The 452906-nt window shown below is 70.0% G+C and carries 421 protein-coding genes, 4 tRNA genes, 1 pseudogene and 2 riboswitches (2 of these 428 running past the window's edge); of the genes and pseudogenes, 170 read left to right on the top strand and 256 right to left on the bottom strand.

All coding sequences use genetic code 11. The features are described 5' to 3' along the window. On the top strand, window positions 1–151 hold the 3' portion of the coding sequence (locus MRBLWH10_RS10205; RefSeq protein WP_341939768.1) for an SDR family oxidoreductase. It extends 623 nt beyond the left edge of the window; 151 of the gene's 774 nt are visible here — the last part of the coding sequence; its start codon lies beyond the left edge, outside the window; it ends in the stop codon at window positions 149–151. A gap of 6 nt (window positions 152–157) precedes the next feature. Here MRBLWH10_RS10205 and MRBLWH10_RS10210 read toward each other — a convergent pair whose 3' ends face one another. Further along, window positions 158–2212: an ABC transporter ATP-binding protein gene (locus MRBLWH10_RS10210; protein ID WP_341939769.1), complete on the bottom strand. Its 2055-nt coding sequence runs from the start codon at window positions 2210–2212 to the stop codon at window positions 158–160. Window positions 2213–2370: 158 nt separating this feature from the next. On the opposite strand from MRBLWH10_RS10210, the gene MRBLWH10_RS10215 reads away from it, so the two are divergent. Next, window positions 2371–3849 carry a DHA2 family efflux MFS transporter permease subunit gene (locus MRBLWH10_RS10215; RefSeq protein WP_341939770.1) on the top strand — a complete coding sequence of 493 codons (1479 nt, stop codon included), beginning with the start codon at window positions 2371–2373 and terminating at the stop codon, window positions 3847–3849. An 18-nt stretch (window positions 3850–3867) separates the two neighbouring features. Here MRBLWH10_RS10215 and MRBLWH10_RS10220 read toward each other — a convergent pair whose 3' ends face one another. Next, window positions 3868–4023 carry a hypothetical protein gene (locus MRBLWH10_RS10220; protein WP_341939771.1) on the bottom strand — a complete coding sequence of 52 codons (156 nt, stop codon included), beginning with the start codon at window positions 4021–4023 and terminating at the stop codon, window positions 3868–3870. 142 nt (window positions 4024–4165) lie between these two features. Here MRBLWH10_RS10220 and MRBLWH10_RS10225 point away from each other — a divergent pair, with 142 nt between their 5' ends. The 3 genes from MRBLWH10_RS10225 (at window position 4166) to MRBLWH10_RS10235 (ending at window position 5688) form a co-directional block, all read left to right on the top strand. Continuing rightward, complete coding sequence (locus MRBLWH10_RS10225) at window positions 4166–4750, top strand: 1-acyl-sn-glycerol-3-phosphate acyltransferase (protein WP_341939772.1); 585 nt, start codon at window positions 4166–4168, stop codon at window positions 4748–4750. A gap of 33 nt (window positions 4751–4783) precedes the next feature. Then, window positions 4784–5278, top strand: coding sequence for a DUF6328 family protein (locus MRBLWH10_RS10230; protein WP_341939773.1), 495 nt, complete (start codon window positions 4784–4786; stop codon window positions 5276–5278). A gap of 113 nt (window positions 5279–5391) precedes the next feature. Then, window positions 5392–5688, top strand: coding sequence for a Fe-S cluster assembly protein HesB (locus MRBLWH10_RS10235; protein ID WP_341939774.1), 297 nt, complete (start codon window positions 5392–5394; stop codon window positions 5686–5688). A 141-nt stretch (window positions 5689–5829) separates the two neighbouring features. Here the strand turns inward: MRBLWH10_RS10235 and MRBLWH10_RS10240 are convergent, their stop codons facing one another. The 3 genes from MRBLWH10_RS10240 to MRBLWH10_RS10250 form a co-directional block, all read right to left on the bottom strand. Next, complete coding sequence (locus MRBLWH10_RS10240) at window positions 5830–6471, bottom strand: DUF1345 domain-containing protein (RefSeq protein WP_341939775.1); 642 nt, start codon at window positions 6469–6471, stop codon at window positions 5830–5832. A gap of 80 nt (window positions 6472–6551) precedes the next feature. Next, entirely contained in the window at window positions 6552–8213 is a 1662-nt protein-coding gene (locus tag MRBLWH10_RS10245) for an ABC-F family ATP-binding cassette domain-containing protein (RefSeq protein WP_341939776.1), read from the bottom strand. A 49-nt stretch (window positions 8214–8262) separates the two neighbouring features. Continuing rightward, window positions 8263–8433 (bottom strand): hypothetical protein, encoded by a 171-nt coding sequence (locus MRBLWH10_RS10250; RefSeq protein ID WP_341939777.1) that lies wholly within the window; start codon window positions 8431–8433, stop codon window positions 8263–8265. Between the two features lie 117 nt (window positions 8434–8550). Here MRBLWH10_RS10250 and MRBLWH10_RS10255 point away from each other — a divergent pair, with 117 nt between their 5' ends. Next, window positions 8551–8895: a LysR family transcriptional regulator gene (locus MRBLWH10_RS10255; protein WP_341939778.1), complete on the top strand. Its 345-nt coding sequence runs from the start codon at window positions 8551–8553 to the stop codon at window positions 8893–8895. A gap of 53 nt (window positions 8896–8948) precedes the next feature. Here MRBLWH10_RS10255 and MRBLWH10_RS10260 read toward each other — a convergent pair whose 3' ends face one another. The 5 genes from MRBLWH10_RS10260 to MRBLWH10_RS10280 all read right to left on the bottom strand — a co-directional run bounded on the left by MRBLWH10_RS10260 (window position 8949) and on the right by MRBLWH10_RS10280 (window position 13300). Further along, window positions 8949–9515, bottom strand: a complete 567-nt coding sequence (locus MRBLWH10_RS10260; RefSeq protein WP_341939779.1) for an alpha/beta hydrolase — start codon at window positions 9513–9515, stop codon at window positions 8949–8951. A gap of 190 nt (window positions 9516–9705) precedes the next feature. Next, the gene (locus MRBLWH10_RS10265; RefSeq protein ID WP_341939780.1) at window positions 9706–10539 is read right to left on the bottom strand and encodes a DNA-formamidopyrimidine glycosylase family protein; all 834 of its coding nucleotides are present in this window, start codon (window positions 10537–10539) and stop codon (window positions 9706–9708) included. Window positions 10540–10689: 150 nt separating this feature from the next. Continuing rightward, window positions 10690–11178, bottom strand: coding sequence for a hypothetical protein (locus tag MRBLWH10_RS10270; protein ID WP_341939781.1), 489 nt, complete (start codon window positions 11176–11178; stop codon window positions 10690–10692). 144 nt (window positions 11179–11322) lie between these two features. Beyond that, entirely contained in the window at window positions 11323–12396 is a 1074-nt protein-coding gene (gene ychF / locus MRBLWH10_RS10275) for a redox-regulated ATPase YchF (protein WP_105672571.1), read from the bottom strand. A 163-nt stretch (window positions 12397–12559) separates the two neighbouring features. Continuing rightward, window positions 12560–13300: a class I SAM-dependent methyltransferase gene (locus MRBLWH10_RS10280; RefSeq protein WP_341939782.1), complete on the bottom strand. Its 741-nt coding sequence runs from the start codon at window positions 13298–13300 to the stop codon at window positions 12560–12562. Window positions 13301–13359: 59 nt separating this feature from the next. Here MRBLWH10_RS10280 and MRBLWH10_RS10285 point away from each other — a divergent pair, with 59 nt between their 5' ends. After that, window positions 13360–13953, top strand: coding sequence for a 3'-5' exonuclease (locus MRBLWH10_RS10285; RefSeq protein ID WP_341939783.1), 594 nt, complete (start codon window positions 13360–13362; stop codon window positions 13951–13953). 40 nt (window positions 13954–13993) lie between these two features. Continuing rightward, window positions 13994–15232 (top strand): DNA recombination protein RmuC, encoded by a 1239-nt coding sequence (locus tag MRBLWH10_RS10290; protein ID WP_341939784.1) that lies wholly within the window; start codon window positions 13994–13996, stop codon window positions 15230–15232. A 124-nt stretch (window positions 15233–15356) separates the two neighbouring features. Here MRBLWH10_RS10290 and MRBLWH10_RS10295 read toward each other — a convergent pair whose 3' ends face one another. Together MRBLWH10_RS10295 and glpX are read right to left on the bottom strand one after the other, a co-directional pair. Then, a complete protein-coding gene (locus MRBLWH10_RS10295) occupies window positions 15357–15647 on the bottom strand; it encodes a hypothetical protein (RefSeq protein WP_105672574.1) in 291 nt (96 codons plus the stop codon). Between the two features lie 182 nt (window positions 15648–15829). Continuing rightward, a complete protein-coding gene (glpX, locus tag MRBLWH10_RS10300) occupies window positions 15830–16816 on the bottom strand; it encodes a class II fructose-bisphosphatase (protein WP_105672575.1) in 987 nt (328 codons plus the stop codon). A 181-nt stretch (window positions 16817–16997) separates the two neighbouring features. Between glpX and fbaA the strand changes: the two genes are divergently transcribed. Next, window positions 16998–18026 (top strand): class II fructose-bisphosphate aldolase, encoded by a 1029-nt coding sequence (fbaA, locus tag MRBLWH10_RS10305; RefSeq protein ID WP_341939785.1) that lies wholly within the window; start codon window positions 16998–17000, stop codon window positions 18024–18026. Between the two features lie 121 nt (window positions 18027–18147). Here the strand turns inward: fbaA and MRBLWH10_RS10310 are convergent, their stop codons facing one another. The 4 genes from MRBLWH10_RS10310 to MRBLWH10_RS10325 all read right to left on the bottom strand — a co-directional run bounded on the left by MRBLWH10_RS10310 (window position 18148) and on the right by MRBLWH10_RS10325 (window position 21338). Continuing rightward, window positions 18148–18696 (bottom strand): MOSC domain-containing protein, encoded by a 549-nt coding sequence (locus tag MRBLWH10_RS10310; RefSeq protein ID WP_105672577.1) that lies wholly within the window; start codon window positions 18694–18696, stop codon window positions 18148–18150. Further along, window positions 18693–19211 (bottom strand): DUF6264 family protein, encoded by a 519-nt coding sequence (locus MRBLWH10_RS10315; protein ID WP_341939786.1) that lies wholly within the window; start codon window positions 19209–19211, stop codon window positions 18693–18695. Before MRBLWH10_RS10315 ends, MRBLWH10_RS10310 begins: the two co-directional genes overlap by 4 nt. A gap of 292 nt (window positions 19212–19503) precedes the next feature. Further along, window positions 19504–20295: an IclR family transcriptional regulator gene (locus MRBLWH10_RS10320; RefSeq protein ID WP_105672579.1), complete on the bottom strand. Its 792-nt coding sequence runs from the start codon at window positions 20293–20295 to the stop codon at window positions 19504–19506. Between the two features lie 2 nt (window positions 20296–20297). After that, window positions 20298–21338, bottom strand: a complete 1041-nt coding sequence (locus tag MRBLWH10_RS10325) for a 4-hydroxy-3-methylbut-2-enyl diphosphate reductase (RefSeq protein WP_341942586.1) — start codon at window positions 21336–21338, stop codon at window positions 20298–20300. An 88-nt stretch (window positions 21339–21426) separates the two neighbouring features. Here MRBLWH10_RS10325 and xseA point away from each other — a divergent pair, with 88 nt between their 5' ends. Genes xseA through MRBLWH10_RS10350 form a run of 5 tightly spaced genes read left to right on the top strand, consistent with a single transcriptional unit; the run spans window position 21427 to window position 25723 of the window. After that, window positions 21427–22704: an exodeoxyribonuclease VII large subunit gene (gene xseA / locus MRBLWH10_RS10330; RefSeq protein WP_341939787.1), complete on the top strand. Its 1278-nt coding sequence runs from the start codon at window positions 21427–21429 to the stop codon at window positions 22702–22704. 52 nt (window positions 22705–22756) lie between these two features. Continuing rightward, the gene (locus MRBLWH10_RS10335; RefSeq protein WP_105672581.1) at window positions 22757–22987 is read left to right on the top strand and encodes an exodeoxyribonuclease VII small subunit; all 231 of its coding nucleotides are present in this window, start codon (window positions 22757–22759) and stop codon (window positions 22985–22987) included. Beyond that, window positions 22984–23628, top strand: coding sequence for a DUF4245 family protein (locus MRBLWH10_RS10340; RefSeq protein WP_341939788.1), 645 nt, complete (start codon window positions 22984–22986; stop codon window positions 23626–23628). Before MRBLWH10_RS10335 ends, MRBLWH10_RS10340 begins: the two co-directional genes overlap by 4 nt. Next, window positions 23625–24275, top strand: a complete 651-nt coding sequence (locus MRBLWH10_RS10345; RefSeq protein WP_105672583.1) for a carbonic anhydrase — start codon at window positions 23625–23627, stop codon at window positions 24273–24275. Before MRBLWH10_RS10340 ends, MRBLWH10_RS10345 begins: the two co-directional genes overlap by 4 nt. A 53-nt stretch (window positions 24276–24328) precedes the next feature. Beyond that, entirely contained in the window at window positions 24329–25723 is a 1395-nt protein-coding gene (locus MRBLWH10_RS10350) for a class II fumarate hydratase (RefSeq protein WP_223586762.1), read from the top strand. Between the two features lie 65 nt (window positions 25724–25788). On the opposite strand, the gene MRBLWH10_RS10355 is transcribed toward MRBLWH10_RS10350, so the two are convergent. The 3 genes from MRBLWH10_RS10355 to MRBLWH10_RS10365 all read right to left on the bottom strand — a co-directional run bounded on the left by MRBLWH10_RS10355 (window position 25789) and on the right by MRBLWH10_RS10365 (window position 29265). Then, window positions 25789–27063, bottom strand: a complete 1275-nt coding sequence (locus tag MRBLWH10_RS10355) for a PhoH family protein (protein WP_223587474.1) — start codon at window positions 27061–27063, stop codon at window positions 25789–25791. 269 nt (window positions 27064–27332) lie between these two features. Continuing rightward, window positions 27333–28463, bottom strand: a complete 1131-nt coding sequence (locus MRBLWH10_RS10360; RefSeq protein ID WP_341939789.1) for an aminotransferase class V-fold PLP-dependent enzyme — start codon at window positions 28461–28463, stop codon at window positions 27333–27335. 22 nt (window positions 28464–28485) lie between these two features. Next, complete coding sequence (locus MRBLWH10_RS10365) at window positions 28486–29265, bottom strand: isoprenyl transferase (protein ID WP_105672586.1); 780 nt, start codon at window positions 29263–29265, stop codon at window positions 28486–28488. Window positions 29266–29361: 96 nt separating this feature from the next. On the opposite strand from MRBLWH10_RS10365, the gene MRBLWH10_RS10370 reads away from it, so the two are divergent. Next, entirely contained in the window at window positions 29362–30096 is a 735-nt protein-coding gene (locus tag MRBLWH10_RS10370) for a hemolysin III family protein (RefSeq protein WP_341939790.1), read from the top strand. 19 nt (window positions 30097–30115) lie between these two features. Here the strand turns inward: MRBLWH10_RS10370 and MRBLWH10_RS10375 are convergent, their stop codons facing one another. Continuing rightward, entirely contained in the window at window positions 30116–30400 is a 285-nt protein-coding gene (locus tag MRBLWH10_RS10375; protein WP_223586764.1) for a hypothetical protein, read from the bottom strand. A 68-nt stretch (window positions 30401–30468) separates the two neighbouring features. On the opposite strand from MRBLWH10_RS10375, the gene MRBLWH10_RS10380 reads away from it, so the two are divergent. Together MRBLWH10_RS10380 and greA are read left to right on the top strand one after the other, a co-directional pair. Then, the gene (locus tag MRBLWH10_RS10380) at window positions 30469–30855 is read left to right on the top strand and encodes a DUF4307 domain-containing protein (RefSeq protein ID WP_341939791.1); all 387 of its coding nucleotides are present in this window, start codon (window positions 30469–30471) and stop codon (window positions 30853–30855) included. A 96-nt stretch (window positions 30856–30951) separates the two neighbouring features. Continuing rightward, complete coding sequence (gene greA / locus MRBLWH10_RS10385; protein WP_341939792.1) at window positions 30952–31440, top strand: transcription elongation factor GreA; 489 nt, start codon at window positions 30952–30954, stop codon at window positions 31438–31440. A 63-nt stretch (window positions 31441–31503) separates the two neighbouring features. Here the strand turns inward: greA and ilvA are convergent, their stop codons facing one another. Together ilvA and MRBLWH10_RS10395 are read right to left on the bottom strand one after the other, a co-directional pair. Further along, window positions 31504–32733 (bottom strand): threonine ammonia-lyase, encoded by a 1230-nt coding sequence (ilvA, locus tag MRBLWH10_RS10390; protein WP_105672590.1) that lies wholly within the window; start codon window positions 32731–32733, stop codon window positions 31504–31506. Further along, window positions 32730–33926, bottom strand: coding sequence for an AI-2E family transporter (locus MRBLWH10_RS10395; RefSeq protein ID WP_341939793.1), 1197 nt, complete (start codon window positions 33924–33926; stop codon window positions 32730–32732). The genes ilvA and MRBLWH10_RS10395 overlap by 4 nt, the downstream gene beginning before the upstream one ends. Before the next feature lie 76 nt (window positions 33927–34002). Here MRBLWH10_RS10395 and MRBLWH10_RS10400 point away from each other — a divergent pair, with 76 nt between their 5' ends. Together MRBLWH10_RS10400 and MRBLWH10_RS10405 are read left to right on the top strand one after the other, a co-directional pair. Beyond that, window positions 34003–35265 (top strand): crosslink repair DNA glycosylase YcaQ family protein, encoded by a 1263-nt coding sequence (locus MRBLWH10_RS10400; RefSeq protein ID WP_341939794.1) that lies wholly within the window; start codon window positions 34003–34005, stop codon window positions 35263–35265. After that, window positions 35262–35735, top strand: coding sequence for a hypothetical protein (locus MRBLWH10_RS10405; protein WP_341939795.1), 474 nt, complete (start codon window positions 35262–35264; stop codon window positions 35733–35735). Before MRBLWH10_RS10400 ends, MRBLWH10_RS10405 begins: the two co-directional genes overlap by 4 nt. Before the next feature lie 128 nt (window positions 35736–35863). Here MRBLWH10_RS10405 and MRBLWH10_RS10410 read toward each other — a convergent pair whose 3' ends face one another. The 3 genes from MRBLWH10_RS10410 to MRBLWH10_RS10420 form a co-directional block, all read right to left on the bottom strand. Then, window positions 35864–36430 carry a LemA family protein gene (locus MRBLWH10_RS10410; protein ID WP_341939796.1) on the bottom strand — a complete coding sequence of 189 codons (567 nt, stop codon included), beginning with the start codon at window positions 36428–36430 and terminating at the stop codon, window positions 35864–35866. A 79-nt stretch (window positions 36431–36509) separates the two neighbouring features. Then, window positions 36510–37823 carry a D-arabinono-1,4-lactone oxidase gene (locus MRBLWH10_RS10415; protein ID WP_105672594.1) on the bottom strand — a complete coding sequence of 438 codons (1314 nt, stop codon included), beginning with the start codon at window positions 37821–37823 and terminating at the stop codon, window positions 36510–36512. Next, the gene (locus MRBLWH10_RS10420) at window positions 37820–39055 is read right to left on the bottom strand and encodes an alanine racemase (RefSeq protein ID WP_341939797.1); all 1236 of its coding nucleotides are present in this window, start codon (window positions 39053–39055) and stop codon (window positions 37820–37822) included. Before MRBLWH10_RS10420 ends, MRBLWH10_RS10415 begins: the two co-directional genes overlap by 4 nt. Window positions 39056–39140: 85 nt before the next feature. Between MRBLWH10_RS10420 and MRBLWH10_RS10425 the strand changes: the two genes are divergently transcribed. Further along, window positions 39141–39213: transfer RNA gene (locus tag MRBLWH10_RS10425), tRNA-Leu, on the top strand. Here MRBLWH10_RS10425 and MRBLWH10_RS10430 read toward each other — a convergent pair. The 11 genes from MRBLWH10_RS10430 to MRBLWH10_RS10480 form a co-directional block, all read right to left on the bottom strand. Next, on the bottom strand, window positions 39184–39912 hold the full coding sequence (locus MRBLWH10_RS10430) for a DedA family protein (RefSeq protein ID WP_341939798.1): 729 nt from the start codon (window positions 39910–39912) through the stop codon (window positions 39184–39186). The two genes, MRBLWH10_RS10425 and MRBLWH10_RS10430, sit on opposite strands and share 30 nt — an antisense overlap. A gap of 70 nt (window positions 39913–39982) precedes the next feature. Next, window positions 39983–40843 (bottom strand): cation-transporting ATPase, encoded by an 861-nt coding sequence (locus MRBLWH10_RS10435; RefSeq protein WP_341939799.1) that lies wholly within the window; start codon window positions 40841–40843, stop codon window positions 39983–39985. A 289-nt stretch (window positions 40844–41132) separates the two neighbouring features. Next, complete coding sequence (locus MRBLWH10_RS10440; protein ID WP_105672598.1) at window positions 41133–42614, bottom strand: FAD-dependent oxidoreductase; 1482 nt, start codon at window positions 42612–42614, stop codon at window positions 41133–41135. A 38-nt stretch (window positions 42615–42652) separates the two neighbouring features. After that, entirely contained in the window at window positions 42653–43945 is a 1293-nt protein-coding gene (locus MRBLWH10_RS10445) for a S8 family serine peptidase (RefSeq protein WP_341939800.1), read from the bottom strand. Further along, window positions 43942–44478, bottom strand: a complete 537-nt coding sequence (locus tag MRBLWH10_RS10450; RefSeq protein WP_341939801.1) for a DUF501 domain-containing protein — start codon at window positions 44476–44478, stop codon at window positions 43942–43944. The genes MRBLWH10_RS10445 and MRBLWH10_RS10450 overlap by 4 nt, the downstream gene beginning before the upstream one ends. Before the next feature lie 58 nt (window positions 44479–44536). Then, window positions 44537–44911 (bottom strand): septum formation initiator family protein, encoded by a 375-nt coding sequence (locus MRBLWH10_RS10455; protein WP_341942587.1) that lies wholly within the window; start codon window positions 44909–44911, stop codon window positions 44537–44539. Window positions 44912–45159: 248 nt separating this feature from the next. Beyond that, window positions 45160–46440, bottom strand: a complete 1281-nt coding sequence (eno, locus tag MRBLWH10_RS10460; RefSeq protein WP_105672602.1) for a phosphopyruvate hydratase — start codon at window positions 46438–46440, stop codon at window positions 45160–45162. A 76-nt stretch (window positions 46441–46516) separates the two neighbouring features. Then, window positions 46517–47176, bottom strand: coding sequence for an O-methyltransferase (locus MRBLWH10_RS10465; RefSeq protein WP_341939802.1), 660 nt, complete (start codon window positions 47174–47176; stop codon window positions 46517–46519). A gap of 31 nt (window positions 47177–47207) precedes the next feature. Next, on the bottom strand, window positions 47208–48173 hold the full coding sequence (locus MRBLWH10_RS10470) for a type II CAAX endopeptidase family protein (protein WP_341939803.1): 966 nt from the start codon (window positions 48171–48173) through the stop codon (window positions 47208–47210). Next, window positions 48170–49225, bottom strand: coding sequence for a DUF1648 domain-containing protein (locus tag MRBLWH10_RS10475; protein ID WP_341939804.1), 1056 nt, complete (start codon window positions 49223–49225; stop codon window positions 48170–48172). Before MRBLWH10_RS10475 ends, MRBLWH10_RS10470 begins: the two co-directional genes overlap by 4 nt. Continuing rightward, window positions 49222–49620, bottom strand: a complete 399-nt coding sequence (locus tag MRBLWH10_RS10480; protein WP_341939805.1) for a GntR family transcriptional regulator — start codon at window positions 49618–49620, stop codon at window positions 49222–49224. The genes MRBLWH10_RS10475 and MRBLWH10_RS10480 overlap by 4 nt, the downstream gene beginning before the upstream one ends. A gap of 108 nt (window positions 49621–49728) precedes the next feature. Here MRBLWH10_RS10480 and MRBLWH10_RS10485 point away from each other — a divergent pair, with 108 nt between their 5' ends. After that, a complete protein-coding gene (locus MRBLWH10_RS10485) occupies window positions 49729–50199 on the top strand; it encodes a DUF4442 domain-containing protein (protein ID WP_341939806.1) in 471 nt (156 codons plus the stop codon). Here MRBLWH10_RS10485 and MRBLWH10_RS10490 read toward each other — a convergent pair. Further along, window positions 50180–51205, bottom strand: a complete 1026-nt coding sequence (locus tag MRBLWH10_RS10490) for a LacI family DNA-binding transcriptional regulator (protein WP_341939807.1) — start codon at window positions 51203–51205, stop codon at window positions 50180–50182. The genes MRBLWH10_RS10485 and MRBLWH10_RS10490 overlap by 20 nt on opposite strands. A gap of 73 nt (window positions 51206–51278) precedes the next feature. Between MRBLWH10_RS10490 and MRBLWH10_RS10495 the strand changes: the two genes are divergently transcribed. From MRBLWH10_RS10495 to MRBLWH10_RS10515, 5 genes are read left to right on the top strand one after another with little or no spacing between them, the layout of a single operon-like run. After that, a complete protein-coding gene (locus MRBLWH10_RS10495) occupies window positions 51279–52286 on the top strand; it encodes an alpha/beta hydrolase (protein ID WP_341939808.1) in 1008 nt (335 codons plus the stop codon). Then, window positions 52283–53275, top strand: coding sequence for an alpha/beta hydrolase (locus MRBLWH10_RS10500; protein ID WP_341939809.1), 993 nt, complete (start codon window positions 52283–52285; stop codon window positions 53273–53275). The genes MRBLWH10_RS10495 and MRBLWH10_RS10500 overlap by 4 nt, the downstream gene beginning before the upstream one ends. Window positions 53276–53325: 50 nt before the next feature. Beyond that, window positions 53326–54624, top strand: coding sequence for an MFS transporter (locus MRBLWH10_RS10505; protein ID WP_341939810.1), 1299 nt, complete (start codon window positions 53326–53328; stop codon window positions 54622–54624). Next, window positions 54621–56324, top strand: a complete 1704-nt coding sequence (locus MRBLWH10_RS10510; protein WP_341939811.1) for a CocE/NonD family hydrolase — start codon at window positions 54621–54623, stop codon at window positions 56322–56324. The genes MRBLWH10_RS10505 and MRBLWH10_RS10510 overlap by 4 nt, the downstream gene beginning before the upstream one ends. Continuing rightward, window positions 56303–57532, top strand: a complete 1230-nt coding sequence (locus MRBLWH10_RS10515; protein WP_341939812.1) for an APC family permease — start codon at window positions 56303–56305, stop codon at window positions 57530–57532. Before MRBLWH10_RS10510 ends, MRBLWH10_RS10515 begins: the two co-directional genes overlap by 22 nt. Here MRBLWH10_RS10515 and MRBLWH10_RS10520 read toward each other — a convergent pair whose 3' ends face one another. Then, window positions 57533–58312 (bottom strand): helix-turn-helix domain-containing protein, encoded by a 780-nt coding sequence (locus tag MRBLWH10_RS10520; RefSeq protein ID WP_341939813.1) that lies wholly within the window; start codon window positions 58310–58312, stop codon window positions 57533–57535. Window positions 58313–58406: 94 nt separating this feature from the next. Between MRBLWH10_RS10520 and MRBLWH10_RS10525 the strand changes: the two genes are divergently transcribed. Then, a complete protein-coding gene (locus MRBLWH10_RS10525) occupies window positions 58407–58922 on the top strand; it encodes a VOC family protein (RefSeq protein ID WP_341939814.1) in 516 nt (171 codons plus the stop codon). Here MRBLWH10_RS10525 and MRBLWH10_RS10530 read toward each other — a convergent pair. The 4 genes from MRBLWH10_RS10530 to MRBLWH10_RS10545 form a co-directional block, all read right to left on the bottom strand. Then, window positions 58900–59865: an SGNH/GDSL hydrolase family protein gene (locus tag MRBLWH10_RS10530; RefSeq protein WP_341939815.1), complete on the bottom strand. Its 966-nt coding sequence runs from the start codon at window positions 59863–59865 to the stop codon at window positions 58900–58902. The genes MRBLWH10_RS10525 and MRBLWH10_RS10530 overlap by 23 nt on opposite strands. Window positions 59866–59869: 4 nt before the next feature. Beyond that, the gene (locus tag MRBLWH10_RS10535; protein ID WP_341942588.1) at window positions 59870–61120 is read right to left on the bottom strand and encodes an ATP phosphoribosyltransferase regulatory subunit; all 1251 of its coding nucleotides are present in this window, start codon (window positions 61118–61120) and stop codon (window positions 59870–59872) included. A 65-nt stretch (window positions 61121–61185) separates the two neighbouring features. Next, window positions 61186–61830, bottom strand: a complete 645-nt coding sequence (locus MRBLWH10_RS10540) for a MazG family protein (RefSeq protein WP_341939816.1) — start codon at window positions 61828–61830, stop codon at window positions 61186–61188. Window positions 61831–61846: 16 nt separating this feature from the next. Continuing rightward, on the bottom strand, window positions 61847–63013 hold the full coding sequence (locus MRBLWH10_RS10545) for a Na+/H+ antiporter NhaA (RefSeq protein WP_341939817.1): 1167 nt from the start codon (window positions 63011–63013) through the stop codon (window positions 61847–61849). Window positions 63014–63153: 140 nt separating this feature from the next. On the opposite strand from MRBLWH10_RS10545, the gene MRBLWH10_RS10550 reads away from it, so the two are divergent. Together MRBLWH10_RS10550 and gdhA are read left to right on the top strand one after the other, a co-directional pair. Continuing rightward, entirely contained in the window at window positions 63154–65841 is a 2688-nt protein-coding gene (locus tag MRBLWH10_RS10550) for a phosphoenolpyruvate carboxylase (RefSeq protein WP_341939818.1), read from the top strand. Between the two features lie 131 nt (window positions 65842–65972). Further along, window positions 65973–67343, top strand: coding sequence for an NADP-specific glutamate dehydrogenase (gdhA, locus tag MRBLWH10_RS10555; protein ID WP_223586786.1), 1371 nt, complete (start codon window positions 65973–65975; stop codon window positions 67341–67343). Between the two features lie 70 nt (window positions 67344–67413). On the opposite strand, the gene MRBLWH10_RS10560 is transcribed toward gdhA, so the two are convergent. From MRBLWH10_RS10560 to MRBLWH10_RS10570, 3 genes are all read right to left on the bottom strand, one after another. After that, window positions 67414–68841, bottom strand: coding sequence for an APC family permease (locus tag MRBLWH10_RS10560; protein WP_341939819.1), 1428 nt, complete (start codon window positions 68839–68841; stop codon window positions 67414–67416). Window positions 68842–69005: 164 nt separating this feature from the next. Then, window positions 69006–71954 (bottom strand): aminotransferase, encoded by a 2949-nt coding sequence (locus tag MRBLWH10_RS10565; RefSeq protein ID WP_341939820.1) that lies wholly within the window; start codon window positions 71952–71954, stop codon window positions 69006–69008. Further along, a complete protein-coding gene (locus MRBLWH10_RS10570) occupies window positions 71951–72556 on the bottom strand; it encodes a gamma carbonic anhydrase family protein (RefSeq protein WP_105676176.1) in 606 nt (201 codons plus the stop codon). Before MRBLWH10_RS10570 ends, MRBLWH10_RS10565 begins: the two co-directional genes overlap by 4 nt. Before the next feature lie 246 nt (window positions 72557–72802). On the opposite strand from MRBLWH10_RS10570, the gene MRBLWH10_RS10575 reads away from it, so the two are divergent. After that, complete coding sequence (locus tag MRBLWH10_RS10575) at window positions 72803–73321, top strand: hypothetical protein (RefSeq protein ID WP_341939821.1); 519 nt, start codon at window positions 72803–72805, stop codon at window positions 73319–73321. A gap of 3 nt (window positions 73322–73324) precedes the next feature. On the opposite strand, the gene MRBLWH10_RS10580 is transcribed toward MRBLWH10_RS10575, so the two are convergent. Then, window positions 73325–73708 carry a hypothetical protein gene (locus MRBLWH10_RS10580; RefSeq protein ID WP_341939822.1) on the bottom strand — a complete coding sequence of 128 codons (384 nt, stop codon included), beginning with the start codon at window positions 73706–73708 and terminating at the stop codon, window positions 73325–73327. Window position 73709: 1 nt separating this feature from the next. Then, the gene (mfd, locus tag MRBLWH10_RS10585; protein WP_341939823.1) at window positions 73710–77282 is read right to left on the bottom strand and encodes a transcription-repair coupling factor; all 3573 of its coding nucleotides are present in this window, start codon (window positions 77280–77282) and stop codon (window positions 73710–73712) included. 55 nt (window positions 77283–77337) lie between these two features. Here mfd and MRBLWH10_RS10590 point away from each other — a divergent pair, with 55 nt between their 5' ends. Then, window positions 77338–77901, top strand: coding sequence for a GNAT family N-acetyltransferase (locus MRBLWH10_RS10590; RefSeq protein WP_341939824.1), 564 nt, complete (start codon window positions 77338–77340; stop codon window positions 77899–77901). A 75-nt stretch (window positions 77902–77976) separates the two neighbouring features. Here the strand turns inward: MRBLWH10_RS10590 and MRBLWH10_RS10595 are convergent, their stop codons facing one another. From MRBLWH10_RS10595 to MRBLWH10_RS10610, 4 genes are all read right to left on the bottom strand, one after another. Further along, entirely contained in the window at window positions 77977–79149 is a 1173-nt protein-coding gene (locus MRBLWH10_RS10595; RefSeq protein ID WP_341939825.1) for a lipid-transfer protein, read from the bottom strand. Further along, window positions 79146–80600, bottom strand: a complete 1455-nt coding sequence (locus tag MRBLWH10_RS10600; protein WP_341939826.1) for an AMP-binding protein — start codon at window positions 80598–80600, stop codon at window positions 79146–79148. The genes MRBLWH10_RS10595 and MRBLWH10_RS10600 overlap by 4 nt, the downstream gene beginning before the upstream one ends. Before the next feature lie 74 nt (window positions 80601–80674). After that, the gene (locus tag MRBLWH10_RS10605) at window positions 80675–81793 is read right to left on the bottom strand and encodes a DUF5938 domain-containing protein (RefSeq protein WP_341939827.1); all 1119 of its coding nucleotides are present in this window, start codon (window positions 81791–81793) and stop codon (window positions 80675–80677) included. Between the two features lie 10 nt (window positions 81794–81803). After that, complete coding sequence (locus MRBLWH10_RS10610) at window positions 81804–82604, bottom strand: SDR family oxidoreductase (protein ID WP_341939828.1); 801 nt, start codon at window positions 82602–82604, stop codon at window positions 81804–81806. 152 nt (window positions 82605–82756) lie between these two features. Between MRBLWH10_RS10610 and MRBLWH10_RS10615 the strand changes: the two genes are divergently transcribed. From MRBLWH10_RS10615 to MRBLWH10_RS10645, 7 genes are all read left to right on the top strand, one after another. Continuing rightward, a complete protein-coding gene (locus MRBLWH10_RS10615; RefSeq protein ID WP_105676163.1) occupies window positions 82757–83371 on the top strand; it encodes a TetR/AcrR family transcriptional regulator in 615 nt (204 codons plus the stop codon). 46 nt (window positions 83372–83417) lie between these two features. Continuing rightward, a complete protein-coding gene (locus MRBLWH10_RS10620; protein ID WP_341939829.1) occupies window positions 83418–84281 on the top strand; it encodes a DNA-formamidopyrimidine glycosylase family protein in 864 nt (287 codons plus the stop codon). A gap of 67 nt (window positions 84282–84348) precedes the next feature. After that, window positions 84349–84492: riboswitch (FMN riboswitch) on the top strand. Window positions 84493–84544: 52 nt separating this feature from the next. Further along, complete coding sequence (ribD, locus tag MRBLWH10_RS10625) at window positions 84545–85588, top strand: bifunctional diaminohydroxyphosphoribosylaminopyrimidine deaminase/5-amino-6-(5-phosphoribosylamino)uracil reductase RibD (RefSeq protein ID WP_341939830.1); 1044 nt, start codon at window positions 84545–84547, stop codon at window positions 85586–85588. Then, entirely contained in the window at window positions 85588–86226 is a 639-nt protein-coding gene (locus tag MRBLWH10_RS10630; protein ID WP_341939831.1) for a riboflavin synthase, read from the top strand. The genes ribD and MRBLWH10_RS10630 overlap by 1 nt, the downstream gene beginning before the upstream one ends. Beyond that, window positions 86223–87485 (top strand): GTP cyclohydrolase II, encoded by a 1263-nt coding sequence (gene ribA / locus MRBLWH10_RS10635; protein WP_341939832.1) that lies wholly within the window; start codon window positions 86223–86225, stop codon window positions 87483–87485. Before MRBLWH10_RS10630 ends, ribA begins: the two co-directional genes overlap by 4 nt. Then, window positions 87482–87955 carry a 6,7-dimethyl-8-ribityllumazine synthase gene (ribH, locus tag MRBLWH10_RS10640; RefSeq protein WP_341939833.1) on the top strand — a complete coding sequence of 158 codons (474 nt, stop codon included), beginning with the start codon at window positions 87482–87484 and terminating at the stop codon, window positions 87953–87955. The genes ribA and ribH overlap by 4 nt, the downstream gene beginning before the upstream one ends. Window positions 87956–88093: 138 nt before the next feature. Next, window positions 88094–88453, top strand: coding sequence for a Fe-S protein (locus tag MRBLWH10_RS10645; protein ID WP_341939834.1), 360 nt, complete (start codon window positions 88094–88096; stop codon window positions 88451–88453). Window positions 88454–88493: 40 nt separating this feature from the next. On the opposite strand, the gene MRBLWH10_RS10650 is transcribed toward MRBLWH10_RS10645, so the two are convergent. Genes MRBLWH10_RS10650 through MRBLWH10_RS10695 form a run of 10 tightly spaced genes read right to left on the bottom strand, consistent with a single transcriptional unit; the run spans window position 88494 to window position 98644 of the window. Then, complete coding sequence (locus tag MRBLWH10_RS10650) at window positions 88494–89900, bottom strand: FGGY-family carbohydrate kinase (RefSeq protein WP_341939835.1); 1407 nt, start codon at window positions 89898–89900, stop codon at window positions 88494–88496. Further along, the gene (locus tag MRBLWH10_RS10655) at window positions 89897–91381 is read right to left on the bottom strand and encodes an FAD-binding oxidoreductase (protein WP_341939836.1); all 1485 of its coding nucleotides are present in this window, start codon (window positions 91379–91381) and stop codon (window positions 89897–89899) included. The genes MRBLWH10_RS10650 and MRBLWH10_RS10655 overlap by 4 nt, the downstream gene beginning before the upstream one ends. 47 nt (window positions 91382–91428) lie before the next feature. Further along, window positions 91429–92205, bottom strand: coding sequence for an SDR family oxidoreductase (locus MRBLWH10_RS10660; protein ID WP_341939837.1), 777 nt, complete (start codon window positions 92203–92205; stop codon window positions 91429–91431). Between the two features lie 25 nt (window positions 92206–92230). Then, a complete protein-coding gene (locus MRBLWH10_RS10665) occupies window positions 92231–93703 on the bottom strand; it encodes an NAD-dependent succinate-semialdehyde dehydrogenase (protein ID WP_341939838.1) in 1473 nt (490 codons plus the stop codon). Beyond that, complete coding sequence (locus tag MRBLWH10_RS10670) at window positions 93700–94641, bottom strand: NAD(P)-dependent oxidoreductase (protein ID WP_341939839.1); 942 nt, start codon at window positions 94639–94641, stop codon at window positions 93700–93702. Before MRBLWH10_RS10670 ends, MRBLWH10_RS10665 begins: the two co-directional genes overlap by 4 nt. Next, entirely contained in the window at window positions 94638–95171 is a 534-nt protein-coding gene (fae, locus tag MRBLWH10_RS10675; protein WP_341939840.1) for a formaldehyde-activating enzyme, read from the bottom strand. Before fae ends, MRBLWH10_RS10670 begins: the two co-directional genes overlap by 4 nt. After that, window positions 95171–96112 (bottom strand): glycine betaine ABC transporter substrate-binding protein, encoded by a 942-nt coding sequence (locus MRBLWH10_RS10680; protein WP_341939841.1) that lies wholly within the window; start codon window positions 96110–96112, stop codon window positions 95171–95173. Before MRBLWH10_RS10680 ends, fae begins: the two co-directional genes overlap by 1 nt. Window positions 96113–96154: 42 nt before the next feature. Next, window positions 96155–96952, bottom strand: a complete 798-nt coding sequence (locus tag MRBLWH10_RS10685) for an ABC transporter permease (RefSeq protein WP_341939842.1) — start codon at window positions 96950–96952, stop codon at window positions 96155–96157. Continuing rightward, complete coding sequence (locus MRBLWH10_RS10690; RefSeq protein ID WP_341942589.1) at window positions 96949–97977, bottom strand: ABC transporter ATP-binding protein; 1029 nt, start codon at window positions 97975–97977, stop codon at window positions 96949–96951. The genes MRBLWH10_RS10685 and MRBLWH10_RS10690 overlap by 4 nt, the downstream gene beginning before the upstream one ends. A 1-nt stretch (window position 97978) precedes the next feature. Then, window positions 97979–98644, bottom strand: a complete 666-nt coding sequence (locus tag MRBLWH10_RS10695) for an ABC transporter permease (RefSeq protein WP_341939843.1) — start codon at window positions 98642–98644, stop codon at window positions 97979–97981. A 115-nt stretch (window positions 98645–98759) separates the two neighbouring features. Here MRBLWH10_RS10695 and MRBLWH10_RS10700 point away from each other — a divergent pair, with 115 nt between their 5' ends. Further along, window positions 98760–99617 (top strand): IclR family transcriptional regulator, encoded by an 858-nt coding sequence (locus MRBLWH10_RS10700; protein WP_341939844.1) that lies wholly within the window; start codon window positions 98760–98762, stop codon window positions 99615–99617. On the opposite strand, the gene MRBLWH10_RS10705 is transcribed toward MRBLWH10_RS10700, so the two are convergent. After that, on the bottom strand, window positions 99614–100600 hold the full coding sequence (locus MRBLWH10_RS10705) for a LacI family DNA-binding transcriptional regulator (protein WP_341939845.1): 987 nt from the start codon (window positions 100598–100600) through the stop codon (window positions 99614–99616). The two genes, MRBLWH10_RS10700 and MRBLWH10_RS10705, sit on opposite strands and share 4 nt — an antisense overlap. Window positions 100601–100756: 156 nt before the next feature. Between MRBLWH10_RS10705 and MRBLWH10_RS10710 the strand changes: the two genes are divergently transcribed. From MRBLWH10_RS10710 to MRBLWH10_RS10725, 4 genes are all read left to right on the top strand, one after another. Beyond that, window positions 100757–101674 carry a sugar ABC transporter permease gene (locus MRBLWH10_RS10710; protein ID WP_105676186.1) on the top strand — a complete coding sequence of 306 codons (918 nt, stop codon included), beginning with the start codon at window positions 100757–100759 and terminating at the stop codon, window positions 101672–101674. Window position 101675: 1 nt separating this feature from the next. Next, a complete protein-coding gene (locus MRBLWH10_RS10715; protein WP_341939846.1) occupies window positions 101676–102566 on the top strand; it encodes a carbohydrate ABC transporter permease in 891 nt (296 codons plus the stop codon). Window positions 102567–102630: 64 nt separating this feature from the next. Beyond that, window positions 102631–103992 (top strand): sugar ABC transporter substrate-binding protein, encoded by a 1362-nt coding sequence (locus tag MRBLWH10_RS10720; protein ID WP_223586801.1) that lies wholly within the window; start codon window positions 102631–102633, stop codon window positions 103990–103992. 57 nt (window positions 103993–104049) lie between these two features. Continuing rightward, window positions 104050–105774 carry a beta-galactosidase family protein gene (locus MRBLWH10_RS10725; RefSeq protein ID WP_341939847.1) on the top strand — a complete coding sequence of 575 codons (1725 nt, stop codon included), beginning with the start codon at window positions 104050–104052 and terminating at the stop codon, window positions 105772–105774. Between the two features lie 36 nt (window positions 105775–105810). Here MRBLWH10_RS10725 and MRBLWH10_RS10730 read toward each other — a convergent pair whose 3' ends face one another. Next, window positions 105811–106842 (bottom strand): S66 peptidase family protein, encoded by a 1032-nt coding sequence (locus tag MRBLWH10_RS10730; RefSeq protein ID WP_341939848.1) that lies wholly within the window; start codon window positions 106840–106842, stop codon window positions 105811–105813. Window positions 106843–107120: 278 nt separating this feature from the next. On the opposite strand from MRBLWH10_RS10730, the gene MRBLWH10_RS10735 reads away from it, so the two are divergent. From MRBLWH10_RS10735 to MRBLWH10_RS10760, 6 genes are read left to right on the top strand one after another with little or no spacing between them, the layout of a single operon-like run. Further along, window positions 107121–108824, top strand: a complete 1704-nt coding sequence (locus MRBLWH10_RS10735) for an ABC transporter substrate-binding protein (RefSeq protein WP_341939849.1) — start codon at window positions 107121–107123, stop codon at window positions 108822–108824. A gap of 5 nt (window positions 108825–108829) precedes the next feature. Continuing rightward, the gene (locus MRBLWH10_RS10740) at window positions 108830–109759 is read left to right on the top strand and encodes an ABC transporter permease (protein ID WP_341942590.1); all 930 of its coding nucleotides are present in this window, start codon (window positions 108830–108832) and stop codon (window positions 109757–109759) included. Next, complete coding sequence (locus MRBLWH10_RS10745) at window positions 109756–110742, top strand: ABC transporter permease (protein ID WP_105676139.1); 987 nt, start codon at window positions 109756–109758, stop codon at window positions 110740–110742. The genes MRBLWH10_RS10740 and MRBLWH10_RS10745 overlap by 4 nt, the downstream gene beginning before the upstream one ends. Next, complete coding sequence (locus MRBLWH10_RS10750) at window positions 110735–111754, top strand: ABC transporter ATP-binding protein (protein WP_341939850.1); 1020 nt, start codon at window positions 110735–110737, stop codon at window positions 111752–111754. The genes MRBLWH10_RS10745 and MRBLWH10_RS10750 overlap by 8 nt, the downstream gene beginning before the upstream one ends. Then, on the top strand, window positions 111751–112671 hold the full coding sequence (locus MRBLWH10_RS10755) for an ATP-binding cassette domain-containing protein (RefSeq protein WP_341939851.1): 921 nt from the start codon (window positions 111751–111753) through the stop codon (window positions 112669–112671). The genes MRBLWH10_RS10750 and MRBLWH10_RS10755 overlap by 4 nt, the downstream gene beginning before the upstream one ends. Then, window positions 112661–113509 carry an alpha/beta fold hydrolase gene (locus MRBLWH10_RS10760; protein ID WP_341939852.1) on the top strand — a complete coding sequence of 283 codons (849 nt, stop codon included), beginning with the start codon at window positions 112661–112663 and terminating at the stop codon, window positions 113507–113509. The genes MRBLWH10_RS10755 and MRBLWH10_RS10760 overlap by 11 nt, the downstream gene beginning before the upstream one ends. Here MRBLWH10_RS10760 and MRBLWH10_RS10765 read toward each other — a convergent pair. Further along, a complete protein-coding gene (locus MRBLWH10_RS10765; RefSeq protein ID WP_105676131.1) occupies window positions 113496–114458 on the bottom strand; it encodes a LysR family transcriptional regulator in 963 nt (320 codons plus the stop codon). The two genes, MRBLWH10_RS10760 and MRBLWH10_RS10765, sit on opposite strands and share 14 nt — an antisense overlap. 209 nt (window positions 114459–114667) lie before the next feature. Here MRBLWH10_RS10765 and MRBLWH10_RS10770 point away from each other — a divergent pair, with 209 nt between their 5' ends. Continuing rightward, window positions 114668–114871, top strand: a complete 204-nt coding sequence (locus MRBLWH10_RS10770; RefSeq protein WP_223586807.1) for an AsnC family protein — start codon at window positions 114668–114670, stop codon at window positions 114869–114871. 83 nt (window positions 114872–114954) lie between these two features. Further along, window positions 114955–116838, top strand: a complete 1884-nt coding sequence (locus MRBLWH10_RS10775) for an ABC transporter ATP-binding protein (protein ID WP_341939853.1) — start codon at window positions 114955–114957, stop codon at window positions 116836–116838. Between the two features lie 75 nt (window positions 116839–116913). Here MRBLWH10_RS10775 and MRBLWH10_RS10780 read toward each other — a convergent pair whose 3' ends face one another. Both MRBLWH10_RS10780 and MRBLWH10_RS10785 read right to left on the bottom strand, forming a co-directional pair. Further along, entirely contained in the window at window positions 116914–118071 is a 1158-nt protein-coding gene (locus MRBLWH10_RS10780) for a DUF4232 domain-containing protein (protein ID WP_341939854.1), read from the bottom strand. 191 nt (window positions 118072–118262) lie between these two features. Then, window positions 118263–120035 (bottom strand): phosphoenolpyruvate carboxykinase (GTP), encoded by a 1773-nt coding sequence (locus MRBLWH10_RS10785; RefSeq protein ID WP_105676182.1) that lies wholly within the window; start codon window positions 120033–120035, stop codon window positions 118263–118265. A gap of 201 nt (window positions 120036–120236) precedes the next feature. On the opposite strand from MRBLWH10_RS10785, the gene MRBLWH10_RS10790 reads away from it, so the two are divergent. After that, window positions 120237–121679: an XRE family transcriptional regulator gene (locus MRBLWH10_RS10790; protein WP_105676123.1), complete on the top strand. Its 1443-nt coding sequence runs from the start codon at window positions 120237–120239 to the stop codon at window positions 121677–121679. A 30-nt stretch (window positions 121680–121709) separates the two neighbouring features. Here the strand turns inward: MRBLWH10_RS10790 and MRBLWH10_RS10795 are convergent, their stop codons facing one another. Together MRBLWH10_RS10795 and MRBLWH10_RS10800 are read right to left on the bottom strand one after the other, a co-directional pair. Continuing rightward, window positions 121710–122777, bottom strand: a complete 1068-nt coding sequence (locus tag MRBLWH10_RS10795) for a winged helix DNA-binding domain-containing protein (protein ID WP_341939855.1) — start codon at window positions 122775–122777, stop codon at window positions 121710–121712. Window positions 122778–122814: 37 nt separating this feature from the next. Beyond that, complete coding sequence (locus MRBLWH10_RS10800; protein ID WP_105676119.1) at window positions 122815–124263, bottom strand: glyceraldehyde-3-phosphate dehydrogenase; 1449 nt, start codon at window positions 124261–124263, stop codon at window positions 122815–122817. Window positions 124264–124410: 147 nt separating this feature from the next. Here MRBLWH10_RS10800 and MRBLWH10_RS10805 point away from each other — a divergent pair, with 147 nt between their 5' ends. After that, window positions 124411–125733 carry an amidohydrolase family protein gene (locus MRBLWH10_RS10805; protein WP_341939856.1) on the top strand — a complete coding sequence of 441 codons (1323 nt, stop codon included), beginning with the start codon at window positions 124411–124413 and terminating at the stop codon, window positions 125731–125733. A gap of 322 nt (window positions 125734–126055) precedes the next feature. On the opposite strand, the gene MRBLWH10_RS10810 is transcribed toward MRBLWH10_RS10805, so the two are convergent. From MRBLWH10_RS10810 to MRBLWH10_RS10840, 7 genes are all read right to left on the bottom strand, one after another. Further along, window positions 126056–127039, bottom strand: coding sequence for a methyltransferase dimerization domain-containing protein (locus MRBLWH10_RS10810; RefSeq protein ID WP_341939857.1), 984 nt, complete (start codon window positions 127037–127039; stop codon window positions 126056–126058). Between the two features lie 106 nt (window positions 127040–127145). Further along, on the bottom strand, window positions 127146–127796 hold the full coding sequence (locus tag MRBLWH10_RS10815; RefSeq protein ID WP_341939859.1) for an alpha/beta fold hydrolase: 651 nt from the start codon (window positions 127794–127796) through the stop codon (window positions 127146–127148). A gap of 106 nt (window positions 127797–127902) precedes the next feature. Next, window positions 127903–128490, bottom strand: a complete 588-nt coding sequence (locus MRBLWH10_RS10820) for a TetR/AcrR family transcriptional regulator (RefSeq protein WP_105676111.1) — start codon at window positions 128488–128490, stop codon at window positions 127903–127905. Between the two features lie 20 nt (window positions 128491–128510). Next, window positions 128511–129344, bottom strand: a complete 834-nt coding sequence (locus tag MRBLWH10_RS10825; protein ID WP_341939860.1) for an ATP-binding cassette domain-containing protein — start codon at window positions 129342–129344, stop codon at window positions 128511–128513. Between the two features lie 115 nt (window positions 129345–129459). Then, window positions 129460–131244, bottom strand: coding sequence for a dipeptide/oligopeptide/nickel ABC transporter permease/ATP-binding protein (locus MRBLWH10_RS10830; protein ID WP_341939861.1), 1785 nt, complete (start codon window positions 131242–131244; stop codon window positions 129460–129462). Beyond that, window positions 131241–132182 carry an ABC transporter permease gene (locus MRBLWH10_RS10835; protein WP_105676105.1) on the bottom strand — a complete coding sequence of 314 codons (942 nt, stop codon included), beginning with the start codon at window positions 132180–132182 and terminating at the stop codon, window positions 131241–131243. Before MRBLWH10_RS10835 ends, MRBLWH10_RS10830 begins: the two co-directional genes overlap by 4 nt. Before the next feature lie 117 nt (window positions 132183–132299). Then, window positions 132300–133829 carry an ABC transporter substrate-binding protein gene (locus MRBLWH10_RS10840; protein WP_341939862.1) on the bottom strand — a complete coding sequence of 510 codons (1530 nt, stop codon included), beginning with the start codon at window positions 133827–133829 and terminating at the stop codon, window positions 132300–132302. Between the two features lie 269 nt (window positions 133830–134098). Here MRBLWH10_RS10840 and MRBLWH10_RS10845 point away from each other — a divergent pair, with 269 nt between their 5' ends. The 3 genes from MRBLWH10_RS10845 to MRBLWH10_RS10855 are packed head-to-tail and all read left to right on the top strand — an operon-like array spanning window position 134099 to window position 135243. Further along, the gene (locus MRBLWH10_RS10845; RefSeq protein ID WP_341939863.1) at window positions 134099–134467 is read left to right on the top strand and encodes a multidrug efflux SMR transporter; all 369 of its coding nucleotides are present in this window, start codon (window positions 134099–134101) and stop codon (window positions 134465–134467) included. After that, window positions 134464–134787: an SMR family transporter gene (locus MRBLWH10_RS10850; protein WP_105676101.1), complete on the top strand. Its 324-nt coding sequence runs from the start codon at window positions 134464–134466 to the stop codon at window positions 134785–134787. The genes MRBLWH10_RS10845 and MRBLWH10_RS10850 overlap by 4 nt, the downstream gene beginning before the upstream one ends. A gap of 36 nt (window positions 134788–134823) precedes the next feature. Next, window positions 134824–135243, top strand: coding sequence for a DUF4259 domain-containing protein (locus MRBLWH10_RS10855; RefSeq protein WP_341939864.1), 420 nt, complete (start codon window positions 134824–134826; stop codon window positions 135241–135243). A 7-nt stretch (window positions 135244–135250) separates the two neighbouring features. Here the strand turns inward: MRBLWH10_RS10855 and MRBLWH10_RS10860 are convergent, their stop codons facing one another. Continuing rightward, a complete protein-coding gene (locus MRBLWH10_RS10860) occupies window positions 135251–136213 on the bottom strand; it encodes an aldo/keto reductase (protein ID WP_341939865.1) in 963 nt (320 codons plus the stop codon). A 99-nt stretch (window positions 136214–136312) separates the two neighbouring features. Here MRBLWH10_RS10860 and MRBLWH10_RS10865 point away from each other — a divergent pair, with 99 nt between their 5' ends. From MRBLWH10_RS10865 to MRBLWH10_RS10890, 6 genes are all read left to right on the top strand, one after another. Continuing rightward, a complete protein-coding gene (locus MRBLWH10_RS10865; RefSeq protein WP_341939866.1) occupies window positions 136313–137050 on the top strand; it encodes an SDR family NAD(P)-dependent oxidoreductase in 738 nt (245 codons plus the stop codon). Window positions 137051–137061: 11 nt separating this feature from the next. Next, complete coding sequence (locus MRBLWH10_RS10870; protein WP_341939867.1) at window positions 137062–138162, top strand: zinc-binding dehydrogenase; 1101 nt, start codon at window positions 137062–137064, stop codon at window positions 138160–138162. A 7-nt stretch (window positions 138163–138169) separates the two neighbouring features. After that, window positions 138170–139129, top strand: coding sequence for an aldo/keto reductase (locus MRBLWH10_RS10875; protein WP_341939868.1), 960 nt, complete (start codon window positions 138170–138172; stop codon window positions 139127–139129). 169 nt (window positions 139130–139298) lie between these two features. Continuing rightward, window positions 139299–140297, top strand: coding sequence for an alpha/beta hydrolase (locus MRBLWH10_RS10880; protein WP_341939869.1), 999 nt, complete (start codon window positions 139299–139301; stop codon window positions 140295–140297). Continuing rightward, on the top strand, window positions 140294–141271 hold the full coding sequence (locus MRBLWH10_RS10885; protein WP_341939870.1) for an alpha/beta hydrolase: 978 nt from the start codon (window positions 140294–140296) through the stop codon (window positions 141269–141271). The genes MRBLWH10_RS10880 and MRBLWH10_RS10885 overlap by 4 nt, the downstream gene beginning before the upstream one ends. Next, the gene (locus MRBLWH10_RS10890; protein WP_341939871.1) at window positions 141268–142467 is read left to right on the top strand and encodes a multidrug effflux MFS transporter; all 1200 of its coding nucleotides are present in this window, start codon (window positions 141268–141270) and stop codon (window positions 142465–142467) included. Before MRBLWH10_RS10885 ends, MRBLWH10_RS10890 begins: the two co-directional genes overlap by 4 nt. Before the next feature lie 9 nt (window positions 142468–142476). Here the strand turns inward: MRBLWH10_RS10890 and MRBLWH10_RS10895 are convergent, their stop codons facing one another. Both MRBLWH10_RS10895 and MRBLWH10_RS10900 read right to left on the bottom strand, forming a co-directional pair. Continuing rightward, entirely contained in the window at window positions 142477–143142 is a 666-nt protein-coding gene (locus MRBLWH10_RS10895) for an SDR family oxidoreductase (protein ID WP_105677529.1), read from the bottom strand. A 56-nt stretch (window positions 143143–143198) separates the two neighbouring features. Further along, window positions 143199–143735, bottom strand: coding sequence for a hypothetical protein (locus MRBLWH10_RS10900; RefSeq protein WP_341939872.1), 537 nt, complete (start codon window positions 143733–143735; stop codon window positions 143199–143201). Between the two features lie 66 nt (window positions 143736–143801). Here MRBLWH10_RS10900 and MRBLWH10_RS10905 point away from each other — a divergent pair, with 66 nt between their 5' ends. Together MRBLWH10_RS10905 and MRBLWH10_RS10910 are read left to right on the top strand one after the other, a co-directional pair. Beyond that, entirely contained in the window at window positions 143802–144386 is a 585-nt protein-coding gene (locus MRBLWH10_RS10905; protein WP_223586827.1) for a TetR/AcrR family transcriptional regulator, read from the top strand. Between the two features lie 303 nt (window positions 144387–144689). Continuing rightward, window positions 144690–146666: a primary-amine oxidase gene (locus MRBLWH10_RS10910; protein ID WP_341939873.1), complete on the top strand. Its 1977-nt coding sequence runs from the start codon at window positions 144690–144692 to the stop codon at window positions 146664–146666. 30 nt (window positions 146667–146696) lie between these two features. On the opposite strand, the gene murQ is transcribed toward MRBLWH10_RS10910, so the two are convergent. Next, entirely contained in the window at window positions 146697–147629 is a 933-nt protein-coding gene (murQ, locus tag MRBLWH10_RS10915; RefSeq protein WP_341939874.1) for an N-acetylmuramic acid 6-phosphate etherase, read from the bottom strand. Beyond that, the gene (locus tag MRBLWH10_RS10920; RefSeq protein ID WP_341939875.1) at window positions 147619–148518 is read right to left on the bottom strand and encodes a BadF/BadG/BcrA/BcrD ATPase family protein; all 900 of its coding nucleotides are present in this window, start codon (window positions 148516–148518) and stop codon (window positions 147619–147621) included. Before MRBLWH10_RS10920 ends, murQ begins: the two co-directional genes overlap by 11 nt. 79 nt (window positions 148519–148597) lie before the next feature. Here MRBLWH10_RS10920 and MRBLWH10_RS10925 point away from each other — a divergent pair, with 79 nt between their 5' ends. Both MRBLWH10_RS10925 and MRBLWH10_RS10930 read left to right on the top strand, forming a co-directional pair. Beyond that, window positions 148598–149458 carry a MurR/RpiR family transcriptional regulator gene (locus MRBLWH10_RS10925; protein WP_341939876.1) on the top strand — a complete coding sequence of 287 codons (861 nt, stop codon included), beginning with the start codon at window positions 148598–148600 and terminating at the stop codon, window positions 149456–149458. A gap of 113 nt (window positions 149459–149571) precedes the next feature. Then, a complete protein-coding gene (locus MRBLWH10_RS10930; RefSeq protein ID WP_341939877.1) occupies window positions 149572–150972 on the top strand; it encodes an MFS transporter in 1401 nt (466 codons plus the stop codon). Window positions 150973–151008: 36 nt separating this feature from the next. Here the strand turns inward: MRBLWH10_RS10930 and MRBLWH10_RS10935 are convergent, their stop codons facing one another. Then, a complete protein-coding gene (locus MRBLWH10_RS10935; RefSeq protein WP_223586832.1) occupies window positions 151009–152127 on the bottom strand; it encodes a DUF998 domain-containing protein in 1119 nt (372 codons plus the stop codon). A 114-nt stretch (window positions 152128–152241) separates the two neighbouring features. Between MRBLWH10_RS10935 and MRBLWH10_RS10940 the strand changes: the two genes are divergently transcribed. From MRBLWH10_RS10940 to MRBLWH10_RS10970, 7 genes are all read left to right on the top strand, one after another. After that, window positions 152242–153198, top strand: a complete 957-nt coding sequence (locus tag MRBLWH10_RS10940; RefSeq protein ID WP_105676999.1) for a helix-turn-helix domain-containing protein — start codon at window positions 152242–152244, stop codon at window positions 153196–153198. 284 nt (window positions 153199–153482) lie between these two features. Continuing rightward, entirely contained in the window at window positions 153483–154271 is a 789-nt protein-coding gene (locus MRBLWH10_RS10945; protein ID WP_341939878.1) for a MoaF C-terminal domain-containing protein, read from the top strand. Window positions 154272–154286: 15 nt separating this feature from the next. After that, window positions 154287–154676, top strand: coding sequence for a nuclear transport factor 2 family protein (locus MRBLWH10_RS10950; RefSeq protein WP_341939879.1), 390 nt, complete (start codon window positions 154287–154289; stop codon window positions 154674–154676). Window positions 154677–154720: 44 nt separating this feature from the next. After that, the gene (locus MRBLWH10_RS10955) at window positions 154721–155890 is read left to right on the top strand and encodes an ABC transporter substrate-binding protein (RefSeq protein WP_341939880.1); all 1170 of its coding nucleotides are present in this window, start codon (window positions 154721–154723) and stop codon (window positions 155888–155890) included. A gap of 251 nt (window positions 155891–156141) precedes the next feature. Then, the gene (locus MRBLWH10_RS10960; protein WP_105677004.1) at window positions 156142–157002 is read left to right on the top strand and encodes a branched-chain amino acid ABC transporter permease; all 861 of its coding nucleotides are present in this window, start codon (window positions 156142–156144) and stop codon (window positions 157000–157002) included. After that, window positions 156989–158779 (top strand): ATP-binding cassette domain-containing protein, encoded by a 1791-nt coding sequence (locus MRBLWH10_RS10965; RefSeq protein WP_341939881.1) that lies wholly within the window; start codon window positions 156989–156991, stop codon window positions 158777–158779. The genes MRBLWH10_RS10960 and MRBLWH10_RS10965 overlap by 14 nt, the downstream gene beginning before the upstream one ends. Continuing rightward, window positions 158776–159468: an ATP-binding cassette domain-containing protein gene (locus tag MRBLWH10_RS10970; RefSeq protein WP_105677006.1), complete on the top strand. Its 693-nt coding sequence runs from the start codon at window positions 158776–158778 to the stop codon at window positions 159466–159468. The genes MRBLWH10_RS10965 and MRBLWH10_RS10970 overlap by 4 nt, the downstream gene beginning before the upstream one ends. A 7-nt stretch (window positions 159469–159475) precedes the next feature. On the opposite strand, the gene MRBLWH10_RS10975 is transcribed toward MRBLWH10_RS10970, so the two are convergent. Next, window positions 159476–159703 (bottom strand): hypothetical protein, encoded by a 228-nt coding sequence (locus tag MRBLWH10_RS10975; protein ID WP_341939882.1) that lies wholly within the window; start codon window positions 159701–159703, stop codon window positions 159476–159478. An 84-nt stretch (window positions 159704–159787) separates the two neighbouring features. Between MRBLWH10_RS10975 and MRBLWH10_RS10980 the strand changes: the two genes are divergently transcribed. Continuing rightward, complete coding sequence (locus tag MRBLWH10_RS10980; protein ID WP_341939883.1) at window positions 159788–160438, top strand: HAD-IA family hydrolase; 651 nt, start codon at window positions 159788–159790, stop codon at window positions 160436–160438. Between the two features lie 155 nt (window positions 160439–160593). Here the strand turns inward: MRBLWH10_RS10980 and MRBLWH10_RS10985 are convergent, their stop codons facing one another. From MRBLWH10_RS10985 to MRBLWH10_RS10995, 3 genes are all read right to left on the bottom strand, one after another. Beyond that, complete coding sequence (locus tag MRBLWH10_RS10985) at window positions 160594–161970, bottom strand: DUF222 domain-containing protein (protein ID WP_341939884.1); 1377 nt, start codon at window positions 161968–161970, stop codon at window positions 160594–160596. Between the two features lie 147 nt (window positions 161971–162117). After that, a complete protein-coding gene (locus MRBLWH10_RS10990) occupies window positions 162118–162933 on the bottom strand; it encodes an SDR family oxidoreductase (protein WP_341939885.1) in 816 nt (271 codons plus the stop codon). 32 nt (window positions 162934–162965) lie between these two features. Continuing rightward, entirely contained in the window at window positions 162966–163700 is a 735-nt protein-coding gene (locus MRBLWH10_RS10995) for an SDR family oxidoreductase (RefSeq protein ID WP_341939886.1), read from the bottom strand. A gap of 243 nt (window positions 163701–163943) precedes the next feature. Here MRBLWH10_RS10995 and MRBLWH10_RS11000 point away from each other — a divergent pair, with 243 nt between their 5' ends. From MRBLWH10_RS11000 to MRBLWH10_RS11025, 6 genes are read left to right on the top strand one after another with little or no spacing between them, the layout of a single operon-like run. Beyond that, window positions 163944–165392, top strand: coding sequence for an APC family permease (locus MRBLWH10_RS11000; protein ID WP_341939887.1), 1449 nt, complete (start codon window positions 163944–163946; stop codon window positions 165390–165392). A gap of 25 nt (window positions 165393–165417) precedes the next feature. Continuing rightward, window positions 165418–166257, top strand: a complete 840-nt coding sequence (locus tag MRBLWH10_RS11005) for a molybdenum cofactor biosynthesis F family protein (protein ID WP_105677014.1) — start codon at window positions 165418–165420, stop codon at window positions 166255–166257. Window position 166258: 1 nt separating this feature from the next. Beyond that, window positions 166259–167905 carry an amidohydrolase gene (locus MRBLWH10_RS11010; protein ID WP_341939889.1) on the top strand — a complete coding sequence of 549 codons (1647 nt, stop codon included), beginning with the start codon at window positions 166259–166261 and terminating at the stop codon, window positions 167903–167905. A gap of 23 nt (window positions 167906–167928) precedes the next feature. Then, the gene (locus MRBLWH10_RS11015) at window positions 167929–168285 is read left to right on the top strand and encodes a DUF202 domain-containing protein (protein ID WP_341939890.1); all 357 of its coding nucleotides are present in this window, start codon (window positions 167929–167931) and stop codon (window positions 168283–168285) included. Further along, the gene (locus MRBLWH10_RS11020; RefSeq protein WP_341939891.1) at window positions 168282–168635 is read left to right on the top strand and encodes a DUF202 domain-containing protein; all 354 of its coding nucleotides are present in this window, start codon (window positions 168282–168284) and stop codon (window positions 168633–168635) included. The genes MRBLWH10_RS11015 and MRBLWH10_RS11020 overlap by 4 nt, the downstream gene beginning before the upstream one ends. An 8-nt stretch (window positions 168636–168643) precedes the next feature. Next, window positions 168644–169519, top strand: coding sequence for a formylglycine-generating enzyme family protein (locus MRBLWH10_RS11025; RefSeq protein ID WP_341939892.1), 876 nt, complete (start codon window positions 168644–168646; stop codon window positions 169517–169519). A gap of 24 nt (window positions 169520–169543) precedes the next feature. Here MRBLWH10_RS11025 and MRBLWH10_RS11030 read toward each other — a convergent pair whose 3' ends face one another. From MRBLWH10_RS11030 to MRBLWH10_RS11050, 5 genes are read right to left on the bottom strand one after another with little or no spacing between them, the layout of a single operon-like run. After that, window positions 169544–171856 carry an arylsulfatase gene (locus MRBLWH10_RS11030; RefSeq protein ID WP_341939893.1) on the bottom strand — a complete coding sequence of 771 codons (2313 nt, stop codon included), beginning with the start codon at window positions 171854–171856 and terminating at the stop codon, window positions 169544–169546. Then, entirely contained in the window at window positions 171857–172645 is a 789-nt protein-coding gene (locus MRBLWH10_RS11035) for an ABC transporter ATP-binding protein (protein ID WP_341939894.1), read from the bottom strand. Continuing rightward, window positions 172642–173478, bottom strand: a complete 837-nt coding sequence (locus MRBLWH10_RS11040; protein WP_341939895.1) for an ABC transporter permease — start codon at window positions 173476–173478, stop codon at window positions 172642–172644. Before MRBLWH10_RS11040 ends, MRBLWH10_RS11035 begins: the two co-directional genes overlap by 4 nt. Next, the gene (locus tag MRBLWH10_RS11045; protein WP_341939896.1) at window positions 173475–174257 is read right to left on the bottom strand and encodes an ABC transporter permease subunit; all 783 of its coding nucleotides are present in this window, start codon (window positions 174255–174257) and stop codon (window positions 173475–173477) included. The genes MRBLWH10_RS11040 and MRBLWH10_RS11045 overlap by 4 nt, the downstream gene beginning before the upstream one ends. 8 nt (window positions 174258–174265) lie before the next feature. Beyond that, window positions 174266–175273, bottom strand: a complete 1008-nt coding sequence (locus tag MRBLWH10_RS11050; RefSeq protein ID WP_341939897.1) for an ABC transporter substrate-binding protein — start codon at window positions 175271–175273, stop codon at window positions 174266–174268. A gap of 150 nt (window positions 175274–175423) precedes the next feature. On the opposite strand from MRBLWH10_RS11050, the gene MRBLWH10_RS11055 reads away from it, so the two are divergent. Continuing rightward, a complete protein-coding gene (locus MRBLWH10_RS11055; protein ID WP_105677027.1) occupies window positions 175424–176035 on the top strand; it encodes a TetR/AcrR family transcriptional regulator in 612 nt (203 codons plus the stop codon). Window positions 176036–176059: 24 nt separating this feature from the next. Here MRBLWH10_RS11055 and MRBLWH10_RS11060 read toward each other — a convergent pair whose 3' ends face one another. From MRBLWH10_RS11060 to MRBLWH10_RS11070, 3 genes are all read right to left on the bottom strand, one after another. After that, window positions 176060–177523, bottom strand: a complete 1464-nt coding sequence (locus MRBLWH10_RS11060; protein ID WP_341939898.1) for an FAD-dependent oxidoreductase — start codon at window positions 177521–177523, stop codon at window positions 176060–176062. A gap of 3 nt (window positions 177524–177526) precedes the next feature. After that, window positions 177527–178966 (bottom strand): aldehyde dehydrogenase family protein, encoded by a 1440-nt coding sequence (locus tag MRBLWH10_RS11065; RefSeq protein WP_341939899.1) that lies wholly within the window; start codon window positions 178964–178966, stop codon window positions 177527–177529. A gap of 152 nt (window positions 178967–179118) precedes the next feature. Next, window positions 179119–179556, bottom strand: a complete 438-nt coding sequence (locus MRBLWH10_RS11070; RefSeq protein ID WP_105676682.1) for an Lrp/AsnC family transcriptional regulator — start codon at window positions 179554–179556, stop codon at window positions 179119–179121. 151 nt (window positions 179557–179707) lie between these two features. On the opposite strand from MRBLWH10_RS11070, the gene pdhA reads away from it, so the two are divergent. Genes pdhA through MRBLWH10_RS11085 form a run of 3 tightly spaced genes read left to right on the top strand, consistent with a single transcriptional unit; the run spans window position 179708 to window position 183287 of the window. Next, window positions 179708–180811: a pyruvate dehydrogenase (acetyl-transferring) E1 component subunit alpha gene (gene pdhA / locus MRBLWH10_RS11075; RefSeq protein WP_341939900.1), complete on the top strand. Its 1104-nt coding sequence runs from the start codon at window positions 179708–179710 to the stop codon at window positions 180809–180811. Beyond that, window positions 180808–181836 (top strand): transketolase C-terminal domain-containing protein, encoded by a 1029-nt coding sequence (locus MRBLWH10_RS11080; protein WP_341939901.1) that lies wholly within the window; start codon window positions 180808–180810, stop codon window positions 181834–181836. The genes pdhA and MRBLWH10_RS11080 overlap by 4 nt, the downstream gene beginning before the upstream one ends. Continuing rightward, window positions 181833–183287: a dihydrolipoamide acetyltransferase family protein gene (locus MRBLWH10_RS11085; protein ID WP_341939902.1), complete on the top strand. Its 1455-nt coding sequence runs from the start codon at window positions 181833–181835 to the stop codon at window positions 183285–183287. Before MRBLWH10_RS11080 ends, MRBLWH10_RS11085 begins: the two co-directional genes overlap by 4 nt. Before the next feature lie 11 nt (window positions 183288–183298). On the opposite strand, the gene ptsP is transcribed toward MRBLWH10_RS11085, so the two are convergent. The 3 genes from ptsP to dhaK are packed head-to-tail and all read right to left on the bottom strand — an operon-like array spanning window position 183299 to window position 187379. After that, on the bottom strand, window positions 183299–185746 hold the full coding sequence (gene ptsP, locus MRBLWH10_RS11090) for a phosphoenolpyruvate--protein phosphotransferase (protein ID WP_341939903.1): 2448 nt from the start codon (window positions 185744–185746) through the stop codon (window positions 183299–183301). Then, window positions 185746–186387 (bottom strand): dihydroxyacetone kinase subunit DhaL, encoded by a 642-nt coding sequence (gene dhaL, locus MRBLWH10_RS11095; RefSeq protein ID WP_341939904.1) that lies wholly within the window; start codon window positions 186385–186387, stop codon window positions 185746–185748. The genes ptsP and dhaL overlap by 1 nt, the downstream gene beginning before the upstream one ends. Then, window positions 186387–187379, bottom strand: coding sequence for a dihydroxyacetone kinase subunit DhaK (gene dhaK, locus MRBLWH10_RS11100; RefSeq protein ID WP_341939905.1), 993 nt, complete (start codon window positions 187377–187379; stop codon window positions 186387–186389). Before dhaK ends, dhaL begins: the two co-directional genes overlap by 1 nt. Before the next feature lie 149 nt (window positions 187380–187528). Here dhaK and MRBLWH10_RS11105 point away from each other — a divergent pair, with 149 nt between their 5' ends. Further along, the gene (locus tag MRBLWH10_RS11105) at window positions 187529–188296 is read left to right on the top strand and encodes an IclR family transcriptional regulator (RefSeq protein ID WP_341939906.1); all 768 of its coding nucleotides are present in this window, start codon (window positions 187529–187531) and stop codon (window positions 188294–188296) included. 45 nt (window positions 188297–188341) lie between these two features. Here MRBLWH10_RS11105 and MRBLWH10_RS11110 read toward each other — a convergent pair whose 3' ends face one another. Beyond that, window positions 188342–188953: a TetR/AcrR family transcriptional regulator gene (locus MRBLWH10_RS11110; protein ID WP_105676674.1), complete on the bottom strand. Its 612-nt coding sequence runs from the start codon at window positions 188951–188953 to the stop codon at window positions 188342–188344. A gap of 109 nt (window positions 188954–189062) precedes the next feature. Here MRBLWH10_RS11110 and MRBLWH10_RS11115 point away from each other — a divergent pair, with 109 nt between their 5' ends. From MRBLWH10_RS11115 to paaK, 6 genes are all read left to right on the top strand, one after another. Continuing rightward, window positions 189063–190250, top strand: coding sequence for an acetyl-CoA C-acyltransferase (locus MRBLWH10_RS11115; RefSeq protein ID WP_341939907.1), 1188 nt, complete (start codon window positions 189063–189065; stop codon window positions 190248–190250). Beyond that, on the top strand, window positions 190247–191011 hold the full coding sequence (locus MRBLWH10_RS11120) for an enoyl-CoA hydratase/isomerase family protein (protein ID WP_341939908.1): 765 nt from the start codon (window positions 190247–190249) through the stop codon (window positions 191009–191011). Before MRBLWH10_RS11115 ends, MRBLWH10_RS11120 begins: the two co-directional genes overlap by 4 nt. Continuing rightward, entirely contained in the window at window positions 191008–191973 is a 966-nt protein-coding gene (locus MRBLWH10_RS11125; RefSeq protein ID WP_341939909.1) for a 3-hydroxyacyl-CoA dehydrogenase family protein, read from the top strand. Before MRBLWH10_RS11120 ends, MRBLWH10_RS11125 begins: the two co-directional genes overlap by 4 nt. Next, a complete protein-coding gene (paaZ, locus tag MRBLWH10_RS11130) occupies window positions 191970–194027 on the top strand; it encodes a phenylacetic acid degradation bifunctional protein PaaZ (protein ID WP_341939910.1) in 2058 nt (685 codons plus the stop codon). Before MRBLWH10_RS11125 ends, paaZ begins: the two co-directional genes overlap by 4 nt. Window positions 194028–194032: 5 nt before the next feature. After that, window positions 194033–194416: a hydroxyphenylacetyl-CoA thioesterase PaaI gene (gene paaI, locus MRBLWH10_RS11135; protein ID WP_341939911.1), complete on the top strand. Its 384-nt coding sequence runs from the start codon at window positions 194033–194035 to the stop codon at window positions 194414–194416. Between the two features lie 262 nt (window positions 194417–194678). Beyond that, on the top strand, window positions 194679–195974 hold the full coding sequence (gene paaK, locus MRBLWH10_RS11140) for a phenylacetate--CoA ligase PaaK (protein WP_341939912.1): 1296 nt from the start codon (window positions 194679–194681) through the stop codon (window positions 195972–195974). Window positions 195975–196005: 31 nt separating this feature from the next. Here the strand turns inward: paaK and MRBLWH10_RS11145 are convergent, their stop codons facing one another. Next, on the bottom strand, window positions 196006–198114 hold the full coding sequence (locus tag MRBLWH10_RS11145) for a RecQ family ATP-dependent DNA helicase (RefSeq protein WP_341939913.1): 2109 nt from the start codon (window positions 198112–198114) through the stop codon (window positions 196006–196008). Between the two features lie 69 nt (window positions 198115–198183). On the opposite strand from MRBLWH10_RS11145, the gene MRBLWH10_RS11150 reads away from it, so the two are divergent. The 8 genes from MRBLWH10_RS11150 to MRBLWH10_RS11185 all read left to right on the top strand — a co-directional run bounded on the left by MRBLWH10_RS11150 (window position 198184) and on the right by MRBLWH10_RS11185 (window position 205132). Next, window positions 198184–198603, top strand: a complete 420-nt coding sequence (locus tag MRBLWH10_RS11150; RefSeq protein WP_341939914.1) for a pilus assembly protein CpaE — start codon at window positions 198184–198186, stop codon at window positions 198601–198603. 231 nt (window positions 198604–198834) lie between these two features. Beyond that, the gene (gene paaA, locus MRBLWH10_RS11155; RefSeq protein WP_105676661.1) at window positions 198835–199836 is read left to right on the top strand and encodes a 1,2-phenylacetyl-CoA epoxidase subunit PaaA; all 1002 of its coding nucleotides are present in this window, start codon (window positions 198835–198837) and stop codon (window positions 199834–199836) included. After that, window positions 199836–200141, top strand: coding sequence for a 1,2-phenylacetyl-CoA epoxidase subunit PaaB (gene paaB, locus MRBLWH10_RS11160; RefSeq protein WP_105676660.1), 306 nt, complete (start codon window positions 199836–199838; stop codon window positions 200139–200141). The genes paaA and paaB overlap by 1 nt, the downstream gene beginning before the upstream one ends. Beyond that, window positions 200138–200959: a 1,2-phenylacetyl-CoA epoxidase subunit PaaC gene (gene paaC, locus MRBLWH10_RS11165; protein WP_341939915.1), complete on the top strand. Its 822-nt coding sequence runs from the start codon at window positions 200138–200140 to the stop codon at window positions 200957–200959. Before paaB ends, paaC begins: the two co-directional genes overlap by 4 nt. After that, complete coding sequence (paaD, locus tag MRBLWH10_RS11170; protein WP_341939916.1) at window positions 200953–201480, top strand: 1,2-phenylacetyl-CoA epoxidase subunit PaaD; 528 nt, start codon at window positions 200953–200955, stop codon at window positions 201478–201480. Before paaC ends, paaD begins: the two co-directional genes overlap by 7 nt. Next, on the top strand, window positions 201480–202643 hold the full coding sequence (gene paaE, locus MRBLWH10_RS11175) for a 1,2-phenylacetyl-CoA epoxidase subunit PaaE (protein ID WP_341939917.1): 1164 nt from the start codon (window positions 201480–201482) through the stop codon (window positions 202641–202643). Before paaD ends, paaE begins: the two co-directional genes overlap by 1 nt. 13 nt (window positions 202644–202656) lie before the next feature. Next, window positions 202657–203427, top strand: a complete 771-nt coding sequence (locus MRBLWH10_RS11180; protein ID WP_341939918.1) for an enoyl-CoA hydratase-related protein — start codon at window positions 202657–202659, stop codon at window positions 203425–203427. A 181-nt stretch (window positions 203428–203608) separates the two neighbouring features. After that, window positions 203609–205132 carry an ATP-dependent DNA ligase gene (locus MRBLWH10_RS11185; RefSeq protein ID WP_341939919.1) on the top strand — a complete coding sequence of 508 codons (1524 nt, stop codon included), beginning with the start codon at window positions 203609–203611 and terminating at the stop codon, window positions 205130–205132. A 31-nt stretch (window positions 205133–205163) separates the two neighbouring features. Here MRBLWH10_RS11185 and MRBLWH10_RS11190 read toward each other — a convergent pair whose 3' ends face one another. After that, a complete protein-coding gene (locus MRBLWH10_RS11190; RefSeq protein ID WP_223586868.1) occupies window positions 205164–205673 on the bottom strand; it encodes a phosphoribosyltransferase in 510 nt (169 codons plus the stop codon). A gap of 68 nt (window positions 205674–205741) precedes the next feature. On the opposite strand from MRBLWH10_RS11190, the gene MRBLWH10_RS11195 reads away from it, so the two are divergent. Beyond that, entirely contained in the window at window positions 205742–206563 is an 822-nt protein-coding gene (locus MRBLWH10_RS11195) for a class II glutamine amidotransferase (protein ID WP_341939920.1), read from the top strand. Here MRBLWH10_RS11195 and MRBLWH10_RS11200 read toward each other — a convergent pair. From MRBLWH10_RS11200 to MRBLWH10_RS11210, 3 genes are read right to left on the bottom strand one after another with little or no spacing between them, the layout of a single operon-like run. Then, window positions 206547–207392, bottom strand: coding sequence for a transglutaminase family protein (locus MRBLWH10_RS11200; RefSeq protein WP_341939921.1), 846 nt, complete (start codon window positions 207390–207392; stop codon window positions 206547–206549). The two genes, MRBLWH10_RS11195 and MRBLWH10_RS11200, sit on opposite strands and share 17 nt — an antisense overlap. Continuing rightward, the gene (locus tag MRBLWH10_RS11205; RefSeq protein WP_105676644.1) at window positions 207389–208315 is read right to left on the bottom strand and encodes an alpha-E domain-containing protein; all 927 of its coding nucleotides are present in this window, start codon (window positions 208313–208315) and stop codon (window positions 207389–207391) included. Before MRBLWH10_RS11205 ends, MRBLWH10_RS11200 begins: the two co-directional genes overlap by 4 nt. Further along, window positions 208309–209979 carry a circularly permuted type 2 ATP-grasp protein gene (locus tag MRBLWH10_RS11210; protein WP_341939922.1) on the bottom strand — a complete coding sequence of 557 codons (1671 nt, stop codon included), beginning with the start codon at window positions 209977–209979 and terminating at the stop codon, window positions 208309–208311. The genes MRBLWH10_RS11205 and MRBLWH10_RS11210 overlap by 7 nt, the downstream gene beginning before the upstream one ends. 201 nt (window positions 209980–210180) lie before the next feature. On the opposite strand from MRBLWH10_RS11210, the gene MRBLWH10_RS11215 reads away from it, so the two are divergent. Both MRBLWH10_RS11215 and MRBLWH10_RS11220 read left to right on the top strand, forming a co-directional pair. Further along, on the top strand, window positions 210181–212082 hold the full coding sequence (locus MRBLWH10_RS11215) for a thiamine pyrophosphate-binding protein (RefSeq protein WP_341939923.1): 1902 nt from the start codon (window positions 210181–210183) through the stop codon (window positions 212080–212082). A gap of 50 nt (window positions 212083–212132) precedes the next feature. Next, entirely contained in the window at window positions 212133–212678 is a 546-nt protein-coding gene (locus MRBLWH10_RS11220; RefSeq protein ID WP_341939924.1) for a hypothetical protein, read from the top strand. A gap of 243 nt (window positions 212679–212921) precedes the next feature. Here MRBLWH10_RS11220 and MRBLWH10_RS11225 read toward each other — a convergent pair whose 3' ends face one another. The 6 genes from MRBLWH10_RS11225 to MRBLWH10_RS11250 form a co-directional block, all read right to left on the bottom strand. Continuing rightward, entirely contained in the window at window positions 212922–213311 is a 390-nt protein-coding gene (locus MRBLWH10_RS11225) for a VOC family protein (protein ID WP_223586872.1), read from the bottom strand. A 682-nt stretch (window positions 213312–213993) separates the two neighbouring features. Beyond that, window positions 213994–214608: a response regulator transcription factor gene (locus MRBLWH10_RS11230; protein WP_341939925.1), complete on the bottom strand. Its 615-nt coding sequence runs from the start codon at window positions 214606–214608 to the stop codon at window positions 213994–213996. Next, window positions 214605–215771 carry a histidine kinase gene (locus MRBLWH10_RS11235; protein ID WP_341939926.1) on the bottom strand — a complete coding sequence of 389 codons (1167 nt, stop codon included), beginning with the start codon at window positions 215769–215771 and terminating at the stop codon, window positions 214605–214607. Before MRBLWH10_RS11235 ends, MRBLWH10_RS11230 begins: the two co-directional genes overlap by 4 nt. A 9-nt stretch (window positions 215772–215780) precedes the next feature. Continuing rightward, window positions 215781–216536 (bottom strand): ABC transporter permease, encoded by a 756-nt coding sequence (locus MRBLWH10_RS11240; protein ID WP_341939927.1) that lies wholly within the window; start codon window positions 216534–216536, stop codon window positions 215781–215783. A gap of 3 nt (window positions 216537–216539) precedes the next feature. Further along, the gene (locus MRBLWH10_RS11245) at window positions 216540–217463 is read right to left on the bottom strand and encodes an ABC transporter ATP-binding protein (RefSeq protein WP_341939928.1); all 924 of its coding nucleotides are present in this window, start codon (window positions 217461–217463) and stop codon (window positions 216540–216542) included. A gap of 94 nt (window positions 217464–217557) precedes the next feature. Next, a complete protein-coding gene (locus MRBLWH10_RS11250; protein WP_341939930.1) occupies window positions 217558–219423 on the bottom strand; it encodes an FAD-dependent monooxygenase in 1866 nt (621 codons plus the stop codon). 128 nt (window positions 219424–219551) lie between these two features. On the opposite strand from MRBLWH10_RS11250, the gene MRBLWH10_RS11255 reads away from it, so the two are divergent. Beyond that, a complete protein-coding gene (locus tag MRBLWH10_RS11255) occupies window positions 219552–220253 on the top strand; it encodes a helix-turn-helix domain-containing protein (protein WP_341939931.1) in 702 nt (233 codons plus the stop codon). A 53-nt stretch (window positions 220254–220306) separates the two neighbouring features. Here the strand turns inward: MRBLWH10_RS11255 and MRBLWH10_RS11260 are convergent, their stop codons facing one another. Then, the gene (locus MRBLWH10_RS11260) at window positions 220307–221686 is read right to left on the bottom strand and encodes an MFS transporter (protein WP_341939932.1); all 1380 of its coding nucleotides are present in this window, start codon (window positions 221684–221686) and stop codon (window positions 220307–220309) included. Window positions 221687–221825: 139 nt separating this feature from the next. Between MRBLWH10_RS11260 and MRBLWH10_RS11265 the strand changes: the two genes are divergently transcribed. From MRBLWH10_RS11265 to MRBLWH10_RS11290, 6 genes are all read left to right on the top strand, one after another. Continuing rightward, entirely contained in the window at window positions 221826–223346 is a 1521-nt protein-coding gene (locus MRBLWH10_RS11265; RefSeq protein ID WP_341939933.1) for a fumarylacetoacetate hydrolase family protein, read from the top strand. Continuing rightward, a complete protein-coding gene (locus MRBLWH10_RS11270) occupies window positions 223343–224029 on the top strand; it encodes a GntR family transcriptional regulator (protein ID WP_105677417.1) in 687 nt (228 codons plus the stop codon). The genes MRBLWH10_RS11265 and MRBLWH10_RS11270 overlap by 4 nt, the downstream gene beginning before the upstream one ends. After that, window positions 224026–225525, top strand: coding sequence for a 5-carboxymethyl-2-hydroxymuconate semialdehyde dehydrogenase (gene hpaE / locus MRBLWH10_RS11275; RefSeq protein ID WP_105677418.1), 1500 nt, complete (start codon window positions 224026–224028; stop codon window positions 225523–225525). The genes MRBLWH10_RS11270 and hpaE overlap by 4 nt, the downstream gene beginning before the upstream one ends. Window positions 225526–225648: 123 nt before the next feature. Next, window positions 225649–226812 (top strand): 3,4-dihydroxyphenylacetate 2,3-dioxygenase, encoded by a 1164-nt coding sequence (hpaD, locus tag MRBLWH10_RS11280; protein WP_223586876.1) that lies wholly within the window; start codon window positions 225649–225651, stop codon window positions 226810–226812. A 144-nt stretch (window positions 226813–226956) separates the two neighbouring features. Continuing rightward, window positions 226957–227742: a fumarylacetoacetate hydrolase family protein gene (locus tag MRBLWH10_RS11285; RefSeq protein WP_105677175.1), complete on the top strand. Its 786-nt coding sequence runs from the start codon at window positions 226957–226959 to the stop codon at window positions 227740–227742. Then, the gene (locus MRBLWH10_RS11290; RefSeq protein ID WP_105677174.1) at window positions 227727–228530 is read left to right on the top strand and encodes an HpcH/HpaI aldolase/citrate lyase family protein; all 804 of its coding nucleotides are present in this window, start codon (window positions 227727–227729) and stop codon (window positions 228528–228530) included. Before MRBLWH10_RS11285 ends, MRBLWH10_RS11290 begins: the two co-directional genes overlap by 16 nt. Window positions 228531–228533: 3 nt before the next feature. Here the strand turns inward: MRBLWH10_RS11290 and MRBLWH10_RS11295 are convergent, their stop codons facing one another. The 6 genes from MRBLWH10_RS11295 to MRBLWH10_RS11320 all read right to left on the bottom strand — a co-directional run bounded on the left by MRBLWH10_RS11295 (window position 228534) and on the right by MRBLWH10_RS11320 (window position 236907). Beyond that, window positions 228534–229700 (bottom strand): ROK family transcriptional regulator, encoded by a 1167-nt coding sequence (locus tag MRBLWH10_RS11295; protein ID WP_341939934.1) that lies wholly within the window; start codon window positions 229698–229700, stop codon window positions 228534–228536. An 83-nt stretch (window positions 229701–229783) separates the two neighbouring features. Next, window positions 229784–231331, bottom strand: coding sequence for a family 43 glycosylhydrolase (locus tag MRBLWH10_RS11300; RefSeq protein ID WP_341939935.1), 1548 nt, complete (start codon window positions 231329–231331; stop codon window positions 229784–229786). Beyond that, window positions 231328–233688: a glycoside hydrolase family 3 N-terminal domain-containing protein gene (locus MRBLWH10_RS11305; RefSeq protein WP_341939936.1), complete on the bottom strand. Its 2361-nt coding sequence runs from the start codon at window positions 233686–233688 to the stop codon at window positions 231328–231330. Before MRBLWH10_RS11305 ends, MRBLWH10_RS11300 begins: the two co-directional genes overlap by 4 nt. A 29-nt stretch (window positions 233689–233717) precedes the next feature. Then, window positions 233718–234608: a carbohydrate ABC transporter permease gene (locus MRBLWH10_RS11310; protein WP_105677170.1), complete on the bottom strand. Its 891-nt coding sequence runs from the start codon at window positions 234606–234608 to the stop codon at window positions 233718–233720. Continuing rightward, window positions 234605–235612 carry a sugar ABC transporter permease gene (locus tag MRBLWH10_RS11315; RefSeq protein ID WP_105677168.1) on the bottom strand — a complete coding sequence of 336 codons (1008 nt, stop codon included), beginning with the start codon at window positions 235610–235612 and terminating at the stop codon, window positions 234605–234607. The genes MRBLWH10_RS11310 and MRBLWH10_RS11315 overlap by 4 nt, the downstream gene beginning before the upstream one ends. 8 nt (window positions 235613–235620) lie before the next feature. After that, window positions 235621–236907 carry an extracellular solute-binding protein gene (locus tag MRBLWH10_RS11320; RefSeq protein ID WP_341939937.1) on the bottom strand — a complete coding sequence of 429 codons (1287 nt, stop codon included), beginning with the start codon at window positions 236905–236907 and terminating at the stop codon, window positions 235621–235623. Between the two features lie 146 nt (window positions 236908–237053). On the opposite strand from MRBLWH10_RS11320, the gene MRBLWH10_RS11325 reads away from it, so the two are divergent. The 5 genes from MRBLWH10_RS11325 to MRBLWH10_RS11345 all read left to right on the top strand — a co-directional run bounded on the left by MRBLWH10_RS11325 (window position 237054) and on the right by MRBLWH10_RS11345 (window position 242755). Next, the gene (locus MRBLWH10_RS11325) at window positions 237054–238052 is read left to right on the top strand and encodes a LacI family DNA-binding transcriptional regulator (RefSeq protein ID WP_341939938.1); all 999 of its coding nucleotides are present in this window, start codon (window positions 237054–237056) and stop codon (window positions 238050–238052) included. 111 nt (window positions 238053–238163) lie between these two features. Further along, window positions 238164–239354: a xylose isomerase gene (xylA, locus tag MRBLWH10_RS11330; RefSeq protein WP_341939939.1), complete on the top strand. Its 1191-nt coding sequence runs from the start codon at window positions 238164–238166 to the stop codon at window positions 239352–239354. Then, window positions 239354–240682: a xylulokinase gene (xylB, locus tag MRBLWH10_RS11335; RefSeq protein WP_341939940.1), complete on the top strand. Its 1329-nt coding sequence runs from the start codon at window positions 239354–239356 to the stop codon at window positions 240680–240682. Before xylA ends, xylB begins: the two co-directional genes overlap by 1 nt. Before the next feature lie 81 nt (window positions 240683–240763). Beyond that, window positions 240764–241990, top strand: coding sequence for an MFS transporter (locus MRBLWH10_RS11340; protein ID WP_341939941.1), 1227 nt, complete (start codon window positions 240764–240766; stop codon window positions 241988–241990). Window positions 241991–242032: 42 nt separating this feature from the next. Then, complete coding sequence (locus tag MRBLWH10_RS11345; RefSeq protein WP_105677158.1) at window positions 242033–242755, top strand: DUF6882 domain-containing protein; 723 nt, start codon at window positions 242033–242035, stop codon at window positions 242753–242755. 38 nt (window positions 242756–242793) lie between these two features. On the opposite strand, the gene MRBLWH10_RS11350 is transcribed toward MRBLWH10_RS11345, so the two are convergent. Beyond that, window positions 242794–243270 (bottom strand): DUF4188 domain-containing protein, encoded by a 477-nt coding sequence (locus MRBLWH10_RS11350; protein WP_105677156.1) that lies wholly within the window; start codon window positions 243268–243270, stop codon window positions 242794–242796. 66 nt (window positions 243271–243336) lie between these two features. Between MRBLWH10_RS11350 and MRBLWH10_RS11355 the strand changes: the two genes are divergently transcribed. Together MRBLWH10_RS11355 and MRBLWH10_RS11360 are read left to right on the top strand one after the other, a co-directional pair. Further along, window positions 243337–243900 carry a TetR/AcrR family transcriptional regulator gene (locus MRBLWH10_RS11355; protein WP_223586885.1) on the top strand — a complete coding sequence of 188 codons (564 nt, stop codon included), beginning with the start codon at window positions 243337–243339 and terminating at the stop codon, window positions 243898–243900. Between the two features lie 37 nt (window positions 243901–243937). Continuing rightward, window positions 243938–244489: a phage holin family protein gene (locus tag MRBLWH10_RS11360; RefSeq protein WP_341939942.1), complete on the top strand. Its 552-nt coding sequence runs from the start codon at window positions 243938–243940 to the stop codon at window positions 244487–244489. A gap of 111 nt (window positions 244490–244600) precedes the next feature. Here MRBLWH10_RS11360 and MRBLWH10_RS11365 read toward each other — a convergent pair whose 3' ends face one another. The 11 genes from MRBLWH10_RS11365 to MRBLWH10_RS11415 form a co-directional block, all read right to left on the bottom strand. After that, a complete protein-coding gene (locus MRBLWH10_RS11365; RefSeq protein WP_341939943.1) occupies window positions 244601–245479 on the bottom strand; it encodes a bifunctional methylenetetrahydrofolate dehydrogenase/methenyltetrahydrofolate cyclohydrolase in 879 nt (292 codons plus the stop codon). A 164-nt stretch (window positions 245480–245643) separates the two neighbouring features. Continuing rightward, a complete protein-coding gene (gene glyA, locus MRBLWH10_RS11370; RefSeq protein WP_105677150.1) occupies window positions 245644–246918 on the bottom strand; it encodes a serine hydroxymethyltransferase in 1275 nt (424 codons plus the stop codon). Window positions 246919–246957: 39 nt separating this feature from the next. Further along, window positions 246958–247042: riboswitch (ZMP/ZTP riboswitch) on the bottom strand. Between the two features lie 51 nt (window positions 247043–247093). Further along, window positions 247094–247495 carry a type II toxin-antitoxin system VapC family toxin gene (locus MRBLWH10_RS11375; RefSeq protein WP_341939944.1) on the bottom strand — a complete coding sequence of 134 codons (402 nt, stop codon included), beginning with the start codon at window positions 247493–247495 and terminating at the stop codon, window positions 247094–247096. Next, window positions 247492–247818, bottom strand: a complete 327-nt coding sequence (locus MRBLWH10_RS11380; protein WP_341939945.1) for a hypothetical protein — start codon at window positions 247816–247818, stop codon at window positions 247492–247494. Before MRBLWH10_RS11380 ends, MRBLWH10_RS11375 begins: the two co-directional genes overlap by 4 nt. A 66-nt stretch (window positions 247819–247884) precedes the next feature. After that, window positions 247885–248190: a hypothetical protein gene (locus tag MRBLWH10_RS11385; RefSeq protein ID WP_341939946.1), complete on the bottom strand. Its 306-nt coding sequence runs from the start codon at window positions 248188–248190 to the stop codon at window positions 247885–247887. 64 nt (window positions 248191–248254) lie between these two features. Then, complete coding sequence (locus MRBLWH10_RS11390) at window positions 248255–248794, bottom strand: hypothetical protein (protein WP_341939947.1); 540 nt, start codon at window positions 248792–248794, stop codon at window positions 248255–248257. A gap of 110 nt (window positions 248795–248904) precedes the next feature. Beyond that, a complete protein-coding gene (locus MRBLWH10_RS11395) occupies window positions 248905–249252 on the bottom strand; it encodes a hypothetical protein (protein WP_341939948.1) in 348 nt (115 codons plus the stop codon). Between the two features lie 101 nt (window positions 249253–249353). Beyond that, window positions 249354–250001, bottom strand: coding sequence for a tetratricopeptide repeat protein (locus MRBLWH10_RS11400; RefSeq protein WP_341939949.1), 648 nt, complete (start codon window positions 249999–250001; stop codon window positions 249354–249356). Next, window positions 249976–250530: a hypothetical protein gene (locus MRBLWH10_RS11405; RefSeq protein ID WP_341939950.1), complete on the bottom strand. Its 555-nt coding sequence runs from the start codon at window positions 250528–250530 to the stop codon at window positions 249976–249978. The genes MRBLWH10_RS11400 and MRBLWH10_RS11405 overlap by 26 nt, the downstream gene beginning before the upstream one ends. Window positions 250531–250593: 63 nt before the next feature. Next, window positions 250594–251115, bottom strand: a complete 522-nt coding sequence (locus tag MRBLWH10_RS11410) for a hypothetical protein (RefSeq protein ID WP_341939951.1) — start codon at window positions 251113–251115, stop codon at window positions 250594–250596. Between the two features lie 594 nt (window positions 251116–251709). After that, window positions 251710–252630 (bottom strand): DUF4240 domain-containing protein, encoded by a 921-nt coding sequence (locus MRBLWH10_RS11415; protein ID WP_341939952.1) that lies wholly within the window; start codon window positions 252628–252630, stop codon window positions 251710–251712. A gap of 790 nt (window positions 252631–253420) precedes the next feature. On the opposite strand from MRBLWH10_RS11415, the gene MRBLWH10_RS11420 reads away from it, so the two are divergent. The 6 genes from MRBLWH10_RS11420 (at window position 253421) to MRBLWH10_RS11445 (ending at window position 260745) form a co-directional block, all read left to right on the top strand. Beyond that, window positions 253421–254932, top strand: coding sequence for a family 20 glycosylhydrolase (locus MRBLWH10_RS11420; RefSeq protein ID WP_341939953.1), 1512 nt, complete (start codon window positions 253421–253423; stop codon window positions 254930–254932). Beyond that, the gene (locus MRBLWH10_RS11425; protein ID WP_341939954.1) at window positions 254929–256095 is read left to right on the top strand and encodes an amidohydrolase family protein; all 1167 of its coding nucleotides are present in this window, start codon (window positions 254929–254931) and stop codon (window positions 256093–256095) included. Before MRBLWH10_RS11420 ends, MRBLWH10_RS11425 begins: the two co-directional genes overlap by 4 nt. 480 nt (window positions 256096–256575) lie before the next feature. Beyond that, window positions 256576–258600 carry a sigma-70 family RNA polymerase sigma factor gene (locus tag MRBLWH10_RS11430; protein ID WP_341939955.1) on the top strand — a complete coding sequence of 675 codons (2025 nt, stop codon included), beginning with the start codon at window positions 256576–256578 and terminating at the stop codon, window positions 258598–258600. A gap of 27 nt (window positions 258601–258627) precedes the next feature. Next, window positions 258628–258999: a YrdB family protein gene (locus MRBLWH10_RS11435; RefSeq protein WP_341939956.1), complete on the top strand. Its 372-nt coding sequence runs from the start codon at window positions 258628–258630 to the stop codon at window positions 258997–258999. Then, a complete protein-coding gene (locus MRBLWH10_RS11440) occupies window positions 258996–260354 on the top strand; it encodes an FAD-linked oxidase C-terminal domain-containing protein (RefSeq protein ID WP_341939957.1) in 1359 nt (452 codons plus the stop codon). Before MRBLWH10_RS11435 ends, MRBLWH10_RS11440 begins: the two co-directional genes overlap by 4 nt. After that, window positions 260347–260745: an NUDIX domain-containing protein gene (locus tag MRBLWH10_RS11445; RefSeq protein WP_341939958.1), complete on the top strand. Its 399-nt coding sequence runs from the start codon at window positions 260347–260349 to the stop codon at window positions 260743–260745. The genes MRBLWH10_RS11440 and MRBLWH10_RS11445 overlap by 8 nt, the downstream gene beginning before the upstream one ends. 127 nt (window positions 260746–260872) lie before the next feature. Here MRBLWH10_RS11445 and nagB read toward each other — a convergent pair whose 3' ends face one another. From nagB to MRBLWH10_RS11465, 4 genes are all read right to left on the bottom strand, one after another. Beyond that, window positions 260873–261652 carry a glucosamine-6-phosphate deaminase gene (gene nagB, locus MRBLWH10_RS11450; RefSeq protein ID WP_341939959.1) on the bottom strand — a complete coding sequence of 260 codons (780 nt, stop codon included), beginning with the start codon at window positions 261650–261652 and terminating at the stop codon, window positions 260873–260875. After that, complete coding sequence (locus MRBLWH10_RS11455) at window positions 261645–262586, bottom strand: ROK family protein (RefSeq protein ID WP_341939960.1); 942 nt, start codon at window positions 262584–262586, stop codon at window positions 261645–261647. Before MRBLWH10_RS11455 ends, nagB begins: the two co-directional genes overlap by 8 nt. Further along, window positions 262583–263770 carry an ROK family transcriptional regulator gene (locus tag MRBLWH10_RS11460; RefSeq protein WP_105677129.1) on the bottom strand — a complete coding sequence of 396 codons (1188 nt, stop codon included), beginning with the start codon at window positions 263768–263770 and terminating at the stop codon, window positions 262583–262585. The genes MRBLWH10_RS11455 and MRBLWH10_RS11460 overlap by 4 nt, the downstream gene beginning before the upstream one ends. A gap of 79 nt (window positions 263771–263849) precedes the next feature. Further along, complete coding sequence (locus MRBLWH10_RS11465; RefSeq protein WP_341939961.1) at window positions 263850–267098, bottom strand: family 20 glycosylhydrolase; 3249 nt, start codon at window positions 267096–267098, stop codon at window positions 263850–263852. An 81-nt stretch (window positions 267099–267179) separates the two neighbouring features. On the opposite strand from MRBLWH10_RS11465, the gene MRBLWH10_RS11470 reads away from it, so the two are divergent. Further along, a complete protein-coding gene (locus MRBLWH10_RS11470; RefSeq protein WP_105677131.1) occupies window positions 267180–267584 on the top strand; it encodes a RidA family protein in 405 nt (134 codons plus the stop codon). A 109-nt stretch (window positions 267585–267693) separates the two neighbouring features. Continuing rightward, complete coding sequence (locus MRBLWH10_RS11475; RefSeq protein ID WP_341939962.1) at window positions 267694–269184, top strand: L,D-transpeptidase family protein; 1491 nt, start codon at window positions 267694–267696, stop codon at window positions 269182–269184. A 251-nt stretch (window positions 269185–269435) separates the two neighbouring features. Here the strand turns inward: MRBLWH10_RS11475 and MRBLWH10_RS11480 are convergent, their stop codons facing one another. Beyond that, entirely contained in the window at window positions 269436–271655 is a 2220-nt protein-coding gene (locus tag MRBLWH10_RS11480) for an NADP-dependent isocitrate dehydrogenase (RefSeq protein ID WP_341939963.1), read from the bottom strand. Window positions 271656–271808: 153 nt separating this feature from the next. Here MRBLWH10_RS11480 and MRBLWH10_RS11485 point away from each other — a divergent pair, with 153 nt between their 5' ends. Then, window positions 271809–272267, top strand: coding sequence for a GNAT family N-acetyltransferase (locus MRBLWH10_RS11485; protein WP_341939964.1), 459 nt, complete (start codon window positions 271809–271811; stop codon window positions 272265–272267). A gap of 118 nt (window positions 272268–272385) precedes the next feature. On the opposite strand, the gene MRBLWH10_RS11490 is transcribed toward MRBLWH10_RS11485, so the two are convergent. After that, a complete protein-coding gene (locus MRBLWH10_RS11490) occupies window positions 272386–273195 on the bottom strand; it encodes a hypothetical protein (protein WP_341939965.1) in 810 nt (269 codons plus the stop codon). A gap of 246 nt (window positions 273196–273441) precedes the next feature. Between MRBLWH10_RS11490 and MRBLWH10_RS11495 the strand changes: the two genes are divergently transcribed. Beyond that, window positions 273442–274281: a DUF559 domain-containing protein gene (locus MRBLWH10_RS11495; RefSeq protein WP_341939966.1), complete on the top strand. Its 840-nt coding sequence runs from the start codon at window positions 273442–273444 to the stop codon at window positions 274279–274281. Window positions 274282–274542: 261 nt separating this feature from the next. On the opposite strand, the gene MRBLWH10_RS11500 is transcribed toward MRBLWH10_RS11495, so the two are convergent. Next, the gene (locus tag MRBLWH10_RS11500) at window positions 274543–276357 is read right to left on the bottom strand and encodes an ABC transporter ATP-binding protein (RefSeq protein ID WP_341939967.1); all 1815 of its coding nucleotides are present in this window, start codon (window positions 276355–276357) and stop codon (window positions 274543–274545) included. Further along, complete coding sequence (locus tag MRBLWH10_RS11505; RefSeq protein ID WP_341939968.1) at window positions 276354–278288, bottom strand: ABC transporter ATP-binding protein; 1935 nt, start codon at window positions 278286–278288, stop codon at window positions 276354–276356. The genes MRBLWH10_RS11500 and MRBLWH10_RS11505 overlap by 4 nt, the downstream gene beginning before the upstream one ends. Window positions 278289–278693: 405 nt before the next feature. Between MRBLWH10_RS11505 and MRBLWH10_RS11510 the strand changes: the two genes are divergently transcribed. Genes MRBLWH10_RS11510 through MRBLWH10_RS11525 form a run of 4 tightly spaced genes read left to right on the top strand, consistent with a single transcriptional unit; the run spans window position 278694 to window position 283441 of the window. Next, a complete protein-coding gene (locus tag MRBLWH10_RS11510) occupies window positions 278694–279827 on the top strand; it encodes a M20 family metallopeptidase (protein ID WP_341939969.1) in 1134 nt (377 codons plus the stop codon). Beyond that, window positions 279824–280690 (top strand): GNAT family N-acetyltransferase, encoded by an 867-nt coding sequence (locus tag MRBLWH10_RS11515; RefSeq protein ID WP_341939970.1) that lies wholly within the window; start codon window positions 279824–279826, stop codon window positions 280688–280690. Before MRBLWH10_RS11510 ends, MRBLWH10_RS11515 begins: the two co-directional genes overlap by 4 nt. Beyond that, window positions 280687–281793 carry an o-succinylbenzoate synthase gene (gene menC / locus MRBLWH10_RS11520; RefSeq protein ID WP_341939971.1) on the top strand — a complete coding sequence of 369 codons (1107 nt, stop codon included), beginning with the start codon at window positions 280687–280689 and terminating at the stop codon, window positions 281791–281793. Before MRBLWH10_RS11515 ends, menC begins: the two co-directional genes overlap by 4 nt. A 43-nt stretch (window positions 281794–281836) precedes the next feature. Continuing rightward, window positions 281837–283441 carry a helix-turn-helix domain-containing protein gene (locus tag MRBLWH10_RS11525; RefSeq protein WP_341939972.1) on the top strand — a complete coding sequence of 535 codons (1605 nt, stop codon included), beginning with the start codon at window positions 281837–281839 and terminating at the stop codon, window positions 283439–283441. Here MRBLWH10_RS11525 and MRBLWH10_RS11530 read toward each other — a convergent pair. The 14 genes from MRBLWH10_RS11530 to MRBLWH10_RS11595 all read right to left on the bottom strand — a co-directional run bounded on the left by MRBLWH10_RS11530 (window position 283425) and on the right by MRBLWH10_RS11595 (window position 301971). Then, window positions 283425–285464, bottom strand: coding sequence for a prolyl oligopeptidase family serine peptidase (locus MRBLWH10_RS11530; protein ID WP_341939973.1), 2040 nt, complete (start codon window positions 285462–285464; stop codon window positions 283425–283427). The two genes, MRBLWH10_RS11525 and MRBLWH10_RS11530, sit on opposite strands and share 17 nt — an antisense overlap. Continuing rightward, window positions 285461–286660, bottom strand: coding sequence for an erythromycin esterase family protein (locus tag MRBLWH10_RS11535; protein WP_341939974.1), 1200 nt, complete (start codon window positions 286658–286660; stop codon window positions 285461–285463). The genes MRBLWH10_RS11530 and MRBLWH10_RS11535 overlap by 4 nt, the downstream gene beginning before the upstream one ends. 10 nt (window positions 286661–286670) lie before the next feature. Then, window positions 286671–288524 carry an ABC transporter substrate-binding protein gene (locus MRBLWH10_RS11540; RefSeq protein WP_341939975.1) on the bottom strand — a complete coding sequence of 618 codons (1854 nt, stop codon included), beginning with the start codon at window positions 288522–288524 and terminating at the stop codon, window positions 286671–286673. A 160-nt stretch (window positions 288525–288684) separates the two neighbouring features. After that, complete coding sequence (locus tag MRBLWH10_RS11545) at window positions 288685–289584, bottom strand: ABC transporter permease (RefSeq protein ID WP_341939976.1); 900 nt, start codon at window positions 289582–289584, stop codon at window positions 288685–288687. Further along, the gene (locus MRBLWH10_RS11550) at window positions 289581–290531 is read right to left on the bottom strand and encodes an ABC transporter permease (RefSeq protein WP_341939977.1); all 951 of its coding nucleotides are present in this window, start codon (window positions 290529–290531) and stop codon (window positions 289581–289583) included. The genes MRBLWH10_RS11545 and MRBLWH10_RS11550 overlap by 4 nt, the downstream gene beginning before the upstream one ends. After that, on the bottom strand, window positions 290528–292564 hold the full coding sequence (locus MRBLWH10_RS11555; protein ID WP_341939978.1) for an ABC transporter ATP-binding protein: 2037 nt from the start codon (window positions 292562–292564) through the stop codon (window positions 290528–290530). Before MRBLWH10_RS11555 ends, MRBLWH10_RS11550 begins: the two co-directional genes overlap by 4 nt. A 143-nt stretch (window positions 292565–292707) precedes the next feature. Next, window positions 292708–293748 (bottom strand): membrane dipeptidase, encoded by a 1041-nt coding sequence (locus tag MRBLWH10_RS11560; RefSeq protein WP_341939979.1) that lies wholly within the window; start codon window positions 293746–293748, stop codon window positions 292708–292710. Then, the gene (locus tag MRBLWH10_RS11565; protein WP_341939980.1) at window positions 293745–295124 is read right to left on the bottom strand and encodes a serine hydrolase domain-containing protein; all 1380 of its coding nucleotides are present in this window, start codon (window positions 295122–295124) and stop codon (window positions 293745–293747) included. Before MRBLWH10_RS11565 ends, MRBLWH10_RS11560 begins: the two co-directional genes overlap by 4 nt. Window positions 295125–295227: 103 nt before the next feature. After that, entirely contained in the window at window positions 295228–295725 is a 498-nt protein-coding gene (locus MRBLWH10_RS11570) for a methylated-DNA--[protein]-cysteine S-methyltransferase (RefSeq protein WP_341939981.1), read from the bottom strand. Beyond that, window positions 295722–297236: an AlkA N-terminal domain-containing protein gene (locus MRBLWH10_RS11575; RefSeq protein ID WP_341939982.1), complete on the bottom strand. Its 1515-nt coding sequence runs from the start codon at window positions 297234–297236 to the stop codon at window positions 295722–295724. The genes MRBLWH10_RS11570 and MRBLWH10_RS11575 overlap by 4 nt, the downstream gene beginning before the upstream one ends. Before the next feature lie 79 nt (window positions 297237–297315). Beyond that, window positions 297316–298209: a class I SAM-dependent methyltransferase gene (locus MRBLWH10_RS11580; protein ID WP_341939983.1), complete on the bottom strand. Its 894-nt coding sequence runs from the start codon at window positions 298207–298209 to the stop codon at window positions 297316–297318. Window positions 298210–298362: 153 nt separating this feature from the next. Continuing rightward, window positions 298363–299970 (bottom strand): bifunctional phosphoribosylaminoimidazolecarboxamide formyltransferase/IMP cyclohydrolase, encoded by a 1608-nt coding sequence (purH, locus tag MRBLWH10_RS11585; protein WP_105672759.1) that lies wholly within the window; start codon window positions 299968–299970, stop codon window positions 298363–298365. A gap of 29 nt (window positions 299971–299999) precedes the next feature. Then, the gene (gene purN, locus MRBLWH10_RS11590; protein WP_105672758.1) at window positions 300000–300587 is read right to left on the bottom strand and encodes a phosphoribosylglycinamide formyltransferase; all 588 of its coding nucleotides are present in this window, start codon (window positions 300585–300587) and stop codon (window positions 300000–300002) included. A 43-nt stretch (window positions 300588–300630) separates the two neighbouring features. After that, entirely contained in the window at window positions 300631–301971 is a 1341-nt protein-coding gene (locus MRBLWH10_RS11595; protein ID WP_341939984.1) for a DUF6350 family protein, read from the bottom strand. Window positions 301972–302062: 91 nt separating this feature from the next. On the opposite strand from MRBLWH10_RS11595, the gene MRBLWH10_RS11600 reads away from it, so the two are divergent. Beyond that, window positions 302063–303478, top strand: coding sequence for an NCS2 family permease (locus MRBLWH10_RS11600; RefSeq protein WP_341939985.1), 1416 nt, complete (start codon window positions 302063–302065; stop codon window positions 303476–303478). 509 nt (window positions 303479–303987) lie between these two features. On the opposite strand, the gene sucD is transcribed toward MRBLWH10_RS11600, so the two are convergent. Next, entirely contained in the window at window positions 303988–304890 is a 903-nt protein-coding gene (sucD, locus tag MRBLWH10_RS11605; RefSeq protein WP_223586923.1) for a succinate--CoA ligase subunit alpha, read from the bottom strand. A 27-nt stretch (window positions 304891–304917) separates the two neighbouring features. Then, complete coding sequence (gene sucC / locus MRBLWH10_RS11610) at window positions 304918–306084, bottom strand: ADP-forming succinate--CoA ligase subunit beta (RefSeq protein ID WP_105672754.1); 1167 nt, start codon at window positions 306082–306084, stop codon at window positions 304918–304920. 142 nt (window positions 306085–306226) lie between these two features. Between sucC and MRBLWH10_RS11615 the strand changes: the two genes are divergently transcribed. After that, a complete protein-coding gene (locus tag MRBLWH10_RS11615; protein ID WP_105672753.1) occupies window positions 306227–306889 on the top strand; it encodes a TetR family transcriptional regulator in 663 nt (220 codons plus the stop codon). A 162-nt stretch (window positions 306890–307051) separates the two neighbouring features. Then, window positions 307052–308287, top strand: a complete 1236-nt coding sequence (locus tag MRBLWH10_RS11620) for an acyl-CoA dehydrogenase family protein (RefSeq protein ID WP_341939986.1) — start codon at window positions 307052–307054, stop codon at window positions 308285–308287. Window positions 308288–308311: 24 nt separating this feature from the next. On the opposite strand, the gene MRBLWH10_RS11625 is transcribed toward MRBLWH10_RS11620, so the two are convergent. The 4 genes from MRBLWH10_RS11625 to MRBLWH10_RS11640 form a co-directional block, all read right to left on the bottom strand. Next, entirely contained in the window at window positions 308312–309007 is a 696-nt protein-coding gene (locus MRBLWH10_RS11625) for a hypothetical protein (RefSeq protein WP_341939987.1), read from the bottom strand. 7 nt (window positions 309008–309014) lie between these two features. Next, the gene (locus MRBLWH10_RS11630; protein WP_341939988.1) at window positions 309015–310694 is read right to left on the bottom strand and encodes an alpha/beta hydrolase; all 1680 of its coding nucleotides are present in this window, start codon (window positions 310692–310694) and stop codon (window positions 309015–309017) included. Continuing rightward, window positions 310691–310987 (bottom strand): hypothetical protein, encoded by a 297-nt coding sequence (locus MRBLWH10_RS11635; RefSeq protein ID WP_341939989.1) that lies wholly within the window; start codon window positions 310985–310987, stop codon window positions 310691–310693. The genes MRBLWH10_RS11630 and MRBLWH10_RS11635 overlap by 4 nt, the downstream gene beginning before the upstream one ends. A 197-nt stretch (window positions 310988–311184) precedes the next feature. Continuing rightward, window positions 311185–312030, bottom strand: a complete 846-nt coding sequence (locus MRBLWH10_RS11640) for a helix-turn-helix transcriptional regulator (RefSeq protein ID WP_341939990.1) — start codon at window positions 312028–312030, stop codon at window positions 311185–311187. 116 nt (window positions 312031–312146) lie between these two features. On the opposite strand from MRBLWH10_RS11640, the gene MRBLWH10_RS11645 reads away from it, so the two are divergent. After that, the gene (locus tag MRBLWH10_RS11645) at window positions 312147–313091 is read left to right on the top strand and encodes an SDR family oxidoreductase (protein WP_341939991.1); all 945 of its coding nucleotides are present in this window, start codon (window positions 312147–312149) and stop codon (window positions 313089–313091) included. A gap of 45 nt (window positions 313092–313136) precedes the next feature. On the opposite strand, the gene MRBLWH10_RS11650 is transcribed toward MRBLWH10_RS11645, so the two are convergent. Then, window positions 313137–313640 carry a hypothetical protein gene (locus tag MRBLWH10_RS11650; RefSeq protein ID WP_341939992.1) on the bottom strand — a complete coding sequence of 168 codons (504 nt, stop codon included), beginning with the start codon at window positions 313638–313640 and terminating at the stop codon, window positions 313137–313139. A gap of 63 nt (window positions 313641–313703) precedes the next feature. Between MRBLWH10_RS11650 and MRBLWH10_RS11655 the strand changes: the two genes are divergently transcribed. Then, entirely contained in the window at window positions 313704–315152 is a 1449-nt protein-coding gene (locus MRBLWH10_RS11655; RefSeq protein WP_341939993.1) for an NAD(P)/FAD-dependent oxidoreductase, read from the top strand. Between the two features lie 265 nt (window positions 315153–315417). Next, the gene (locus MRBLWH10_RS11660; protein ID WP_341939994.1) at window positions 315418–316461 is read left to right on the top strand and encodes an ATP-dependent DNA ligase; all 1044 of its coding nucleotides are present in this window, start codon (window positions 315418–315420) and stop codon (window positions 316459–316461) included. 22 nt (window positions 316462–316483) lie between these two features. Here the strand turns inward: MRBLWH10_RS11660 and ligD are convergent, their stop codons facing one another. From ligD to MRBLWH10_RS11675, 3 genes are all read right to left on the bottom strand, one after another. Then, window positions 316484–317539, bottom strand: a complete 1056-nt coding sequence (gene ligD, locus MRBLWH10_RS11665; protein ID WP_341939995.1) for a non-homologous end-joining DNA ligase — start codon at window positions 317537–317539, stop codon at window positions 316484–316486. 45 nt (window positions 317540–317584) lie between these two features. After that, window positions 317585–318712 (bottom strand): SseB family protein, encoded by a 1128-nt coding sequence (locus MRBLWH10_RS11670; RefSeq protein ID WP_341939996.1) that lies wholly within the window; start codon window positions 318710–318712, stop codon window positions 317585–317587. 144 nt (window positions 318713–318856) lie between these two features. Then, window positions 318857–321334, bottom strand: coding sequence for a UvrD-helicase domain-containing protein (locus tag MRBLWH10_RS11675; protein WP_341939997.1), 2478 nt, complete (start codon window positions 321332–321334; stop codon window positions 318857–318859). A gap of 90 nt (window positions 321335–321424) precedes the next feature. On the opposite strand from MRBLWH10_RS11675, the gene MRBLWH10_RS11680 reads away from it, so the two are divergent. Then, window positions 321425–321823, top strand: a complete 399-nt coding sequence (locus MRBLWH10_RS11680) for a YccF domain-containing protein (protein ID WP_341939998.1) — start codon at window positions 321425–321427, stop codon at window positions 321821–321823. Window positions 321824–321844: 21 nt separating this feature from the next. Further along, entirely contained in the window at window positions 321845–322306 is a 462-nt protein-coding gene (locus MRBLWH10_RS11685; protein WP_341939999.1) for a hemerythrin domain-containing protein, read from the top strand. 11 nt (window positions 322307–322317) lie between these two features. Here the strand turns inward: MRBLWH10_RS11685 and MRBLWH10_RS11690 are convergent, their stop codons facing one another. Further along, window positions 322318–323304, bottom strand: a complete 987-nt coding sequence (locus tag MRBLWH10_RS11690; RefSeq protein WP_341940000.1) for a glycerophosphodiester phosphodiesterase family protein — start codon at window positions 323302–323304, stop codon at window positions 322318–322320. An 87-nt stretch (window positions 323305–323391) separates the two neighbouring features. On the opposite strand from MRBLWH10_RS11690, the gene MRBLWH10_RS11695 reads away from it, so the two are divergent. Both MRBLWH10_RS11695 and MRBLWH10_RS11700 read left to right on the top strand, forming a co-directional pair. Further along, entirely contained in the window at window positions 323392–324330 is a 939-nt protein-coding gene (locus MRBLWH10_RS11695) for a Bax inhibitor-1/YccA family protein (RefSeq protein ID WP_341940001.1), read from the top strand. Between the two features lie 162 nt (window positions 324331–324492). Then, window positions 324493–324765, top strand: a complete 273-nt coding sequence (locus MRBLWH10_RS11700; RefSeq protein ID WP_223586936.1) for a GlsB/YeaQ/YmgE family stress response membrane protein — start codon at window positions 324493–324495, stop codon at window positions 324763–324765. A 62-nt stretch (window positions 324766–324827) separates the two neighbouring features. Here MRBLWH10_RS11700 and MRBLWH10_RS11705 read toward each other — a convergent pair whose 3' ends face one another. Beyond that, complete coding sequence (locus MRBLWH10_RS11705; protein WP_341942591.1) at window positions 324828–326111, bottom strand: RNA polymerase sigma factor; 1284 nt, start codon at window positions 326109–326111, stop codon at window positions 324828–324830. Window positions 326112–326129: 18 nt separating this feature from the next. Next, window positions 326130–326558, bottom strand: coding sequence for a YciI family protein (locus MRBLWH10_RS11710; protein ID WP_341940002.1), 429 nt, complete (start codon window positions 326556–326558; stop codon window positions 326130–326132). Between the two features lie 129 nt (window positions 326559–326687). On the opposite strand from MRBLWH10_RS11710, the gene MRBLWH10_RS11715 reads away from it, so the two are divergent. Continuing rightward, a complete protein-coding gene (locus MRBLWH10_RS11715) occupies window positions 326688–327362 on the top strand; it encodes a DNA alkylation repair protein (RefSeq protein ID WP_341940003.1) in 675 nt (224 codons plus the stop codon). Between the two features lie 91 nt (window positions 327363–327453). On the opposite strand, the gene guaA is transcribed toward MRBLWH10_RS11715, so the two are convergent. From guaA to MRBLWH10_RS11775, 12 genes are all read right to left on the bottom strand, one after another. Then, window positions 327454–329040, bottom strand: a complete 1587-nt coding sequence (gene guaA / locus MRBLWH10_RS11720) for a glutamine-hydrolyzing GMP synthase (RefSeq protein ID WP_105672735.1) — start codon at window positions 329038–329040, stop codon at window positions 327454–327456. Continuing rightward, on the bottom strand, window positions 329037–329543 hold the full coding sequence (locus MRBLWH10_RS11725; protein WP_223586938.1) for a DUF3817 domain-containing protein: 507 nt from the start codon (window positions 329541–329543) through the stop codon (window positions 329037–329039). Before MRBLWH10_RS11725 ends, guaA begins: the two co-directional genes overlap by 4 nt. Before the next feature lie 115 nt (window positions 329544–329658). Next, complete coding sequence (locus MRBLWH10_RS11730) at window positions 329659–329928, bottom strand: HPr family phosphocarrier protein (protein ID WP_105672733.1); 270 nt, start codon at window positions 329926–329928, stop codon at window positions 329659–329661. A 35-nt stretch (window positions 329929–329963) separates the two neighbouring features. Next, the gene (locus MRBLWH10_RS11735; RefSeq protein WP_341940004.1) at window positions 329964–331982 is read right to left on the bottom strand and encodes a fructose-specific PTS transporter subunit EIIC; all 2019 of its coding nucleotides are present in this window, start codon (window positions 331980–331982) and stop codon (window positions 329964–329966) included. A gap of 24 nt (window positions 331983–332006) precedes the next feature. Further along, a complete protein-coding gene (locus MRBLWH10_RS11740; protein WP_341940005.1) occupies window positions 332007–332948 on the bottom strand; it encodes a 1-phosphofructokinase in 942 nt (313 codons plus the stop codon). After that, window positions 332945–333739: a DeoR/GlpR family DNA-binding transcription regulator gene (locus tag MRBLWH10_RS11745; RefSeq protein ID WP_341940006.1), complete on the bottom strand. Its 795-nt coding sequence runs from the start codon at window positions 333737–333739 to the stop codon at window positions 332945–332947. The genes MRBLWH10_RS11740 and MRBLWH10_RS11745 overlap by 4 nt, the downstream gene beginning before the upstream one ends. 120 nt (window positions 333740–333859) lie before the next feature. Next, window positions 333860–334834, bottom strand: a complete 975-nt coding sequence (locus MRBLWH10_RS11750) for a class I mannose-6-phosphate isomerase (protein ID WP_341940007.1) — start codon at window positions 334832–334834, stop codon at window positions 333860–333862. After that, window positions 334834–336045 carry an ADP-dependent glucokinase/phosphofructokinase gene (locus MRBLWH10_RS11755; protein WP_341940008.1) on the bottom strand — a complete coding sequence of 404 codons (1212 nt, stop codon included), beginning with the start codon at window positions 336043–336045 and terminating at the stop codon, window positions 334834–334836. Before MRBLWH10_RS11755 ends, MRBLWH10_RS11750 begins: the two co-directional genes overlap by 1 nt. Window positions 336046–336082: 37 nt before the next feature. After that, window positions 336083–336946 carry a ketose-bisphosphate aldolase gene (locus tag MRBLWH10_RS11760; RefSeq protein ID WP_341940009.1) on the bottom strand — a complete coding sequence of 288 codons (864 nt, stop codon included), beginning with the start codon at window positions 336944–336946 and terminating at the stop codon, window positions 336083–336085. Window positions 336947–336990: 44 nt separating this feature from the next. Further along, entirely contained in the window at window positions 336991–337836 is an 846-nt protein-coding gene (locus MRBLWH10_RS11765; RefSeq protein ID WP_105672726.1) for a carbohydrate ABC transporter permease, read from the bottom strand. Window positions 337837–337838: 2 nt separating this feature from the next. Beyond that, complete coding sequence (locus MRBLWH10_RS11770) at window positions 337839–338762, bottom strand: sugar ABC transporter permease (protein WP_105672725.1); 924 nt, start codon at window positions 338760–338762, stop codon at window positions 337839–337841. Window positions 338763–338845: 83 nt separating this feature from the next. Further along, window positions 338846–340144 carry a sugar ABC transporter substrate-binding protein gene (locus MRBLWH10_RS11775; protein WP_105672724.1) on the bottom strand — a complete coding sequence of 433 codons (1299 nt, stop codon included), beginning with the start codon at window positions 340142–340144 and terminating at the stop codon, window positions 338846–338848. A 225-nt stretch (window positions 340145–340369) separates the two neighbouring features. Between MRBLWH10_RS11775 and MRBLWH10_RS11780 the strand changes: the two genes are divergently transcribed. Then, complete coding sequence (locus MRBLWH10_RS11780) at window positions 340370–341176, top strand: DeoR/GlpR family DNA-binding transcription regulator (protein ID WP_341940010.1); 807 nt, start codon at window positions 340370–340372, stop codon at window positions 341174–341176. A gap of 78 nt (window positions 341177–341254) precedes the next feature. Further along, window positions 341255–341884, top strand: a complete 630-nt coding sequence (locus tag MRBLWH10_RS11785) for a glyoxalase (protein ID WP_341940011.1) — start codon at window positions 341255–341257, stop codon at window positions 341882–341884. 83 nt (window positions 341885–341967) lie between these two features. On the opposite strand, the gene MRBLWH10_RS11790 is transcribed toward MRBLWH10_RS11785, so the two are convergent. The 3 genes from MRBLWH10_RS11790 to MRBLWH10_RS11800 all read right to left on the bottom strand — a co-directional run bounded on the left by MRBLWH10_RS11790 (window position 341968) and on the right by MRBLWH10_RS11800 (window position 348770). Next, window positions 341968–346602: an ExeM/NucH family extracellular endonuclease gene (locus MRBLWH10_RS11790; protein WP_341940012.1), complete on the bottom strand. Its 4635-nt coding sequence runs from the start codon at window positions 346600–346602 to the stop codon at window positions 341968–341970. Between the two features lie 238 nt (window positions 346603–346840). Beyond that, a complete protein-coding gene (locus MRBLWH10_RS11795; protein WP_341942592.1) occupies window positions 346841–347590 on the bottom strand; it encodes an SURF1 family cytochrome oxidase biogenesis protein in 750 nt (249 codons plus the stop codon). 58 nt (window positions 347591–347648) lie between these two features. Beyond that, window positions 347649–348770, bottom strand: coding sequence for a GuaB3 family IMP dehydrogenase-related protein (locus MRBLWH10_RS11800; protein WP_105672720.1), 1122 nt, complete (start codon window positions 348768–348770; stop codon window positions 347649–347651). Between the two features lie 70 nt (window positions 348771–348840). Here MRBLWH10_RS11800 and MRBLWH10_RS11805 point away from each other — a divergent pair, with 70 nt between their 5' ends. Beyond that, window positions 348841–349932: an FAD-dependent oxidoreductase gene (locus MRBLWH10_RS11805; protein WP_341940013.1), complete on the top strand. Its 1092-nt coding sequence runs from the start codon at window positions 348841–348843 to the stop codon at window positions 349930–349932. 64 nt (window positions 349933–349996) lie between these two features. On the opposite strand, the gene MRBLWH10_RS11810 is transcribed toward MRBLWH10_RS11805, so the two are convergent. The 9 genes from MRBLWH10_RS11810 to MRBLWH10_RS11850 form a co-directional block, all read right to left on the bottom strand. After that, window positions 349997–351685 (bottom strand): ATP-binding cassette domain-containing protein, encoded by a 1689-nt coding sequence (locus tag MRBLWH10_RS11810; RefSeq protein ID WP_341940014.1) that lies wholly within the window; start codon window positions 351683–351685, stop codon window positions 349997–349999. A 137-nt stretch (window positions 351686–351822) separates the two neighbouring features. After that, window positions 351823–352374 carry an OsmC family protein gene (locus MRBLWH10_RS11815; protein WP_105672786.1) on the bottom strand — a complete coding sequence of 184 codons (552 nt, stop codon included), beginning with the start codon at window positions 352372–352374 and terminating at the stop codon, window positions 351823–351825. 98 nt (window positions 352375–352472) lie between these two features. After that, window positions 352473–354242 carry an ATP-binding protein gene (locus MRBLWH10_RS11820; RefSeq protein ID WP_341940015.1) on the bottom strand — a complete coding sequence of 590 codons (1770 nt, stop codon included), beginning with the start codon at window positions 354240–354242 and terminating at the stop codon, window positions 352473–352475. Then, the gene (locus tag MRBLWH10_RS11825) at window positions 354239–354586 is read right to left on the bottom strand and encodes a response regulator (RefSeq protein ID WP_341940016.1); all 348 of its coding nucleotides are present in this window, start codon (window positions 354584–354586) and stop codon (window positions 354239–354241) included. Before MRBLWH10_RS11825 ends, MRBLWH10_RS11820 begins: the two co-directional genes overlap by 4 nt. After that, window positions 354583–354726, bottom strand: a complete 144-nt coding sequence (locus MRBLWH10_RS11830) for a hypothetical protein (RefSeq protein WP_341940017.1) — start codon at window positions 354724–354726, stop codon at window positions 354583–354585. Before MRBLWH10_RS11830 ends, MRBLWH10_RS11825 begins: the two co-directional genes overlap by 4 nt. Then, window positions 354723–356213: a glycosyltransferase gene (locus MRBLWH10_RS11835; RefSeq protein WP_341940018.1), complete on the bottom strand. Its 1491-nt coding sequence runs from the start codon at window positions 356211–356213 to the stop codon at window positions 354723–354725. Before MRBLWH10_RS11835 ends, MRBLWH10_RS11830 begins: the two co-directional genes overlap by 4 nt. Beyond that, window positions 356210–356923, bottom strand: coding sequence for a PHP domain-containing protein (locus MRBLWH10_RS11840; RefSeq protein ID WP_341940019.1), 714 nt, complete (start codon window positions 356921–356923; stop codon window positions 356210–356212). The genes MRBLWH10_RS11835 and MRBLWH10_RS11840 overlap by 4 nt, the downstream gene beginning before the upstream one ends. After that, on the bottom strand, window positions 356920–357906 hold the full coding sequence (locus MRBLWH10_RS11845) for an ATP-grasp domain-containing protein (RefSeq protein WP_341940020.1): 987 nt from the start codon (window positions 357904–357906) through the stop codon (window positions 356920–356922). The genes MRBLWH10_RS11840 and MRBLWH10_RS11845 overlap by 4 nt, the downstream gene beginning before the upstream one ends. A 1-nt stretch (window position 357907) precedes the next feature. After that, entirely contained in the window at window positions 357908–358954 is a 1047-nt protein-coding gene (locus tag MRBLWH10_RS11850) for a response regulator (protein WP_341940021.1), read from the bottom strand. A 226-nt stretch (window positions 358955–359180) separates the two neighbouring features. Here MRBLWH10_RS11850 and MRBLWH10_RS11855 point away from each other — a divergent pair, with 226 nt between their 5' ends. Continuing rightward, window positions 359181–359645: a DUF4190 domain-containing protein gene (locus MRBLWH10_RS11855; RefSeq protein WP_341940022.1), complete on the top strand. Its 465-nt coding sequence runs from the start codon at window positions 359181–359183 to the stop codon at window positions 359643–359645. 72 nt (window positions 359646–359717) lie between these two features. Here MRBLWH10_RS11855 and MRBLWH10_RS11860 read toward each other — a convergent pair whose 3' ends face one another. Next, window positions 359718–360353 (bottom strand): TetR/AcrR family transcriptional regulator, encoded by a 636-nt coding sequence (locus MRBLWH10_RS11860; RefSeq protein ID WP_341940023.1) that lies wholly within the window; start codon window positions 360351–360353, stop codon window positions 359718–359720. A gap of 95 nt (window positions 360354–360448) precedes the next feature. Here MRBLWH10_RS11860 and MRBLWH10_RS11865 point away from each other — a divergent pair, with 95 nt between their 5' ends. Continuing rightward, on the top strand, window positions 360449–361885 hold the full coding sequence (locus MRBLWH10_RS11865; RefSeq protein ID WP_341940024.1) for a DHA2 family efflux MFS transporter permease subunit: 1437 nt from the start codon (window positions 360449–360451) through the stop codon (window positions 361883–361885). 63 nt (window positions 361886–361948) lie between these two features. Here MRBLWH10_RS11865 and guaB read toward each other — a convergent pair whose 3' ends face one another. Beyond that, complete coding sequence (guaB, locus tag MRBLWH10_RS11870; protein WP_223586957.1) at window positions 361949–363451, bottom strand: IMP dehydrogenase; 1503 nt, start codon at window positions 363449–363451, stop codon at window positions 361949–361951. A gap of 260 nt (window positions 363452–363711) precedes the next feature. On the opposite strand from guaB, the gene MRBLWH10_RS11875 reads away from it, so the two are divergent. Genes MRBLWH10_RS11875 through MRBLWH10_RS11890 form a run of 4 tightly spaced genes read left to right on the top strand, consistent with a single transcriptional unit; the run spans window position 363712 to window position 367787 of the window. Next, complete coding sequence (locus MRBLWH10_RS11875) at window positions 363712–365061, top strand: branched-chain amino acid ABC transporter permease (protein WP_341940025.1); 1350 nt, start codon at window positions 363712–363714, stop codon at window positions 365059–365061. Window positions 365062–365063: 2 nt separating this feature from the next. Beyond that, entirely contained in the window at window positions 365064–366041 is a 978-nt protein-coding gene (locus MRBLWH10_RS11880) for a branched-chain amino acid ABC transporter permease (RefSeq protein WP_105672708.1), read from the top strand. A 49-nt stretch (window positions 366042–366090) separates the two neighbouring features. Next, entirely contained in the window at window positions 366091–367053 is a 963-nt protein-coding gene (locus tag MRBLWH10_RS11885; protein ID WP_105672784.1) for an ABC transporter ATP-binding protein, read from the top strand. Then, window positions 367050–367787 (top strand): ABC transporter ATP-binding protein, encoded by a 738-nt coding sequence (locus tag MRBLWH10_RS11890; RefSeq protein ID WP_105672707.1) that lies wholly within the window; start codon window positions 367050–367052, stop codon window positions 367785–367787. The genes MRBLWH10_RS11885 and MRBLWH10_RS11890 overlap by 4 nt, the downstream gene beginning before the upstream one ends. A gap of 105 nt (window positions 367788–367892) precedes the next feature. Here the strand turns inward: MRBLWH10_RS11890 and MRBLWH10_RS11895 are convergent, their stop codons facing one another. The 3 genes from MRBLWH10_RS11895 to groES all read right to left on the bottom strand — a co-directional run bounded on the left by MRBLWH10_RS11895 (window position 367893) and on the right by groES (window position 370682). Continuing rightward, entirely contained in the window at window positions 367893–369152 is a 1260-nt protein-coding gene (locus MRBLWH10_RS11895) for an ABC transporter substrate-binding protein (RefSeq protein WP_341940026.1), read from the bottom strand. A 144-nt stretch (window positions 369153–369296) separates the two neighbouring features. Beyond that, window positions 369297–370232, bottom strand: coding sequence for an EamA family transporter RarD (rarD, locus tag MRBLWH10_RS11900; RefSeq protein ID WP_105672705.1), 936 nt, complete (start codon window positions 370230–370232; stop codon window positions 369297–369299). Window positions 370233–370385: 153 nt separating this feature from the next. After that, the gene (gene groES / locus MRBLWH10_RS11905) at window positions 370386–370682 is read right to left on the bottom strand and encodes a co-chaperone GroES (RefSeq protein WP_017203655.1); all 297 of its coding nucleotides are present in this window, start codon (window positions 370680–370682) and stop codon (window positions 370386–370388) included. 136 nt (window positions 370683–370818) lie between these two features. Here groES and MRBLWH10_RS11910 point away from each other — a divergent pair, with 136 nt between their 5' ends. Further along, window positions 370819–372030: a class I SAM-dependent methyltransferase gene (locus MRBLWH10_RS11910; RefSeq protein ID WP_341940027.1), complete on the top strand. Its 1212-nt coding sequence runs from the start codon at window positions 370819–370821 to the stop codon at window positions 372028–372030. On the opposite strand, the gene MRBLWH10_RS11915 is transcribed toward MRBLWH10_RS11910, so the two are convergent. From MRBLWH10_RS11915 to coaA, 13 genes are all read right to left on the bottom strand, one after another. Next, window positions 372031–373230: a hypothetical protein gene (locus MRBLWH10_RS11915; protein WP_341940028.1), complete on the bottom strand. Its 1200-nt coding sequence runs from the start codon at window positions 373228–373230 to the stop codon at window positions 372031–372033. 45 nt (window positions 373231–373275) lie between these two features. Further along, window positions 373276–373740 carry a hypothetical protein gene (locus MRBLWH10_RS11920; RefSeq protein ID WP_341940029.1) on the bottom strand — a complete coding sequence of 155 codons (465 nt, stop codon included), beginning with the start codon at window positions 373738–373740 and terminating at the stop codon, window positions 373276–373278. After that, on the bottom strand, window positions 373737–374801 hold the full coding sequence (tsaD, locus tag MRBLWH10_RS11925) for a tRNA (adenosine(37)-N6)-threonylcarbamoyltransferase complex transferase subunit TsaD (protein ID WP_341940030.1): 1065 nt from the start codon (window positions 374799–374801) through the stop codon (window positions 373737–373739). The genes MRBLWH10_RS11920 and tsaD overlap by 4 nt, the downstream gene beginning before the upstream one ends. Further along, window positions 374798–375289 carry a ribosomal protein S18-alanine N-acetyltransferase gene (gene rimI, locus MRBLWH10_RS11930; RefSeq protein ID WP_341940031.1) on the bottom strand — a complete coding sequence of 164 codons (492 nt, stop codon included), beginning with the start codon at window positions 375287–375289 and terminating at the stop codon, window positions 374798–374800. The genes tsaD and rimI overlap by 4 nt, the downstream gene beginning before the upstream one ends. Further along, window positions 375286–375897 carry a tRNA (adenosine(37)-N6)-threonylcarbamoyltransferase complex dimerization subunit type 1 TsaB gene (tsaB, locus tag MRBLWH10_RS11935; protein ID WP_341940032.1) on the bottom strand — a complete coding sequence of 204 codons (612 nt, stop codon included), beginning with the start codon at window positions 375895–375897 and terminating at the stop codon, window positions 375286–375288. Before tsaB ends, rimI begins: the two co-directional genes overlap by 4 nt. Next, window positions 375894–377051 (bottom strand): hypothetical protein, encoded by a 1158-nt coding sequence (locus MRBLWH10_RS11940; protein WP_341940033.1) that lies wholly within the window; start codon window positions 377049–377051, stop codon window positions 375894–375896. Before MRBLWH10_RS11940 ends, tsaB begins: the two co-directional genes overlap by 4 nt. After that, entirely contained in the window at window positions 377048–378637 is a 1590-nt protein-coding gene (locus MRBLWH10_RS11945) for an ATP-binding protein (protein ID WP_341940034.1), read from the bottom strand. The genes MRBLWH10_RS11940 and MRBLWH10_RS11945 overlap by 4 nt, the downstream gene beginning before the upstream one ends. Before the next feature lie 169 nt (window positions 378638–378806). Continuing rightward, on the bottom strand, window positions 378807–379607 hold the full coding sequence (locus MRBLWH10_RS11950; protein ID WP_341940035.1) for a response regulator transcription factor: 801 nt from the start codon (window positions 379605–379607) through the stop codon (window positions 378807–378809). Continuing rightward, complete coding sequence (gene tsaE, locus MRBLWH10_RS11955; RefSeq protein ID WP_223586964.1) at window positions 379604–380089, bottom strand: tRNA (adenosine(37)-N6)-threonylcarbamoyltransferase complex ATPase subunit type 1 TsaE; 486 nt, start codon at window positions 380087–380089, stop codon at window positions 379604–379606. Before tsaE ends, MRBLWH10_RS11950 begins: the two co-directional genes overlap by 4 nt. Next, on the bottom strand, window positions 380086–381192 hold the full coding sequence (gene alr, locus MRBLWH10_RS11960) for an alanine racemase (RefSeq protein WP_341940036.1): 1107 nt from the start codon (window positions 381190–381192) through the stop codon (window positions 380086–380088). The genes tsaE and alr overlap by 4 nt, the downstream gene beginning before the upstream one ends. Beyond that, a complete protein-coding gene (locus MRBLWH10_RS11965) occupies window positions 381189–381548 on the bottom strand; it encodes a holo-ACP synthase (protein WP_341940037.1) in 360 nt (119 codons plus the stop codon). Before MRBLWH10_RS11965 ends, alr begins: the two co-directional genes overlap by 4 nt. Window positions 381549–381709: 161 nt before the next feature. Further along, window positions 381710–383557 carry a glutamine--fructose-6-phosphate transaminase (isomerizing) gene (glmS, locus tag MRBLWH10_RS11970; RefSeq protein WP_341940038.1) on the bottom strand — a complete coding sequence of 616 codons (1848 nt, stop codon included), beginning with the start codon at window positions 383555–383557 and terminating at the stop codon, window positions 381710–381712. Window positions 383558–383752: 195 nt separating this feature from the next. Continuing rightward, window positions 383753–384697, bottom strand: coding sequence for a type I pantothenate kinase (coaA, locus tag MRBLWH10_RS11975; RefSeq protein WP_105672691.1), 945 nt, complete (start codon window positions 384695–384697; stop codon window positions 383753–383755). Between the two features lie 36 nt (window positions 384698–384733). On the opposite strand from coaA, the gene MRBLWH10_RS11980 reads away from it, so the two are divergent. Further along, window positions 384734–385681 carry a Ppx/GppA family phosphatase gene (locus tag MRBLWH10_RS11980; protein ID WP_341940039.1) on the top strand — a complete coding sequence of 316 codons (948 nt, stop codon included), beginning with the start codon at window positions 384734–384736 and terminating at the stop codon, window positions 385679–385681. Next, window positions 385678–386358, top strand: a complete 681-nt coding sequence (locus tag MRBLWH10_RS11985) for a low molecular weight phosphatase family protein (protein ID WP_341940040.1) — start codon at window positions 385678–385680, stop codon at window positions 386356–386358. Before MRBLWH10_RS11980 ends, MRBLWH10_RS11985 begins: the two co-directional genes overlap by 4 nt. Window positions 386359–386366: 8 nt before the next feature. On the opposite strand, the gene MRBLWH10_RS11990 is transcribed toward MRBLWH10_RS11985, so the two are convergent. Next, window positions 386367–387140 (bottom strand): CPBP family intramembrane glutamic endopeptidase, encoded by a 774-nt coding sequence (locus MRBLWH10_RS11990; RefSeq protein ID WP_341940041.1) that lies wholly within the window; start codon window positions 387138–387140, stop codon window positions 386367–386369. A gap of 86 nt (window positions 387141–387226) precedes the next feature. On the opposite strand from MRBLWH10_RS11990, the gene MRBLWH10_RS11995 reads away from it, so the two are divergent. Both MRBLWH10_RS11995 and MRBLWH10_RS12000 read left to right on the top strand, forming a co-directional pair. Beyond that, window positions 387227–388705 (top strand): polysaccharide biosynthesis tyrosine autokinase, encoded by a 1479-nt coding sequence (locus tag MRBLWH10_RS11995; RefSeq protein WP_341940042.1) that lies wholly within the window; start codon window positions 387227–387229, stop codon window positions 388703–388705. A gap of 129 nt (window positions 388706–388834) precedes the next feature. Beyond that, on the top strand, window positions 388835–390382 hold the full coding sequence (locus tag MRBLWH10_RS12000; protein WP_341940043.1) for a sugar transferase: 1548 nt from the start codon (window positions 388835–388837) through the stop codon (window positions 390380–390382). 19 nt (window positions 390383–390401) lie between these two features. On the opposite strand, the gene MRBLWH10_RS12005 is transcribed toward MRBLWH10_RS12000, so the two are convergent. Beyond that, entirely contained in the window at window positions 390402–391727 is a 1326-nt protein-coding gene (locus MRBLWH10_RS12005) for a hypothetical protein (RefSeq protein ID WP_341940044.1), read from the bottom strand. A gap of 28 nt (window positions 391728–391755) precedes the next feature. On the opposite strand from MRBLWH10_RS12005, the gene MRBLWH10_RS12010 reads away from it, so the two are divergent. Next, on the top strand, window positions 391756–392628 hold the full coding sequence (locus MRBLWH10_RS12010; RefSeq protein ID WP_341940045.1) for a polysaccharide pyruvyl transferase family protein: 873 nt from the start codon (window positions 391756–391758) through the stop codon (window positions 392626–392628). Then, window positions 392625–393959 carry an O-antigen ligase family protein gene (locus tag MRBLWH10_RS12015; RefSeq protein WP_341940046.1) on the top strand — a complete coding sequence of 445 codons (1335 nt, stop codon included), beginning with the start codon at window positions 392625–392627 and terminating at the stop codon, window positions 393957–393959. Before MRBLWH10_RS12010 ends, MRBLWH10_RS12015 begins: the two co-directional genes overlap by 4 nt. Before the next feature lie 9 nt (window positions 393960–393968). Here the strand turns inward: MRBLWH10_RS12015 and MRBLWH10_RS12020 are convergent. After that, a pseudogene (locus MRBLWH10_RS12020) lies at window positions 393969–394652 on the bottom strand (glycosyltransferase family 4 protein); the annotation flags it as partial. A gap of 490 nt (window positions 394653–395142) precedes the next feature. Here MRBLWH10_RS12020 and MRBLWH10_RS12025 point away from each other — a divergent pair. Further along, entirely contained in the window at window positions 395143–396963 is a 1821-nt protein-coding gene (locus tag MRBLWH10_RS12025) for a DUF4012 domain-containing protein (RefSeq protein ID WP_341940047.1), read from the top strand. Window positions 396964–397080: 117 nt separating this feature from the next. After that, complete coding sequence (locus tag MRBLWH10_RS12030) at window positions 397081–397656, top strand: cell wall protein (RefSeq protein WP_341940048.1); 576 nt, start codon at window positions 397081–397083, stop codon at window positions 397654–397656. Between the two features lie 48 nt (window positions 397657–397704). Here the strand turns inward: MRBLWH10_RS12030 and MRBLWH10_RS12035 are convergent, their stop codons facing one another. From MRBLWH10_RS12035 to MRBLWH10_RS12055, 5 genes are all read right to left on the bottom strand, one after another. Beyond that, entirely contained in the window at window positions 397705–398556 is an 852-nt protein-coding gene (locus tag MRBLWH10_RS12035) for a patatin-like phospholipase family protein (RefSeq protein WP_341940049.1), read from the bottom strand. Window positions 398557–398632: 76 nt separating this feature from the next. Beyond that, a complete protein-coding gene (gene glmM, locus MRBLWH10_RS12040) occupies window positions 398633–399991 on the bottom strand; it encodes a phosphoglucosamine mutase (RefSeq protein ID WP_105672678.1) in 1359 nt (452 codons plus the stop codon). A gap of 14 nt (window positions 399992–400005) precedes the next feature. Then, on the bottom strand, window positions 400006–400491 hold the full coding sequence (gene rpsI / locus MRBLWH10_RS12045) for a 30S ribosomal protein S9 (protein WP_105672677.1): 486 nt from the start codon (window positions 400489–400491) through the stop codon (window positions 400006–400008). Between the two features lie 27 nt (window positions 400492–400518). Continuing rightward, on the bottom strand, window positions 400519–400965 hold the full coding sequence (rplM, locus tag MRBLWH10_RS12050) for a 50S ribosomal protein L13 (RefSeq protein WP_105672676.1): 447 nt from the start codon (window positions 400963–400965) through the stop codon (window positions 400519–400521). A gap of 221 nt (window positions 400966–401186) precedes the next feature. Further along, window positions 401187–401939 carry an MBL fold metallo-hydrolase gene (locus MRBLWH10_RS12055; protein ID WP_341940050.1) on the bottom strand — a complete coding sequence of 251 codons (753 nt, stop codon included), beginning with the start codon at window positions 401937–401939 and terminating at the stop codon, window positions 401187–401189. Between the two features lie 70 nt (window positions 401940–402009). Here MRBLWH10_RS12055 and MRBLWH10_RS12060 point away from each other — a divergent pair, with 70 nt between their 5' ends. Continuing rightward, on the top strand, window positions 402010–402969 hold the full coding sequence (locus MRBLWH10_RS12060; RefSeq protein ID WP_341940051.1) for a helix-turn-helix domain-containing protein: 960 nt from the start codon (window positions 402010–402012) through the stop codon (window positions 402967–402969). 1 nt (window position 402970) lies between these two features. Here MRBLWH10_RS12060 and MRBLWH10_RS12065 read toward each other — a convergent pair whose 3' ends face one another. The 6 genes from MRBLWH10_RS12065 to MRBLWH10_RS12090 all read right to left on the bottom strand — a co-directional run bounded on the left by MRBLWH10_RS12065 (window position 402971) and on the right by MRBLWH10_RS12090 (window position 408067). Then, window positions 402971–403639 (bottom strand): endonuclease/exonuclease/phosphatase family protein, encoded by a 669-nt coding sequence (locus tag MRBLWH10_RS12065; protein WP_105672673.1) that lies wholly within the window; start codon window positions 403637–403639, stop codon window positions 402971–402973. A gap of 43 nt (window positions 403640–403682) precedes the next feature. Next, window positions 403683–404564 (bottom strand): hypothetical protein, encoded by an 882-nt coding sequence (locus MRBLWH10_RS12070; protein WP_341940052.1) that lies wholly within the window; start codon window positions 404562–404564, stop codon window positions 403683–403685. A 172-nt stretch (window positions 404565–404736) separates the two neighbouring features. After that, window positions 404737–405582 (bottom strand): tRNA pseudouridine(38-40) synthase TruA, encoded by an 846-nt coding sequence (gene truA, locus MRBLWH10_RS12075; RefSeq protein WP_341940053.1) that lies wholly within the window; start codon window positions 405580–405582, stop codon window positions 404737–404739. A 9-nt stretch (window positions 405583–405591) separates the two neighbouring features. After that, window positions 405592–406065 (bottom strand): ribonuclease E activity regulator RraA, encoded by a 474-nt coding sequence (gene rraA / locus MRBLWH10_RS12080; RefSeq protein WP_341940054.1) that lies wholly within the window; start codon window positions 406063–406065, stop codon window positions 405592–405594. Then, complete coding sequence (locus MRBLWH10_RS12085; protein WP_341940055.1) at window positions 406065–407603, bottom strand: APC family permease; 1539 nt, start codon at window positions 407601–407603, stop codon at window positions 406065–406067. Before MRBLWH10_RS12085 ends, rraA begins: the two co-directional genes overlap by 1 nt. 98 nt (window positions 407604–407701) lie before the next feature. Continuing rightward, window positions 407702–408067 (bottom strand): helix-turn-helix domain-containing protein, encoded by a 366-nt coding sequence (locus MRBLWH10_RS12090; RefSeq protein ID WP_223586978.1) that lies wholly within the window; start codon window positions 408065–408067, stop codon window positions 407702–407704. A 94-nt stretch (window positions 408068–408161) separates the two neighbouring features. Between MRBLWH10_RS12090 and MRBLWH10_RS12095 the strand changes: the two genes are divergently transcribed. Both MRBLWH10_RS12095 and MRBLWH10_RS12100 read left to right on the top strand, forming a co-directional pair. Beyond that, window positions 408162–409007: an SDR family oxidoreductase gene (locus MRBLWH10_RS12095; protein ID WP_341940056.1), complete on the top strand. Its 846-nt coding sequence runs from the start codon at window positions 408162–408164 to the stop codon at window positions 409005–409007. 255 nt (window positions 409008–409262) lie between these two features. Continuing rightward, complete coding sequence (locus MRBLWH10_RS12100; protein ID WP_341940057.1) at window positions 409263–410798, top strand: amino acid permease; 1536 nt, start codon at window positions 409263–409265, stop codon at window positions 410796–410798. A gap of 16 nt (window positions 410799–410814) precedes the next feature. Here the strand turns inward: MRBLWH10_RS12100 and MRBLWH10_RS12105 are convergent, their stop codons facing one another. The 25 genes from MRBLWH10_RS12105 to MRBLWH10_RS12225 all read right to left on the bottom strand — a co-directional run bounded on the left by MRBLWH10_RS12105 (window position 410815) and on the right by MRBLWH10_RS12225 (window position 425288). Beyond that, on the bottom strand, window positions 410815–411156 hold the full coding sequence (locus tag MRBLWH10_RS12105; protein ID WP_341940058.1) for a hypothetical protein: 342 nt from the start codon (window positions 411154–411156) through the stop codon (window positions 410815–410817). After that, entirely contained in the window at window positions 411153–411779 is a 627-nt protein-coding gene (locus tag MRBLWH10_RS12110) for an Asp23/Gls24 family envelope stress response protein (protein ID WP_105672780.1), read from the bottom strand. The genes MRBLWH10_RS12105 and MRBLWH10_RS12110 overlap by 4 nt, the downstream gene beginning before the upstream one ends. Beyond that, entirely contained in the window at window positions 411776–412342 is a 567-nt protein-coding gene (locus MRBLWH10_RS12115) for a sigma-70 family RNA polymerase sigma factor (RefSeq protein WP_341940059.1), read from the bottom strand. The genes MRBLWH10_RS12110 and MRBLWH10_RS12115 overlap by 4 nt, the downstream gene beginning before the upstream one ends. 111 nt (window positions 412343–412453) lie before the next feature. Then, a complete protein-coding gene (locus MRBLWH10_RS12120; protein ID WP_105672665.1) occupies window positions 412454–412720 on the bottom strand; it encodes a GlsB/YeaQ/YmgE family stress response membrane protein in 267 nt (88 codons plus the stop codon). Window positions 412721–412774: 54 nt separating this feature from the next. Further along, the gene (locus tag MRBLWH10_RS12125) at window positions 412775–412948 is read right to left on the bottom strand and encodes a CsbD family protein (protein WP_223586982.1); all 174 of its coding nucleotides are present in this window, start codon (window positions 412946–412948) and stop codon (window positions 412775–412777) included. 61 nt (window positions 412949–413009) lie between these two features. Continuing rightward, the gene (locus MRBLWH10_RS12130) at window positions 413010–413231 is read right to left on the bottom strand and encodes a hypothetical protein (RefSeq protein ID WP_341940060.1); all 222 of its coding nucleotides are present in this window, start codon (window positions 413229–413231) and stop codon (window positions 413010–413012) included. A 24-nt stretch (window positions 413232–413255) separates the two neighbouring features. Beyond that, window positions 413256–413870, bottom strand: a complete 615-nt coding sequence (locus MRBLWH10_RS12135) for a hypothetical protein (protein WP_341940061.1) — start codon at window positions 413868–413870, stop codon at window positions 413256–413258. Further along, complete coding sequence (locus MRBLWH10_RS12140) at window positions 413867–414433, bottom strand: hypothetical protein (RefSeq protein WP_341940062.1); 567 nt, start codon at window positions 414431–414433, stop codon at window positions 413867–413869. The genes MRBLWH10_RS12135 and MRBLWH10_RS12140 overlap by 4 nt, the downstream gene beginning before the upstream one ends. Then, entirely contained in the window at window positions 414430–414777 is a 348-nt protein-coding gene (locus tag MRBLWH10_RS12145) for a hypothetical protein (protein ID WP_146114254.1), read from the bottom strand. The genes MRBLWH10_RS12140 and MRBLWH10_RS12145 overlap by 4 nt, the downstream gene beginning before the upstream one ends. Beyond that, window positions 414774–414965 (bottom strand): DUF2273 domain-containing protein, encoded by a 192-nt coding sequence (locus tag MRBLWH10_RS12150; protein WP_105672659.1) that lies wholly within the window; start codon window positions 414963–414965, stop codon window positions 414774–414776. Before MRBLWH10_RS12150 ends, MRBLWH10_RS12145 begins: the two co-directional genes overlap by 4 nt. Next, complete coding sequence (locus MRBLWH10_RS12155) at window positions 414962–415408, bottom strand: Asp23/Gls24 family envelope stress response protein (RefSeq protein ID WP_105672779.1); 447 nt, start codon at window positions 415406–415408, stop codon at window positions 414962–414964. The genes MRBLWH10_RS12150 and MRBLWH10_RS12155 overlap by 4 nt, the downstream gene beginning before the upstream one ends. A 584-nt stretch (window positions 415409–415992) precedes the next feature. Then, a complete protein-coding gene (locus MRBLWH10_RS12160) occupies window positions 415993–416520 on the bottom strand; it encodes a CGNR zinc finger domain-containing protein (protein WP_341940063.1) in 528 nt (175 codons plus the stop codon). Further along, window positions 416517–417329 carry an alpha/beta hydrolase gene (locus tag MRBLWH10_RS12165; RefSeq protein ID WP_341940064.1) on the bottom strand — a complete coding sequence of 271 codons (813 nt, stop codon included), beginning with the start codon at window positions 417327–417329 and terminating at the stop codon, window positions 416517–416519. The genes MRBLWH10_RS12160 and MRBLWH10_RS12165 overlap by 4 nt, the downstream gene beginning before the upstream one ends. Window positions 417330–418050: 721 nt before the next feature. After that, window positions 418051–418124: transfer RNA gene (locus tag MRBLWH10_RS12170), tRNA-Met, on the bottom strand. A gap of 34 nt (window positions 418125–418158) precedes the next feature. Then, window positions 418159–418230, bottom strand: a tRNA-Thr gene (locus tag MRBLWH10_RS12175). 68 nt (window positions 418231–418298) lie between these two features. After that, window positions 418299–419318, bottom strand: a complete 1020-nt coding sequence (locus MRBLWH10_RS12180; RefSeq protein WP_341940065.1) for a M23 family metallopeptidase — start codon at window positions 419316–419318, stop codon at window positions 418299–418301. A gap of 287 nt (window positions 419319–419605) precedes the next feature. Further along, complete coding sequence (locus MRBLWH10_RS12185) at window positions 419606–420397, bottom strand: inositol monophosphatase family protein (RefSeq protein WP_341940066.1); 792 nt, start codon at window positions 420395–420397, stop codon at window positions 419606–419608. After that, window positions 420394–421431 carry a hypothetical protein gene (locus MRBLWH10_RS12190; protein ID WP_223586989.1) on the bottom strand — a complete coding sequence of 346 codons (1038 nt, stop codon included), beginning with the start codon at window positions 421429–421431 and terminating at the stop codon, window positions 420394–420396. The genes MRBLWH10_RS12185 and MRBLWH10_RS12190 overlap by 4 nt, the downstream gene beginning before the upstream one ends. 70 nt (window positions 421432–421501) lie before the next feature. Beyond that, on the bottom strand, window positions 421502–422299 hold the full coding sequence (locus MRBLWH10_RS12195) for an enoyl-CoA hydratase/isomerase family protein (RefSeq protein ID WP_223586990.1): 798 nt from the start codon (window positions 422297–422299) through the stop codon (window positions 421502–421504). A gap of 46 nt (window positions 422300–422345) precedes the next feature. Continuing rightward, window positions 422346–422837 (bottom strand): FBP domain-containing protein, encoded by a 492-nt coding sequence (locus MRBLWH10_RS12200; protein WP_341940067.1) that lies wholly within the window; start codon window positions 422835–422837, stop codon window positions 422346–422348. 22 nt (window positions 422838–422859) lie between these two features. Beyond that, a complete protein-coding gene (locus MRBLWH10_RS12205) occupies window positions 422860–423285 on the bottom strand; it encodes a hypothetical protein (protein ID WP_146114250.1) in 426 nt (141 codons plus the stop codon). 177 nt (window positions 423286–423462) lie between these two features. Then, window positions 423463–423900, bottom strand: a complete 438-nt coding sequence (locus MRBLWH10_RS12210) for a hypothetical protein (protein ID WP_341940068.1) — start codon at window positions 423898–423900, stop codon at window positions 423463–423465. Between the two features lie 41 nt (window positions 423901–423941). Continuing rightward, window positions 423942–424100, bottom strand: coding sequence for a hypothetical protein (locus MRBLWH10_RS12215; protein WP_341940069.1), 159 nt, complete (start codon window positions 424098–424100; stop codon window positions 423942–423944). After that, the gene (locus MRBLWH10_RS12220) at window positions 424097–424735 is read right to left on the bottom strand and encodes a hypothetical protein (RefSeq protein WP_341940070.1); all 639 of its coding nucleotides are present in this window, start codon (window positions 424733–424735) and stop codon (window positions 424097–424099) included. Before MRBLWH10_RS12220 ends, MRBLWH10_RS12215 begins: the two co-directional genes overlap by 4 nt. A gap of 100 nt (window positions 424736–424835) precedes the next feature. Then, window positions 424836–425288 carry a hypothetical protein gene (locus MRBLWH10_RS12225; protein WP_341940071.1) on the bottom strand — a complete coding sequence of 151 codons (453 nt, stop codon included), beginning with the start codon at window positions 425286–425288 and terminating at the stop codon, window positions 424836–424838. Between the two features lie 133 nt (window positions 425289–425421). On the opposite strand from MRBLWH10_RS12225, the gene MRBLWH10_RS12230 reads away from it, so the two are divergent. Continuing rightward, window positions 425422–426033 (top strand): HD domain-containing protein, encoded by a 612-nt coding sequence (locus MRBLWH10_RS12230; protein WP_341940072.1) that lies wholly within the window; start codon window positions 425422–425424, stop codon window positions 426031–426033. On the opposite strand, the gene MRBLWH10_RS12235 is transcribed toward MRBLWH10_RS12230, so the two are convergent. From MRBLWH10_RS12235 to amiA, 7 genes are all read right to left on the bottom strand, one after another. After that, the gene (locus tag MRBLWH10_RS12235; protein WP_341940073.1) at window positions 426020–427651 is read right to left on the bottom strand and encodes an ABC transporter ATP-binding protein; all 1632 of its coding nucleotides are present in this window, start codon (window positions 427649–427651) and stop codon (window positions 426020–426022) included. The genes MRBLWH10_RS12230 and MRBLWH10_RS12235 overlap by 14 nt on opposite strands. Continuing rightward, window positions 427648–429285 carry an ATP-binding cassette domain-containing protein gene (locus MRBLWH10_RS12240; RefSeq protein WP_341940074.1) on the bottom strand — a complete coding sequence of 546 codons (1638 nt, stop codon included), beginning with the start codon at window positions 429283–429285 and terminating at the stop codon, window positions 427648–427650. The genes MRBLWH10_RS12235 and MRBLWH10_RS12240 overlap by 4 nt, the downstream gene beginning before the upstream one ends. Next, window positions 429282–430295: a hypothetical protein gene (locus tag MRBLWH10_RS12245; protein WP_341940075.1), complete on the bottom strand. Its 1014-nt coding sequence runs from the start codon at window positions 430293–430295 to the stop codon at window positions 429282–429284. Before MRBLWH10_RS12245 ends, MRBLWH10_RS12240 begins: the two co-directional genes overlap by 4 nt. Window positions 430296–430312: 17 nt before the next feature. After that, the gene (locus tag MRBLWH10_RS12250; RefSeq protein ID WP_341940076.1) at window positions 430313–431713 is read right to left on the bottom strand and encodes a YcaO-like family protein; all 1401 of its coding nucleotides are present in this window, start codon (window positions 431711–431713) and stop codon (window positions 430313–430315) included. Next, entirely contained in the window at window positions 431710–432687 is a 978-nt protein-coding gene (locus MRBLWH10_RS12255; RefSeq protein ID WP_341940077.1) for a CocE/NonD family hydrolase, read from the bottom strand. Before MRBLWH10_RS12255 ends, MRBLWH10_RS12250 begins: the two co-directional genes overlap by 4 nt. Beyond that, window positions 432684–433484, bottom strand: coding sequence for a hypothetical protein (locus MRBLWH10_RS12260; RefSeq protein WP_341940078.1), 801 nt, complete (start codon window positions 433482–433484; stop codon window positions 432684–432686). Before MRBLWH10_RS12260 ends, MRBLWH10_RS12255 begins: the two co-directional genes overlap by 4 nt. 85 nt (window positions 433485–433569) lie before the next feature. Next, window positions 433570–433668, bottom strand: coding sequence for a streptamidine family RiPP (gene amiA, locus MRBLWH10_RS12265; protein WP_254408313.1), 99 nt, complete (start codon window positions 433666–433668; stop codon window positions 433570–433572). A 116-nt stretch (window positions 433669–433784) separates the two neighbouring features. On the opposite strand from amiA, the gene MRBLWH10_RS12270 reads away from it, so the two are divergent. Genes MRBLWH10_RS12270 through MRBLWH10_RS12290 form a run of 5 tightly spaced genes read left to right on the top strand, consistent with a single transcriptional unit; the run spans window position 433785 to window position 439665 of the window. Next, on the top strand, window positions 433785–434990 hold the full coding sequence (locus MRBLWH10_RS12270; protein WP_341940079.1) for a hypothetical protein: 1206 nt from the start codon (window positions 433785–433787) through the stop codon (window positions 434988–434990). Continuing rightward, a complete protein-coding gene (locus MRBLWH10_RS12275; RefSeq protein WP_341940080.1) occupies window positions 434987–436696 on the top strand; it encodes a prolyl oligopeptidase family serine peptidase in 1710 nt (569 codons plus the stop codon). The genes MRBLWH10_RS12270 and MRBLWH10_RS12275 overlap by 4 nt, the downstream gene beginning before the upstream one ends. Next, window positions 436693–437823 carry an iron ABC transporter permease gene (locus MRBLWH10_RS12280; protein ID WP_341940081.1) on the top strand — a complete coding sequence of 377 codons (1131 nt, stop codon included), beginning with the start codon at window positions 436693–436695 and terminating at the stop codon, window positions 437821–437823. Before MRBLWH10_RS12275 ends, MRBLWH10_RS12280 begins: the two co-directional genes overlap by 4 nt. After that, window positions 437820–438599 carry an ABC transporter ATP-binding protein gene (locus MRBLWH10_RS12285; protein WP_341940082.1) on the top strand — a complete coding sequence of 260 codons (780 nt, stop codon included), beginning with the start codon at window positions 437820–437822 and terminating at the stop codon, window positions 438597–438599. Before MRBLWH10_RS12280 ends, MRBLWH10_RS12285 begins: the two co-directional genes overlap by 4 nt. Before the next feature lie 37 nt (window positions 438600–438636). Then, window positions 438637–439665, top strand: a complete 1029-nt coding sequence (locus MRBLWH10_RS12290) for an ABC transporter substrate-binding protein (protein WP_341940083.1) — start codon at window positions 438637–438639, stop codon at window positions 439663–439665. Window positions 439666–439744: 79 nt separating this feature from the next. Here MRBLWH10_RS12290 and MRBLWH10_RS12295 read toward each other — a convergent pair whose 3' ends face one another. Further along, window positions 439745–441421 carry a hypothetical protein gene (locus tag MRBLWH10_RS12295; RefSeq protein WP_341940084.1) on the bottom strand — a complete coding sequence of 559 codons (1677 nt, stop codon included), beginning with the start codon at window positions 441419–441421 and terminating at the stop codon, window positions 439745–439747. A 226-nt stretch (window positions 441422–441647) separates the two neighbouring features. Between MRBLWH10_RS12295 and MRBLWH10_RS12300 the strand changes: the two genes are divergently transcribed. Further along, entirely contained in the window at window positions 441648–442505 is an 858-nt protein-coding gene (locus MRBLWH10_RS12300) for a M23 family metallopeptidase (RefSeq protein WP_341940085.1), read from the top strand. A gap of 186 nt (window positions 442506–442691) precedes the next feature. Here MRBLWH10_RS12300 and MRBLWH10_RS12305 read toward each other — a convergent pair. Then, window positions 442692–442776, bottom strand: a tRNA-Tyr gene (locus MRBLWH10_RS12305). 119 nt (window positions 442777–442895) lie between these two features. Next, window positions 442896–443813 carry a PfkB family carbohydrate kinase gene (locus MRBLWH10_RS12310; protein ID WP_341940086.1) on the bottom strand — a complete coding sequence of 306 codons (918 nt, stop codon included), beginning with the start codon at window positions 443811–443813 and terminating at the stop codon, window positions 442896–442898. Window positions 443814–443896: 83 nt separating this feature from the next. Here MRBLWH10_RS12310 and MRBLWH10_RS12315 point away from each other — a divergent pair, with 83 nt between their 5' ends. Continuing rightward, window positions 443897–444493, top strand: a complete 597-nt coding sequence (locus MRBLWH10_RS12315; protein WP_341940087.1) for a hypothetical protein — start codon at window positions 443897–443899, stop codon at window positions 444491–444493. Window positions 444494–444777: 284 nt separating this feature from the next. Here MRBLWH10_RS12315 and rpoC read toward each other — a convergent pair whose 3' ends face one another. The 3 genes from rpoC to MRBLWH10_RS12330 all read right to left on the bottom strand — a co-directional run. Then, a complete protein-coding gene (rpoC, locus tag MRBLWH10_RS12320) occupies window positions 444778–448653 on the bottom strand; it encodes a DNA-directed RNA polymerase subunit beta' (protein ID WP_105672636.1) in 3876 nt (1291 codons plus the stop codon). A gap of 86 nt (window positions 448654–448739) precedes the next feature. Next, window positions 448740–452240 (bottom strand): DNA-directed RNA polymerase subunit beta, encoded by a 3501-nt coding sequence (locus MRBLWH10_RS12325; RefSeq protein ID WP_105672635.1) that lies wholly within the window; start codon window positions 452238–452240, stop codon window positions 448740–448742. Window positions 452241–452458: 218 nt separating this feature from the next. Next, on the bottom strand, window positions 452459–452906 hold the 3' portion of the coding sequence (locus tag MRBLWH10_RS12330) for a hypothetical protein (protein ID WP_341940088.1). The gene runs 161 nt beyond the window's last position; the window shows 448 of its 609 coding nt (coding positions 162–609); its start codon lies beyond the right edge, outside the window; its stop codon occupies window positions 452459–452461.

Raw genomic sequence — 452906 nt, forward strand, 5'->3', positions numbered from 1 at the left:
GCAGATCGCCGCCCTCGCATCCCGGACCATGATCGGCCGCAACGGCCTCCCCTCCGACTTCGCGGCGGCGGCGGTCTTCCTCGCCGGCGCGGGTTCGGCCTATGTCACCGGGCACTCGCTGTTCGTCGACGGCGGTCTCTCGGTGCACTGAGCGCCGCTACGCCTCGTTCGGATACACCCGCTCCTCGGCGATCCTCGCGTCGAGGAGCGGGACCGGAGAGGTGAGCGCGGCGACGGCATCCTCGCCCGCCGAATCCGCAGGCGCCCTGTCTGCACGACGATCGGCGAACGCGGCGGCGAGCCCTCCGGTGACGGACTGCTCGACCTCCGTCTCGGTGTCGAGCACCAGCGAGGCAGCGACCTGCTGCGCAGCGAGCTCTGCGTACAGCCCGCCTTGGGCGAGCAGCTCTGCGTGGGTGCCGGACTCCACGATGCGCCCCGCCTCGAGCACGTGGATGACGTCGGCCCCCATCACCGTCGACAGCCGGTGGGCGATCGTGAGCGTTGTGCGGCCCTTGGCCGCTTCGTCCAGAGCCTCCTGCACGACGCGCTCCGACACCGTGTCGAGCGCCGAGGTCGCCTCGTCAAGCAGGAGCACCGGCGGATCCTTCAGCAGCACCCTGGCGATGGCGATGCGCTGCTTCTCGCCGCCGGAGAGCCGGTACCCGCGCTCGCCGACGATCGTGTCGTAGCCGTTCTCGAAGCCGGAGATGATGTGGTGGATGTTGGCCGCTGTGCACGCCGCGACGAGTTGGTCCTCCGTGGCGTCCGGCTTCGCGTAGAGCAGGTTCTCGCGGATCGTCGCGTGGAAGAGGTACGTCTCCTGCGAGACGATGCCCACCTGGTCGATGATCGACTCCTGCGTCAGGGTTCGGACATCGGCTCCGGCGAACAGCACGGCGCCGCCGTGCGCCTCATACAGCCGCGGTGCGAGGTACAGGATCGTGGTCTTGCCCGCACCGGACGGGCCGACGAAGGCGACGTGCTTTCCCGGCTCGGCGACGAAGGACACGCCCTGAAGCGTCGGACGCGCATCGGGGGCGGCATCCGGATACCGGAAGACGACGTCGGCGAACTCGATCCGGCCCCGAGGCCCTGGGGCCTCGGCGACCGTGATCGCCCCCGGAGCATCCTGGATCTCGGGCACGAGGTCGAGGTACTCGAAGATGCGCGCGAAGAGTGCGGACGAGGTCTGCAGATCGAGGGAGACCCGCATGAGCCCCATCAGCGGCATCAGCAGGCGCGCCTGCACTGTGGTGAACGCCACGACCGTTCCGGCGGTGATCGCACCGGTGCCCCCGGCGATCAGATAGCCCGAGACGAGGTAGATGATCGCCGGGACGGATGACATCAGCACCTGCACGACCGCGAAGAAGCCCTGACCGCTCATCGCCCGTCGCACCTGCAGCATCACCTGGTTGCGGTTCTCGGCCTGATAGCGGGCGGACTCGGTGCGCTGCCTGTTGAAGGACTTGGAGAGGAGGATCCCCGAGACGCTCAGCGTCTCCTGCGTGATCGAGGTGAGCTCCGACAGCGACTCCTGCGTCTCGCCCGCGATGCGCGCCCGCAGCTGGCCGACGCGGCGCTGGACCAGGATGAGGAACGGCATCATCACGACGGCGATGAGCGTCAGCCGCCAGTCGATGAGGATCATGGCGACGAGGGACGCCACGACCGTCACCGTGTTGCCGAGGATGCTGGTGACGGTGTTCGTCAGCACTCCGGAGACGCCGCCGACGTCGTTCTGCAGCCGCGACTGGATCACGCCCGTCTTGGTACGCGTGAAGAACCCGAGCTCCATAGCCTGCAGGTGCTCGAACAGCTTCACCCGCAGATCGCCGGTCACGCTGTTGCCGACGGTCGACGTCAGCCACGTCTGCGCGACGCCGAGCACCGCCGACAGCAGGAACAGCCCGATCGTCGCGAGCACGAGCCACAGCAGCAGATCGAGCTGCGGTCCGCCGCCGGACACCGGGAACAGCGCGTCGTCGAAGATCCGCTGCACGAGGAGCGGAGGGACGACGGCGATGGCGGCGCCGATGATCACGAGCGAGGCCGTGAAGCCGATGCGCCAGAGGTAGGGGTGGAAGAGGGCGATCACCCGCGAGCCGAGCCCGTCGATGCGCGGAGCGGCGGCGTTGATGCGCCGCTGCGCCGCCGCGTCGACCCCGTGGAATCCGCCGCGCGGACCGCCGCCCATGCCCATGCTCATCACGCCAGCGTACCCAGCCCCGCCGACACCGGCTCCGCATCCGCTGAGGGCGGATTCCTGTGAGTTCGGAATGAAATGTCCGAGGCAGCCGTTACGCTGAGTGACTCTCGTGCACTCGCACGCATCCCCCCTTCCTCGATGCCTTATGGAGGCCGCCCATGTCTGCCGTCGATACCGGCTCCATCTCGACGACCCCGGCCCCCTCGACAGGCCTGATCCCGCGCAGGGACATGCGCGTGATCTGGGTCCTGCTGACGGCCGCGTTCGTCACGATCCTCAACGAGACCACGATGGGCATGGCGATCCCGCATCTCATCGACGACCTCGGGATCACCCCGATCGCCGCACAGTGGGTCACCAGCGCCTTCATGCTGACGATGGCCGTCGTCATCCCGACGACCGGTTTCCTGCTGCAGCGCTTCACGACCCGTCAGGTGTTCCTGGCCGCCCTCGCGCTGTTCTCCGCCGGCACCCTGCTCGCCGCGTTCGCGCTGGGGTTCGAGATGCTGCTGGTCGCCCGTGTGGTGCAGGCGGGCGGCACCGCGATGATGATGCCGCTGCTCATGACCACGATGATGAACCTCGTGCCGAACGAGTCGCGCGGCCGCATGATGGGCCGCGTGAGCATCGTGATCTCGCTGGCTCCGTCGATCGGTCCGACGATGTCGGGCTTCCTTCTCGACCACTTCGGCTGGCGCTCGATCTTCGTCGTCGTGCTGCCGATCGCTCTGGTCGCGATGTTCGTCGGATGGCGTTGGCTGACCAACGTCGGCGAGACGACGAACGCTCCGCTGGATGTGCTCTCGATCATCCTGTCGGCCTTCGGCTTCGGCGGCATCGTCTACGGTCTCAGCCAGATCGGCGCCCTCGGCGAAGGCGGAGCCAACCCGGCGCCGCTGGTGATCGCCCTGGTCGTCGGCGTCATCGCACTGGGTGCGTTCCTGTGGCGTCAGGTGATCCTGCAGCGCAAGGACGACGCGCTGCTCGATCTGCGCGTCTTCCGCTCGCTCGGCTTCTCGCTGTCCATGGCGCAGATGTTCCTGCTCTCGCTGGCGTTCTTCGGAACCATCACGCTCGTCCCGCTCTACCTGCAGAAGGCGCTCATGCTGCCGACCACCGAGGCCGGCCTCATCATCCTCCCCGGCGCCCTGGCGATGGGCCTGCTCGGACCGATCATCGGCCGCATCTACGACGCGCGCGGCACGCGGATCCTGCTGATCCCCGGTGCGATCCTCGCCGCGGCGACGCTGTGGTTCTACACGACCCTCAGCACGACCACCCCGGTGTGGGTGGTGCTGCTCTCGCAGATCACGCTGTCGATCGGTCTCGCGCTGTCGTTCACTCCGCTGTTCACGGCGTCCCTCGCTTCGCTCACGCCGAAGTTCTACTCCTACGGGAGCGCCGTGATCGGCACCGTGCAGCAGGTCGCCGGCGCCGCGGGCATCGCGGTCATGGTCGCGGTGTACACCGTGGTCATGAACGCGAACGGCGGATCCGATGACCCGGCGGCTGTCGCCTCCGGGTCGCAGGTCGCATTCCTCATCGGCGCGGTCATCGCCACGCTCACCGTGGTGGGCGCGTTCTTCATCCGCAAGCCGGAAGACGACGGCAGCACCCCGCAGCACGCCGGACACTGACCGGCGAGGCGTCTGCCGCTACTCGGCCTTCTCGACAGGGGGCGCCGGGAAGTGGCAGACGCCGCCGCTGCAGTAACCCGCGGCGTCGTCGCCGAGCAGGTTGAGGGTACCGAGAAGAGAGTGGAGCGTCTCAGACGCATCCGCGCCGACGCCGTCCCCCTGTGTCTTCGTCATCCTTCGATGGTACGCCTGCTGCGCGGGGATGGCTCCGTCTTCGACGCCCCTCCGCCCCGCATCGGAGCGCACGACGCGCCCGGGACGAGGAGGCGACGAGACCGACAGCGGATCGACAGGGCTCACCCCCTACGGTTGAGGGATGCTCAGGTCATTCGTCGCCCGCCTCTTCTGGGTGTTCAGCCGCTGGACGCTCGCCTCGGAGCCGGCGCCGACACGGCCCACCGTGCTCATCGGTGCTCCGCACACCTCCAATTGGGACTTCGTGCTGATGCTCGCCATCGCGTGGCGCCTCGGCATCGACGTGCACTGGCTGGGTAAGAAGAGCCTCTTCCGCGGCTGGCGATGGCCGATCATGCGTGGGATCGGCGGCATCCCCGTCGACCGGGCCGATCCTGCGAGGGTCGTGAACGACGTGGTGAGCCAGGTCAACGACGGCGCCGTCTTCGGGCTCGTCGTCACCCCGGACGGGACCCGCGGCGGCAACGAGTACTGGAAGAGCGGCTTCTACCGCATCGCCGTCCAGACGGGGATGCCGGTGACGCTCGGCTTCGTCGACCGCACGACGATGACCACGGGGCTGGGCCCGACGATCGACCTCACCGGAGACGTCGCCGCCGACATGGACCGCATCCGCGCCTTCTACGCCGACAAGGCAGGTGTGCGCCCCGAGCGCCGCACCGAGCCACGGCTGCGCGAAGAGGGCTCCGCGCCCACGACGCTCTAGACGGCTCCCTGCGCGCCCCGCGAGACTGGGGTCATGAGCACTGATCCCGAGGTGGACGACCTCGCCGACGGACGCGACGAGACTCCCAACGAGCGCGCCGATCGCAACTGGGACGAGCTGATGCAGGAGCTGCGGGTCATGCAGACCGGCACGCAGATCCTCACCGGCTTCCTGCTCGCCGTCGCGTTCCAGCAGCGCTTCACCGAGATGGATGCCGCACAGCACGTGCTGTACATCGTGCTCGTCGCCCTCGCCGCCGTCGCGACCCTGCTCTCGCTGACCCCGGTCGGCATGCATCGCGCCCTGTTCGGCCGGAGGCGCAAGCCCGAGCTCGTGCGGATCGCCGCGCGCATCGTGACTCTCGACCTCTTCGTGATCGGCCTCCTCACCGCGGGCGTGACGACGCTGATCGTCGACTTCACCGTCGGCAGGTCGGCCGGTGCGCTCACCCTCGTCTGCTCCGTGGTGCTCGTCGGAGCGCTGTGGGCGGGGCTGTGGCGGATGCTCGCCGCTCGTCGGGCGGGCTGAGGTGTGAGGACCCTCCGAATCCGCGGTCGAGGGTTGCGGCATCCCGTCGGGTGAGGAAGCGTGGCCCGGACATGTCGTGACCTCGGCATGCCCAACCGGAAAGGAGAGCACCCATGCTCACCCTCACCGACAACGCCACCGCGATCGTGACGACCCTGGTCAGCCGTCAGAGCGACGCGGCCGATGCGGGTCTCCGCATCCACTCCACCGCCCCCGAGACGGCGGGCGGCGCACGACTGGCCGTGCAGGTCACCGCGCATCCAGAGCCCAGCGATCACGTCCTCGAGGCGTCCGGTGTGCGGCTCTTCATCGACGAGCCCGCGTCGGCGGTGCTCGATGACAAGATCCTCGATGCGGGAGTAAACGAGGCGGGATCCGTCTCGTTCACGGTGCTCCCCCAGACCGTCTGACCTCGCGGTCGGGACAGCGGATGCCGCGGCCTCCAGGTCGCGGCATCCGTGCTGTCCGGCGCCGGGTGGAACGGTGCCGGTCAGATCACGACGTCGATCCGGAGCGGCGTCCGACACGCGGCGCGGGACGGCTGATCCGGATCAGCCGAGTCCGACGACGAGGTTGATGATCGACGCGAGGATGACGGTGCCGAAGAGGTAGCCGAGCACGGTCTGGGCGATCACGACCCGGCGGAACTCGTTGCGGGTGAGGTTCGTGTCGGACACCTGGTACGTCATCCCCAGCCCGACAGAGAAGTAGACGAAGTCGGTGTACTCCGGGTCCTCCTCCTGGTTGAAGTCGATCCCTCCCACCGGCTCGGAGTAGTACATACGGGCGTACCGCAGCACGTACTCGGTGTGGATGAGCCCCCAGGATGCGGCGACGCTGAGCACGGCGATGCCCGCGAGCAGATACTCCTCGACGCCCGGGGTCTTCTGCGCCTGCACGAGCACGACGAGCACGGAGCCCAGGCTGACGAGGCTTCCGAGGATCGAGATCAGTCGCGCCACGCGGCGACCGGGGGCCTCCAGCGTCGCGTGCGCCCTCGTGTCGGCGGCATCCATCCTCCAGATGAGCAGCAGCACCCAGATCACGTTCGTCAGCGCGAAGACGCCCCATCCGGTCAGGATGCCCGCAGCAACCCCCAGCAACGGCCCCACGGCGATACCTGCGGCGAGTCCGCCGATGATCGAGAGGAGAGCCCGCAGACGGACGAATGCGCGCGCGGAGGGTGTGGCCATACCTGGATGCTATCGGGCGAGCCGCATGGCGGGTCGGAGTGCATCGGCGATCCGGCGCGGCTCGGACGGCCGGATGCCGGTCACAGCTCGGTGACCCGGCCCTCCTCGACGCGCCAGCGGCGGTCGGTCCGCACGGTGTCGAGCATCCGTCGATCGTGGGTGACGAGCAGCAGGGTGCCCTCATACGAATCGAGGGCCTGCTCCAGCTGCTCGATGGCCGCGAGATCGAGGTGGTTCGTCGGCTCGTCGAGCACGAGCAGGTTGGTGCCGCGCGCCTGCAGGAGCGCGAGCCCCGCGCGCGTGCGCTCTCCTGGCGACAGCTCGTCGACCGGCCGGTTGACATGGTCGGCCCTGAGTCCGAACTTCGCGAGCAGGGTGCGCACCTCGCCGGTCGCGTACTCCGGCACCAGGTCCTCGAATGCTCCCGCGAGCGGTCGGGCCCCGGCGAGGAGGGAGCGCGCCTGGTCGATCTCGCCGATCTGCACGCTCGCCCCGAGGCTCGCGGTGCCGTCATCGGGGAGCTGCTGGCCGAGCAGCGCGCGCAGCAGGGTGGACTTGCCCGCACCGTTGGGTCCGGTGATGCCGATGCGCTCCCCCGCGTTCACCTGGAGCGACACCGGGCCGAGGGTGAAGGAGCCCTGACGGAGGATCGCGGCGCTCAGGGTCGACACGACCGAGCTCGATCGCGGCGCAGCGGCGATGCTGAACTCGAGCTGCCACTCCTTGCGCGGTTCCTCGACCTCCTCGAGCCGGGCGATCCTGCTCTCCATCTGACGCACCTTCTGCGCCTGCTTCTCGCTCGACTCGGTGGAGGCCTTGCGGCGGATCTTGTCGTTGTCCGGCGACTTCCTCATGGCGTTGCGCACGCCCTGGCTCGACCATTCCCGCTGCGTCCGTGCGCGGGACACGAGGTCGGCCTTCTTCTCCGCGAACTCGTCGTACTTCTCGCGTAGGTGCCGACGCACGGTCGCCCGCTCCTCCAGGTACGCGTCGTAGCCGCCGCTGTACACGCGGTTCGTGCCCTGCGCGAGGTCGAGCTCCAGCACGCGCGTCACACAGCGGGAGAGGAACTCGCGGTCATGGCTGACGAGCACCACTCCACCGCGGAGTCCGCGCACGAACGTCTCCAGACGCTCCAGACCGTCGAGGTCGAGGTCGTTGGTGGGCTCATCGAGCAGCACGATGTCGAATCGCGAGAGGAGGAGGGCGGCGAGCCCCACTCTTGCCGCCTGCCCTCCGGACAGGGAGGTCATCAGCGCGTCCCCGGCGGCGTCGCCGAGGTCGAGTCCCAGTTCGGCGAGCACGGCGGGGACGCGCTCCTCGAGGTCCGCGGCTCCGCTCGCCAGCCAGCGGTCGAGCGCCGCCGAGTAGACATCGGCCGGGTCTGCTCCCGGGCGCGCGAGCGAGGGGTCGCCGAGCGCGGCAGCCGCGGCATCCATCTCCGCTGTCGCGGACGCGCATCCCGTGCGGCGCGCGATGTACGCCGACACCGTCTCCCCCGCGATGCGCTCGTGCTCCTGCGGCAGCCAGCCGACGAACGCGTCGGCCGGCGCCAGCGCGATGCTCCCCGCCTGAGGTTCGTCGAGCCCGGCGAGCAGGCGGAGGAGGGTGGACTTTCCCGCGCCGTTCGCCCCCACCACGCCGACCACGTCGCCGGGAGCGACGGTGAGATCGAGGGAGTCGAAGAGGGTGCGGTGACCGTACCCTCCGGCCAGGTCCTGGGCCACCAGTGTCGCGGTCATCAGACAATCCTGTCATCGACGCAGGTCGGCGGATGACACGGCATCCCGCTCACTCGCGCTGCCGGCTGTGGTCCTTCAGGTCGGGTGCCGATCGCAGGATGTCGGCGATCTCCTCCTCCGGCCTCGGAGCGACGTTCTCGTCGGCCTCCAGCTCCGGGACGGTCGGCTCGCCGGGCGCGGGGATGTGCCCGTGAGGGGCATGCTCATCGTGGTCGGGCACGGCTGCTCCTTCGGTCGGTGACACGCACAGCGTACGCCGACCGCGTCGCTGCGGCACCGTAGCGACGCGTACGCTGGGGAGTCGACCGCGATCCTCGCGGGAAAGGAACGGCTCTCCGTGAACATCACCCAGCTTCGACGTTTCGTCGCCGTCGCCGAGGAGCTGCATTTCCCCCGCGCCGCAGAGTCCCTCGGCATCCCGCTCGCCGCGCTCTACTCGACGATCGAGAAGCTGGAGGACGAGGTGGGGCACCCTCTCGTCACGCGTGGAGGCGAGACGAAGATCACCGCAGCCGGGCTGCTCCTGCTCGATGAGGCGAGGGAGCGGATCGCCGCGGAGCCGGCTCCCGTCGCGAAGCCTGTCGCCCCGGCCGGCGGCAAGGCCAAGGCCTCCAAGGGCAGGGGCCGCGCACCGGTGGTCAAGGGTCAGCCCAAGCCCTACAAGAAGCGCCAGGGGCGCTGACGCGCGCTAGCGCAGCACGGGCGTCTGGGTCACGCGATCAGCATAGGGCGAACTCAGTCCCAGTCGAGGTACTCCTCGATGACCACGGCGGTCTCGATCGGGTGGTGCATCGGGAAGAGGTGGTCTCCGCCGATGGTTTTGATGCTCGACCGGTCGGGGATCGTCGAGTGCAGGTGCTCAGCATTGACCGGCGGGTTCACGTCGTCATCGGTGCCCTGCACGATGAGCACGGGGATCGCCGGCGCGATCTCGACATCAGCCTCCTCGACGCCGAGCAGCAAGAGGCCGTTCGCGCGGTCGGGGTGCGCCGCGACGAGTGCGCGCGCCACGGTCCCGCCGAAGCCGTGCCCGCCGATCCACGTGTCCTGAAGACCGACATGATCGATGACGGCGAGAGCATCCTCGACCCGCTCCTCGAACGAGGCGCCGGCAGCGTCGGCCCTGTGCCCGATGCGCAGCACATGGAAGCCGGCCTCCTCGGCGAGGTAATGCGCGACGACGCCGAGCACATCGGCGGCGAGACCGTGCTCCTGGATCAGCACGAGCTTGACCGGACCGTCTCCCTCGTCGACGAAGGGGATCGCGCGTCCGTCGGGCTCGAAGATCTGGGTGTCGGTCATCTGCGTCGGTCTCCTTGCACGATCGATGCTTCGTCTGCGGCGCTGCGCCTGGGTGTATGGGCCGTCGCTAGCCTCAAGGACCGAAACGGCCTCTCCAGCGTATCTCCCCACAACCGTGCGGCGGACGCGCGCGTCGCCGGAAGCGCCGGCGCTCCTGCTGCTCGGCCGGTTCAGATCGCTCTATCTGGACTCACCGCACGCCCCCGTCCGCCTGATCCGGCTGGCACCGGGGACAACGCTGCGCGGATGCTCCTCCGAAGATGTGGTCGACGATCGTGGTGCCGCACACAGGGCATGTCTGCCCTCCGCGCCCATGGACGGACATGGCTTGAATCTTTGCGGGTTTGAGGGCGTCAGGAGGCAGTCCCCGGCGGTCGGCGAGCGCTCCGCGCATGATGTCGACGGTGGCGGCGAACAGCCTCTCTCTGGCCTCGGAGTCCAGCACCGCAGCGTGCACGACCGGAGAGAGGCGCGCCCGGTGCAGGATCTCATCGGAGTAGGCGTTGCCGATTCCCGCGATGGACGTCTGCTCCTGCAGCAGCGCCTTGATCTGCTTCTTGCGGGTGCCGAGTGCGCGCTCGAAGTCCTCGCGGGAGAAGTCGACTGAGAGCGGGTCCGGGCCTAGCGCCGCGATGCCCGCGACGTCCGAAGGGGCGTCCACGATCGCAGCTGTGACAGCGAGGAAGTCGCCCGCGTCGACGATCCGCATCACTGCACCGTCATCGAGGGTGACTCTCGCGACCTCCGGAACGAGCTCGTCGACAGAGACATCTCCTGCCGCCTTCCACCGGATCCAGCCGTTGCGTCCGAACCCGATGATCATCCACCCCGCCGAGGTGTCGATCCCGAGGTGCTTCCCGAAGCGCCGTAGACCGGAGATCCGCGCGCCGATGAGCGACGCAGGCGGGCGTTCGCGAGTCTTGATGATGCGGAACTCGCCGATGTCGATCTCAGCGATGACACGGTCTCGGACTCGCTCATCGAAGAACTCGACGAGCGCCTGCACCTCCGGAGATTCGGGCATGCGTCCATCGTCGCACCGGCATCCGACATACGGCGAGGCCCATCGACGACGAGCGGAAGATCGAGGTTCTCGCGAAAAGCACCAGGACGGCGAGCACGGACGTTACAGGCGCAACTCGGACGTTCGCCTTCGCTGCCGCTGGCCGACGCTTCAGTCCGATCTAGCGACCTCGCTCTCCTCGACTGAGATGTACGCCGTCCCGCGTACATCGCAGCCGAGAAGAGCAAGCTGTCCGATGAGGTCGGCGGTCAGTACGAATCCGCCCTGGGTGCTGTCAGAGTCGCCCGACCACCACAGAACGGTCTCCGCATCCTTCCGCAACTCGACAAGTGCCTCCGCCCGCGGAGTAAGCAGCCCGACGAGCGCAGTCAGCGCCGCGAATCCCGTCTCGTCTTCCGCGTCGACCCGGTGGCTATCGGAGTCGACGTCGATCGACCAGTAGGTGCGCTGGTAGGTGAGGTACTGCGGCTTGAGCTTGCGGCCTGCATGCCCGGCTGGCGTCAGTTCTCCGACATCGCCATGCATATCGGGCTCCAGGTTCAGCAGTTCGCTGATCTCCGAGGCCGACCGCCGGCCACCGTATACGGCGAAGCTCGCCCGGTTCCACCTGATCAACGCAGCTCCGTCGGCCGCATCCACACGACGCAGTCGTGGAGTCCGACATGATCGTCCATGCCACGACCATAGCGGTGGAGCCGCCTCACGCGACAGACGGGTCGGTTCTCAGCCGGTGACGACAGCTCAGCTGAGGGCGCCCTGCCGCCGCTCCCCTCCGTGTGTGAGTCAGTTGTTGAAGCGGAACTCCACGACGTCGCCATCCTGCATGACGTAGTCCTTGCCTTCGAGGCGGGCCTTGCCCTTGGCGCGGGCCTCGATGACCGACCCCGTCTCGACGAGGTCGTCGAACGAGACGATCTCCGCCTTGATGAAGCCCTTCTCGAAGTCGGTGTGGATGACTCCGGCGGCCTGCGGGGCCTTCCAGCCCTTGCCGATGGTCCAGGCGCGCGCTTCCTTGGGGCCCGCCGTCAGGTACGTCTGCAGGCCGAGGGTGTCGAAGCCGATGCGGGCGAGCTGGTCGAGACCCGACTCGTCCTGTCCCGTCGAGGCCAGCAGCTCAGCGGCATCCTCAGGGTCGAGGTCGATGAGCTCGGACTCGATCTTCGCGTCCAGGAAGATCGCCTTCGCGGGGGCGACCAGCGCGGCCAGCTCCTCCTTGCGGGCAGCGTCCGTCAGCACGCCCTCGTCGACGTTGAAGACGAAGATGACGGGCTTCGAGGTGAGCAGGCCGAGCTCGCGGATCGGCGCGAGATCGAGGCCGGACACCGAGAGCAGCACGCCGCGCTCGAGGGCCTCCTTCGCCGCCTGCGCGGTCTCGAGCACGATCGGCTCGATCTTCTTGCCGCGGACTTCCTTCTCGTAGCGGGTGATCGCCCTGTCCACGGTCTCGAGGTCGGCGAGCATGAGCTCCGCGTTGATCGTCTCCATGTCGGACGCCGGGTTCACCGCGCCGTCCACGTGCACGACGTCGTCATCGGCGAAGCCGCGGACGACCTGGGCGATCGCGTCGGCCTCGCGGATGTTCGCGAGGAACTTGTTGCCCAGACCCTCGCCCTCGCTCGCGCCCCGGACGATGCCGGCGATGTCGACGAACGACACCGCGGCGGGGAGGATGCGCTCACTGCCGAAGATCTCCGCGAGCTTGTCGAGACGCGAGTCGGGCAGGTTCACCACGCCGACGTTGGGCTCGATCGTCGCGAACGGGTAGTTCGCCGCGAGGACGTCGTTCTTGGTGAGAGCGTTGAAGAGGGTGGACTTGCCGACGTTGGGCAGGCCGACGATTCCGATTGTAAGAGCCACGGAAGTCGAGTCTACCGGGGGCGGATGCCGCGAACCTGCGCCCGGTAGACGCCCTCCCGGATCCGGATCTCCGCTCGAGATCCGGAAGGTTCGCGCGCGACGATCCGGATCCCGGTCGATTGGCCGGGTCTCGGAGCGCCCGGTCGGCAGGATCCCGCCGGCCTCAGCTCCTGATCGCGCGGAACGCCCGCGTCACGTACGGCAGATCGATCACGGCATCCCCGTGGAGTCCCAGCTCGTCGAACAGGGCGTCCATCTCGCCGTGGACACGCGCCTTCTCCTCATCGGATGCCGTGATGATGTAGCTGCGCGACGACGCCATGCTGTGCAGCTGCTCACGGGTGATGGGCCGCACCCATTCCCAGGTCTCCTCCTCGAGCTCCCCGAACGGCGTCGCGATCGAAGGGCCTCCCTCGGCCATCATGATCTCGGCGTTGCTGCCGTGCATGATCTCGGTGAGACGGCGCACCCAGTCGGCGCGCTCGTCACGAAGGTTCCAGATCAGCCCCAGCACTCCTCCGGATTTCACGACGCGCCCGACCTCTGCGGAGGCCGTCACGGGGTCCACCCAGTGCCACGCCTGGCCGAGAACGACGGCGTCGAGACCCGCGTCCGGCAGCGGCAGGGACTCGGCGGTGCCCACGAAGGTCGGCACACCGGGCACGGCATCGCGCAGGGCGGAGAGCATCGCAGGATCCGGGTCGATCGCCACGATCTCGGCATCCGGGGCCGCGGCGAGCACTCGGGTGAGCTTGCCCGTGCCCGCCCCGACGTCGGCGATGCGCGTGGACCCCGCGGGCATCGGCTCGAGCATCCAGGCGACCGCCTCGAACGGATAGTCGGGTCTCCCCGCCTCGTAGTTCCCCGCCTCTGCTCCGAACGACGTCGCCATATCCTCAGCCATATCGCCAGCCTACGGCGAGTCTTCCGGACCCGCTCGGAGGGCGGGGTGAAAGTGGAGAGGTGCCCCTGGACTTCACCGCGATCGACTTCGAGACGGCGAACTCCAGCCCCGCCTCGGCCTGCTCCGTCGGACTCGTCCGCGTTCGCGATGGCCACGTCGTCGCCACCGCGGGCTGGCTGATCCAACCGCCCGCAGGCCACGACGAGTTCCAGGAGTGGAACGTCAAGATCCACGGCATCCGTCCGCACGACGTGCGGGATGCCGCCACCTGGTCCGAGCAGTTCGACCGCCTGTGCGCGTTCGCCGGCGCCGACGTGCTGGTCGCGCACAACGCCGGATTCGATCTGAACGTGCTGCGCCGCGCCTCGGAGGCGACGGGCGAGATCTGCCCACCGTACCGCTCGCTGTGCAGCCTGCAGGTGGCGCGGAAGACGTACGAGCTCGACTCCTACCGTCTGCCCAAGGCCGCTGCCGCCGCGGGATTCTCGGAGTTCTCGCACCACGATGCGCTGGCCGACGCCCGCGCCTGCGCCGAGATCGTGATCGACTCCGCCCGACGTGCCGAGGCGTCGGACGTGTTCGGTCTCGCCAGGGCTCTGGGCCTCCGCGTCACCGAACCGGTCGCCGCCGCGGAGGAACGCGCCGTCGCCTGACATCCCCCCGATGTCGGTGGTCGAGGGCATCATCGGATCCATGGATCCTCTGACGATCGTCCTCCTCCTCATCGCCCTCGCGGCCGGTGCCGCCCTGGGCTGGTACCTGCGCGCGGGCCGAGGAGCGGCGGAGCTGGCCAGAGCACAGGCCGAGCTCGCCGCCGCGCGCGACGACCGCGACAGACAGTACGACCTGTATCGTGATGCCGTCGAGCACGCCCGTGAGGAGCAGCGGGCCGAGGCGATCCGCGTGCAGCAGCAGAACGCCGTCCTGACGGCGCTCGCTCCCGTGCGCGAGAGCCTCCAGCAGATGCAGCACAAGGTCGCGACGATCGAGCAGGAGCGCCATGCGCAGTTCGGGTCGCTCGCCGAGCAGCTGCGTCGCGCGCAGGAGTCCGATGAGGCGCTGCGCGCGACGACCGAGTCGCTCGCCGGAGCACTGAAGTCGACGGCGACCAGGGGCGTGTGGGGTGAGACGCAGCTGCGGCGCGTCGTCGAGGCCGCCGGCCTCACCCGGCACGTCGACTTCGATCTACAGTCGACCATCTCCTCGGATCGCGGCGTCGGTCGGCCCGACATGGTGATCAGGCTCGCCGGTGGCGCGTCGATCCCCGTCGACGCGAAGGTCCCCCTCGACGCCTATCTCGAGGCATCGGCGCTGCCGGCGGGCGACGCGCACGAGGCGGAGCGGCGCATGCTCATGCAGAAGCACGTGAAAGCGGTGCGCGCACACATCGACGCGCTCACCAAGAAGGCCTACTGGTCTGGCCTCGAGTCGAGCCCCGAGTTCGTGATCTGCTTCCTGCCGAGCGAATCGCTGCTCGCCGCGGCGATCGACGAGGATCCGACACTGCTCGACTACGCGTTCAGCCGCCGGGTGGCGCTGGCCTCACCCGTCAATCTCTGGGCGGTGCTCAAGACGGTCGCCTACACCTGGACCCAGCAGGAGGTGTCGACCGAGGCTCGCACTCTGCTCGCCCTCGGCACGCAGCTGTACGACCGCCTCGGCGTGCTGGCCGGCCATGCCGACGACCTCCGCCGCGCCCTGGAGCGCACGGTCGACAGCTACAACCGCTTCGCCGGTTCGCTGGAGAACCGCGTGCTCGTGACGGCCCGGCAGTTCCCCGGCATCGACTCCTCGACGCTCGACGCGTCGCCGCAGGTGATCGGAGGCAGCGCGCGCCGATTCACAGCGGCCGAGCTCGTCAGCGACGTGGATGCCGCCGAGCCCGTGCGGGCCGAGCTGGGCGATGTGCGTCGGCGGCTCGAGGGCGACTGAGGCCGTCGAAACGACCAGAGTCCGACCGGAGTCCGCTCCGATCAGAGACCGACCGGAGTCCGCTCCGATCAGAGACCTGATCAGACGACGCCGGAGACTCAGTCAGGCGACACCGGAAAGCTGCTCAGGCGACGCCGGGGACGCCCGAGAGCAGGAGGATCACCAGTCCGCTGGTGGCGAGGAACGCGCCGATCATCCACCAGGCGCTGACCTCGTGTCCCTCGTCGCGACGCACGCGGAAGAGCACATCGGCACGGCGAGCCGGGTCGACCGCGTGGACCGTGGCGGCGGAGGCGGCTGCTGCTTTGGCTGCCGCGTCGATCTCGTCGACGTTCACCCGGAGGATGCGCCCGGTGTTCGTCGTGACGAACTTGGTCGGCGCGGCCTTCGAATCGCTCGTGTGCTGCGTTGCCATCTGCTTCGCCCTCCTGTGTCTGCGGTGCCTGCGGCTCCGTCGACGGTGAGAAACCCAGAGACAATTGTCACACGACGCGCACGGAAACCACGGCTCAGCGCTCCGGGCAGGGGTTCCGTCTCGATAACGATGCCGCGCGCACCGCAGCTCTCACGATGCCGCGCGTCGCCGTCAGCGCAGGATCAGAGCCACTTCGAGACGAGGTGCTCCGAGGCGATCCGCCGCAGGGTGCCCGATGCGCCGCGCAGCACGACGCTCTCGGTGTAGATGTAGCCGCCCTCGCGACGCACACCCGCGACGAGCTGACCGTCGGTCACACCCGTCGCCACGAAGATCGTGTTGTCGCCCCGGACGAGATCGTCGGCCTCATAGACCTTGTCCATGTCGAGACCGGCGTCGATGCCGCGCTGACGCTCGTCGTCATCACGAGGCCACAGGCGGCCCTGGATGTGACCGCCGAGCGCCTTGATCGCGCACGCGGTCACGATGCCCTCGGGGCTGCCGCCGACGCCGACGCACATGTCGGTGCGCGCGCCGTGGCGTGCGGCGTTGATGCCGCCCGCGACATCGCCGTCGCTCATCAGACGGGTGCCGGCTCCGGCATCCCTGATCTCCTGGATGAGCTGCTCGTGGCGCGGACGGTTCAGGACGGAGACGACGATCTCGTCGACCGGCTTGCCCAGCGCGGCCGAGAGGCGACGGATGTTCTCGCCGATCGGGAGGCGGATGTCGACGACGCCGACGCCCGCGGGACCGGTGACGAGCTTGTCCATGTAGAAGACGCTGGACGCGTCGAGCATCGTTCCACGGTCGGACACGGCGATCACCGACAGCGCGTTCTGGCGGCCGGCTGCTGTCAGGGAGGTGCCGTCGATCGGGTCGACCGCGATGTCGCAGAGCGGCCCGGTGCCCGTGCCGACGACCTCGCCGTTGAAGAGCATCGGGGCGTTGTCCTTCTCGCCCTCGCCGATGACGACCTGCCCCTGGAAGGCGACGGTGCCGAGGAAGGCGCGCATGGCGTCGACAGCCGCACCGTCGGCGGCCTCCTTCGCGCCACGGCCGATGAACGGCACCGCACGGATCGCGGCCGCCTCGGTCGCGCGCACCAGCTCCATTGCGAGGTTGCGGTCGGGACGAAGAGGGCTCAGATCACCAGTCAGACTCACCATGCGGCAAGAGTAGCCAGAATCGCGGTGGCAATCGCCTCCTTTCGGGCAAAATCGCATGAAGGAATCGTGATTCTTAACCGTGCGGCAGAGAGTCCCCCTCCGGAGCGTCATCCCGACGGCATCCCCTCCCCTTCCCGGCTAGAGTGACTGCTGTCCCGGCTCACCTATCGCAGGAGTTCTCATGCCCGTCGCCACCCCGGACCAGTACGCAGAAATGCTCGACCGCGCGAAGGCCGGCGGCTTCGCGTACCCCGCATTCAACGTCTCGAGCTCGCAGACGATCAACTCCGTCCTCCAGGGCCTGACCGAGGCCGGTTCCGACGGCATCATCCAGGTCACCACGGGCGGCGCCGACTACTTCGCCGGCCACACGGTCAAGGCACGTGCCACCGGTGCTCTCGCCTTCGCCCGGTACGCGACCGAGGTCGCCAAGAACTACCCCGTCACCGTCGCGCTGCACACCGACCACTGCCCGAAAGACGCCCTCGCCGGCTTCGTCGAGCCGCTGATCACCGCTTCCGAAGAAGAGGTGAAGGCCGGCCGCAACCCGATCTTCCAGTCGCACATGTGGGACGGCTCGGCCGTTCCCCTCGCGGAGAACATCGAGATCGCCAAGGACCTCCTCCCCCGCATGAAGGCGATCAACGCCATCCTCGAGGTCGAGATCGGCGTCGTCGGCGGCGAGGAGGACGGCGTGCAGCACGAGGGCTCGAACGAGGCTCTCTACACGACCTTCGCCGACGTCGACCAGGCCGTCCAGGCACTGGGCCTCGGCGAGCAGGGCCGCTACATCGCCGCCCTCACCTTCGGCAACGTGCACGGCGTGTACAAGCCGGGCGGCGTGAAGCTGCGCCCGGAGCTCCTCGGCGAGATCCAAGCCGAGGTCGCTGCGAAGTACAACACGGCTGCCAAGCCCCTCGACCTCGTCTTCCACGGCGGCTCGGGCTCGACCGACGAGGAGATCGCCCTCGCGGTCGCCAACGGCGTCATCAAGATGAACATCGACACCGACACGCAGTACGCGTACACGCGTGCGATCGCCGACTACATGTTCAAGAACTACGACGGCGTCCTGAAGGTCGACGGCGAGGTCGGGAACAAGAAGCTGTACGACCCGCGCGCCTGGGGCAAGATCGCGGAGACCGCGATGGCCGCCCGCGTCGTCGAGTCGACCCGCCAGCTCGGCTCCTACGGACAGTCGAAGAGCTGACAGACGAGCATCGTCACGGAATGCCCCGGCCGGGAACGGCCGGGGCATTCTCCGTCTGAGCGGGGCTCTTCCCGGACAGCCGCGAACCCCGCCGTCGGCGGCGCCGCGCACGGACTGCGGGTCACGGACCCCGGTAGATGTCCAGGATGCTCGGGGCGTGATCGGGGCGGTGGACCACGACGATCTCGTCGCCGGCCTCGATCCTGCCGTTCTTCACCACGCGGAGGTAGGGACCGAGACGACGCGCATCCGAGAAGCGCTTCACCCAGCCGCGTTCCGCATCGCCGCCGACGCGACGGGCGAACGTCTGGCACGGCGTGCGCGGCATGGTGACCTCGACGATCACGGTCGAGCCGATCCGCCACTGCTCGCCCACCAGGGCCGCGTTCACGTCGATGCCCTCGACCCGCAGGTTCTCCCCGAACCACCCAGGAGGAGTGTCGCGTCCGAGCTCGGCCGCCCAGTAGGCGGCATCCTCCTCGGAGTACGCGTACAGCGCCTTGTCCGGTCCGCCGTGATGTCTGCGATCGGCCTGCACGTCGGCGTAGACGCCGTAGGAGCCGACCTTCACCGGCCCCTCGACCGCCCTCTTGTCGATCGCGGTGATCCCGACGGTGCCGGCATCCGGCAGCAGCTGATGGACCGCGCAGACGGCGACGAGACGGCTCATCGCGTCGTCATGCTCTCGAGGTACGCGATGAACGCCGGGTCTCCCATCAGAGGGATCGCCGCGAAGACGGAGGTCACCAGCAGCGTCACCGCGGCGCCGACGAGCGGCACCCACCAGGTGAGCTTGCCCTGGCGCAGCCTCCGCAGCGAGATCACGGCGGTGAGGCACCATCCGATGACGAGCACGATCGCGGCGACCGTGCCCCAGATCCTGCCCTGGTCGTAGTTCGTGAACTCCCCGTCGATCCCCATCACCTTCATGACCTCGGTCATGACCCTGCCGAAGTCGAGGTACGACAGGCCAGCGGTGATGACGTTGACGAGGCCATAGGCGAGCAGCACGACGGTCGCGAACCGGTCGACGGGGCGACGGGGCGCTGCTGCGGGCGCGACCTCGGAGGCGACAGGAGCGACGGGCTCGACAGACTCGACCTCGCTCAGCGGCGGGAGGCCGGCGGCTCTGCGCTGTTCTTCCGGAGTCGCGAGTTCGCCGTACTGTGGCCGCTGATCGATCATCACGCCATGCTAACCGCCCTGGCCTGGAGCGGCATCCAGGCGGAGACGAGCGCTGCTCCCCTGGCGCCGAGCCGCGAGAAGAAGCCCCGAACATGATGGCGGCCCCGGCGGAGTGGGGACTCCTCGGGGCCGCGGACTCAGAGCACTGGGGACGCTCGTCATCCAAGTGGGCTGCAGAACGCTGGGGACGTTCCACCTCCTGTAGCGTCGTTGCACTGACGACTACAACTCTGATCATAGGAAAGCGCATGCCATTGCGCTAGATGCAGTTCTTCAAATAGTGAACCGACGGTCAGATACTGAACTCCGCGCCCGGGCCGCCACCGTCCAGAGCATCCGCTCCGAGCTGGAGCGAGAGCCGTCTCGCGGCGCGCCGCAGCGCGGTCACCAGCGTCATGTCGACGACCGCGAGCTCCGCAGGCAGCGAGATCGCCAGGGATGCCGTGACGTTCGGCGCGATGACCGGGACGGCGACGCAGGTGGCGCCGATCGCATACTCCTCGCGGTCGACCGCGAACCCGGGTGAGTGCTCCAGCTGGGCGAGGAGCGTCGCACGGTCGCTGATGGTGCGCGGCGTGAGCTCCTCCAGTCGGTGCCTGGCGAGGTAGTCTGCACGCTGCTCCTCCGACAGATCGGCCAGGATCTGCTTGCCCAGCGCCGTCGCGTGCGCGCTCGACTGCAGCCCGACCCACAGCTCGACCCGGGGGTTCTGCACCGCATCGACGATGTCGACGAGGTGCATCTCCCCGTCGGCGTAGCGGGAGAGGTACGCCGTCGCACCGACCTCCTCGGTCACATCTCGCAGCGCCGCGCGGACCCTGGCGAGGAACACGCCCCTGGCGTCGAGCTCCGTCTGGAAGGCGGGGAACCGACTCCCCAGCACGAGCCCGTCGGGCTCGCTGGACAGATAGCCCTCGTGCACAAGGGTTCGGACCAGGTTGTACGTGGTACCCGGCGTGAGGCCGGTGATGGCGGCGAGCATCTTCGCCGGGAGAGGACGGGGCGAGTTCGCGACGATGTCGACGAGGCGAAGGGCGCGCTGCACCGAGCCGATGAGGGTGGGTTCCGCTTCCGCGGCGCTCACTCCTATGCGCCCCCGGAGGCCCGCCCGCCGAGGGCGCGCGCGTCGCGCTGCCCCGTGGCGTCCTGCCTCAGCTCCTTGGGAAGCGAGAACATGAGGTCCTCCTCAGCCGTGCGCACCTCTTCGACGTCGTGGTAGCCGGCGCCGTCGAGAGCATCCAGCACCTCGCGCACGAGCACCTCGGGAACGGATGCTCCGCTGGTCACACCGACCGTGGCGACGCCGTCGAGCCACTCCTGCTTGACCTCCTCCGCGTAGTCCACGCGGTAGGCGGCCTTGGCGCCGTACTCGAGCGCGACCTCGACGAGACGCACCGAGTTCGACGAGTTCGAGGAGCCGACGACGATCACGAGGTCGGCGTTCGCCGCGACCTTCTTGATCGCGACCTGACGGTTCTGGGTGGCGTAGCAGATGTCGTCGGACGGCGGGTTGTGCAGCTCGGGGAAGCGCAGACGGAGGCGGTTGACCGTCTCCATCGTCTCGTCGACGGAGAGCGTGGTCTGCGACAGCCAGACGACCTTCGACGGATCCTTGACCTGGACGGTGTCGGCTTCCTCCGGGGAGTTCACGACCGTGACGTGCTCGGGGGCTTCACCCGCCGTGCCCTCGACCTCTTCGTGTCCCTCGTGCCCGATGAGCAGGATCTCGAAGTCGTCCCGTGCGAAGCGCACGGCCTCGCGGTGCACCTTGGTCACCAGGGGGCAGGTCGCGTCGATCGCGTGGAGTCCTCGATCCGACGCCGCGTTCACCACCGCCGGCGAGACGCCGTGGGCGCTGAAGACGACGTGGGCGCCCCCAGGCACCTCGTCGACCTCTTCGACGAAGATCGCCCCCTTGGCCTCCAGCTCGGTGACGACGTGGATGTTGTGGACGATCTGCTTGCGCACGTAGACCGGCGCCCCGTAGCGCTCCAGCGCCTTCTCCACCGCCACCACCGCACGGTCGACGCCGGCGCAGTAGCCGCGGGGCGCGGCGAGCAGAACCCGCTTCTGTCCCTGGACCGGGTTATCCTGAAGCCGCCCGGCCGCCGCACGCACTCGTGGGATACGCGGGGCAGGCAGATGCACGGCAGTCGAAGTCACTCTGGAATTCTACCGCCGCAAAGCTGGACAGAGCCGGGTAGGACGGGAGCACATGACGGTCTTCGAAGCCGAGACGGCGCCGGGCGAGGCGCCGCCCGCCGATGCTGTCGCGCCGCGCGATTCGACGGCGGACGCTCCGACTTCGGTCGCACGGCTGAATGCGACCATCCGCGACTTCATCGCCAGGTGGAACACGGTCTGGGTCGAAGGCGAGATCACCTCCTGGAACGTGCGTGCAGGCAACGTGTTCGCCCGCCTCAAGGACACGCGCTCGGATGCCCAGATCTCGATCAGGATCTGGTCGAGCGTGCGCGCGCGCATCCCGAACGACCTCGGCGTCGGCGATCACGTCATCGCCGCAGTGAAGTCCGACTACTTCGTCAAGAGCGGCGACTTCAGCTTCGCCGTCTCGGCCATGAAGCACGTCGGCCTCGGCGATCAGCTCGAGCGCCTGGAGAAGCTGCGCGCGCAGCTGCGTCAGGAGGGCCTGTTCGATCCCGCCCGGAAGAAGCGGCTCCCCTTCCTCCCGCACGTGATCGGACTCATCACCGGCGAGCGCTCGGATGCCGAGAAGGATGTGCATCGCAACGCCGAGCTGCGGTGGCCGCAAGTGCGGTTCCGGACCGAGTACGCCGCCGTGCAGGGTGACCGCTGCGTACCCGACACTCTCGCCGCACTCGCCCGGCTGGATGCCGACCCCGAGGTCGACGTCATCATCATCGCCCGAGGGGGCGGCGATCCGCAGACCCTGCTCGGCTTCAGCGACGAACGCCTCGTGCGCGCCGTGGCCGCTGCGTCCACCCCGATCGTGAGCGCGATCGGTCACGAGAACGATCACCCCCTGCTCGACGACGTCGCCGACCTGCGGGCGTCCACTCCGACGGACGCGGCGAAGCGCGTGGTCCCCGATGTGGGAGAGCAGCGCGCGCTCATCGGGCAGCTGCGTTCGCGCGCGACGACCCGGCTCACGCAGCGCGTCGGCCATGACATCGCGCAGCTGCAGCAGCTGCGCTCGCGCCCGGCGCTGCGCTCCCCCGATCCGATCATCGACAACCGCGCTCAGGAGCTGTGGCTGCTGCAGTCCAGGGGACGCGACACGATCTCCCGCCAGCTCGACGCCGCAGGACGGAAGACCAGCGAGCTGCGTGCCTCCCTGCGCGCACTCTCGCCCGCGGCGACGTTGGCCCGCGGCTACGCGATCGCCCACCTCGACGGCGGTGTGATCCTGCGCGACGCCGCCGACGCCCCCGCGGGCACTCCGCTGACGATCACCGTCGACCGGGGATCGGTCGCCGCGGTTTCCGACGGCGAGATCTCCGAAGCGCCCTGACGACGACCGGGGCCCGAGGGGAGTGTCCCCGGGCACCGCGTAGGATGGTGGGGTGAGCGCGCAGAACGACACCCCGGTTGAGACGCTGTCGTTCGAGGCCGCACGCGACGAGCTCGTGAGGGTCGTCTCCGAACTCGAGCAGGGCGCGCCGACCCTCGAGCAGTCGCTGGCCCTGTGGGAGCGTGGCGAAGCTCTCGCCGCCCGCTGCGAGGAGTGGCTGCTGGGCGCGAAGCGCCGCCTGGACGCCGCCCGTGCCACGGCATCCGAAGAGGACGAATCGTGAACAAGCCCGCCCCCATCGTCGCCGAGCTCGGACGCCCGGAGACTCCCGAAGAGACCGCGGCACGCAAGGCCGAGTCCAGCAGGGCCTACCGCTCCAGCCAGAACGTGCGCAGCCTGGTCGCCGCCCTCATCGTGACGCTGGCGGTCGTCGCCATCATCGTCTTCGCGGTACCGCGGGGCGAGCCGGCATCCGCCCCCAAGGTCGACATCGCCGGTATCGCCGCCGATGTGGAATCCACCATGAAGCGCCCCGTCATCCTCCCCAATACCGGCACCTTCTGGCGCGTCAACGCGGCGGAGCTGACCAGCGGATCCACGGTCGTGTGGGACGTCACTCTCGCTCCGAAGGGCGACGAGGAGCGCGGATACATCAAGATCGCGCAGGCCTTCGACGCCGAATCCAGCTGGGCCCCGCAGCGTCTGAACGGCACGGCTCCCACAGACACCACCACGATCGGCGGTGTCGAGTGGGATGTCTACCGGGTCGGCGACGCCGGCGCGAAGCAGAACATCACCTACGCGATCGGCACCCAGGCCGGATCCGACTACGTGCTCCTGTACGGGTCGCGCTCGGCCGATTCGACGGCCGAGCTCGCCGAATCCCTCATCCCGCAGATCCACGCCCTCTCGGAGGCCTCATGACCACGGCTCTCACCCCCGCCGCCGCCTGGAAGCAGATGCAGGAGGGCAACCAGCGCTTCGTCGCCGACGAGCCCCGCCATCCCAACCAGGACGTCGCTCGGAGGAAGGACCTGGCCGCGGCGCAGAACCCGGTGGCGACCCTCTTCGGATGCTCGGACTCGCGCCTCGCGGCCGAGATCATCTTCGACCTCGGCCTCGGCGACCTGTTCGTCGTGCGCAATGCGGGCCAGGTCATCGGCGAGTCGATCGTCGCGAGCCTGGAGTATGCGGTGGCCGTGCTGAACGTGCCCCTGATCGTGGTCCTCGCGCACGACTCCTGCGGTGCGGTGCGGGCGGCGATCGACGGCACCGCCATCGACGCCGCTCCCCTGCCTCCGCACATCTGGAAGCTCATCGCCCCGATCGTCCCCGCGGCCCGCAAGGTGCTCGTCGAGAACGGCGGCACCACGGTCGCCGACATCGACTCGGAGCTGGTCGGCCGGGAGCACCTGCGCAACACCGTCAGCGACCTGCTGCAGTCGTCGGAGCTCATCTCCAACGCCGTCGCAGAGGGTCGCCTGGGCATCGTCGGCGCCAACTACCGACTGGCCGAGGGCACCGCCGTCCCGGTCATCACCGTCGGCATCGACGCCACAGACCCCCGATAGAAGCACCAGACACACATCCAGGGGAACGACCCCGAAACCAAGGAGGGTTCGGAATGACCGACACCGAGTACCGCATCGAGCACGACACCATGGGCGAGGTGCGGGTGCCCGTGAACGCGCTCTACGGTGCGCAGACCCAGCGAGCCGTGGAGAACTTCCCGATCTCGGGCAAGGGCCTGGAGTCGACGCAGATCGCCGCCCTCGCGCGCATCAAGAAGGCCGCAGCGCTCGCCAACAAGGAGCTCGGCACGCTCGACGGCGCCATCGCCGACGCGATCGCCCAGGCCGCGGACCAGGTCGCCGCCGGCATCCACGACGGCGAGTTCCCGGTCGACACCTACCAGACCGGCTCCGGCACGTCGTCGAACATGAACATGAACGAGGTGCTCGCGACCCTCGCGACGCGCATCCTCGGCGCGACCGTGCACCCCAACGACCACGTGAACGCGTCGCAGTCCTCGAACGACGTGTTCCCGACGTCCGTGCACATCGCCGTCACCCAGGCGCTCATCGACACGCTCATCCCCGCACTCGACCACCTCGCCGTGGCTCTCGAGGCCAAGGCCGAGCTGTGGAAGGACGCCGTCAAGTCCGGCCGCACGCACCTCATGGACGCCACGCCCGTGACGCTCGGCCAGGAGTTCGGCGGCTACGCGCGTCAGATCCGCCTCGGCATCGAGCGCGTGCAGTCTGCTCTCCCCCGCGTCGCGGAGGTCCCGCTCGGCGGCACCGCTGTCGGCACCGGCATCAACACGCCGCTCGGCTTCCCGCAGAAGGTGATCGCGCTGCTCGCGGCCGAGACCGAGCTGCCCATCACCGAGGCGAAGGACCACTTCGAGGCGCAGGCCAACCGCGACGGCCTCGTCGAGGCATCCGGCGCCCTGCGCACCATCGCGGTCTCGCTGACCAAGATCAACAACGACCTGCGCTGGATGGGCTCCGGCCCCAACACCGGTCTGGGCGAGCTGCACATCCCCGACCTGCAGCCCGGCTCCTCGATCATGCCCGGCAAGGTCAACCCGGTCGTCCCGGAGGCCGTGCTCATGGTGTGCGCCAGGGTCATCGGCAACGACGCGACCGTGGCCTGGGCCGGCGCCTCCGGCTCGTTCGAGCTGAACGTCGCGATCCCGGTCATGGGCACGGCGCTGCTCGAGTCGATCCGCCTCCTCTCGAACGCCTCGCGCGTGCTCGCCGACAAGACCGTCGACGGCCTGCAGGCGAACCTGGAGCGCGCAGCGGCGTTCGCCGGCATGAGCCCGTCGATCGTGACGCCGCTCAACAAGCTCATCGGCTACGAGGCCGCGGCGAAGATCGCGAAGCACTCGGTCGCCAAGGGCATCACGGTGCGCGACGCGGTGATCGACCTCGGCTACGTCGAGCGCGGAGAGCTCACCCTCGAGCAGCTCGACGAGAAGCTCGATCTGCTGAGCATGACGCACGCCGGCTGAGCCGGCCGTAACAAGACGGATGCCGCGGGGACCTGGTCCCCGCGGCATCCGTCTTTCTGCGTCTGTCAGCTGAGCTCGCTGCCCTCCAGCAGCTCGGTCACGAGTGCGGCGATCGCCGAGCGCTCGGAGCGCGTCAGGGTGACGTGGGCGAACAGGTCGTGCCCCTTGAGCGTCTCGATGACGCTGGCGATGCCGTCGTGACGGCCCACGCGCAGGTTGTCTCGCTGTCCGACGTCGTGGGTCAGGATGACCCGCGAGTTCTGACCCATGCGGCTCAGGACGGTCAGCAGCACATTGCGCTCCAGGGACTGCGCCTCGTCGACGATCACGAACGCGTCGTGCAGCGAGCGCCCGCGGATGTGTGTCAGCGGGAGCACCTCGAGGATGCCGCGCTCGACGACCTCCTCCATGACGTTGCCCGAGACGACCGAGCCGAGGGTGTCGAACACCGCCTGGCCCCACGGTCCCATCTTCTCGTCGCGGTCGCCGGGGAGGTACCCCAGGTCCTGCCCGCCGACGGCGAACAGCGGCCGGAAGACGATGATCTTCTTCTGCTGCTGGCGCTCCAGCACGGCCTCCAGCCCGGCGCAGAGCGCCAGGGCCGACTTGCCGGTGCCCGCACGTCCGCCGAGGGAGACGATGCCGATGTCGGGGTCGAGCAGGAGGTCGATCGCGATGCGCTGCTCGGCGGAGCGGCCGTGCATGCCGAAGATGTCCCGATCGCCGCGGACGAGCCGGTACTCGCCGTCGCGGGTGACCCGTCCGAGCGCGGATCCCCGCTCCGAGTGGATGATGAGGCCGGTGTTGACCGGCAGCCCCCTGGCGTCCTCGCTGAGGCCGACCTCGCTCTCGTAGAGGTCGCTGATCTCGTCTCCGGAGAGGTCGAGGGTCGTGATTCCCGTCCATCCGGAATCGACGGCCTGCTCGGCGAGGTACTCCTCGGCGCGCAGGCCGAGCGATGCCGCCTTCACGCGCATCGGGAGGTCCTTCGACACGATGGTGACGTCCTGCCCGTCTGCGGCGAGGTGCATGGCCACGGAGAGGATGCGGGTGTCGTTGTCGCTCAGCCGGATCCCGGCGGGGAGCACCGATGAGTCGGTGTTGGCGAGCTCGACGCGGAGCGTGCCGCCGTCGCCCACCTCGACCGGGAAGTCGAGTCGTCCGTGCTCGACCCGCAGATCATCGAGGTGGCGCAGCGCCTGACGGGCGAAGTAGCCGATCTCGGGGTCGTGGCGCTTGCCTTCCAGTTCGCTGATCACGACCACCGGGAGAACGACGGAGTGTTCGGCGAAGCGGAAGAACGCCTGCGGATCGCTCAGCAGCACGGACGTGTCGAGCACGTAGGTGCGGAGGTCCTGATCAGGGCCCTGCGGCGACGCCCCTCGCGTCGTCTTGCGGGTGGACTGCTGCTGCGCGGTGCCTGTGGGCTGCTGCGCTGTACGTGAGGTCACGACCACTCCCGACCCGGGGATTCCCGGCTTTTGCGAACGAGTCGACCAGGGGGTCACGAGTCGAGAACCTGAGGCCGACCCGACCGGGCGCCTTGCCCGATGCCTAGAAGGTACGACCAGGCGCGGACATTTCCGCGCGACGACACGCCATCGATTCGTTACGCGCTGATGAACGTCTCGTTGCCGAACGATGCCAGGGTGTCGTCGAGGAGCTGCAGGGTCGCGTCGTCCGTCCCGGCGTGCGGGGCCAGACGCACCGATGCGCCGCGGGCGGTGACGACGAGCCCGGCGTTCGCGAACGCCGCCGCGAGTCGCGCGGGTTCCTCGGGCGCCAGCGTCACGATCCCCGCGCGGGCCGAGCGCTCACGGGGAGAGCTCACCGCGATGCCGTGCCGGTCGGCGATCTCCAGGACCGCATCGACCCGCTCCGCGAGGCGCTCCTCGATCGACGCGACGCCGGCGTCGCGCACATCGCGGACGCCGATCGCCAGCCGCCCGGCCGCCAGCGTGTCCGGGCGGCTGACCGTGTACGCCTGCCCCGACGCCGCCGGCCCCGGCAGCTCGTCGATGACGAGTCCGGATGCCGTGGTGCCGGTGATCCCGCTGAGGACGGGGACGATGCGCTCTCGCGCCCGCGCGGAGAACCACGCGAAGCCGGTGCCGCGTCCCGCCCTGAGCCACTTGTATCCGTGGCCGACGACGACGTCGGCCGCGGCGTAGTCGGCCTCCACGAGACCGAAGGACTGCACGGCGTCGAGGATCAGCAGACGGTCGGGGCCGATCAGCTCGCGCAGGGCGGCGATGTCGACCCGATAGCCCGTGCGGAAGTCGACGTGGCTCACCGCGACCGCCGACACCTCGTCGTCGAGCACTCCGGCGACGGCATCCGGGGTCACGCGCCCGTCCTCCGGCGAGATCCATCGCGGCACGAGGGCGCCGTGAGAAGCCTGAGCCGCACGCTCCAGCGTGAGGCTGACGCTCGGGAACTCCCCCGTGGCCGCGACGACAGCGCCCGAGAGCCCGTACAGCGCCTGCATGAGGCCGTGCGTCGACGAGCCCTGCAGGGTCACGTCGGCGGCGTCTGCACCGAGGAGCTCGGCGACGAGCTCCTGCGCCTGCCCGAGGCGCTCCTCCACGAGCGCGAGAGACGACGGACGTCCGCTGCCGAGCAGATCGGCGTCGGCGAAGACCTCCTCGCGAACGGAGGGCGACAGCGGTCCGAAGGCGGCCCAGTTCAGATAGCCGGGTTCGGCGTCGAAGGTCGCGAGGTAGTCGTCGAAAGTGCTCACCGCGTCATTCTGGCACGCCGGCTCAGCGGCCGAAGCGGCGGTCGCGATCGGCGTAGTCGCGGATCGCGCGGAGGAAGTCGACCTGGCGCAGGTCAGGGCCGAGAGCCTCCACGAAGTAGAACTCGCTGTGCGCGCTCTGCCAGAGCAGGAAGTCGCTCAGCCGCTGCTCACCGCTCGTGCGGATCACGAGGTCGGGGTCGGGCTGGCCGCCCGTGTACAGGTGCTCGCCGATCATCTCGGGGGTGAGATGGGCCGCGAGGTCCTCCATCGTCCCGCCGGAGGCCTCGTGCTTCACCAGGATGCTGCGCACGGCGTCGACGATCTCGTTGCGTCCGCCGTAGCCGACCGCGAGGTTCACATGGAGTCCGGTGTGATCGCGCGTGCGCTCCTCGGCATCCGCCAGCACCCGCGCGAGCTCCTTCGGGAGGATGTCGGAGCGCCCGACGTGCTTGACCCGCCAATTGCCCTCGCGGGAGAGGGCCTCGGCGAGCTCCGCGATGATCTCGATCAGGTCGGCGAGCTCCGCGGAGTCGCGCTTGCGGAGGTTGTCGCTCGAGAGGAGGTACAGCGAGACCACCCGGATGCCGAGCTCATCGCACCAGCCGAGGAACTCCCGCATCTTGGCGGCGCCGGCGCGGTGGCCCTCCGCCGGCGTCGTGTAGCCCAGCTGTCTCGCCCACCGACGGTTGCCGTCGATCATCATGGCGACGTGGTGCGGCATGGACGCGCGGTTCAGGTGGCGGCGCAGTCGGCTGGTGTAGAGCCGGTACAGCGGACCTCGCCCCTGACTCTCCCGTGACATCACTCCCCTACGCTACCGCGCCGGAGGGCCCTGAGCCGGAGCGGAAGCTGTGGATATGTACGCCTCACGGCATGCGGCCCGGCCTAGAGTGAGCACGTGAGCACACCCGAGCCCTCGCTTCCCGACGTCCCGCAGCTGCCGCTCCTCGACGCGGCGGCGAAGGACGCCGCGGTCGAGATCAAGCCGACCTGGCGCGGCTGGATCCACGCCGGCATCTTCCCGATCGCGATCGTCGCGGGCATCGTCCTCATCGCGCTCACGGTCGGAACTCCCGGCAAGTGGGCATCCGCGGTGTTCATGGCGACCTCGCTGCTGCTGTTCGGCAACTCGGCGCTGTACCACCGCTTCAACTGGCGCCCCGCCGTCAAGGTCATCCTCAAGCGCATCGATCACGTGAACATCGTGCTGCTGATCTCCGGAACCTACACTCCGCTCGCTGTGCTCGCACTCCCCCCGGCGAAGGGCACGCTGCTGCTCGTGTTCGTGTGGAGCGGCGCACTCCTCGTCATACTGTTCCGGGTGTTCTGGCTCAATGCCCCCCGCTGGCTCTACGTGGCTCTCTACCTGGCGCTGGGCTGGGCCGCGGTGATGTACATGGGCGATCTGTTCCGCGCGAACGTCGCGATGGTGGTGCTGGTGATCGTCGGAGGACTGCTCTACACGGTCGGCGCGGTCATCTACGCGATGAAGAAGCCCAACCCGTGGCCGGGGCGCTTCGGCTTCCACGAGATCTTCCACGTGTGCACGGTGCTCGCGTTCCTGTGCCACTGGGCGGCGTGCCTGCTCATCGCGCTGGCCCCGCTGAGCCCCTCGCTGGGCATCCCGGGCTGATCGCCCGGAGGGGGCGTCGTCAGCGCCTCAGCGGATCGTCGTCGCCCTCGTCGACGATCGGGAGGTCGGCGTCGGTCTCGGTGGCCCTGTCGGCCGCGAGCGCGGCCTCTTCGGCATCCAGCTCCTCCCTGACCTCCTCGCGGTACCGCACGCGCCGGATGCGGCGATTCATGTCGAGGATGAGCAGGATCACCGCGATGAGGATGATCACGACCGCGGCGAAGCCGACGAAGCCGGGGGTGACCAACTCCGGCTTCACCGTCATCGTGGGCGTCGGCATCGGGGTGTCGGTCAGAGCGAGCATGTGTCGGCCTTTCATGCGCAGGTCGCATAACCTGGAACCACCAGCCTAACGACCGGAAGACCCCACCCGTGACGACCGCACAAGAGCTCGACGAACGCTATGGCCGCACCCGCAGGAAGCGGATGCCGTGGATCATCGCGATCGTCGTCGCCGTCCTCGCGGTCGGCGCGTTCGGATGGATGACCGCTGTACGCGAGATGCAGTCGGTGGATGCCGACGATCTGGGCTTCGACCTCGTCGACCAGCACAGCGTGAACGTGCGGTTCCAGCTCACCGGAGTGCAGGGCAAAGCCGTCACCTGCATCGTCGAGGCGCTCGACGAGGAGTTCGGCGTCGTGGGCTGGAAGGTCGTGGAGATCCCCGCAGGGGACGAGCATTCCCAGGCGCTGTCCGCCACCGTGCCGACCGTGTCGGCGGCCACCACAGGTTTGGTGAACACCTGCTGGGTCGCCTAGACTCGACGCAGACAGACGACGCCCTGGCACCGTGCCGGGGCGTCTTGGCATATCCCCCGCAGGTGCGGCCGGGATACCGAACGAAGGAGCTTCGTCATGTCTACCGATGCTCAGGTTCCCTTCCTCACGCAGGAAGCATACGACCGGCTCGTCGCTGAGCTGGAGCACCTGTCCACCACCGGCCGCGACGAGATCGCCAAGCGCATCGAGGCCGCACGCGAAGAGGGCGACCTCAAGGAGAACGGCGGATACCACGCCGCCAAGGACGAGCAGGGCAAGCAGGAGGCGCGCATCCGCACGCTGGAGAACCTCCTCAAGACCGCGAAGGTCGGCGAGGCTCCCGCGAGCCGCGGCATCGTCGAGCCGGGCACCGTCGTCACCGCGATCGTCGCCGGCGGCGAAGAGGTCTTCCTCCTCGGCAGCCGCGAGATCGCGGTGGGCAGCGACCTCGACGTGTACAGCGAGGCGAGCCCCCTCGGACAGGCGATCCTCGGCCTCAAGGTCGGCGAGAAGTCGTCGTACGAGGCGCCGAACGGCCGCTCGATCTCGGTCGAGATCGTGGACGTCGAGACCTACACGGGCTGATCGCGTCCCGCATCACACGAAGAAGCCCCGTCCTCACGGACGGGGCTTCTTCGTGTGATGCGCTCAGTCGGGGACGACGATGGGCTCGAAGCCGGCACGGCGCAGCGTGTCGAGCGTGTGCTCGGAGTGCTCCGCGCCACGCGTCTCGACGCTGAGCTCGAGGAACACCTCGCTGATCTGCAGGCCGTGCCCGTGCCGGGTGTGCATCGCCTCGATGACGTTGGCTCCGGCCTCGGCGATGAGCTCCGACACGCGGGCGAGCTGACCGGGCCGGTCGGGCAGAGGAATGCGGATGGTGAGGTACCGGCCGGATGCCGCGAGCCCGTGCGACACGACGCGTTGCAGCAGCAGCGGATCGATGTTGCCCCCGGAGATCACCGCCATGGTCGTGCCGGTCGCCGTGACCTTGCCGGCGAGGATCGCCGCCACTCCTGCGGCTCCGGCGGGCTCCGCGACGACCTTCGCCTGCTCGAGCAGCACGAGGATCGCACGCGCCAGGTCGTCATCCGTGACGGTCACCACCTCGTCGACGAGGTCTTTGATGATGTCGAACGGGATCGCCCCTGGGCGCGCCACGAGGATGCCGTCGGCGATCGTGGGCCGTGTCTCGATGTCGACGGGGTGTCCGGCCACGAGCGACGGCGGGATCGCGGCCGCGTTCTCGGCCTGGACGCCGATGATGCGCACCGTGCGTCCGAGCTCGGCGGCACGGGCCTTGACCGCGGCGGCGACGCCGGCGATCAGGCCGCCCCCGCCGATGCCGAGGAGGATGGTGTCGACCTCGGGAGCGTCTTCGAGGAGCTCGAGTCCGAGCGTGCCCTGGCCGATCACGATGTCACGGTGGTCGAAGGGGTGGATCAGCACGGCGCCGGTGCGTTCGGCGAACTCCGCCGCAAGACGGAGCGAGGTCGCGACCGTCTCCCCCTCCAGCACGACGTCGGCGCCGTAGCCCCTGGTCGCGAGCAGCTTGGGGACGGGAACGCCCAGGGGCATGAAGATCGTGGCGGGGATGCCGAGCGACTGCGCGGCCAGAGCGACACCCTGGGCGTGATTGCCGGCGGATGCCGCCACGACGCCGCGTGCGCGCTCCTCAGGACTCAGCCGCGACAGCCGGTAGGCGGCCCCGCGGATCTTGAAGGATCCGGTGCGCTGCAGGTTCTCCATCTTCAGCAGCACGGGCGCGCCCAGAATGTCCGACAGCGCACGGGACGGCAGCGTCGGCGTGTGCGAAATCACCTCAGCCAGGCTCTGAGCCGCGTGCTCGAACTCGGTCAGGCTGGGGACTGCGCTCATCGATTGCTCCTTCTCCGCTGCCGCGGGACTGTACTCCAGATAAGGTCCGCATCGGGCTGGGCGCCGGTGCGCCAGGACCCGGTGCTGACGGTGACGGCCGCGACGTTGACGAACGCCGCGAGGGGAACCGCGAACAGCGCCCCGGGGATGCCGCCGATCATCGACCCGCCGGCGACGACGAGCACGACCGCGAGCGGGTGCACCTTCACCGCGGAGCCCATCATGATCGGCTGCAGGATGTGGCCCTCGACCTGCTGGACGAGGAGCACGACGCCGAGCATAGCCAGGGCGATCCACGGTCCGTTGTAGACGAGGGCGAGCAGGACGGCGATCGCACCCGTGACGACCGCTCCGACGATCGGCACGAACGAGCCGAGGAACACCAGCACGGCGACGGGGATCGCGAGCGGGACGCCGAGCAGCAGCGCTCCGAGCCCGATGCCCACGGCGTCGATGGCGGCGACGAAGAGCTGCGTGCGGGCGTAGTTGACGATCGTCGCCCACCCGTTGCGGGCGGCGCCGTCCGCGGCGGGGCGAGCGGCTCGCGGGAAGAGCCGCAGCGTCCACTTCCAGATGCCCCCGCCGTCGGCGAGCAGGCAGATCAGGATGAACAGCGCCAGCACGGCGCCGGTGACGACGTGCGCGGCGGTCGTGCCGACCGTGAGTGCGCCGTTGAGCAGCAGATCGGCCTGGTCGTTGAAGAAGCCCCGGGCCTGATCGAGATAGCCGTCGATCTGCTTCTGGGTGAGGTTCAGCGGATCGCCCATCAGGAACTTCTGGAGATCGTCGACCGCCTGGGCGCTGCGATCCTGCACGTCCTGAAGCTGGGTGCGGATCTGCCAGACCACCAGCGTGATGAGGGCCGCGACGATGCCGAGAGTGCCCACGAGCGAGGTGGCCACCGCCGCCCAGCGGGGGAATCCCTTACGCAGCATCCATTCGAAAGCCGGCCAGAGCAGGGCGGTGACGAGGATGCCGACCATGAGCGGGATCACCAGGAGCTTCAGCTGGATGACGATCCAGATGAACCCGGCGACCACGGCCGCGATCAGCAGGATGCGCCAGGCGAAGCCCGCCGTGATGCGCAACCCGATCGGAACGGCCTCGTCGGCCTCTGTGATGACGGTGCGGTCGGTCGAGACCGGGCGCGGGCGGAAGAGATCCCTCAGCCTCGGACGCTGCTCTTCACTCATCGCCCAAGTCTACGGGGATCAGGCGTCGGCGAACGCCGGAGCGGCCGGTGTCGGCAGCCGGCGTTACGCTGGCGACGTGACAGACACCCTCAGCGCCGCCCAGGCCAGACGGATCGCTCTCGCCGCGCAGGGCTTCACGCGCTCGCGCCCCGCATCCGTCTCCGCCCGCCACCTGCATACCGTCATGGGGCGGCTCGGCGTGCTGCAGATCGACTCGGTCAACGTGTTCGCACGGTCGCACTACATGCCGCTGTTCTCTCGACTCGGGGCGTACGATCCGGCGCTGCTCGATCGGGTCTTCCTTTCTCGCACGACCCACTACGTCGAGTACCTCGCTCACGAGGCGACCTTCATGCCGATCGAGGACTGGCCGCTGTGGCGCTTCCGCCGCGAGTACTTCCGGAAGCGGCTCTCGAACCCCGATTCCTGGGCCGCCGGCAATGCCCGCACGCTCGCGTGGGTGCAGGACGAGCTGCGGGCACGCGGTCCGCTGCGGCCGGCCGACATCAGGGCCGACGCTCCGCGCGAACGCGGCACCTGGTGGGACTGGGACGAGGTGAAGCTCGCCCTCGAGCACCTCTGGCGCACCGGCGACGTCGCGATCAGCGGTCGCAAGGGCTTCGAGCGCACCTACGCGCTGGCCGAGCAGGTCGTGCCAGCGGGCATCCTGTCGCAGGAGATCGCGGTGCCCGACGCGATCCGCGAGCTCACGCGTCGCGCCGCCCGCTCCTCCGGAATCGCGACGGCGTCCGACCTCGCCGACTACTACCGCATCCGTGATCGGTCCGCGATCAGCACCGCGATCGCCGACCTGACGGATGCCGGTGAGCTGGTGCCCGTGCACGTGAAGGGGTGGGAGCGGCAGGGGCGCCCGCTCCCCGCGTGGCGCCATGCCGACGCCGTCCTGCCGCGGAAGGTGGATGCCGCGGCGCTGCTGACGCCGTTCGACCCGGTCGTATGGTTCCGGGACAGGGCTCTGCGGGCGTTCGACCTCGACTACCGGATCGAGATCTACGTACCGGCCGAGAAACGACGCTTCGGGTACTACTCCCTGCCCGTGCTCGTCGGAGACAGGATCGTCGCTCGCGTCGATCTCAAGGCCGATCGCGCCGCCTCGACGCTGCAGGTGCAGTCGGCCTGGTGGGAGCCGCAGGCCCGGCCAGCGGAAGACGCGGAGCGCATCGCGGCCGAGCTCGCCCTCGCGGCCTCATGGCAGGGCTTGGAGCACGTGTCGGTGTCGGGCTGGGGAACGGCCGCCGACGCCCTGCACAGGGAGCTCGATGCGAGAGGTGACGCCTCGGTGACGCGCCACGTGCACGCCAGGGAGAGCGCTGCGTGAGCAGACGGGCGGGGTGGATCATCGGCGCCGTCGTCGCGGTCCTGGTGACCGCGGCCGCCGCGGCGTGGATCTGGCTGGCGGCGAGCGCTCCGCCCGCGGCTCGACCCACCCCGAGCCCCGTGGCGACCACGGCCGCCCCTGCCGCCGAGCGGGCCCAGGCCGCGCTCGACGACCTGCTCACGGCGTGCGCCGACAGCACGGCGAGCGAACCACCGGAGCACTGCGGCATCCGCATCCCCTGGGGCACCGAGTTCTCCACGGTGAGCAGCATCCGCTATCGCGTCGAGAAGCTGCCGTCGCTGGTGCTGGACGGAGACTCCTTCACGGCGAGCGGCGGAGCGCTCGTCGCGACGGTCAGCGGAACCGGGCAGGACGGTGCCGCGCGCACCGAGACCTATCGCACAGACGACTGGGCGGTGCGCGGCGACGCGAAGGTCACCGACAGCGCGGTCGACCTCTCCGTGTGGTGAGACGTCGGATGCCGCACGGCACCGCAGTCTGGTGAGCCGTCAGATCCGGCGGGACGACACCGCGCCGTGAGGCGCCAAGGCCCCGTGAAGCACCACAGTCTGGTGAGACGTCAGATTCCAGCGAGGCGTCAGAACTGCACGCGCGGAGGCTCGGAGATCGCTCCCCTGTCGGCCACCTCGAAGAACTCGCGCTCGGTGAAGCCGAGCCCCTTGGCGAAGAGGTTGTTCGGGAACACCTTGATCTTGGTGTTCAGCTCGCGCACCCCGCCGTTGTAGAAGCGTCGCGCGGCCTGGATCTTGTCTTCCGTGTCGACGAGCGACTGCTGCACCTGGAGGAAGTTCTGGCTGGCCTGCAGCTGCGGGTACGCCTCGGCGACCGCGAACAGGCTGCGCAGCGCCTGCTGCAGGTGGCCCTCGGCGATGCCGGCTTCGCCCGGCCCGCCCGCCGACAGCGTCTCCGCACGCGCACGGGTGACGTTCTCGAAGACGGCCTTCTCGTGAGACGCGTAGCCCTTGACGGTCTCGATGAGGTTGGGGATGAGATCCGCGCGTCTCTTGAGCTGCACCGTGATGCCGCTCCATGCCTCATCGACGCGGACGTTGAGCTGCACCAGCGAGTTGTACGTCGCCCAGAGATAGATTCCGATGAGCAGAACCAGACCGACGATGATCAGTACCGGCACGAGCCATTCCATCAGAGCCCCACCCTTCCTCGTTTTGTCCCCATCCTATCGACGCTCTCTGCGCGTCGACTGGGTACGCCGCGCGGTGGGGTCAGGCGCCGAGCACGCGGTCGAGGTAGCGGTTGGCGAAGCGCCGCTCGGGGTCGAGTCGGTCACGCAGGGCCGTGAAGTCGTCGAATCGCGGGTAGCTCTCGCGCAGCTGATCCGCGGTGCGCGTGTGCAGCTTGCCCCAGTGCGGACGCCCTCCGTACTCGACCATGATCTGCTCGACCGCCTCGAAGTACGGCGTCGGGTCGGCGCGCCAGTAGCGGTGCACGGCGATGTAGCCGGACGCGCGTCCGTGGGCGGTCGACAGCCAGCGGTCGTCCTCCTGAGCGAAGCGCACCTCGATGGGGAACTCGATCCGCCATCCGCGCTCCCGGATCAGCTCCTGCACGGCGCGGAAGGCCGGAACGACGTTCTCGACCGGCAGCGCGTACTCCATCTCGCGGAAGCGCACCGTGCGGCTCTGCGTGAGCACGCGGTGCGAGAGATCGGTGTACGTGCGGTCGCCCGTGAGCTTCACCGCGAGCCTGCTGAACGGCGGCGTGATCGAGGGCACGGCCTGACCGGCCGCGCAGACCACGCGATACACGCCGTTGGAGAGCAGGGTCTCGTCGATCCACCGCCCGACGGGAGGGAGCGGCTCACGGCGCGTCGACTCGGGAAGCCGCGTCTGCCTCTTGGTGAGGGCGACGTCCGTGTGGGGGAACCAGTAGAACTCGAAGTGATCGGATGAGGCGGCGCGCTCGTCGATCGTGGCGAGCACGTCGTCCAGCGGAGCCGGCTCGTCGATCGCGGTCATGACGAACGCGGGCACGCACTGCAGAGTGACCTCGACGAGGATGCCGAGTGCGCCGAGCCCGAGGGCCACGGCGGGGAGCATCTCGGCGTTCTGCTGCTCGTCGATGCGGAGGAACTCTCCGGCGGCGGTGATCATCGTGACGCCGACCACCTGGGTGGCGAGTCCGCCGTATCCGACGCCGGTTCCATGGGTGCCGGTCGAGATGGCTCCGGAGATCGACTGCCGGTCGATGTCCCCCAGGTTCTGCATCGCGAGTCCGTAGGGCGCGAGCAGCGCGGGAATCCGGTGCAGTCTGGTGCCCGCGAGCAGCGTCACCCGACCGGTCGCGGCATCCGCCGACACCAGTCCCTGCAGGTCGTCGAGCTCCAGCAGCACGCCGGGAGCGACGGCGATGCCGGTGAAGCTGTGTCCTGCCCCCACCGCCTTCACCGTCAGGCCCTGCGAGACCGCAGCGGTCACCGCGCGCTGCACTCCCTCGGGAGAGCGCGGACGCTCCACTCTGAGGGGCTTCACGGATGCCGAGCGCGCCCAGTTCTGCCAGGTGCCGCCGATTCTCGTCACAGGAACGCCTTTCCCTCACCCCGGTACGTGGGCAGCTCGTCGATGATCTCGTCGCCGGAGACGAGGTGGTACGCGTCGATGCGCTCCGCGGCTTCTCCGCTCTTGGAGTGGCGGAACCAGACGCGGTCGCCGACGCCGAGAGTCGTCGCCGCTCTCCCCTGCAGCGGTGTCTGCACCTCTCCCGCGGCCTCGCGCGGCATCGTGCGCAGACCTTCCGGCCAGACGGGAAGCGGCTGGCGAGACGCCACGGGCGGCCCGGAGGCGATCCATCCGCCGCCCAGCACCGTCGCGATGTCGGCGGTCGGCCTGCGCACCACGTCGAAGGCGAAGGCTGCCGCCGGGGCGGGGCGGAAGGAGCGGTAGCCGTCGAACAGGTGCCCGCCGAGCAGACCGCTGCCCGCACTCGCCTCCGTGAGCGACTCGTCGCTGCCCGTGAACTCCAGCGAGCCGGTGCCGCCGCCGTTGAGGAACTCGAGCGGCGTGATGGGAGCGGTCGCGGCGACGATCTCCGCCCTGCGCTCGCGGAGCTCCGATCGGGACCGCGCCTGCACCGCGCGGATGAGCGGAGCATCCGGCCCTGCGGCGTCTCCCTGACCGGCGATCTGAGCGTCGTACATCTGCAGCCCCACCAGCCGGAAGCCCGGACGGGCGACGACCTTGCGAGCGAACGCGGCGACCTCGCCGGCGGTGAACAGTCCGGAGCGGCGCACGCCGATGTGCCCGAGCAGCGGTGAGCGCAGCGAGGCGTCGACGTCGATCGCGACCCTGATCTCCGGACGGTTCCCGGGTCCTGCGACGCTGTCGATGACATCGAGGTGCACCGGGTCATCGATCATGAGGGTGATGCGCGCGGCGGCCTGCTCGTCGGCGAACAGTCGCTGCAGCGCCGCGCGGTCGACGGTCGGATAGCCGAGCACGATGTCGTCGTGCGTGTCGGCGAGCCAGAGGGCCTCCGGCAGTGTGAACGCCAGGATCCCGTGGAACCCCGGAAGCGCCAGCACCGCGTCGAGAACCGCGCGCACGCGCACCGACTTGGAGGCGACGCGGATCGGCAGACCACCCGAGCGCACGAGGAGATCGAGCGCGTTGTGGCGCAGCGCCTCTCGGTCGATCACGGCGACGGGCGCCGGCAGATGTCCGGTGGCCGCGGAGAGCCGTGGCCAGTATCGGGCGGGTTCCTCCCACTCGGGCGCGACCGGTGTGGGGCTCAGTTCTTCGGTGAGGTCGAGCACTCCCCCACCCTACGGCTTCTCGGACTCGGATTCACAGAATCGGGAACCCGGTCGCACCCCGGTCGCGCTTGTAGGCTGGCGACGGGCCCCCGTAGCCCAATGGCAGAGGCAGGCGACTTAAAATCGCTTCAGTGTCGGTTCGAGTCCGACCGGGGGTACTCTCGCTCCCCCGCGGCGTCGAGCACGGCAGCATCGGCGAGTGCTGTGGCCTGGGCTCTCGACTCCCGGACCCTGCGGAGGACCAGCACGACGAACGCCACGGCGATCGCGGCGTACACGACGTAGTCGAGGTATCCGAGGTAGCTCTCGAGCTTCTCGTGCTGCGTGCCGAGGGCGGCTCCGACGCCGATGAGCATCGCATTCCAGAGACCGCTGCCGACGATCGTGTACACGCTGAAGCGCACCAGCCCCATGCGCGAGGCACCGGCCGGTATCGAGATCAGGCTCCGAACACCGGGGACCATCCGGCCGACCAGGACCGTCCACCCGCCGCTGCGCGCGAACCAGTGCACGCCGCGGTCGAGGTCGGATCTGCTGACCAGTCGCGTCGCCGCGAGGAATCGCACGGCGCGCTCCATCCCGATGGCGCGTCCGATTCCGTAGAGCAGCAGAGCGCCGATCCACGACGCGAGCGTGCTCCAGAAGATGAGCCAGCCGAGGTGCAGCTCGCCGCTCTGGCTCAGGTATCCCGCGAACGGCAGGATCACCTCGCTCGGGATGGGAGGGATCAGCACCTCCATGAACACCAGCACCCCCACCCCGACGTCGCCGAGGGCGGTGAGGACATCGGCGGCGAAACCGGTCAGTCCGGTGAAACCGTGTTCGGCGGCTGTCGCGACGGCAGCGGCGGGGCTCATCAAGGGCTCGTCTCTGTCAGGGGCTGTGCGGATATCGGAGAAGGCTCGGCTGAGTCATCCTTTCGGGCGTTCATCTGCCGAACAGGTCGCCGATACCCGGGATGCCGAGGTTCCCCAGCTGCTCTCCCCATCCCGAGGCCGTCTCGCCGAGACCGGACACCGTGTCTCCGACCGAGCCTGCGAGGTCCTCCGCGCCGCCCGTGAGCGACTCGACATCGAACCCGCCGGCGAGCGCCTCGACGTCCAGACCGGCGGCGAGCGACTCGAAGTCGACGCCGAAGCCCGCGGCCTGGTCCAGGAGCGGAGCGGCGACGGTGCTGAGCACGGCGCCACCGGCGACCACCCCGAGCACGCCGACCGCGGCGCCTCCCGCGAGCGCCGCGCCCCCGGCGCCCCCACCGCGGACACGCGAGAGGAGCCCGCGCATGCGGCCGGGGTTCATGGCCTCTGCACGGCCGGCGGCGCGCGACAGATCCTCCGACGAGGAAGAGCGCGGACGCTCGCCCGGCGGGAGCTCCTCGCGCATCCGCGCGGCGACGTGCTCGCGCTGCTGCGGGGTCAGCCGCGCGAAGGCGTCGCGGTGGATCCTCTCGACCTGCTCGGGGTCGGCCGTGCGGAGAAGGTAGTCGTAGCGGGCGATCGCCGCTCGATCCGACTCGGAGACCGAGGCCGCAGAACTCGCCCGCCCGGAGGTCGTCGGCACACCGGCCGGCGGGGGCGAGTACCGGTCGGCGGACGCTGGACGCGCCTCCTGGGGTGCGGGCCGATGGGAAGAGGGCTCGGACGACTCCCGCACGACGTCGGCGGCCCGACGCCCCAGGTCGCCCCACTCGGTCGAGCGGGACGCACCGCCGTGTTCACCGCGTGTCGAACCGGTGGTCTTGTCGAGGGCCTCCGTGGCCAGGCCGAGGAGACGGGAGAGCTTTCCCATGAGTGATCCCTTCGTGGAGCGAAGCGGACCGGCGGGGAGCCACCACGTCGGGACGACGGCAGGGGTACCACGGCGGTCCGCCAGGCGGACGCCAAGGTCTCCTCCACCCTCACGGGCCGGCGGGCCGGGACACGATGACATGTCCGTAGTGACGACTGCGCCGCAGACGGGAGTACTCCCCTTGCTCGCCCGAGACTATCCGGCGGAGCTATGCCTCTCCTCCGAGCCACGAGGGAACGCGAAAGGCCCTCCCCGAGCGGGAAGGGCCTTTCGTGCGAGACGAGGCGGACTACTTGGCGGCGACCTTCTCGGCGGCGGGCTTCTTCGCAGCGGCCTTCTTCGCCGGAGCCTTCTCGGCGACCTCGGCCTTGTCTGCAGCGGCCTTGTCGGCTGCGGATGCCTTGGCGGCGGGCGCGGTCTTCGCGGCCGCCGGAGCGGCTGCATCGGCCGCCGGACGCGGACGAGCGGCGAACTCTTCGAAGACGTAGCGCGGGTTCTGGACCGTCTCGAGGTTCACGAGGTCACGACCCAGCCACAGGTTGTTCCACCAGCCCCAGAGGACTCGCCACTTGCGCTCCCACGTGGGCATCGCGAGACCGTGGTAGCCGCGGTGCGCGACCCACGCCACGAAGCCCTTGAGGGCGAGCTTGCCGGACTGGAACACGCCGTTGTAGAGACCGAGGCCGGCGACGGCGCCCAGGTTCTTGTGGAAGTACTCCTTCGGGTCCTCTCCGCGCAGCACGGCGACGAGGTTCTTCGCGAGGAGCTTGGCCTGGCGCACGGCGTGCTGGGCGTTCGGCACGCAGAAGCCGCCGACGCCGCCACCGGACAGGTCGGGAACGGCCGAGACGTCACCGGCGGCCCAGGCGCCTTCGACGAAGGCCTCCGGGGTTCCGACGCGCAGATCGGCGCGGGTCTGGATGCGACCGCGCTCCTCGACCGGAAGGTCTCCGCCGCGCACGACGGTCGGGTTGGCCATGACGCCGGCGGTCCAGACGATGACGTCGGTCGGGATGACCTCGCCCGTCGAGAGCTCGACGTTGCCGTCGACCGCGCTCGTGAGCTGCGTGTCGAGGTGCACGTTGGCACCGCGCTTGGCGAGGTCCTTGAGCACCCACTCGCTCGTCTGCAGTGAGACCTCGGGCATGATGCGGCCCATCGCCTCGATGAGGTGGAAGTGCGTGTCGTCGAAGCTCAGCTGCGGGTACTTGCCCACCAGGGACGAGGCCAGCGAACGGAGCTCTGCGAACACCTCGATGCCGGCGAAGCCGCCGCCGACGACGACGACCGTGAGGAGACGGTCGCGCTCGGGCCCTGCGGGCAGCGACGCGGCCTTGTCGAAGTTGGACATCACGCGGTCGCGGATCGCGACGGCCTCTTCGATCGTCTTGAGGCCGATCGCGTTGTCGGCGATGCCGGGGATCGGGAACGTGCGCGACACGGCGCCCGCAGTGACGACGATCTGGTCGTACGCGAACTCGTACGGCTCGCCGAGCGGCGGGGTGATCGTGGCGACCTTGTTGGCGTGGTCGATGTTCGTCACCTTGGCGGTGAGGACGTTCGTGCGCTTCAGGTGACGACGGTGAGCCACGACCGAGTGGCGTGCCTCGATCGAGCCCGCGGCGACCTCGGGGAGGAACGGCTGGTACGTCATGTACGGCAGCGGGTCGACCATGGTCACGTCGGCTTCGCCCTTGCGAAGGTGCTTCTCCAGCTTCCACGCCGTGTAGAAGCCTGCGTAGCCGCCGCCGACGATCAGAATCTTGGGCACAGTGCTGTTCTGAGGCACAGGGGGACAACTCCTCGGAGTCAGGAATGTGGCGTGCGAGCGCGCGCCGATCGGATGCGCCGGGCAGCTGCGGTGACGCCAAGCGCTATCAGGATACCAGGGACTGTGAGCGCGACGAGCGGCAGGGTACCGTAGCGCAGTGAATCGGCGCTGGGAAGCAGCGGAGAGCCCGGTTCCGTCGGCGAATCCGCCGCCGGAAGAGGCGGCACGGCGACCGGCGTGGAGGTGGGAACCGGGGCGGGCTGGGTCTGCGCGCGGCGGAACAGCTTGACCCATCCGGCGAGGTCGCCCATGGGGTTCTCCGTGACGGAGGGGACATCGGCGGTGACCGCGCCCTCGGCGTTCAGGAGTCCGTATCCGTAGAGGGGGTCGGGAGCCTTCGTCATGCCGGGAGCGGGAACCGCCGTCTTGATGATGCGGTTGATGACGTTGGCCGCGGACATGTCGGGATGCGCGGACCGGACGAGCGCGGCGACGCCGGCGACGATCGGAGCGGCGCCGCTGGTGCCGCTCCACGAGGCGAGCGTGCCGTCCGCCGACATGCCGATCAGGCCCTCGCTGGGCGCGGCGACGCCGATCGTGATGCCCTGGGTCGACGCCTCGACGCTCGCCGAGCCGGTCTGGTCGACGCCGCCGACCGTCAGCACCCCCGGGATGGTCGCGGGTGCGCCGATGATGTTGGTGCCGCTCCCCCGGTTGCCCGCGGCGACGACCACCACCACGTCGTGCTCGAACGCGTAGAGGAACGCGTCGTCCCAGCTCCGGTCCCAGTCCAGCGTGTTCGTCGTGAACGACAGGTTGATCACGTCGGCGCCGTTGTCGACCGCCCAGCGCATCGCCTTGGCGACCTGCTCGGTGAACGGGACGGATGCCGATGCGCCGAAGCCGACGGAGATCGAGAGGAGTTTCGCCTCGGGCGCGACGCCGATCATGCCCTTTCCGTCGGGGGCTCCGCGCCCTGCGGCGAGGGAGGCGACCCAGGACCCGTGGTTGCCGTCGATCGCGCCGATCGGGGTCCGTCCGTCCGGGGTCCCGCTGCCCGACACGTCGGTGCCGCCCGCGACGGCGCCGTCGAAGATGCCGGGGACCTTGCCGATGCCGGTGTCGATCACCGCGATCGTCGCGCCGGCGCCGCGGGTCGTCTGCCAGGCCTCGCGGATGCGTGCGCCGTCGAGCCAGTACTCGGTCGCCCGTACGGGATCCGAGGGGTCGTCGGGAACGGGCGCGGGCGTCGCCGCCGCTCCGGCGAGCAGGACGGATGCCGCGATCACCGCCACCGCGACGGCGCTGCGCAGCATCCGGCGTCGGCTCATGCCACGGGTTCCTCGCGCACAGCGGCCCCAGGGTCGTCGCACCGGCAGTTCTGCGGAGACCAGGTCGAGCGGGCGAGCGCCTCGTCGCCGATGGGGTTCACGCCGGGGCCCGCCGCGAGAGCGTGACCCGCGAGCGCGTGGAGGCACTTGACCCTCGTGGGCATTCCGCCGGCGGAGATGCCGTCGATCTCGGGCACGTCGCCGAACTGCGCGCGATCGGCGAGATACGCCTGGTGCGCCGTCAGATACGCGGCGGCGATGTCGTCGTCTTCGGCGAGGAGCGCTGCGAGCTCCGGCATCACCTGCGTGGCCTCGAGCGTCGACATCGCGGCGGTCGCCGCGGGGTGCGTCAGATAGTAGAACGTGGGGAACGGGGTGCCGTCCGGCAGCCGCGGAGTGGTGGCGACCACGGTCGGGTTGCCGCACGCGCAGCGGGCGGCGATGCCGACGACGCCGCGCGCGGGGCGTCCCAGCTGTGCGGACACCACGGCGAGCTCAGCGGGCGTGGGTGCGGGGAACGGCGGGGTGGTCACCCCACCAGCGTAGGGGAGGCCGCCGGGAGGATGCTCGGAGCTACCTGCTCCGGGCGCGTCACTGCGCGGGGACGGCCGTCTGGCTGAGTCCGGCGGCTGTCAGGGTGCGCAGCATCTGCGGCATCCAGTCGGCCGGATCCTCCTCGAGCGTGTCGCTCACCGGCTTCTGCTCCTGTGGCAGCGCCGCGGGGTCGAGGTCGTTGTCGATGAGATACACGATCTCGCCCGGCTTGACGTAGTACAGCCGCTCTCGGGCCTGCGTGGTGATGTAGGCCGGGTCGGTCCAGCGATCGCGCTCCGCCTCGAGAGAGGAGATCTTCTCCTGCGAGACCTGGATCGACGACTCCAGGGCGGCGATCTTCTGACGCTGATCGATGAAGGTGCCGAGAGTCGGCACGAGCACCCAGGCGCCGAGGACGACCAGGGAGAGCATGATCACCGAGAAGGCGGACAGCCGGATGCCGGAGGCCCATTCCCTGACGTCGACGCTGCGACCTGCTGCGACCCCTGTCGAGGAAGAGGTCCGCGCGGAGGGCCTCTTCCGAGCGCTTGGTGCCGTCCGCGGCGCGGAGGTCGACGGCCGCGGAGACGGAGAAGGGGGAGCCGGACGTCTCGCCAAGGCTCCCCCTCTCGTCTGCCGCCTCAGGGCGGCACGGTCAATCGTGCGTGCGCGTCAGCCGATCAGGCCGAGAACCGCGGGAACGCCGAGCGACCCGCGAAGACCGCGGCGTCGCCGAGCTCCTCTTCGATGCGCAGAAGCTGATTGTACTTCGCGACGCGCTCGGAGCGAGCAGGCGCACCCGTCTTGATCTGACCGGCGTTCGTGGCGACCGCGAGGTCGGCGATCGTGGTGTCCTCGGTCTCGCCGGAGCGGTGCGAGAGCATCGCCGTGTAGCCGGAGCGCTGCGCGAGGCTGACCGCGTCGAACGTCTCGGTCAGGGTGCCGATCTGGTTCACCTTGACGAGCAGCGAGTTGGCGACGCCGCGCTTGATGCCGTCGGCGAGGCGCTGCGGGTTGGTGACGAACAGGTCGTCGCCGACCAGCTGCACCTTCGAGCCGAGCGCGTCGGTGAGGAGCTTCCAGTTGTCCCAGTCGTCCTCGGCGAGAGCATCCTCGATCGTGACGATCGGGAAGTCGTTGACCAGGCCCTGGTAGTACTCGATCAGCTCGGGGCCGGTCCAGTCCTTGTTGTCGAGACGGTAGACGCCGTCGGAGAAGAACTCCGTGGCGGCCACGTCGAGGCCGAGGGCGATGTCCTTGCCCGGGGTGAAGCCAGCCTTCTCGATCGCCTTGATGAGGAACTCGAGGCCCTCGCGGTTGCTGGGGAGGTCGGGGGCGAAGCCGCCCTCGTCGCCGAGGCCGGTCGCGTAGCCAGCGGCCTTCAGCTCACTGCGGAGCACGTGGTAGGTCTCGACGCCCCAGCGCAGCGACTCGGAGTAGGTCTCGGCGCCGATCGGGGCGAGGAAGAACTCCTGCATGTCGATGCCGTTGTCGGCGTGCTCGCCGCCGTTGATGACGTTGAACAGCGGAACGGGCAGCACGTGCGCGTTCGGGCCGCCCAGGTAGCGGAACAGCGGCAGGTCGGCGGAGTCGGCCGCGGCCTTGGCGACCGCGAGGCTCACGCCGAGAATCGCGTTCGCGCCGGTGCGCTGCTTGTTCTCGGTGCCGTCGGTCTCGTTGAGGATCTCGTCGACGATGCGCTGCTCGCTCGCCTCGACGCCCTCGATGGCCGGGCCCAGCTCGTCGATGACGGCGGAGACGGCCTTCAGGACGCCCTTGCCCCCGTAGCGGGACTTGTCGCCGTCGCGGAGCTCGTACGCCTCGAACGCGCCGGTGGATGCGCCCGAGGGGACAGCCGCCCGCTGGACGACGCCGTCGTCGAGGAGCACCTCCACCTCGACGGTCGGGTTTCCGCGCGAGTCGAGAATCTCGCGTGCGCCTACAGCCTCGATCAGTGCCACAGAAGTGCTCCTTGTTCAGAAAAGGGGTTTGTGGTGGAGCGACGTCGATCCGTGGCCAGTCTAGCCGTGCCGAAAGTCACCGCACGAGAGCGATGGCCACCCCGTCCCAGCCCTTGACGCCGACCGTCTGCAGCGCGGTCGCGTCGAACCGGGGGTCCTCCCCCAGCATCCGCAGTCCCTCCCGCGTTCCGACGACCTTCGGATCGGTCGCGTCCTCGCGGACGATCTCGCCCTCGCGCCCGATGTTGTCGAGCACGATCACGGTTCCGGGGTGGCCGAGCCTCGCGGCCCAGTCGAGGTAGATCGTGTTCGACTCCTTGTCGGCGTCGATGAACACGAGGTCGAAGCCGCCGACGAGGGTGGGCAGCACGTCGACGCCCCTGCCGATGCGGATGTCCACGCGCTCGCCGACCCCCGCGGCGTCGATGCTTGCCCTGGCGACGGCGGCGTTGTCCGCCTCGGCCTCGATCGTCACGACGCGCCCCTCCGCGCCGACCGCTCGCGCCAGCCAGATCGTGGAGTACCCGCCGAGGGTGCCGATCTCGAGCACGCGCCTCGCTCCGCTCATGCGTGCGAGCAGATTCAGCAGCTTGCCGCTGACCGGTGCGACCTCGATCTCGGGGAGGCCCGCCGCGTGCTGAGCGTCCAGCGCCGCGTCCAGGCCGGGATCATGACCGACCAGGGTGTCGGCGAGGAAGACATCGGCAGCGGCCCAGGCCGAGGGTGTGGAGTCCATGCCTTCAGCCAACCCCGCGCCGCGAGTCCGGTCAAGGGGCGTCCGGCAGCGGCGGCGAGGCCTCGGCGGGACGCGCGGGAGCGGCGAGCTCCGGCTGCAGGCGGAACTGCCCCGTAAGCGCGAGCACCGCGACGATCACCGCGACGACGATCCATCCCGCGACGCCGAGCGGACCGGCCAGCGCCATGTCGGGCTGAGTCGCCGCGACGAGCACGATGAGTCCGGCAGCGGCGTTGAGAGAGCCGTGGGCGATGACAGCGGGCCAGACCGAGGCCGAGCGCAACCGCAGCCAGCCGAGCAGGAAGCCCCACGCCACGCAACCCCCGACCATGAAGAGGACCCCGGTGACGTCCGTGCGGCCGAAGTTGTAGCCGAGCAGGATGACCGGGCTGTGCCAGAGACCCCAGATCGCGCCGCTCAGCAGGAGCGCGGGCCAGGTTCCCATCGGCCGGAGCGCCGGCACCAGCCATCCGCGCCAGCCGAGCTCCTCACCGAACGCGAAGACGCTGTTCAGGATGGCGCCGACAGGGATCATGGCGATCTGCGCGGCGACGACCACCCCGACCGGAGGCAGCGGCGTCCCCGGCGGCAGAGCGCTCTCGAGCTGCGCGGCGAACCCGGAGAACGCGAAGTCGAGCTGGACGACGCCGAGCGCCGCGGAGAGCAGGATGCTGAGGGCCACGATGATCGGCGGGGCGAGCCAGCCGAGCACGATGAGCCAGACGACGCGCTTCGCCGGTCGCAGAGGCCAGAGGCCGAGGAACCGCAGCCGTCCGCCTCTCGGCGGCACGCGCATCGCGAACACGACGATGAGAGCGGCGATGGTCGGGGTGAGCATCATCACCGGGAGCAGCACTCCGGAGAGGGGCTCGGCGAGTCCGTCGCCGAGCCACAGCGGCAGGCACACCAGCCAGGCCAGCGCACAGGCCAGGACGGTGAAGGCGATGACGGCTGCCCACGGCACGCGGCCAGCCCGAGGTGCGATCCGATCGGTCATGATGCCGTGTCTCCTGTTCTGTCGCCTCGCGGCGTCGCGGCTCCCCGTTCGACGTAGGCCTGCAGCAGCGCCGCGGCTTCCTCGGCGCCGTCGATCGTGACGATGAACGGCCGCTTGTCGCGTCGGCTGATCTCGATGGCCGCCCCGCGGCGCATGACGATGCCCGTCCTGCCGTCCACCGCGATGCGCCAGCCCCAGCCGCCGAACTCGCCGAAGGGCGAGATGTCGACGGCGCGGGCCGACTCGATCTCTCGGAGGGGAATGCTGATCCGCGGCCAGCCGACGAGCGCCCTGGCGGAGAACCCCTCCGGCGTGACCCGCACGCGGAAGGCGGTGGCTGTGGCCATCGCGATCACGATGACGACCAGCGAGAGCGCGACCACCCACCCGCCGTCGACACCCGTGCCGAGCATGAACGCGGCGAGTCCGGCGATGCCGAGCAGCAGCACGGAGACGGCGATGAGCGCGAGGCGCGGCATCGAGGCCGTGCCGAGCCACACGACCCGCTCCCCGTCTGCGACGTGCACAGCGTGGCGGGGCTCGAGCGTGCGTCCCTGCTCGGCGCGCACGCGGGGCTGCACCGCCCAGGCGACCGCACCGACGACGAGCAGCGCGGCGAAGGACAGAGCCATGACTCCCCCGACGCCCGGTGTCTCGCCCGCATCGGCGAGGCCGTGCTGCATTCCGAGCGAGCCGAGGCTCATGCCGGCGGCGAACGCGGCCATGCCTGCGGCGAGCGCACCCATCAGCCGGGCGGCGCCGCCCCAGTGCGCCCCGACGGCGGAGAGCGTCGTCACTGCCATGAGCACGGGCAGCACGAGTCCGATCCCGAGCAGCAGCCAGAGGTACGTCGTCGGAGGGCCGAACCCGTCCGCGCCGCTGACCCCCCAGTGCGTCACGACCGGGTCGGGCAGCGAGGGCAGCCACGCGATCACCACGACAGCCGCGGCAGCGGTCAGCACGAGGGGAACGATCACGGCGACGAGGAAGAACGTCAGCCGCGCGCGCCGGAGCAGCGACGGGGGCGTGCGGGTCAGGTCGTGGGTGGTCATGGCGAGACCTCCTGGTTCTCCTCGGGAGTGCGATGATCGGTGCGATCACCGCGGTGCGAGTGCACGATGCCGGCGAGCGTCTCGGCGGAGACGCCGAGTGCGGCGGCCTTGCGCACGAGGACGTCGATGTCGTGGGCGAGTTCGGCGAGCGGGGCGGCGGACGCGGCGATCACGGCGCCCCGGCCACGGCGGAGATCGATGAGGCCCTCGTCGCGCAGCCGCTGGTAGGCGTGGAGGACCGTGTGCTGGTTGATCTCCAGCGCACCCGCCACATCGCGCGCCGGCGGCAGGCGATCACCGGGGGCGAGGGCGCCGGCGAGGATGTCGGCGCGGATCGATGCCGCGACCTGGTCGTACAGGGGCCGCGCGCTGTCGGCATCGACTCTGAGCAGCATCTCTCACCTCCCTCTACCGTGTTCTAGTAATTCTAGGAGAACTAGAACAACTGTGGCAACCCTCCAGAGAGCTTTGTGCCGACTCGGACCCTCGTCCAGACTGACGTCATGCGCATCACTCCTCGCCGTCTCGCACTGGGCATGAGCCTGTGGATCCCGAACCTCTTCAGCGGCATCCGCATCCGTCGATTCAGCGAGGACTGGACGCACGCCACGGTCGAGCTGCACGTGAACGTGTTCACCCGCAACTACGTCAAGACCGCGTTCGGCGGGTCGATGTCGGCGATGACCGACCCGTACTTCTTCATGCTCGTGATGCACCAGCTCGGCCGCGACTACGTCGTGTGGGACACCCGCGGCGAGATCGAGTTCCTCAAGCCGGGTCGCGGAGTGCTCACCGCCGAGTTCGAGGTGTCGAGGGAGCAGGCGGAGGAGATCCGCGAGAAGGCGAAGGGCGGAGCGAAGGTGCTCGAGTGGTTCGAGACCGTCATCACCGACCGCGAGGGCGACGTCGTGGCGAGGGTCCGCCGCGAGGTCTACATCCGCGAGAAGAAGCGGGTCACCGCGGCGCGTTCCTGACGCCCTCGCCCGCCGCCGACGCCGCAGGGACCAGCGTGGAGGCGCGGGCCACCAGCGTCGGAGCCAGCCGCACGGTCTCATGCGACGCGGTCGCGCCCGAGACGAGCCCGAGCACGAGCTCGAGCGCCGTCCGCCCGCTCTCCTCGAACGGCTGCCGCACGGTCGTCAGCCCGAGCGCCGCGGCCACCTCGCCGTCGTCGTAGCCGACCACCGCCAGGCGGTCGCGCTCCGGCCGTGCGCGATGCGCGCTCAGGATCGCAGCGGCGAACTGGTCGTGGTTCGCGACGATGGCCGTGGCATCGGCGGCGAGCGCCGCCCGGAAGACGCGGTCGTCGATCGATGCCGGGTCGGAGAAGGCGAGCCTGGTGACCGCCACGTGCTCTTCGAGGCCGTCGATGCGCAGCATCCCCGCCGAGACGTAGGCCTCGGACCGCTGCGGCTCGTGCACGAACAGGACCCGGCGATGGCCGAGCTCCGCGAGGTGACGGCCGATCTGCGCGCCACCGTCGCGGTCGTCCACGAGCACGACCGGTCCGCCGACATCGGCGCGTGTGGGGACGACGTCGACGTACACGACGGGGATGCGCGCCGCGCGACTCGCACGCCTCGCCGCCCCTCCGAGCGGCACCCCCATCACCACGAGCCCCGACACGTCGGTGCGGGTGGGCAGGACGTCGAGCAGCGGCTCGTCGGCGGATGCCGCGGAGTCGAGGTCGTACGGGATGATGTCGACCGCGGCATCCCTGGCCCGCCGCAGCATGCCGGACAGCCGGCGCAGATACGAGGGATAGGTCGTGAACGGCGCGGCGACGGCGATCCGGGCGGCACCCACCCGGCGCCCGGCCGTCATCCGATAGCCGAGGGCGGTGGCGGCCGCGACGATCCGCTCCCTGGTCTCCGGACGCACCCGGTGCGGGGCGCTGACGGCGAGCGACACGGTCGAGATGCTCACGCCGGCCCGCTCGGCGACGTCGTAGATCGTGACCCGTCCAGGGCGTGCGCGCATGTTCCGGCCTCCGCACTTCATCGAAGTTCTTCGATTCCTCAGACTAGTCCGCAGCCGTCGAAGGAGATGACCGATGCCGAGAAGCCCCCGCTACCGCAGACCGACGCTCGACAGCGCCGTCGCCGCGTACGAGAAGAGGATCGCTCCCCTGCTCGCGCCCGAACCGGCCGATCCCTCCGGGCGCCGACGGGTCGCCCAGGAGAACGACACGGCGGTGAGCGCGGCGCTGGGGATCGAGCCGATCGCCGTGGCGACGGAGGACAGCGCCGTCCCCGTGGACGAGCACCCCGACGTGCGGGTTCGCGTGTACTGGCCGGGCGCCGTGCCCGCGCCCCGGGGTGCGGGGCTGCCGATCCTCGTCTACTTCTACGGCGGCGGCTTCACGATCGCCGGCATCGACTGGGTGTCGTGGGACGCACGGTTCCGCCAGCGAGCACGGGATGCCGGGATCATCATCGTGGCGGCGGACTACTCCCACGCGCCGGAGCAGCGCTTCCCCGCGCAGCCCGAGCAGTGCTGGAGCGCCTTCGAATGGGCGTACGCGCACGCCGAGGACCTGGGCGGGTCGCGGGACCGTCTCGCGGTGGGCGGCGCGTCGTCCGGCGGCGACCTCGCGGCAGCCGTGACCCTCATGAACCGCGACCGCGAGAACAGGCCGATCGCGATGCAGGTGCTGGAGAATCCGGCGCTCGACCTCACGATCGGCCACGCGGACATGCGCGGCATCAGCGCGGGGATGCCGGGCGTGATCGTGCGCACGGCCGGACAGGCCCTCGTGCGGCAGTACGTCGGCGACGACCGCGCACTGGCCCGCCACCCGTACGCGTCCCCGCTGCTCGCCGACAGCCACGAGGGCCTCCCGCCCGCGCTCATCCTGACCTCGGAGCTGGATCCGCTCCGCGGTGACGGAGAGGCCTACGCGCGTGCGCTCTCCGCAGCCGACGTCCCGGTGACGGCGATCCGGTTCATCGGACAGACCCACGGATCCCTGGGGTCCACGGGGTACGTGCCGGCCGCGGATGCTGCGCACCGCATCCTCGTCGGCGAGCTCCGCACCCTGCACGATCGGGGGCGCGCATGACCGGATCCGAACACGGCATCCCTCCGCTCGCGGCCCCCGTCCGAGAGTGGATCCGTCGCGCCGAGGAGCTCTCCGCCGCGATCCCCGGCATCGACTCGGACGACCCCGCCGCGCGACGCCTCGCCGCGTGGGAGCTCAGCGACCTGCTCGCGCTGGAGTTCACCGAACCCGCCGGAGACGGCGTGCGCGTCGACGAGACGGTGGTGGCCGGCGGCGACGGACTCCTCCGTGCACGCCGGTTCCGCCCGGAGAGCGCGAGCGGACTCCTGCCGACCGTGCTCTGGCTGCACGGCGGCGGCTGGGTGGGCGGAACCATCGACGAGATCGTCAACGAACGGCTCTGCGCCGACCGTGCTCTCCGCTCTGGAGTGCAGCTCATCTCGCTCGAGTACCGCCTCGCGCCCGAGCATCCGTTCCCGGCCGCGGTGGAGGATGCGGTCGCCGCGCTCGCCGATCTGCGCCTCCGCACCGACGAACTCGGCATCGACCCCTCCCGGCTCGGCATCGGCGGCAACTCGGCGGGAGCGACGATCGCCGCATCGACGGCGCTGTGTGAACGGGACGCAGGGCGCGCGCTGCACCACCAGACCCTGGAGGTGCTGCCGGCCACCCTGCGGCCGACCGGCGGCTCCTTCACGAGACACCGCCGCGCCTCGGGGATGGAGGGCGCAGAGGTCCTCGCCGACGTCTACCGCGCCGGGGCGCCCCTCGCCGAGGCCTCCCCCCTCGAAGCGGCCGACCATCGGGACCTGCCCCCTGCGCTGATCCTCGTCGCGGAGTTCGACCCGCTCCGAGACGGCGCCGTCGCCTATGCGGAGGCGCTGCGCGCCGCCGGGGTCCCCGTCACCCTCCGTGTCGGCGAGGGGCATGTGCACGGCTCCCCCGGTGTCACCCGATGGCAGGGAGCACGCGACTGGCGAGACGCGCTCACCGCCGAACTCGCCGCCGCCTACGCCCCGCTCTCCGTCTCAACCACCGCCCGACCCTGAACCGACCTGACCCGACCTGACCCGACCCCTCACCCGCTCTGGAGACGATGATGTCCACCCACGCAGTCGACCCCGTGTTCCCCTCCCCTCCCGTCCCCCCGCTCGCGGAGGACGCCATCCCCGGCGAGCGCCAGACCCTCTGGTTCTGGATCGCCTTCGTGCTCACCTGGCTCGCGACCGGCATCGCCCAGGGCGTGGCCGGCGTCGCCGTGCCGCAGCTGCTGAAGGAGTGGAATCCCGACCAGGCGACGGGCGACCTCAGCATCGTGCTGACTGTCGGCGGCGCGGCGATCCTCGTCACGACCCCGATCTTCGGACGCCTCAGCGACCGCTCCATGTCGCGGCTCGGCATCCGCCGCCCGTGGATCCTCTACGGCGTGCTCGTCGCGGCCGTCGGCTACGTCGTCCAGGCCTTCGCGACCTCGCTGTTCCTGCTGGGCCTCGGGGTCGTCCTCGTGCTCATCGGCTGGGGCGCCGTGTCCATGACCGTGCACACCCTGTTCGCCGATCAGATCCGCCGCCGGATCCGCGCGATCATGTCGGCGGTCACCGGGGCCGCGACGACGATCGGCATCCTCGGCGGCGTCGCGCTGGCCGGAGCGGTCGCCGGCACCGGCCAGGTCGGCATGTTCCTGATCCCGGGTGGACTCGCGTCCGTGCTCGCGATCGCGCTGTTCTTCGCCCTCCGCGACCTGCACCGCACCGTTCCCGCCCCGCCGATGGACTGGCGCGGCGTGCGGGAGACGTTCTGGCTGAGTCCGCGTCGCTACCCGGACTTCGCGTGGGCCTGGGTCTGCCGCTTCTTCATGACCGCGTCGATCGTGTCGGTGACGAGCTACCTCTACCTCACGATCTCCAGCCGTTTCGGCCTGGACGACCCCGCCGAGATCGCGGGCGTGCAGACCCAGGCGACGGCCGCCTTCACCCTCATGAACCTCGTGATGGCGTTCGTGTTCGGCGTGATCTCCGATCGCACGGGTCGGCGCAAGCCGACGGTGGTGATCGGCGCCCTGACCAGCGCGGTGGGCCTCGTGTTCGCCGTCTCGTTCGGAGACATCGCGTTCTTCCTCATCGGCATCGCGATCGTCGGCGCGGGGCAGGGCGCATACATCGCAGCCGACGTCGCCCTCATGACGGAGTGCCTGCCGTCGACGGAGGACGCGGGCAAGGACCTCGGCATCGTCGCGCTCGCCTACCTGCTCCCCGGTATCCTCGTGCCCGTGTTCGGTTTCTTCGTGACGCGCATCGGCTCCCCCACCGGGGAGAACTTCGTGGCGCTCTATGTCGGCGCCGTCGCGATGGCGCTCCTCGCCGCCTTCGCGGTCACCCGGGTGAAGGCGCTGCGATGAGCGGGCCCCGGCGGATGCCGCGTGCGGCACGCAACGAGTACCGCCGCCTCCGTGCGGCCTCGGACATGCCGCCGGCGACGCACCCCGACGTGCATCGCGACATCGGCATCCCGGTCGCCGCCGACGACGGGGTCGAGCTCCTCACCGACCACTGGTGGGCCGACGGCGCCGGCGATCAGACGCTGCTCATCCGCACGCCCTACGGCCGGAACGGCGCCGCAGGGGTCGCCCGCTTCATCGCCGAGCGCGGGCACCACGTCGTGGTCCAGAGCTGCCGGGGCACCTTCGGCTCCGGGGGCCGCTTCACCCCCCTGCACGACGAGGTCGCCGACGGCCAGGCCACGATGCGGTGGCTGCGCGCGCAGCCCTGGTCGACAGGGCGCGTGCACTCCTGGGGCGGCAGCTACTTCGGCGTGACCCAGTGGGCGTACTGCGATGGAGACCTCCGCCCCGACGCCATGGGCATCGCCGTCTCGGCACGACGCTTCGACGACGCGATCCTCTACCCCGGAGGCGGATTCTCGATCGACACGCCGCTCACCTGGGCCTATGCCCTCGGCATCCAGGAGCGCCCCCTGTTCGCGCGCCTCTGGGCGCTGCTGCGCGCGCGGAGGGCCTTCGTGCGCGGTGCGCTCACCGCGCCACCGAGCGATGCGGTCCGCGTCGCTCTCGGCGAGGACCCGCCGTTCTTCCGCGACTGGGTCGAGCACAGCGACGCCGGCGACCAGTGGTGGGAGCCGATGCACTTCGCCTCGGACCCGCAGACGGTGCCGCCGGTCACGCTGATGGCCGGGTGGCAGGATCTCTTCCTCGTCGGCCAGCTGCACGACCATGCGGCGCTGACGGAGGCCGGGGTCCCTGTCCGACTCGTCGTGGGCGACTGGATCCACGGTGCACCGGAGACCACTGTGCTCGGGGTGCGCGAGGCGCTGCGCCAGTTCGAGGGCACGGGAACGACCACGGGAGCCCGGGTGGAGATCAGCGGGGGCGGCGGATGGCGCGAGCTCGCCTCCTGGCCCCCGGACAGCTCACCGCAGCGGCTCGAGCTGACCGGAGACGGCGGGCTCTCCGCCGCCGACGCGACCCGAGCTCCGACCACGATGTCGTACCGCTACGACCCGTCCGATCCGACTCCGGACGCCGGTGGTCGCACGCTCAACCCGTTCGGGGCCGGCCGTCGCGAGCAGCGTCGACGCGAGGCCCGCGACGATGTGCTGGTCTTCACCGGCGAGCTCCTCGCCGAGCCGCTCACCGTGATCGGAGAGCCGTCGATCGAGCTGACGCTGTCATCGTCGAATCCGCGAGCCGACCTCTTCGTGCGACTGTGCGAGGTCGACGCGAAGGGCGCATCGCTGGCGATCACCGACGGCTACGTCCGGCTCGCCCCGGAGTCCGACTCCGGGACGGCGGCGGGTGAGCCACGGCGCATCCGACTGCCCCTCGCCCCTCTCGCGCACCGTTTCGCCGCGGGGCATCGCCTGCGCGTGCAGGTCTCGTCGGGCGCCCACCCCCTGCACCTGCGCAACCCGGGCACCGACGACCCCGTGCGCGATCACTCGCGACTCGTCCCGAGCACGCAGACGCTCGCGCTCGGCGGAGACTCCCCCGCCGTCCTCTCCCTCCCCCTCGTCGTCGAGGAGGACACCGATCGTTCACCGGTCCGTGGCACGATGACGGAGTGCCCCTCGCCCGCCGCCTGACCCTCCGCGACGCCGTCGCCATCGGCCTCGGATCGATGATCGGCGCCGGTGTCTTCTCGGTGTGGGGACCGGCATCCGCGGCCGCCGGGGGCGGGCTGCTCATCGCGCTCGCGATCGCCGCGTTCGTCGCGTTCTGCAACGCCACGGCATCCGCCCAGCTCGCCGCCGCGCACCCTGTCGCCGGCGGGACGTACGCGTACGCGCGCGCCGAGATCGGTCCGTGGTGGGGCTTCATCGCCGGCTGGGGCTTCGTGATCGGCAAGATCGCGAGCTGCGCGGCGATGGCGATGACGTTCGCGGCGTACGCGGCTCCGGAGGGCTGGCGGGTGCCCGTCGCCGTCCTCGCCGTCGCCGCCCTGTGCGCGGTGAACTGCCTCGGCATCACCCGGACGGCCCTGGTCACCCGCATCCTCGTCGTCGTCTCGCTGCTCGGCCTCGCCGTCGTCGTCGCGGCCGGGTTCTCGTCCGCACCGACAGCCGCCCCCGTTCCGCTCCCCGACGCGACCGCGTACGGGGTGCTGCAGGGAGCCGGGCTGCTGTTCGTCGCCTTCGCAGGGTACGCGCGCATCGCGACCATGGGCGAGGAGGTCGTCGACCCGGCTCGCACGATCCCCCGCGCCATCGTGCTCGCACTCGGCGGAGCCGTGCTCGTCTACGCACTGGTCGCCGTCGTGACGCTGCTGGTGCTCGGAGCGGATGCCGCGACGACGGCCGCCCCGCTCGCGGAGATCGTCTCCCGGTCCGGCTGGGACGGCGCGGTGCCGCTCGTGCGGGTCGCCGCGGCGACGGCCTCCCTCGGCGCGCTCCTCGCGCTCCTCACCGGCGTCGGGCGCACCACCCTCGCGATGGCCAGGGAGTCGGACCTGCCGCGATTCCTGTCAGCAGTCGACGAGCGGTGGCACGTCCCCCGGCGGGCGGAGATCGTCGTCGGGGCGGTCGTGATCGTCATCGTGCTCGTCGCCGACCTCCGCGGGGCGATCGGCTTCTCCTCGTTCGGGGTGCTCCTGTACTACCTGATCGCGAACGCCGCCGCGTTCCGGCAGCACGGCGCGGCTCGACGCTATCCGCGCTGGCTGCAGGTCGCCGGCGCGCTGGGCTGCCTCGTCCTCGTGAACTCCCTGCCGGTCGTGGCCTCGCTCATCGGCACGGGTGTCGTGCTCATCGGCGTCGGCTACCGGATGCTGCGTCTGCGGCTCGCCCGCGCTTGATCAGTCCGCCGCATCGGCCCGGTACGTGCGCGGGGCGATCCCGAGCACGCTGCGGAAGTCACGGGTGAGGTGCGCGTGATCGGCGTATCCGAGCTCGGCGGCGAGTGCTGCCAGATCCGCACCGGGGCCGACCCGCAGCCGTTCGGCGGCGTCCTGCAGCCTCCTCCGGCGGATCATCGCCGCGGGAGAGAGTCCGACGTAGCGGTGCGCGAGACGCTGCAGGGTGCGCACGGACACCGCGAGACGTGTCGCCGCCTCCTCGGGCGAGGTCGCCGCGCTCTCGCCCAGGAGCACGTCGACGAGGGTGTTCGCCTGCAGGGCCACGTCTCCCGGCTCTCCCACGCGTGCGGCGATCCACGCGGAGAACGCGTCGACCGCCCGCTCGCGATGCCCCTCCCCCGACGACATCGCCGCGACGACGGCGGCGCGCAGCTCCGGCTCGTCGAGGACCCGCTCCCCGTCGACCAGGGACGACGGATCGTCGACGAGCGCCGCGACCGCGGCCGGCCGCAGCATGGCTCCGACCGCCCAGCTCGTGCCGCGGAGGTCGCGGTGCGAGGAGCGCGTCGTCGCGCCGGAGAGGGTGACGGCGTCAGGCTCGACCACGAGGTTGAGGGCCGGATAGCCGACGACCTCCTGCCGTGAGGACCGCCCCGGCTCGACGTCCCACTCGGGGACCCAGAACCACACCACGAGCTCGCGCGCGGCATCCGTCGGAGGCAGCCGATGGAACTGCGGCAGCCTCGCCGGATAGAGCACGCCGCGCGTGGGGTTCACCATCGCCCCAGCGTACGGTCCGCCGCCGACACGGCACCCGTCGAGGTTGTCGCGGATGTTCAAGCCCGCGGCATCATCCCCTTCCTACGCTGTCCCCATGACGAACAGCACACCTGCCGGCGCGACCGGCGAGCACACGACAGACGGGCGCCCGCACGGCGCGACCTCGCTGACCCCCTTCCTGGCGATCGCCGGGGCGAAGGATGCGATCGACTTCTACCGCGAAGTCTTCGGCGCGCGTGTGATCGACGTGACGGAGTTCGGCGGGGTGGTCGCCCACGCCGACCTCGACTTCGGCGCAGGGCACCTGCAGCTGGGAGAGCCGAGCCCCGACTACCGCCTCGTCCCCGCCCCGGCCGGGGAGGACGACTGCTACTCGATGGGCCTGTACGTGCCCGACGTCGACGCGGTCGTCGAGCGCGCCGTGGCCGCGGGGGCCGTCGTGCGCGAGGCGCCGTCGGACTTCGTGTCCGGAGACCGGTTCGCGAGCATCCGCGACCCCTTCGGCGTGCGCTGGTCGGTGATGACGCGGGTGGAGGACATCTCCGAGGAGGAGAGCGCGCGCCGCGTCGCCGAGTGGGCGGCGTCGTTCAGCGCCGCACCGGCGGAGTGAGCCGCTCGACGGAACGGCACACGGCGGGCAGCAGCGCCTCGGCCGTCCGACGATAGCCCAGAGCGCTGGGGTGGAACCGGTCGAGGCTGAACATCTCCTCCGGCTCGTCGAGGAACATCGGTCCGACCGCGCGGCGCAGGTCGACGGCCTCTGCCCCCGCCTGCGCCGCCGTCTCCGCCTGCACCTCCGCCAGACGGCGGGACATGCTCGCGGCGAGGCGGCGCAGCGGCTGCGGGACCGCGCGCAGGGCGCCGAGGTCCGGGCAGGTGCCGACGACGACCTCGGCACCCTGGGCGCGGAGTCTCCGGATCGCGTCGTCGAGGTGCTGGGCCGAGACGGACGTCGGGATGCGATGGGTGACGTCGTTGCCGCCGACCACGATCACCGCGACGTGCGGCCGATACCCCTCCGGCACGGCGTCGAGCTGGGCGGCGAGATCGGGCGACTCCGCGCCGACGACCGCGACCGTGCGCAGTCGGACGGGACGGTGCATCCGCGCCGCCAGCCCCTTCGCGAGCCGGCCTCCGAGCGTCTGCTTGCGTCGCTCAGCGCCGAGACCGGCGGCCAGGGAATCGCCGAGCAGCAGCAGCTCGATCGGCTCGCCCTCGAACGCGCGACGCCAGACGCGGTCCGCGTCGAGCGACTCCTCGCCGAGCGGTTTGCCGATCCGGCGGCGGGCGATCGCCGCCTGCTTCGTCAGCAGAAGGCGGATGCCGAAGACGGATGCCGTCGCACCGATCCCGAGCGCGGCGAGGAGACGATAGCGGCCCACCCCATGATTCGACCCGACCGCCGTGAACGCCGGGTGAACGGGCGGCCCGAGACCGTCCGCGGGGCCGATGTCGTGGCAGGAGACGAGCGTGTCGACGCGCTCCGCTCGCTCGACGACCGGCGTCACCCGGTCGTCGAGCGAGGAGCGCAGCGACGAGACGAACGCCTGCACCCGCTCAGCTGAGCGGCTTGAGCTCCAGCTCCGCCGCACCGGGGGCGACGGTCGCGAAGGCGGTGTAGCCGTCGGCGGCCGAGCGCTCGAGCAGCGCCTTGAGGTTCTTCGTGCGGCGCTCCAGGCGCACGCGCGCGCCGTCGGCGACGAGCGCGGCCTTGTGCGCGACGAGCTCCGCGACCGGCACGTCGGCGTCGTGGATGAGCACCACGGCCCGCGCCGCGGCATCCGCGTCGGCGGTCACGAGGTCGACGAGCCGCTCGAAGCCGAGCGAGAACCCGACGGCCGCGACCTGCTGTCCGAGGAAGCGCCCGATCATGCCGTCGTAGCGCCCGCCTCCGCCCAGCGAGTAGTCCACGGAGGGGTGCGCCAGCTCGAAGATCGTGCCGGTGTAGTAGCCCATGCCCCGGACGAGGAACGGATCGAAGAGGAGCGGGATGTCGGTGCGGCCGGTGCCGGCGGCGACGGCGTCTCCGATGCCGACGAGGTGCGCGACGATCTCCTCCGGCGCGTCCTCCGGGAGGGCCTTGCGGATCTGCCGCTCGCCGAACGGGTTGTACTCCATCGTCTGCGGACGCCGCAGGAACGCTTCGAAGGCGTCCACCGCCTGCGCCGCGGCGCCGCGCTCGCGGAGCTCCGCGGCCACGCCGTCGGGACCGATCTTGTCGAGCTTGTCGATCGTGATCAGCACCCCCGGACGCTCGTCGGCGCCGAAGCCGAAGGTCTCCAGCATCCAGTCGAGTACCCGCCGGTCGTTGATGCGCACGGTCGCGCCCTCGAGCCCCAGCGCGTCCAGCGCGTCGAGCGAGGCCACCATGAGCTCCGCCTCGGCCCGCGAGGACTCGTCGCCCATGATGTCGATGTCGCACTGCACGAACTGGCGGTAGCGGCCCTTCTGCGGACGCTCGGCGCGCCACACAGGACCGATCTGGATCGAGCGGAAGACGCCGGGCAGCTGACCGCGGTTGCTCGCGTAGAAGCGGGCGAGCGGAACGGTGAGGTCGTAGCGGAGTCCGAGGTCGGCGAGGGCCGCCGTGTCGTCGGCCGCCTCGCGGATCGCCTCCGCATCGAGTCCCCGGCGCAGGACGTTGTAGGCGAGCTTCTCGTTGTCGCCGCCGATGCCCGCATGCAGACGCGAGTACTCCTCGAGGGCCGGGGTCTCGATCTCGTCGAAGCCGTGCGCGCGATAGCGGTCGCGGATGACGGAGAGGACGCGCTCGCGGCGCGCCTTGTCGGCGGGGAGGATGTCGCGCATGCCGCGCGGCGGGTTCACAGTAGCCACGCCTCCATCTTTCCAGGTCGGCGGAGCGACTCGACGACTCAGCGGTCGGACTCGGCGGCGCGGACCTCGTCTTCGAGCACTCGGAGGCGCTCGCGGAGCGCCCGTTCGGCATCCCACCCGCTGTCGCGAGCCAACGCGACGAGCGAGAGGAGCGCGTCGCCCAGCTCGGCCTCGGACCCCGGGGTCTGTGCGGGCGCCGGCACCACGGCGCCGACGCCCTCGGCGCGGCCGACGACCTTCTGCGCCAGCGCGAGAGCCGGCATGCCGCGCGGGATGCCGTCGAGCACGCTCCGCCTGGTGCGCTTCTCCGCGGCCTTCGCGGCGTTCCAGTGCACCAGCACCTCCTCGGGCGTCTCGGCCGTCTCACCGGCGAAGACGTGAGGATGCCGTCGCACCATCTTCTCGTTGAGCGTGCGGGCGACGTCGTCCACGTCGAAGGGGTCGTCCGGGTCCTGCGCGGCGATCGCCGAGTGGAACAGCACCTGCCAGAGCAGGTCGCCCAGTTCCTCGCGGAGATCGGCGCGCGATCCGCTCTCGACGGCGTCGATCACCTCGTGCGACTCCTCGATCAGGTACGGCACGAGGTCGCGGTGGGTGATCCGCTGCGACCACACGCACCGCTCGCGCACGGCCCGCATGGTCTCGGCGACCTCGCGCAGCGGGTCCTGGTCGGCAGTCGTCATGCGGACTCCTTCGTGGTCATGAGGACGCGGCGGACACGCGACGGTACCAGCCGGAGCGCAGGGACACCACGACCGCCGAGAGCAGGAGGGCGATGAGCGAGCCGACGAGAACGCCGAGGATCGCCTGATCGCGGATGCCGTCGTCCGCCGCGAAGGCGAGGTTCGCGAGCAGCAGCGACACGGTGAAGCCGATGCCGCCCAACGCGCCGGCCGCGAGCAGGTCGGCGAACGGGAGGGCGGGTGCGGCGCCGCGCGGACGGATGCGCATGGCGATCCAGCCGAAGAGGGAGATGCCCACGATCTTGCCGACGGGAAGCGCGATCACGATGCCCCAGAACGCCGGCGACAGCTCGGTCGGCGACACCGCCGGGATCACCACGAACGCCGCGACGAAGGCGAAGAGCGGCAGGATCGCACCGTTTACGGTCGGCTCGAGGGCGTGGCGCACGCGCCCCGCAGGAACCGGGGCCATCACGAGACCCAGCAGCACGCCGGCGATCGTGGCGTGGATGCCGGACGCGGCGACGAGTCCCCAGGCCACGATGCCGACCGCGGCCATCGCCAGCGCGATCGCCGGGTGTCCCGTGGCGTGCAGCAGTCGGCTCAGCGCCCAGAAGGCGGCCACCGCGACCACGGCGAGCACGAGCAGCAGCCACTGCACATCGTGCGCGAACAGCACCGCGATGAAGATGATGCCGATGATGTCGTCGAGGATCGCGAGGGCGAGGAGGAACACCCGCACGCCCGACGGCAGCCCTCGACCGAACATCGCGAGGACGCCGAGGGCGAAGGCGATGTCGGTCGCCGTCGGCACGGGCCAGCCCGACGCGGTGCTCGCGTCGCCGGCGATCAGGAGGTAGACGACGATCGGGACCAGCACGCCTCCGGTGGCGGCGATCGCGGGCTGGAGCGCCTTGCGCGGGGAGTCGAGCTCGCCGTGCGTGAGCTCGTGTCGCAGCTCGATCGCGACGACGAGGAAGAAGACGGCGAGCAGCCCGTCCGACACCCAGTGTGCGATGGAGAGATCGAGCGCGGTGCCGGGCACGGCGATGTGGATGTCCAGGACGGCGGCGATCCCGTCGTGCGTGGGCAGGTTGGCGAGCAGGATCCCGAGGCCCGCTGCGATCAGCAGGAGGACGGCGGGGAACTGCTGACCGCGGAGGGGGTTCGCCGAGATGCGCATTCCCACCATGCTACGTGCGGCCGCGTCCGCAGCGGCCGCACGAGACGCGGAGACCGATCGGACCGGCGCCGTTCATGAAGAGTTCGTTACGACGCGTCATGCGGGCGGAGCACCCTTCCGCTCCCGGCTACTCTCGAAGGGTGACCCCCGCACACTCTTTTCCTGAGCCCACGAACACCGAAGCGATCCGCGTCATCGGCCGGTTCGAAGCAGGCCGCGGCATCCCGGACGCCATGCGATCCGATGTGAGGATGCTGGGCGCGCTGCTCGGCCAGGTGCTGCGCGAAGCCGGAGGCGACGACCTGTTCGAGGATGTCGAGCGCCTCCGCCTCGCCACCATCCAGGCGTACGACGAGGAGACCCCCGACGCCTTCGACAGGGCGGCGGCGATCGCCGAGTCCTTCACGGTGCAGCGCGCCGACGAGGTGGCCCGCGCCTTCACCTGCTACTTCCACCTGGTCAACCTCGCCGAGGAGCACCAGCGCGTGCGCGTGCTGCGCGAGCGCGCGGGTCAGCCGGGCAGAGAGGATGCCGCCGACACCGTCGCCACCGCGTACGCGCGGCTGAAGAGCGAGGTCGGCGAGGACGAGGCGCGCCGCCGGCTGCAGGGCCTGCGCTTCCACCCCGTCTTCACCGCCCACCCCACGGAGGCCCGTCGCCGCGCGGTGTCGTCGAGCATCCGACGCCTGTCGGAGCTGCTGACCCAGCACGACGCGGCGAGCGCGGGCGGGGCCGAGGAGCACCGTGCGCGACGCCGGATGCTGGAGGAGATCGACACCCTGTGGCGCACCGCTCCGCTGCGCGCGCAGAAGCCGTCGCCCACAGACGAGGTGCGCACGGTCATGGGCGTCTTCGACGAGACGCTGTTCACGACGGTGCCCCACGTGTACCGCACCATCGACGACGCGCTGCGCGGCGAGGAGTCGGGCGCGAGCGCCCCCGTCGTGCCGGCCTTCGTGCGCATCGGCTCCTGGGTCGGCGGCGACCGCGACGGCAACCCCTTTGTCACGGCATCCGTGACGCGCGAGGCCTCGCAGATCGCCTCGGATCACGTGCTGCGCGGACTCGAGCGCGCCCTGGAGCGCATCGGCCGCACGCTCACCCTCGACGCGGAGGACACGCCGCCGAGCTCCGAGGTCATCGCACTGTGGGAGGCGTACGCCGCGAGGGAGCCACGGGAGGCAGCCGAGCTGGCGACCCGCTCCCCCGGCGAGCCGCACCGTCGGGTGATCCTCGTGCTCGCCCGTCGGGTCGCGGCGACCCGGCGCGGCGACGAGCTCCGCTACTCCGGCCCGGACGAGCTGCTCGCCGATCTCCGCGCCGTGCAGGGATCGCTGGCGGAAGCCGGCGCCCGTCGGCACGCCTTCGGCGGCGTCCAGCATCTGATCTGGCAGGTGGAGACCTACGGGTTCCACCTCACCGAGCTGGAGGTGCGCCAGCACTCGCAGGTGCACGCGAAGGCTCTTGCGGAGATCGAGAGCGGCGAGCCCGTCAGCGCGCAGACCGAGGAGGTGCTGGAGGTCTTCCGCGCCATCGCCGAGATCCAGCGCGATCGCGGGCTCCGCGCCGCCGGACGCTACGTCGTCTCCTTCACGCAGGCGGCCTCCGACCTGGCGGCCGTGCACCGTCTCGCCCGGCACGCGCTCGGCGACGATGCCCCCGTGCTCGACGTCGTCCCGCTGTTCGAGACGTTCGCCGACCTGCAGGCCGCCCCCGGCATCCTCGCCGAGGCCGTCGAGTTCCCCGAGTTCCGTGGGCGCATGGCCGCGACCGGCAACCGGCTGGAGGTCATGCTCGGCTACTCCGACTCCTCGAAGGACGTCGGCCCCGTGGCCGCCAACCTCGCGCTCTACGAGGCGCAGGAGAAGATCGCCCAGTGGGCGCGGGATGCCGACATCGAGCTGACCCTCTTCCACGGACGCGGCGGCGCGCTCGGACGCGGCGGGGGCCCGGCGAACTCGGCAATCCTCGCGCAGCCGCCGCACTCCGTCGACGGCCGGTTCAAGCTCACCGAGCAGGGCGAGGTCATCTTCGCCCGCTACGGCGAGCCGGCCATCGCGATGCGCCACATCGATCAGGTGGCCGCGGCGACGCTGCTCGCCTCCTCCCCCACGGTCGAGGAGCGCACGAGCAGCGCGGCCGCTCGCTACGCGGACATCGCCCGCACCATGGACGTGTCCTCGCGGGAGCGCTTCTTCTCGCTGGTCAAGGCGGAGGGCTTCGCTCCCTGGTTCGCCACGGTCACCCCGATGGAGGAGATCGGACTGCTCGCCCTCGGGTCACGCCCGGCCCGTCGCGGGCTCTCGGTCGAATCCCTCGAGGACCTCCGTGCGATCCCGTGGGTGTTCGCGTGGACCCAGGCGCGCATCAACCTCGCCGGCTGGTTCGGCCTCGGCACCGCACTCGACGCCGTCGGAGACGAGGCGCTGCTGGTCGAGGCTTATCGCGAATGGCCGCTGCTGCGCACCATGATCGACAACGTGGCGATGAGCCTCGCGAAGACCGACGAGCGCATCGCCCGCCAGTACCTCGCCCTCGGCGACCGCGACGACCTCGCGGCTCTCGTGCTCGACGAGCTCGCGCTCACCCGGCAGTGGGTCATCCGCCTCACGGGCGGTGAGGGCCTCCTCGTGAACAAGCCCGTGCTGCAGCGCGCCGTGCAGTTGCGCAGCCCCTACGTCGACGCGCTCTCGCTGTTGCAGCTGCGCGCCCTCCGCGCTCTGCGCTCCGCACAGGACGCGACGGGTTCGGGTGTCGACGAGGAGCAGCGCCGCCTCCTCCTGCTGTCGGTCAGCGGCGTCGCCGCCGGCCTGCAGAACACCGGGTGAGCGGCGCCCGCACGTCGCAGAGGACGGCCCGCTCCGCGCGGCCGGTAGAGTGAAAACTCCGCCTGATCCGGCGAAGCACTCACGCGACACGATCGCCCGCGCTCAAAATCCCCCTTTCAGAAAGCATTCGCGTGACCGCAACGACGACCCCTGACTTCCATCCGCTCGCCGACTCCGTGCAGCCCGTCTTCGACACGGTGCTCGCCCGCAGCCCGCACGAGCCGGAGTTCCACCAGGCCGTGCACGAGGTGCTGCACTCGATCGCCCCGGTGCTCGAGCAGCACCCGGAGTACATCGACGGCGGCATCCTGGAGCGCCTGGTCGAGCCGGAGCGCCAGATCATGTTCCGCGTGCCGTGGGTCGACGACGCCGGACGTCTGCAGGTCAACCGCGGCTACCGCATCCAGTTCTCCTCGGTGCTCGGCCCCTACAAGGGCGGCCTGCGCTTCCACCCGTCGGTGAACCTCTCGATCATCAAGTTCCTCGGCTTCGAGCAGATCTTCAAGAACGCCCTCACCGGTCAGGGCATCGGCGGAGGCAAGGGCGGATCGGACTTCGACCCGCACGGCCGGTCCGATGCCGAGGTCATGCGCTTCTGCCAGTCGTTCATGAACGAGCTGTACCGCCACCTCGGCGAGCACACCGACGTCCCCGCGGGAGACATCGGCGTCGGCGGCCGCGAGATCGGCTACCTCTTCGGCCAGTACCGCAAGGTCACCAACCGTCACGAGTCGGGCATGTTCACCGGCAAGGGCACAGGCTGGGGCGGCGCCGAGGTGCGCACGGAGGCCACCGGATACGGCGCGGTGTTCTTCGCTCAGGAGATGCTCGCCGTGCACGGCGAGACGCTCGCCGGAAAGCGCGTCGGCATCTCCGGCTCGGGCAACGTCGCGATCTACGCGATCCAGAAGGCGACCCAGCTCGGCGCGACCGCCGTCACGGCATCCGACTCCTCCGGCTACGTCGTCGACGACGCCGGCATCGACCTCGACCTGCTCCGTCAGCTCAAGGAGGTCGAGCGCGCCCGCATCGTCGAGTACGCGAACCGCCGTCCGAGCGCCCGCTTCGTCGAGGGCGGCAGCGTCTGGGAGGTGCCGGTCGACATCGCCGTGCCGTCCGCCACGCAGAACGAGGTGAGCCTGGCCGATGCCGAGGCGCTCATCGCCAACGGCGTGCGCGCCGTCTCCGAGGGCGCGAACATGCCCTGCGTCCCCGACGCGGTCGACGCCTTCCAGAAGGCGGGAGTGCTCTTCGCCCCCGGAAAGGCCGCGAACGCCGGCGGCGTCGCGACCTCGGCACTGGAGATGAGCCAGAACGCGTCGCGCCAGCGTTGGAGCTTCGGCGACAGCGAGAACAAGCTCCGCGAGATCATGGCCGACATCCACTCCGCGGCCTTCGACGCCGCCGAGCGCCACGGCCGTCCTGGTGACTACGTCGCCGGGGCCAACATCGCCGGCTTCGAGCGCGTCGCCGCCGCGATGCTCGCCCAGGGCGTCATCTGACCCCTCATCGACGAGAAGAAGGCCGCCTCCCGCGTGAGCGAGGGGCGGCCTTCTTCATGGCCGGATGCCGTCAGCTCTCGTCGACCGGCACCTTGACGACCTTGTTGTAGCCCGTCACGGCCTGGTTCTCGTCGAACGCGACGACCTTCTTGCGGAATCCCCTCGTGATGACGGCGAGGTAGATCACGCCGAGCACGGTCCAGACGAGCCCGCCGCGCAGCGCATCCTCGTGCAGGTTCGCCCACAGGAGGCCGGTGAGCACCATGCCGATCGCGGGCATCACGATGTAGTTGAAGATGTCGCCCGGCGTCTTCCGACGGCCCTTGCGGATCGCGAACCAGGCGATCACCGAGATGTTCACGAAGGTGAACGCGATCAGCGCACCGAAGTTGATCCACGCGGCGATCAGCTCGAGGGTGAACGGGATGGCCAGCAGGCAGATCGCGCCGACGAGCACGATGTTGAAGGTCGGCGTGTGCGTGCGCGGGTTGATGTAGCCGAAGAAGCGCTGCGGGAGGACGTTGTTGCGTCCCATCACGAGCAGCATGCGGGAGACCGACGCGTGCGACGCGAGACCCGAGGCGAGCGTGGCCGCGAAGCCCGCCGCCGTCAGGACCGCCATCAGGACGTCGCCGCCGACGAGCTTGCCGATGATCGGCAGCGTCGAGTCCTCGACGTACTGCATGTCGCCACCAGGGGCGAACTCGTTCCAGTCGGGGAAGCGAAGCTGCGTGACGTACGAGGCGACGAGGAAGATCGCACCGCCGAGCAGCACGGTGAGCAGGATCGCCTTCGGCATGATCTTGGGATCCTTCGCCTCCTCCGCGTACATCGTCACCGCGTCGAAGCCGATGAACGAGAAGCACACGATCGTGGCGCCCATGAGCACCGCGCCCATCGTGACGCCGTCGTGGATGAACGGCGCGGCCGAGGCGATGGTGGCGGCGCCCTCACCGCGCATGAGCTGTGCGACGACCATCACGACGAACACGGCCATGACGATGATCGAGAACACCAGCAGGATCATGTTCGCGTTCGAGGTGCCGCGCATCGTCATGTAGATGACCGAGGTGACCAGGATGCAGTAGAGCACGACCCAGATCCAGCCCGGGATGTCGGGAAAGAGCGCCTCGAGGTAGCTGCGGAGGATGAGGCAGTTCACCATCGGCAGCAGGACGTAGTCGATCAGCGAGGTCCAGCCGACCATGAAGCCGAGGTTCGGGTGGATCGATTCGCGCACGTAGGTGTACGCCGACCCAGCGCTCGGGATCGCGCTGGAGATCTTGCCGTAGCTGATCGCCGTGAAGACCATCACCACCAGGGCGACGAGGTACGCCGCGGGCACCACATCGTTCGTGTCGCGGGCGACCATACCGAACGTGTCGAAGACGACGGTGGGGGTCATGTAGCCGAGTCCGAGTCCGACGATCGCCCACAGGCCGAGGTTCCGCTTCAGGGTGCCACCGCCCTGGGCGAGCGGCTTGGTCTTTGTCGCCATATGTTCACTCCTTAGGGAACAACGCAAGGGGTCGGAGTCCGGGTCGTCCGACGTTGAGGATCAGTATGTACCCATCCATTCCTCAGCGCGACCCCTAGAACTGATTCGAAACACGCAGTTAACATGACGGAACGGCACGGGATTCGAAGGGGGCGAGTCAGCGACTACCAGCCTTCGCGCAGCACCCTGTCCAGCATCCGGACCACATGGTCGGCGCTCGCGGCCGTCAGACACAGAGGCGGCTTGATCTTGAGGACGTTCGAGCGCTCCGAGGTCGTGAGCACGATCACGCCCAGCTCGCGGAGCCGCTCGCAGATCGCGGCGGCCTCCGCGGCGGCGGGCTCCATCGTCTCCCGGTCGCGGACCAGCTCGACCCCGAGATAGAGCCCCTCCCCGTGCACCGGTCCGACGAGCGGATGCCGGTCGCCGAGGTCGCTGAGCGCCGAGGCGAGCCGCTCCCCGATCTCCAGGGCGTTGCGCTGCAGATCGTCTTCGACCATCGCGTCGAGCACGGCGATGCCGACCCGACAGCTCAGCGTGCTGCCGCCGGCGGAGGAGAAGAACTGCCCCTGCACGGCCAGGGCGTCGGCGATCGTGGCGGAGGTGATCACCCCGCCGATCGGGAACCCGTTGCCCATGGGCTTGGCGATCGTGACGATGTCAGGGAGCACTCCGGAGCGTTCGAACCCCCAGAAATGGCGACCCGTGCGGCCGAATCCGACCTGCACCTCATCGGCGATGCACAGACCGCCGGCGGCGCGGACGAGCTCGTAGGCGCCGGCCAGATACCCGTCAGGCAGGAGCACCCCTCCCGCATTGCCGAGGATCGACTCGCACACGAACCCCGCGACGTCCCTCCCCTCGGCGGCGAGCATCTCGATGTCGGCGGCGAGATCCGCGAGATAGCGTTCGGCCGTGCCGTCGCCGCGGTAGGTGCCGCGGAAGACGTTCGGCACGTCGGCGACGTGCACCCACTCCGGGCGGGTGCCGACGGCATCCGGGTTGTCGTATGCGCTCGTCGTCACGGCATCGCTGGCCATGGTCCAGCCGTGATACGCCTCGCGCAGCGCCACGATCGACCGCCGACCCGTCGCGGCCTGAGCCAGGCGCAGCGCGAGGTCGACCGCCTCCGACCCGCTGTTCACCAGCAGGACCGTGTCGAGCCCGCTCCCCTGCGGCATGAGCGCGAGCAGTCTCTCGCTGTACTCGGCGAGCTCGCGGAACAGGAAGCGCGAGTTCGTGCCGAGCGTGCGCAGCTGCCTGTTCGCCGCCTCGGCGACGCGCGGATGACCGTGCCCGAGTCCCGCCACGTTGTTCACCATGTCGATGTAGGCGCGGCCCGTGGTGTCGACCAGGTGGTGCCGCCATCCGCGTTGGATCTGCGGAGGGTGCTCGTAATAGCGCTCCTGGGCACTGGCGAACAGTCGTTCCCTGCGGCGCAGCTCGGCGGCGGACTCGTCGTGCTGCGCAAGAGACGCGAGCCCGAGCAGCGGGGCGGGGTCGGCGGTGAGACGGCTCCATGCCGCGACGCGGTCGGGAGCGACGAGCGCGGCTCCCGCCGAGGCCTCGGGTGGAAGCTCCGGCGCATCCTCGCGCCGCGCGCCGATCACGATCGTTCGCGCATCATCGGAGGCCGCGAGCGCGCCGATGCGCTCCCCCGCCCGCACCTCACGAGGCACGAGCCCGTCGATCCGCGCGCCTCGGATGCCGAGCACCCATCCGTCTTCGAGCACGATCCGCGCTCCGCCCTCGTGCGCACTGAGCCTGCCGCCGAGCGGCGCGGCGAGGGCGAGCTCCGCCCCGGCCGCGACGTGGACCTCGGTCTCGACCGGCCAGGTCGCGGCGGCATCCGCCCTGTCGATCTCGGTGCGGGTCAGGCGGAACACTCCGTACGGGAGCACCGCGGCCGACGCCCCCGATGCGAACGCCGCGGCGGCGAGAGCGGCCTCGGCATCCGGATCGAGCCAGAGTCCGGACTCCAGCTCCGCCGACTCGACTCCGGGGTCGAGCACGACCACAGGGCCGGAGAGCTCGGGGAGCAGCGCCGCGAGCGGAGCCGCATCCGTCGCCTGCTCGAACCGCGGTGCATCGAACCCCAGGCGCGCCCGCACGTGCTCGACGACCTCCGGCAGCGGGATGAGGGTCGCGGCGTCGAAGATCGCCTGTTCACCCGCGATGCGCTCCCTCGCGTAGTCGTTGTCTCCGTCGATCTCGAGCTGACGCCACCCACTGGCGACGAGCAGGCACGCACGGAGCACGACGAGCGGCCACACGGCACGCGCCTCTTCGTCTGTGAGCGGAGCATGGTCATGGAACGCCGCGATCGTGTCGAGCACCCGCAGCGGACGGTCCGGCTCGTGATGCAGCATCGACGACGCGCACACGGCGAGCTCCGCGACCCTCCAGCCGAGAGCGAGGTCGCCGAGATCGAGGACGGTGCCCGGGTGCAGGCGCGAATCCGTGCCGCGGGTCCCCGTGACGTTGTCGTCGGTGAGGTCGCCGTGGATCGGCTGCACAGGGAGCGCGGGCCCGAGCTCGGCGACGACGGCCTGCGCCTCGTCGGCGGCCGCACGGACCCGGGCGCGGAGCTCCGTGTCGGTGATCGACGACTCCAGCGCGACGGTCTCCGCATAGGCGACGCGCATGTCCCACATGTGCGCCCTGTCGAGGCCGGGATGCCGGAGAGCGGAGAGCGCCGTCACGGAGGCCGCGGCCAGCGCCCCGAATTCGGCCAGCACGACCGGAGCGAAATACCCCGCATCGACCATCGGCTCGCCCGCGGCGAACTCGCTGCGGCGCACCGCGAAGCCCCGCCAGCGCTGCGTGAGCTCGCCGTCGAGCCCTGTCAGCACGGCGGGCACCGAGACGCCGACGCGACGGTAGGCGTCCAGCGCCGCGTGCTGCGCGTCCCGCGCCTCGTCGCCGAAGACCGGGTTGTCGACGCGGAGCACGCTGCGCGCCCCTCCGGCCTCGGTCAGCACGAAGTTGCGGTCCTGATTGCTGCCGAGCTCGCTCGCCGTCGCGTCGAGGCCGTAGCACTCGCGCGCGATCGTGGCGGCATCCTGCTCTGTGACGGCGGGCCTGACCAGGCCTCCGCCCTGTTCCGCGCTCATGCGTCGCGGACCTCGGTGTCGTCGGCGTGCCGTGCGAGGGAGCTGCCGTAGCGCTCCGTGAGCTGCACCATGAGATCGGGGGTGTCGCGGTCGACCCCGAACACGTGACCGGGGAAGTCCAGCTCGGGCTGGGCGGCGGCGATCTCCGCCTCGCGGTCGGGCGAGAGCAGCTGGACCGGATCGCCCACCGCGACCCAGCCGATCGGGACGACGGCGCCCGCGGGGAGGACCGCCCTGCGGTGCACGATCGCGTTGACGCGCACCTCGCAGCGGTCGCCGATCAGCGCGCCGTTGAAGATGCGGGCCCCCGAGGCGAGGAAGACCTCCTCGCCCACCGTGGCGCCGGCGATGCTCGCGAGCGTGCCGACGAGTGTGTGCGCCCCGATGTGCACCGCATTCGCGGCGGTCGCCCTGATGAGCGCGTTCTCCATCACGATCACGTGCTCGCCGAGCGTGATCGGGCCGCCCTCCGCGGTGATCACGGCTCCGTGCAGCACTTGGCAGTTCGGGCCGATCTCGACGTCTCCGGAGATCACGGCTGTGGGAGCGACGACGGCGGTGTCATGGATCCGGGGCCGAGCCCCGAGGTGCTCGTACAACATGCCGCCAGACTAGTGCGACGGACGGACGGACGTGCACGATTCCCCCGCAACCGGGGTGCGGCAGGTGGGTCTCGCCTCGCTCCCCCGAGCACGGCTTCGGAGCGGCAGATCGACACCCCGTCGGCATCCCGCTCGTCCTCGGCGTGTCGCGCCCCTCCTCCGAAGTTGTGCTCCGCCGGATCCCAGGCGGGGGTGTCGGTGCGGAACTCCGACGTCATCTGCGCCGACCACGACTACGCTCGGGGCATGGTCGACGTCCCCTACCGTGCGCTGCCGGCAGCGCGGGATGCGGTGCGGCTCGCATCCGCCGCCGGCATCGTGCTCGGCGCTGCCGTGCTGACGGGATGCTTCCCCTCCCCGACTCCGCCTGCACCGACCCCGACTCCGTCCCCGTCGTCCGTCGTCGTCGACGAGTACGCGTCCTACTACGACGAGCTCTCCCCAGCCGTGGCCCTGGTCGCTCCTGCGTCGATGTGGGGAAGCTTCGGCCCGGAGGATGCGACCCAGCCGGCCTTCTGGATGGATCAGAGCCAGCCACCAGGAGATCTCACCGTGGTTCTGGAGTGCGTCGGCGCAGAGACTCTCGATCTGCGCTTCGCCGAAGGAGATGCCCCGCCCAGCCACACCACGCCGTCTCTGCTGGAGGTGAACTGCCCCTCGACGACGATCACGCAGGTGACGACGGTGGGAGAGGGGTTCGCGGTGGAGGTCGACAGCCACGGGCAGACGGGAGCCTTCCGGGTCAGCGTCGCACCGGCAGGGTGACGACTACTCCCGCGGCGACCCCACGCGAGGCCGCATCATCGCCGCGACGACGGCGGCGACGACCGCGGGCAGGAAGGCGAACCCCACGGTGGGTGCGCCGAGGAAGGCGACACCGAGGAGCAGCCCCGCCGAGACGAGACTCACGACCGGCCACCACCTCCCGCGGACCAGGGCAGGGGCCAGCGCGATGACGACCGGGACCGCCACGACGAGCAGCATGATCGGACCGTTGTACTGCCAGATGCTCAGGGTGCTGGTGCTCTCGTTCCCCGCGGAGTCCGTGCGCACCACGGTGTAGCTGGGCAGGAAGAGCACGAGCGCCCCGGCGACGGCCGCCAGCACCGTCGACAGCACCTGCAGCGCGCGCTTGATGCTCAGCCGCCCCACGTCAGTCCCGCTGACCGGCCGCGACCGGCTCGGGGAAGAGCGCGGTGAACAGCTGCGCCACCCACTCCAGCAGGGCCTTGTCGGCGAGCGGCTCCAGGCCGACGCCGACGGCAGCGGGCACGGTCGGCATCGGCACGACCAGCGCTTCTCCCCCGCCGACGAGCTTCGCCTTCGGGTAGAGCCGCTGCATCCGCACCTTGATCGAGTCCTCGAAGCGCGCCGGGGCGATCCGCAGGTTCGACCCCATCGTGACGACATCCGTCAGCCCGGCCCTCGCGGCGCGACGGCGCAGGCGGGCGATGGCGATCAGCCCCTCGACCTCCTCTGGCAGAGTTCCGTAGCGGTCGGTGAGCTCGGCGATGACGAGGTCGATCGCCTCGTCCTTGGCCGTCGCGGCCGAAGCCGCCGAGAGCTTCTGATACGCCTCCAGGCGCAGTCGCTCGCTGTCGATGTAGAACTCGGGGATCCGCGCGTCGAGCGGGAGCTCGAGCCGCAGCTCCTGCCCGCTCTCGACCTCCTCGCCACGGAACGTGGACACGGCCTCGCCGATCATGCGCAGGTACAGATCGAAGCCGACGCCCGCGATGTGACCTGCCTGCTCCGCGCCGAGCATGTTGCCCGCGCCCCGCAGCTCCAGGTCCTTGAGGGCGACCTGCATGCCGGAGCCGAGGTCGTTGTTCACGGCGATGGTCTGCAGCCGGTCGGCCGCCGTCTCGGACAGCGGCTTCATGTCGTCGTAGAGGAAGTACGCGTAGGCGCGTTCGCGTCCGCGGCCGACGCGTCCGCGGAGCTGGTGCAGCTGGCTCAGACCGTACTTGTCGGCGCGGTCGATGATGATCGTGTTGGCGTTGGAGATGTCGAGCCCGGTCTCGATGATCGTCGTCGAGACGAGCACGTCGAACTTGCGCTCCCAGAAGTCGTCGACGACCTGCTCCAGCTGGTGCTCCCCCATCTGACCGTGCGCCACGGCGATGCGGGCCTCCGGCACGAGCTCGGCGAGCTCCGCCGCGACGCGCTGGATCGACTGCACCCGGTTGTGCACGAAGAACACCTGCCCCTCGCGGAGGATCTCCCTGCGGATCGCGGCCGCCATCTGCTTGTCGCTGCGGGGTCCGACGAAGGAGAGGATCGGATGCCGGTCCTCGGGCGGCGTCGCGAGAGTGGACATCTCGCGGATGCCGGTGACGGCCATCTCGAGCGTGCGCGGGATCGGCGTGGCGCTCATCGCGAGGATGTCGACGTTCGTCTTCATCTTCTTCAGCGCGTCCTTGTGCTCGACGCCGAAGCGCTGCTCCTCGTCGATGATCATCAGACCGAGGTCCTTGAACATCACCTGGTCGGTGAGGATGCGGTGCGTGCCGATGACCATGTCGACGGTGCCGTCGAGGAGGCCGTCGAGCGTGAGCCGGGCCTCTTTGTCGGTCTGGAACCGCGACAGCGGACGCACCTTGACCGGGAATCCGGCGAAGCGCTCGGTGAACGTCTCCAGGTGCTGCTTGACCAGCAGGGTCGTCGGCACGAGCATGGCGACCTGCTTGCCGTCCTGGATCGCCTTGAACGCCGCACGCACCGCGACCTCGGTCTTGCCGAAGCCGACGTCGCCCGACAGCAACCGGTCCATCGGGATGGGTCGCTCCATGTCGGCCTTGATCTCGTCGATCGTCTGCAGCTGGTCAGGAGTCTCAGCGAACGGGAACGCCTCCTCCAGCTCACGCTGCCAGGGCGTGTCGGGGCCGAACGCGTGCCCCTTGGCCCCCATGCGCGCCGAGTACAGCTTGACGAGCTCGACCGCGATGTCGCGCACGGCCTTGCGCGCCTTGCCCTTCGCCGCAGCCCAGTCGCTGCCGCCCATCTTCGACAGCGTCGGGGCCTCGCCGCCGACGTACTTCGAGAGCGAGTCGAGCTGGTCGGTCGGGACGAAGAGCTTGTCGCCCGGGTAGCCGCGCTTGGACGGCGAGTACTCCAGCACGAGGTAGTCGCGCACCGACTTCGTGGCGTTGCGGCCTCCGGTGGAGACCTCCCGCTGCGTCATCTCCACGAAGCGGCCGATGCCGTGGGTCGAGTGCACGACGAAGTCGCCCGGCTTGAGCTGCAGCGGATCGACGACGTTCTTGCGCCGCGAGGCGAGCTTCTTGACGACGCGCTGGTCGCCGCCGATGGTGCGGCCGTAGAACTCGTTGTCCGTGAGGACGGCGAGCTTCGCCTCCGGCACCTGGAACCCGGCCTCCACCGACCCCGTGACGAGGGTCGCGACCCCTCCGTCGGGCAGGCCGGTGAGGGAGTCGACGACGCGGGCGGCGATGCCGCGGTCGGAGAGCACGTCGCGCGCGCGGTCGACAAGACCGGCGCCGGTCGCGATGACGACCACGCGCCACCCCTCCGAGACCCGGGCGTCGACGAAGGAGATCGCGCCGTCGACGTTGCCGTGGAAGGACGGGATCACCACGGCATCCGCGGTGTCGACGTCGGCGTCGCCGATCGAGAACGGGCTCAGCCGCCACAGGACGCCGCCGCGGTCGCGCACGACCTCGCGGAGCTCGGCGATGGTGAGGAAGTCGCCCGCGCCCAGGTCGATGGGGGCGGAGGCGCCCGAGGTCGCCGCGCTCCACGCGGCGTCGAGGAACTCGCGGTTGGTGTCGCCGAGCGTGATCGCGCGTGCGGTCGAGCGCTCCGGGTCGATGATCGCCGTCACACTGCCCTCCGGCAGGTACTCGACCAGCGACTTGAGCGGTCCCGCGACAGCGGGCAGCAGCGACTCCATGCCCTCGACCGGGATGCCCTCGGCCATCTTCTCGAGCATGCCCGCGATGGCGGGGAACGCATCCTTGAGCGCACGCGCGTTGTCGCGCACGTCCTGCGTGAGGAGGAGCTCTCGGCTCGGCTGCAGGTCGACGAGATCGACGTCTCCCGGCAGCGAGCGCTGGTCGGCGACGGAGAACGCGCGGATCTGGTCGATCTCGTCGCCGAAGAACTCGACGCGGTACGGATGCTCGGAGATCGGCGGGAACACGTCGAGGATGCCGCCGCGCACGGCGAACTCTCCTCGGCGCGACACCATGTCGACGCGCGAGTAGGCACGCTCGACGAGCTGCGCCGCGACCGTGTCGAGCTCGTTGCCCCTGCTGCCGATCCTGAGCTCGAGGGGGGCGATCTCGCCGAGGTTGCCGGCGATCGGCTGGAGTGCCGCGCGCACGGAGGCGACGACGATCAGCGGGTGATCCCCCGTCCACTCGGCGATGCGGCGAAGGGCCTGGAGGCGCTGGCCCACCGTGTCGGGGCTGGGGCTCAGCCGCTCATGCGGCAGAGTCTCCCACGCGGGGAAGGTGAGCACCTCGGCGTCCGGCAGGTAGGCGCCGAGAGCGGCGGCCAGGCTCTCCGCACGACGCCCCGTGGGCACCACGGCGAGCGCCGCCGCCGTCTGGCCCGCCGCACGACGCTTCTCGAGCAGCCCGGCGAGCACCGGGGCGTCGAGTCCGTCGACGAGGCCGAGATCGGCGTCGGTCTGCGCCCAGCTGAGGGCGTCACGATACAGAGACGCCTCTTCCAAGGCGCGCAGAATCCCCGGAACAGTCACCGGACAAGCTTAGACCGGGGCCTGCGACATCGGGCCCGGCGCATAGGATGCCGGGATGGAACCGGTCACCCTCACCACCGATCGTCTCGTCCTGCGCACGCCCACGGAGGCGGATGCCGAGGCGATCGATCGCGCCTGCCAGGACCCGGAGATCCCCCGTTGGACGACCGTGCCGAGCCCGTACACGCGCGAGCACGCGGACGGGTTCATCCGGATGATCGCCGACGGCTGGGCGGAGGAGACGGGCGCCGTGTGGGGCATCCGGGCGGACGACGCGTTCCTCGGCGTCATCAGCCTCGACGGATTCACGCCGCAGGTCGGCGGCGCGCACGCCGAACTCGGCTATTGGATGGCGCCGGAGGCCCGCGGTCGCGGATATCTGGTCGAGGCGGGTCGCGCCGTGGTCGAGTGGGGCTTCGCCGAGCTCGGACTCGCCCGCATCCAGTGGCAGGCGGTCGTCGGCAACGTCCCCTCCGCACGTGCGGCGAGGGCGCTCGGGTTCCGCTACGAGGGCCTGCGCCGCCAGGCCCTGACCAGCCCGCGCGGGCGGGACGACGGCTGGACCGCCGGCCTCCTCCCCTCCGACGACCGCACACCCGTGCCCTGGCCGATCCTCTGACCCTGCCGGCCGTGAGGGGTCGCAGAATGCCGCATCTATGCCCCCGTATCCGGCAGATGCTGACCCCTCACGCGGTCAGACCCGCTCGTACAGGGTGACGACGCACGCGCTGCCGAGGCCGAGGTTGTGCTGGAGCGCGAGAGTGACGTCGTCGACCTGGCGGTCACCGGCCGTGCCCCGGAGCTGCCACACCAGCTCTGCGCACTGCGCGAGTCCCGTGGCGCCGAGCGGATGCCCCTTCGAGAGCAGTCCGCCCGAGGGGTTCGTCACGACCTGTCCGCCATAGGTGTTCTGCCCGTCGAGGATGAAGCGCTCGCTCGTGCCCTCGGGCGTGAGGCGCAGCGCCTCGTAGGCGAGCACCTCGTTCGTCGTGAAGCAGTCGTGCAGCTCCACGACCCGCAGGTCGCGTGGATCGACGCCGGCCTCCTCGTAGACGGCATCCGCGGCGCGCTGCGCGATCGATGCTCCGACGAGCGCCATCGCGTCTCCGCCGAACGTGTCGGCTCTGTCGCTCGTCATCGCCTGGGCTCGGATGCGCACCGAGGCGTCGAGTCCGTGCGCCCGCGCGAACTCCTCGGTGCAGAGCACCGCCGCGGCCGCTCCGCAGGTCGGCGGGCAGCACTGCAGTCGTGTGAGAGGCCCGTACACGTGCGGGGAGGCGAGCACCTCCTCCACCGTGATCGGATCGCGGAACACCGCGTAGGGGTTCGCGGCGGCGTGCCGACGGGACTTGACCGTGACGTGCGCGAAGACGGCGGGATCCATCGCGTACCTCTCCGCGTACGCCGCCCCGGCGTCGCCGAAGAACTGCGCGGCCGGTGGCGCATCGGAGGCGCCGCGATGCGCCACCCGCGACTCGGTGAACCGCCACAGCGAGTCCGGGCGGTCGTCGTACATGCTGCCGATCGCGCCACGGGCCATCTGCTCGAACCCCACGACGAGCACGCAGTCGGCCGTGCCGGAGAGGATCGCCTGGCGCCCCAGCCACAGCGCGCTCGATCCGCTCGCGCAGTAGTTGTTGACGTTGAACACCGGGACCCCCGTCGTCCCCACCCCGTAGACGGCCGTCTGTCCGGCCGCCGTGTCGGCGTAGACGTACCCCGCGTACACCGCGTCCACGACGTCGAGTCCGATGCCGGCATCCGCCAGCGCCTCCCGGATCGCCCGCTCCCCCATCACGTCGTACGACGCGGTGCGCGAGGGCGTGACGAACGGGATCATCCCGACGCCGGCGACGACGACGCTCACGACGCGACCCGCAGTCCGCGGCGGAGCGCCGGCTTGTCGATCTTGCCGACCGGGTTCTTGGGGAGCTCGTCGAGGACGATGATGCGAGCGGGGCACTTGAACGACGCCAGGATGCTGCGCGCATGCGCGTCGAGCTCGTCGGGTGTGGCCGCGGCGTCCGCGCTCAGCGACACGAAGGCGACGGGGATCTCGCCCAGCACGGGGTCCGGTGCGCCGACGACGGCGGCCTCCCGCACGTCCGGATGCGTGTAGAGCGCGTTCTCGATCTCCTTGGGATAGAGGTTCTCTCCCCCTCGGATGATCATGTCCTTGATGCGGTCGACGATCTGCAGGTAGCCGTCCTCATCGAACCGGCCGAGGTCGCCGGTGCGCAGCCATCCGTCCACCACGGTCCGCTCGGTCTCCTCGGGACGCCCCAGGTACCCGGCCATGACGACGGGGCCGGAGACCACCACCTCGCCGACCTCGCCCGATGCCAGGTGCCGGCCGTCCTCTCCGATCACGGCGACGCGCTGGCCGGGCAGCGGAAGACCGACGGTTCCGGGCTTGCGGGTTCCGTGCAGTGGATTGATGGTCGAGGCGCAGGTCGTCTCGGAGAGCCCGTAGCCCTCCACGATCGTGACGTCGAACCGCTTCTCGAAGCGCTCGATCGACTCGGCCGGCATCGGCGCCGCGCCGCACACGGCGAAGCGCAGCGACGAGGTGTCCGGCCGCACGTCGTCGGGCAGAGAGGAGAGCAGCGCGTAGATCGCCGGCACGGCGGAGAAGTAGGTGGGGCGCAGCCGCTCGACGTCGGCGAAGAACCTGTCGCGTGAGAAGCGCCCGGTGATGCTGACCTGGCCCCCTGCGCGCAGCGGGGTCAGCGTGCCGAGCACGATGCCGTTCGCGTGGAACAGCGGGAGCACGAGGAGGCTGTGATCAGCGGCTCCGAGCTCGAACCACTCCACGAACGACGCGGTCATCGCGTCGAGGTTGGCGTGGGTGAGCATGACGCCCTTCGGGCTCCCGGTCGTTCCGCTCGTGTAGATGAGGAGCGCGAGATCGTCGGTCGTCGTCAGAGGATGCCCGAGGACGCGGTCCCCCGCTGCGAGCTCGTCGAGGAGGACGGAGGGTGCGCCGAGATCGCGCGTGCCGTCTTCCGCGACGACCAGCACCGCGCCGGCATCCGCGACCTGATACGCCGCCTCCGTCTGTCCGAGGACCGGATTGATCGGCGTGACCGCCGCTCCCAGTCGCCACGCGGCGAACAGCGCGACGATCAGCTCGACCCGGTTGGGCAGTGCCAGGGCGATGACGCTGCCGGCGCGAACACCGCGCGCGTGCAGCGCTCCAGCCGCGGCCTCGACCCTGGCGAGGAGGTCGGCGTTGCTGAGCTCGACGGCGTCGTCGCGCAGGCTGGGCGCTGCCGGGGCCTCGGCGGCGCGGACGGCGGGCAGTGCGGCGAAGTGCATGGGTGCTCCAGAGGGATCGAGGGTGCCTGCGGCGGGGCGCCGCGCCGGGGCGGCGCGGCGCCCCTGTGGGGTGGTCACACCCGGGTGACCACGGGTTCGGCGACGAGGCCGAAGGCGCGGAGCTGCCCCAGCAGCTCGTGGTGCCCGAACGCCTGGCACGCCGAGGCGAATCCGACCCGGCGGGGCGCCTCCTGGATCAGCGAGAACGCGGCGAAGGCCTGCAGCAGTCCGGTCTGCTTGTAGTTGCTGTTGCCGTGGATCACCACGTGCGACCGACCGAGCGGACCGGACGCGTGCACCGAGTCGACCGACCTGTTGTAGCGCGGGTTCTCACGCGGCGGCATGCTCGCCTGGAGGCCCGCGGCGATGTCGGCGAGCGCCTTCTCCTGCGCCTCCGGCTCGAGCGGCTTGATCTGCTCCTCGAACATCTGCACCGTCAGTCCGACGTTCTCCATCACGGCGCGGTTGAGCACGCCGCCGAAGGAGCGGACGCTGGACACTCGCGGGTCGTGCTGGAACCAGATCGGATGCGACATCCCGCCCCACGGCACCGCGACGGCCTGCTCGTGGTAGCCGGGCACCGTCACGTCGAACCTCGAGAGGTGGTCCCACGCGACGAGCTGGTTCTGCTCGAGGTAGTACCAGTCGGCCTTGAGGATCGTGAAGATGGTCTGCGTCGACGCGAACGTCGGCAGCCCCTTCCAGAACACGAGGATGTCGAGGGTGTCGTATCCCCCGGGCTCGAGGGCGATGTTGGCCGCGATCTCGCTCGTCGTGTACATGTGCGCGATGCCGGGAGACAGCAGCAGCCCCTTCGCGGCGAACTGCGCGCCCCATCGGTCGCGCGCGGCCATCACCCAGTCCTGCTCTCCGGTGGTGTCGGTGTAGTGCGCCCCGATCTGCAGGGCGGCCTCGACGACCTCCGGGCCGAACTTGATGAACGGTCCCACCGTGTTGCAGATCACCGCGGCGCCGTCGAATGCCTCCGCCAGCGCTGCGGCGTCGTTCTCGACGCCGACGATCTCGTAGTCGGCCGTCTCGATCCCCGGGATCTTCTCCACGACCTTGCGGACGCGTTCCGCATCTCGCCCCGCGGCCACGAAGGGCACGCCGAGTTCGCGCAGGTACTCGCAGATCAACCGGCCTGTGTATCCGCTGACGCCGTAGACGACGACGGGCTTGTCCGTGCTCATGGTGTTCTCCTCACATCCCCATCGCGCCGTCGATCGACAGCGTCGTCCCGTTGACGAACGCCGAGTCCGAGGAGAGCAGGAACGCGATCCCCGCGGCGATGTCGTCCTCCGTCGCGAGGCGCCCCGATGGCGTCAGGCCGACCACGGCGGTCACGGCGTCCTGCGCCGAGGGGAACAGCCCCAGCCGTTCCATGTCCCCGGCCAGCTGCGCGCCCATCGCGTTGGGGACGAGCCCTGGGCAGACGGTGTTCACGCGCACGCCGTAGCCGAGACGGCCCGACTCCGCGGCGGCGACCTTGGTGAGCCGCTCGACGGCGGACTTGGATGCCGAGTACGCTGCGATGCCCGGGAAGGCGATGGTCGCCGCCACCGAGGCGATGTTCACGATCGCGCCGCTTACTCCCGAACCGTCGTCCTGGCGCATGCTGCGGAAGGCGTGCTTGATGCCGAGCGCCGTACCCAGGACGTTCACGTCGAGGATCCTGCGCATGTTCGCGGCGTCGAGGTCGACGAAGAGGTCGGAGATCTCGATGCCCGCGTTGTTCACGAGGGCATCGAGTCCGCCGAGGGCGTCCAGCGCCTGCGCGGTGGCGGCGGTCCAGGACGCGTCATCCGTCACGTCGAGGGCCACGAACGTCGCCTGACGTCCGTCTGCCGTGAGCGCCGCGGCGGCTGCCGTGCCGGCCGACTCGTCGACATCGGCGAGGACGACGGCTGCTCCCCTCTCGGCGAGGACCTGCGCCGTGCGCAGCCCCAGCCCTCTCGCGCCGCCGGTGATCAGGGCACGTGTCCCCGTGAGATCAGTGGTCATGTCGATCCGTTCCTTTCGTCGTTGAAAGCGATGGGGACAGCAGATCAGAAATTTGGACACTTGACAAGGAAAATCTGGACATCTGCCCAAAAACGCGGATCAGCGCCCTCCGCAGGGCGTATGATCGCTTCACCGAGACCGGAGGAGGCGTGATGGGCGATGCGGCTGTGCGCGCGGAGCGGGCGGGGACCGACAAGTTCGCCGCGCGTCGACGCGAGCTGGCGGATGCCGCGCTGACGGCCATCGCCGAGCGCGGATTCGCCCGCACCGGCCTGCGCGATGTGGCCGCCCAGAGCGAGCTGTCGCACGGGCTGCTGCACTACTACTTCGAGGACAAGGACGATCTGATCGGCCAGGCGATCTGGCAGTACAAGTCGGAGTGCGCACGGCGCTACGACCCCATCGTCGAGTCGTCGAGGAGCGGAGCCGAACTCGCCGAGCGGTTCGGCGCAGAGATGGCGTCCACGCTGCGCGACGAAGCCGACATGCACCGGCTCTGGTACGACCTGCGCAATCAGGCCCTGTTCGACGCCGGCTTCCGCGACACCATCATCGCGATCGACGCGCTGCTCAGCGACATGGTGTGGGCCGTCGTCCAGCGCTTCTCCGAACTCGAGGGACGCGCGCCCGTCGTCGATCCGTCGTCGGCCTATGCGCTGTTCGACGGGATCTTCCTCAACGCGCTCATCGCCTATCTGCGCGGAGACCTGGATGCCGTCGAGCACCTGCGCGCCGCCAGCATCCGCCTGCTGCTGAGCGCCGTCTGAGCGTCGCCCCTAGCCGGATGTCGGATGCCGGTGTCAGGATGAGTCCATGCCGGAGATGCCCGAGGTCCAGGGACTGACGAGGTTCCTCGCCGAGCGCGCCGTCGGGCGCACCATCACCCGCGCCACGGTGGCGGCGATCTCGGCGCTGAAGACCTACGATCCGCCCATCCACGCACTCCAGGGCGCGGAGATCACGGCGGCGTCCCGCCACGGCAAGTTCGTCGTGCTGACGTGCCGCGACGACCTGCACCTCGCATTCCACCTCGCCAAGGCCGGGTGGCTGCGCTGGTACGACACGCTCCCCACCACGCTGATCAAGCCGGGCAAGTCGCCGATCGCGCTGCGCATCGCCCTCGACGACGGCAGCGGGTTCGATCTCACCGAGGCCGGCACCAAGAAGTCGCTCGCGGTCTACGTCGTGCGGGATCCGCAGGACGTCCCCGGCATCGCCCGTCTCGGGCCTGATCCGCTGGACCCGTCGTTCACGCGCGAGGTCTTCGCCGGCCTGCTCGCGGGGAAGCGGATGCAGATCAAGGGCCTCCTGCGCGATCAAGCCGTGATCGCCGGCATCGGCAACGCCTACTCCGACGAGATCCTGCACGCCGCGCGCATGTCTCCGTACGCGATCTCCGCGAAGCTCGACGACGACGAGATCGACCGGCTGTTCGCCGCGACGCACGCGACGCTGACGGATGCGGTGACCGCGGCCTCCGGCAAGCCCCCCGCCGATCTGAAGGATGCCAAGCGCCGCGGCATGCAGGTGCACGCCCGCCGCGGGGAGGCGTGCCCCGTGTGCGGCGACATCGTGCGGAGCGTGTTCTTCGCCGATCGCTCGATGGAGTACTGCCCGACGTGCCAGACGGGCGGCAAGCCGCTCGCCGATCGCCGCCTGTCGCGGCTGCTCAAGTAGCACCGCATTCCCTTTCATGTCGCGGAATGAATCTCTGTCAGACGCGTTGAGTACACTCAGAGCATCAACGTGCTCCGGGGTCGGTGTGAATCCGAACCGGCGGTGACAGTCCGCGAGCGTCTCGGTTCCACCGGGATGCCGATCCGGTGGAAATCCGGAACCGACGGTGATGCGAGAGTCATCTCGCTAGTCCGGAAGGGAGGCAGCACGGCGCGCTCGCGCGCGCGTTCTGCATCCCCCGGAGCCTCAGAGGAGGACGACGGATGGCAGTGACCGAGGCTGAGCGCCGCGCGATGGGTCGCGCGCTCGAACTCGCAGCGCAGGGGCCGCGGGGCGTGAACCCGCAGGTGGGCGCCGTCATCCTCTCCCCCGACGGCGACGTCCTCGCCGAGGGCTGGCACCACGGCGCCGGCACCCCGCACGCGGAGGTCGATGCGCTCTCGAAGCTCACGCCGGGCGCCGCCCGCGGAGCGACGGCCGTGGTCACCCTCGAGCCGTGCAATCACACCGGCCGCACCGGCCCGTGCGCCCTCGCCCTGATCGACGCCGGCGTCGCCCGTGTGGTGTACGCCCTCGACGACCCCGGCGCGGTCTCGGGCGGAGGCGCGGAGCGGCTACGCAACGCCGGCGTCCACGTCGAGTCCGGCGAGCAGGCGGATGCCGCGCACGCCCTGATCGACGGCTGGCTCACCGTGCAGCGTCTCGGGCGACCGCACATCACCGTGAAGTGGGCGCAGAGCCTCGACGGACGCGCCGCAGCGGACGACGGCTCCAGCCAGTGGATCACGGGGCCCGCGGCACGCGCCGACGTGCATCGACGGCGCGCGGCCGCCGACGCCATCGTCGTCGGCACCGGCACCGTGCTCGCCGACGACCCCGCGCTCACCGCCCGTGACGGCGATGCCCTGTATCCGCACCAGCCTGTCCCCGTCGTGATCGGCTCGAGGCCGACCCCTGACGACGCCGCGGTGCGCAGGCATCCGCACTCCCCCGTCTTCTACGACACCCGAGACCTGCGGGCCGTCGTCGCCGATCTGCACGCACGCGGAGTCCAGAGCGTGTTCATCGAGGGCGGCCCGACGCTCGCCAGCGCCTTCATCGCCGCGGGTCTCGCGGATCGCGTGCTCGCCTACGTCGCGCCCGTGCTGCTCGGCGGCCGGCGCCTCGCCCTCACCGACATCGGCGTGCCGTCGATCGACTCGGCCGTGCGCCTCGACATCGACGAGTGGCGGCCGCTCGGACCCGACCTGCTCGCGATCGCACACCCCGCGACCGCGACCGACGCTCACGACGAAGGAGCTGCCTGATGTTCACCGGAATCATCGAGGAGATCGGCGAGATCACCGCCATCGCGCCAGCAGGCGACGGCTGGCGGCTCACGGTGCGCGCACCGAAGGCCGCAGCGGATGCCGTGCACGGCGAGTCGATCGCGGTGTCCGGCGTCTGCCTGACCGTGGTGGGCTCGACCGCCGACACCTTCGACACCGACGTGATGAAGCAGACCCTCGACGTGGCTGCCATCGGCGGCGCGACCGTGGGCACCCGCGTCAACATCGAGAAGGCGATGCCCGTTGGCGCCCGCCTCGGCGGCCACATCGTGCAGGGCCACGTCGACGGCACGGGAGCCGTGCTCCAGGTGCGCCCCGGCGCGCAGTGGAGCGTGCTGCGGATCAGCCTCCCCGCCGACCTCGCCCCGCTGGTCGTGGACAAGGGCTCCATCTCGGTCGACGGCACGTCTCTGACGGTGAGCGCCGTGAGCGCCCCGTCCGAGGCCGACGCGTGGTTCGAGGTCTCCCTCATCCCGGAGACCCTCGCCGCCACCACGCTGGGCGCGCGCTCTGTCGGCGACCGCGTCAACCTCGAGACCGACGTCCTCGCCCGACACGTCGAACGTCTGCTCGCCTTCCGCGAGCTCGGCGTCGCACAGGAAGGAGGCTCGCGATGAGCCTGTCCACCATCCCCGAAGCGCTCGACGCGCTCCGCGCCGGCCGGCCGGTGCTGGTCGCCGACGACGAGAACCGCGAGAACGAGGGCGACGTCATCCTCTCCGCCGAACTCGCGACACCCGAGTGGGTCGCCTGGACCGTGCGCTGGTCGTCGGGGTTCATCTGCGCGCCCATGCCCACCGATCTCGCCGACAGCCTGAACCTGCAGCCCATGGTCGCCACCAGCGAGGACGCGCGCTCGACCGCGTACACGGTCAGCGTGGATGCCGCGTCCGGCGTCACCACCGGCATCAGCGCGCACGACCGCGCGCACACCCTGAACGTGCTGGCGAACCCCTCGTCGACCGCGGGCGATCTGATCCGCCCCGGCCACGTGCTGCCGCTCCGCGCGGTCGACGGCGGCGTGCGCGAACGCAGCGGCCACACCGAGGCGGCCGTCGAGCTCATGAAGCTGGCGGGGCTGCGTCCGGTCGGCGCGATCGCCGAGGTCGTCGCCGAAGACGGCAGCATGATGCGGATGCCCGGCCTCCTCGAGCTCGGCGAGCGCGACGGCGTCCCCGTCATCACGATCGAGCAGCTGATCGCGCACCTCAACGAGATCGACCCCGACGGCGCCGTCGCCTCCCCCGGCAGGAGGGTGAGCCTGAGGGCCGATGCGACGGTTCCGACCTCGCACGGCACATTCCGCTTCCTCGCGTACAAGGACAGGGTCAGCGGCACCGACCACATCGCCGTCGTCTCGGGAGAGCCCACCGAGACCGCGCTGGTGCGCGTGCACTCCGAGTGCCTCACCGGCGAGGCGTTCGGCTCGCTGAAGTGCGAGTGCGGGCCTCAGCTGGACGCGGCGCTCGACGCGATCGAGCAGGAGGGCGGCATCGTCATCTACATGCGCGGTCACGAGGGACGGGGCATCGGGCTCATCAACAAGCTCCGGGCGTACAGCCTGCAGGAGGAGGGGCTCGACACGGTCGACGCGAACCTCGCCCTCGGCCTCCCCGCCGACGCCCGCGAATACGCGGCGGCGGCGGGCATCCTCGCCGATCTCGGCGTGTCGAAGGTGCGCCTGCTGACGAACAACACGGACAAGGTCAAGCAGCTGCGCGAGCTCGGGCTCGACGTCGTGGAGCAGGTGCCGCTGATCGTCGGCGTCGGGCCGAACAACCACCAGTACCTCGAGACCAAGCGTGACCGGATGGGTCACATCATCGGAGAGGCGGAGCTCGCAGAGGCTCTCGCCGACGGAAAGGACGACGAATGAGCGGCGCAGGCGCACCCCAGGCCGGGAGCATCGACGGGCGGGGACTCGACGTCGTCATCATCGCCGGCACCTGGCACGACACCATCACGAACGGCCTGATCGCCGGAGCGGAGCGCATCCTGAACGAGGCGCAGGCGACGCATCGCCTGGTGCGCGTGCCCGGTTCGTTCGAGCTCGCGGTGGCCGCGCAGGCGGCGTTCGCCGGCGGAGCGGATGCGGTGGTCGCGCTCGGCGTGATCATCCGCGGCGGCACCCCGCACTTCGAGTACGTCTCGGCGGCCACGACCGACGGCCTCACCCGGGTGTCGCTCGACGCGGGCAAGCCGGTCGGCTTCGGCGTGCTGACCCTCGACGACGAGCAGCAGGGTCTCGACCGTGCCGGCCTCGAGGGCTCCACGGAGGACAAGGGCGCAGAGGCCGCGGATGCCGCGCTGCGCACCGCGCTCCTCATCAGGGAGCTGCGGGGCTGACGGGCGACGGGTCGCGCGATCGGACCGAGCGCGCGACCTCGTCGCACAACGGACGACCCGCGGAATCGCGCTCGAAGGCGTGAGCACTGAGGGTCGCCTATCTGGCACGGAATACCGGTTTCGGCGTACGGTGAGCGCATGGAGATCCTGCGCCACATCGTCCTGTTCGTCCACCTCATCGGATTCGCCGTGCTCTTCGGCTCCTGGGCTGTGCAGGCGTTCGGCGGCACGCGCGAGTTCACGCGGCTGATGAGCGTCGGGATGACGATCGCCGCGGTCGCCGGTCTCGCACTCGCCGCGCCGTGGGGCCTGCCGGAGGGCGCCGAGATGAACTACGTGAAGATCGGCACCAAGCTGGTCATCCTGCTGATCATCGGAGCCCTGCTCGGCATCGGCACGGCCCGCCAGAAGCGCGGCGACGCCATCGCCCCCGCCGTGTTCTGGCTCGTCGGCATCCTGACCGCCGTCAACGCCGGCATCGCGGCCATCTGGCGCTGAGCCCCGACGGCGCGACCCGCGCCGTCCGGCGGGGACGGGTTCAGTCCTCGTCGGCGAACAGCATCCGCACCCGCGGCAGCACGCGCGCGTAGGTCGCGCGGACCTCGGCGTAGGCCTCGGCCAGCACCGGGTCCACCTCCACGCGCGCTCCGACACGCACCATCGATGCGACGGCGGACCCCCAGTCCGGGTGGATGCCGGCCCCTACCGCCGCGCAGATCGCCGCGCCCATCCCTGCCGCATCGCGGACCAGAGGAGTGCGGACCGGCACACCGTACACGGCAGCGAGAATCTGCAGCATCAGCTCCGATCCGCTGCCACCGCCCGTGACGACGAGGGTCCCGCGCGGGCGCCCGAGCGCGACGCGCGCACGGGCGTCGCCGGTCTCGGTCTCGATCGCGAGAGCCTCGAGGATCGCGCGGTAGACGTGGAACCGCCCCTGCGTGCCATCGAAACCCACGAGCGCGCCGCGACGCCACGGCTCGTCGGCCGGCGCGAGCCAGTCGAGCGCGGCGACGAGTCCTCCAGCGCCAGCCGGCACGAGCTCGGCGCCCGAGTTGAGCTCGTCCTCGGAGACCTCCGCGCCCAGCGGCGACACGAGATCGCGGAACCAGCTCACCGTCCACATGCCGCGACGGACCCCTCCGCTCTCGTACAGGTACCTGCCCGGCTCCGATGCGAAGTTCGTCCACACGTCGGGGTGCGCATCGATCGGCTGCGGGCCGGGGGTCATGGTCGCGACATAGGTGCCGAGCGAGAGAAGGGCATCGCCCTCGTCGCGGAGTCCCGCGCCCAGCGCTTCGACGGCCTTGTCGTTCGAGGTCGCGAACACCGGGAGCCCCTCGGGCAGCCCGGTGGTCGCCGCGACCTCGGCCGTCAGCGTGCCCAGCTGCTCACCCGGCGCGACGAGATCGAACAGCATCCCGGGTTCCATGCCGCACCGGGCATATTCCGCTGGATCGTCGCTCCAGGCCCAGTGCCGCGTGTCGATCGGCCACATGCCCTGGTAATTGCCTGCCGCATCCCGCCGCTCTCCCGTGAGGCGATGGCCGAGGTAGCCGGACGAGGTCGTGACGTATACCGAGTCGTCCGTCTCCCGCTCGTAGGCGCGAGGAAGCCGCTCATCCATCCAGCTCATGATCGGCTGGGCGAGCGAGCCATCGGCCCTGAGCACGGCGCGACAGAAGCGGATCGTGCAGAGTCCGACCCCGCGGATCTCCGCGGGGTCACCGTCGAAGTCGTCCAGGGCCGCGCGCACCGCGACGACGATCGAGTCCCACAGATCATCGTCCGGGTGCTCCCATCGGCCCGGCGCCGGGGTGGAGTACGGTCGCAGCGCGACCCGCGCGCTCGCGTGCACGCTCCCTGAGCCGTCGACGATCAGGACCTTGGTGCTCTGCGATCCGTTGTCGATCGCGAGCACGAAGCCCTCCGCCGTCTCGCTCACTCCGCCGTCGCCGTCTCCGCCTGCTCCAGCGGGTAGATGGTCCCCCGGTTCATGATGCCGTGCGGGTCGAGGCCGTCCTTGAGCACGCGGAGCAGCGAGTACGCGCTGCCGTGCTCTTCCAGCGTCCACGGCGTACGGTACTTGCCGATGCCGTGGTGGTGCACCATGGAGCCGCCGAGGCGCAGCGCCTCCTCCACCACGATCGCGTTGAGCGGCTCGTGGTACTCCGTGATCTCCTCGCGCGGCTCGCACGCGATGTCGTAGTCGTACACGAAGTAGAGGTTGGTCCCGGTCTGGTAACTGTGCGAGGAATGGGCGCCGAGCATCGTCAGATCGGCGGCTCGCGGGAACTCCGTGCGAGCCCTGTGCATGACCGACTCGAAGAGATCCTGCACACCCGACCAGTCGATCGAGACCTCGGTCGTGTAGCCCAGGTGCGACTTCTCGAGCATCTCGCGCTTCTCGGCGTCGATCTTGTCCTGACCCCAGTTGAGGTTGTCGAACCAGGTCTCGATCAGCGCGGGGTCGACCTTCTCGTGCGGGATGCGCGCGAAGATCTCCTCGACTCCGGCCTCGGTGGCCTCCGCGATGCCCTTCGGTCCCTCGGCCACGACCACGACCACGGCCTTGCCGCCGGCGAAGTGCGAGAAGTGCTGCGCGGCGTCCTCCTCGGAGTACGCGCGCGCGACCGACGGGTGATAGCCGGCGACGATGATGTCGCGGAGCCCCGAGACGCCGGCGGGGAGCGAGTCGACCAGGTAGCCGAGGAAGCGGTTGTTCTCCGGCTGGTAGCGGAACACCTTGACGGTGACCTCGGTGATGACCGCGAGCGCGCCCTCATTGCCGATCAGGATGTGCCGGATGTCGGGACCGGCCGCTCTGCGGGGCACGTTCTTGATCCGCACGATCTCGCCGCCGGGCAGCACGGCCTCCAGCCCGACCACCATGTCCTCGATGCCGCCGTACAGGGTCGAGAACTGGCCGATCGAACGCGTCGCCACCAGCCCGCCCATCTGCGCGAGCGGCTTGGACTGCGGCGAGTGGCCCGTGGTGAGACCCTGCGCGCGCAGCGTGTCCTCCAGCAGCTGGAGCGGCACGCCGCACTGCGCCGTGACCATCATGTCGATCGGGTCGATCTCGAGGATCGCGTCCATGCGCGACCCGTCCAGGACGATCGAGTCGTCCGCGATCGTCTCCAGACCTCCTTCGGTCGCGGTGCGTCCCGTGCGGGGCACGACGTTGATGACGTTCTCGTCCGCGAAGGCGAGGATGGCCGAGACGTCGGAGGTCGAACGGGCGTAGACGATCGCCGCGGGGATCGGACCGTCGAAGATGCCGTGCACGGAGGTGTACTTCTTGAAGCGGTCGACGCTCGCCTCGCGCAGTGCGGTGGCGTCGGTGTCGACCTGATCGGCGCCGAGAAGCGCACGCAGACCGGAGACGATCTCCTCTCGGGAGAGGGCGGATCGGGAAGCGACCATGGGGATGTGTCCTGTTCGTTCGAGTGTCGTGTGTCGAGGTGCCGCGGTCAGCGCACCAGATAGCCGCCGTCGACGGTCAGCACGTGCCCGTTGACGAAGTCGGAAGCGGGACTGGCGAGGAACACCGTCGCTCCCATGAGGTCGGCGACGTCTCCCCACCTCCCCGCCGGGGTGTGGTCGACGATGCGCCGATTCGACTCGGGATCTGAGCGGGACTCCTCCGTGATGCGGGTGTTGAAATAGCCGGGCGCGATCGCGTTCACCTGGATGCCGTGACCGCCCAGCTCGTCGGCGTAGGCCCGCGTGAGTCCGGCGATGCCGTGCTTGGTCGCGGCATAGGCCGGTGAGCCCAGTCCGCCCAGGAATGAGAACAGCGAGGCGATGTTGATGATCTTGCCCGAGCCCTGCGGGATCATGCGCTTCGCGGCTTCGTGCGACATCTCGAATGCGGCAGTGAGGTTCACGGCGACCATGGGGTCCCACAGGTCGCGTCCGAACTCCGTGACCTCGGCGATCCGGCTGATGCCGGCCGAGTTCACGAGGATGTCGAGACCGCCGAACGCCGCCGCGCACGCCGCCACCGCGCGCGCGGGCGCACCGGTCTCGGTGATGTCGATCCGCAGTTCCTCGTAGCGGACGCCTGCCGCGGCCATGAGACCTGCGGTCTCGCCTCCGTCGTCGAACAGCGTGGGCGCGAAGACGTCGGCTCCGGCCTTCGCGAGAGCCAGGGCGAATGCCTGGCCGAGACCGGTGTTGCCACCCGTGACGATCGCGCTCCTCCCCCGCAGGGAGAAGTGATCGAGGGAGAAATCGGTGATGTGCACAGTGGTTCCTTCAGGAGATGCAGGTTCAGGCGAAGGGGTCGGAGATGCCGATGTAGGTCGTCTCGAGGTACTCGTCGATGCCCTCGAACCCGCCCTCCCGGCCGATGCCCGATTGCTTCACGCCGCCGAAGGGCGCAGCCGGGTTCGAGACGAGGCCGGTGTTCAGGCCGAACATCCCGGTCTCGAGGCGCTCGGCGAGACGCAGCGCCCGGTTCAGGTCGCGCGTGTATGCGAAGCACACCAGCCCGTACTCGCTGGCGTTCGCGAGGCGTACGGCCTCGTCCTCGTCGCTGAACGTGGTGATCGGGGCGACAGGGCCGAAGATCTCCTCACGGAGGATGCGGGCATCCTGCGGCACGTCCACGAGCACGGTGGCGGGGTAGAAGTAGCCGCGGCCCTGTGGGATCGCGCCGCCGAGCGCGACGCGTGCGCCGTCTTCGACCGCGCCCGCCACCAGCTCGGCGACCTTCTCGCGCGTGGACGAGTCGACGAGCGGTCCGAGCGTCGACTCCGGCTCGGTGCCGCGCGCGTTCACGTAGCCCGCCATGCGGTCGACCAGCTTGGCGGTGAACTCCTCGGCGATGCTCTCGTGCACCAGGAAGCGGTTCGCCGCGACGCACGCCTCCCCGCCGTTGCGGAGCTTCGCGAGCAGCGCTCCCTCGACCGCGGCATCCACGTCGGCGTCCTCGAACACCAGGAAGGGCGCGTTGCCCCCGAGTTCCATGGACACCCGCAGCACCTGGTGCGCGGCATCCGCGATGAGCCGACGGCCGACCTCGGTCGACCCCGTGAACGACAGCTTGCGCAGCCGCGGGTCGGTGATGAGCGGCCCGGTGACGGCACCGGCGCGGGAGGTGGGGATGACGTTGACGACGCCGTCCGGCACGCCGGCCTCGCGCAGCACCTCCGCGAACAGCAGGGCGGTGAGCGGGGTGAGCGCTGCCGGCTTGAGCACCGAGGTGCAGCCCGCCGCGAGCGCGGGTGCGATCTTGCGCGTGGCCATGGCGAGCGGGAAGTTCCACGGCGTGATCAGGAGGCTCGGGCCCACCGGCCGCTTGGCCACCAGCAGGCGGTTGCGTCCATCGGGGGCTGTGGCGTAACGACCGGAGATGCGCGGCGCCTCCTCGGAGAACCACCTCAGGAATTCGGCGCCGTAGCCGACCTCGGCGCGCGACTCGGCGAGCGGCTTGCCCATCTCGAGCGTCATCACGAGCGCGATGTCGTCCGCGCGCGCCGTCACGAGCTCGAACGCCCTGCGCAGGATCTCGCCCCGCTCCCTGGGCGCGGTCGCCGCCCACGAGGCCTGCGCGGCCGCAGCCGCGTCGAGCGCGGCCATGCCGTCTTCGGGAGTCGCATCCGCGACCTCGGCGAGCAGGTCGCCGGTCGCCGGGTCGTACACGGGGAATGTCGCACCGGATGCCGATGCCCGCCACTCTCCGCCGATCAGCAGTCCGGTGGGGACGGAGGCGATGACCTCGGTCTCGCGCGCGGCGGTCATGCGTGCACCTCGCGGCGCAGGTCGCGGCCCAGCAGTTCCTCGTACAGCTTGACCGGGGTCATCTCGCCCGCGCGGTCGCCGTAGCTCGCACGGGCCCGGCGGAAGATCTGCTCCACGAGCGACGACAGCTCCACCGGCATCCCGACCGAGCGGGCCAGATCGACCGACAGGCCGAGGTCCTTGCAGGCCAGCGCGATCGCGAAGCCCTCGTCGTAGTCGCCATGGTCGAGGATCGAGAGCACGTCGCGCGTGACGAACGTGCTGTTCGCGGGGCTCGCGACGAGCGCATCGCGGAGCACACCGAGGTCGACGCCGGCGGCGACGCCGACCGAGAGCACCTCGGCGGTCGCGACCAGGTGCGAGAACCAGAGCTGGTTGATCATGAGCTTCACGGCGTAGCCGGCGCCGGGGCCGCCGACGTGGAGGATCCGCTCGGGGTCGCCCATCGCCTCGAACACGGGGCGCAGGCGTTCGATATCCTCCGCTTCTCCGCCCACGAAGATCTGCAGCATCCCGTCGGCCGCACCGACGGACATGCCGCTCACGGGGGCGTCGAGGAGGTGCAGTCCCCTCCCCTCCTCCGCAGCACGCACACCGGCCTGCACCTCGGGCACCGAGGTCGACATGTCGATCCAGGTGCCTCCGTCGGGGAGCCCTGCCACGAGGCCGTCAGCCCCGCCGGCGACATCCGCGACGATCTTCGGCGTCGGCAGCATCGTGATCACGAGATCGCTCGATGCCGCGACCTCACGGGGCGTGTCGGCCCAGCGTGCACCGCCCGCCACGAGCTCGTCGGCGGATTCCCGCCGGACGTCTGTGACGACGAGTGGGAAACCGGCGGCCTGGAGGTTCCTGGTCATGCCGGAGCCCATGTTGCCGAGTCCGATGAACCCGACGGTGGGCCGGGTCTCGTCGAGCGGAGAGGTGGGGGAACTCATCGGTCGTGCGTGTCCTTCGGTGCGGGAGTCGGAGTGTAGAAGGGGTTGGACGGTGCGTGCCTCGCGGCGAGCACCTCGTCGAGGTCGGGGAGGGAGGCCGCGCCGTTCGCGAGCGCGATGCGCGTGGCCTCCCGGTTGTTGCGGTACACGGCGTCGGCGTCGTCGGCTGCGGGGTTGACCCACACCGCGGCGATCAGCGCGTGGGTGTCGGCGTGCTCCCGCGGGATCGCACCGTCGGCGACGGCATCCGCGACTCCTGCGGCGACGCCGGCCTGCGCCGGTCCCCAGATCAGGAGCCCGTGCTCATCGCCGGCCGGGGCGGCCTTGGTCACGAACAGCGTCAAGGGCTTAACGGGGAGCGACGGCCGGAGCACCGCGACGAAGGGGACGTGACCCTGGCTGGGGCCGGCGAGGGCTGTCGCCCACGCCGTCCCTGCCGGACCCTCTCGGTGACCGAGCACCGTGTTGATGTGCGCCGCGTTCACGCCGTCTCCGACGAAGCTCTCGCCGATCTGGAGGGCCGAGGTCATCAGATGAGTCCCTGCTCCTCGAGCCAGTCGATCGCGACGTCCTCAGGGTCGTCGCCGTCGACGTCGACCTTGGCGTTGAGCGTCTGCATGACCTCGGTGGTCAGCAGCGGGCTCAGCTCGGCCATCACGTCGGCGATCTCGGGGTACTTCTTCAGCGTGCTCTCCTTGAGCGTGAAGCCGCCTTGGTAGCTGGGGAAGAACTCCTTGTCGTCCTGCATCACCACGAGGTCGAGAGCCGGGATGCGGCCATCGGTCTGGAACACCTCGCCGAAGTTGCAGTCGTCGCCCTTCTGAGCCGCGGTGTAGATCACGCCGGTGTCGAGCATCGTGACGTTGGAGTCGGGGGCGTCGAAGCCGTAGGCGGCCTTGAGTCCTGGCCAGCCGTCGTCACGGGTCGAGAACTCGCTCTCGATGCAGAAGGTCTGGTCTGCGCTCGGGAGCCCTGCGACGTCGCTGAGCGTCTTCACGCCGAGCTTCTTCGCCTCGCTGGCGCGGATGGCGAAGGCGTAGGTGTTGTTGAACGGGGCGGGGTCGAGCCACGCGATGCCGTTCTCGGCGTCGGCCTTCTTGACCGCGTCGAACTGGGCTTCGGCGCCCTGCACCGGCGCGGTGTTGCCGTTGTAGGTGATCCAGGAGGTGCCGGTGTACTCCCAGTACCCGAGGAACTGGTCGTTCTCGAGGGCCTGCCGCACGTTCGCGGAACCGACGAGCTTGGTGTTGGCTTCGACGTCGGCGCCGTGCGCGTTGAGCAGCTCGGCGGTCATGTAGGCGAGGATGTACTGCTCGGAGAAGTCCTTCGAGCCGATCTCGCCGGTGAGACCCTTCAGCTCGTCGCCCTTGGCGCCGGAGCCGCCGGCGGTTCCGGATGCGCATCCGGTCAGGAGGAGTGCGCCGGCGGCGAGTGCCGCCAACGACGCGGTGGCGATGGTTCGTGATGTCATGTCGAGTTTCCTTTCGGGAGGGAATACGGATGCTGGGGATGTTCAGAGGCCCTTGGGGCGAACGATGTCCTCCACGACGCCTGCCGCCCAGTCGATGAGCACGGCGATCGCGGCGACGAGAATCGCTCCGACGACGAGAACGGGGTAGCGCTGCAGCTTGAGGCCGTTGATGATCATGTCGCCCAGGCCCCCGGCGTTGATGAAGGTCGCGACGGTCGCCACGCCGACCGCGAAGACGAGAGCCGTCCGCAAGCCCGCGAGGATGACCGGAGAGGCGAGCGGGAGCTCCACGCGGCGAAGCACCTGCCCCGTCGTCATCCCCATGCCGCGTGCCGCCTCCCGGATGCTCGGATCGACCTGGGCGAGACCCGCGATCGTGTTCTGCAGCACAGGAAGGAAGGAGTAGACGACGAGCGCGACGAGAGCCGTCGCGAACCCGGTCTGCCACACGATCGCCAACAGGATCACGACGCCGATCGCGGGAGTCGCCTGCCCGACGTTGGCGATGCCGACGACGATGCCGCGGAACACCCGGGAGCGCGAGCGGCTGACGGCGATCCCCGCGGGGATGGCCAGGACGGCGACCAGGATCGATGCGGTGATCGAGAGCACCAGGTGCTCACCGATGCGGGCCATGATGTAGCCGCCGTTGAGCGTGCGCTTCTCGATCGAGTCCAGGTCCAGCCCAGCCACCCAGAGGTAGGTGAGGCACAGCACGGCTGCGACGACGATCAGCGGCATCGATCGTCGCAGCAGCACGGGCATGCCGCGACGCGGAGCGCTCTGCGTCTGGAGCATCGCCGTCGCCGAGGGGACGACCTGAGGGGTCGTCATCGTCATGCCTCCCCGACGCGGCGCGAGGGCACCTCGACCCCGAGCGCGGCGGAGATCGCCGACTGGTCGATGGAGCCGACGACGCGGCCGTCGCGGGTCACGTTGACGCGGGGCGCGCCGCTCAGCACGAGGGTGTCCAGTGCTTCGCGGAGGGACGACCCCTCATCGACCGTCGAGTGCGGGGCCGCGTCGTCCGCTGCGCCGATCCTCGCGTCGGCGACGGGGATCAGGGCGAGGCGCTTGAGCGCCGCCCCCTCGCCGATGAAGGAGCGCACATAGTCGTTGGCGGGTTCGGCGAGGATGCGCGCGGGGGTGTCGAACTGCTCGATGCGGCTGCGCTCGCTGAGAACCGCGATGCGGTCGCCCATCCGGATCGCCTCTTCGAAGTCGTGGGTGACGAAGATGATCGTCTTGCCGATGTCGGCCTGCAGCCGGAGGAACTCGGCCTGCAGCTTCTCGCGAGTGATGGGGTCGGTCGCGCCGAAGGGCTCGTCCATGAGCATGACCGGCGGATCGGCGGCCAGTGCCCGTGCGACGCCGACGCGCTGCTGCTGACCGCCGGAGAGCTGACGAGGGTAGCGGTCGGCGAAGACGCCGGGATCGAGCTGCACCGTGCGGAGGAGCTCGTCGACCCGCTCCGCGATCCGCGCCTTCGACCAGCCGAGGAGCTTGGGGACGATCGCGATGTTCTCAGCGATCGTGAAGTGCGGGAAGAGGCCGATCTGCTGGATGACATAGCCGATGTGGCGGCGGAGCTCGTTGCCGTCGAGGGAGAGGACGTCGTCGCCGTTGATGCGGATCGCCCCCGACGTCGGCTCGATGATGCGATTGATCATCTTCATCGTCGTGGTCTTGCCGCAGCCGCTGGGGCCGACGAACATGATCAGCTCGCCTGGCTCGACGCGCATCGAGAAGTCCTCGACGGCCGGCGACTGCTGCCCTGGGTACTGCTTGGTGATGTGATCGAGGACGATGTCGACCCCGCCCTGCTGGGCCGCGAGAGAGGAGAGAACGCCGGTGTTCGTGGTGATGTCAGGCACGGAGACCCCTTGAGGTGGTGAGACGGGCGACGAGCGCGAGGATGCCGTCGAGGACGAGCGCGAGGATGATCACCGCGACGGTGCCGGTGAGCGCGTAGTTCAGCGCGTTCTTCGAGCCGAGCGAGCTGAGGCCTTTGAAGATGTACTCGCCCAGGCCGGGCCCCGCGACGTAGGCCGCGATGGCGGCGATGCCGACCGTGAGCTGAGCGGCGACGCGCACACCGGTCATGATGATCGGCCAGGCGATCGGGAGCTGCACGGTGAGCAGCACCCGCACCGGGCCGAGCCCCATCCCCCGTGCTGATTCGAGCACGGACACCGGCACCTCGCGGAGTCCGACGACCGTGTTGCGCACGACGGGGAGGAGCGAGTAGAAGACGAGCGCGACGACGGTCGGCAGCCAGCCGAGGCCGAGAACCGGGCTGAGCAGGGCGAGGAGGGCGAGCGACGGGATGGTGATCGCGACGGCTGCCGCCGTGAGCACGGTGGTGCGGGCGATGCGGCTGTCTCGGATGACGATGCCGAGCGCGATCCCGATCGCCGACGCGAGCACGAGGGAGATGAGGACCACGACGAGGTGGTCGCGCGTCAGATCGAGGATGTCGTCTGCGCGGCGGGTGAGGAAGGCCATGAGGTCTTCCCAGTTGAATCCGGTCAAGAGGGCTCCTGTCTCGTCGTTGAGGCCGGTACCGGGATGACTCTCACCGTAGCGCGAGTATCCATTTGGTCAAAGGGTGTTGTGACTATGGCAACGCTCTGCATAGGATGAAGGCGTGACCTCCCCCGCCTCTCCCCCCGCTCCCCGACGGAACTCGTCAGGCCTCGGCCGCGACATCGAGATCCTCGAACTGCTCGGAACCGATGAAGCACTCAGAGCCGGAGGGCTCGGAGTGTCGCAGGTCGCCCAGCTCACCGGGCGCGACAAGGCCGTCGTGTCACGCACCCTGGCCACACTCGCCGAGAGCGGCCTGGTCGAGCGCGACGAGGACTCGCTGCGCTACCTGCTCGGGCCCCGCCTGTACGCCCTCGCCGCCCACACGGCGACGACGACGCTCGTGCATGCGTCGCGCGGGATCCTCCGCCGGCTCGTGCAGTCGACGAGGGAGACGAGCCACCTCTGCGTGCTCCGGGGCGGCAACGTGCTCACGCTGCTCAGCGAGCTCAGCCCCCATGACGTGCGGACCACGGGATGGGCCGGCACCACGACCGCCGCCTGGCGGACGCCGTCGGGCCGGGCACTCCTCAGCGATTGGGACGAGGTCTCGCTGGCGCGCTGGTACGAAGACCACGGGCAGGATCAGCCACTGGTCGGGAGATTCGATCAGGCCGACCCCTCGGTGTTCCCGGTCCTCGACGCGCCGCCTCCGGGGAACTCCCCCGTCGCAGACTTCGCAAGCCTCCTCGCCGAGCTGGAGCGCATCCGCGAACGCGGCTTTGCGCTGTCCGATGAAGAGCTGGAGTTCGGCGTCGTCGCGGCCTCGGCCCCGATCACGGATTTCACCGGCAGGGTCGTCGCGGCCGTCAACGTCAGCGCCCCGAAGGCGCGCATCGGCACCCGCCTCGAAGCCCTCGGCGTGTTCGTGTCGCGCACGGCACGAGAGCTCTCGGCGCGGCTCGGCGCAGCCGCCTAGCGCCTCCGCGGGGGCGCCGTGCTGCCCCGAACCACGAGCTCGGTGCCGACGAGCGGAGTGTGCCGTCGCTCCCCGCTGTCGAGCTCCGCGAGGAGGGCGTCGACGGCGAGTGCCCCGACGCGCTCCGGATGCTGCTGCACGGTCGTCAGAGGAGGCCACAGCTGCGCGGCGTCCGGCAGCCCGTCGAACCCGACGATGCTGACGTCGCCCGGCACGTCGCGGCCGATCTCGCGGAAAGCCCGCAGCACGCCGATCGCCATCTGGTCGTTCGCCGCGAAGACCGCGGTGACTCCGTCGACCTCTCGAAGGCGGAGACCCGCCGCGTAGCCGGACTGCGCGCTCCAGTCGCCGACCAGGGCGCCGGGGACGTGGAGTCCGCGCGATTCGAGGGTCGCCTGCCAGGCCTCCCGACGGCGCTCTGCGGAGTAGGACCTCTCCGGCCCCGCGACATGCCAGACCGTGTCGTGCCCGAGATCGAGGAGATGCTCGGTGGCCAGGCGTGCGCCCTGAGCCTGATCGGTGTCGACGAAGGGATGCTCGACCGTGCGGTTCGAGTCGACGAACACGACGGGCAGCGCATCGGGGATCTCCACGTCGGCCTCGTCGAGCTGGTGGGCCTCGATGACGATGATGATGCCGTCGACGGCGTGCTCCTCCAGGCGACGGAAGGCGCCGGCGACGGTGTCGCGCGCGCTGGACTCGACCGGGATGAGGGTGAGCGCGTATCCGAGCTGGGCGGCGCGCACCGCGATCGCGTCGAGCGTGCGCTGGTTGCCGTACGAGCTGAACGAGAACATCACGACGCCGATGGTGCGGAATCTGCCCGACCGCAGGGCGCGCGCTGCGCTGTTCGGCCGATATCCGAGGCGCTGCATCGCCGCCTCCACGCGCTCTCTGGTCGCCGCGCCGACGTAGCCGCGCGCGTTGACGACGCGCGAGACGGTCTGACCGGACACTCCGGCCTCGCGTGCGACATCCTCCATGGAAGGTTCACGGCGCCGATGCGGCGACTCTGCCGTTTCTGCTGAGGACACGATCACCTCCATTCATGTGTTGACGTTGACACACTAACAGTCCATCGCATATGTTGACGTTGACACATGGCGCACCCGACGCCCGAATCAGAGAAGGTCTCGTCGATGACGACAGAAATCACCGCGGCACGAGGTGCGCTGAGCATCCCCCGCCGCGAGAAGCGCAATTGGAACGGCTGGGCGTTCGTCGGACCCTTCATGGTCGTCTTCGCCCTGGTGTTTCTCACGCCGCTCGCCTACGCGCTCTACCTGAGCTTCTTCCAGGAGAAGCTCATCGGCGGCACGGCCTTCGTCGGCCTGGACAACTACGTGCGAGCGCTCACCGACCCGCAGTTCTGGGAGGCGTTCGGCCGCGTCCTGCTGTTCCTCGTGGTGCAGGTCCCGATCATGCTCGCGCTGGCGCTCGGCGCGGCGCTCGCCCTCGACAGCGCGCGACTGCGGGGAGCATCCTTCTTCCGCATCCTGATCTTCCTGCCCTACGCCGTGCCCGCCGTCGTCGCCGTCCTCATGTGGGGCTACATCTACGGCGACCAGTTCGGCCTCGCCGGCAACGTCAACGACCTCCTCGGATTCGATGCGCTCACGCCGTTCGCGAAGGAGTGGATGCTGGCCTCGATCGGCAACATCGTGACCTGGGAGTTCGTGGGCTACAACATGCTGATCTTCTACTCCTCGCTGAAGACCATCCCCACCGACATGTACGAGGCCGCCTCCCTCGACGGGGCCGGCGCCTGGCGCACGATCTTCTCCATCAAGATCCCGTCCGTGCGCGGGGCGGTCGTCATCGCGACGATCTTCTCGATCATCGGCAGCTTCCAGCTCTTCAACGAGCCCAACATCCTGCGGCCGCTCGCGCCGAACGTGATCACCACGTACTACACGCCCAACATGTACGCGTACAACCTGTCCTTCGCCGGGCAGCAGTTCAACTACGCGGCGACGATCGCCATCATCATGGGCGTCATCACCGCCGTCATCGCCTACGTCGTGCAACTGCGCGGCTCGAAGTCGGAGGTGCGCTGACATGGCTCTCCCCCTCGCCCGCCCGCGGACCCGTCGGAACGACCCCCTGAACCCGCGCAAGTCCAACACGCTCCTCATCGTGATGATCGTGTACGGCCTGTACACGATCGTCCCCCTGGTCTGGCTGCTCTTCAGCTCCACCAAGACCCAGTCGGGCCTCTTCAGCTCCTTCGGGCTGTGGTTCGCCGACGACTTCGCCTTCTTCGACAACCTCGCGGCGACCTTCACGTACCGCGACGGCATCTTCCTGCGCTGGCTCGGCAACACGCTGCTGTACGTCGTGGTGGGGGCGGGCGGCGCGACGCTGCTCGCGACGATGGCGGGATACGGTCTCGCCAAGTACCGCTTCCCCGGCCGCCGTGCCGTGTTCGCCGTCGTGCTCGGCGCGGTCGCCGTTCCCGGCACGGCCCTCGCGGTGCCGACCTTCCTGCTGTTCAGCGAGCTCGGGCTCACGAACACGCCGTGGGCCGTGATCATCCCCTCCCTGATCAGCCCGTTCGGCCTCTACCTCATCTGGGTCTTCGCCTCGGAGTCGGTGCCGACCGAACTGCTGGAGGCGGCGCGCATCGACGGCGCCGGGGAGTTCCGCACCTTCTTCACGATCTCGCTGCGCCTGCTGGCGCCCGGCATCGTGACGGTGGCGCTGTTCACGGTCGTCGCGACCTGGAACAACTACTTCCTGCCCCTGATCATGCTCTCCGACCCCGCCTGGTATCCGCTCACCGTCGGCCTCAACCAGTGGAGCTCCCAGGCGATCGGCGCGGGCTCGCAGCCCATCTACAACCTCGTGATCATGGGCTCCCTGCTCACGATCGTCCCGATCGTCATCGCCTTCCTGCTGCTGCAGCGTTTCTGGCAGTCAGGTCTCACCGCGGGAAGCGTCAAGCAGTAGCCTCCCGTCCCCCTCCCTGCAACACCCGGTCCAGAGCCGGACCACCTCCCGAAAGGACACAGCAATGAAGCACCTTCCCTCACCCGCGGTGCGGCGCGCCCTCGCCGTGCTCGCGGCCGGCACCGTCGCCGCCATCGCCCTCGCCGGCTGCTCCGCCGGCGGCGCCTCCGACGGCGGCGGCAGCGCCGCAGGCGACGGCACGTTCGACTCCGTCAAGGCCGCACTCGAGAAGGGCGGCGAGATCACCTACTGGTCGTGGACGCCCTCCGCCGAGGCCCAGGTCGAGGCGTTCGAGAAGGCCTACCCCAACGTCAAGGTCAACCTGGTCAACGCCGGAACGAACAACGACGAGTACACCAAGCTGCAGAACGCCATCAAGGCCGGATCCGGCGCCCCCGACGTCGTGCAGATCGAGTACCAGGCGTTCCCGCAGTTCTCGCTGACGGACTCGTTCGTCGACCTCGCGCAGTACGGCTTCGCCGACTTCGAAGACGACTACACGGCATCCACCTGGGGCTCCGTGACCAGCGACAAGGCGATCTACGGCCTCCCGCAGGACTCCGGCCCCATGGCCCTGTTCTACAACAAGTCCGTCTTCGACGCGGCCGGCATCGCCGTCCCCACCACGTGGGACGAGTACTACGAGGCCGCCAAGGCGATCCACGCGGCGAACCCGAACGCGTACATCACCAACGACACCGGCGACGCCGGCTTCGCGACCTCGATGATCTGGCAGGCCGGCGGCACGCCGTTCCAGACGGAGGGCACCGATGTCACGATCGACCTCCAGGATGCCGGGTCGAAGAAGTGGACCGAGAACTGGAACCGCCTCGTCTCCGAGGGCCTCGTCGCCCCCACCTCCAGCTGGAGCGACGAGTGGTTCCGCGGCCTGGGCGACGGCAGCATCGCGACCCTCATCATCGGCGCCTGGATGCCGGGCAACCTCATCTCCGGCGCCCCTGACGGCTCGGGAGACTGGCGCGTCGCCCCGATGCCGACCTACGACGGCTCGCCCGCCAGCGCGGAGAACGGCGGCGGCGGTCAGGCCGTGACCACCCAGAGCAAGAACCCGGCCCTCGCCGCGGGCTTCCTGTGGTGGCTGAACAACTCCGAGGACAGCATCAAGATCTTCCTCGAGTCCGGCGGGTTCCCGTCGACCAACGCCGAGCTCTCCAGCGACGAGTTCCTCAGCGAGGCGCCGGAGTACTTCGGCGGCCAGAAGATCAACGAGGTGCTCGCGGATGCCGCGAAGAGCGTCGTCAAGGGATGGCACTACCTGCCCTACCAGGTCTACGCGAACAGCATCTTCGGCGACACCGTCGGACAGTCGTACCAGAACGGCACCGACCTGAACGAGGGCCTCACCGCCTGGCAGGACGCGCTGGTCGAGTACGGCAACGCCCAGGGCTTCTCCGTCAACAAGTAACACCCGGGGCGGGCGCGCCGCACGGCGCGCCCGCCCTCTCATCGAAAGCACTTCATCGTGACCAGCTTCTCCATCGGCGACGACCACTTCCTCCGCGCCGGCCGGCCGCACCAGGTGATCTCCGGCGCCATCCACTACTTCCGAGTGCACCCGGACCAGTGGCAGGACCGCATCCGCAAGGCGCGGCTGATGGGGCTGAACACGATCGAGACCTACGTCGCCTGGAACGCCCACGAGCCGCGGCGCGGAGACTGGGACGCGACGGGCTGGAACGATCTCGGCGGATTCCTCGACCTCGTGCACGCCGAGGGCCTCGACGCCATCGTCCGCCCCGGCCCCTACATCTGCGCCGAGTGGCACAACGGCGGACTCCCCGTCTGGCTCACCGCCGACGGCACCGCGCTGCGGTCGTCCGACCCGGCCTACCTCGCCGACGTGAGCGCGTACCTGCGACGCGTGTACGAGATCGTCACTCCCCGGCAGATCGACCGCGGCGGACCCGTCGTCCTCGTCCAGATCGAGAACGAGTACGGCGCCTACGGCTCGGACAAGGAGTACCTCCGCGCTCTCGTCGAGGTCACCAGGGATGCCGGGATCACCGTCCCGCTGACGACCGTCGATCAGCCCACGGCCCAGATGCTGGAGGACGGCAGCCTGCCCGGGCTGCACAAGACCGCGTCGTTCGGCTCGCGCAGCGTCGAGCGCCTCGCCACGCTCCGTCGGCATCAGCCGACCGGACCGCTGATGTGCTCCGAGTTCTGGGACGGCTGGTTCGACTGGTGGGGCGGCGTGCATCACGTGACGAGCACGGAGGCCGCCGCATCCGACCTCGATGCGCTCCTCGCGGCCGGGGCATCCGTGAACATCTACATGTTCCACGGCGGTACGAACTTCGGCCTCACCAACGGGGCCAACGACAAGGGGCGCTACCTTCCCCTCGTCACCTCCTACGACTACGACGCGCCGCTCGACGAGGCCGGACAGCCCACCGCGAAGTTCTTCGCCTTCCGCGACGTCATCGCGAAGCACGCGCCGGTGCCCGACGAGCTGCCCGCGCCGCGACGCGAGGCCCCGACGTTCTCCGCGCCGCTCAGCGCCGCGGGCTCCTGGACGGATGCTCCGGCATCCGCCGTCCGCACGCACGCCCCCGCGTCCTTCGAGGAGCTCTCGCACCTCAGCGCGCTCGTGCGGTACGACGTCGACCTCCCCGAGGGGCGCGGCGGCGTGCTCCGTCTCGACGACGTGCGCGACCTCGCCTGGGTGAGCATCGACGGCGTGCCCGTCGGCACGCTCGCCCGCACCCGCCACGACCAGACCATCGCGATCCCCGACGGACGCGTGCTCAGCATCCTCGTCGAGGATCAGGGTCGGGTGAACTACGACCACCGCCTCGGCGAGCGGAAGGGCCTCATCGGCGCCGTGACGCTGGAGGGGGCGCCCCTCATCGGCTGGGCGTCCACGCCGCTGGACGTGGCGCAGATCGCCGCGCACCTGCCTCTGACCACGAGCACGGCCGGACCTTCGGCGTGGACCGCGGCGTTCGACCTCGATGAGCCGACCGATCTCTTCATCGACACCGCGGCGTGGAGCAAGGGGTACGCGTTCCTCAACGGATTCTTCCTCGGGCGGTACTGGCGCAACGGCCCGCAGCGGACGCTCTATGCGCCGTCGCCCGCGACACGCTCCGGGGAGAACCGACTCGTCGTGCTCGAGCTGGAGCAGCTGCTCTCCCCCACCGCCGACTTCCTGCCCGGCCTCTCGCTCGGCGTCACGGAGGAGTGAGCGGCCGGGCCACCGTGTCGGCTCCCTCCCCCGGTCTCAGTAGTCCGCGGTGATCGTCTGCACGGCGCCGTCGAGCACCATCGTCCCGCCGTAGGGCAGGATCCACTGCGGACGCGTGTGGCCGAACGGGACGCCGACGCAGACGACGGCATCGGGGTTGTATCGTCCGACCACATCGATCACGACGTCGCGCTGAGCGTCGCGCAGCGCCTTCGCCTCACCGGGCGTCGGCCGGAACTCGACGTCGCTCACCGGGGGCCGTGCCATGACCACGCCCGCAACGGCCCCGAGGATGCCGAGCTCGCCGAGGTAGCGCAGCCAGCGCGCCACCCAGCCGGCCGGCGGGCGTTCCTCGCTCGTCTCCAGCAGCAGGATCGCGCCCTCGAGCTCGTGCGGCTGCGGCAGACGCCCGAGGAACGCCAGACCGTCGATCGACTCCAGGCAGCCGCCCCAGGTCCGCCCCGCCACCCGCGCGGCGGGGCCCGCCCAGGTCCACGGCTCGGTGGGCACGCGATCTCCGTACTCGGTGAGCGCGCGCGGATCGGCCCAGCGCCGGCCCACGTCCTCCGACTCCCCCGGCTCGGTGATCTCGAGCGTCCCGCCGTCGAGGAGCAGGGCGCGCAGCGCACGCAGGTGCACGTCGTCGACGGCGGGGCCGGGGCCGAGGTGCACCGCGGTCGAGCCGCCGTAGTATCCGCTGATGCCGTGGGTCCACAGCCAGTTCAGGATGTTCGTGTTGTCGCTGTATCCGACGAACGGCTTCGGATCCGCCGTCGCGAGCGCGGCGTCGAGGTGCGGCACCACCAGAATCTGATCGTCTCCGCCGATCGTCGCGAGGATCGCGCGGATGCTCGGGTCGGCGAACGCCGCGTTGACATCGGCGGCCCTCGCCTCGGGCGTCGCGTCGAGGAGTCTCGTCGTCGGATACTCCACCGGGACGAGCCCGGTGAGGGTCGCGAGACGGCTCATCGCCTGCTCGTGCAGGGCGGGCGCGACCGCGGGGGCGGCGAAGGCCGGGGACAGCACGGCGACCCTGTCGCCGGACGTGAGCTTCGGAGCAGACAGCATCCGCCCAGTCTGTCTCAGCACGGCGGCCTCCGCACACCGGCGGGCTTCTTCTGGTCAAGAGCGGCCTGATCGACTATTCTTGGACCCGAGCCACGTCGCACTGTGCGTGCCCGCCTCGAGTCATCACGGCGAACGCCTGCGATCGTTAAGTTCTTCTTACAGATCACATGCAGAACTGCTCGATGGACGCCGTCGCAGACGCGCCGACAGACTGCATTCCTGAGAGACCACTCTCGCCCCCGACCCGATGGGGGACCGCCTCACAGGAAGCGCGATCAATGGTGAATCGATCTCGGAAAGTGCTGTTCGGAGGGCTCGCGCTCGTCGTCGCCCTCGTGGTGACCGGGTGCAATGCGAACTCCGGCCCCACGGAGTCCACGTCCGACGGCACGGCGACGGCGATGGAGTCCGTCCCCACCGGCGGCACCCTGCACTACCTCTCCCGTCGTGCGAACGAGTCGTGGGAGACCGCGAACGCGCAGATGGTGCCCACGAGCCGCCTGCGCTGGGTCCACCGCGGACTCACCTCGTGGCAGACGTTCCCCGACAAGGAGACGATCCTCACCCCCGACCTGGCGACGGACACCGGCACCACCGACGACGGAGGGAAGACCTGGACCTTCACGCTCAAGGACGATCTCCTCTTCTCCGACGGCACCCCGATCACCGCCGCGGACGTCAAGTACGGCGTCGAGCGGTCGTTCGCCCCGATGTTCCAGGGCGGCCTCGGCTACCACAAGACCCTGCTCGTCGGCGCGGAGGACTACGAGGGCCCCTACGACGGCGAGGAGCTGGACTCGATCGAGGTCGTCGACGACCAGACGATCGTGTTCCACCTCAACCGCCCGTTCGGCAACTGGCCGTGGATCGTGAGCATGCCCGCGTTCGCGCCGGTGCCGGCCGCCGCCGACACGGAGCCGGAGACCTACGGCGAGCACCCCGTCGCCAGCGGCCCGTACATGATCACCGAGTACTCCAAGGGCTCGCAGGCCGTGCTGGAGCGCAACCCGCACTGGGATGAGAAGACCGACGACGTGCGATTCGCGGGCCCCGACAAGATCGTCGTCGACATGGGTCTGAACAACGACACGATCGTGCAGCGCCTCATCGACGACAAGGGCGATGACAAGGACGCGATCAGCAACGCCCTGATCTCGCCGTCCCAGTTCCAGCGCATCGAGTCCGACCCCTCGATCTCGGACCGCCTCGCCAATGGCCCCTCCGGCTATTTCCGCTACCTCGCACTGAACATGAAGAGCCCCGAGCTGGCGGATGTGCGCGTCCGCCAGGCGATCAACTTCGCCCTCAACAAGGCCGAGGTGCAGAGCGTCTACGGAGGCCCGAAGTTCGGCGGGCAGATCAGCTCCACGATCATGACGCCCGGCATGCCGGGCTACGAGGAGTTCGACCTCTACGGCGGCGGCGACAAGGGCGACGTAGACAAGGCCAAGAAGCTCCTGGCGGATGCCGGCGTCACCGATCTCACGCTGAGCCTCACCTACCCGACCGATGTGAGCGCGATCGAGGAGAAGGAGGCCCTCAGCATCAAGAACTCCCTCGAGAAGGCCGGGATCACGGTCGAGCTGAACGGCCTCGACTCCGACACCTGGTACGAGCTCGTCTCCTCCGGGGGCGGCGACTACGACATGACGACGAGCGGATGGGGAGCCGACTTCCCGAGCGGCATGAGCACGATCCAGCCGCTGTTCGCATCCAGCGAGATCGGGAACGGCGGAGGGAACGCCTCGAACTACTCGAACCCCGATGTCGACGCCGCGATCGACGCCGCGATCTCCGAGCCCGACCTCGACAAGGCCGGAGAGATGTGGGCCGCGATCGACAGGCAGATCATGGAGGATGCTCCGATCGTCCCGATCCTGGTGCAGCGCACCCAGGCTCTCGCCGGATCGAACATCGTGAACTACTTCATCCCCGCCTACCCGCCGTTCGCGAACGAGCTGGTCGTCGGCATCTCCGAGTGAGCACCATGACCCTGGTCGACACGAAGCGCGCGGAGGGCCGACGCCCGTCGGTCCTCCGCCGCTTCACCCGGAAGCGCTCGGCGGTGATCGGACTCGTGATGCTCGCGATCCCGCTCCTCGCCGGGGTGCTCGCGCCGGTTCTCGTCGCGCTCGAGGGGCAGGACCCGTACTCGTTCCACACGGATCTCCTCGACCCGAACGGCGGTCGGCCGCTCGGCCCCCTCGGCGGCGTGAGCGCCGAGCACTGGCTCGGCGTCGCCCCGGTGACCGGCATCGACCTGTTCGCGCAGATCGTCTACGGCATCCGCTCCTCGCTGTTCATCGCCTTCGCGGCCAGCATCATCTCGATCGTCTTCGCGGCCGCACTCGGCACCGCGATGGGCTACTTCGGCGGCTGGCTCAACGCGGTCGCCGGACGGGTGATCGACTTCATGTTCGGCTTCCCCGGGCTGATGTTCGTGATCGCCGTGATGGTGATCGTCCCCCCGGAGTTCCCCCGGGAGCTGGTGCTCGTGTTCGTGCTCGCGTTCTTCGGCTGGACGGTGCCGGCCCGGATCATCGGGGCCCAGGCCGGAGCCGTGAACGCCCGCGCGTTCGTCGAGGCCGCACGCTCCACCGGTGCGCCGCCCTGGCAGATCATCCGCCGGGAGATGCTCCCCCACCTCCTCGGACTCGTCGTCGTGCTGTTCGCGATGTCCCTCCCGGCGAACGTCAGCATGGTCGCCGGTCTCTCCTTCCTCGGCGTCGGCCTGCGCGGCGACGTCCCCGACCTCGGCAAGCTGCTGTCCGACTCCCTCCCCTGGATCTACAGCGGCGCCGACGTCTGGTACATGGTCTTCCCCGGCGCTGTGGTGTTCTGCATCGTGTTCGGGGCCACTCTCGCCGGAGACGCGCTCCGCGACGTCCTCGATGTGCGCACGGAGGACGCATCATGATCGGCTACATCTCCCGCCGCCTGTTCACCGCGGTGTTCATGCTCCTCGCGATCGCCTTCGTGACGATCGCCCTCTTCTTCGGCGCATCGCGCGACCCCGCTCGCGCCATGTGCGGCAAGCCCTGCCCCGCCGACACCCTCGCCAAGGTCAGCGCCTACATGCAGACCGACAAGGGCGTGCTCTGGCAGTACGTCGAGTTCGTGAAGGGGCTGTTCGTCGGCCGCACCTACGGCTCCGGTTCGCAGCAGGTGCACTGCGCCGCCCCCTGCTTCGGGTACTCGTTCCCCAACCAGAGCGACGTGACGACGCTCATCGTCGAGCGCCTTCCCGTGACGCTGTCGCTGACGTTCGGCGCCGCGGTGCTCTGCCTCCTCGTCGGCGTCGGCCTCGGCGCGGCATCCGCCATCCGCAAGGGCGGCCTCATCGACAGGTTCTCCGCCGGCTTCGCGATGTTCGGCCTCGCCGTGCCGACGTTCCTCGTGGGCCTGCTCGTGGTGCAGGTGTTCGGGTTCATGCTGAACGCGCTCCCCTACTCGGGGTTCGTCCCGATCTCGGAGTCGCCGTGGGAGTGGGCCTGGCATCTGATCGGCCCGTGGATGGTGCTGTCGATCATCCTGGCGGCCGGCTACATCAGGGTGACGCGCACCCAGCTGCTCGGCGAGCTGTCCTCCGACCACCTGGTCGCGATGACCGCGCGGGGCGCATCGCCCCGCCGTGTGAACGCGCACGCCGTCCGCGGCGTGATGATCCCGATCGTGGCGATGTTCGCCCTCGACGTCGCCGCGCTGCTGGGCGGCTCGGTGATCGCCGAGAAGGTGTTCAGCCTCCACGGCCTCGGCGACCTCCTGCTCGCGGGGGTGAACGAGTCCGATCTCAGCCTGGTGGTCGGGGTCACCCTGTTCTCCGCCTTCCTCATCATCATCGGCAACCTCCTCGCCGACATGCTCATGCCGCTTCTCGACCCGAGGATCCGCCGTGCCTGAACCCGTGCTCCAGATCGACGACCTCTCCATCTCCTTCGCCCTCGGCGGCGCCGACGTCGACGTCGTCCGCGGCCTCTCGGTCTCGGTCGAGAAGGGCCGCACGCTCGCCGTGGTGGGCGAGTCCGGCTCGGGCAAGACCATCACGGGCCGCTCGATCATGCGGCTCCTGCCTCCGGCGGCGAGCGCGCGCGGCAGCATCCGCGTCGCCGGTCGCGAGATGCTCACCGCCGATGAGAGGGCGCTGCGCCGGATCCGCGGAGCCGACGTCGCGATGGTCTTCCAGGACTCGCTCTCCGCGCTGAGCCCCTACCTCAGCATCGGGGCGCAGATCGTGCAGGCGGTGCGGCTCCACGACTCCTCCGTCTCCCGCCGCGCCGCGCTCGCTCGCGCCGTGGAGATGCTGGACCGCGTCGGCATCCCGAACCCCGCCGAGAGCGCCCGACGCTATCCGCACGAGTTCTCCGGCGGCATGCGCCAGCGCGCGGTGATCGCGATGGCGCTGGTGAACCGCCCCGCCCTGCTGATCGCCGACGAGCCGACCACGGCCCTCGACGTCACCGTGCAGGCGCAGATCCTCGCGCTGCTGCGCGGCCTGCAGGACGAGTACGGCATGGCGATGCTGCTGATCAGCCACGATTTCGGGGTCGTCGCGAGCGCCGCCGACGATGTGCTCGTGCTCTACGCAGGGCGCGAGGCCGAGTACGGGACCCTGCGCGACATCTTCGAACGGCCGGCCCATCCGTACACCGCGGGGCTCAGGGCCGCGACCCCGCGTCTCGACGCCGAGGGCGAGCGGGCGCGGCTCCGAGCGATCCCCGGGGTCCCCACGTCGCTGCGGGACGCAGGAGCCGGGTGCGCGTTCGCTCCCCGTTGCGCCTTCGCCGCGCAGCTCGACGGACGGTGCGAGACCGAGCTGCCGGCGCCGACCGTGCGGGGCGCGCGCACCGACGGCCTGCACCGGGCCGCGTGCCATCTCGATCGTCTCCCCGACCTGCAGGAGGCCGCCCGATGAGCAAACCGATCCTCGTGATGACGGACGTCACCAAGCGCTACCGCACGGGAGGCGTGTTCGGCCGGAACCGCAAGACCGCGCTCGCGGTCGACGGCGTCACCCTGCACGTCGGCCGCGGCGAGGCGCTGGGGCTGGTGGGCGAGTCGGGGTCGGGCAAGTCGACCCTGGCGCGGATGGCGAACGGGCTGATCGCTCCGAGCTCCGGCTCCGTCGTCACAGACGGGCAGGACATCGCGCAGCTCAGCGCGAAGGGCCTCCGCGGCCTGCGGCGCAACGTCGCGATGGTGTTCCAGGATCCGCTGGCCTCGTTGAATCCGCGGCAGACGGTGCGGCAGACGCTCGAGAACGTGTTCCGCGCGCACGGCGAGACGACCTCGACGGCGGAGCTGATCGACCTGCTCGCCTCGGTGGGGCTGGGCTCCGACTACCTCGAGCGCTACCCGCACGAGGCCTCAGGCGGACAGCTGCAGCGCGTCGCGGTCGCCAGGGCGCTCGCGCTCAAGCCCGCCCTGATCATCGCGGACGAGCCGACCTCGGCGCTCGACGTCTCGGTGCGCGCGCAGATCCTCAACCTGCTCGCCGACCTGCAGCGCGATCAGGGGATCTCGTTCCTGCACGTCAGCCACGACCTCGCCGTGATCCGCCTCTACAGCGATCGCGTCGCGGTCATGAACCGCGGGCGGATCGTCGAGACGGGGCCGTCGGACGAGATCTTCCGCTCGCCGCAGCATCCGTACACGCAGTCCCTCGTCGACGCGACGCCCGAGGCGGAGCTCCCGACTCATAACGACGCCCCCGTGCGCACGATCGGGCGCACGTGCGACGATCGTGACCATGACTCACCGAATGACCACGACGCCGTGGTTCGGCCAGAAGCCGGCCCGGCACGAGACAGAAAGAGGACACGTGGGTACTGACCTGTTCGTCCGAGAGTTCGGACGGGATGCCGAAGAGGCTCCCGTCATCCTGATCCTGCACGGCGCCGTCGAGTCCGGCGCCTGCTACGGGGATGCGGTGCACCGCTGGGGGGACGACTTCCACATCGTCGCCCCCGATGCGCGGGGTCACGGCCGCTCGCCCGGACGCCTCCCCGAGCACGAGGGCGTGCCGTCGACCGACGTGATGGTGCAGGACGCGATCGACATCCTGGAGGACATCCTCGAGGAGACCGGACGGCGGACGCTGATCGTCGGGCACTCGATGGGCGCGCGCATCGCCGCCTTCGTCGCGGCCGACGCGCCTCATCTGGTGGCCGGGGTGGTGCTGGAGGATCCGCCGTGGTGGGTGCCGGAGGCCGGCCCCAACCCGTGGCTCAGCGTGGAGCAGACCGAGAAGGACCCGTTCGACTTCGCCGACACCGCGACCGTCGACGAGCTCGTCGAGATGCAGCGCACCCAGAAGCCGCACTGGCCCGAGGAGGAGCTGCGGCCCCTCGCCGAGGCCATGAAGGCGGTCGACATCGCCTACATGGAGCAGCGCGTGCACGAGAAGCGCCGCATCTGGACCCCCACGGCCCGCCAGATCACCGTCGGACCGACCGGGGTGCCCGCGCTGCTGGTCACCGGGACCGGCGACGTCATCGTCGACAAGCACTCCCGTGAGCGCCTGACCGCGGTCGCTCCCGGATTCGACATCGTCGTGATCGACGGGGCGCACCACTGCGTGCGCCGCGACAAGCCGGTCGAGTACCACCGGCACGTCGACGCCTTCCTCCGCGAGAACGCTCCGTCGACGGGGTCGGTCACTCCACGCTGAACGTGTCGGAACGCGCGAGCGGACCGTGGATCTCCGAGTCGGGCTCGGCGAGCACGGTCCGCATCGCGTCGAGGCCCGCGCGCACCACCGGATGCCCCTGGTTGTCGCGACGTGTGGTCATGATGACCTTGCGCAGCGGGGCGATCCCCTGCGTGGGAAGGATCGTCACCCACTCGGCATCCCGCGCGGACAGTGCGGACTCCGGCACCAGGCACACCCCGGCCTCGGCGGCGACGAGCGAGACCGCGGCGCGGTAGTCGTCAGACACGTGCGTGATCGTCGGGTGGAACCCCAGCTCCGCGCACGCCTGCAGCACCATGGTGCGCGAGGGGTTTCCGGGAGAGGGCATGATCCAGCCGTCCTCGATGAGCTGCGTCAGCTCCACACCGTCGGATGAGGCGAGCGGGTGGCTGTGCGGGACCGCCGCCTTGAACCGCTCGATGTAGAGCGGGAACTTCACGATGTCGGGGGAATCGCGCTCGGGGTCGGACTCGTACTCCAGGCTGACGGTGGCGTCGATGTCTCCGCGCATGAGCATGCGGTGGCTCATGTGCGCCTCGGCGTCGACGACCTTGACGTCGATACCAGGGGCGTTGCGGCGCAGCTCCACGATCGCGGGGGCGACGACCCAGCTGATCGCGGTCGGGAACGCGCCGATGCGCAGCTGCCCGAGGAGGCCGCCGGAGTGCGCGGCGAGCTCCGCCTCGGCGATCTTGAGGCGGGAGTTGATCTCCTCCGCGTGCTCGGCGAGGATGCGTCCGGCGGGCGTCAGCGCGAGCTTGCGCCCCGTGCGCACCATGAGCTGCTGACCGACCTCCCGTTCGAGCGCGGCGAGCTGCTGGGAGACGGCGGATGCCGTGAGGTGCAGTGCGGCCGCCGTGGCGGTGACGGAGTCGGAGAGCACGAAGGCGCGCAGGACGAGCAGACGTCGGGGGTCGATCGTGGCCACGGGGACTCCATCGGCGGGTGGTGGCCGGTCGCCGTTCCGTGCGGGTTCACGCGGCTTCCGGATGCCTCATCCTATCGAGGCGAAGGGCCGGCGCCCGGTGCCCGGCCGCCCTGTCGGAGGGGACGGACCTGTCGTCAATTCATGTTGACATTCGCCGACTCTTCGATCAGGATGGACGTCAATGATCGTTGACGGAAAGGTCGTGGATCATGGTGAAGGCATCCGCCGTCTCCGAAGACGGGGCAGAACCCCTTGCCGAGCTGCACCGCCTGGCGGGGCTCCGCCTCGACATCGCGCGCGCCGAGGAGGCGCAGGTGCGCAAGGCCCGCAATCTCGGCTACTCCTGGCAGGCGATCGCGAGCGCACTCGGCGTCACGAAGCAGGCCGCGCACCGCCGCTTCGGCCGCAGCTGAACCGGCCACACAGCCCATCCACAGAAACCGCATCGACACGAAGTACGGTCGAAGTACCCACCCCTCTCAGATCGAGGTTCCGCATGTCCAGCACGGCGACGACACGCCGACGCGGACGCGGCGCGCCGCAAGACGGTCCCCGCGCCACGTTCCGCCAGCTCCTCCCCTTCCTCTTCGAGCACAAGCGCACGCTGATCGTCGTCGCCGTGCTCAGCGTGTTCGGCGCCGCGACCTCGCTCGTCCAGCCCCTCCTCGTCGGCCAGGTCATCGAGGCCGTGCAGTCGAACAGCGGCCTCGGCATCCTGATCTGGCTGCTCATCGGGTTCGTCGTCGTCTCCTCGATCATCTCGGGCTACCAGCACTACCTCCTCCAGCGCACGGGCACCGCGGTCGTCCACTCGAGCCGCCGCAAGCTCATCGCCCGCATCCTGCACCTGCCGATCAGCGAGTTCGACGCCCGCCGCACCGGGGATCTCGTCTCGCGCGTCGGCACCGACACCACGCTCCTCTACGCCGTGCTGACGCAGGGCCTCGCGGATGCCGTCGGGAGCGCGATCCTGTTCGTCGGCGCCCTGATCGCGATGCTGCTGATCGACCCCCTGCTCCTGCTGCTCATCGTGATCGTGATCGGCGTGTCCGTCATCGTCGTCGTGGCCCTGAGCGGACGGATCCGCACCGCGTCCACCGCGCAGCAGGTCAAGGTGGGCGAGCTCGCCTCCGGCGTCGAGCGTGCGGTGGGCTCGATCCGCACCGTGCGCGCCTCCGGCGCCACCGAGCGCGAGACCGAGAACGTGTCCGCACTCGCCGCCGACGCGTACGGCATCGGCGTGCGGATCGCGAAGATCTCCTCGCTCGTCGTGCCGATCGCCGGCATCGCCCTGCAGCTGTCGCTGCTCGTGGTCCTGGGAGTCGGCGGCTTCCGTGTCGCCGCGGGCACGATCACGATCGCCTCCCTGATCACCTTCATCATGTTCCTCTTCATGCTGGTCATGCCGCTCGCCACCACGTTCGGCGCGATCACGTCGGTGAACCAGGCGCTGGGCGCGCTCGGACGCATCCAGGAGGTCCTCGACCTGCCGACCGAGACGCAGGACGACGAGGCCATCGCGGCATCCGTCCCCCGCGAAGAGACGGATGCCGCCGCGCCCGCCGTCGAGTTCCGCGACGTGCGCTTCCGCTACCCGGAGAACGTCGTCGCCGCTCGGGAGAAGGCCGCGCGCGAGGCGCGGACCCTGCTCGCCGACGCGCACCTGGAGTCGGCGGACGACCCGGCGCCCTCACCTTCCCGCGAGGTCCTCCGCGGCGTGTCCTTCACGGTGCCCCGCGGCGCCCGCGTGGCTCTCGTGGGCCCGAGCGGCGCCGGCAAGAGCACAATCCTCTCGCTGCTGGAGCGCTTCTACGACCCCACCGGAGGGTCGATCCGACTCCACGGACACGACGCCCGCACCTATCCGCGCGACGAGCTGCGCGCGCAGTTCGGCTACGTCGAGCAGGACGCCCCGACCCTCGCCGGAACGCTGGCGGACAACCTGCGCCTCGCGGCCCCGACGGCATCAGACGCCGACTGCGTGCGTGTGCTGCGCGCGGTCAACCTCGGCGAAGTGCTGGAGCGCGATCCCCTCGGTCTCGACGCCCCCGTCGGCGAGGACGGCGTGATGCTCTCCGGCGGCGAGCGCCAGCGTCTCGCCATCGCGCGGGCACTGCTCACCGACGCGCCGATCCTGCTCCTCGACGAGTCGACCTCGTCGCTCGACGGCGTGAACGAGCAGCGCATGCGCGAGGCCATCGACGCGGTCTCGACGGACCGCACCCTGGTCGTGATCGCGCACCGACTGTCGACCGTCGTCGACAGCGATCAGATCATCGTGCTGCAGGACGGCGTGGTCGCCGGCACCGGCACGCACGCCGAGCTGGTCGAGTCGACTCCCCTGTACCGCGACCTCGCCCGTCACCAGCTGCTGGCCTGAGTCCGGCCGGCGCACGCCGCCGAACGCGGACTGCCGCGTCGGTCGGTGCCCAGCGCGACAGCTCGGCCGGTCGGCTCAGCTCCCGGAAGGAGCGGCGATCTGCCAGGCCGTCACGTGCACGGTCGCACCGGGGATGATGTCGAGTGAGATGTCCGTGGCGGACCGCAGCTCCCCCGGACGCACGGCGATCCACACGCTGCGCGCGGCGAGCTGACCGTTCACCGAGTTCGCGTCCCAGCCGATGACGGCGGAGGCCGTCTCGCCGGGCTGGAGGGTGACGGGTGCGGGTCCAGGGTCCTGCGCCATGAACGCGCCCCCGTGCTCGACGATCACGTCGAGCAGATGCCCGTTCTGGTCGCCGTACGCGACATCGGGATACCCCTCGACGACGCACGGCTCCTCGGAGACGTTCACGAGCTGGATCCACTGACCGCGATGCCCGGTCGCGGCGTCGGTCCCCGGGGCGGTCAAGAACGTGTCCTCCGCGGTGCACGCGCCGTCGGGTGCCGCCCCCTCGGCCGGGGCTGCTGCAGGCACCGGCTCGCCCGGCGCATCGGGGTCTCGCGGAGCGGCGCCGTCGGGATCGGCCAGTTCCTGAGCCTCGACCTCGGCCGCGGCCTGGTCCTGTCTCAGCTGCTCCTGCGCCGCGTTGTTCCCGGCCTCGGCCGCGACGGGCAGCGCGACCAGCGCGACCGCGACGACGGCCGCCAGCACCACGCTCCGAGACCGGAGACGCTCGGCAGGGGTGGCATCCGCCTCCCGCCCCCGCCCTGCCTTGAGGAAGACCAGAGCGGGGAGCCAGCCGACCAGCGCCGCCCACCAGGTCGTCGACATCGTGAACCCCGTGCTCCCCGCGGCGCCCCTGATGCCCGACCAGCTGATCGCCGATGCGACGCTGCCCAGATCCAGGGCGGCGCCGATCGCGAAGGCCGTCAGCACCGCGGCGAGCCAGGCGGCCGCGAAAGCGGTGCGTCCCGTCGCCGTCGACTCCCTGCTCGTCGAGAACCAGGAGGCGAGCAGCGCGAACCCGCCGACGAGCACGACGAGCGTCAGCACGTGCTCGACGATCGCCCAGCCCACGGGGCTCCCGAACATGCCCCATCGCATCGGCGACGGGAGCAGCTGCCCGAGCGTCGCCAGGCTCCCGCCCGCCCCGGACAGGACGTACGGCAGCCAGCCGCAGAAGAACCACAGGACGGCGAGCACGCCGCCCCCGATCAGACCTCGACGCATCGCACTTCCCCCCGGCAGCACCGCGCGGACCGCGGATATCACGACCCTATCGCCGTGAACTCCCCGGTCCGGGGATTCCGCATGCGCGAAGGCGGGATGCCGGAGACCACTCAGCCATGGGTTCGTCTCGAGCATCCCGCCTTGGCGGAAAGGAGGGCGCCGTATCCCCCGATGGCGGCGCCCCGTCCGTGTCAGGCGTTCGACAGCCTGTAGCGCAGCGATGCCAGCTCGGCGCGCAGCGCAGCGGGCAGCTTGTCGCCGAAGGTGTCGTAGAACGCCTCCGTGAGGTCGGCCTCGGTCTTCCACGCCTCGGCGTCGACCGAGAACAGCTCCTCGAGGTCCGCCTCGGGGACGTCGAGTCCGTCGAGGTTGAGGTCCTCCGTGCGGGGCAGACGGCCGATGGGGCTGTCGACCGCGGTGACCTCACCGGAGATGCGGCGGATGATCCAGTCGATGACGCGCGAGTTGTCGCCGAATCCGGGCCACAGGAACCGGCCGTCGGAGCCGCGGCGGAACCAGTTGACCTGGAAGATCCGCGGCGCGCGGTCGAAGCGGAGCGTGCGTCCGACCTTCAGCCAGTGCCCGAAGTAGTCGGCCATGTTGTATCCGCAGAACGGGAGCATCGCGAAGGGGTCGCGGCGCAGCTCGCCCACCGTGCCCTCGGCGGCGGCCGTGCGCTCGGACGAGATGTTCGATCCGAGGAACACGCCGTGCGTCCAGTCGGTCGCCTCGACGACGAGCGGGACGTTGCTCGCGCGGCGTCCGCCGAAGAGGATGACGTCGAGCGGCACCGCCGCCTCCCAGTCCTCCGAGATCTGCGGGCACTGCGCGGCCGACACCGTGAAGCGCGAGTTCGGGTGCGCGGCGGGGCGTCCCGAGTCGGGCGTCCACTCGTTGCCCTCCCAGTCGATGAGGTTCGCCGGCGCCTCGTCGGTCAGACCCTCCCACCAGACGTCGCCGTCGGGGCGGAGCGCCACGTTCGTGAAGATCGTGTTGCCCCAAAGGGTCTCGACCGCGGTGACGTTGGTCGACTCGCCGGTTCCGGGTGCGACGCCGAAGAAGCCGGCCTCGGGGTTGATGGCCCACATGCGGCCGTCCTCACCCGGGCGGATCCACGCGATGTCGTCGCCGAGGGTCTCCACCTTCCAGCCGGGGATCGTCGGGCGGAGCATGGCGAGGTTCGTCTTGCCGCAGGCGGAGGGGAACGCCGCGGCCACGTGGTACGCCGTGCCTGCGGGGTCGATCACGCGGATGAGCAGCATGTGCTCGGCGAGCCAGCCCTCGTCGCGGGCGATCACCGAGGCGATGCGCAGGGCGAAGCACTTCTTCGCGAGGATCGCGTTGCCGCCGTAGCCCGAGCCGAACGAGTAGACCTCGAGCGTGTCCGGGAAGTGCACGATGTACTTCTCCTCGTTGCACGGCCACTCGACGTCGGCCTGTCCAGGCTCCAGCGGGGCTCCGACGGAGTGGACCGTCTTGACCCACGGCGCGCCCTCGGCGATCTGGCGGGTGACGGCGTCGCCGACGCGCGTCATGATGCCGATCGAGGCGACGGCGTAGGCGCTGTCGGTGACCTGGACGCCGATGTGCGACAGCGGGCCGCCGACCGGGCCCATCGAGAACGGCACGACGTACATGGTGCGACCGCGCATCGATCCCTCGAAGATCTCGGTCATCTTCTCGCGCATCTCGGCGGGGGCGGCCCAGTTGTTCGTAGGGCCGGCATCCTCTTCGCGCTCGGAGGAGATGAACGTGCGGCCCTCGGTGCGGGCAACGTCGCTGGGGTGCGAGCGGGCGAGGTAGGAGCCGGGGCGCCACTCGGGGTTGAGCTTGATGATCTTGCCCTCGTCGACCAGTCCGCGCAGCAGCCGGTCGTTCTCGGCGCGAGAGCCGTCGACCCAGTGGATGCTGTCGGGCTGCGTGAGAGCGGCGATCTCGTCGACCCAGGCGGTCAGCTCCGCCATCGCGGGGGTGTCGTAGGTCGGCGCCGTCCCGAACGTGCGCGCGGGGGCGACGGATGCTGCTCGAGGGGTGAAGATCTCGGCGATGGCCATGACTGCTGCTCCTTTGAGTGGGGGGCGTTGCATCCATCTTCTTCTGGGTTGAGGGCGATTTTCTGACGAATCTGGCGATAAGAATCTCCATTCTTTCGATAGGATCAAGGAATGGCGACCTCCGGCATCCACCTCACGACCCTCGGCCACCGCATCCGTCACCACCGGCTGGAGAACGGCTACACCCTCGATGAGCTCGGCGCCCTGGTCGGCGTCGCCGGCTCCCAGCTGAGCCTCATCGAGAACGGCAAGCGCGAGCCGAAGCTCTCCCTGCTGCAGGCGATCGCGCAGGCCACCCGCACCGAGGTCACCGACCTCATCTCGGGAGAGCCGCCGAACCGCCGCGCCGCCCTGGAGATCGAGCTCGAGCGCGCGCAGGAGAGCCCGGTGTTCCGCCAGCTGGGCATCGCACCCGTCCGCGTCACGAAGGGCATGAGCGACGAGACGATCGAGTCGCTGCTGGGGCTGCACCGCGAGCTGCAGCGCCGCGAGCGCGAGGCCATCGCGACCCCCGAGGAGGCGCGCAGGGCGAACACCGAGCTGCGCCTGCGCATGCGCGCCCAGCACAACTACCTCGCCGACATCGAGAAGCTCGCCGAGAAGCATCTGCGGGCCGCAGGGCACGTGCAGGGCGCGCTCACCCACCGCACGGTGAGCATCATGGCCGAGAAGCTCGGGTTCGAGCTCATCTACGTGACCGATCTTCCCCACTCGACGAGGTCGGTCACCGACCTCGAGAACGGACGGATCTACCTGCCCCCTGCGTCCATCCCCGGCGGTCACGGCCTGCGGTCGATGGCCTTGCAGGCGATGGCCCACCGACTGCTCGGCCACACGCCCCCCACCGACTACGCGGACTTCCTGCAGCAGCGCCTGGAGATCAACTACTTCGCGGCATGCTGCCTCATGCCGGAGACGGCATCCGTCGCCTTCCTGCAGCAGGCGAAGAAGGACCGCAACCTCGCGGTCGAGGACTTCCGCGACGCGTTCGGCGTCACGCACGAGGCGGCGGGCATGCGGATGACGAACCTGCTCACGCAGCACCTGGGGATGCCGCTGCATTTCCTGCGCGTCGCGGCGAACGGCGCGATCACCCGCGTCTACGAGAACGACGACCTGCCGCTGCCCATGGACGTCACGGGCGCCGTCGAGGGGCAGCGCGTGTGCCGCAAGTTCCAGGCGCGCGGTGCGTTCACGCAGCAGAACCGCACCACGGAGCACCACCAGTACACCGACACCCCCTCCGGGACGTTCTGGTGCTCCACGCAGACCGGCTCGGCGACCGACGGCGAGTTCTCGGTGACGGTCGGCGTGCCGTTCGACGACGCGCGCTGGTGGCGCGGGCGGGAGACCGCAGACCGCGCCGTCTCGACCTGCCCCGACGAGGCGTGCTGCCGCCGGCCTCCGTCCGACCTCGCTGAGCGCTGGAGCGGGAAGGCGTGGCCGAGCGCCCGCGTGCACACGCACATGTTCTCGCCGCTCCCCCGCGGCGCCTTCCCCGGTGTCGACGACAACGAGGTCTACAACTTCCTCGGGCGGCACGCCGACGAGTGAGCCCTGACGACGCGTCGACGCGAAGAGGGATCAGCGGGCGACGAAGTCGCCGTACCGGCTGAGCGCCGCGTCGACGGCATCCGGATCCAGCGCCGCGTCGAAGGGCTCGGCGATCGGCGCATCGCGGTGCCGCCCCACGGCGGCGGAGTGGGTCCATGCTCCGGCGATGCGCCCGCCCGCGAGCAGGCTCGCCCTCACCATCCCGTTCTTGCCTGGGCCGATGCGCGCCATGGCGTCGGCATCGGCGACAGGGGTGCGGTCTGCGTAGGAGATGTAGTACTCGTCGAACATCGGCAGTGCGCGCAGCTCGGCGTCATCGACCCCACGACCACGGCGCGGCCGCACGGCGGAGACGAAGAGCCCCTCCTCGACCTCGGTGACGCGATGCCGGGCGCGCTCGACCGCCTCGCGAGCCGCGCCGAGGGTCAGCCCCGACCACCACGCGAAGTCCGCGGCGCCCGCGGGGCCGTGGCCGTCGATGTAGCGCACGAAGAACTCCGCCAGCGGGTCGTCCGGCGCGACGGCATCGGGCAGGTGCTCATCGGCCAGCACGAACAGCTGCTCACGTCCGACCGCTCCGTCGCGCGCAACCACCGGCCCCTGCACGAGGACGCCGTCGACGCACAGCGCGCCGATGAGGTGCACCCCGCGCTGCGCCGACGGGTCGATGCCCAGCGCCGCGATGTCGTCGAGCAGCTGCGCCCGCGTTCTGCCGCCGTCGGCGAGGCGCTCTCGAAGTGCCCCTCCGACACGGGCGAGCATCTCCCCGTCGATGCCGAGCTCCCGGTGCCTGCCCGCGACCTGCTTGCGCTGCCGCTCGCCGGTGATCGAGAGCACCCAGCGCAGGTCGGCGGCGGGGATGATGTGCAGCGTTCCCCGCATCGTCCACGACCGCACGAGCTCGCCGCGCGCGAAAGCCCTGTCGACCGCGGAGAGCGCGGGCGCTCCGCTCGTGCGGATGCCGAGAGCCCACCGGCCGGCGAGGAACTCCTGCCCCTGCACCGCGAGCATGTGCGAGGCGGCATCCGTCACGGTGCGCGCGGGCGCTGTGAGCCTGTGGGAGCGGAGCCGTTCGGACAGCAGGGCGCTGGGCGTCATGCCCCCATACTGCCGTGCGGCGCCGACATCCGCCCGCTCAGCCCTCGAGCGTCACCGTGCGGCGCGCCGGCAGCACGACGGGGTGCGACCCCGCCATCGTCTCCAGCACGCGGATCACCTGGCAGGAGTATCCGAACTCGTTGTCGTACCAGACGTAGAGGATCAGCGTGTCCTCGTCGGCGATCGTGGCGAGACCGTCGACGATCCCGGCGCGGTGCGAGCCCACGAAGTCGGTCGAGACCACCTCTGGCGACTCCACGTAGTCGATCTGCTGGCGCAGGCGCGAGTGCAGGGAGACGCGTCGGAGGTAGTCGTTGACCTGGTCCTTCGTGGCGGGGCGCGCGATCGTGAGGTGGAGCACCGCGAGCGACACGTCGGGGGTGGGAACGCGGATGGAGCTGCCCGTGAGCTTGCCCTCCAGCTGCGGCAGCGCCTTGGCGACGGCCTTCGCGGCCCCGGTCTCCGTGATGACCATGTTGAGCACCGCGGAGCGGCCTCGACGGTCGCCCTTGTGGAAGTTGTCGATGAGGTTCTGATCGTTCGTGAACGAGTGGACCGTCTCGACGTGCCCCTTGACCACGCCGTAGGCCTCGTCGATCGCGGCGAGCACCGGCGTGATCGCGTTGGTGGTGCAGGATGCGGCGGACAGGATGCGGTCCGCATCGTCGATGACGCCGTCGTTGATGCCGTGCACGATGTTCTTGAGCGGGCTCTTCCCCGGTGCGGTGAGCAGCACGCGTGCGACGCCCGTGGAGTTCAGGTGCTGCGAGAGACCGGCCTCGTCGCGCCAGCGTCCGGTGTTGTCGACGACGATCGCGTCGTGGATGCCGTACGCCGTGTAGTCGATGGCGCCGGGGTCGTCGGAGTAGATCACCTGGATGCGGGTGCCGTTGGCGATGATCTGCTCGGCCTCCTCATCCACGGTGACGGAGCCGGCGAACCGTCCGTGCACCGAGTCGTGCAGGAGCAGCGAGGCGCGCTTGACGAGGTCGTTCTCCGAACCGCGGCGCACGACGATGGCGCGCAGGCGGAGCCCGCTGCCGCCGCCGGTGTGGGCGATGAGGATGCGGGCGAGCAGGCGCCCGATGCGGCCGAAGCCGTACAGCACGACATCGGTGGGCTCTGCGGCGACGGCGCCGACCGCGGGGGCGAGCACCTCTTCGAGGTAGGCGCTGAGCTCCTGGCCGCTGTCCGCATGCCCCTCGGCGAGACGGGCGACGTCGAGGGAGGAGGCGCCGGGGGTCAGCGCGTGCACGGCCTCCAGCACGGCGAGCGTGTCGTCGAGGGCGAGCGGGGCGTGGCCGAGCCGCTCGACGCGGTCGTGCACCTCGACGATGCCCGTGGCCGAGAGCCCGAGCAGGCGGTGCCCGTGCAGAGACGTGATCACGTCGTGCTCGCGCTTGAGCGCGCCGATGAGGGGGATCATCCGCTCGGCGAGTTCTTCTCGGGCGGTCCAGTCGTCGCGCTGTGCGTCGGTCATCTGCATCCTTGCATCTGTGTGGGCGCGCCGAGGGGTCGCCGGCGCGCGGAATTGCCGGGTGAGCTTCGGGGGTGATACCAGGGTACGCGCCGCCGACACGCCCTCGCGAATCCTCTCGCGCTGCGGAATCTTTTCGTCTACGCTGGTGGAATAATGAGTACGACAGTCGCCGGCGACGACGCCGATCTGATCATCCGCGGTGGACGCATCCGCACCTTCGACGCTGCGGGCACGACGGCATCCGCCCTGGCCGTCCGCGGGGGACGCATCGTCGCGCTCGACGCAGATGCCGAGGCCCTGCGAGCCCCCTCGACCGTCGAGCTCGACGGCCGCACCGTCGTCCCCGGCATCAACGACGCCCACCTGCACGCCGCCTGGCTGGGAGCCCGCTGGCCGCACCTCTTCTTCTCCGACACGCCGCCGGAGCATCAGCCGTCCGGCACCCTCGTGTCGACCGCCGCCGAGCGCCGCGCCGCCCTGCGGCACGCGTGGAGCCTCCTCGCCGAGCTCGGCATCACGAGCTACACCGAGCCGGGCATCGGCCCCGGAGAGGACGACGGCGAGACCGGATGCTTCGGCACCGACATGCTCGACGCCTACGTCGCCCTGCACCGCGAGGGCGCGCAGACCTCACGGGTCACCCTGCTGCGGCTCTTCGGCACGATCGACGGCGAGAGCACGCTCGCGGACTTCGAACGCGGCATCCACTCCCCCGCGCCGGAGACCGACGCGCGATGGCTCTCGATCCCCGGCGTCAAGATCTTCGCCGACGGCATCCCCCCGATGGCCACCGCCTGGGTGTGCGAACCCTACGCCGACGGATCGACGGGCCACCTCCTCACCCGCGGCGACGACCCGCTCGCGGCCTTCCGCCGCATGATCGAGCTCGCGGCGGGCGGCGGCCTGCAGGTCGCCGTGCATGCCACGGGCGACCGCTCGATCGAGGAGTTCCTGCGCGTCCTCGAAGCGCTGCCCGCCCCGCCGAGGGCACCGCACTACGTCGTGCACGGCGATCTCGCGACGCACGATCAGATCGCGCGGCTGCGCGCCGTGGGGGCTGGTTTCGCCGTGCAGCCGATGATCGCCGCGCACACGCATGCCTGGGCGGGAGCCCAGCTGGGTCCCGAGCGCCTCGCCGCGGCGTGGCCGCTCGCCGAGATGCTGTCGTCGGGCGTGCTCACGACGATCACCAGCGACGCGCCCATCGCCTCCCCCGACTGGCGCCTCGGCCTCGACGCCGCGCTCGATCTGCTCGGCTCGGACGACATCGCGACCCGCACGGCGCTGCTGCGCCGGATGACGACGGATGCCGCACGCCAGGACGGCGCCGCCGAATGGAAGGGCTCCCTCGAACCGGGGAAGGTCGCCGACCTCACCGTCCTCGACGAGGATCCCCTCGAGCCCGGCCGCGCCTTCGCGTCGATCGGAGTCGCCAGGACCATCGTCGAAGGACGCACGGTCTTCGCGCGCGACTGAGGTCGTGCGCACCTCACCGCGTTTCGACTCGCTCCGCTCGCTCAACGACCCGCGAAAGCGATGACCGACGAACTCCCGCAGAGACGAAGACCGAGAAGCCCCGCGACTGAGGGCGCGCACCCCTCACCGCGTTTCGACTCGCTCCGCTCGCTCAACGACCCCCGCGAAGGAAGCCCGGCCGTTGAGCGAGGAGCGCAGCGACGAGACGACGCGCCAGCGACGACGACACCCGCCCCAGGAAAACGGCGGGCGACACGCTCTCGCGTGCCGCCCGCCTCTCTGATCCCCCTCGGACCAGCTCAGCTCCCCTCTCGGGGAAGATTCACACCGCGGTGGCGACGAGCACGCGCGGGCTGGCGGGGAGCGCGATCTTCTCGCGCACCTGCCATCCGGCATCCGTCAGCCATCCGCGCACCTCGGACTCGGGGTACACGACCGTGCCGTCGATCACGAGGTACTCGCCCGCGTGCAGCGCGTCGATGCCCCGCTGCTCGGCGTCGTCGTCGAGGAAGAAGTCCAGCACCGTCAGCGTCGCCCCCGTCCGCGCGGCGGCACGCAGGTTACGGAAGATCTGCGCGTTCTCCTCGGCGCTGAAGCGGTGGATCACGTGGTTCGCGAACACCGCGTCGTACTCGCCCTGCGGCGTCGCCGTCGCCGTGTCGCCGACCTCGACCACGGCCCGGTCGGCGACCCCCGCCTCCGCGATCGCCTCGGCGATGCCGCCCTCGAAACCGGGAGCATAGACGAACGTCGTGTGGAGCTCGGGGTTCTGCGCCATGACCGCGAGCGCGAAGCCGGCGGAGAGGCCGCCGAAGTCGAGGGCCTTCGCGGCTCCCGCGAGGTCGACCAGGCGGCCGAACTCCTGCGCGTGCAGCGCGTTGTAGGTCATCACGCCGGCCATGAACGTCGCCCAGCGCGCATCGTCCATCTGCAGGTCGCCCGGCTCGGTCGTGTCGACGGTGTGCGAGAACTGCAGCCAGTGCGGGTAGCTGATCTCGCCGAGGAACGTGAGGAAGGGCGCCAGGTCGATCGCCGAGTCCGCCCCGGTGAGGTAGGCCGCGGCATCCGGCGCCACGCCGTAGACCCCGTCGGCGCGCGTGAGCAGCCCCTTCGCGGCCATCGCGTCCGCGAGGATGCGGGCGATGCGCTCGCTCACGCCGCAACGCTCTGCGATCGCGGAGACCGTGTCGGCGCCGCCAGCGACGGCGGCGAAAAGTCCGATCCGGCTCGCCTCGAAGAGCTGCTTCGAGGCCATGTAGCCCGTCGCGATGTCCAGGATCCGTGCGGCGTCGGGGGTGTTCGTCATGGTGAGTGCCTTTCGTGAGGATGCGCAGGATGCGCTCAGGTGCAAGGAGTGTCTACAGTTGTAGGAATTTGAGGATGGGGAGAGCCCCGAACGCGAACCGCACGCGTCAGTCCGCGAGGAAATCGCGCACGGCGGCGCGGAACTCCGGCGCATGCAGTGCGGCGAGATGGTCGCCGGGCACCCGGACCGCATCGGCATCCGGCAGCAGCGCGGCGAGGTCGTCGATGCCCGCGGCCATGCCGTCCTCGGCGCCGCCGATCAGCAGGACGGGCTGCGTCGGGCCCCCGCTCGCGGGGGTGAAGGGCTCGGCGGCCAGCCCCTCGATCAGATCGAGCAGCTCACCGGCGCGATTGCCGGGGAGGGAGACCAAGTGCAGGATCATCCCGGTCAGCGGATCCGCCGGAGACGCTCCCCCGTCGAGGGCCGAACGCGCGGCCGCGAGATCCACCGAGGCGAAGGGCTCGCCAGCAGCGAGTCCGCCGAGCACGAGCCGTCGGACCCGCACGGACGGATGCCGCGCGAGATCCCACGCCAGCCGTGCCCCGAGCGAGTAGCCGACGAGATCGACCTCCTCCTCGCCCACCGCGGACGCGATGGCGTCGAGCACCCGTGACGTCGGCACCGTCCCCGACACCGGGCTGGAGCCGTGCGCCGGCAGATCGACGACGAGGGCCGGTCGGTCTCCGAGCACGCCCTGCCACTCGGCATCCGGCCAGTCCAGGGCTCCGGACGACGCGAGGCCGTGCAGGAACAACACAGGGCGACCAGAGCCGGGACGGCGGTGAACGGAAAGGGTAGGAGTCACGGCGCGCCGTCCTCTCGGATCAGGCGCGTCGCCGCCGTCGGAGCGGCGTGCGCTCCGACTAGCGCAACCGCGCCAGGAACTGGTCGATGTAGGCCTGGTAGTCGGCGACCCGGTCGCCGTCGGGGTACATGAGGTTGATGACGGTCGCGCCGACGGCGACCGAGATGTACTCGTTCGCCGCGGCCGTGTAGTCCTGCTCTCGGATCGCCCCCTCGTCGCGCGCCGCCTCCATGCGGGCGATCAACGAGGTGCGCCAGTTCGCGAGGTGGCTGCGGTACAGCTCCGCCAGGGACTCGTTCGACATCGCGTACTCCCACAGCGCGAGCAGCACCCGACCGGCCGCGATCTGCTCCGCATCCCGAGGGATCGTCGCCTCCAGCCACCCGCGCAGCGCGTCCTCCGCCGACGCCGACTCCGCGGTGTCCGCGGCCACGCCCTCGGCCATCTGCTGCAGGATCGTCTCGAACGTCGCCGCGACGATGCTCTCCTTGCCGGGGAAGTAGTGCTTCAGCGCCCCGTTCGCGAAGCCCGCCTCCGCGGCGATGCTGCGCATGGTGGCAGCCTCGAAGCCCCCCTTGAGGATGATGCTCTTCGCCACCTCGACGATGTCCCGCCGACGCTGGTCGTGATCGATGATCTTCGGCATGGCGTCCTTTCAGCCTGGTGCTACCGTACAGCCGCATCGCGCACCTCCCGGAGAGCCAGCCATCGGGCACGCCGTTCGCGCTGCGCGGCGGGGTCGGCGACCGGCGACGCCAGCCGCAGACGCTCGGAGTACGGATGCTGCGGGTGACGCGTGACCTGCTCGCCCTCGCCGATCTCCACGAGCTCGCCGCGGTACATCACGGCGACGCGGTGGCAGACGCGACGCACCACGCCGAGGTCGTGCGACACGAAGAGGTAGGCGACGCCCGTGTCGCGCTGCAGTTCTATGAACAGGTCGAGGATCGTCGCCTGGGTGGTGAGGTCGAGCGCGCTCACCGGCTCATCGCACACGATCAGCCGCGGGCCGCGCACGAGCGCCCTGGCGATCGCGACGCGCTGCCGCTGCCCGCCGGAGAACTCGCTCGGGTAGCGTTCCATCGCGGTGCTCGGCAGCCGCACGCGGTCGAGCATCTCGCGGACCTTCGCCGCCGCCCCGTTCGCGCCGATCCCGGTCGTGAGCAGGGGCTCGGCGAGGATGTCGCCGATCGTCATCGCCGGGTTGAGCGAGCCGTACGGGTCCTGGAAGACGACCTGGATGTCGTCGGCCAGCGCGCGGCGACTGCGCCCTCCGAGTCCGCCGATCTCGCGCCCGTCGAAGCGGATGCTCCCCGAGGTCACCGGGGCGAGCCCCAGGATCGCCTTGCCGAGCGTGGACTTGCCCGATCCGGACTCCCCCACCAGCCCTAGGCACTCCCCCGGAGCGATGTCGAGGGACACGCCGTGCAGGGCGCGGAAGGCGCTGCGCCCTCGGCCGTACTCGACGACGAGATCGTTCACTTCGAGCAGAGCGCTCATGCGGACACCTCCGGGGATCCGAATTTCGGACGCTTGCGGGAATCTCGGTCGATCCCGGCCGAACTCTCCGAGAAACGCGCGAGCGTCCGAATTCCGGAGGACGGATGCTGCGGAGTCATGCGGACACCTCCGTGATGCGTGCGGCGTCGAGCGCCGCGCGCCCCTCCGCGTCGTCGAGGGATGCGGCGATCAGCTCCCGCGTGTACTCCTCGGCCGGATGCGCGAACAGATCGTCGACCTGACCGGACTCGACGATGTCACCCCCGCGCATCACGATCACCCGATCGCAGATGTCGGCGACGACACCGAAGTTGTGGGTCACGATCAGCAGCGCCATGCCGTACTCGGCCTGCAGTTCACGCAGCAGCTCGAGCACCTCTGCCTGCACCGTCACGTCGAGCGCGGTGGTCGGCTCGTCGGCCACGAGGAGCGAGGGCTTGCCCGCGATCGCGCCGGCGATGAGCACGCGCTGCGCCATGCCACCGGAGACCTGATGCGGATAGCTGCGCATGACCCGGTCGGGATCGGTGAGGCCGACCCTGATGAGCATGGCCCTGGCCCGCTCCTTCGCCGCCGCCCTGCTCAGTCCGTGCGTGCGACGCAGCGGCTCGACGAGCTGGTGGCCGATCGTGTACGAGGGGTCGAGGTTGCTCATCGGCTCCTGCGGCACGTAGCCGATCTCGCGGCCGAGCAGCGCCTGACGCTGTGTCGCCGTCGCATGACTGACGTCCTCGCCGCCGATCCAGATCGCATCGGCCTCCGCCCGACCGGTCGACGGCAGCAGGTCCAGCACGGAGAACACCGTCTGCGACTTGCCCGAGCCGGACTCGCCGACGATCCCGACGACCTCGCCGGGGGCGACGTCGAGCGTCACGCCGTGCACGACCTCGGTCTCGCCGGTCGGCGTCGCGTGCACGACGCGCAGGTTCTCGACGCGCAGCGCGGAGTCGGCCGCCTGGTGACGTGCGGTTCCGGTGGCCGGCGTGGAGGGGCGCGCCGCGGCATCCGCTCTGCGCCTCGCCACCCGGGGGGTGCGGACCTGCACGAGCTCGGCGAGCGTCGATCCCATGATCGCGAGCACCGCGATCGTCACGCCGAGCGCCGTCGACGGCCACAGCAGCATGAGCGGATAGGTGAGCATGAGACGGAAGCCCTCGAGCATCATGGCTCCCCAGCTGGGGACGTTCGAGTCGCCGATGCCGAGGAACTGCAGGCCTGCCTGCATGCCCATCGCGATGCCCGCGGTCAGGGCGGTCTGGATGATGACGGGCGGGTACACGGCCTTGATCACGTGGCGGAAGATGATGCGCCCGTCGGAGAGGCCGGAGACTCTGGCCGCGTCGATGCAGGTCTCCCCGCGCACGGCGAGGGTCTGCGACCGCGAGATGCGGAAGTAGCCGGGCACCATGAAGACGCCGACCGTCGCCATCAGGACCTCGAAGTTGTTGCGGCTGCCCGCGGCCACGACGAGGAGGATGATCATGCCGGGGATCGACTGCAGCGCATCGCTGATCCACGTCGCCACCCGGTCGAGCACGCCGCCGAAGTAGCCGGCGGCGACACCCGACGGCACGCCGATCACGAGGGCGACGACGATCGTGATGAGCGCGCCCCAGATCGTGGTGCGGGTTCCGTAGATCAGCCGACTCAGGATGTCGCGGCCGGTGGAGTCCCCGCCGAGCAGGTGCTCCGGCCCGGGGGGCGCCTTGGCCGCGGCGAGGTCGACGAGGTTCGGGTCCATCGGCGCGAGCAGCGGCGCGAACACGCCGACGAGCACGATGAGGAGGAAGATCGCGAGCGGGATCCAGCCGCCCGGATGCCTCAGGAAGCGGCGGAACAGGCTCGACCGGCGCTTCTGGGCGGCGCGGTCGAACGCCACGCGGATGTCGGTCGTTGTCATGCGACGCGCACCTTCGGGTTGATCCAGCCGAGCACGAGGTCGAGCAGGAGGTTGATCAGGATGACGAAGACGATCGAGATGACCGTGATGCCGAGGAGCATCGGGATGTCGCCGTTCTGCGAGGACTGGTTGGTGAGCTGACCGAGTCCGGGAAGGCTGAAGATCTGCTCGACGACGATCGCCCCCGAGAGCAGGCCGACGAACATGAGCGCGATGACGGTGAGCGCCGACGGAGAGGCGTTGCGCAGGATGTGCAGGTTCACCCGCGCCGGCGAGAGTCCGCGGCTGCGGAGCGTGCGCACCCAGTCCTGGCGGGTCTGGGCGATCACCGCGTTGCGCAGCTGCTCGGACACCGCGACGATGCCGCCCAGGGCGAGCGAGATCGCGGGGAGCGTGATGGACCGCAGCCACCCGTCGACCGACTGGGTCGGCGTCACGTAGCCCACGGCAGGGAACCACTTCAACTGCACGGCGAACCACATCACCAGCACGAGGCTGATCCAGAATCCGGGGAGGGCGAAGAGGACGACCGAGACGCCCTTGATGACCCGGTCGAACCAGGTGCCAGGACGGAGACCCGTGATCATGCCGAACACGACGCCGACGACCGCGGTGATCAGGGTCGCGAAGGTCACGACCGACAGGGTCACCGGGACCTTGATGGCCAGCTGCGCGCCGACCGGCTGGAAGTTGCGCCAGGAGGTGCCGAAGTCGAGCAGCACCGCGTGCGACAGCCAGTCCCAGAACTGCACGAGCAGGGGCCGGTCCAGGCCGATCTTCTGCGCAAGCGCCTCCTGCTGCGCCGGGCTCGCCGTGGTGCCGAGCAGGGCGGCGGTGGGATCGCTGATCGCCAGGTGGGCGAGGAAGAACGTGCCGATCGACACCGCGACCAGCAGCAGGATGCCTGACAGCACGCGCTTCGCCGTGAACAGGAGCATGGGGACCTCTCGGGAGTCGGAGGGGGATCGATCGGCATCCGGTCGTTGAGCGACGAGCGCAGCGAGGAGACGAAACGCTGCTCGCCCTCGATCGCTCAACGACCGGGCATGAGGGCGTCAGCCCTTGGTGATGTACCGCAGCGTCGGGAACATCATCCCGACGACCGGCTGGAGCGTGATGCCGGGGGCGCTGTAGTACGTGTTGTTCGCCTGGTACCAGACCGACCACCACGCCTGGTCGACCAGGCCCTTGTTCAGTTCCTCGACCGCGGCGGTCTGGGCGTCGCCGCGCTCCGTCTGCACCTTCTCCACGAGGGGCGCGAGCACCTCGTTGTCGGCGTAGTCCGGTGCGGGGTTGAACCACTGCACGCTGGTCACCTGGCGGGCCACGGTGGCGAGCTGGTTGCCGTCCATCGCGAGGAACGAGATGAACATCGGGTAGTTCGGGGCGTTCAGCTGGTAATCCGGCATCTGCATGTTGTCCCACGTGACCTTCACGCCGAGCTCGGTGAGAGCCTGCTCCGCCGCAGGCTTCCACTGCTCGAAGATCGGCGACATCGGCATCGAGATCGAGAAGCCGTCGGGGTAGCCCGCGTCGGCGAGGAGAGCCTTCGCCTTGTCCATGTCGTACGCGTAGGTGTCGTTGAGCGCGGGGTCGTTGATGTCTCCGCCGTCGGGGAACACCTGGTTCGTCGCGACCCCGGCACCGCTGCCGACGGCTCCGAGGATCGCAGCGCCGTCGAACGCGTAGTTGAGCGCCTGGCGGACCTCTAGCGTGCCGAGGGGCTCGCTCTTGGCGCCGGTGTGATCGGTGATCACGAGGCCGGCCCAGCCGGACACACGGGATGCCGTGTTCCAGCCCTGCTCGTCGGCCTGCGCCTGGTTCGCGACGTCGCCGTACTGCACGTTGATCTGACCGCTCAGCATCGCGTTGTGACGAGCGGTGGCGTCCATGATCGGGAAGATCGCGAGCTCGGAGAACGGGTAGGTCTTGGCGTCCCAGTGGTCGGCCACCTTCGTGAAGTGGTACTCGGCCCCGGCGACGCTCGTCGTGCTGTCGAGCGTGTACGGTCCCGATCCGACGGGCTCCTTGCCTAGCGTGCCGGCGTCGATCGCGGCCGGCGATGCCACGTAGCTCCGCCCGAGTCCCATGAAGTAGAGGATCGTGTCGTCGCGCTGGGTGAGGTTGATCGTGAGGGTGTCGTCGTCGACCTTCTCGAAGGAGGCGACGTTGACGTAGGCCTCCCCCGATCTCGCGCCCGCCTTGAGGTAGTCGAGGCTCTTGATGACGGCTTCCACGTCCACCGGGGTGCCGTCGCTGAACGTCGCGTCCGTGCGGATGTCGAGGTCGATGCTCATGTCGTCGTCGGCGACGGTCCAGTCGGTGGCGAGCGACGGGATCGGGTTCCCGTCGGCGTCGAGGGCGATGAGGGCGTCGTAGACGGCGGACAGGTAGGGGCCGTCGAAGCCGATGTCGGCCAGCGACGGATCCCACGAGGTGACATCGAGGAAGTTCCCGATGTTCAGCGCGTCTGGTCCGGCGGCGCCGCTGTCGCCGGACGGTGCGGGGGAGGTTCCGCCGCTGCAGCTGGTGAGCGCGATGGTCGCGGCCACGGCCGCGGCGAGCGCGAGGGGCAGTCGTTTCATGGTTCCTTCTCTCGGGTGCAGGGAGTGGTGAAGAAGGTACGAAGGGCCTCTGGCCGGGGAGCCGGATGCGACGCCACTTCGATGTGTCGTGCTGGTTAGTCTACATGCGTGGAAAAAGAGCGCAAGGGGCGATTTCGCGACGCGGGCGCCCTGACATGTCGCCGGGCGCGCCAGGCTTGCCCAGGAGCGCAGGAGTTCATCTGCCGGACAGGGAATCGTGCGAGCATCCCCCGCGTTCCTCCCCACGAACCCTCCACGAAAGGCACTCGATGACAGACCGCCCCCGGCCGTCGGCCTGGCCGCCGCTCCTCCTCGCGATCGCCCTCGAGGTGACGGCGACGCTCTCGCTGCGCGCCGCCGAGGGGTTCGCGCACCCTCTGTGGCTGATCCTGGTCGTCATCGGATACTCCGGGTCGCTCTGGCTGCTGTCGGTCGTCCTCGATCGAGGGATGCCGGTCGGCGTCGCCTACGGCATCTGGTCGGCGATCGGCGTCGTGCTGACCGCCGTCCTGGGCGCCGTCCTGTTCGGCGAACTGCTCGGCCCCGTGCAGATCGTCGGCGTCGGCGTGATCGTGGCCGGAGTGCTGCTCGTGGAGCTCGGCTCTCGCGCCGGCCACACGGCGGAGGTCTCGTCGTGACCTGGGTGCTGCTCGCGCTCGCGATCGCCAGCGAGGTCACCGCGACCCTGAGCCTCCGCGCCTCGGAGGGCCTGCGGCGCAAGCGCTGGATCCCCGTGATCGTCGTCGGATACCTCGCCGCGTTCAGCCTCCTCGGCGCGATCCTCGCGATGGGCATGCCCGTCGGCGTCGCCTACGGCGTATGGGCCGCGGCGGGGGTCGCCGTCACCGCCGTCCTCGGCCGCGTGATCTTCAAGGACCACTTCTCGCTCCTGATGGGAATCGGCGTCGCCCTGATCGCGATCGGCGTGGGGCTGATCGAGTTCGGCGGAGGACACTGACGTCTCGGAGGGCGATTCCGGCGGTCTCCTGATTGAATGAACCTGAACACAAACCGGCAGGAGAGGAGCCACGACGTGGGCACGTGGGGACCAGGGAACTTCGAAGACGACACCGCCGCCGATGGACTGGGCGAGATCACCGACGACCTCATCGCGAAGATCTCGGAGCAGTTCGCCGATGAGGATGATGACACCGCACTGGAGCCGGACGAGTGGGGAGGGAGCATGGTGCCCGCCTGGCTGGAGCTCCTGACGGACCTGGGCTCCGCCGGACGCGTGGGGGCCACGTTCCCCGCCAGCACGACGATCGAGACCTGGCGCGACCGCTACCTGCGCGTCTGGGACGAGTACATCGACGAACTGGATCCCGACGAGGACTACCGGGTCGACAGGCTGCGCGTCCTCACCTCCACCTTCGAGCGCGCACTCGCCCTCGCCCACAAGCGCGAGGCGTAGCCCCCTCTCACCAGGCCCCGTCTGCGCGCACCTCGCGATCGACCCAGCAGTCCGCGAGCGCCGCACGCACCTCGGGTCCGTGGTCGCGCACGAGGGCGAGGGCCGCGTGGTTCTGCTCGAGCTGCTCGACGCGCGAGGCGCCGAAGAGCACGTTCGCGGTCGCGGGGTTCGACAGACAGAACGCGGTGCCGAGGGCGGAGGGGGTGACCCCGAAGTCCGCCGCGACCCGCGCGACCTCGGGATAGACGGCGGCGATCCGCTCACGGATGCCGCCGACGTCTGCGCCGATCTTGCGCTGCGGAGTACGACCGGTGGCGAGGATCCCGCCCTCGAACACGTCGGACGCCTGCAGCGTGAGCGTGCCGTCGGCGAAGAGCGGCCCGTAGGCGTCACCCTCGGCCATCGCCCGACGCGCGATGCCGTACTTGAGCTGCGCGAACACGGGCCCGGCGAGCCCCTGGGCCGCGGCGTCGGCGAGGGCCTGGCGCGTGTGCTCGATGCGCCAGTTGTTGATGCCCCATGAGCCGACGAGCCCCTGATCGATGAGCTCGTTCACGTCGGCGACGAGGCGCGGGACGTCGGGGGCGTCCAGGTAATCCCCCACCACGAGGGTGTCGAAGCGGTCGAGACCCGCCCTGTCGAGCGACTCGGCGAGCTGCGCGCGGAAGCCCTGGTTCGGCCAATCCCACAGCCACAGCTTTCCGCACAACACGATGTCGGAGCGATCCATGCCACTCTCCCGCAGCGCCCGCCCGAACAGGACGTCGGTCGTCGAGTTCTCCGCGTGCGGACCCATGTTGTAGTACGCGACGTCGAAGAAGCCGGCGTCGAGCTCGACGGCTCGGCCGATCAGCTCGACCGCCTCGGCCTGCGGCATCCTGTCCCAGGTGTTCCACGATCCGAGGGCGAGCGGGGGCACCGGCGCTCCCCCGCGCTGCAGCGGCATGCGGGGATATGTCGGAATGGGCATGAAGGCTCCTTCGGCGTGCACGACTCGGGGTTGTGTTTTTCTATGTTTGTAGAATATAACGGAGACACCCCCGTCAGAGAAGCGTCAGTGAGGACGAGCATGACCGAATCCACCGCCCGCAGAGTCCTGGTCACCGGAGGTGCCTCCGGTCTCGGCCGCGGCATCGCCGCCGCCTTCCGCGCCGAGGGCGCCGACGTCTTCATCGGCGATGTGAACGCGGATGCCGCCTCCGCCGTCGCCGCGGAGATCGGAGCGACCGCGCTCGCCCTCGACATCGGGGACGAGGCGTCCGTGCGCGCCGCTGCCGAGAGGATCGGCACGACCGGGGGCCTGGACGTGCTCGTGAACAACGCCGGGATCGTGGCGGGAGGGGGCACGCTGCAGGAGGTTCCCGTCGACGTGGTCGACGCCGCCCTGCGCGTGAACGTCCGCGGGACGTTCCTCATGCTCCGGGTCTTCGGAGCGCTGCTCGCCGAGGCCGGCCACGGCACGATCGTGAACATCTCGTCGATCGGGGCACGCCAGCCCACCCCCGGTCTCGGGCACTACGAGGCGACCAAGGCCGCGGTCGACGCCCTCACCCGCACGGCCGCGATCGAGTTGGCCCCGTCCGGGGTGCGCGTCAACGCGGTCGCCCCGGGCCCCGTGCTCACGCCGCTCACGGCCGCCTTCGCCTCCGACCCGCAGGCCCGCGCGGCCTGGGAGTCGCGCATCCCCCTCGGCACGATCGCCGAGGTCGACCAGATCACGCCGCTCGTGCTGTTCCTCGCGAGCGACGCCGCCAGCCACATCACCGGGGTCTCCGTCGCCGTCGACGGCGGACAGCTCCTGGTCTGAGAGGACACCCCATGACGCTCCCCGCCACGACCCGCGCCGCCGTGCTCACCGCACACGGCGAGCCGCTCACGCTGCAGGACCTGCCCCTCCCCCAGGACGTCGAGCCGGGGGCTGCCCTCGTGCGCATCTCCTGCACGACCCTGTGCGGCACCGACATCGAGATCTGGGAGGGCCGGATGACGTTCCCCGGCATGCTCCCGATGGTGCTCGGGCACGAGATGGTGGGCGAGATCGTCGCCACCGGACCCGACACGAAGGACGCTCTCGGCCGCCCCCTCTCCCCCGGCGACCGCATCGGCTGGTCGGAGTCGACGTGCGGCGAGTGCTACGGCTGCGTCGTGCTGCGCGAACCTGTCGCCTGCTCGCGCCGCGGCTACGGCTTCCTCCAACGCGCCGACGTGCACCCGTTCGCCACGGCCGGCCTCTCCGAGTACGCCTACGTCACCCCGGGGGCTGCGAAACTGCAGCTCCCGGCATCCGTGAAGGACACCTGGGCGTCGATGGCCGGCTGCGCGGCGAAGACCGTGCTGCGGGCGTTCGAGCGCGCAGGGCGGATCCGCCCCGGCTCGACGGTCGTCGTGCAGGGCTCTGGTGCGCTGGGCATCTTCGCCACGGCGGTCGCGAAGATCGCCGGAGCGGGTCGCGTGATCACGGTGGGCGCCCCGGCGTCGCGCCTCGAGCTCGCGGCACGGTTCGGAGCGGATGCGGTGGTCGACTTCCGCGACGGTCCCGTGGTCGATCAGGTGCTCGAGCTCACCGATGGCCGCGGCGCCGACGTCGTCTTCGACGTCGCCGGGGCGCCGAGCATCGGACCGGACGCCGTCGGGATGGCCGCCCAGCGCGGCACCGTCGTGATCGTCGGATCCACCGGCCCCGCCGGCGACGGCTTCGCGCTCAGCACCGTCATGGGCAAGGAGCTGACCCTGGTCGGCTCGCTCAACGGCGACATCTCCGACTACTCCCGTGCCATCGGCTTCTTCGAGTCCTTCGCCGACAGCTACCCGTGGGACGACCTGTTCAGCCCACCGGTCGGCCTCGCCGAGGCCTCGGACAAGATCGCGCACATGCACCAGCTCGATGAGGTCAAGGCCGTCATCGACCCGAGACGGTGAGGACCCCATGACCACGACACTCCCCCTCCGCGAGATCGGACGCAGCGGCATCCGCTCCTCCCTGTTCTCGCTCGGCTCCTGGCACACCTACGACCGCATGGACTTCGCGGATGCCGTCGGCATGCTGCGCGAAGCGGTGGATCGCGGCGTGAACCTGTTCGACGTTGGCGTGTACTCCGCGCCCGGCTCGCCCCCGGTGTTCACCGACGTGATCTTCGCCGGCATGGTGCGCGCGGCCGGTCTCCGCCGCGACGAGTGGCTGCTGTCGTCGAAGCTGTGGCTCGAGGCCTTCGGCGCCGACGGGTTCCGTCCGCAGCTCGAGAACGCGCTCATGCGGGTCGGGGTGGAGCACGCCGACCTCGTGATCCTCGGCGACCTCCGCCGCGACGACCTGGAGCTGCGCGACCTCGTGCTCGACCTGGCGCGGCTGACGGATGCCGGGCTCATCCGGGCCTGGGGTGTGAACAACTGGTCGGCGACGAGCATCCAGACCCTGATCGACATCGCGGCCGCCGAGGGGGTCGCCGGCCCCCGGATCGCGCAGCTGAAGTACAGCGTGTCGCGGCGCTCGATCCCCGACGGCGAACCGTTCGCGCGGCTGTGGGAGCAGGGTCTGACCCTGCAGGCGTCGGACTGCCTGGAGGGCGGCGTGCTCGCCGGGAAGGTCGACGGCGGTCGCCAGATCGGCCGCGACCCCGGCGACATCCGGGCGCGCATCATCGCCGACGTGCCCGCGTTCACCGAGGTCGCCTCGTCGCTCCGCGTCACGCCGGCGCAGCTGGGCATCGGGTTCACGCTCACCCACCCGGCGCTCACCACGACCCTGTTCGGCGCGTCGAGCGTCGAGCAGCTGCGCGCCAACCTCGACGCCGCCGAACTCGTCGACCGAGTGGGCGCTGCCGAGCTGCGTCGCCTGGTCGAGCCGTTCTGGGCCGATCGCGGCGTCGTCGACCCCGAGGGCCCGTAGCCGATGCCGTGCGCGCCTCACCGTGTGTCGTCTCGCGGAGACTCGTGCTGAGCGAGCGTCAGCGAGTCGAAGCGTCGCTCGACGACCGGGGCAGGAGCCCTCGGTCGTTGAGCGAGGAGCGCTAGCGACGAGACGAAACGCCCATCCCCAACGACCCCAGGAGAACCGCATGACCGCCACCGCCGCCGGACACCCCACCGTCGCCCCCGTGCCCTTCGACCCCGAGGTGCAGGCCGTGCTCGACGAGCTCGCGAAGAACCCTCAGCCTCCGCTGACCCGCGACACCCTGCCTCGGACGGGCACCGATCGGATGTTCCCCGGCACCGACGCGGTGATCGCCGGGCGGGCGATCATCTGGGAGGACAGGATCATCCCCGGCCCCGCCGGCGCCCCCGATGTCGAGATCACCGTCTTCCGCCCACGGGGCAGCGAGGGCGAGGTGCTGCCCGGATTCGTGAACATCCACGGCGGCGGCATGATCGTGGGGCATCGCTCGTGGGAGACCGCGCGCGTCGTCGACATCGTCGAGGAGCACAGGGTCGTCGCCGTCAACGTCGAGTACCGCCTGGCTCCGGAGGATCCGTTCCCCGCGGGTGTCGAGGACTGCTACGCCGCGTTCGTGTGGACGCACGCCAGAGCCGAGGAGCTCGGCATCGACCCCGAGCGCATCATCGTCGGCGGCGGCAGCGCCGGCGGCGGACTCACGGCCGCGATGGCGCTCATGGCCCGCGACCGCGGCGGTCCCGTCATGGCGGGGCAGCTGCTGCTGTGCCCCATGATCGACAACACGAACACCACGGTGGCGAGCCGGCAGTACGACGGCATCGGCACGTGGCAGCGCGAGATGAACCTGCTCGCCTGGTCGTGCGTGCTGGGCGACGAGCTCGCCTTCAGCGCGGACGCCCCCGCCTATGCCGCTCCGTCCCGCGCCGCCGATCTCGCGGGTCTCCCTCCCGCGTTCATCGAGGTCGGCGAGGCCGAGGCCTTCCGCGACGAGGACACCGAGTACGCGCTGCGCATCTGGGCGACCGGCGGCCAGGCCGAGCTGCACGTGTGGGGCGGCGGGGCGCACGGCTTCGACATGTACATGCCGGATGCCGAGATCACCAGGGCGGCCCTGTCGGCCCGGTCGTCGTGGCTCCGCCGCACGTGGGGGCCCGCCCGATGAGCATCCCCGTCCCCTACGACCCCGAGCTCGTCGCCGGGCTCGACGCGTTCGTCGACCTCGTCGAGATCATCCCGCTGCGCGCGGACACCATCCATGCGAACCGCGACCACTTCGCCACGATCATCCCGCCCATGAGCGTGCAGACCGCCGGCCGCGCGGTCTCCTGGGACGACCGCCTCATCCCCGGCCCCGCCGGGGCCCCCGACGTCGAGATCACGGTCGTCCGGCCCGCTCGCCCCTCCTCCGCCCCCGCCCCCGCCGTGCTCTCCATCCACGGCGGGGGAATGGTGCTGGGCACGCGGTTCTTCGGCACCGGGGAGCTCATCGACCTCGCAGAGCGCCACGGCGTCGTCGGCGTCGCCGTCGAGTACCGACTGGCGCCCGAGCATCCAGGGCCGGCGCAGGCCGAGGACTGCTACGCCGCCCTGGAGTGGATGGCGGCGCACGCGGACGAGCTCGGCATCGACCCAGAGCGCATCATCGCGTCCGGCATGAGCGCCGGCGGCGGTCTCTCGGCGGCGGTGGCGCTCCTCTCGCGCGACCGCGGCGGGCCGCGCCTGGCCGGCCAGCTGCTCGGCTGCCCCATGCTCGACGACCGCAACGAGACCGTCTCCAGCCGTCAGTACGACGGCTTCGGCGCCTGGGACCGCAACAACAACGACACCGCGTGGGACGCGATCGCCGGCGCCGACCGGTTCGGTGACGACCTGTCCGCGTACGTCGCGCCTGCCAGAGCGCGCGACCTCTCCGGACTCGCTCCTGCGTTCATCGAGGTCGGCGCCGCGGAGACGTTCCGCGACGAGGCGGTGGACTACGCGCTGCGCATCTGGGCAACGGGCGGACAGGCCGAGCTGCACGTGTGGGCCGGCGGATATCACGGCTTCGCCGGCTTCTCCCCCGACGCCGAGGTCTCGAAGGCCGCCGTCGCCGCGCGCGAGAGCTGGCTGCGCCGCGTGCTGCGCCTCGGCGGATGAGCGTTCCCCGCCCGCGCATGGGGGCGCTGCGCGCCATGCTCGTGCTCGGGATACTCGAGGCCTTCGGCCCGCTGTCGATGGACCTCTATCTGCCGCAGCTGCCCCAGCTCGCGGCATCCCTCGGCACCTCGGAGGCGCTCGGCCAGGCGACCATGTCGGCGTGCATGATCGGGCTCGGGCTCGGTCAGCTGATCGCCGGCCCGCTGAGCGACCGCCTGGGGCGGCGCCTGCCGCTCATGGTCGGCGTCGCCGCGTTCGCCGTGCTCTCGGTGCTGTGCGCCGTCGCGCCGAGCATCGAGCTGCTGCTGCTCGCGCGGTTCCTGCAGGGTCTCGCCGGATCCGCGGGCATCGTCATCTGCCTCGCCATCGCCCGCGACCAGTTCGAGGGCGTCGAGCTGTCGAGGATGCTGTCGCTGCTGTTCCTCGTCTCGGGCACGGCACCGGTCATCGCACCCCTCGTCGGCGGCCAGCTTGCGCGGATCATGGACTGGCGCGGCATCTTCTGGGTGCTGGGAGGTGTCGGCGTCGCTCTGCTGCTCGTGGTCGTGCTGGCGCTCCCCGAGACCCTCGACCGCGATGACCGGCACGGCGGCGGCGTGCGGGTGCTCGCAGGGCACGCGGGCGCCGTGGTGCGGGATCGGCTGTTCCTCGCCGTGCTGTGCGCGGGCGCCGCGGGCGGGGTCGCGTTCTTCACGTACCTGTCGATGTCGCCGTTCGTGCTGCAGGACCGGTTCGGGCTGAGCCCGCAGACCTTCAGCTTCGCGTTCGCCGCCGGAGCGCTCGCGAACATCCTCGGCAGTCAGGCCAGCCGTCTCGTGGTGCGGCGCTGGGGACCGCTGCGGGTGTACCTCGGGGGCATCACGGCCACCCTGATCGCGACGACGGCGTTCCTGATGGTCGCGATCGGCGGCGCCGGGGTGATCGGCGTCGCCGCAGCGCTCATCGGCTTCATGCTGTGCGCGGGGATCGGCGGGCCGAACGGGCAGACCCTCGCGCTGGCCCACCACGGGGCGCGGGCGGGCACGGCCTCGGCTCTCCTGGGTGTGTCGATGTTCCTCTTCGGGCCCGTGGTCGCCCCGCTCGCGGCCGGCATCGGGGGCACGACCGCGCTCACCATGGCGCTCACGATGACGGCGGCCGCGACCGTGGCCGCGATCTCCGCCTGGGTGTTCGTGCGCCCGGCCGCGCGCGACTGAGCGTCGGCCTCAGAACTCGGCTGAGAAGGCCCCGTCGGACTTGAGCAGCTGACCGGAGATCCAGCGGCCCTCGTCCGACACGAGGAACTCCACGGTCGCGGCTACATCGGCGGGGCGTCCGAGCCGGCCCAGCGGAGTCATCCCGCCGAGGGCCGTGCGGGTCTCGTCATCCATCCAGCCCGTGTCGATCGGACCGGGGTTGAGCACGTTCGCCGAGATGCCCTTCGGCCCCAGCTCGCGCGCGGCCGAGATCACGAGCCGATCGAGGGCCCCCTTCGAGGCCCCGTAGGGCAGGTTGCCGGTGACGTGATCGCTCGTGAGCGCGACGATCACTCCGCCGCCCTCTCCCGCCTGGCGGGCGAACGCGGCGATCATCAGCAGGCTCGCGCGGGCGTTCACGGCGACGTGCAGGTCGAAGCTCTCGGCCGTCGTGTCGAGGATGCCGGACTCGACGTCGTGCGCGTGGCTGAGGATGAGGGCCGTGATCGCGCCGTATCGACGGTTCACCTCGGCGATCAGCTGCTCGGGCCCCTCGGGCGTCGAGAGGTCGGCGGGCACGTCGGCATCGGTCAGGTCGCTCGTGACGACCGTCCAGCCGGCGGCGCGGAGACGGGGGACGATGCCGGCCGCGATGCTGTTCGCGCGGGCGGCGCCGGTGATGAGGGCGAGGGGCATCCGGCCACGCTACCGAATCCGCGCCGTGACCGGGAATCGCGGGCCCCGTCGCCGGTTCAGAAGCCGAGGCACATGACGGCGACGCCCGCGGCCATCGCCCACGATTCGATCGTCAGCAACGTCGCCGCGCGCCCCTCGTGCACGGGCTCGACGAACCACTCGGCGACGACCGTCCACAGCACGACGCCGACGACGCCCACGATCCCGATGATCGAGAGGACCCCGTTCAGGCCGTGCCCTGCATGCCCCGAGGTCGCGACGGCGTCGCTCGACGAGCCGGCCGAGGCGCTCTGGAACGCGCAGACCGCCATGACGAGAGACACCAGGGCGCGGTGGCAGCAGGCCGCCGCAGCGGGCGTCCCCCGCACGCCGATCGTCCCGAGCATGGCCGAGAGCAGTAGGACGGCGCCGAGGAGGAGTCCCCGTGCCGCGTCGCCGCCGCCCGCCGCGACGACGAGCATCGCCGCCGCCATGACGAGGGCGGACTGCCGCCCCTGCCAGGGCACCGCGCGCCAGGCCGCGACGCAGGCGACCGCCGACACCAGCGCCGCCAGTGCCATCAGCCACGGTGCTGCGGGCAGAATGGGATCCACCCCCGCATTATATTGATCGAGCGCTCAAAATAGCCAGACTCACTTCGGATGCGGCAGGATGGGCAGGTGCCCCGCGTCGTCGACCATGATGAGCGCCGCCGGCAGATCGCCGAGGCGCTGCTCGCGGTGGCCGCCCGCGACGGGCACGAGAGCGTGTCGTCGCGCGCCGTCGCGAAGGAGCTCGGCGTCGCCACCGGCTCGCTGTGGCACTACTTCGACGGATTCGACGACGTCATCCGCGCCGCCGCCGCGGAGGTCACCCGCCGCACCGACGAGCGCATCGCCGCGGCCACGGCAGGACTGCACGGGCTCGCGCGACTGGAGGCACTCATGGGCGAGGTGCTCCCCCTCGACGAGCGCACCCGCAGCGAGGCGCGCGTCGTCGTCGGATTCTGGGGACGCCTCGCGACGCTCGCGCCGACTCCGGATGCCGCCGCACCCACCCTCGCGACCTGGCAGAGCAGCATCCGCGACGCCCTCGACGAAGCCGTGGCCGCGGGCGAACTCCGCACGGAGACACCGACGGATGCCGTCATGGCACTGCTGCGCTCGATCACCTACGGCCAGCAGGTCGTCGAGGTCACCGAGCCGCAGGATGCCGCGGCCCACGCCGCCGTGCTCGACGGCATCCTCTCCCCCTGGCGCGCCTGACGCTCCGCAGCACACCCCCACCCCCGCACCCCACCCGCGCCACACACCCGCGCCGCACACCCCGCCCGCGCAACGCACCCCACGCCCCCGCCACGCACCCCCACCCACGCCGCACCCGCACTCACACCCGCATTCACACCCGGTCCGGAGGGTGAGGAGCCACACGTCGTCGGATCCTCCGCCCGCGATGCGGCGATACGCGACCCCTCACGCGCTCGAAAGGCTTGTGCGCAGGCCCTGAGCCGTCGTACCATCGTCGAAACCCGTTTATTGAGCAATCGCTCGAAATAGTGAGGTACGCCGATGTCCCACCAGCCCGTCACCATCGACAAGATCGCCGCGCCGCATCCCCTCGACCCGCTCACGGGCGCCGAGATCGCCGCCGCCAGGGCGGTGCTCGAGTCCGCAGGCCTCATGGGCGACACCGTCCGCGTGCCGATGCTCCTCCCCGACGAGCCGACCAAGGCCGAGCTCGCCGCGTGGACGCCGGGCGCCCCCATCGACCGTCGCGTCGATGCCACCCTGCTCGACACCGCCACGGGCGTCGCGACAGAGGTCGTCGTCTCGATCACGCGCGGTGAGGTCGTGAGCGCCGAGCGCGTGCCGAACGACGCGCCGCCCTACGGCCAGCCACAGTACCTGTTCGAGGAGTACGAGCGCGCGGAGGCGATCGCCAAGGCCTCGCCCGAGTGGCAGGCCGCGATGCGGCGGCGCGGCCTCGAAGACCACATGGAGCTCGCGTTCTGCGGTCCCCTCGCCCCCGGATACACGGGGCGCGCCGACGAGGTGGGTCGCCGCGTCATCCGCTCCCTCACCTTCCTGAAGTACGACGAGGACGACTCGCCGTGGGCACACCCTGTCGAGGGTCTGATCGTGCACATCGACCTGACGGCGAACAGCGTGATCCGCGTCGAGGACGTGGGCGATGTGCCGGTGCCCGCCGGCCACGGCAACTACTACCCCGAGGTGCAGGGCGAGGCCCGCACGACCCTCAAGCCCATCGAGATCACGCAGCCCGAGGGCCCGAGCTTCTCCGTGTCGGGCTCCCTGGTCGAGTGGGAGAACTGGTCCATGCGCGTGAGCTTCAACGCCCGCGAGGGTCTCGTGCTGCACGACGTGAGCTTCGACGGTCGCTCCGTGCTCAGCCGTGCGAGCGTGCCCGAGATGGTCGTCCCCTACGGCGACACCGCGCCCGGACGCTTCTGGATCAGCTACTTCGACGCGGGCGAGTACCTCCTCGGCAAGAACGCCAACCACCTGGAGCTCGGATGCGACTGCCTCGGCGTCATCCGCTACCTCGACGGGTACGTCGCCGACGACCACGGGCACCCCGTGCGCATCCCCAACGTCGTCTGCATGCACGAGGAGGACTACGGCATCCTCTGGAAGCACACCGATCTGGCCGGTCGCGCCGACGTGCGCCGCTCGCGCCGCTTCGTGGTGTCGTACTTCTCCACGATCGGCAACTACGACTACGGCTTCTACTGGCACTTCTACCTCGACGGCTCGATCGAGGTCACGGCCAAGGCCACGGGCATCGTCTTCGTCGGCGCGGGAGAACCGGGCGTGCGGCAGAGGCACGCGACCGAGCTCGCCCCCGGCGTCTTCGCACCGGTGCACCAGCACCTGTTCAGCGCGCGTCTCGACGTGGCGATCGACGGCGAGGACAACCGCCTCGTGGAGGTCGACGCGCAGCGCGTGCCCATGGGACCGGAGAACCCGTTCGGCAACGCCTTCAGCTGGTCGGAGACCCCGCTCGTCACCGAGAAGCAGGCGCAGCGCGAGGCCGACACCTCGGTCGCCCGGGTGTGGGAGATCCAGAGCGCCTCGCGCACGAACGCCGTGGGCCGCCCCACCGCGTACCACCTGATCCCCGAGCCGACCGCCCTGCTGATGGCCGACCCCGCATCCTCCGTGGCGGCCCGCGCGGCCTTCGCGACCAAGCATCTGTGGGCGACGAAGCACGAACCAGGCCAGATCTGGCCCGCCGGACGCTACCCGAACGCCCACCAGGGCGGTGCAGGCCTCCCCGAGTACACCGCAGACGACCGGTCGATCGACGGCGAGGACATCGTGCTGTGGCACACCTTCGGGCTCACGCACTTCCCGCGCCCGGAGGACTGGCCCATCATGCCCGTCGACTACGCCGGCTTCTGGTTCAAGCCCTACGGCTTCCTCGACCAGAACCCCGCGATGGACGTGCCGGAGTCGTCCCAGGCGCATGGAACCGCAGACGCAGGATGCTGCGGCGGAGGCGCCGCCTGCACCTGCGGCCACTGAGCTGACGCGCACCTCGAGACGAGGCGCGCGTCAGCTCAGTGCGGCGATCGCCTCGCGCAGGATGCCGTCGGCGCTCTCCAGGGCGGATGCCGCGGCATCCGCCTGAGCGCCCGTCGCCAGCATGAGGAGTGCGAGCTTGACCGAACCCGAAGCGGCGGACAGCGCGACGGCGGCCTCCTCGGCCTCGACGCCGGCGAGCTGCATCACGGTGCGGATGGAGCGCGCGCGGAGCTTCTCGTTCGTGGCGAGGAGGTCGACCATGACCCCTCGGTAGGTCTTGCCGAGCTTGATCATCGACAGGGTCGTGAGCATGTTCACGACGAGCTTCTGCGCGGTCCCCGACTTCAGACGCGTCGAGCCGGAGATGAACTCGGGGCCGGTGACGACCTCGATCGCGATCTCGGCCTCCGCACCGATCGCGGAGTGCGCGTTCGAGGCGATCGCGACCGTCAGCGCACCGATGCCGCGGGCGAAGCGCAGTCCTCCGACCACGTACGGGGTGCGACCGGAAGCCGAGATCCCGACGACCGTGTCGTCTGCGGTCAGGGCCAGGTCGCGCAGCGACAGCTCGGCGGCATCCTGATCGTCCTCGGCGTTCTCGACGGCGGAGCGGATCGCCGTCTCGCCTCCCGCGATCAGTCCGACGACCATCGACGGGTCGGTGCCGAACGTCGGCGGGCACTCGCTCGCGTCGAGCACGCCGACGCGGCCGGCGGTTCCCGCGCCGATGTAGATCAGACGCCCGCCGCGGCGGAACCGCGCGGTGATGCCGTCGACGGCTGCGGCGATCTCCTCGGCGCGATCGGCGACAGCCTCGGGGACCCTGCGGTCCTCCGCGCTCATCGCGCGCACGAGCTCGACGGAGCCGAGCAGGTCGAGGTCGCCGCGCTCGGTCGTCGAGGCCTCGGTGTCGAGGCGCGAGAGCTCGTCGAGGAGCTCGGTCAGACGGTCGTCATTCGGCACGGTGCGCGAACCTTTCGTGGGGGAGGTCGGTGCGGAGCGCGAGCATCAGCGCTCCGTCGATGGCGTCGCCCGCGGAGGCGACGACGGTGCGGTCGGCGGAGTCGAGGGACGAGGTGAGCCGGGCGCGGAACCATCCGTGGTCGGTGAGGCCGCCGTGCAGGGCCGCATTCGCCGTGCGGGAGGCGGCAACGGTCGTGGCGGTGAGCAGCCTGACCGCCTCGTCGGCGATCGCGAGGGCGACGTCGTCGCCGCGCTCGGCGGACTCCAGGACGAGCGGCGCCAGCTGTGCGAGCCGTCTGGCCAGGGGCTCATCGCGGCCGATCCACGACGGGACGGCCGACGCGGGGCCCACCACGGTCTCGACGGCGGCGGTCAGCACGGTCGCAGGACCCAGGCCCGAGGACGCGCGCACCACCGCGCGCAGCGCCTCCCGTCCCAACCAGGAGCCGCTGCCGAAGTCGCCGAGCTCAGGACCCCAGCCGTCGACGAGGCGCACGCCGTCGGCATCCGCTCCGAGTGCGGCGGCGCCCGTTCCCGCGATGAGCAGGGTGCCCTCGGCTCCGTCCAGAGCGCCCGCATGCGCGGTCACGACGTCGGAGGCGACGACGACCGGCGCCCCCGTCTGCCGCGCCAGTCGTCGAGCCAGAGCGGATGCCGCCTGCGGAGCCGCCCAGGCACCCGCAGCCCCCACTCCTAGGGGTCCGATCGGGCCCTCGAATCGCGCGAGCAGCGATACGATCGCATCGAAGGCGGCGTCCGCTCCGTGCGGGGCGGCCAGGCCCGGGGCGCCGACACCGTCGTGACGCACTCGCTCCCGATCGACGACGCGCACGACCCGGCACCGGGTCTTGCCGAGGTCGACGGCGAATGCGGGGGCGGGCGAAGTCATGAAAATAGTCTACGCATAGTCGCGAGGGCGTGAAACAATTATTCAACGCGGAGAGGTCCGCCACGACCGAGAGGGCGGCATGAGCATCCAGACCACGATAGCCACGGCCACCGAGACGCTGCCACCCTCCCTCGCGCGCATCGCCCGCGCCGTGAGCGACAACCCGTCGATCGTCGTCGACCTCACGATCAACGAGCTCGCCGCCGCGTGTGACACCTCGGTCGCATCGGTCGTGCGCTTCTGCCGCGCCATCGGCGTCAGCGGCTACGCGGCGCTCCGCGTGTCACTCGCGACGGAGCTCGGCAGGGAGTCCGCCCAGTTCAGCATGCCCACGGGCTTCGGCTCGGAGATCTCCGCCGGCGACACCCTGCGCGAGGCGACCGCGAAGATCGCCGCCCTCGAGCTCCTGGCGATCGAGGAGACCGTCGGCAACCTGGACTACGACGTGCTCGCATCCGCGGTCGACGCGATCGACGATGCCGACAGGATCCTCCTCTTCGGCATCGGCGCCAGCCGCCTCGCCGCCGACGATCTGGGCCACAAGCTGCTGCGGATCGGCCGATCGGCGATCGTGCTCTCGGACTCGCACGAGGCGAGCGCCGCCGCCGCGCTCAGCGCCACGAAGTCGGTCGCGATCGGCTTCTCGAACTCGGGCACCACGCTGGAGACCGTGCGCTTCCTGCAGACCGCCCGCGACAACGGCACCGCCACGATCGGCATCACCGGCGCCCCCGACTCCCCTCTCGCCCGTGGGGCGGATCACACCCTCTTCACGCACGCCAGGGAGTCGCGCTTCCGCGCGGGCGCCATGGTGAGCCGCATCGCGCAGCTCGCCCTCGTCGACGCGGTGTTCGTCGGCGTCGCGCAGCGGCGACACGCGCACTCCGTGCACGCCCTGCAGCGCACGGCCGACGCCACCCGCGAGCTGCGCGCCGAGTGACCCCGCCCCCTCGGACGACGCTTTCGCATGCCGTCGGGAATACCCTAGGGGGGTATTCCATTGAGTCCTTTCAGAGGATGCCGGCCGTCGGCGTCCCGATCGAGAGGAATCCCGTGTCCACGACACAGAACGCCGGAGCCGCCCCGCTCCCGAGAGCCCCCCGCCGCGGACTGGGACTGGCGCTCATCGCCGCCGCCCAGTTCGTCGTCATCATGGACACGTCGATCATCGGCGTCGCGCTCAGCGACATCGCCCGCGACGTCGGATTCGCGCAGGAGGCCCTGTCGTGGGTCTTCAACGCCTACGTGATCGCCTTCGGCGGACTGCTGCTGCTCGGCGGGAGGCTCTCCGACCTCTTCGGGGCGCGACGCATGTTCACCATCGGGTGGGCGGTGCTGCTCGCGGGCTCCCTCGCCGCCGGCCTCGCCGGAGACGCCGGTGTCGAGATCGCCGCCCGCGCCGTGCAGGGCGCCGGGGCCGCGCTGATCGCGCCCGCCGCGCTGACGCTGCTCATGACGCTGTTCGGCGGGACGCCACAGCTCCCCCGCGCATTCGCCGTCTACGGCGCGGCCGCCCCGATCGGCGGCACGGCCGGAGTCTTCCTCGGCGGACTGCTCACCGAGTACCTCGGCTGGCCCTGGGTCTTCTACATCACCGTGCCGATCGCGATCGCGATCCTTGCTCTCACACCGATCGCGTTCCCTCGCGGCGTGCGAGCGACGGGTCGCGTCGACCTCCTCGGCGCGATCGCGGGCACGGCGGGCCTCGCCCTCGTCGTGTACGGCGTCGTGCGGGCGCCGGAGATCGGGTGGCTGAGCATCGAGGCCACCGGATCGCTGGGCGCGGGCATCCTGCTCCTCGGGCTGTTCGTCGCCCGGCAGGCTCGCGCCGCCGAGCCGCTGCTGCGCCTCGGGATGCTGCGTCTGCCCCAGTTGGCCGGCGCCAACATCGCCCAGCTCCTGCTGGGCGCCTCCTGGATCCCGATGTGGTTCTTCCTGAACCTGTACCTGCAGAACGTGCTCGGCGCATCGGCGTTCGCCGCGGGCGCGGCGCTCGTGCCGATGACGGTGCTGATCGTGATCGGCATGACTCTGGTCGCCCCTCGCCTGTCGGCGCGGCTGAGCACGCGGACCATGGTGGCATCCGGCTTCGTCCTGCTGGGCGTCGGCGTCGGCTGGCTGGCGCTCGCTCCCTCCGACGGCGTGTACGTGGCCCACGTGCTGCCCGCGTCCCTGGTCGCCGCATCCGGCATGGCGCTCGCTTTCGTTCCGTCGCTGAGCACGGCGATCGCGAGCGCGCCGCCGGAAGAGGCGGGCGTCGCGTCCGGCCTCGTCAACACGAGCTACCAGATCGGCTCCGCGGTCGGGCTCGCCGTGCTCACCGCGGTGAGCGCCGGCGCGAGCGTCGACGGCGGGGATGCCGCCGGCTACAGCGCGGCGTTCGTCGGCGCGGCCGTGATCGCCGCGGTCGGCCTCCTCGCCGCCGTCCTCGGCCTCCGCGCACGCCGCGGCTGAGTCAGCGCGACGACGAACCGGGCGGCCCGGCCTCGGTCACCCCTCTGCGGTGACCGGGACCGGGTCGCCCGCCGTGCTGCCGACGACGGACCCAGCGGTCCGCAGGAAGACGATGATCCAGCTGAAGATCAGGACGGCGGCGATCAGCTCGACGGCCGTGAGGTTGTAGTAGCCGACGGCGAAGAACGCCCCGAGCACGGCGATCACGAGCACGTACGCCCACCCGAACAGCACGAAGACGCGGGGGATCGTCCGCAGGAACCAGGGCAGGCCCACCACGACCACGGCGAAGACGACGGCCATGCCGGTCGCGACGGTGTTGTGCAGCAGGAAGAACTCGTCGACGGGGAAGATCCCGACGCAGGCGAGGAAGACGCCCATGAGGATCAGCCCGCCGCGCACCAGGAAGCGACCCCGCCGATCCTTCTCGTCGTCGACCGGCAGCCCGGCCGTCGCGTAGCGGGAGATCGTGGTGATCATGACGCCGGCGATGATCAGCGTCGCGTTGAACGCGATCGACGCGCTGTTGGTGCTCATGCCCAGGGCGGAGAGGTTGTCGCGCCACCAGTTCTCGTCGCTCGAGGCGAGCATCGCGGCGAACGCCCCGACCACCAGGAACACCGCGAGCACCAGCGAGAGCACCATCGGGGTGAGGGCCACCGCGCTGAGGAAGCTCACGTAGGCGGTGAGCGCGAACGCGACGCTGACGAGGATCGCGCCGGGGAAGGCGAACACGGGCGCGCCGATGAAGCTGAGCTCGAGCAGCTTCGCGATGCCGAGCCAGCCGAGATACGCGATCGCCGCGTGCGCGAAGGCGATCGCCGCGAGGTCGTACCAGCGCAGCCGGTCCCCCGGCACGCTGAAGCCGTCGCGCACGGCATCCTCCGCGATCTCGACCGGACGCACGGCGACCCGTCCGAGGACGAACGCGAGCACGGCGGTGAGAGCCCCGCCGTACGCGGCGAAGCCGCCGATCGAGCCGGATCCGCTGATCGCGAGCTCGTGCCCGAAGAACACCGGGAAGGCGATGACGAACCCCAGCACGAGGAACAGCGTCCCGACGATCAGCGCCGTCGCCTCGAACACGGAATCGGATGTGTCCGGCCCCCGCAGCTGTCGCAGCACCCGCATGGCCTGCTCGCCGATCCTCTTCATGCTCCGCCCTCCGCTCCACATCCTAGAAGCCGCGCGGGGCGGGCGCAGTCGGTGATAACATCACGGAACGGATCGTATACAACGTCGTCGTTCCACCACCCGAGGTGATCTTTCATGAACGGTGCACCCACGGCTTCCGCCGAATCGGTGTCGACTCTCGTCGCGCGCAACATCAGCGAGTTCCGCGCCGCGGTGTCGGAGTCCTTCGTCCCCCTGCAGGTCTCCAGCAGCGGAGCAGACCACTTCCGCGGCATGATCCGCGCGGCCTCCGTCGACGAAGTGCACGTGACGGACCTGCGCGCGACGTCGCACGTGGTCGAGCGCACCCCCGAGCTCATCGCCCGCGGAGATCGCTCCTACTTCAAGCTGAGCCTGATGCTCGCCGGCACCGGCCTGCTCATCCAGGACGACCGGGAGGCCGTGCTGCGCCCCGGCGACCTCGCCGTGTACGACACCGACCGCCCGTACTCCCTCGTGTTCGACGAGGACTTCCGCACCATGGTCGTGATGTTCCCGAAGCATCTGATCAGCCTGCCGCCGGAGATGATCGGACAGCTGACGGCCGTGCGCATCTCCGGTCAGGAGGGGCTCGGCGGCATGGTCGTGCCCTACCTGACCCAGCTCGCCGGCAATCTCGACCAGCTCGCGGGGACCACCGGCGCCCGCCTCGCGCACAGCGCTCTCGACCTCGTGTCCACCGTCTTCACCCGCGAGCTCGGTCTCGACGAGGTCTCCGCCGATCCGCACCGCGCGCTCGTGCAGCGCATCCGCTCCTACATCGACCGCAACCTCGCCTCGACCGACCTCGGGCCCGCCTCGATCGCATCGGCGCACTACATCTCGACCAGGCACCTGCACGGGCTCTTCCAGGAGCAGGGCGTCACGGTGTCGACCTGGATCCGCACGCGACGCCTCGAGCAGTGCCGCAGGGATCTGCTCGACCCCATGCTCGCCGACCGTCCGGTCGCGGCGATCGCCGCGCGCTGGGGGTTCGTCGACGCCGCGCACTTCAGCCGCGCGTTCAAGACGGCCTTCGGCATCTCGCCCAGCGAGTACCGCGCCGCGCACTGACGGCTCGCCGACGGCCGCTGCGCGGCGACCGGCATCCTCTCGCCGCCCAGCGCGCCCGTGCCGTCGTCGTCGTGGCGCGCCGCTGCTCGCATCGGTGCGCGGGTGAGAGCCGTCGCCCCGCATCCTGCACTTGCCCCGGAGGGCACGCCGGTTGACTCTCGGCGCGCGATGGTCGCGCGCGCCTTGAGCGGATGAGGCGCCCGGATCGAGCATGAGGCAAGCGCACCGCGAAGCTGCGGTGCCCGGAGCGAGGATGCTCCGCCGTGTGCGACGTCAGGACCTCCATGACCGACATCTCCACCGACCCGGCACTCGACGAGTGGCGCACCTACGACGAGTTCGCCGCGGGCATCGACACCTTCCGCCTGCCGAACGTGTCCCTCGCGGGAACCGCGGTGGCGCTCACCCTCGACGACGGCTCGGCCTTCTCGCTCGTGTTCGATTCCGTGGCCGCGACGTGGACCGGGTTCGACGCCGCGGGGACCGACCCGTACGACGCGGTCGCGGTGCGCGACGACGTCGTGTTCGTCAACATCCCGCTGGAGAGCCGCGAGCGCGAGGCGATCACCGTCGTCTACTCGACCTCGACCCGCAGGGCGACGGTCGTCCGCTCCCGCATCGCCGCCGAGGCTCTCCCCGGCGAGCCGCAGGTCGGCCAGGAGTTCTGGGCCGCGACCGTCGACGGCGGGGATCCGACGGGCGAGATACCCGGTCCGAGCCGCGACCTCATCGGCAAGCGCAACGTCTACCGGTACAGCCCGCACCACCTGTACGAGCACGTCTACGTCTCCAGCCAGCGCTACGCCTGGCAGTGCTTGGAGGGCGTGCAGCGCGGCCACGGAGACATGGATCTCTCGACCGTCTGGAAGTTCGCCGACGGACTGTACCTGTTCTGCTTCCGCGAGTTCCGCATCGCCGTCGCCAGCGTCTGGCTGCACGATCTCGGATACCAGCTCATGACCACCGGCATCTTCCTCGGCCTCAACGGAGACGGGGACGCCGAGCACTCCCGCGGCGGCGGCCACATCTATCCCCTCGGCTCCGTCGCCTATCCCGACGCCCAGCCCGTCTGATCGAGGAGCGCGCACATGAGCAACGCAGACATCATCCGCGAGCACTACGCCGCGAGCGACCGCGGCGATCTCGACGGGATGCTCGCCCCCCTCGCCGACGAGGTGCAGTGGACCGAGGCGGCGGGGTTCCCCTACGCCGGCACCTACATCGGCCCCGACGCGGTCGCCGCCGGCGTCTTCCAGCGGATCCAGGAGGAGTGGGACGACTACACGGTCGCGATCGACGAGGTCGTCGACGGCGGCGACGTGGTCGTCGGCATCGGCACCTACTCCGGCACCTACACGCTGACCGGGCGCTTCTTCGCCGCCAGGGTCGCCCACGTGTGGCGGCTGACCGACGGCAGGGTCACCGCCTTCGAGCAGTTCACCGACACCGAACTGGTCAATCGCGCCCTGCGCGGCTGAGCCGTCGGCACAGCAACACCCGAAATCGAGAGGCAAGGAAGCACATGAACAAGCGAGTAGCAGGCACTGCGGCCCTTATCGCCGTGGCAGCCCTCATCCTGTCCGGCTGCGCCGACGACGGCGGATCGGGCGGAGGCGGGGGCGGTTCGATCGTCGTCGGCTCCGTCAACACGATCAGCGGACCGGCGACCTTCCCCGAGGCCTCGCAGGCGGCGGCCGCCGTCTTCGACGCCTTCAACGAGGCCGGGGGCCTGAACGGCCAGAAGATCGACTACAAGGCGCTCGACGACAAGGGCGACCCCGCCACGGCCACCGCCTCGGCCCGCGAGCTCGTCGGCAGCGACGGCGCCGTCGCGCTGGTCGGCTCGGCGAGCCTCATCGAGTGCGAGATCAACGCCAAGTACTACGAGCAGGAGAGCATCCTCTCCATCCCCGGCATCGGCGTCGACACGGGATGCTTCGACAGCAAGAACATCTCCCCGGCCAACGTCGGCCCGTTCAATGACATGACCCTGACGCTGCAGTACGGCTCCGAGGTCCTGGGGCTCGACGACATCTGCGTCCTGCTCGAGATCGCCGGTTCCACGCGCCCGACCTACCAGGCCGCGATCGACAAGTGGACCGAGATCACCGGCAAGAAGCCGAAGTACGTCGACGACACCGTGCCGTACGGAGCATCCGACTACACGCCCTACATCGTCAAGGCGCGCGAGCAGGGCTGCAAGGCCCTCGCGATCAACCCGGTCGAGCCCGACGCGATCGGCCAGGTCAAGGCCGCGAACGCGCAGGGCTGGGATGACGTGACCTGGCTCTACCTGACGAGCGTCTACAGCGAGAACTTCGCGAAGGCGGTCGACAACGCCGGCGCCGGCATCTACGTGCCCGCCGAGTTCTACCCGTTCACCGACGACAACGACATCAACAAGGACTGGCGAGCGCTGATGGAGAAGAACGACATCCCGCTCACGTCGTTCAGCCAGGGCGGCTATCTCGCGGCGACGTACTTCATCGAGGTGTTGAAGTCGATCAAGGGCGACATCACGCGGGAGAGCGTCAGCACGGCGCTGCAGGACATGAAGGCGATCGACAATCCGATGGTGGGCACGCCCTACGCGTTCGGCACGCAGAACACCGCCGGCTGGCCGATCATCCTGAAGTCCGGCACCAACGCCTGGGAGAAGGTCGCCGACGACTGGCTGCGCATCGGCGAGTAGTCCGCCTCCCCCGGTCGTTGAGCGAGAAGGGCATCACCGCCCCGGTCGCTGAGCGAACGGCACCACCCGGTCGTTGAGCGAGGGAGCGGAGCGACCGAGACGAAACGCCTCATCCGGCGCCGAACGTCCGTCGCGGCGTTTCGTCTCGCTTCGCTCGCTCAACGACCGGGGATCTCGCTCGCTCAACGACCGGGGCCCTCCCCGCTCGACGCTCGAGTTCCCCTCCCCCCTCAGATCAGAAAGGACGCCTCATGCTGCAAGGCGCCATAGCCGGTCTCGCCGCCGGCGGACTCTACGCCGTCCTCGGCGTATGCCTGACGCTGATGAGCCGCCTCGTGCGGGTCGTCAACTTCGCCCAGGCCGCGACCGGGATGTTCGGCGCGTTCACGGCCGTGTGGTTCGTGAGCAGCCTCGGGCTGCCGATCTGGCTCGGCTCCGTGCTCGGCATCCTCGTCGCGGGGCTCCTCGCCGCGGCGATCGGCTGGATCGCCGCGACCTGGCTCTCCGAGGCCTCGACGACGACCCGCTCGGCGATGACCGTCGGTCCGCTGCTCCTGCTGATCTCGCTGTCGTTCATCCTGTTCGGCAACAAGCCGCAGCCCTTCACTCCGATCATCGCGGGCCCCGCCTTCTCCTTCGGGGGCGTCGTCGTCAGCCAGGTCACCGTCGCCACCGTGCTGATGGCCATCGTCACCGCCGTGGTCGTGCGGATCATCCTCCGCCGCACCAGGGTCGGCACGCAACTGCGGGCTCTGTCCGAGCGGCCGACCACGGCCGAGCTGCTCGGCATCCGCTCGCGTCCGCTGTCGATCTCGGTGTGGTTCGTGACCGGGGTGATCAGCGCGATCGCGATCATCATCGTCGCTCCGACCCAGTCCAGCGACGCCACCGGGCTGTCGATGCTCATCGTCCCCGCGGCCGCCGCGGCGCTCCTCGGCGGCTTCCGGCGGCTCGACCTCGCCGTCGTCGGCGGCATCGTGCTCGGCGTGCTCGGCGGTCTCGTCGCGCAGATCGACGAGGTCGCGCTGGTGCGCAACTTCCTTCCGTTCCTGTTCATCGTGGTCCTGCTCCTGTGGACCCAGCGCAAGGAGGTGTGGGATGCCGCTCGCTGACCGCTCGCCCCTGTCCGACAACCGCGTCGTCAAGGCCGTCTGGCCGTTCGCGATCGCCGCCATCGCCGTGGGGGTGGGCGCGATCCTCAGCGCCGCCCTTCCCGGCTACTTCGTGTTCCTCGCGATCAGCGCCGTCGTCGCCGCCATCGCGATCCTCGGCCTCGGCATCGTCACCGGCTCCGCCGGGATGATCGCCCTGTGCCAGCTGACCTTCGCCGCCGTGGGCGCGTGGATCGTCTCGCTGCTGAACGTGATGCAGGCCCCCGGAGGCTTCATCGTCTGGCTCGTGCTCGGCGGCGTCGCCGCAGGGCTCGTCGGCGTCCTCGTGGGGCTTCCCGCTCTGCGCCTGCGCGGCGTCAACCTCGCCGTCGTCACCCTCGGGTTCGCGGCAGCCGCCGACGTCACGCTCGTGCAGATCCAGTTCCCCGGCTCGGTGGACGGCACGTCGATCGAGCGGCCGGAGCTGTTCTCCAACGACCGGCAGTTCTTCTTCCTGTCGATCGTGGTTCTCGCGGTCTGCGCGCTCGGGGTGTTCTTCCTGCAGCGCGGACGCTGGGGCTCGTCGTGGAAGGCCGTCGCCTTCTCCGAGCGCGGAACCGCCGCGGCCGGGCAGAGCGTGCAGGTCGCCAAGCTCACCGCCTTCGCCGTCTCCGCCGCCCTCGGCGGCATCGCGGGTGGCCTGCTCGCCGGACAGGTGCAGCTGCCGTTCGCATCGAGCTTCACGCCCTTGCAGTCACTGGCCCTGTACGTCCTTGCGATCATGTCGGGCGCGCACCTCATCGACATGGCCATCCTCGGCGGCATCCTCTGGGTCCTCGTGCCCGAGCTGCTCAAGCGCTGGGGCATCGACCAGAACTGGGGCTTCGTCGTCTTCGGCGTGCTCGGGGTGCAGGCGCTGACCGGCGGGACGAACCTCGGTCAGACCGTGCGCGACGTGTTCTGGCGCCGCGCCGACCGCAGGACCGCGAGCGCGGCGCTGACAGCGCTGCCCCCGGATGCTCCCGCCGACGCCGCGGCCATCACGACGACCACCACCGCGACGGTGGACGAGGCCGCGCTCGACGGCGCCCCCGTGCTCACCGTGGAGGGGCTCACCGTGCAGTTCGGCGCCCTGAAGGCGCTCGACGACGTGTCGTTCCAGGTGCCCGCCGCATCGATCATGGGGCTCATCGGGCCGAACGGCGCGGGCAAGTCGACGTTCGTCGATGCGATCAGCGGGTTCCTGCCGAAGCACGGCGGCCGTGTGCTGCTGGGCGACCGCGATCTCGCCGGACTCTCCCCCACGCGGCGGGCCCGGCTGGGACTGCGGCGCACGTTCCAGCAGGACCGCGTGCCGCCCGCGCTCACCGTGGGCGCCTACGTGCGGTTCGTCGCGCGGCGGCGGCTCGCGGCATCCGACATCGACGAGGTCCTCGAGTTCTTCGGGTGCCCGCCCGCCCGCGCCCGCCTGTCGAGCGTCGACGTCGGCACCCGGCGGCTGGTGGAGGTCGCGGCGAACGTGATCTCGCGCCCTCGGCTGCTGATCCTCGACGAGCCGGCCGCGGGGCTGTCTCACGAGGAGCACCTGGCTCTCGCCGCCCGCCTGCGGGAGCTGCCGTCGCGCTACGGCGTGGCGCTGATCATCATCGAGCACGACCTCGACCTCGTGCGCTCGGTGTGCCCGATGCTCACGGTGCTCGACTTCGGCAAGGTGCTGGCGAGCGGCCCCCAGGCCGAGGTGCTGGCGAACCCCGACGTCGTCAAGGCGTACATGGGAGAGACGGAGCTGCTGTCATGAGCGAACTCGTCCTGGACGGTGTGACCGTCAGCCGCGGCGCCGGGCCGGTGATCTCCGACGTGTCGCTCACCGTGCGCGGCGGAGAGGTGCTGGCGCTCGTGGGACCGAACGGCGCGGGCAAGACGAGCCTGATCGAGTCGGTGTCAGGCGTGACCCCGCACTCCGCCGGGTCGCTGACGCTGGACGGCGACCCGATCGACAAGCTGTCACGGGTCGCCAGGGCGCGGCGCGGGATCGTGCACATCGAGCAGGGACGGGCCGTGTTCCCCTCGCTCACCGTGCGGGAGAACATCTCGCTCACCGCGAGGACCCCGGCGGAGCTGGATGCCGCGCTCGAGCAGTTCCCCGAACTGGAGAAGCGCATCGACTCCCCCACGGCCCTGCTGTCCGGCGGCGAACAGCAGATGGTCGTGCTCGCGCGCGCGTTCGCCGCGAAACCACGCATCCTGCTCATCGACGAGATGTCATTGGGGCTCGCGCCCGTCGTGTTCATGCGGCTCATGCCGATCGTGAAGTCGATCGCCGAGTCCGGGGTCGGCGTGCTGCTCGTGGAGCAGTTCACGCAGCTCGCACTCGGGCTGGCTCGTGAGGCCGTGGTCGTCGCGGGCGGTCAGGTCTCGTTCCAGGGGACGTCTGAGCAGCTCAAGGGCGACCCCGAACTGCTGCATCGCGCCTACCTCGGCGGCTGACCGGCCGTCATTCGGGGTCGTCCTGAGGGGCGCTCCCGAAGACGCCTCCGGCGAGGAGGGCGACTCCGCCGGCCAGGATCAGCAGAGCGGCGCCGTGCGTGATCCACCCCAGCACGGTGTCCATGCCGACGAGCGTGTGGATCGCCTCGTGGTTGCGCACCGCGAACCATGCGAGCGCGAGCCCGACGAGCAGCACACCCCCGGTGATCAGCATCCCCCTGCGCGTTCTCCGCATCCTGCCCCCTCGGTCTTTCCCGTCGACGCTACCCGACCCGTCCGCGCCCAGGAAGGACGGATGCGGCGGCACTAGCCTGGGAGCATGACCGAGATCGTCCACGTCCGCGCCGCCCTCCTCGACATGGACGGGACCCTCGTCGACTCGACCGCGGTGGTCGAGCGGCTCTGGCTCGCCTGGGCGGCGCCCCACGGCATCGACCCCGCCACGGTGCTCAGCGTCGTGCACGGCCGTCAGGGGCACCAGAGCATGGCGATCATGCTCCCCGAGCGCGACCACGAGATCAACCTCCAGGAGAACCGGGAGATGCTCGCCAACGAGGCGAGCGACGTCGACGGCGTCGTGGCGATCGAGGGAGCCGACGTGCTCCTCGCCGACCTCCTCCCGTTCCCGCACGCGATCGTGACGTCGGCCGACGTGCGACTGATGAACGCCCGCATGGGCGAGGCAGGGCTCACCGTGCCCGCGCTCACCGTCACGGCGGAGAACGTGTCGAGGTCGAAGCCCGACCCCGAGGGCTTCCTGCTCGGCGCGGAACTCCTCGGCATCGATCCGGCCGACTGCGTCGTCTTCGAGGACTCGGGGGCAGGCATCCAGGCCGCCCACGCCGCGGGAATGCGCGTGATCGGCGTCGGCGCCCACGCGACCTCCCACTCCCCCGAATACCACGTCGCCGACCTCACCCAGGTGGCCGTGGTCGCCGTCGACGGTGGGTTCGAGCTGCACGTCGGCTGAGGTCAGGCATCGACCGAGCGCTGCATCGGGACGCCGGCGTGTCGGGCCCGAGTGCGCGGCTCCCGCCCTGCGCCCGCCAACCTGCACCCGGCGTCGCCGAACGGACACCGCCTGCTCAGGCGACCGCGATGAGAGCGCGTCTCGGTCGGCGCTGCTCACGCCACTCGCGACTCGGATCCCACCATCCGGGAACCCTGATCTGCGGAACACCCTCCGACATCCGGATCTCCCATCCGGAGCGATCCAGGGTCCGGTGGTGATGCCAGCACAGGGGCACCCCGTTGTCGGTGTGGGTCGGGCCGCCGCGCGTGCTCGGTGACGTGGTGGATCTCGCACCACGACGCGGGGACGTGGCATCCGGGGATCAGGCACTCGCCGTCGCGGAGCACGATCGCGCGGCGCTGAGTCGCCGTGAAGACGCGGTCGGTCGCACTGATCCCGACGATGCGGCCCTCGTCGAAGAGCACGCGCTGCACAGCCCCTGAGCACGCGGTGTGGACCGCCACGGATGCCGGAACAGGCGCCTCGACGCCGGGCATGGTCGCCCATCCGCCGCTCTCGCGTTCAGAGATCTGCGCCGCGTCGACGTGCACCACGAGGGCGGGGGCCGCGCCGCCGAGCGACGGCATGTCGTCGTGTCGAGCCGCGATGCCCAGTGCGGCGGCCAGCGCATCGTGCTGCTTCTGCGCCCGCGTGCGCGAGTCGGCGTCGCCCCGCTGCTCCGCGTCAGGACGCGCATCTCCCGTCAGCTCCTCGGAGGGTCGGAACATCACGCCGAGATCGGCGGGTCCTTCGACCTTCGGATTGAGCTGGGCGTCGAAGATCAGCTGCAGCTGCGCATACACCTCGGGCAGGAGAGCACCGCGGATCGGATAGGCGCCGTCGCGCAGCCGCCCGATGACCACGGAGCGCCGCTGCGACGCGCGCGCCTCGACCGGCGTCGAGCCGTCGGGGTCGAGGTACAGCGCGATCAGCTGCGAGTACTGCCGCAGGTCGTCGGGAGTGGCGGGCGGAACCGCAGTCGTACGGCCGTCGTCTTCCCTGACGATGCCCCGCGCCTGATCTGCCAGCTCGGCATCGGCGCGCAGACGGTCGGCTGCGCCGATGCGATCCCCGGCCTGCTCCATCGGGCCGGTCGCAGCGAGGAGTCCGGCGACGCCCACCTCCCCGTCGAGCATCGCCTCACGCAGCGCAGGCCACCGCGCAGGCAGGCGCTCCCCGGTGAGCAGGCTCAGCTCTCGACGCAGGGCGGATGCCGACTTCACCATGCGCGCCGCAGTCGCGGCATCCACGCGGAGCACCCGCTGCAGGAGCTCGTTCAACGATCGGCATCCGAACGCATCCGGCAGCTCTCGGGCATCGGCATCGGCGACCGTCTCGACGACGATCGCCTCGAGCCGCCGCAGTGCCTCGCCTGCGCCTCTGAGCACGTCCATCCGCTCGGTCGCGGACAGCCCGCCGAACCCGACGGCACCCAGCATCAGATCGAGGTCGGTGACGACCCGATCGAGGATGCCGGCGGTGCTGCTCATGACTCCATCCAACCGAGGGCCACCGACATTCGAGGCCGGTTTTCGGCTGTTCAGGCCAATATTCCGGAACAGAGCCGTCAGACACGATCGCTCAATGACGGGGAACCCGTCCGGCTGTTGCGCCGATCCCCGACCCCGCCGCGATCCCTACATCCCGGCGCGGTCGAAGGCGATCGTCGGCACGTCCACCACGTGCGAGCCGCCGTCGGCGACGATGACGGCGCCTGTGATGTACGACGACTCGCCCGATCCGAGGAAGCGCACGACCGAGGCGATCTCGGCCGGACGCGCGGGGCGCCGCAGCGGCACGTCAGCGGTCACCGTGGCGTAGGCCTCCTCGCGCGACCCGAGGCCGGCGTGCGTGGCGAACTCGTCCATCTCGTCGTCGGCCATCGGCGTCTGCACCCACCCGGGGCACACCGCGTTCACACGAACGCCGTGCTTGCCGTAGTCGCGCGCGAGCGTACGGGTGAGGCCGATGAGCGCGTGCTTGCCGACCGTGTACCCGGCCACCGACGGCCCCGCGAAGAGCCCGGCGAGCGACGAGACGATCACGATCTGCCCCTTCGACTCCAGCAGTGCGGGCAGCGCCTCGCGCGCCATGACGAACGCCGTCGTGAGGTTGGCGCGGATGGCGGCGTCCCACCCCGCGTCATCGGTGTCGCCGACCGGTGAGAAGCCGTGGCCTCCGGCGTTCGCGACCAGCACGTCGATGCGGCCGAACGTCGCCAGCACCTCGGCCACTGCGGCCTTGGCGGACTCCGTGTCCGCGGCATCCGCGATGATCGCGTGCGCGCCGACCGCCTTCTCCACCGCCTGCAACGGCTCGGCCCGGCGTCCGACGACGACGACGTGCGCCCCCTCGGCCGCGTACCGCTCGGCGATGGCCGCTCCGATGCCCGTGCCGCCTCCGGTGATGACGACGACGCGTCCGGAGACCGTCGATCCGACTACGAGTCCCATGTGCTGCTCCTGTCTGTCTGGCGCGTGCGCGCTCAAGCGGGGAATCCCGACCGGGCGGTGTACCCGAAGTCGCTGAGAAGGGTGGTGCCGTTGACCGCGCGGCTGCGCGGCGACAGCAGGTACGAGACGTGCGCGGCCACCTCGTCGGCCGTCTGCACGGGGAACGCCGCCTCGTCGAGAGCCGTGTCGCCCAGGTCTCCGCGGCTCATGGGGGTGTCGACGACCGAGGGGGCGACGGTGTTCACGCGGATGCCGGTGCCCGCGAGGTCGACCGACAGCGCCCTGCCGAACTGCACCAGCGCGGCCATCGACGCGCAGTACGGCGCCATGCCGGGAGAGGCGACGAAGGCGGAGTCGCTGGAGATCAGGACGACGGATGCCGCGGCCGATGCGCGCAGCAGGGGCAGCGCCGCGCGGAGCACGAGGAAGGGCCCGGTGACGTTGACGGAGAGCACCGCGTTCCACTCCGCGAGCGAGACGTCCTCGATGCCGGCGCCCACGGGGCCGGAGATCCCCGCACAGCACACGACAGCGTCCAGCCTGTCGACCCGCGCGAGAGCCGAGGCGACCTGCGCCTCGTCCGTCACGTCCGCCACGAGGAGCAGGGCGCCCGGGCATCCGCTGGCCGTCCGCGCGAGGGCCGCTCCGTCGCGATCGAGAAGCGCGACGCGCACCCCCTCGGCGGCGAGCGCGAGCGCGACGGCCCTGCCGATGCCGCTCCCGGCCCCGGTGACGAGGGCGGTCGTACCGCTCAGATACAGGTCCATGTCGCCTCTCCTGACCCCGCCGGCGCATCTGTCGACGCGGAGGACGGCGGCGTCCTGACAGTCATCCTGCTCTGCGGCGTCCTCGACGTCGAAGCACCCCGACGCGGCTGTGCACGCTGACACCATCGTCTTTCACTCAGGGTCAAGCGCGGGCGACGAGGGCGGAGCAGACTCGCTCTATCGACGATCCCCCTCGTCGTCGATGCCGTGCGCGCACGGCCGTCACCGAGCAAAGGAGCCGCCGTGGCAGATCCGATCGCACCATCCGCAGAGCACACCTCCCTCCGCCCAGGAGCCCTGGGCGTCGCCGGCATCGTCTTCCTCGTGCTCGCCGCCGTCGCGCCGCTCACGGGCATCGTCGTCGTCGCCTCGCTCGCCATCGCGCTGGGCAACGGCGGCGGCACGCCCATGTCGTTCTTCATCGTCGCGGCGATCCTCCTGCTCTTCGCGGTGGGCTACGCGCAGATGTCGAAGCAGCTCGTCAACGCCGGCGGCTTCTACGCCTTCGTGGTGAAGGGCCTCGGCCGCACCGGCGGACTGATCGCCGGGCTGATCGCGACGCTCGGCTACAACTTCTTCGTCGTGGGCACGATCGGCACCAGCGGCTTCTTCATGCAGACGATCATCCGCGACCTCACCGGCCTCGACGTGCACTGGCTGGTCTGGGGGCTCGCCTCGATCGTGGTGTGCTTCGTGCTCGCCAGGGTCGGCGTCGACTTCAGCTCCAAGATCCTCGGCGTGTGCCTGGTGCTGGAGACGCTGATGCTCGTCGTGTTCGACATCTCCGTGCTCGTGCAGACCGGCTACGACGTCGCGGCGTTCAGCCCGGAGTGGGTGCTCTCGGGCTCTCTGCCGATCGGCCTGCTGCTCGCCGCCACCGGGTTCCTCGGGTTCGAGGCCACGGCGCTGTTCAGTGAGGAGGCGAAGCAGCCGCTGCGGACGATCCCGCGCGCGACGTACACGGCGATCATCGCGATCGGCATCATCCTCGGCGTCACCACCTGGGCCGTCGTCAGCGCCACCGGCGTCGCGCAGGCGCAGGCCACCGCGGTGGAGCACCTGCCCACCGGCGACCTCATCTTCACGCTGTCGCAGCAGTACCTCGGCGGCCCGCTCACCACGGTCATGATGATCCTGCTGCTCGTGAGCCTCTTCGCCGCGATGCTCGCCTTCCACAACTCCGCCACGCGCTACCTCTACTCCCTCGGCCGCGCCCGCATCCTGCCGCAGGCGCTCTCCCGCACCCGCACCAACGGCGCACCGCAGCTCGCCGGCATCGTGCAGGCGTCGTTCGCCGCGATCGTCGCCGTGATCTTCGCGATCGCCGGAGCCGACCCGATCGTCACGCTCGTGCCCGCGATGCTCGGCTTCGGCACGCTCAGCGTGCTGATCCTGCAGGGCCTCGCGGCGATCTCGATCGTCGTGTACTTCCGCCGCAAGGGCGACCCGCGGTGGTGGAGCACGTTCATCGCGCCGGGCATCGGCTTCCTCGGCATCGCGGCGATCTCGATCCTCGCGATCGTGAACTTCGACATCGTCGCCGGCTCCCAGGAGCTCGCGATCCGCCTGATGCCGCTGCTGCTCGTGCTCGCCGTGATCGGCGGCATCGTCTACGGCGCGTACCTGAAGAAGTCCCGACCGGCCGTGTACGACGGTCTCGCCACCGACCTCGAGCGCGTCAGCGCCCGCTGACCCGCCCCATCCGACAGGAGAAGAAATGACGACCCTGAACCCCGCAGACACCTCGACCTGGCTGCCCCTCGAGGGCCTCGCCCCCGGCTTCGACGCGAACAAGGCCCCGCATACGACCGCCCTCAGCGGCCGCGAGATCACCGTCGTCGACGGGCGCGGCACCCGCATCGTGCACCGCTTCGCCGACACCACGGTCACCTGGGACTACCAGCCCGGCGCCGATGACAGCACCGCCGCGGCATCCGACACCGACGATTACGAGGCCGTCGAGGTCGACGAGGACCTGTTCTACGTGCAGTTCCACCACGACTACCTGCCGAACGAGGCCGTCTCCCTCGTGCTCGATCTTCGGCACGGCCGTGCGCTCGCGGTGATCTCGCTCATCCTCCCCGCGCCCGAGAAGGGGAAGACGCGCGTGCAGCACGTCTTCGCCCCGAGCATCATCGAGGGCGCGGAGGTCACCGGAGCAGAGGCCGCTCCCACCACGTCCCTCATCGGCCGCCGCGTCGAGTGGGTCTACAGCACCGAGCACGCCTACGAGCACGTGTACCTGTCTGAGCGCTGGTACTCGTGGCAGTGCCTCGCCGGCCCCGAGCGCGGCCTCGCCGACACCGACGAGAACACCGTGTGGGAGGTGCGCCCCGGCATCTACATCTTCGCGTGGCGTGAGAAGGTCATCCCCTGCGCATCCGTGACGATCGCCGACCACCGCGACGTGAACGCCATCCGCTCGCACGGCGTGCTGTTCGGGCTCGACGAGACGGGCGAGATCCCCACGCACTTCACGTTCGGCGCGCACGGCCGCCTCATCTCGACCACTCACCACAGCGCCGGCCTGGAGCCCGCGGAGTTCGGAAGGATCTGAGATGACGGATGCCGCAGACCTCATCGTCACCGGATCGGTGATCCGCACCGCCGACCGGTCGCAGCCGTTCGCGGAGGCGTTCGCGGTGCGGGACGGCCGGATCTCGGCCGTCGGCGCGCTGTCTGCGGTGTCCGCCCATCGCGGGCCCGAGACCAGGATGCTCGATGTCGGCGACGCTGCGGTCTACCCCGGCTTCGTCGACGTCCACAACCACCACGCGCTCGCCGGTCGCACCGAGCTCTTCGAGCTCTCGCTGCCCCCGTCGCTCACGCTCGACGAGATCCTGGAGAGGGTGGCCGAGAAGGCGGCGACCCTTCCCGAGGATGCGTGGATCATCGGCGGGGTCGTCGCGACGACGCTGCTGCCGACGCTCGCGAACACGGCGACCCGCCTGCGGCTGGACGAGGCCGCGGGTGGACGGCCCGTCGTGATCGTCGAGGACTCCCGGCACAACCGCTGGGCGAACACGCGCGCCCTGGAGCTCGCCGGCATCACGGCCGACGGCCTCCCCTCGGGCGGCGTGACGATCCTCGATCCCGACGACGGCACCCCGACCGGGGTGCTGCTGGAAGCGGCGGGCATCCCCGTGCAGGAGGCGTACGACCGCAGCGGCGGCCTGACCGCGGAGCAGCACGTCGCCGCCTCTCGGCGCGGGGTCGAGCTGCTCAACTCCTTCGGCATCACGACCTTCCAGGATGCGGGGGTCTCGACCGACATCCTCTCGGCGCTCGCGACGCTGGACCGCGACGGCGACCTGAACGCCTGGGTCGTGTCATCGCTGCTCATCAACGACGAGATCTTCGGCTTCGACCCGATCGGACAGGCGCTCGTCGAGCGCGGCGAGGAGTTCCGCACGCCGCACCACCGGCCGGACTTCGTGAAGATCTTCCTCGACGGGGTGCCGCCGGCGAGGACGGCGTCGTTCCTCGAACCGTATGTGGCGGATGCCGCGCACGGCGCGCACTTCCACGGCGAGACGACGATGACCTTCGACGAGCTCCACGGCTGGCTCCGCACGGTCGCGGAGCGCGGGCTGGGCGCCAAGGTGCACTGCACGGGCGACGGCTCGGCCCGTCTCGTGCTCGACGTCGCCGAGCGGATCCGCGCCGACGGCTTCACGACGCCGATCCAGATCGCGCACGGGCAGTTCCTGGCGGATGCCGACATCCCCCGCCTGCACGCGCTGGGCGTGTCGGCCGACATCTCCCCGTTCATCTGGTTCCCCGGTGTCATCACGCAGGCGCTGGCCGAGGTGCTCGGCGAGCGCGCTGAGCACTCCCAGCCGAACAGGGCGCTGCTCGACGCGGGCGCCCTGGTCGCGGGCGGGTCGGACTGGCCGGTGTGCGAATCGCCCAACACGCTGGAGGGACTGCAGGGTCTGGTCACCCGCGCCGATCCGCTGCACCGCGCGCCCGGCGTGCTGTGGCCGGAGCAGGCGATCACCGCCGAAGAGGCCCTGGAGGTCTTCACGATCAACGCCGCCACGGCCATGGGCCTCGGCGACGAGACCGGGTCGATCGCGGTGGGCAAGTCCGCCGACTTCGTCGTCCTGGAGCGGGATGCGATCGCGGGAGACGCGGAGCGCATCATCGAGACGCGCGTGCTCTCCACGTGGTTCTCCGGCCGAGAGGTGTTCGCGGCCGGCTGACCATGCATCGATACGATGAGCCCATGCGCCGCTTCCCCCGCTCCGTCTACTCCGTCGGCGACGAGCCGGATCCGCGGTTCTCCCTGGCGAACGAGCGGACCTTCCTGGCCTGGACGCGCACCGGACTCGCGCTGATCGCCGGCGGCGTCGCCCTCGAAGTGCTCGGCCTCGACCTGCACCCGGGGTTCCGGCTCGCCGCGTCGCTGCTGCTGATCGTGACGGGCACCGCGGTCGCTCCCCTGGCCTGGTGGGAGTGGATGCGCGCCGAGCGCGCCCTGCGCCTGTCCCGGCCGCTCCCCGGAGCCTTCTCCGCCCTGCTGCTCGCCGTCGTGGTCGTCGTCGTCGGGCTGCTGGTCACGGCCGGTGTGCTGTGGCGATGACGGCGTACCGCCCGTTCGACCCGGGGCTGCAGCTCGAGCGCACCGAGCTCGCGTGGCGGCGCACGGCGCTCTCGATCGCGATCGGCTCGCTGCTGTCGCTGCGCGTCCTGCCGATCGCCCTGCCCCCGGAGGCCACGTTCTGGGGCTTCGCTCCGGGCATCGTCGGGCTGCTCTCCGCATGCGCCCTGTGGTTCGCCGCCCACCGACGCCAGCGCAGGCTGGGCGCGTTCCTCTCGGGCGCGACCGGCGTCTCCCCGCACGGCGGCGCCATGCTCGTCCTCCTCGCCGTGCTCGGTGCGGGTTTCGGAGCCGTCGCGCTGGTCTTCTCCGTGCTGTCGGCGCTGCGATGAGTCACGGGATGGTGCGCGTCCCCGCCGGGCTCCTCCGGATGGGCTCTGACGATCACTACCCGGAGGAGGGGCCCGTCGTCGAGCGCGAGGTGGCAGCCTTCGACATCGACGAGCATCCGGTCACCAACGCCGAGTACGCCCGCTTCGTCGCCGAGACGGGGTACGTGACCGTCGCGGAGCGCCCGCTCGATCCCGCCGACTTCCCCGGAGCCGACCCCGCGACGCTCGTCCCCGGCGGGCTCGTCTTCACCCCCACCGCCGGCCCCGTCGACCTCGGCGACTGGCGCCAGTGGTGGCGCTGGCAGCCCGGAGCGCACTGGCGGGCGCCGCAGGGTCCATCATCGGACGTGGACGAGATCCTCGATCACCCGGTCGTCCAGATCGCCTTCGCGGATGCTCTGGCCTACGCGGAGTGGGCGGGCAAGCGTCTGCCGACGGAGGCCGAGTGGGAGTGGGCCGCCCGCGGCGGACTCGTGGGGGCGCGCTACGCGTGGGGCGACGAGCTGCGACCGTCCGGCATCCTCATGGCCAACACCTGGCAGGGCGAGTTCCCCTACCGGAGCACCGGAGCCCTCGGCTGGTCGGGCACCTCGCCCGTCGGCGCGTTCCCCGCCAACGGGTACGGTCTGAGCGACATGATCGGCAACGTGTGGGAGTGGACGGCGGATGCCTGGACCCCGCGCCACGGCATGACCCCGACGGTTCAGCCCGGCGACCGCGTCACCCTCCTCGACTCGGCAGCACGGGGACCTGCACGGCGCGTCACCAAGGGCGGCTCGCACCTCTGCGCCCCCGAGTACTGCCTCCGCTACCGCCCGGCCGCCCGCTCCTCGCAGACCGAGGACTCGGCGACAACGCACCTCGGATTCCGCTGCGCGCTCTGACCGCGCCGCGCCGCACCTGCGCGCTCAGTCGGCGATCGCCTGCACCGCCTCGCCCACGGCCCGCAGCACGGTCCCGTCATAGGAGGAGCGCCGGCCGGGCACGTACCGCACCGATCGCAGCTCGCCCCCGCCGAACGGATAGGTGCGATGCGCCTCGTGCAGCTCCCAGTCGACGGGACCCCCGTAGTCGTAGCCGACGCTGATGCCGGTGAACGGGGCCATCCCGAGCAGCATGGGCACGTCCTCGACGACCGCGACCTCGACGCCGTCGACGTCGACGCCCAGGCGCCAGCGCAGGTGGGGTCGCTCGTCGAAACGGACGAGCACACGATGCGCGCCCTCCCCCAGGCGATCGCCGCGTGCGCGGTGCATGGCGCCGTACGCGTTGTACACGAGGAGCGGCCGTCCGTCGTCGACGGCGAGGAGATAGCCGCCGCCCTGGTCACCGTGCGCCACGATGACGCCCGCCGCCTCCGCGCGGGTCTCGATCTCGATCTCGATCGTGAAGGAGCGCAGCACCGTGAGCTTCGCCGAGCGGAAGCGCTCCAGCGGGGGCCGGAACGGCACGAGCGTCATCGGCGCCGACAGCGGCTCCTCCGTGTCTGGCCGGAGCCGGAAGAGGGAGCCGTCGTCGTCGAGCGGGAACACGGTGTTGCGCCAGGCCTCCGCGTGCCAGCGCTCCGCCATCCGCGCCACGCGCTCCGGATGCTCCGCCGACAGGTCGACCGTCTCGGTGGGATCGGCGGAGAGGTGGTACAGCTCCCACTCGCCCCCCTCGGCGCCCTCGGCCTTCGTCGGCGCCGTCGCCGACAGTGCCTTCCACTCGCCCTCCACCAGTGCGCGGCGGCCGACGCACTCGAAGTACTGCGCCTCGCGCCCGTCGGCGTCGGGATCGGCGAGCACGCCCGCGATGCTGCCGCCGTCCATGTCCTGCGCCGTGCGACCACCGCGCTCGGAGAGCGGGGTCACGCCGGCGAGGTCGAGCAGCGTGGGAGCGAGATCGGAGACGAACACGAACTGGTCGCGCAGTCCGCCCTCCATGGGGGCATCCGGCCACGAGATGATGAGAGGAGCGTGCACCCCGCCCTCGTAGGTCGTCGACTTGAACGAGCGGAACGGGGTGTTCGAGACGCGGGCCCACCCCGTGGGGTACTGCCCGAAGAGCCGCGGCCCTCCGATCTCCTCGACGTCGCGGGGCACATCGGTCACCCAGCCCTCCGGCATCCCTCCGTGCGTGCCGAACTGCGCGAAGTAGCTGCGCGTGCCGCTCGGACCGCCTTCGGCCGTCCCTCCGTTGTCGCTCGCGAGGATGACGATCGTGTTGTCGCGCTCTCCGCTGCGCTCCAGCCGTTCGAGGAGCCGCCCGACGCTCTGATCGATCTCGTCGACCGCCGCCGCATACACCTCCATGTGCCGGGCGAACAGGCGGCGCTCGTCCTCGCCCAGCGCATCCCAGGAGGGGATCCGGTCGCCGTCCGCGATGGCGTCCTCCGGAAGCCGGGCGTGCGACGGCACGATTCCCCGTTCGCGCTGACGGGCGAAGCGCTCCTCGCGAAGGGCGCTCCACCCCGCCTCGTAGCGGCCGCGGTACTTCTCGATGTCGGCGTCCTTCGCCTGGATGGGCCCGTGCACCGAGGTGTGCGCGTAGTAGAGGAAGAACGGCTTCTCCTGGTCGTTCACCCGGAGGTCGTCGATCATCCCGATCGCGCGATCGGTGAGTTCGTCGGTGAGGAAGAACCCGTCGGGGAACTCGCGGATGCCGACGACGGAGTTGTCCTGCACGAGGCGGTGCGGATGGTGCAGCGAGGTGAAGCCGTCCATGCTGCCGAAGTACCGGTCGAACCCTCGCTGCAGCGGCCAGCTGGCGCGATCCGCGCCGTCGTGCAGGCGCGATTCGAGCGTGAGATGCCACTTCCCGACCATGAAGGTCGCATAGCCGCCCGCGCGCAGCGACTCCGCCAGCGTCGGGGCGTCGGCGGGCAGCTCACAGCTGAACCCCGGATAGCCGGGGTCGATGTGGGCGACGAAGCCGAAGCCGGCGCGGTGGGGGTTGAGGCCCGTGAGCAGGGCGGCCCTGGCCGGCGAGCACATCGGCGCCGTGCGGTAGTTCGTGAAGACCCAGCCGTCGTCGGCGAGGGCGTCGATGTGCGGCGTCTCGATCTCGCTCCCGAACGGGCCGAGGTCGCTGAACCCGAGGTCGTCGATGAGCATCACGATGATGTTCGGGGCCTTCCTCCGCGCCCGTCGCGGCGCGGGCCACCACGGTGCGGAGTCCGAGGTGAACTCGGCGACCCGCCCCTCGAACGCCTCGTATCCGCGTGCCGTCCGATCCGCCATCTAGCCGGCCCTCCTGATCAGCTCGAAGATCTCCGTCCGCAGCTCCGCGAAGGCGGGCAGTGCGCGCGTGCGGAGCTGATCGCGGGGGCCGCCGAAGTCGATCTCGATGATCTCGGTCACCTTCGCGGGTCGCTCGCCGAGCACGACGACACGGTCGGAGAGGTACACCGCCTCGTCGATGTCATGGGTGACGACGACGATCGTCATGCCGAACTGCTCGCGGATGCGCAGGCACAGGTCCTCCAGCTCGAAGCGCGTCTGCGCGTCGACGGAGGCGAAGGGCTCGTCCATCACGAGGACCTCGGGGCGATACGCGATGGCCCTGGCGATGGCGACGCGCTGCTGCATCCCGCCGGAGAGCTGCCACGGGTACTTCGACTCGGCTCCGGCCAGACCGACCGCGGCGAGCGCTGCGGACACCCGCTCCTCACGCTCGGCGACGGGCAGCCGCAGGTGCTTCAGCGGCAGCCGCACGTTCTTCTCCACCGTGAGCCACGGCATGAGCGACCGCGTGTACTCCTGGAACACCAGGGCCATCTCCTCCGGCGGCCCGTCGATGGGCCGGCCGTCGATGGCCGCTGTTCCCGCGGTGATGCTCTGCAGCCCGGTGAGGCATTTCAGCAGCGTCGTCTTGCCGATGCCGGACGGGCCGACGATGCAGCACACCTCCCCGACGCGCACGTCGAAGGTGAGGTCGGCGATCACGGGTACCGGACCGTTCTTCGTCTGATAGGACTTGGCGAGGCCTGCGACGCTGAGGCGGACGGGGGCCTGTTCTGCGATGGTCATGAGTTCTTCTCCTGCTGCTGCGAGGCGATGTACCAGCGCAGCACGCGGCGCCGGAAGAGGGTGAAGACGGCCGTGGCCGCGTAGCCGATGATGCCGAGCACGAGGATGCCCGCCCACATGTCGGGGATGGCGAACGACTGCTGCGCGAGCAGCGTGGCCGCTCCGAGTCCGGTCGACGACCCGAGCATCTCACTGGCGATCATCACGACGAACGCCGTGATGAGGCTGACCTGCATGCCGGAGAGGATGCGCGGCCCCGCGGCGGGCAGCACGACCTGGAACAGGCGTTCGGCCGGGGTGAGCCGGTAGACCCTGGTGACCATCTCCATCGTCGGCTCTCCCGCCCTGATGCCGTCGATCGTCGAGATGAGGATGGGGAACACCGCGGCCAGCGTGATCGACAGCACGCGGGTCTCGTTGCCGAAGCCGATCAGCGACACGAAGATCGGCACGAGAGCCACCGGAGGGATGGCGCGGAAGAAGTGGATGGCGGGCTCGGCGAACCAGCTCAGCGGTCGGACGAGCCCGAGTGCGCAGCCGAGGATCACGCCGATGAGGGTGGCGAGCACGAACGAGAGCGCGAGGTTGCCGACCGAGGAGGCGACGCTGCCGAGGAACGCCGGCGTCTGCAGCAGCTGACCCAGGCGGGTGAGGATGGTCTGCAGCGGAGGGAAGAAGGTGTTCGTCGACCCGGCGGAGGCGAGCCACCAGGCGGCGAGCAGCACGACGGGCACTGCGATCTCGGCGCCGATGAGGATCCACCGCGGCGACCCGCTCTGCGACCTGCTGCGGCGCACGCGGGCCCTGGTCTGGATGGAGGTGGTCAGGGTCATCGGTGGTCCTGCTTCCGGTACTGCGGGTGCCAGTGCAGCAGCATCCGCTCCCCCTGTTGGCTCAGACCCTGGATGATCAGGCCGAGCACCCCGAGGATGACGACATAGGCGAACAGCTGCGGCTGATTGCCGGAGATCTGCGACAGCAGCAGGCTCTGTCCGAGTCCTGGACCGCCACCGAGGAGTCCGGCGACCACGGCGACGACGAGCGATGTGGGTGCGGCGACACGCACCGCGGTGCCGATGTAGGGCAGGGCGCTGGGGAGCACCACCCGGCCCAGGATCTCGGCCGACCCCATGCCGTACGACCGCGCCGTCGCCCTCGCCACCGGGTCGGTGTCGAAGACGCCAGCCGCCGACTGCACCGCGATCGCCGTCACGCAGCCGAAGAACACCAGGAACACGCCCATCCCGGAGGTCGGACCGAGCACGAGGACGACGATGGGCAGGATCACGATGGGCGGGATGGGCTTGAGGAACTCCAGCGGGACGCGGGTGGCGTGCAGCGCGAGCGGCGACGTGCCGATCGCGACGCCCAGGAGGACTCCCACCGCCACGGCGAGGACGAGTCCGAGCAGGGCCATGGCGAGCGTCGCGCCGATGGCCTCCCAGAGCTGCGCGGTGCCGAGCATGCGCACCGCCTCACCGATCGCCTCGGTCGCGGTGGGCAGCGGCGACGAGGACAGCGGCCCGACGGTCGCCGCCAGCTGCCACGCCCCGAGACCGCACACGACGCCGAGTGCGCCGACGAGAGCGCCGGCCACGGAGGAGGTGCGCATGCCCGCGGTCACTTCGCGCTGACGATCACGCCGTCGAGCGGAACGGGCTGCGCCAGGAAGCCGAGCGCGACGAGCTTGTCGTTGACGCGCTCCAGCTCCTCGGGGAGCACGGCGAGAGGCCAGTACGGCACCTTCACCTCGTCGAGGGAGAGCGTGGATCCGGTGTACTCCAGACCCGCCGTGATCGCCTCCTCCGGGTGCTCGTTCGCATAGGCGTTGGTCTTGGCCAGCGCGCGCTGGAACGCCGCGATCACGTCTTTCCTGTTCTCGACCGTGGAGGCGCCGGCGGTCCAGAGGCCCGTCGCGCCCTCTTCGAAGAACCGGACGGACGGCGAGGAGAGCCGGACGGCGCCGATCGCATCGGCCTCGGCCGTGAAGGGGTTCACGAGGCCCGCGGCGTCGACCGTCCCGCTCTTGAGCGCGGCCACGGCGGAGGTGAAGTCGAGCACCACCCAGTTCACGGCGGCGGGGTCGATCCCCTCGTCCTGGAGAGCGTCGGCGATCACCACCTCGAGCTGCGCCTTGCGGGCGGGGATCGCGATGGTGGCGCCTGCGAGATCGGCCACGGAGGTGATGCCGCTGTCGGCGCTGGCATACAGGCCGGTGTCGTCGAGGGCGTCGGGGTCTTCGGAGTCCGCTGCGCCGTCGATGTAGCCGTCGGCCGCGCCGATGACCGTGAGCGGGACGCCGCTGGAGAGCGCGTTCAGCAGGGGGATGCTGGGCGAGTACGCGATGTCGACCTGGCCGCTCTGCGCGGCCGCGAGACCGGCGGGAGGGTTCGCGACGATGGAGGTCTCAATCTCGAGACCCTCGTCCTCGAAGAAGCCCTGCGCGATCCCGGTGAGCAGTGCGCCGTCGGACGTGAGGCCGATCGTGGCGACCTTGACCGTGGTCAGCCCGCCTCCCCCGCCCTGAGAAGGCTCGGCAGCCGGAGACGACGAGCAGGCGGCGAGGGCGAGCACCCCGACCGCGGCCAGGACACCGCCGGCGCGACGGGTGAGTCGATGGACGTTCATTGCAACTCCTCTTCGAGTTAGTCACCAGTTGGTGATTAAAAAGATCGTACTCTTGCCTTGTATTTGATTGGTTACGATTGCATCACATTCGTCACCATTTGGTGACTAAAAAGGTCAAAACTAGAATCGTGAGAACGAGGGGAGCCTGCCGTGCCGAAGATCGTCGACCATGACGAACGCCGCGACCACATCGCCGACGCCGCGGTGCAGGTCATCATCCGCGTCGGGTTCGAGAAGCTGACGATGCGCGAGATCGCGACGGAGGCCGGTTACGCGCACGGCGCCATCGCGCGGTACTTCCCGAACAAGCAGAGCCTGCTCACCGCGGCGTTCCTGCGCCTCTACACCCAGGCGAACGATCGGATCCACGCGGGCATCGAGGGGATCCGCGGCCTCGCCGCTCTGGAGCGGGTGTGCCGGGAGATCCTCCCTTACAGCCCCAACGGCCCGCTGTACGCGCGCGTCGTCATCTCCTTCTGGGATCACGCCTCCCAGGACGACGAGGTCACCCGCATCCATCGCGTGAACAACCTGCACTGGCGGGAGCTGTTCCGGCGATTCCTTACCGAGGCGCGCGAAGACGGCGAACTCGCCGACCACGTCGACATCGAGACCGCGGTCAGCGAGGTCGCCTCGCGCAACGCCGGATGGCAGATGATCGCCGTGCTCATGCCCGACTCGGCGGGCGACGGGCGCCTGAACGACGCTCTCGAGGCTCTCCTCGCGACGTTCCGCCGTCCGAAAGCCCGCGCCGCCCGCTGACACCGTCATCGTCGCCTCCGGCGCTCACGCCCCGAGCAGGAACCGCGCCCCGCGCTCCGCGATCATCGCCGCAGGCGCGTTCGTGTTGCCCGTCGGCACCGTGGGCATGACCGAGGCGTCGATCACACTCAGCCCCGCGATCCCCCTGACCCGCAGCTGCGGGTCGACCACGGCGCCCGCATCGCTGCCCATGCGGCAGGTGCCGACCTGGTGGTGGTAGGTGATGGCGGTGCGGCGCACCCAGTCTTCGACGTCGGCATCGGCCACCTCGGGTCCGGGGTAGACCTCGGTCGCTCCCCACTCCCCCGCGAGGGCGGGCTGCGCGCCGATGCGGCGTCCCTGGCGCACGGACGCCGCGAGAGAGGCCACATCGCGCTCGTCGGCGAGGGCCGCCAGATCGATCAGCGGCTCGTCCGAGAGACCGGGGCCCGAGAGTGTGAGCGCGCCGCGGCTGTGCGGGGTGACGAGACCGGCCATGAGCGTGAAGCCGTCGTCGCCCCGCGGCTCGAGGTCGCCCCACATCGGAACCGAGAAGTGGATCGGCTGCGTGTCGGGCTCGGCGAGGTCAGGCCGGCTGCGCCAGAACAGGTGGCTCTGCGTCACCGAGACGCCGGGCTGCGGCGGTCCGATGCGTCGCGACGTGGTGAAGATCACCGGAGACAGGAGGTGGTCGTGCAGGTTCTTCCCGACCTCGGGCGAGTCCTGCACGACCGGGATGCCGAGTGCGGCCAGCTCCTCCGCCGGCCCGATACCGGACCTCAGCAGGATCACCGGAGACCCGAGGGCGCCCGCCGAGAGGATGACCTCGTCGGCCCGCAACTCCTCGGCATCCGCCCCCTCCCCGAGCCGGACCCCCAGCGCCCGACCGTCTTCGACGATCACCGAGTGCACCTCACGGCCGGTGACGACCGTGAGGCGGTCGGTGATCGGCTGCGCGTATGCCATCCACGTGTTCACGCGGCGCCCGTCACGCATCGTGACCTGCTCCTGCGAGACGCCGTCGAGGGTGCCGGCGTTGTAGTCCGGGTTGTGCGGCAGTCCCTCCTGCACGGCGGCCTCGATGATCGACGCCTGGATCGGCGACAGCGGGTAGTCGTCGGTCACGGGGAGCAGGTCGTTCTCGATGGCCTCGTAGACCGGCTCCACGTCGGACCAGCCCCAGCCTGTCGCCCCGTCGCGCTCCCATCCGTCGTAGTCGGATGCCGCGCCCCGCACCCAGATCATCGCGTTCAGCGCGTGCGATCCGCCCGTCACCTTGCCCCGAGGCAGATGCAGTCGGCGGCCGGCCGCGTGTTCCTGCGGAACCGTGAAGAAGTCCCAGTCCTCGGCGGAGTGCCACAGCTCCCCCGCACGGGACGGGTCGTGGATCGCGGGGTTGGTGTCGTAGCCGCCCGCCTCGATCAGGGTCACGGCGACGCCCGCATCGGCCAGCCGTCGCGCGACGATGGCGCCCGATGTGCCGGCGCCGACGACGATCGCGGTCCGCACGCCTCAGCCCTTCCGTCCGGGGCCGGAGACGACCTGCGTCACCGCGACCGACTTGAGTCCCTCGACGCCGAACTCGAGGCCGTAGCCCGAGCTCTTCACCCCGCCGAACGGCACCATCGGGTGCAGCCCGCCGTGCGAGTTGATCCACACCGTGCCGGACTGCATGCGCGTCGCCGCCTCGCGGGCGGCATCCGGGTCGCTCGACCACACGGAGGCGCCGAGGCCCACGTCGACCGCGTTCGCCCAGGCGAACGCCTCGTCGACGTCGGAGTAGCGGATGATCGGCAGCGCCGGTCCGAACTGCTCCTCCTGCACGAGAGCGGCGTCGTTCGAGATGTCGGCGATGATGGTCGGCCGGTAGAACAGCTCGCCCAGCTCGGGGGCGGCCTCGCCGCCCGTGACGACCCGCGCCCCCGAGGCCTTCGCGTCGTCGACGAGCCGCGAGACGATGTCGAACTGGGCCCTGTTCTGCAGCGGCCCGAGGACGTTGTCCTCGTCGAGGCCGTTGCCCATCGGGACCGACGCCGCGATCTCGCCGAGCGCGTTCACGACGTCGTCGTACACCGAGTCGTGCACGTACAGGCGCTTCATCGCCGCACAGGTCTGGCCGGTGTTGATGAACGCGCCCCAGAAGAGGTCCTGCGCGATCGCCGCGGCATCCGTGCCCGGCAGCACGATGCCGGCGTCGTTGCCGCCCAGTTCCAGCGTGAGGCGGGCGAGGTTGCCGGCCGAGCTCTCGATGATGCGGCGCCCCGTGGCCGTCGAGCCCGTGAACATGATCTTGGCGACGTCGGGATGCGAGGCGAGACGCGAGCCGACCTCGCGGTCGCCGGAGACGCCGATGAGGACGTCGGCCGGAAGGACCTCGTTCATGACCGAGAGCATCGCGAGCACGCTCAGCGGCGTGTACTCGCTGGGCTTCGCGACGACCGTGTTGCCCATGCGCAGCGACGGCCCGATCTGCCAGATCGTGATCATGAGCGGCCAGTTCCACGGACCGATCGCCCCGACCACCCCGGCCGCCTTGTACACGAGCTCCGCGTGCAGGTTCTCGTCGTCGACGAGCACCTGCGACTCCAGCACCGTGGCGGCGTTCGTGCGCAGCCACGCCGAGCACGCTCCGAGCTCGAACCGGGCGTTCGGACCGTTCAGCGGCTTGCCCTGCTCGCGCGAGAGGATGTAGGCGAGAGCCTCCGCGTTCGCGTCGATCGCATCGGCCGCGGCGAGCAGCAGCTCGATCCGCTTCTCGTGGCCGAGCGCCTCCCAGGCGGGCTGTGCCGCCCTGGCACGCGCGATCGCGTCGTCGAGGACGTCGACCGAGTCGACGGGGGCCCGTCCGATGATCTCGCGCGTCGCGGCGTCCGGGATCTCTCGTCCTGCGCCCTCCGGCGCCTGGATGCGGTCGAGCAGCGCGGCGGCTGCGGATGCGGCGGATTCGGACATCGGGACTCTCCTTCGAGCGGGGGCTTCGACCGGTGGACAGCCCCGGTCCCCTTCATTGTCGGATGCCGCGGCCCGCCGGACTTGTCGCGGAGCGCGCCGGTGATGTCCGAGTGCGAAGGGATCGAGGGAAGGCGGACACCCTCCCGTGACTCTCAGGCCCTGGTGAAGTCCTCGAAGATCAGCGTGGTCCGCGTCGAGCGGATCGACGGGATCGCCTGGATGTCCTCCAGCACGATGCGGCGGAGGTCTCGCGCATCACTCGCGCGCACCAGGAGGATGACGTCGAAGTCCCCGCCGACCAGCGCCATGTGCTCGATCTCGGGGATCGCGCGCAGCCGAGCGCTCACGTCCTGCCAGGTGGCCTGCTCGATCGCGAGCATGACGTACGCGCTGGCGTGGTGACCGAGCAGCACGGGGTCGGTCCGCACGGCGTACCCCGTGATGACGCCGGCCTCGGTGAGCCTCTTGATGCGGGCGTGGGCGCCGGCGCGGGAGATGTGCACGGCATCCGCGATCGCCGTCATCGAGGCGCGGGCGTCCTGACGCAGCTCTCGGAGGATCGCGTGATCGGTGTCGTCGAGCGTGATCATGGCACCCCTTCGTTCTGACGATGAATTCTGACACTTCGACGCCTGAATCAACAATCCTCATCCATTCGTCCAGGATTCGCGGATAGATCTTGGACAAGTGTGCGGAGCGACGCATGCTGGACCCATCGAGTTCGGCAAGGAGGGCGGACGGATGCAGGACACGGACATGCTCCCGCGTGAAGAGGCGGTGCAGCTGATCGACCAGGACGGCGCTGTCGTCGCCGACGACCACTACGCGCTGCCGGACACCGCCAGCCTGCTGCGCGCGTACCGCGGTCTCGTCGAGGGCCGCCGGATCAACGACCAGGCCAGCGCCCTCGTCCGGCAGGGGCGACTCGCGGTGTACCCGTCGTCGCACGGGCAGGAGGCCTGCCAGATCGGGGTCGCGCTCGCCCTCGCCGAGACGGACTGGCTGTTCCCGACCTACCGCGACTCCGTCGCCGTGATCGCGCGCGGTGTCAGCGCCGCCGACGCCCTGGTGCTGCTCAAGGGCGACTGGCACTCCGGCTACGACGCGAAGACCCATCGGGTCGCCCCGCAGGCGACCCCGCTCGCCACGCAGCTCCTGCACGCCGTCGGCTTCGCCTATGCGGCGAAGCAGCGGGGCGAGGACACGGTCGTCGTCGCACTCTGCGGCGACGGCGCCACGAGCGAGGGCGACTTCCACGAGGCGATGAACTTCGCCGCGGTCTTCCACGTGCCCGTCGTGTTCTTCGTCCAGAACAACGGGTTCGCGATCTCGGTGCCGCTCTCGCGTCAGACCGCCGCCCCCTCCCTCGCGCACAAGGCCATCGGCTACGGCATGCCGGGGCAGCGCGTCGACGGCAACGACGTCGCCGCGGTCCTCGCGGTGCTCGGAGAGGCCGTGGACCGGGCGCGCACCGGCGGAGGGCCGACTCTCATCGAGGCCCACACGTATCGGATGCAGGCGCACACCAACGCCGACGACGACACCCGCTACCGCGAGCGCGCAGAGGTGCAGGCCTGGGTGGCCAGGGACCCGCTCACGCGCCTCCGCGCGCACCTGACGGCCTCCGGCGTGCTCGACGAGGCGCTCGACGCCGAGTACGCGGCCGGGGCCGAGACGATCGCCCAGGCCATGCGCGACGCGCTGAACACGGATGCCGAGCTCGACCCCGAAGACCTCTTCCGCTTCGTGACCGCGACCCGCTCACCGCAGCTCGAGGAGCAGTGGCAGCTGCTCCGCGGAGAGATCGATCGGACCCCCGCCGAGACCTCAGGAGGCGCACGATGACCATCGCCGAGCACGACGTCCGGACAGAGGCGTCGACACCCGCCGTGGCCACGATGAGCATGGCGGCCGCACTCAACCTCGCCCTCGCCGATGCGATCCAGGCGGATCCGGAGGTCGTCGTCTTCGGGGAGGACGTCGGGGCCCTCGGAGGCGTGTTCCGCATCACCGACGGCCTCACGGCCCGGTTCGGCGAGGACCGATGCTTCGACACACCGCTCGCGGAGTCGGGCATCGTCGGCACGGCGGTCGGCATGGCGATGAACGGCATGCGCCCCGTGGTCGAGCTGCAGTTCGACGCCTTCGCGCTTCCTGCGTTCGAGCAGGTCGTCAGCCACGTCGCCAAGCTCGGCAACCGCACGCGGGGCGGGGTGCGGATGCCGCTGGTCATCCGCATCCCGTTCGGCGGCGGCATCGGCGGGGTCGAGCATCACTGCGACTCATCGGAGGCGTACTACGCGCACACCCCCGGTCTCACGGTCGTCAGCCCATCGACTCCGCAAGACGCGTACTCGCTGCTGCGCGCCGCGATCGCCTCCCCCGATCCCGTGATCTTCCTCGAGCCGAAGAAGCTCTACTGGGCCAAGGGAGAGGTCGACACCTCGGTCACCGCCGAGATCGGCACCGCACGCGTCGCCCGCGACGGCACGGATGTGACCCTGCTCGCCTACGGGTCCTCGGTGCCGCTGGCGCTGGAGGTCGCCGAGGTCGCCGCTGCCGAGGGACGCAGCGTGCAGGTCGTCGACGTGCGCTCGCTGTCGCCCTTCGACGACGAGACGGTCACCGCCGCCGTGCGTTCGACGGGCCGCGCGGTCGTGATCGCGGAGGCTCCGGGCTATGTGAGCGTCGCGTCGGAGATCCAGGCGCGGGTGTTCGAGCGCTGCTTCGAGTATCTGGAGGCCCCCGTGCGCAGGGTCACCGGTTTCGACACCCCGTACGCGCCGCCCAAGCTGGAGCACTGGTACCTGCCCGACGTCGACCGCGTTCTCGACGCGATCGACTCGCTGCACTGGGAGGACGAGAAGTGAGCGCCCTCACCGCGCGCGTCTTCCGCCTCCCCGATCTCGGCGAGGGACTCACCGAGGCCGGTCTCGTGCAGTGGCTCGTGGCTGTGGGCGACACGATCACGACGGATCAGCCCATCGCGGAAGTCGAGACGGCGAAGAGCGTCGTCGAGCTGCCCTCCCCGTTCGCCGGCGTGGTCATCGCGCTGCACGGCTCCCCCGGCGACACGATCGACGTCGGAGCACCCGTGCTCGAGGTCGCGGATGCCGCGGCATCCGACGCCCACGAGGCCTACCGCACCGAGGAGCGCGCGGGCTCGGGCAACGTCCTCATCGGCTACGGAACCTCGGAGCGCGGTGCCACGGGGCGGCGCCGGCGCCCCGCCGCGCGTCCGGATGCTCCGACCGTGACTCCGGATCTCTCGTCTGCCGCTCCGGACACCCCGGTCACGACTCCTGAAATCGGAGACCCGCGCATTTCTCGGACGATTCCGCCGACGGCATCCGAGAATCCGACGATCATCCGAAATTCGGATGCAGAGGCGGCAGCCCGTCGACCGGTCGCCGTGCGCTCGCCCCTCGTCCGCCGGCTCGCGCGAGACCTCGGCCTCGACGTGCGCCTCATCGCGCCGACCGGAGCGGACGGAGCGATCACCAGGGCCGACGTGCTCCGCGCCGCCGTCGATCACGCCGTGGACGGTGTGACGGCTGCGGCATCCGCTCCCGTGGAGGGCGCTCCGGCGGCGTCCGCTCTCGAAAGCGACGCACGGATCGACGGCCTGGCCGTGCGCTCCCGCACCCGCATGTCGCCCCTGCGCAAGGCCGCGAATGCGACGTTGAGCCGCAGCAGGGCCGAGATCCCCGAGGCGACCGTGTGGGTCGACGTCGACGCCACCGCGCTCTGGAACGCCCGCGCCGAGATGGCGCCAGAGGGCGGACGTGCGCCCTCGATCACCGCGCTGATCGCCCGCTTCGTGCTGATCGCGCTGGAGGAGCATCCGCTGCTCGCCTCCCGGCTCTCCCCCGACGCGTCGGAGGTCATCGAGTTCGAGGGGGTGAACCTCGGCATCGCCGCCGACACTCCGCGTGGCCTCATGGTGCCCGTCATCCCGCACGCCGACGCCCTCAGCGCCGCCGACCTCGACGCCGCTCTCCGCGAGCTCGCCGGCAGTGCGCGCGCCGGCACGATGCCCCCGGAGCGCCTGCGGGGCTCGACCTTCACCCTGAACAACTACGGCGGCTTCGGCGTCGACGGGTCCGCCGCGATCATCAACCACCCCGACGTGGCGATCCTCGGCCTCGGTCGCATCCTGGAGCGTCCGTGGGTGGTGGAGGGCGAGATCGTCGCCCGACGCATCGCCCAGCTGTCGCTCGTCTTCGACCACCGCGTCTGCGACGGCGGGTACGCCGCCTCGTTCCTGCGACGCGTGGTCGAGCTCATCGAGCATCCCCTCCGCGCCTTCGGGAGGGTGTGACCGGCAGCACGTCAGGACCGGAGCGCCTCGGATGCCGCGGCTCTGGCCTCCTCCGCCGTCCGTGCCGCGAGCACGGCCTCGGCAGCCGCGCGGCATTCCTCATCCGTGACACCGGCGAGGGATGCCGCGACCCGTCCGAGGGCGCGAGGCGTCATCGACAGGCTCGTCGCTCCGAGTCCGACGAGCACCGGCGCGAGCGCAGGGTCTCCCCCCGCTTCACCGCAGACGCCGACGGGCTTGCCTGCCGCCCGCCCCGCGGCGCCGACCGTGCCGATCAGGCGGAGCACCGCGGGCTGCCACGGGTCGTTGAGGTCGCCGAGATCGCTGAGGAGGCGGTCGGCGGCGAGCGTGTACTGGGCGAGGTCGTTCGTGCCGATGCTGACGAAGTCGACGACCTCCAGCATCTCCGCGGCCAGCAGCGCGGCCGACGGCGTCTCGATCATGATGCCGACGCGCGCGAGCCCCGCTGCACGCGCCCGCTCGGCGAACTCCCGCGCCTCCTCGACCGTGGCCACCATGGGCGCCATGACCTCGACCAGCGCGTCTTCCGAGGCGGCCGCGGCGGCGAGGGCGCGCAGCTGATCCTCGAGCAGAGCCGGCGAACGACGGGCGATGCGGAGCCCGCGCACACCGAGCGCGGGGTTCTCCTCGTCGTCGGCGTTCGCGAACGGCAGCGGCTTGTCGCTGCCCGCATCGAGCGTGCGCACCACGACCTTGCGTCCGGGGAACGCTGCGAGGACGCTGCGATAGGCCTCGATCTGCTCCTCGACCGACGGAGCCTCCGTGCGGTCCAGGAAGCAGAACTCGGTGCGGAAGAGCCCGATGCCCTCCGCGCCGGCCGCTGCGGCGGCCACGGCATCCGCCGCTCCGCCGACGTTGGCGAGCAGCGGCACCTCGTGGCCGTCCGCCAGCCTGCCCGCGCCGTCGAACGGCACGATGACGGCGGCGGCGACCGCCGCGTCGATCCTGGCGGGTGACGGCTCCACCTCGACGATGCCTCGGTCCCCGTCGACCAGGACGGTCGCGCCCGAGGCGATCCCCGTCGCCCCCGCGACGCCCACGACGGCCGGCAGCCCGAGGGAGCGAGCGATGATCGCCGTGTGCGAGGTCGGTCCGCCCTGCTCCGTGACCAGGGCGACGCAGCGCCCTCCGTCCAGCGCTGCGGTGTCTGCGGGGGCGAGATCGGTCGCCACGAGCACGAACGGCTCGTCCCGCTGGGGCACCCCCGGCATCTCCACCTCGAGGATCTCGGCGATGATCCGGTCGCGGACGTCGCGGATGTCGGCGGCCCGCTCGGCCATCCGTCCGCCGAGAGCGGCCAGTCCCTTCTCGTGCGCGGATGCGGTCTCCCAGACGGCGCGCGCGGCGGTACGTCCCTTCGTCCGCACGAGCGCGGACGCCTCGGAGACGAGCTCGGGGTCGGAGGCCAGCAGCCGAGAGGCGTCGAGGATGTCGCGAGCCTCGCCTGACGCCTCCGCCGTGCGGCTGCGCAGTTCGTCGGCGACCGCGACCGCTGCCCACTCGATCGCGGAGACCTCCGCATCGCGGTCGGCCTCGTCGATCACGATGTCGGCCTCGGGCTCCGGCAGCGGCGGCGCGAGACGCACGACGACCGCAGCGGCGGCCCCCGCGCTCACGCCACGGCCCCGCAGCACCGCGCCGGCCGCGACGGTCGCAGGGGGCGCCTCGACGGGAGCGGAAGCAGGCGCCGCCGCCTCGACGCCCTCGCCGAAACCGTCGTGGAAGAGGGCGGCGAGACGCGTGAGCGCCTCCTCGGCGGCGTCTCCTGACGCCGAGAGCTCGATCTCATCGCCCTGACGTGCGCCGAGGATCAGCAGGCGCGACAGGCTGGCCGCGGCCGCCTCCGGCCCGTCGGGCAGGAGGCGCAGCCGCACCTCGGCTCCCGTCGATGCCTTGGCGATGAGCGCGGCGGGGCGTGCGTGGATGCCGAGCGGATTGCGCACCCGCACGGTGCGAGTGATCCGCTCCCCCTGCGCCTCTCCGCGCTCGTCCGCGGGTTCCCGCTCGGGCTCGGTCGTGTGCTCTCCCAGCTGCCCGGTCTTCGCCCCCAGAGCAGCGGAGGCCTCGTCGGCGACGACGTCCAGCGACGCCCCGGTCGCCGCCGATACGACGGCGGCGAGGAGTCCCTCGACGAACGGCGCGGGAACGAGCCGCACGGGAACCTCGCTGGTCCGGAACTCCAGGGCGAGCTCGGCGCTCATCACCGCAGACCCCAGATCCATCAGCACGAGCACGCCGTCGCAGTCGGGGGCGAGCTCGTCGATGGCCGCGGCCACCGCGGTCGCGTCTGTTCCGAGGATCGGCGTGCCCTCGGCATCCGTTCCCGCTCCTGCCGCGACGCGCACCTGCACGCCACCGCCCTGCACCATCTGGAGGGCGAGTTCGAGCGCCGCCTCCCCGAGCCGAGCGCTGTGGGAGACGGCGACGATGCCGATCATCAGGAGGCGGCCGCGATCGCGGCGTCCAGCGTCTCGAACAGCAGAGCGGTCGACGCGGCGCCGGGGTCGAGGTGACCCGCGCTGCGCTCCCCGAGGTAGCTGGCGCGGCCCTTGCGCGCCACGAGCGGGAGCGTCGCATCCCGACCCGTCGCCGCCGCGACCGCGGCCGCGTGGGCCGCCTCGCTCACGGAGGCGCCGCCCGCGAGGGCCCCGTCGAATGCGCCGACGGCCGGAGACATCGCGTCGAACATGGTCTTGTCCCCCGCTTCGGGCTTGCCCCGGGCGACGATGCCGTCGAGACCTGCGCGCAGAGCGCCGGCGAGCGACGCGCCGTCGAGGGCGTCGACCGCCCCCGCGCTCATCCCCATGCGCAGGAAGAACGTGCCGTAGAGGGGGCCGCTGGCGCCGCCCACCGAACTGACCAGGGTCATCCCCACCGTCTTGAGCAGCTCATCCGCCGTGACCGGCGCGCCTCCGCTCAGCTTCTCGACGACGGCGCCCATGCCCCGCGACATGTTCGCTCCGTGATCGGCGTCGCCGATGGCCGAGTCGAGCTCGGTGAGCCAGTCCTTCTTCTCGGCGACAGCCGCGCTGAATCGTGCGATCCAGTCCTGCAGCGCCGCGACTCCCACGTTCCCCATCAGGCGCCCCACCGCAGACCGGGGGTCACGACCGGCGCATCCCACAGCCGCAGGATCTCGTCGTCGGCCTTGAGCACGGTGACCGAGCATCCGGCCATGTCGAGCGAGGTGATGTAGTTGCCGACGAGGTTGCGCACGATCTGCACGCCGGCCTTCTCCAGCAGAGCAGCCACCTCGGCGTACATCAGGTACAGCTCGATCTGCGGGGTGGCGCCCATGCCGTTGAGCATCACGATCACGGGTCCCGTGAAATCGAGGTCGGCGAGGATCGGCTCCACCAGCTGCCGGGCGATGTCGGATGCCGGGGCGAGGGGCTTGCGGTGGCGACCGGGTTCGCCGTGGATGCCGATGCCGATCTCCATCTGGTCCTCGGGGAGATCGAAGGTGGGCTTGCCTGCGGCCGGCACCGTGCAGCTCGTGAGCGCCATGCCCATCGACCGGCCCTGGGCGTTGACGCGCTGGGCGAGTGCGACGACGGAGGCGAGGTCCTGCCCCTCCTCCGCGGCGGCGCCGACGATCTTCTCGAGCAGCACGGTGAGACCGACGCCGCGTCGACCGGCGGTGTACAGCGAGTCCTGCACGGCGACGTCGTCGTCGACGACGACCGTGCCGACCTCGATGCCCTCCATCTCGGCGAGCTCGGCGGCCATCTCGAAGTTCAGCACGTCTCCGGTGTAGTTCTTGACGATGTGCAGCACCCCGGCGCCGCGGTCGACGGCCTTCGTGGCGGCCTGCACCCGGTCGGGGGTCGGCGAGGTGAAGACCTCACCGGCCACGGCGGCGTCGAGCATCCCGATGCCGACGAATCCGCCGTGCAGCGGCTCGTGTCCTGAGCCTCCACCGGACACCACGGCGACCTTGCCCTGCGCCTTGGGCGTCGCGCGCGTGATGACGCTGGTGTCGAGGTCCACCGACAGCTCGGGGTGCGCCGCGGCGACTCCCCGGAGCGACTCGATGAGCACGTCCGCAGGGTTGTTGATGAGCTTCTTCATCGTCCGATCTCCCTTGATCACTGCCTGGCTGAAAGTCGTCGAAATCCGAAAGGAATTCGTTAATGTCGAATATGCTCGGAGTCGGACGGGATGTCAAGACCCCGTCGAGTCGCCGATTCGAGGAAGAATCGTCTGAGAGGGAGGGCCGCATGATCCAGGCCATCGACCGCGCCGCGAAGGTGCTCGAGCTGCTGCAGGGCGCCCGACATCTGGGCATCACCGACCTCGCCCTCGCGCTGGACCTCCCCCCGTCGACGGTGCACGGCATCGTCAAGTCGCTCAGGGAGCACGGCCTCGTCGCCAAGGAGCGCGGCGGGCAGCGCTACATGCTCGGTCCCACGCTGCTGCGGCTGAGCAACGTCTACCTCGACACCCTCGACGTCCGCGCCCGCGCGATGCGCTGGACGCAGGATCTCGCCCGCCGCACCGGCCTGTCCGTGCGGCTCGGCGCTCCGCACTTCACCGACGTGCTGGTGATCCACCACAACCTGCGCCCGGACGACAGCCAGCAGATGCTCGAGACCGGGGTCGCGATCCCGGCGCACGCGTCCGCGATGGGCAAGGTGCTGCTCGCCTACGATCAGGGGTTCCAGCGCGACGTGTTCGCGCAGCCGCTGCGCAGTCTGACCGGCGACACCGTGACCGACGTCGCGAGGCTCACGCTCGAGCTGCCGGCGATCGTCGAACGGGGAAGCGCCTCGGAGACCGACGAGGCCGTGCTCGGCGAGACGTCGATCGCCGCGCCCGTGGCCGACGCGCGGGGCGACATCGTCGCGGCGCTCGCGGTCGTGATGCCGACCGCGCAGGCCCCGGCATCCGACGCGGTGCTCGCGGCCCTGCGGGAGACGGCCCGCAACATCTCCCGCGAGCTCGGCTCGACGACGTGGCCCCCGCGAGTCGCGCCGGCCGAGGACTGATCCGGCGCCGCATCGCCGCACCTGATCCCGGCCGACGACCCGAGGTCAGCGCGACTGGAGCCCGTCCAGACTCACGCGCAGGATGTCCTCGCCGAGCTCTTCGGGGTCTACGGGGCCGCCTGGTCGGTACCACTCGACGACCGAGTTGATCATGCCGAAGATGAGCCTGGTCGCGACCGCCGCATCGACGTCATCGCGGATCAGCCCCTCGCGCTGCGCCTCGGCGACGATCGCCGTGACCCGCTGGTCGAAGTCGCGCCGGCGCCGCAGCGCCGTCGTCTCGACCTCGCTGTTGCCCCGCACCCGCAGCAGCAGGGTCACGGAGGGGAGCTTCTCGGTGAGCACGCGAACGGCTCCTCGGACGATCGAGCGCAGACGGTCGGCGGCGAGCGGATGCTGCGCCACGGCGTCGTCCACGACCTGCTCCAGTCCGTCGAGCGCGTCGTTCAGCGCGAGTTCGAGGATCGCGGACTTGGAGTCGAAGTGGTGGTAGAGCGCCGACTTCGTCAGCCCGAGCGCGGCGGTGAGGTCGGCGACGCTGGTCGCGTCGTAGCCGTGGTCGTTGAACACCTTCACCGCGACGGCGAGCACCTGCTCGCGGTCGTAGCCCGGCCTGCCCCGCTTCGGCGTCGGATCTGCGGGATCGGTGCGGGGCATGCGACCAGTCTGTCATCTCGGAGTTGCCAACCGCCGGTTCATCTGAGAATGTATTCCTGACCGATCGGTCTGAAATTATCTGCCAGTGGCGGCAGACAGGAGGATGACGATGTCCGAGGCCTACCTCGTCGGCGGTGCGCGCACCCCGGTCGGCCGCTACGGCGGCGCGCTCTCCAGCGTCCGCCCGGACGACCTCGCCGCCCTCGTCGTCGGCGACGCGGTGAGCAGGTCGACGGCGCCGGTCGATGCGATCGACGAGGTGATCCTGGGCGCGGCGAATCAGGCGGGCGAGGACAACCGCAACGTGGCCCGCATGGCCGTGCTGCTCGCCGGCCTTCCCGATTCGGTCCCCGGGCTGACCGTGAACCGGCTGTGCGCGTCGGGGATGTCGGCCATCGCCCTCGCGGCGAACGCCGTGCGCGCGGACGACGCCGACCTCATCGTCGCCGGCGGCGTCGAATCCATGACCAGGGCGCCCTGGGTGCAGGCGAAGCCGGAGCGGGCATGGAGCAAGCCGGGAGCCGCCTTCGACACGTCGATCGGCTGGCGATTCACGAACCCTCGGCTGAGCGCACGTGACAAGGCGACCTTCTCGATGCCGGAGACCGCAGAGGAGGTGGCGCGCGTCGACGGGATCTCGAGGGCGGATGCCGACGCGTTCGCGCTCCTGAGCCATCAGCGCGCTCTGGCTGCGATCGACGCGGGGCGCTTCGTCCCCGAGATCGTGGGGGTTGAGACGGCCCGCGGGCTCGTCGACACCGACGAGGGACCCCGCCGCGACACCGCGCTCGACGTGCTCGCGGGGCTCCGTCCCGTCGTCGCCGGCGGCGCGGTCGTCACGGCCGGCAACTCCAGTTCCCTCAACGACGGGGCCTCGGCGATCCTCGTCGCGAGCGCGCAGGCCGTCGCCGCGCACGGCCTGCGCCCCCGCGCGCGCATCGTCGCCTCGGCCACGGCGGCCCTCGCGCCCGAGATCATGGGGCTCGGCCCGGTTCCGGCGACCGAGAAGGCGCTGCACAAGGCCGGGCTGACCATCGCGGACATCGGCGCGGTCGAGCTGAACGAGGCGTTCGCCTCGCAGTCGCTGGCCTGCATCCGCCGCCTCGGACTCGACCCCGCGATCGTGAACGCCGACGGCGGTGCGATCGCCCTCGGCCACCCGCTCGGCTCCAGCGGATCGCGGCTGATCGTCACGCTGCTCGGACGCATGGAGCGCGAGGGCGCACGTTACGGCCTCGCCACGATGTGCGTCGGCGTCGGCCAGGGCACGGCGATGATCGTGGAGCTCGTGTCATGACGCTGCGCATCGAGGAGCGCGCCGACCGCGTGATCGCGACCCTGGACCGCCCGGAGAAGCGGAACGCGATCGATCAGGAGACGATCGACGCCCTGCACGAGCTGTGCGCAGGGCTCGAAGCCGCGCCGCGCACACTGATCCTCACCGGCTCCGGAGGAACCTTCGCGGCGGGGGCCGACATCGCCCAGCTGCGGGAGCGCACGGCCGAGGACGCGCGGAAGGGCATCAACGCGACCGCGTTCATCCGCATCCGCGAACTCCCGATGCCCGTGATCGCGGCGATCGACGGCTATGCGCTCGGCGGTGGCGCCGAGCTCGCCTATGCGGCGGACATCCGCATCGCCACCCCCGCCCTGAAGATCGGCAACCCCGAGACCGGGCTCGGCATCATCGCCGCGGCGGGCGCCACCTGGCGACTGCCCGAGATCGTCGGGGAGGCGAGGGCGAGCGAGCTCCTCCTCACCGGTCGGGTGCTGGATGCCGAGGAGGCGCTGGCCTGGGGGCTGATCTCCGCTGTGCACGCCGCGGACGACCTCCTGCCCGCCGCCCACGCGATCGCAGATCGGATCGCCGCGAACGACCCCCTCGCGACGCGGCACACCAAGCGCGCCCTGCGCACGCCGAGGGCCCAGCATCCGGCCATGGAGCTCGAGCTGCAGGCCGAGCTGTTCGAGTCCCCCGAGAAGCACCGCAGGATGACCGCGTTCCTGGAGCGCCGCACTGAGCGAGCGCAGCGAGACGAAGCGAGGAAGAAGCGATGAGCGACCCCGCTCCCACCCCCCGGTCGTTGAGCGAGCGCAGCGAGACGAAACGCCCCCATGCAACCGCGGAACACCTCCCCCGGTCGTTGAGCGAGCGCAGCGAGACGAAACGCCCACCGGCACGCGTCGGCGTCCTGGGCGGCGGTCGCATGGGCGCCGGCATCGCGCACGCGTTCCTGCTGGCGGGGTCGCACGTGACCGTGGTCGAGCGCGACGACGCCAGCGCGGATGCCGCGGCCGACCGCATCGACGACAGCATCCGCCGCTCGGCCGAACGCGACGCCTCTCTCGACGGGACCGCGCTGCGCTCGCGCCTCACGACCGGCACGGACATCTCGGCCTTCGGCGAATGCGACCTCGTGATCGAGGCGGTGCCGGAGGACCGCGACCTCAAGGAGCAGTCGCTCGCCCGCGCGGAGGCCGCCATGCCCGCGCACGCGACGCTGGCGAGCAACACGTCGTCGATCTCGATCGACGACCTCGCCGCCACGCGCCTGCGCCCGGAGCGCGTCCTGGGCCTGCACTTCTTCAATCCCGTCCCCGCCTCCGCGCTGGTCGAGATCGTGCACGGCACGGCGACCGCGCCCGATGTCACCGAGAGCGCCCGCGACTGGGTCGCGGCCCTCGGCAAGACGCCGATCGTCGTGCGCGACTCCCCCGGCTTCGCGTCTTCGCGCCTGGGCGTCATGCTCGGCCTCGAAGCGATCCGGATGCTGGAGGAGGGCGTCGCATCGGCCGCCGACATCGACGCCGCGATGACCCTCGGGTACCGGCATCCCACCGGCCCGCTGCGCACCACGGACATCGTGGGCCTCGATGTCCGCCTCGGGATCGCGGAGGAGCTGGAGCGCGCCTTCGGCGAGCGCTTCGCCCCACCGGAGCTGCTGCGGCGCATGGTCGCCGAGGGGAGGCTGGGCCGCAAGTCCGGCCGCGGTTTCTACGAATGGAATGAGGAGAGATGACCGAGTACCTGTCGAGCTACGTCAACGGCGAGTGGTGGACGCCCTCCTCACCCGCCCGGGCGACGGACGTCCGCGACGCCTCCACCGGCGAGCTGATCACCCGGGTGTCCACCGAGGGACTCGACCTCGCCGGTGCGCTCGAGTTCGCCAGGACCACCGGGCAGCGGAACCTCGCCGCGCTCACCTTCCACCAGCGGGCGGTGCTGCTCAAGCAGTTCGCGCTCGCCCTCACCGCGCGCAAGGACGAGCTGTACGCGCTGTCCTCGCGCACAGGCGCCACGAAGGTCGACTCCTGGGTGGACATCGACGGCGGGATCGGCGTGCTCTTCTCCTACTCGGGCAAGGGCCGGCGCGAGCTGCCGAACGGCACCGTGCACGTCGACGGGCCCGTGGAGCCGCTCTCCAAGGACGGATCGTTCCTCGGCCGCCACGTCTACACGACCCTCCCCGGTGTGGCGGTGCAGATCAACGCCTTCAACTTCCCGGTGTGGGGGTCTCTGGAGAAGTTCGCCCCCGCGTTCCTCGCGGGCATGCCGACGCTCGTCAAGCCCGCGACGCCGACCGGCTACCTGGCCGAGGCGATGGTGCGGATCCTCGTCGAGTCGGGGCTGCTGCCCGAAGGATCGCTGCAGCTGGTGAGCGGCAGCGTGCCCGAGCTGTTCGAGAACCTGCGGCTCGGCGACCTCGTCGGCTTCACCGGCAGCGCCTCCACCGCGGAGAGCCTGAAGGCACACCCGTCCGTGCAGACGGGCGGCGTGCGGTTCACCGCCGAGACCGACTCGATCAACGCCTCCGTGCTCGGCACCGACGCGGTGGAGGGCACCCCCGAGTTCGACGCGTACGTCCGCCAGCTCGTGACGGAGATGACGACCAAGGCCGGACAGAAGTGCACCGCGATCCGCAGGGCGATCGTGCCCGCCGCATCCGCGGACGCCGTGATCGCCGCCGTGCAGGCGCGCATCATCGAGAAGACCGTGCTGGGTGACCCCCGCGCGGAGGGCGTGACCATGGGTCCGCTCGCCTCGACAGCTCAGCGCGACGAGGTGCGGCGCCAGGTGCGGGTCCTGCAGGACGCGGGCGGCCGGGTCGTCGTCGGATCGACCGACGCCCCCGAGGTGCGCCTCGCCGACGGCACGACCGGCCCCGCGTCCGACGGCGCCTTCGTCTCGCCCGTGCTGCTGCGCTTCGACGACGCGCAGTCGGATGCCGTGCACTCCGTCGAGGCGTTCGGCCCCGTCTCCTCGCTGCTCACGTACGACACCACCGCCGAGGCCGCGGCGCTCGTCGCCCGCGGCGGCGGCTCGCTCGTCACCAGCATCGCGACGCACGACCCCGCACAGGCCGTCGAGCTCGCCACGCGCATCGCGCCCTTCAACGGACGCATGCTGCTGCTCGACCGCGACGACGCCCGGTCCTCCACCGGCCACGGCTCCCCGCTGCCGAACCTCGTGCACGGCGGTCCCGGCCGGGCCGGCGGCGGCGAGGAGCTCGGCGGCATCCGCGCCGTGCTGCACCACATGCAGCGCACGGCCGTGCAGGGATCGCCCGAGATGCTGACGGCGCTGACCGGCGTGTGGCATGCCGGCGCCGCGGCGCACAGCGGCGGACGGCATCCGTTCCGCAAGTCGCTGGCCGAGCTGCGGATCGGTGACCAGATCGTGTCGGCCTCGCGCGAGGTGACCCTCGACGACATCGAGACCTTCGCGCACTTCACCGGCGACACCTTCTACGCGCACATGGACGAGGAGGCCGCTGCGGCCAACCCGTTCTTCCCCGGGCGCGTGGCGCACGGCTACCTGCTCGTCTCGTGGGCGGCCGGGCTGTTCGTCGACCCGGAGCCCGGGCCGGTGCTCGCGAACTACGGACTCGAGAACCTGCGCTTCCTCACCCCGGTCTCGCCCGGAGACGAGATCCGCGTCGAGCTCACGGCCAAGCAGATCACGCCGCGCGAGACCGATGAGTACGGAGAGGTGCGCTGGGATGCCGTGATCCGCAACCAGAACGACGAACTCGTCGCCACCTACGACGTGCTGACGCTGGTGAGCAAGTCATGAGGCCGATGATGCAGCGTGACAGCGCCTCGGCGATGCTCGGGATGGTCGTCGAACTCGACGAGCCGGGGCACGCGATCGTGTCGATGCCCGTGCGGGAGGACATGCTGAACGGCTTCGCGATCACCCACGGAGGACTCGTGTTCGCTCTGGCGGACACGGCGTTCGCGATCGCGTGCAACGAGGACGAGCGGGTGACCGTGGCCGCAGGAGCCGACATCACGTTCCTGAAGTCGACACGGGCGGGGCAGACCCTCACGGCGACCGCCGTGCGACGCGTGGTCAGCGGCCGCACCGGGCTGTACGACGTCACGGTCACCGACGAGATCGGCGACGCCGTCGCCGAGTTCCGCGGACGCTCGATCACCACGAACCGGTCGGCTGCGCGCTGAGGCGCGGGCCGTCACGGATGCCGCCGCCATGCGCGCCTCTGACGCAGAGAAGGGCCGGGGTCGTCACGACCCCGGCTCTTCCGCGCGTTCGAGCGGTTCAGTGCTGGATCACCTGGGGAGCGGCGACGGCCTTGAGACCGATGTGGGCGACGACGGTCGTCCGATTGCCGCGAGCCTACGAGCCGCGCACGTGTACGGCAGATCACGCCCGACCGACACCCGCTGAAATGAAGATGCCGCCCCTGCGACGAAGGAGTCGACCATGACCTCAGAGCTTCCCGAGATCGGGACCGAGACCGAACTGCACTCGCGCGATGCGCTCGCCGAGCTGCAGCTGCACCGCCTGCAGTGGACCGTGCGCCACGCGTACGACAACGTGCCGCTCTACCGACGCACCTTCGACGAGCACGGTGTTCATCCCGACGACATCCGCGAGCTCGCCGACGTCCAGAGGCTCCCGTTCACGACCAAGGCCGATCTGCGCGAGACCTACCCGTTCGGCATGTTCGCCGTGCCGATGGCCGATGTGCGCCGCATCCACGCCTCGTCGGGCACCACCGGCCGACCGACCGTCGTGGGCTACACGGCGGGCGACCTGGAGCGTTGGAGCGACCTGGTCGCGCGGTCACTGCACGCCGCGGGCATCCGCGCGGGCATGAAGGTGCACAACGCGTACGGCTACGGGCTGTTCACCGGCGGCCTCGGCGCGCACGCCGGCATCGAACGGCTCGGCGCCACGGTCATCCCGATCTCCGGAGGCCAGACCGCGCGGCAGGTGCAACTGATCACCGACTTCGAGCCCGATGCGATCCTGTGCACGCCGAGCTACCTGCTCACGATCGCGGATGCTCTGGAAGCCGCCGGCCTCGACCCTGCCGCGACCTCGCTGAAGGTCGCCGTGCTGGGCGCGGAGCCCTGGACGAACGAGATGCGCCGGGAGATCGAGCGGCGCCTGAACATCGACGCCGTGGACATCTACGGTCTGAGCGAGGTCATGGGCCCCGGCGTCGCGAGCGAGAGCGTACTGACGAAGGACGGTCCGCACATCTGGGAGGACCACTTCCTCCCGGAGACCATCGACGGCGACACCGGAGTCACCGTGCCGGATGGCGAGCTCGGAGAGCTCGTGTTCACGTCGCTCACCAAAGAGGCGTTCCCGGTGATCCGATACCGCACGCGCGACCTCACGAGACTGCTGCCCGGCACGACCTACCCTGCCGTGCGTCGGATCGAGAAGATCACGGGCCGCAACGACGACATGATCATCCTGCGCGGTGTGAACCTGTTCCCCACCCAGATCGAGGAGATCGTGCTCGGCATCGAAACCCTGACCCCGCACTTCATCCTCGAGCTGCACCGCGCCGGGCGGATGGACTCCCTGACCGTGCGGATCGAGCGGCATCCGTCACTGAGCGCCGAGGAGTGCGAGGGCGCGGCCGCCGTGCTCAGGCACCGCATCAAGATGCACATCGGCACGAGCGTCGAGGTGCAGGTCGAGGAGCCGGGGGTGCTCCCCCGCAGCGAGGGCAAGTACAAGCGCGTGTACGACCTGCGCTGAGGTCTCCTGCGTATCCGCCCCGTGCTGCCGATCAGCCCCGCAGTGCCAGCACGAACGGCAGCACCTCGGTCGCACCGGCCCGGCGGAGCACGCGGGCGGCGATCGTGAGGGTCCAGCGGCTGTCGGCCTGATCGTCGACGAGCAGCACCGGCCCGTCCGGCACATCGAGTCCCTCGGCGCTGAACCGCTCCCAGAGCCCCGCGATGCGGAAGGCGCTGTTGCCGCCGGGCTGACCGGTCGGTCCTCCGCCGACCAGCCCCAGCTCGCCGAGGTACGGCAGCCGGCCGATCTCCGCGATGCCGCGGGCGAGGGAGTCCACCAGCTGCGGGCGGGAGCGCGACGGCATCGCGACGACGGCGACCGGCCGCTGCTCCCATCCCCACCCCGCGAGCACGCGCACGCACCCGGCGAGGAGCTGCGGCGGGACCACAGCATCCGCGGCCCCCGCGCCGAACAGGTCTCGCAGCGCTCCTCCCCAGCCGAGATCGGTGAGCCGCGCCAGCGCGCGCCCCTCGGCCGCCTGCTCGGCCGGTGCGATGCGCCCCTTCACGGGAACGCCCAGCCGGTCGGCGCCGGTCGGCCAGGCTCGTCGTGGCTCGATCGGCACGCCGACCCGATCGAGGGACTCGGATGCCGCGGCCGTCGCCCGCTCCTCGATGTCGCGGGGGAACCACGCCCCGGCGCAGTTGTCGCAGCGTCCGCACGGGACCGCGGTGTCATCGTCGAGCGCGCGCTGGAGGAACTCCATGCGGCAGCCTGCCGTCGTCTCGTAATCGAGCATGCTGCGCTGCTCGGCGACACGCTCCGCCGCGATCCGCTCGTACCGTTCGGCGTCGTAGATCCACGGCTCGCACGTGGCCACCCATCCGCCCTGCACCCGCCGCACCGCACCGTCGACGTCGAGCACCTTGAGCAGGAGCTCCAGAGGTGTGCGCCGGATGTCGACCATCGCCTCGAGCACCGGGGTCGAGACCGGGCTGTCGCCGAGGGCGGCGATCACCCGTTCGGCGCGCTCCCGGTCGGGCATCGACGCGGTGGCGAAGTAGTGCCAGATGTCGCGGTCCTCGACGCCGGGCAGCAGCAGCACGTCGGCGCTCTCGCTCGCACGGCCGGCGCGACCGACCTGCTGGTAGTACGCGACGGGAGAGGACGGGGCTCCGAGATGCAGCACGAACCCGAGGTCGGGCTTGTCGAAGCCCATCCCGAGAGCGCTCGTGGCGACGAGCGCCTTGACCTCGTTGCGCTTGAGCATGCCCTCCGACTCCTCGCGCTCGTCGGCGTCGGTCTGCCCCGTGTAGGCGCGCACCTCGTGACCGCGCTCGCGCAGCAGCCGAGCGGTGTCGACGGCGGCCGCGACGGTGAGCGTGTAGATGATGCCGGAGCCGGGCAGATCGTCGAGGTGGCTGAGCAGCCAGGCGAGACGACTGGCCGAATCGGGCAGCCGCAGCACGCCCAGCCGCAGCGACGTGCGTGCGAGGGCGCCGCGGATGGTCAGCACCTCGGCATCCGATTCGCCGGTGCCGAGCTGCTCGGCCACATCGGCGACGACGCGGCTGTTCGCCGTCGCCGTGGTCGCGAGCACCGGGACATCGGCGGGCATCTGCGCGATGAGGTCGCGCAGGCGCCGGTAGTCGGGGCGGAAGTCGTGACCCCAGTCGCTGATGCAGTGCGCCTCATCGACCACGAGCATGCCGATGCGGCGCACAAGCGCGGGCAGCCGCTCCTCACGGAAGGACGGGTTGTTCAACCGCTCCGGCGACACCAGCAGCACGTCGACCTCGTCGCGGTCGAGCTGCGCGAGCACGTCGGACCACTCGTGCGCGTTCGTGGAGTTGATCGCGACCGCGCGCACCCCAGCCCGCTCGGCGGCCGCGATCTGATCGCGCATGAGCGCCAGCAGCGGTGAGACGAGCACGGTCGGCCCCGCTCCCTGCCGGCGCAGCAGCAGGGTAGCCACGAAGTACACCGCCGACTTGCCCCACCCCGTCCGCTGCACGACGAGCGCGCGACGGCGACGTTCGACCAGTGCCTCGATGGCCTCGTACTGCCCGTCGTGGAACCCGGCGTCCGGCCTCCCGACAAGTTCGCGCAGTGCGGAGAGGGCGGCGGTGCGGGTGTCGCCGGAGAGCGGAGAGGTCATGTCCCCACTCTGCCTCACGTCGCGGACATCGTCGGCGACGCGCAGATGTCGATGCTCTACCGTTGACCCATGATCGCCCGTGAGCTCGCCGTCGCCCTGCGCGAGGCCGGGCTGGTGTGGCACCCCGCCGAGGGAGACCGCTTCCAGCTCGATCTGCCCGATGAGGTGGAGCTCGAGGCGGAAGCCGACATCTTCACCGTGAGCGAGATGACGATCGAGGCGCGTCAGACCCCGAGCGGCACCGACCTCGCGTTCAACGGCACGACGGAGTGGGCGCTCGACGCCGTGACCCTCGCGGACGCCGTGTGGCTGCCCCGAGAGGATCAGCTGCGCGACCTCCTCCGCGGCACCTTCCGTCGGCTGACCCGCCTCAGCGACGCCTTCCTCGTCGAGATCGAGATCGCCGGGGAGACGCGGGCGTTCGAGCATCCGGATCCTGCGGAGGCGTACGGCCTTGCGCTTCTGGAACTGATCTCCCGCTCGCACTGACCCTCCCCTCCCGCTCCGGGACTCCGGAGATCGGGCGGCGCCGGCCATCCGGATACCGCTCGACTCACGCACTGCACAGAAGAGGCAGATCTCGCATCTCCGGTTTCTCCGGAGTTCTGGAGTGCCGACCCCGAGCACGGCGGAGGGCTCTGTCTTGCGCGCGACGACGCCCCGTGTCAGAATTACCTAACGAACGGTCAGTAAAGAAGGCCGGACCCTGAGGAGTCGATGATGACCAGCCCCGCAGACCTCTCCCTCGTGAACGAGGAGCTCTCCGACGAGGAGCGCCTGTTCGACGAGCTCATCGCGAACGAGCAGCGCATCGAGCCCCGGGACTGGATGCCCGACGCCTACCGCAAGACGCTGATCCGTCAGATCTCGCAGCACGCGCACTCCGAGATCATCGGCATGCAGCCGGAGGGCAACTGGATCACCCGCGCGCCGAGCCTCAAACGCAAGGCGATCCTCATGGCGAAGGTGCAGGACGAGGCCGGCCACGGACTCTACCTCTACTCCGCCGCACAGACCCTCGGCATCACCCGCGACGAGATGATGGACCAGCTCATCAGCGGCAGGGCCAAGTACTCCTCGATCTTCAACTACCCCACCCCGACCTGGGCCGACATGGGCGCGATCGGCTGGCTCGTCGACGGCGCCGCGATCTGCAATCAGGTGCCGCTGTGCCGCGCCTCCTACGGCCCGTACGGCCGCGCGATGGTGCGCGTCTGCAAGGAGGAGTCCTTCCACCAGCGGCAGGGCTTCGAGATCCTGCTGACGCTCATGCAGGGCACCGAGGAGCAGCGGCAGATGGCGCAGGATGCCGTGAACCGCTGGTACTGGCCGAGCCTGGCGATGTTCGGACCGCCCGACGACCAGTCCCCCAACTCCGCGCAGTCGATGAAGTGGAAGATCAAGCGCTTCTCCAACGACGAGCTGCGCCAGCGCTTCGTGGGGATGCTCGTGCCGCAGGCCGAGATCCTCGGCATCACCCTGCCCGACCCCGATCTGCGCTGGAACGACGAGACCGGGCAGTACGACATCGGCGAGATCGACTGGGACGAGTTCTTCGAGGTGCTCCGGGGCAACGGCCCCTGCAACGCCGAGCGTCTCGAACGGCGCCGCACGGCGCACGCGGAGGGCGCATGGGTGCGCGAGGCCGCGGCCGAGTACGCCCGCAAGCAGCGTTTCGGCTCGCCTGCGGCTCGCTCGACGACCGGTCGGGGAGCGGCGTGATGGCGACCCCCGGCGCCGACGAGCGCGAACCCTGGCCCCTCTGGGAGATCTTCGTGCGCGCGAACCGCGGACTCAGCCACGTGCACGTGGGCTCGCTGCATGCTCCGGATGCCGACATGGCGATCCGCAACGCCCGCGACCTCTACACGCGCCGCGGTGAGGGCGTGTCGATCTGGGCGGTGCCCGCCGAGGCGATCACGACGAGCGACCCGGACGCGAAGGGCGCGTACTTCGAGAGCCCCGCCGGCAAGAACTACCGCCACGCCGTGTACTACACGGCGTCCGAGGGGGTGCCGCACCTGTGAGCGACGACATCCACGGCGACGTCTCCGTCGACGAGCTCCGGCTGAGCGACGAGCTCGCCGGCTCCGGGGCGATCGCGGCATCCGCCGACATCGCCGAGTACGCCCTGTGGCTCGGGGATGACGCGCTAATCCTCTCGCAGCAGCTGGGCGCCTGGATCTCGAACGCCCCCGAGCTGGAGGAGGACGTAGCCCTCGGCAACATCGCCCTCGACTTGCTCGGCCACGCCCGCTCGCTGCTGCGCTACGCCGGATCCTTCGACGGCCGCAGCGAAGACGACCTGGCCTACTTCCGCGACGAGCCGGAGTTCCGCTGCGCCTGGATCGTGGAGCAGCCGAACGGCGACTTCGCACAGACCATCGCGAGGCAGTTCATCGTCGCGACCTACATGTTCGAGCTGTACTCCGCGCTGCGCGGGAGCACCGACGAGACCTTCGCCGCGATCGCCGAGAAGGCGCTCAAGGAGGTCGACTACCACCGCGACCACGCCGTGCAGTGGGTGCTGCGTCTGGCCGGCGGCACGGAGGAGTCGCGGACCAGGATCGTCCGCGCGTTCGGCGACGTCTGGCCCTACGTCGAGGAGCTGTTCCGCGACGACCCCCTGATCGACCGCCTCGGAGACGCCGCGGTGCGTCCGTCGTCGCTGCGCGCCGGTGTCGACGGGGTCATCGACACCGTGTTCGCCGAGGCGGAGCTGTCGACGCCCGCCGTCGCCGCATCGTCTGCCGGCGGTCGGCACGGAGCCCACGCGACCCCGCTCGGCCACCTCCTCGCGGAGATGCAGGTGCTCGCCCGCCGGCACCCCGGGGCGACATGGTGACCGCGGGCGAGGCCCGGTCGCAGGCTCCCTCGCTCGACGGCCGGGATCACGACGCGTGGCGGGTCGCGGCATCCGTCGCCGACCCGGAGGTGCCGGTGCTCACCATCGAGGACCTCGGCGTGCTGCGTGCGGTCGAGGTGGACGGAGACGCCGTGCGCGTCGACATCACGCCCACCTACAGCGGCTGCCCCGCGATGGACGCGATCCGCGACGACGTGATCCTCGCTCTCACCGTCGCGGGGTACGCGGAGGTCGACGTGCGGCTCGTGCTCTCCCCCGCCTGGACCACGGACTGGATGTCGGATGCCGGCAAGCGGAAGCTGACGGAGTACGGCATCGCCCCGCCCTCCGGCCGCGCCGCCGTGTCGACCGGCCCCATCCGGCTCGCACTCAGCGTCCGCTGCCCGCGATGCGGGTCGCTGGACACGCGTGAAGTCTCCCGCTTCGGCTCGACCTCCTGCAAGGCGCTGTTCGAGTGCCGTGCGTGCCTCGAGCCCTTCGACCATTTCAAGGTGCACTGATGTCGCTGTTCGCCTCCGCTCGCACCGCCCCGGCATCCGCCCCCTCGCGCGGCGTCTCCGGCGAGCGCACGCGCGCTCGCTTTCACACGCTCACGGTGGAGGACGTGCGTCCCCTCACCGACGATGCGGTCGAGGTCACGTTCGCCGTGCCCGCCGAGCTCGCCGACGACTACGACCACCTGCCCGGCCAGTACGTGGCGCTCAGGACGACCCTCGACGGCGTCGAGGTGCGGCGCTCGTACTCGCTGTGCCGCGCGCCGGAGCACAGGGGCGCGGGGCAGCCCACGCGTCTCAGCGTCGCCGTCAAGCGCGACGAGGGCGGGCTGTTCTCGACCTGGGCGCAGACCGGGCTGCATCCGGGGTTCCGCATCGACGTGATGAGCCCGCAGGGGACCTTCACCTCGGGTCTCGACGACCTCGACCAGCGCCATGTCGTCGGCATCGCCGCTGGTTCCGGCATCACGCCGCTCATGGCGCTCGCGCACACCGTGCTCACGCGCTCGGAGACCTCGCGCTTCACGCTGCTCTACACGAACCGGTCGACGCTCGACGTGATGTTCCTGGAGGACCTGGCCGACCTCAAGGACCGCTACCCCACCCGGCTCACGCTGCACCACGTGCTCTCGCGCGAGCAGCGCACGGCGCCGGTGCTCTCCGGCCGCATCGACGAGGAGAAGCTGCGGACGATCCTGCGGGTGCTCATCGATCCGACCGATGTGGACGAGTGGTTCCTGTGCGGCCCGCTGTCTCTCGTCGACCTGTGCCGCGAGGTGCTCGCGGATGTCGGGGTGGCCCGCGAACACATCCGCTTCGAGCTGTTCACGACGGGCGACGAGCCGCTGCGCACCGCGCGCCCGGTCGAGGTGCGCAAGGGCGAGAAGACGTTCCGCATCGAGGTCAACCTCGACGGCGTCTCTTCGACCGTCGAGAGCCCCGTCGACGCCCACGAGTCCGTGCTGAACGCCGCGCTCCGGGTGCGCCCCGACGCCCCGTTCGCGTGTGCGGGCGGCGTCTGCGGCACGTGCCGCGCGCGGGTCATCGAGGGCAGTGTGACCATGACCGAGAACTACGCCCTGGAGCCGGACGAGCTCGAACGCGGCTACGTCCTCACCTGCCAGTCCCACCCCACGAGCGACCGCGTCGTGGTCGACTACGACGTGTGAAGCGGAGCATCCGATGATCGACCTGAGCATCCACGACGACGTCGCCACCATCGTGCTGAACGCGCCGTCGCGCCTCAACGCGCTCGACGAGCAGGCGCTGCACGGCCTGGGCATGGCCTACGACGAGGCGGAGGCCGCAGGTGTGCGCGCCCTGGTGCTCCGCGGCGAGGGCCGGGCGTTCTGCGCCGGCCGCGACATCTCCGGCGTGGATCCGAGGGATGACGACGTCATCGGCTACCTCGACGGCCTCGTGACCCCGCTGCTGCAGCGGATGTCGCGGTTCCCCGCGCCGACCTTCGCCACCGCCCACGGAGCATGCCTCGGTGTGGGACTCGGGCTCCTCATCGCCACCGACGTCGTGTACGTGGCGGAGTCCGCGAAGATCGGCTCGCCGTTCGCTGCCCTCGGCGCCACGCTCGACTCGGGCGGCCACGCGCTTTTCCTCGACCGTCTCGGCGCCCACAAGACGCTCGACCTCATCTACACCGGGCGTCTGATGAGCGGCACGGAGGCGGTGCAGTCCGGCCTGTTCTCCCGGGTGCTCCCCGACGACGAGGCGGCGCAGGCGACGACGGATGCCGCGACCGCTGCGGCCCGCGGAGCCACGGCCGCGTTCCTCGCGAGCAAGCGGCTCGTCGCACGGATCCGCGACGAGCGCCTCGCGCTGTGGGATGCGGTGGGCATCGAGAACGCCGCCCAGGCCGCGCTCTGCGACACCGACGACTACCGCGAGGGCTTCGCGGCGTTCCAGGAGAAGCGGAAGCCGGAGTTCCGCGGCCGCTGACTCGCCTGCTCCCTGGATCTTCCCGTCCTGCCCCACGTCTGTGATGGATCAGAGACGTCGCTGAGCACGTCGTCCCCCGAGCGTTTCTGATCCATCGCCGATCGGTGCGAGACGGGGAGAGGGTGACCGAGGGCCGTCAGATCGCGTGCCGGATGTCGGATGCCGGTGGGATGATTCGGGGATGAAGCTCGGTGAGGTCGTCTCTGCGGCGGACGAGGCCGGGGCGACCGCGTCGCGCCTGGCGAAGATCGATGCCCTGGCGCGGGTCATCGCGCCGGCCGACCCCGACGAGGTGCCGGCGCTGATCGGCCTGCTGCTCGCGGCTCCGCGGCAGGGGCGGCTCGGCGTCGGGTGGCGCACCCTCATGGACCTCGACGTCGTGCACGCGGATGCCGCGGCGCTGACGATCGGCGAGGTCGACACCGCCCTCGACGGGCTCGCCGCCGCGTCGGGAGCCGGATCCGTGTCGGCCAGGCACGCGCTCCTCGTCGAGCTCGCCTCTCGCGCGACCGCGGCGGAGTGGGACTTCCTCGCCCGCTCCATGCTCGGCGAGCTGCGCACCGGCGCGCTCGCGGGCGTCCTGCTCGACGCGATCGCGCGGGCATCCGACCGCCCTCCCTCCGCCGTCCGCCGAGCGGCGATGCTGTCGGGCGACCTCGGCGTCACCGCGGTGATCGCCCTCACCGGCACCCCCGACGAGCTCGACGACGTCGGTCTCGTCGTGGGCCGCCCCGTGCTGCCGATGCTGGCCTCGACCGCCGCGACGCCGACGGCGGCGCTGGAGCTGACGGGAGAGTCGTCGGTCGAGTACAAGCTCGACGGCGCGCGCATCCAAGTGCATCGGCACGGAGACGAGGTCGGCGTGTTCACGCGCAGTCTCGCCGACATCACTCACCGCGTGCCCGAGATCGTGGAGATCGTGCGCGGCCTCCCGGCGAACGACCTCATCCTCGACGGCGAGACCCTCGCGCTCGATGAAGACGGAGGCCCGCGCCCGTTCCAGGAGACCATGTCGCGGTTCGGCGCCGAGGCCTCGCGCGACCTCGCGCTGCGGCCCTGGTTCTTCGACCTGCTCCACGTCGACGGACGCGACCTCATCGATGAGCCGCTCTCGGTGCGGCTGGCCGAACTCGATCGGGTCGCCGAACGCTGGCGGATGCCCGGCGTCGTCACGGGCGACGCCGACGCCGCGGAGCGGCTCTCCCGCGATGCTCTCGCCGCCGGTCACGAGGGCGTCGTGGTCAAGAGCATCGACTCGCCCTACGCCGCCGGTCGGCGCGGGAAGTCCTGGGTCAAGGTCAAGCCGGTGCTCACGTACGACCTCGTGGTGCTCGCCGCCGAATGGGGGTCGGGGCGCCGCCGCGGCTGGCTGTCGAACCTGCACCTCGGCGCACGCGATCCCGACGGGGAGTTCGTCGAGCCAGGGGGCTTCGTGATGGTCGGCAAGACCTTCAAAGGGCTCACCGACGAGCTGCTCCGCTGGCAGACGGAGACCTTCCCGCAGCACGAGGAGAGGCGCACGGCATCCGCTGTCTTCCTGCGCCCCGAGCTGGTCATCGAGATCGCGATCGACGGCGTGCAGCGCTCACCGCGGTATCCGGGCGGCCTCGCCCTGCGCTTCGCGCGCGTCAAGGGCTACCGACCGGACAAGACCCCCGAGGGCGCCGACACGATCCAGACCCTGCGCGCTCTGCTCCGCGGGTGAGTCCCGCGCAGTCCGCGCGCGACGTCCCACGTCAGGCGGAGGGAGCGAGCCCCAGGTCCTCTTCGCGCACCGTGCCCTGGAACGACCACGGGAAGTTGATCCAGAGATCGGTGTCCTTCCAGGCGTAGTCGGGCTGGATGATCGTCGACGGCTTCGTGTAGATGGTGACGGAGCGCACGTCGGCGCCCTTCTCCTTCAGCAGCTCGACGGCGAGCGCGAGGGTGCGCCCGGAGTCGGCGACGTCGTCGACGAGGAGCACGCGACGTCCGTCGAGGTAGGCCATGTCGAGCTCTGGGGGCAGCACCTCCGGAGCGTCGAGCACCGTGCCGATGCCCGTGTAGAACTCGACGTTGATCGCGCCGCAGTTCTTCGCGCCGAGCCCGTACGCGATCGCGCCGGCCGGGAGCAGCCCGCCCCGAGCGATCGCCACGACGACCTCCGGCTCGAAGCCGCTGTCGAGGATCTTGCGCGCGAGGTCGCGCGTCGCGGATCCGAAGCCGTCCCAGGTGAGCGTCTCGCGCTCGTTCGATGCATCAGTCACCGGTACATTCTCGCTCATGCACGGGCGTCGCGCCGCCGGGTCGGAGGATGCGCTACAAACGAAGGACCATGTGCCGCCTCTTCGCCTTCGTCTCCCCCACCCCGTCGTCGGTGCGCCGCGAACTCGGCGACACCGGTATGGAGCGCCTGATCTCCCTCGCCCGCCTGCACGGAGACGGCTGGGGCTGGGCCGGGGTCGAGCGTCGGCACGAGACGCCCGTGGTGCGCAAGTCCGCTCTCTCGGCGGTCTCCGACCCCGATTTCGAGGGCGCGGCGACCACGATGGCCCAAGCTGCGATGGTGCACCTGCGGTGGGCGACAGCGGGCATCGAGATCGCCGACCGCAACGCTCACCCTTTCCTCCGCGGCGCCGTGGCCTTCGAGCACAACGGCTCGCTGAAGCCGATCGAGAGCGCCCGCGCCCTGCTCTCCCCCGAGAGCCTCGCCGAGATGACCGGGGAGACCGACAGCGAGATGTACTTCACCCTCATCCGCGAACGGCTCGCGCTCGGCATCCCGCTCTCCGCGGCGACGGCCGATGCGGCCCGCATGCTGCGCGAGGTCTTCCCTCTCGCGAGTCTCAATGCGATCATGCTCGACCGGGAGCAGATGGTCGTGGTGCGCGCGAGCGCACGCAGCGTGCTCTCCGACGACGACCTCGACGAGATCGCGCAGCATCCGCTGCTGCCCGAGGAGCACAACGAGGACTACTTCGCTCTGCGTTGGACGCGCACGGACGACGGCACCCTGCTGATCGGCTCCACGGGGGTCTCCGGGTACGACTGGGAGGCTCTGCCGCCCGAGTCGGTCACGACGATCCGCCTCGACGACCTCACCGCATCGACGGTGCTCCTGCACCGCGCCGAGTCGGACGTCACTCGAGCCGGGTGATCTCGACGGAGACGAAGAGCTCCGAGGCGCTCGGCCCCGCGTAGACCCCGCGCAGCGGAGCCACGTCGCCGTAGTCGCGACCGTGCCCCACGTACACGTGAGACTCCCCGATCTCGACGAGGTTGGTCGGGTCGTATCCGCGCCACCGTCCCGAGTACCACTCCACCCAGGCGTGCGACTCGCCGATCACCGGCTGCCCGATCCCCGCTGAGGGGTCGGGGTGCAGGTACCCGGACACGTACCGCGCGGGGATGCCGGCCGCTCGCAGCACCCCGAGCGCGACGTGGGCGATGTCCTGGCACACCCCCGAACGCGTCGGCCAGGCGTCTCGCGCCGTGGAGCTCACCCCGGTCACCCCTCGCCGGTACTCCATCGCCTCCCCGACCGTCCGGCAGATCTCGAAGGCCGTCTCGTCGACGTCGCCGCCCTCCGCCTCGATGCGCAGGGCCAGGTCGCGCATCTCGTCATCGGGTTCGGTCGCCGGCGTCTGCGCCACGCACTCGGCGAGCGCGAGCGACAGCGGGATGCGGGCGGCCAGCTCGTCCCAGTCGATCGAGGCCGCCGCAGCCGGAGCGGGCCGCACGTCGACCACGCTCGTCGCGGTGACCGACAGCAGCTGGTGGGGCGTGAGCACCTCGAACGTGGACACCCTCGTATCCCAGTAGTCCGCGTAGGAGTGCTGGGTGGCGGTCGGCGTGATCTCCAGGTTCGCCTGCAGCACGAACTGCCCGTCGCGCGAATGCGGCAGCATCCGCGCCTCGTTGTACGACGCGGTGGCCGGCTTCTCGTAGCGGAACCCGGTCCTGTGCACGATCCGCAGCCGGCTCACAGCGCTTCTCCGATCCACACCGGCATCGCGATCGACGGGAAGTAGCGCTCCCTGATCGCGTCGCTCGCCATCGACATCCCCACCTGCACCTCTTCCATGCTCTCCGACAGGCGATGCACGATGTCGCCGATCGGCCGGTACTCCAGCTCCGACCGCATCCGTCCGAGCACGCGGTGCGCGCGGTCGGGTGCTCCGAACGCGCCGGCCGGGTCGATGCCGCGCAGACAGTCCTCGGCCTGCAGGATGCTCGACAGCACCGAACGAGGGAACAGCCGATCCACCAGGAGGAACTCGAGGGCGGACGCCGCGGTCGGCATCGCCCTGTGACTCCGGAGGTGCGCCTCGTACGCCCCGCAGCTGCGCAGCAGGGTCGTCCAGCTGGGTCCGGCGGCGTCCGTCAGCGACCGCGTGGCGAGGAGCCGTGCGGTCATGTCCGCGCGTTCGATCGACCGCCCGAGCACGAAGAAGTGCCAGGCCTCGTCGCGGCTGGTCGAGGAGTCCACCACCCCGAACGCGAGGGCGGAGCGGTCGCGCACCCAGCGGAAGAACGGGTGGGTCTTGTCGGAGGCGATGCGACGCGGCATCCGCGCGTTGGACTCGTTGAGCGTCTCCCACAGGTCGGTGGAGATGATCTCCCTGGCGCGCCGCGCGTTCTCCCGAGCGGAGGCGATCGAGTGCGCGATGGATGCCGTGTGCTCCCTGTCGAGGGCGAGCAGGCGCACGACGTCGTCGCGGCTCAGCACGACGTCCGGCTCTGCGCTGGTGCCCATGACCGACAGGAGCGCACGGCACGCCGTGTCCTCCTCGACCCAGGGGTCCTCCAGCAGCAGCTGCAGGTGCACGTCCAGGATGCGCGCGGTGCCGTCGGCGCGCTCGACGTAGCGGCCGATCCAGAACAGCGCCTCGGCGATGCGGCTCAGCACGACGCACCTCCCTGCTGTTGCTGCTGCTGCTGTTGCTGCTGGTGGTGCCGCGCCTCGACGTCCTCGTCCTGCGGGGACGAGAGGAACGGAGGGTGCGGGTCCTCGCGGGGAGGCGCGACCACGGCGATCGCTCCGGTGGCGAGCGAGACCTCGTCGGATGCCGGGTCGGGTGCCCCCGCGAGAGTCGTCGGCCCGGTGAACAGCGAGGGGTCGAGCACCCACGTGTCCTTCGAGCCGCCGCCCTGACTGGAGTTCACCACGAGCTGCCCCTCCGGCAGGGCGACCCTCGTCAGTCCGCCGGGGAGCACCCACACGTCGTCGCCGTCGTTCACCGCGAAGGGGCGCAGATCGACGTGCCGCGGACGGAACCCGTCTTCGACGAGCGTCGGGATCGTGGAGAGCTGCACCACCGGCTGGGCGATCCAGCCGCGGGGGTCCGCGAGGAGGGTGCGGCGCAGCTCCTCCAGGGTGGCGCGGGAGGCGTCAGGCCCGACGACGAGCCCCTTGCCCCCTGACCCGTCGACCGGCTTCACCACGAGCTCGTCCAGCCGATCCAGCACCTCCTCCAGAGCGGCGGGCTCCTCCAGCCGCCAGGTGTCGACGTTGGGGATGATGGGCTCCTCGCCCAGGTAGTACCGGATCAGGGCCGGGACGTACGTGTAGACGAGCTTGTCGTCGGCGACGCCGTTGCCCACCGCGTTCGCGATGGTGACGGTGCCGAGCCGCGACGCCAGCATGAGCCCCGGGGCGCCGAGCACCGAATCGGGGCGGAAGTGCTGCGGATCGAGGTACTCGTCATCCACACGCCGGTAGATCACGTCGACACGCGTGGGGCCTGCGGTCGTGTGCATCCAGACCCGTCCGCCAGAGCAGAAGAGGTCACGCCCCTCGACGAGCTCGACGCCCATCATCCGCGCGAGAAGAGTGTGCTCGTAGTAGGCCGAGTTGTGCACTCCCGGGGTCAGCACCACGACGTTCGGGTGGTCGACGCCCTCCGGCGCGGCCGCACGCAGCGCCTGAAGCAGGCGCCCCGGGTAGTCGACGACGGGCCGCACGCGGAGGCTGGTGAACAGCTCGGGCAGGGTCTGCGCCATGACCCGCCGGTTCGCGAGGACGTAGCTGACGCCGCTCGGAACGCGGACGTTGTCCTCCAGCACCCTCCACGCCCCGGCCTCATCGCGGATGACGTCGATCCCGGCGACGTGGATGCGCACGCCGTTCGCCCCGACGATGCCCGCCGCCTGACGGTGGAAGTGCGAGGAGGAGCTGATGAGGGATGCCGGGATGACCCCGTCCTGCACGGCGAGCTGCGGACCGTAGACGTCGGCGAGGAACGCCTCCAGCGCCCTGACCCGCTGCTTCACACCGGATTCGACGTAGAGCCAGTCGTCCGCCGCGACCACGCGCGGCACCACGTCGAGCGGGAACGGGCGCTCCTCCCCCGCGAAGTCGAAGGTCACGCCCTGGGCGAGGTAGCTGCTGGCGAGCGCATCCGTGCGCGCCCGCAGCTCGCTGTCGTCCATACCGGCCAGCGCCGGGTACAGATCCCGATAGGGGCCGCGCACCTCTCCATCCGGCGCAGCCGGGAACATCTCGTCCCAGGGTCCAGGCCCGGTCCGCACCGCGCTCCGTCGTGAGGTGTATCCGTTGAACAGCGACTCCATGACCGCATGCTTCCGCGTCGCGGTTTCCACGATGTTACGGTCGCGAGACAGCGCCGAGTCGGGCCCTCTCGCGCTAGAATCGACGGGTCCGGCTCTGACGAGGCCGGTGCCTGAAAAAGAGGCACGAAGCGCCCCGCATCGCAGCGGGGGCGAGACACATACGGAACAGCATCCTCCGTCCCTGTCTCGAAAGGCTTTCGCATGCCCACCGTCTCCGCGCACGTCGCACTCACCCTCGCCCAGCACATCGACGCCGTCTTCGGCGTGATGGGCAACGGCAACGCCTACTTCCTCGACGCCATCGAGACCCAGACGGATGCCGTCTTCACAGCCGTCCGCCACGAGCAGGGCGCCGTCGTGGCCGCCGACGCGCACTTCCGCGCCTCGGGGCGCATCGCCGCCGGCACCTCGACGTACGGCGCCGGCTTCACCAACACGCTGACCGCTCTGGCCGAGGCCGTGCAGGCGCACGTTCCGCTCGTGCTCGTCGTCGGCGACGAGCCCACCTCCGGCCCTCGTCCGTGGGACGTCGACCAGATCGCGCTCGCCTCCGCCGTCGGCGCCCGCACCTACACGGTCGGACGGGCAGATGCCGCCGCCACCACCGTCATCGCGATCGAGCACGCCCTGACCTACCGCGTGCCCGTGGTGCTCGCGATCCCCTACGACGTCGCCGCCCTCGAGGCCGGTGACGTGCCGCCGGCGCCGTCTCCGCGCATCCCCGCGCCGCTCGCTCCGCGCGGTGAGTTCGCCGAGGGGATGCTCGATGAGATCGCGCACGCCCTGCGCGGCGCCGAGCGCCCGTTCCTGCTCGCGGGGCGCGGCGCCTGGCTGGCCGGCGCCGGTTCAGCGCTCGGCGAGCTCGCCGCCCTCACCGGAGCACTGACCGCCTCGTCGGCGCTCGGCCGCGGCGTCTTCCCCGAGACGCAGTACGACCTGGGCGTGACCGGCGGCTTCGGCGCCGACGGAGCCATGGAGCTCGTCCGCACCGCCGATGTCGCCGTGGTCTTCGGCGCGTCGCTGAACCAGTTCACGATGCGCTTCGGCGAGCTGTTCGCGCCCGGAACCCGCGTCTTCCAGATCGACACCGCCCCCGCGGCCACCCACCCGCACGTCGGCGGCTTCGTGCGGGCCGACGCCCGCGTCGTGGCGGAGGAGCTCGTGACGCGCGTGGCCGCGGCATCCGCCACGTCTGCCGGGCCTGCCGGGCCTGCCGAGCCTGCCGAGCCTGCCGCGCCTGCCGGGCCTGCCGGGCCTGCCGAGCCTGCCGAGCACAGCTTCGGAGCGGAGACCGGACACGCCGGGCGGATCACCGATGCCCGCGGTGTGTTGGATACCACATCCGAAGCTGTGCCCGGTACCACATCCGAAGCTGTGCCCGGTACCGCATCCGAAGCGATGCCCGGTGTCACATCCGAAGCCGCGCCCGGTGTCATGCCCGCTCGTCCCTGGCGGGAGACGGTCGACGTCGCCGGCTCGCGCGCATACGAGACCGGCGACGACCTCGCCCCGGACGGACGGCTCGACCCCCGCTCGGCGGCACGACGCATCGCCGAGCTGCTGCCGGAGGACCGCGTGGTCGTGTCCGACGGCGGCCACTTCATCGGATGGGCGAACATGTACTGGCCTGTCGCTGCTCCCGACCGCATGATGATGGTCGGCACCGCCTTCCAGTCGATCGGTCAGGGCTGGCCGAGCGTCGTCGGCGCCGCGCTCGCGCGCCGTGAGTCGACCATCGTGCTCACGAGCGGCGACGGCGGCGGCCTCATGGCGATCGCCGACCTCGAGTCCGCTGTGCGCGCGGCGGCCGGACGGGGCATCGCCGTGATCTGGAACGACGCCGCCTACGGCGCCGAGGTGAACCTCTACGGGCTGAAGGGCCTCGCCGAGGGACCGATGCGCATCCCGGAGGTCGACTTCGCGGCGTTCGGCGCGGCCGTCGGCGCCGAGGGCGTCGTGGTGCGCACCCTCGCCGACCTCGACCGTCTCGGCGAGTGGGCGCGGGAGGATGCGGCCAGCCGCCGCTTCCTGCTCCTCGACCTGCGGATCTCGGGCGATGTCATCGCGCCGTACCAGCAGGAGATCATCCGCGTGAACTCCTGAGGTCGCCGACGCAAGTCGCGTTCCGCATGGTGAGATGAAGCATGCGCTACGTGTTCCGCCCCAGCGTCCTGAGCACGCTCATCACCACGATGAAGGCGATCGAGGTCCGCACGGAGACCGGCGCCCTCGTCGGGACGATCAGCCGAGGCACGATCACCGGAGCCAAGACGGCAGGGACGTTCTGTTTCGAGCCGGAGGGTGCGACGCCGACGACAGTGGGGATCGGCAGCTTCAGCCGGTCCTGGCTCAAGCGGCTCGTACGTCCTGACTACCTGGTGCGCCGAGGCGATCGCGAGGACCGGCTGAGCGACCGGCTCGGCGAGAACCTGCTCTACTTCGCGGTGGACGGAAGGATCGACGGCCACGACTACCTCGCCCGACAGGACTGGGACGACTCGGTCGAGGTCAAGGTCGATGGCGCCCTCGCTGCACGCTGGAACATCGACGACCTGAGCGGAACGGTCACGATCGACGCAGATCCGGAGGGCATGATCGCGGACCCGGCCTCCACGCTCTTCGCCGTGACCGTGCTCCTGCCCTTCATGCAGATGATCCACTCCGATGAGTCCGAGCTGATCGAGTCAATTCTCGACTGAGATCGAGCTCGGTTGAGTCAGTCCTCGGTTGAGTCGGTCCTCGACTGAGCTCCATACTCGACTGAGGTCGAGCCTCGGCTTCGATCCATCATCGACTGAATCGGCCCTCGACTGAGGTCGAGCCTTCGGCTGAGTCGGTCGGATGACCTCTGCGGTCCGGAACTGCTCACTGGACCGCAGAGGTCAACCGGTTCGAGCGCCCCTTCAACCGGGACGAACCGCATCGGTCCGACGCGGCTGCTCTCAGGCCTGCTGGTTCGCCGCCGCGTAGTCGGGCAGCTCCTGCAGGGTCCACGTGTTGCCGTCGGGGTCGTCGAACCAGACGAAGCGGCCCCAGCCGAGGTCTTCGACGCCGCGCGTCGTGACGCCGACGGCTTCGAGCTGCGCCTTCGCCTCGTCGGCGTTCGGGACGACCACCTGGATCGTCTTCTGCTGCCCCGGCTCGAGCGGGATGTCGAGACCGGTGCCGAAGGCGATCGAGCAGGCCGACCCCGGAGGGGTCATCTGCACGAACCGAAGCCCCTCGTAGGGCACCTGATCGTGGTCGGGATTGAAGCCGATCTTCGTGTAGAAGTCCTTCGCGCGGTCGACATCGGTCACCGGCACGAAGATGAGCTCGATCTTCCAGGTCATCGCACACACCCTCCATCGCGGGCATCTCCCGCTGCGACCAAGGTACGCGGGGCCTCCGACATAGCGACACCCCCTTCCGCGCGCTTCCGCTGACCGTGCATCCGACGCCGCATCGCCCCTCCGGCGCCTTCTCAGCCCTCGACAGCTCACCCTCTCAGGCCCCGGCCCCTGTCCCCCGACCCTCAGGCCCACGGCCCACGGGCCCTCAGAGCCCCCGATCGCAGGCCGCTCCGGTCCCGAGATCCGGACACCGCCCCCAGATCCGGACACACCAGCCGACAGCATCCGGATATCGGTCGATCCTCCGGACTTCAGCCTCCCGCGCCACATCGCTGCAACACTGCCCCTCTCACGCCCCGACTCCGCCGCGAGCCGCCCAAGCCCCGAACTCCAGCCCCAGGCGCCCCGAGAGATCCGGACGCCGCCCCCAGATCCGGACACACCAGCCGACAGCATCCGGATCTCGGCCGATCCTCCGGACTTCAGCCACCCGCGCGAACAGCTCTCCGGACGTCGACCGATCGGGCAACCCCCTCAGCCCCGGCCGGCTCCCTGCCCCGAGTACCGGACGACGCCCCGAGATCCGCACAACTGACCTGCATCCATCCGGGTCTCGGTCGATCTTCCGGATCTCAGCCGTCCGACGCGGGCCGGCCCCGCCCCTGACCCACCCGACGCGGGCTCAGAGCCATCCCTTGTCGAGAGCGATCCGCACGGCCTGCGCCCTGTTCGCGGCCCCGGTCTTGCCGATCGCCGCGGAGAGGTGGTTGCGCACGGTCCCCGCCGAGAGGAAGACCTCCGCGGCGATCGCGGCGGCCGATCTGCCGTCTGCGGCGAGACGCAGCACCTGCCGCTCCCGGTCGCTGAGCGGGTTCGCCCCGTCGAACAGGCTCTCCTCGGCGAGGGCCGGGTCCAGCACGCGCATGCCCGCGTGCACGCGGCGCACAGCATCCGCCAGCTTCTCCGCCGGACTGTCCTTGACGATGAAGCCGCTGGCACCCGCGTCCAGAGCCGAGCGCAGGTACCCGGGCCTGGCGAAGGTCGTGACGATGAGCACGCGGGTGCCGGGGTGCGCCGCCCGCAGCAGCCGGGTGGTCTCGATGCCGTCCATGCCCGGCATCTGGATGTCCATGAGGCACACGTCCGGCGCGGTCTCGGCCGCCAGGCGCACCGCCGTCTCCCCGTCGGCGGCGAGCCCGACGACCTCCAGATCGGGCTCCAGGTCGAGCAGAGCGCCGAGCGCTCCCCGCACGAGCGCCTGATCGTCGGCGATCAGCAGTCGGATGCCGTCGGTCACCAGGTCACCTCCACGCTCGTGCCGCCGGACTCCCCCGCGCCGAACGCGAACGATGCCCCCGCCGCCGCCGCCCGCTCCCGCATGCCGCGGACGCCGTTGCCCTCGCGCGCTCCAGGGCCGGCGCCGTCGTCGACGATCCGGAGCCGCCCCGGCGCGATCTGCACGTCGACACGGGTGGCGCCGGCATGCCGCAGCGTGTTCGTCGTCGCCTCCCGGAGGATCCACGCAGCGGTCAGCGCCTGCGCGGCGGAGAGCGCCCCCGGCGTCCCGTCGACGGCGAGCACGACGTCGGCCGATCGCAGCGCGTCGCGGCTGGATGCCAGCTGCTCGGTCAGCGTCGTCGCGCGCGCTCCGGAGACCGTGGCACGCACCCCGGCGATCGCCTCCGCGGTGAGTGCCTCGATGTCGGCGAGCTCGGCCTTCGCCCGCTCGGGGTCTGTGTCGATCAGACGCCTGACCAGCTGGGCCTTCAGCCCGACGACGGTGAGAGAGTGCCCGATCAGGTCGTGCACGTCGCGGGCGACCGCCTCCCGCCCCTCGCTCGTGGCGAGCTCGAGCCCCAGTCTCTCCGCCTCGTTCGAGCGCAGGATCAGCCAGGTGGACACGGTGTTCACGACCCCCAGCAGCACGATGATCGCGAGCACCGTGAGGAAGTCCAGCCCGCCGGGCAGGAGGAACACGCACAGCGCGGTGATCGTGACGGACGCCGCGAACGTGATCCAGTGCCAGACGCGGGTGAGCCCGTACGAGGCGAAGGACATGATGAACGGGAGGAAGCTGAGCGCCGATCCGCCCTCCGCGGGGATCGACATCAGGGCGCAGACGATCAGGAGCCCGAAGGTGACCCACTGCCGCGGAGCGACCGGGCGCCCCAGGCCGCCCCCGCCGCGCATGCCGTACATGAAGCCGACGACGTACAGCACGATGAAGGCGACCAGGGCGGTCCAGCCGACCACCACCCAGGCGATCGGCGCCTCGGAGCGGAGCAGCGAGAGGACGGGGTAGATCAGGAAGATGAGCCAGACGACGGCCATCAGCCAGCCGAATCGTGCCCAGGGATCCGCCGGATGCGCGGACCCCGCCCCTGAGCCGGATGCCGCCCATGCCGCGGGCGGAGCACCCGCTGCGGCGAGCGCCGCCGCGTCGTCTCGCTGATCGGTCATGGAACCAACCTACTGACGTGCGCGGGAGCGCTTGGCTCCCGCCATCACCAGGGCCGCGAAGAGGACGACCCACACCGCGACGTTGAGGAGCAGCATCCAGAGCTCGTCGGTCTGCCCCGTGGTGAGCCGTCCTTCGGTCAGAGGCCACCTGCTCAGGGCCACGAAGCCGTAGAGCGGGGTGAACCGGGCGATGTCGAGCATGACCCCGTCGAGGGGCATGAACACGTTGCCGAAGAAGGCGAAGAACGTCATCGAGATCGATGCCAGCGCGGTCGCGGAGTCGCCGTTGAAGAACAGGCCGACCCCGAGACCCCAGAGGCCGTAGATCAATCCGAGTCCGAGGACGATCCCGACGGTCGCGAGCCACCGCCACGCGCCGTCGGCCTCGGCGCCGGTGAGCATCCCCGCCACGAACACCCCGAGCACCGACAGCGCCGCGTAGGAGAAGGCCGTGAGCACCTTGGTGAGCGCATAGCCGGTGGTCGTGAGCGGCGACATCGCCAGCTGGCGGCCCCATCCCTGCTTCGACTCCGTGGCGGCGAGGGAGGTCAGCGAGCTCATGGCGACGGCGGTGCCGTACGCGGCCATCGACGTCATGACGTAGAACGAGACGTTGCCGCGCCCTGCGGAGAGCGTGCCGTAGCTCATGCTCGCGCCGAAGAGCAGGTACATCGCGATCGGCATGGCCAGGGTGAAGGCGAGCGTGTAGGGGTTGCGCAGCTGGCGGACGGCCTCGATGCGCAGCATGGTGGGTGAGAGAAGCATCGGTCAGTCCTCCGTGAGGGCGGTGAAGGCGGTTTCGAGGGTGGGCGCGGCGATCTCCAGATCCCGGGCCCCGGCGTCGAGCAGGGTGCGCGCGGCCGCGTCGGAGTCGGCGGCCGTGAGGCTGAGGCGATCGGCGTCGACGCGGATGCCGACCACGCCGGCGATCGCGGCGAGCCGCTCGACGATCGACATCGACGACCCGGCCGGCAGCGTCGCCGACACGGTGCGCTCGCCCAGGCTCGCCCTGAGCCGCGCGGTGGGGGCGTCTGCGACGATCGTCCCCCGGTGCATGACGACGGTGCGACGGGCGAACTGCTCGGCCTCTTCGAGGTAGTGCGTCGCGAAGATGATCGTGCGGCCGGCGTCGGCGTCGGCGCGCATGACGTCCCAGAAGTGACGACGGGCCGTGACATCCATGCCGGCGGTGGGCTCGTCCAGCACGAGGATGTCGGGATCGGGCACCATCGCGAGGGCGAACTTGACGCGCTGCTGCTCACCGCCGGAGCACTTCGATACCTTGCGCTTCGCGAGCGCGACCAGATCGGCGCGGCGCATCACCTCGGGCACTCGATCGAGCGCCTGGCGTCCGTGGAGCGAGGCGATGAGCTGCACCGTCTCGAGCACCGTGAGGTCGCCGAGCAGCCCGCCGGTCTGCAGCACGGCCGCGATCGCCCCGGACTTCGCCGCGGCATCCGGATGCCCGCCGAGCACCGACACCGTGCCGGAGCTCGGGTCGGTGAGCCCCAGCAGCATGTCGAGGGTCGTCGTCTTGCCCGCCCCGTTCGGCCCGAGAAGGGCTGTGACCTCGCCCCGTTCGATGCGGAGGCTCACTCCGTCGACGGCCTGCACGCGCCGGTCGCCGACGCCGAAGTGGCGGCGGACGTCGGTCAGCTCGATCACCGCGGATGCGGCTCCTGATGTGTTCATGCCTCCAGCATCGCGACGCGCAGCGTGCGGCGCCGTCGTCCGCTGTCACGCGTTCGACGTGACACGTGTCATGCCGGACGCCCCTGGGGCCGGTTCAGGACGCAGGCAGGAACGCGCCCTCCAGGAACGACTCCAGCTCGGCCACGGCATCCAGCGGCAGGATCGCGGCGACGTACTGGTCCGGGCGGACCACGACCACGACGCCGTCTCGGGAGAGCTCACGCGCCTCGAAGATGTCGGCATCCGTCCAATGCGAGGGGCCGGCGGCGTACACCTTCTCCCAGTCCGTGAGTCCCAGCGGGCCGGTCTTCGGCTGGAACAGCTCGGGAGCCGACGTCACCTCGACCTCCTCGTACGACTGCTGGTAGACGGCCTTCACGTCGAAGACGGCGTCGACGTCGGCATCCGACGGGGTGAACCGGGCGAGCACGGGCGCCGCCTCCGCGGCCCACGACTCCAGCGCGGTCCCGTCGCGGTCGCCGAACGCATAGACGCGCCAGCGTCCGTCCGCCTTGGCATGGTGGCCGAGGTGGATGGCGTTGCCGTCGCCGACCCGGACGACCTCGGCGGACTTGAACCGCTTGCCCAGCGGGAACCCGGCGGCGAGCGACTGGTGCGCGTCGGAGCCCGTGATCATCGACGCGGTGTACTGCGTCATGAAGCCGGAGGGGAACTCGGCCGTGCCGAGGTAGAAGGTGGCGAGCTCGTTCGGGTCGGAGATCTCCTCGGGCTTGCGCGCCATGAGCGAGGACCACTCGCGGTCGAAGTCGATCAGCTGCTGCGCCACGGGGCGGCGCTCGGACCCGTATGTCGACAGCAGCGCCTCCGGGCTGCGTCCGGTGAGCACGGCGCCGAGCTTCCAGCCGAGGTTGAAGCCGTCCTGCATCGACACGTTCATGCCCTGCCCTGCCTTCGCGCTGTGCGTGTGGCAGGCGTCTCCGGTGAGGAACACCCGCGGCGTGCGCTCCACGCCGGGGTCGACGTCGTCGAAGCCGTCTGTGACCCGATGGCCGACCTCGTACACGCTGTGCCAGGCGACCTGCTTCACGTCGATGGAGTACGGATGCAGGATCGCGTTGGCCTTGCGGATGATCTCCTCGACCGGGGTCTGACGCACGCGATGGTCGTCGTCCTCGGCCACCTCGCCGAGGTCGATGTACATGCGGCTGAGGTACCCGCCCTCTCGCGGGATGTGCAGGATGTTCCCCGCCTCGGAGTTGATGGCGCACTTGGTGCGCCAGTCGGGGAAGTCGGTGTTCACGAGCACGTCCATGACGCCCCAGGCGTGGGCGGCCATCACGCCGACGTGAGTGCGTCCGATCGCTCCGCGCACGCCGCTGCGGGCGCCGTCGCAGCCGACGACGTACTTCGCGCGGACCGTGCGCTCCTCCCCCTCGCGGGGGCCCGCGACGTAGCGGATGCGCACCTCGACAGGGAACTCGCCGTCGTCGTGGACGGTGAGGCCCGTGAACTCGACGCCGTAGTCCGGCAGGATCCGCCCCGGGCCGTCTGCGGCGGCCTCGGCGAAGTAGTCGAGCACGCGCGCCTGGTTCACGATCAGGTGCGGGAACTCGCAGATGTCGTAGGCGTAGTCGGCCGTGCGCGCCGTGCGGACGATCTCGTCGCGCTTCTCGGGGTTCGGACCCCAGAAGTTCATCCAGCCGATGTTGTAGGCCTCGGCGATGATCCGCTCGGCGAACCCGAAGGCCTGGAAGGTCTCGACGCTGCGCGGCTGGATGCCGTCGGCCTGGCCGAGCACGAGGCGTCCGTCGCGCTTCTCGATGATGCGGGTCACGATGCCCGGGTACTGCGACATCTGCGCCGACAGGAGCATTCCGGCGGGGCCGGAGCCGACGATGAGCACGTCGATCTCGTCCGGCAGGTCTGCGGGTCGGTCGGCGACTCCCGCCGGGAGCACGCGCGGGTCACCGGAGACGTAACCGTGGTGGTGGAACTGCATCGTCGTCGATCCTTCCGGACTTCTCTGTCGGGTCTTGCGGCGCGAACCGGAGTGTTCTATATTCGAACACACTGTTCTACTATTGAACACAGCTTAGACGCGACCCTCTCCGACCGCAAGGGAGCACCATGGCCGACACCGCCCCGGCGTCGCAGACCCTCAGCCGCGGCATCCGCATCCTCGAGGTGCTCGCCGACGCCCGCGGCCCGCTGTCGATCGACGAGATCGCCGCCGCCATCGGCGTGCACCGCTCCATCGCTTACCGGCTGCTGCGCACCCTCGAAGACCACCGGCTCGTCGGGCGCGACGCCGCAGGAGCCGTCTCGCTGGGCGCGCGCATGGCGGCCCTCGCGGCCGGCGTCGCACAGGACCTGCAGGCCGAGGCCCTCCCCGAGCTCACCGACATCGCGAACGAACTGGGGATGACGGCTTTCCTCGCGGTACTCGACGGCGAGGACTGCATCACGCTCGCGAGCATCGAGCCCCGTCACGCGGTCGCCAGCGTGGCGCAGCGACCGGGTGCGCGCCACCCGGTCGCCGTCGGAGCGCCGGGCAAGGCGATCCTGATGCAGCTCACCCCCGCCGAATGGCCGGCGGATGCCGCGGCGGCGCTGCGCGCGGAGGTCGAGGCCTCCCGCGCACACGGCTACACGACGAGCCACGACGAGGTGATCCCGACCGTGCAGTCGGTGTCCGTGCCCCTCGCGCTCCGGGGCCAGCGCCCTGCGGCGATCGCGGTCGTGCACGTGGCGACGTCGGTCGAGGATGCGGCGATCGCCGAGCGCCTGGAGCGCTCGGCATCCGCGATCCGCGAGGCGCTCGAGGGCTGACGCGGCTCACACGTTTCGTGTCGTCGCTCCGCTCCTCGCTCGACGACCGGCGGTCAGGCCTTCGCGAGACCGTGGATCGGGCTGACGGCCTGCTCGGCCTCGTGATCCGGTCCGAGGGGGATGCCGGAGCGGTCGCGCAGCAGCAGCGTCGCGACGAGCCCCAGCACGGTCATGCCGGCGAGGTACCAGGTGACGGCCTGCGTCGAGCCCGTGGCCTGCACGATCGCCGTCGCGATGGTGGGTGCGAAGGCGCCGCCGGCGATCGCGCCGATCGCGTAGGAGATCGAGACGCCGGAGAAGCGGATGCTCGCCGGGAACAGCTCCGTGTACAGCGCGGCCTGGGGGCCGTAGGTGAACCCGAGGCCGATCGTCAGGATCGCGAGGCCGGCGAACAGCAGGCCGATCTGCCCCGTGTTGACGAGCGGGAACAGCGTGAAGACACCCGCGAGCTGCAGCACCCAGCCGATGATGTAGGTGCTGCGGCGTCCGATGCGGTCGGAGACCCAGCCGGCCAGCAGCGTGGTGAGCAGCCAGGTCACGGCGGAGCCGGCCACGGCCCACAGCACCGGCCCGCGCTCGAGGCCGATCGGCCCCTCCGGGTTCGTCGCGTAGCCCTGGATGTAGCCGCCGGTCGTCATGTAGCCGACGGCGTTGTTGCCGGCGAACACCAGCGCGGCGATGATCACGAGCAGCAGGTGCTTGCGGAACAGCTGCACGATCGGCATCTTCGCCTTCTCCTTGCGCTCGGCGAGTTCGGTGAACACCGGGCTCTCCTCGACCTTGCGGCGCACGTAGTAGCCGACGAGGATCAGCACGACGCTGAGCAGGAACGGGATGCGCCAGCCCCACGCGACGAACTGATCTCCGGGGGCGATCGCGGTCATGAGCGCCATCACGCCCGAGGCGAGGAGCAGCCCGAGGGGGACGCCGATCTGCGGCGAGGCGCCGAAGATGCCGCGCTTCTGCCGCGGCGCGTGCTCGACGGCCATCAGCACGGCGCCGCCCCATTCGCCGCCGGCGGAGATGCCCTGGATGATGCGCAGGAGCACGAGGAGGATCGGCGCGGCGAGGCCGATGGCCTGGTAGGTGGGCAGCACGCCGATGAGGGCGGTCGCCGCGCCCATGAGGATCAGCGTCCACATGAGGACGGCCTTACGGCCGAGCTTGTCGCCGAAGTGCCCGGCGAGGAAGGCGCCGAGCGGACGGAAGAGGAAGCTGACGCCCACGGTGGCGAAGCCGATCAGCGCGCTGTTCGCACCGAGCGGCTCGAAGAACAAGTGGCCGAACACGAGGCCGACGGCCGTGGCGTAGATGAAGAAGTCGTACCACTCGACGGTGGTGCCGACGACCGTCGCGAAGATGACGCGCCGTCGATCGGCCTGCGAGGCGATGGTTCCGGTGGGCGTGAACCCGCCCTGTGACTGCCCGCTCATGGGGCCTCCTTTGCTGGTGACTGCACTGTCACGGCGCACATCCGAGGGGGAAACGAGTGCTTGCCGAGGGGTGAACCGATAATATATGATTTCAGATACGACGCACAAGGCGTCGTAGAAAGCGCGAGGAGGCGCATCCGTGACGGCATCCATCCCCCGCCCCGGCAAGATCATCGCGATCCACCTGAGCTATGCCTCTCGCGCCGATCAGCGCGGCAGGCGCCCCGCCTTCCCCTCCTACTTCTTCAAGCCGACCAGCTCCGTCGCCGCATCCGGCGGCACCGTCGAGCGGCCGGCCGGCACCGAGCTGCTCGCCTTCGAGGGCGAGATCGCCCTCGTGATCGGCACGGCGGCGCGCCGCGTCTCCCTCGCAGACGCCTGGTCGCACGTGGGATGGGTCACGGCCTCGAACGATCTCGGCCTCTACGACCTGCGCGCGAACGACAAGGGCTCGAACGTCCGCTCCAAGGGCGGAGACGGGTACACCCCACTCGGCCCCGAGTACATCGACGCCTCCGCCGTCGACCCCGCAGCCCTCCGCGTGCGCGCCTGGGTCAACGGCGAGCTCCGGCAGGACGACACGACGGCCGGCCTCATCTTCCCGCTCGCGCAGCTCGTCGCCGACCTCTCGCAGCACTTCACGCTGGAGCCCGGCGACGTCATCCTCACCGGCACGCCGGCCGGATCCAGCGTGATCGTCCCCGGCGACGTCGTCGAGGTCGAGGTGGACGCACCGACCGCGCACGGCGCCCCCTCCTCCGGTGCGCTCGTGACCACCGTGACGCAGGGCGACGTCCCGTTCGACGCCGAGATCGGCTCGCTCCCCGCGGTCGACGACCTGCAGCGCACCGAGGCCTGGGGCTCACGTGAGGCGGCCGGCCTGCCCCCGGTCGCTGAGGAGTCGCAGAACGCCGCGTCGACCCCCTCGGATGCCGCATCTTCTGGCTCCTCGGCATCCGTGGCCGGGCTCTCCGCCGAGCTGCGCGCCAAGCTGCTCGAGGCGCCGACAGCCGGACTCTCGGCGCAGCTGCGCAAGCGCGGCCACCACTCCTGCTTCGTCGACGGCGTCGCAGCGAATATCGCCGGCACGAAGATCGTCGGCACGGCGAAGACGCTGCGCTTCGTGCCGTTCCGTGAAGACCTCTTCAAGAGCCACGGCGGCGGCTACAACGCGCAGAAGCGCGCGTTCGACGCCGTCGACGAGGGCGAGATCATCGTGATCGAAGCCCGCGGCGACGCCACGACGGGCACGCTCGGCGACATCCTCGCTCTCCGCGCCCGCGCCCGCGGAGCCGCAGGGGTCGTCACCGACGGCGGGGTGCGCGACTTCGACGCCGTCGCCGAGATCGGCCTTCCCGTGTTCTCGCAGGGCGCCCACCCGTCCGTCCTCGGGCGCAAGCACGTGCCGTGGGACGTCGACGTCACGATCTCCTGCGGAGGAGCGACCGTGCAGCCCGGCGACATCATCGTCGGCGACGGCGACGGCGTGATCGTCATCCCCCCGTCGCTCGTCGAGGAGGTCGTCGACGACGCTCTCGCTCAGGAGATCGAGGACGCCTGGATCGCCGAGCAGGTCGCCGCAGGGCACCCCGTCGACGGGCTGTTCCCGCTGAACGCCGAGTGGCGCGCGAAGTACGAGGCTGCGACGAGCCGCGCATGACCACCGTCGAGAACTCCAGCAAGTCGGAGCGCGCCTACGACTGGATCCGCTCGCGCATCTCGGCGCACGCCTTCGGGCCCGGGTACCGTCTCGTGCTCGGCTCGATCGCCGACGAGCTCGACATGAGCGTCGTGCCCGTGCGCGAGGCGATCCGCCGCCTCGAGGCCGAGGGGCTCGTGACGTTCGAGCGCAACGTCGGAGCGCGCGTCACGCTCGTCGACGAGAGCGAGTACGCGCACACCATGCAGACGCTCGGACTCGTCGAGGGCGCCGCGACGGCGCTCTCCGCCCCGCTCCTCGACGAGCAGGCGCTCGCGGAGGCCGCGGAGGTGAACGAGCGGATGCACCGGCTGCTCGACCACTTCGACGCCCACGCCTTCACCGAGCTGAACCGCCAGTTCCACTCCGTGCTGTTCGAGCCGTGCCCCAACCCGCATCTGCTCGACCTCGTCCACCGCGGATGGGCCCGGCTCTCCGGCATCCGCGACTCCACGTTCGCGTACGTGCCCGGCCGCGCCCAGCACTCCGTCGACGAGCACACGCAGATCCTCGAGCTGATCCGCGAGGGCGCAGAGCCCCTCGAGATCGAGCTCGCCGCCCGCAACCACCGCTGGCGCACGAGGGACGCGTTCCTCGATGCGCTGCACACCCGTTCCACCCACACCCCTGGAGAAGGCTCATGACCGATTCCCGCATCCCCGCCGACCTGCCGGACCACATCCAGCACTACATCGACGGCGCCTTCGTCGACTCGATCGACGGCGACACCTTCGACGTGCTCGACCCGGTGACCAACCAGACCTACACCACCGCCGCCGCGGGCAAGAAGGCCGACATCGAGCTCGCGGTCGCCGCCGCGAAGCGCGCCTTCGACGAGGGCCCCTGGCCCCGGATGCTGCCGCGGGAGCGCTCGCGCGTGCTGCACCGCATCGCCGACATCGTCGAGTCGCGCGACGCGCGCCTCGCGGAGCTGGAGTCCTACGACTCGGGTCTGCCGATCACCCAGGCCCTCGGCCAGGCGCGTCGCGCCGCCGAGAACTTCCGCTTCTTCGCCGATCTGATCGTCGCGCAGTCGGACGACGCCTTCAAGGTGCCCGGCAAGCAGATGAACTACGTCAACCGCAAGCCGATCGGCGTCGCGGGCCTCATCACGCCGTGGAACACGCCGTTCATGCTCGAGTCGTGGAAGCTCGGCCCCGCGCTCGCGACCGGCAACACGGTGGTGCTCAAGCCCGCCGAGTTCACGCCGCTGTCGGCATCCCTCTGGGCCGGCATCTTCGAGGAGGCCGGCCTGCCGAAGGGCGTCTTCAACCTCGTCAACGGTCTCGGCGAGGATGCAGGCGACGCCCTCGTGAAGCACCCCGACGTGCCGCTCATCTCGTTCACGGGCGAGAGCTCGACCGGACAGCTGATCTTCGGCAACGCCGCTCCCTTCCTCAAGGGCCTGTCGATGGAGCTCGGCGGCAAGTCGCCCGCCGTGGTGTTCGCCGACGCCGACCTGGAGGCCGCGGTCGACGCCACGATCTTCGGCGTCTTCTCCCTCAACGGCGAGCGCTGCACCGCCGGTTCCCGCATCCTCGTCGAGCGCTCCATCTACGAGGAGTTCGTCGAGCGCTACGCGGCGCAGGCGCAGCGGGTCAAGGTCGGCTACCCGCACGACCCCACGACCGAGGTCGGCGCGCTCGTGCACCCCGAGCACTACGAGAAGGTCATGAGCTACGTCGAGATCGGCAAGACCGAGGGACGCCTGGTCGCCGGCGGCGGCCGCCCCGAGGGCTTCGACGAGGGCAACTTCGTCGCCCCGACCGTGTTCGCCGACGTCTCCCCCGACGCGCGCATCTTCCAGGAGGAGATCTTCGGCCCCGTGGTCGCGATCACGCCGTTCGACTCCGACGAGGAGGCGCTGTCGCTCGCGAACAACACGAAGTACGGCCTCGCCGCCTACATCTGGACCAACGACCTCAAGCGCGCGCACAACTTCGCGCAGTCCGTCGAGGCCGGGATGGTGTGGCTCAACTCGAACAACGTGCGCGACCTCCGCACCCCGTTCGGCGGAGTGAAGGCGTCCGGCCTCGGCCACGAGGGCGGCTACCGCTCGATCGACTTCTACACCGACCAGCAGAGCGTGCACATCACGCTCGCGGAGAAGTCGCACAACCCCACCTTCGGCAAGAACTGACCCCACCTCTCCCGTTTCGTCTCGTCGCTGCGCTCTTCGCTCAACGACCGGCCCTGAGATCCGGTCGTTGAGCGAGCGAAGCGAGACGAAACGAACGCACGACACGAAAGCAAGGACGCTGACATGACCAACCGCGACGACATGACGCTGACCTCGTCTGGCTTCTACGTGAGCCAGGAGGCGCCGATCCATCCCGCCGACCCCACCCCCACGCCGACGAGCACGCCCCCGGACGTGCTGCGCTGCGCCTACATGGAGCTCGTGGTCACCGACCTCGCGGCGTCCCGCCAGTTCTACGTCGACATCCTCGGCCTCTACGTGACGAGCGAGGACGACGAGGCGATCTATCTCCGCTCCACCGAGGAGTTCATCCACCACAACCTCGTGCTGCGCAAGGGCCCGATCGCCGCGGTCGCCGCCTTCTCGTACCGGGTCCGCTCGGCCGAGGACCTCGACCGCGCCGTCGAGTTCTACACGGAGCTCGGCTGCGATGTCCGTCGCAACCCCGACGGCTTCGTCAAGGGCATCGGCGACTCCGTCCGCGTGGTCGACCCTCTCGGCTTCCCGTACGAGTTCTTCTTCCAGACCGAGCACGTCGAGCGGATGTCGTGGCGCTACGACCTGCACATCCCCGGCGAGCTCGTGCGCCTCGACCACTTCAACCAGGTCACCCCCGACGTGCCGCGCGCGGTGAAGTTCATGCAGGACCTCGGCTTCCGCGTCACGGAGGACATCCAAGACGAGGAGGGCACCGTCTACGCCGCGTGGATGCGCCGCAAGCCGACCGTGCACGACACCGCCATGACCGGCGGCGACGGACCCCGCATGCACCACGTGTGCTTCGCGACGCACGAGAAGCACAACATCCTCGCGATCTGCGACAAGCTCGGAGCCCTGCGCCGGTCCGACGCGATCGAGCGCGGGCCCGGCCGTCACGGCGTGAGCAACGCGTTCTACCTGTACCTGCGCGACCCCGACGGCCACCGCGTCGAGGTGTACACGCAGGACTACTACACGGGCGACCCCGACAACCCCGTCATCACGTGGGACGTGCACGACAACCAGCGCCGCGACTGGTGGGGCAACCCGGTCGTGCCGAGCTGGTACACGGACGCCTCGCTCGTGCTCGACCTCGACGGCAACCCGCAGCCCGTGGTCGCGCGCACCGACAGCTCCGAGATGGCCGTGACGATCGGCGCCGACGGGTTCAGCTACACCCGCCCGGACGACGAGGACGCGATGCCGGAGTGGAAGCAGGGCGAGTACAAGCTGGGGCACCAGCTCTAGTCGCGCGTGGCGGCCTACGGGATGTTCTCGTGGGGACAAGAGCGGGGACCCCTACCCCGATTGTCCCCACGAGAACATCCCTCCGGCCCGACACTCGCGCATCAGCCGCAGCGTGTGCCGGTGAGAAGAAGAGAGAAGGAACGGATGCTGTCAGCAGAGGACATCGCGACGATCGCGGCCGAGCTCGCCGAGGCCGATCGCACGCACGGGGTGATCCCGCGCATCACCGCGCGCTATCCCGCCGCGACGGTCGAGGACTCGTACGCGATCCAGGGCGTGTGGCGCGACTCGCAGATCGCCGCCGGCCGCCGGCTGGTCGGTCGCAAGATCGGCCTCACGTCGAAGGCGATGCAGCAGGCGACGGGCATCACCGAGCCCGACTACGGGGTGATGTTCGACGACACCGTGTACGAGTCCGGGGCCGACATCCCCACGGAGCACTTCTCCAACGTGCGCATCGAGGTCGAACTCGCGTTCGTGCTGAAGCATCCGCTCGAAGGCCCGGACTGCACGCTGGAGGACGCCCTGGCCGCGATCGACTACGCCGTTCCCGCCCTCGAAGTGCTGAACTCGCACATCGAGCTGGAGGGGCGCACGATCGTCGACACGATCAGCGACAACGCCGCGTACGGGGCGATGGTCCTCGGCGACGTGCGCAAGCGCCCCGATGAGATCGATCTGCGCTGGGTTCCGGGGCTCCTCTTCAAGAACGGCGAGATCGAGGAGACCGGCGTCGCCGCCGGCGTGCTGAACCATCCCGCCACCGGCGTCGCCTGGTTGGCGAACAAGTTCCACCAGCACGGCGCGCGTCTCGAGCCGGGGGAGATCATCCTGGCAGGATCGTTCACGCGCCCGATGTGGGTGACGCGCGGCGATGAAGTGCTGTGCGACTACGGACCGATGGGAACGATCGCATGCCGATTCGTCTAGACGCCTCCTTCCGCGAGCAGCTCGCGGCATCCGACCGCTCGCTGATCGGGATGTGGGCATGCTCCGGCAGCGCGATCGTCACCGAGGTGGCTGCGGGCTCCGGCCTCGACTGGCTGCTGATCGACATGGAGCACTCCGCGAACTCACTGGAGAGCGTGCTCCTGCAGCTGCAGGTCGCCGCGGCCTACCCGATCGCCCCTGTCGTCCGCGTCCCCTCCAACGACACGGTCGCGATCAAGCAGGTCCTCGATCTCGGTGCGCAGAACATCATCGTTCCGATGGTGTCGTCCGCCGACGAGGCCCGCGCGGCCGTCGCCGCGACCCGCTACCCGCCGGAGGGCGTGCGCGGCGTCGGCAGCGCCCTCGCCCGCAGCGCCCGCTGGAACCGCGTCGACCGCTACCTGCAGGAATCCGCAGCGCACACGTCGCTGACGGTGCAGATCGAGACGGCAGCCGGAGTGGATGCCGCGGCGGAGATCGCCGCGGTCGACGGCGTCGACGCGGTCTTCGTCGGCCCGTCGGATCTGTCGGCGTCGATGGGCCTGCTCGGTCAGCAGACGCATCCCGACGTCGTCGCCGCGGTGGAACGCGTGTTCGCCGCGGTGAAGGCCGCCGGGACCGCCGTGGGCGTGAACGCCTTCGATCCGACCGCCGCCGACGGGTACATCGCCGCCGGCGCCGACTTCGTCGCGGTCGGCGCCGATGTGGCACTGCTCGCCCGCGCCTCCGAAGGACTCGCGAGCCGTTTCATCCCCGTCTCGGACGACACGCGGCGCGCCAGCTACTGACCGTCAGAATCGGAGCGGATCCGCCAGCAGCGGAGCGAAGGCGGCCTCGGCGGCGCCGATCAGCAGACGATCGGCGCCGAGCCCTGCGGCCGTCACCTCCATCTGCTCCGCCGGCGCCTGCAGCGAGCGCGCCCGCACCTCGGCGTCGAAGCTCAGGGCGTCGCGGGCGCGCAGCATGGCGAGGAAGCCGCCCAGGACCACGATCGACGGATTCAGCACGTTGACCGCGTTCGCGAGCGCGGCCGTGAGCACGCGGCGCTGCCGGTCGATCTCGGCGATCACCTGCGGATCGCTCGTCGCCGAGAGCACCGCCGCGAGGGCGGTGTCGTCCACGGGGCCGAGCTGGGCGGCCTGCAGCAGGCGCGAGCGGTTGACCTCGTCTTCGAGGACGCCGCCGTCGGTGCGGCGGTCGTCGTCGGACAGGATGCCGGGGCGCGTCTGCCCCCACTCCCCTGCATAGCCTCCCGCACCGCCGATGAGCCGGCCGTCCAGGATGAGCCCTCCGCCGATGCCGCTCGATCCGCCGTTGAGGTACACGACGTCCTCGTGAGCGCGCGCGGCTCCGAACAGGCGCTCGGCGCTCGCTCCGAGAGAGGCGTCGTTGCCGACGAAGACGGGGAGTCCGAGCGCCGTCGCGAGCGCATCGCCGATCGGAGCATCCCGCCACTCCAGGTGGGGGGCGAGTCGCACGATGCCGTCCTCGGCCCTGACCAGCCCCGGCACGGCGAGCCCGATGCCGACGATCCTCGCCGCCGGCCCGGACGACTCCCGCCACCGTCGTACGAAGCCCTCGACCGCCGCGGTGACGTCTTCGACGGAGGGCGGCTCGACGCATTCGACTCGTACGCGCTCGCGTACACTGCCGCCGAGGGCGATGACGCCGATCTCGATCGCGTCGACCTCGGGATTGACCGCGATCGCGACGACCTGCTCGCTCGGCGCGACGATCGGCGAGGGGCGCCCCACTCGGCGGGTGGAGTCGGGTTCCTGCTCCACGACGAGCCCATGAGAGACCAGCTCGGCGACGAGGTCGGCGACCGTCGACCTGTTCAGTCCTGTGTCGGCGGTGATGACCGCGCGGGATCGCGGGCCGTCGTGGTGCACGAGCCGAAGCACCTCGCCGAGGTTCGCCCGGCGCACTCCCTCGACTCCGGATGCCCGATCCGTCATCCCCCGCCTCCTCCGCGCGTCGTGCTGCTCCTGCCACGATATCCGCCCGACGGGCGCGCTCCGGTCAGGCCCGACCCTCGCGATCACCGAGGGACGTACTCGACGCGCTCGACGCGCATCGTCGAGTCGGTCGCCGCGCCGTTCGACGTGCCGTGGACCCCGATCCAGAGTCCGAGGAAGCCGCCGGTCGCGATCGAGTCGAGCGTGCGTCCGTCCGCCGTGGCGACGGCGGCGAGGTCGTCGCCCGACCTTCCCGCCCGCAGCTCGTAATCCTGGCCGCGCGCCCGCAGCATGAGAACGAGGTCCTCGTGGGGCGCTCCCGCGACGACCGCCTCCCCGAGCACGCGCTCCGTTCCGGCGCTCCGGTGGATGGCGACCACGCGCGTTCCCTCCCCCGTGATGCCGATGGCCGACAGCCGCACGTGGTCGTCCTCCGACTGACGCACGACGAGTCCCGCCTCTTCGCCCTCGCGCAGATCGCAGGCGATGGTCGCCGTGACGTCGACATCTCGATGCTGCTGCCGCACGCCGAGGAAGGCACTGCGGGTGGCATCGGCGAGGGACGCCGGGAGCAGCGGGAGCACCCACCCGTCGCCGTCGGCCGCGGCGATCTCCGAGGGCAGGGCACGCACGGAGGTCCAGCGCGGATCGCTCGACGCGATGATCCCGCCGGCGGGCGCCGCCGCCCGCGGCTGCGCGAACGGCACCTCGACCTCGTGCTCCACGCGACCGATGCCCGGTGCGAAGACCGGCCATCCGTCCTCCCAGACCACCGGCACCAGGAAGGTCTCCCTGCCGAGGTTGCAGTGGTAGCCGCCGTACGGACGCATGCCGAGCAGCACCGCCCACCAGCTGCCGTCCGGCGCCTCCACGAGGTCAGCGTGCCCGACCGCAGTGATGTCGACGCCGCGCCCGAGGTGCCGGTGGGTGAGCACGGGGTTGCCCTTGCTGCCGCGGTACGGACCGGTGACGGCATCCGCCCTCGCCACGCTGATGGCGTGATGGAAGTCGGTTCCGCCCTCCGCGGCGAGCAGGTGGTAGGCCCCGGCCACCCGGTAGAGGTGAGGGCCCTCGGCCCACACCGCGCCCTGCACCGCCCCGCGCCACAGGACATGCTCCTCGGCCTCGAGGGTCATCGTGTGCGGGTCCAGCTCACGCAGCCAGACCTCGGTCTGATCGTGCCATTCGGGCTGACGAGCCGGTCGCGTGCCATGCACCCAGATGCGACCGTCGTCGTCGAAGAACACCGACGGATCGATCCCGTCGACGTCGAGCCAGACCGGATCGGACCAGGGGCCGGACGGCTCCTCCGCCGTGACGACGAAGTTGCCGCCCCTCGCGTCGTCCTCCTGGTCCACGAGCGTGCACAGCAGCCAGAACCGACCGTCGTGGTGCCGGAGGGTCGGGGCGTAGAGGCCGCCCGACGAACGGATCCCCTCGAGATCCAGCATCCCCGGCCGATCGATGACGTGCCCGACGACCTCCCAGTCGACGAGGTCGCGGCTGTGGAACACCGGGAGACCGGGCAGGTACTCGAACGTCGAGGTGACGAGGTAGTAGTCCTCGCCGACACGGCAGATCGTCGGATCGGGGTGGCACCCGGGCAGGATGGGATTGCTCACCACCGTCATCGCGACACCGCTCGATCCACGATCATCTCCTCCGATGTCGCCACGCGTGCGTCCGCCGTCGTGACGGGGTGCGGCGCCCCCGTGATCCGCAGGGTCGCCCGAGCCGTCGCCGTGCCCTCCTCGACGGATGCCGCGGCGTGCGCTCCCACCCAGACTTCGACGTCTCCGGGTTCGACCACACGGGTCATCGAGCGGTCGCTGAAGGCGAATCGCTGGGTGGGGATGTCGAAGGTCACCCGCACCGACTCCCCGGCGTCGAGCGTCACCCGGCGGAACGCCAGGAGCTGGGCGACGGGTCTCGTGACGGATGCCACGACGTCGTGCCCGTACAGCTGCACGACGTCGGCGCCCGCCCGGTCGCCCGTGTTCGTCACCGTGACCGCGACCCGGAACGCTCCTCCGGCGGCCACCTCGTCGTCGACATCGAGCCGATCGACCTCGAACCGCGTGTACGACAGGCCGAACCCGAACGGACGCACCGGAGTCGAATCGGTCGCCGTCACCTCCGAGGGGCCGCCCAGGCGAGGGTGCAGATACGAGTAGGGCTGCGCTCCCGCAGAGCGCGGCAGCGACACCGGGAGGCGCCCCGAGGGCACGACCCTCCCGGAGAGGACTCCGGCGAGCGCCGCGGCGCCCTCCTCCCCGGGGAAGAACGCCTGCAGGACGGCCGCCGGTGCAGACACGGCATCCAGCGCCCAGCCGATCGCGTACGGGCGACCGGTCACGGCCACCATGACCACCGGCGTTCCCGTGCGCACCAGCGCCTCCACGAGCTCGCGCTGCACACCGGGCAACTCAAGGCTCTCGGAGTCGTTGCCCTCACCCACAGTGCCCCGTCCGAACAGCCCGGCCTGATCGCCGACGACGACGATCGCCACGTCGGCCGCGCGCGCGACGTCGACCGCCTCCGCGAAGCCCGAGCGGTCGTCGCCCTCCACGTCACAGCCGCGCGCGGCGATCACCTCGACGCCGAGAGCATCCGCCTCCTCCGAGAACGCCTCGAGGAAGCTCGGGATCGAGAAGCCGATCGGATGCTCCGGATGATGCGCGAGCACGTGGTTGGCGAACGAATAGCAGCCCATCAGCGCCTCAGGGCGCGCGGAGTTGGGACCGATCACGGCGATCTTCCCCCGAGGCGTCGCCGCATCGGCGAGGGGAAGGATGCCGTCGTTCGAGAGCAGCACCGCCGACTCCTCCGCGAGCCGTCGTGCGATGTCGCGATGGCGGGGCGAGTCGAGGTCGACCGCCGCGGGCGGCTCGTCGTCGAAGGCGTCGGGCTCCAGCAGCCCGAGCTCCTCCTTCTGGGACAGCGCGCGCAGGACCGCGCGGTCGACGAAGGCCTCATCGAGCGCCCCCGACAGGACGCGCTCCCGCAGCGGCGCCAGATACGCGTCTCCACTCGGGAGCTCGACGTCGACCCCGGCCGTGAGGGCGGCCTCCGCCGCCTCTCCCCTGTCGCGCGCGATGCCGTGCATCATCTCCAGGAACGCGACGGCGAAGTAGTCCGCGACGACCACGCCGTCGAAGCCCCACCTCTCACGCAGCAGGCCCGTGAGATGCTCGGCGCTACTGCCCAGAGGCACCCCGTCGATCTCCGCATAGGAGTTCATCACCGAGCGCGCGCCGCCGTCGATCACCGCCATCTCGAACGGCGGGAGGAACACGTCGGCCACCTCCCTGGGTCCGGCGGAGACCGGCGCGTGGTTGCGCCCCGCACGCGAGCCCGAGTACCCGACGAAGTGCTTGAGCGTCGCGTGCACACCGGCGGACTGCAGCCCGCGCACGTACGCGGTTCCGGTCACCCCGACCACGTACGGATCCTCGGCGATGCACTCGTCCACCCGCCCCCACCGGGGGTCGCGGATGACGTCGAGCACGGGCGCCAGCCCCTGGTGGATGCCGAGGTCGCGCATGGTCTCGCCGATCGACGCCGCCATCTCCTCCACCAGCTCCGGGTCGAACGAGGCGCCCCAGGCGAGCGGCGTGGGGAAGGTCGCCGCCTTCCACGCGGCGAGCCCGGTGAGGCACTCCTCGTGCACGAGCGCGGGGATGCCCAGCCGGGTCTCCCGACGGAGGCGGCGCTGCTCCTCCCAGAGCCACGCCGCGCGCTCGGCGGCATCGACCGGGCGCGTGCCGTAGACGCGCGTGTAGTGGCCTATGCCGTCGCGGGTGATCTCGGCCAGTGCCCCGGGGGCGGCCTTGCCTCCCATCTCGTTCTGCATGGGCGCCACCACCTCGCCGCCCTGGTCGATCCAGTAGCCGACGAGCTGCGCGAGCTTCTCGTCCAGCGTCATCCTGGCGAGCAGATCCCGCACCCGATCGGATGCGTGGGGGAATGCGGGGATGTCAGCGCTCATGTGCGCCTCCATTCGTGGTTCGTGGTCTCTCAGCCCTTGACCGCGCCGGTCAGACCGCCGACGATGCGGCGCTCGAACAGGCTGAAGAAGATCAGGGCGGGAAGCATGGACAGCGAGGTGTAGGCGAGCACACGGGCGGTGTCGACCGAGTACTGCGAGGCGAAGTTCTGCACGCCGAGCGGAAGGGTGAACAGGCTCTGGTCGCTCAGGATGAACAGCGGGAGCATGTAGCCGTTCCACGCGCCGATGAAGGCGAGGATCCCGACCGTGATGACTCCCGGCAGGCTCAGCGGGATCACCATGCGCCAGAAGAACCCCAGACGGGATGCGCCGTCGATCGACGCCGCCTCCTCCAGCTCCTTCGGGATCGCCTTGAGGAACGGCACGAGGATGATGATCGTGGTCGGCAGGGCGAACGCGATCTGCGGAAGGATGATGCCCGCGAGGCTGTTCACCAGCCCCAGGTTGCGGATCAGCAGATAGAGCGGCGTGATCGCGACGGTCACCGGGAACATCAGCCCCGCGGCGAACAGCGAGTACATGACGCCCTTGCCCGCGAAGTCGTAGCGCGCGATGACGTAGCTCGCCATGACGCCGAGGATCACGGCTCCCGCGGTGGTGCCGACGGCCGAGATCGTCGAGTTCAGCATCGCGGTCCAGAACTCGGAGCTGCCGAGCACGTCGGTGTAGTTCGCGAACTGCCACGGGGCGGGCCAGCCCGACGGATCCGTGGTGATCTGCGAGTTCGTGCGGAAGCCGCCGATGATGATGTAGAGGATCGGCGTCACGCAGACCGTGATCAGCACGAGGGCGACGAGGTACACACCGGGGCTGCCCCAGCGCACTTCGGGGGCGGCGCGGCGGCGGCCCCTGGGCCCGATCGTCTGGATCGCGACGGAGGTCTTCAGGGTGTCGGTCATCGTCTGCGCGCCTTTCCGCTGTCTCCGGTGAGTGCGCCCTCGGTGTCACGCCGCAGCACGAAGCGCTGGTAGATGAGCGCCACGACCATGGAGATGAGGAAGAGCATCACGGCCACGGCGTTGCCGAAGCCGTAGTTCCCCGCCAGGTGGCCGTTCTGGTACATGTAGGTCGCCATCGTCGAGGTGCCGGCGGTCGCCGCGATGTACTGCCCCCAGATGATGTTGACGAGGTCGAACAGCTGGAGGGAGCCGATGATCGACAGGAACGCCCAGATGCGGATGGTCGGGCCGAGCAGGGGAAGCGTGATGCTCCACTGCGTCTTCCAGAACCCGGCTCCGTCGATCGCGGCCGCTTCGTAGAGCTCCTCGGGGATCGACTGCATCCCCGCCAGCATGAGGATGACGGCAAATCCGACGTACTTCCACGTGATGATGATCATCAGCGACCACATGGCGATCGCGGGGTCGGCGATCCACGAGTGCTGGAGCGCGCCGAGGCCCCACTTCTCCAGCAGGGAGTTGAGGGCGCCGGCATCCTGCAGCATCAGGCTCCAGCCCGTGCCGACGACGACCTCCGCGATCACGTACGGGGCGAAGATCAGGACGCGGATGACCGAGCGCCCGCGGATCTTCTGGTTGAGCAGCAGCGCGAAGAGGATCGCGACCGGCCCCTGCATGATCAGCGACAGGAAGATGATGATGAAGTTGTGCGACACGGCCGCACGGAACGTCTCGTCCTGCAGCATGAGCACGTAGTTGTCGAGGCCGACGAACTCGGTCGGCCAGCCGAAGCCGTTCCACTTGAAGAATCCGTAGAACGCCGCCATCAGCACCGGGAAGATGACGAAGCCGACGAACACGAGGAGGGCAGGGCCCGAGAGGAGGGCGATCTCGCCGCGCTTGCGCCAGTCAGGGCGCGGCTTCCGCCGCCGTGGGGCCGACGATGCGCCGGCCCCACGGGAGCTCCCCTCAGGCGCCTGAGCGAGCGCCTGGGTGATGGTCATGGCGCGGGTCAGCCCCTGGCCGCCGCGTTCGCGAGGCTGTCGACGAGCTTCTTCGGGTCTCCCTGACCCGCGAGCATCTCCACGACGCCGGTGTTGAGCGCGTTGCCGACGTTCTGGCCGAGGGCCGTGTCCAGCCAGAGCGAGACGTAGGGCGCCTTGCTGTACGCCTCCATGAGCGGGATCAGCGACGGATCGGTGACCGCGCCCATCGCGTCCTGAGAGGCCGGGATCGTCTGGAAGGCGACGGCGTACTTCTCCTGCCACTCCTTCGAGGAGACGAAGTTCAGGAACTTCTCGCAGGTGTCGGGCGAGTCGACGGAGCACGAGTATCCGTCCACGCCGCCCATCATGGCGCCCGGGGTTCCCTTGCCGCCGCTGACCTCGGGGAAGGGGAACCAGCCGAGGTCGGGAAGGGGCTTCTGGTCGGGCGTGAGGCTGGCGATCACACCGACGTTCCACGCCCCCATGAGCTCCATCGCCGCCTTGTGGTTGGCGACGAGACCTGCGGAGGAGTTCGCGCCCTGCTGCGCTGATGTCGTGAGGAACCCGTCGTTGAACGGCTCGGTCTCGGCGAAGTCGGCGAGGTTCTGTGCGGCGTCGAGCCAGCACTTGTCCGAGAAGTCCGGCTTGGTCGACAGGTTGGCGATCACGTCCTGGTCGCATGCGCGCACCGCGAAGAAGTAGTACCAGTGCGCGGCCGGCCAGGCGTCCTTCGCGCCGAGCGCGATCGGGGCGACGCCCGACGCCTTCAGCTTGTCGACGGCGCCCTCGAGCTCGTCCATGCTGCTCGGCTCGCCGGTGATCCCCGCCGCGGCGAACAGGTCCTTGCTGTAGAACATGCCGCCGGGGAGCACCGCGCTGGGCATGCCGTAGATCTTGCCGTCGACCGTGAAGGCGCTGAACGGCGCGTCGCCGAAGGCCGACTTCACGTCGGCGTCGATGAGCTTCGTGAGGTCCTTCACCTTGCCGGCCTTCACGACGTCGGCGAGCTTGCCGCCTCCGCGCGCCATGAAGATGTCGGGCATGTCGCCGGAGTTGACGGCGGTCTGGAGCTTGCCGTCCATGTCCTCGTTCTGGATCGAGGTGACCTTGACCGTCACCTCGGGGTTGGCCTTGTGGAATGCGGCCGCAGCGTCCTCCCAGTACTGCTTGCCCGCACCGGTGGTCGAGTTGTGCCACATCGTGAGCGTGCTGCCGTCATCGGCGCCGCCTCCCCCGCCCGCGCACCCGGTCAACCCGAGCGCCCCCAGCGTCACGATGGCCGCCCCCGCAGCCCACGCTTTGCGCATCTTCATGCTGTGTCTCCTCTTCATCGAGTTCCGTGCAGCAGAGCGAACCTATTTGTTGTCAGCCACACCAATGTGTCGTGCGCCCACTCTGGCATCTGGACGAGATCGTGTCAAACGATATCGATAACGTTTTCCATGATTAGTCTGTTCTGATGAACGCACGCACCACGATCACCGACGTCGCCCGCGCAGCAGGAGTGTCCGTGGCGACGGTGTCGAAGGCCATCAACGGCCGAGACGGCGTGTCCGCGGAGACCCACGCCCGGATCCTCCGCGTCGTCGCCGAACTCGGATACGAGAGCTCCCTGGTGGCGACGTCGATGAGGAGAGGGCGCACGAACGTCATCGGCGTGCTCGTCGCCGAGTTCGAGCCCTTCGCGCTGCAGCTGCTGCGCGGCGTCTCCACTGCGCTGCAGGACACGCCGTACGACGTGCTCGCGTACGCGGGAAGCGTCTCGGCGGGCGAGCACCTCGGCTGGGAGCGCCGCTCCCTCTCCCGCCTGGGCGGGACGCTCATCGACGGGGCGATCCTGGTGACCCCGACCACGACTCCCCCGCGGGCCGCGGTGCCGATCGTGGCGGTGGACCCGCACGAGGGACCGCACGGAACGGCGACGGTCGCGGTGCACAACGTCGAGGGCGCACGCACGGCGACGGAGCACCTCATCTCCCTCGGGCACCGCAGGATCGCGCACCTGCACGGCCGCTCCGATCTCGAGTCGGCGCAGCAGCGCGAGGCGGGCTACCGCTCGGCGCTGGACGCTGCCGGCATCCCGTTCGATCCGTCCCTCGTGGTCGACGGCGGCTACCGCACCGCGAGCGCGACCGCCGGCGCCCACGCCATCCTGGATCTCCCCGAGCGGCCGACCGCGGTGTTCGCCGCCAACGACCTCACGGCGCTCGAGGCGATGCGCGTCGCCGCCGAGCGCGGCCTGCGCGTGCCCGACGACCTCTCCGTCGTCGGATTCGACGACATCCCCGAGGCCTCGTCGAACAACCCGCAGCTCACGACCGTGCGGCAGCCCCTCGCAGAGATGGGGGCGGCGGCGGTCGGCGTGCTGCTGGGGATGCTGCGCGGCGAGGACCCCGCGCACATCAGGATGCACGCCGAGCTCGTGGTGCGCAGCTCGACGGCGCCGATCGGCGGCTGACCGCACCTCCGGCGCAGGATCGCAGTGGACGGACACGTTGCGGAGGCCACCCACCCCTGATATGTTCCTGGCAACAACAATTCGCCCTCACCGTGGAAAGCGATCCGAGCCATGCCCCTCACCCCCACCCGCGACGACAAGTTCTCCTTCGGACTCTGGACCGTCGGCTACAACGGCGCCGATCCCTTCGGCGGACCGACCAGGCCGCACCTCGACGTCGTGCACGCCGTCGAGCGACTCGCGGAGCTCGGCGCCTACGGCCTGACCTTCCACGACGACGACCTGTTCGCCTTCGGCTCCACCGACGCCGAGCGTCAGACGCAGATCGACCGCCTCACCGGCGCACTGGCCGACACCGGGCTGATCGTGCCGATGGTCACCACGAACCTCTTCAGCGCACCGGTCTTCAAGGACGGCGGCTTCACCTCCAACGACCGTCAGGTGCGCCGCTTCGCGCTGCGCAAGGTGCTGCGCAACCTCGACCTCGCCGCCGAGCTCGGCGCCAAGACCTTCGTCATGTGGGGCGGCCGCGAGGGCGCGGAGTACGACTCGGCGAAGGATGTCCGCGCAGCGCTCGAGCGCTACCGCGAGGCCGTCAACCTGCTCGGCGACTACGTGACCGACAAGGGCTACGACATCCGCTTCGCGATCGAGCCCAAGCCCAACGAGCCGCGCGGCGACATCCTGCTGCCCACGCTCGGCCACGCGATCGCATTCATCGACTCCCTCGAGCGCCCCGAGCTCGTCGGCGTGAACCCCGAGGTCGGTCACGAGCAGATGGCGGGACTCAACTTCACCGCGGGCATCGCGCAGGCCCTGTTCCACGGCAAGCTCTTCCACATCGACCTCAACGGCCAGCGCGGCATCAAGTACGACCAGGACCTGGTGTTCGGCCACGGCGACCTGCACAACGCGTTCTCGCTCGTCGACCTGCTCGAGAACGGCGGCCCGAACGGCATCCCCGCCTACGACGGCCCCCGGCACTTCGACTACAAGCCGAGCCGCACGGAGGACGAGACCGGGGTCTGGGACTCCGCTGCGGCCAACATGCGCACGTACCTGCTGCTGAAGGAGCGGGCAGCGGCGTTCCGCGCCGACCCCGAGGTGCAGGAGGCTCTGGCCGCGGCGAAGGTCGCCGAGCTCGCGGCTCCGACCCTGAACGAGGGCGAGTCCTACGACGATCTGCTCGCCGACCGCAGCGCCTACGAGGACTTCGACGCCGACGCGTACCTCGGCGGCAAGGGCTTCGGCTTCGTCCGTCTGCAGCAGCTCGCCACCGAGCACCTGCTCGGCGCGCGCTGATGGCACTGGTCGCGGGCGTCGATTCGTCGACGCAGAGCTGCAAGGTCGTCGTCCGCGACCTCGACACCGGTGCGGTCGTGCGCACCGGCCGTGCACCCCATCCCGCCGGCACAGAGGTCGACCCCACCGCATGGTGGGCGGCGCTGCGAACGGCACTGGCGGATGCCGGCGGACTCGACGACGTGTCGGCGATCGGCATCGGCGGGCAGCAGCACGGACTGGTCGCGCTCGACGAGTCCGGCCGAGTGATCCGCCCCGCCCTCCTGTGGAACGACACCCGCTCGGCGCAGGCCGCGGCCGATCTCACGGCCGAGGTCGGCGCCTCCGAGTTCACGTCGCGCACGGGTCTGGTGCCGGTCGCGTCGTTCACCGTCACGAAGCTCCGATGGCTGGCCGACGCCGAGCCGCAGCACGCCGCCCGTGTGGCGGCCGTGGCCCTCCCCCACGATTGGCTGACCTGGCGCCTGCGCGGGTACGGCCCTGCCGACGAGTCCGAGCTCGGCCCCGCACTCGGCGAGCTCGTCACCGACCGCTCCGACGCGAGCGGGACGGGCTACTTCGATCCCGTCCGCGACGTCTACGACCGCGAGCTGCTGTCGCTCGCCCTTCGCAGGGACGCGTCGGATGTGGTGCTCCCCCGGGTGCTCGGGCCCTCGGAGCACGTGCAGGGTTCCGGTGGGCTCGTGGTGTCGGCGGGTGCGGGCGACAACGCCGCCGCCGCGCTCGGCATGGGCGCGCGCACGGGCGACGTGGGCGTGTCCATCGGCACGAGCGGCACGATCTTCGCCGTGACCGATGCGCCGATCTTCGACGTCTCCGGCACCGTCGCAGGGTTCGCGGATGCCGCGGGCGGCCGCCTCCCGATCGTCACGACCCTCAACGCCGCGCGCGTGTTCGACGTGACGGCCGCCCTGCTCGGCGTGGACCTCGAAGAGTTCTCGCGGCTCGCCCTGCAGGCGGAACCCGGTGCCGGTGGACTGTCCCTGCAGCCGTGGTTCGAGGGCGAGCGGACCCCGAATCGGCCGGACGCGACCGCGACCCTCTCGGGCATGACGCTCGCGTCGACCCGTCGCGAGAACCTGGCGCGGGCCGCGGTCGAGGGCGTGATCGGCGGTCTCGCGTTCGGCCTTGGCGCCATCCGCGACCTCGGCGTCCGCACGGAGCGCGTGCTGCTCATCGGAGGCGGCGCGCAGAGCCCCGCCGTCGCGGCCGTCGCCCGCGAGGTGTTCGACATCCCGGTCGTGGCCCCGGCGCCGGGCGAGTACGTCGCCCTCGGCGCCGCCGTGCAGGCGGCCTGGGCCCTCACCGGCATCCGTCCGTCCTGGTAGACGCCGAGCGCCCCCTCCGCGCCACTCGTCGCGTCGCGTCGCGTGGCAGGATGGTCGGATGCAGAGACGCGAGGACCGCCGATGACGCGCGGGCTCGCCGCGATGCAGGACGCAGGGTTCCGCTGGTTCTTCCTGGCGAGGGCGATCACGATGATCGCCGGATCCATGTCGTCGATCGCGCTCGCCTTCGCCGTGCTGGAGATCGACAACGACGCCCGCTCGCTGTCGCTCGTGCTCGCCGCCTTCACGGTCAGCAACATCGTCTTCCTCCTGTTCGGCGGAGTGATCGCCGACCGGCTCCCCCGAGCGCTGATCATCCAGTCGTGCTACGTCATCGACATCCTGACCATCGGGGCGATGGCCGCCCTGCTGTTCACCGGAACGGCGACCGTGCCGATGCTCGCACTGCTCTCCGTGCTGAACGGGGCGTCAACGGCCTTCGTCCTGCCCGCCATGCAGGGGATCATCCCGCAGCTCGCGTCGCCGGAGCATCTGCAGCAGGCGAACGCGATGCTCTCCTTCGTGCGCTCGGCCACCACCATCGGCGGCCCCATCATCGCCGGCATCGTCGTCGCATCGGCGGGCCCCGCCTGGGCGATGGTCGTGCAGGCGATCGGGTGGGTGATCGCGATCCCCGTGCTGGCAATGGTCCGCCTTCCTCCGCCGGCGCACGGCGGAGGGACGACGCTGTTCCAGGATCTCCGCACCGGCTGGCACGAGTTCCGCACCAGGACCTGGCTGTGGGTGGTCGTGCTGGCGTTCATGGTGATGAACGCCATCCACGTGGGCGCGTGGGGTGTCGTCGGCCCGTACATCGCGAAGAACGACCCCCGTCTCGGCATCACCGGCTGGGGCTGGGTGGTCAGCGCGGAGGGCGTCGGCATCCTCCTGATGACCCTCATCCTCATGTGGTTCCCGCTGAACCGACCGCTCCGCTACGGGATGATCGGCATGGCCGCGTTCGCGATCCCGCTCACCGTGCTCGGCGTCCACCCCGCCGTCGTCCTGCTCGCGATCGCGGCCTTCGTGGCCGGCGCCGGCGCCGAAGTGTTCAGCACCGGGTGGAATCTCGCGATGATGGAGAACGTGCCGGGCGAGACGCTCTCCCGCGTGTCCAGTTACGACATGCTCGGCAGCTTCGTGGCCATGCCGATCGGCACGCTGATCTACGGCTGGCTGATCACCCACAGCGACGTCGAGACCGTGCTGGTCACGTCCGGCATCCTCTATGCGAGCATCGCGCTGATGACTCTGGCCGTGCCGAGCGTGCGGCGCATGGGGCGTCCGGATGGCGCCGTGACGACATGAGCGCTCTGGCGGATTCATAGCAATCCGGGCGAGACTGGGGGTATGACCTTCGCCGCGCTCCAGCCGCTCGCCGACCGCTCCGCCCTCTTCACCGCGCTCCGTCAGGACGCCCTCGCCACGGCGACGGACGAGCTCGGCGACCACCGCTGGGATGCCGACATGACGGCGGGCACGATCACCTTCACCGCGAACGCCGATCCGTCGCGCACGCTGGTGACGACGGCCCATCTGATCGCGACGATCGCACCCGGGCCGCGGTCGCTGCTGTGGGCGTGGGCGCACCCGCAGGGTGACGCGCAGGGCGTCGCCGCGCAGCTCCGCGACTACGGCGTCGAGCACGGACTCGCCGAGCTGGCGGAGCCGGAGCTCCCCTTCCCGGCGGACGCCTCCGGCGACGAGGAGTGGATCGCCGCCGCCGCGCACACGATCGCGGGCGTCGCGGTGGAGATCACCGGACGCTCGCCCTACTACTCCGCCCCGATCTCCGGCGGCACCAGGGCGGTCTTCCTCCTCGACGCGCCCGTGCCCGCACTGACCGTCGCATCGGCGACCACCGCTCTCCCCCGCATCCTCTCCGGCCTGGCTCTGCCCGACGCCAGGACCGCCGTGTGGGACCTCGCCCGCCTCGCCGGCTGGAACCTCGCCTGGACCGACGACGCCTACACCGGCGCCACGATCACCGACGCGACGGCATCGGTCACGTTCCGCTTCGACGAGAGCGCGCGCATCACGAACATCGAGGGCACGCTGCAGCCCCAGGGCTGAGAGGTGGGGTGGATGCCGCCGCGTCCACCCCACCTCCGTCACCGCCCGAGTCGCTGCCGCGCCGTCTTCATGCCCGGGCCGACGGGCACGTGCGTGGTCGCCGCGGCCAGCCCGAACGCGGGCATGTCGACGTACACGGCCTCGAGATCGGCGACGGGCACCTGATACGTCTCGTGCCAGACGCCGACGCTGCCCGACCCCTGCAGCGAGCGCATGAAGTCACGCCACGGCTGCAGGTGCGGGGCGTCGCGGTCGGCGGCGAAGCGCTGCAGATGCTCGGGGCTCTCCCAGTAGGAGAGCAGGATGGTCGTGCGCCCGAACCAGTTGTGGGCGCCGAGCATCCCCGCCTCCGGATGGGTGGCGAGGTGCCGCAGCATCGGCGGCATCTTGCTGGCCGTCCACCACACCTTCCCCAGCTGCCACCAGCGGTTGGCCCGCATGCCGATGACGAAGACGGTGATGTCAGACCGGTCGGGTGCTGCCGTGTAGCGACCGGGGAAGACCTGCTGAGTCATGCGATTCTCCTTGGAACGTTGTTATGTAACTACGTTATGAAACAACGTTACGATAGACTTCTCTCCATGGCAAGACCTGTCTCCTACGACGACGCTCTCCGCGACCGACTGCTCGACGTCACGGCGGAGATGGTCGACGCGAAGGGCCCGGAGCGCATCAGCCTCCGCGACATCGCCCAGTCAGCCGGCACCTCGACCTCGGCCGTCTACTCCCTCTTCGGCGGCAAGGCGCAGTTGCTGGTCGCCGTGATCGAGCACGGCTTCGCGTCGTTCGGAGCCGCTCAGGCCGCGACCGAGCCGGAGGGGCTCCGCGCCCTCGGATACGCGTATCGAGGGTGGGCGAAGGCCAACCCCGCCCTCTACCGCCTGATGTTCGGCGGAGCGATCACGACCGTCGAGGACTGCGCTCCGGATGCCGCCACGACCTCCACCGCGATGGCCCCGCTCGTGCGCGCGCTCGCGGCGCGCGTGCCGGAGGAGCAGGTGATGGCTGCCGCCGTCACGGTGTGGGCGCAGGTGCACGGCGCCGTGAGCCTCGAACTCGCCGGAGTCGCGCCAGAGGTGCCCGACTGGGATGCCGTCTACGATGCCGTGGTCGACGCAGTGGAGCGCTCCTTCCCGCGCGCGTGAGGTGCCGCACGGCGCGCAGATGTGGAAGTCTGGTCGCATGAAGAACGGAATCGTCCGGTTCGCCGCGCTCTACGTGTTCAACGTCGCGGTCCTCCTGCTCATCGGCCTGCTGTTCAGCGGCGTCCGCGTGGGTTTCAACGCGCTGTGGGCGGCCGTGATCCTCACCCTCGCCGCGCTGTTCGTGAAGCCCGTGCTCGGCTCCGCGTTCCGGAAGTCCGCCGCGAAGTCGTCGGCCAGCCGCACGAAGGTCGGCGAGAAGACCGTGCAGTACGCGCTCGTCTACGTCGTCGAGCTCATCGTCTGGGTGCTGACGGTGTGGCTGAGCGGGGTGCGCGCGTCGGGCTTCTGGGCGTTCGTCCTGCCTCCGCTGATCCTGCTCTTCGGCTGGATGATCTACGACCAGTTCGACGACAGGCTGCGCGCCAAGGCGGGCGAGGTGTACGACACCGTCTCCGCGAAGATCTCGAAGAGGCCGGATGCCGCGGCATCCGCTCCCACCCCCGACTCCCCCGCGACGACCGAGGCGCGCCAGGAGCTGAACGACGGCCTCACCCCCGAGCAGCGCCGCATGCTCGACGAGCTCGGCTGATCCGCTCCGCGGAGCAACCCGGTCGTTGAGCGAGGACGCGCAGCGACCGAGCGCCGTGCTGAGCGAGCGCAGCGACTCGAGGTGACGAAACGCCCCACGAGACGTGACGCGTCAGACGAGCCGCTCGGCCGCCTCGACCACGTTCGTCAGGAGCAGGGCGACGGTCATCGGTCCGACGCCGCCGGGGTTCGGGGAGAGGAAGCCGGCGACCTCGGCCACGTCGGGATGCACGTCGCCGAAGACGAGGCTCTTGCCGGTCTCGGCATCCGTCTCGCGCGTCACGCCCACGTCGAGCACGGCGGCTCCGGGCTTGACGTCTTCGGCGCGGATCAGGTGCTTGACCCCGGCGCCGGCGACGATCACGTCGGCCTGGCGGAGGTACGGCGACATGTCGGGCGTGCCCGTGTGCACCTGCGTGACGGTGGCGTTGATGTCGCGGCGGGTGAGCAGGAGGCCGATCGGGCGGCCGATGGTGACGCCGCGTCCGACAACGACGACGTGCTTGCCCTTGAGGTCGTAGTCGTTGCGCAGCAGCAGTTCGATGACGCCGCGCGGGGTGCAGGGCAGCGGCGTGTGGATCGGGTTGTTCACGTTGAGCACGAGACGACCGAGGTTGGTCGGGTGCAGGCCGTCGGCGTCCTTCGCCGGGTCGATGCGCTCGAGGATCGCGTCGGTATCGAGGTGCTTCGGCAGCGGCAGCTGCACGATGTAGCCGTGGCAGTCGGGATCGGCGTTGAGCTCGTCGATCAGCGCCTCGACGTCGGCCTGCGAGGCATCGGCGGGGAGCTCGCGCTGGATCGAGTTCATCCCGATCGCCTCGGACTGACGGTGCTTCATGCCGACGTAGAGCTGCGACGCCGGGTCGGCGCCGACGAGCACCGTCGCGATACCGGGGACGATGCCCTTCTCCCTGAGCGCGGCGACGCGCTCGGTGAGCTCGGCCTTGATGGATGCTGCGGCGGCCTTGCCGTCGAGGATCTTCGCGGTCATGTCGCGCTCTCTTTCGTTCTACTTCTCACGGGGCGTTTCGTCACTTCGACTCCCTGCGCTCGCTCAGCACGTCGCTCGTCGCTGCGCTCCTCGCTCAACGACCGGGGTCACGCGGAACCGGTCGTTGAGCGAGCGAAGCGAGACGAAACGCAGCAGCGTGGTGCTTACTGCTGCAGGTCGGGGTACAGCGGGAAGGCCGCGGCGAGCGCGTCGACGCGGGCACGGAGCGCCTCGACGTCGGCGCCGGGCTGCAGCGCGAGGGCGATGACGTCGGCGACCTCGGTGAACTCGGCGTCGCCGAAGCCGCGCGTCGCGAGCGCCGGGGTGCCGATGCGCAGACCCGAGGTGACCATCGGCGGGCGCGGGTCGTTCGGCACCGCGTTGCGGTTCACGGTGATGTGGATGTCGTGCAGGAGGTCCTCGGCCTGCTTGCCGTCGATCTCGGCGTCGCGCAGGTCGACGAGCACGAGGTGCACGTCGGTGCCTCCGGAGCGCACGGCGATGCCGGCATCCTTCACGTCCTGCTGAGACAGACGCTCCGCGATGATGGCGGCGCCGCGCAGCACGCGCTCCTGACGCTCCTTGAACTCCGGGGTGCCGGCGAGCTTGAACGCCGTCGCCTTGGCGGCGATCACGTGCATGAGCGGGCCGCCCTGCTGTCCGGGGAAGACGGCGGAGTTGATCTTCTTCGCGATCTCGGCGTCGTTGGTGAGGATGAAGCCGGAGCGGGGTCCGCCGATGGTCTTGTGCACGGTCGAGGAGACGACGTGCGCGTGCGGCACCGGGTTCGGGTGCAGGCCCGCGGCGACGAGACCGGCGAAGTGCGCCATGTCGACCCAGAGGAGGGCGCCGACCTCGTCGGCGATCTCGCGGAACGCGGCGAAGTCGAGGGTGCGCGGGTAGGCCGACCAGCCGGCGATGATGACCTTCGGCTTGTGCTCGATGGCGAGGCGGCGGACCTCGTCCATGTCGATGGTCGAGGTCTCGGGGTTCACCCCGTAGGCGACGATGTTGTAGAGGCGGCCGGAGAAGTTGATCTTCATGCCGTGGGTGAGGTGGCCGCCCTGGTCGAGCGAGAGGCCGAGCAGCGTGTCGCCGGGGCGGGCGATCGCGTGAAGCACAGCGGCGTTGGCGGAGGCGCCGGAGTGCGGCTGGACGTTCGCGAACTCCGAGCCGAACAGGCTCTTGGCGCGGGCGATCGCGAGCTCCTCGGCGACGTCGACCTCCTCGCAGCCGCCGTAATAGCGGCGACCGGGGTAGCCCTCGGCGTACTTGTTCGTGAGCACCGAGCCCTGCGACTGCAGCACGGAGACGGGAACGAAGTTCTCGGATGCGATCATCTCGAGGAACGTCTGCTGGCGCTTGAGTTCCCTGTCGAGGACCTCGGCGATCTCGGGGTCGACCTCGGCGAGCGGGGCGTTGAAGTAACGGTCGGTCATGTGACGTGCTCCTCTGACAACGGATTCGAAAGGGGTGCTTCCATCGGCCCAGGCGCGCGGTCGAATTCCGTGGTCAGTCGCTCCCCGGTGGTAGTCCACCCAGACGCCAGTCGCGACGGTTACGAGCATAGCGGATGCCGCGAGCTCGGGCCGCAGAGATGACGCCGAACCGCGCTCACTCGCGCGCGACGACCTTGACCTCGGCTCGGACCCCCGGAACGCCCGCGAACTTCCGATCCGTGGTCAGAAGCGGCACCCCGAGCTCTTCCGCGAGCGCGAGGTACGCCGCGTCGTACACCGTGGCATTGGCGGCGAGCTCGCCGATACGAGGCAGAAGAGGAGCGATCGGAAGAAGACGCATCTCGAACCGTGCCAGCTGAGTCAGCTGCGCGCGGAAGTCGCCGTCGCTCGACCGTCGAGCGAGCCACAGTCCTCTCAGAGCACTCGCCGCTTCCGAGGGGCCGTGCGCCGGCATGACCCAGTCGGCATCGAGCGACATCGCGGTGCGCACCGCCGCCCCGTGCGCGGTGCCGTCGATGATGACGTCGACGACCGCCGAGGCGTCGACGACGATCATGGCTGATCGGGCCGTGTGACGGCGTCGATGATCTGCGTGTCTCGCTCCTCGTGGCCGCGACGGATCAACTCCGAGATCTCCTCTGGCGCAGCCCCGTCGAGCACGGGGATCGGCTTCATCGTGCGCAGAAGCTCGCGGTTGCGCGACTTGCGCGCCTCCGTCTCCAGCACGTCTGCGAGGAACGCCTGGAGCGACTGCCCCCGCTCTCGCGCGGCGCGGACGAGATCGTCTCGCACGCTCTCCGGAACGTCGCGCACTTGGATCGCCACCATGTGGTCGACGATAGCATGCAGATCTGCATGCATGAGAGAGATCATGTTCATGCGGTTGACCGTAGCGGTGCGCAACGACAGCGTGAGGACTTATCCACAGCGCCCGCGTGGGGCCGCTCAGCCGACGTCGAACAGGGCGCTGAGGTCGAACCAGGGGATCCTCTGTGTACTGATCGTGCTCATGCCCGACATGCGTACGAAGGATGGCCGGGCTTCCCGACGCATCAGCCAACGGAACGGACCGTTCGACAGCGCCGCGATCAGGTTCGCGTCGTACCAGGCGACAGCCTGCCGCAGCGTAGCCCCCTGCGCCCAGATGTGGACCCGAAGCCAGGCCAGCGTGGCCACGGGGATCACCACCCACAGCGCGAGCCCACGAAAGACGAAGAGGAGAAGCCAACCTAGCCCCTTGAGGAAGCTCATCCTCTTGGCTCCTTCCGCGCGGTGGTCCCGTCGCGAATCGCGCCCCCTTGCGGTTCGCTCATGATCACACGCCGGCCGCGTAGGTCGCGAGAAGCAGGATGCCGAAGACGACCGCGATCGCACCGTACGTGGCGAGGACGGTTCCGCTGCCCATCCTCACTCGATCACGTGTGGGCATTGTCAGCAAGCCGGAGGAATCGTGCTGCCAGCTCGACCTGTCCTTCCATGCCTGCCAGATGAAGCGCAGGCCGAACAGCATCCCCGCACTGCCTGTGATGACGAGCGCGAGGCTGAGCACAATGCCCCCTGCTCCGAGGATCTCGGAGAGAGCGGTCAGGGCACGCAAGAAGTTGTCCTCACGGCTCCGAAAGGACGTCAGCGGCGTCAGGATCAGGAGGCCGGCGCCGATGAGCAGCTGCATCACGGAGATCAGGACCGAGTAGGTCGTCGCGGACACCCGGGTGCCCTTGACGATTCCGGCCTGCGACATGTTGGCAGCAACCCGACGCCGCCCCACGAGCATGACGACGCCCGAGACCAGCAGCAGGATGCCGATGGCCATGAGGATTCCGGACACCACCGACACGCTTGCTCCCTCGGTCACCGCTGACGCTCGTATCTGGACGATAGCAGCGGTCGTCACCAGTACGCCCCCAGCACCTTTCTGTAGTGGTGGTTCAGGAGCAGATCAGGAAAGGAGGCTTCGAGGCGTTCTTACTCCGACGGCAGAGGACCCGCCTCCGCCAGCGCCCGCTCGCGTTCGACTTCCTCGCGCCAGAAGAGGGCGTGATCCTTCGCCTTCACCCAGAAAACGAAGCTGGGCACGCCGAACACGATGATGGGCGACAAGAGCGCCGGAGCATTCAGCGAGACCCCTTTGACCAGGAGAACCATCTTGAACAGGACCAGCACTACCCCGAGCACGATGCAGATGGCGGCAAGAGTTCGATAGAGCAACCAGCGCCGGCGGATCTGACGGCTGTCGCGAAAGTCGTATCCGCCGAACACGGCCTTGGCGAGGACGCGCCGCCGGCCCCGCAGCCCCTTCACGCCGTCTTGCATCCTCACGCCTTACCCACTCCTCGAGCGCCTCTTATCAGGACTCGATCGTATGTCCCCGGCGAAGTCGACATCACGGGAGTCCGTCGAGTTGTAGTCCACGGCTACGACCCCGCCCCCTCGTCGTCATCGGCCTGCTCCGCGACGCCTGCCGCGATCGCGGCCTCGAATGCCGCTTCGCTCGCGTCGAGGTCTCCCCTCTCGTGTTCGACATCGGCAAGGTCGAGGTACGCACGCGGTTCACCGGCTTCTGCCGCAGCACGGAGCACCTCCGCCGCAGCATCGAGGTCCCCGGCCGCACGCAAGGCATCGCTCAGCTGCCAGCCGGTCGTGGGGTCAAGGGCGTACGCATGCTCAAGTACTGCCCGTCCGGCGTCGTCGGAGCCGAACTCCAACTCCAACGTGCCGAGGTTGACGAGGGCGGCGACGTCGTCCGGATCAAGGAGGAGCGCCGCCCGGTAGTCTGCTCTCGCCGACTCGACATCACCCGCCCGCTCGTAGGCCAGGCCGCGATTCACTCGACTCTGCAGATCCGGTTCCGCCAAGCTGCTGTATGCATCGATGGCTCCCTGATAGTCCTCAAGCCCCAGGCTGACGAGTCCGAGGTTCGAGAACACGATCGAGTCTGCGCCAACTGCACCGGATGCTTCGACGAGAAGATCTCGGGCATGCAGCAGATTCCCCTGATCGAACGCGGCCTTGGCACGCTCTTCGAGTCGCACCCAGTCAGGCTGGGGATCGTTTGTGCTCATCGTTCTTCGCGCTCCTTGTCCGGCTGTGTCTCCGCAAAGGCGAGGACTCTGCGGCCCCTTCTTCATCAAGCCACGCGTTGAGCGCGTGAACCATGTCGAAGGACACGCGGCTGTTGCAGACCGTGCCGCGAAGAACAGTGGTCGTGCCATCCTTCAGCTCAACCTCGACGTCTCTGCTCGCAAGCGCCCCATCGACGATCGTCCAAGCGAGGTAGAAGAAGGGGCCTTCGTACGGCCGGCTTCGGAACATCCGTATGCTGCCCCGATGCAACCGCCTGCGCGACCACCATGACGTCGCCGTGACGACGTCGCCGCTCACGATCACCCCCGTGAACGGTAGCCGCACCCAGAGCCAGGCCGTCATGCCGAGGAGTCCTATCAGGATGACATGAATCGCCTGCGGCGCTCCTGCGCCCATCGGGCTGAGGAGGAACATGGCAGGCACGAATCCGGTGAAGACTGAACTCACGGCCAGCCTCAGCGCCCGCCCCGCCCTACCCGCGGGGATGGCCATCGTCGGCAGAGCCATAGAACCGTCCTATCTGAGGCGACCGTTGTGAACGAACGCCGAGCCATTCAGCCAACACTCCGGCTAAAGGAAGCTGACACCTATGAGAGTAACGATCACCGCTACCTCATAGGTAAGGGCAAACTCGAGGATGACTCGCCGCCGCTCCGGCGGCAGATTCGGCGACCGCTTGGGTTCAGTCGCCGCGCCTTCGTCGGGAACGGATCCGATCTCGGCATGCTCGATCGCAGGTTCGCGCGACCCTAGCCGGATCCGCGCTCGTATTAAGCGGATGACGGCCGTGACGGCCAGCGCGAGAGCAAGAGCGACGACCACAACGCCCAGCACGTTCCAATCCCCGGCGGGGACACACTTCCGCACCCATCGCACCACCCAGTCAATGCCAACGAACAGAATCACTACGCCGGTAGTAAAAGGGATCCACAGAGGCGTCGCGTTCGCAAGCCCGCGCTGGAGAGCAGGGCCGTCACGGTACACAGCACGTTGGAGCTGCACCAGCCACGGGCTGAGCACCACCGCGAAGATCCCCATCCCACAGGCGGAAAGATACGAGAACCCGGCGGGAACACAACTGGACTCTGTCATCGATGTCACCCCTCGCTTGCGTGCCGCTCAGACTGCGCTCAAACTGAGCAGCCCAACAACTATGAATCCGCATAGACGAGGACGGCCTCGACCCCGATGATGACGACCGCACTCATCCTGGGAGCCGCGCTCCGATCGCCATCTGCCAACTCATCCTCACGAGTAGATCTTTCAGACCCATCTATGCCCTCGATTGCAACGGGTCGCTATCCAACTTCTGCAGGGTTCGACCCATCCTTCCCACTCTGTGTGAGATGTTGGCCATATCTACCAGTCTGACGTATCGAGCAGTCGGCATGTACTTACTCGCACGCACTCCGACGAGTCCCGTAGCAAGAGACAGAAAGATGTTCCAGTCATACCACCCCAGGCACGCACCAAAACTGGTCCTCTGTCGCCACGAGTGGACGAAGATCCATCCAAGAAATGTTGCGGGAATCAATACCAGCAGATACAACCCTCTGAATGCACAGAGAGCGAACAGGAGAATGACGTCAAAGATGACGATCATGGCAAGGCTCTCGATCCCGCGGATCGGGGCGTAAGCCTTGGCGGGAGTTCATGTCCAACAGAAGTATCCGATCTCGCCACGTGCTACTCACCGACCTTCCGCATCCCGGCCGGAGCGAGCTCGCCCGTATAGTACCTCTGGACATACTCATCCATGCTCAATCGACTACGTCGAGTCCCTCCGGCGATCTGATGCCCAGTCGCGACGCCGTCGATTCCCGGAGCGTAGGTGACGACGTTGGGATGCAGCGTCTCTCCATCGCGCAGCCGGGCACGCACGTAGGCGACGACTTCCTCACGCGCGGCCTCGTTGCTCCCCTGCATGACACACCCCATCATCTCGCGCACAGTTCCCTCCGCCGTGGTCGCGTACACCAACCAAACTATGAATCGTCGTTGACTCCACGGGCCAAGACGCAACCGAGACAACTGAATGTCATAGGAGAAAGGACCAGGACTCGGAATCGACGCCCACGGATCCGGCAACGGATCGGGCGCATCGGGCCAGTACAGCGGGTTCGTGCCCGTCTCGATAGACGCATCCGGTTCAGGCAGCCTGGAGACGGAAGCATCTTCCGCGACACCTAGCAGTGCTTCACCGCTAGCGCCATCGGCATCCTTGCCAGGTCGCGGATGCTCCACGCGGTCGCGGAACACCTCGCGACCCGCCGCCACGATCTCGCATCGGTAGTACAACGACGCATCCGCACTGATCACACGCTCCTCCCCCTCTCCCACACCGACGGTATTGAGGGGCTGGTCAAGCTCACGCAACCGCGCGACCAACGTGTCACGGAAGAAGAGAACATCCCGATACGGCAACGCCTCCAATGCCTCCGTCAGCTCCGCGATCTTCTCGTCCTCCAACGACCCGCCAAGACGGTCGATCAGAGACCAGAAGCGATCGTCGTCCATCAATGGCCGCGCTGGAGCGTCCTTCCCGGTCTCCGGGATCTCGACGGTTCCAACCACCGAGTCCACCCAGGCGACCGGATCCTTGAACACCGTAGGCAGCACCCGATCTTGATCACCTTTTGGGACACGCTCAAATCCCCCGCTTCGATCAGAGCATTCATCCCATCACCTTTCCCCTGCGGGTATATAGAGGCGGATGGCGCCCGAGCAGCGTTACTGGGAACGGCACGTCCCTGACCTAACTATTGTCAATGTTGCCTTCATCAGAGCTAATCTACGGTTCTGCCGGTCGTCAACTTCGGGTCACCGTGATGCGGAGAACCTGAATTCACCTGAGTTTCTTCTCTCATCGTGGGCATCATTCAAAACTAAAAGGCACGACCACGAACTGCGCGTATCAGCCGTCCACCAGTTTGAAAGAGATCTCTTGCAGCTTGCGTGACGATTTGAATATTCTTTCGCATGATGTTCGCCCTGGGTACGGCAAACGCGCCGCGCACCGCTGAGCCTACGACGTATCCGACGGCATCTGCCGGAGGGGTCTTGATGCCGATCACCGCGTCCAGGGTGAAATGGGGGACTACTTGGACCATCAGCCGCCCCGGCGACAGTGGTGGAGTCGTCGGCCGTCGTGCGCGTGACCAGACCGTAGTCCCGACGCAGAGCCGTGCCGGGCACGATCGCCGCCGTCGTCGGAGACGACGGCGTCTTCCACTTCAACTGGAGAGTCGACGCCCAGCCGTCCTCTCGATGTTCGATCCTGATACGCCGGGTCTCCCCCGCCGCGACCGTGATAGGCGCCCCGTAACGCTCCGCTACCGTGCGAAAAGAAACAACATTCCCTATATCCAGGGATCACCCCAGGCGATAGGTTTTGTTCATGGTCCTTCCCCATCTTCTGCCCCTCGTTCCAGCGCCCGTGACCGCCACCGCAGGAGAAGGACGGATGCCGCTCACCGCCGCCTCCTCGGTGTCCGGACCCGCAGCCGCCACGGCGCAGCTTATCGACGCGGTCGCCCGACGCAGCGGCATCCGGCTGTCCTCCGTCGAGGGCGATGCCGACATCACTCTGCGCGTCGACGGCACTGTCGCGAAGCCCGAGGGCTACAGCCTCACGGTCGGCGAGCGTGTCGAGGTCGTCGGCGCCGATGACGCCGGCCTCTTCTACGGCATCCAGACCCTGCTGCAGCTGCTGCGCGAAGACGAAGACGGCTCCTGGGGCCTCCTCCTCGCCACCGTCGCGGACGCGCCCCGCTTCGCCCGCCGCGGCGTGATGCTCGACGTCGCACGCCACTTCTTCGGCGTCGACGACGTCAAGACCTTCATCGACGCGACCAGCGCCCTCAAGTTCAACCACCTGCACCTGCACCTGAGCGACGACCAGGGCTGGCGCATCCACATCGACTCCTGGCCGAAGCTCACCGAACTGGCGGCGACGACATCGGCGAACGGCGACCCCGGCGGCTTCTACTCGAAGGACGACTACCGCGAGATCGTCGCGCACGCGGCATCCCGCCACATGATCGTGATCCCCGAGATCGACCTCCCCGGCCACACGCACGCGATCGGCGTCGCGTACCCGGAGCTCGTCGAGGCCCCCGTGCTGAACGACGGACTGATCTCGGAATCCGCGCGCCTCGGTCAGCCGCTCCCCGTCGCCGGCGAGACCTACATCGGCTGGGGCGTCGGGCACTCCAGCGTGCGCATCCACGAGGAGCGCACCTACGACTTCGTGCGCGACGTCGTGCGCGAGCTCGCCGAGATGACCCCAGGCCCGTACATCCACGTCGGGGGCGACGAGTCGCTCGGAACCCCCCAGGCCGACTTCGACCTGTTCGCGGCACGGGCCACCGAGATCGTCGTCGCGGCGGGCAAGACGCCCGTCGCCTGGCACGAGATGGGCTCAGCGGCCGACATCGCGGAGGGCACTGTCGGACAGTACTGGGGCAACACCACCCCGCAGGGCACGCACGCCGAGGAGGCAGCGCAGTTCGTCGCACGCGGCGGGGCGCTCATCATGTCGGCCTCGAACGTCGCCTACCTCGACATGAAGTACACGCCGGAGTTCCCGCTCGGACTCGACTGGGCTGCCATCATCGACGTCCGGGCCGCCTACGAGTGGGAGCCGACAGCCGTGCTCGACGTTCCCGCCACCGCGATCCTCGGAGTCGAGACCCCGCTGTGGAGCGAGACGACCCGCACCATCTCCGAGGTCGAGCAGCTCGTCTTCCCGCGCGCCGCAGCCCAGGCGGAGATCGCCTGGTCGCCGCAGACCGCGCCGGAGCGCACCTGGGACTCCTTCCGCGCACGGCTGGGTGCACTCGCTCCACTGTGGAAGGCTGAGGGGGTCGACTTCCACCCCAGCCCCGAGATCCCCTGGAGCGCACGATGAGCGTCCACACCTCCACGACGGGCTCGCTCGTCATCCACTCCGCACGCGTCGTGGACGGCGGCGAGATCGTCGAGAACGGCTGGGTGCGATTCGAGCACGGCGCCGTGGCCTCGCGCGGCTCAGGGTCGGACTGGGCGCCGGCCGACGAGATCGTCGATGCGTCCGCGGTCGCCGGAGCGGATGCCGTGCTCACGCCGGGGTTCGTCGACATCCACGGCCACGGAGGCGCAGGCGCCGCCTTCGACGACGGCATCGAGGCGATCCGCACCGGCAGGGCGCTGCACCGCGCGCACGGCACGACGCGCGCCGTCATCTCGCTGGTCACGGCGACACTCGACGAGCTCGCGCTCAGCGTCGCCGGCATCGCCGACCTGATGCAGACGGATGCCGACATCCTCGGTTCGCACCTCGAAGGCCCCTTCCTCGACCCCGGGCACCACGGCGCCCACGAGCCGACGCTGCTGCGGCACCCTGTGGCGGGTGACGTCGAGCGCCTGCTGGAGGCGGGGCGCGGCACGATCCGCCAGATCACGATCGCGCCGGAGCTCCCCGGAGGGCTCGACGCCATCCGGCAGATCGTCGCCGCCGGCACCGCGGCCGCGGTCGGGCACACCGATGCGGATGCCGCGATGGCCGTCGCCGCGTTCGAAGCGGGAGCCTCGATCCTCACCCACGCCTTCAACGCGATGCCCGGCATCCACCACCGCGCCCCCGGGCCGGTGCTCGCCGCAGCGGCCGACCACCGCGTCGTGCTCGAGGCGATCGCCGACAACGTGCACCTCGACCCGCACGTGATCAAGCTCGTGTTCGACTCCGCCCCCGGGAGGGTCGCACTGATCACCGACGCCATGGCGGCCGCGGGCAGCGCCGACGGCCACTACGACCTGGGCACGGTGAGCGTCACGGTCGAGAACGGGATCGCGCGCGCCGACGACACCGGGTCGATCGCGGGCTCCACGCTGACCCAGGATGTGGCTCTGTTGAGGGCCGTGCAGGCGGGCGTGACGCTGCCCGAGGCGGTGCGCGCATTGACCGAGACCCCGGCCCGCGCGATCGGGCGCGGCGAACGGATCGGCAGCCTGCGGATCGGATCGGTCGGCGACGCCGTGCTTCTCGATGCACAGCTGCGCGTCGCGCGCGTATGGGTGGGTCAGCGGCTCTGAGAACCGCGCATCGCGCGACGACGCGCAGCTCTGCGCTCTCCGGTCGAAATATGTGCGGGGCGGGAGGCCGCCTTCTCCCCAGATCGGCGGCCTCACCCCCACAACAGAGCAGGTGGGCCGGGAACTCCTCCCCCGAGGCTCCCGACCCGCCAGCTGGTGCTGTTGCCCCTCGCACCAGCGCCTCAGGACTCCGCCCCCCGGTGGAGCCCTTATGGCTGTCTCTACGTGATGAGACGAACTCAGCCGCCGTTCATTACGCGACTTCCCAGAAAATCTTCGAAAATCTTTCCCCTCCGCCAGGCCACAGATTCGGAAATAGTGAACGACCTGGACTTTTGGCCAAAACTCAAGATCTGCTTTGGACTTTCGTCAGGGGTGGCCTAGCTGAAAGAATCGGGAGAGAATGGAAAAGACGCGTGATGAAGAGCGGTCTCACGCGTCTCTTCATGTGAAGGCGCACCCGCGCCCCACGACAGATGGATGACTGTGGACGACGAGAACACACTGCACGACGACGCGATCGCGGACGCCGACCTGGTTCTGCGCACCCGCTCGGGTGACGCGACGGCCTTCGGCGAACTGTGGCGACGGCACTATCCGTCCGGCATGTCCGTCGCGCGCTCGATCACGTCTTCGATCGACCCCGACGACCTCGTGCAGGAGTCCTACACCCGCATCTACCAGGCGATCATCAAGGGAGGCGGACCCAACGGCTCCTTCCGCGCCTACCTCTTCACCAGCATCCGCAACACCGCCGCCGCATGGGGACGCTCCCGCCGGGAGTCCGCGATCGATGAGCTCGACGCGGTCGCCGACCCTGACAGCACCGAGCAGGCGGCGAATGAGGCCCTCGACCGCGGTCTCACCTCGCAGGCCTTCCGCAGCCTCCCCTCCCGCTGGCAGGAGGTGCTCTGGTACACCGAGATCGAGCAGATGAAGCCCAATGAGGTGGCGCCGCTGCTCGGCATGAAGGCCGGAGCCGTGTCGCAGCTCGCCTTCCGTGCTCGCGAAGGCCTCAGAGAAGCGTGGATCCAGGCGCACCTGCGCAGCGCGGCCCCCGGGTCGGACTGCCAGTGGACGATCGAGCATCTCGGCGCGTACACGCGAGGCAACCTGAGCACTCGCGACCACAAGCGCCTCGAACAGCACCTCGACGAGTGCGCACGCTGCATGATCGTCGCCGCCGAGGCCAAGGACGTCTCGAAGCGCCTCGCGCTCGTACTGCTCCCCCTCGTGCTCGGCATCGCCGGCTCGGCGGGCTACCTCGCCACCCTCCAGGGCGGCGGCGCACCCATCGTCGCGCTGGCGGCCATGCCCTCCAGCGTCGTCCAGGGCGGCGTCGTCGCCGGCGGCGCCGCGGGCGGAGCAGCCGGCGGATCAGCAGGATCCGGAGCCGGAGGCTCTGCGGGCGGCGGCGCAGCAGCGGCCGGAGGCATCTTCACCGGAGTCGGCGCGCTCGTCGGGGCAGGCTCCGCGGCACTCATCGTCGCCGGCGTCGTCGCCGCGGCCACCATTCTGCCCGGCCTCAGCAGCGCTGACCCGTCGACCTCGCTGTCGAACGCCGCGGCGAGCGACTCCTCGTCGATCGCCGCCGACATCGCCCCCGACGACTCGATGTCGTCCGAGGAGACGACCGTCGTCGAGCCGCCGGCACCGCCTGCACCCCCGGCCCCGCAGCCGCCGGTCGAAGAGGCCTCCGCTCCGGAATCCGCTCCCGTGGTGACGCCGCCGGCGCCCCCGGTGACTCCGGAGAAGCCCGTCGACCCCGTGAAGCCGGTCGACCCCGAGAAGCCCGTCGACCCGATCGATCCCATCGACCCCGAGCCTCCGGTGCTGCCGGAGGGAGCTCCGACCTTCGTCTCGGCCGACGTGACGTGCACCTGGGACCCGACGGAGCTCATCCCCGTCACGCACTACCGCATTCAGGTATCGGGTGCAGTGGGAGCGACCGCACAGGTGCTCCTCGACGGATCGACCGCAGGGACGACCGGTGCGGTGCTCGACTCCGCCGGGAGCGGTGTGGTCGATGTTCGCCCGACGTTGTCGCAGATCCTCGACAACGTCGGCGTCTCGTTCCAGTACACGCTCCTCCTCCCCGATGGCACGCTGAAGGTCGGCGAGCCCGGCGAGACGACGGCCCTCTGGGACATCGGCCTCCCGACTGAGTGCGTCCGCATCGGTGACGCTCCCTCCGGAACCGACCCCGGCGATGAAGGCACTGCTCCGGCCGAAGACCCGCTCGCGAGCGACACACCCGCGTCGATCGCTCCCGAGTCACCCGTGAGCGACCCTGCTCCGGTCGAGTCCGTCGCTCCGGTGGACCCCGCGGCCTCCGTCGAGCCGGCAGCACCGCCCGCACCGGTCGCGCCCGCGCCCGCGCCCGTAGAGGCTCCCGCCGCACCTGCTCCTGAGGACTCCACCGCACCCGCGCAGGCGAGCCTGCTGGGCGCCGCGGTCGACACCGTCGCAGACGTCGCCGGCACCGCTCCTTCGCCGGCCGAGTAGCTTCCGAGCGGCGAATAGACTGGGGTCATGCCCCAGGAATCCGCACCCGTACCCGGCGTAGACCGCCCGAACATCACCGTGCTCGACGTGGTGCGCGCCATCGTCCTGGTCGTCGCCGTCGGCACACTCGCGCTCTGGGGCTTCGCCACCTGGCCGCTGCCGTGGAATGTCGTCCTGGGCATCGGCGCCCCCGTGATCGTCATCCTCGTCTGGGCGCTGTTCCTGTCTCCCAAGCCTGTCCTCCGGCTGCACCCGTTCCTCCGCGCGGCTGTGGAACTGCTGATCTACGTCGGCGTCACCATCGCATGGTGGCTCATGGACCAGCCGCTCGTCGGCATCGCCTTCGGCGTCGTCGCCGTCGGCGCCGGACTCGTCAGCGGGCGCCGCAGCCTGTCATGACCGCGCTCGAGCAGCTGACAGCCGCTCTCGGCGACCTCGTCGACACCGCTCCCGCCGCGCTCGAGTCCGCACGGGCCGACCGCTCGGGTCACGCCGCTCCCGGTCTCCCCCTCGCCGTCGTGCACGCCGAGACGGTCGAGCACGTCCAGCAGGTCATGCGCATCGCCACGTCGACGCGTACGCCGGTCGTCGTCAGAGGCGCGGGAACCGGTCTCGCCGGGGCCGCGAACGGAGGCGCGGGAGAGATCGTGCTCTCCACGGCGCGCATGACCGCGGTCACCGAGATCCGCGCCGACGATCTGCTCGCGGTGGTCGAGCCGGGCATCCTCAACGCCGACCTCAACGACCTGCTCGCCGAGCACGGGCTCTGGTGGGCGCCCGACCCCGCCAGCCGCGCGATCTCGACCGTCGGCGGCAACATCGCCACGGGCGCAGGCGGGCTCCTCTGCGCCAAGTACGGAGTCGTGCGCGACGCCGTGCTCGGCGTCGCGCTGGTCCTCGCCGACGGCCGACTGCTCCACCTGGGGCATCGGAGCGTCAAGGGAGTGACCGGCCTGGATCTCACCTCTCTCGTGATCGGCTCGGAGGGAACGCTCGGCGTCGTCGTCGGCGCCACCCTGAAGCTGCGCCGGCTCGTCTCCGGCACCACGTGCACGATCACCGCGACCTTCCCCAGCGTGCGGGCGGCCGCCGTCGCATCCGCTGCGGTGACGGCGACCGGCATCCAGCCCGCGATCATGGAGCTGATGGATGCGGCGAGCCTAGCCGCGGTCGCCGCCCTGCTCTCTCTACCCGCACCGGATGCCGGCATGGCGCAGCTGACCATCCAGACCGACGGACCCGCCGCCGTCGCCGAGGCGGATGCCGTGGCCGAGGTCCTCCGCACCAGCGGCGGCGCTGTGCAGGTCTCGCACGATCGCGAAGAGGGCGAACGCCTGCTCGCCGTCCGCCGTTCCATGCACGCGGCCATGGCAGCGCTCGGCACCACGCTCATCGAGGACGTCTCGGTCCCCCGCAGCGCGATGCCGGCGATGTTCGACGAGATCGCGCGCATCGAACGCGAGTACGCGCTCACGATCCCGACCGTCGCGCATGCCGGAGACGGCAACCTGCACCCGAACTTCATCTTCGATGGACCCGACGTGCCCGAGCACGTGTGGGATGCCGCTGGCGCGCTGTTCCGCGCCGCCATCGCCCTGGGCGGCACGCTCACCGGCGAGCACGGCATCGGCACTCTGAAGAGCCGCTGGCTGGCCGAGGAGCTGGGCGACGATCAGTGGGAGCTGCAGCGGCAGATCACCAGGGTGTTCGACCCCCTCGGCATCCTGAACCCGGGAAAGGTGTTCCATGCCTGACATCCACGTGAGCGCGGCCGTGATCGTCGACGACGACGGGCGCGTGCTCGTCGTCCGGAAGAACGACACCGTCCGCTTCATGCAGCCTGGCGGCAAGCCGGAGGAGGGCGAGTCCCCCGCGCAGACGCTCGTCCGCGAACTGCACGAGGAGCTCGGCGTGCTGCTCGACGAGGGCGACCTCGAGCCCCTGGGCACGTTCATCTCGGAGGCGGCGAACGAGCCGGGGCACCGCGTGGTCGCCGAGGCCTTCTCCGCGACGGTCGACCCCGCCGCAGTGACGGTCCAGGCCGAGCTCGCGGAGCTGCGGTGGATCACCCGCGAGGACGCGGAGACGCTCCCGCTCGCCCCGCTGAGCGTGGAGCACCTGCTGCCGATCGCCTGGTCGCGCTAGAGGCGCACGAACCTCACCGCGTTTCGTCTCGCTCCGCTCGCTCAACGACCGACAGCGGACTCGAGTCGCCTCCCCGGTCGTTGAGCGAGGAAGCGCAGCGACCGAGAGGAAACGCTCCGAGTTCGGGTCAGATGCCCTGCCAGGCCGGCTTGTTCGCGAACGTGTAGCGGTAGTAGTCGGCGAGCTTCAGGCGCGACGCGGCGGCCTCGTCCACGACGACGGTCGCGTGCGGGTGCAGCTGGATGGCCGATCCGGGGAGGATCGCCGAGAGCGGCCCCTCGACGGCATCCGCCACCGCCTGCGCCTTGCCCTCGCCGAACGCGAGCAGCACGAGGTGCCGCGCCCGCAGGATCGTCCCGAGCCCCTGGGTGATGCAGTGGCGGGGCACGTCGTCGATCGAGTCGAAGAAGCGGGCGTTGTCCTCACGGGTCTGCTCGGTGAGGGTCTTGACGCGCGTGATGGAGGCGAAGGACGAGCCGGGCTCGTTGAACCCGATGTGCCCGTCGGTGCCGATGCCGAGGATCTGCAGGTCGACGCCGCCCGCCGCCGTGATGGCCGCCTCGTAGTCCTCTCCCGCGTGCTGGATGGTCGCCTCGGCGCCGTTGGGCACGTGGATGCGCTGCGGGTCGAGTCCGAGCGGCTCGACGACCTCTCGGGTGATCACCGAGCGGTAGCTCTCGACGTGCGCGGGGTCGAGGCCGACGTACTCGTCGAGGGCGAAGCCGCGCACCCGCGAGACGTCGACACCGGCGAGCCGCGAGCGCAGGGCCTGGTAGACCGGCAGCGGGGTCGAGCCCGTGGCGAGTCCGAGAACCGCATCCGGACGACCGGTGATCAGCTCGACGATCTCGGCGGCGACCAGCTCCCCTGCGGCTTCCTTGTTCTCGACGATGACGACTTCAGCCATGGGAAACGATCTCCTTCGAAGGGACGGACGCACCCACGAGGGCGGCGCCGAAAGCGGCCGCCGGAGACCCGGCGGGGAGCATCTCGATTCTCTCATCCAGGTGGAGAGAGCGCATGAACGGCGACGATGCAGCGCCGGCCAGAAGAGCAGAGCGGATGCCGTCTTCGAGACGGTCTCCGAGGGCGGTGAGACCACCGCCGATGATGACCCTGTCGACGTCCGCCGAGAGGACGAGGACGCGCACTCCGGCAGCGCCCCCGGCGAAGAGGTCGGCACGGAGGGCGAGCGCGAGCGGGTCGCCGGACTCCGCGGCATCCAGGATGTCCCGCACGGGGAGCGCACCGGGGCGGCCCCAGGCCTTGGCCAGAGCACCGCCGCCGCAGAGCGTCTCCACGCAGCCGACCTGGCCGCATCCGCAGAGCCTGCCGTTCGGGTCGACGGAGAGGTGGCCGACCTCGCCGGCCGTGCCGCGGGAGCCGCGCCAGATCCGGCCGTCGACGACGATGCCGGCGGCGACGCCGGTGCCGAGGTTCAGGTACGCCATCGATCCCGCAGCTCCGCGCAGCACCGCAGCGCCGAGGGCGGCGGCCTTGACGTCGTTCTCCACCCGGAATCCGATGCCGAGACGGGCGCTCGCGAGCTCCGCGAGGTCGAGGGATTCCACGCCGAGGTTGACGGCGTGCAGCACACGGCCGGACTCCTCGTCGACGAGTCCGGGGATGCCGACTCCGACCGACCCGATGTCGGCCAGGTCGAGGCCCGACTCCACGGCGAGCGTGGTGACGGCGTCGACGACGTTCGCGACGACCTCCTCGCCACCCCATCCGCTCAGGCGACGGACGCGTCCGATGATCTCGTCGTCCTCCCCCACCGCGACGGCGTCGATCTTGGTCCCACCGACGTCGAGGCCGACCCGGACCGGCCTCGCGGTCACGAGACTCCCAGCTGGCTGGAGAGCACCATCACCGCGGCTCCGCGCAGGACGATGTCGTCCTGCTGCGTCAGGCGGATCTCCACGTCTTCGAACACGCCCTCCAGGGTGCGGGCGTGCAGGGTCTCGATGGCGGCGTCGATGAGGGTCCCGTCGAGCAGTTCGGCAGGGCCCGACAACACGACCTCGGAGAGGTCGAGCGCGGCGACGATCGGAGCGATGCCGATGGCCATGCGGGTGCCGGCGTCGCGCAGGATCTCATCGCGCGACTCGGGGGTCGCGTCGATCGCGGCGCTGAGCCTGCTGACGCTCAGCCAGGCCTCCAGGCATCCGTCCTTGCCGCACGCGCAGCGCGGGCCGCCGTCGGTGCCGACCACGACGTGGCCGATCTCGCCCGCGGCGAAGCGGCTGCCCAGCAGCGGCTGGCTGCCGGTGATCAGACCGGCGCCCACTCCTCGGCCGATCTTGATGAGCATGAAGTCGGCCTTCGCCTCGCCGAAGGTGTACTCGGCGAGGACGGCGGCGTTGGCGTCGTTGCGCACCAGCACGGGCAGATCGAGGTCGATGCCGAGCTTGGCCTCGAGCGGCAGGTTCGTCCAGCCGAGGTTCGGCGAGCTGAGCACGAGCCCGTCGGGGCGCACGACACCGGGGGTGCCGAGGCCGACGCCGAGCACCGGCTGCGTTGCCGCGGCCACGAGGGTGCGGGCGAGCTCCAGCGTCGCCGCATAGGCGGCGGCGCCGTCTGCGGCCTCGGGGCGCGGCACCTCACGGCGCTCCAGCACGTCGCCGTCGAGGCTCAGGACGGCGCCGACGAAGGCGCTCGGACCCGAGAGGTCGATTCCGACGATCTGGTGGCCGACGCGATCGATGTCGATCAGGATCGGAGGCTTGCCAGGGCCCACGGTCTCGCGGATGCCCATCTCGACGACGATGCCGTCGGCGATGAACTCGGCGACGAGGTCGGAGATCGTCACGCGGGTCAGTCCGGTCTCCCTGGAGAGGTCCGCCCGGCTCATCGCCCCTGCGTGGTAGAGCGTCTGCAGAACGAGGGCGCGGTTGTGCCCGCGGGCGTGCTCGGGGAGCACTTTGGAACGGGAGCGCAGGTGGCGTCCAGGCCCGAAGGCGTGAGTGTTCGCACCGGCGTAGTCTGACGACGATGGAGGACGCGTTTCATCCGATACGGACATGTTTGTTAGTAGACCTTACGAACAAAATTTACGCAACCCCCGCCACACGGTGCGGAACGAGGGTTACCAAAACGTTACATTATTTCGGCGTTGATATCGCCGCCGCTTCCGCCCTCTCTACGAGACGTTCGACCAGTCCCGCGACGATCTCCTCGCGCTGAGCGATCGTCAGCGGCTTCCCGGGGATGCCGGGTCGACGCTGTGCGGGAGTCGGACCGTCGAGGGGACGATACCGCACCCCCGCCTGCGCGAGGCGACGGAGATGGGTCGGCAGGCGTCGCGAGAAGTCCGCGACGTCACCGGAGTCCCCACCCTCCCACAGCCGCTCGGCGATCGCCGACAGGCGGGGGAAGGCCGAGAAGTCCACACGGTCCCTGGTGGGCAAGTGCTCGGTCCAGATGTTCGCCTGGCCGCCCGCCGCCCCCGGCTCGACCCGGAGCGAGTACGCCCGCTCGATCGTGAGCGGCGGCCCCACCCTGATCGGCTCCTCCTCCGAGTCGGACTGCGGATAGTCGAGGTACACCTCCAGATCGGGGCAGGCGATCACAGGGATGCCGCGGCGGAGCGCCTCACGCATGGCGGCGGGTCCGCGCCAGGCGAGGATCTCCACGCCGTCCGGGACATCCCCCTCCAGCACCTCGTCCCAGGCGAGCGCCGTGCGGCCGTTGCGCCGCACCTGCTCCACGAAGTGCGCCGTGAACCACGGCTGCACATCGTGCGGATCGTCGAGCCCGAGCTCGCGCATCCGCTCCCCCGCTGCGGCGCTCTCCGCCCATTCCGTGACCGGCACCTCGTCACCGCCGATGCCGATCCAGGGTGAGTCGAACAGGGCGCACAGCGCGTCGATGGCCGCGTAGCCGAACGCCAGCGACGCGTCCGTCGGCGCGAGTGTGCGCGGATTCACCCCGAAGCGCTCCCACGCCGAAGACGGCGGCTCTCCGACATCGAGGTTGCCGAGCTCCGGGTAGGCGGCGAGCCCCGCCTGGATGTGTCCGGGCAGCTCCACCTCCGGAACGACCGTCACGAACCGCTCGGCGGCGTAGGCGACCAGCTCACGCAGCTCGGCATCCGTGTAGAAGCCCTCGTGCACGCCCGGCTCGACCGTCGCCAGGACGCCGTGACCCCGCTGCGTCGCCTCGCGGCGAGCGCCGACCTCCACGAGCCGCGGGTAGCCGGGCACCTCGAAACGCCACCCCTGGTCATCGGTGAGGTGCAGATGCAGCACGTTCAGGTGGTGGTCAGCGAGCAGATCGATCAGGCGGCGCACGTCCTCAGCCGGACGGAAGTGCCGCGCGACGTCGAGCATCGCACCGCGCCAGCCGTACGCCGGCGAGCCGTCCCACGTTCCCGCGGGTATCCGCGCCGAGTCCGCTCCCGGCTCTCGCAGCTGTCGCAGCACGGTCGCCCCTCGGAACACCCCCGCAGGGCTCGCCCCGCACACGTCGATGCCGTCGGCGGCGACGACGATGCGGAACGCCTCCGTCCCGATGCGCCCTTCGGCGTCCGGAGCCGCGGCGAGCGACTCGTCGATCCGCAGACGGATCCCCGGCAGCGCGCCGTCCGCCTCCCCGCCGAGGCGGGCGACGCTCGATGCGAGATCGGGCGAGGCGATGATCGGCGTGGCCGATGTCCAGACGAACGCCGGTGCCGACGGATCGATCACGCTGCGCACGAGCGGGACCGTCGCGCGGTGCGGAGCGGGCGGCATCCGCAGCGCCGCTCCGGGCGTCGCACCGGTGACGGCTCCCCGCTCGACGACAGGGACGCCGCCGACGAGCACCTCGACGACGCCGATCGGAGCCTCCCTCGGCGACTCGAAGGTCGCTCCGGCCGCCACCGTCTCGGGATCGAACAGGACCAGATCGGCGGTGGCGCCCTCGCGGATCACTCCACGCGGCGCATCGCCGCGGTCGAGACCGAGCCGGGCGGCGGGTGTCCCCGCGAGATGGCGCACGGCCTCCTCCAGCGTCAGCACGCCGAGCTCCCGCACATAGTGCCCGAGATAGCGGACGAACGTCCCGCGCCCGCGAGGATGCGGCCTGGCGCCGATGAGGATGCCGTCGCTGCCCCCGCTGTGGCGCGGATGCGCCATGATCGCACGCACGTTGTCCTCGTCGCCGATGTGCATGAGGATGCCGGTCGCTCCGGCATCCTGCACGATCGTGTCGAGCACGACGTCGACCGGGCGCCGCCCGGAGTCCGCGGCGATCTCCGCCACCGTGCGCCCGACGAGGTCGGCCAGCTCCGGTGCGGTCGTGCCGGAGATCTGGATCGCGCTCCAGTCGGCCTTCTCGCCGTGGAACCCGTCGCAGCCGATGTCCTCCAGCTCGACCCGCACGGCCTCACGGCCCTCGTCGTCCAGCGCGGAGATCGCGGCGAGCAGATCGCCGCGCTCAGAGAGCCTGCTGGGGAGCAGAGCCGCCAGCGTGGTGGCCCCCGGGAGGTAGGGGTAGGTGTCGAGCGTCACGTCGACGCCGTCGGCGATCGCCGCGTCCACGAGAGCGAGCAGCTCGGCTGCCCTCCCCCGATTGGGCGCGAAGTTCATGGTGGCGTGGGTGAGGTGCACCGGGCAGCCCGTGCGGCGGCCGATCTCGATCGCCTCGCGGTAGGCGTCGAGGGCGGCGCCTCCGTAGCTGCGCGTGTGCGGAGCCCAGTATCCGCCGCGCTCGGCGACCACGCGGCACAGCGCCTCGAGCTCCGCGGTGTCGGCGTACATCCCCGGGGTGTAGGTGAGCCCGCTCGACATGCCGAACGCACCCGCGTCGAGCGCCTCGCCGAGCAGATCCGACATCGCGGCGATCTCACCGGCGGTCGCCCTCCGGTTCTCGTGGCCGACGACCATCATCCGGAGGTTGCCCTGCGGAACCAGGACGGCCGCGTTCGCCACCGCCGCGGCGTCGATCGCATCGAGCAGGTCGCCCATCGTGCGCCACGGAACGGCTGCCGGCGTGCCGTTCCAGCCCGCGATCTGCGCGGGGATCACGGATGCCGTCGCCTCGTCGAGCGGCGCGTAGCCGAGCCCGTCCTGACCGAGGACCTCGGTCGTCACTCCCTGCAGGATCTTCGCATCGTGACGTGCGCCCTCGAGCACGGAGAGCTCGCTGTGCGCGTGCATGTCGATGAATCCGGGCACGAGGACCAGACCGGTCACATCGACCTCCACCGCGCCGGGTGGAAGCTCGACATCGCCGCCGAGACCGTCGCGCATCAGCGCGACCACTCTGGCACCCTCGATCGCGACATCCGCGAGGAAGCGCGGGGCGCCGGTGCCGTCGACGACCGTCGCGTTCCGATAGACCCGTACCGGCTTCTCCGAGCTCAGAAGCATCCCGCCACCGCCGCTCGCGCGCACAGGTGAACGGCGTTCGGAATTAGTACAGGCATCTAACAACGCTACTAGTCTTGAGCCATGACTGTGAAGACCCGCGTTTCCACCGACGCCGCCCCCGCTCCCGCACACACGTTCTCCCAGGGTGTCCGCAAGGGCCCGATCGTCCAGGTCTCCGGGCAGGGTCCGGTCGATCCGGTGACCAACGAGTACCTCTTTCCCGGTGACGTCGCCGCGCAGACCACGCGCACCCTCGAGAACGTCAAGGCCATCGTCGAGGCGTCGGGAGCGACCTTCGACGACGTCGTGATGCTGCGCGTCTACCTCACCACGCGCGAGGACTTCCCGATCATGAACGAGGCCTACGGCGCCTTCGTCACGGCGCACACGACCAGCGGAGTGCTGCCGTCCCGCACGACCGTCTTCACCGGTCTTCCGCGCGAGGAGATGCTGGTCGAGATCGACGGACTCGCGGTCGTCGGCTGACCCCTGCGGGATCGCAGGAGACCTGGGGTTTTCCGTTGCCTCCTCGTTACCTGCGATCCCGTACAATTAGTGGACAAAAGAGCCACGTGAGAGCCGGGGGGTGAAGTTCGTGACCGATCTGATTTCAGCGCCGGACGCTGCGACCGGGAAGCTGGTGGATGCCACCGCGCCCAGCGAGGGTCCCGCGTCCGTCTCGCCCGCTGACGACGCGCCCACGCAGGCTCTGCCGCCCACCGATGGCGAGCAGCCTCTCGCCTGGGCCCCGATCGAGCCCGCGCCGAAGAAGAAGCGCCTCGGACTCTGGATCGGCCTCGGCGTCGGCGTCCTCGCTCTCGGAGCCGGTGCGGCATCCATGATCCTCATCGCCCCCGGCACCACCGTCGCCGGCGTGTCCGTCGGCTGGATGACACCGGGAGCCGCCGCCGATGCGATCAGCGCCCACGTCGCCGAGACGAAGATCACGCTCACCGGGGCCGGCGACGACGCCGTGCTGACCGGCGCCGACCTCGGGGCGTCGATCGACGCCCGCGAGCTCGCCGACAAGGCCTTCTCGTCGAACCCGATGTGGAACGTCACCGCGTGGGGCGCCGCTCTTCCCGGCACGATCACCCTCGACCAGGCGAAGTCCGAGGCCGCACTGCGCGACGCCGTTCCGTCGAGCTTCGTCGACCCGGTCGATGCGTCCGTCGCCTTCGACCCCGCCACCGGCGCCTATGCGGTCACCCCAGCCGAGGCGGGCACGGCGATCGACGTCGACGACCTCGCCGCCGCGATCTCCGAGACCGTGTCCGATGGCGGCAAGAACCTGGAGTTCTCCGGCGACCCGACGCCCGCCATGGCTGCGGTCACCGACGAGAACGCCACGACGATCGCGACCTCGCTGAACACGCTGCTCGGCACCATCGGCTTCTACGTCGGCGATGAGCGCACCGTTCCCGTCGACGCCGCCACCGCAGCGAGCTGGCTCAAGGTCGTCGACACCGACGGGAAGCTCAGCATCGAGGCCGACCCTGCGCTGATCCAGGCGACCGTCGACACCCTGCCCGGTCTCGTCGACCGGGCGCCGGTGAACGCGGCGAACGTCACCAACTCGGCCGGCAAGGTGCTGCGCGAGGAGACGGCCGGAGTCAACGGACGCACGATCGGCGACACCTCCGACATCGCGTCGGACTTCGCGACCCAGCTCGAGAGCGGCGACGGCATCTACCCGCTCACGGTCACCGAGACGCCGTTCCAGTCCGTGAACCTGGTGCGCACCGCCGACGTGAACCTCAGGACTCAGACGGCGAGCTTCTACGAGAACGGCCAGCTGGTCAACTCCTGGAAGATCTCCTCTGGGGCCGCAGGACACGAGACGCAGACCGGCAACTTCACGATCCGGGCGCACGTGCGCATCCAGGACATGAAGGGCGCCGACTACGTCACGAAGGACGTCCCCTGGGTCACCTACTTCAACGGAGACCAGGCGTTCCACGGCACGTACTGGCACAACAACTTCGGACGGGTCATGAGCCACGGCTGCGTGAACATGCCCATCTCCGCCGCGAAGTGGGTGTACGACTGGGCGCCGGACGGCGTCGAGGTCTCGGTCCACTACTGAGCAGCTGAGAGAGCGCCCGTCGGTTCACCGGCGGGCGCTCTCTCGTATGTGCTCGTGCGACCTGAGGCGACGTCGACCGCTCGGGCGCATCGGACGGCGACCGATCCCCATGCATCCGAGATTCGGATGATCTGCCGTTTCTCGGAGGTTATCCCCCGGATCATCCGAAAAACGGCGCTGCGTCCTTTGAGCCCGCATCGACAAGAAAGGGACCGGATGCTCTCGGCATCCGGTCCCTCTCGTCGTTCAGATCACGCCAGGGCGTCGACGATCCCGTTCAGCGTGGCCGACGGGCGCATGACGGCGGTCACGAGCGCGTCGTCGGGGCGGTAGTAGCCGCCGATCTCGACCTTCTGACCCTGCACCGCGTTCAGCTCGGAGACGATCTTCTCCTCGTTCGCGGCGAGGTCCGCAGCGATCGGGGCGAAGGCTGCGGCGAGGTCGGCGTCCTTCGTCTGCGCGGCCAGCTCCTGGGCCCAGTACAGGCCGAGGTAGAAGTGGCTGCCACGGTTGTCGATCGTGCCCAGCGCGCGGCCGGGCGAGCGGTCCTCCTCGAGGAACGTGCCGGTCGCGGCATCCAGCGTCTCCGCGAGCACGCGCGCCTTCTCGTTGCCCGTGCGGTCGGCGAAGTGCTCGAGCGACGCCGCGAGCGCGAAGAACTCGCCGAGCGAGTCCCAGCGCAGGTAGTTCTCCTCGACGAGCTGCTGCACATGCTTCGGCGCGGAGCCACCCGCACCGGTCTCGAACAGACCTCCGCCCGCGAGCAGCGGGACGATGGAGAGCATCTTCGCCGACGTGCCGACCTCGAGGATCGGGAACAGGTCGGTGAGGTAGTCGCGCAGCACATTGCCGGTCACCGAGATGGTGTCGAGGCCGTGACGCATGCGCGCGAGCGTGTAGCGCGTGGCCTCCTCGGGGGCGAGGATCGTGATCGTGAGGCCCTTGGTGTCGAGGGTCGCCAGACCCTGGTGCACCTTGGCGATGATCTGCGCGTCGTGCGAGCGGTTGGCGTCGAGCCAGAACACGGCGGGAGCACCCGTGGCGCGGGCACGACCGACGGCGAGCTTCACCCAGTCCATGACGGGGATGTGCTTGGTCTGGGTCGCGCGCCAGATGTCGCCCTTGCCGACCTCGTGCTCGATGAGCACGGTGCCCTCGCTGTCGAGCACCTGCACGGTGCCTGCGGCGGCGATCTCGAAGGTCTTGTCGTGGCTGCCGTACTCCTCGGCCGCTTGCGCCATGAGCCCCACGTTCGGCACGGTGCCGATCGTGGCGGGGTCGAGCGGGCCGTTCGCGATCACGTCGTCGATCACGGCCTGGTAGACCCCGGCGTAGGAGGAGTCGGGGATGACGGCCAGGGTGTCGGCCTCTTCACCGGACTTGCCCCACAGCTTGCCTCCGTTGCGGACGAGCGCGGGCATCGAGGCGTCGACGATCACGTCGCTGGGGACGTGCAGGTTCGTGATGCCCTTGTCGGAGTTCACGTACGACAGACGCGGACCCGCGGCGATGGCCTTGTCGAACGCCGCGGCGATCTCGGCGCCGCCCGTGACATTCGCGAGTCCGGCGAGGATCGAGCCGAGTCCGTCGTTCGCGTTCAGGCCCGCGGCCGCCAGCTGCTCGCCGTACTGGTCGAACACGTCGGCGAAGAACGCCTTCACGACGTGGCCGAAGATGATCGGGTCGCTGACCTTCATCATGGTGGCCTTGAGGTGCACCGAGTACAGCACGTCGTCGGCCTTCGCCGTCTCGAGCGTCTCCGCGAGGAAGGCGTCGAGTGCGGATGCCGAGAGGAACGTCGCGTCGATGATCTCGCGCGGCAGGACCTTCAGTCCCTCCTTCAGCACCGTGACGGTGCCGTCAGCGGCCGTGTGGCGGAAGCTGAGCACGTCGTCGTGGGCGGCGACCCAGGAGCGCTCGTTGTGCTTGAAGTCGTCGTGGCCCAGCGTGGCGACGCGGGTCTTCGAGCCCTCGGCGAACGGCTTGTTGCGGTGCGGGTGCTTCTTGGCGTAGTTCTTCACCGCGAGCGGGGCGCGGCGGTCGCTGTTGCCCTCGCGCAGCACGGGGTTGACTGCGGAGCCCTTGATGCGGTCGTAGCGGGCGCGGACGTCCTTCTCCTCCAGCGAGCTCGGCTCGTCGGGGAAGTCGGGGATGTCGTAGCCCGCGGCCTGCAGTTCGGCGATGGCGCCCTTGAGCTGCGGGATGGATGCCGAGATGTTCGGCAGCTTGATGATGTTCGCCTCGGGCAGGGTCGCGAGGCCGCCGAGCTCTGCGAGAGCGTCTCCCACCTGCTGCTCGGGAGCGAGCTTCTGGGGGAAGGCGGCGAGGATGCGACCGGAGAGCGAGATGTCGCGGGTCTCGACCTCGATTCCCGCCTGGCCGGTGAAGGCCTTGATGATCGGGAGGAGGGAAGCCGTGGCGAGTGCCGGAGCCTCGTCTGTGTGCGTGTAGATGATGGCGTCGTCGGTCACCGGGAGGTTCTCCGTTCACGGGGTGATTTGTCTCGATACCAAGATACCTGAGCGACCCTGCGCCCGCTGTCCGCCGGGTCCGGCATCCGTCCGTCGATGGGAAATGTGTCCCGGCTGCGTGTGCGTGCGCCCGCGAGGGGTTAGCCTGGGATCATGTCCGAACTGCGCATGGTCGAACTCTCCGCCGCGACGATCGTCGCCGTGAACAACCTGTCGCTCAAGCCCGGACAGGAGCAGTTCCTCGCCCCGGTCTCGTACGGGATCGCGGCGACGGTGATGAACCCGAAGACCTCCTGGCAGCGCGTGATCCTCGACGGCGATACCGTCGTCGGCTTCGTCAGTGCCAACTTCGACCCCGAGGCCCCCGAGGAGCACTTCCGCTCCGTGCTGTGGCGCATCAACGTCGATGCAGAGGGCCAGGGCAAGGGCGTCGGCCGCTTCGCGGTCGAGAAGCTCATCGAAGAGGCACGCGCGCGCGGATTCGACCACGTCAACGTGATCTACGAGGCCGGCGACGGCGGACCCGAGGCGTTCTTCCTTCGCGTCGGCTTCACTCCGGTCGGTGAGACCGCCTACGCCGAGGTCGTCGGCGAGATCCGGATCACCTCCTAGACCGGCGGCGGGGTCTCGAATCCCCTCCCCCATCGAGACTCCGTCGCCCTAGACCGGCGGTGACGCATCGTCGGCGCGTCATCCTGCGCGCGGTGCTCGGACGGCAGTACGGACCGGCTCAGCGGTCGTCGCGGCGACCGCGCGTCGTCCACGCGGCGATGACGGATGCCGCCGCCCCCGCCGCGCGATCGATCGCATCGGCGGAACGCGCGAGCACGTCCTGCGCTGCGTCCTGCCAGGCCGCTGCGGTCGGCGACTCCCCCGCGAGGACGTGAGCTCTGTGCTCTGCAGCCTCGAAGGCGCGCTCGAGATCAGAGACCGCCTGGCGGTAGGCCGAGAAGTCGGCCGGCGTCGCGCGATGCTCGACCGCACGACGCAGCTCGTTCGCCCGGCCGGCCGCGCGCAGGTAGGCCGCTGTCGACGGCTGCTTGACGTCGGTCATCGCGGGGTAGGTGATCTGCAGGGCGGGGTCGGTCTCGTAGCGCATCCAGCGGGCGACGATCGCGTCGTGCTCCGCGCGCAGGATCTCCAGCGGACGGGGAGCGGATGCCGCAGGAACCGCCGCCTTCGCAGCGCTGAGCCGCACCCTGCTCGCCTTGGCATCGGCGTGGGCCGCCTTGAGGTCGCGCTCCCGCTCCCGCAGGATCCGCCGAGCGCCCGCGAGCTGGTCGGCGGTCGCGCGCTGGGCGCTCCGCTCGGCGGCGATGCGGGCGTGATCGGCACGAGCGAGCTTCAGAGCCGTCCGTCGATCGGTCACGGTCCGCTGGGCCGTCGTCAGGTCATGACGGGCGGCATCCACGGCGAGACGGCGTCCGGATCTCCGCGTGCGGCGACGCATCCCGATCGTCCCGACCGCGGCGACGGCCCCCGCGCCGACGGCTGACGGCGCGATCCACCACCACTCCGCCACGAACAGGAAGGGGTCCATGACTCGATCGTACCCAGCGACTCGCGCGCATGTCCTGTGCGGCCTCGACGTGCGCCCGGCCCCACCACGATTTTCGGACGGATGCCGGTTTCTCGGACGATCCCGAGAGAATCATCCTCGAAACGGGCATCCGTCCGAAAATGCGGCCGCGCGACCTCTCGTTCACACTTCGGCGCAACGCCGGATCTCTCCACAATCGCCCATCGGCGCCCCGCCGCAGCGTCGGACATCGCCAGAGTGATCCCCATGGATCTGATCACCTGGCTGCGGCAGCGCGATGGCATCGCCCACCGCGCGGACGCCCTGGATGCCGGCTTCACCGTGTCACGCATCCGCACCGCCATCCGAGCGGACGCCGTGCGTCGCATCCGGGCACGATGGATCGCTCTGCACGATGCCCCGTCCGACCTCGTGCGCGCCGCTGAGTCGGGAGGGCAACTCACGTGCGTGTCGCTCGCGCGGCGCCGAGGCTGGTGGGTGCCGCCCGGAGCGGCGGAGCAGGTGCACGTGCACCTTCGTCCGAACGCCGCAACGCCCGGCATCCCGGTCGTCGCGCACTGGTCCGCGTCGCTCGGTCCTTCCCGCCCGCGCCGGGTGCTCGCACGCACGGAGGACGCGCTCGCCCATGCTGCCCGGTGCTTCCCGCTCGATCAGGCGGTTGCGATCTGGGAGAGCGCAGCCCGAGTCGAGCGCGTCTCGATCGACTCGCTGCGCCAGGTCAGATGGCGGGATGCCGTGGCAAGGCGCTGCGCCGCCCACCTGCGCCCCGGCACGGACTCCTCGCTCGAGACCATCTTCCACGTGCGCCTCAGCGCGTGGGGCGTGCGGCTGCGCATGCAGGTGCGGCTCGCCGGCCACACCGTCGACTTCGTCATCGGCACACACCTGATCGTGCAGGTCGACGGATGGAGCTTCCACTCCTCTTCGGCCGATCGCACGCGCGACATCGCCCACGACGCCGCACTGCGGATGCGCGGGTACACCGTGCTCCGCTTCTCCTACGAGCAGGTGATCAATCGCTGGTGGGAGGTCGAGGCGCTGATCGCCGAGGCCATCGCGCGCGGGCTCCACCTGGGCCCCTCCTGACGCCTCTCCAGCCCCTCGGCCTCGGTCACCACTCCGCCTGACGCCTCTCCAGCCCCGCCCCCATCGGCGAACGAAAATCGGACGGATGCTCGTTTTTCGGACGATCCGAAGGGGATCATCCGAAAGACGAGCATCCGTCCGAAATACGCGGCGCATCCGTCCTAAATACGCGGCGGTCCCGTCCGAAACGCGGGACGCATCCGTCACCGACACGGGGCGGTCCGTCCGAGGATCGGATGCCGCGCCGGGCGGCGCCGACGATCAGACGAGCGTCTCCTGCCAGGCCGCATGCAGCTGGGCGAACTTGCCCGTGCCGCCGATCAGCGTCGCAGGGGTGTCGTCCTCGATGATGCGGCCGTGCTCCATCACGAGCACCCGGTCGGCGATCGCCACGGTCGACAGACGGTGGGCGATGATGATCGCCGTGCGGTCCTTGAGCAGCGTCTGCAGAGCATCCTGGATGAGGCGCTCCGAAGGGATGTCCAGCGACGCCGTCGCCTCGTCGAGGATCAGCACCGCGGGGTCCGCGAGGAATGCCCTGGCGAACGAGATCAGCTGACGCTGCCCCGCCGAGACCCGACCGCCGCGCTTGTTCACGTCGGTGCCGTAGCCGTCGGGGAGGGACGAGATGAACTCGTCGGCCCCCACCGCCCGCGCGGCCGCCCGGATCTCGTCGAGCGTCGCATCGGGCTTGCCGAGCGCGATGTTGTCGGCGACCGTCCCGCTGAACAGGTAGGCCTCCTGCGTCACCATCACGATGGCACGGCGCAGGTCCTTGGGGTGGAGCTTGCGCAGATCCACCCCGTCGAGGGTCACCCGCCCCTGGGAGGGGTCGTAGAACCGCGAGATGAGCTTCGCCAGCGTCGACTTGCCCGCACCGGTGGTCCCGACGAGCGCGATCGTCTGCCCGGCGGGGATGTCGAGCGAGAAGTTCGGCAGGATCGTCTTCTCGCCGTTGTAGCCGAAGGTGACCTCGTCGAACTCGATGTGACCGCGGGACTCCCACAGGTCGACCGGCTTCTCGGGATCGGGCACGCTCGGCACCTCCTCGAGGACGCCCGACACCTTCTCCAGCGCCGCCGTGGCGGACTGGTAGGAGTTCAGGAACATGGCGATCTCCTGCATGGGCGCGAAGAAGTTGCGCACGTACAGCACCGCCGAGAGCAGCACCCCCACGCTCAGCGCGCCGTCGGAGACGCGGATGCCGCCCCACAGCACGACGAGTCCGAGCGTGAGAGCGGCCACGCCCATCAGACCGGGCTCGAACGTGCCGAACAGCAGCATCGAGCGACGGTTCACGTCGCGGTAGTCGCCGGCCACCTTCTGGAAGGCGGCGTCGTTGCGCGGCTCCTTGCGGAACGCCTTGACGGCGCGGATGCCGGTCATCGTCTCGACGAACTGCACGATCACCTTGGCGCTGATCACACGGGACTCGCGGTACACGAGCTGCGAGCGGGTGTAGAACCAGCGCATCAGGAAGAACAGCGGGATGCCGGCGAGCGCGAGGATCACCCCCGACTGCCAGTCCCACACGCACAGGGCGATGAAGGTGAAGACGCCGAAGAGCACGCCGGAGACGAGCTCGTTCAGCCCGCCGTCGAGCAGTTCCTTGATCGAGTCGAGGTCGCTGGTCTGGCGCGAGATGATGCGACCGGACGTGTACGACTCGTGGAACTCGAGGCTCAGCCGCTGCGTGTGAAGGAAGATCCTCTTGCGCAGATCGAGGAGCACCGCCTGGGTGATCCGCGCCGCGATCATCACGTACCACGCGATGAGGACGGCGGCGAAGAGACCGGCGAACAGGTAGGCGAGACCGACCATGAAGGTCGGCATCCAGTCGGCGTGGTCGAGCACGGCGGGCAGCGCCCTGTCGAGGCCGATGCTGATGAGGATCGGTCCCGCCACCTGCAGCGCGGTCGAGACGACCAGCACGGCGGCGGCGAGCACGATCTGCGGGCGCAGCGGCACGACGAGCGAGCCGAGCAGCCGCAGCGAACGACGGCGGATCGCCTGGCTCTCCTCTCGCGTGTAGCGGGAGCGGTCCTCATCCTGGGTTCCGGTGATCGCGGAGCTCATGCCTGCACCTCCTTCTCGCTGATCAGGTCTTCGTCGGCGGCGGCATCCTCTCGGATCCCCTCCTGCACGACCTCGTCGATCTCGTCCGCCGTGTCGCGGATGACGGGGATCGTCCCGGTCCGCGCCGCTTCCTCGGCCTCCAGGCTGGAGATGACGTGGCGGTAGTGGCGGCTCGACTTCAGCAGCTCGGCATGGGTGCCGACGGCCGTGATGCGGCCGGCCTCCAGCAGGGCGACCCGATCGGCGAGCGCGACCGTCGACGGCCGGTGCGCGACGATCATCGCGGTCGTGTCGGCGAGCACGTGGCGCAGCGCCTCCTCGACGAGAGCCTCGGTGTCGACGTCGAGAGCCGAGAGCGGGTCGTCGAGGACGAGCACCTTCGGCTTCGCCGCGACGGCGCGGGCGAGGGCGAGACGCTGGCGCTGGCCGCCGGAGAGGCTCAGCCCCTCCTCGCCGATGATGGTCTCGACGCCCTCGGGCAGCGCATCGACGAAGGCCGCCTGCGCCACGTCGAGCGCCTCGCGCAGCACGCGTTCGGCCTCCTCGCTGTGCACGTCGAGGTCGGCGCGACCGAGCAGCACGTTCTCCCGGACGGATGCCGAGAACAGCGTCGCGTCCTCGAAGGCCATCGCGATGTGCTGGCGCAACTCGGCGAGCGTGAGGTCGCGCACGTCGACGCCGTCGAGCGTCACGCGGCCTCCGGTCACGTCGTAGAGCCGCGCAGGCAGAGTGGTGAGCGTGGTCTTACCGCTGCCCGTGAGCCCGACGAGGGCCATGGTCTCGCCGGGGCGCAGCACGAGGTCGATGCCGTCGAGCAGGTCGCGCTCCGAGGCCCCCGCATCCTGGTACCGGAAGTGGGCCGCCTCGAAGGCGAGCTCGCCGCGCGGCTTCTCGATGCTCACCGGGTGCTCCGGATCGGTGATCGAATTCGTCTCGGAGAAGATGTCGAACACGCGGTCGGTCGCCGTCCTGGCGTCGAGCATGAACGAGAACAGGAAGCCGATCGACTCGATCGGCCAGCGCAGCACCACGGCCATCGCGAAGAACGCGAAGAGCTCAGGCACCTCGATGGCGCCCTGCGAGATCAGCCAGATGCCCGACATCAGGCTGAGGCCGAACGCGATCTGCGGCATGAGGTCGAGCCAGAACCAGATCGACGCGATCGCGCCGGCCTTGCTCATCTCGGTCTCGCGGAGCGTCTCGGCCTGACGGCTGAAGCGGCTCAGCGCGTGCTTGCCCCGACCGAAGGCCTTGAGCACGCGGATGCCGTGCACGCTCTCCTCGACGCTGGTGGCGAGGTCTCCTGCCTGATCCTGGCTGCGGCGGGTGAGCGCCCCGTAGCGCTTCTCGAAAAGGTAGCCGCGGATCCAGAGCGGGACGGCCGTGACGAGGAAGATCGTGCCGAGCAGCCAGTGCCAGCGGAAAAGCAGCACCGAGCCGATGATGATCGTGAGGACGTTGACGACGAGCAGCACGAGGCCGAACGCGAGCCAGCGGCGGATGAGGCCGATGTCCTGCATCATGCGGCTGAGCAGCTGTCCCGACTGCCAGCGGTCGTGGAACGCCACCGGCAGCGTCTGCAGGCGCGAGTAGAGGTCGGTGCGCATCTTGTACTCGACCTCGGTGGCGGGGTTGAGCACGAACTGGCGACGCAGCCACACCATCACGGCCTCGCCGACGGCGAGACCGAACACGGCGAGCGCGCCCCAGCCGATGGCGCCGAGGTCGCCGGACTGCACCGGACCGCGGATGATCTGCTCGAGGACGATGGGGATCATCAGGGCGATGATCGCCGCGGCGAGCGCGCTCGCGGCACCGCCGGCGAGTCGCCAGATGACCGGCTTGACGAAGGGCTTGAGACGCCACAGCGCCGCCGGCGTGGACAGGGAGGACGAGTGCGAGATGTTCTGCGATGAAGACGAGGAAGACATGTCTCTCAGACGAGTTTCGTATGGAAAGCGGTTGCTGAACGGGGCGGGCGCGTGAGACGGACTCTGAGAGTCCGGGCGTCCGATGCGGAGAGGCGGGTGGCTCTAGATGAAGAGCGGGCGCGCCGGGGTCGAGCCGAGAGCTGCGATCCGCGCGGTGGCGATCGTGGTCATGGTGTCCTCCTCAGGGGCTCGGTGGCGTCGGCCGGTCGGCGCGAAGCCCTCCAGCCTATTCCTGTGAACAAGCTGAGCACAAGAGGAATTCCGAACTCTTCGAAAAGGACCTTTCATCCATCGAGCCCGACCAACGGAGGCCGTCGCGTTCGGTCGTTCCGACAGCAATCTCGCGTCGGCAGCGTCGCAGGATGGATCCGCAGGGAATCGGCATGCCACAGCAAGGGAGCAGCGATGCCAGAACGCACCGCCGCCATGATCGCGGACATCCAGCACCTGGTGCGGTGCGAGTCCCCGTCCGACGATCTCGTCGCGGTCTCCCGGAGCGCGGATGCCGTCGCCGCCCTGGGCGCGCGGCTTCTCGGCGCCGATCCGGAGCGCATCGTGCCCGACGGCTGCACGCACCTGCGGTGGCGCTTCGGCGGGGGCGCGAAGGTTCTTCTGCTCGGCCATCACGACACCGGCTGGCCGCTCTCCACGATCGTCACCCACCCCGCCGACGTCGAGGACGGCGTGCTCCGTGGCCCCGGCTCCTTCGACATGAAGGCGGGCCTGGTGATCGCGTTCCATGCGCTCGCCGCCCTCGACGACCTCGACGGCGTGACCCTGCTGATCACCGGCGACGAAGAACCGGGCTCGCACACCTCGCGCTCCCTCATCGAGGAGGAGGCCGCCCGGTGCGCTGCGGCCCTCGTGCTCGAAGCCGCCGGCCCCGGCGGCGCGCTCAAGACCGAGCGCAAGGGCGTCTCCCGCTACGAGGTGCACGTCACGGGGCGCGCGGCCCACGCCGGCCTCGAGCCGGAGCAGGGCGTCAACGCGACGATCGAGCTCTCGCATCAGATCCAGGCCGTCGCCGATCTCGCGGCTCCCGACCTCGGCACCACCGTCACCCCCACGCGCATGCGCGGCGGCACGACCTCGAACACCGTCCCCGCGCACGCGTCGTTCATGGTCGACGTTCGCGCCCGCTCCGCGCGCGAGCAGCAGCGCACCCACGAGGCGATGCTCGCGCTCGCACCCCGCATCCACGGCGCCGTCATCACGGTCGAGGGCGGCATCAACCGCCCTCCCCTGCAGGCCGACGCCTCTGCGGCGCTCTTCGACCGCGCCCGCGGGATCGCGGAGCGCCTCGGCATCCGCCCCCTGGAGTCGATCGCGGTCGGCGGGGCGTCCGACGGCAACTTCACGGCCGGCGTCGGCACGCCGACCCTCGACGGGCTCGGCGCCGTCGGCGGCGGCGCGCACGCCGACGACGAGCACGTGATCGTGGCCGAGCTGCCCGACCGCACCCGCCTGTTGACGGCGCTGGTCGCCGACCTGCTGCAGGACGAGCACGCCGTCCGCGCCGCCGAGACGGCACGGCGATGACGATCTCGGAGCGGGCGGACGCCGACGCCCTCGCCGCGGAGCACGCGTCGGGTCTGCGCATCCGCCTCATCGACGACATCGACGAGCACGCGGCGGTGCGCACCCTGATCGAGCAGGTCTGGCGCACCGGGGAGCGCAACCCGCCGGTGACCGCCGACATGCTCAGCGCGATGCGCGCGGCGGGCGGCTACGTCAGCGGCGCCTTCGACGAGCACGGTCTCGCCGCCGCATGCCTCGGCTTCTTCGCACCGCCCGCCGAGCGGCGCCTGCACAGCCACATCGCCGGAGCGCTGCCCCGCACCCGCGGCTCCGGCATCGGCTTCGCGCTCAAGCTCCACCAGCGGGCGTGGGCGCTGCACCACGGCGCCGAGACGATCACCTGGACCTTCGACCCGCTGATCCGCCGCAACGCCTACTTCAACCTCGGCAAGCTCGGCGCCGGCGTCGGCGCCTACCTCCCCGACCTGTACGGCACGATGGACGACGCAATCAACCGCGACGACATCACCGACCGCGTGATGGCGAGGTGGTCGCTGACGGCTCCGGCATCCGTCGCCGCGGCGAGCGGGCACCCGCGTCTGTCGAGCATCGCGGACGAGACCGATGCCGCGATCGGCCTCAGCGCCGACGGCGACGAGCGCCCCGTCGACGGGCGCACGGACGCCGCGACCGTGCTCATCGCCGTGCCCGCCGACATGGAGGCGATGCGCGAGCAGGACCCGCGGAGGGCGGCCGACTGGCGCCTGGCGATCAGGCGCACCCTCGGCGCCCTCATCGCGGAGGGAGCGACCGTGCGCGGATTCGACCGCGCCGGCTGGTACATCGTCGACCGCGAGCCGGTCGACAGAACGGAGATCTCATGAAGCTCGAAGGCGTGGAGATCCTCCACATCGCGATGCCGCTGGTGGGTGCCTTCCGCACCTCGTTCGGCACCGAGGCCGTGCGCGAGACCCTGCTGCTGCGCGCGGTCACCGACGAGGCCGAGGGCTGGGGCGAGAGCGGGGCCAGCGAAGCGCCGCTCTACTCCGGCGAGCACACGCACGGCGTCGCGGATGTGCTCGCACGGCACCTCATCCCCGCTCTCGCCGCAGCGCCCGACCTCGACGCGCACAGCGTCGCCCCTGCGCTCTCGGCCTTCAAGGAGAACCGCCTCGCGAAGGCCGCGCTGGAGACCGCGATCCTGGACGCGGACCTGAAGGCCCGCGGCATCCCCCTCTCCTACGCGCTCGGCGCGGTGCGGCGCTCCGTCGCCTCCGGAGTCTCCGTGGGCATCGCCGACTCGATCCCCGAGCTCCTCGACACCGTCGACGGGTACCTCGCCGACGGCTACCTGCGCATCAAGCTGAAGATCGAGCCGGGGTGGGACGTGGAGCCCGTGCGCGCGGTGCGCGAGCGGTTCGGCGACATCATGCTGCAGGTCGACGCGAACGCGAGCTACGAGCGCAGCGACATCGACGACCTCCTCGCCCTCGACGACTTCGACCTCTCGCTGGTCGAGCAGCCGCTGCCGGCCGACGACCTGCTCGGCCACGCGATGCTGGGGCGCCGCCTCGCGACGCCCATCTGCCTCGACGAGTCCATCGTGTCGGCCAGAGCCGCGGCGACCGCGATCGAACTGGGCGCCTGCCGCATCGTCAACATCAAGGCCGGGCGCGTGGGCGGCTATCTGGAGGCCCGACGCATCCACGACGTCTGCGCTGCGCACGGGGTGCCCGTGTGGTGCGGAGGGATGCTGGAGACCGGCGTCGGCCGGGCCGCCAACGTCGCCCTCGCCGCCCTCCCCGGCTTCACGCTCCCCGGCGACACGTCGGCCTCCGAGCGCTACTTCGCCGAGGACATCACGGAGCCGTTCCGACTCGTGGACGGGCACCTCGCGGTGCCCACCGGCCCGGGGATCGGCGTATCCCCCGACCCCGACGCGCTCGCCCGCTTCACGGTGTCGCGGCAGTGGGTCCCGGTCCGATGAACGCCCGGTGCGCGGTGCTAGCCTCACAAGAATGCGAGCCGCGATGAACCACCGGCCCCAGGCGAGCCTCGTGCACGTCATGGAGGAGCTCGGTGGCACCCTGCTCGAGGTCGTCGCCGGAGAGGTCAGCGCCGACCGCACGATCGAGGCGGTGGCGATCCACGACCCCCGAGACGAGCCGGAGGCCCCGCGCAACGCGATCGTGCTCGGCGTCGGCCTCGAGCAGAGCGACGACGTCGTGCAGGTGCTCACGCGGCTCGGGCTCAGCGGGGCGGCCGGTCTCGTCGTGCGCGCGCCCTTCGCCGCCGACGACGAGCTCCGTGCCGCGGCGCACCGCGCGGGTGTCGTGCTCTTCTCGCTCTCCCCCGGCACCACCTGGGCTCACCTGGCCGGCCTGTTCCGCGCCCTGATGACCCCCGGGGGCCCAGACGACGCGCGCCCTGTGACGTTCGGCGGCATCCTCGCCGGCGACCTCTTCGCGATGGCCAACGCGATCGCAGCCCTGCTCGAGGCGCCCGTCACGATCGAGGACCGCAACTCCCAGCTGCTGGCGTTCTCGCACGCGCAGGAGAGCGCGGCGCCCCGGGGCAGGCAGCTCCCCCCGCACTACACCCGCCTGCTGGAGGAGACCGGCGTCTTCCAGGAGATCAGCCGCAGCGACGACCCCGTGGAGGTGGCGCCGTCGAGCGAGACCGCCGACAGCCGCCGCACCGTCATGGCCGTGCGGGCCGGCGACGAGGTGCTCGGGACGATCTGGGTCGCCTCTCCCGCGCCGCTCAGCGAGGAGCATGTGCGCGTGCTCCGCGACTCGGCGAAGCTCGTCGCGATGCACATGGTCTGGCAGCGCACGGATGCCGACGTGGAGCGGCGACTGCGGGCCGATCAGTTGCGCAGCGTGCTCGACGGCGGCCCGACCGCCGCGGAAGCCGCCCGCCGGCTCGGCCTCCGCGAGGAGCCCGCGGTCGTGCTCGCCCTCTCGCTGCACGCGCCGGCGACCGATCAGCTGCCCCACGCCGCTCTCGCCGCTGAGCGCAAGCGCGTCGCCGACGCCTTCTCCGTGCATCTGCTGTTCGCGCATCCCCGTTCGACGGTCGGGCTCATCGGCGAGGTCGCCTACGGCGTGCTGCCGGTGACCGCGACGACGACGGATGCCGAGGAGAGCGCCGTGCGCCTCGCGAACGAGTTCCTCACCAGGGTGCGCTCCTCGCAGCAGCCGTTCATCGGCATCGGCAGCGTGGTGCAGGAGACCGCGCAGCTCCCCCGCTCCCGCTCCAGCGCCGATCGCGCCCTCCGCGTGCTGCGGGCCGGAGTCGCCGAGCGGCAGGTCGCCCGCCTGGAGGACGTGCACGCGGAATCGCTGCTCCTGGAGCTCGCCGGCTCGTCCCGGGATGTGCCGTCCGGTCCGCTCGCGCGCCTCATGGCCTACGACGATTCGCACCAGGCGAGCCTCGTCGACACGCTGCGCGCGTGGCTCGATGCGATGGGCGACGTGACGCTGGCGTCCGCCGCGATGTTCGTGCACCAGAACACGTTCCGCTACCGGCTGCGCCGCGTCGCCGAGGTCGGGCGGCTCGATCTCGACGATCCGAACGCGCGCTTCGCCGTGCAGCTGCAGCTGCGCCTGCTGGCGATCACGACCGAGCGCTGAGTCCGAGCGCGCCCATCAGGCACGCGAGCCACTCGGCATCCTGCGCCCGCAGCACCTCGGGGCTCGTGCCCGCGCCGTGACCGGCGTTCTCGAAGACGTGCAGCAGGACGGGCGCGTCGCCGCGCTGCGCGGCCTGCATCCTCGCGACGAACTTGCGCGCCTGCGCCGGAGGACACCGGGGATCGGTGGCCCCCGCCTGCACGTAGACGAGCGGGTACTCCGCCTCGACCACGCGCTCGTACGGAGACGAACGGCGCATCCGCTCGACGTCGACGGGGTCGTCGGGGTCGCCCCACGCCTTGCGGATCACGAACTCGAGGTAGGGGATGCGGATGCCGCCGATGAGGTCGAGCAGCGGCGACCGCGGCAGCACGGCGCGCCACAGCTGCGGAGCGGTCGTCACGGCGACACCGCACATCAGCCCGCCGTCGGATCCGCCCGTCAGCGCCAGCATCCGCGGTGCGCTGATCCCTCTGGCGATCAGGTCGTCGGCGACGGCGCGGAGATCGCCGTCGCGCACGCCTCTCCGCTCCCGGTCGGCGCCGCGGAACCAGTCGCGGCCGAACTCGCCGCCGCCGCGGAGGTAGGCCTGGATCAACGTGCCCCCCGCCGCGACGAACGCCGCGAGGTCGAGCTGGTACTTCGGCAGGGTGGGGATGCCCGCAGCTCCGTATGCGGAGATCAGCGCGGGGGCCGGTCCTGTCGCCCCGCCGGCCGGACGCACCACGTGGTACGGGATCGGCGTGCCGTCGGGGGCCGTCGCGCAGACGTACTCGACCTCGGCGTCGACGGCGACCAGCGGGGCGAGGAGCTGGTCGATCCCGACCGCTCCAGGGCGGTGCCGGTACGCACCCCACGACGTCGTGAGGGTCGAGAACGTGAAGAGGAACTCGCCGCTGCCGTCGTCGGGGTCGAGACCGGTGAGCGGGAAGAACGCACCGCCCAGAGCGCCGTCCGCCGGGAGCGGCACGGCGCCCGCGTCGGAGCCGTCGGCGCGCAGCACGCGCACGCGCGCGGCCGTGTCGGCGAAGCCGCTGAGGTACAGATGCCCTCCCACCGGGGTCAGGGAGCGCAGCACCGTGTCTCCCTCGGGGACGAGCACGCGCCAGGACGCCGGGTCCTCGGGCGCCGGTGCATCGAGCGGAATCGCGACGACCCGGCCGCGCGCCGCACCGTGATCTGTGACGGCGATGTACTCGTCGCCGACGATGTGCCCGGCGATCGTGTCGGCGCAGTCGTGGATGAAGGCCCGCCACGGCGTGCCCGCGTGCAGGTCCCTCACGGCGACCGGGATCGGGGTTCCCACGCGATGGCTCGCGACCGCCCAGCGTCCGTCGGCGGAGAACTGGATGCGGGTGTACTCCCGCGAGCCGTCGGGAACGGGGATCTCCTCGACGGAGGATGCCCCTCTCTCGCCGAGTGCGCGACGGTACACGACCTGACGGAAGCCCTCGGCGGTCCCGGCGAGCGCGAGGAAGAAGAACCCCGAGCCGTCGGGCAGCCAGGAGACCCCTCCGGCCCACGAGCTGTGCAGCACCTCGGGCGGAGCGTCAGCGCGCAGCACTCCGGTGGCGACGTCGACGAGACGGATCGTGTTGTGCTCACTGCCGTCGGTGCACACGCCGAGGGCGAGCACCTCGCCATCGGGCGACGGCGCGAACCACGAGAGCACGGCGGGGCGCCCGGGCTCGTCGAACAGCGCGAGCGAGACCAGCGCCCTGCCAGCGCCGTACGGCTCGTCGCTCACGACGACCGCCCCGCTCTCCACCCGGAACCATCGACCTCCGCCGTGCCGCGGAAGCTCGGGACGGGATCCGAGCTCGTGCCGCTCGATCAGCGCCAGCGCGGCATCCCTCCGTCCGCCGGCGTCGATCGTCTCGATCGCGAGCTCGGCCTGCGCGCGCTGCCAGTCGTGCACCTCCGTGCTGTCCGCCTCGAGCCATCGGTAGGGATCAGGGATCGGGATGCCCGCGACCTCCTCGACGACGTCGACCGTGCGCGTCGGCGGATAGATCCGGCTCATGCCTCCGACCGCCCTGGAGCATCGAACTCCGCGCGCAGCCGCTCGAAGGCGCCGGGGGTCGGGCGGACCCGGTGCAGGTGGAGCAGGGCGTCGAAGCTCGCGGGGAAGTCGTCGACCCGCTCCAGGCTCCCGCTTGCCAGCATCCCCTCGACGCCGTCGAGAAGGGCCGCGTCGGCGCGAGAGAGATCCACGAGCACGGCATCCGCTCCGATCGCGTCCAGCCGCTCCTCGATCGATCCTGGCGCGGTGCCGCGCTGACCGAGCGAGACGTCGCAGTCGAAGGGCCGCGGCGAGCGCTGCGTGAAGGTCACCACGGGGCCGGCGCCGTACGTCATGCCGATGACGCGGAGGTCCGCCCCGAGTGCGGAAGAGAGGAGGGCGCCCATCATGGGCCTCCCGTCGAGCGGGGTGCGGCGGACGTGGCCGTTGTGCGCGTAGACGAGGATCCTCTCCTCGCGCGCGGCGATCCACTCGACGGTCTCGGCCATGAACGTCTCGCGGGGGTAGGGGCCCGCGTCGTCGTCCCCGTCGAGCTCCGCGAGATACGCGTCGATCGACGCGGCGCAGCGCAGCGCGATCTCGTCGCCGTCTTCACGGACCCGGGCGATCAGTGCGCGCAGGGATTCCGCGAACTCCGTGCGCTGCCCGTCCGACATCGAGGCGTAGGCGATGGCGGCCTCCGTGCGGCCGCCGAGGTCGGCGAGGCGCTGCAGCTCCTCGTCGCCGTCGCGCGCCGGGATCCGGGCGAGGCAGGCGCGCACAGCTGGCCCCGGCGAGGTGGAGGAGCCGGGCAGGTCCATTCCGTAGAAGCGGATGCCGCCGCCTGCGGCGTTCCATTCCCGCATCCATTCCAGCTGCCGCCAGAGCGACTCCGATTCCCCGAAGCGGTAGGTGATGCCCTCCCTGGCGATGTCCTGCACGGCGCCGGGGCCGCCGCGGATCCACTCGTCCACGAGAAGCCCCTCGGCGAAGCCCGACTCCATCACGAACGCCGTGACGCCGTGATCGCGCACGAGGGTGCGCAGGAAGGCGTCACCGTAGGCCGTGAACTCGACGATGCTGTGGGCGCCCTCGCCGAGCGCGACCACCCTGGACGCGCCGATGAGCGCGCCGATCGCGGCGGAGCCGGGGAGCTCCGGATGCGCGAGGTCGATCTCGGGGATCGGCTGCGCGTATGCGGCGGTCTGCGCGCTCATCGGCGGGTCCCTACTGCTTCTCGGTGAAGTACCACTGCTCCGGAGAGTAGACGAACTTCAGGAGCGATCGGAAGGTCGAGGGAGGACCCGACAGCGTGTCCTTCCAGACGATCAGGTTGTCGGGCGTCGGGAAGAAGAGCACCGGAAGGTCCTTCGACAGCATCGTGACCTCGGCGCTGAGCGCGGTCGGGTCTGAACCGAACGTGCTCGCCTCGATCAGCGCGTCGGCCTCGGGATTGCTGTAGCTGCCCAGGTTGAAGCTGCCGCCCGTGTTGAAGGCGTTGTTGCTGGTCGGGTACGCGGTCTGCACGAAGGCGCCGAAGTCCTGCATGGCCCATTCGTCGGCGTTGTCCGGCGCGTAGCTGTTGCCGTAGTTCTCGTACATGTAGTTCAGCGACTTCGTCACGATCTTCGCCTCGATGCCGAGCTTCTTGAGCTGGGAGACGAACGCGAGATCCCGAGCGCCCACGTAGGCGGGCTCGTTGGCGGAGGCGATCGTGAAGGTGATCTTCTGCCCTTCGGGGATCCCCTCTCCGCACTCGTCGTCGCCGGTGCCCGGCTTGACGCAGGTCGTGCCCTTCTCGGCATCCACCTTCCAGCCGTGATCGGTGAGCAGCTTCTCCGCCGCCTTCGGGTCGAAGGGGTACGTCGCCTCGTCGCCGAACTCCGGCGGGTACGCCGAGTTCAGACCGCCCGTGCTGTAGTTCTCCGTGGCGGTGCCGCTGTGGATGCCGCGGCTCTTGATGTACCCGGCCTGGTCGATCGAGTGCTGCAGCGCCTGGCGGATGTAGAGCTGCGCGATGACCTTGTCGAAGTTGTCGACGGTGTTCGCGAAGTTGAGGACGAGGCCGTCGAACCGGGCCGGCGACGGGGCGCCGTACACGTTGTAGCCCTTCTTCTTCAGCTCGTCGATCTTCGAGGCGTAGCTGGCGTCCAGTCGGCCGACCGTGAGCGTGCCTGCCTCGTACTGGTTGTAGATCGCCGCAGCCGAGGTGAACGCCTTGAAGTCGACGCGCTCGATGGTCGAGTCCCCCGGGCCCGCGTACTCCTCGTTCGGCGTCAGGGAGAACGACCCCGTCGTCGGCTCGAACGCCGACAGCCGGTACGGGCCGTTCACGACCTGCCACAGCGGGTTCGTGGCGAACGTCGACTGGTCGGACGACTGCGCGGTGAGGTAGTGGTAGATCGCCGTGGCGTTCGCGGGGTCGCGGAAGTCGAGCACGGGCCCGCCGGTCTCGGCGATGCTCCAGTCGGCGGACGGCATGACGTAGAGCAGCTGCAGGAGCGACACCAGGTACGACGGGTTGTACGGCGTCTCGAAGGTCAGGGTGAGCGTGTGCGCATCCGCCGCCGTCGCCGTCACGCCGTCGGGGAACTGCCCCGGCGTGTAGAAGCTCCAGTTCGCGGGGCTGTCGGCGATCGCCGCCTTGAGGAGGTCGAAGGAGAACACGACGTCGTCGGCGGTGACGGGCTTGCCGTTGGACCAGGTGTAGTCCTTCAGCGTGATCGTGGCGGTGTGACCGTCGTCGCTGACGACCGGCGCCTCGGCGAGGCTGGTCGCCTCATCGAAGGGCTCACCCTCGAGGCTGGTGCGGTACAGCGCACGCCACATGAGGTCGTAGCCGATCACCGTTCCGCCGGCCTCGGCGGGCGGGAACGGGTAGATGTAGTTCGGGGTGAGGCCCGGCGTCAACGCGATCGTGACGACGCCCCCGTCGACGTGCGAGCTGCTCGCCTCGGGGATCTTGTCGTACGACGCCGTATCGACCTGCGAGCTCGTGCCGGTGCAGCCGGTCAGTGCGAGCACCCCGGCCGTGGCCAGGGCGAGAAGGAGGCGTGCTCGCCTCCGCGGAACCTGCGACATGTGCGGTGCTCCTCGTTCGGGTTGAGATGGTGGTCGGACCGATCGGGTGGTGCAGAGGTCCGATGCTCCGAGAGTGCAGCATCCCCGATGTCGGGCGTTCAGGGATCCCGACAGAATCGCGGGGCGTGATCCGTCGAGGCCTACACAGCCCCGCCGGGGTTCACAGGGATCGGTGCTCGATCGCGTCGCGGAGCGCGTCGCCGAGCAGGTTCAGCGCCAGCACGGTGAGCACGATGCACGCTCCGACCGGGTAGATCAGCCACCAGTAGTCCGCCGCGAGGAACGTCACCCCGCTGGAGAGCTGACTGCCCCAGTCTGTCACCGGATAGCTCAGGCCGAAGCCGAGATAGCCGAGAGCGGCGAGCACGATGATCGAGTCGGCGACCTGGAACGTCAGGTTCACGATGATCACCCCGAAGGTGTTCGGGATGAGGTGGCTGAAGATCAGGCGCCGGTTGCTCGCACCCATGAGGCGCGCGGCCGACACGAACTCCCTGACACGGAGCGACAGCACCTCGCCGCGGATCAGCCGCGCCGCGACGAGCCAGGAGAAGCCGCCGATCACGAGGCTGAGGGTGAGCGGCGTGGCCGTGAACCGCGCAGCGATGATGAGCACGAAGAACAGGAACGGAATCGACAGCAGCACGTCGACGACGCGCATCATGATGCCGTCGACGACACCGCCGACGAGGCCGGCGACCGCTCCGTAGATCGTGCCGAGCGTGGTGGCGAACAGCGCGGCGAGCAGGCCGATCTGCAGCGACACCTGACCGCCCTGCATGAGCCGGCCGAGCACGTCGAAGCCGTTGCTGTCGGTGCCGAGCGGGAAGCCCTCCCCCGGGGCGAGCGCGGCGTTGAGGAGGTCGACGTCGGTCTGGTTCGTGGGGTACACGAGCGGTCCGAGGTAGCAGAACAGCACCAGGCCGACGAGGATGAACACCCCCGCCATGCCCGGCTTGTTGCGCCACAGCGCCTTCAGCACCGCGGAGCGCGAGAGGGGGTTGCGCGTGGCGAGGACGGGGAGCTCCTCGGCCGCGATCTCCGCGCGTGCCGTGCTCATGCTCCCAACTCGATCCGGCGGTCGGCGCGGGCGACGACGAGGTCGGCCACGAAGTTCCCTGCGACGGTGAGCGCACCGCCGATGAGCGTGTATGCCAGCAGCACCGGATAGTCCTCTCGGTGGAGGCTGTTCAGGAAGAGCAGCCCGAGTCCCGGGTAGTTGAAGACCGCCTCGACGATGAGATTGCCCGCGAGGAGGGTGGGGATCAGCACGCCGACGAGCGTGATGATCGGGGTGATCGCGTTGCGCAGCAGGTGCCGGGTGAGCACGATGCGCTCGGAGGCGCCCTTCGCCCGCGCGACCTTGATGTAGTCCATGCCGAGCTGCTCCAGGGCCGAGGAGCGCTGGTACTGCGCGAACACCACGATGTTCGTGATCGCGAGGGTGATCAGCGGCAGCGCCATCGCCCTCGTGTCGGTGAACACGACCCACGGCGAGGTCGACTGCGACGCCTCGGCGGGGAACAGCGGGACGGTCTGGCTGAAGACGCCGATGAGCACCAGGGCGATGAGGAACGACGGCGTCGCGTACAGCAGGTACGACACCGACGTCGCGGCTCTGTCGACGAAGCGCCCCCGACGGACCGCCTGCAGGATGCCGAGCGGGATCGCGATCACGAGGGCCAGCACCAGACCGCACAGCGAGAGCATCGCGCTGCGCGGCGCGTTCTGGAGCAGGAGGGTGCCGACCTCCTCGTTGAGCTTGTACGAGCGTCCGAGGTCGCCCTGCAGCAGCTGCAGCAGGTAGTCGGCGTACTGGATGAGCACGGGGCGGTCGTAGCCGTTCTCGCGGTTGAACGCGTCGACGGCCGCCTGCGTGGCCTGCTGACCGAGGACCGCGCGTCCGGGGCTGTCGGAGATCAGATGCAGCATGAGGAACACGACGAGCGAGATGCCCAGCAGCACCGCGAGGGACACCAGCACCCGGCGGGCGACGAACCAGATCATGCGTGCGCCTCCTCAGCGGGCGAACCGGTCTTCCGGAGCTTCGGCTGCAGGGGGAAGTGGCAGGCGACCCCGTGGTCGGCCCCGACGGCCTCGAGCGTCGGCTCCACGCTCGCGCACAGCTCCGTCGCCAGGGGGCAGCGGGTGCGGAAGCGGCATCCGCTGGGCGGATCGAGCGGACTGGGCAGCTCGCCCCGCACCCGCTCGACCGGCGTCTCCACGAGGTCGGGGTCAGCCACGGGGACCGCGGCGAGGAGACCGGCCGTGTAGGGGTGAGCGGGGCGGGCGTAGACCTCCTCGGTCTCGCCCACCTCGACCAGGGCGCCGAGGTACATCACGCCCACCCTGTCGACGAGGTAGCGCACGACGGCGAGGTCGTGCGAGATGACGACGCTGGAGAGGCCGCGCTCCCGCTGGATCGTGCGCATGAGGTTCAGCACCTGCGAGCGGATCGACACGTCGAGGGCGCTCACCGGCTCATCGGCGACGAGCACATCGGGGTCGAGCGCGAGGGCGCGGGCGAGGCCGATGCGCTGCCGCTGCCCTCCGGAGAGCTCATGAGGGTAGCGCTCCATGATCGAGGCGCCCAGGCCCACGCTCGCGAGCGACGCCAGCGCCTTCTCGGTGCGCTCGGCCGGAGTGCCGACGCCCTGGATGACCAGCGGCTCCCGCAGGATGTCGTCGATGCGCATCTTCGGGTCGAGGGACGCGTGCGAGTCCTGGAACATCATCTGCAGCTTCGCGCGACGCGGTCCCAGCTGCCTCGACCCGAGACCGGAGACGCGGGCACCGTCGAGCAGCACCTCTCCCGAGGTCGGGCGATCGAGAGCCACGAGCATCCGCCCGAGGGACGACTTGCCGCAGCCGGACTCGCCGACCAGGCCGAACGCCTCCCCCGCTCTCACCTCGAAGCTCACGCCGGCGACGGCCTTGACGGAGCGCTTGCGTCCGAACAGTCCCTGGGCCGACACCGGATGCTCCTTGCGGAGGTCGACGACGCGGAGGCGCGGCACCGCGGTCTCCGGCCGCGGCTCCTGCGCGGCGAATCGACGCTGCACGGCCGTCTCCGACACGGTCGTCACCGGGTTCCAGCAGGAGAACACGTGCCCCTCCCCCGGGCCTGCGACGGAGACGGGCGTGTCGGTGCGGCACTGGTCGGTCGCCGCGGCGCAGCGGGCGGCGAAGCGGCATCCGACCTGCGGTTCTGCCGGGTCCGGAGGCGAGCCGGGGATGCTGAACAGCTCCACGTCCTTGTCCTGCGCCAGCGAGGGGATCGACGACAGCAGCGCGTGCGTGTAGCGGTGGCGGGTGTGGCGGAAGAGATCGGGGGTGGCTCCGGTCTCCACCAGGCGCCCTCCGTACATCACGCCGACGCGATCGGCGTGCCGCGCGACGACGCCCATGTCGTGCGTCACGAGGATCATGGCCATGCCGAGCTGCTGCTTGAGCCCGCTCAGCAGCTCGAGGATCTCCGCCTGGATCGTGACGTCGAGGGCCGTGGTCGGCTCATCCGCGATGAGCACACGGGGTTCGCAGATCAGCGCCATCGCGATCATCACGCGCTGACGCATGCCGCCGGACAGCTGATGAGGGAAGTCGCCCATACGCTCGGACGGACGGGGGATGCCGACGAGTGCGAGCATCTCCTCCGCCCTCTTCCGCGCCGCCCTCTTCGAGAGCCCGCGGTGCAGCAGCAGGGGTTCGGCGACCTGGTCTCCGATGTTGCGCGTGGGGTTGAGCGAGGTCATCGAGTCCTGGAAGACCATCGAGATGTCGTTGCCGCGGATCGCCCGGTACTCGGCGGCGCCGAGACCGACCAGCTCGGTGCCGTCGAAGTCGATCGAGCCGCTCGTGATGCGGCCGCCGCCGGGCAGCATGCCCATCACGGCGAGACCCGTCATCGACTTGCCAGAGCCCGTCTCGCCGACGATGCCGAGGGTCTCCCCGCGGCTCAGCACGAGGTCGACGCCCGTCACGGGGCGCACGGTGCGACCCGACCGGTGGATCTCCACCGAGAGGTCTCGAATCGTCAGCATGCCGCGCTCCCTTGCGAACTACAGTGGCCTGCCCGCGGGGTCCAGGGCGGCCCTGCGTCATCCTCGATACTGCGGCAGAAGCCGCGCATGCCGTTCGTCGGAGCTGTCGAACGGAACCGGCCCCGTTCGTCGGAGCCGACGAATCAGGCGGGGCGTCCGGCGACGCCGAGCTCGGCGCGGAGCAGCCGCTGCACGTTCCCGCCGAGCACGGCGAGGATATCAGCCTCTCCCCACCCTCTGCCCAGCAGAGCCTCGGTCACCAGCGGCAGCCCTGCCGGGCCGTCGAGCCCCGGCAGGTACACATCGGCAGGGACGCCCTCCACCGTGTCCTGCACGCAGCAGGGCGCCGTGGTGTCGGCGAGCACCTCGCGCACGAAATCCGGTCCCATGCCCACGTGTTCGACGCCTGCGACGCCGACCAGGTGCTCGAAGTGATCGAGCAGCGTGTCGATCGTGTACGCGCTCTCGTGCAGGTAGGCGGCGAAGAAGTTCACGCACACGACGCCGCCCGTGGCCGCGATCCCCCGCGCCTGCTCGTCGGTGAGGTTGCGGTGGTGGTCGAACAGCGCACGCGCAGAGGAGTGCGTGGCCATGACCGGTCGCGTCGCGAGCTCGAGCACGTGGTCGACGCCGCCGGAGCCGAGGTGGCTCACGTCGAACAGCATCCCGATGCGCTCCATCTCGGCGACCGCCCTGACGCCGGTCCTGGTGAGGCGGCTGCCCGCGGCGTCCTCGCCGCTGCCGTCGGCGAACGCGCTCCGGCCGAAGTGCGCGATGGAGCCGACGCGCACGCCGAGACGGTGCACGGTCTCCAGCAGCTCGACGTCGTCGCCGATCCCCGGCATGCCCTCGAGGGCCAGCACCAGGGCGATGCGCCCCTCCTCGATCGTGCCGTCGACCTCCGTGCCGGTGAGGCAGAGGGAGACGGCATCCGCGTTGTCCTCCGCGATCCGGTGTGCGGCCTCGATCATGCGGAGCGTGCGGCGCAGCGCCCCCTCCGGACGGTACTGGTCGTCGATGAACACGGGGAGGATCTGCAGATCGACGCCGCCGGCGTGCAGCTGCGGCAGCCACTGCGCACGGAAGTACTCCGACCACTCATCGGGTTCGCGGCTCGCGACGGAGCACAGCAGGTCATTGTGCGCGTCCGCGACGACCGCGCGGCGGTGAAGGTCCAGGCTCATGAGTCCATCCTCCTGTCTGCGCGTCCCGTATGCAGGTGCGCCGCGCGCCCCGTGCCGTCGTCGCCCAGAAAGGCGATGGGCTGGCGCACGCCGCCCTCCGGGTCGACGGGCAGCAGCACGTCGTCCCGCCAGGAGACGAGCTCGGTGCGGTAGGGCAGATCGCCGAGGTCGGCGACGACGCCCCGGGGTGTGCGGTCGAGCCAGAGCCGCCCGTCGTCGGTGCGGCTGATCGTCGTGATCGCCGTGCCGGACTCGTAGCGGCCCACGAAGCGCCCGGCGTCGTGCGGAGCGGGTCCGGATGCGGCGGGCGTCTCCTTCTGGCCGATGCCCGCGACCTCCCGCAGCACCTCATCGACCAGCTCGGCGAACACCGGATGGGGGTCCCCTCCGTTCGCGAGCACGGCCACCGCCACCCCCTCCTCCGGGAGCAGACGGAGGCAGGCCGACTGACCGATGGTGTTGCCGTCATGACCGGGGAACACACGGCCGTCGCGTGCGAAGAGCTCCCAGCCGAGACCCCAGGCGACGCCCTGGTCGATGTCCGGCAGCCGCACCTGGGGGCGGCGCATGTCCTCGACGGATGCCGTGGACAGCAGCCGGGATCCGTCCGCCGCGACGCCTCCGGCGAGATGGAGGCGCCCGAAGCCCAGCAGGTCGCGCGCGCTCATCGCGAGTCGGGACCCCGCCGGACTCCCCGAGCGCTCCATCGACCACACGGTCGTCGGAGCGATGTCTCCCGCCGCGGTGCGCAGATGTCCGACCGCCGTGCGGTGGAGGATCGCCTCCGCCGCATCGACGGCGGCGTGCCGGAGTCCGAGCGGATCGAGCAGGCGTTCGCGGAGCACCCGGTCGTACGGCGCTCCCCGCAGCACCTCGACGAGGCGGCCGAGGGTCGAGAACCCCGCGTTGTTGTACGAGAACATCTCTCCAGGCGCGAAGAGCTGCGGAGTCCCGGCGAGGATGTCGACGTAGCGCTCCAGGTTGTCGTCGCCCGCCCCCGTGTCGACGAACACATCGCCCTCGAAGCCCGAGGAGTGACTGAGCAGTTGGCGCACGGTGATCCACGCCGATGCGTCGGCGTCGGCCACCCGGAATCCGGGCAGGATGTCGCGCACCGCCTGATCCAGCCCGAGCAGCCCCTCGTCGACGAGCTGCATGACGAGCGTCGCCGTGAACACCTTGGTGACGGAGCCGATCTGGAAGACCGCATCCGTCGTCGCCTCGACGCCGGTGGCACGGTTCAGGATGCCGGTCGCGAACTCGATCGTCTCGTCGCCGAGGCCGATCGCGAGCGACAGCGCGGGGACCCGGTGCGTGGCGACGAGCTCCGGCATCCGCCGCTCGACCCAGGTTCTGATCGTCTCGACCTGCGCCATCGGCCCTCCTCGACCTCGTTTCTCGCGTCGAGCATACGAGCGGGGACACAGTGCCGGTTCGTCGCCGCGCACCACTTGCGCGCCGCGGAGTCGTCGGATCGGCTCAACGAGCGGCGGCCTCCCGCGCCAGGAGGCTCTCCTTGACGTCGAGTCCCCACGCGAAGCCGCCGAGAGTGCCGTCCGTGCGGAGCACCCGGTGGCAGGGCACGAACAGCGCGGGGGCGTTGCGCGCGCAGATGGACGCGGCCGCCCGCACGGCACGAGGATTGTCGAGACGCGCCGCGAAGGTCGTGTAGGTCAGCGGCGCACCGGGGTCGATGCGGCGCAGGAGCTCCCATCCTGCGAGCTGCAGGGAGGTGCCGGTCTGCATCACGGCGACCGTGTCGATCGCGGCGAGGTCGCCCCCGTAGTAGGCGACAACGGCGGAGGCGGCATCCGTCTCCGCCTCGATGACCGACTCCGGCCGATGGGCGACGGCGAGCCGGTCGAGGATCGCCTCCTGATCGGCGGTCCACCCCGAGGACAGCACGCGCTGCCGGTCGTCGGCGAGGATCGTGAAGGGGCCGTCCGCGGTGTCGATGGTCTGGATGAGGGCGTTCATGGGGTCTCCTTCTTCGTCGTCTTCGTGCGCGTCGGCCTGACCGGCGCCGCGCGCCACAGGTGCGCGCTGAGGTAGCTGCGCCAGGGCGCGACGCGCTCGGCCCAGTCCGTGAGGGGGCCGGGGTCTCCCGGCAGGCCGGAGGCCGCGGCGCCTGCGCGCAGGGCCACATCTCCGGGGAGCAGGATGTCGGGGTCGCCGAGCACGCGCATGCGCACGTAATCGGCGGTCCACGGGCCGATGCCGGGCATCGCGAGCAGTGCGGAGCGCTGCTGCACGCCGTCGTCGCCGACGGTGAGGGTGAGGGTGCCGTCGGCGAGCGCGGCGGCTGCTCCCACGATCGCCCTGATGCGCGCGGCGGGCCCGCGGAGCACCTCTGCCCCGTGCGCGGCGATCGCCGACATCGTCGGGAACAGCAGCCCCGGCTCACCCGTTCCGTCGGGAACGGGGTGCGGCGTGCGCTCGCCGAGCGCGTCGGCCAGGGCCGTCAGCGCCGTGCGGGCCGCGACCACGGTGATCTGCTGCCCGATCATCGCGCGGATGAGCATCTCCTGCGGGTCGGCCGAGCCGGGGACGCGGATGCCGGGGGTTCGGGCGACCAGCGGCGCGAGCTCGGGGTGCGCGCTCAACGCGTCGTCGACGGCCAGCGGGTCGGCGTCGAGATCGAAGATGCGGCGGACAGTGGCCACGAGCGGGGCGAGGTCGCCGAGCTGGGTGACGCTCGCGCGCAGACGGAGCCGCGAGGAGGCATCCTCCCGCACCTCGAACCACGCAGGACCTCCTGCCAAACGCAGATGCCGAGCGAACGAGGTCGGCGTGACCGTCTCGATGCCAGGTACAGCCCGCGCAGCCATCCACGCGAACACACCGGCCGCGTCGAACGGACCGCGATACGGAAGCACGAGGTCGATCGCACCGGGGGTGGGCTCCGCCGCCGCGTCCTTGCGTCTGCGCGCGCGCAGCTCCCCCGGGGTGAGTCCGAACACCTCGCGGATCGTCTCGTTGCCCTGGCGGATGCTGGCGAACCCGGCCGAGAACGCGACGTCGGAGATGGGCATGTCGGTGCCGACGAGGAGCATGCGAGCCGTGTGGGCGCGATGGGCCCTGGCGAGTGCGAGCGGCCCGGCACCGAGCTCGGCGGCGAGGAGGCGGGTCAGATGACGGCTGGAGTACCCGAGACGCGAGGCGAGCCCCGGCACGCCCTCGCGCTCCACGACCCCGTCGGCGATCAGCCGCATCGCCCGCGCGGCGGTGTCTCCCCGGATGTCCCATGCCGGGGAGCCGGGCGCGGCCTCCGGCAGGCAGCGCTTGCACGCACGGTAGCCGGCCTCGTGCGCGGCGGCGCTGGTCGGGTAGAACGTGACGTTCTCGGGCTTGGGGGTGCGCGCAGGGCAGCTCGGTCGGCAGTAGATCCCGGTCGATCGCACGGCGGTGACGAACTGCCCGTCGAAGCGGGTGTCGCGGGCGCTGATGGCGCGATACCGCTCGTCGAAGTCGATCACGGGGAAGCTCATGGATCCATGCTGTCATGCCCCGCCGACACGCACTGGCGGAAATCGGACATCGCTGTGGTCGTATCAGGGCACGACCGGTTCAGCGACTTCTCGGCAGCGCCTTACCTACCGCGCGAAGCGGTGCCGTCACCTTCCAGCTCGTGCTCTCCTGCAGGGCCACGATGCGCGCGTCCCTCGCCGCCACCTCGTCCGTCAGATACTGGCTCTCCGCCTGCAGCGCGCCGATCTCGCCGCGCAATGAGGAGACCTCTGCTTCGAGACGCTCCGCCCGTTCCACCAGCGCGATGACTCCGCCGAGCCGTTCGAAATCGTTCCGAATGCGATCGGCCGTGGCCTCATCGGCTTCGAAGAGCGCACGGAGCGGCTCGTTCACCACATCGCCCACAGCGAGAACGCCGAGCCCGTGACCGTGTTCGAAGGTGAAGGAGCGCCCCGGTTCCGCGATCTCCTCCCACAGCCGCCATACGCCGAAGTCCTCGCGCCGCTCGGCGATGTCGTGAAAGAGGATCACACCTCCATCGCGCACCGTGTCGCGCCACTGCTCGTAGTCGGCGCGGACGTCGTCGTATGCGTGGCGACCATCGATGTGCAGGAGGTCGGCGGATGCCGGGGCGAACGCCGAACGCACCTCGGAGAAGTACCCACGGTTCAGGACGACCGACGTGCCGTAGTCGTGTTCCGCGATCGCGCGCACCGCATCGTAGACGGATTCGTCGTAGAAGCCCGCGTGGTCGTCGCCCACCCAGCTGTCCACCGCATCGATCCGGACCTCATGGCCGAGACGCTTGGCCGCCTCCGCGAAGGCGAAGCAGGAGAACCCGTTGTGGGTGCCGAGCTCGATGACATCGCGCGGACGCAGCGCATCGACGATCCAGGCGGCGAAGGAGCCGTGCGTCAGCCAGGCCGAGACGACCAGATGCTCGGGCACCCAGTACGAGGTCGGTGTCAGCCACCATGCCGTCTGCGCCGCCATACCTCTGCTCCATCACCCAGGTTTCCCTCAGTATACGGACGGGGAGTCCGCATGCAGCGCTCATGTCGTCGGCGCAGATGCCGAGACCCTCGCGCTCACGTGGGCACGAGGGTCGGCACTGCGGAGGGCTCCCGTCTCGAAGCCCAGGAACGATCAGTGGAAGAAGTGGCGCTCCCCGGTGAAGAACATGGTGACGCCGGCCTTGCGGGCCGCATCCACCACCTCTTCGTCGCGCACCGAGCCGCCGGGCTGGACGATCGCCTTGATGCCCGCGTCGATGAGCACCTGCGCGCCATCGGCGAACGGGAAGAACGCGTCGGATGCCGCGACCGATCCGGTCGCGCGGTCGCCCGCCCGCTCGACCGCGAGACGGCAGGAGTCCACGCGGTTGACCTGGCCCATGCCGACACCGACGGTGGCGTTGTCCTTCGCGAGCACGATCGCGTTCGACTTCACGGCGCGGCACGCCTTCCACGCGAAGATGAGGTTCTCCATCTCCGCGTCGCTCGGGCGCTCGCCCGAGACGAGCTCCCAGTCCTTCGCGACCGACCAGATGTCGTCGGGGAACCGGTCGGCGTCCTGCAGCAGCAGGCCGCCGGACACCAGGCGGACGTCCATGCGCTCCTGCTGCCAGTCTTCGGGGAGCTGCAGCAGACGCAGGTTCTTCTTGGCCTTGAAGACCTCGAGCGCGGCGGGCTCGAACGAGGGAGCGACGATGACCTCGGTGAAGATGTCCTTGAGGTTCTCGGCCATCTTGAGCGTGACCGTGCCGTTCGCGGCGATCACCCCGCCGTACGCCGACACCGGGTCGCACTCGTGGGCCCGCAGGTGCGCGCTGGCGATCGGGTCGAGGGCGTTCGGCGCGGTGGTGGCGATGCCGCAGGGGTTCGCGTGCTTGATGATCGCGACGGCGGGCAGCACCATGTCGTAGGCGGCGCGCAGGGCGGCATCCGCATCGACGTAGTTGTTGTACGACATCTCCTTGCCCTGCAGCTGCGTCGCCTGGGCGATGCCGTGGCCGCCGGCGCGCGTGTAGATCGCGCCGCGCTGGTGGGAGTTCTCGCCGTAGCGGAGGGTCGCGAGACGCTCGGCCTGGATCGTGAGGTGGGCCGGCAGGTCGCCCTGGTCGATCAGGGTCCCCTCGGCAAACCACGAGGCGACCGCAGCGTCGTAGGCAGCAGTGTGCGCGAAGGCGCGCGCCGCGAGCTCGCGCCGCTGCGAGAGGGACGTGCCGCCCTCCTTGATCGCGCCGACGATCGCCGGATACGACTCCGGCGAGACGACGATGGCGACGTTGGCGTGGTTCTTCGCGGCGGCGCGCACCATGGCAGGGCCGCCGATGTCGATCTGCTCGACGACGTCATCGCCCTGAGCGCCAGAGGCCACGGTCTCGACGAACGGGTACAGGTTCACCACCACGAGTTCGAACGGCGCGATGCCGAGGTGCTCGAGCTGTCCTTCGTGATCCTCCAGCCGCAGGTCGGCGAGGAGGCCGCCGTGGATCTTCGGGTGCAGCGTCTTGACGCGGCCGTCGAGCATCTCGTCGACGCCGGTGACGGCGGCGACGTCGGTGACCTCGAAGCCCGCCTCGCGGATCGTCGCGGCGGTGGAGCCCGTCGACACGATCTCGGCGCCGGATTCGGCGAGCGCCGCGGCGAGGGCCAGCAGCCCGGTCTTGTCGCTCACCGAGACGAGCGCGCGGCGGATCGGGACCGCATCGCGATCGCGGTACAGCGAGGGGTCGTGGCGGGGGCCGGCCATGGAGGGCTCCTTCGTGCGAGGGTGAGGGGTCAGGAAGCGGAGGACAGCGCGAGCTCGCCGGTCGCGATGCGTCGCACCACGTCGATGAGGAGTCGGCGCTCGACGGGCTTGATGCGCTCGTGCAGCGTGTGCTCGGTGTCGCCCTCGACGATCGGCACGCGCTCCTGCGCGAGGATGGGGCCGGTGTCGACGCCGTCGTCGACGACGATCACGCTGGCCCCGGTCTCGGCGGCTCCGGCGGCGAGCGCATCGCGCACGCCGTGCGCTCCGGGGAACTCCGGCAGGTAGGCCGGGTGGGTGTTGATCAGACGCGGCGAGTACGCGGCGACGAGAGACGGCGGCAGCAGGCGCATGAGTCCGCTGAGCACGACGAGATCCGGCTTCCAGACGTCGAGCTGACGGCCGACCTCCTCGCCCCAGTGCTCGCGGCTCTCGTGCAGGTGCCACGGCACCGTGAAGCTCGGGATGCCGAACTCCTCGGCGTGCGCGAGCCCGTCGGCTTCGCGGTCGGCTCCGACCACGACGACCCGCGCGGGGAAGTCGGGGTGACGAGCAGCCTCGAGGAGGGCACGAAGATTCGAGCCTGTGCCCGAGATGAGAACGGCGACCGTGAGCACGCGCCCAGTCTACCGGGGCGCCGCGGCGCGCCCGACCCGCATGTCAGCCCCCGGAGCCGCGCGGAGGGAGATCGTCCAGCGGCGTCGTGTCGAAGGAGGAACCGGCATCCGGTGCGTCGTTCAGCGGCAGGTCGGATGCCGCCATCTCGGCGATCCACCGATCGGTGCGCTCCTCCGCGAGCTCATCGCGGTGACGAGGCGCGAGCAGCAGGATCGCGGCGCCGATCAGCACCTCGCCGCCGAGCGCCAGCGCGAAGGGCAGCGCCGCGGGTCCGACCACTCCGAGCCGCCCCGGACCGATCGATCCGTTCGCGACGACAGCGGCCGTCGCAGCCACGCCCGCGGTGAGCACGGCGATGCCCAGCGCGATCGCCCCGCGCTGGGCGAGACCGAGCGGCGTGCCCTCCCAGACGAGACGCGAGCGCACCGCCCAGCCGGCGAAGGCGCCAGCCGCGATGGGGACGAGCACGACCACCAGCATCCACATCGAGCCGTTCTCGGGCAGCAGGCCCAGCACCGGGATGCCGGGCACCACGCCGAGCTGCGTGCCCGCCGGCGACACCGCGGTGCCGGCGCCGACGGCGAAGCCGGGACCGGCGAGCCAGGAGGCGGCCCAGACGATCAGCGTGGGCAGGTAGACGAGATGTCCGAGGGTGAGCACCGTGGCGCCGAGCACGTCGACCCTGGCGGCTTCGAAGAGCGCCACGACCTGCCCTCCGCGCAGCATGGTCATCACCGCGACGGCGAGCGCGGATGCCGCGACCACGCCGACGAGCGCGAAAGCCGCTCCCCGCACCGCTGCGGCGGGCACCGGCCCCCACTCACCCCAGGAGTCCACGGCGTCGTGAACACGGTCGAGGATGCCGCCGTCGCCGTCCTCCCACGCGATGCGCACGGCTCCGCACACGGCGCCGACGAGGTAGACGGCCGACGGCAGCAGGATCGCGAGAGCGAGAGGCGTGCGGGCGACGCCGAGGCTCGAGGTCAGCGCGACGCCCACGGCGATCAGCGCGAACGCGGCGGATCCCGAGAGCGCGCCGAGCAGCCAGGTGCCCGCGCGAGCCGCCCGCGCACCGGATCGCGCGGCGAAGAGCAGCGTGAAGACGAGGAAGGCCAGTGGCGTCACCGACAGCGTGAACGACGCCGCCTCCGGGGCGATCCCGGCGGCGGTCAGCACCTCGGTGGGGATCGTCAGATCCAACGGCACCCCGTGCCCGAACTGCCACAGGGTTCCCGTGAGAGGCCACAGGGAGCCCCAGTCGGCGCCGACGCCGAACGCGAGCGTCCAGAGCAGGGTGAGGGGCGCCAGCAGCACGGCGAGACCGATCGCGGCCGCGATGGCCGCGTCGACGGCCGCGAGGAGCGCGACGAGGAGGCGTTGCATATCCCTTCGAGACTACGACGAGAACCTGCGGCTCCCCTCGGGGCGCGCGCGACTCGGGCGACACGATATCGTCTCCACGGAGGTTCCCCCGATGACAACTGCCCCGTCCCCTGCCCGCGCGAGCGCAGAGCCCACGAACGCTCTCGACCGCTTCTTCGAGATCAGCAAGCGCGGATCCACGATCGGCACCGAGGTGCGCGGAGGCCTGGTGACCTTCGTCACCATGGCCTACATCGTGATCCTCAACCCGATCATCCTCGCCACCCCCGACGTCGACGGCCACGTGCTGTCCGGCCCCGCGGTCGCCGCAGCCACCGCGCTGACCGCCGGGATCATGACGATCCTCTTCGGGCTCGTCACCCGCCTGCCGTTCGCCTTCGCCGCCGGCCTCGGCATCAACGCGTTCCTCGCCTTCACGGTCGTCGGCACCGTGACCTGGCCGGAGGCCATGGCGCTGGTCATGATCAACGGCGTGATCATCGTGCTGCTCGCGGCGACCGGTCTGCGCAAGCTGATCTTCGATGCCGTCCCCGTGCAGCTCAAGCTCGCGATCACGGTCGGCATCGGCCTCTTCATCGCCTTCATCGGCTTCGTGAACGCCGGGTTCGTGACCTCGACCAAGAACGCCTCTCCCCCGGTCGATCTCGGCATCGGCGGCTCCGTGGCATCCATCCCCACCCTGCTGTTCGTCATCACGCTGCTGATCGGCGGCGTGCTCATCGCCCTGCGCATCAAGGGCGCCATCCTCATCGCCCTGGTCGGCGGCTCCGTGCTCGCAGCGCTCGTCAACCTCATCTGGCCCTTCGGTCAGGACTTCGGATTCAACGGCAGCATCGTGGGGCTCCCCGACCTGAGCCTGATCGGCCAGGTCGACTTCGGCTTCGACTTCGCGAAGGTCGGCGGCGTCACCCTGGTGATGTTCGTCTTCACGCTGCTGTTCTCGAACTTCTTCGACGCCATGGGCACCATGACCGGTCTCGCCAAGGAGGCCGACCTCGCCGACGAGAAGGGCGACTTCCCCCGGATCAAGTCGGCCCTCGTGGTCGAGGGCGTCGGCGCGATCGTCGGAGGCGGCACCTCGTCGTCGTCGGCCACGGTGTTCGTGGAGTCGGGCGCCGGCATCGGCGAGGGCGCCCGCACGGGCTTCGCGACGGTCATCACCGGCGCGATGTTCCTGCTCGCGATGTTCTTCACGCCGCTCACGTCCCTGGTGCCCAGCGCCGTCGCCGCGGCGGCTCTCGTGCTCGTCGGCGCCATGATGCTCTCGCAGATCAAGAACATCGATCTGAGCGACTTCCGCGTGCTGCTGCCGGTGTTCCTCACCGCCACGGTGATGCCGATGACCTACTCGATCGCCAACGGCATCGGGGCGGGCTTCGTCAGCTGGATCGTCGTGAACGCGTTCTCCGGCAGGGCCAAGACGATCCACCCGCTGCTGTGGGCGGTCGGCGTCGGCTTCGTGCTGTTCTTCGCCCGCGGCCCGATCGAGGCGCTGCTCGGCGCCTGACACCCGCACGACAGAGGGGCGGATGCTACGGCATCCGCCCCTCCGCCGTCTCACCGCCCCCTCTGCCGTCTCTGCTGCCGCTCTGTCATCTCTGCCGCCCCCTCGGACCGTCGCACGTTCATCGGACGATCGCACGTTCATCGGACGATCCGCCGCCGATCATCCGAAAAAACGACAACCCTCCGAAAAACACGAGGGCGAGCATCCGCCCGACTGCACGAGCGGGCGAGCGGATGCCCGAGCGGATGCCGCAGCCGGACATGCAACGAGCGAGTACGCAGCATCCCCACCAGCCTTCGGACCGTCGCACGCTCCTCGGACCGTCGCACGTTCATCGGACGATCCGCCGCCGATCATCCGAAAAAACGACAACCCTCCGAAAAACACGAGGGCGAGCATCCGCCCGACTGCACGAGCGGGCGAGCGGATGCCCGAGCGGATGCCGCAGCCGGACATGCAAGAAGGCCCCGGGGTGGAGCCCGGGGCCTTCATGTCAAGCGTAGCTCAGATCAGAGAGCTTCCACGATCGCGCGCATGAGGTCGGCGGTCTCGGACGGCGTCTTGCCGACCTTGACCCCGGCGGCCTCAAGGGCCTCCTTCTTGGCCTGAGCGGTGCCCGCCGAGCCCGAGACGATGGCTCCGGCGTGGCCCATGGTCTTGCCCTCGGGGGCGGTGAAGCCCGCGACGTAGCCGACGACCGGCTTCGTGACGTTCGCCTTGATGTAGTCGGCCGCGCGCTCTTCCGCGTCGCCGCCGATCTCTCCGATCATGACGATGGCCTTGGTCTCGGGGTCGGCCTCGAACGCGGCGAGCGCGTCGATGTGCGTGGTGCCGATGACCGGGTCGCCGCCGATGCCGATGGCGGTCGAGAAGCCCAGGTCGCGCAGCTCGAACATCATCTGGTAGGTCAGGGTGCCCGACTTCGACACGAGGCCGATCGGGCCCTTGCCGGTGATGTTCGCCGGGGTGATGCCGACGAGCGCCTCACCGGGGGTGATGATGCCGGGGCAGTTCGGGCCGATGATGCGGGTCTTGTTGCCCTTGCTCTGCGCGTACGCCCAGGCCTCGGCCGAGTCGCCGACGGGGACGCCCTCGGTGATGACGACGAGGAGCGGGATCTCGGCGTCGATGGCCTCGATCATCGCGTCCTTCGTGAAGGCGCCGGGGACGAAGGCGATCGACACGTCGGCGCCGGTCTCCTTCATGGCCTCGGCGACCGAGGCGAAGACGGGGAGCTCGACGGCGTTGCCGTCCTTGTCCGTGTGCGCGACCGTGGTGCCGGCCTTGCGGGCGTTGACGCCGCCGACGACCTGGGTGCCGGCCTTCAGCATGAGCGCCGTGTGCTTGGTGCCCTCGCCGCCGGTGATGCCCTGGACGATGACCTTGGAGTCCTTGTTGAGGTAGATCGACATTTCTCTAGTCCTTGTGTCTCTCTGCGATCAGGCGTTGGCGAGCTCGGCGGCCTTGTCGGCGCCCTCGTCCATCGTGGCGGCCAGGGTGACGAGCGGGTGCGCGTACTCGGCGAGGATCGCGCGGCCCTCGTCGACGCGGTTGCCGTCGAGGCGCACGACGAGGGGCTTGGATGCCGCGGCGCCCAGCGTCTCGAGGGCGCCCTTGATTCCGTTGGCCACGGCGTCGCACGCCGTGATGCCGCCGAAGACGTTGACGAACACGCTCTTGACCTGCGGGTCGCCGAGGATCACGTCGAGACCTGCGGCCATGACCTCGGCAGAGGCGCCGCCGCCGATGTCGAGGAAGTTGGCGGGCTTGACGCCGTTGTGGTTCTCACCGGCGTAGGCGACGACGTCGAGCGTCGACATGACCAGGCCTGCGCCGTTGCCGATGATGCCGACCTCGCCGTCGAGCTTCACGTAGTTCAGGCCGCTCGCCTTGGCCTTGGCCTCGAGCGGGTCAGCGGCGTCCTTGTCCTCGAGCGCCTCGTGCTCGGGGTGGCGGATCTCGGAGGCGTTGTCGTCGAGCGTGACCTTGCCGTCGAGCGCGATGATGTCGCCCTCTTCGGTGCGGACCAGCGGGTTGACCTCGACGAGCGTCGCGTCCTCGCCCTTGTAGACGTCGAAGAGCTTCACGAAGACGTCGGAGACCTTCTCGACGAGGTCCTCGGGGAAGTTCGCCGCGCGGGCGATCTCGACGGCCTTCGCCTTATCGATGCCCGTGAGCGGGTTGACCTCGACGCGGGCGAGCGCCTCTGGGCGCTCGACGGCGAGCTCCTCGATCTCCATGCCGCCCTCGACCGAGCAGAGGCTCAGGTAGGAGCGGTTGGCGCGGTCGAGCAGCACGGAGAAGTAGAACTCCTCGGCGATGCGGGCGCCCTGTGCGACCATGACGCGCTTGACGATGTGGCCCTTGATGTCGAGGCCGAGGATGGCCTTGGCCGCCTCGTACGCCTCTTCGGGGGTCTTCGCGACCTTGACGCCGCCCGCCTTGCCGCGACCACCGGTCTTGACCTGTGCCTTGACGACGACGACTCCGCCGATCTTCTCAGCGGCTGCCTTCACCTCCTCGGGGGTGTCGGCGACGATGCCGGCGAGGACCGGCACTCCGTACTTCTCGAAAACGTCTCGTGCCTGGTACTCGTACAGATCCACTGTGGTTCCTTCACTGGGATGCGGCTGGTTTTTCTCTCGATGTCGAGACATCGACCAGTCCCCCAGCTTACTACCTCGCTCTGAGCGCCCCGTGCCGGGAAAGCCGCCTCGCAGTTCGCCCGCGAGGTTCTAGGCTTTCGTCATGCGAGACTTCCCCGAACCGCGCTCCGCCGTCGTCGCCGCAGCGCTCGAACTGTTCCAGACCCAGGGTTTCGACCAGACGTCCGTCGAGCAGATCGCCAAGGCCGCCGGCGTCTCGCGATCGACCTTCTTCCGCCAGTTCGGCGGCAAGGAGGACGTGGTGTTCGCCGACCACGAGGTCCTCATCGAGCAGCTCAGGGAGTTCCTCGCCGAGGGGCACGAAGACCCGTGGGGCGCCGTCTGCGCGGCATCCGAGTCCGTCTTCTCGCACTTCGCGAACGATCCGGAGCTCGCGCGTCGTCGCTACCAGATCGTCCGGCAGGTCCCGGTGTTGCGTGAGCGGGAGATCATCACCGTGTTCCGCTACGAGCGCCTGTTCGACGACTACCTGCGCACATCCCTCCCCGGTATCGACCCGCTGGACGCGGTGGGCTTCGCCGCCCTCGTGACGGCGGTGCACAACCACGTGCTGCGCCAGCTGCTGCGCGGCAAGAAGAAGGTGCCGCTGTCGACGCTGCAGTCGGCGCTGGCCGATGTGCGGCGCCGCTACGGCGTGCCCGCCGAGGCACCTGCGGAGGCGCCGGACGACGTGGTGGTCGCCGTCTTCCCCCGTTCGATGCCGATAGCCGAGGTCACCCGCCGCCTGCGCACGCAGCTCGACTGAGCCAGGGCCGGCCCGCCCTTCACCCGCGTCGCGGTCCGCCGCGAACGGCCGGTTCTCGACGCACGCACACGCCGTTCGCGACGGCTCGGCGGTCTCGCGCGCCCGGGCTCGTGAAACTGAGTATCGAGGAGTACGATACTTGGTGCCACGAAGGAGCCTCCCATGAGCACTGCAGCTTCCCCCTTCCCCGGCGAGCGCGTCTCGTCGTACGACATCACCGGTCGCCAGGACAGCGACTACTACGCCGTCTTCCTCGATATCCCCGCCGCCGACCGCGAGGCATGGGATCGCGCACGCGCGTACATCGACGAGGTCGGCCCGCAGATGGCGGATGCCTGGGATCGCGCGGAGTACCCGCTGGATGCCGCCCGCCGCATGGGCGAGATGGACCTCGTCGTCGACGGCATCGAGCATCCGTCGCTCACCCGCCTGTCGCCGCTGGCCGCGGGCCTCGTGAACATGGAGATCTCCCGCGGAGACGGATCGCTCGGCACCGTGCTCGCCGTGCAGGGCGGTCTCGCGCTGCGCACGCTCGCGCTGTTCGGCTCCGACGCGCAGCAGGAGAAGTGGCTGACGGGCCTCGCCGACGGCTCGGTCCTCGGCTCGTTCGCCCTCACCGAGCCCGATCACGGCTCCGACTCCGTGTCGCTCGAGACCGTCGCCCGTCGAGACGGCGAGGAGTGGGTCATCCGCGGCGCCAAGAAGTGGATCGGCAACGGCGCCTCCGGCGGCATCACGTTCGTGTGGGCGCGCGTGGACGACCCGGATGCCGCCGAGCACGGCGCCGTCCGCTGCTTCCTCGTCGAACAGGACACCCCCGGCTACGTCGGCACCGTCATCCGCGGCAAGGCCTCACTGCGTGCGATCTACCAGGCGCACATCGCCCTGGACGACGTGCGGGTGCCCCTCGACGCCGTGCTCCCCGGCACCCACAGCTTCAAGGACGCGTCGACCGTGCTCTACGCGACGCGATCCGGAGTGGCCTGGTCGGCTCTCGGGCACGCGACCGCCTGCTACGAGGCCGCACTCGCCTACGCGAAGGAGCGCGTGCAGTTCGGCAAGCCGCTCGCGAAGTTCCAGATGGTGCAGGAGCGGCTCACGCACATGCTCGAGGACCTCACCGCCATGCAGCTGTACTGCCGTCGCCTCGCCGACCTGGAGACGGTGGGCGAGCTGCGGCCGACGCAGGCGTCGCTCGCCAAGTTCCACAACACCCGCGCCGCCCGCCGCATCGCATCGACGGCCCGCGACCTGCTCGGGGGCAACGGCATCCTGCTCGAGAACGGCGTCATGCAGCACATGGCCGACATCGAGGCGATCCACACGTACGAGGGCACCGAGAGCGTGCAGGCCCTGCTGCTCGGCCGCGACATCACGGGGATGAGCGCCTTCGCCTGAGCCAGGCAGCGACGGAACGCGAGATCAGCCGCCGTAGGGGGCCTTCGGAGGATCGGTGACGACGGGCTGCGGCTCCACCGGCGTCTCATCCTCATTGAAGTAGATCGGACCGTCGGCGGGGAAGTAGAACTGCGGCACCGAGTCCGGCCCCTCCGTCGCCGGCAGGTACCGCCACGTCGAAGGGCCGTCGCCGCGGTGCTCGTCGTCGGTCACCATGTACGACAGGTCGCCCGCCTTCCCCGGCACGCACGGCGTGTCGGCGGATACCTCGACCCTCCCCTCGCGCGGACGGATCGTCGCCACCACGTTTCCGAGCGTCTCGTCGTCGGCGATGACATTCCACTCCGCGGACTCGCCGGACCCGTAGGTGGTCGGCGTCCCGTCGAATCCCGCTTCCCGGAACGCGGCCACCGCCGCGGCGCTCACCGCTTCGGGATCCATTCCCGGCAGGTCCACGGTTCGCCGGTAGGAGAACGCGTATCCATCGGCGCCGCCGAATCCGATCGTGCAGCTTCCGGGGACGGCCCCGTCCCCGCCCACGGGGATCGTCCACACACCCTCGTGGATGCCCATCAGCACGGTGTGCATCCGCGTCGCGAGCTCCATGAAGCGCTTCTCGCCATCCCGGTAGAGCGCATCGCCCTCCGGTACCGCCGCACCGCAACCCGTCATCACCAACACCAATCCGACGGCCACCGCCGCCCACGCACGCCTCATCATCGACACCCTAGTATCCGAGCCCATAGCCGCCCTGCGACATCCCCTCGGCCACGAGATCCCAATACCCCTTCTCGCTTCCTTCGCCGCCGGGCTCGGTACCCGGCTCGCCGGTGCGCACGATCTCGCGCACGTTGTAGAAGGATTCGCTGCCCTTGAGCAGATAGCCGCCGGGGGCGTTCTGACCCGGGAAGTTCACGCCCGAGTGGGCGCTGTGGCCGGGGGTCGCCAAGAGCGGCTCGCCCGCGGCATCCACTCCCCCGTCGCTGTCGAACGTGGTGACCCCGTCGAGGCTCGCCGGATCGGTGTGGTGACCCCACCCCGTCACTTTGCCGACAGGCGCCCAGAAGTCATTCGCCGACGTGGTCGCGTAGATGCGCGGAGCATCCGGGGACTGCAGATTGGCGAGCACCTGAGCGTCGTCGGGCAGGCCCGCCGACCCGACCGTGATGAATCTGTCCACGCCGAGCCCGTCCGCTGCCGAACCGATCGCCAGCGCCGCGGTCGTGCTGCCGTAGGAGTGCGCGATCACGTTGATCGTCCGCGAACCGGGTTGCGCATCGAGTCCCAGCAGGAAGGATCGCAGGGCGGGAGCCCCGTTCTGCGCCCTGTCCATGAACGGCTCCTCGGGGACCTCTGGCGAGTCATAGCCGAACCATGCCACGGCTGCGTCGCCGGTGCCGTCGATGAGGTCTCGCGCGGACTTCCCGAACTCCCCGATGCCGTTCACCTTCGACAGCATGCCCGGCACCAGCGTCGACACGTTCGCCGCGTCGAACGGGCCGTACCAGAGCGCGGCGGTCGTCTGCTCCGAACCGTCCGGATCGAAGGAGATGAGCTTGCCGTTCTTCTTCTCGACCTCATCCCACAGCGCCGCCACCTCGGACTTCTGCGGCTCCGAGAGGAACTGCAGCCTGTTGTGCAGCTCTTTCAGCCTGCGCAGGTTGGCCTCGGCGCGGACGTCGTACGGGATGCCGTCGAGATTGCCGATGATGTCCGGGTAGTGGTCGGCGAGAGCATCCCGCAGAGCCGGGTTCGCGTTCCAGAGCTGCCAGACCGCAGCCGGGTCATTGGCCGCGAGGAGCTGATCGAGCAGCGCCTTCTCCTCGTTCGTGAGGTAGACGCTCGCTCCCGAGACGAGCGACGACAGCGCCTTGTCATAGGCCTCGTCCCATGACGTGTAGAGCGTCTCCCACGACGTCCACAGCTCGTCGAGCGCCTTCTTGGCGGCATCCGCCGTCGCCATCGCATCGCGGGCATCGTCGTTGGCTTTGGTCGCCTCGTCGTCCGGCCCGGATCGAGACGACCACAGCGCCTTGAGCCCCGCCTGCTCGGCCTCGCCTGCGGCGCTCTCCCACGCCGCGTGGGCGTTCCGGATCTCCTCGATCATCCTGTTCGCAGGCACCGCATGCGCCGAGTACGCATCGGCGTATGCGGACAACACGCTCGACAGCAGTTGCGCGTCGACGATGCCCGAGCGAACCGGGCCTGCGATCACCTGCGCGTCGCTTCGCGCGCGGCTGATCGCGTCGCCCACACCAGGGAGCTCGGCCACACGATGCGCACGGTCACGCAGGTCGCCGAGATCCTTCGCGATGCGGTCGAACGTGCCCACCCATGTCTCCATCGAGCCCGAGTTGCCCTCGATCCGCTCCAGCGGATAGCCGCGATGGGGAGAGACCAGATTCACGGCTGCTCTTTTCCTGTGAGTTCGACATCGAGTTCGGAGTGACGGTCGCTGATCGCCTGCAGACGCACGGCGATGTCACTCGCATCGGTGATGATGCCCTCGACGGCGCTGCGCAGTGCGATGAACCTCCGATGCATCTCCAGACGGAGCGATGTCCTGTGCGCCGGATTCTCGACGCCGACATCGTCGCCCTGGAGATAGCCGACCGTGGCGAGCAGCGCCGTCGTCGAACTGTTAACCGAGGATGTCTCCGTGATGAGCTCGGTGTAGAACACCTGTACTTCGTCAGCCATGCCCCCCATGCCTTTCGACGATCAGTCGAGCCCGGCCCCCTCCGGCCTGACACCATCAACTTTACAAAACAACGGCCACACAGGGGATGGGCACAACTCCCCATCGCCGAACGAGCTCAGCGATTCGGTCGCAGCTGCCTGCCTCGACCTCGACTCTTTCGTGACGATGGCATTCGTCCGCCTGAGTCCTTCGCACCTCATCCTGAGAAGCTCTCCGCGCCGATGACGGAGAGCAGGCGCAGCTTCTCCTGACTCTCGCTCCCTGGAGCAGCCGTGTAGACGAGAAGCGCGTGGGACTGCTCCGGTTCGAAGAGCGTCTGGCATTCCAGCTCGAGAGCACCCAGTTCCGGGTGGACGAAGTGCTTGACCGCTCGCGGGCGGAGCCCCACCTCGTGCAGCCCCCAGATCCGAGCGAACTCGTCGCTGCGATCGAGGAGTTCCCTGGTCCACCGCGCGGCGCGCGACGAGGGTCCACGGCGCGTCACGACGTCGCGAAGGCCGGAGGCCCAGAGCCGGGAGAGGAAGTCGTGCTCCTCCTCCGCATAGATCCGACGCGACGAGGGATCGACGAACCACCGGAATCCGATGCTGCGTTCCGGCCCCTCGAAGCGTGTGAGGTCGCCGACGAGCGCCGTGCCGAGCGCGGTCTGTCTGAGGGTCTCGCCGAGCTCCGTCACGACCTCCGCGGGGGTGTCGTGCAGGCGGTCGAAGATGCGCAGCATACCGGGACTGATGTGACTGCTCTCCCCTCCCCTCGGCGGAGGCGCGTGCCCGGCGAGGACGAAGAGGTGATCTCTCTCGGCCAGCGTGAGATGAAGCCCCTGGGCGATCGCCGCGATCATCTGCGGCGAGGGCTGAGGACCCCGCTGCTGCTCGATCCGTGCGTAATAGTCGGTCGACATGTGGCTGAGGCTCGCGGCTTCCTCGCGCCTCAAGCCGCCCGTCCGCCGGCGTCCGCCTCTCGCGAGGCCCACGTCCTCCGGCTGCAGCGCCTCGCGGCGCAGCCGGAGGAACTCCGCCAGCCCTGCCCTGTCGATCTCCATGCGCACCCCCGTCCCGTCCTTTGTACCAGCAGCCTTCGGGCGCATCCACGGACGGACGATCCCTGGATGCCGCACGGCGTGCGGAGGAGAGTCGGAAGGTCAGAAACGAGGAGACCATGCCCCGCACACCATCCATCGACATCCCGCACCTCGACGGCCGGCGCGCCGTCGTCACCGGCGCCAGCGACGGCATCGGCGTCGGCATCGCCGCACGACTCGCCGCCGCGGGCGCCGAGGTCGTCATGCCCGTCCGGAACCGGGACAAGGGACGTGCGGCGATCGAGCGCATCCGCACGACGGTTCCCGACGCGCAGATCTCCCTCCGCGATCTGGACCTCTCCGCGCTCGACTCCGTGGCCGCTCTCGGCGAGTCGCTGCGCGCGGAGGGGACGCCGATCGGCATCCTCATCAACAACGCGGGCGTCATGACGCCGCCGGATCGACGCACCACGGCTGACGGCTTCGAGCTCCAGTTCGGCGCGAACCACCTCGGACACTTCGCACTCGTCGGCGAACTCCTCCCGCTGCTTCGAGAGGGCCGCGCACGGGTGGTCTCCCAGATCAGCGTCGCCGCGAATCAGGGCGCGATCAACTGGGACGATCTGCAGTGGGAGCGCGCATACGACGGCATGCGCGCGTACAGCCAGTCGAAGATCGCGTTCGGCCTCTTCGGGCTCGAACTCGACCGTCTCAGCCGATCGCGCGGCTGGGGCATCACGAGCATGCTCTCGCATCCGGGCGTGGCCCCGACGAACCTGCTCGCTGCCCGTCCCGACCTCGGCCGGGAACGCGAGACGAACGGCCGCCGCTTCATCGGGGCGCTCTCACGGCGCGGAATCCTCTTCGGCACCGCGGAGTCCGCCGGCCTTCCTGCGCTGTACGCCGCGACCTCCTCGAAGGCCGTGAGCGGCGGGTTCTACGGCCCCCGCGGACCCGGCCACCTCGGCGGCGCCCCGGGACCGCAGCGGCTCTACTCCCGACTGCGCGACGATGATGCGGCGCGCAGGATCTGGGAAGTCTCCGAAGAGCTCACCGGAAGACCGTTCGCACGCCGCTCGTGACGAGAGGCGGCACCGCGGTGACGCACACGGGCCGCGTCGACGGGTTCAGTCGCAGGCGCAGCCGCCGGCGGCGGTCTTGACCATGAAGCACACATCGCACACGCCGTAGTCGCGCTCGATGGGCTTCGGCGTGCGCTCCGTGCGCGGAGAGCTCGCAGTGCGAGGAACGCTGACGCGCGGGGTGCTCGGCCGCATCGACCGCGCGGTCGTGGTCACCTGGGGGTACTCGCTCGGGTGCGTGACGAAGAAGTACGGCTCACGCCCCTCGCTCGGCTGGAGCCGCAGCGGGGTGGAGCCGATCGTGATGACCTCGTCCTCCCCGAACCCGTTCGTGTACGTGCGTCCGATGTGCAGGGATGCGCCCTCCCCACGACGGATGGCCTCGATGTACCGACCTCGGTCGATGAAGGAGGAGATGCCCACGGCATCGGTGACCGCAGTGATGAACTCGTAGTTCTCCAGGGCGACCCGGTGCGCACGAAGCGCCTCCGTGAGCGAGCGATACGGACGGGAGGTGCCAGTAGGGGTGGGACCCTGTACTTCAGTCATCTCCTCAATGGTCTCACCCCGGAGGCGGCGCGAATACCACTTGTGCCGTGGAAGACTGGGCGCATGGCGCGCGCGACGATCATCGGCTCCGGTCCCAACGGACTCGCGGCGGCCGTGTCGCTGGCCAGAGCGGGGTACGAGGTGCGCGTCCTCGAAGCCGCGGACACGATCGGCGGCGGCGTGCGCACCGCCGAGTCCACGCTCCCCGGCTTCCTTCACGACGTGTGCTCCGCCGCGCATCCCGCGGCCCTCGCATCCCCCTTCTTCCAGGCCTTCGGCCTCGCCGAGCGGATCGACTGGATCCACCCCGAGATCTCCTACGCGCATCCTCTCGACGGCGGCCGCGCCGGGATCGCCTGGCGCGACATCGAGCGCACGGCATCCGCACTCGGCGAGGACGGCAGGGCGTGGCTGTCGCTGCTGCGCCCGCTGAGCACGCACATCGACGGAGTCGTCGACTTCACCGGCAACCAGATGCTGCGCTTGCCGCATGAGCCGATCACGGCCTTCCGCTACGCGATGCGGATGCTGGAGCAGGGCACCCCCCTGGCGCGGCGCGCCTTCCGCACCGACGAGGCGGCAGGTCTCCTGTCCGGCGTGCTGGCGCATGCGAACACGCCGCTCCCCTCCCTCGCCGGCGCGGCAGCGGGGCTCCTGCTCGCCGCACAGGCGCACGCCGGAGGGTGGATGTATCCGCGCGGAGGCGCACAGGGCATCGCCGACGCCCTGGTGGCGGATCTCGTCGCCCACGGCGGCGCGGTCGAGACGGGCGTGCACGTCACCGACCTCTCGACCCTGGACTGGGGCGACCCCGCGCGGGGCGATCTGCTGATGCTCAACACCTCGCCCCGGTTGGCCCTCACTCTCCCCGACGTGCCGGCCCGTTACGCGAGCACCCTGCGGTCGTACCGATACGGCCCCGCCGCCGCGAAGGTCGACTTCGCCCTCGACGGCCCCGTGCCCTGGACGAACGAGGAGGTCGCGCAGTCGCCCACCGTGCACGTCGGCGGCACTCAGGCCGAGGTGTGGGCCAGCGAGAACGCGGTCGCGCGCGGACGCGTCAGCGAACGCCCCTACGTGCTCACCGTCCAGCCCTCGGTGTTCGATCCCACGCGTGCGCCAGAGGGCAAAGCCGTGCTGTGGGCGTACATCCACGTCCCGCAGGGCTCGGATCTCGACGCCACCGAGCTCATCACGCAGCAGGTCGAGCGCTTCGCCCCCGGCTTCCGCGATCGCATCCTCGCGCACCACTCGGTGCCGGCATCCGCCCGCGAGGCGATCAACCCCTCGGAGATCGGCGGGGACATCCTGGGCGGGGCCTTCACGATCCCCCAGGCGCTGCGTCGCCCCGTGCTCGGCACGAAGCCGTGGCGCACCCCGATACCCGGCGTCTACCTCGCCTCCGCCTCCACCCCGCCGGGGCCGGGTGTCAACGGCATGGCAGGGTGGCACGCGGCGCGCACGGCACTGGGCGATGCCGGCATCCCGGCGACCCTCGCAGACCTGTTCTGATCGGAACCCGGGTCGCGGTCTCCCCGCCCTCAGGTTCACAACTCCTCAAGAAACGCGCGCTCGACGGCTCATCGCCCGTCGATCGGCGGTTCCCTCGTTCCGGAGCAGCCGAACGTGAGGAGTTGTGAACCGCGACCAGCGCCGCAACTCCGGAGAACCGGCCACTCCGGGCCGAAGAGCCGCGCGCGTCCGCGGAGCGTCCGCCGACGTCCTCCGATTCTCCGGAGTTCTGGCGCGTGTCCCCGCCAGTCGCCAGGATGGACCCATGCGCTACGACATCCCCGCACCGATGCTGGCGAAGGCCGCGGCATCCGTCCCCGACCCCGCGAAGAGCTCCGGCGGGCTCCTGTTCGAACCCAAGTGGGACGGCTTCCGCGGTCTGATCGCGTGGGACGGCGAGACCGTCGAGATCGGCTCCCGTGGCGCGAAGCCGCTGACCCGGTACTTCCCCGAGCTCGTCGAGGCCATTCCGAGCCTGCTGCCGGGGCCGTGCCTGCTCGACGGCGAGATCGTGGTCGCGACCGGCCCTGCGGGGGCGCAGCGGCTCGACTGGGATGCCCTCAGCCAGCGCATCCACCCCGCAGCCTCCCGCGTCGCGAAGCTCTCGACCGAGACTCCCGCGATGTTCATCGCGTTCGACCTCCTCGCCGAGGGCGATGAAGACGTGCAGTCGTCGCCGTTCTCCGTGCGTCGCGAGCGGCTGGAGCGGATGCTGGCCGGAGTGGCGCATCCGCTGCACATCACGCGCACGACCCGCGATCGTGAGGCCGCCGTCCGCTGGCTGGCCGAGTTCGAGGGCGCCGGTCTCGACGGCGTCGTCGCGAAGCCGCTGGACCAGCCCTACGCGCCGGGCAAGCGCACGCTGATCAAGATCAAGCACGCGCGAACGGCCGACGTCGTCGCGCTCGGCTACCGCATCCACAAGTCGGGGTCGGGAGTCGGGTCGCTGCTCGTCGGGCTCTACGACGCCGACGGTACCCTGCGCCAGGTCGGCGGCGTCGCGGCCTGGAGCGACGTGCGACGACAGGAGCTCGTCGACGAGCTCGCGCCCCTCGTGGAGCGCGACGAGTCCGGCGGCGCCGTGACCGGGGAGGGCGAGCGCTCCCGATTCAGCGGCTCGAAGGACGTGTCGTTCGTGCGGCTGCGGCCCGAGCGGGTGCTCGAGGTGCGCTACGACCAGCTCGAGGGCGCGCGCTTCCGCCACACCGTGCAGTTCGAGCGGTGGCGCCCCGACCGCGATGCTCGCTCCTGCACCTACGACCAGCTCGACACCGTCGCCGGCTACGACCTGGCCGACGTGCTCGGCTGAGCCCGGCGCTCTCCCGGCTCGCTCACTGCGCGGAGGGCTGCCCGTCCTCGTCCCAGTTCGCCGCGACCTTCTTGCTCGGCTGCACTCGCGGGGGCTCTCCCGGCATCTTCGGGAACTCCGGCGGGAACGGCAGCTCGCCGAGGCCGTCGGCCTTGTCGCGCTCCCACCACTCCAGCAGGGTGTCGATGCGGCCGGGACTGCTCTGCATGCCGGCCCACGGGTCGCCCACCTCTTCGAGCCGCTTCGGGATGCTGCGCACCGTGAACCGCGCCGGGTCGAGCCCGTCGAGCTCCTCCCAGTGCACGGGGGTCGACACGGTCGCACCGGGGAGTGCGCGCGGACTGTAGGCGCCCGCCATGGTCCGGTCGCGGTTGGCCTGATTGAAGTCGATGAAGATGCGCTCTCCGCGCTCCTCCTTCCACCAGTTCATCGTGACCTGATCCGGCATCCGCCGCTCCAGCTCTCGCCCCGCGGCGATCACCGCGTGCCGCACGTCGAGGAACTCGTGGCTGGGCACGATGGGGGCGAACACGTGCAGTCCGCGGTTGCCGCTGGTCTTCACGAAGGCGTCGAGCCCCGCCTCGCGCAGCACCTCCCGCAGCGCGTGGGCGGCGGTGACGGCATCCGCGAAGTCGGTGCCCGGCTGGGGGTCGAGGTCGATGCGCAGCTCGACGGGGTTGTCGGGGTCGGACGCCAACGACGCCCACGGATGGAACACGATCGTGTTCATCTGCGCCGCCCACACGATCGCGCTGGGCCTGTTCAGCACGATCTGCGGATGCTGTCGCCCGCTGTTGTAGGTCACCATCACCGCATCGACGTAGTCGGGCGTGCCCGCCGGCGGGTTCTTCGAGAAGAAGCCGCCGCCCTTGCCGACGCCGTCGCGGAAGCGCTCCAGGGACACGGGGCGACCGCCGTTCGCCTCGAGGAACGGCCCGCTGACGACCTGGAAGTACTCGGCGAGCTCGGCCTTCGTGATGCCCGGAACCGGCCAGACCGCCTTGTTCGGGCTCGAGAGCACGACCTCGCGCTCTCCGTCGGGGTCGACGATGGTCAGGGTCACGCGCTCGGAGGCCATGACTCGACCCTAGAGGCAGCCTCGGACGCGCGGAAGCCCCGCCCGTCAGGACTCGATGTCGACCCCGAGCACCAGCACCGGAGCGAGCGCGTCACGCTCGACGAGAAGGGTCGGTCCCGCCGGATCGACGATCACTCCGGCCATCTCGGCATGCCCCGTGAGCACCTTGGCGAGCTGCGTGGGCTCGAACGGGAGCGGGCGGTCGCCTCGTCCCATCGCGATGACCTCGAGCGGGTGCGAGAACAGCTGGAGGAACCTCTTGCCGTCGGGGGTCTGCGCCTCGGCGATGCCCACGGGCGTCCCGTTGCTGCCGTCGTTGACGGCGACCCACATGCGCGTGGAGGCGAGAGCCTCGGCGACTCTGGCCGCGGAGTCCTGCTCGCGCGGGGCGGCGAGGATCGTCTTGACGGTCATCTCGGGGTCGCCCTGCTCGAGTGCCTTCTGCAGCAGCTCGGTCGGGAAGACGACGCGATGCGGCGCGGAGGCGTTGTCGACGATGAGACCGGCGAAGTCGCCAGCGACGACCTGCTGCAGCACGGACGTGACGGGCTGGGCGACCGCAGTGGTCGCGGCCGGATCGGCCTCGAGCTGCACCGAGTCGCGCACGGCACCGGCCGAGCTGAACGCGAGCATGAACTGACGGTCACCGTCGCGCACCACGGCGACGGACAGCGGCTTCCCCTCGCTGATCTGCGCACGGGCATCGCCGTTGACGCGGATGTACAGGTGCCCCTGCAGCGCCTGACGCATCACGCCGAGCAGCTGATCGTTCGACGCGCCCTGCTCGATCTCCTTGAGGGCGTCGCGGAGGAGGACGTTGTCCTTCATGCCGGCGACGGTCTCGGTCTGCTCCGGGGGCAGCGCAGGAGCGAGCGGAAGACGACGTTCCTGAGGATCGGGCAGCGCTGCCGGGGGTCCGGACTGCGTCGGAGCAGGAGCGACCGGGGCGGCAGGAGCGGGAGCGGCGGGCTCGTCCAGCGACACCTCGGGGCCGGCCTCGGCCCCCACTCCGCGGAACGCCTGCACCGAGATGCCGATCGTCGGGGCGGGTGCGGCCTCGACCGGGGCGACGGACTCGGCGCCGGTCGACTCGGATTCGACGTTCTCGGAGGAGATGTCGGATGCCGGGACTGCAGCGTCAGCGGACTTCTTGCGGCGGGAGAACAGGGCCATAATGTGCCAGCCTAACCGGCGACGACGGCGGTTCCGTGCGCAGGACCCGCCGTTCGGGGTCGGCTCTCAGCATCCGCCCCCGGGTGCTCCTCGCCGCACGGGCTGCGGGGTCGCGCCTCCTGGGCGCCGGAGCGTCGATGCGGCTCAGATCTTCTCGATCGGCGCGACCTTGATCAAGAGCTTCTTCTGCCCGGCGGTGTCGAAGCGCACGTGGGCGATGCGCTTCGCGCCCTCTCCGGTCACGGCATCCACACGCCCCTCGCCGAAGTCGCTGTGGCGGATGCGATCTCCGGCCGTCAGCTCGAGATCGCCGTTGTCGCGCATCTTCGCGGTGACCCGGTTGGGGAACTTGTCCATCGCGGTGGAGAGCGGCGTGAGCGAGTCGCGACCGGGGAGCGGCTTCACCGCGAACCTGTCGTTCGAACCGGATCCGCCGAATCCGCCGGAGCCACCGAACCCGCCGGAGCCCGAGCGGCGCGCGTTCAGCGCGCGCGACTGCATGCCGCCACGCGAGTTCACGTCTCCCGGCGACTGGCGCCAGTCGATGAGCCCCGCGGGGATCTCCTGCAGGAAGCGACTGGGCATGGCGACCGAGACCTCGCCGAACTGCGCCCTCGTCATCGCGAGGGAGAGGTGCAGGCGCTTGCGGGCACGCGTGATGCCCACGTAGAAGAGCCGCCGCTCCTCCTGCGGGCCTCCGGGCTCTCCTGCCGAGATGCGATGAGGGATCAGATCCTCCTCGACGCCTGTGACGAACACCGCGTCGTACTCGAGGCCCTTCGCCGTGTGCATCGTCATCATCGACACCGAGCCCGACTCGTCGTCGAGGTCGTCGGCGTCCGAGACGAGGGCCACCTCGGTGAGGAAGTCGACGATCGTGCCCTCAGGGTTGTTGCGCGCGAAGTCGCGGGCGACAGCCACGAACTCGTCGAGGTTCTCGACGCGCGCCTCGTCTTGAGGGTCGCGGCTGGCGCGCAGCGAATCGAGGTAGCCGCTCTTCGACAGCAGCACGCTGAGGCCGTCGGCGACCGTGGTCGGCGCGGGCACCTCGCCCGTCGCGGGCAGCATGATCTCGGTCGCCTCGGCGAGCACGGCGTCGAGCTGGGTGATCGCCGCCTGGATCTTCGGTCCGAAGCCGAGCTGGTCGGGCGCGGACAGCGCCTGCCGGAAGGTGATGCCATGCTCCTCGGCGAAGCGCGCGATGGCGGTCTCGGTGACGTCGCCGATGCCGCGACGCGGCTTGTTGAGGATGCGTCGGACGGCCATCTCATCTGCCGGATTCGCGACGGCCACGAGGTACGCCAGCGCATCCTTGATCTCGGCGCGCTCGTAGAACTTGGTGCCGCCCATGATCTTGTAGGGCACGGCCGAGCGGATGAAGATCTCCTCCAGCGCACGGGACTGCGAGTTGGTGCGGTAGAAGACCGCCATCTCGGAGTACGGGTAGCCCGCACGACGCAGCGCCTCGACCTCGTCGGCGACGAACTGGGCCTCGTCGTGCTGCGAGTACCCGGTGAAGCCGATGATCTTGTCGCCGTCGCCCTTGTCGCTCCAAAGCTTCTTGTCCTTGCGGTCGAAGTTGTTGCCGATGACGGCGTTCGCGGCCGAGAGGATGTTCTGCGTCGAGCGGTAGTTCTGCTCGAGGAGAACGACGCGCGCGCCGGGGAAGTCGCGCTCGAACTCGCTGATGTTGCGGATGTCGGCGCCGCGGAAGGCGTAGATCGACTGGTCGGAGTCGCCGACCACGGTAAGCGAGGCGCCATCCAGCTCCGGTGTCGTCTCCGGCTCGAAGATCATCATGCCGTTCGAGGCATACGGGTCGGGGGCGTCGCCCGACACGGGGCGGGTGAGCTCGTGGATCAGCGCGTACTGGGCGTGGTTGGTGTCCTGGTACTCGTCGACGAGGATGTGCCGGAAGCGCCGGCGATAGGTGTCGGCGACCTGCGGGAACGCCCGGAACAGGTAGACGGTCTGCCCGATGAGGTCGTCGAAGTCGAACGCGTTGGCCTTCTGCAGCTGGCGCTGGTAGTCGGCGAACAGCTCGACGAAGACGCGCTCTGCGGGGTCGCTCATGTTGGCCTGCCGCGCGTACGCCTCAGCATCGGACAGCTCGTTCTTGAGCTTCGAGATGCGCGACTGCACAGATCCCGGGGTCATGCCGTAGGCATCGGCCTCGTGCTCCTTGACCAGGCGCTTGATGAGCGCGCGCGAGTCACCGGAGTCGTAGATGGTGAACGACTTCGTGAAGCCGAACTGCTCGGCCTCGCGCCGGAGGATGCGCACGCAGGCGGAGTGGAACGTGGAGATCCACATGCCCCTGGCCGCATCGCCGACGATCGCCTGGACACGCTCGCGCATCTCGCCGGCGGCCTTGTTGGTGAACGTGATCGCGAGGATCTGGCTCGGCCATGCCTCTCGGGCGCGCAGCAGGGAGGCGATGCGACGGGTGAGCACGCTCGTCTTGCCCGACCCCGCCCCCGCGACGATGAGCAGCGCGGGGCCGCGATAGGTGACGGCCTCGAGCTGCTGGGGGTTGAGCCCGGCGAGGAGGTCGTCCTGCCCCTCCGCCCCAGTGGAGCGGGGGCCGACGGATCCGGGGACGATGAGAGGTGCTTCGGTCATGGCCTTATGAGTCTAGGCGTCACCACCGACACCGCAGACGGGGTGCGAGCGGGCATCGGACGTTCAGGCCGCGAGTGCGAGAATCGAGCGGTGCGCACGATCCTCAACGTCATCTGGCTGATCTTCGCCGGCTTCGCCCTCTGGCTGGGCTACATGCTCGCCGGCATCCTGCTGTGCATTCCGATCGTGACGATCCCGTGGGCGATCGCGTCCTTCCGCATCGCGGGCTACGCGATCTGGCCGTTCGGCCGAGAGGTCGTGAGCAAGCCCACCGCGGGCGTCGGATCCTTCCTCGGCAATGTGCTCTGGGTGATCCTCGCCGGCTGGTGGCTCGCCATCGGGCACATCGTCTCGGGCATCGCCCTGTGCATCACGATCATCGGCATCCCGATGGGGATCGCCGACTTCAAGATGGTCCCCGTGTCGCTGATGCCGCTGGGCAAGGAGATCGTCTCGACGAAGAAGGGCGCGTTCGACCGAACGCTGTGAGACGCGCCTAGACTGGCGCGGATGGATGCCGACCGCCTGATCGCCTGGGACGCGGAGCTCCGCAGCGCCCACGCTCGGCTCCGCGCGGCGCTCGCGGCCACGCGCGAGGCTCTCGATGCGGGAGCAGCGGCGCCGGATGCGGCATCCGACCTCCTGCTGTACTGCATCGGCTTCTGCTCGGCGCTGGACGGCCACCACCGGGCGGAGGATCGGAACCTGTTCCCCGCCCTGCGTGAGGAGCACCCCCGGCTGGGCGGCATGATCGACAAGCTCATGCAGGACCACTCGATGCTCACCCACCTGCTCGCCGGGCTCCGGCATGCGGTCGAGAGCGGCGAGAGCCCCGACTCGATCTCCCGTCATCTCGACGGCGTCGGCGCGATCATGGAGTCGCACTTCCGGTTCGAGGAGCGCGAGATCCTCGAACCTCTGCGCACGATGCGCCTCGACGCCGAGGTCGCGGACGTGCTCGGTCCCCTCTGAGCCGTCGTCCGTCAGCCGCGGAAGAAGCTCACGCCGAGATCGGGGTGGTCGACGAAGACGCCGTCGACGCCGGTCTCGGCGATCACCCGCCACTCCGACTCGTAGTCGCCGTACGCGCCCTTGCCACCGCTCCCCCGGTACTCCGCCGCGAGGAACGCGTTCTCAGGTCGGCAGGTCCAGGTGAAGACCTTGAGACCCCGCGCGTGCGCGTCGGCCACGATCGTGTTGCCGCGGACGAGCAGCATTTTCTTGCTCACGCTCACGCCGTCGACCCTGCCCACGAGGGCGTCGAGGCCCTGAGGGGTCACCGTCGACGCGTAGGTCGGGGCCTGCTTCCCCTGCGCGACCAGGAGGTCGTACGGACGCCCCGCGGCCTCGATCAGGTAGACGTACGAGGCCGGGATGCCGCGCTCGCGCAGCTCGCCGAGGATGGTCGACTCGAAGCACTCGATCACGAGAGGCAGCTCGCCGTCGGCCCAGCCCGCGGCACGGAGGTCGCGGGCGATGAGAGGGGCGAGATCGATCCCGATGCTCGCGAAGTAGGTCGCGTGCTTGACCTCCAGCACGACGCCGATCTCCCGGCCGTGCTCGACCGACCCCTCGCGCACGAGGTCGAGCACGTCGACGAGCCGGAGGATCCCCTGCGCGTCGTCGAAGCTCGCGCTCGAGACGCGCACCGCGGGGAGGCGCTCGCGCGTGCGCAGCACCGACAGCTCCTCCCACGTGAAGTCCTCGGTGAACCAGCCCGTCAGCGCGTGCCCGTCGACCGGCTTGGTCGTCTTCCGGTCGGCGAACTCCGGATGCAGCGCCACATCGGTCGTGCCCGAGATCTCGTTCTCGTGACGCACGACCAGCACGCCGTCCTTGGTGGCGACGACGTCGGGTTCGACGGCGTCCACCCCCATGGCGAGCGCGAGCTCGTAGGAGGAGCGGCTGTGCTCCGGACGGTAGCCGGGCGCACCTCGGTGCCCGATGACGAGAGGGGATTTCCTGGGCACGCTCTCAGCGTAGAACACCCAGGTGACGCGCCCATCCGGGTATCGTGGAGGGAAGCGACCTACAACCACTTCGGAGTGAGGCCCACCATGAGTAATTTCGCATTCAACAATCCGGCGTTCCAGCAGCAGGATCCGCGCAACGTCGCGACCTACCCCGGGGCACCGCAGGCGGCTCAGGGTGCTCAGGCCGCCTCGTTCCAGCAGGCCGGTGTCGACGCCGCGGTCAACGCGCAGCTGGAGGGCATGTACGCCGCTCCCCCGGCCGGCGCGATCGAGACCGACCGCATGTCGGTCGAGGACACGGTGTGGAAGACCGCCGGTCTCTTCGGCATCCTCCTCGTCACCGCCGCGATCGGCTGGGTGCTCACGCTCGGCGGCATCGCCGCGCCCGACGTCTCAGACCCGTATCTGCGGACTGCGGCTCTGAGCAAGATCGCCCTCTGGCCCTGGATCGTCGGGGCACTCGGCGGCTTCGTGCTCGCCATGGTCATCACGTTCACCTCGCGCAAGAAGGTCCGCCCCGCGCTGATCTTCGCCTACGCGGTGTTCGAGGGCCTCTTCATCGGCGGCATCTCGGCCTTCTTCGAGGTGCAGTGGCCCGGCATCGTCATGCAGGCCACGCTCGCGACCGTCTCGGTCGTCGCGGTGACCCTGGCCCTCTTCGCGAGCGGCAAGATCCGCGCTTCGGCGAAGATGACGAAGATCGTCATGATCGCGATGATCGGCTACCTCGTCTTCTCGCTGCTGAACGTCGTCCTGATGTGGACCAACGTGCTCCCCGAGGGCCAGGCCTTCGGCCTCCTCAGCGCGAAGATCGGCCCGTTCCCGCTCGGTCTGATCATCGGCGTCCTCGTCGTCTTCATGGCGGCGTACTCGCTCGTGCTCGACTTCGACCAGATCCAGCAGGGCGTCCGCAACGGCGCTCCCCGCAAGTACGGCTGGCTCGGCGCCTTCGGCATCATGGTCACCGTGGTCTGGCTGTACGTCGAGATCCTGCGGATGATCGCGATCGCGCGCAGCAACTAGACGCAGAACACGCTCGTCCGAAGAGGCCCGTCCCCCTGGGGGCGGGCCTCTTCGCACACTCCGGCGGTCCTGCGCAAGGGGGTGTCGGAGAAACCCGGATGGGCGGATGGTGGTGTCTACGAGCCCTGGCACCCCGGGGCTCCTGACACAAAGGAGCTGACCATGAGCTTTCTCGGCTTTCTTCTTCTCGGCCTCATCGCCGGAGCCATCGCGAAGCTGATCCTTCCCGGCCGTCAGGGCGGAGGATGGTTCATCACCCTTCTTCTCGGCGTCGTGGGAGCGCTGCTCGGCGGTTGGCTCGGCAGCCTGATCCTCAACCGTCCGCTCACCGAGTTCTGGGACCTGGGCACGTGGCTGCTCGCGATCGCCGGTTCGATCATCGTGCTGCTGATCTACGGCCTCGTGGCCGGACGTGGACGTGCTGTCCGCGACTGACCCGCGCTGATACATACGCCCGTCCCCTTCGAAAGCCGAGGCTGTCGAAGGGGGCGGGTCTTTCAGTCTCCGGCGGCCTTCGCCTGCAGCAGCGCCCGCTCGCGATCGTTGCCGGCGAGGGAGGCGGCCGTCGCGAACTCGCTCCGCGCCTCCTCGGTACGGCCGAGCCGCAGCAGCAGCTCGCCGCGGGTGGCGGGCAGCAGATGGTATCCGCGCAGCGCACCCGACTCCGCGATCCGGTCGATGATCCGGAGAGCGGATGCCGGCCCCGTCGCCATCGCGACGGCCGCAGCACGATTCAGCTCGACCACCGGGGACGGCGCCAGCCGCCCCAGGGCCTCGTAGAGCACGACGATGCTCTCCCAGTCGGTCTCCTCGACGGAGGGCGCGACCGCATGGCGTTCGGCGATGGCCGCCTGCAGCCCGTAGGCGCTGCGTCCCCCTCCCCGCGCGTCAGCGGCGGCGAGAGCGGCGCGTCCGCGCGCGATGCGTCCGCGATCCCAGCGCGACCTGTCCTGATCGGCCAGCAGCACGGGATCCCCGTTCGCGTCGATGCGCGCGGGGAACCTGGCCGCTGTGAGCTCCATGAGCGCCAGCAGACTGTGCACGTCGCGCTCGCGCGGCATGAGAGCGGCGAGCACGCGGGTGAGCCTGATCGCCTCCACGCTGAGCTCCGGACGCATCCAGTCGGATCCGCTCGATGCCGCATGCCCCTCGTTGAAGATCAGGTACAGCACGCCCAGGATGCCCCCGAGCCGCGCCGCATGCTCCTCCCGCGAAGGCATCTCGAAGGGGACGTTCGCCGCTGCCAGCGTCTTCTTCGCACGCACGATCCGCTGCTGCACGGTCGCCGTGGGCACGAGGAAGGCGCGTGCGATCTCCTCGCTCGACAGGCCGCCCACCACCCGCAGTGTCAGCGCGACCTGCGCCTCCCGCGACAGTACGGGGTGGCAGGAGATGAAGATCAGGCGCAGCACGTCGTCATCGACGGCATCCGGGTCCCAGGGCAGCGCGTCGGCCACCTCCTCCTGCTCGCGCTCCAGGTCGTGGGCGAGCACGGCGATGCGGTCGTCCAGCCGCTCGCGCCGACGCCAGCCGTCGATCGCCTTGCGCTTGGCGACCGCGGTGAGCCAGGCGGCGCCGTTGCGCGGCACGCCCTCGACCGGCCACTGCGCGAGTGCGTCGAGCAGCGCCTCCTGCGCGAGGTCCTCCGCGAGACCGAAGTCTCCGACCAGACGCGACAGCGTCGCGACGATCTTCGCCGACTCGATGCGCCACACGGCCGCGACGGCGCGCTCCGCCGCTCCCCTGTCGGGTGCGGAGCGCGCCATCGCCTCACCGGTCATCGTCGGCATCCCGCCCGTTCAGGCCTCGGCGGCCTTGGCGGCGGCGTCCTCGATCCACTGCTTCTCCTTCTGCACCCACTCGTTGTCCTGGGGGAAGTCCTCGACACCGTGGATGCGACGGATCTCCAGCTTCGAGCCGGGGCCGAGCGGGCAGCGCTTCGCCCACTCCACGGCCTCCTCCTTGGACGAGACCTCGAGGATCCAGAAGCCGTTGAACAGCTCCTTCGTCTCGCCGTAGGGGCCGTCGGTGACGAGGGGCGGCTCGCTGGAGAAGTCGATGACGACGCCTTCAGCGGCGTCCGTCAGACCATCACCGCCCGCCATGACGCCGGCCTTGATGAGCGACTCGTTGTAGCGCCCCATCGACTCGATCATCTCCTCGAACGGGATCTCCTTCGACGCCTCGAGTGCCTCGTCGGTCGCGCGCATGATGAGCATGTACTTCATGATGTTCTCCTTGATCGTGGGGCCGTCTCTCGACCCTCTCATTGAAGACGTCGAACGGGAACGCATCGGATCGACATCCTCGCGAAAAAGTTTCCGAGATCCGTCGCAGGTCCGCTCTAGACTCGCTCCGTGACCGCCGCAGACCTCGTCGACAGCATCCGCCAGGCCCTCCGCGAGAGCGCGGATCCCGCGATCGCGCCCGGTCAGCAGGCGTACATGAAGTCGTCCATGCCGTTCCTCGGCGTGAAGGTGCCGCAGGCGCGAAGGATCGCGCGACAGGCCGCCCGCGGACGGAAGGATGCTGCGGAGCTCCGTGCCGCCGCGCTGGGGCTGTGGCGCGGGGCGACGCACCGCGAGGAGCGCTACGCCGCGACCGAGATCATGGGGCTGCGTCCGCTGCGCGGTCGGCTGGACATGCTCGACGTGCACGAGGAGATGATCCGCACCGGCGCCTGGTGGGACCACGTGGACGAGGTCTCGCACCGGCTGGCGGAGACGCTGGACGCCCACCCCGAAGAGCTCACGCCCGTGCTCGTCGCCTGGGCGCGCGACGAGGACTTCTGGGTGCGACGTGCCAGCATCATCTCCCAGCTCGGACGGCGGGGCGACACCGACGTCGCGCTGCTGGTGAGCGCGATCCAGCCGAACATCGCCGACACGGAGTTCTTCATCCGCAAGGCGATCGGCTGGGCCCTGCGCGAGTACGCGAAGACCGACCGGGAGTGGGTGCGCACGTTCGTCGCCGCGCACGAGGGCGAGCTCAGCGGGCTGTCACGGCGCGAGGCGATGAAGCACCTGGGTTGAGCCGCGCCGCCCGCAGCGCCCGGGGACGCGAAAGGGCACGGACCGCGATGGTCCGTGCCCTTTCGGCGTCAGGCGAGTGGGAGCGACGGCGTCACTCCCACTCGATGGTCCCCGGCGGCTTGGAGGTCACGTCGAGGACGACGCGGTTGACGTCGCGCACCCCGTTGGTGATGCGGTTCGAGATCTTCGCCAGCACGTCGTACGGCAGGCGCGTCCAGTCGGCGGTCATCGCGTCTTCGCTCGACACGGGACGCAGCACGATCGGGTGGCCGTAGGTGCGGCCGTCGCCCTGCACGCCCACGGAGCGGACGTCGGCGAGCAGCACCACAGGGCACTGCCAGATCTCCTGGTCGAGGCCGGCCTTGGTGAGCTCCTCGCGCGCGATGGCATCGGCCTCACGCAGGATCTCCAGGCGGTCCTTCGTCACCTCGCCGATGATGCGGATGCCGAGGCCCGGGCCGGGGAACGGCTGGCGGCCGACGATCGCCTCGGGGATGCCGAGCTCGCGGCCGATGGCGCGGACCTCGTCCTTGAACAGCGCCCGCAGGGGTTCGATCAGCTCGAAGTCGAGGTCGTCAGGGAGCCCGCCCACGTTGTGGTGCGACTTGATGTTCGCGGTGCCCGCGCCGCCGCCGGACTCGACGACATCGGGGTACAGCGTGCCCTGCACGAGGAACTTGACCGGAGCGCCGCCCGCGGCCTTGGCCTCGGCGACGAGGTCGAGCTGCACCTTCTCGAACGCGCGGATGAACTCGCGCCCGATGATCTTGCGCTTCTCCTCCGGGTCGGTCACACCCTCGAGGTGGCCGAGGAACGTGTCGGCCGCGTCGACCGTGATGAGACGGACGCCGGTGGACTCGACGTAGTCCTTCTCGACCTGCTCGCGCTCGCCCTTGCGGAGGAGGCCGTGGTCGACGAACACCGCGGTGAGCTGGTCGCCGATGGCCTTGTGCACGAGGGCCGTGGAGACGGCGGAGTCGACGCCGCCGGAGAGGGCGGAGATGACGCGGGCGTCGCCGACCTGCTCGCGGATGCGCTCGATCTGCTCGGCGATCACGTTGCCGCTGTTCCAGTCGGACGCGAGACCCGCGCCCTTGTGCAGGAAGTTCTCCAGCACGCGCTGACCGTGGTCGGAGTGCTTGACCTCGGGGTGCCACTGCACGCCGTAGAAGCGACGCTCCTCGTTCGCGAAGGCCGCGACCTTGGTGGCGGACGTGGTGGCGAGGACCTCGAAGCCCTCGGGGGCCGTGGCGACCTGGTCGCCGTGGCTCATCCACACGTTCTGCTCCGCAGGCTGGCCGCCGAGCAGCGTGCCGCCGTCGCCGGAGATGACGGCATCCGTCGCGCCGTACTCGCGCAGGCCGGTGTTCGCGACCTCGCCGCCGAGGGTCTGCGCCATGTACTGGAAGCCGTAGCAGATGCCGAGGGTCGGCACCCCGAGGTCGAAGACCGCAGGGTCGAGGCGCGGGGCGCCCTCCTCGTACACCGACGACGGACCGCCGGAGAGGATGATCGCGACCGGGTTCTTGGCGGCGATCTCCTCAGCGGTGGCCGTGTGCGGCACGATCTCGCTGTAGACGCCGGCCTCGCGGACTCGACGGGCGATCAGCTGCGCGTACTGCGCGCCGAAGTCGACCACGAGCGCTGGACGCTGCTGGGTCTCGGATTGTTCGGTCAACGGACACCTTCCGGGGAGGGGCGGGAATCGGGGTCTGCGGGGAGCGCATCGGGCTCCGGCTGCGCGGTCGCGGCCTCCCTGGTGGAGAGGTACGTCTTCACCTCGCGGGCGACGATGCCCTCCATGAAGAACGACAGCAGCGGGATGACGCCGCCGAGCGCCAGGGTGATGAAGCGCAGGAACGGCCAGCGCATCAGGCTCCACATGCGGAAGCACGCGAAGAGGTAGACGACGTAGAACCAGCCGTGGGCGACGAGGATGCCGAGGGAGAGGTTGAGACCGTCGCCCGTCGACTCGAGGCCGTCCGGCCCCTCGACCACCGGCGCGAACCAGAGGAAGCCGCCCCTTCCGCCCGCGAAGAGCTCGAGGTGGATCGGCGTGTACTTGAGCACCATCTCCGTGACCAGCAGGAGCAGCATGACTCCGGTGATGATCGACGCGATCTGATAGAACTTCAGCGCACCGCGGATCGCCGGAAAACTGGCGACTTTCGGTTCTGGCATGGAGTCCAGTCTAGCCGGGCCGGGATCGCATCCGTTCCGGTGCCCGGGCGCTCCGCGCTGCGGACCGCGAGGCGCGACGACGGCCGCCGGGGCTTCCCGGCGGCCGTCGGCACGATCACTCCGCGTCGAGATCCGTCTCGAGCAGGGCGACGAGCTCGTCGAGCGCCTGCTCCGCGCCCTCGGCGTCGGATCGCAGGGTCACGACGGCGCCCTTCGAGGCTCCGAGCCCCATCAGCGCGAGGATGCTGCCGGCGTTGAGCTCGGCCCCGCCCGCGAGGGAGATGGTGATCGGGATGCCCTTCTCCTGCACCGCCGACACGAAGAGCTTCGCGGGGCGGGCGTGCAGCCCTGAGCTGCTGGCGATGGTGGCCTGGCGTTCGGTCATTTCTGTTCTCCTTCGATGCGGTGTCGGGTGCGTGATCAGGCGGCGACGGCGACGGGGTCTCCCGCTCCGACGAACCTCTTCAGGGCGACGATGGCGAGCGCGCTCACGATCGTGCCCGCGGCGAGAGCGAGGAGGAAGCCCCAGATCGGATTGATCGCGAAGAACACGAAGATGCCGCCGTGCGGGGCCAGCGACTGCACGCTGAACACCATGCTGAGCGCACCGGTGACGGCGCCGCCGAGCATGGACGCGGGGATCACACGCAGCGGATCGGCGGCGGCGAACGGGATCGCGCCCTCGCTGATGAAGGAGGCGCCCAGCAGCCATGCGGCGACCCCGTTCTCGCGCTCGACCGTTGTGAACCGGCGACGGGCCAGCACCGTGGAGGCGAGGGCCATCGCCAGCGGCGGGACCATGCCCGAGCACATGACGGCGGCCATGATCAGGTACGGCGCGGGGTTGTCCGAGGATGCGGAGGCGAGACCGGCCGTCGCGAACGCGTAGGCGACCTTGTTCACCGGTCCGCCGAGGTCGAAGCACATCATGAGGCCGAGGATCACACCGACGAGCACGATGCCCGAGGTGCCGGCGAGCCCCGTCAGCCACTCGTTCAGGATCTGCATGAGCCCCGCGATCGGTCGACCGAGGAACAGCAGCATCAGGCCGGACGCGACGATCGAGGCGAGCAGCGGGATGATCACGACCGGCATGAGGCCGCGCAGCCATCGCGGCGCGTCGATGCGTCCGATCGCCCAGGCGATGAACCCGGCGAGCAGACCGCCGACGATGCCGCCGATGAAGCCGGCGTTCATGAGCACCGCGATGGCGCCGGCGACGAAACCGGGGGCGATGCCCGGCCGGTCGGCGATCGCGAAGGCGATGTACCCGGCGAGCGCCGAGACGAGGAAGCCCATCGACGTGGCGCCGATGACGAAGAGGACCGATCCGATGTACTGGCCGAGGCCGCCGTCGGGCAGCGCCCACAGCGCGTTGCCGAGCACGATGTCGAACGCCTGATCGTCCTTGTTGACGTTGAACCCGCCGAGGAACGGCAGGAAGCTCAGTGCGATCAGCAGTCCGCCCGCGGCGACGAACGGGATCATGTAGCTGACGCCGGTGAGCAGGATGCGCCTGATCCGCGACCCCATGGACTGCGCCTGCGCGGGCGCTGCAGCGGACGACGACGACGCGGCGCCCGACACCCGGGCGGCCGACGGATCCTTCGACGCGGCGATCGCCTCGGCGATCAGGCGCGCCGGCTCCTCGATGCCCCTCTTCACCCCGGAGCGCACCACGGGCTTGCCGGCGAACCGCTCCTGGGCGCGCACGTCGACGTCGACCGCGAAGATGACGGCATCCGCATCGTCGATCACGCTCTGCGGCAGGGCCTTGTACCCGCTCGATCCCTGCGGCTCCACCACGAGGTCGACGCCTTCCACTCGCCCCGCCGCAGTGAGGGCGTCGGCGGCCATGAAGGTGTGGGCGATGCCCGTCGCGCACGCCGTCACCGCGACGATGCGGGCGCGACGCGGTGCACCGTCTGCGGCGAGCGCTCCCGCAGATTCGGACGGTGCGACGGCGGCGGATGCCTCCGGCTGCGGCTCATAGCTGATCGCCGCAGCCACGATCGTCACGACCTCCTCGGCGGAGCGAGCCGCGCGCAGGGCGCCGGTGAACTCCTCCTGCATGAGGCTCCGTGCGAGCTTCGACAGCATCGCGAGATGCGCCTCGGCGGCCGTGTCCGGCGCGGCGATAAGGAAGACGAGATCGGCCGGCCCGTCAGGGGCGCCGAAGTCGACCCCCGGCGCGAGACGGGCGAAGGCGAGGGTCGGGATCGTCACCGACGCGCTCTTCGCGTGCGGGATGGCGATGCCGCCGGGCAGACCCGTCTCGTCCTTCTCCTCCCTCGCCCAGGCGTCGTCGAAGAGCCCCTGCGCGCTGTTCGCGCGGCCCTGTGCGGCGACGCGCTCGGCGAGAGCGCGGATGACGGCGGACTTGTCGGCGCCGAGGGCCGCATCGATGCTGACCAGCTCGGCGGTGATGGTGTCGGACATGATGACCTCCAGTGGTCGTCAGAGTTACAGAGAGCGGACGATGATGTCGTCGTCGCCGAGATCGGCGGACGACGGCACCTGGGTGCCCGGAAGGGATGCCGCCGCCGCCCCGTAGCGGATCGCGGAGCGCAGACGATCGGCCGGCTGCTCGCCGGCCAGGTCCGCGAGAAGGTAGCCGGCGAGGGAGCTGTCTCCCGCGCCGACCGTGCTCACGACGCGGATGCGCGGAGCCGCGGCGCACCAGGCGCCGTCTGCCGTCACCAGGACGGCGCCGGCCCCGCCGAGCGTGACGAGCGCCGCCGCGACGCGACCGGGGACGATCCCCCGCGCCACCGCGGCGACCGCGCCGTCGTGGTCGTTCTGATCGATCGGCCCCCCGACGAGATCGGCGAGCTCCTCGTCGTTGGGTTTGATGAGGTCGACGGCGGCATGCTCCACGACGTTGCGCAGAGCGGCACCGGAGGCGTCGACGGCGACCTTCGGAGCGCGCGTTCCCCATCGATCCCGCACCGCACGGACGACGTCCGCATAGAACATGTCGTCGAGCGTGTCAGGGAGCGACCCCGCCAGCACCAGCCAGTCCGCATCGGCGCTGGTCTCGACCACGGCGGAGAGCATCGCGTCGGCGTCGGCCACGGTGAGAGGGGCGCCGGGGAGGTTCAGCTTCGTCGTGACACCGGCGGGATCGGTGATCGCCAGATTCGTGCGGGCGAGGCGTTCGACGGGGACGGGGCGCACCGCGAGGCCCGCGGCGTTGAGCGTGGCGCGGAAGGGATCGTCGGCAGCCAGCGGAAGCACCGCGCGCGTCCTGACGCCTGCCGCCGAGACGACCCGGGAGACGTTGATCCCCTTGCCGCCGGCGTCTTCCCGGGCGGACGCAGCGGTCTGCACCTCTCCGGGGCGCAGTGCGTCGCGGAGGGTGATCGTGCGATCCAGCGCCGGGTTGACGGTGAGCGTGACGATCATGCGACCCAGACCTCGACCCCGGCCTCGGCCAGCGCCTCCGCGAGCTCGGGCGACGGCGCGGCATCCGTCACGAGGATGTCGATGTCGCTCAGCGCGGCGAACGTGACGAGCAGCTCCCTGTCGTGCTTGCTCGAGTCCGCGACGACGACGACCTTCCGCGCCGAGCGGACGATGGCCGCCTTGACGGAGGCCTCATCGGGGTCGGGCGTGCTCAGCCCGAATCCCGCGGAGATGCCGTTCGCACCGACGAAGGCGACGTCAGGGCGGAGACGGCCGATCGCTCCGACGGTCTCGGCGCCGACGGCCGCCGCGGTGATCCCCCGGATGCGACCGCCGATGACGGTGAGGGACATCCCCTCCGCCGCCGCGAGGACGGGCGCGATCGTGAGAGAGTGCGTCACCACCTCGATGCGCTCATCTCCGGCTGATGCGAGAGCGCTGCGCGCCGACAGGGCGTCGGCGACGGTCGCGGTCGTGGTGCCGGCGTCGATGAAGACGGAACCGCGGAAGCCGCTCCCCAGGGCGGAGAGGGCGCGGGCGGCGATGGCCTGCTTGGCCGCTCCATGCCGGTGCGTCCTCTCGAGCACCGTCGGCTCGTCGATGCTGTCGGCATCCCGTGCGACGGCTCCCCCGTGCACGCGGACGAGGGCGCCGGCGTCTTCGAGTGCTCCCAGATCGCGACGGATCGTCTCGGTCGTGACATCGAAGCGCTGCGCGAGCTCGACGACGGCGACACGGCCCTCGTCGAGCAGAATGCGCTCGATCAGCTGCTGACGCTCCAGTGCATACATTGCCGACTCCGTTGTTGAGGGAAGATTCCCACACGATACAACAGAGAACAACACAAACACAATGATGAATCTGCGATCACCTGCGTTTCGCGAGCTCGCCGCTCAGCTCGGATCACACACCTACGGCGCCGGCGGTCGGGCGATCAGCAGCTCGCCGCGCCCATCGACGACGACCTCTCCCTCATCGGCGGCGACGAGCAGAACGCTCCCCCGGTGAACGGCCTCGCCGCCCACCTCCATCCGCCCATCCGTCGCCACGACGACGGAGAAGCCCGCGGCGATACCGGTCGCGCCGTCGACTTCGACCCGCTCGAGCCGGAAGTACCGGTCGGCCTCCGCCGGGAACACCGAACCGGTGCGCGGGGCCCGATGCACGAGCGACGCGATCTCGGGCTCCGAGCGTCTGACGGTGGACACCGCGCTCAGTGCCAGATCGGAGCCGAGGCCGAGATGCCACACATCCGTCGCGTCCAGCTCGAACCCGCGCCACTCCAGGAGGATCGAGAGATCCTCTGGCTGCTGGAGCTCCAACAGCAGGACGCCTGCACCGATCGCGTGCAGCTCCCCCGGCGGCACCCAGACCACGTCCCCCGATGCGACCTCGATCTCGTGCAGCAGCGAGAGGAGTCCCTCGGAATCCTGCCGGGACACGAGATCCGCGAGCACCGCAGCCCCGGCGTCCTGACGCAGTCCGACGTGGACGACGCCGCCCTCGAGGATGTACCAGGCCTCCGCCTTGCCGTGAGGCCGGCCGAGATGAGCCGCCGCGAAGTCATCGTGCGGATGCGCGTGCACGGGCAGGCGCTGACCGGCGTCGAGGAGCTTGACCAGCAGGCGGGCATCCGCACCCCACCTCTCTACGTGCGCCGCACCGAGCCAGGCGACGGGGTCGTCGGCGATCGCATCCCGCAGCATCCGCCCGTCGGGCAGGACCGTCAGGCCGAGGTCGCTCTCGCCACGGATCGTGATGGTCGACGCGATCCAGTCCTCCGGCTCGCGTGCGGCCGCGGGGGCCTCACCGCGGAACCGCGTGATCCGCGCCCCGCCACGGTAGAAGCGTTCACGAGGGCGGTTCGAGGGCAGGGCGATCGGCATCAGGATCGCCGCCCCGTCGCCCGCACGGGTTCGACGTGGCCAGCCAGGAAGCCGCCGACGAACGTGTCCCCCAGCCCGACCGTGGTCGGAGCGAGCACGTCGAGGTGGAACGCCGCGACGCCCGCCGCCTCGGGCAGAGAGCCCTCGACCGCCCTGATCAGCTCGCCGCCGCCCTCATGACGCGGGAGCCCCGTCGTCGCCGCCACGTCGTCGGCCGTGATGCCGTCTCCGAGCCGGTAGCGGGTCGCGGCGACGCTGACGGCGCTGTCGAGAGCCTTCCTGTGGCGCGCGGCCTGCGGGCCCACGGCGACGGCCCAGTAACGTGTGTGCACGACGAGAGCCGGGACCGGGATCAGCGCATGCACCTCGCGCAGCGCATCGGCGACCTCGTCCGCATCGAGCAGCCGCACGGAGCGTCCGACGTACTCCTGGAGCTCGTCCTCGTTCATTCCGTAGACGTCGATCCGCGGCAGCAGCCGCGCACGGACGGTCTCCGAGAACTCGCGCGTGTAGAACCCCGCGTCCTCGTAGTACAGCAGCGCGTCGGCGGGCAGCGTCCGCATCGCGTCCTGCAGCTCGCCGAGGCGCCGCTCGAGGAGCGAGTGGTCCTGCATGGTGTTGAACCCCGAGACCAGGAATCCGCCGGCATCCGTCAGCTCCGCGGAGAGCGCCGGGGCGATGGCCATCTCACGATTGGGAGGATCGTTCGCGAAGATGAGACGGTTCGACGCGGGCGAGACGATATCGGCATCGACGAGCTGCACCTGAGCTCCGGCCGGGTACTGCACGATGAGGTGCGGGTCGAGGGTGTCGGCGTCGGCCGAGCACACGTACGAGACCGCTTCCGGCAGGAGCCTGCGCACCGTGTCGTCGATGCTGACCAGGTGCTGAGTGCTCGGGATGCCGAGTCCGGCGAGCGCGAGCCCTGCGCGCACTCCGGTGCCGCCGAGGGTCACGTCGTACGCGAAGTGCGCGCTGAAGCACTCGATCACCGCCGAGTCGGACACGAACCGCTCCGCTCCTGTCCCCGATGCGACGAACGCGAGGATCGACACGATCAGCGACCTCTCGTCGACGATCGGCGAGGTGGAGGTCACCTCGTGCCTGCGGATCCCGTGAGCCCGCGCCAGCCTTCCGAGCACGGCGGAATCCCACCGCAGCTCGTAGTCGACGGTCCCGCCGAGTCCCAGTACGAGTCTTCGCCTGCCCACGTCGCCGATCATCCTCCTGTCGCGCCCGTCCTGCCGCTCAGTACAGCGGAGCCTTGCCGTCGGCCCCGAACAGCTCGATCTTCTCCGCCGCGGTGACCTTCATCGCCGCGATCGGCTCGGGCTGGATCGCGTTCGGCTCCCGAAGGCGCTCGTCCGTCCCCAGGATCTCGCGCATGCGGTTGTGGTACGACACCTTGATGTCGCTGGAGATGTTGATCTTGTTGACCCCCAGCTCGACGGCACGGCGCAGCTCAGCGTCGGGGTTCGAGGACCCGCCGTGCAGCACGAGAGGGATGCCGACGGCGGCCTTGATCTCCTCCAGCAGGTCGTGGCGCAGCTCCGGGTTCTTGGCGGCGGGGTAGAGACCGTGCGACGTCCCGATCGCGATCGCGAGGCTGTCGACGCCGGTCTCCTCCACGAACCTCACGGCATCCGCGGGGTTGGTGTAGATGATCTCCGCGGCACCCGACTCGCCGTAGCTGTCGTTGGCGCCGATCGTGCCGAGCTCGCCCTCCACCTGGATGCCCACGGCGTGCGCCGCCTCGACGACCTTGCGGGTGAGTGCCACGTTCTCATCGAAAGGCTGCAGCGACGCGTCGATCATGACCGAGGTGAAGCCGGAGCGGATGGCGGTGATGATCTGCTCGTAGGTGCCGCCGTGGTCCCAGTGGATCGCGACCGGCACGCTGGAGCGGTGCGCCCGCGCGTGCATGGCCGCGATGAGGTCGGTCGTGATGTGGGAGACCTCGTCGGGGTGGATCGCGATGATGACGGGGGCCTCCTTCTCCTCGCTGACGTCCATGATGCCGGTGAACATCGCCCAATCGCTGATGTTGAAGGCGGGGATGGCGAAGTTGTTGGCGTTCGCGACGTCGAGGATGGACTTGCCGGTGTAGAGCACTTGATTCTCCTGTTTCGTGGTGGCGGGTGGCAGCGGCGGAAAAGTCAGCTCTTCACGGACCCGGCCGTGAGCCCGCTGATGAAGTACCGCTGGAAGAAGAGGAAGAGGATGAGGACGGGGATCGAGCCGAGCACGCTCATCGCCATGATCTGGTTCCACTCGTACGAGTGCTGTCCCATGAGGAGCTGGATGCCGATGGGGACGGTGCGCATGTCGATCGACTTGGTCAGCGTCAGGGCGAAGAGGTACTCGTTCCACGCGATCATGAACGTGTAGATCCCGATGGAGACGATCCCGGGCACGGAGATGGGGACGAGCACCCGCCACAGGGCCGTCATCGAACCGGCTCCGTCGACCCTGACCGCCTCGTCGAGCTCGCGGGGAAGGGTGTTGAAGTAGCCGGTCATCATGATGATCGCGTAGGGCAGGGTGAACACCATGTACGTGAGGATGAGCCCCGGGTAGGAGTTGTAGAGGCCGAGGGCGACCATGAGCCCGAAGTACGGGATCAGCAGCGTGATCGGCGGAACGGCCTGGACGCTGACGATCACCACGTTCAGGATGCGCTTGCCCCGGAAGTCGAATCGGCTGAACGCGTAGGCGGCCTGGATGGCGACGACGAGGGTCAGGATCGTGACGGCGCCCGCGACGATGTAGCTGTTGAGGAAGAACCTCATCGTCTCGGGGTTCGTGAAGATCGCGATGTACGCGTCGAACGAGAACGTGTCCGTGATCAGCCGGGGCGGCAGCTCGAAGATCTGCGTGTTCGACTTGAACGAGCTCGACAGCATCCACAGCACGGGGCCGGCGGCGAAGACCGCGCCCAGCAGCAGACCGAGAGTGACCGCGATCTTCGCGACCGTGCGTCGGCGGGTGGCGGTGAGAGCCATGATCAGTCCCTCGCTTTCTGATGACGGACGTAGAACACGGCGAGCACCATCGACATCAGCAGGACCAGCACGGCGGAGGTCGCCGCACTCGAGAAGTCGTACTTCGCGAAGGCGAGCTTGTAGGTGAAGGTGCTCAGCACCTCGGTGACGTCGATCGGACCGCCGCCGGTCGTCATCCAGATGAGGGCGAACTGCTGCGACGTCCAGATGAGGTCGAGCAGCACGAGGCTGACGATGATCGGCCGCAGCTGCGGGATCGTGACGTTCCAGAAGCGCTGCACGGCGCCGGCCCCGTCGACCGTGGCCGCCTCGTTCAGCTCGGTCGGGATGCCCTGGAGACCCGCGAGCAGGCTCACCATGAAGAACGGGTACCCCGCCCAGATGTTGATGAAGATGATGGTGCCGAGGGCGAGCTGCGGGGAGGCCAACCACTCGATGTCGGTGTTGAGCAGGAAGTTGATCACGCCGTTCGGGGCGAGGAGCATGCGCCACAGCACCGCGATGACGGCGACCGTGAAGAGCCACGGGAGGATGTAGAGGGCCCGGAAGACCGCCCGCGACACCCGGCCCAGCAGCGGGCTGTTCAGCATCATCGCGAAGGCGAGGCCGAGCACGAGGTGGGCGACGACGCTCGCCACCGTGAACAGGACGGTGTTGCCCGTCGCCTTCCAGAACCGGGGGTCGGAGAGGATCCCCGTGTAGTTCTCGAGGCCGACGAACTCCGGCGACTTGTTCAGGATGACGTTGTCCTGGAAGGAGTACCCGATCACCATGACGATCGGCACGATCATCAGCACGAAGAGCAGGATGATCGTCGGCGAGAGGAAGACGTAGGACTCGGAGGTCTTGCGCAGCTGCCGACGTCGACGCGACAGCGGGGCTCCGGTGACGATCACCTCGGTGTCGTCGGTTGTTCTCAGGCTCATGGGAACCGGTGCTCCTTGGTTGGTCGGGTGCCGCATCGCATCCTGTGCGATGCGGCACCCCGTTCAGAGGGGATGCGGGAGGGTCAGAACTCCGCTTCCCAGGCCTGCTGGGCCTTCTTGAGCGCGTCCGGAATCGACTGCTGCCCGTCGAAGGCGGACTGCAGCTGCTCTCCGAGCTGGCGCATGAGCTCCTCCGCCACGGGGAGTCCGGTGAACTCGTTCGCCGGGTAACCCGCCTGGTAGATGTCGAACGCCGTCTTGAAGAGCTCGTCGTCGTTCACGAAGTCCGGGACGGACTTCGAGTTGCCGGGGAACGCCTTGGCCATCGTCGACAGCTCGGAGTTCGTCTTCTCGCTCATCAGGAACGACACCAGCTTGAACGCCGCTTCCTTGTGCTCGGAGTTCTCTGCGACGCCGATGCCCCAGGAGGCGTAGGGGATGCCGCGCTCGCCGTCGTATCCGTCCTCGGCGGGCAGCGCCGAGATCGAGAACTTCAGATCGGGGTTGGTCTCCCTGATCAGGTTGATGTGCGCGAGCGAGTCGATCATCATGCCGACGCGGCCGTTCGTGAACTCCTCGACCTTGTCCTGCTCCTTCATCGTGAAGGAGCCCGATGCGATCACCCCGTCGTCCCAGAGGCCGCCGATGTACTCGACCGCCGACGTAACGTCGTCGTTGGTGAGATCGGGCTTGCCGTCCTTCAGCATCGATCCGCCGGAGGCCCACACCCAGGACATGACGTCGTTCTGCACGCCGTTCGGCGCCTCGAGCGAGAGCGGGAGCACCCAGCCGGAGACGTCGCCGCCCAGTGCCGAGACCTTCGCGGCCGCGTCGGCGAACTCGCTGCGCGTCGCCGGCGGTGCGTCGACGCCCGCCTGGGCGAGCAGGGTGTCGTTGGTGAACATCGGGTAGACGAAGTTCACCACCGGGATCATGTAGGTGCTGCCGTCGACCTGGATCTGGCTGGCGAGCTCGCTGTCGTCGTAGTCGTACTCCTTCATGAGCGCCGTGAGGTCGGCGATGACCCCCTGCGACGCGAAGTCGTTGACCCAGGCGCCGTCGAGACCGACGACGTCCGGCATGGTGCCGGATGCCGCACCGGCGAACAGCTGCTCCTTCGTGGAGGCGTACGGGCCGCTGACGAGCTTGACGGTGATGCCGGGGTTCTCGTCCTCGAACTTGTCGATCAGCGCACGGAACTCGCCGTCGGGGAGTTCGGGCTCCCACCACTGGGCGAACTCGATCGTGACGTCTCCGCCTGCATCGCCGCCCGATCCGCTGTCGCCGGCGGAGCAGCCGGCTACGGCGAGAACGGTCAGGGTCGCGGTCACCGCACTGGCGAGCGTCAGAGCACGTCGCCGCCCTCGTCCCACTGTCATCATCACTTCTCCTCTTCGAGATCGTGCCGCATCACGCGCCTCAATGCTTGTTCATGCGGTTTTAAGCAATGTTATGCCGAGATATGCGGCCAGGTCAAGAGATTCTCTGCACGATTTCGCGTACAGCCCTGCCGACGCGCGGCCTCGAGGGCGCATGCGCGCATCCCCTTCTTGCTGTTTTCTGCCGCAACATGCGGGAAAAAGCGCACCGTGTGCTAAGAAGACTGCATGGAAGCATCCGGAACCGGCCGCAGACGCCGCCTCCCCGCAGGTCGAAAGGCCGATCTCGCCGCGTACGTCGAGCAGACGGGTCAGGTCACCGTCGCCGACCTCGCCGAGCACTTCGACGTCTCGATCGACACCATCCGCCGGGATCTCGATCAGCTCGACCGGGAGGGCGTGCTGATCCGTACGCACGGCGGCGCGGTGAGCGCCGCCGAGGGGCAACTGAAGGATCGCGCACTCGACGTGCGGCTCCAGATGCAGACGGAGGAGAAGGAGAAGATCGCGCGCGTCGCCGCGGGCCTCATCGACGACGGCGCCGTCGTCATGATCAACGCGGGCACGACGACGCTCGCGCTGGCTCGAGCCCTCCGCAATCACAAGGACCTGACCATCGCGACGAACAATCTCCGCATCCCCGCGGAGATCTCCCCCTCGGCCTTCCGCGACCTCTACGTCTTCGGCGGGGCGGTCAGAGCGATCACCCAGGCGACCACCGGCCCGGTGACGTTCACCATGACCCCCGGGGGCCCCGAGGTCGACATCCGGTGCGACCTGGCTCTCATCGCGGTGGGCGCCGTGGACGAGGCGGGCTACTCGACATCGAACCTGGGCGATGCCGCCATGATGTCGGAGATGATCCAACGGGCGGAGCGGACGGCGATCCTCGCCGACACCTCGAAGCTGGGCCGTCGGCTGTTCGCCCAGGTGGCGCCCCTCGATCGTGCGGACTACCTCGTCACGGACGCGCGCCCGGAGACCGGCATGGCGGAGGCACTCGCCCAGGCCGAGGTCGACGTCCTCACCCCGTGATCGTCGCCGCACGCCCCTCCACCGATCCGGTCAGGAATCGAGAAGCACGCGGAATGCCGCGTCCGTAGCGTCGAGGGCATGAACAGCGCAATCGAATCCCTCACCCTCGACGTCTCCGACGTCACCACCGCTCAGGCCTTCTACGACGCGGCCTTCGGGCTCGGCGACAGGCTGCGATTCCGTGCAGCGGATGCCGAGAGCTCCGGCTTCCGCGGCTACACCCTCTCGCTCGTGGTCGCCCAGCCCGCGAACGTGCACGCGCTCGTCGACGCCGCCGTCGCTGCGGGGGCCACGGTCGTCAAGCCCGTATCGAAGTCCCTCTGGGGCGTCGGCGGCACCGTGCAGGCTCCGGACGGTGCGATCTGGAAGATCGCCACGTCGGCGAAGAAGGACACCGCTCCCCCGAGCCGCGCCGTCGACGAGATCATCCTCTTGCTCGGCGCCGCGGACGTCCTCGCCTCGAAGACGTTCTACACGGAGCGCGGCATCCGCGTCGCGAAGAGCTTCGGTCGCAGCTACGTGCAGTTCGAGACGGGGACGAGCCCCATCGGGCTCGGACTCTACCGGCACGCGTCGCTCGCGAAGGACGCGGGGGTCGCGGCATCCGGTTCCGGCTCGCACCGGCTTAGCATCAACGGCGTGCTCGGAGCAGCCGTCGACCCCGACGGCTTCGTCTGGGCCCCCGTCGAGGCCGGTGCGAGCCTCTGACCTGCGGGCATCCCGTCCCCGCTACAGACGACGGAGGCCGCCGGAATCACTCCCGGCGGCCTCCGCGTTGTTGTCCCTGAAGGTCAGAACCAGCCCTTGATGATGTCCCAGAGCCAGTCGAGGATCGCACCGATGATGCCGCCGATGCCACCCGCCTTGTTCACGGTGACCGTTGCGGTCGCCTTGTCGCCGTCGGCCTGAGCCACCGCCACGGTGTACTTGCCCGCAGGCACGCTCTTCGGCACGACGACCGACGTGCTGAACGTCCCGTCCGCGCGGACCTGGACCGTGCCGAGTGTGAGCGGCTGACCCTTCTTCGGCTGCAGCTGAACCGTCACGGTCTCCCCGGCCTGGTAGCCCTTTCCGGTGATCGTGAGCTTCTTGCCCGCGGTGACCTTCGAGGAGTCCAGGGCGATGGTGCCCGCGAACACGGGCTGACCCGCGATCGTGAACGGCACCTGCGCCGTGGTTCCGGTGCCCGCGACCGAGACCGTGAGCGACGTCGCGCCGTACACACCGGACGGAACCGTGAACGTGAGCGCCGCGCGGCCGACCTCGTCGAAGGTGTCGACGATGGCCGGGTCGATCGCGCCCGTCGCGAGCACGGTGTCGCCGAGCTTCAGCGTCACCTCGCCCGGCGCCTGCTCGCCTGCGCTGAACGCCAGCGAGGAGAGCGACACGGTGACCTGGTCGCCGGCGCTGTAGCCGTCGGCATCCGGGGCGCTGACCGCGACGCCGACCGCACGCTGCGCGAGGTCGGGGGTCGCCGTCTTGTTCGCGTCGAACCAGTCGACCATGGACTGCAGGTCGATCTTGCCGGTGTCGCGCTTGCCCGTGCCGAGCTTGAACGAGGTGAAGTTGTCTCCGCCCGCCGCAAGGAACGAGTTCGCCGCCACCGTGTAGTTCGCCGCGGGGTCGACCGGTGCGCCGTTCAGCGTCATCGTCGTGATCCGCGAGCCCTGGGCCGCCGTGGGGTCGTACGTGTACGACAGCTCCTTGGAGACGCCGAGCTTGAGGAACGGACGCGCCGAGCCGGCCGGCTGCCACTGCTCCTCGAGCACGCTCTTCAGCTGGGCGCCCGTGAGCGTCAACGTGACCAGCGTGTTGGCGAACGGCTGGACCGTCGCCGCCTCGCGGTAGGTGACGTTGCCGTTCGGGTCGCTCGCCCCGCTCGACGCGTAGGTGAGGTTCGCGCGGATGCCACCCGGGTTCATCAGCGCCAGGTCGGCGCCGGTGGACCACTTCTGCACGTCGGCGACGAAGTTGCCGATGGTGGACTCGCCACCGCGGTTCTCCGTCTTGCCGTCGCTCTGGCGAGCGCGGTTGAGGTCGCCCGTGATGTCGCCGACCTTGACGGCGCCGAGGATGTCGGCCTCCGCCTTGGCCTTCGCGACGATGTCGGCCACCTCCGGCACTGCCGGGTAGAGCGGCTTGCCGCCCGCGGTGAGGGGCTTGATCTGGTTGGTGATCGAGATCAGGTCCTTCGTCTTCGGGTCGACCTTGATGTTCATCAGGCCGAGGTTCTCGCCGTACTGACCGGCCGAGACGACCGGACGTCCGTCGATGACGTGGTTGTAGGCGAGGTGCGTGTGCGCCGAGACGATGGCGTCCACGTCCTTGTCCACCCCGTAGACGATCTCCCCGAGCGGCGAGTCCGGCGTGATGCTGGACACGTCGACCGTGGCTGCGCCCTCGTGCACGAGGAGGATGACGACATCCGCCTCGCCGTTGGACTCGTCGCCGTCGCGCAGGTCGTCGGCCACGGCGTTCACCGAGTCGACGATGCTGCGGACCTCGAGGTCCTTGATGCCGTCGGGGGACACGAGCGAGTCGAGGTCCTCCGTCACGGCGCCCACGAAGCCGACGCGCACGCCGTCGAGCTCCTTGACCCAGGCCGGGGCGAGCGCAGGCTGCCCGGTCTCGGTGAGGAACACGTTCGAGGAGATGTACTCCCAGTTCGCGCGCTCCTGCACGCGGTCGCGCAGGTCGGCCCAGCCCTGATCGAACTCGTGGTTGCCCGCGGCGCTCACGTCGAGTCCTGCGGCGTTGAGCGCGTCGATGGTGGGGTTGTCGTCGTTGATGAACGAGGTGAACGTCGAGGCGCCGATCAGGTCGCCGGCTCCGGCGAAGATCGTGTTCGGATTCTCCGCGCGGAACTGCTTGACGGCGCCCGCGAGGACCGCGGCTCCGGCAGCGGCCCCGTCGGCCTCGATCCGACCGTGGAAGTCGTTGACCGTGACGACGTCGATGCTCACCGGCGGGGTCGTGGCCGAGACGCCGACGATGATCGGGTCGTGGTCGCTGGAGCGGTAGGGCGTGCCCGACTCGGTGGCGCCGAACGCGTAGCCGCGGTCGCTCCACTCGGGCGAGTTGATGCTCCAGACGCCGGCTCCGGTGATCGACGAGGCGAGCGACGGCGAGGCGATGACGTGGTCGAGCGAGCCGACCTCCCCGTCGAAGCTGTACGTGTGCTCGTCCGCCGCCTTCTCACGCGCGACGTCGCTCCAGCCCGCATCCGTGAAGACCCGGATCGGGTCCTCCTTCGCGTAGGCGTTGAAGTCGCCGATGAGCAGCATGTCGGCGCTGCCCGTGGTCTGCTCGATCTTCTGCGTGAACGCGAGGATCGACTTCGCCTGGGCGACGCGGTCGGCGTTGAAGAAGCCCTGCTCGTCGGCCGGCACCGGGGTGCCGTCCTTGGGGTCGGACTTCGACTTCAGGTGGTTCGCGACGACCGTGACCACACGGCCGTCGACGTCGAACGCCTGGGCGATCGGCTCGCGGGCGTTGCCCCAGACGGTCTCATCCGTGACGGTCATGCTGTCGCCCACCGGGGAGACGGCGCCCTTCTTGTAGATGATCGCGCTGGTGATGTAGTCGGTCGTCGCCGCGTTGTTCAGCGCCGCCGGGGTGTGCACGTAGGCCCAGACATCGCTGCCCGCGGCCTCGTTGAGACCCGCGACCAGATCGGCGAGGGCCGAGTCCAGCGTGCCGCCGAGCTTGACCGAGTTCTCGATCTCCATGAGCGAGACGATCTCGGCGTCGAGGCCGTTGATGGCCGCCACGATCTTCGACTTCTGGATCGCGAACTCCGCAGCGGTCGCCGCTCCTCGCGCGTTCGAGTTCTGGCTCTTCAGCGTCGTGAAGTAGTTGTAGACGTTGAACGACGCGACCTGCACGTCGCCGCCGACGACCGGAGCCTTAGCGGGGCGCGGGTTCGTGGCGGTGAAGCCCACCTTGAGGTCGGCCGACGACGTGCTGTCGATCGGCACCACCGGCTGCAGACGCCAGTCGTCGAAGCTCCACTGCAGCACGTAGCCGTTGTCGCCGAAGTCGACGGTGTCGCCGTTGCGGACGACCGCGTCCTTGGTGAAGTACGGCTGGTCGTTCGGGTGGCCGTTGTTCGTGACCTGGATCGACCATCCGTCATCGAGGAGGATGCGGTTCGCACGGTTGGCGGCGGTGATCGCCGCTGCATCCGGGCCGGGAAGAGCGGCCTCGGTGCTCTTCTGGGCGAGTCCGCCACCCACGTTCAGCCACAGCGCGCCGTAGTTGTACAGCTGGTGGCTGGACGCGACGCGGTAGGTGCCGGTCGGAGCGACGTACATGCTCTCGAACTGCTCGCGTGCGGCGCCGACCGCCGTGTCGGGCAGCGGAGTCGCGGCGGGGACGCCGACGCCCGCCTGCACCACCGAGATCGCGGAGGCGGTCGCGGGGTTCACCTGCGTCTGGCCGAAGTACTCGCTCACGGGGCCCGTGACCGAGACGAGGTCGCCGATCGCGAGGGTCGGGGTGAGCGCGTTCAGGAACACGAAGACGCCGTCGGATGCTCCGGGCGTCGCGTCGTTCGCGCCGCCAGAGCCCTGCGTCTGGATCGTGACGCCCTTGTAGCCGCCCGTGCGGTAGTCGGCGGTGACGACGCCCTCGACCGTGACGGTCTTGCCGTTCAGCGGCGAGACGTCGGTCGTGCCCTGGACCTCGGTGATGGTGGCCTTGGTGGGCTGCGTGCCGGGGTCGGTGCCCGGATCGGTGCCGCCGGAGCCCTGCGGCGTGACCGACGCCGAGAGGGTGAAGTCGACGCTGTTGTTGTCGGTGTCCGTGCCGCCGGTGCGGTTCAGCGACTTCACGTCGGTGTTCCCGGCCGGCGGGGTCGCCGCCGCGGTCTCGAAGGTGTTCGAGGTTCCGTAGCCGAGGACGTCGATGACGCCGGCGGCGCCCGCGGTCGAACCGGGGGCGAGGTTCACCGCGGCGGTGCCGTCGACGAGTGCGATCGTGCCGGAGGAGCCGCTCGGGTTGAGGGTGCTGACGGCATCCGCCTTGGGGAGCGCCGCGCCGTTCGCGCCGTTGCTGCCTCCCTGCACGAGGTAGTAGCCGCCGGCCGGGATCGTGCCGGTGAGGGCGGCGACGCCGGAGAAGGCGGCCGTGCCGGTCGCCGAGCGGTACTGCAGCGACTTGCCGTCGAGCGTGATCGGCGCGGAGGTCGGGTTGTAGAGCTCGACGAACTTGTTGGTGAAGGCCGCGCCGGCGCTGCCACCGGAGAGGTAGGCCTCGTTGATCACCACCCCTGTTCCGTCGGTGCTGGCGAAGGCGGGCGTCGCGACCAGGGAGCCGAGGCTCAGGGCGGCGATGCAGGTCGCAGCGAGAGCGCCGATGCGCCCCCGCTTCCGGTGCGCAGACGAAGCGAGGCCCTCTCGGGCGCCGTCGTCGGGGGCGAAGTTCATTCGGCAGGTCTCCTCGGCGTTGCGGATCTCGTATGCGGAGGACTCTTGTGGAGCCTCCGATCGTGCTCGCCGGTCTCCCAGCCAACACATATGTGTGGGAGCTTACGGACGGGCCCGGACATCCTCAACGCTGTTTGCCGATTCGTCATGCATTGCTCATCCGATCGACAAAACCGTTCGGAGAGAGCCCACAATCATCGCGCAGATGCGCGCGAGCGGGTGCGCGGATGCGCGGAGTTCACGCGGATGCCGCGTCTTCGAACTCCTCGACCTCTCGCTCCCAGGCGTCTTTCGCGAGGCGGTACCAGAGGTAGAACGCGAAGCCTGCGAAGATCGCCCACTCGACCGCGTAGAAGATGTTCAGCCAGTTCACCGAGGAGCCCTCCTCCGGCGCCGGCGACGAGATGTCGACCAGTCCGTCGACGGCCGAGATCGACGCGAGGTACGGGCGGTACACGCTCAGCTGGTCCACGTCGTGCCAGCGGCTCAGCAGCGCGGCCGGGGACATGCGGTCCAGCCTGTCCGGTTCGTCGCGGGGCGGGACGACCGGCCCTTCATCGGAGATGATGCGTCCGGTCACCGAGACCTCGGAGCCGTCGGCATCCGCTTCCAGATCCGCGACGGCGGCATCGGCCGACTCCCGATCCGGCGCCCAGCCGATCGCGACGGCGATCGACATGCGCTCGGCGACGCGCAGCTGACCGGTCACCCAGTAGCCCTGCGCACCGTCGTTGAAGCGGGTCGACACGACGATGAAGTCCCCGGGGATCCAGTGCCCCGTCGTCTTCACGCGCTGCCCCACGAGAGGTTCGTTCAGATACTCCCCCGGCTCCACGACATCCGTGAGCGGACGGACCTGCTCGGTGGCCCCTGGGGCCTGCGGCGACGTGTCGATCGCACGCCCGAGCTGCCACTGCCCGAGCCAGGCGAACACGCCGGCGACGACGAGGCAGAGCAGCAGCATGCCGATCCAGCGTCCCCGGAGCATCACCTCACGCAGGGTGGGCGGGAACAGCGCAGGGGTGGTCACGGTGAAGCGCGGGCCCTCAGGCCTCGTAGGGCGCCAGGACGACCTCGACCCGCTGGAACTCCTTGAGATCGGAGTATCCGGTGGTCGCCATCGACTTGCGGAGCGCCCCGATGAGGTTCGCCGTGCCGTCCGCCACCGGGGCGGGACCGTACAGGACCTCTTCGAGCGTGCCGATGCCGCCGACCTCGACGCGACGGCCGCGCGGGAGCTTCGGGTGGTGCGCCTCAGGGCCCCAGTGGAACCCGCGGCCGGGAGCATCGGTGGCACGGGCCAGCGCGACGCCGAGCATGACCGCGTCAGCACCCATGGCGAGAGCCTTGACGATGTCGCCCGACGTGCCGACACCGCCGTCGGCGATCACGTGCACGTAGCGCCCGCCCGACTCGTCGAGGTAGTCGCGGCGGGCCGCGGCCACGTCGGACACGGCCGTCGCCATCGGGGCGTGGATGCCGAGGGTCGCGCGCGTCGTCGACGCCGCTCCTCCGCCGAACCCGACGAGGACGCCGGCGGCTCCGGTGCGCATGAGGTGCAGTGCCGCTGTGTAGGTCGCGGCGCCGCCGACGATCACGGGGACGTCGAGGTCGTAGATGAACTTCTTGAGGTTGAGCGGCTGGTCGACGCTCGACACGTGCTCCGCCGACACCGTGGTGCCGCGGATCACGAACAGATCGACGCCGGCGGCGGCGACCGTGTCGTAGAACTCCTGGGTGCGCTGCGGCGTGAGGGAGCCTGCGACGGTGACGCCCGCGTCGCGGATCTCCGCAAGTCGGCGCGTGATGAGCTCGGGCTTGATCGGCTCGGAGTACAGCTCCTGCATCCGCGTCGTCGCGCTCTCGTCGCTCAGACCCGCGATCTCCGCGAGAAGGGGCTCCGGGTCCTCGTAGCGGGTCCAGACCCCTTCGAGGTCGAGCACGCCGAGGCCGCCCAGCTGACCGAGCATGATCGCGGTCTTCGGGCTCACGACCGAGTCCATCGGCGCGCCGAGCACCGGGATCTCGAAGCCGAAGGCGTCGATGGTCCATGCGGTGGACACGTCTTCGGGGTTGCGGGTGCGCCGCGAGGGCACCACCGCGATGTCGTCGAACGTGTACGCGCGTCGCGCGCGCTTTCCTCGGCCGAGATCGATCTCTGTGGTCACCAGACCAGACTACCCGGCACGCGGAGGCATCGACGGCTGGGAGACTGGAGCCGACCCTCAGGGAGGACGCATGAAGACGGATGCCGTGCAGATCGCGGTCGTGGGCGGCGGCGTGATGGGGCTGGCGACGGCGTGGGAACTCGCGCGCCGGGGCCTCAGACCCGTGGTGCTCGAGCGCTTCGCCCGCGGACACCACGAGGGGGCCTCCCACGGAGCCACCCGCAACTTCAACAACGCCTACGACGACGAGCACTACCTCGACCTCCTCGTGCGCGCCCGCGAGGGGTGGGACGCGCTCGGCGCCGTCGACGGCGAACCGCTGCTGCGCCTCCACGGCCTGGTGACCCACGGCCTCCTCGACCTCGACCCGATCGCCCGCCGCCTCGGCGAGCGCGGCATCCACGCCGTGATGCTGTCCGCCGCCGAGGCGACCCGCCGCTGGCCCGGCATGCGCTTCGCCGACGACGTGCTGTACTCGCGCGACGCCGGCGTCGCCAGGGCGTCGGCCGCGCTGGTCGAGCTGGAGCGCCGCATCGTCGCCGAGGGCGGAGAAGTGCGGTGGGAGACGCCGGTGCTCCGCATCGACGACACGGATGCCGGGGTGCGGCTGACGCTGCCCTCGGGCACGCTGGACGCCGAGGTCGCCGTGGTCACGGTCGGCGCATGGACATCGCGGATGCTGCCGTCACTCGACCTGCCGCGGCTGACGGTCACGGAGGAGTCCCCCGCGCACTTCGCGCCGACCGGCGACGCCGCGTGGCCCTCGTTCAACCATTACGCGGACCCCGAGCGCCACCCGGCGACGGTGTACGGCATGCCGACGCCCGGTGAGGGCGTGAAGGTCGGTTTCCATCGCGTCGGCGACGTGGTCGACCCCGACGCGCGACCGCACCGCCCCGCCCATGCGGAGGCCCTCGCCGAGTACGTGCGGGAGTGGATGCCCGGCCTCGACCCGGCATCCGCCGCTCCGATCAGCTGCACCTATACCTCGACCGACGACTCGGCGTTCGTGCTCGACCGACGAGGGCGGATCGTCGTCGGCGCCGGATTCTCCGGACACGGCTTCAAGTTCGCCCCGGGCGTCGGGGCCGTGCTCGCCGACCTCGCCCTCGACCCGTCGGCGCGCGCAGCATCCCCGTTCCGCCTGCCCGACGGTCGGTGAGGGGTCGAGCAACGTCGAGTGCGTGCGGTCGGATGCCGCACTTCTCGACCCCTCACTGCGCCCGTCAGCGCGCTCGCAGGACCCGCTTCTCGTCCCAGACCGGCGCGTCGGCCTCATAGACCTCGCCGTCGGAGCCGAACACAAGGAAACGGTCGAACGAGCGGGCGAACCAGCGGTCGTGGGTCACCGCGAGCACCGTGCCCTCGAACCGCGCGAGAGCATCCTCGAGCGCCTCAGCGGACTCGAGGTCGAGGTTGTCCGTCGGCTCGTCGAGCAGCAGCAGGGTGGCCCCGGAGAGCTCCAGGAGCAGCACCTGGAAGCGCGCCTGCTGACCGCCCGACAGCGACTCGAAGGTCTGCTGTGCCTGCCGCACGAGGCCGTACCGGTCGAGCGCCGAGCTCGCGGCATCCCTCGGCATCCCCGATCTGCGCTCGTCTCCGCGGTGCAGGATCTCCAGCAGGGTGCGTCCGACGAACTCCGGATGCGCGTGCGTCTGCGCGAACAGCCCTGGGACGACGCGCGCGCCGAGCACAGCCTGCCCGGAGTGGGCGACCTCGCTCAGCTGCTCCCCCGTCGACGTCACATGGCCGAGCGTGGGGTCGGGGTCGGTGCCCCCTCGGGCCAGCAGCCTCAGGAAGTGCGACTTGCCCGAGCCGTTCGAGCCCAGCACCGCGACCCTGTCGCCGTACCAGACCTCCGCGTCGAAGGGGCGCATGAGGCCGGTGAGCTCGAGGCCGGTCGCCACGACCGCGCGCTTGCCCGTCCGTGATCCCCGCAGCCGCATGTCGAAGTCCTGCGCCGGCGGGCGCTCCTCGGGAGGCCCTGCTTCCTCGAACTTGCGGAGTCTGGTCTGCGCCGCCTGGTATCTCGACGCGAAGCCGTCGTTCGCGGACGCCTTCACCTTGAGGTTCGCGACCAGGATCCGCAGCTTCTCGTGCTGCTCGTCCCACCGCCTGCGCAGCTCGTCGAGCCGGTCCATGCGGTCGCTCCGCGCCTGGTGGTAGGTCGCGAAGCCGCCTCCGTGCACCCACGCCGTCGCACCGGCGCCGCCCGGTTCGAGCGTGATGAGGCGATCGGCCGCCCGTGCCAGCAGCTCGCGGTCGTGCGACACGAGGAGCACCGTCTTGGGCGTCTGCCGCAGTTGCTCCTCGAGCCAGCGCTTGGCCGGCACGTCGAGGTAGTTGTCCGGCTCGTCGAGGAGCAGCACCTCGTCCGGCCCCCTGAGCAGGGCCTCGAGGGCGAGCCGCTTCTGCTCTCCGCCGGAGAGCGTCGTGAGCTCGCGGTACCGCGCCCGCTCGAAGGGCACGCCGAGCGCCGCGACGGTGCACTGGTCCCACACCGTCTCGTGCTCGTAGCCGCCGGCATCCGCGTACTCGGAGATCGCGGTCGCATACGCCATCTGCGTGTCGTTCTCGTCGCGTTCGATGAGCGCGTTCTCGGCGACCTCGAGCGCTTCGGCCGCCGCGCGGATGCGCCGAGGCGCCACGCGCACCAGCAGCTCGTGCACCGTCTGCCCCGGCTCGCCGTGGCCGACGAACTGGTCCATCACGCCGAGCCCGCCGTCGATCGTCACGACGCCGTCATCCGCCGCCTGATCACCGCGGATGATCCGCAGCATCGTCGTCTTGCCTGCGCCGTTCGGTCCGATCAGCGCGCTCGTCGAGCCTGATCCGACCCTGAATGTCGCTTCATCGAGAAGCGGTCTGCCGTCTGGGAGCGTCAATGAGACGCCGGAGACATCGATATACCCCACCGTGCGTGGCCGTCCTTCCGCCCGCATGGCGAGCCGACCAGGCTATCAGGACTCGGGGCGCACGGCGAACCGTCGCGGACGGCGGGTGTGGTGCGGGCGCACCCGCCATCCACGACGGCTCGGTTCCGCGGCGACGATCAGACGAGCGCGCCCGAGGTCGGCACCGGGTTCGCGAACAGGTCGAGCACGGGGCAGTGCGCGTCGACGACCCGGCGCAGCTCCTCGTACTGCTCGGCCGTGTCGGGACCCGTGATGTCGACCCGCACGCGCACGTCGTGGAACCCCGCACGACCGGACTCGTCGATGCCGAACAGCTTGCGCACGTCGAGGTCGCCCTCGGCCGTGATCTCGATCTCGTCGATCGTGAGCCCGAGCGCCTGGGCGTACAGACGGAAGACGACGACCTGACAGGAGACGAGCGCGCCCAGGGCGTACTCGACCGGGCTCGCCGCCGCGTCGTCTCCGGCGAGGGCACCCGGCTCGTCGACGAGGAAGCGGTGCTTCCCCGCGCGGATCTCGGTCGCCACGGATCCGATGCCGCGACCTGTGACCTTGTAGGTGAGAGCGGCCGCGCCCGCATCGGCGGCGATGCGCTCGTTCCACGCGGTGCCCGCGGAGGTGAGACGCTGAGCGCGCTCCTCGGCGGTGACGTCGGCGATGATCGAGAGCTGTTCCTGGAGAAGAGTCATGCGGCGAAGGTACCCGCGCGCCGTGCGGCGCCGCACGGTCGGCGTCACCCGCGGTCACCCGCCGTCACGGCGCGACACACGGGGGCGCCGCCGGCGCCTCAGCCCAGGCGCAGCGCCTCGGTGCGGGGCGCGAGCGGCAGGGTGATGCGGAACTCCGTGCCGACCCCCTCCTGGCTGCTGACGTCCATCGATCCGCCGTGCGCGAGCACGATGGCACGCGTGATCGTGAGCCCGAGCCCGACGCCCGGTACCGCGTTCCTCGTCGCGCTGGACGCGCGGAAGAAGCGGGTGAAGAGCATGCCCTGCTCGTCCTCGGGGATGCCGATGCCGGTGTCGGCGACCGAGAGCCGGATCACGCCGTCCCCTCGCTCGACCCGCGCCGTCACCCTGCCGCCGCGCGGGGTGAACTTGATCGCGTTGGAGAGCAGGTTGTCGAGCGCCTGCCCGACGCGGCCGGCGTCGGCGTCGAGCCGGAAGGAGTCCACGGGGATCTCCGCGGCGAGCTCGATGCCCTCGCGCTGCGCGTGCGGCCGCGCCGAGGCCACGGCGGAGACGACGAGGGCGCCGATGTCGGCATCCGCCTTCTCCAGAGGGAACCGGCCCGACTCCACCTGCGCGGTGAAGAGGAGGTCTCCGACGAGGTTCAGCAGCCGTTTCGCATTGCGCTCGATCACCGCGACGAACTCGGTCTGGTCGGCGGTCAGCGGCTGCCCCGGGTCGTTCTGCAGCAGATCGAGGAAACCGATGATCGCGCTGAGAGGGGTGCGCAGCTCATGCGAGATCATCCCCACGAACTCGTCCTTCATGCGGGCGACCTCGACGGCCTTCGTCTCGTCGGTGATGACGAGCAGATACCCTCGTCGCACGCCGGAGCCGTCGCGGTGCGCCGTGACCGTCAGGCGGGCGGGGACCGACGAGCCTCCGGCGGTCCTGACGTCGAGGTCGGCCTCGACGAACTGGTCGGTGTCGGCCGCTGCGAAGAGGCGCCGCAGCCCCTCGGGGAGCTCGGGGGCGTGATCTGCCGGAGCCGTGGCCGGACAGTCCTCGAACGTCGAGAGCGCGGAGGCGGGGAAGAAGTGGTCGACCCGGACGTCGGCCAGCGCCTCCGCGGTTGTCAGCCCGAGCAGGCGCACGGCTCCCGGGTTCCACTCGACGATCTTCCCGTCGAGGTCCGTCGCGATGACGGCCTGGGCGGTGATCGACTGCCACAGGCTCTGAAAGGAGTCGAGCAGTGTGCGGTACTGGGCTTCGCTCGCACGGAGCTGCTCGACCATGGCGAGGTTCTCGGCGAGGGCTTCGGTGCGCTCGGCCACCAGACGCTCGGCCTGCGCGATGCGCAGCCGCTGCTGCCGCGACAGCTCGTTGACGAGGGCGCCGACGGCCGCGAAGACGAGGGGCCCGATCACGCCGCGCAGCCACGACACCGTGTCGGGCGGTGGCGAGGTCAGGTACGGCATGAGCAGGGCGATCGAGGTGAAGATCGCCACGATGAACACGTGGCGGATGCCGGGGGCCGCCGCGATCCAGACGACCGGGAGGAGCACGAACGACGAGAACAGGGAGCCCGACCCGCCCGTGCCCGTTCTCAGCAGGCCGATCCCGAGGATGTCGACGATCGGGATGAGAAGCACGACCCAGCCCTCGTGCACATGCCGGATGCTGAGGACGACGGCGAGAGCGGTCGTTGCCATCACGACCGCGACGCCCGCGACTGCGGCGGCGGCGCTGGTGATGGGGAAGCTCGGGATCGTGACCATGAGCACGGCCGCAACGAGGACCGCGATCGTCGTCGGCGCCTGCTTGACGAGCGGCGAGGGGTCGTCGAAGAACCGGCGCCACCCCTTCTCCGTCGTCGTCAGCTCGCTCACCGTCCGATCCTTCCGACGAGCTCGCGGAGATCAGCGCCGATGATCGGCTTCGGGAGCGCGGCATCCGCCGGCGGGTAGTCCGCCGCGTCCAGGACCGAGCTGATCACGAGGAAGCACTCGGGGAAGCGCCGCTGCACGAGACGCGCGCACTCCTGACCGGAGATGCCGGGGAGAAGCAGGTCGAGGACGGCGATGACGGGTTCGATCTCGTCGAACGCGGCGATGGCGGTCTCGGCGTCCTTGGCCACGAAGACCTCGAACCCCTCGCGCTCCAGGTGCCGGCGCAGCAGCGCCGCCTGATCCTCGCTGTCCTCCACGACGAGCGCCAGACGTCGCGTGCTCATCGGAGGAACAGCTCTCTGACGATCACGATGACGACGACGATGCCCAGTGCGATCAGCGCCTGCGGCACCAGCATCCGCTCCTTCTGCGCGTCGCGCGCGATCTCCTCGCGCTCGTCGCGCTCGTTCGGCATCCCGGTCATGAGTCGACCCGCCCGATCTTCTCGGTCTTGATCCAGGTGGCGTCGGCCCGGCGCCACTCCTTGAGATAGGAATCCACGGTGACCGCGCACAGAAGCGATCCGTACCCGCAGATGTACACGAGCAGCCCGGCGAGGAACCGGCCGCCGGGCAGCGGCTCCACCGCGCGGGCGAGCCAGATGCCGAGCATCGAGATCGGCCCCCAGAGGAAGAAGACCACCGCCCAGGCGAAGCGGGTCTGCTCGGTGAGCGACCCGCCGAGCGCGCGGACCAGCGCATCGAACGCCCAGGGGAACAGCGCGATCAGCATGAGCAGGAGCGCCCCGAGCCCCGGGAACATGATCGCCTCCCGCCAGGCGTGCCGTGATGTCTTCGGGTCGAGCTGCACCGAGAAGAGGATCGAGAACAGGTAGATGCACGCCGCCGCGATCCACATGAAGCGGAACACGAACTCGGCGATGTCGCTGTGCAGGATCAGGAGCACCAGGAGGGCCGCGGCCGCGAGGAGCATGAACGCGGGGAGCAGCAGGATCGTGAACCAAGCCAGCCCGAAGGAGAAGCTGCCGAGCGCGTGCTCCTTGCTCGGCCGGAACCACAGCGAGCGGTAGATCGATGTGAGCTGCACGTTGCCGCGGGCCCAGCGCAGGCGCTGCTTCCAGAGGGCGTCGATAGAGCGCGGCTCCTCGGCGAGCACCCGAGCATGCGGCTCGAACACCGCACGACGGCCCTTGAGCTGCCCCTCGAAGGTGGTCATGGTGTCCTCGGCGAGGGTGCCAGCGGGGATCCGCCCGCCGATGGCCTCGAGGTTGGCCCTGGAGTGCAGCTGCGCGCCGCCCGCGAGGCAGGCCATCGCGCCCAGCACGTTCTGCGTCCGCCGGGCGGAGAGCTGCCCGATGATGTACTCGACCGCGATGAACCGCGTGAGGTAGTTGCGGTCGCGGCTGCCCTCGGCGATGTAGGCGGTCACCGCGCCGACCTTCTCGTCGGCGAGGTGCCGGGTGAGCTTGCGCAGCGAATCCCTCGCGAAGATCACGTCGGCGTCCATGATGAGCACCGCTTCGGTCCACTCGTCGGCGAGCACGACGTCGAGACCGTGGTTCAGGGTGTGGGCCTTGCCCTCTCCCCCGACCTGACGGCGCAGATGGACGACGCGTCCGGGGTGAGCGGCGGCCTTGGCGGCCACGACCTCCGGGGTGTCGTCGTCGGAGGCGTCGTCGACGACGAACACCCGCAGGCGCTCGGCCGGGTACTCCAGCTGCAGCAGGCGCTCGATCGCGGGGCCGATGACCCTGCCCTCGTTCCACGCGGGGATCACGACCGCCACGTTCGGGTGGAAGGGCGCGGCCTTCCCGTAGTGGTTCGTGAACGCGTGCAGAGGCAGCGAGAGGAACTGCAGTCCGGTGTTGATGACGGGCAGGGTGCCGACGAGGACGCAGAGGAGGAGCAGGATCACGACGGCGGTCTGCAGCCAGGTCAGGTCGGCGGTCACTCCCCCGCCTCCTCTTCCAGCAGACGACGCACCCGCTCGTAGCGCCCGACGGTCGCCGCCTCATGGCTGTCGGTGGAGGCCACGAGCCTCGCCCCCGCCGCACGGAGGGCACGCAGGGTCCTCGGTTCGGGGCATCCCCACTTCTCGTTGACCTCCACGAGCGTGTCCGTCCGCGCGGCGGTCTCGGCCCATGCCGCGAGGGCCTCCTCGTCGAGGTCCTGCTCGGAGAGGCCGATCTTGGGCAGCAGGGAGAAGCAGTGGGCGAGCTGGTTGCCGGGGTGCCGCTCCATTGCCGCGATGAACGACGAGGTGAACTGGTCGAGCACGTCGCGGGTCGCCCATCCGCCGGAGATCCGCTCGCGCACCTCGCTCGGGCTCAGCGGCCCGTCGGCGCCGGGGTACTGATGGTCGGCGATGAGGATGCGGTCGACGCCGGTCGGGAGAACGGGGATGTCGAGGCGCCCGGACGCGTCGAGCACCTTCGCCTCCACGCCGGTGAGCACGGTGAGCCCCTCAGGCACGCGGAGCGCCGTGATCGCGGAGAGGTACTCGGGAACCCAGGTGGTGTCGCGGCGGACGTGGTCGACGAGGCGGAGGGTCGTGAGCCCCGCGGACACGGCCGCGGCGACGTTCTCCTCCGGAGTGGAGACCGCGTCATCCGAGAACGTCGAATGGACGTGATGGTCTCCCCGGAGCAGGGCGTCGCTCACAGCTCCTCCTGGTGCCCCGCGTGATCGGAGACCAGCACCTCGTCGATCTCCACGATGACGTCCTCGAGGAATCTCACGAACGCGACCTCGCGGAACGGCACGCTCGCCGGCAGCTCGCGGCCGAGGAACAGATCGACGACGAGCGACGGGATGTCGACGCCCGCGGCGATCGTCAGCGGCAGCGCTCCGGGGAACCTCGGGTTGACCTCGAGCAGCATGGCGCGCCCGTCGCGGCCTCGGCGCAGCTGCACGTTGGCGACGCCGACGAGTCCGATCGCCTTCGCGATCGCCGACGCGGTCTCCTCCAGCTCCGGGTCGTGCACCGTGCGGCCGGCGATCGCGACCCCGGAGTCGACGCGGGCCCTGGTGCGCGGCACCGCGGCCACGACCTGCCCCGCGGCATCCGCGATCACGTCGACGGAGTACTCCTCCCCGGGGAGGAAGTCCTGCACGATGAGCCCCTCGTCGACGGGGAGCGCATCGAGCGCCGCCCGGTCGGGGACGAGCCGGATGCCACGGCTGCCCGCACCCTGGCGGGGCTTCGCGAAGACGGGGAACTCCCAGTCCAGGGCCTGCGCCGCGGGGCCTGCGAGCACGGTCCGGGGAGCGCGCCCCGTGTCTGCGCACCTCTCGGCGAGCAGCAGCTTGTCGAGGGAGACTTCGAGGGTGTCGGTGGACGGCGCCGCCAGGACGGCGGGGGCCAGCTCCTCGCGGCGCTCGGAGAGGGCGATGAGCTCGACGTCCACGGTCGACACGACCACGTCGATCGCGTCGTCCTCGACCAGTCGCGCGAGGGCGGGCACGAACTCCTCCGCCCTGCCGGGGGGCACCAGTCGCCGCTGCTCGGCGGGGACGAGGTAGAGCCCTGCGGCCCACCCGTCCATGTCGGCCGCGAAGACGGTCAGCTCCGGGCGCTTCAGGAGCGAGCGGATCACCACCACTCCCGCCGGCCCTCCGGCTCCCGTCACGAGTACACGGGGCATGTCAGCCTTCCTGTCGCACGAATTCGTGGGCGCCCACGAAGGCCGCCGTCTCCCGGACGATCTCCAGCGGCTCGACCGCCAGTCCGCCGCCGAACCGCGACCAGTACCGCGCCGTCGCGCGGACGAAGTCCGGTGCGAGGTAGTCGCGGTTCGCCGTCTGCGAGTCGAAGCACTCCAGCAGACGCAGCTTCTGCTCCACGTAGCCGTCGATGCGGACGAACCGCGTCGGACGGAAGTCGATCGTCGATGAGGGGCTCTGGTAGCAGGCGACGGTCCCCACGGCACGGGTCGCGACGGCGGTCGCCTCGTTCACCGCGCGGTGGTCCTGGTGCCGGTCGTGCGGCGAGTGGGTGTACACGATGGTGGGCTGGATCTCCTGGACCACCTCTTCGATGAGGCGCACCGTCGACCCTCCGCCCGACATCTCGGTGTCGACGAGGTCGTGCAGGAAGAGCCGTGCGCCGAGGATGTCCGCCGATGCCAGCGACTCCCGCTGGCGGCTGTCGGCATCCCCTCCCCGTGCTCCGCGCGAGAGCGTGAGGATCGTGATCTCATCTCCGGCCGCGGCGTGCGCGGCGAGGAGTCCTCCGATGCCGATCTCGACGTCGTCGGGGTGCGCGCCGACGGCGAGCACGACCTCCCTGCGCCGCTCGGCCTCACGCCGACGACGGCCTTCGACGGCCAGACGCTGGACCGACTCGACGAGGCGGACGTTGTCGAGAGGCTTGGTGAGGAACTCGTCGGCCTGCGCGCGGAGCGCCGAGACCGCGTACTCGACGGACACGTGCGCGGTCATCACCAGCACGGGGATCGCGGGAGCGGAGCGGCGCAGTTCCGCGAGGAGCTCCAGTCCGTTGAGTCCGGGCATCTCGATGTCGGTCACGACCACGTCGGGGCGTATCGTCGCGATGCGTTCGACGGCCTCGCGACCGTCGGCGGCGAGGTCGACGATGCAGCCGGCTCGTCGTTCGAGCACGGTCTTGACGAGCAGCGCGACGTCGGGGTCGTCATCGACGACGAGGACGCGAGTGGGGGTCTCGGTTGTCATTCAGCTCTCCTTGGGGAGATTCCCTGCCGTGGGGAACGGCGCTGCATCCTGGTGCCTTCATCACCGTGACGCGGGAAAGGGCGAGCGGGGTATGACGATTCTGGCATACAGGCATATGGGAGGATGCTCGGCGCGCGAGCCGCGCGCACGAACCGGTGGTGGTCCGTTCCGTGCAGTCGCTACGCTCGGGCTGACGGATTTTCCACCCCAGATCAAGGAGCGATCCATGTCGACCCCGGACCCGCAGAACCAGCCGCCCTCCTCCACGCCGCCGCCCGCTCAGGACGGCGGATTCCCCGCACCTCCCGCACCCGGCCCGGCCGGGTACGCGGCCCCGGCCGCACCGGCCGCACCGGGATACTCCGCCCCCGACTACCCCGCCGCACCCCAGGGCTACCCCGCCACGGCGCCGGTCCCCGGCCGCACCCTGTCGATCGTCGGACTCATCCTCGCCTTCATCCTGCCGCTCGTCGGCATGATCCTGAGCCTCGTGGCCCGCTCGAAGCTGAAGAAGGCCGGCGCGCCGACGGGTCTCGCGACCGCGGGGTTCTGGGTCGGACTCATCCTCACCATCGTCGAGATCATCGGCTTCATCGTGATCGTGATGCTGTTCTCGAGCCTGTTCTCGATGTGCTCCGACCTCGGCCCCGGAGTGTGGGACGTCAACGGAGTCACCTACACCTGCGGCTGACGCGTCGCTACGAGAAGCGGGGACGGACGCCATGGCATCCGTCCCCGCTTCTCGTCTGTGCGAAGCCTGGGGCTACCAGCGCTCGGCGCCGCGCGGGAGCACGTCGAGCACGTGCGGCAGCTCGCTCGGGAAGCAGGAGCGGAACAGCTCGGTGATCTGGGGGTCGGATCCGTAGTCGTCGACGATGCGGAGCCCGATCATGGTGCTGATGAGCATGCCCTCGGCGAAGAACGCCCTCGCCTCGTCGGCATCGAGCCCCACCTCGTCGCGGAAGAAGCGCCAGACCTGTGCGAACCCTCGGCGCGCGGCCGGACCGATCACGGGGTGGCTGCCGAGCAGGTACGAGTGCGCGAGGGTCTGGTGGAGTCCGCGCACCTCGATGAGATCGACGTACGCCTCGCCGATGCGCTTGCCCGCGGGGAGGTCGTCGTCTTCGCGGGCGAGGGCGGCGCGGAACGACGTCAGCAGTCGGGCGAGCGCCTCCTCCACCGCGGCGAGGAAGAGGTTCTCCTTCGAGCCGAAGAGGCGGACGACGTAGGGCTGGCTCACGCCGGCCGCCCGAGCGACCTCGTCGGTCTTCGCGCCTTCGTAGCCACGCGCGCCGAACACCGCGAGCGCCGCCTGGACGATCTGCGCGCGCCGCTCCTCCGAGGAGAGTCGCCTGCCCGAGTCGTCGGAGAGGACTTCGGATGCGGCGGCTGAGGTCATGTCGAAAGGCTATCAGCGAATCACTTGACTTTGTAATCATTCGATTACTACATTGCTTCCAGGACAAGTAATCATTCAATTACAACTGGAGCATCATGTCTCAGCCCACCTCCGCGATCAGGCGTCGCCCGGTCGCGCTCGTCATCGCCGCGGCATCCCTCCCGATGTTCATGGCCACGCTCGACAACCTCGTCATGACCAACGCCCTCCCCGTGCTGCACCAGGAGATGGGCGCGAGCGTCGAGGAGCTGCAGTGGTTCGTCAACGCCTACGCCCTCGCGTTCGCCGGTGCGATCCTCATCGCCTCCGCTCTCGGCGACCGGTTCGGCCGCCGCACCGTCTTCGCGATCGGCATCGCCCTCTTCGGCGTCGGCTCCCTGTTCGCCGCCCTCAGCTCCGACCCCGGTCAGCTCATCTCCGCCCGTGCCGTCCAGGGGCTCGGAGCCGCAGCGGTGATGCCCCTCTCGCTCGCGCTCCTCACCGGAGCCGTCCCCGCATCGCGTCGCCCGCTCGCCATCGGCATCTGGGGCGGCGTCTCCGGACTCGGAGTCGCGGTCGGGCCGCTCGTCGGCGGCGCCATCATGGAGGGCTGGAACTGGCAGGCGATCTTCTGGATCAACATCCCCGTCGCGATCGTCGCCATCCCGCTCGCACTGCTCGTGCTCCGCAACGACTTCGGCGCCCGCTCCCGCATCGACATCCCCGGAGCCGTGCTCGCGGCATCCGGCGTCCTCGCTCTCGTCCACGCGATCGTGCGCGGCAACGACGACGGCTGGGACTCCCTCGGCGTGATCCTCGAGCTGGCGCTCGGCACGGTGCTGCTCGTGGCCTTCGTGATCTGGCAGATGCGCGCGAAGGCTCCTCTGGTGCCGCTGCGCCTGTTCCGCGACCGCTCCTTCTCGATCACGAATGTGGTCGGCTTCGCCTTCAGCTTCGGCACCTTCGGCTCGGTGTTCATCCTCATCCAGTACCTGCAGGTCGTGCAGGGGTCGACCCCCTTGGAGGCCGCGGTGCAGACAACGCCCTGGACACTGGCCCCGATGTTCGTCGCCCCACTGGCCGGCATGATCGCCCCGCGCGTCGGCACGCGCGCGCTGCTCGTGCCCGGCCTGCTGCTGCAGGGCGTCGCCCTCGCATGGATCGCGCAGATCACCGCCCCCGACCTGCAGTACCCGAACCTGATCGCCCCGTTCATCCTCGCGGGCATCGGGATGGGACTCGTCTTCGCCCCGTCGGCGACGGCGCTGCTCGCGACCCTCGGACTCGTCGACCACGCCAAGGCGTCCGGCGTCAACTCGACTATCCGCGAGCTCGGCGTCGCACTCGGCACCGCGGTGATGACCGCGATCTTCGTCGGAGCGGGCGGCCAGCTCACTCCCGACCTCTACGTGGACGCCGCGAAGCCCGCCGTGTTCACGGGAGCCGCCGTGCTGTTCGCGGCGACGGTGATCGCACTGTGGCTCCCGTCCGGGAAGTCGACGGATGCCGCCGTGTCCGAGGCCGTCGAGACGGAGCCGGTGCTCGCGCACTGAGCCGGGGACACAGAAGGGGGCGGATGCCGCAGCATCCGCCCCCTTCTCTCGCCTATACCGGGCTCACTTCTTGTAGTTCGGCGCCTCGACGACGATCTGCACGTCGTGCGGGTGCGACTCCTTGAGGCCGGCCGCGGTGATGCGAACGAAACGGCCACGGGCCTTGAGCTCCTCGATCGTGCGCGCACCGACGTAGAACATCGACTGACGCAGGCCGCCGACCAGCTGGTAGGCGACGGCCGAGAGCGGCCCGCGGTACGGGACCTGACCCTCGATGCCCTCGGGGATGAGCTTGTCGTCGCTGGGCACGTCGGCCTGGAAGTAGCGGTCCTTCGAGTACGAGGTCTGCTTGCCGCGCGTCTGCATCGCTCCGAGCGAGCCCATGCCGCGGTACTGCTTGAACTGCTTGCCCGACTGGAAGACGATCTCGCCCGGCGACTCGTCGGTGCCCGCGAGCAGCGACCCCAGCATCACGGCGTCCGCACCGGCCACGAGGGCCTTCGCGATGTCGCCCGAGTACTGCAGGCCGCCGTCGGCGATCACCGGGACGCCCGCGGGGCGCGCGGCGAGCGACGCCTCGTACACCGCGGTGACCTGCGGGACGCCGACGCCGGCGACGACGCGCGTGGTGCAGATCGACCCGGGGCCCACGCCGACCTTGACCGCATCCACCCCTGCGTCGACGAGCGCCTGAGCGCCCTCGCGGGTGGCGACGTTGCCGCCGATGACGTCGATGTGCGCGAACGACTCGTCCGCCTTCAGGCGGCGGACCAGGTCGATGACGCCCTGGGACTGGCCGTTGGCGGTGTCGACCACGAGCACGTCGACTCCCGCGTCGCGCAGCGCCTCTGCGCGCTCCCACGCGTCGCCGAAGAATCCGATCGCGGCGCCGACGCGCAGCCGACCCTGGTCGTCCTTGGTCGCGAGCGGGTACTTCTCGCTCTTGTCGAAGTCCTTGATGGTGATGAGACCAGCGAGCCTTCCGTCCGCGTCGATGAGCGGCAGCTTCTCCACCCGGTGACGGGCGAACAGCGCGATGACCTCGCCCGCCGCGACGCCGACCGGAGCAGTGACGAGGTTCTCGCTGGTCATGACGTCCTTGACGAAGGTCGTCTGACGCTCGAAGCCGGAGACGAACCGCATGTCGCGGTTGGTGATGATGCCGACGAGCTTGCCATCGGGGTCGACCACGGGGAGGCCCGAGATGCGGTACTTCGCGCACAGCGCGTCGACCTCTTCGACCGTCGCGTCCGGAGTCGTGGTGATCGGGTCGGTGATCATGCCCGACTCGCTGCGCTTGACGCGGTCGACGTGCGCGGCCTGGTCGGCGATCGACAGGTTGCGGTGCAGGATGCCGATGCCTCCCTCGCGCGCCATCGCGATCGCCATGCGCGACTCCGTCACGGTGTCCATCGCGCTGGAGAGCAGCGGGGTCGCGACCGAGATCCGGCGCGTGATGCGCGAGGAGGTGTCGGCCTCGCTCGGGATCACATCGGTGTGCCCCGGGAGGAGCAGCACATCGTCGTAGGTGAGTCCGACGAAACCGAAGGGATCGTGCTGGTCCATGGATTGTCCTCCTGCGGGGCGCGTGGTGGGGCGGCGGCGTGTACCAATTCTAAGCGTGTCGCGGCTGGAGATATTCCCCGCTTCTCCGCAGGAGGACGGGGATTCCGAGGCCGCAGCCGCGTCGTCGGACGACACCGGCGGCGCGCCGTGAGCAGATCGTGCCTTGGCTGAAACAGAACCGACACATTACGCTCATACCGTCGTACATCAAGGCTGATGAACAACTCCGTCATCGCCTGCGTACTGGGGCTGGAGGATCTGTGAGTCTAACGATCACGGCGAGACGGAGCGGAACCCGATGGATCGTGGTGGCGCTCGGCGCACTCCTCGCCATCGCGTTCCTCTGGTTGCAGCCCCCGGCCGCGGCATCAGCCGACACGACGGACGACGGCCAGGAGATCACAGACTTCTACTTCGCCGGCGTCATCACCTTCGATGACAAGCCCGTACCCGATGTGGTCATGACCATCAAGGGCAAGGGCTTCGACGGAGAGACCAAGACGGATGCCGACGGCAAGTGGCGCCTGTATGTGCCGGAGAAGGCGACGTACACGCTCACCGTCGACGAGGACACGCTGCCGAAAGGTGTGATCGTCGACGCCGCGCAACTCCCCGAGGGCACGCAGCCCATCGCGGGGACGACGGCGTCGTTCGAGGTCGAGTTCGGGTTGACCGGCACGAAGATCATGAACCTCTTCCTCGGCGAGGGAGAGCGGATCACGGTCTCCTTCTGGGATCAGCTCTTCTCCCGTCTCGTCGGCGGGCTCAACTTCGGGCTGCTGCTCGCGCTGGCTTCGATGGGTGCGGCGCTGATCTACGGCACCACGCGCATGTCGAACTTCACGCACGGCGAGATGGTCACCTGGGGCGGACTGCTCGCCATGGTCACGACCACCTTCTGGCACCTCCCCCTGTGGGCGGGACTCATCGCCGCTGTCGTCGGAGGCGGCCTGTTCGGCTGGGGCATGGATGCCGCGGTCTGGCGCCCGCTCCGCCATCGCGGTCTCGGCACCGTCCAGTTGATGATCGTCAGCATCGGTCTGTCCCTGGCGCTGCGGTACGTCTTCCAGTACTTCGTCGGGGGCGGCACTTACCAGCTCCCCGGCGCGAGCCCCACACCGATCCAGCTCGGGCCGATCTCGCTGTCGTACATCGACATGATCGCGATGGGCGTGAGCATCATCGTCATCCTCGCGGTGGCCTACTTCCTCACCCGCACCCGCATCGGCAAGGCGACCAGAGCCATCTCCGACAACCCGCAGCTGGCCGCCGCCTCCGGCATCGACGTCGACCGGGTGGTCCGGATCGTCTGGGTCGTCGCCGGTGTGCTGGCCGCGATCTCCGGCATCCTGTGGGCGTACTTCCGCCCCGGCGTGAAGTGGGACATGGGCACCCAGATGCTGCTGCTCATGTTCGCCGCGATCACGCTCGGCGGACTCGGCACCGCGTTCGGCGCGCTCATCGGCTCGCTGATCGTCGGCATCGCGGTCGAGGTCTCCACCCTGTGGATCCCCTCCGACCTGAAGTACGCGAGCGCCCTCGTCGTGCTGATCGTGATCCTCCTGGTCAGGCCGCAGGGTCTGCTCGGACGCAAGGAAAGGTTGGGCTGATCATGGACTTCGGAAGCATCTTCTCCAACACCGCCGTCTACCTCATCAGCCCGGTCACGATCGCGTACGCCCTGGCGGCGACGGGCCTGGCCGTGCACTTCGGCTACGCGGGCCTGCTGAACTTCGGCATGGCGGCGTTCATGGCGATCGGCGGCTACGGCTACGCCATCTCCGTGCTCTCGTTCGGGCTCCCCTGGTGGCTCGGCATGCTGATCGGCATGGCCGGCGGCGCCCTGTTCGCCGTGCTCCTCGGCATCCCGACCCTGCGGTTGCGCGCCGACTACCTCGCCATCGCGACGATCGCGGCGGGAGAGATCGTGCGACTGCTGTTCACCACTCAGCTGTTCGACGAGTGGACGAACTCCGCAGACGGACTCGCCCAGTACAACGGCGGCTTCCGCGACGCGAACCCCTTCCCCGAGGGCACCTACGGGTTCGGCCCGTGGACGTTCTCGGCCGACGACCTGTGGAACCGTGTGTTCGGCATCCTGCTGCTGGCCGTGTCTATCCTGCTGGTCTGGTCTCTGATGCGCAGCCCCTGGGGTCGCGTGCTCAAGGGCATCCGCGAAGACGAGGACGCGGTGCGCTCGCTCGGCAAGAACGTGTTCGCCTACAAGATGCAGGCGCTCGTCGTAGGCGGGGTGATCGGCGCCGCCGGCGGCATCGTGTTCGTGCTCCCCTCGGCCGTCGTGCCAGGCAACTACACGACCTCGCTCACCTTCTTCCTGTGGACGATCCTGCTGCTCGGCGGCGCCGCCACGGTGTTCGGACCGACGCTCGGGGCCGTGCTGTTCTGGGTCGTGTTCGCATTCCTCGCGAACCTGCTGCCCGGCATGGCGAAGGCCGGCGTGCTTCCGATGTCCGACAGCCAGGCCTCGACACTCGTGTTCATCTTCGTCGGCGTCGCACTCATGCTGCTCGTGATCTTCCGCCCGCAGGGCATCCTCGGAGACAAGAGGGAGATGACCTTTGTCAAGTGAACTGAACCCCGAGGGCTCCGCGGAGTCCGCCGCCCCCGCGACGGGAAGCATCCGCCGTCCGAAGACGACGGGCCTCGCGAAGGGACCTGCGGCGCCCGGCGTCGCGAAGGTCGATCCGATCCTGGTGGTCGACGCGGTGCAGCGCCGCTTCGGCGGTCTCACCGCGGTCGACGTGGACCACGTGGAGATCCCCCGTGGCGCCATCACGGCCCTGATCGGGCCGAACGGCGCCGGCAAGACGACACTCTTCAATCTGCTGTGCGGGTTCGACCGCCCCAACAGCGGCTCCTGGTCGTTCGACGGGAACAACCTCGCGGGAGTGCCCTCGTTCAAGGTCGCGCGGATGGGCCAGGTCCGCACGTTCCAGCTGACGAAATCCCTGTCGCTGCTGACCGTGCTCGAGAACATGAAGCTCGGCGCCCCGCACCAGAAGGGCGAGGGCTTCTGGGCCTCGCTCTTCCCGTTCCTCTGGCGCTCGCAGGACACCGAGATCGAGACGAAGGCGCGCGAGCTGCTCGCGCGCTTCAAGCTCGATGCCAAGGAGAAGGACTTCGCGGCAGCGCTCTCCGGAGGTCAGCGCAAGCTGCTCGAGATGGCTCGGGCGCTGATGAGCGACCCCACGCTGGTGATGCTCGACGAACCGATGGCCGGCGTCAACCCGGCCCTCACCCAGTCTCTGCTCGACCACATCCTCGACCTCAAGGACCAGGGAATGACCGTGCTCTTCGTCGAGCACGACATGCACATGGTCAGGCACATCGCCGACTGGGTCGTCGTCATGGCCGAGGGGCGCGTGGTGGCGGAGGGTCCGCCGGAGGACGTCATGGAGGACCCCGCGGTCGTCGACGCCTACCTCGGCGCGCACCAGGACCTCGACCTCGGAGCCGTCACCGGTCGCATCCCCGTGCTGGAGGACGCCGCGGCCGCACGACTGCGCGAGAAGATCGAGGCCGAAGCCGAGGCGGAGCTCGCCGCGGAAGAGACCGATTCCCCCGAGGAGGGTCGCGCATGAGCGATGAGAAGGTGATCGTCGAGCTGAAGGACGTCCATGCCGGGTACCTGCCGGGCGTGAACATCCTCAACGGGGCGAATCTGGTGGCCAGACAGGGCGAGTTGATCGGGATCATCGGCCCGAACGGCGCCGGCAAGTCGACCCTGCTGAAGTCGATCTTCGGCATGGTGAACGTGCGCTCCGGTGACATCACCGTGAACGGCGAGAGCATCGTCGGCCTCAAGGCCGACAAGCTCGTCAAGCGCGGGGTGGCGTTCGTCCCGCAGACGAACAACGTCTTCCCCTCGCTGACCATCGAGGAGAACCTGCAGATGGGGCTCTTCCAGAACCCCAAGATCTACGCCGAGCGGCTCGAGTTCGTCAGCGGCATCTTCGCGGAGCTCGGCAAGCGGCTCAAGCAGCGCGCCGGCTCCCTGTCGGGTGGAGAGCGCCAGATGGTCGCGATGTCGCGCGCTCTGATGATGGACCCGTCGGTGCTCCTGCTCGACGAGCCGTCTGCGGGCCTCTCCCCCGTGCGGCAGGATGACGCGTTCATCCGCGTCTCCGACATCAACAAGGCCGGCGTGACCACGATCATGGTCGAGCAGAACGCCCGTCGCTGCCTGCAGATCTGCGACCGCGGGTACGTCCTCGACCAGGGCAAGGACGCGTACGAGGGCACGGGGCGCGACCTGCTGAACGATCCCAAGGTCATCGGGCTCTACCTCGGTACGCTGGGCACCGACGCCGCCTGAGACGCGTTCCGTCTCGTCACTGCGCTCCTCGCTCTACGAGCGAGACGAACGCGCAGGACACGGAGAAGGCCCCGGATGCGAGCATCCGGGGCCTTCTCAGCGATATCAGTTGGTGCGGGTGATGGTGTTGTCCGCGCCGTACTTGTAGATGCCGATCGTGGCGTCCTGCGGGTCGCCGTTCTCGTCGAACTTCACTCCTCCGGAGTAGCCGTCGTAGTCGGCCACCTTGCCGGAGTTGATGATCTTGGCGCAGTCGGCGAAGGTCGTGCACTTCTCACCGTCGCCGGAGCCGCCCGAGACCTCCTGCATCTTCGCCGCGATGTCGGCGCCCTTGGTGGAGCCGGCGGCGAGCGACGCGAGAGCCACGAGCACGACAGCGTCGTACGCCTCACCCGCGTAGGTGAAGTCCTTCACCTCGGCGTTGCCCTCGCCCGTCCAGAAGGTCTGCAGACGCTTCGTGAAGTCGTCGGCGAGCTTGGGGCCGGCCTTGGTGCCCTGGGCGCCCTCGAGCGAGACAGGGATGTCGGTGCCGTAGTCGGACAGGTTTCCGTCGACCATGTAGAACTTGTCGGCCGTGATGCCGGCGTTCACCAGCAGCGGGGCGATCGTCTTGAACTGGTCGAACGAGACGATGGCGACGGCGTCCGGGTTCTGCGCCTTGATGGTCTCGACCTGCGCGTCGAACTGCGCGTCGCCGACGTTGAACGACGCCTCGGCGACGACCTTGCCGCCGGTGCCCTCGAACGTCTTCTTGATGGCGTCGTTGAGGCCGGTGCCGTACGCGTCATTCTGGTAGATGATGCCGAGGGTCTTGTGTCCGTCTTCGGCGATCAGGTTGCCGAGCACCTCGCCCTGCAGCAGGTCGCTGGGGGCGGTGCGGAAGTACAGGCCCTTGTCGTCCCACGTGGTGAAGTCGGGAGAGGTGTTCGAGGCCGAGATCTGGAGGATGCCCGCGGCGACGTTGCCGTCGAGGATGAGCTTCGAGACGCCGGACGCCGCGGCGCCGACGATGGCGGACACGCCTGCACCCTGCAGCTTGGTGATCGAGGTCTCATAGGCCTTCGTGTCGGTGTCGCCTTCGTCCTCGGCAGTGAGGTCGATGGTGATTCCGGCCTTGGCGTCGTTGATCTCCTTGACCGCGAGGCCGACGCCCGACTCCATGGGCGGGCCGAGGAAGGCCAGAGCACCGGTCTGCGGCAGCAGCGACCCGAGCTTGAGAGTGAGGTCGGCGGACGGCTTGTTGCCGCCGTCGCCGGAGTCGGACGGCGTGCTGCTCGCACAGCCCGAGATGACGAGTGCCGACGCGCTGACCAGCGCGACCCCGGCGAGGACCTTCGCTGCGCGCGAGCCCTTCAGTGCGTTCATGTTGCTCCCTTGGATATCTGAGCGTGGAATGCGACCACGATCGGGTGCTCTAACCCTAGAGCGTGGCAGGAGCGCGTAGTGGGTGCTTAGGTTTCGGTGCGTTAACGATCCGACACCGGGTTCCGCCGTCGATGCACCCGAGGTTCAGACGAGTTCTGCAGGGCCGCTTCCACGGCTCCGCCGCCCCGCGAGGAGAAGGTCGGCCACGAACACGCCGATCGCGATCCAGACGAGGATGAAGCCCGCCCAGCGTGCGGGAGGCATCTCCTCATGCAGGAAGGCGACGCCGATCACGAACTGCATGATCGGGGTGATGAACTGGATCATCCCGATGATGGTGAGGTCGATCCGTCGCGTCCCCGCCGCGAACAGCAGCAGCGGCACCGCCGTCGCGACGCCGGCGAAGCCCAGCAGCAGTGCGTGGGGGACGCCGTTCGCCCCCATGGTGATGCCTGCGGGGGTGAAGGCCACCAGGATGAGCTGCACGATCGCGATGGGGATGAGCCAGAAGGACTCGAGGGTCAGACCGCTCACGGCATCCACCGCCGGTCCGATCTTCTTCTTGATGAGTCCGTAGATGCCGAAGGACGCGGTGAGCGAGAGCGCGATCCAGGGGAACTCCCCGTAGGCGACGACGATCACGATCACCGCGACGGCGGCGATGCCGATCGCCGCCCACTGCATCCGGCGGATCCGCTCGTGCAGCACGAAGACGCCCAGCAGCACCGTGGTGATCGGATTGATGAAGTAGCCGAGGCTCGTCTCCACCACCCGGTCGTTCAGGGTGCCGAGGACGAACACCTGCCAGTTCACGTAGATCAGCAGGCCAGCGAGCGCCGTGAGGCCGAGCAGCTTCGGCTGCCGGATGATGACGCCGAAGGCCTTCCATCCGCGTGTGACGGTGAGCAGGATCAGGCAGAAGACGAAAGACAGCAGCACACGCCAGGCGACGACCTCCCACGCGCCCGTGGGCACCAGCAGCAGGAAGTACAGCGGCAGCACTCCCCAGAGCAGGTAGGCGGCGACGGCGTAGACGGCCCCCGCGGTCTGGCCGGTGCGGGCGGGGGCGTCAGGGGTCACCGCACAACCCTATGCCCGTGGGCGGAGGCCGAACGCGTGTTCAGCCGCCACGACCGCGGTTCGGCAGGAATCGGTCGCCGCGTGACTGCTCCGGACATGCAGAAGGGGTTCGGATGCCGAAGCATCCGAACCCCTTCTGCGTTGTGCGCTGGATCAGCGAACGACGACCGCGAGGACGTCGCGAGCCGACAGGACGAGGAACTCGTCTGCGCCGAACTTCACCTCGGTGCCGCCGTACTTGCTGTAGAGCACGCGGTCGCCCACGGCGACGTCGAGCGGGACGCGGTTGCCGTTGTCATCGATGCGGCCGGGGCCCACGGCCACGACCTCGCCCTCCTGGGGCTTCTCCTTGGCGGTGTCGGGGATGACCAGGCCACTCGCGGTGGTCTGCTCGGCCTCGACCTGCTTGATGACGATGCGGTCCTCGAGCGGCTTGATGGAAACCGACACGGTCTACCTCTTCTTTCTTGACGCTGACACGAAAGACTTGTTCGCACTCTCAACCCGAGAGTGCTAATCCAGTCTAAGCGCTCAGCTGGCACTCATGCAATGCGAGTGCCAGCGGGGCACGACCTAAGCTGAACGGGTGGAGATGTCCGAGCTGCGCGCCCTGCTCACCCCCGACGGACTCGAGCTCCTCGACGCCCTCGGGCCGATCGAGTCGACGGGCGAGGTCGCCAGGGCCGTGTCGCGACTGCGCGCTGCGGGCCACTCCCCCGAACTCGTCTCGGCGGTCGTGGGTCAGGCCCACCTGCGCGCCAGGGCACGGGCGAAGTTCGGCGACTTCGCCGAGCGGATGCTGTTCACCCGCGCCGGCCTCGAGCAGGCGACGAGACTGGGGGTCGCCGCACGGCACGCCCAGCGCATCCGCAGCGCCGGCCTGACGAGTGTCGCCGATCTCGGCTGCGGAATCGGCGGCGACGCCCTCGCCTTCGCCGGGGCAGGACTCGAGGTGACGGCCGTCGACGCCGACGAGGTCACAGCCGCGATCGCCGCGTACAACCTCGCGCCGTTCGGATCGGACGTGCGCCACAGCACGGCGGAGGATGCGTACCGGGAGCTGAGCACGGCGACCGCGCCCGCCGCTCGCGCGATCTGGATGGACCCCGCGCGACGCACCTCCGGGCACGCCGAGACCCGCCGCGTCTCGGCCGACGACTACTCACCGTCGCTGGACTGGGCCTTCGACGTGGCATCGCGCACGCCGACCGGCATCAAGCTCGGCCCCGCGCACGATCGCGACAGCCTCCCGGCAAACGCCGAGGCCCAGTGGGTGAGCGCGGACGGCAGCGTCGTGGAGCTCGTGGTCTGGACCGGCGTCCTCGCCAGAGAGGGCGTGCGCAGAGCGGCGCTCCTCATCCGCGGCGAGCGCTCCTACGAGCTCACCGCGGGCGCCGACGCCGAAGACGCGCCGGTGCGCCCGCTCGGCGCCTTCCTGCACGAACCGGACGGAGCCGTCATCCGCGCGCGGCTCATCGGCGACGTCGCCCGCAGCCTGGAGGCGGGGATGCTCGACGAGCGCATCGCATACCTCACCTCGGATGCCGCGCTCACGAGTCCGTTCGTGCAGTCGTTCCGCGTGCGCGAGACGATGCCCGCCAATCCCAAGGCGATCAGTGCGGTGCTCAAGAGGAACGGCATCGGCACCCTGGAGATCAAGAAGCGCGGCATGGACGTCGACCCTGCCGCCTTCCGCAGGAAGCTCGCGTTGAAGGGCGCGGAGTCGGCGACGCTGATCCTCACCCGCATCGGTGACGAGCGTCTGGCGATCCTCGCCGACCGGGTGTCTGCGGCCTAGTCAGCCGGCAGGATCCACCGGCGCCTGGACCTCGATCGGATCCCCCGACTCGGTGTCGATCACCACGAGCGATCCGCCGGTCGGACCCTCGGTGATCGTCAGGTAGGGCATGCCCCAGCCGGTGAACTCCACGGTCAGGGACCACGGCGAGTCATCCGCGTCGCCGGAGCTCAGCCGGATCGGCGCCTGCTTCCCGCCGTTGTCCGGCGCGGCGCATTTCGATGCATCCACGACGTCGACGATCAGGCATCTCTCCATCGAGCCCGTGTCGGTGAAGCGGTCGGCGACCCACACGGATTCTCCGCGGAAGTGTCCGATCAGGGACATCCCCGGCTGGTACCCCTCGTCGATGAGAGCCTGGGCACGCACCTTCTCCTCGCCCTCGAACTGACTGAGCATGGAGTCGTCGTAGTCCCAGCGGTTGATCGCGACCATCACCTCGCCGGCCGTGGTGAGCATGCCCGTGGCGTTCACACTGCTCCCACCCATCGAGCCGCCCTCGTCAGAAGGCACCGAGATCGACGCGTTCAACGGGAACGTGGCGAACTCGTCATCGGTGACGCAGTTGATGGAGGACTGCTCCCCCACATCGAGGGTCAGGCACGACTGCGGCTCCGGCGCGCTCTTGGTCGCGAACCACACGAGGGCGTCTCCATCGCGCGCGACGGCGCGGAGCGAGCCGTCGTCGAACTTCTGCGCCGTGTAGAGCTCCAGCTTGCGCTCCACCTCCTCCGCGCTGAGCGGGATGTCGCTCGCGCGCGGAGAGAACAGCGCCCAACCCGCGCCGAGTCCGATCGCCAACAGGACGGCGGACGCAGCGGCCACGGGCTTCCCGTGCGACCGCAGAGTCCTCCAGATGCCCGGCGCCGCCTCGTCTGCCGCGCTCTCGGTCTCGGTCTCGTCGGCCACGGGCGCCGCTGCGGCGTTCTCCTCGTCGACGACTCCCCGCGTGACGGGAGGCTGCACCTCGCCCGCCCGCATGCCGTCCAGGCGGACTCCGTCCACCGGCCCCGTGTCGCGGACCGCCGTCCGCGCGGAGCGCTCCGCTGCGGGGGCTGCAGCCTCGGGGCGGGCGCTCTCGCGGAGGGCGTGCTCGAGCTCGTGCAGACGCCGAGCCTCGGCATCCGTGAGCGACGCCTCGCGGCCGTACGCCTTGCGCTGGAGCGCACGACGCTCCTCGCCGTCATGATCGTGCGGCATCGGCCCCCCTGATGACATCGATGTCCGGTCGGCGTCGAGCATCCGCTACCCGAACCTCTCGAACTGCAGACCGGCCCACACCAGCCAGCCCAGACTGTACGTCGTCGCCGCGAGGCCGAGCACGAGAGCCCACGTCGCGACGGCTCTGCTCTCGGCCGGACGCCGCAGCGACATGATCGCCGCGATCACGGCCACCACCGCGACCGGGATCACCCAGCCGACGAAGAACGAGGCGCACAGCGAGACGATCGCGGCGAGCAGCGCCCAGGGCGCGAGCCGCGTCTCGTCGACGGACGCGGGCGCAGCCGAGGGCTCCCACCCGTCGTGTTCGTCGTCGTCTTCGAGGTGCGGACCGCTGGCGACGATCGGCTCCACGGTCACCGGCCCGGTGGGCAGCTTCGTGTACGCGTCGCGTCTGGCGCCGGGGAGACGAGCAGACCCCGCCGGCCGCTCGACCTCGCCGCTGGGTCCTTCGATGCGGGCGCGCAGCCCGTCGTCCGGTGTGGTCATGAGCGCTCGGCCACCTGGATCTCCGTGACGGGGAGGGTCGAGTCGGCGCCGAAGGCGAGGGTCGACGGCCGCCGACCGGAGGAGATCAGCTCTGCGGCGAGCGCCGCGATCATGGCGCCGTTGTCGGTGCACAGCGACAGCGGCGGGATGCGCACCGTCACCCCCGCCTTCTCGGCACGGGCGAGCGCGACCTCGCGCAGCCTGCGGTTCGCGATGACGCCCCCGCCGAGCAGCAGTCGCGGGACCCCGAGATCCTCACACGCCGCCAGCGCCTTCGTCACGAGCACGTCCACGACGGCCTCGCGGAAGCTCGCCGCCACATCCGCCACCGGCACCTCGACGCCATCGGCCTCGCAGCGCTCGACCCAGCGGGCGACGGCGGTCTTGAGTCCGGAGAAGGAGAAGTCGTAGCGGTGCTTCGCCAGATCGGACGCCTTGGACAGGCCACGGGGGAAGCGGATGGCGTTCGGGTCGCCGTCGACCGCGGCCCTGTCGATCTCGGGCCCGCCGGGGTAGGGCAGGGAGAGGAGCCTTGCGACCTTGTCGAAGGCCTCGCCCGCGGCGTCGTCCATGGTCTCGCCGAGCAGCTCGACGTCGGTCGTGAGGTCGCGGACGTGCAGGAGCGAGGTGTGCCCGCCCGAGACGAGGAGCGCGATGGTCGGGTACTCCAGCGGCGCGGAGTCCGCCGTGAGGATGTCGGCCGCGATGTGCCCCACCAGGTGGTTGACCGCGTACAGGGGCTTGTCGATCGACACCGCGAGGCCCTTGGCCGCGCCGACGCCGACCATGAGCGCCCCCGCGAGCCCCGGCCCGCTGGTGACCGCCACCGCGTCGAGGTCCTGCAGACGGATGCCGGCCTCGTCGAGAGCCGCGTCGATCGACGGCTGCAGCGCCTCCAGATGAGCGCGCGCGGCCACCTCCGGAACGACGCCGCCGTAGCGGGCGTGCTCGTCCATGCTCGAGGCGATCGTGTTCGAGAGCAGGGTGCGTCCGCGGACGATGCCGATGCCGGTCTCGTCGCAGCTCGTCTCGATGCCGAGCACAAGGGGGGCGGCGGTCATGCGGTCTGCTCCTTCGACGTCGCGGTGCGCCGCGCATCCCACGCGCGCAGGTCGAGGCGCATCACGATCGCATCCACATCGTCCGGCTGATAGTAGCGGGGGCGGCGGCCGATCTCCTCGAAACCCTCCGAGAGGTACAGTCCCGCCGCGGCGGGGTTGTCGTCGCGCACCTCGAGGAACACCTCTCGTGCGCCCCGCCCCACTGCAGCCTCGAGCAGCGCGCGCAGCAGGGCCCGTCCTCGGCCCTCACCGCGGCGATCGGCGTCGAACGCGATGGTCTGGATGTCGGCATCCGACCCGCCCTGCAGCGCCCGCACACCGCCGTAGCCGATCGTCACGCCGTCGACCTCGTCGACGAGGTAGCGGGCGTGCGGACTGGCGAGCTCGGACGCCATCGACTCGGCGCTCCACGCGTCGGTCGGGAACGCGCGGTTCTCGATCGCCATGATCCCGTCGAGATCGGACGGAGTCGCGGGACGCAGCGTCATGATCCCACCCGCTTCGGCGCTCCGGGGAGCACGACGTCGGGGTGCCGCAGGTACAGCGGCTCGTCGTCGGCCAGGACGCGTCCTGCCGCGAGTGCACGCGCCGCGACCCGCGCCAGGTCGGCGCCGGACAACTCGGACACGTCGATCCGCCGGACGCCGCCCAGGTGCGCATCGGCCTCGACCGCGGGCACGAGAACCGTGTCGGCGACGACGGCGGGGATGCCGTCGGCATCCGTCCCGTCGAACACCGTGACCGCGACCTCTCGACGACGCGCGTCGGTGACGATGGCGAACGGACCGTCGGCGGACACCGAGAGCGCCGCCGCGAGATGGCTCGGCACCGGGACCACGGGGATGCCGCGCCCGAGGGCGAAGGCACGAGCCGCCGCGATGCCGATGCGCAGGCCGGTGAAGGGCCCGGGGCCCATGCCGGACACGACGTGGGTGATCTCCCCCGCCCCCGCGTCCTTCAGGACGTCGGCGAGCAGATCGCCGATCACCTCGGCGTGCCCGAGCGGGTCGGCGGTCGCCGCCTCGGCGCGGAGGGCGCCGTCAGCGTCGATGAGGGCCACGGCGGTACCGAGGGAGGTGTCGACGGCGAGGATCACGCTTCCAGGGTAGCCGGGGATGCTGAGCCGTTCTCCTCCGCGCGCTTCCAGCGGTCGCCGCCATCGGCGCGGGCGGACGCCGATGCCGTGCCGGCCGCTGCCGCCAGCGCGTCGTAGTCGTGCCCCCACGCCGAGGCGCTCGCCCAGCCGATGCTCGCCGACACCCGGATCCCGGAGGCGCCCGCATCGTGCTCGATCGCCGAGATCCGCTGCAGCAGAGCGCGGATGTGGTGCCGGATCTCCTCTTCGCTCCCGCGGATGACGATGATCGAACGGGAGTCGTCGACGCGATCGGCATCGGCACTCGCGGGGAGCACCTCCTCGATATCGGAGTGGAAGCGCTCGACGATCGCCGCGTATCCGGTGCTCGTCGACGCCTCCCTGAGGTCCAGCGGATCGTCCAGCCGCACGTCGAGGACGGACCAGGCGTTGTCGTTCTGAGCCTGTGCCTTGCGAAGCCTGCGCGCCGCACGCGCGGCCGCATCACCCGTGGCCGGAGCGACCCGATCTGACCGCACGAGGAGCACGAGGGTGAACGCCGCGCAGATGCTGGTCACCACGGTGCCCACGCTGTTGACGCCACGGAGCACGCTCAGCTGCTCGTCGGAGCTCACTCCGTTGTCCAGCAGCACGGAGACGGCACCGGCGATCGCGACGACGACGAAGGAGCACGCGGCCAGGAGAAGCGGCATCGTGATGTCGCGCGACACCGTCTTCAGTCTGATCAGCTCCCACGCGACCAGCCCGGCGAAGACGCTCGCGCTGAGGAAAGAGAGGCGGAACGTCACCTGGAACGCCGGTGTCCCCGCCGCGAGCACGAGCACGGTCGGGATGAGCACCATGAAGGCGAGGAGCGGCCACCAGAGCGGGCGCGCACCCCTGTGCATCCGCAGCCCCAGCCAGAGGAGCGGCTCGAAGCAGAGCAGCAGTCCAGATGCTCCGGCCGTCAGACGCGGCTCATGCAGTTGGATACCACCCACCCACAGATAGGTGCCGAGCATCCCCAGTGCGAACGCCGCCCCCCAGGTGATCGTCGCCCTGCTCGGCCGTGCGAGCGTCGCGAGCCCGATAACGACCACCGTCACGACCGTCACCACCGCGACCATGCTGGTCATGACGTCGACGCTGATCGCGGTGTGCGTCAGCTCCCTCATGATCCGTCCTCCTCGATCAGCGGGAACCGCACCGTGACACGGGTTCCCGCACCGGGAGCGCTGCCCACCTCGATGCTCCCGTCGTGGTCGGTCACGATGTCGCGGGCGATGCCCATGCCCAGCCCGGTGCCGGGGGCGCCCCCGACGACGGCCCGCGCGGTGCGGAAATAGGGGTCGAAGACCCGCGCGACCTCGTCGGCCGTCATCCCGTCGCCGGTGTCGGCGATCGTGAGCACCGCCCCGCCGTCGTCGACGCCGAGACTCACCCGGATGCCGCCACCGCCCGGGGTGTACTTGACCGCGTTGCTCAGCAGATTGTCGAGCACCTGGCGCAGACGGAAGGCGTCTCCGCGCACCACGAGGCTGTCGAGTCCCTCCACGACGAGCTCCTGCCGGTTGCTCCTCGCGATCGCCGAGTACGACGCCGCCGACGCATCGACGACCTGGCGGAGATCGACCGGTTCCGGCAGCGACTCCGACGCGCGCCTCGCTTCGTCCTGCGTGCTCTCCACCAGCCGCTGCATCCGTTCGCTGGCGTTGGAGATGACCTCCAGCTGCGCGACGACGGAGCCGGGCAGATCGTCCCGCTCCCGCAGGAGGTCGACGTGGCCGAGGATCGCCATCAACGGGTTGCGCAGCTCGTGCGACACGATCGCGGTGAGGGTGCGCCGCTCCTCGGCGGCCTCGATCAGTGCGGTGACGTCGTCGATGATGAGCAGGGTGCTGCGGTCGCGCGCCGTCGCGTCGGCGAGGCGCTGCGTGCTCGCCTGCAGTGCGCGCCACCGCCCCTCCTGATCGAAGAGCCAGATCCGCTCGCTCCTGAGCTCCTCGCCACGTGCCGCGAGCGACAGGGTCGTCCGCTCTGGCGACAGCGGTGCACCCCTGCGCTCGTCGTACTCCACGGCCGTCGACGGCAGAGCGGCCCCGAATCGATCACGACCGTACAGCGTGCGATAGGCGTCGTTCATCTTCAGGATCCGACCGTCCGCATTGACCACGACGAGCGCCACGTCCAGGGCGTCGATGACCTGCGTGACCCGCTGCTCCTGGGTCTGCGCACGATCGGCGGCCCTCTCCGCCTGCTCGGACTGCCGCTGCAGGAGCCGTCTCGCGGCCCGCGAGCGCTGTGCGCCGATGCGGATCGTCGTGCCGAGGAAGCTCAGCGTCAGCACGACGATGAGCACGCGCACGAGCACGTCGGCGGGCTCTCCGCTGCGGCTCGTGAAGAGGAGAAGACACGCGCTGATGAAGCCGATGCCCGCGAACACCCACGGCAGCGCGAAGTACGATGCGAGCCAGGCCACCGGGAACACCCAGAGGAGCTCGATGCGCATGCCGGGAGCGCTCGTCGCCAGACCTACGGCGAGCGCGTCGAGAAGCGGCACCGCGACGACGATCGACTGCGGGATGCGTGGCCACGGAACCATGAGCGTCACCAGGGTGGTCGCGACGAGAACGACGAGCCCCAGCGCCACCAGCGGGTTGCCGAAGGTGTGCGGTGAGAAGGCGGCGATCACCACGACGACCGCGAGCATGCTGCCCGTGAAGATCAGCTGCCATCGCCAGATCGACAGCGTGCGGGACATCGTCGACCGCCTCTCCCTCGATCCTCAACGTTCTCGCAAGATTACTCAAAGAAGGCGGATGCTGCGTCCGCCGGGGGCGGCGCGGGCAATACGATCCTGATGGGGACGGAAACCGCGGCTGGGGAGCGCGGCTGGGGGCCGCGGTTGGGGAACCGCGGCCTCGACCGCCCTAGGCCTTCGGGACTCCGCCGGTCGGGAGATCAGCGGACGTGAGGCGATAGCCGACACCGCGAACCGTCTCGATGAAGCGAGGGTCGGCGGGGGTGTCGCCGAGCTTGCGGCGCAGATTCGTCATGTGCGCCTCGACCGTGCGCCTGTCTGGCTCGCCGACGTAGTCGGACGCCCCTCCTGCGGTGTCGCCGCGGAGGACGAGGGCCAGTTCGGACTTGCTGCGCACACGGCGTCCTGAATCGAGCAGGGTCGCCAGGAGATCGAACTCGGTCGGGGTGAGCTCGACCTCTCCGCCCCCGACGAGCACCGTGTGCGTATCGGGATCGAGGGAGAGGTCGCGATGCGTCTGCAGGCCGGCCGCAGGCCACGGCATCGGCGCTCCGCCGGAGGGGGACCCGGGCGCGGGCGGCGCCTCGAAGCGCGGACGACGCATCACGGCCTCGATCCGGGCGCGCAGCTCGCGCGGGCGGACGGGCTTCACGAGGTAGTCGTCGGCCCCCGCCGAGAGTCCGAGGACGACGTCCGGCTCCTCGGAGAGCGCGGAGAGCATGATGATGAACGTCGTGCTGACCTCGCGGATCCGTCGTGCAGCCTCGAAGCCGTCCATCCCCGGCAGATTCACGTCGAGCGTCGTGATCACGGGGTGGTGCGCGACGACGGCGGCGATGCCCTCGGGTGCAGACCCGGCCAGCACGGTCTCGAACCCCGCGGCTCGGAAGACCTCGTCCAGCAGCGTCTGCACGTCGACGTCGTCCTCGATGATGACGGCGACGCGCGCGGACTCCGAGACGGTGCTCATCGACGCTCCTCCCGAGCGATCGTTACGATCCTGGGAGCGTCGGCGTCCAGCTCGGACGCGTCGAGGCCGTCCGCGCGCCCGACGGGTCGCTCCAACTCGACGTCCCACCACGCGTCGGCGAGATCCTCGGCCATGCCCCGGCCCCACTCGACGACCACGACGGACCGTGCGAGATCGAGATCGAGGTCTTCCAGCTCCGCTCCGGAGCCGAGCCGGTAGGCGTCGACGTGCACGAGCGGTGCGCGACCGACGAGCGACGGATGCGTGCGGGCTATGACGAACGTCGGGCTCTGCACGGGTCCGCGCACCCCGAGTCCCTCGGCCAGCCCTCTGGTGAAGGTGGTCTTTCCCGCACCGAGCGGACCGGTGAGGATCAGCAGGTCTCCTGCCTCCAGAGTCGCCCCGAGCGTCCGCCCGAGCTCCTCCATGTCGTCTGCGGTCTCGATCTCCCGACGTCCGAGGAGGGAGGGGTCGACGCTCACGTGGTCCTCCGCGGAACCCTGGTGCCGATGCGCGTGACGATCTCGTAGCCGATCGTGTCCGCGGCATCCCCCCACTCCGCCGCCGACGGGACGCCGAGCGTGGGGTCGCCGAACAGCACGACCTCGTCGCCGATCGAGACGGGGGTGTCGCCGACGTCGACGACGAACTGGTCCATCGCGATGCGTCCCGCGTTCAGGAAACGGCGCCCCCCGATCGACACCGGAAGCCGGCCGGATGCGTTCCGCGGAACCCCGTCCGCGTACCCGAGCGGCACGAGCACCAGGGTCGTGTCCCGATCGGTGCGGTGGGCGTAGCCGTATGAGACGCCCGTGCCGGCCGGCACCCTGCGCACGGCCGCGATGGAACCGCGCAGGGTCATGGCCGGCCGCAGGCCGAGCGACGCCGGCGTGCGCTCCTCGAAGGGCGATACGCCGTAGATGCCGATGCCGATGCGCACCGCGTCGAGGCGCGTCTCCGGCAGGTCGATGGCGGCGGCGGTGGCCGCGATGTGCCGGATCTCTGGGCGGATGCCGAAGGAGGCCGCCGTCGCGACACCCTCCTCGAACCGCGCGAGAGCCGCTCTGTCGTCCTCGGGAGAGGTGTTGGAGAGATGGCTGAAGAGCCCCACGATCCGCAGACGTCCGATGCGCTCCAGCCGAGCGGCCTCCGCGAGCACGCGGCCCCAGTCGGCGGGGGCGATGCCGTTGCGCGACAGCCCGGTCTCGAACTTCAGATGCACGCCGACGGGATGGTCGACGTCGGCCGCCCTGGCAGCGGCCTCGAGCTGGTCGAACGACGAGATCCCGAGCTCGATGCCCTGCGCGGCCGCCTGCTCGAACCGCTCCCCCGGGGCGTGCAGCCACGCCACGATCGGGGCCGTGATGCCCTGTCGTCGCAGATCGAGAGCTTCGGGGATCTCCGCGACCCCCAGTCGGGTCGCGCCTCCGGCCAGAGCGGCGACGGCCGCGGCTGCGGCGCCGTGTCCGTAGGCGTTGGCCTTGACGACGGCGATGACCTGCACGCCGGTGAGCCTCGTGAAGTGGCGCACGTTGTCGCTGATGGCGCCGAGGTCGATGCTCGCCTCGCGGAACGGAACGGTCACAGCGGCTCTCCTTCGGCGACGACGAACGCGGCGGCGAGGCCTGCGTCGTGGGTGAGGGTCAGGTGCAGCGTGGTGATGCCGCGCTCGTCGACGACGGCGGCGGTCGTGCCGCTGAGAACGAACCGGGGTCGACCCGAGGCCTCGGATGCGATCTCGATCTCGGTCCAGTGCACGCCGTCCGAGCCGCCGAGCGCCTTGATGAGCGCCTCCTTGGCGGCGTAGCGCGCGGCCAGCGACGGCAGCCGCAGGGTCTGCTCGCTGGGCGTGAAGATGCGCTGCAGCAGTCTGGGCGTGCGCTCGATGGTCCGCTCGAATCGCGGGATGTCCACGAGGTCGATGCCGGTCCCGATGATCACCCGTTCAGCCTAGTAGGCGCCGGTTCCGGCATCCCCGCCGTGTTCCTCGTGCCCTCCGTTCGTCGGCGCGAAGGCCCTACTGTCAGCTGAGAGGCCCGGGTTCCGCAGACGCTCCGCGATCTGAGCCGCCAGAGCGTCGCTCGTCTCACTTCGCAGGAGGTCTATTCGACCGTGACCGACTTCGCGAGGTTGCGCGGCTGGTCGACGTCGAGGCCCTTCGCGGTGGCGAGGGCCATGGCGAAGATCTGCAGCGGGACGACCGACAGCAGCGGCTCGAACATCGCTCCGGCCAGCGGGATGCGGATGACCTCGTCGGCGAAGGGGAGCACGGCGGCATCCCCCTCTTCGGCGACCACGATCACCCGTGCGCCGCGAGCGCGGATCTCCTGGATGTTCGAGACGACCTTCGAGTGGATGAGCGCCGAGTGACGGGGCGAGGGCAGGAGCACGAACACGGGCTGCCCCGGTTCGATCAGTGCGATCGGGCCGTGCTTGAGCTCGCCGGCGGCGAAGCCCTCGGCGTGGATGTAGGAGATCTCCTTGAGCTTGAGCGCGCCCTCGAGCGCGATCGGAAAGCCCACGTGGCGGCCGAGGAAGAGGACCGAGCGGGTGTCGGCCATCCAGCCGGCGAGCTGCTGCACGTGGTCCTGCTCCTCCGCGAGGACACGAGCGATCTTCTCCGGCAGCGCCTGCAGCTCGGCGACGTCGACGGAGGCGTCGGCGACCGTTCCGCGGACGCGGCCCATGTGCAGGCCGAGCAGCAGCAGGGCGGTGATCTGCGCGGAGAACGCCTTGGTGGACGCGACCGCGACCTCCGGTCCGGCGTGCGTGTAGACGACGGCATCCGACTCGCGGGGAATCGTCGCACCCTGCGTGTTGCAGATCGAGAGCGTGCGCGCGCCGCGTTCATTCGCATACTTGACGGCCATGAGCGTGTCCATGGTCTCGCCGGACTGGCTGATGGAGACGACGAGCGTGTCGGCGCCGATCACCGGGTCGCGGTAGCGGAACTCGTGGGCGAGCTCGACGTCGACGGGGATCCGAGCCCACTGCTCGATCGCATACTTGCCGACGAGAGCCGAGTAGGCGGCGGTGCCGCACGCCGTGATGATGATGCGGTTGATCCCCGCGAAGAGCTCATCGAGACCGTCGAGCTCGGGGATGACGACCTGGCCGTCGTGGATGCGACCGCGGATCGTGTTCGCGACGGCCTCCGGCTGCTCCGCGACCTCCTTGGCCATGAAGGACGACCATCCGCCCTTCTCTGCGGCGGCGGCATCCCACGACACGTCGAAGGGCTCGGCCTCGACCGGGGTTCCGGCGAAGTCGGTGACGCTGACGGCATCCGGCGTGATCGAGACGATCTGGTCCTGACCGATCGCGAGGGCCTTGCGCGTGTGCTCGACGAATGCGGCGACGTCGGAGCCGAGGAAGTTCTCGCCCTCGCCGAGGCCGATCACGAGGGGGGAGTTGCGACGAGCGCCGACGACGAGGCCCGGGTGGTCCTGGTGCATCGCGAGGAGGGTGAACGCGCCCTCCAGGCGGTTCACGATGCTGCGGAAGGCGAGCTGCAGGTCTCCCCCGTTGCCGGCGTACTCGCGGCCGAGGAGCGCGGCGGCGACCTCGGTGTCGGTCTCGCTGCGGAAGACGACGCCGTCGGCCAGGAGCTCGTCACGGAGCGTGGCGAAGTTCTCGATGATGCCGTTGTGGATCAGGGCGAGCTTGTCGCCGTCCGCGAGGTGCGGGTGGGCGTTGAGGTCGGTCGGTCCACCGTGCGTCGCCCAGCGGGTGTGCCCGATCCCGGTGCTGCCGTCGGGCAAGGCCGATTCGGCGAGCGAGTCGCGCAGCGCGCTGAGCTTGCCCGCCTTCTTGCGCATCCCGAGCGTCCCGGCGTCGTCGATGACGGCGACGCCCGCGGAGTCATAGCCGCGGTACTCGAGGCGGGCGAGTCCTGCGAGCAGGATGTCCTGGCTGGGGCGCGGGCCCACGTATCCGACGATTCCACACATACCGTCAAGGGTAAGCGCACACTTTTGGCAGGATTCCGAACGAATCCGTGCGGCGCGGCGTCCTCCGCTCGGAACTCGCGCCCCCGCGCTCGACGCCCCGCCCCCGAGCGGCGCGAGAAGTCAAGAGATGCGGGGTTCAGGGGGCACGATCCCGCGCTCCCTGACTCCTCACGGAATGACGAGCACGAACACGAGTCAGAGCTTGCGCAGCAGCACGCTCTCGACGGAGTGGTCGACGCCCTTGTTCAGGACGAGCCGCGCTCGGTGCTTCGTCGGCATCACGTTCTCGACGAGGTTCGGCATGTTGATCTCGTTCCAGTACCCGAGCGCCGTCGTGATCGCCTCGGTGTCGGTGAGGTGCGCGAACACGTTGAAGTACGAGGACGGATTCGAGAACGCCCCCTGGCGCAGCGCGAGGAAGCGGTCGACGTACCACTTCTCGATGTGCGCGGTGTCGGCGTCGACGAAGATCGAGAAGTCGAACAGGTCGCTCACGGCGACGTCGTTCGGCGCGGGCGGCGGCTGCAGGACGTTGAGGCCCTCGACGATCACCACGTCGGGGCGGCGCACCACGACGTGGGCGTCGGGGACGATGTCGTAACGCATGTGCGAGTAGAAGGGTGCACGGACCTCCGGCGCACCGCTCTTCACCTCGGTGAGGAACTGGAGCAGCGATCTGCGGTCGTACGACTCGGGGAACCCCTTGCGGTCCATGAGGCCGCGGCGCTCGAGCTCGGCGTTCGGGTAGAGGAAGCCGTCGGTCGTGACGAGCTCGACGCGGGGCGTGCCCGGCCAGCGGCTCATCAGCTCGCGCAGCAGTCGGGCGATGGTCGACTTGCCCACGGCGACGGAGCCGGCGACGCCGACGACGAACGGCGTGGTGGAGTCGTCCTCCTGCAGGAAGGACGATGTCGCCGCGCCGAGCTTCTTGGTCGACGTCGCGTACAGGCTGAGCAGCCTGCTCAGCGGGAGGTACACCTCGCGCACCTCGGTGAGGTCGAGCCGGTCGCCGATGCCGCGCAGCTCGACGACCTCGGTCTCGGTGAGCGGCTGATCGAGACCTGCCGCGAGCCGCGCCCACTCGGCGCGATCGATCTCCCGGTACGGAGACAGTGGCAGCGTGGGGTCGACGGTGGTCACGCATACATCGTAACGGGGCACCGGTAGTCTCTTCCCGTGCGCTTGGGAGTCCTCGATATCGGATCGAACACCGTCCATATGCTCGCGGCGGACGTCCGCCCCGGCGGGAGGCCTCTCGCGACGACGAGCGACCGCACCGTGCTGCGGCTCATGCGCTATCTCACCCCGGACGGCGCGATCTCCGAAGAGGGCGTCCTGGCACTCGAGGCCGCGGTCACGCAGGCGCGCAGGGTCGCCGCGGAGGAGCGGGTGGACGAGCTGCTCGCGACGGCCACCAGCGCGGTGCGCGACGCCCGCAACGGCGCCGACGTGATCGCGCGCATCGAGAAGGCTCTCGGCCAGCCGCTGCAGGTGCTCGACGGAGAGACCGAGGCCGAGCTGACCTTCCTCGCCGTCCGACGGTGGTTCGGCTGGTCGGCCGGGCAGCTCCTGCTGCTCGACATCGGCGGCGGCTCTCTCGAGATCGCGGCCGGTGGCGACGAGATGCCGGATGCTGCGGCATCCGTCCCCCTGGGCGCCGGTCGGATGACCGTGCAGTTCCTTCCGAACGACCCGCCGGGCGAAGACGACGTCGAGCGTCTGCGCGAGCATGCCAGGACGACGCTCGCCGAGATCCTCCCCCGGTTCGCCGCGCTCCCCCGCCCCGACCACGTGGTCGGCTCCTCGAAGGCGATCCGCTCGCTCGCACGACTCGTCGGCTACCCGGTCCCCGGCTGGTCGGGGATCGAGCGGATGCTGCTGCCCCGCGCATCCCTCGGGTCCTGGATCCCCCGGCTGGCGCGCCTCCCCGCATCCGCTCGCCAGGAGCTGCCCGGCATCACGCCCGACCGCACGTTCCAGATCGTCGCTGCGGCCGTCTCCCTGCACACCGCGATGACGGTGCTCGACATCGACGAGCTGGAGGTCTCGCCGTGGGCGCTGCGCGAAGGCGTGCTGCTGCGCTACATCGAGCAGCTCAACTGGAGCAGCGGCGCGGGGCGATGAAGGATCTCGACTCCTTCGACGCGCCAGCGGACCGGAGCGCGCCGCGGGCGCTCGGCCGGTCCTCCGATGCGTCGGCGGACACCGGGACGCCCGTGATCCTCACCGTCTGCACGGGCAACATCTGCCGGTCCCCCCTGGCGGAGACCGTGCTCCGCGCCCGCCTGCACGGGGTCGACGCGACCGTGCACAGCGCAGGCACCCACGCGCCGGTCGGCGCCGAGATGACGGGCATGTCTCAGGAGATCGCCGTGGCGCACGGAGCCTCCCCCGATGACGTCATGACACACCGCGCCCGGTGGCTGACCGAGCCGATCGCCGCGGGAGCCGACCTGATCCTCGCCATGTCCCGCGAGCATCGGACAGCGTCCGTCGAGCTCGCTCCCTCGGCTCTGCGGCGCGCGTTCACCGTGCGGGAGTTCGCCGCGCTCTCCACCGCTCTGGACGACGACGCCATCCGCCGGACCGCGGATGCCGCGGGCACGGCCCCGCGTGCGCGCCTCGCCGCCGTGCTGGCCCTCGTCGCTGGGCGACGAGGGCAGATGCCCCCCGCCAGAACGCAGGACGACGATGTGATCGACCCCTATCGTCGCGATCGCGCCGTGTACGAGGAGTCCGCGTCGCAGCTGATCCCCGCCGTGGACGAGGTCGCCAGAGTCCTGCGAGCCGCGCTGCTCTGAGCGGCCGGTCAGCCGAGCAGCGTCCCGGCGACGATCAGCCCGACCCCGCTCAGGTTGAACACGATGTGCACCAGCACCGCGGGCCAGATCCGCCCGGTGAGCACGACGAGCGCGCCGGTCGCGATGCCGAGGAGCGTCAGCGCGACCGCGGCATCCGGCGTCAGAGCCGACACGAGCTGATGCGTCAGGACGAAGAGCACGGTGGTGACCGCGACCGATACGACGCCGGCCCTCCGGATGCCGGCGCCCTGACGATCCGGCGATGCTCTCCGCGCGCTCCGTCTCACCGCGCTGAACAGGGCGACGAGGAGAACCCCGCGGAAGAAGAGCTCCTCGATCACGGGGGCCACGATCCCCCCGGCCAGAAGATCCTCCGCCCACCAGAGCCTCGGCAGCGAGCCGTCCAGGGATGCGTATGACGGGAGGGCGCCGGAGCCTCCGAACGCGACCGCCGACCAGCCCTGCACGATCCTCAGTACGAGGCCGAGGACGACGCCGTAGAGCAGGTCCACCGGGCGGACGGCGAGCAGCCCCCGGGGGATCCCCCTCCGGAACGCGAGGATGACGGGTGTCAGCAGCGCCGCCCACAGCGCGGCCTGGCCCCACACGCCTCCGAAGAGCATCCCCAGCCACGCCCCCAGGAGCATGCCGGCGCCGAGGCCGATCACGCTCCAGCCGATGAGCTCGCCGTTCCAGGCGCGCACGGTCGAGCCGCCGCTCCACCACGCGCTCCGTCGAGGCGCGCGCGAGCGATGCGACGGGTCAACGGCGGAGTCGGTCATCGGGATCCACCGTAGCGCCAACCGGAATATCAGAATGCTGTTCCTATGCGACAATGAACCGCCAAGGGGAACCGACGAGAGGCGACATGGAGCTCAGCGACTACATCCGCATCCTGCGCAAGAGCTGGCTCGCGATCGTGATCGCGACGCTGCTCGGACTCGCCGCCGCCGCCGGATACTCCCTCACCCGCACGCCGATGTACGAGTCGCAGAGCGTGGTCTTCGTGCAGTCGCAGGCGGGCAGCACCGTGACCGAGCTGCAGCAGGGGTCGTCCTTCGCGCAGTCCCGCATCACGACGTACGTCAGCCTGGTGCGCGAACCCGTCGTGATGAACCCCGTGATCACCCAGCTCGGCCTCGACGCCTCGGCCGACGACCTGGCCGAGAACGTGAGGTCGTCGAGCCCGCTGAACAGCACGCTGATCCAGATCACGGTGCAGGACCCCGATCCCGTCATGGCGGCCGACATCGCCAACGCGCTCGGTGCGAGCCTCGCCGCGGCCGTGGAGCGCATCGACACCCCCGCCGGCCAGGACCAGAGCGCCATCAAGCTCACCAGGGTGCGGGATGCAGCCGCCGCGTACGCCCCCGTCAGCCCCAACATCCCGCTGAACCTCGCCCTCGGCCTGCTCGTCGGCCTCGCGATCGGCATCGGCATCGCCGTGCTGCGGTCGGTGCTGGACAATCGCGTCCGCTCCCCCCGCGACGTGGAGGACCTCACCGATCGACCGCTGATCGGCGCCATCCCGCTCGACCCGAAGGCGAAGGAGCGGCCGCTCATCATCCAGGCCGATCCGCTCAACCCGCGCTCCGAGGCGTTCCGCTCGCTGCGCACGAACCTGCAGTTCCTGGAGATGGACGGCGGCCACACGTTCGTCATCACCTCCAGCATCCCGACGGAGGGCAAGTCCACGACGACGCTCAACCTGGCGATCGCGCTCGCCGACAGTGGCAAGCGCGTGGCTCTGGTGGACACCGACCTGCGCAAGCCGAAGGTCGCCGAGTACCTGGGCATCGAGGGCGGCACCGGCCTCACCGACGTCCTGATCGGCCGCGCCAAGGTGTCGGACGTGCTGCTGCCCTGGGGCAATCGCTCGATGTACGTGCTCCCCGCGGGCAAGATCCCGCCGAACCCGAGCGAGCTGCTCGGCTCCGCCCGGATGCAGAAACTCCTCGACGCGCTGGCGGAGGAGTTCGACGTCGTGCTGTGCGACGCTCCTCCCCTGCTGCCGGTGACGGATGCCGCTGTGCTGTCCCGGGTGACGTCGGGGGCGATCATGGCGGTCGCCGTCGGCAGGACGACGACGCATCAGCTCCAGGGGGCTCTCGACGCCCTCGCGACCGTGGGCGCGAAGGTCGCCGGAGTGGTCCTGACGATGGTCCCGACGAAGGGCGCCGACGCGTACACCTACGGGTACGGGTACGGGTACGGGTATGGATACGGGTACGGTCACGGCCACAAGGCGGGCGCCTCGGCGGCGAAGAGGCGCTCGACCGGCAAGGCTGTGATGCCCACGGAGTCGGACTCGGCCGACGCGTTCGACGACCTGCTCAAGCGCGGCTGAGCCGCCAGCGCCCCGAGCCCCGGGCGGTTTGTTACATCCGCGTGAAATCCGCGACCTCGAGCACCTTCCGGCATCCTTCGCTCTGCTACTGTTCACGCGGGGGAAATACCAGAATATTACGAGGTCACAGTGACGTCGACACACGACATCGACGCGACGAAGAAGACGCAGGAAGAGAGTGACACCGGGGCGGGCGCAGACAGGAGAGCGCTCGGTTCCGCAGCCGGCAGCACGCGGGCCGCCTTCGACTGGCGCGCGCGCTACGCACGCAACCTCCGGATCACCGATCTCCTCGCGCTCATCTGGGTCGTGTACGGCACGCAGATCGCCTGGCTGGGATTCGGCAACACCTCGGTGCCGACCGACAACCTGCTGGGCGTGGGCAACATCTCCTACTGGCTCTTCTCCGCGGGGCTCGTCATCGCCTGGGCCTGCGCGCTCGGCCTCGCCGACTCCCGCAGCCATCGCGTGATCGGCACCGGAACGACGGAGTACGTCCGGGTCGCGCGCGCCAGCCTCGGCGTCTTCGGCATGATCGCGATCGTCGCCTTCCTGACCAAGTCGGAGGTCGCACGCGGCTACCTGCTGATCAGTCTCCCCGCGGGCATCGTCACGCTCGCGCTCGTCCGGTGGCTCTGGCGCCAGTGGCTGGTGTCCAACCGTCGCGCCGGAGGCTACTCGGCACGCGTCCTCCTCGTGGGATCCGGCGAGTCGGTGACGGCGATCGCCAACGAGCTCCGCCGAGTGTCCGACGCCGGCTACACGGTCGTCGGGGCGTGCATCCCCGGCGCGCGGGTCGGAGACCTCGTCCCCGGTACGGACGTCCCCGTCGTCGGCTCCGTCGACGACGTCGAGTTGGGCCTCGTGCGCACGGGCGCCGACACCGTCGCGGTCACCAGCACCGGCGACCTGCCGCCCTCGCGGCTGAAGCAGATCTCCTGGTCTCTGGAGGCCGGGCGACAGCACCTCGTGCTCGCTCCGAGCATCACCGACATCGCGGGGCCGCGCATCCACTCGCGCCCCGTCGCCGGCCTCCCCCTCATCCACGTCGAGATCCCCCGGTTCAGCTCGGGGCAGCGCATCGTCAAGCGCACCATGGACATCATCGGCGCGCTCGCGCTCATCGCGCTCTCCTCGCCGCTCCTCCTCGGCGTCGCGATCGCCGTGAAGGCCACGAGCCCCGGCCCCCTCCTCTTCGCCCAGGAGCGGATCGGACTGAAGGGCACCCCGTTCAGGATGCTGAAGTTCCGATCCATGCGCGTGGGAGCCGACGCCGAGCTCCGCGCCCTGCTCGATGCCCAGGGCACGAGCGAGACGCCGCTGTTCAAGGTGAAGGACGACCCGCGGATCACACCGGTCGGACGGTTCATCCGCAAGTACTCGCTCGACGAGCTGCCGCAGTTCTTCAACGTGCTCGGAGGATCGATGAGCCTCGTCGGCCCCCGCCCCCAGGTGGCCGCCGAGGTCGCCCTGTACTCCGACGCCGCGCGGCGGCGGCTCCTCGCCAGACCCGGGGTCTCCGGCCTCTGGCAGGTCAGCGGCCGCTCGACCACGACGTGGGAGGAGACGGTCCGCCTCGACCTGTACTACGTGGAGAACTGGTCGCTCCTCGGCGACATCGGCATCCTGCTCAAGACGCTGAGAGCGGTGATCCTGCCGGGGAACAGCGCCCACTAGCGTGCAGCGATCGACCCCGTCAGACGCCCGTTACCGCGACCACGACGCCCGCGACGGCGAGCAGGGCGACGCAGGCGGCCACCGGGAGCGCGATCCTGCGGAGCATCAGCCTGGTGGCGTCCCGCGTGACCGGGTCGGGGTTGAAGGAACCCAGCACGGCGGCGACCGCGGCCAGCGTCACGGGAGCGACCGCGTAGACCCAGGACAGCCCCTGAAGGGTGTCCGGTCGCATCACGACGGTCGCGAGCGCCCACAGCACCACAGAGCCGCCTGACGCGGTGAGCAGCCCGATCGCGGAGCCGGTCCGGAGCTGGATGGCCGACGAGGCGTAGTACACGGCGAGCGCCGGCACGGTGAGGCCCAGCGGCGCGGCGACCGCGAGGGGCACGGCGACGCCCGACACCATCGGGAGCACGAGATAGAAGATCAGAGTGATCACGGTGCTCGCCAGCGCGAGGGCGCCGTAGCCGATCGAGGAGGCCCGCACAGCCGCGGTCAGCGCGGGGTCGTCGGCCATCTGCATCCGCACCGAGAGCAGCGCGTGGACGGAGTTGATCAGGACGCTGACCATCGTGACACCGAGGGCGGCCAGATGAGCCTGCTCCAGCAGAGCGGGGGCGCCGGCGACGATGGCCGAGAGCCGGATGCCCTGCATGAGCACGGCGAACAGGGCCAGATGCGGCACCAGCACAGTCGCCATCGCGAGCGTCCTCGCGGCCTCTCCCCCCGGCGCGGACGGATGCGCGGACAGCAGCCCTCGCATCCCGAACCAGATCCCGGCGCACAGCACGGTCATCACGGCGACGGTCGCCGTCGCGGCGAGGTCGAGCGGAAGCCCGAGTCCAGCGAAGAGCATCCACGCCAGCGGCAGGATCGGGTTGAGCAGGCCCCCAGCGGCCATCAGGAGAGTCGACTCCCTGATGCGGGCGACCTGCGCCGCGATCAGCCACGTCCCCATCCCTGCCGCATAGGACGCGGTCAGCGCACCGGTCTCCACGGGGAGGCCCGCGATGCCGACGATGGAGAGCACGATCCCGACCCCGAGCGCGACGGCGAGGATGCCGCAGACGATCCGCAGAGGCACCGCCCACGCGCCTGGGCGCAGGTGGCTCCCGTCCGCCCCACGGCGGAACGCGTTGGGGAGCGTAACCGGTATACCGATAGTCAGGGGCAACGCTAGGATGGGGCCCAGCGCGAAGGCCACGATCGCGGGCTCCTGTTCCATCCCGCTCGCGATGCGCGGAAGGACCATCCACGCGACCATCCCCGCCCCCGCGGAGGCCAGCTGGATCGCCGCGAAGCGCAGCCTGTGCCACGCAGGACCGACGGTCGCCGATTCGCCCATAGCAGGCCCTTCCCGGAAGGAACGAAGCTTGACCCTCGCACTCCACTGGTGGCGGCCACTCGGCAATCCTCGCACAGCCGCCGGGGAGCTCCTGCGACACGGGTCGGCATGGGCGCACGCCGTCAGGATGGGCGGTGCTCCCCTCAACTTCGGAGACGAGGCCAGCCGCGTGGCCCTCGGCGAGCTCAGCAGACGCCCGATCAGACGCAGCGGAATCGGCTCCGCGGACGTCCTGGGCGTCGGGTCGATCCTCAACAGGGCGTGGAAGGCGCAGCCCGACGCGACGGTGTTCGGAAGCGGACTCCGCGAGCCCGACCACAGGCCGCTCCCGATGGCCGCCGACCGCATCCTCGCCGTCAGGGGCACCCTGACCCGCGAGGCCCTGGGCCTCCCCTCGACGCAGACCCTCGGCGATCCCGCCCTGGTCGTCGGCGACGTCTACGGAGGCGGCCCTGCGATCAGGAAGAGCGCCCCGCTGTTCATCCCCCACTTCACGATGCTCGCCGAGCGCGCCGGTCGCGCTCATCTCTCCGGCATCCGCGCCCGCGGGTGGGACGTGCAGCTGCCGACCACCACCCCTCTCGCCGTGGCGGAGGCCATCCGGAGCGCCCCGGTCGTCGCGACGAACAGTCTCCACGGGGTCGTCTTCGCTCATGCACTGGGCACGCCGGTGGTCGCGGTCGACGTGGCCGGGCACGCCGAACCCGACTTCAAGTACGACGACTACCTGTCGGTGTTCGGACTGCGGCATCGTCCCACCGACATCACGGTCGTCGCAGACCTCTCGGCAGCCGCGCTGATCGATCAGGTCGCCGCGCAGACCGAGATCGTACGGGCGGCCCTCCCCGCGCTCGTGGCGGGCCTGCACAGGGCGGCGGCGCCGTTGCGGAGCACGTCATGACCATCGAGGCCGTCGTCGCCCTCGGGATCTGCGCGGTCGTGGCGGCCTCGATCGTCACGACGAGGATCGGACTCGTCGCCACCGTGGCGTACGCCGCCTTCTTCTCCCTCGCCCTCGTGCCGGTGTCGCTGATCTCCGACTCCGGCGCCTTCCACGTGGGGATCGCCGGTTCCTCCCCCGACCTGCGCACGTTCACCCTCGTCATCGCGGTCGGCGCCGTGCTCCTCACCTTCATCGCGAAACCCCCTCTCGTGGGGATCTTCGTCCCGCTGCTGCTCTGGATCGCGATCGGCGCCCTCTTCATCTGGCCCTCGGACCCGCCGGGCATCGCCGGCGTCGTGCAGCTCTGCATCGCCGTCCTCGCCTGGGGGATCGGGATGCGCGCGGCCCGCTCCGACCCTGACTCGAGGCTGCGCCGCGGCCTGATCGTCCTGATCGTCATCGTGGTGCTCGCGCACTCCGGAGTCGCCGTGCTGCAGGCGCTGGGTCTGAACATCAACGCCGTGGCCGCCGCCGACCAGGAGATCCTCGGCTCCCGCGTGAACGGGCTGTCGAACCACCCCAACAACCTCGGGAAGATCCTGGTCATCTCGATCGCGCTCCTGCTGAGTCTGCTGAACTCCGCGAAGGACCGCGCCCGGCTCATCTGGATCACGATCGGCGTCGCCTTCGTCCCGTTGGTGCTCGCCCAGGGCCGGGCGAACCTCGCCGCGGCCGCGGCCCTCGTGACCGGCTGGGTCCTGCTGCAGCCGTCCCTGCACCTCTCCCGCAAGCTCTCGGTGATCCTGGGCCTCGGCGTCGCCGGTCTCGCCGCGTCCGGTGTGATCATCACCCGGTTCGAGGAGGACCCCACGGGTGGCGTCCGCGGCGAGATCCTCTCGTACGCGGCCCGCATCGTGTCGACGTTCTTCTGGACGGGCACGGGCCCGAACCGCTACACGATCGAGAACGCCCCACTGACGGGCTCGTTCATCCCCGTCCACAACTCGTTCGTGCTCGCCCTCGCCGAGCTCGGCATCGTCGGCTTCGTCCTGCTCTTCGCACCGATCGTCGTCATGACCGTCGCCGCGTGGAGGCGACGCAACATGGTGTCGGCGAGCGGGGACGCCGCCCGCGCGATCGTCGCCAGCGCCCTGCCGATGGTGATGATCGCCTACACGGGCTGGGGGATGCTCGCGACGTCAGTGCTGTCGCTGGGGATGTTCTGCTTCGGATTCATGTGGGGCCAGGTCACGTCGCGCCCTCCCGTCGGCGAGCGCGACGCGCAGGCTCTCTCCGATGGCGCGGCTGTCGTACGCGTCCGCCGCCCACGCCTGCGCGCGCACGCCTAGCTCCGCACGCAGCTGCGGCGATCCGTGCAGGCGCTGCACAGCATCCGCCCATTCCGTCGGCGACTCCGCGACGAGGCAGTGGATGCCGTCGACCAGGCCGGCGCGTTCCGCCGAGATCCTCGTCGTCACGATCGCCCTGCCCAGCACGGCCGCCTCGATCAGCTTCATCTGCACGCCCGTGGCCATCTGGATCGGGACGATGCACACGTCCGCGGCGGCGTAGTAGGGCGCCACCTCGTCGACCGCGCCGATCAGCTCGACCCCGTCGGCGACGAGCGCACGGACATCGGGGCCGGCGCCGCGCCCGACGATGTACAGCGTTCCCCCCGCGCCGCGCCTGCGCAGCTCGGGGACCACGTGCTGGACGTACCACGCGAGCGCCTCGCGATTCGCCCGGTACGACAGCCGTCCGACGAACAGCGCCGATGACGGAGCCAACGTCACCGCCGCGCCGTCGCCCGGCGAGAGGTCGAGAGCGTGCGGCGAGCGCACGAGGCGGACGACTCCGTCCGGACGCAGTTCAGCGGGAGATGAGACGAGAACCGCGTCGGCTTCGTCGACGACCTGCTCCTCCGCGCGGCTCAGCCGGCCGGCCTCGATCCTCGCGATGACACGCCACAGCGGATTGCGGCCGGTGGCGAGCAGCTGGCGGTAGTAGTCGCTCCGGAACTCGTCGAGGTCGACGACGCGCATCCCCCGCGCCAGCGGCAGGAAGTTCGCCGAGCGGATGACGTTGAAGAAGACGATGTCGGGCGCGGTGTCGGCGATGGCGCGTCTGATCGCGGCGTCGGCTTTCCGCGCTCCGGTGAACGCCTGCTGCAGAGGCCGCCGCGAGAACACGGCGCATGCAGCGCGGGCGAGCCCGCCGATCCTGCCGAGACCCACGACGCGGACGTCGGTGCGCTCGGGGAGGAGGGCGATCAGCTCGCGCGCGTCTGCGGAGTCCTGGTCCGACCAGACGAGGAGGAGCGCGGTGACGTCGTAGTCCTCGACGAGGGCCTTCAGGATGCCGAGGCTGCGCGGGCGCTGCCGAGACGGCACCCACGGCGCGACGAAGAGGAGCCGCTCCCGTCCCTGCGATTCTCCATCGTCCACACCCGCTCCTTCGATGCCGAGGTCACTCACCCTGCGAGACTACGCGGTGCCGAGGCATCCGATATACCAATACGACTATCGTGTCCCTGTGACCTCCGCGCCCCGCACCTCCCGTCGTCGACGCCGGGCCGGGCGCATCTCCGCCTGGGTGTTCGGCGGCATCCTGCTCGCCGCCGCCGTGTGCGCGGTGTGGATCGGCATCCGCGGTTCCCTCGCCTACCAGCACCTGGAGAGCGCGAGCGAGGCGGCGGCCGAGGCCCCCTCCGTGCTGGCGGATCCCTCGGCGGCACCCGCCCTCATCCGACGCATCGCCGACGACACCTCCGCCGCGCGCGCCCTCACGGGCGACGCGATCTGGAAGGCCGGCGAGCACGTGCCCTGGATCGGGCCGCAGCTGGCCGCCGTGTCGACGGTGTCCGCAGCCCTCGACGACATCGCGTCGTACGCCCTGACCCCGCTCTCGCACATCGCGGCGACGTCCTCGCTCGACAGCATCCGCCCGAAGGAGGGAGTGATCGACCTCGCGCCCTTCACGGAGATCGCGCCCGCCGCGGCGACGAGTGCGGACGCGCTGGCCGCTGCACGCGAGACGATCGGCGACATCGATCCCGCTCCCCTGATCTCCCCCGTCCGCGCGGCCGTGGCACAGGTCTCCGATCTCGTCACCGGCGCCCACGAGGGCGTCGACGCCCTGCGTCGGGCCTCGGCTCTCGCACCGTCGATGCTCGGCGTCGACGGCCCGCGCGACTACCTGGTCGTCCTGCAGAACAACGCGGAGTGGCGCTCCCTCGGCGGGATCGCCGGAGCGATGCTGCAGCTGCACGTCGACAGCGGGCGCCTGACTCTCGTCGCCCAGAGCTCCTCGTCCGATTTCCCGATCTACGCAGAGCCCGTGCTCCCGCTCAGCGAGGAGGAGACGCAGCTCTTCGGCACTCAGCCGGGGCGCTTCGTGCAGAACGTCACGCAGATCCCCGACTTCACCCGCGGCGCCCCTGTCGCACGGGAGATGTGGCTGCGGCAGACCGGCGTCGAGGTCGACGGGGTCATCGCACTCGATCCCGTCGCGCTGTCGTACCTGCTCGCGGCGACCGGCCCCGTGACGCTTCCGACCGGCGACGCGCTCACCGGTGAGAACGCGGTCGACCTGCTGCTCAGCGGGGTGTACGAGCGCTACCGGGAACCCCGGGAGCAGGACGCGTTCTTCGCCGCATCCGCCGGTGCAGTCTTCGATGCCCTCGCCTCGGGGGCGGGGTCACCCGCGGGTCTCCTCGAGGCACTGGCCCGCGCCGGGGCCGAGCATCGGGTGCTGGTGTGGAACCACGACCCTGCGGAGCAAGCGATCCTCGACGCCACGACACTGCAGGGCGCCTTGCCCGAGACCGACGCGACGACGACCGCGTTCGGGGTCTACGTCAACGATGCGACCTCGGCGAAGATGGACGTCCACCAGACGCTCGAGACGCAGACGACGTGGTGGTGCGGGGCGGATCAGGCGCAGACCACCGTGACGATCCGCAACACCGCGCCTGCCGATGCCGCCGACCTCCCGAGCTACGTCACAGGCGGCGGCAGCCACGGCGTCCCGCCCGGTCAGGTGAAGACCGCCGTCTACGTGTACCTGCCCCAGGGCTCGACCCTGCTCTCGACGGATGCATCGGGAGAGGCGGTCACCCCCGGCATCGGGAGCGGGGTGGATGCCGGCCGTGACGTGTTGATGTGGACCGTTCAGCTCGCTCCGGGACAGACCGCGACCTTGACGGTGCGCGTGCGGACTCCGCACACGCCCGTGCTCCTCACGCGAGCGACCCCGACGATCGGCCAGGCGCCTCAGACCATTGGCCAGACGACTCCGACGAATGGCCAGGAGGAGTCCTCTGCCATTGCACAGGGTTGCGATATTCCGGGATAGTGATATTTAGGAGGGGGGCTTCTGGTGGGAGACCATCGCGGCTCCCCGCCTCGCTTAACGCTCGGAACCCTCACAGCCCTCCGAGTTCTTGCCCCACTCCCCCAGAGAGGCCCCGCCATGAAGCGCAGTTTCATCAAGGCAGCCGCCACGACCGCTCTCGTCGCCGGCGCACTGCTCCTCACCCCGGCCTTCGCCGGCGCAACGTCGTACACCCCTCCGTCCACCGGAACCGTCAGTGCGGCGACCGTCGCACCCGGCGGCACGTTCACCTTCTCCGCCCCCGCGGAGATCTTCGCCCCCGGCGAGAGCGTCACCATCAGCCTCACCGGAGAGAACGCCCTGGGCGCCTCGCTCGGCTTCGTGAAGTTCGCGATCGAGACCAAGGCTCTCGGCACCGTGACCGCCAGCAGCAACGGCGGCCTCGGAGCGGTCAGCATAAAGCTCCCCTCCAACGCCTCCGGCCGCTACTCGGTGCTGGCGACCTCGGAATCCAACCCGACCGGCATCGCCGCGTACGTCACCACGGACGCGGGCGCGGGCACGGGGACCGGCGATGACGGCCTCGCCGCCACCGGAGCCGACAGCTCCGCGCTCCTGCCCATCTGGATCGGCGGAGGCGCGCTCGTCCTGGCCGGCGGCGGCCTCGCCGTCGCGGCGACGGTCCGCCGCAACCGCAAGCACGAAGCAGCCTGATCTGACGAGAAAGGGGGTCCGGTCGAGAGACCGGACCCCCTCTTCTCGTCAGCGCCAGAAGTCCGAGAGCCCGCCTGCGAGCTCGAACCCCTGGGAGTGGCCGAGCAGCGCCGCTTCCGGGCGCAGGGTCAGGTCCATCGCCGATGCTCCGAACAGATGCACGGCGCCCTCACCGGGGACGATCACCTCGACGCGACTCCCCGTGGAGCGCAGCTCCTCGACCTGACTGACGAGGTCGCTTCCCCACTCGATCGGATGCCGCGACCGCCCGCCGAACGGTGAGAGCACGAGGACGCGCTCGCACCCGGCTGCCAGATCGGCGTTCTCATTGCGACGATAGCCGCCGTCCAGATAGCGCTCCTCGCCGATCGCGTACGCGAACCCGCTCGAGCAGCTCGCCGCGACGGCATCCGCCAGCTCGACACCGCTCTCCCGCGTGAACACCACCGGCTCGCCCGTGCGCGCGTCGACAGCCGTGATGCGCAGCTCCCGATCAGGCCAGTCCTGGCGCGGGAGCCTCCTCGCGACCATCTCGCGCCACCGCGTGGAGCGCGACCCGTCCTGGTCCATCGCCAAAGCGGCCTCACCGAGCCTGCGGCGCAGATCCTCGATGTCGGCGGAGGCGGCGATGATGTCGGCCGTCCTCGCCATGCCCTCGACTGCCGCCCTGGTCCGGTCGGGCCCGGCGCCCTGCGGGATCGGAACCAGCGATGCCGCGTACAGCTCTCCCACAGCGCCCGACAGCGCCTGGACGGCCGTCGTCGACCCCGCCGATGTGCCGACGACCACATCGGCGTCCGTGACGTCGAGCCCGCCGTCCGCGAGGCCGGCGAGGACGCCGAGAGCCCAGGCGTTGCCCGTGGACCCGCCGCCTCCGATGACCAGCGCCGTTCCGCTCATATCCCCTCCGCACCGCCTCGGATACGACGAAGCGGACGGAGGCCTTCCGGCATCCGTCCGCTTCCTCTCATGATGTTCAGAGCGCGAGACGCTCGCGCACGACGTCGGCGAGGCGCTCGGCATAGGTCTGCACCGATTCGGCATCCGCCGCCTCGACCATGACCCGCACCAGCGGCTCCGTGCCGGACTTGCGCAGCAGGACGCGCCCGGTGTCGCCGAGTTCGGCCTCCACCTCGCGAACCGCCGCCTGCACGACCTCGTCGCCCTCCAGGGCGTCCTTGTCGACGCCCCGCACGTTGATGAGCACCTGAGGGTAGACCTTCATGACGCTCGCGAGCTCGGCGATCGACTTCTTCTGCCGCGCCATCTCGCTCACCAGGTGCAGACCGGTCAGCAGGCCGTCTCCGGTGGTGGCGAACTCGCTCATGATCACGTGGCCCGACTGCTCGCCGCCGAGCGCGTATCCGCCCTCGTTCATGTCCTCGAGCACGTAGCGGTCTCCGACGGCGGTCTGCCGCACGGTGATCCCCTGCTCGCGCATGGCGACGTGCAGACCGAGGTTGCTCATCACGGTCGCGACGAGGGTGTCGTCGGTGAGGTGCCCGCGCTCCTTCATCGACACCGCGAGGATCGCCATGATCTGATCGCCGTCGATGACGTTGCCCTGGGCGTCGACCGCGAGGCAGCGATCCGCGTCGCCGTCGTGGGCGATGCCGATGTCGGCGCCCAGCCGGACGACGGCCTCGGCGAGGTTGTCGAGGTGGGTCGAGCCCACGCCGTCGTTGATGTTCAGACCGTCGGGGTCGGCCCCGATGACGGTCACGTTCGCACCCGCGTCTCGGAACGTCTCGGGTGAGACCCCCGCGGCCGCACCGTGCGCGCAGTCGAGCACCACGTGGATGCCGTCGAGCTGATGCGGCAGCGAACCGAGCAGGTGCACCACGTAGCGGTCCTCGGCATCCGCGAACCGGATGATGCGTCCGACGCCCGCGCCCGTCGGACGGAGCTTCTCGTCGGCCATCGCGGCCTCGATGCGCTCCTCCACGACGTCGGGGAGCTTGACCCCGCCTCGGGCGAAGATCTTGATCCCGTTGTCAGGAGCGGGGTTGTGCGACGCCGAGATCATGACACCGAAGTCGGCATCCCTGTCGGCGACGAGGAATGCGAGCGCCGGAGTCGGGATGACCCCGGCCTCGAGCACGTCGACCCCGGAGGATGCGAGCCCCGCGGCGACCGCCGCGGTGAGGAAGTGGCCGGAGACCCGGGGGTCGCGTGCCACAACTGCGGTGAGTCGCTTGCCTTCGGCTTTGCGAGCCTCCGCAGTACGGCCCTGGCCCAGGACGACAGCAGTCGCCTGGGCCAGGGTGAGCGCCAGATCGGCGGTGAGGATGCCATTGGCAAGTCCTCGCACGCCGTCCGTGCCAAAGATCGGCATCGGTCGGATGGACCTTAGCGCTTCGAGTACTGAGGCGCCTTGCGGGCCTTCTTGAGACCGGCCTTCTTGCGCTCCTTGACGCGAGCGTCACGGGAGAGGAAGCCGGCCTTCTTCAGGGTCGGGCGGTTGTTCTCGGCGTCGATCTCGTTCAGCGCACGGGCGATGCCGAGGCGGAGCGCACCGGCCTGACCCGAGGGGCCACCACCGGAGATGCGGGCGATGACGTCGTAGCCGCCGGCGAGGTTGAGGACCGTGAACGGGTCGTTGATCAGCTGCTGGTGCAGCTTGTTCGGGAAGTAGTCCTCGAGGGTACGGCCGTTGACCGTGATGGTGCCGGCGCCGGGGATCAGACGCACGCGGGCGATGGCCTGCTTGCGACGACCAACGGCGGCACCCGGGACGCTCAGCACGGGGCGGGGAGCCGCCTCGACTGCTTCGGTCTCGGGAGTCGACGTCGAGAAGTTCTGGAGGTTTTCGGTGGTGTCCTGGATGTCAGCCACGAGTATGTCCTTAAGTCTTTACGGCGCTTACTGGGCGACCTGGTCGAGGGTGTACGGCGTCGGCTGCTGCGCGGCGTGCGGGTGCTCTGCACCGACGTACACCTTGAGCTTCGACAGCTGCTGACGGCCCAGGCTGTTCTTGGGGAGCATGCCACGGATGGCCTTCTCCACAGCGCGGACCGGGTTCTTCTCGAGGAGCTCGGCGTAGGTGACCGACTTCAGGCCGCCCGGGTAACCCGAGTGGCGGTAAGCCAGCTTCTTCTGGAGCTTCTGACCGGTGAGCGCGACCTTGTCGGCGTTCACGATGATGACGAAGTCACCCGAGTCGATGTGGTTGGCGAAGGTCGGCTTGTGCTTGCCACGCAGGAGCGTAGCGGCGTGCGAAGCCAGACGGCCGAGAACGACGTCAGTGGCGTCGATGACGACCCAGTCACGCTGGACCTCGCCGGCCTTCGGGGTGTAAGTGCGCGTCACGATAGTGCTGCTTTCTTGTTCGAACGGAGAAGTTCGTGAATCCCACTCCGGGGTGGTTCTCTCCCCAGGGGGAGGAACACGCCAGTGGAGGGCTCACGTTCGCGGCACTCGGCAGTCGAGTACCAAAGTGACAGCTTACGTCATCGGAGCCGGTTCCCCAAAACCGCGCCTCCCTGCCGGAGAGCCCGTCTCCGGCAGGGAGGTCGGCGAGGCGCCTCGCCTCAGCCGATGGCGACGCGCTCACCCGGTGTGAGGATGCGCAGCCGACCGGCGCTCCCCGCGTGCTCGAACATGCCGATGAGACGCTCACGGGTCTCCGAGAAGTGGAACCATCCCTCTGCGTGCACGGGCACGATGATCGCGCCGGCCAGCGCCTCGGCCGCTTCGAGCGCGGTGCGGGCGTTGAGGGTGAGGTCGACGTCGCCGAACCTGCCGACGTTGGCCGCACCGGTGAAGAGCACGGCGACCTCGATGCGCGGGAAGCGCTCGGCGATCTCGCGCACGAGGGCGACGGAGGCGTTGTCTCCCGACACGTACACGGTCGGCTCGCCCGCCGCCTCGAGGACGAAACCGGTGACGACGCCGGTGAGCGCCTCGGCTCCCTCCGGACCGTGCAGCGCCGGCACCGCCGTGATCACGGCGTCGCCGACGCGGTGCCGCTGCCACGGGTCAAGACCGGTGACGTGCGGGATGCGCTCGGCCGAGTCCGGCGTGCCGAGCACCAGGGGGACCTCGGCGAGCAGCGCGCGCCCCGCGGAGTCCAGATTGTCCTCGTGCTGGTCGTGGGAGAGCAGCACCACGTCGACGGGGCCGAGATCCGCGGCGGCGACTGCGGGGCCGACGAGCTTGTGCAGCGTGATCGGACCGGGGTACGCGCCGGGCTCGTCGAACGTCGGGTCCGTGAGGATCGAGAGTCCCGCATAGGTGAAGTGGAGCGTCGGGCCGCCGATCAGAAGGGCTGGGATCTGTGTCATGGCATCAGTCTTCGGCATCCGTCGCGGTCGATCCAGTGGCCTTGAGGAATCTCTCCGATAGGATCAGGCCATGAGGAGACGAACCGTCGCGGTGCTCGCATTCCCGCAGATCAGCCCCTTCCACCTGTCGGTGCCGACGCTCGTGTTCGGCGGCGCGGGGCTCGACGGCGTCGAGGGCCTCTACGACGTCACCGTGTGCGCGGAGCACCCAGGGTCCATGCCCACCGGTGCGGGGTACGCGATCCAGGTGGACGCGGGGCTGGAGACGATGGCCGTCGCCGACCTCGTCGTCATCCCGAGCTGGCGCGAGGGCATGACGCCCTCCCCCGCCCTTCTCGACGCCGTCACGTCGGCCCACGCCCGCGGCGCCAGGGTGGTGGGGCTCTGCCTCGGGACGTTCGTCGTGTCGGCATCCGGCATCGCCGACGGCCGGGAGGTCTCCACGCACTGGGCCGCCGCGGCGAGACTCACCTCGGAGCAGCCGCAGGTCGAGGTCCGCGACGACGTGCTGTGGACCGACCTGGGCGACGTCATCACGTCGGCCGGCGCCGCAGCCGCCCTGGACTGCTGCCTGCACATCGTGCGCTCCGACCACGGCGCCACAGCCGCGACCGCCCTGGCGAGGGCGCTCGTGCTGGCACCGCACCGCACCGGCTCGCAAGCGCAGTACATCCCGGCACCGGTGGTCGCGGCCTCCGCGGACGACCCGATCGGACGCGCGATGATCTGGGCGCGCGCCCGCCTCACCGAGGTCTTCGATCTCGACGAGTGGGCGGAGGCCGTGCACCTCTCGCGGAGGACGTTCACGCGGCGGTTCCGCGAGCGCACGGGCACGAGCCCGCAGCAGTGGCTGCTTGATCAGCGGGTGGATGCCGCCCGCACCCTGCTCGAGAGCTCGGACGAGTCGGTCGACCGCATCGCTGAGCTCGCCGGATTCGGAAGCGCGGTGTCGCTGCGCCTGCACTTCCGCCAGCGCCTTGGCGTCAGCCCGGCGGCGCACCGCTCGACGTTCCGGGTCGGGGCCGCATGAATCAGTCGAGTCGAGCGGTCACCAGGATCGGGCGATGGTCGCTCATGCCCTGAGGCAGGGTCGTGACGCGTTCGATCTCGAACCCCGAAGAGGTCGCGAAGTCGTAGTGCCCGCGGAACACGCGATACCGCGTGTACGTGTGATCGTCGCTGAGCGTGAGCGCGTAGCCGTGCTCACGCACGGCGTCGCCGAGGTTCTCCTTGAACACGGGGTAGTTGTAGTCGCCGACCATGAGCTGCGGGAGTCCGGCGCCGAGCGCGGCGAGCTGGGTGAGCGCGGCGCGGATCTGATGCCTCCGCAGTGAGTTCAGCGCGGTGAGCGGTGCCGCATGGAAGGACGCCACGATCAGCTCGCGTCCCTCGTCGATCTCGAGCAGTCGCACCCCGAGAACCCTCTCGTGGGCGGGCTTCGCGATCCGGTCGTGCAGCGACTTCTTCAGCTCGAGGGTCTTCACGCCCAGCACCCGGAACGTGCTCGCGCGGTAATACAGGGCGAGGCCAAGGCGATTGCCCTGGGTCGCCTCGGCGAGCACGAGGTCTCCGATGCGCTCGGGAAGCTCCTGCACATCGCACTCCTGCAGGCAGAGGACGTCGGGATCGTGCACGCCGACCAGCTCGACGAGCTCGCTCGCGGCGCGATGCTTCTGGAGGTTGTACGAGATGACCTTCATGACACTCACACGCTACCCGTCGGTGCTGAGCGGTCGCGATGAATCACCTGTCATAGCCCCAGCGGATGCCGAGCATCCCCGGACCGAAGCCGTGCCTGGCGAGGTGCACCGACCCCGACCTCACCGCACGCGCCGTGGACGCGTACTCCTCCTCCGTCTCGAGGAACTCCTCGCACCAGCTCGGCACGGCATCCGGATGGAAGCGCACCCAGATCAGCGTCTCCCTCGCGGCCCTCGACGTCGCGTGCCAGACGGACTGCCGTGGCGGATGCCCTGGCGGATAGGTCTCGGTGAACTCGATGAGCGTCGTGCCGCCCGTCGTGATGGGCTCGTCGAGGGCGATCACCACCCCGGAGAGGAGACGCCCCGGATGCAGGTATTCGCGGTCGACCCGACCGCCGATGACGTCGGAGAACACCGACATGACGTCGCTCTCGACCGGGGTCGCGTCGATGAGGGGGACCTCGGTGATCGTGCCCTTGGTCGACTGCACGAGCGCCCTCGTGACCACGCGCTCGACGGCTCCGTCGCGACCGACGTGCGCGACGTACTGGGTGGACAGATCCCGCAGCGAGTCCTGAGGAGCCGACCGCAGCGCGACGAGGGTCTCCTCCGCCTCGCGCTGCACCCTCTCCTCGTCGAAGGGGAGCTTCGGGGGCGCCACCGTCCCGAGCCGCGCCGAGGGCCCGAGCAGGCTCGTCAGGTGACCGCGGTCGAGGGCGAGGCGATCCTCGATGCCCTCGACGACGCTCAGCGACTGCGCGCCCTCCGGTTGCCGCGCCCCCGATCGCCAGTAGCTCAGCGTCGCCATCGACACCGGGTTGCCGTCGTCGTTCAGCAGCGCCTGCAGACGCGCGAGCGTCATGCCGCGTTCAGAGATCGCGACGCGCAGTGCGGCCGCGAACGCCGATGTCCGATCCGTCACAGTTCTCCCTGCCGTCGTGTGAAGGAGCCTCGTCTACAGTCAGCATACGGATTCGCGCTCGCCTCCCCTCAGAGCGGCGGCCCGTCATCACCGTCAGACGGCTGGGGCCTTCGGGTGAACGTCCGTTGCGGCTGCCCTTCTTTGGGGGAAGGACAGCCGCAACGGAGCCCCGTCAGTCGTCGGACGTGCGGCGTGCGCGCGTCTGCTCGGCCCGCGTCGACAGCAGCTCGTCGGCCGGATAGCCGACCTCGGTGAGGGTCAGGCCGCGCGCGGCGAGCACCTTGAACTCGCTCGTCCTGGCGAGGGCGTCGCGCAGCACGGCGACATCCGCCACGTCGAGTCGTCCCTCGCCGACCGCGGCGCACGCTCCGACGAGGGCGCGCACCATGCTGTGGCAGAACGCGTCCGCCTTGAGCTCCGCGACGAGCACGCCGTCGGCATCCCGCGCCCAGCGGTACTCGAGAAGGGTGCGGATCGTCGTGGCCTCTTCGCGGGGCTTGCAGTACGCCGCGAAGTCGTGGAGGCCGATCAGCGTCTGCGCTGCGGCATCCATCGCCTGCTCGTCCAGGACGCCTCGATGGGTGGTCGTGTTCAGCCGGCGCAGCGGATCGTAGCCGGAGGCCTCGTCGGCGAGCCGGTATCGATACCGCCGCCACACCGCGGAGAAGCGGGCGTCGAAGCCCTCGGGCGCCGGCGAGGAGCGGGACACCGTGACGTCCGGGTAGGCGCCGAGCACACCGCGTATGCGACCGGCGAGGGAGCCGGCTGGATCGTGCGCCGCCTTCCCGTGCCGCGACTCGACGCGCGACCACTGCTCATCGTCGAGGTCGACGTGGACGACCTGGCCGGAGGCGTGCACGCCGGCATCCGTCCGCCCGGCGACCACGAACTGCACCGGAGAGCCGACGATGCGGGCCAGTGCGTCTTCCAGCGTGCCCTGCACGGTGCGCAGGCCCGGCTGCTTGGCCCACCCGCGGAAGTGGGTGCCGTCGTAAGCGATGTCGAGCCGGATGCGCACTCATCAAGACTAGGACAGGCGCTCGACCAGGATGCCGTCCTCATCGCTGTACAGGTGCGCGCCCACCGCGAACTCCACGCCGCCGAACGAGACGGTGACGTCGACCTCGCCCGCGCCGAGCTTCGCGCTCTTGCGCGGGTTGGTGCCGAGAGCCTTCACTCCGAGGTCGAGTCCGTCGATCGCGACGCTGTCGCGGATGCCGCCGTTGATCACGACGCCCGCCCATCCGTTCTGAACGGCCGACGCGGCGATCAGATCGCCCATCAGTGCGGTGTTCAGCGATCCTCCCCCGTCGATCACGAGCACGGCGCCCTCACCCGGCGTGGCCAGGAGGGACTTCACGAGGGCGTTGTCCTCGAGGCACCGCACCGTGCGGATGGGGCCGTCGAACGCCCGCCGCCGGCCGAAGGAGCGCAGTTGCAGCGGAAGCGACTGGATGCCGTCGCCGAGCTCGTCGTACAGGTCGGCGGTGGCGAACGCCATCAGATGCCGCCGTCGATCGAGCGGATGAAGTCGCCCGGCTCGTCGGGCACCATGACCTCGGTCTCCATGTTCAGGCTCTCGCCGCGGAAGAACCGCTTCGACCGCGGGAAGAGGAACCAGATGAACATCAGCACGATGCCGATCGCCAGCGAGCCGATACCGACGACGAACGTGCCGCCGATGCCGAGGAGCACGGTGTTGCCGTAGTCCACGTCCCACATGTCGATCGCCGACTGCACGAAGGCCGCGGCCAGCATGAGTCCGCCCAGCAGCGGGAACAGCCCCTTGAAGAAGAAGTCACGCGGCGAGCGCATGAGGTCCTTGCGGAAGTACCAGACGCACGCGAACCCGGTGATCGAGTAGTAGAAGGCGATCGCGAGGCCGAGCGAGAGGATCGAGTCCTGCAGGATGTTGTCGCTGATGAGCGTCATCCCGACGTAGTACGCGATCGCGACGATGCCCATGATGATGGTCGAGAACGACGGGGTCTTGAAGGTCGGGTGCACGTCCTTGAACTTCGCGGGCAGCGCACGGTACACGCCCATCGCGAGGGTGCCGCGGGCGGTCGGGAGGATCGTCGTCTGCGTGGACGAGATGGCCGAGATGATGACCGCGACGACCAGCACCCAGCCGAACGGGCCCAGCAGGCCGTCCTTGATGCCGAGGAAGAAGTCGTCGGCGTTCGCCTCGTTGCCCAGGCCCGTGCCCGTCTCGCCGAGTCCCGCGTACATCATGGCGGCGATCGTCACGGCGACGTAGGTGAAGAGCAGGATGACGCAGGTGAGCACAGCGGCGCGACCGGGGATCCGCTTGGGGTCCTTGGTCTCCTCGTTCAGAGCGAGGCAGGTGTCCCACCCCCAGTAGATGAACAGCGCGAGCAGGATCGCCTCGGTGAAGCCCGACCACGAGGTGAAGGCGAACGGGTTCATCCACTCCCACGAGAAGTCGATGGCGTCGGGGGCGTTGCCGCTGACGATCTGCCAGAAGACGGCGACGATGAAGACGACGAGAGCGAGGTACTGGATGCCGAGCAGGACGTTCTGGATGCGCTCGCCGATCTCGACCCCGCGCCAGCTGACCCAGGTCATGGCGGCGATGAAGAGCACCGCGACGACGATCACGCGCCAGTCGTTGTTCTCCAGGTCGACGCCGATCAATGACCAGAAGTAGACCGACGCGATCTGCGCGAGATTGGCGAGCACCACCATGCCGGCCACCGCGACGCCCCAGCCGCCCATCCAGCCCACCCACGGGCCGAAGGCCTTGGTGCCCCACGTGAAGGTGGTGCCGCAGTCGGGCACGGCGTTGTTGAGCTCGCGGTACGCGAAGGCGATGAGCAGCATCGGCACGAAGGCGAGCACGAAGGCGATGGGCGCCTGCGCGCCGACGGCGATGACCACCCAGCCCAGCGAGGCGACCAGCGAGTACACGGGTGCCGTGGATGCCAGGCCGATGACGGTCGATCCCCAGAGCCCCAGTGTCCCCGCTGCCAGTCCCTTGCCGTCGGGTCGTTCCAGATGGATTGGCGTCGTTGACATGTTCAGATAGTAGGGCACCTACTGTTTTCGGGTCAACCACCTACGGATACCAATGGAATCCGTCTTCACAGCGGTGCCAAACAACAGAATCCGAAGGTTCAGTCCCGTCCGAGCATCCCATCGGAGTGCTCAGCCACCCAGGCGACCAGAGGGAGCATCCTCTCCATCAGGTCACGCCCCAGCGGAGTGAGGCTGTACTCGACGTGCGGAGGGACCGCCGGCAGGGACTCCCGGTGCACGATGCCGTCCTCGGCGAGGGTGCGCAGAGTGGAGGCCAGCATCTTCTCGCTGATGCCGCCGACCTCTCGACGCAGCTCACCCCAGCGGCGCGTCCCGTCGGAGAGGCAGGAGAGCACCAGCACGCCCCACTTGCTCATGACGTGGTCGAGGATGACCCGCGTGCTGCAACCGGGGTCGAAGAGCATGGGAGACGATCCCTTTATCTGCGCAAAACTCACCGTCATGTAGGTACCTTACTTCAAAGTGGGTACCCACACTCTGGAATGTAAGGCCTTCCCGAGCGGGTTGTGGCTGGTGTCACCTACGAAAGGACACCCCATGACCATCCTCGTCACCGGAGCCACCGGGAACCTCGGCCGCCTGATCATCGAGAGCCTGATCGAGCGCGGTGCGTCCGCCGATCAGATCGTCGCCGGAGCGCGCGACGTCGCGAAGGCCGCCGACCTCGGCGTCCGCGCCGTGCACCTCGACTACACCGACCCCGCGTCCGTCTCCGCCGCCCTCGACGGCGTCGACTCGGTGGTCCTGGTCTCCAGCTCCGAAGTCGGCCAGCGCTTCGCGCAGCACAAGGCCGTGATCGACGCCGCCGCCGCCGCGGGGGTGACGAAGTTCGTCTACACCAGCGCCCCGAAGGCCACCACGACCGATCTGATCCTGGCACCCGAGCACAAGGCCACGGAGGAGGCGATCGCCGCGTCCGGTCTTCCGTCGGTGATCCTGCGCAACAACTGGTACACCGAGAACTACGTGCGCGACCTCGCCACCGCGGCGGAGAGCGGCGTGCTCGCCGCCGGCGTCGGCGACGGCCGGGTGGCATCGGCCAGCCGCAAGGACTTCGCGGATGCCGCGGCCGTCGTCCTCCTCGAAGACGGCCACCTCGGCCAGGTCTACGAGCTCGGCGGCGACGTCGCGTGGAACTACGACGAGCTGGCTGCGGCATTCGCCGAGATCACCGGCCGCGAGGTCTCGTACGTGCGTCTCGACGCCGACGAGCAGGTCGCCGCACTCCGCGCCGCGGGTCTCGACGAGGGCACCGCAGGGTTCGTGGCCGCGCTCGACGCCGGTATCCGCGACGGTGCGCTCGCCGACACGGACGGCACGCTCGCGCGCCTCATCGGCCGTCCGACGACGCCTCTCGTCGACGGACTGCGCGCCGCTGCCTGACGCCGCGAGCACGGGTGGGCGGTGCGGTCGCGATCTCCCTCGCGATGAGCGCACCGCCCGCCCGCAGGCGATCGTCGTCGGCCTGCGGCGATCCGCGAAGAGCCCTGCCGAGGGGACGGGTGAGGTGAGAAAGTTGCCGCCATCCGAACGGAAATGTGCTAAATATCTACAACAGGATCTTTAACTCGCACCCTGCCCATCGGAATCGATCCGCGAGGTCGAGCCACTCGTTCAATGATGATCGGAAGGCCGCAGATGAACACCCGTCCCACGACCCCGTCGGCTCTCGCTGACGGCGAGCACCTCAAAGTCCTCGGATATGACGACACCTTCGACCGGTCGATGAGCCTCTGGGCCAACTTCGCCCTCGGATTCACCTACCTGTCCCCGCTCGTGGGCGTGTACTCGCTCTTCGCCCTCGCCTTGAGCGTCGGAGGTCCGCCGTCGGTGTGGTGGATCTTCATCGTCGGCGCGGGCCAGCTCCTCGTGTCCCTCGTGTTCGGAGAGGTCGTCTCGCAGTATCCGATCCACGGCGGCATCTACCCCTGGGCGCGTCGACTGTGGGGGCGCCGATACGCCTGGATGGCCGCGTGGGTCTACATCTGGGCGATGATCGTCACCGTGACGGCGGTCGCCGAGTTCGGCTCCGGATTCACCGCGAGTCTGTTCGGCCTGGAGCCGACCCCCACGACCACGCTGCTGCTCACGCTCGCGCTGCTGCTTCTCGCTCTGCTCATCAACTTCTCCGGAACCAAGTGGCTGGGACGCGTCGCCCGCATCGGGCTCGCCGCCGAACTCGCCGGCGTCATCGGAGTGGGCCTGTACCTCCTGCTGTTCCAGCGCAAGCAGGAGTTCAGCGTCTTCTTCGACACGATGGGAGTCGAGGGCGACGGCAGCTACGCGACCGCGTTCTTCGGAGCCGCGCTCGCCGGGCTGTTCCTGTTCTACGGGTTCGAGGCCTGCGGCGACGTCGCGGAGGAGGTGTCCCAGCCCGCCCGTCGCATCCCGCGGGCGATGGTGCTGACGATCCTCGTCGGAGGCGTCTCCGCCCTGTTCTCGTTCGTCGGCTATGTGCTCGCGGCTCCCGATCTGCAGGCCATCGTCGCCGGCGAGAACGCCGATCCGATCCCCGGCATCCTCGAATCCGCACTCGGAACCGTGGGCGCCAAGATCTTCCTCGTCATCGCCGTCACCGCCTTCATCTCCTGCGTGCTCAGCCTCCAGGCCGCCGCCAGCCGCCTCCTGTTCTCCTTCGCACGCGACGGGATGCTGCCCGGCCATCGCTGGCTGTCGAAGATCTCGCCCAGGAACAAGGTGCCCACCAACGCGCTGATCGTCGCCTGCACGATTCCGGCGATCATCGCGGTGCTCGTGTGGATCAATCCGGACCTGCTGGTGGCCGTCACCGCGTTCGCCGTGCTCGGCATCTACGTCGCGTTCCAGATGGTCGTGCTCGGCGCCCTGCGCCAGCGTCTGCGCGGATGGCGACCGGCCGGTCCCTTCTCGCTGGGTGCCTGGGGAATCGTCGTCAATGCCCTCGCCCTCGCCTACGGCGTGTTCGCGATGGTGCTCCTCGCGCTCCCCGGCTCCTCCGGCGATGTCGTCACCGACTGGATCGTCCTGATCGGGCTCGGCGTCGTCGTGGTCACGGGAATCGCCTACCTCCTCATCGCTCGCCCCGACGGGAAGTCCGATGCCCCCGAGGGCGACGCGATCACCGTCGCCGAGGAGATCCGACGCCGCACGGGCGCGATCCCCCTCCCCCAGGCCTCTCGGCGCACGCCGCGCTGACGGGCGGGAGCCGCGACTACTCGTGCACGTGCACGACGGTGAGCCGGATGCCCGACGCCTCCAGCCCCTCCGCCTCGAGCATCGCCGCGACCGCCGCGTGCACCGCGCGTACGGTGTCTGCGGCGCTCGCGGCGACCTCGACGGCGATCGAGACCTCGACGCCCACCCGGTCTCCGCCTCGGTCCACGACGACGAGCGGCTCGTCTCCGTCGCGCAGCCCCAGGGCCTCCGCCGCGCGGCCGACGAGGTTGGACGCGAGGGATCCGGAGCGGTACACGCTCTGCACGCCCGGAACCCGCCGCACCGCGGCCTCGATCTCGCCCGCGAGGGAGATGCGCTGCTCCTGCTCCTGCGTCATCGGCCTGCCCCCTCTTCCCAGGATGCGACGTCTTGGATGTCGCGCACCGTGATGTCGATCCCCACCACGTTGAGCTCGGTGTGCCGTCGCAACCGGTCTGCGACCTCGGCGCGCAGCCTCTCGACGAGGTTCGGGATGGGTTCCCCGTAGGGAACGCTGGCGTCGATGTCGATCCGGATCGGGGCACCGGGCTGCTCGGCGTCGCCGTCGAGCCGGCACCGGCCGACGAGCACGCCGGGGACGCTGCCCTCCGCCGCGCGCACGAGTCCGCGGACCGCGCCCTCGGTGATTCCGAGGTCGGCGCCGCCGACCTCGGACGCGATCGGGACGCGTCGTCCCGATCGGGCGTCCAGGACGATCCCGCTGAGGATGCGGTCCACCCAGCTGTCATCCACCTCCTGCTCCTCCGCCGCGTCGGCGGCGATGAGCTGTCCGGTCAAGGCACGAAGGCGAACCAGCGCATCGAGGGCGAGCTGGCATCCCGCGGATCCGTCGATGGACGGGTTCGCCGGAGTCCGATCGGCATCGAGGTAGTCGGTGAGCTCGTCGATCGTGTGACCGTCGAGATCCGCCGGCTCCAGCCCGAGTCGGCGCAGTTCGGGCGCGTCGTGTTCGTCGCTCATCGCCACTCCTCCATCCGTACGATGATGTACTTCCGGGCGCGGGCCAGCAGGCCGCGCGCCGTGGTGACGGGAATGTCGAGCTCCTCGGCGATCTCGTCATAGGAATATCCGCCGATCTCGCGGAGCACCCAGCACTCGCGCTGTCCGTCGGGCAGTTCGCGCAGTGCGGCGGCGAGCGCCTCGACCTCCGCACGTGTCTCGGCGATGCGCGGAGGCGACGCGTGCGACGGCGCCGGGTGCTCGACGTCGTCGATGTCGAGCACCGGCCGCTGCGCGCGCAGGCGGTCGACCGCCTTGCGGCTGACGATCCGCATGAGCCAGCTCTTCACCTTCGCGGGCTCGTCCAGCTCAGGGAGCCGCTGCCACGCCGTCACGAACGCGTCCTGCACGATGTCATCCACGTCGGCGGAGGCGTTCAGCATCCGCTGGGTGTACGCCCTCATCATCGGCGTGTACCTGCGCACGAGAACGGCGAACGCCGCGACGTCTCCGTCCATCGCACGTCCGGCGACGATGCCGTCGTCGGCGCGCTCAAGGGCGCTGCCCGAACGCCTGTCGTCCATTCCCCGCCCTTCCCCCATCTGACCGTCGGCCGGTCCGGGCCGGTGTCGCCACCGCCCCGGACCCAGCATCTCCCTGCAACGGGCATGCCTCGCCGAACTCTGTCCGCTTCCTCACGCCTTCGCGCGGCGTCCGACGAGCAATCCGTAGATCAGCAACACGATGAGCGAACCACCGATCGCGAGCACCCACGTGGAGAGCGAGAAGAACGAGTCGAGGCTCACGTTGAAGAGGAGCCCGCCCAGCCAGCCGCCGAGCATCGCGCCGACGATGCCGAGCAGGAGCGTGACGAACCAGCCGCCCGCCTGCTTTCCGGGCATGAGGAGTTTCGCGATCGCTCCGGCGATCAGTCCGAGGAGGAGGAATCCGAAGAAGCCCATGGTGTGTCCTTTCGATGAGATGGAGGCGGGGCCGTGTCGGCCCCGCCCGGTCCGCTACTTCTTGAACGCGTCCTTCACGTCCTCCGCGGCGTCCCTGATCTCGCCCTTGGCCTGCTCGGCCTTGCCCTCGGCGACGAGCTTGTCGTCGTTCATGACGTGCCCGACGGTCTCCTTGGCCTTGCCCGCGACCTTCTCGGCTGCGGCCTTGATCTTGTCCTGAGCGCTCATGGCGTCTCCCTTCCGTGAACGGCCCCGGATCTCGGGGCCGAGTCCTTGTCTCCCGTGCGCCTCAGCGCACGGCCTTCTGCAGCTTCCGCTGCGCGTCCTGGATCGACCGGCGCGTCTTCTTGGCCATCCGGGCGCGTGACTTCCGCGCGTCGGGGTTCGTCCACAGGCGCTCCAGCTGATGCCGGATGTCCTCGTAGTCCTTGCCCCGTGCCTTCGCCGTCTCCGCGCCCACGATGTAGGCCGCGATGGCGATGATCGCCACGATGATGATGTTCTTGCGCATGTCGTCCCTTCCTCGTCGTCGTACTCAGCGCACGCGTGTGCGCCGCTTCAGCCCGTCGCGCCAGCTCCGATCGGACAGGTGCAGCAGGATCGGTCCGCGGGTGCCCAGCAGCGCGTCCCAGTCATCGACCGCGGATTCGGCGGCGGTCACGACCCTCCGGAGAGAGGCGCCGCGCTGGACCGTCACGGCGAGCTCGATCGTCCGCGCCCGCCGGACGAGGTACGCGTTGGTGCGCGCGGCGAGGACGTCGGGCCGTTCCCCCAGAGTCCCGGCGAGCACCGCCTCCGCGACGTTGCGATCGACGACGGTGCTTCCGTGGGCGGCCTCGGCGCGCAGGATGTTCCTCGTCCTGCCTCCGCCTCGTGTGAAGACGAAGACGATCAGCAGGATCGTCAGCAGCAGCGCGATGCCCAGCGCGACCGGCAGCATCCCCGGAACGGACCCCGCCCCTGGCACGTCGACGCTCCACGAGCCGAACCGCGCCGAGAGGTCGTCGACGACCGTCGTCGCACGCTCTTGCCACGGGCTCAGCCACGGAGCCCCGATGCCGACCGCGAGCGCAGCCGCTCCCGCAACGAGGAGGATCAGCCCGAACACGAGCAGCAGCGCGCGGTTCAGCGCCCTGTTGGTGGAGGTCATGCGACCACTCCCCTCTCCGAGATGTAGACCTTCGGCGTCACGACGAATCCCAGGTCGGACACGGTGTCGACCGCCGTCTCCGCGACGGCGGATTCGTCGATGCGGATGCCGCTGGTCGGCGTCACCCGCACGGTCACGCGACGACGGGCGAGCGTGACCGAGACCTGTCTGCGGTCGATGCCGCACCGGGCCGCGACGGCATCCGCCACCGCATCCGCGAGCACTCCGTCGTCGACGAGGAGGGCGACCCGCTCTGTCGTGCGCGCCCTGCGCGCTCGACGCCCCGGGAGGACGGCGAGCAGCAGCAGGATCAGCGCGACGACGACGGCCACCGCTCCTGAGACGATGAGCGACACCCGGCCCGCATCGGGCGATGTCAGCTCTGCGATGCGAGCGGATGCCGCTTCACTGAACCGCGGATCGAGCAGACTCCACACGCCTCCGACGAGCAGGGCGAGCAGCAGCACGACCGCGACGGATGCCGCGACCACCGCCGCGACGGACCGCGAAGAGTGCGTCTCCCGGCGCAGCACGCGCCGATACGCTGCCTGTTCGGTGGTCATGCGACCCTCGTCTCTGCGATCTTCCTGACACCCGAGTAGCGGATGTCGACGGTCCCCACGGTTCGCCCGGCCAGCTCCTGCATCCCGCTGATCAGCCCGTGGCGGAGTGCGGCCCCGCTGTCGACGACGGATTCGCGCCGCGACCCCTGCAGGGCGACAGGAACCGTCACCGACACCCGGAGAGAACCCCGGTCGTCGGCCAGCGCGACCGAGACGTCGCGACGCGGAACGCGTGCGAGGTCTCGCGCCAGACCGACGGCCAGGTGCTCGAGGGCACGGGCGCTGACTGTCGTCCGCCCCGGAGCGCCCCCCGGCGCCGGTGCGGTGCGATCGTCGATCATCATGATGATGAACGCCGTCCCCTGAACGCATCGGCGAGCGCTCGTACATCGAGCCGCCCGTCGACGATCCGGCCGATGATCGCGCCGACGAGCATCGCCACGGCCACCAGGACGAACGCCCAGAACCCGAGGACGACCCAGGTCAGCGCGAGCGCTGCCCCTGCGGCGGCGCCGATCACCGAAGTGCTCACTGGACTCGCGCCTCCTGCGGCTGCTCGGCGCCGTCGTCGTCGGAGGGGATGTGGACGTCGTTGACGGTGACGTTGACCTCGGCGACCTCCATGCCCACGAGCTCGACCATGGCGTGCACGATCGCCGCGCGGACGTCATCGGCCACCTTCTGCAGCGAGACGGGGTACTCGGCGACGATCGTGACGTCGACCGCGACCTGCGTCTCCCCGACCTCGACGCTGATGCCCTGCGCGAGATCCGTCGTGTTCAGCGCGTCGCGGATGGCCCCAACCATGCGCGCGGCGCCTCCGCCGAGCGCGTACACGCCGCTGACATCGCGTGCGGCGATGCCCGCGATCTTCGCGACCACGCCATCCTCGATCGTCGTCTTCCCGGCCGCCGACGCCTGCGGCGCCGAAACGACCTGAGCCTTGGGCTGGGTGCCACCAGTCACATTCGCCATCATGAGCTCCTTCTCCGTGTGTCCGCGGCCGTTCCCGGCAGCGGGTCGCAATCGTGCGACACCACTAGGACGGATGCCGGAGTCGAAACGTCACAGATTCGTCGAAAAAAGATCTTCGCGGGGACATGACGGCAGGGCCGACCGGCATCCGATCACCGCGATGCCGACGGAGCCCGGTCCCGTCCTCAGTTGCGGCCTGTGCCACGCTCTTGGCATGAACTCCCCTGACGGCAAACCCTCCCGCCGCGGCGCCGTCATCGGTCTGCTGTTCTTCGTGATCGGCATACCGATCGCCGTGTCGCTGCTCATACTGTCGCTCTGACGCTCCGTCACCGCCGGTCGGGGTGTTCGCCTCCGCGGCGGAACCTGCGCCGCGGATCCACTCGACGCGGTGCTCGGCATCCGAATCTGCGGAGTCTGCGCGGCGCAGATTGCACCCACAACGCAAAATCCCCGGACGTATCCGGGGCTGATCTGGTGTTTCTGTAGACCTTATCGAGCTCGGATCCGGGCACCCTCCGCAGACCGCGCGCACCGCCGCTGGCGCATCCCGATCCCGAGCCTGCCCGCCCGTGGGAGTGGATTCAGGCGAGCCGATCGCGGTAGTGGCGCATCTTGCTGCGCGCACCGCACGTGTTCATGTCGCACCAGGTTCGCGTCCCGGACCGTGAACTGTCGTAGAACACCCACCGGCATGCTTCCGATGCGCAGGTCCTGAGCCGCAGCCCCGACCCGGTCAAGCCGTGGAGGAGCAGCGCCCCGACCGCCGCGCCTGCCGGCGAGACCGCTCGCGCGCCCGACGGGGTCAGCGCGAGTCGACCGGAGTCGTCAACGCAAGGACTCTCCCAGTGCTCTCGCGCGAGCCGGTTCAGGGTGGATCGCGCTGACGGGTCGGTGCGGTCGGTGAGGAACGATCGAATGTCCTCCCTGGCGCCGCGCAACGAGGCGAGATGCTCAGGCGTGACCTCCCCCTCCCATCCGTACCGGACCAGCCACTCTCTCCCGCCGCGGATCGTCGCGAGTGCGTCGATGCCGCGCAGCAGCATGGCGCTGTTGCAGAGATCTTCAACGGCGCGCAGCTCTTCAGGTACGGCGGATCGCGCGATGTTCACGCGCTCAGCAGTCTGAGAAGTGCGCCGGGCTGATCCTCCGGGACCATGTGTCCGGCTCCGTTGATGATCGAGAACCGCGCGTGGCTCGGGAGAGTGGTCACGAGTCGCTGGGCGTAGTCGATACCGAGCCACGCATCGTCCTCACCCCAGATCACGTGGATGGGGATGTCGAGTAGCCGGAGTCGGTCCTGGAGCTCGTTCGTGTTGTCCTCGCCACCCTGGGCGTACTGCCGGTAGAACGCTCGCGCCCCTTCCGCCCCCGCCCACTGGTCCGTGTATGACGCCAGGGCATCTGCACGCAGACCCACGTGGCTGCCTGACCGTATCTTGGCATCGATCAGGGCAGCGCTCGCCCAGCCAGGGAGCGCCTCGAACACCTCGGGATGCTGATGGACGGCCTGGAAGAACCCGCCGTCGCCCCACCCGCTCACCGTGGCGGCGTCGATGAGCGTGAGCGACTCGAAGGTCACGTCGTGCAGGAGCGCCGCGCGCAGCGCGACCGCGCCGCCGACGTCATGAGCCACGACCCGAGGCGCAGAGACCGTCCAGTGTTCGAGGAGATCGACGAAGATCATCGCCTGCCGCCGAAGGCTCACGTCCGGCGCGGTGCGAGACGACTGCCCGAAACCGAGCATGTCCCAGACATAGACCTGGTGATCACGAGCCAGCACGGGGACGATGTCCCGCCAGATGAACGACGAGAAGGGGGTGCCGTGCAGCAGGACGAGCGGCGGACCGCTGCCGAACGAACCCCATCGCACCGTGCCGTCGCCGACGTCGAACCGCTCGGGGAGCGACCAATCGGTCATGGGTTTCCCTTCGTTGTTACTGCCTATGTTGTTTAGACGGTAACAGACGCGAGAGGACGGCGGGGACGTTGACGACTGACGCCGATCGCCCCGCCGCTGTCCTGGCTGTCCTGCGTCAACAACCCCATGGCCGGCATCGGCCGGGCGCGGGGTCTCACGTATCTGAGATCACCCACGTGGCCAGCGAGCGTTGAACGCGAGAAGCTCCGCAGGACGCGTGACGGGCATCAGGCCGGCCACCGGCATTCGACATGCAACTCATGGAATGGCGCCCCGGGAGAAGTCACACGAGAATCCCGACGCGTGCGTCGGTCGGATCAGCGAGCATCTCGTAGCGGTCGCGTGCGCCTCACGGCCACCTCTGAGCTATTGATTGAGGAAAATCGCCAATACACCTAGAGGAACGCCGACGACGAAGAATATCAAGCCGACAATCGCGTACCGGCGCTCGACCCTGCCCGCTTTCGCCTTCATGCCTCTAAGAATCCCATCAAATCAACGCAAAGTCGAGGACAAGGGGCGTTAGCGCCCTGCGGCAGCCGCTGCACGGTCGCCGTCGACGTGACGGCAACAGAGCTCGGTGCACATGGTCATCCTCACGAGCCGCTGCACTCGCTCCACGCGAACTTGCTCGTGCTCAAAACCGTGAAGTCGCTCCTGCCGTGGGAGGCGAAGCGGTCAAAACGACAAAACCCCCGGCTACACCGGGGGTCCTATTCTGTAGCAGGAGCGGGGCTTGAACCCGCGACCTCACGATTATGAGTCGTGCGCTCTGACCAGCTGAGCTACCCTGCCGCACTGCATCCGCATCGCAGATACGAACACTGTGAGCCCCGAGTCAGGATTGAACTGACGACCCCTTCCTTACCATGGAAGTGCTCTGCCACTGAGCTATCGGGGCGTGCTGCCCCTCGCGGGGCAACCACACGAGAATACCATCACAGTGGCGTTCTCATGAAATCGAGGCGCTCAGTCCAGCGTGTACCGGCCCGCGTTCGCCTTGAGCCAGGGAAGCGGGTCGATCGTCTTGCCGTTGACGATGATCTCGAAGTGCAGGTGGGCGCCGAAGGAGTGGCCGGTGTTGCCGGTCAGCCCCACGATGTCGCCGACCTTGACGGTCTGTCCGGCCTTGACCTTCAGCGAGCCGTACTGCATGTGCGAGTAGTGGCTCGTGATGACCTGACCGTCGATGACGTGGTCGATGTAGACGGTCACGCCGTAGCCGCCGCCCTGCTCCGTCGCGATGCGCACGGTGCCGTCGGCGATCGCCTGGATCGGGGCGCCCTCGCCCGGCACGAAGTCGATGCCCTCGTGCATGCGGCCCCAGCGGGGTCCGTAGCCCGAGCTCATGCCGACGCCGACGAGGAACGGCCACTGGATGGCCGCCTCGGGGTCGTTGGTGAAGACGGTGTCGGAGAACTTGATGCCCTGCTCGGACGCGAGGTCGACGAGAGAGACGGTCGAGAAGTCCTCGGCGCTGGCGAGCGTCTCGTTCTGCACGTCCGACGAGGTCACGAAAGCCTGGATCGGGGTGTCGGACTTGTCCGCGCCCGCGGAGGCGGCGACGAGTGAGGTGGAGGCGACGCCGTTCGAGCCGACGGCGACCACCGCCTCAGCCGGCAGCGTCATCGACACAGCGAGGAGGCCGGCGAGGCTCATCACGCCGACGGTCGCACCGACGGCCAGGAACTTGCGGGCGCTCGGACGGCGACGGGCCACGTGCTCGGCGGTCGGAGCGTCCGCGACAGCGGGCTCCTCGTCGACCGGAGCGGATCCCGCGGCGTCGGCGCCATCGCCGGAGACGGAGCGGAACGTGCGGGCAGCCTGCTCGAACGGGTCGGCGGAGGTCTGCTCCCCCACCGTCGGCGTCTCGACGACGGGCTCGGCAGCGGATTCTGCTGCGACAGGCTCGACGGGTGCGGCTGCGATGTCGGGAGTCTTGTCGGCGGTGAGAGCGGCGACCATGGCGACCGCTTCGGCGACGGTCACGCTCCGGCGAACGGTGCGGCGCGTCATCGGCGCCGACGACACCGGTGCGCTGCCTTCGGAGACAGCTGCCGTCGCTCCTGCCGCGGGGGCCTCGGAGGCCGCAGTGCGGATGCGGCTGGAGCGGCGCGTGGGCGCAGGGGCAGCCTGGGGATTCTCGAAGGGCAAAACGATTCTCTCGGGTCAGACGTCAAGCAGGGGGGATGCTTGCACCCTCATCGCCTCGGGAACGACGAAGGTAACGATCGGATAAACAGTACCCTGAGCCGCCTGAGAAAGCCATGAGTTCGTCATGAATCCTCCAGAAGGGCCAGGAGCCGGGCGTGCACGTCGATGCCGCCCGCGACGATCATCGGACGCGCCGACTCCACGTCGAGACGCGTGACCGCGCCGCCGGCCTCCTCGACGATCAGGGCCCCGGCAGCGAAGTCCCAGGGCTTGAGGCCCCGTTCGAAGTAGCCGTCGAGACGCCCCGCGGCGACGTACGAGAGATCGAGGGCCGCCGACCCTGCACGGCGGAGGTCGCGCGCCATGGTCATCACGCGGCGCACCGTGGCCAGGTCGCCGTCGTGCGTCGAGGGGTCGTAGCCGAACCCGGTCGCCAGCAGCGCCCCCGCGGGGGTCTCCGTCGTGACGGACAGACGCCGCTCCCCCAGCCACGCACCGCCGCCCCGACTCGCGGTGAACAGCTCTCCGACCGCGGGCGCGAAGACGGCCGCGGCGAGAGCATCCCACTCCTGCGGGTCGGCGCTTCCGCGCACGGCGGCGATGCTCACGCAGTACGCGGGGATGCCGTAGGCGTAGTTCACGGTGCCGTCGATCGGATCGACGACCCAGGTGATGCCGGTCACACCGGGATCGGCATCCGACTCCTCCCCGAGGAAGCCGTCGCCGGGGCGGGCCTCGCGGAGTCGCGTGCGGATGAGCTCCTCGACCTCGCGATCCGCGTCGGTGACGATGTCGGCCAGGCTGCTCTTGGTGGCTGCGAGATGCACGCCTTCGTCTCGGCGACGACGCGCGAGCTCACCGGCTTCGCGAGCGATCTCCGCGGCGAGATCGACGAGTTCGAGGTCGGCGCTCACTGCGGCGGCAGCGGCGGCGCGGGCGGGAACGCCGTGGCGTTGGGAGCCGGCGGCGACTCCGGAGCGGCCGGCGCCGGAGGAGCGGCCTGCACCGGAGGAGCCGTGGGCGCGGGAGGACCCGCGGGAGCCGGTGGCGTCGCAGGGACCTGGGGTGCCGCCTGCGGAGCCGAGAAGTCCGGGATGGCGGGAAGCTGCGGAGCCGCGTACTGCGCGGCCGGAGCGGCGAGCTGCGGCTGCTGCGCGGAGGGGTGACCGGTGTAGTAGGCGTTCCAGTCGGGGGTGCCGTCGGGCAGCACGGGCAGCGGCGTGGCCCCGTCGGCATAGGTGGGCCAGGCCTGCGCCACGGGCGCGTATGCGTGTGCGACGACGGGCTTCTTCGGCGCGAACAGCGCGTTCAGCAACGGGATCAGCGTGGTGCCGACCGCGGTGAGGATGGTCAGCGCCACGAGGATGCGACCGTACAGGTCGCCGAACTCGAAGTTGTGCGTGAACGTGAGGAAGAAGACGAGCATCCCCACGAGGCCGACCAGGAACACGATCGTCGCGATGTAGATCACGCGGGTGAACGACGTGACGTAGCGGTTGGCGGCCGGAGTGAACAGCCGCACATGCAACAGCGCGAGCTGCAGGATGCCGACGACGAGCAGCAGCTGGAAGAAGCGCTCCCCGCCGCTGAACACCTGGCCGTCTTCAGGGAGCCAGATCTTGAACGCGCCGACGATGAGGGCCACGATCCACGTGACCATGCTCGCGAGAGCGAGCCAGTCGGGGCGGTTCGGCGCCAGTCCCGCCTCCAGGATCGCGATTCCCGCGAAGCCCGCGAGCAGCAGGATCGTGAGGAACGCGCGCCCGATCAGGCCGTCCTGATCGCCGATCAGCACCCAGACCACGCACACCAGAGCGGCGGCGATGAGCGCGCCGATGGCGATCCAGATCGATCCCCTGATCAGAAGGGACATGTTCTTCTTCGGTTCGGCCTGCACGGACTCCGGCTGCGACATGACGGTCCTCTCGACGAGCGGCGGTGTGTTCATCCTCGCATGCGGGGTCGCGGATGCCGCGAGCATCCGTGGCCCTGTGGAAACTTCAGGTCACCGATGCGCGTCAGACGGCCTTCTTCGTCGACGCCGCAGCGAAGGCCGCGATGCGCGCCTGAGCGTCGGGCGTCTCCATCGCTGCGCCGATCGAGCGCGCCTCCTCGCTCAGCTGCTCGACGAACGTGCGCTCGGGCTGAGAGCGCACGAGGCGCTTCGCCTGGCCGTAGGCCGCGGCGGCGCCGGCGAGCCAGAACCGCGCGACCTCCTCCGCCCTGGCACGAACCAGGTCGGCCTCGGCGGCGGCATCCGCTCCCTCGACGGCCTCGGCGACGAGACCCCACTCGACGGCCTCCTGCGACGTGAGGAGGCGATCCTGCAGCACGAGCTGCAGCGCCCGCCGCTGGCCGATCGCGCGAGCGAGCTGCGCGGAGACCGAGAGGTCGGGGGTCAGCCCGATGTTGGCGTAGAGGCTGCCCAGTTTGGAGCGCGCGCCGACGACCGCGTAGTCGGAGCAGAGCAGGATGCCGAGCCCTCCACCAGCCGTGGTGCCGTGCGCTGCGGCGACGACGGGAACGGCCGATCCGGTGAGCGACCGGATGCCCGCGTTGATGACCTCGGCGAGCGCGGTGATGTCGTCGCCGGATCCCATCGTCATCGACATCTCGATCACATCGCCGCCCGCGCAGAAGGCGGGGCCGGCCGCATCCAGGAGGATCGCTCTGACGTCATCCCGGCTCGTGACCTCTGCCGTCGCGTCACGCCAGGCGTAGGCGAGTTCGGCGTTGAAGGCGTTCAACCGCGACGGACGGTTCAGCGTGAGCCGAGCCAGCCCCTCATCGACGGACAACAGGATGGCATCGCTCATGGCGTCTCCTTCGAGCACAGGACGGATGCCTCCAGGGTAATCGCGATCAGGACCGCTCCCACACCCGCGCGACGAAGGCCTCCATGCGGCGACGGGTCCCGTCGAGGCGGTAGTCGACCTGCCCCGGGGCCCGCACCTCGTTCGGCGCGAGCGGATGAGCCAGCCGGACGCTCTCGTGACAGGAGAGATCGGCGCAGATGTAGGTGCCGACCGAATCGCCCCGCTCGCCCTCGTCTCCCGTACGCCGAGCGGAGAACATCGCGACCTGGTTGCCCGGCTGCATCGTGTGGCAGATGTTGCACATCCCGGAGCGTGCGCGCCCCGGCTCGGAGACGCGCAGCACGACGCCCCTGATCTGACCTTCGTGCTGGATCAGCACGTACCCGCGCTTGCCGGCGCTCGGGTCGCGCCAGGCGAAGAAGTCGAGGTAGTCCCAGTCGATGAGCACGAAATCGTGCGGCATCTCCATGACCCGCAGCTCGTCGGCATCCGCATTGACGAACGAGGAGCGGACTTCTGCCTCGGTGAGCGCTCGCATCGCACCAGTCTAGGCAGAGCGATCAGAGCCGGATGCCGTCGATCTCCGACTGCCGGAGAGCGCGCAGCAGCTCTCGCGGAGGGTGCTCGGAGTCGGGCAGCGCGGAGATCTGCATGATCGCCGCGACACCGGCGACGGTCGGCCGGACGCGGCCATCCTCCCGGCGCGCCAGACTCTGGGAGATCAGCGTCTCGAGCCTGCGAGCCTTCCGCGTGGAGGGGAAGGGACCGCCGATCGGCTCGTTCTCGAGGAACTCCTTCTCTGTGAGCGGCTCTGCGGTCGCCAGTTCGTGCTCGACCAGAGCGGAGAGCGTGAGACGCAGCGCATCGGAGAGCTCGGCCCCGCGCAGCTCACCGCGCAGGAGCTCGTCGTCGATGCTCACATCGAGGGCGGCACGGCGACGCAGCGGCGCCGCCCCGCTCTGCGGGAGCGGGGTGGTTTCGGGCACGCCGGGTAGGCGCCGGTCGTCGGCGTTCATACTTGCAAGACGCGCGAGAACGCGTTCCATTACGCGGAATCGATCGGAGAGTCGTCGGACGGCACCGGATCCACGCGCAGATCACGCACCGATTCGCGCGTGCTGAGCGGCATCGAACCCGCCCACAGGCGGAGGAGCTGCGCGCCGTTACTGCGTGAGGATGCGGGGCGCGGAGTCTTCGAAGCCGCTCTTGAGCACGACCGTGGTCCACGGCACCGGCGCGTCCGCGAAGATCGGCTCGAGGATCTCCCACATCCGCTCGGCGTCTCCCCCGGTGAAGTAGAGCGCGTACTCGCCGTCTCCGACGTCGTTGCCGTCGATCGCGCCGGCCTCGGCGGCGGCGAGCGCCTCATCGGCGGCGAGCTCCGTGGCGAGCATCTTGTCCATGAGGTCGAGGTCGAACCGCTCGTCGCGGCTCTCGAACTTCACGACGACCCAGCCTTCACCCGCCGTCTCGGATTCCACAGCCGGTGCACCGGCATCCTGCGCTTCGCCAGCCTGCGACACGTTCGCCGAGCAGCCGGTCGTGAGCAGCAGCAGGACACCCGCGGCGAGCGCCGCCGACCAGAACCGTGAGGCAGACATGCGCCCGATGCTAGCGGGTGGCTCGCCGCTCCCCGGGGCTGCTATCGCCAGGCGGCGCGCACGACCTCGGCTGCCTCCTCGGCATCCACCTCGGGGATGCACTGGTGATCGAGTGCCGTCGACCACTGCATCGCGTCCGGCAGCGCAGCGAAAGAGACACGGGCGCTGCTCGTGAACGGGCCGAACCTGCCGCGGCTCATGATGCTTCCATGTCTGCGATGGTCTTCTGCACGGCGAGCGGCACTCGCCGCGCGCGGCCGGCGATCCCGCGCAGCTCGTCAGCGTCGACACGCACCCGCAGATTGGCCGCCGCCTCGCGAGCGACATCAGGGGCACCGCCCTGCATCGGTCGCGCCAGCACGTCGTAGAGGGTCTGCGCGGGAGTGGTGATGAGCGCCTCACCGAGGGGCGTGCGCTCCAGCACCAGATCGAGGGCGTCGAGATCCCGAGGAATGAGATGCACGGTCCCTCCGGTGGTGAGGGTGACGGGCGGCCGTCCGGCCACAGGTACCGCGATGGTCGTCGTACCGATGGCCCGAGGTATCGCCCCCCAGAATCGAGCGGCTCCCAGCCCCATGAGAGCCACACGTCGCTGACCGAACCGCGCCGTCGCCAGAGCCAGCCCCGCCGCTTCCAGGGGCGGCTTCCAACGACGTCCGTCGGCTCCGTCCGGTGGGGCCGTGTAGACCCCCTGGGCGATCTTGAGGACGACGCCCTCGTCTTCCAGCCGGGCCAGATCCCGGGGGGCGTTCGTGGAGGTCTGCGCGACGTCCTTCCATCGAACCGTTCGCATCGGGGCGCGCTCCACCACGCGCGCAAGCGTGATCGGCTTCATCAGAACCTCCTAGCTAAGACCCACAGTACAGAAAGTGTACTTTCGGTCTCAACTATCTGGTTCTATATACGGCGATCCGCTCAGGCGATCGCCAGCCGGGTCAGCGACGCTGACGGGCGAGCTCGGCCTGACGGAGGACGCGCAGAAGCTCGCGCGGCAGACGCGGCCCCTCCAGCGACGACGGCCGCAGCACCGCGGAGATGCCGGCGACCGTGGCGTGCAGGCCGCGGCCCTCACGACGGACGAGGTTCATGCCAGCGAGAGCATCGAGCCGGCGACGGTAGCGCCCCGCTCCGAACAGGCGGCGCGTGCGCACGGTGGCGAGCAGCTCGGCCTCGGTGAGCGGCTCCTCCTGCTTGAGCTCGTGCTCGACGACCAGCACCAGCGCCGAACGCAACGGCTCCTCGAGAGTGGCCCCGCGCAGGTCTCCGCGCACGATCTCCTCGTCGATGCTCAGGTCGAGCATCGCCCGTCGCTGCAGGCGAGTCCCGACCGCGGTGAAGGCGGCATCCGACTCAGGATCACGGAACAGGCGCGGCTCGATGATGCTCATACCGATGAGATGCAGACAGGGGCCGTTTCATTACGCGAATCCGATCGATCTCATGCCGGACCCGGCATGTAGGCGGGGAGCGCCGACCGCGCGGCTACACTGGGCGCACGCGATCGCGACCCACCGGAGAATCATGCGCCTCACCGACTTCACGCCACCGGACACCGCGGCCGCACGAGGCGCGCTGGCTCTGCTCGACGATTTCCACACGCCGGCGATCGCGAACCATGTGGTGCGATCGTGGCTCTGGGCCGAGGCCTTCGCGATCGTCGAGGGCCGCACCGACGTCGATCACGAGCTGCTCTACACCGCTGCGATCCTCCACGACATCGGCCTGGTGCCCGCCTACGACAACCACGCTCTCGGCTACGAGGAGGCCGGCGGCTTCGTCGGCGAAGCCCTCACCGCGGGGGCCGGGTGGTCGCCCGACCGGCGCCGGCGAGTGAACGAGGTCATCGTCCGCCACAACTGGCCCGAAGTCGACCCCGACGAGGATGTCGAGGGCTACCTGCTGGAGATCGCGACCGGCCTCGACATCTCGGGTCGACGCGACGAGGAGATACCCCTCGACTTCCGCCGCGAGGTGCTCAACGCCTACCCGCGGCTCACACTCGCCGAGGAGTTCGGCACGTGTGTGCTCGACCAGTCGGCGCGGAAGCCCCGCAGCGCCGCGCGGCGTCTCGTCGATGGCGGCCTCATCCGCAAGCTGGCGGAGAATCCGCTCGAGAGCGTCAGCCGACTCTGACGACGCGAGCGAAGGCCCCCAGGGTCTCCTTTCGGTGCGATGCCGCGATGACCGTGCCGGGGAACGCTCCGAGCACGTCGGAGATGATGCGCTCCGACTCGGCGTCCAGGCTCGCCGTGATCTCATCGACGATGAGGATGCGGGGCTCCCGGCACAGCGCCCGCGCCAGCGCCAGCCGGGCCCGCTGACCTCCGGAGAGGCGCACTCCGTGCTCTCCGAGTTCGTCGTCGAGGGCGATCCAGTCGTCGGCGCCGACCCTCGCGAGGGCGTCCTGCAGCTCGTCGTCGCTGCGGACGCCGTCGCCGCGCTGCAGGTTCTCGCGCACGGTGCCGTGGAAGAGCCTGGCGTCCTGCTCCACGACGGCGACGACGCGTCGGAGGTCGGCATCGCGGACACGGCCCAGCGGATACGTCGCCCCCGAGTCGTCGGTGAGCGCGACCGCGCCGGCATCGGGATCCCACAGACGAGCCGCGAGGGCGATGACCGTGCTCTTGCCCGCGCCCGACGGGCCCGCCAGCCCGACGTGCTCGCCCGGTGCGACGTCGAGAGACCAGTCGTGCACCACCTCGGACCGATCGTCGTAGGAGAACGAGACCCTGCCGAACCGCACACCCAGCGGTCCGTCCGGCAGGGGGATCGGATCGTCGACCGGCGCGACGACCGGCGGACGACGGAGTCCGGCGCCCACGCGGTCGGCGCTCGCGATCAGCGGATGCAGCTCCGACACGGTGCGCGCGGCATCCGCGACCGCGGCGACCCCCGCGACGGCCAGCGCGACGAGCGCGGGGAGCAGCGCCGCCTGGGCGTCGTCCGTGCCGCGCTGCACGAGAGCCACCGCGATCACACCGATCACGACGACGGCCAGGATCAGCTCGCGCGTCCCGTCGACGAGGTGCGAGATGGCCTCCCGGCGACGGCTGATGCGCGCCGACCGCCGCGTTCCCGCGACCGCCTCCCGCACGACGCGGTCCTGCAGACCGTAAGCGAGGATCTCTCGCAGCGCGCCGAGCGCGTCCACCAGCCGCTCGGACTGCGTCTCTCGTTCCCGCTGCTCCTGAGCCCCGACGCGACGCGCGGGACCCGCTCCCGCCCAGGCCGTGAGCGCGACGGCGAGGGCTCCGCCGAGCATCACGAGCCCCACCGCCGGCATCACCGCGACGGCGCACACCAGCGCCCCGACGAACAGGGTGAGCGCCGCGCCGATCTGCGCGACCGTGTGCGCGTAGAAGAACTCCAGCTTCTCGATGTCGGTCAGCGCCACGGATGCCGCGCGCCCCGAGTGCTCCCTGCGGCGGCCGGGCACGCTGCGCGAGTAGGCGTCGAACAGCGCCATCCGGAGTCGAGCGAGGACCCGATACGCGAGAGCGTGCGAGACATCCATCTCCCGCCAGGTGAGGACCGTGCGCACGAGCACGAGAGCGCCGAGAGCGATCCACCACGCCGCAGGCGGCCAGGATCCGTGCACCACCGCCCCGCCGACACCCAGGGCGGTGAGCACGCCGATCGCCGCGAGGGCGCACAGGCTCGCCGTGGCGATCGCGTAGCTGCCGAGGATCCTCCGCCATTCCGGCCGCAGGGGCGGGAGCAGGCGGGCGAGCACGGCGACGGCGGAGGTCACGACGCCTCCCTCACGAGCATCCCGTCGCGCAGGACGCGCACATCGGCGACCCGCGCGAGGGCCTCGGGGCGGTGGCTGATCATGAGCACGATTCTCTCTGCGGCGACACGCTCCAGCGTCTCCGCGACGGTCAGGGCGCTGCGGTCGTCGAGGGCGCTGGTCGGCTCGTCGACGAGGAGCACGGGGCGGCGCGCGAGCAGCGCCCTCGCGAGGGCGAGCCGCTGCCTCTGCCCGCCGGAGAGGCTCGTCCCCGCCTCCGCCACCATCGCGTCGAACCCCTCGGGGATCGCTCTGATCTCGTCGAGCACGCCGGCGGCTGCGCAGGCCCGTTCGAGCGCTTCCTGCCCCGCACCGAACAGATCGACGTTCTCTCTGATGGTTCCCGCGAACAGGACGGGTCGCTGCGAGACCACGGCGACGTCGGAGGCGCGGAGCGGACGTCCGTCGAGCTCCACCGTGCCCGATGACGCCGGGAGGAACCCGAGGACCACGTCGAACAGCGTGGACTTGCCCGCACCGGAGGGCCCGGCGATCGCGTGCACCTCCCCCCGCTCGGCACGGAGGTCGACGCCCCGGAGGACGTCGGCGGCGGCGCCGGGGTAGCGATACGAGAGACCCGTGATGCGCAGCACCTCCCCCGCGGGTGCCGCGGGGTGGGCCTCGACGGGAGACCGCTCGACGTCGGGGCGTCGGAACGCCCCCAGCGCGACCAGCCCCGGCACGGCCGTGAGCCCGAGGAACCCCGCATGCCAGTGCCGCGAGAGCTCGCGCACCGGGCGGAACGCCTCCGACGAGAGCAGGAGCAGCGCGTAGACCTCGACGGCAGGGGGATGCCCCGTCATCACGGAGACGACGGCGAGGCCGGCCGCGACGACCACCCCGGCCTGCACGGCGAGATCGGTGATGGCCGTCTCCGCGAGAGACGATCGCATGACCCGCTCGGTGGCGAGGCGGAGGGCTTCGGATCTCGCATCCAGTCGGGAGCGCGTCGCGGGCACGTCGCCCAGCGCACGCAGCGTCGACATGCCGCGGAGCGATTCGAGCAGGTCGCCGCTGAGCGCTTCGTAGCTGTCCCAGTGCGCGAATCCGCGCCGCGCGAGCATCCTCTTCCAGAGCAGCGGACCGAGCACGGCGAGCAGGATGCCGAGCGACACGCACAGCGCGGCCAGGGGCGACAGCATCCCGACCAGTGCGACGGCGATCACACTGCCGACGGCGAGCTGCACCACGGCGGGGATGTACTTCGACACGTAGGCGTCGGTCCCGTCGATCCCGTCGCCGATGGTGAGCTGGGTGGACCCGTCCCGGAGCGCCGCGTCGTGCAGGCGCGACGGCACGAGCACCGCCCTGACGGCGGCATCCCGCAGATCCTCCCTGACCCGCGCACCGAGTCGCGCGGCGACGTCGCCCTGAGCGAGCGTGAGCAGCACCCGGGTCGCGCCGATCGCGACGATCGCGCCGATGCCGGCCAGCGCCCCTGCCACGTCCGCACGCACGAACGCCGCGAGCGCCCAGGCGAGGGAGAGCGCCTGCAGGAGGTGCGTGGCGAACACCAGGAGCAGGAGCACGACGCTTCCGCCGAGCAGCCACGAATGCCGTCGCGCTTCGCGCCACAGCGGGGGGACGATCATCATCGTGGACCTCCAGGGGTGTCGAGGAGGGCGACGGCATGGAGGATCCAGCGGTCGCCGGTCGAGGGGAAACCGGAGACGGGACGGGCGCCCGCGTCTCCGGAGAGCGAGGCCTCGTAGCAGAGGCGTGCGGCGGAGAGGTGAGACTCCCAGAGCGCGGCGGCGACGGCATCCGGAGCGGCATCCACCGGCACCGACCAGGAGGAGATCGCCGATGCGCCGCGCACCCACGCCTGCCCCGCGGCGCGCGCGATGCGCTCCGCATCGGGCCGAGGCGCCGGTCCGATGCGTGCGGAGAACTCCTCGATCGATGGTGAACGGCGCCCGGCGAGCGCCGCACGGCGGGCGGGGAGCGACGCCGGGTCATCGGCGATCTCGACGGAGGCGAGAGGGATCTCCGGCGCCAGCCCGAGCGCGAGCCACGCCTCCGCGTCGGCCGCCCGCGGAACCCCCAGCATCCCGCGCAGGCGGGCGGACGGACCGAGCTCGACCCGTCCGGGCTGCGCGCCCAGCAGGAACTGCACGGCCGCGAGCGCGTAGGCGGCATCCGCGATCCACAGGGGCCAGGCCCGGTGACGATAGCGCCCGAACGATCGGCCCGGCTGCACGGTGAACACCAGCCTCGTTCCCGCGGTGACCCGCTCCGACGCGGGCCACCCGGAGGCGCCCTCCGCTTCGGCATCCCGCCGGAGGACGACACCCCGCTCGTGGTCGAACACGCGCCTCGCACCCGTCCCGTCGATCACGTGCGTCTGCACCGGATAGCAGGCCCCTGCCGAGGGAACGGGGCGGCGGGGTATGCGGGTCGGCGTGCCGTCCGCTGCCCGATGGAGGGGCCCGGGGCGCCACAGGTCGTCGAGGAGATCCCGCACGCTCCGTGACGGCTCGACGACGACGGCGCGCGCGGCGGCCCAGTCGTTCACCCGCGGTCCGGGCGGAAGCGGACCCGCCGGCGCGCGCGACGACATCGCCTCGGCGAGCGGACCGAGGATGCCGCGGCCCACCTGTCTCATGACACTCACCGCGGCCCTCACATGTGCGGGGCCGGGAGGAGCGTGAAGTCCTCCGGTCCCCCGGTCCAGGTCGTGCGCCAGCCGCGCTCCTCCGCGGCGGCCCTGAACCGCGGCATCCCGAGGTAGGAGAACGCGGCGGGGGCGTTGGGCACGAGCCCCGTGACGATCGAGCGCACCACCCGCAGGTGCGAGCGCCGTACGTCGGAGGTGGTGAGGTCGCGCGTGAGCACCCGATGCCCCCGCTCGCGCAGCCGCCGATAGACCTCGTCCATCGTCACCGCAGACATCGCGTTCAACGGGCGCACTCCCTGCACGGGCGCCTGGAACCGGCGCGCCTCGCCGTGCACGGCGGGATCGAGCCACACCTGCACGTGCGCGCCGAGATCGATCACGTTCTCGTACTGCGGGCCCGCCGCGGTCGTGTAGTCCGCGTCGGGGCGGTGGTCGAGCGTGAGGCCCTTCGCCATCAGCCCCTCGGCGACAGCGCGGAACACCCACCCGTCGGCCGAGGTGCAGCCCTGCGTGTAGATCCACGTGTGCACGGCCTCCAGCACCGCCTTGCGTGCGGCGCGCTCCGGCTCGAGGGCTGCGGAGAACCCGGCCGCGTACAGGCCGCGCTCCTCGTCGTGCACGAGCGCACCGATCGCGGGGGCGAACTCCGACGGCATCGCGACGAGCCACACGCGCAGACTGCTGCCCCGCAGGTCGTCGAGCAGACCGGGGACGGTGGCGGGGTCGATGCCGAACGCGGGGCCGTCGAGGTGCCACCAGACCTCCAGCGCATCGCGCTCCACGACCTCGAGCACTCCCCTGTCGCGCGCGTCGTCGACCCCGTCGCCGGTGGCGATCCCGGCGTAGTTCAGGTGGTGCGTCCGGGGCAGCGTGCGGAACCGGGACTGCCGCCAGTTCAGGTGCACGAGGGCGTCCGGCACCCAGACGGATCCGCCGCCGAGCTCGTCGCACCTCGCCCACAGCGTCGGAGTCTCGGGGAGCAGCCGCTGATACGGGAACCCCGGCCGATCGAGCTGCCAGTCGGCAAACCGGGGCAGCGCGGACTCGTCGAGGACCGCCTCTCCCTGCGCTCGCAGCTCCTGCGCCGTGGTGACGCGCAGCTCGCCGGGTGGAAGGACATCCGGCAGCCAGTTGCCGCAGTACCGCTCGACGCCCTCGCCGATGGCGGCGATGCGCGCCTGAGCGCGGTCTCCGAAGGACGTGCCGAGTGAGACGCGGTCGGCCGGCCACTCGCCGAGGATGCGCGCGTCGGCGATGGATGCCGTGAGCGCGAGGTACCGGTCCGGTGCACCGGACGGATGCGGGACCTCCCGCACGGAGCGGATGATCCCGGTCTCCTGGTCGACCAGGGCCTCGGCCGTCAGGGTGGGTCGCCCGGGGGTGCGGTGCAGGGTGTCGCTGGTCATGCTGTCCTCTCGTGTCGCCAACGACCGGCGTCGGCGTCGAAGGCGGATCGGGTGCGGCGGGCTCGATGCCCGTCGGATACGGCGGGAGCGAGAGACGCCGAGGGCAGGCCGTTCTCGGCCAGCCAGTCGTCGAGCACGACGCCGATCCCCCCGGCGCTGTGCAGCCGGGATCGCACGTCGTCATCGACGATGTCGTCGGCCAGCCGATGCCCCCACGGGCCGTCGACCACACGGATGCGGGCGCTCCAGGCGTCGGCGAGTCGACCGGCGTCGGCGAAGAAGAAGTCGTGGTCGCCGCGGATGAGGAGCAGGGGCGCCCGGATCGCACCGTAGGCGCGAGCCAGGTCGACCGGAGGGGCGGACCAGAGGCGCCGCCATCCCGACAGGACGTCGTGCGTCCACCCCCATTCCTCGGCGGCGCGATGCACGCCCACCTCTCTCGCCCTCTTCACGCGCGCGGCGAGCTCCTCGGCGGCGAGCGGCGGCAGAGACCGGGATCCGCGCCCGTGCTGGTGCCACCACCCGATGCGGTGGAGGAGCTGCGGCTCTCCGTGTTCATCCCACGCGGTCTCGGCGAGGCCGAGGGCGGGGACGAGGAGCACCAGCGCGTCGACGTCGACGACCCTGGCCGCTTCGAGCGCGGTGTGCGCGGCGTATGAACCGCCTGACAGCACGACGGGGAGCCCCGGCTCGCCGCTTCTGATCGCCTCGACGACGGCTCGGCCGTCGCCGCGTTCGGCGAGATAGGGGTGCCAGTCCCCCTCGGAGGAGTGGCGGCCGCGGACGTCGTGGATGACGCAGCGGTAGCCCCGCCGCGTCCAGGCCTTCGCGGTGGCGCCGTGCCGCCAGGCGCCGTACGGCGTGCGGATGAGCGCCGTTCCCCTCGGCTCCTCCGGCTCCCAGACCCATCCGCGCAGGAGCACGCCGTCGGGGGCGACGACGTCGTGCCTGCGGGCATCGCGCGGCGGCGTCATCGGATCACGCGCTCAGGCGCCGCGGGATACGCGAGCACCGTGTGCTCGGTGACGGCGCCGAGCGCGGGCACCAGCTTCCACAGGGTCGTGCGCAGCCGGTCGAGCGAGGGGCCGTCCTGCGCCCACGCGGCCGCGATCTGCAGCAGTCGCCCCAGCACGAGCACCCGCGTGGCGTCATCGACGGGTGCACTCGCCGGCGGCGCCGCCCGGTGCCAGGCCTCGGTCGCGGTCGGCGCGCTGCTCGCCGCCGCGCGTCTTGTGGCGACCTGCACGGAGGTGGGGTCGTCGCCGTCGAGGGCGAGAGGTTCGATGAGGACGCATTCGCCGTCGCGGTGCGCGCGGAGCCAGGCCACGCCGCGCCGCGGCAGCTGGTCGTGACGGAGCCACCGCCGGCGACCCCGCGCGTCGTCGGCGTACGCGATCACGAGGGCCGCGTCCTGCGGGGGCTCCTCCTCGGCGCCGAGACGGGTGACCGCCGCTCCCCACGCGGCGAGGGCGCCGCCGAGGTCGTCCAGGATCGGGTCGGAGCCGAGGAGGCAGACGGCACGACGCGCGGTCGGCCAGCGACGGCTGGCATCTTCAGCTTCCCGCGTCTGCACCTCTCCGGTCAGTCGATGGAGGTAGTCCGCGGCTTCTCCGTCGGGTGCGCTCTCGATGGCGGCGACCAGTCCGTCGGGCGGCGCGTCGAGAAGCGTGAGGCGCCCGGTGCGCAGCCTGACCCGGTGTCGGCCGTCGGCGCCCGAGACGAGGTGCGCCCCGGTGCCGGGGAGCGGATGGATGCGGAGTTCGGCGGTCATGGATCCTCTCGAGGGTGGGCCCGGCCGGGCGAGGGCGCCCGGCCGGGGTTGAGTGCGCTCGGAAGCGCGGCGGAAGGATCCGCGGTCAGTCGAAGGGGTTCTCGACCAGTGCGTTCGAGTGCGTCGCCGACAGGTGCGCCAGCTGCTCGGACTCTTCGATCTCTGCGAGGATCTGCTTTTCCATTTCGTGCTCCTTCTGTGAGGTGGTCCGCTCCGCGATCTGCGGGGCGGGGTTCACGGTGTGTGAACACTGACGACCCTAAATGATAATGATTCTCAATATCTACTAGGCTGACCCCCATGTCCTCTTCGCTCCCCCTCCTCGCCGCTGATCACCGGGCCGGAATCGTCTACGAGATCCAGAACGGCTCTCGGCGTGTCGTCGTCGCCGGCGCCTGGCTCGCCGAGCACGCGGGTTTCCTCCGCCTCCCCGCCGAAGCATCGGGACGGTGGGTCTTCGCGGACGATCGCGGAGGCGCCCTCGTCGTCGGAGGCGCCGGGGAGGTCCGCCGCATCCCGATCGCCATCCCCGCCGAGCACCTCGCCTGCGACGCGTCGGGTCGGCACGTCGTGGTCACATCGGGCCTGGGGATGAACGAGGCAGCCTGGAGCGATCTCGTGTCGGTCGTCGACCTCGCGGCCGGATCCTCTGCGCGATTCCGCGTCCGCACCGGCGAGCCGGGCGTCGTCATCGCGCCGGACCAGGCATCGGGCGACGCGATGATCGTGCTCCGCCACCGCGAGCCCGGCGCCGTCGAGGCGCTGCCGCTGGCCTCGGCGCTCGACGTGGGGCCGCACGCGCCGGTGCTCCGTGGTGCGCTCCTCGACGACCTCGCACCCGACGGTCACGGCGATGTCGTCGACCCCGTATCCGGTGCGGTCGGCGTCGCGACCAGCCGCGGCCTCGAACGCTTCATCGTCGACCGCGGGGCGCCCCGGGCGATCGGCATCATCCCCTGGCCCGTCGAAGGTCGCGCGTTCTACCTGCGCCTCGCCGGCGACACCGGGCGCGTCACGGGCATCGTGCGCGGTGGGCCGGCGTCGCCAGGAGCGTGGCCTGAATGGACCAACACCTTCGTCGAGATCGACCTCGCATCCGGAGCATCCACGGCGGTCGCCCTCCCGCCGGGGCTCGCGTTCCGGTTCGCCCTCGCCGCGGGTGTCGCCGCCGTCGCCGTCATCCACCCCGACGGCGACGCGCTGGTCGTGATCGATCGGCAGCAGGCGCGCATCTCCCGGATCGTCCCGCTCCCCCCGATGACGCACCCGCCACAGGCCGGACGGATGCCGTGGGACGGCGTCGACGGACAGGCGGCGCAACGCCGATCGATCGCGATCGATCCGCTGACCGGCGCCATCGCGGTCACCAGCGGCGGCGACGGCATGATCCACCTGATCGACGATCACGAGATCACCACGATCGCGGTCCCCACCCCGCTCGACGAGGGCGGTCACCTCCTGTGGGCGGGCGGCGACGACCGCGTGAACGATCTGGTCGGCCGATGAGCGCACACCGTGCGGTGCTCGACGCCGCCCTGTCCCGCGCCGAGCACCACGGTCGGCCGGGGCTCCCCATCGGAGGCTTCGTGCTGGGCCGCCGAGACGGCAGCCCTCGACGCGGCATCCATCGGCTCGACGGCACCCCGGTGATCGAGCCAGACGGCCACGTGCAGCGGATCCACCCCTCGCCCGACGGCCGCCTCATCGCCGTCGAGTGGGCTCCCTCCGCCGACGAGAACGCCGTCCTCGGCATCGTGGACGCGTCCTCCGGCACGATGCATCCGCATCCCGGCATCCGTCTCCGCTACGACACCGTGCTGTGGGCGCCGGACTCGCGCTCCCTCGACGTCGTCGCGAGCCGGGACGACGCTCTCGTCACCCTCGACGTCGAGACCGGTGCGGTGCAGTCGACCGCCCTCGCCCCCTGGGCGCGCGTGCGGCTCTTCCCCGGAGGCACGAGCGGCCTGCTCGCCCGCAGCCTCGCCGGGGGCACGACGCTCAGCGACCGCGCCACGGAGACGACTCTGGGCCGATGGCCGGCGCTGCGGCGCGCATCGCCGCTCGCCGACGCGGTGCTGGTCCAACACGACGGAGGGCTCGACGCCCTGGGTCTCGACGGAACCGCGCTCTGGCGCTGGAGCGATCCGCTGGTGCAGATCATCGACGCCACGGTGCACGGCGACCGGGTCGTCGTGCTCGCGGTTGCTCAGGGGCGCAGCGTGCTCATCGACCTCCACGACGGCGTCGAGGTCGGTCGCACGGAGGCCGCATCGTCAGCCGCCGGCACCCTCACCGCCACGGAGATCGGCGTCGACGACGGCGTGCTGCGCCTCTCGGTCGAGGGCCCGCTCACCCCGCCGCGGATCGTGGAGCGGATGCCGCAGGGCCGCACGAGCCTCCCCGCTGTCGCCGCCCTGCCCGGGACCACCACCCGGTACGACCTCCCCGCCGACGACGGCGAGACCCTGTCGGTCCACGTCACCGCTCCGGCGGGCGCGGAGGGCCCGCTGCCGCTGCTCCTCACCTGCTACGGCGGCTTCGGCGTCCCCCATCTCCCGGTCTACGAGCCCACCATCTCCGCCTGGATCGCGCACGGAGGCGCGTATGCGACGGCGCAGCTCCGCGGCGGTGGCGAGCGCGGAGAGGCCTGGCGCAACGCGGGCCGCGGTGTCCGCAAGACGCGAACGATCGCCGACCTCGCCGACGTCGCGCTCGGTCTCATCCGCAGCGGTGTCACCCGCCCCGATCTGCTCGTCCTCGTCGGAGCCTCGCTGGGCGGTGTCGTCGCGGCCGCGTGTGCGCTGCGGCATCCCGACCTGTGCGCAGGATTCGCGACCACGGCTGCTCCGCTCGATCTGCTCGCCCTCGACGAGCATCCGTTCGGGTCGCGCTGGCGAACGGAGTTCGGCGACGACGGCACCGCGGAGGCCCGCGAGCGGCTCCGGGTGCTCTCGCCCCTCGCCCGAGCCGAGGGGCTGCAGATCGGCGCGACGGTTCCGGCGTACCTGGGGATCGTGCTCGGACAGGACACGAGAGTCCTCGCCCGCGACACACATCGGATGACCGCAGCGCTGCGATGCGCGGGCGGATCCGCCCGGACCTGGACGGCGGCGGATGCCGGGCACGGGGCGAACGAGCAGACCGTGCTGCACGAGCTGGGCCTCGCCGTGCTCGAGTTCGCCGCCGACGTCACGACAGGAGACGCACGATGACCGCATCCCCCGGCACCACGATGGAGAGCGCCGGTCGGCGCACCCCGTCCTCCCGCCCTGAGCCGAGACGGCGTCGTCGCGGTCGGACCCTCCCCGTCGGTGCGACGGTGACGACGACCGCCCTGCTCTCCCTGCTCGTCCTCGTGCTCTCCGCGGCCGTCGGCCCCGTCTCCGTCTCCCCCGCCGACGCCGCGAAGATCGTGATCGGCCATCTCCTCCCCGGCATGCCGTGGATGACCGACGGCACGCTCACGCCGTTGCAGGATCAGGCGGTGTGGCAGTTCCGGCTGCCGCGCTCGCTCCTCGCCGGGCTCTCGGGCGCTGGGCTCGCCCTCGCCGGGGCGATGATGCAGGCCGTGGTGCGCAACCCGCTCGCCGAGCCGTACATCCTCGGCGTCTCCTCCGGGGCGAGCGTCGGCGCCGTGCTGGTGATCGTCTCCGGCGGTGCCACCTTCCTCGGCCTCACGATGAGCGGAGCGGCCTTCGTGGGTGCGGTCGTCGCGTGCGTGCTCGTCGCCGCCCTCGCCCGCATCCGCGGAGAGCTGTCGCCGACGAGGATGATCCTCGCGGGCGTCGCGCTCGGCTCGCTGCTGAGCGCCGTGACGAGCTACCTCACGCTGACCACCGACGCCCAGAACGTCGTCAGCGTCATGTTCTTCCTCCTCGGCAGCGTCTCCGCCGCCGACATGTCGTCGCTCGCGATCCCCGCCGCCGCCCTCGCCGTCGCCGTCATCGCGGCGCTCGGACTGTCGCGGTCGATGAACGCGCTTCTCGCGGGCGACGAGTCGGCCCTGGCCGTCGGCGTGCGCACCACACGGGTGCGCGGACTGCTGCTGATCTTCGCATCGCTCCTGACCGGCGCGATCGTCGCGGTGAGCGGGGGCATCGGCTTCGTCGGTCTCGTCGTGCCGCACATGGCCCGCCTCCTGGTCGGATCCGACCATCGTCGGATGCTCCCGGTCACGATCCTCGGCGGCGCGCTGTTCCTCATGGTGGCCGACCTGCTCGCCCGCACGGTGGCGGCGCCGACGGAGATCCCCCTCGGCATCCTCACCGCGTTCGTCGGAGCGCCCTTCTTCCTCTGGCTGATGCGGAGCGGCGGCGAGCGGGCGGGGTTCGACCGATGACCGTCCTCTTCGACGACGTCAGCGTGGTGCGCGGCGGTCGCACGGTGCTCCACGGGATCGACCTCGAGGTCGGCACCGGACGCATCGTGGGGCTCCTCGGTCCGAACGGCAGCGGCAAGTCGACCCTTCTGCGCACCCTGTTCAGCGGGCGGCGTCCGCACCGCGGGCGGGTCGAGATCGACGGCGCCGACGTCTCGCTCATGGCCCCTCGCGCGCTCGCCCGCACCGTGTCGGTCATGCTGCAGGATTCGCCCTCCGAGTTCGATCTGACCGTGCGGGAGACCGTCCTCGTCGGACGCTCACCGCACCGGCCGCCGTTCAGCCGCGACACTCCTGACGACCTGCGCATCGTCGACGACGCCCTCCGCACGGCCGACGTGCACGAGCTCGGCGACCGCCTCGTGCGCCGGCTCTCCGGGGGCCAGCGCCAGCGGGTCATGCTCGCGCGCGCGCTCGCTCAGAGCGGCGAGATTCTCGTGCTGGACGAGCCGACCAACCACCTCGACATCGCGCACCAGCTCGACCTCATGCGCGTCGTCAGCGGGCTCGGCACGACGGTCATCGCCGCGCTCCACGACCTCAACATCGCCGCGGCGTTCTGCGACGACGTCGCGGTGCTCGACGAGGGAAGGATCGTGGCCTTCGGCCCTCCGGACGCCGTGCTCACCCCCGCCCTGGTCGACGAGGTGTTCCACGTCACCGCGCGCATCGCCGTCGAGATCGACACCGGCGCCAGGGCGATGACCTTCCACCCCCGCGGGCCCAGCGACCGCTGAACCCGCATCCGACCCCTCAGAAGGAGAAGAAGAGAGAATGACACCCCGAACCCGAAGCATCCGCCTGCTCGCCGCCGTCGCGGTGGGAGCAGGATCCCTCGCCCTCGCCGCCTGCGGCACCGGCGTCACGTCGGGAGCCGCGCCGACCACGTCGACGGATGCCGTCACGATCGAGAACTGCGGCCGCACGGCCGAGATCCCGTCGACGCCCACCGCGGTCGTCGGACTGCACCCGTCGCAGACGGAGCTCCTGCTGCGGCTCGGCCTCGCCGATCGCCTCGTCGGCCAGGCCCAGGCCACGGCGCAGGAGCTGCCCGACGACGTCGCCGGTCTGGCGGCCGATGTGCCCGTCATCGGCGGAGACACCCCGCCGAGCCGCGAGGAGCTGCTCGCCGTCCAGCCCGACTTCGTGTACTCGCCGACCACGTACGAGTTCACCGCCGAACAGGGCTTCGCCAGCATCGAGCAGCTGACCCAGGCCGGCGTCGCCGCCTACACGGCCACCGGAGGATGCTTCGACCGCCGCATGGAGGGCACGGTCGACGACCTCTTCACCGACCTGAAGAACCTCGGCACGATCTTCCACGTCGAGGGTGAGGCCGACGACCTCATCGCCTCGTCCCGGGCCGAGCTCGCTGCGGTGGATGCCGCGATCGACGGCCGCGACCGGCCGCGCGTGGCCCAGGTCTTCGTCGAGGGCACGACCCTGACGGCCATCGGTGCCGGCATCGAGTACGACATCCTGCACCGCGCAGGGGCCGACAACGTGTTCACCCCCGACGACCCCGCGTTCTCGGACTTCTTCGCCGCCGAGATCACGCCGGAGTCGCTCGCCGCCGAGGCCCCCGACGCTCTCGTCTTCGCGGTGTCGGACCCCGCGCACGAGTCGGCTGTCCGCGCGTACCTCACGGCGACCTTCCCCGACATGCCCGCGGTGCGCGACGGACGGCTCATCGCCGTGTCGGCCACGGACATGTTCCCCGGCACGCTCGGCAACGTCTCCGCGGTCAGGCAGATCGCCGAGGGCCTCTACCCCGACGCGGCCTTCGAGACGCCTGCGTCGTAACGACTCAACCGAGACGCGCCAGTCCCCGCACCCGTCCTCTCGGACAGGTGCGGGGACTGCACTGCGACAGCGCAAGACACTACATCGTGGACCAGCTTCCGAAGGTGCCCCCGGGACCGCTTTGGCAGGTGCCGACGACGGATCCGTTGCTGGCGGCGTACACGCAGTTCACGCCGCCCGAGGTTCGGATTCCGACGGGAACCGTGGAGAGAAGCGCGCCGGCGCCGATCTGGGACCAGGCCGCAGCAGTCGTCGGCGGGCTGAGCACGCTCGTCCCCCAGATGAGATGGTCACCCCCGATGGTGTAGACGGAGTGGTATCCACCGCCGACGACCGCGAACGGCGTCGCGCCCCCCAGACTCGCAGGGCCAGATCCGAGGTTCAGCCACGCGTGGAAGGAACCGCCCGGAGCGTCCTGGGTCACGCTAGACACTGTCGAGCCAGCGGCCGCGTAGACGGTCACGCGACCCTGATCGTTCACCGCGATCGGCTCGGAGTTGATCTGCGCGCCTCCTGTGCCGACGACACTCCAGGCCGTGAATGCCCCACCCGCGGCAGGTTGCTCAGACGCGTGGACGAACCCGTCGGCGGACGTGGCGAACAACATGAGGCGGTCACCGACCAGATGCACCAGCGCGGGACGTCCGACGAGTGCGGTCGTCGTGGAGCCGATAGGGACCCAGGAGCTGAAAGCACCTCCCGGCCCGCCCTGCGCCGTTCCAGCCACGTAGCGCGAATCCGTCATGGCGTACACGCCGATCGCACCGTTGTCGAACTGAACGGCGACGGGATCGCTGGCGATTCCCGCTCCTCCCGTACCGATGGTCGTCCACGGGGTGAATGATCCTCCGGGCGCGGTTTGGTTCGTGCCGACGACGTACCCTGCCGATGTGCGCGCATAGATCGCGATGACTCCGCTGTCCAGCTGGAGGACGGCTGGCCGCCCCATGAGAGACCCGATCGACCCGCCCAGGGGCTGCCACGCGGAGAAGGGGCTGCCTGCGCTCGCCTGGCTTGTTCCCCAGAGATTCCCGTCCGAACGAATCGCGTACAACGAGATCCTGTCGCTGCCGTCGATGATCGACGAAGGCGCATCGCTCACGGTCGCGGGAGACCCGGGGATGGTCACGCCGGTTCCTCTGTACTCGAAGTGGTTGTGGTTGCAGGAGTCGCTGAACTGCACCCAGTTCTGCGGGACGGACACCGGGGTCGACCGGCAGTTGCTCTGTCCGAGCCCTGCGGGCCCAGGGAGCGCCGTCGTCATCGACTGGATCAGAGCCCTGTCCTGTGAGGTGTTGCCCGTCGCCCCCACACCGTTCACGCGGTCGATGTCCACCGCATGACCCCCGCCGTTGCGCCAGTGATAGCTGCCGGTGCCTGAAGCCGTGAGTTCGCCGGTGCAGTATCGGTTGAGGGATGACACTCGGATGTTGAACCCCCGGTCGACGACGACGGTCTTCAACGCCTGCAGGATCGCCGTGTCGATGTAGCAGTCCCTGCCGGTTGACGGATGCTGTCGCATCACCCCGTTCGCATACGCCTGGACCTGAGCGCTGGTCTCGGCTGTGCCGCTGAATCGTCCGCTCGCGATCAGTTGCTGAGCAAGCACCTGGGCTCCCGCCTGTGTGGACGTGGCCGACGCGCTCGACGTCGGTAGAAGCACCCCCAGAGCGACGGCCAGCGCCGCCACGATACTGAGGAGCCTGCGGAAACGGTCGCGCCGAGAAGAGCCAGGACGCCCATCGAGTGAAGTCATAAGCACACCGTATTGACGAATGGGGGCTGTCTGCTGTCCCCTCTTCGGCCTACAGACAGCTCTGGTTTCGATGACTATCGTGAAGCGTTTGAGGCTCGCTGACCTGATGCGAAAACCGTGTCTGGATTCGGACGAGAACCCTCCAAGCTATCGATCACCGCCGGCTGTGTCTGTAGGTAGAAGAGGGGACAGCGAGCAGCCCGATTCTGCCGATACGGTGTGGCGCATGAGCCCACCTCAACTGGAACCACCTCCTGGATCATCGTTCTTCTCCGCGGCGCCTATGTCTCGGAGAACCCTGCTCGCCGCCACCGGAATCGCAGCCGGAGTCGCGCTGGTCGGGACAGGCGTGCTCCACGGCGAATCAGCAAGCGCCGCGGTGCCGGCCGCCAACGGATACATCTATCCCACCGATCCGTTCCGCATGTCGACCGAAGCGGGCGGCCAGTACCTGGCGCCGCGCGAAGGCACCCGGCGGCATATGGGCATCGACACATGGGGATACCGCGGCATGCCGATACTCGCGATCGCCGGCGGTCAAGTCTCCGGCGGCGACTGGAACTCGACAGGCAGCGACGGCCACGGCTGGGGCCACTACGTTCAGATCAACCACGGCAACGGGGTGACGAGCAGATACGCCCACTTCAATGGCGCGCCCACGGTGAACATGGGCGCAAGCGTCAACCAGGGGCAAGTGATCGGCTACATGGGCAACAGCCAGTACGGACCGACCAGCGGAATGGGCGTGCACCTTCACTTCGAGGTGCTCGTCGGCGGCAGCTTCGTCAACCCGCTCTCCTTCCTCCAGGGCAACTCGATCCCTCCCACCACAGAACCGAACCCATCTCCCGGCATCGACCAGGCCGCAATTCACCGAAGGAACAACAACATGAGCTCGCTCTACTACTCGACGATCAACGGGACCACCGTCTTCGCTCTCGCCGGTGACGGCGTCGGAAATGCCGGCTGGCTGGAAACAACCGACCAGAGCTTCGCAAACCAGCTCGCGGCTCAACACGGCAATGCCGCGTACCTCACCCCCGGTTCGTTCAACCAGTGGAAGAGCTGGTACCTCGGGCAGTAGTCCTGCCCGAAGCGATCCCGGATGTGCAGGGTGGATCCGCCGCCGGGGAAGAAGATGACGAAGAGAGCGCCCCTCGGTCGTGAGGTGGCGAGTGCGGGACTCCGGTGCTCGCTCCGCCCGCACCCGAATCCCGCTCCGTCCACCACATGACGGAAGGGCCCCGCTTCGCGAGGCCCTTCTTTCATGTGGTGGCGAGTGAGGGATTCGAACCCCCGAATGCAGTGCAGTCTGATTTACAGTCAGATCCCTTTGGCCGCTTGGGTAACTCGCCATTGCGCACCCGTCCAACTTCGACAGCCAACCGGGGGCACGAGTGTCAATCATACCGGTCGGAACGTGGGGAGAGAAATCGGGAATCGAGGCAGGTCCCCGCTCGCCCGGGCCGGCGCTTCAGCTCCCATATACGCCGCGGTCGGCGTCGCCCAGCGACTCCGGAGTGCGCAGCAGCCCGCCCTCCATGCGGCAGGTCGCGGCGGCCACGTCCATCGCTCTGCGCAGCAGCGCAGCCCGGTCGGATTCTCCCGCCACGAGACCAGCGGCCACTGCGGCGAGGGTGGCATCGCCCGCCCCCACGGTGTCGACGACCCGACCGGGAAGCGTCGAGATCGGGGCGCTGACGACGCCGGCATCCGACTCGATCACCGCGCCCTGAGACCCCGCCGTCGCGAGCACCGCCCGCGTGCCGAGACCTCGCAGCCTCGCACGCAGCGCGTCCAAGTCGCCGTCGTACAGCAGGGCTGCGTCATCCGCCCCGACCTTCACGATCGCCGCATCGGCGGCGACGCGCTCGAATCCGCGCACGAACTCGTCCCGGTCGCTCAGCATGCCCGCCCGGGGATTCGGGTCGACGGCGAGACGCGCGCCCGTGACCGCCTCCACGAACGCGTCGGTCTCCGCCGGCACGTCGAACGGGAAGCAGCTGACCACCACGAGATCGGCCCGGGAGATCGCCTCCCTGGCCTCGTCGGAGTAGCGGATGCTGCGCTGCTGCGCCGCCTCGTTGAAGACGTACTGCGGCTCGCCCTCGGCCGAGCGGGTGACGATCGCCCGGGAGGACCCGTGCGGTGCGGTGCTCGCGATCAGTCGCACATCGTGGTCGGCGAGGTACTCGCGGATATGCGCTCCCGGCTCGTCCTCGCCGACCATCGCGATCAGCGTCGTCGGCACCCCCAGCCGACGCAGCCCCACCGCCACGTTCAACGCGGCCCCTCCGACCAGTTCGCGGACGTTGCCGCCATCGCGGATCTCGTCGATCAGCGCATCGCCGATGACGACGACGCGTCCTTCAGCCGCAGAATCAGTGCTCATCCCGCCGACATTACCGCGCCGTCCTCCGACGCACACGCTGTGTCCCGTATCGCTCCGGCGACTCCTGACGGTACGGTGAGCGCATGAACGCTCGAATCGCCGCAGGAGCCGCCGCGCTGCTCCTCATCTCCGTCCTCGCCGGATGCGGCCCCGCGGCGTCCAGCGGCGGCGGAGCGAGCGGCAGCCCGAAGCCCTCGTCCTCCGCAGAGGAGTCCGGAAAGCCGTCGCCCACGGCATCCCCCTCCCCGACCGCGACGACGAAGTCCGTCGCCCTGCCCACCGACTGCCGGGCGATCCTGTCAGACGACGTCCTCGCCCAGCTCGACGGCGTCCCGCTCAACGACGCGGCGTTCGGCCCGTCCGGCGTCGGCTCCAACGGCACCCTCACCTGCATCTGGGCCGACCCGGGCGCCGACACGACGAGCCTGGTCACCACGATCTCCCGCATGAACCGCGGCCCCGCGCTCGACCTGCTCAACGGCCTCGTGACCGACGAGGGCTTCAGCTGCTTCACGCCCGATGACGGCACGCGCTGCGAGAAGACCTGGCCCAACACGCAGTACCCGGTCACCGACGGTCGCACGCTGTTCTGGCGCGACGACGTGCTCATCGACACCCGGTACTCGAACCTCGCCCCCAGCGGCTACACGTCCAGCATCATCGCGAAGCTCTTCGACTGAGTCCCCGCTCGCTCCCGCGCATCGCCCGCTCCCGCGTCGGCCGTTCTCCCGCGCCGCTCGCTCTCGCGCGGCCGATCTGCCCTGAGGAGTCAGAGAAAGCCGGATCGGGGGCACGTGAGGCGACGATTCTCGACCCCTCACGATGCGCGGCGCACGAAGAAGGCCCCGGGCGAATCGCCCGGGGCCTTCTCACTCACTCAACACGTCAGTTGCTTCGCGACTCCGTCGCTCGACAACCTCAATCGGCTCGGCCGGACGAGCACGCTCGCCGGCTCTCGCCTCGATCAGTTGTACGTGCCCGGCGTGATGTCGTCCGTCGAGAACGCGTCGAAGTCGACGTAGCCGAAGTCGCCGTCCGCGTACGCGCCGTCGGATGCGAAGATCCGGTTCGGGTAGCGCTCGCTCTTGGCTTCCTCGGTGGCCTCGACCGTGACGTCGCGGTACTTCGAGAGACCGGTTCCGGCGGGGATGAGCTTACCGATGATGACGTTCTCCTTGAGACCGACCAGCGGGTCGCGCTTGCCCTCCATGGCGGCCTGCGTGAGCACGCGTGTCGTCTCCTGGAAGGATGCGGCAGACAGCCACGACTCCGTCGCGAGCGACGCCTTCGTGATACCCATCAGCTCCGGACGGCCCGACGCGGGGCGCTTGCCCTCTGCCACAGCCTCGCGGTTGATCGCCTGGTAGCGCTTGAGGTCGACCATCTCACCCGGCAGCAGGGTCGTGTCGGCGTGATCGACGACGGTGACCTTGCGGAGCATCTGACGGACGATGACCTCGATGTGCTTGTCGTGGATCGGCACACCCTGCGAGCGGTACACACCCTGGACGCCGTTGACGAGGTAACGCTGCACCTCGCGGGCGCCCATGACGCGCATGACCTCCTTGGGGTCGAGCGTGCCCACCAGGATCGGCTGACCGACCGTGACGTGCTGCCCGTCCTCGACGAGGAGGGTCGCGCGGCGCAGGACCGGGTAGACCACTGCCTCGTCGCCGTTGTCGGGCGTGAGGATGACCTTCTTGGCCTTGTCGGTCTCGTCGATCGTGATGCGTCCATCGGCCTCGGCGATCGGCGACGCACCCTTGGGGGTACGAGCCTCGAAGAGCTCCTGGACACGGGGCAGACCCTGGGTGATGTCATCCGCCGATGCCGAACCACCGGTGTGGAACGTACGCATCGTCAGCTGGGTACCGGGCTCACCGATCGACTGGGCCGCGATGATGCCGACGGCCTCGCCGATGTCGACGGTCTTGCCGGTCGCGAGCGAGCGGCCGTAGCACTGCGCGCAGACACCGACAGCGGAGTCGCAGGTCAGGACCGAGCGCACCTTGATGGTCTCGACACCCGCCGCGACCAGCTTGTCGATGAGCACGTCGCCCACGTCGTCGCCCGCGGAGGCGAGGACCTCGCCGGCCGCGTTCACGACGTCGGAGGCCAGCGTACGGGCGAACACCGAGTTCTCGACGTTCGCGTCGCGCACCAGCTCACCCTGCGAGTTGGCAGCGGCGATCGGGAGCTCGAGGCCCTTCGACGTGCCACAGTCCTCTTCGCGGATGATGACGTCCTGCGAGACGTCCACCAGACGACGGGTCAGGTAACCCGAGTCGGCGGTACGCAGAGCGGTGTCGGCCAGACCCTTACGGGTACCGTGCGTCGCGATGAAGTACTCCGCCACCGACAGACCCTCGCGGTACGAGGAGATGATCGGACGCGGGATGATCTCACCCTTGGGGTTGTTCACCAGGCCTCGCATACCCGCGATGTTGCGGATCTGCAGCCAGTTACCACGGGCGCCCGAAGACACCATGCGGTTGATGGTGTTGTCCTCAGGGAAGTTCGCCTTCATCGCGGCCTGGACCTCGTCGGTCGCCTCAGTCCAGATCTTGATGAGCTCCTGGCGACGCTCCGAGTCGGTCGTGAGACCCTTCTCGTACTGCGACTGGACCTTCGCGGCCTGCTTCTCGTAGCCCGCGACGATCTCCGCCTTGTTCGGCGGCGTGAGGATGTCGCTCAGGGCGACGGTCACACCGGAGCGCGTGGCCCAGTAGAAGCCGGCGTCCTTGATGCGGTCCAGCGACGCAGCCGTCTCGACCTTGGGGTACTCCTCGGCCAGCTTGTTGACGATCTGCGACAGCTTGTTCTTGTCAGCCTGCTCGCGGACGAACGGGTAGCCCTTGGGCAGCGTGTCGTTGAAGATCGCCTGACCCAGCGAAGCGTCGACGAGACCGTGACGCTCGTAGCCCTCGGGAGCGTCGCCCTCGAGGAACGTCAGACCGGGGATGCGGATGCGGACCTTGGCCTGCAGGTCGAGGGTGCCCTCGTCCTTCGCCAGGATCGCCTCGCCCACCGAACCGAATGCACGACCCTCACCGGCTGCGCCCTCCTTGACCGTGGTCAGGTGGTGCAGACCGATGATCATGTCCTGCGAAGGCAGGGTCACCGGGCGGCCGTCGGACGGCTTCAGGATGTTGTTCGACGCGAGCATCAGCACGCGGGCCTCGGCCTGAGCCTCGACCGACAGCGGCAGGTGCACAGCCATCTGGTCACCGTCGAAGTCGGCGTTGAACGCCGCGCAGACGAGCGGGTGCAGCTGGATGGCCTTACCCTCGACGAGCTGAGGCTCGAACGCCTGGATGCCGAGACGGTGCAGGGTGGGTGCACGGTTGAGCAGCACCGGACGCTCGCGGATGATCTCCTCGAGCACGTCCCAGACCTCGGGACGGGTGCGCTCGACGGCGCGCTTGGCCGCCTTGATGTTCTGCGAGTGACCGAGGTCGATCAGGCGCTTGATCACGAACGGCTTGAAGAGCTCCAGAGCCATCTGCTTGGGCAGACCGCACTGGTGCAGCTTCAGCTGCGGGCCGACGATGATGACCGAACGGCCGGAGTAGTCGACGCGCTTGCCGAGCAGGTTCTGGCGGAAGCGACCCTGCTTGCCCTTCAGCATGTCGCTGAGGGACTTCAGGGCGCGGTTGCCGGTACCGGTGACCGGGCGACCACGGCGACCGTTGTCGAACAGTGCGTCGACGGCCTCCTGCAGCATCCGCTTCTCGTTGTTGACGATGATCTCGGGGGCGCCGAGGTCGATCAGACGACGAAGACGGTTGTTGCGGTTGATCACACGACGGTAGAGGTCGTTGAGGTCGGAGGTCGCGAAGCGGCCACCGTCGAGCTGCACCATCGGGCGCAGCTCCGGCGGGATCACCGGGACGACGTCGAGGACCATGGCGGCCGGGCTCATGCCGGTCTCCAGGAACGAGTTGACGACCTTCAGGCGCTTGATCGCGCGGATCTTGCGCTGACCCTTGCCCTCGGAGATCTGCAGGTGCAGGTTCTCAGCCTCGGCCGCGAGGTCGAAGGCCGCCAGGCGGCGCTGGATCGACTCGGCGCCCATGTAGGCCTCGAAGTACTGGCCGAAGCGGTCCTGCAGCTCGTGGAAGACGTCGTCCTCGGGGCGGAGTGCGCCGACCTCGAGCGTGCGGAAGTCCTCCCACACGCGCTCGAGCTTGGCGATCGCCTCGTCGGCACCCTTGCGGATGAGCGACATCTCCTTCTCGGCGGCGTCCTTGACCTTCTTCTTGACGTCGGCCTTGGCGCCCTCCGCCTCGAGAGCGGCGAGCTCCTCCTCCAGCTTCGCAAGGCGCTCCGCGATCTTCGAATCGCGGCGGTCGCCGAGCGTCTTCAGCTCGAGGCGGATGTTGTTCTCCTGCGTGCCCAGGTCGCGGTGACGAGCATCCTCGTCGACCGAGATGACCATGTAGGCGGCGAAGTAGATGACCTTCTCGAGGTCCTTCGGCGCCATGTCGAGCAGGTAGCCGAGACGCGAGGGCACACCCTTGAAGTACCAGATGTGCGTGACGGGCGCGGCGAGCTCGATGTGGCCCATGCGCTCACGACGGACGGAGCTCTTGGTGACCTCCACGCCGCAGCGCTCGCAGACGATGCCCTTGAAGCGGACGCGCTTGTACTTGCCGCAGGCGCACTCCCAGTCGCGGGAGGGGCCGAAGATCTGCTCTCCGAAGAGACCGTCCTTCTCCGGCTTCAGGGTGCGGTAGTTGATGGTTTCGGGCTTCTTGACCTCACCGTACGACCACGCGCGGATGTGGTCCGCAGTGGCCAGGCCGATGCGAAGCTCGTCGAAAGTGTTTGACTCGAGCACAAATTCTCCTGTGTAGGAATTCTTCTGAAGAAATCGGGGAGGTGGGCCGCTGCCCTGGCGTGACGCTCAGGGCAGCGGCCAGAACCTTAGATCTCGTCGATCGAGGCGGCCTCGAAGCGGCTGGAGATGTTGATTCCGAGCTCCTCCGCTGCGCGGAAGGCCTCGTCGTCGGTGTCGCGGAGGTTGACAGCCGTGCCGTCCGCCGAGAGGACCTCGACGTTCAGGCAGAGCGACTGCATCTCCTTCATGAGCACCTTGAAGGACTCGGGGATGCCGGGCTCCTGGATGTTCTCGCCCTTGACGATCGCCTCGTACACCTTGACGCGGCCGAGGATGTCGTCGGACTTGATCGTGAGGAGCTCCTGGAGCGCGTACGCGGCGCCGTAGGCCTCGAGGGCCCACACCTCCATCTCACCGAAGCGCTGTCCACCGAACTGCGCCTTACCACCGAGCGGCTGCTGGGTGATCATCGAGTACGGACCCGTCGAACGCGCGTGGATCTTGTCGTCGACCAGGTGGTGGAGCTTCAGGATGTACATGTAGCCCACCGAGATCGGCGCCGGGAACGGCTCGCCGGAGCGACCGTCGAACAGCTGCGTCTTGCCGCTCGAGTCGATCAGGCGCACGCCGTCGCGGGTCGGGGTGGTCGCGTCGAGAAGACCTGCGATCTCCTCCTCGCTCGCACCGTCGAACACCGGGGTGGCGACCTTGGTGCCGGGGGCGGCCTCGAACGCGTCCTTCGGGAGCTTCACAGCCCACTCCGGAGTGCCTTCGACCTTCCAGCCCTGCTTCGCGATCCAACCGAGGTGGGTCTCCAGGACCTGGCCGAAGTTCATTCGACCGGGGATGCCCAGCGGGTTCAGGACGATGTCGACCGGAGTTCCGTCCGCGAGGAACGGCATGTCCTCGATCGGGAGGATCTTCGCGATGACGCCCTTGTTGCCGTGACGGCCGGCGAGCTTGTCGCCCTCGGTGATCTTGCGCTTCTGGGCGATGTAGACCACGACGCGGCGGTTGACGCCGGAGCCGAGCTCGTCGTCGCCGTCCTCGGCGTTGAACTCCTTGACGGCGATGATCGTGCCCTGCTCGCCGTGGGGCACCTTCAGGGAGGTGTCACGGACCTCGCGGCTCTTCTCGTTGAAGATCGCGCGGAGCAGACGCTCCTCGGCCGACAGCTCGGTCTCGCCCTTCGGCGTGACCTTGCCGACGAGGATGTCGCCGGGGCGGACCTCGGCGCCGATGCGGATGATGCCGCGCTCGTCGAGGTCCTTCAGGAGCTCGGGGCTGACGTTGGGGAGGTCACGGGTGATCTCCTCCTTGCCCAGCTTCGTGTCGCGGGCGTCGACCTCGTACTCCTCGATGTGGATCGAGGAGAGGGTGTCGTCCTTCACCAGGTCCTGGCTGAGGATGATCGCGTCCTCGAAGTTGTAGCCCTCCCACGTCATGAATGCGACGAGGAGGTTCTTTCCGAGTGCCAGCTCACCGTTCTCGGTGGCGGGGCCATCGGCGATGACCTCTCCGACCTCGACGCGCTCACCGGCGTTGACGACGACCTTCTGGTTGTACGACGTGCCCTGGTTGGAGCGGTCGAACTTGCGCAGGTGGTACTCCTGCGTTCCGCCCTCGTCGAGCATGACGACGACGCGGTCCGCGGAGACCTCGGTGACGACACCGGCCTTCTCGGCGGTGAGCACGTCACCGGCGTCGATGGCCGTGTAGCCCTCCATACCGGTTCCGACGAGCGGCGAGTCGCTGCGCAGCAGCGGCACAGCCTGACGCTGCATGTTGGCGCCCATGAGTGCGCGCTGTGCGTCGTCGTGCTCGAGGAACGGCACGAGCGAGGTCGCGACCGACACCATCTGGCGCGGCGAGACGTCGATGTAGCCGATCTCCTCGGGCAGGAAGAGATCCACCTCGCCCGAGCCGCCCTTGGGGCGTGCGAGGACGTGGCTCTCGCGGAAGCGGCCGTTCTTGTCGAGCGGGGCGTTCGCCTGCGCGATGTTGAAGTCGACCTCTTCGGATGCCGTGAGGTAGTCGATGCGATCGGTGACGACGCCACCCTCGACCTTGCGGTACGGGGTCTCGATGAACCCGAACGAGTTGATGCGTGCGAACGTCGCGAGAGCACCGATCAGACCGATGTTCGGGCCTTCAGGGGTCTCGATGGGGCACATGCGGCCGTAGTGCGACGGGTGGACGTCACGGACCTCGACGCCTGCGCGGTCGCGGCTCAGACCACCGGGGCCGAGAGCCGAGAGACGGCGCTTGTTGGTCAGACCCGCGAGCGGGTTGTTCTGGTCCATGAACTGCGACAGCTGCGAGGTTCCGAAGAACTCCTTGATCGCGGCGACGACGGGGCGCACGTTGATCAGGGTCTGCGGCGTGATGGCCTCGATGTCCTGCGTGGTCATGCGCTCGCGGACGACGCGCTCCATGCGGGACAGACCCGTGCGGACCTGGTTCTGGATCAGCTCGCCGACCGCGCGGATGCGACGGTTGCCGAAGTTGTCGATGTCGTCGGTGGCGATGCGGATCTCGGCCTGCTTGCCGCCGCGGATGCCGTCGAAGCTCTCGACGCCTGCGTGGATACGCACCAGGTACTTGATCGTCGCGACGATGTCGGCGACGGTCAGCACCGAGTCGGTGAGCGGAGCGTCGAGACCCAGCTTGTGGTTGATCTTGTAGCGACCCACCTTGGCCAGGTCGTAGCGCTTCGGGTTGAAGTAGAAGTTGTCCAGGAGCGCGCGGGCGGCCTCGGCGGCGACCTGCTCGCCCGGACGGAGCTTCCGGTAGATGTCGCGGAGCGCGTCTTCCTTGGTGACGATGGTGTCCTTCGCCAGGGTCTCCTCGATGGAGGGGAAGCCGGCGAACTCGGCGAGGATCTCCTCGCTGGTCAGGCCGAGGGCCTTGAGGAAGACGGTGACCGACTGCTTGCGCTTGCGGTCGATGCGGACGCCGACCTGGTCGCGCTTGTCGATCTCGAACTCGAGCCATGCACCACGGCTCGGGATCACGCGCGCAGACACGATGTCCTTGTCGGACGTCTTGTCGGGGGTCTTGTCGAAGTAGACACCGGGCGAACGGACGAGCTGCGACACGACGACGCGCTCGGAGCCGTTGATGATGAACGTGCCCTTGTCGGTCTGCAGCGGGAAGTCGCCCATGAAGACCGTCTGGGTCTTGATCTCACCCGTGAGGTGGTTCATGAACTCGGCCTCGACGTACAGCGGGGCGGCATACGTCTTGCCGCGCTCCTTGCACTCCTCGATCGAGTACTTCTCCGGCTCGAGGTACGGGTTCGTGAACGAGAGCTGCATCGTCTCGCCGAGGTCCTCGATCGGGGAGATCTCCTCGAAGATCTCTCCGAGGCCCGAGATCTCGTTGACGTCGGTGCGCCCCTCGGCCTTCGCCTCGGCGACGCGCGCCTTCCAGGCGTCGTTGCCGACGAGCCATCCGAACGACTCCGTCTGCAGAGCGAGCAGGTCGGGGACAGTCAGCGTGTCGGAGATCTTGGCGAACGAGAGGCGGGATGCTCCGCGTCCGTTCTTGGTGGTGGTGGATGTGGATGCGTTGCGAGCAGCAGCCAAGGGAATAACCTCCGTGAGCCCCGCAGGGCTTCTCGATTCCTTTGTCGTCAGGTGGAGTTCGCGCTCTGAAGCTCAACGAATGCCGACCACCATATGAGGGCACGGAGAAGCGAGCGCAACTACCAACTATACGTGCGATTCCACGACATGGCAAGTCAAATCCTTGACCAATTCCGGATGCTGCGGTATTGGCATCCGCTCCCGTGCTCAGGCGAGGGTCAGGACCACTTCCACGAGGCGAGCACCGACTCGGCGAGCGCGACCCGATCGGCCTGGGCGACCGTGCTGTTGAACGAGAACGTGACGACGAAGGTCGCCTCGTCATTGCTCAGGTAGTACTGCTCCATGGCCGCGGTCACGCCGCCGCCGGACATCTCCGCCGACAGGTGCGCGGCCTCAGAGCCCGCGATGGTCTGACGGGGGTTCACCGTGACATTCGATGCGCCCGCGGCCTTCAGCTCGGCGACGCCCGCGGACTCGACCTGGTCGGCGGTGACCACACCGGCCGGCGACTTCACGACGTTCATGTTGTCGGCGAAGCCGTCGGCATCCGCCACGTCGGCGACGATGCTGTCCGGCGTGAAGTTGGGGATCTCCTGCGTGGGCACCGACCACCCCTCGGGGGCGTTGAAGGTGTACGCGGATCCCGTGATCACGGGGCCCGTC

Source organism: Microbacterium sp. LWH10-1.2 (assembly GCF_038397765.1).
GTDB lineage: Bacteria > Actinomycetota > Actinomycetes > Actinomycetales > Microbacteriaceae > Microbacterium > Microbacterium natoriense.

Coding starts and splice junctions, on each gene's coding strand:
- MRBLWH10_RS10210 (WP_341939769.1), bottom strand. CDS start 2,212: ATGAGCATGGGCATGGGCGGCGGTCCGCGCGGCGGATTCCACGGGGTC.
- MRBLWH10_RS10215 (WP_341939770.1), top strand. CDS start 2,371: ATGTCTGCCGTCGATACCGGCTCCATCTCGACGACCCCGGCCCCCTCG.
- MRBLWH10_RS10220 (WP_341939771.1), bottom strand. CDS start 4,023: ATGACGAAGACACAGGGGGACGGCGTCGGCGCGGATGCGTCTGAGACG.
- MRBLWH10_RS10225 (WP_341939772.1), top strand. CDS start 4,166: ATGCTCAGGTCATTCGTCGCCCGCCTCTTCTGGGTGTTCAGCCGCTGG.
- MRBLWH10_RS10230 (WP_341939773.1), top strand. CDS start 4,784: ATGAGCACTGATCCCGAGGTGGACGACCTCGCCGACGGACGCGACGAG.
- MRBLWH10_RS10235 (WP_341939774.1), top strand. CDS start 5,392: ATGCTCACCCTCACCGACAACGCCACCGCGATCGTGACGACCCTGGTC.
- MRBLWH10_RS10240 (WP_341939775.1), bottom strand. CDS start 6,471: ATGGCCACACCCTCCGCGCGCGCATTCGTCCGTCTGCGGGCTCTCCTC.
- MRBLWH10_RS10245 (WP_341939776.1), bottom strand. CDS start 8,213: ATGACCGCGACACTGGTGGCCCAGGACCTGGCCGGAGGGTACGGTCAC.
- MRBLWH10_RS10260 (WP_341939779.1), bottom strand. CDS start 9,515: ATGACCGACACCCAGATCTTCGAGCCCGACGGACGCGCGATCCCCTTC.
- MRBLWH10_RS10265 (WP_341939780.1), bottom strand. CDS start 10,539: ATGCCCGAATCTCCGGAGGTGCAGGCGCTCGTCGAGTTCTTCGATGAG.
- MRBLWH10_RS10280 (WP_341939782.1), bottom strand. CDS start 13,300: ATGGCTGAGGATATGGCGACGTCGTTCGGAGCAGAGGCGGGGAACTAC.
- MRBLWH10_RS10290 (WP_341939784.1), top strand. CDS start 13,994: ATGGATCCTCTGACGATCGTCCTCCTCCTCATCGCCCTCGCGGCCGGT.
- MRBLWH10_RS10295 (WP_105672574.1), bottom strand. CDS start 15,647: ATGGCAACGCAGCACACGAGCGATTCGAAGGCCGCGCCGACCAAGTTC.
- glpX (WP_105672575.1), bottom strand. CDS start 16,816: ATGGTGAGTCTGACTGGTGATCTGAGCCCTCTTCGTCCCGACCGCAAC.
- fbaA (WP_341939785.1), top strand. CDS start 16,998: ATGCCCGTCGCCACCCCGGACCAGTACGCAGAAATGCTCGACCGCGCG.
- MRBLWH10_RS10310 (WP_105672577.1), bottom strand. CDS start 18,696: ATGAGCCGTCTCGTCGCCGTCTGCGCGGTCCATCAGCTGCTGCCGGAT.
- MRBLWH10_RS10315 (WP_341939786.1), bottom strand. CDS start 19,211: ATGATCGATCAGCGGCCACAGTACGGCGAACTCGCGACTCCGGAAGAA.
- xseA (WP_341939787.1), top strand. CDS start 21,427: ATGACGGTCTTCGAAGCCGAGACGGCGCCGGGCGAGGCGCCGCCCGCC.
- MRBLWH10_RS10345 (WP_105672583.1), top strand. CDS start 23,625: ATGACCACGGCTCTCACCCCCGCCGCCGCCTGGAAGCAGATGCAGGAG.
- MRBLWH10_RS10350 (WP_223586762.1), top strand. CDS start 24,329: ATGACCGACACCGAGTACCGCATCGAGCACGACACCATGGGCGAGGTG.
- MRBLWH10_RS10365 (WP_105672586.1), bottom strand. CDS start 29,265: ATGTCACGGGAGAGTCAGGGGCGAGGTCCGCTGTACCGGCTCTACACC.
- MRBLWH10_RS10375 (WP_223586764.1), bottom strand. CDS start 30,400: ATGCTCGCTCTGACCGACACCCCGATGCCGACGCCCACGATGACGGTG.
- greA (WP_341939792.1), top strand. CDS start 30,952: ATGTCTACCGATGCTCAGGTTCCCTTCCTCACGCAGGAAGCATACGAC.
- ilvA (WP_105672590.1), bottom strand. CDS start 32,733: ATGAGCGCAGTCCCCAGCCTGACCGAGTTCGAGCACGCGGCTCAGAGC.
- MRBLWH10_RS10395 (WP_341939793.1), bottom strand. CDS start 33,926: ATGAGTGAAGAGCAGCGTCCGAGGCTGAGGGATCTCTTCCGCCCGCGC.
- MRBLWH10_RS10410 (WP_341939796.1), bottom strand. CDS start 36,430: ATGGAATGGCTCGTGCCGGTACTGATCATCGTCGGTCTGGTTCTGCTC.
- MRBLWH10_RS10430 (WP_341939798.1), bottom strand. CDS start 39,912: ATGAGCCCCGCCGCTGCCGTCGCGACAGCCGCCGAACACGGTTTCACC.
- MRBLWH10_RS10435 (WP_341939799.1), bottom strand. CDS start 40,843: ATGGGAAAGCTCTCCCGTCTCCTCGGCCTGGCCACGGAGGCCCTCGAC.
- MRBLWH10_RS10445 (WP_341939800.1), bottom strand. CDS start 43,945: ATGAGCCGACGCCGGATGCTGCGCAGCGCCGTCGCGGTGGCGGTGATC.
- MRBLWH10_RS10455 (WP_341942587.1), bottom strand. CDS start 44,911: ATGCTCTCCCTGGTCGTCCTCGGCGCCTGGGTGCTCGTGCCGACTCTC.
- MRBLWH10_RS10465 (WP_341939802.1), bottom strand. CDS start 47,176: ATGGACTCCACACCCTCGGCCTGGGCCGCTGCCGATGTCTTCCTCGCC.
- MRBLWH10_RS10470 (WP_341939803.1), bottom strand. CDS start 48,173: ATGACCGATCGGATCGCACCTCGGGCTGGCCGCGTGCCGTGGGCAGCC.
- MRBLWH10_RS10475 (WP_341939804.1), bottom strand. CDS start 49,225: ATGACCACCCACGACCTGACCCGCACGCCCCCGTCGCTGCTCCGGCGC.
- MRBLWH10_RS10480 (WP_341939805.1), bottom strand. CDS start 49,620: ATGCTGCTCAGAGTCGATGCCGACAGCGCGCGGCCCCTGTACGACCAG.
- MRBLWH10_RS10485 (WP_341939806.1), top strand. CDS start 49,729: ATGCGCATCACTCCTCGCCGTCTCGCACTGGGCATGAGCCTGTGGATC.
- MRBLWH10_RS10490 (WP_341939807.1), bottom strand. CDS start 51,205: ATGCGCGCACGCCCTGGACGGGTCACGATCTACGACGTCGCCGAGCGG.
- MRBLWH10_RS10495 (WP_341939808.1), top strand. CDS start 51,279: ATGCCGAGAAGCCCCCGCTACCGCAGACCGACGCTCGACAGCGCCGTC.
- MRBLWH10_RS10500 (WP_341939809.1), top strand. CDS start 52,283: ATGACCGGATCCGAACACGGCATCCCTCCGCTCGCGGCCCCCGTCCGA.
- MRBLWH10_RS10505 (WP_341939810.1), top strand. CDS start 53,326: ATGTCCACCCACGCAGTCGACCCCGTGTTCCCCTCCCCTCCCGTCCCC.
- MRBLWH10_RS10510 (WP_341939811.1), top strand. CDS start 54,621: ATGAGCGGGCCCCGGCGGATGCCGCGTGCGGCACGCAACGAGTACCGC.
- MRBLWH10_RS10520 (WP_341939813.1), bottom strand. CDS start 58,312: ATGGTGAACCCCACGCGCGGCGTGCTCTATCCGGCGAGGCTGCCGCAG.
- MRBLWH10_RS10525 (WP_341939814.1), top strand. CDS start 58,407: ATGACGAACAGCACACCTGCCGGCGCGACCGGCGAGCACACGACAGAC.
- MRBLWH10_RS10535 (WP_341942588.1), bottom strand. CDS start 61,120: ATGCGCGACATCCTCCCCGCCGACAAGGCGCGCCGCGAGCGCGTCCTC.
- MRBLWH10_RS10540 (WP_341939816.1), bottom strand. CDS start 61,830: ATGACGACTGCCGACCAGGACCCGCTGCGCGAGGTCGCCGAGACCATG.
- MRBLWH10_RS10545 (WP_341939817.1), bottom strand. CDS start 63,013: ATGCGCATCTCGGCGAACCCCCTCCGCGGTCAGCAGTTCCCCGCCGTC.
- MRBLWH10_RS10560 (WP_341939819.1), bottom strand. CDS start 68,841: ATGGCGACAAAGACCAAGCCGCTCGCCCAGGGCGGTGGCACCCTGAAG.
- MRBLWH10_RS10565 (WP_341939820.1), bottom strand. CDS start 71,954: ATGAGCGCGGAACAGGGCGGAGGCCTGGTCAGGCCCGCCGTCACAGAG.
- MRBLWH10_RS10570 (WP_105676176.1), bottom strand. CDS start 72,556: ATGTTGTACGAGCACCTCGGGGCTCGGCCCCGGATCCATGACACCGCC.
- MRBLWH10_RS10575 (WP_341939821.1), top strand. CDS start 72,803: ATGGTCGACGTCCCCTACCGTGCGCTGCCGGCAGCGCGGGATGCGGTG.
- MRBLWH10_RS10590 (WP_341939824.1), top strand. CDS start 77,338: ATGGAACCGGTCACCCTCACCACCGATCGTCTCGTCCTGCGCACGCCC.
- MRBLWH10_RS10600 (WP_341939826.1), bottom strand. CDS start 80,600: ATGCACTTCGCCGCACTGCCCGCCGTCCGCGCCGCCGAGGCCCCGGCA.
- MRBLWH10_RS10605 (WP_341939827.1), bottom strand. CDS start 81,793: ATGAGCACGGACAAGCCCGTCGTCGTCTACGGCGTCAGCGGATACACA.
- MRBLWH10_RS10610 (WP_341939828.1), bottom strand. CDS start 82,604: ATGACCACTGATCTCACGGGGACACGTGCCCTGATCACCGGCGGCGCG.
- MRBLWH10_RS10615 (WP_105676163.1), top strand. CDS start 82,757: ATGGGCGATGCGGCTGTGCGCGCGGAGCGGGCGGGGACCGACAAGTTC.
- MRBLWH10_RS10620 (WP_341939829.1), top strand. CDS start 83,418: ATGCCGGAGATGCCCGAGGTCCAGGGACTGACGAGGTTCCTCGCCGAG.
- ribD (WP_341939830.1), top strand. CDS start 84,545: ATGGCAGTGACCGAGGCTGAGCGCCGCGCGATGGGTCGCGCGCTCGAA.
- MRBLWH10_RS10630 (WP_341939831.1), top strand. CDS start 85,588: ATGTTCACCGGAATCATCGAGGAGATCGGCGAGATCACCGCCATCGCG.
- ribA (WP_341939832.1), top strand. CDS start 86,223: ATGAGCCTGTCCACCATCCCCGAAGCGCTCGACGCGCTCCGCGCCGGC.
- ribH (WP_341939833.1), top strand. CDS start 87,482: ATGAGCGGCGCAGGCGCACCCCAGGCCGGGAGCATCGACGGGCGGGGA.
- MRBLWH10_RS10645 (WP_341939834.1), top strand. CDS start 88,094: ATGGAGATCCTGCGCCACATCGTCCTGTTCGTCCACCTCATCGGATTC.
- MRBLWH10_RS10655 (WP_341939836.1), bottom strand. CDS start 91,381: ATGGTCGCTTCCCGATCCGCCCTCTCCCGAGAGGAGATCGTCTCCGGT.
- MRBLWH10_RS10665 (WP_341939838.1), bottom strand. CDS start 93,703: ATGACCGCCGCGCGCGAGACCGAGGTCATCGCCTCCGTCCCCACCGGA.
- MRBLWH10_RS10670 (WP_341939839.1), bottom strand. CDS start 94,641: ATGAGTTCCCCCACCTCTCCGCTCGACGAGACCCGGCCCACCGTCGGG.
- fae (WP_341939840.1), bottom strand. CDS start 95,171: ATGACCTCGGCCCTCCAGATCGGCGAGAGCTTCGTCGGAGACGGCGTG.
- MRBLWH10_RS10680 (WP_341939841.1), bottom strand. CDS start 96,112: ATGACATCACGAACCATCGCCACCGCGTCGTTGGCGGCACTCGCCGCC.
- MRBLWH10_RS10685 (WP_341939842.1), bottom strand. CDS start 96,952: ATGACGATGACGACCCCTCAGGTCGTCCCCTCGGCGACGGCGATGCTC.
- MRBLWH10_RS10705 (WP_341939845.1), bottom strand. CDS start 100,600: ATGGAGGATGTCGCACGCGAGGCCGGAGTGTCCGGTCAGACCGTCTCG.
- MRBLWH10_RS10710 (WP_105676186.1), top strand. CDS start 100,757: ATGACGACAGAAATCACCGCGGCACGAGGTGCGCTGAGCATCCCCCGC.
- MRBLWH10_RS10715 (WP_341939846.1), top strand. CDS start 101,676: ATGGCTCTCCCCCTCGCCCGCCCGCGGACCCGTCGGAACGACCCCCTG.
- MRBLWH10_RS10720 (WP_223586801.1), top strand. CDS start 102,631: ATGAAGCACCTTCCCTCACCCGCGGTGCGGCGCGCCCTCGCCGTGCTC.
- MRBLWH10_RS10730 (WP_341939848.1), bottom strand. CDS start 106,842: ATGCTGTCTGCTCCGAAGCTCACGTCCGGCGACAGGGTCGCCGTGCTG.
- MRBLWH10_RS10735 (WP_341939849.1), top strand. CDS start 107,121: ATGGTGAATCGATCTCGGAAAGTGCTGTTCGGAGGGCTCGCGCTCGTC.
- MRBLWH10_RS10740 (WP_341942590.1), top strand. CDS start 108,830: ATGACCCTGGTCGACACGAAGCGCGCGGAGGGCCGACGCCCGTCGGTC.
- MRBLWH10_RS10745 (WP_105676139.1), top strand. CDS start 109,756: ATGATCGGCTACATCTCCCGCCGCCTGTTCACCGCGGTGTTCATGCTC.
- MRBLWH10_RS10755 (WP_341939851.1), top strand. CDS start 111,751: ATGAGCAAACCGATCCTCGTGATGACGGACGTCACCAAGCGCTACCGC.
- MRBLWH10_RS10770 (WP_223586807.1), top strand. CDS start 114,668: ATGGTGAAGGCATCCGCCGTCTCCGAAGACGGGGCAGAACCCCTTGCC.
- MRBLWH10_RS10775 (WP_341939853.1), top strand. CDS start 114,955: ATGTCCAGCACGGCGACGACACGCCGACGCGGACGCGGCGCGCCGCAA.
- MRBLWH10_RS10780 (WP_341939854.1), bottom strand. CDS start 118,071: ATGCGTCGAGGTCTGATCGGGGGCGGCGTGCTCGCCGTCCTGTGGTTC.
- MRBLWH10_RS10785 (WP_105676182.1), bottom strand. CDS start 120,035: ATGGCGGAGCTGACCGCCTGGGTCGACGAGATCGCCGCTCTCACGCAG.
- MRBLWH10_RS10790 (WP_105676123.1), top strand. CDS start 120,237: ATGGCGACCTCCGGCATCCACCTCACGACCCTCGGCCACCGCATCCGT.
- MRBLWH10_RS10795 (WP_341939855.1), bottom strand. CDS start 122,777: ATGACGCCCAGCGCCCTGCTGTCCGAACGGCTCCGCTCCCACAGGCTC.
- MRBLWH10_RS10800 (WP_105676119.1), bottom strand. CDS start 124,263: ATGCAGATGACCGACGCACAGCGCGACGACTGGACCGCCCGAGAAGAA.
- MRBLWH10_RS10805 (WP_341939856.1), top strand. CDS start 124,411: ATGAGTACGACAGTCGCCGGCGACGACGCCGATCTGATCATCCGCGGT.
- MRBLWH10_RS10810 (WP_341939857.1), bottom strand. CDS start 127,039: ATGACGAACACCCCCGACGCCGCACGGATCCTGGACATCGCGACGGGC.
- MRBLWH10_RS10820 (WP_105676111.1), bottom strand. CDS start 128,490: ATGCCGAAGATCATCGATCACGACCAGCGTCGGCGGGACATCGTCGAG.
- MRBLWH10_RS10825 (WP_341939860.1), bottom strand. CDS start 129,344: ATGAGCGCTCTGCTCGAAGTGAACGATCTCGTCGTCGAGTACGGCCGA.
- MRBLWH10_RS10830 (WP_341939861.1), bottom strand. CDS start 131,244: ATGACAACGACCGACATCCGCGTGGCGTTCGACCGCGCCGCCCAGAAG.
- MRBLWH10_RS10835 (WP_105676105.1), bottom strand. CDS start 132,182: ATGCTCCTGTTCACGGCGAAGCGCGTGCTGTCAGGCATCCTGCTGCTG.
- MRBLWH10_RS10840 (WP_341939862.1), bottom strand. CDS start 133,829: ATGAAACGACTGCCCCTCGCGCTCGCCGCGGCCGTGGCCGCGACCATC.
- MRBLWH10_RS10845 (WP_341939863.1), top strand. CDS start 134,099: ATGACAGACCGCCCCCGGCCGTCGGCCTGGCCGCCGCTCCTCCTCGCG.
- MRBLWH10_RS10855 (WP_341939864.1), top strand. CDS start 134,824: ATGAACCTGAACACAAACCGGCAGGAGAGGAGCCACGACGTGGGCACG.
- MRBLWH10_RS10860 (WP_341939865.1), bottom strand. CDS start 136,213: ATGCCCATTCCGACATATCCCCGCATGCCGCTGCAGCGCGGGGGAGCG.
- MRBLWH10_RS10865 (WP_341939866.1), top strand. CDS start 136,313: ATGACCGAATCCACCGCCCGCAGAGTCCTGGTCACCGGAGGTGCCTCC.
- MRBLWH10_RS10870 (WP_341939867.1), top strand. CDS start 137,062: ATGACGCTCCCCGCCACGACCCGCGCCGCCGTGCTCACCGCACACGGC.
- MRBLWH10_RS10875 (WP_341939868.1), top strand. CDS start 138,170: ATGACCACGACACTCCCCCTCCGCGAGATCGGACGCAGCGGCATCCGC.
- MRBLWH10_RS10880 (WP_341939869.1), top strand. CDS start 139,299: ATGACCGCCACCGCCGCCGGACACCCCACCGTCGCCCCCGTGCCCTTC.
- MRBLWH10_RS10885 (WP_341939870.1), top strand. CDS start 140,294: ATGAGCATCCCCGTCCCCTACGACCCCGAGCTCGTCGCCGGGCTCGAC.
- MRBLWH10_RS10890 (WP_341939871.1), top strand. CDS start 141,268: ATGAGCGTTCCCCGCCCGCGCATGGGGGCGCTGCGCGCCATGCTCGTG.
- MRBLWH10_RS10895 (WP_105677529.1), bottom strand. CDS start 143,142: ATGCCCCTCGCCCTCATCACCGGCGCCGCCCGCGCGAACAGCATCGCG.
- MRBLWH10_RS10910 (WP_341939873.1), top strand. CDS start 144,690: ATGTCCCACCAGCCCGTCACCATCGACAAGATCGCCGCGCCGCATCCC.
- MRBLWH10_RS10920 (WP_341939875.1), bottom strand. CDS start 148,518: ATGACTTCGCCCGCCCCCGCATTCGCCGTCGACCTCGGCAAGACCCGG.
- MRBLWH10_RS10925 (WP_341939876.1), top strand. CDS start 148,598: ATGAGCATCCAGACCACGATAGCCACGGCCACCGAGACGCTGCCACCC.
- MRBLWH10_RS10935 (WP_223586832.1), bottom strand. CDS start 152,127: ATGAAGAGGATCGGCGAGCAGGCCATGCGGGTGCTGCGACAGCTGCGG.
- MRBLWH10_RS10940 (WP_105676999.1), top strand. CDS start 152,242: ATGAACGGTGCACCCACGGCTTCCGCCGAATCGGTGTCGACTCTCGTC.
- MRBLWH10_RS10945 (WP_341939878.1), top strand. CDS start 153,483: ATGACCGACATCTCCACCGACCCGGCACTCGACGAGTGGCGCACCTAC.
- MRBLWH10_RS10950 (WP_341939879.1), top strand. CDS start 154,287: ATGAGCAACGCAGACATCATCCGCGAGCACTACGCCGCGAGCGACCGC.
- MRBLWH10_RS10955 (WP_341939880.1), top strand. CDS start 154,721: ATGAACAAGCGAGTAGCAGGCACTGCGGCCCTTATCGCCGTGGCAGCC.
- MRBLWH10_RS10960 (WP_105677004.1), top strand. CDS start 156,142: ATGCTGCAAGGCGCCATAGCCGGTCTCGCCGCCGGCGGACTCTACGCC.
- MRBLWH10_RS10965 (WP_341939881.1), top strand. CDS start 156,989: ATGCCGCTCGCTGACCGCTCGCCCCTGTCCGACAACCGCGTCGTCAAG.
- MRBLWH10_RS10970 (WP_105677006.1), top strand. CDS start 158,776: ATGAGCGAACTCGTCCTGGACGGTGTGACCGTCAGCCGCGGCGCCGGG.
- MRBLWH10_RS10975 (WP_341939882.1), bottom strand. CDS start 159,703: ATGCGGAGAACGCGCAGGGGGATGCTGATCACCGGGGGTGTGCTGCTC.
- MRBLWH10_RS10980 (WP_341939883.1), top strand. CDS start 159,788: ATGACCGAGATCGTCCACGTCCGCGCCGCCCTCCTCGACATGGACGGG.
- MRBLWH10_RS10985 (WP_341939884.1), bottom strand. CDS start 161,970: ATGAGCAGCACCGCCGGCATCCTCGATCGGGTCGTCACCGACCTCGAT.
- MRBLWH10_RS10990 (WP_341939885.1), bottom strand. CDS start 162,933: ATGGGACTCGTAGTCGGATCGACGGTCTCCGGACGCGTCGTCGTCATC.
- MRBLWH10_RS10995 (WP_341939886.1), bottom strand. CDS start 163,700: ATGGACCTGTATCTGAGCGGTACGACCGCCCTCGTCACCGGGGCCGGG.
- MRBLWH10_RS11005 (WP_105677014.1), top strand. CDS start 165,418: ATGACGACCCTGAACCCCGCAGACACCTCGACCTGGCTGCCCCTCGAG.
- MRBLWH10_RS11010 (WP_341939889.1), top strand. CDS start 166,259: ATGACGGATGCCGCAGACCTCATCGTCACCGGATCGGTGATCCGCACC.
- MRBLWH10_RS11015 (WP_341939890.1), top strand. CDS start 167,929: ATGCGCCGCTTCCCCCGCTCCGTCTACTCCGTCGGCGACGAGCCGGAT.
- MRBLWH10_RS11020 (WP_341939891.1), top strand. CDS start 168,282: ATGACGGCGTACCGCCCGTTCGACCCGGGGCTGCAGCTCGAGCGCACC.
- MRBLWH10_RS11025 (WP_341939892.1), top strand. CDS start 168,644: ATGGTGCGCGTCCCCGCCGGGCTCCTCCGGATGGGCTCTGACGATCAC.
- MRBLWH10_RS11030 (WP_341939893.1), bottom strand. CDS start 171,856: ATGGCGGATCGGACGGCACGCGGATACGAGGCGTTCGAGGGGCGGGTC.
- MRBLWH10_RS11035 (WP_341939894.1), bottom strand. CDS start 172,645: ATGACCATCGCAGAACAGGCCCCCGTCCGCCTCAGCGTCGCAGGCCTC.
- MRBLWH10_RS11040 (WP_341939895.1), bottom strand. CDS start 173,478: ATGACCCTGACCACCTCCATCCAGACCAGGGCCCGCGTGCGCCGCAGC.
- MRBLWH10_RS11045 (WP_341939896.1), bottom strand. CDS start 174,257: ATGCGCACCTCCTCCGTGGCCGGCGCTCTCGTCGGCGCACTCGGCGTC.
- MRBLWH10_RS11050 (WP_341939897.1), bottom strand. CDS start 175,273: ATGAACGTCCATCGACTCACCCGTCGCGCCGGCGGTGTCCTGGCCGCG.
- MRBLWH10_RS11065 (WP_341939899.1), bottom strand. CDS start 178,966: ATGTCCGAATCCGCCGCATCCGCAGCCGCCGCGCTGCTCGACCGCATC.
- MRBLWH10_RS11070 (WP_105676682.1), bottom strand. CDS start 179,556: ATGATCACGCTCGACGACACCGATCACGCGATCCTCCGAGAGCTGCGT.
- pdhA (WP_341939900.1), top strand. CDS start 179,708: ATGCAGGACACGGACATGCTCCCGCGTGAAGAGGCGGTGCAGCTGATC.
- MRBLWH10_RS11080 (WP_341939901.1), top strand. CDS start 180,808: ATGACCATCGCCGAGCACGACGTCCGGACAGAGGCGTCGACACCCGCC.
- ptsP (WP_341939903.1), bottom strand. CDS start 185,746: ATGATCGGCATCGTCGCCGTCTCCCACAGCGCTCGGCTCGGGGAGGCG.
- dhaL (WP_341939904.1), bottom strand. CDS start 186,387: ATGGGGAACGTGGGAGTCGCGGCGCTGCAGGACTGGATCGCACGATTC.
- dhaK (WP_341939905.1), bottom strand. CDS start 187,379: ATGAAGAAGCTCATCAACAACCCTGCGGACGTGCTCATCGAGTCGCTC.
- MRBLWH10_RS11105 (WP_341939906.1), top strand. CDS start 187,529: ATGATCCAGGCCATCGACCGCGCCGCGAAGGTGCTCGAGCTGCTGCAG.
- MRBLWH10_RS11110 (WP_105676674.1), bottom strand. CDS start 188,953: ATGCCCCGCACCGATCCCGCAGATCCGACGCCGAAGCGGGGCAGGCCG.
- MRBLWH10_RS11115 (WP_341939907.1), top strand. CDS start 189,063: ATGTCCGAGGCCTACCTCGTCGGCGGTGCGCGCACCCCGGTCGGCCGC.
- MRBLWH10_RS11120 (WP_341939908.1), top strand. CDS start 190,247: ATGACGCTGCGCATCGAGGAGCGCGCCGACCGCGTGATCGCGACCCTG.
- MRBLWH10_RS11125 (WP_341939909.1), top strand. CDS start 191,008: ATGAGCGACCCCGCTCCCACCCCCCGGTCGTTGAGCGAGCGCAGCGAG.
- paaZ (WP_341939910.1), top strand. CDS start 191,970: ATGACCGAGTACCTGTCGAGCTACGTCAACGGCGAGTGGTGGACGCCC.
- paaI (WP_341939911.1), top strand. CDS start 194,033: ATGATGCAGCGTGACAGCGCCTCGGCGATGCTCGGGATGGTCGTCGAA.
- paaK (WP_341939912.1), top strand. CDS start 194,679: ATGACCTCAGAGCTTCCCGAGATCGGGACCGAGACCGAACTGCACTCG.
- MRBLWH10_RS11145 (WP_341939913.1), bottom strand. CDS start 198,114: ATGACCTCTCCGCTCTCCGGCGACACCCGCACCGCCGCCCTCTCCGCA.
- MRBLWH10_RS11150 (WP_341939914.1), top strand. CDS start 198,184: ATGATCGCCCGTGAGCTCGCCGTCGCCCTGCGCGAGGCCGGGCTGGTG.
- paaA (WP_105676661.1), top strand. CDS start 198,835: ATGACCAGCCCCGCAGACCTCTCCCTCGTGAACGAGGAGCTCTCCGAC.
- paaB (WP_105676660.1), top strand. CDS start 199,836: ATGGCGACCCCCGGCGCCGACGAGCGCGAACCCTGGCCCCTCTGGGAG.
- paaD (WP_341939916.1), top strand. CDS start 200,953: ATGGTGACCGCGGGCGAGGCCCGGTCGCAGGCTCCCTCGCTCGACGGC.
- paaE (WP_341939917.1), top strand. CDS start 201,480: ATGTCGCTGTTCGCCTCCGCTCGCACCGCCCCGGCATCCGCCCCCTCG.
- MRBLWH10_RS11180 (WP_341939918.1), top strand. CDS start 202,657: ATGATCGACCTGAGCATCCACGACGACGTCGCCACCATCGTGCTGAAC.
- MRBLWH10_RS11185 (WP_341939919.1), top strand. CDS start 203,609: ATGAAGCTCGGTGAGGTCGTCTCTGCGGCGGACGAGGCCGGGGCGACC.
- MRBLWH10_RS11195 (WP_341939920.1), top strand. CDS start 205,742: ATGTGCCGCCTCTTCGCCTTCGTCTCCCCCACCCCGTCGTCGGTGCGC.
- MRBLWH10_RS11210 (WP_341939922.1), bottom strand. CDS start 209,979: ATGGAGTCGCTGTTCAACGGATACACCTCACGACGGAGCGCGGTGCGG.
- MRBLWH10_RS11215 (WP_341939923.1), top strand. CDS start 210,181: ATGCCCACCGTCTCCGCGCACGTCGCACTCACCCTCGCCCAGCACATC.
- MRBLWH10_RS11225 (WP_223586872.1), bottom strand. CDS start 213,311: ATGACCTGGAAGATCGAGCTCATCTTCGTGCCGGTGACCGATGTCGAC.
- MRBLWH10_RS11235 (WP_341939926.1), bottom strand. CDS start 215,771: ATGACCGATCAGCGAGACGACGCGGCGGCGCTCGCCGCAGCGGGTGCT.
- MRBLWH10_RS11240 (WP_341939927.1), bottom strand. CDS start 216,536: ATGCTTCTCTCACCCACCATGCTGCGCATCGAGGCCGTCCGCCAGCTG.
- MRBLWH10_RS11245 (WP_341939928.1), bottom strand. CDS start 217,463: ATGAACACATCAGGAGCCGCATCCGCGGTGATCGAGCTGACCGACGTC.
- MRBLWH10_RS11250 (WP_341939930.1), bottom strand. CDS start 219,423: ATGCAGTTCCACCACCACGGTTACGTCTCCGGTGACCCGCGCGTGCTC.
- MRBLWH10_RS11255 (WP_341939931.1), top strand. CDS start 219,552: ATGGCCGACACCGCCCCGGCGTCGCAGACCCTCAGCCGCGGCATCCGC.
- MRBLWH10_RS11260 (WP_341939932.1), bottom strand. CDS start 221,686: ATGAGCGGGCAGTCACAGGGCGGGTTCACGCCCACCGGAACCATCGCC.
- MRBLWH10_RS11270 (WP_105677417.1), top strand. CDS start 223,343: ATGACCACCGTCGAGAACTCCAGCAAGTCGGAGCGCGCCTACGACTGG.
- hpaE (WP_105677418.1), top strand. CDS start 224,026: ATGACCGATTCCCGCATCCCCGCCGACCTGCCGGACCACATCCAGCAC.
- hpaD (WP_223586876.1), top strand. CDS start 225,649: ATGACCAACCGCGACGACATGACGCTGACCTCGTCTGGCTTCTACGTG.
- MRBLWH10_RS11285 (WP_105677175.1), top strand. CDS start 226,957: ATGCTGTCAGCAGAGGACATCGCGACGATCGCGGCCGAGCTCGCCGAG.
- MRBLWH10_RS11290 (WP_105677174.1), top strand. CDS start 227,727: ATGCCGATTCGTCTAGACGCCTCCTTCCGCGAGCAGCTCGCGGCATCC.
- MRBLWH10_RS11295 (WP_341939934.1), bottom strand. CDS start 229,700: ATGACGGATCGGGCATCCGGAGTCGAGGGAGTGCGCCGGGCGAACCTC.
- MRBLWH10_RS11300 (WP_341939935.1), bottom strand. CDS start 231,331: ATGACGGTGGTGAGCAATCCCATCCTGCCCGGGTGCCACCCCGATCCG.
- MRBLWH10_RS11305 (WP_341939936.1), bottom strand. CDS start 233,688: ATGAGCGCTGACATCCCCGCATTCCCCCACGCATCCGATCGGGTGCGG.
- MRBLWH10_RS11310 (WP_105677170.1), bottom strand. CDS start 234,608: ATGACCGACACCCTGAAGACCTCCGTCGCGATCCAGACGATCGGGCCC.
- MRBLWH10_RS11315 (WP_105677168.1), bottom strand. CDS start 235,612: ATGACCATCACCCAGGCGCTCGCTCAGGCGCCTGAGGGGAGCTCCCGT.
- MRBLWH10_RS11320 (WP_341939937.1), bottom strand. CDS start 236,907: ATGAAGATGCGCAAAGCGTGGGCTGCGGGGGCGGCCATCGTGACGCTG.
- MRBLWH10_RS11325 (WP_341939938.1), top strand. CDS start 237,054: ATGAACGCACGCACCACGATCACCGACGTCGCCCGCGCAGCAGGAGTG.
- xylA (WP_341939939.1), top strand. CDS start 238,164: ATGCCCCTCACCCCCACCCGCGACGACAAGTTCTCCTTCGGACTCTGG.
- xylB (WP_341939940.1), top strand. CDS start 239,354: ATGGCACTGGTCGCGGGCGTCGATTCGTCGACGCAGAGCTGCAAGGTC.
- MRBLWH10_RS11340 (WP_341939941.1), top strand. CDS start 240,764: ATGACGCGCGGGCTCGCCGCGATGCAGGACGCAGGGTTCCGCTGGTTC.
- MRBLWH10_RS11345 (WP_105677158.1), top strand. CDS start 242,033: ATGACCTTCGCCGCGCTCCAGCCGCTCGCCGACCGCTCCGCCCTCTTC.
- MRBLWH10_RS11350 (WP_105677156.1), bottom strand. CDS start 243,270: ATGACTCAGCAGGTCTTCCCCGGTCGCTACACGGCAGCACCCGACCGG.
- MRBLWH10_RS11355 (WP_223586885.1), top strand. CDS start 243,337: ATGGCAAGACCTGTCTCCTACGACGACGCTCTCCGCGACCGACTGCTC.
- MRBLWH10_RS11360 (WP_341939942.1), top strand. CDS start 243,938: ATGAAGAACGGAATCGTCCGGTTCGCCGCGCTCTACGTGTTCAACGTC.
- MRBLWH10_RS11365 (WP_341939943.1), bottom strand. CDS start 245,479: ATGACCGCGAAGATCCTCGACGGCAAGGCCGCCGCAGCATCCATCAAG.
- glyA (WP_105677150.1), bottom strand. CDS start 246,918: ATGACCGACCGTTACTTCAACGCCCCGCTCGCCGAGGTCGACCCCGAG.
- MRBLWH10_RS11375 (WP_341939944.1), bottom strand. CDS start 247,495: ATGATCGTCGTCGACGCCTCGGCGGTCGTCGACGTCATCATCGACGGC.
- MRBLWH10_RS11380 (WP_341939945.1), bottom strand. CDS start 247,818: ATGAACATGATCTCTCTCATGCATGCAGATCTGCATGCTATCGTCGAC.
- MRBLWH10_RS11385 (WP_341939946.1), bottom strand. CDS start 248,190: ATGAGCTTCCTCAAGGGGCTAGGTTGGCTTCTCCTCTTCGTCTTTCGT.
- MRBLWH10_RS11395 (WP_341939948.1), bottom strand. CDS start 249,252: ATGCAAGACGGCGTGAAGGGGCTGCGGGGCCGGCGGCGCGTCCTCGCC.
- MRBLWH10_RS11400 (WP_341939949.1), bottom strand. CDS start 250,001: ATGAGCACAAACGATCCCCAGCCTGACTGGGTGCGACTCGAAGAGCGT.
- MRBLWH10_RS11405 (WP_341939950.1), bottom strand. CDS start 250,530: ATGGCTCTGCCGACGATGGCCATCCCCGCGGGTAGGGCGGGGCGGGCG.
- MRBLWH10_RS11410 (WP_341939951.1), bottom strand. CDS start 251,115: ATGACAGAGTCCAGTTGTGTTCCCGCCGGGTTCTCGTATCTTTCCGCC.
- MRBLWH10_RS11420 (WP_341939953.1), top strand. CDS start 253,421: ATGGTCCTTCCCCATCTTCTGCCCCTCGTTCCAGCGCCCGTGACCGCC.
- MRBLWH10_RS11425 (WP_341939954.1), top strand. CDS start 254,929: ATGAGCGTCCACACCTCCACGACGGGCTCGCTCGTCATCCACTCCGCA.
- MRBLWH10_RS11430 (WP_341939955.1), top strand. CDS start 256,576: ATGACTGTGGACGACGAGAACACACTGCACGACGACGCGATCGCGGAC.
- MRBLWH10_RS11435 (WP_341939956.1), top strand. CDS start 258,628: ATGCCCCAGGAATCCGCACCCGTACCCGGCGTAGACCGCCCGAACATC.
- MRBLWH10_RS11440 (WP_341939957.1), top strand. CDS start 258,996: ATGACCGCGCTCGAGCAGCTGACAGCCGCTCTCGGCGACCTCGTCGAC.
- MRBLWH10_RS11445 (WP_341939958.1), top strand. CDS start 260,347: ATGCCTGACATCCACGTGAGCGCGGCCGTGATCGTCGACGACGACGGG.
- nagB (WP_341939959.1), bottom strand. CDS start 261,652: ATGGCTGAAGTCGTCATCGTCGAGAACAAGGAAGCCGCAGGGGAGCTG.
- MRBLWH10_RS11460 (WP_105677129.1), bottom strand. CDS start 263,770: ATGTCCGTATCGGATGAAACGCGTCCTCCATCGTCGTCAGACTACGCC.
- MRBLWH10_RS11465 (WP_341939961.1), bottom strand. CDS start 267,098: ATGCTTCTGAGCTCGGAGAAGCCGGTACGGGTCTATCGGAACGCGACG.
- MRBLWH10_RS11470 (WP_105677131.1), top strand. CDS start 267,180: ATGACTGTGAAGACCCGCGTTTCCACCGACGCCGCCCCCGCTCCCGCA.
- MRBLWH10_RS11485 (WP_341939964.1), top strand. CDS start 271,809: ATGTCCGAACTGCGCATGGTCGAACTCTCCGCCGCGACGATCGTCGCC.
- MRBLWH10_RS11490 (WP_341939965.1), bottom strand. CDS start 273,195: ATGGACCCCTTCCTGTTCGTGGCGGAGTGGTGGTGGATCGCGCCGTCA.
- MRBLWH10_RS11495 (WP_341939966.1), top strand. CDS start 273,442: ATGGATCTGATCACCTGGCTGCGGCAGCGCGATGGCATCGCCCACCGC.
- MRBLWH10_RS11500 (WP_341939967.1), bottom strand. CDS start 276,357: ATGAGCTCCGCGATCACCGGAACCCAGGATGAGGACCGCTCCCGCTAC.
- MRBLWH10_RS11505 (WP_341939968.1), bottom strand. CDS start 278,288: ATGTCTTCCTCGTCTTCATCGCAGAACATCTCGCACTCGTCCTCCCTG.
- MRBLWH10_RS11510 (WP_341939969.1), top strand. CDS start 278,694: ATGCCAGAACGCACCGCCGCCATGATCGCGGACATCCAGCACCTGGTG.
- MRBLWH10_RS11515 (WP_341939970.1), top strand. CDS start 279,824: ATGACGATCTCGGAGCGGGCGGACGCCGACGCCCTCGCCGCGGAGCAC.
- menC (WP_341939971.1), top strand. CDS start 280,687: ATGAAGCTCGAAGGCGTGGAGATCCTCCACATCGCGATGCCGCTGGTG.
- MRBLWH10_RS11525 (WP_341939972.1), top strand. CDS start 281,837: ATGAACCACCGGCCCCAGGCGAGCCTCGTGCACGTCATGGAGGAGCTC.
- MRBLWH10_RS11530 (WP_341939973.1), bottom strand. CDS start 285,464: ATGAGCCGGATCTATCCGCCGACGCGCACGGTCGACGTCGTCGAGGAG.
- MRBLWH10_RS11535 (WP_341939974.1), bottom strand. CDS start 286,660: ATGAGCGCGCAGACCGCCGCATACGCGCAGCCGATCCCCGAGATCGAC.
- MRBLWH10_RS11540 (WP_341939975.1), bottom strand. CDS start 288,524: ATGTCGCAGGTTCCGCGGAGGCGAGCACGCCTCCTTCTCGCCCTGGCC.
- MRBLWH10_RS11545 (WP_341939976.1), bottom strand. CDS start 289,584: ATGAGCACGGCACGCGCGGAGATCGCGGCCGAGGAGCTCCCCGTCCTC.
- MRBLWH10_RS11550 (WP_341939977.1), bottom strand. CDS start 290,531: ATGATCTGGTTCGTCGCCCGCCGGGTGCTGGTGTCCCTCGCGGTGCTG.
- MRBLWH10_RS11555 (WP_341939978.1), bottom strand. CDS start 292,564: ATGCTGACGATTCGAGACCTCTCGGTGGAGATCCACCGGTCGGGTCGC.
- MRBLWH10_RS11560 (WP_341939979.1), bottom strand. CDS start 293,748: ATGAGCCTGGACCTTCACCGCCGCGCGGTCGTCGCGGACGCGCACAAT.
- MRBLWH10_RS11565 (WP_341939980.1), bottom strand. CDS start 295,124: ATGGCGCAGGTCGAGACGATCAGAACCTGGGTCGAGCGGCGGATGCCG.
- MRBLWH10_RS11570 (WP_341939981.1), bottom strand. CDS start 295,725: ATGAACGCCCTCATCCAGACCATCGACACCGCGGACGGCCCCTTCACG.
- MRBLWH10_RS11575 (WP_341939982.1), bottom strand. CDS start 297,236: ATGAGCTTCCCCGTGATCGACTTCGACGAGCGGTATCGCGCCATCAGC.
- MRBLWH10_RS11580 (WP_341939983.1), bottom strand. CDS start 298,209: ATGGCGGCGCAGACGGCATGGTGGCTGACACCGACCTCGTACTGGGTG.
- purH (WP_105672759.1), bottom strand. CDS start 299,970: ATGGCCGGCCCCCGCCACGACCCCTCGCTGTACCGCGATCGCGATGCG.
- MRBLWH10_RS11595 (WP_341939984.1), bottom strand. CDS start 301,971: ATGCAACGCCTCCTCGTCGCGCTCCTCGCGGCCGTCGACGCGGCCATC.
- MRBLWH10_RS11600 (WP_341939985.1), top strand. CDS start 302,063: ATGACAACTGCCCCGTCCCCTGCCCGCGCGAGCGCAGAGCCCACGAAC.
- sucD (WP_223586923.1), bottom strand. CDS start 304,890: ATGTCGATCTACCTCAACAAGGACTCCAAGGTCATCGTCCAGGGCATC.
- MRBLWH10_RS11615 (WP_105672753.1), top strand. CDS start 306,227: ATGCGAGACTTCCCCGAACCGCGCTCCGCCGTCGTCGCCGCAGCGCTC.
- MRBLWH10_RS11620 (WP_341939986.1), top strand. CDS start 307,052: ATGAGCACTGCAGCTTCCCCCTTCCCCGGCGAGCGCGTCTCGTCGTAC.
- MRBLWH10_RS11625 (WP_341939987.1), bottom strand. CDS start 309,007: ATGATGAGGCGTGCGTGGGCGGCGGTGGCCGTCGGATTGGTGTTGGTG.
- MRBLWH10_RS11635 (WP_341939989.1), bottom strand. CDS start 310,987: ATGGCTGACGAAGTACAGGTGTTCTACACCGAGCTCATCACGGAGACA.
- MRBLWH10_RS11640 (WP_341939990.1), bottom strand. CDS start 312,030: ATGGAGATCGACAGGGCAGGGCTGGCGGAGTTCCTCCGGCTGCGCCGC.
- MRBLWH10_RS11645 (WP_341939991.1), top strand. CDS start 312,147: ATGCCCCGCACACCATCCATCGACATCCCGCACCTCGACGGCCGGCGC.
- MRBLWH10_RS11650 (WP_341939992.1), bottom strand. CDS start 313,640: ATGACTGAAGTACAGGGTCCCACCCCTACTGGCACCTCCCGTCCGTAT.
- MRBLWH10_RS11655 (WP_341939993.1), top strand. CDS start 313,704: ATGGCGCGCGCGACGATCATCGGCTCCGGTCCCAACGGACTCGCGGCG.
- MRBLWH10_RS11660 (WP_341939994.1), top strand. CDS start 315,418: ATGCGCTACGACATCCCCGCACCGATGCTGGCGAAGGCCGCGGCATCC.
- ligD (WP_341939995.1), bottom strand. CDS start 317,539: ATGGCCTCCGAGCGCGTGACCCTGACCATCGTCGACCCCGACGGAGAG.
- MRBLWH10_RS11670 (WP_341939996.1), bottom strand. CDS start 318,712: ATGGCCCTGTTCTCCCGCCGCAAGAAGTCCGCTGACGCTGCAGTCCCG.
- MRBLWH10_RS11675 (WP_341939997.1), bottom strand. CDS start 321,334: ATGACCGAAGCACCTCTCATCGTCCCCGGATCCGTCGGCCCCCGCTCC.
- MRBLWH10_RS11685 (WP_341939999.1), top strand. CDS start 321,845: ATGGATGCCGACCGCCTGATCGCCTGGGACGCGGAGCTCCGCAGCGCC.
- MRBLWH10_RS11695 (WP_341940001.1), top strand. CDS start 323,392: ATGAGTAATTTCGCATTCAACAATCCGGCGTTCCAGCAGCAGGATCCG.
- MRBLWH10_RS11700 (WP_223586936.1), top strand. CDS start 324,493: ATGAGCTTTCTCGGCTTTCTTCTTCTCGGCCTCATCGCCGGAGCCATC.
- MRBLWH10_RS11705 (WP_341942591.1), bottom strand. CDS start 326,111: ATGACCGGTGAGGCGATGGCGCGCTCCGCACCCGACAGGGGAGCGGCG.
- MRBLWH10_RS11710 (WP_341940002.1), bottom strand. CDS start 326,558: ATGAAGTACATGCTCATCATGCGCGCGACCGACGAGGCACTCGAGGCG.
- MRBLWH10_RS11725 (WP_223586938.1), bottom strand. CDS start 329,543: ATGCCAGAACCGAAAGTCGCCAGTTTTCCGGCGATCCGCGGTGCGCTG.
- MRBLWH10_RS11730 (WP_105672733.1), bottom strand. CDS start 329,928: ATGACCGAACGCCAGGCCACCATCGCCAGCAGCTCAGGGCTGCACGCC.
- MRBLWH10_RS11735 (WP_341940004.1), bottom strand. CDS start 331,982: ATGTCCGACACCATCACCGCCGAGCTGGTCAGCATCGATGCGGCCCTC.
- MRBLWH10_RS11740 (WP_341940005.1), bottom strand. CDS start 332,948: ATGATCGTCACGCTCACCGTCAACCCGGCGCTGGATCGCACGATCACC.
- MRBLWH10_RS11745 (WP_341940006.1), bottom strand. CDS start 333,739: ATGTATGCACTGGAGCGTCAGCAGCTGATCGAGCGCATTCTGCTCGAC.
- MRBLWH10_RS11750 (WP_341940007.1), bottom strand. CDS start 334,834: ATGCCGATCGCCCTGCCCTCGAACCGCCCTCGTGAACGCTTCTACCGT.
- MRBLWH10_RS11765 (WP_105672726.1), bottom strand. CDS start 337,836: ATGGCTCTCACCGCCACCCGCCGACGCACGGTCGCGAAGATCGCGGTC.
- MRBLWH10_RS11770 (WP_105672725.1), bottom strand. CDS start 338,762: ATGAGCCTGAGAACAACCGACGACACCGAGGTGATCGTCACCGGAGCC.
- MRBLWH10_RS11775 (WP_105672724.1), bottom strand. CDS start 340,144: ATGATGACAGTGGGACGAGGGCGGCGACGTGCTCTGACGCTCGCCAGT.
- MRBLWH10_RS11780 (WP_341940010.1), top strand. CDS start 340,370: ATGGAAGCATCCGGAACCGGCCGCAGACGCCGCCTCCCCGCAGGTCGA.
- MRBLWH10_RS11785 (WP_341940011.1), top strand. CDS start 341,255: ATGAACAGCGCAATCGAATCCCTCACCCTCGACGTCTCCGACGTCACC.
- MRBLWH10_RS11790 (WP_341940012.1), bottom strand. CDS start 346,602: ATGAACTTCGCCCCCGACGACGGCGCCCGAGAGGGCCTCGCTTCGTCT.
- MRBLWH10_RS11795 (WP_341942592.1), bottom strand. CDS start 347,590: ATGCTCCGGGGACGCTGGATCGGCATGCTGCTGCTCTGCCTCGTCGTC.
- MRBLWH10_RS11805 (WP_341940013.1), top strand. CDS start 348,841: ATGAAGACGGATGCCGTGCAGATCGCGGTCGTGGGCGGCGGCGTGATG.
- MRBLWH10_RS11815 (WP_105672786.1), bottom strand. CDS start 352,374: ATGACTCTTCTCCAGGAACAGCTCTCGATCATCGCCGACGTCACCGCC.
- MRBLWH10_RS11825 (WP_341940016.1), bottom strand. CDS start 354,586: ATGAGCACGCGACGTCTGGCGCTCGTCGTGGAGGACAGCGAGGATCAG.
- MRBLWH10_RS11830 (WP_341940017.1), bottom strand. CDS start 354,726: ATGACCGGGATGCCGAACGAGCGCGACGAGCGCGAGGAGATCGCGCGC.
- MRBLWH10_RS11845 (WP_341940020.1), bottom strand. CDS start 357,906: ATGCCCCGTGTACTCGTGACGGGAGCCGGAGGGCCGGCGGGAGTGGTG.
- MRBLWH10_RS11850 (WP_341940021.1), bottom strand. CDS start 358,954: ATGACAACCGAGACCCCCACTCGCGTCCTCGTCGTCGATGACGACCCC.
- MRBLWH10_RS11855 (WP_341940022.1), top strand. CDS start 359,181: ATGTCGACCCCGGACCCGCAGAACCAGCCGCCCTCCTCCACGCCGCCG.
- MRBLWH10_RS11860 (WP_341940023.1), bottom strand. CDS start 360,353: ATGACCTCAGCCGCCGCATCCGAAGTCCTCTCCGACGACTCGGGCAGG.
- MRBLWH10_RS11865 (WP_341940024.1), top strand. CDS start 360,449: ATGTCTCAGCCCACCTCCGCGATCAGGCGTCGCCCGGTCGCGCTCGTC.
- guaB (WP_223586957.1), bottom strand. CDS start 363,451: ATGGACCAGCACGATCCCTTCGGTTTCGTCGGACTCACCTACGACGAT.
- MRBLWH10_RS11880 (WP_105672708.1), top strand. CDS start 365,064: ATGGACTTCGGAAGCATCTTCTCCAACACCGCCGTCTACCTCATCAGC.
- MRBLWH10_RS11890 (WP_105672707.1), top strand. CDS start 367,050: ATGAGCGATGAGAAGGTGATCGTCGAGCTGAAGGACGTCCATGCCGGG.
- MRBLWH10_RS11895 (WP_341940026.1), bottom strand. CDS start 369,152: ATGAACGCACTGAAGGGCTCGCGCGCAGCGAAGGTCCTCGCCGGGGTC.
- MRBLWH10_RS11915 (WP_341940028.1), bottom strand. CDS start 373,230: ATGCCGCACGATCATGACGGCGAGGAGCGTCGTGCGCTCCAGCGCAAG.
- MRBLWH10_RS11920 (WP_341940029.1), bottom strand. CDS start 373,740: ATGACCACACCGGACGACGGGCTGCGCGCCCGCATCGAAGGACCCAGC.
- tsaD (WP_341940030.1), bottom strand. CDS start 374,801: ATGACCGCCGCCCCCCTTGTGCTCGGCATCGAGACGAGCTGCGACGAG.
- rimI (WP_341940031.1), bottom strand. CDS start 375,289: ATGACGCTGCGTCCCGCGACTCCGTCCGATCTCGACGGGATCATGGCG.
- MRBLWH10_RS11940 (WP_341940033.1), bottom strand. CDS start 377,051: ATGAGGGAGCTGACGCACACCGCGATCAGCGTCGACGTCATGACCAGC.
- MRBLWH10_RS11945 (WP_341940034.1), bottom strand. CDS start 378,637: ATGTCCCGCACGCTGTCGATCTGGCGATGGCAGCTGATCTTCACGGGC.
- MRBLWH10_RS11950 (WP_341940035.1), bottom strand. CDS start 379,607: ATGAGCACCGTCTCGGAGTCCGCGCGCGTCGCCGTCATCATCGAGGAC.
- glmS (WP_341940038.1), bottom strand. CDS start 383,557: ATGTGTGGAATCGTCGGATACGTGGGCCCGCGCCCCAGCCAGGACATC.
- MRBLWH10_RS11985 (WP_341940040.1), top strand. CDS start 385,678: ATGAAGGATCTCGACTCCTTCGACGCGCCAGCGGACCGGAGCGCGCCG.
- MRBLWH10_RS11990 (WP_341940041.1), bottom strand. CDS start 387,140: ATGACCGACTCCGCCGTTGACCCGTCGCATCGCTCGCGCGCGCCTCGA.
- MRBLWH10_RS11995 (WP_341940042.1), top strand. CDS start 387,227: ATGGAGCTCAGCGACTACATCCGCATCCTGCGCAAGAGCTGGCTCGCG.
- MRBLWH10_RS12005 (WP_341940044.1), bottom strand. CDS start 391,727: ATGGGCGAATCGGCGACCGTCGGTCCTGCGTGGCACAGGCTGCGCTTC.
- MRBLWH10_RS12015 (WP_341940046.1), top strand. CDS start 392,625: ATGACCATCGAGGCCGTCGTCGCCCTCGGGATCTGCGCGGTCGTGGCG.
- MRBLWH10_RS12030 (WP_341940048.1), top strand. CDS start 397,081: ATGAAGCGCAGTTTCATCAAGGCAGCCGCCACGACCGCTCTCGTCGCC.
- MRBLWH10_RS12035 (WP_341940049.1), bottom strand. CDS start 398,556: ATGAGCGGAACGGCGCTGGTCATCGGAGGCGGCGGGTCCACGGGCAAC.
- glmM (WP_105672678.1), bottom strand. CDS start 399,991: ATGCCGATCTTTGGCACGGACGGCGTGCGAGGACTTGCCAATGGCATC.
- MRBLWH10_RS12055 (WP_341940050.1), bottom strand. CDS start 401,939: ATGACACAGATCCCAGCCCTTCTGATCGGCGGCCCGACGCTCCACTTC.
- MRBLWH10_RS12060 (WP_341940051.1), top strand. CDS start 402,010: ATGAGGAGACGAACCGTCGCGGTGCTCGCATTCCCGCAGATCAGCCCC.
- MRBLWH10_RS12065 (WP_105672673.1), bottom strand. CDS start 403,639: ATGAAGGTCATCTCGTACAACCTCCAGAAGCATCGCGCCGCGAGCGAG.
- rraA (WP_341940054.1), bottom strand. CDS start 406,065: ATGGCGTTCGCCACCGCCGACCTGTACGACGAGCTCGGCGACGGCATC.
- MRBLWH10_RS12085 (WP_341940055.1), bottom strand. CDS start 407,603: ATGTCAACGACGCCAATCCATCTGGAACGACCCGACGGCAAGGGACTG.
- MRBLWH10_RS12090 (WP_223586978.1), bottom strand. CDS start 408,067: ATGACGGTGAGTTTTGCGCAGATAAAGGGATCGTCTCCCATGCTCTTC.
- MRBLWH10_RS12095 (WP_341940056.1), top strand. CDS start 408,162: ATGACCATCCTCGTCACCGGAGCCACCGGGAACCTCGGCCGCCTGATC.
- MRBLWH10_RS12100 (WP_341940057.1), top strand. CDS start 409,263: ATGAACACCCGTCCCACGACCCCGTCGGCTCTCGCTGACGGCGAGCAC.
- MRBLWH10_RS12105 (WP_341940058.1), bottom strand. CDS start 411,156: ATGACGCAGGAGCAGGAGCAGCGCATCTCCCTCGCGGGCGAGATCGAG.
- MRBLWH10_RS12110 (WP_105672780.1), bottom strand. CDS start 411,779: ATGAGCGACGAACACGACGCGCCCGAACTGCGCCGACTCGGGCTGGAG.
- MRBLWH10_RS12115 (WP_341940059.1), bottom strand. CDS start 412,342: ATGGACGACAGGCGTTCGGGCAGCGCCCTTGAGCGCGCCGACGACGGC.
- MRBLWH10_RS12120 (WP_105672665.1), bottom strand. CDS start 412,720: ATGGGCTTCTTCGGATTCCTCCTCCTCGGACTGATCGCCGGAGCGATC.
- MRBLWH10_RS12125 (WP_223586982.1), bottom strand. CDS start 412,948: ATGAGCGCTCAGGACAAGATCAAGGCCGCAGCCGAGAAGGTCGCGGGC.
- MRBLWH10_RS12130 (WP_341940060.1), bottom strand. CDS start 413,231: ATGCGCAAGAACATCATCATCGTGGCGATCATCGCCATCGCGGCCTAC.
- MRBLWH10_RS12135 (WP_341940061.1), bottom strand. CDS start 413,870: ATGACCTCCACCAACAGGGCGCTGAACCGCGCGCTGCTGCTCGTGTTC.
- MRBLWH10_RS12140 (WP_341940062.1), bottom strand. CDS start 414,433: ATGACCACCGAACAGGCAGCGTATCGGCGCGTGCTGCGCCGGGAGACG.
- MRBLWH10_RS12145 (WP_146114254.1), bottom strand. CDS start 414,777: ATGATGATCGACGATCGCACCGCACCGGCGCCGGGGGGCGCTCCGGGG.
- MRBLWH10_RS12155 (WP_105672779.1), bottom strand. CDS start 415,408: ATGGCGAATGTGACTGGTGGCACCCAGCCCAAGGCTCAGGTCGTTTCG.
- MRBLWH10_RS12165 (WP_341940064.1), bottom strand. CDS start 417,329: ATGACCGATTGGTCGCTCCCCGAGCGGTTCGACGTCGGCGACGGCACG.
- MRBLWH10_RS12190 (WP_223586989.1), bottom strand. CDS start 421,431: ATGAACACACCGCCGCTCGTCGAGAGGACCGTCATGTCGCAGCCGGAG.
- MRBLWH10_RS12195 (WP_223586990.1), bottom strand. CDS start 422,299: ATGAGCGATGCCATCCTGTTGTCCGTCGATGAGGGGCTGGCTCGGCTC.
- MRBLWH10_RS12200 (WP_341940067.1), bottom strand. CDS start 422,837: ATGCGAGCGCTCACCGAGGCAGAAGTCCGCTCCTCGTTCGTCAATGCG.
- MRBLWH10_RS12210 (WP_341940068.1), bottom strand. CDS start 423,900: ATGTCTGCCTCACGGTTCTGGTCGGCGGCGCTCGCCGCGGGTGTCCTG.
- MRBLWH10_RS12215 (WP_341940069.1), bottom strand. CDS start 424,100: ATGAGCCGCGGCAGGTTCGGCCCGTTCACGAGCAGCGCCCGTGTCTCT.
- MRBLWH10_RS12220 (WP_341940070.1), bottom strand. CDS start 424,735: ATGAAGCCGATCACGCTTGCGCGCGTGGTGGAGCGCGCCCCGATGCGA.
- MRBLWH10_RS12225 (WP_341940071.1), bottom strand. CDS start 425,288: ATGAGCATCATCGAGCCGCGCCTGTTCCGTGATCCTGAGTCGGATGCC.
- MRBLWH10_RS12230 (WP_341940072.1), top strand. CDS start 425,422: ATGCGCCTCACCGACTTCACGCCACCGGACACCGCGGCCGCACGAGGC.
- MRBLWH10_RS12240 (WP_341940074.1), bottom strand. CDS start 429,285: ATGATGATCGTCCCCCCGCTGTGGCGCGAAGCGCGACGGCATTCGTGG.
- MRBLWH10_RS12245 (WP_341940075.1), bottom strand. CDS start 430,295: ATGAGACAGGTGGGCCGCGGCATCCTCGGTCCGCTCGCCGAGGCGATG.
- MRBLWH10_RS12250 (WP_341940076.1), bottom strand. CDS start 431,713: ATGACCAGCGACACCCTGCACCGCACCCCCGGGCGACCCACCCTGACG.
- MRBLWH10_RS12255 (WP_341940077.1), bottom strand. CDS start 432,687: ATGACGCCGCCGCGCGATGCCCGCAGGCACGACGTCGTCGCCCCCGAC.
- MRBLWH10_RS12260 (WP_341940078.1), bottom strand. CDS start 433,484: ATGACCGCCGAACTCCGCATCCATCCGCTCCCCGGCACCGGGGCGCAC.
- amiA (WP_254408313.1), bottom strand. CDS start 433,668: ATGGAAAAGCAGATCCTCGCAGAGATCGAAGAGTCCGAGCAGCTGGCG.
- MRBLWH10_RS12270 (WP_341940079.1), top strand. CDS start 433,785: ATGTCCTCTTCGCTCCCCCTCCTCGCCGCTGATCACCGGGCCGGAATC.
- MRBLWH10_RS12275 (WP_341940080.1), top strand. CDS start 434,987: ATGAGCGCACACCGTGCGGTGCTCGACGCCGCCCTGTCCCGCGCCGAG.
- MRBLWH10_RS12280 (WP_341940081.1), top strand. CDS start 436,693: ATGACCGCATCCCCCGGCACCACGATGGAGAGCGCCGGTCGGCGCACC.
- MRBLWH10_RS12285 (WP_341940082.1), top strand. CDS start 437,820: ATGACCGTCCTCTTCGACGACGTCAGCGTGGTGCGCGGCGGTCGCACG.
- MRBLWH10_RS12290 (WP_341940083.1), top strand. CDS start 438,637: ATGACACCCCGAACCCGAAGCATCCGCCTGCTCGCCGCCGTCGCGGTG.
- MRBLWH10_RS12295 (WP_341940084.1), bottom strand. CDS start 441,421: ATGACTTCACTCGATGGGCGTCCTGGCTCTTCTCGGCGCGACCGTTTC.
- MRBLWH10_RS12300 (WP_341940085.1), top strand. CDS start 441,648: ATGAGCCCACCTCAACTGGAACCACCTCCTGGATCATCGTTCTTCTCC.
- MRBLWH10_RS12310 (WP_341940086.1), bottom strand. CDS start 443,813: ATGAGCACTGATTCTGCGGCTGAAGGACGCGTCGTCGTCATCGGCGAT.
- MRBLWH10_RS12315 (WP_341940087.1), top strand. CDS start 443,897: ATGAACGCTCGAATCGCCGCAGGAGCCGCCGCGCTGCTCCTCATCTCC.